Genomic DNA, 461,373 nt, shown 5'->3' with positions numbered 1-461,373 from the left:
CATGCCTTGTCGCAGCCTGTTGACATCGACCAATGGAATGTTCAGGTAGGCATCAGCCTTGGTGTTGCTCGCGCAAGCGAAGCCAGTTTTTTGGTTACCGCAATGGTTGCAAATGCCGATATTGCCATGCATCGCTCTAAATCAGAAGGTCGCAACCGCTTCACAATATTCTCGCGAGACATGATAGAGAGTAGTCGCCGTAAACTGACGATAGCCAATGCAATTAACTATGCTATTTCGCACGGCGAATTTAAGCTGTTTTATCAACCCAAAGTTGATATACACGGTAAAATAATCGGCTATGAAGCACTCGCCAGATGGTTTAGCGAAGAACTTGGTTTTGTATCACCTGCTGAGTTTATACCCATTGCTGAGCAAAGCGGGAAGATTGCACAAATCACAGAATGGTTAATCGAAAGAGTATGTATAGACTCAAAAGACATTCTTGCGGTAAATGATTCGCTTAAAATAGCGTTAAATTTGTCGGTACACGATTTGAATAATACGCGCTTAATACCCATGATTAGAGGGTTTTTAAAACTGCATAAAGTCGACCCTAGAAAACTAGAGTTTGAAATTACTGAAAGTGCCTACCTTGATAATTTAGATGGTGCAAATGAATCCATTCAAGACATCAAGGCAATGGGAAGCTCTATCGCCCTAGATGATTTTGGAACGGGCTATTCATCTTTAAGTTACCTCACTCAAATCAATATCGATACCTTAAAAATTGACAAGCAATTTGTTGATCACATCGGTGTGTCTGAACAGGGAAGTTTGGTCACGCAAACCATCATCGATATGGCAATACAATTAAAACTAGATGTGTGTGCAGAGGGAGTAGAAACTGCTGAGCAGCACGCTATTTTGGCCGAGGGCGGCTGTAATATTCTGCAGGGTTATCATTTTGGTAAACCCGAAGCACTTGACGCGATATTACCTAAACTAGTGGAAAACCAACAACAATAATACTTGTTACGGCTAACATGCTACGAAAAGGCCAGTAGAAAGTAACTACTGACTTCGATAAACAACAACTAAACCGTCGGGCAGCTTTGTATCGGCGGGTAAATAGGCAACACTATTCTCGGTGTTAACTAACTTGTCCAAAACAGCATCGATGGATTTGAGCTCTTTTGGTGGCTTTTTGCGGCCACTAAAACGCATTTGTGCCCAATATGACTGTATTCTCGATTCGGTTAAACCAATCACTTTGGTATTAAACACGCTCCTTACCTCTGAACTTGTATCCAATGCTATTGGTGTAAGCGCTAATTCAGAACTATTGCCCATGAAAAGGTCACGTAATTCGCGTTTGCTGACGGCAAACTCGCTTTTGTCAATATTGGCGACAACAACTAAATCTACGGCGTTTGCGTTAGCAATGCTGCCAACAAAAGCAAGTTGAGTGATAAGGGCTAACTTCGTCAGGTAGTTCATCAGAACACCCACTCGATTGCCACTTGGTAAAGTGTGGCCTTTCTGTCGAAGCTAGGATCGGCAATTTCTGAGTAGAACGAGCGTTGACCGGGTTCGCCATCAAGCACGGTTATTTCTGCCTTCGCCGACATATTGTGCAAGAAATCCCACCTTGCGCCCAAGGTCACAGAGTCCAAGTCGTATTCCGGTAAGTTACCTGTAATTTGTTCGTAAACAAATGAAATTTGGTCAAGCTGAGGAGATACACCTGGCGGGATTTGGTTCACCGGAACGATATTGTTGGTGTCGGATGTTGAGTAGCTTGCATGAATCTGAAATGGGTAGAAGTTATAGCCTGCGGTAAAATAGTAGGCGTCGACCTGAGGTACTACAAGAAGGTCTGAGCGAATACGTGTCCATTCCGCGGCTAAAAAATAGTCTAAGGTGTCGTAATTAATATTTGCCTGATAACCGGTGACTTTGCCATTAAAGCGCAGGGATTCTGCATTTTCTGTGAATCCGGCGCGCTCTAGTATTTCCGAAAATTGAGTGAACGCTGGCACGTCTGCAAAAAAATCTGATGACTGAGTTGCAGAAATTCGGGCGGTTAAGTTGCCTTTGCTAGCGGAAAAAATGAGGCCTTTAATTTCGTCGGCTTCGAGGTCGACCCGCTCGTCTTCACGAGTAATTTCGCCGTCATACCTGCCATAGTAGGCCTCTAGGTCAAAGTTAACACCACCATACGAAAACAAGTACGAACCTGTAACACCCTCGTAGTTACTAAACAGAAAGCCGCTATACACTTGCTGGGGAGGCGAAATCCACGGGTAAGCGAAACCGACGTCGATAGTGTCACTGTATCTGAAGAAAGGCGTTCGCAATTTACCTAATTTAAACCGCCAGTTATTATTTGGCTGATATGTTAAGTATAGCCATTCCACACCTGAATCACGCTCAGCACTGCTGTGCGCAAGTAGTTGCGAAGATATACTAAGAGCATCGGATATGCGGAATTCGCCTTGCAGGGCAATAAGAGATTGCTGCGATAAGTCAATGTCATTGCCATAGTCTTGAAAGGTAGCAGAGCTTTCATCTAAGTAACCCGCCACTACTCTTGCAAAACCGTTGAATTCGAAGCGTTCACTTAACTCATCGCTGGCGCGTGCAAATGAATGTTGGGCAAAGAGCAAACTTGAAACAAGTGCAGATTTAAGAAGAATACCCATTGCTCTCTTTATTGACGAAACCAGACCGCAATCTTAAATCAAAGTTCTAGGGCTTGCGTATTAAAACACATACAAAGTTATGGTGATAATCAAAGATCAAACAACAAAAACTTTCTTACTAATTGAAAAATAACTAATATTTTTTTATCACTAATGTCGCGTGCCGGCCTCAATGCTTCTTTATTATCTTACTCAGGTAGGTATCTCTTGGTGTAATGTGATAATGAATCAGCCATTGCTAAACTTAGCTCGATGATATACAACTTGTAGTAGTGACATTTCCGAAACTAAACAGAGTAAGCAGCTTGTAAATGCCGACAGAATCCAAACTTATCGATAACAGAATGTCTCCAATCGAAAGTTTTTTTATTAATGCTCGTTCATCGGGCGCGCTGTCGATCGTTAATTTTACAAGCTTTATCTACATCATCGTTTTAGGTCTTACATTCAAAGATCTCTATGCCTTTATGTCGCCCATGGTCAACATCGTTCAAGCTATTGGTGTTTTCATCATCGTGGTGAATGTGTTCGTTTATCATAAGACAAAGAATCAACCACAAGCTGCTGGGGTGCTGCTATTTTGCATGTTTGCCATTCACATGGTGAACGTAACCTATGCTGGTGGAATTGATACCGTCCACTACGCGTGGATCTTTATTTTTCCTGTACTCGCAGGCGGTACGATGGGCTGGCGTGGGCAAATATTCTTCTGGTTTGTCTGCATGTTGGGTACGGTTTTCTTTTACCTGTGGCCAGAAAATATGGCAACACTACCTTACGAAGGAGACATGGAATATACCTTAGCTACTCGGCTAATGTGCATCACTATTTTTAGCTTGATCATGCTAACCTATCATTTCACGCTGAGTGAAAAAATGCAGCATGTGCAAAAGGCGTTAAGGCTTGCTAGTTTTGAGGGGGATCTATTTTCTGGCGTATTTAACTCAAAAGCGCAGTCAGTATTGTTGGTGGATGAAAATGGCATTATTGAACGTGCCAATACTACAGCACATGATACCTTTGGTTTTGAGCGTGAAAAGCTAGTACAAACCAGTATTGATGATATCTGCGTAGGTGCAGACAACGTTTTCTCTTACGTCTACGCACGGGGCAATACCCAAGAGGTCGAAGTGCTCACGCATCATGGTAAGCCTATTTGGCTTGAGCATTCCTCGGTAAAAGTAGTCGACGAGAACGAAAAAGAACATACACTGTTCACTATGCAAGATATTTCAGAGCGTAAGCTCTTTGAGTCTGAACTGTCACACCTAGCTCATTTTGACCACCTTACAAAAATTCCTAACCGCTTGATGATTCAAGACCAGTTAAGCAAACTGATTGCCGAAAATCCTGATACGACTTTCGCGGTTGTGTTTATCGACCTCGATAAATTCAAAGACGTGAACGATATGCGTGGCCATGAAGCGGGCGATGCGGTTTTGCTTGAAGTGGCTAACCGGCTGCAGTCGAATATTAGAGAAGGTGATTTTATTGGTCGCTTTGGCGGCGATGAGTTCATTCTTCTTACAGAGCTGAACACGGCTAAAGAGGACATCATTCGCTTAGTTAAACGCATTCAAAATATTTTGAAATTGCCTATTTATCACGAGCAGGTCGAGAGTTACATCGGCTCAAGCGCTGGCATTGCGCAATACCCAGAGGACGGCAAGCAAGCCAATGACCTTATCCGTAAAGCCGATGCGGCAATGTATAGAGCTAAAGAAAATGATAAGGGCAACTTTACCTTCTATAGCTTAGAGCATGATGCTGATCTACAAAGAAAGCTACAAATTAGTACTGCACTTAATTACGCACTTGAGAAAAATGAGATAAGCCTAGTATTTCAGCCTATCTATGATGCCGACATGAATTTGTTAGGGGCGGAAGCTCTGGTGCGCTGGCATCACCCCGAGTTAGGTAAGGTTGGGCCCGACGAGTTTATTCCCATCAGTGAAGATAATGGTCAAATCATGGAACTGGGTTTGTGGGTGCTTGATAAAGCCTGTGAAGTGTTGAAAACCTGGGAAGAGGCAGGTCACAATGACTTGACCATGTCGGTGAATATTTCCTATAAACAAATTGTAGGAGTCAAACTGGCAGCACAAGTGAAAGAGGCGATATTACGCCATAAGGTTGATGGTCGAAGGCTCATATTAGAGCTTACCGAGCGCGTGATTGCCGAAGATCTCGATTTGGTTAATCAGAACTTAGCTTTATTTACTGAATTGGGTGTACGTTGCGCCGTAGATGATTTCGGCATTGCTTACTCAAGTTTGAATTATCTACAAAAAGTTGATTTCGATATATTAAAAATAGATAGAAGCTTTGTTGACGGGATTGTTGACGATATCGATTCGCTAAATTTGTGCACGGGTATTCTATCAATGGCGCATAGTTTGAATTTAGTCGTTACTGCTGAAGGCATCGAAACGAAGGAGCATTTTGATATTTTGAAAAACATCGGCGTCGACAAATACCAAGGTTACTTCTTATCAAAGCCGCTTAGCGAAGATGATTTTAAGCGGATTTGCTCCAACACCATTTGACATATTAGCTTACCTTAAACTTCTCGATCAGATTGGCCACTGTGTGGCTCATATTCACTATTTCGTCATTAATAGTGGCGTTCTTGTCGGCGACGGATAAGGTTCGCTCATTTGTTTCTTTGATAAGAGTGATACTATTTTTAATTTGACCTAGCGTTTGCTTTTGTTGGTCTGTGTCTTTGGCGATACTTCTTGCGCTCTCAAGATTGGTTAATATTGACAGTTTAATTTCTTCAAAGGTTTGTTCGGCCTGATGCACAGATTCTACATTTTCAATCGCCAATTGTTGGCCGTTTTGCATCACATTTAAGGTGTCAGAAGACTGATGTTGCAGCTTCTCAATAATTTCTTCAATTTGCCCCGTAGACACTTGGGTTCTTTGCGCTAGGGTTCTTACTTCGTCTGCCACAACCGCAAAGCCTCGACCTTGCTCTCCCGCCCTGGCTGCTTCAATTGCTGCATTTAATGCCAACAGGTTAGTTTGCTCGGCTATGCTGCGTATAACTTGAATCACAGTATCGATTGATTGTGAGTGCTTTTCTAGCATTTCGGTTTTGCAAGTTGAGTCACGCATGTTGTCGGCTAAGATTCTTATATTGCTGGTGGCTTTGTTTACCTTCTCAACGCCCTGCGTTGCCAAATTGCTCGTTTCGTGAGTGATTGAAGACGACGTAGCGGCCTTTTCTGCAACATCTATAGCAACATCGTCAAGGTCGGTTAGCGCTCGCAAAATTGACTTCACTTGATTGTCTAAGTCCATTACTTGGCTATTGAGCTGATTGACGTTCTCTTGGCTATTCTGAGCACTTTTATCTAGGGCCTGTGACACCGCCATTACTTCACTAATGATGGTCTGTACATTGGATATAAATAAGTTGATATTGTTTGCAAGTACCCCAAGCTCATCATTATTCTCAAAGCTGACCCGTTGGGTTAAATCACCATCACCCTCTGCGATATCTTTCACCCTTGCAGTAATAAGTTCAAGTGGGCTTATTACCATCCTTATGATGAAGAGATTGACGAACAACATGATGACAGCATCAAGAATAATGATTTGAATAATGCTGTTCAATATTGCACTGAGCATTGCTTCATTAATGGAGCGTTGACTGAAAGTGAGCTTAATTTTGCCTGTTGGATAGCTGTCGCTGAGGTCTTGAAAATTAATATCTGTGCTGAGTATCTTAAATACTTCGCCGCTGTAGCTTTGATCCCGAATCACCTTACCTTCTTCGTTCCAACTCAGCTTAAATAGCAACTCGTCGTCATTGTTAAAGGCTTGAACCTCGAATAAATCGTTAGTGCCAAGCTCAGCTTCGGCGATTTTTTCTGCCGCTGCAATATTGTAATTCCACAGTGCATTCGCTAGGGTGATTTGCAGTCTGGACGAAGTGCTCTGCGAGGCTTCATCTAACTCACTCTTGAGTGTTCGTTGCTCTAGGATGGTGGAGCCAATTTGAAATATAACCAAGGTCGCCGTTACCACCACGAAGGTAGTGATACTGAGTTTTCGTCTGAGGTTCATAGGGCAACTAACTCTTTAGTATTTTCATCGCTGAGTAAATCAACGACGAATAAATTAAGTCAATAAATCCGTTTTTGTGTCGATACTCTTTTTGGAAGGGACGTTTTGGAAGGGACGTTTGAGTAACTACGTTTTCATATCTACGGCTAACCAAAAAGGCGAAAAATGGCTTGTTATCCAAAAAAACCACATTTTCTTCAGTATTTTATCGTACTGCTATCGATATTCATGAGCTTTTTTTGTGCAAGTTTTGCGCAAGCAGAGAACATCGAAGTGGGCATATTAATGACTGCTGGGCCTCAAAAGTCAAGCTACCTCAAACATGCGCAAGACTTTGAAAAGATGAATCCCGGCATTACCCTTGAATTAAAATTCTATTCAGATGCCGAGTTTAAAAAGGCGCTTCCAAGCTGGTTGGCTAGGAAAGACGGGCCTAAGGTGTTGTCATGGCAGGGTGGGCGACGTTTATTTCAATTTGTGGAAAAAAACCAAATTACCGATTTAAGTGATTTCTGGGCTAAGCATGATCTTACCCAGGTGTTTAGCCAGAGCTCTCTGGGGGCAATAAAATTGGATGATAAGCCATACGGTGTTCCTATTTCTTATTACCAATGGGGTTTTTATTATCGCGCTTCCTTGTTTCAAGACTTAAGTTTGCAAGCACCAACTAACTGGGAAGAGTTTTTAGCTGTGTGCGAGGCACTTAAAAAAGCGGGCGTAAAACCAATTAGCATTGGTGCGAAGAATAAATGGACTTCTGCTGCTTGGTTTGATTACCTTAATTTGCGAATTAACGGTTTAGACTTCCATCAAAGGCTATTACAAGGTAACGAAAGCTTTAAAAGTGACAAAGTACGAAAAGTATTCGAGCACTGGAATGTACTATTGGAAAATGACTATTTTGTCGACAAATTCGACGACTGGGATTGGCAGCAAGCAATGCCATTTACCTATCACAAGATGGCGGGAATGACGCTAATCGGTAACTTCTTCGCTGGTGCTATGCCTGCAAAGCTGAAAGATGATTTTCGTTTTTTTCCCTTTCCTATTATCAATGCCGAACTAGAAATATATGAGGAGGCTCCCTTAGATATATTCATGGTACCAAGTTATGCGCGACTAACGCCTGGGATTGAGTCTTATTTACTGTCTCTGGCTTCAGTTGACTTTCAACAGAGCTACAATGAAAGTGCAGGTATGATATCTCCCAATGTGGATGCGAAACCAAGCTCCGATTACTTCATTGCTGAAGGTCAAGCTTTACTGCAGCGAGCAAAAGGGGTCTCTCAGTTTTTTGACCGCGATACCAACGCGGCCATGGCTGGCGCTGCAACAGCAATTTTCACCGACTATATGCGCCACCGAGATGTTGAGAGAGTTACCAGTGAGCTAGAGAGAGCGGGTCAGCAGCACCTTTAAGCTCTTTCGCAAGCATCGTAGGGGCTTAAGCTACGAATAACAGCTTGGCTCTCTGGGGCATTCTCCCCCGCGTGAGCAAATCAGTCTTGCTTCGGTTTCGATGCTACGCGCTACCCAGTTAATATTTAAGATCTTGGCGACACTCGATAGCTGGCTTTTCATTGCCTTAGGGATAGCCGACTCACCACCTGCGGAAACACATAGTTCCTTGAGCTCATTGGCAATTGTTTGCGCGTCTTTACCTTGGGCTTCAATTGCAGGATTTAGGTCGATGCCAGTGCACAGTACATGACTATTATCAGCTAAGTCCTTCACATTCGTCGATTCACATACATAGATACGGGGTTCGTCACCTACGTTTAAAATAGAAATTTGGGCACTGGTGCCCACAGCTGGCGTATTTATCATTCTAAATACAGCCCAATGCTGGCAAGGGTCGTCTACTTCCCGCATATTTCCCCATGGTAGTGGTATGCCGTTTCCGCGATAGACGGCTTTTAACTTACCTGGCGCATAAGCGTCGAAGTAATGCCAATGACGATATGAAGAGACCGCTGTCATTCGTCGCATTGCAACCGACGCAGACACCCCCAACGATTCGTGGGTAGATATTTCGTAGCCATGGCGATCGAGTAATTGTCGATAAGGTACTTTAGGGCAAAGCAATGCACCTGCGAAGAAACTAGACTCAAAATCGCGCCACGCATGTAAAATATCTTGGGCATTTAACGTGGATGATTGTGCCGCCACTCTGTTGTCGGCATTCAGCGTATTGTTATGATTCGTCCCTGTTAATAATACTGACTTAAGCCCGTCGCGGTTATGCAATACCGCATGACCGATGTGTACCGCCAAATCGTATTTCAAACGCATCGGAAACTTCTTCAAACGTTGATTGATGTAGATGGTCCCAGGAGAATCAAAAAAAGAGGTAACGATATTATTGGTAACACTGCCGATCTGTATTCTTTCTCGCGTTAACCCCAATTGTTTGGACAGGCTAGGTGGTGTTTTTGAGAACCACTTTATGTTTAAACCTTGTTGCTGCGCTATATGCAAGAGCTCTTCAATCGAAAGAGGCATTCTTTTATGACCGACCTCTTCGGCTGCCCTCTCTAAATCAGGGAAGTGATTTTGGTGGTGTTCTTGATGTGCACGAATAAGTAAGTGAGCAAACTGTCTGCCACTGGTGCCGGTTTGCGATAACATTTCCGGTATGGCAATTTGTAGGATCTCATTTGAAAACAAAAAGCTTGGCTCTAAAGCCATGCCGCTAATTCCGCCGCGACTACTTCCTTTCATTGGCGTGATAGCCTCATCTTCAGGTACATCGTCGAGGAACCAATCAACGTCCTTTTGAAATACGCTCGCAATCACCGTAAGCATGTCCGAACTCGGTACCCGTTTCCCTCTCTCTATCATGGAAAGATAGGATACAGATGGTGCAGTTTCGGCATTTACCCGAATGCATCGCGCCGATAAATCTTCCATTGTCAGGTTATTGCGCTTGCGCAGGTTTCTGATCTTCGTACCCATCATGTGGGATTTGCGCATCAAACTTTTTGTATTTTTCATATTTTACACTTTTGTTTTTTGTAAAATTTACAGTGTGTAATTTCTATTGTGAAATTCTAATGGTTTTTACTCTATGCTCTTACTCAAGCGATGTAAATAAAGAATCAATGAATACTCGCTATCACTTCGGTGAACATCGGTTCATGCAAGAACCACGAAAAATATTTAGCAATGAGGAAAACACCATGAATATGCCAGCTTTGAAACACAGTCAAATCCATCAGGGCTTTTACAACTTCATCAACGAAGATGTATTGCCAGCGTGCGGCATTGCGAGCAATGTCTTTTGGCATGAGGCAGAGAGCTTGATCAGTGATTACCTTACTGCGCCATCTGATTATATTGACATGAGTAGCCCAGAAACGATAAATAGCTTGGCTGCCAATTCACAAAAAGCAGCAATCACTAATAAAGGGCAACTTATTGCGCTTAATAATCAACGCTGGACGAGCCTTTTTGCATCAGATTTAGATTCAACTGCAAGTAAAAACTATCTTGATCAACACTTCGCATTAGAAACAGGCTCACACTCGCAGGTGAAAAATTATGTTGTTTACTATCACCATCTTTTAGCTTTTTTTGAGGATGGAAGCCAATCAGGCTTAGCAAATCCGAGCCAGTTCGTCGCTTTATGTGGTCACAAATGTGCGCCAGATTCATTGGTTTTTAAATACTTAACGCATGATCTGCATATAGAACTCATTTTCGACAGAAAAGGCGAAAATGGTAAAAATGACTGTGCCGGTATTCAAGATATTATGGTAGAAACCAACGATAGCATTGTTGCCGATTTCAGCGCAGTGCAGGTGGACGGTGACAGTAAAGTACAAACTTATCGCAACCTGCAGTTGTTTCTTCAAGGGCGCCTGGAAACGCACAAAATTGAAAATGGCAGACAGCGCACAAAGCGAATGAGAACAGAAATAAGCTTTACTGACGTAAATGGCGAGGACTATAGCATTTCGCAGCGCTCTCCTATGCAAATTCAATGTGCTCAAGAGGGTTTAGAGACAGATTTATTAAAATGTAACTCTGGTGAGTTTGCACCGCAAATGATGCTTGATGCAATTGTGGCGACTCTACTGTTGCACACCTATAGCAACGAGGCTCAAGCTTCAATTACTAGCCCAATCATTTTGTCACAGGGAAGCTTAACAGCAAAAGCCTTAGACAGACTAAACGCTATTTGTCGATGCTAATAAAATGCGCCGCACTCGCTTTGTATAGCTAGTTGCGGCGTTTCACGTCTTTGCGCTGTATTGATCTGTATAGCGACTGCTAGATCTCGTGACCACCATAGGAAGAAGCGAGGTCATCAAGTTCTGAGCAAGTGTAGTCAAACACCCCAGCCTCATATTCGTAGCTAACGGCCACCGAATGAGAGGACTTAAACAGCTTTACTTTTACATCCGCCTTCGACCAATGCTTTAATTCGTTCAAAAAGCGATTTGCTAATGGTGCGCTTTCAAATTGATAGCGAATTTCATTTACCATTGTCTTTCCTATTCAGAGTGTCTTGATGAATCAGCAAGCGCTTTGTCAATACTAAGTGTGGTGTGCCCAGTATCTTGGCAAGAAATTAGTCGCAGAAGAGTAAATAGTCAAGTTAATAGTAGAGTTAACAGCCAAGTTAATAGTCACACAGGCAAGTTGTCGTAAATAAACCAGACATAAAAAAACGACCAAGTGTTTAGCTTGGCCGTTTTATAGTAGAACTTGAGCTACTGGAGTAGTTTATTCGTAGCTATAGCGCATCGTTACGCCGCTATATGCTGAATAACCTCTAATACCAATGTGGAAAGTACCACTATTTACGTTATTGAAGGTACAAGTTTCGCCATTACCATTTTGATAAGGACGGCAATCGTAACTATTCGTTTCAGGTTGTGAACCGAACTTCATGTAAAGGTCAGCATCACCACTACCACCAGAAATACTTACTGTAAGCGTTTCGATGCCACTAGGAACATTCCACGTATAACGTCGCCAAGCGTTTCTTGCGCCTGATAGATTAGTCAATTGACCAGAGAACGGTTCAACACCACCGCCGCCACCGCCAGAACCGCCGCCGTTACCATCACAGCCATTAGCGTTCAGATAATCGTAAGCATCACGCGCTTGAACAATACCGTGGCCGTAAAGGTTATCTCTACCTGCTGAACCTTTGTCTTTTGCAGTGATGTTCAAAGCTGCACGAATTTGCTCATTAGAACAGCTAGGGAAGAAGCTCCATACAAGCGCTGCTGCACCGGCAACATGCGGTGTAGCCATTGATGTTCCGCTAATAGTGTTGTAAGTGTTGGTTGGCCATGTAGAGCGAACTGCAGAGCCTGGGCCTGCGATCTCAACTTGACTGTTGTACTGTGAATACGATGCTCTGCGCTCTGATGAGTCAACAGCAGCAACTGATATTACTGAGTCGTAAGATGCAGGATAAGACAGTGACGTATTACCGCTGTTACCAGCCGCCGCTACAAGCATGATGCCATCATCTACAAAGCTCTGCATTGCATTTCGTTCGGCCGTTGAAGAACCGCCGCCACCTAAGCTCATATTAACAACGTTAGAGCCAGCATCTTTACATTGCTGAATAGCTGCAATGATGTCTGAAGAGAATGTCCATTGACCATTGTCATCGAAAATTTTCACTACATGAATATCAACACCTGGATATACACCAACAACACCTTCGTTGTTTGCAAGTGCTGATATAGTTCCGGCAACGTGAGTACCGTGACCGTTACCATCATTAAACCAGTTACCTACACGGCTGTTGTTAGCATTACCTGTTACGCCGTTATTTTGGTCACCAAGATCAGGGTGGCCAAGATTGAAACCCGTATCGATAACACACACTCTTCTAGCAGACTGGTCGTTTTGTGATAAAAGATTACCTTGAACCATTGGAATACCATATGGCGTTGTTTCTGCCATTAGTCTACGACGATGGTCAACTGAGATACTCGCAACGTTAGGATCTTTACGTAGTTTGTTAAGCACGCTTTTCGACATTGACGCAGAAACCATGCCTTTCTTAACGATAGACTTATGTGGTTTTGCGCCCGCTCTTTGTAACATGCTGAATGCATTGCCTTGCATTAGCTTACCGTTCTTCATCATCGGCGCAGGAGTTGTTTTACCGAAAGACGACGACTTACCAAAAGAAAAGCTATTTTGAGAACTAAGCGTTGTTGGATCAGTGTTTTCTTTAAACGTAACGATGTAGCGCTCTGGAATCTCTTGTTGAATAGCAAAGTCATCAAATAAATCAAAAGTAACGAAATCTCTTCGTGCGTTTGACGATTTGGTAGCAAACTTATATGGGTTTTTCGCTTTAACTTCTACGGGGCCTTTGTTGGTTGCGGCTGATACGCTCATGGCAACCATTGAAATGGCCATGGCACCTATGCTGAGTGCTACATTCTGACGTAGTTTAGACATGTGTGTTCCTAATTTTATCTTGTTGTTTAAAAGGTACTTCTTATTATTTTTTACTTCTCGGTCTTTGTGCCGAGATAAACTACCCTATTCCTAAAAACTGCTGATTTCAAAGCATTATTTTTTTAAAACTGGTTGACCAGAATCTAAACTATGTCGCTTTTTGCATACATATTCACAAGCTTAATGGAAATATATAAATAAAACATAAGCTTATAAAAGCACATAAGTGTATATAAATATTTACAAGCATAATAAAAAATCTAATTTTAATATGAACTTTTTTGTTGATTTTTATTTTTTGTGGCTATTTTTCTATACTTTGGTCTTAAATTGAACAGCATCGAATTTTTTTCATTAAAATCATGGTATTAGTATTTGTAAAAAAGTTGTTATATTTTTCGATTTGGTGTTGAATATGCAACCAGGTATAGCGTTAGTCGCCAGAAAAAGTCTATCTTGCTCAAATATTGAACTATTTCCACAGATTGAGTCTAATTCCTAATAAATTACGTACAGAATTAAAGTATAACGAAATATACGTCGTTTAGTCTTATTTACTAACACTTGGTTTCAGTTGTAATGGCTTGGTAAGAGTCAGCATTGTAAACTTAGCGAGGGCACTATGAACGCACAACATCAAAACAGCCACGAGAACACAAGGCCGACAATAGGATCCAACCTATTTGTGTTGCTAGGGTTCGTCATATTTATTACAGGAGTATTTGGGCTGGCTTATTCTGTTCTGGCTAGCTTGCTACTTCCTTTCCGAATTGAGTTTTTGGCAATCGCTTTGTGTGGCCTCTTGGCAGCCTACATAGGCAGAAAGGCGTTGAGAAAGGGCAATCGCTTGGCAGAAGTGTCAACTATCTAGAAACTGTTGAACAGTATTCACAAAAAAGCCCGTGTTACTTTGCAAGTGCTCAAGTTAATGAGCCTGCTCCACTAAGTAGCACGGGCTTTTGTTTTTCTACACTACTCTGTTTCAGCAGGCTCGATAACTTCAAGTAACTCTACGTCAAACACAAGCGTTGCATTTGGCGTGATTTTACCAGTGGCTCGCTCACCGTAGGCTAAGTTTGACGGAATGTGGAAACGGTATTTCGCACCTTCTTTCATCAATTGTACACCTTCTGTCCAGCCAGCAATTACTCTGTTCAACGGGAAGGTTGCGGGTTCGCCACGACTATAAGATGAGTCAAACTCGGTACCGTCCAGTAAAGTTCCTTTGTAATGAACCTTAACAGTGCTGCTTGCAGAAGCAGGGCTTGCGCCTGTTCCTTCAGTTAACACTTCGTATTGTAGGCCAGACTCAGTGGTCACAACGCCTTCTCTTAGAGCATTTTCAGCAAGGTAGGCTTCGCCTTCAGCGATGTTAGACGCGGCTGCCGCGTTGGCTGCTTCCGTCTGTTTTGCTTGCAAGACCATATCTGCGGCACGAGTATAGCTTTGCAATTCAGCATTTGTGAAAGCGGTTTGATCAACCAAACCGTCATTGAAACCCGCTTTAAGAGCTGCTTCATCGTATTCAATACCCAATTCTTTTTGTTGGTCTAAACGGTTTTTAGCGAATAGCCCCATAGATGCACCTAGTGCGTATGAGTGCTGTTGGCTTTCAGTTGTGTACTGATTATCTGCAACTGCAGCTTCTGGGGCCGCTTCACTTGCTGCAGGTGGAGTTACCTCATTAGTAACTTCTTTTGCGTCTTCTTTTTGACATGCTGACAGTGCAAGTGTTGATAACACTGCAAGGGCTAAAGTAGCCTTCTTCATTCCATTTCTCCATTGATCGCATTAATTGATTATTTCTGTTCCCTATCTATAGTAAACTTGTGACATTAAAAGAGAAAGCCCCATTTCAATGAATAAAACTGTCTTTTTGCTATTTTGTGGAATTTTTGCGTTGCTTCTTACTGGGTGTTCCATTCCAGAGACAGAGCCTGCGTCGAAAACATCAACGACTGAGTCGGGTGTTTACGATGCAGATATAAGTCATGCTGGTGATTTTGCAGTAATCTCTCGTGTTAATGCTGATATTGCCGTTTGGTCCTTGATTGATAATAAGCAATTGTTTAGCTGGCGCCATCAGGAAGAAGGTCGCAATATTGTCGATAATATTCATATTTCTGCTGATGACGCATTTGTGGTAACCGCTGACGACGAAAACTTCGCCCTATGGAGCATAGATAGCGGCGACCCTGAAGGTTTTTGGCGCATTGATGAGTCAAGCATTCGTGACATTGCAATAAGCAATCGAGGTGAGGGCATTTTAATCGCGAAAGCGAATGGTAAGGTAATGTACTTTGAGCATCGGAGCGGCAGAAGTATAGAGTTTCTCGGGCATGAGGAAAAAGTGAATACAGTAGATATTTCACCCAACGGCAAGTTTGCATTAAGTGGTGGAAATGATTATCGCGCCTATTTGTGGAGCACGGAAACCGGCCAAGTCATACATGTGTTCGAGCATGCAAATCGAGTAACTAAAGTCGCGATAGATGATCAAGGCCGATATTTGTTCACCTCAGATAGTCAGGATGACAGTCAGATTTGGGATGCTCAAAGCGGAAAAGCCATCAGTCAGTTACATTTTATTGAGCGCCAATGGGTATTCACGACAGCAAAATTTTCAAAAGATGGTAAGTATCTTTTGACTGGCTCGCCTGCAAAGCGCTTGGCCTTATGGGATATTAATACAGGAAGAACCGTCGAAGAATGGCGAGTAGCGCCGTCTGCCGGCCCTGCGCCTCAGTCGGCAGTTGTATATGGTGTCGGTTTTAAACCGAGCGAAAATAAAATCATCTCTGTTTCGAGCAGTGGTAATGTGGAGTTGTGGAATGTCGAGTGAACAGTTGGCTAAAATTGAAGAAATGCAATCAGCAATAGAGCAGTTAGAATATAAAGTGGCTTTTCAAGAAGACAGCATAGAACAATTGAACAGTATTATCATCAAACAACAAAATTTGGTTGATAGGCACGACGAGCTTATTCAAGCCTTAATGGAGAAACTAAAAACGATGCAGTCAGGTAGCTCTCAAATAAATCAAGAACATGAGTTACCTCCTCATTATTAATGCGCCGAGATTAAAGCATCGCACACAAACTTAGTTAACTACGCAGTCCATCCATAATTGATTGAGCTTTTGCTCTTCAATCTTAATCGACCTTTTAACAGCAAATTCTTGTCTTATTTTGGATGTTTCACCGGTTTTATCTAGTTCATCTATGGCCATTTGCAGTTTTTCCACAATCTGTGTGGGTGCTTCTTTATTGAAAGCAACATAATTGCCGTTAAGAAAACGCTTGTCGATTCGCATTACAGGCTCAATGTCATCCATGCTCAGATTTGCTTCCTTCAGTTGCACTTCGATACTCATCGGGGAGCCTATAATCAAATCAACACGCCCTGCAGCAAAGGGCTTCAATTCGCCGTACTTTTTGTCATATAGCACCAGATTTTCAGCTTCATCGAAGTCTAAGCTGCGATGAAGTCTCGCATAGGCCTTGTCGGCCGAGTTACCAAGGCGATAACGTCGCACATCATCAATGGTGTTAATAACAATGTCTTGGCGTTTGGCCAACTTGAATAAGCAATTTTGGGCTGATACTAGAGGGCCGGCCCATTGAAATTGCTCTTCTCTTGGCTCTGTTCTTGAGATGGAAAAGATGGCCGAATGTGGATTGTCTAATGTGCGTTTAAAAGCGCGATTCCAAGGCAATAAAATAAATTCACAGCGAATGCCAGCGCGTTTACAAGCAGATTCTAAAAGTTTGGAGTTGATACCGCTAACACCATCAGGCCCCATGAAATTATAGGGTGGGAATTCCTCAGTATGGATGGTTAGCACAAATTCCTCTTGCCCGACTACACCCGGTTGCACACTTTCAGCTACCTTGGCTTGGCTAATAAAGCCAAGCTGGCCACATATAATACATAGCAATAGTGCGCGACAAAATCCGGACAAAAGAGCCTCCTAATACAATGCGTCGACCCCTACTATATGCCTACTTCAACGCTCTTGCAAAATTAGGGTTTGAATACGCCAATGACGTTTTCGTCGGGTCTTGTTGCAGAGGCGACTTTAGGCTCTGCTTGCGTTTCGTTGTAGTCACATTTAGTGCAAGCTAGTTTCTCTACGTTGTTCTCGAAGTAAAGCATGATGCTATCGAGACTTTTACATTCAGGACAGGTTGCGCCTGCAATAAAGCGCTTTTTCGATTTGTTGGTCATGATTCTCAACTGTGACGACGATGATTAATGCTTAATTGTACGTATATACCTAAATTAGGGTACACAAAAAGTGAAATTCTTCAATTGTGACAACAAAGATGGCTTTGCCTAGGGCGTTGTAGCTCATGGTTTGCTATTCTATGCTCAGACTTAAACCGTAATATTACAGGCTTTGTTAACTTTTTCATGATTCAACTACAAAACATGTCTTTGCAGCGCGGTGTAAAAGAACTCATTACACAAGCAAATATAGAAATCTTCCCCGGCCATAAAGTCGCTGTGATAGGAAAAAATGGCTGTGGGAAATCGACACTCTTTGCTTTGCTTCGAAATGAAATTCAAGCCGATACTGGCGACTGCCTTGTGCCTAAAGCTTGGCGAATTGTATCAGTAGCACAAGAAACGCCGGGTACCGACCGCCTTGCAATCGACTATGTGATTGACGGTGACAAGCAATTAAGAAAACTAGAAGCTGATTTAGCCAAAGCGGAGCACGCGCATGATGGCGAGAAAATGGGAAGTCTGCACGACCAACTTGCCCAAATTGGTGCCTATGACGTTAGTGCTCGTGCAGCGACGATTTTGTCAGGATTGGGCTTTTCAAATGAGCAACTTAGGCTACCAGTGAGCAGCTTCTCTGGTGGTTGGCGTATGCGTTTGAATTTGGCCCAAGCCCTATTATGTGATTCCGATTTGTTATTGTTAGATGAGCCGACCAACCATTTAGACCTTGATGCTGTTATTTGGCTCGAAAGCTGGATACAACGCTATAAAGGTACTTTACTTCTCATTTCCCACGACAAATCGTTTATCGATGCCTGCGTGAATAATATCGTGAGTTTTGAGCGGCAAAACTTAGTGTATTACAGCGGTAATTATTCCAGTTATGAAAAACAGCGTGCAGAAAGACTGCGTTTGCAAGCGAGTGAATTTGAAAAGCAGGAAAAGAAGAAAGCCCATTTAAATTCATTTATAACGCGGTTTAAAGCAAAAGCCAGTAAGGCTAAACAGGCACAAAGCAGAATAAAGCAGCTCGAAAGAATGCAAGATGTGTTGCCGGTGCTGCAAGACTCTGAGTTTCAATTTTCCTTTAAAACCCCCGACAAGTTGCCTAATCCTTTAGTGCGAATGGAAGCTGTGCAAGTAGGCTATAGCGAAAAGAAAATCCTCGAGAAAGTAAAAATGAATTTAGTACCAGGCAGTCGCCTAGGCTTACTTGGTAAAAACGGGGCAGGTAAATCAACTTTTATAAAGCTGCTGGCTGGCGAGTTATTGCCTCTAACCGGTGAGTATGAGACGTCGGCAGGCTTAACTATTGGTTACTTTGCGCAGCATCAGGTTGAATTGCTACATTTACAGAGTTCGGCCTACGATCATGTTTTTCGCCTAGACAAATCCCAAAGCGAGCAACAAATACGTGACTATCTTGGTGGCTTTGGTTTTCATGGTGATGAGGCGCTCAAGGCCGTTGCACCCATGTCGGGTGGTGAAAAGGCACGTTTAGTGCTCGCCCTCGTTGTATTTCAGAAACCCAATTTATTGCTCTTAGATGAGCCAACTAACCACCTCGATATGGAAATGCGCCAAGCCCTTACTTTTGCATTACAGGCTTTTGAAGGCGCGATGGTCTTGGTATCGCACGACCGTTACTTATTGTCATCGGTTTGCGACGACTTTTATCTTGTTGATGCCGGTGAAGTCAGCCCTTTTAACGGCGACTTAGACGATTACCGCAAATGGTTGTTTAGCTCACAGCCCAGTAATAGCGCACAGGCTTCAAACGACAACAACTCGCTTATTCAGCCTTCAGCGAAAGCTATTAAGCAGCATTCAGATATAGATAAAAAGGCGCGTAAGCGTCTTGAAGCTGAGTTTCGCAAAAGTATGAAGCCAATTAAAGATGAAATAAGCAAGCAAGAAAAAAGAATGGATGTCGCGTCGGCGGCGTTAGCCAAGTTAGAAGAAGCATTGCTTGATACAAGCTTATATAGCGCTGAGAAAAAAGCCGAATTAACGCAAGTGCTTTCCGAACAAGCGCAGCATAAAAGTAACTTAGAAGAGGCTGAAATGCTTTGGTTAGATGCACAGGAGCAACTAGAGCAAGCACATATAAAGTTTGAAGGCGAACTTGAGGGCGGTGTGTAGTGGCGCCCAATCCGATATTGTGTTCACAAACATTTTGGGACTTCTCCCTATCAATTTATGGCGACAAAGAAGTGCAAATGATTTTGCTTCATCTGCAAGATAAATATCAGTGTAATGTGAACATGCTACTTTTCATGATTTACCTCACACGCTTGCAAATTTCCTTAAATCACCAACAATGCAAATTGCTCATTGAGGGCTTGCACGCATCCGAAAAGGAGCTAAGTGAATTTAGAGAACAACGACGCGCAGCCAAGCTAGGCAGTCAACATGATGCATCACTCCTGGCAACTTATGAGGGCTTATTAAGTGATGAGTTAGTGCTAGAAAAAAAACAGCAGGCGCTACTAGTCAATCTTTGTCAGAGCTTGTTGATGAATGATCAAGATGCGAGTGAAAGCAGTAAAGAATTAATTAGTAATCTATTGGTTTATGTTACTTGTATTCAAAGCAGCGGCAATGTCGCGATACCTAGCAATTTGATAAGGGAATTAGAGCAACATGTTTAAAAGTGAGTTTGGAAAAGTGGTGAAATCGGCATTCTGTGCGCCGTCATGGGCTACCAATCCACACTTACAAACCATATGGCCACGTTATATGGTGTCGAAGCCAAAAATCACTGTCGCTAATGAAAGGATAGCAACACCCGACAAGGATTTTATTGATATAGCATGGAGCATTCCTCGTAACGATGGTTTTCAGGCCTCGTTTGCTGATGAAAAACTCAATGCGAAAGGGGTCGTGGTGATTTTTCATGGTCTCGAGGGCTCCGTGAATTCGCACTACGCAAAGCACCTAATACATAAACTAAGCAACGATGGCTATATTGTTGCTCTTATGCACTTTCGTGGTTGTAGTCACGAGCAAAATTTAACCGCTCGTGCTTATCACTCTGGGGAAACCGACGACCCTAAACAGGTACTTGAGTTGGTAAAAGCGCGCTACCCTTTACTCCCCATTTTTGCAGTAGGCTATTCGCTGGGTGGCAACATGCTATTAAAACTTCTTAGTGAAGTTAAAAATCAGCAGATTATAAAAGCCGCCGTTGCGGTTTCAGCTCCGCTTTTACTAGCGGAATGTTCATTGCGCATGCAGCTAGGCTTTTCTCGTCTTTATCAACATTATTTGCTGGCAAGTATGAAGAATAACTTGCTGGAAAAAATGAAGAAGATAGATATGAAACCACTGCTTTCCATAAGTAAAAAAGAGGTCAAGCAGCTTGCCTCTTTCCGCGACTTTGACCAAAAAATAACAGCGCCGTTGCACGGTTTCGAATCTGCCGATGACTACTACGCAAAGTCTAGCGCTTTTAACATGCTCAAAAATATCAATACGCGGACTTTGATTTTACATGCTAAAGACGACCCTTTTATGACTGAAGCCGTAGTGCCTAGCAGTAAGGATTTATCGCCTAGCGTTGCCTATGAACTCAGTGAAAAAGGTGGGCATGTTGGTTTTCTTTATGGTTCGCTATGGTCGCCAAAGCTATGGCTACAACAGCGCATATCAGCCTTCTTCAGTGAACAATTACGTTTTGCCTATGCGCAAATGGATGATACAGCGTGTGATAACGCTCTTCAGCTTGAAACCGCCTCAGCAAAGGGGCAGGTGACTAGCGAAAGGTCTCGAGCATGATTATTCCCCATTCCTCGATTGACAGTGACACCCTCTATGCCTTAGTTGAGAGCTTCGTGCTACGAGAAGGTACCGACTATGGCGAAGTTGAAGTTAGTCTTGAACAAAAAGTCGCCGAGGTTATTCAGCAGCTTGAACGCGGCACGGTATTGATAGAATATTCAGAGGAGCACGAAAGTGTGAATATTATTGAAAAGCCTTAGGTGGCAAACTATATAAAAATAGTATCTGTATTGTGCGCAGTCGATAAGCGACTACTTCTGATATATGCCGCAAAAAACGGTCTAAAAAGCATGTTTACTAATAAAATAAAAAAGCCCCAATGGTATAAGCGTTGGGGCTTTGTGCTATTGAAACTTTTATCTAAAAGTTTTCGCTCACAACAACAGCTTCTGATGTGTTGCTCTTATATGGTGAGCTTGGATTGTTATCTGGGTCCAAGTCCGTGCCTGGCGCATAACCCTCAAAGTCATCAGAGAAGACCACACTGGTCCCTTCGGCATCAGAATAGATTGCAAGATCATCTATTCTAAATACGGCTGTATCCGCTAAAACGCCAGAGTTGCTGCCAAATCTAAATGAAATATGCGTTACCCCACCAACTGGATCAGCGCCCACAGGAGTGAAAGGCTCAGAAATGGCTTGCCCATCAACGAATACATTAAGAATAGGTAATTGACCTGTTGATGTGTCTCCATCAGGATATTCCCAAGTGATCACAACAGTATGGAAAGTGTCGGGAGACACTGCCGCTAAATCAGTGTTTATCTCTGTTGCTGGGTACCTAATCGCAAACGAATCATCTTTTACTCTTAGGTCTAGAATCGAACCTGCATTATTCGTACTTTCGTTGAATAAGCTAATAAATGCATCTGCATTTCCCAACACATCGTCGGTGCGACTGAATACGACTTCTAGTTTTCCAGAAGCTTGCGCACTTGGCAATTCATATCTTAATTCACCGGTATCGTCAGCGACCGTATCAGATATAGCAACAAATTGAACAAGCTCAAGCTCTTTGTGCGCGGCAACACTGGCGACAGTCGCTTCTGAAGTATTATTTGTATATATCGAAGACGCATTGTTGTCTGGATCTAAATTAGCACCAACAGCATAACTTTCGAAATCATCTTCAAGTACCGACGTATTTCCTTCTATATCGCTGAATATCTTGAGGTCATCAATGATAAACATTGCAGAATCAGTAAGCACGCCAGAGTTGCTGCCAAATCTAAACGAAACATGTGTGACACCGCCAATTGGATCGGCTCCAATAGGTTGAAATGATGCTAAAACAAGAACGTCGTCTATAAATAAATTTAGCGTCGGTAATTGACCTGTTGACGTATCGCCATCAGGATATTCCCAAGTGATTACCGCAGTTTGATATTCACCGGGAACAACACTAGCCAAGGCTGTATCTAAATCTTGAGCTGGGTATCTAACACCGAAAGAATTATCCCTAATACGTAAATCGAGTATTGAGCCAGCATTGTTAGTACTTTCATTAAACAGCGTGATGAAAGCATCGGTGCTACCTACCGCATCATCTGTACGCGTAAATGTCACTTCTACACGGCCTTGTGTTTGCGCTTCTGGAAGTTTGTATCTAAGTTCACCTGTATCAGAGTCTAAGGTGTCCATAATGACCGCAACTTGTGTGGTTGGTTCACCTTCTTCGATGGGCTCATTTGGCACTTCACCATGTGTAGTATTTAAACGATAAAAGGTAACAATGTCGCCGTCACCAGCAACACCGGTGTTGTTTTGTGAATACGTTCCAGCTTTGAAATACATCCATTCATCAGAACGGTTGTAACCACTATTAAGGCTGACCATATCAATCGTTGTTTCACCTATAATTTCGCCATCTTGGTCACCGCTGCGCACCACAACCGTAATGAACTCACCTTCATTAATAATTTCATACGAAAACAATTCATTTAGAGCAATTCCAACATTCGGGTTGGTACAGTCTTCATCACCTAAGATATTAAAATCGATATCATTGGCGCCACGAATTTCATGCGCTACATATATGCAGCCTAATTCGTCGCCCGGATTTTTACGATAATATAAACGTGCTGGTTCGTCATCATCAGCATGTATTTGGCCAATAATTGTGCGACCAACCTGCAAACCTTCACCTGTTGTCGTTACTTGATTTACGCGTAGTGTTGCGCTTAGCTTACCGTTAGCTCCGCCCCAAGCGCCACCATTAGTAGGTTGGTAGCCAAGAGCCCAATTGTTTGGTGTAACACCTTGTGTTGCAATATTCGTGTTGCCTCGGCGCAACATTTCTCTTAGTTCAGAACGACTATATGCCGTGTTCTCACTCGTTTTCGCACCGTCGACGCGGTTGACGAAACGCATACCACCATCGGTGTGAGTGAAAAAGAATTTTCGTGATTCATCTGAAATTTGATCCCAATCGTTTTCGCCAAAACGCTGTGAAAACCCATCGTCGTCAAATGCAGGCGTGTCGATAACCCAACCTTGTAAATCAAAGTTTTCCCAAGGTTCCTTGTCTGCATCAAGGCCAAAATCTATTTGCTCTTTTGGTTCGTCAATTTGGCAGTTAATATCATCACATTCGATGCTAATATCATCAAATATTACTTCGTTACTATTCGGCTTTTTCTCTAATACGATGCGAATTTGACCACTTTCACCAGAATTGTATCTGATTACTGCGCGTTCCCAGTCATTGCCGGTGCGTTTTGTACGTCTAATTGTGGGCGAGTCGCCGGTTATTCTCAAACGACCGTCACCACGAATGAAGGCTTGGATCTTATACTGAGAATTCGGCACGGCATCTACAATTTGAAAAACTCGATGTCCAGAATCTTCTGTTATTAAGACTGAGCTAGCGCCAGAATATGCAATGTCAGACATACTAATGCCAGCACCAGAGCTATCTACAACGGTCCAACCATCAAGCCCACTTTCAAAGCTAGCGTTTTCAATAGTGGTAGCAAATGCGTTATTAGAAAAAAATAGGGAGGAACTACAAAGGACGGTAAGCGCCTTCAGTGAAGTTTTAAACATGACACAACCTTGTGTTTAATTATTATATTTTGAGAACAGGATGTTAGTTCACTTAAAACCAAAAGTAAATAATTGGTAATAGCATAATTAATATTTTGGCAATAACAATTGGTAGGTGTGAATGATGGGTTTGTATTGTGTGTTAGTTTGGCATATAAAATATTTTTAAAGATACACAGCTCTATAGTTAAAAAAAGAGGCCTCAAGATAGAGGCCTTTCAAAGAATGCAAATATTCAGTTACGTTGGAAGGATATGAAAATACTCCCCAAAGAAAATCACTATTTCAATGGCAATCAGAATGATAATAATCCATTCAAGAAAGGATGAATGCTTGTGATTTTGTTCCGCTGCCAACATATCAAATAAGTCTTGAATTGTTTGTAGCTTGAGATTCAAGATTTCAATGCGCTGACTTAACTCCAAGTATTTCCCCAAGCTCAAATAATAATGTTCGAGCGAAGGGAAGTCCCAGAAAAATTCTGGCGTATCAAGTAAATTGTAGTGTAACACAATGTCTGTTTTCGCTTGAAATAGCTGCCCTCTTAACTTCGCTAAATGCTTACGGTTTAATGTAATTTTGCCGCTTTTCGCCAACATATCAATTAGATGCTGATTGCTCGCGATCGTATTTTCCGCAATCTCCTCATAATGTTGCAACTTCGCCGATTGCGCAAAGGCATGACTTAAGGCCAATAAAGTATTGGTCTGAAAATTCTGTAAGTACAAAGTATCATTTGATGCTAGAAGTTGCTCCGCCTGCTCATTGACCTTGGTAAATTCGTAAGTATCGACTTGGTCATCGTGTAACTGTGATGCCAGCTCTTTAAGCTCACCAATATATTGTGCTGCTTTCTCTGGGTTTACGCCCCACATAACAACAACGCCATAATCAAAGATGAATATCTGCCCTTTTGGCATTTCGATATGTAGCGCATCACGATACTGTTCAGTGATATACCTTGTCGCAAACTGCTTTTGCGCACTCTTTAAATTGATATGATCTGCGAAGTCAATGACTTCAACACTCTTATTAAAGAAACTCATTCGTCGCCTCCATTATGCTGCTTTGTACTTGTTTTTAATGACAAGGCAGGTTCTTAATTTACGCTTTCCAAACACTGAAAACTTAGTGAAGTCTTCTTTCAGAATGGGAACATGTTGGTAATCTATTTCACTCGATTGAAATAACTGCTCTTCGGACTTTGTTAATAATTGGGCTTGAACGACGCCTTCAACGCTGGCATCAGGATCATGCAAATACAGAAAGGTATCATCGATATGCGTGATCGCTACCCAATGAGGCGCTTTCTTTCCATCAAACTGGTAAGTGCTAATCAAGCAAATAACAGCATGACCTTCAGCCAAGTCATTTTCTATATTATTTATTGATGAATCATAATAGTGAATACTCACACCTTGCTCTGTAGCGCGTTCAAAAAATTGTTTCTCAACTAACTGCATTATCGATTTCTTGTGTTCACTGCGAACGCCTTCAACGAATAGATCGCCCGCTTGACTGAGATACACTTGTGCATCGAAACCACAAGATTTCGCCGCCAATGCCAAACCCACAGGGTGACAACCACCATGACCTGAAGTCATAAATACTGTTGTTGCTTGCCGCCAAATATCAATTTCTTGGGGAGCAGACATCTGGAAGTCAGCATTTAGCTTATGCATTGCCATCATCAAGGCAGCAGGCCCACAGGTGAACTCGGTCGACTGCTGATACCACGGGTATGCAGGCAGTTTCTGTACCGCCAAGCTCTGCTTGATTGGCTTTTGTAAACGCAAGGCATTAGTGCCATCAGCATAGTATTTTTGATACACACCAAACTGCTTGTAACCAAGATGTTGATACATTTTAATCGCGGCAAGGTTGTTTTCTGCGACTTCTAAACGCATAAACAGACGTTGCTGGCTTACGGCTAAACGCTCTAACTCAAGCAACAGACCTTGTGCAATCCCCAATCCGCGATATTCGCTTTCGAGGGCGAGCGAGTACAAACGAGCAGAACGTGTTCCATTGCGCAAAATAACCAAGCCATACCCACAGATTTGCTCATCTTTAATCGCGACCACGCAAATCCCGTTGGCAGCCAGAATCCAGTGCTTAAAACGACGTTTTGACAGTCGGTCTGTTTGAAAGCAGTGATTTTCAATGCGCACTAAAGTAGGCAGATCATCTAGCTGCGCTAGGCGATATGTAAGGTTCACTTAGCGCCCCCTCGCTTCCAAACGGTTGGCGAATTCTTGCATGATGATCATGTAAAGCTCTTTGCCTAAGTACTTATCTTCGACTTTCGATTCGATGCTCGGGTTGTCATTCACTTCAATTACATACACTTTGCCGTTGGCCTGCTTAATATCAACGCCATATAAGCCTTTACCAATAATGCCGCTAGCTTTGATCGCTGCATCTAACACCGATTTTGGCACCTCAAAAGTGGGCAATGTTTCAAAACCACCTGAGCTATTCTTGCTCGATGCATGGTTGTAAATTTGCCAATGTCCTCTTGCCATAAAATAACGACAAGCATAAATAGGCTTTCCATTTAACACACCGATGCGCCAGTCAAACTCAGTGAAAACGTATTCTTGCACTAAGACCAAAGCAGATTGATGAAGTAATTCAACGAGCCTAGCTTTTAGCTCCACCTCATCTTTCACCTTGAATACACCCAGTGAAAAAGAACTTTCAGGAAGTTTAAGTACCATAGGAAAGCCAAACTCTTGCGCTAAAGACGCAATCGTTTCATCGCTTGAGTCGTATGCAAATCCACTCTTCGGTACTGGCACTTTGTGATAGCTAAATGCGTCTTGTAAAAACACTTTGTTACAGCATTTTAGAATGCTGTTTGCATCATCAATAACCACAAGACCTTCTCGCTCAGCTTTTCTTGCTAAGTGGTAAGTAGGGTGATTGATCGCGGTCGTTTCACGAATGAACAAAGCATCGAAATGCGTAATGCTCGCTGCTTGACTACTATCGATTAGTTGCGCGTTAATACCCACTTTCTTCGCGGCTTGCACGAAGTGCTTCAGTGCTTTTTTATCACTGGGTGGTGTTGCTTCGTTTTCGTTGCACAAAATAGCCATATCCCAGCGCGCGGATTTTTTAGAGAAGCGTTTCACCCAGTTCTTTTGTAAGTATTCTTGCAGCGCTTTGCCAACAAATGCCTGCCCCTGAGAAATGATCTCATCCCAGTTGCCTAGTTTTACTTTTACGCTGGTTGCATTGACCTGCTTGCTCACACTGATCTGCAGATAGGGCGCAGGAAAGCGATCAAATACGTATTTGGCCACACCTTGCATTGCTTCGTCACTTGCCGTTCCGAATACTAAATCGCATACAGCACTATCCTTAACGCTATCACTCAGCGCTTTTGGCAGTGTTAAGCTAGCAACTTCTAAGGACTGTTCAGCGCTCTCGATAATTAAATCATTGATCGTGTTCACGCTAGGTAGCACCCTGTGATGGCGTGCCTCAGCCAATAAGGAACAGTAATATCCCTTACTCAAATACTTGTTTGTATTGCATAGGTTAATAACGCGGGTTTTCCTCTCGCTGAGTTTTGGGTAGTCAGCAAGGTAACGCTCGAAGTCTAGAACGGTAGCGTCTAATTCAAGTACAGGGAAATCGCTTAAGCTGTCAACAACAATCAAAGTTGTAATCATTTTTTGGGGTCCAGTGTCACAAAATAAAGCATGGTTAATTCGCGCGAAATATAGGCTTTATCTGCTCATTAGCAAGACCCACTGACGGTTTTTTGAACGAAATAAATTGTTCTTCAAGAACAGATTATTTCGTTAGCGTATTGGAAAATTGAGCCTACACTTCGACGAACCTAACCAACCACTTTTTTGAGGTGTTTTAATGAAAATGATTACCCTAGTGTCAGGCGCATTGTTTGCAGGTTTATTGTCTTTCGCCGTTAGTGCTGAAGACCGTCCTGAAGCAGATATAGAACTGATCCAAGAGTTTGTTGAATATTGTACCGAAGTCGCAGAAGACGATGGTACGGACGATTTATCTTTATCTGAGTTCTTGCTTGTGTGCGTAAATCAGGAGCTTGAATCAGAAGGTTACAAGCCAATCAAAAAGCTGCCTGAATAAGCGTTGTAAACAGTCATTTGCAGCATTGCCTGGCGGCCAATGCTGCAAATTGAGAATAAGACTCTTGTGTAAATTAACTCTGCCCCCTTTTTTGATTTACAAATGTCATTACTTTCCATAGCATGGCGATCTATTCACGAGAGTCCATTAAGCAATTATGTCTGATCAAATTCCTAGTTTAATCGATGAAATCGTCAAAACTGATGCGCTCGAAAACAATGCGGCGTTAATTAGCACGATTGCTTCTACCGATTCTGAAAGCTTAGCCTTGCTATTAGAATCATTGCCCGTAGAACAGAGGGTAAATAGCTGGGAGCAAATACCCAGTCATAAAAAGCTAGATGTATTGGTCGAAATGCGGGCTGATCCGCGCTCTCCTCTCATTGTAGCCACGCCAATTGAAAAATGGGATAACATTTTTCAAGATGTTGATTCTGAACAATTACTAGAAATTTGCGATAGCCTACCAAACAACTTAGTTGATATTGCCGTTTCGGCAATGGGAAAACAACAACGACAATTCTTTCAAGACGCAAGTCAGTTCAAAGACAATCAGATTGGTCACTGGTTAAACCATGACGTATTAGTGCTACCACTGAATGCAAAAGTTAGTGATGCTTTGCGCTTAATTCGCCGTGAAGTACCAGAATCCACGGAGTGTATTTTTTTAGTGAATAGAACAGGGCAGTTCTCTTCGGCGGTGAAGTTTGATCGGCTTTTCCGTGCGCCAGAACACATTCCACTTGTCGATTTATCAGTTGAGTTCATCAGCGTGATTAAGGCCGAACAAGATGCGGTGCAGGCTGCTAGAATTGTGCAAAACAGTGGTTTTATTTCCTTACCAGTGTTGGATGATACCAATAAACTATTAGGCCGTGTTGATATTGTAACAGCCTGTGAGCTTGTAAATGAAGACTATGAACGTCAAGTCATGTCATCAGCAGGTATGGACGAAAATGAGGATTTATTTTCCAGTGTGAGAAAAAGTGCTAAAAAGCGTGCTATTTGGCTGGGTATTAATCTAGTCACCGCATTTCTAGCATCATGGTTCATTGGTTTGTTTGAAGCAACTCTTCAAGAGGTAGTCGCCTTGGCTGTTTTAATGCCTGTCGTCGCGAGTATGGGCGGAATAGCAGGTAGTCAAACGCTCACTCTCATAGTGCGCGGCTTAGCCTTAGGACAAGTTACTGACAGTAACCGTAAAGCACTATTAGAAAAAGAACTAAAAGTGGGTTTGCTAAATGGTGTTATTTGGGCCATTGTCGTTGGTGCGATTGCATACTTGTGGTTCGATAGCAGCTTGCTTGGTATTGTGATATCTATTGCCATTCTCTTAAACATTGCCATGGCGGCGTTGACTGGCGTGTTGCTGCCGATTGTATTAAACAAGTTGAAGATAGACCCTGCTTTATCAGGGTCTGTCATTCTTACCACTGTTACTGACATCGTTGGTTTTGTTGCCTTCTTAGGACTTGGCAGCTTGTTACTACTCTAAACAAGTCTTTATTTTTCAACTTAGTGATCTTGAATTCAAATTAACTGAAAAATCAACAACAGCACATAGTCGCACGTTGTAAGTAGCGGTGCTCTCTCTACTGCGCTACCTTAACGCAGTTTCTGCCTGAGTTTTTACTGACATATAGCGCTCGATTTCATTGGAGAGCACTTCCTCAATCACTTCTCTGATATTTTGTACAACGAGCTCCGATAGCAAAGTATTTGCATCTGCCAACTCTTGCGTTCTGGCGGTCACTTTGTTTTCTAAAGACTTACACAGATTTTCTAGTGCTTTATTGCGGGCGTCCAATGCTAAGTCAAGTCTAATATTTTGAGCACCATCCTGAATAAATCGGCTATAGGTAATGTAGTTTAGGCAAATCATAAAAGCGACCAAACCGAAACTGACCAACAACACAGAATCAATCACCCCCATGCTGTCGAGTATGTCATTCACCAATGAAAACACCTGGATGAAAATGTGGTATCGACGACGCTTTCGTTTTAGCAACCACTCCTCCTTCAGCGAGCAATACATCGTCGATATAAAGTTGATAGGCAGTGCCAATTGATGGCATCAAAATGCCCATAGTATTGTTGGGTTTATTAATAATTAGGGCCAAGCCTTAGTTATTAGTGTTAGCAGTTAAAAGAAGTACGAGATGGAAAACTGTGCTTCGCTAGCAAATTGATGAGCAAAGCCAAAGCGCAAGTCAAAACTTTTACTTCCATAAAGTTTTGCATTGCACTCGCTGCGAAGCTTTTTCTTATTATCTTCTTTTAAACTTATGGGGTAACTCAGCTCACAATGCATTTTGAATTGTCCATTTTCGTACAGACTGGCTAATTTAGGTTTAGCAAAGTAACGCTGATTATTGCGATTTGGCGTTTGTAATCTGCCATCTAGTTGCGCCAAAATCACCCAATCTCCAAGCTCAAACGCCTTACCCACACCACCTTCAACATAAAACTCATTGGAGTCTTTTGCATCATCAATAAAATTTCTCTCATTGCCTACAGTTAGTTTCCAAGAAACACCATAGTCCCCAGGCAGACCAGTTGCATTTAACTGCATTGTTTCAATATTGAGTAATTTCAGTGACGAAAGCGTGACTTTATTACGGTCAAGCCTGAGCTCAGTTTCCATCATCGACAGCGCTGAATTTGGCAAAATACCACCGCCACTCGATAAGAAGTCGTAAAAAGCAGGGCGAAACATAATGCTTGTGAAGACTTTTTCCGCCTCATTGTATCCAAAACCAACCCTCGCTGTAGTTGGATAATGACTGGTATGAGGGAGTTGCTTCACTTCTTCCTGAGGCTTATTTTCAGCAAGCGGAAGCCGAATTCGATATTTCTGTAGCGCCCGTTTTTTACTTTTTGCTGCTGTATTGTCGGTCTCCGTAGCCAATACAAAATTCAAGTATTCAATTGTGGCATCAACTATCGCAATCTGTCGCTGAACTTCTTTATCTTTCAACTCACTTTGCCATGTTGTTGAATTTAATAAATGCTTTACGAGCTCTTGCTCTTCTAAAGTAAGCGCATGATATTGAGTTCTAAATCTTGACTGACGAGAAGGCTGTCTTTCAATGCTGGCAACCGCACTATTCCCAGTGCGTGTTCTCGCGTTAACAAGCGAGTCGAAAACACTAATGGGCAGAACAAATGGGTCATTTACTTCGATAAGGGTATCATCAACAACCACTTCTAGCATCTTGGCAATATGATAGGCACAGTTGCGGGAAGTAAAGTAATAGGTGTAATCGGAAAAGAGCAGTTCCCACGCATGAGTAGCCAACAGCAAGCTTTCTTCAGCGTTTAAGTTAAGTTTGTAATCCCACAAATCACGCATTTCAACTTCGGAATAGTTAATATTGTAACGATAAAAGAAGTTAGAACTGTATTCAGCACCATAGCCACCAATAAGTCCTTTGATGATATACATAACGGGGTTTTCATTATCCGGCACACGGGCACCAAAGTTCAGGCTGTTAGTAAGTAAGTTGGTGCCATTTGCATTGTTTAATTTGAAGAGCAAATGGCCATAGAACGAGGCAGGATTTTCCAAGTAACCGTCTGCATATATAATACTAATGGATAAATCATCGGTACTGCCCAACCATTTTTTCAGTGCAACACATCCGCTCAGCGGGTCGGCAACGTTAAAACCATGCGAGCGCATGTATAGTGCTCTAGCCGGGTATTTACAGAGAACTGAATCACCTGTTTGGTTATCTATTGCTTGTGTTTGAAAGGCTGCGAGCGTTGCTTTGAATTCTGCTTCTGGATCGCTTGCACCACTTGGCGCGAGAAAAAAATCAGCATTTTCAATTTCGCTGTGCCCCAGAGTGTCTTCAAAATGAATAAGTTTTTTCCACACTTGATCGTGCCACAGTGCTGGAATATCAGTGGCATCAGTGCTCGTGCTAAACAAAAAAACAAAGAGAGTACAGTAGAATAATTTCATTAGTCTTAACACAGTAAAAAGGGCAGTTTTCACTGCCCTTTTTTATGAATGCGAGGAAAAGATATTAGCTAGCAGAGCAAGCAGATGCTGCAATGTTATATAAACGTTCAGCTTTAACAACGGTTGATTCAGTAGAATCTAAAAGTTGATCAGCTACTTCAGTGCGAATTGCAGTAGATGCAGACGCGTCACAGCTCATAAGGTTAAGCATAGCAGTAACATGCTGACCTTCACCACGAACTAGTTCGTCTTCAAGGTTGTCATAAGACTCAGTAATGAATTGAGCAGTAGTTGCGTTAGCACCCTGACAGCTATCTTCTGAAGCAGATGCAGAAGTTACAGCTGTAGTACCTAAATCCCAAATGATATTCGAGATAGTAGCAGCCGTGCCGTTATCCGGGAAAATTGTTGCGCCGATGCCGCACTCAGCCCATGGGTTCATTTCAGCTTGCGCCATTGAAGAAAAGCTTGCTGTCAAAGCAATTGCAGCTACGGTAATAATTTTTTTCATATTTAGTCCTTAAATTGAGTTCTTTCCTCGCACTTTCGAGAATGTCAGCTTAGATCACTTTTGGCAAGAAAAAAATGTCGCCATTCTGCAACTTTTTCTTAACAGTAGTTTTACAGTCCCATACCCAGCAGCTCATTGTCTGGTACATATTCTTACTTGTTAGTTCAAATATGCCAACATACATTATGACCTGATATTTGTCTCAGCTCTGCGTGTTGGCATTCCTTCAATATCAGCAACACCGCTCTCTTACTCAAAGCCTGTATCAGAAAGTAATAGAATATATTCTTCAACGCACTGGTTTTTAGCTAGGCTTAATTCACCATCTTGGTCTTTCAATTTTAAGCTCTCCAAATAACTCGGATATTCTAAATACGATATGGCTAGTAAAAGATTAGAGCCAGTGGTTGCAACCTTAGGTAAATCAATATTGTCGATTGCTTGGTAGTTTTCTTTATCACGATGAGAATTAATAGTTAATATCATTTCTTCAGTGAGCAATCTTATATCTTCATAGTCCTTGTCATTAAGGATATTTGAATGATGTAGCGCCTTGTTATAGTCGGGCTCGTTAGTAAAAGTAATATACTCATACAACGTGCCTAAACTCTTTCTTTGAATTCCGTACGACACATAAGCAAGCGCATTTTTTACATGCTGTTTTGTTTCAGGGCTTACTGTTTGTTCAATTTCAAAATTCACACCAGCTGAGGCAATTTCAACTATCATTTTGTGCCGCAAAGCAACGATCGTGTCACCGAGTAAAAAAAGCTCATTCGCAATACGCTCCTGATTTTCAATATCTACATCAGTTCTTTGTAAAGCTGCAATCATTGCCAAACGATCTTCCTGACCAATTAAGATTTTTAAACGCTCTAGTGGCATATCTCTATATGGTTCGACATGATCGGTATTTGAAAACTCGCGAAACGCTTCGGGTGAGTCTTGCTCTAGCAGCAAAAATACCCCGAGTTCTGCATTCCAATCTATGTATTGTTGTATTGTAAGGTCGAAATCTCTCTCATTTAAACCAAGGTCTAAGATGCACTGACTCGGATTTCTAATCAATTGATCGGCGTTCAAGTCTTGTTCTGTTGCCTTTGCATGGGCCGCCAAATTTATAAAAAAGATGGCGACTATAATTGGACGATACATATCAAAAAAACCTCTTTACATTCTTACGTTATTAATTGTCTGTGAATATTCAACTCTTTCGGTAATTTGCCATATTTGAAGTATAGAACAAGTAAGCTGTATCGTTGTTTAGGCTTAATCTTGAATTCAAATTAACTGAATAATCAACAACAGCACATAGTCGCACTTTGTAAGTAGCTGTGCCTTCTTTATTGCGCTACTTTAACGCAGTTTCTGCCTGAGTTTTTACCGACATATAGCGCTTCATCTGCGCGACTGATACATTGTTCTATGGTTTCGTTGTCACGATATTGTGCCAGCCCAATCGTCACTGACACATGGCGCTCGATTTCATTGGAGAGCACTTCTTCAATCATTTCTCTGATGTTTTGTACAACGAGTTCTGCATCGCTGACGTCAGTATTTTGCAGCAATATCAAGAATTCTTCGCCACCCCAACGCGCAAGTACATCGGACTTTCTAATACATTCCTGTATTATCTTTGTGCCTTCTTTAAGCGCTTTATCTCCGGTTTCATGACCCAACAAGTCATTTAGCTTTTTAAAATTGTCAAAATCAACTAAAGCAACACAAAACGACGTGTTATATGCTAAATAACTTTTCTTAGCGTCGTCAATTTTAGCCACCACTCCCCTTCGATTGAGCGCCCCAGTTAATGGGTCTTTGAACGCGAGCTCCGATAGCAAAGTATTTGCATCTGCCAACTCTTGCGTTCTGGCGGTTACTTTGTTTTCTAAAGACTTACTCAGGTTTTCTAGTGCTTTATTGCGGGCGTCCAATGCTAAGTTAAGTCTAATATTTTGCGCACCATCCTGAATAAATCGGCTATAGGTAATGTAGTTTAGGCAAATCATAAAAGCGACCAAACCGAAACTGACCAACAACACAGAATCAATCACTCCCATGCTGTCGAGTATGTCATTCACCATTAAAAAGAAGAGAAATAAAGTACCTGTTAGTAACAACCTCGCATTTTTGCGCTTGTAATACACTGCGCGCAAAATTCCCCACAACAAATAAGGAGACACCACCAGCATATATACCTGAAATACTCGCATATATGGGCTGAAGTATTCTACAGAAGTTACAATAACGCCCAATGAAAAAACAATAGGTATTGCAGCAATGCAGTAGATAAGTTTTGGTTTGTAATCACGAGTAAAGGTAGAGTACAAATAGAGAATAACGGTAAGCACGCTAACGTAGAAGGTTAAAAAGTTAATTCGCACACTTGTGGCAAAACTGAGTTGAGCAATCTCAATAAATTGTAGGAGGTGGCTCGACTCCATCTCTCTGAAGCCGAGTAAAACACATATGACTGCGATTAGAAGCGGCTGGGTGTTTTTTGAGTGAAGAGAAAATTGGATCAGATTAAAAACTGTGATGGTAAAAAATATTGAAATGATAATTGTGCTTTTTAAGTTCTTTTTATTTTGTTCTGCATGCAACATCTCAGCGCTTCCTATCTTCAACTGATGCCACATGCCTCCCCAATAAAACTCCTGATTTGATACCTGAATAATAATGTCGAAGCGATCGCTGGGCGCGGTGAAAATGAAAACACCGGGATGAAAATGTGGTATCGACGACGCTTTCGTTTTAGCAACCACTCCTCCTTCAGCGAGCAATACATCGTCAATATAAAGTTGATAGGCAGTGCCAATTGATGGCATCAAAATGCCTAAAGGTAGCCCAGTGTTTGCCTTATTTAGCGTAACTGATAAGCGATAAGTAGCGAAGCCATGGGTGGTAAAGCGAGGATTGATTGAATCATCGTCCACCCAAGTATGCGGCACATTTACAAAGTTAGGTGGGGTGCTACTCTGGGTTATCTCGTTATAAGACAGAAGCGCCTTCCAATATATTACCCATTCGCCGCCAAGCGCAATCGGATATGATTGCGCTAAATTGGTTTTACTTAAATCAAGCCTACCTTTTTGGGGAGCAGGTGCGTTTTCATCTATTTGTGCTTCCGCTAAAAGTAATATCACCACAAAAGTAACTAGGGTTAATAGGCCCACTAGCAAACCACCGGCAATTGTGGGCAAAGAAGACTGATCTGATGTGGCGTCATCCATATCGTTATTCATGTCATTTTTCCTTCAATTGATCTAATGAAGCTAAGAAGAATGAACAATAGATAAACATAGCAAGCAGCTGCGTTGGTAAGGATTAAACTTTCTAAGCTACCTGTGTGGCAGTGAACACTCTTACCTGCATTCTCACCGCAAACTAAGCTCATAATCTCACATACCAACGTTTGTAATTCATAAAGGCAAGCACCGCATACAATAGTGCAATAAATACAAGCGCGAACATAAGTGATGCCATCGCTTTGGATTCGAACACAGCATTCAATGCATTGAATCCAGCCGTACGAAGTGATAACTCACCGAACAGAGACAGATCTAAAAACCAAAAAAGCCCCAGCCACGAAACAGTAAAACCAAATAACGCATTTGCGCCATAGGCGTATGCTGGGTGTAAAAGCCTGTTAACAAATGGGTGTGTTTTAATCGACCAAAGGATAACAAAAGCAATAACGGATACTCCCGAACTTACAAGTACAAAACTACTCGTCCAAATCTTTTTGATAATAGGGCAAACAAAACTGAACGCTAGACCTAAAGCAATTAAAGCAACGCCAAATACAATAAGTTTACGTTTTGTATAGTGTATATTTTTTTGTTGATACATCACGCCGAGGATGGTGCCGAACAGCACATTTGCACAGGTTGTAACAGAACACATAATGCCGTCGGGATCATAGGTTACCACGCCATTTGTTTGCCCCCACTCCCACATATGGGCAACACTAAAAACGCTGCGATCAATTACGGAAGCCCAACTATTCACAGGGCCAAATTCGTTGGCCTGACCACCAGGCACCGGAACTAAATAAAATAACAACCAAGCGGCCGTGAGTAATACGAACGTAATGACGAACAATTGTTTAATACTGGGTGCGAAGCAATCGCTCTTGCGACCAACGAAAAGTACCAATAAGCTAACAGCAATAAAAGTCACGCCTATTCGTTGTAGAACCCCAGGTAATCTCAAAGAAGCTAAATCGGCGCTGCCAGTCCAATTGATAAAAACCCCAAGTAAAACGAGTAAGCCTCCTCGCCGGATTATTTGAAGCGCGATCTTTGATGTTGAAAAAGACTGAGCAATACGATTTTTTAGAGACAAAGGAATAGCGAAACCAATACAAAACATAAACGCCGGTGCAATCATATCGACTGCAACGACTCCCTCCCAGTCGGCATGATTAAGCCAAGGATAACTTACACCCCAGGCACCTGGGGTAATAACTAAAATCATCCCAATAACACTTATTCCGCGGAGTAAATCGAGTTCATCTAATCGAGATTCCATAAGCTTTATTCTTCTTATATTATTAGTATTTAACCGCGCTGCGCGGATACAAACTATGGTTTATTTTGATGGCTTACAAATACATAAGGACTCTAGGTTGCAATATTCATCACAACCATAGGTAACGGAGTCTGGTTATATCCATTTTCCCTTGTTAAGGCCTAGCTTTTTCGTTTTCTTCGTTTGCGAGTTAAGATTTTCTTTTGTAAGGCTCGAAAGCGCTCTAAACGCGAGCTTATTTTCACTTCTTTATTGTGAACAACGGGTTTGCTGATAAATGCTAAAGCATGTTCTTCCACTAACGGCTTAGAAATTAAATAGCCTTGAATAAAATCACAGCCTAGTTGCTTGAGTATGTCCAATTGAGCGCTTGTTTCAATACCTTCAGCCGTTACATGCATCTTAATGCTTTGCCCCAAGGTAATTGCTGCTTTCACGATTTCAAATGCCTCGTCATCGAGCCGGCCTTCGCCACTGTTATCTAAAGCGTCGATAAATTTGCGGTCAATTTTGAGGTGTTTGGCAGGCAACTGCGGTAAATACGATAACGAAGAGTAACCAGTTCCAAAATCATCAAGCGATAGTTCAATGCCACGCGATACTATGTCGTCTAACAAGCCGCTAATACGATCGTTATTTTCAATTAATGACGATTCCGTTAATTCCAGTTTCAGTTTCCTTGGGCTTAAGTTATAGCGCTCTAGTGTAGAGTCTATGTGCTCCAATAACTTAAGGTCTTGAAATTGAACGGAAGAGAGGTTAACAGATATGCCAATATCACTGCTATTCAAAGCGTCGTGCCAGTTCGCCAGTGTTTTTATCGATTCCTCTAAAACCCAAGCGCCTATGGGTATGATTAAGCCCGTTTCTTCAGCAACGGGAATGAAACGGTCGGGTGGGATAAAGCCTTTTTCTGGATGATTCCAGCGAAGCAAAGCTTCAAAGTAATCTACTTTATTTGTTTTTAAGTCGAGTATGGGCTGAAACACCAGGTGGAATTCATCGTTCTGAAGGGCTGTTCTCAATTCTGATTCAATTTCTAGTAAATCACTGGATTCTTGGCGCATTGCACTGTCGAATAGTTTAAATGTACATTTGCCTGCTTTTTTCGCCTCATACATGGCTATGTCGGCGTCCCTTAAGGCCATCGTCTTATTCTTATAATAATCGTCGCATAAGACGACACCGATACTCATATTCAAGGAGATAGTGGTTTTCTCAATGATAAAAGGTTCTTTAAAGGCGTCTACTATCTGAGCAGCTAGGTTTGACAAGCTCTCTATTGAGTTACAATTTTCGACCAAGACGGTAAACTCATCACCTCCTAATCGGATTGCATGAGAGTGCTTATCGAGTAGTTTGCCAAGTCGCAAGCTTGATACGATAAGTATTTCGTCACCAACGGTGTGACCAAAGGTATCATTGATGACTTTAAACCTGTCGCCGTCTAAAAACATGAGACCAAATGAATTGCGGGGTTCTCGTTTTATAAGGGAATCGAGTCTCTTAGATAACCATTCTCGATTGGGTAGACCGGTTAAGCTGTCGTGGAAAGCCAAATCGTAAAGTTTAGATTCAACTACCTTACGTTCATTTATTTCAATTAATAAGTCTTTGGTTCTTTGCTCGACACGCTCTTCGAGGTGTTTGTTAGATTCCTCTAGCTTTTCGGAAGCAGATTGTAGCTCAGCGGCGTATTGCGTGATTTGTGCTGTCTTTTCCTTCACTATTCGCGTAAGTTCAGCTTGCTTTTGCTGCAAAAAACGAACTCTTGCTTTAGCATAAGTGAATATTAATAGTATGACAAACGCTGTAAAGCACAGATAAGCCCACCATGTACGGTGCCATGGAGGTAAGATGGTAAAGCTGAACGACGCTCCCGTAGCGTCCCAAATCCCTTTGCTGTTTGCAGAGTAAACTTCGAAGCGATATTCACCCTCTGGTAGGTTCGTAAAGCGAGCATTTCTGTCGAGGGCGCGTCCATACTCAAACTGATCACTTAAGCCCAATAGACGATATTTAAATTTGTTTTCGTTTGGAAAAATCAAATTGTGAGTCGAAAAGGAGAAGGCCAAGCTATTGAGAGCATAGGGAATTTCTGCAACGCTTTTCGATGAGGGAGCGGCTTGCTTCAGGGCTGTTAGTAAGGCGCTAGGATCCGCATCATTGATGGTTTTAATTTCGGTGATAAAGGTCTTTATGCTTGAATCATACTCTGGCAAATCATCCGGCGAAATAATACTAATGTCGTTACGTCCAGGAAAATAAAGTTTATTTTGCACCATTAGGCCTTCACCAAAACGGGTGAAAATATTATTAGCGAGGCCATCTAACTCGTTATAGAACAGAGTTTCTTTGCCGTCAGGATTAAACCTGAAAATACCAATATTGCTCGCGATCCAAATGAGTCCATTTTCGTCCTCTAAAAAGTAGTAGACAGAAAGGTTGTTATCATCGCCAAGCGCTTCAAATTGTGCCGACTTAGTATTGAGGTCGTAACGATAGAAACCATTCGTTGCGCCAATATAGATAGTTTGATCGGCAGAAATAAACAGGCTTTCACAGGGGCAATTTTCGGGTCTAAAAACAATTTCCCCCTGACCACTTTCTGTGGAAAAGCGTTCAAGCCCCTGCGTGCCTATCAGCCAAATGTTGCCATTGAGGTATTTAAGATCGTTGAGGGTGCGATTTTTCAATCTTGAATCATTGGCTTGCGCAATGAAGTTTTCGAAGGTGGCGTTTACCGGGTCGTATTTTTGAATGCCAATAAACCAAGCGCTAATCCATAAATTATCAGACTCATCAAACACTATTTCCACAACACTGTTGCTCAGCAGCTTCTTCGTTTCATCATCTGTATTGTTCACTCCAATATTTTCGATCTGTCGTGTGTTTGGGTCGATTTTACTCAAGCCGCCCTCCCATGTGCCCGCCCAGATAAAGCCATTAGGACCTTGGGTAATTGTTACGACGGCATCGGAAGGGAGAGAATTTGGATTATTGGGCTGATGCCGTATCTGGCTGAGCTCTCTGGTACGTGCATTCACAATTTGAATGCCATTTCCGTCGGTCGCTATCCAGAGCTCCTTGTCGTTATTATTGTCATTGTCATTGTCATTGTCATTGGCATTAGGGCTTACCGAAATCGCGGCAACGGCGCGCTTAAATAATGCGTCGCCCTTCGTTAATATTTGGTGATTTAGGCTCGTAAACTTTTCTATGTTTGGCGATATCCTCACAAAGCCGCTGTTGTTCATGGCCAGCCAGAGAGATCCTGATTTGTCTTCAAAGATGTTTTCTACAGTTGAAGCAGGTATAGCATTATCTTTATCGTCATCTGCCGGCAAACATGAAAAGCCGTCAAGGTCGCGTAAATATTTGCATAAGCCGTTTTTTTCAAATCCTATCCAAACATTTCCTTTGGCATCTATACGTGTGCTCGTCGCATAGTTACTGGGAAGTCTAGCTCCGGTGTTTTCTACCGTATACAGTGTTGAAAATGAGGAATCGATATCTATTTTAATTAGGCCGCGAGTAGTGGATACCCATAATTCTCGTTCTTCATGATCGATGGATAAATTACGAGGGAAGAAATTGATATACTCTTCATCGATTGGCGTAAGCACCTTGCTAAACTGACCTTGTTCAATGTCAAACTTGTAAATACCGTCATTTGCGTGCATCCAAATGGTAGCGTCTTTCGGATCAAGTACCGCATGTACGATTAGCCCTGGTACATTTTCAAACTCGTCACTGGCAAAATTACCTTCGACTTGTTTTGTGCCTTTGTTGAATTTAACAAAGCCAAAATCTCGACCGAAAAGCCACAAATTACCTTGGTTGTCATCGACTATGCTATAGATCGCTTTTCCATTGGTAATATCGAAGCTTTCAAGCGGGCTTAATTGTTTGGAGACTATCGACAGGCGAGAATTGCCAAGCCATGTTTGTCCTTCGCTATCATAAAAAAGCGTATTAGTAACATGCTCGCCATAGGTCGCATCTGGCTGAATAATGAATCTTTCGAGGGCGTATCCGTCATATTTGAAAAAGGTATGAGCATCGCTTCGTAGCCACAAAAAACCGTCACTATCTTGCTTAATATCATTCACAAATAGTGTTTCTACATTGCTACCGAGTAAGGGCGGATAAAAGGCTCTAAAATGTGTTATCGACTGCTCGTTGTTGTCACCAACATCAGCAGATAGAGTTTTACTTCCGGCGAGTAACAACATAAAACATGCACTAAGAACGGCTAGTATTCTTATTATCATAGGCATCTAACTGTTGATATTGCTTTCAAATTAAGTCACCAACTTGCATGCAAGAAAAAGCCCGAGGAGGTTAATTAATCTACGATATATGTTTGTTAAGTGCAAAGTTTTTAAGTCCTTACTCTAGGCAGTAGAGAGCTCTACTCTATTTCGACCATTTAGCTTGCCTTGATAAAGCGCCTCGTCCGCTCGTTTTATGCAGTTGTCGGTGCTCTCGCCTTGTTTTATTTCTGCTGCGCCAATAGTGATCGACACTGGGAAGTTGATTTCTTGTGTAAGACAAAAGTGGATTTCTTTGCGTAGCTCTTCACCAATTTTTCTCGCTTCTTCAAGTGTACTAGATGCGCATAAAACCAAAAACTCTTCGCCTCCCCAGCGCCCAACCACAGCGGGTGACTTAACTATCGATTTCATCAGAAGGCCGCCCGATTCGAGTACAATATCACCCACGTCATGACCCTGTGTATCGTTTAGCTTTTTAAAGTGATCAAAATCGATGATCAGAATAGAGAAGGGTAAATTCATATCCTCAAAGTTTTTTCGGGCGCGTTCAAAATGTGGCGCTAGCCCTCTTCGATTTAATAAACATGTGAGTGGATCTTCGTTCACTTGCTGCTTCAACTTTAAATTTGCATCTTCTAAGTCTTGCGTACGCTGGGCTACTTGCTGTTCGAGATTTTCGCTTAGTTCTTCTAGTGTTTTGTTTTTACTGGACAGGCTTACATTCAGTATCTTGTTTTGAACACCCGCATTTATGAAGTAAGTGTAAGTTAAGTAGTTCTGACACATCACAAAGGCTACCAAACCAAAATTTACTAAGACAATGGAGTCGATAATCCGAAGGTTGGTGAGAATATCATTGGCAATAAATGCAAATAGAATTAATGTGCCCAAAAGCAACACATTTGCGTTTTCACGTTTGCGAATAGTCGCAAGCACAACGCTATAAACAATATATACAATGACGAAAAGGCAAAATACTTGATACGCGGTCGCTAGCTGACTGAATATCTTTGGCGGAGTGAGAAGTGCGACCGCACTACAAATAAGTGCCGTCACACAAATTCCGTAAACAATAAAACGGTTCATTTCCTCTCTTAAGCGCACATAAAAGTAAAGAGTAATCGGCATAACTGTAAGAAAGAAAGTAATAAAATTAATCCTAATGCCGGTATTGAAACTGAAGTCGTAAATATTGGTTAATTCCAAAACGAAACTGAACTCTAGCTCTCTTAATGCAAGCAATGCGGCAATAAAGGCAATCAGAATAGGTTGAGAGCTTTCAGGTCGAAGAGAAAACTGAATAAGATTAAATACACAGATGGTAAAGAATATGGCAACGATAAACGTGGTTTGCAGTACTTTTCGATATTGTTCCTCATGCAGACTAACTTCAGTCCCTAGACGCAAATTACTCCATATTCCTGCCCACTCATAATTATGATTAGCGACCTGCACAGTAATTGTGAAGTGTTCACCTACATAATTCAGTGGATAAATACCAATCGTCATTGAGGGTGCTGATAGGCTAGCTTGGTCTGTTATTAGGCCATCTTCACTGATCAGTTCATCATTTACAAAGAGCTTATGAGCCGTACCAATTGGAGGAATAAAAAGATATAAGTTTTCGTACTTTTCTTTTAGTTTTACATCTAGCCGGTAGGTAGCAACGCCAAAGTTGGAGAGAGTCTTGCCGTTTATTTGATTATCTTGCCATGAACTCGGCACTGAAATTGAGTCAAGCGTGGTGTCTTCGACCTTTGCTTTGCGAATAAGTTTATCAAACTCAGAAGGTTGCAATATTTGCTGTGTGAAATGCCATTTGCCTGCCAAGGGCAATGTTAAGGCATCCTTGAAATCAATTGCTTGAAGGTTAATTTGACCCGAAAGAGCTTTGGGCATGCGTTTGTCATCAGTGAAGTCTTCGACAACAGTAATAACCAAAAATAAGATCGCAGCCATTATGCCGACTAGAAAAACACCCGACACTGAAGAAAGCTTCAACATGACCTTATGAGTATTGTCGAAATATGCTTCCGAGCTTTTGTCTTGGCTATGCAAGTGGCTATGCTTACTGTGTTTACTCAAAGGGGATCCGCGCTATTTGTGATTAGTCTTTATTACATCCTTCACTGCTTTGCATGATTTGTATCGGCATAGGCGCTGAATTATTTAATTATTGCCCGATATCTTGTGGAGTCATTTTTGGCATTGAAGTGGCATAGCTACGATGTGCATTCAGACTTCTAATCGCGCCAGCTTTTGTTATATTCTGCTGAGTGTTTTGCAAAGGTTACCATGTCGAGCCAATACATTTCGATGAGCATTTTTCCAAATTTATGCTGATTAAAACTCTGCTTTAGATCCTGTATTTTTTCGTCGGAAAAGTCTTTCTGTTTTAATCGTTCGAGTGCACCTTTGTACACCACGTTGAGTTCAGGCTCGAGCATGCTTTTGCATGACAACACAAAATAGTCCTTTGATTCTTTACCTGCAAATGGAACCACTATTTTACCCTCATTCTCTGCCTCTTCAATTTTAGAGGCTGGGAAGGAAAAGTGGTTATACACCTCGGTATTAAAAAGATAACGATGGTCATTTGCTTTGTACCCAAGATAAAGTCGTGCGCATACAAACAAGCCTCTGAAGGTTTGTTGCGTCAGAGTAGGGTCGTTGATGATTTCAATGTAGATATTCGCGACTGCGACGTCTTCTATCATGCTAGTGAGCTTTAAGCCGTGTTGTAAAGTCAGCCGGTTAGACTGGCTTCAATGCAGGTTGTGTCGTGTTTGCAATGCCTTTGAACAGCCAACAATCTGCTATGTTTTCCATGGCTAAAGAATAACCGACTTCGAAAGTAAAGACAGCGCCGGTATTAATACCGACGCATTAATTTATATATTTTAGTTTTTCTTGGTGAACACGACGCTGAAACTTAACGGAACGGCGGTTGAAATACTATTTAAGCCTGCGATGTTTTGTAAAGACGCTACCCCCTCATCTAAACCAAAGCTCGACGTGGACAATATTGTTGGCTTCGTTGTCGTCACTGAAAGTTTGTTGCCAGCCAAGCCAACCACATTTACATCGAAACTAACGGGCACGGTGTTGCCTACTATGGTCATATCACCTTTGACCGTCGCTGTTTTTCTCTCCCCTGGCGCAAGCGAGGTGAGGTCTTTGTCTACCTTTGCGACAAAGTTTGCTTGGTTATAATCGCTAACCTTAAACAACATCGACTTCATACGTTCATTTCTTATTGGAATCATTGTATTAACTGATGCCATGTCAATAGTGATTACCAACTCACCTTTATCATTCAATGAGCCGGTGAAGCTATCAAAAGTATGCTGCTCACTAAAGTTTGCATTTTTAGTCGACATAAAACTAATGCTTGAGCTTTCAGCATCAAGCGTCATATCGGCGTTTACTGCCGATGACAGTAATAACCCTAGAGCAATAAGCACTGGCTTTGTTTTTGTGGAGCAATAATTAATTAGCATGTATGAACCTTTGAGTTAATAAACAATGGCGTAAGTCGTAGTGTAAAAACAATGACTATTTATAGTTAATTATACTCTGCCAGTTAACTCGTTGATCACCTAGTACAACAAAATCCGGATTTTCAACAGAATCACGTTTGTTATAGCTCAATTCATCAAAGGTAGCCGCAAGGATTTTGCCGCCCGCTTCGTTAATGATGCATTGTGAGGCGCCGGTGTCCCATTCCCCTGTTACTCCTAAACGCATGAAAACGTCTGCTTTACCTTCGGCAATCAAACAGGCTTTCAGTGAGCAGCTTCCCGCAGGTAGCGTTTGATAGGATCGTTTATCGGACATTCTGCTGAACACACGTTCGCGCGATTGGCGTCTGCTGATAGCGATCATCACCACATCCTCGCTTGGCACCTCAAATTGTCTTACTGTTATTTTTTTGGTTTCAACACTGCAGCGTTTATAGGCACCTTGCCCCTTGCTTGCAAAGTAAAGGGTTTCACCAGGTGGCCAATAGATAACGCCAAGTACCGGCTCGTTGTTTTCAATAAGAGCGATATTCACGGCAAAGTCGCCAGAACGAGCGATAAATTCTTGGGTGCCGTCGATAGGATCGATCAACCAGTATTTCGACCACTTGCTTCTTTGCGCAAGCGGCAGTTGCGGGAGCTCTTCTGACATTACAGGAATATCCGGCGTGAGGCGTCCAAGTGCCTCCATAATAATATCATTAGCCTTATAATCTGCGCTTGTTACTGGTGATTCGTCATCTTTTTCGTAAGCTTCAAAGGTGCCTTTATCATAAATATCTAGTACCTCTTTGCCTGCGACACAGGCTGCGTCCTTAGCTATTTCAAGTAATTCAGAAAGACTGTGCTGCACTGTGATTCCTCTCGTGATGTTATTCGTGGCTTAGTAGATTAGATAAGTTGCATACAACATAAGATAGCGCTACTTGGCCTTTGTTCAGTTTTCTTCAATATTTTCTAAGCATTGCTAAGGTGTTTTTGCGCTAGCAACAATGCTGCAATACAACGTGCCTCAACAAAGTCGGGGCGAGCGAGTAGTTCATCCGCTTCACTCAAAGGCCACTCAATCACTTCTAAAGGCTCAGGCTCGTCGCCCTCTAAGCGGCTGGGGCTTAGCCCCTTAGCGAGTAGAATATGCATCTTGGCATCAAAAAAAGTGGGTGCCATATGTACTGTATGTAGAGCGTGTAGATCGTTTGCAATCACACCCACTTCTTCCTGCAACTCTCGATTAGCAGCTTGTTCGGGCGTTTCTCCTGGGTCAATTAGGCCCTTTGGAAAGCCAAGCTGATAAGAATGTGTACCGCAGGCGTATTCTCGAATGAGTAAGAGCGTATTTGCATCCTTCATCGGTACTATCATTACAGCACCGCGACCAGAGCCCCCCATGCGCTCAAATTGGCGAGTGGCACCATTGCTAAACTCTAAGTCGAGCTTTTCAATTTTGAAAAATGCAGACTTAGCAACGACCTCTGTATTATGGATGATGGGAAGTTGTTTGTTTGGGTCTATTTTACTCATAAGTGATTCACGGTAGACTATCGAGCCTTCTCATTTTTGTTTCGCTAACATTATCATAAGGAAAATCGCTTGGCACTCTTACCATGGCATAATATAGATACTGTTTTACTTGATATGGACGGTACGCTTCTTGATTTGCATTTTGACAATCATTTCTGGATGGAACATATCCCTCTAAAAATGTCAGAAAAGCACAATAAACCCATAGAAAAATGTCGTGAGGAAATGCGCAACGCGTATGCTCAGGTTGAAGGGCGTATTGAGTGGTATTGCCTTGACCATTGGGCCAAGGAACTCGACATAGACATTATGGCCGCGAAGCGAGAAGTTGCCCATTTGATTTCCTTACGTGACGATACTGTGCCGTTCTTAGATGCCCTGAAAGCAGCAGGAAAGAAGGTTGTGTTGGTTACCAACGCTCACCCTGATAGCTTGTCATTGAAAGTCGAAAAAACACAACTCGACGAGCATATTGATGAGCTTATTTCCACGCATATTTTTGGTGTCACAAAAGAGTCTCAATTACTATGGCAGAAGCTACAAGCTCACTTAGGTTTTGATGCAAGTAGGTGTCTCTTTGTTGATGATAGCCAAGTGATCTTAGATGCAGCGAAAGCCTACGGCATTGCCTACACCTTAGGGATTAGTAACCCAGACAGTAAAAAGCCAGAAAACATCTTGCGAGGGCATGTGAGCACTAATTCCTATCACCAGTTATTGAGTGATTCTAAACCACTGAGCATTATTGTTGCTTCGAAAAATCCAGTGAAGATAGAAGCTGCGCGCGAGAGCTTTCAAAGTGCGTTTGTAAATTCTCTTGTCACTGTCGTGTCTATAGATGCTCCTTCTTCAGTTCCCGATCAACCGATGAATGCTACTGAAACCAGAGATGGTGCGGTTAACCGAGTAAAGTATTGCCAAGAATATGCGGCAAATAATAATTTGCAAGCCGATTATGTTGTTGCTTACGAAGGTGGTGTGGAGGTACTGGATTCCGTGCCGAGTACTTATGCTGTGGTGTGTGTTGCAAACGCTGAGCGCTGTCATACCGGGCGAAGTGCAAGCCTAGCACTACCACCGCAGATTTATCAGCGTTTACAGCAGGGTCAGGAACTTGGACCAGCAATGGATGCTTTATTTAATACCGTAAATATAAAGCAAAAAGGTGGTGCCATCGGGCAGCTTAGTAAGGGGCTTCAAAGTCGAAAGAGCATTTATATAAGTGCTACTCAGCTTACGCTCAGTGCTTTCTTTTACCCAGAGCTTTATTAAGCCCAGCGCAGGCTCTTTTGTTTAGCCAGGCTTACCAAGTTAGCAGCCTCGCATAACGAATGGCTTGTGCGTTTTGTCTTCAAACTTCATTCGGCGAATAGTTAACTAACATTATCCGTGACTCGCTTATTCCGCGCTAGTGTATTACTTTTATTAATGACTTTCCTAAGCGAAAGTTTCCTTCAACGAACCACTAGGATGAACATAATGGATAAAACACAACAACTTTTTACCGAGATATCTTCTCAAGGGCAACTCACTATTTCACTTGATACCGTAGATGTTCCAAAGCCAAAACCTCATGAAGTTGTTGTGCGTATTGAAGCCGCGCCTATAAACCCATCTGATATGTGGCCAATGTTTGGGCCAGCGGATCTGCGTGAAGCTAAGTTTGATGCGTCTACAAACAAATTAACTGCGCCGGTGGCTCCTGCATTTTTGCGCCGAGTAGCATGTCGAGTTGACCAAAAACTACCTATCGGTAATGAAGGTGCAGGAATTGTGGTCGCCGCTGGTGACAGCGAGCAAGCTCAAGCACTCATAGGTAAAACAGTTGCAGTACTCACCGGTGCAGTATATACACAATATGTCTGCGTACCTATTCAAGCGTGTATATTGCACAATGAGGGGACGTCGCCGAAACAAGCAGCATCATCTTTTGTTAATCCGCTGACTGCCTTGAGTATGGTTGAAACAATGCGCAGAGAAGGGCATAGCGCTTTGGTGCACACGGCGGCAGCGTCTAGCTTAGGCATTATGCTAAATAAGATCTGCATTGCAGAGGGTGTGCAATTGGTCAATATCGTTCGTAAGCCAGAGCAAGTAGAGCTTCTAACAAATTTAGGTGCAAAATATGTGCTAAATTCCTCAGACGATGATTTTCAAAAGTCACTTTACAAGGCTATCTTAGAAACAGGTGCAACGCTGGCATTCGATGCTATTGGCGGCGGAAGTTTAGTAAGTGATATTCTCACTGCTATGGAGGCTGTGGGCAGTAAAGACGCGAAAGGCTTCAACACTTACGGTTCTGCAGAAAACAAGCAGGTCTATATTTATGGCGGCTTAGATTTTGCTCCTACCGTTCTCAATCGTGCTTATGGTATGACGTGGAATATTGGCGGATGGTTATTAATGCGTTTCTTAGGCAAGTTAGAAATAAAAGAAGTGTTGGCCTTACATAAACGTGTTGCAGACGAAATTGACACAGTCTTCAAGCTAGACTTTAGTGACGAGATCTCGTTAAAAGATGTGTTACAGCCGAGCAATATAGCCCGCTACAATGCAAAGAAAACCGGTGAAAAGTTCGTAGTGAATCCTACACGATAACTTCGTTTTTTCTAAACAATAGTGGGAGGCAGTGTGGGTTAGGCCTGCTTCCCATTATAAAAACGAGAGCTTTTAAATTGATTTCGACCACGATGTTTGGCCTCATATAAGGCTTCATCTGCGGCCTGAAATAAATTGAGAGCTTCGTCGCCTGCCTTTGGCAACGCAACCGCTACACCTATACTCACGGTGACTCGATCGTGTCGTGGTGCGCCCTGATTAGCGATATTTAGAAAGCCCATCACATTAATAACTTCCTGCGCTTTCTTTTCGGCACCGTCAATTCCACAGTCTGCAAGCAAAATGACAAACTCTTCGCCACCTATCCGTGCGAACAGATCCCCCGGGCGATGTACAACGCCTTTTAGTTCCGAGGCCACTTTAATCAGACAATCATCGCCTACGCCATGACCATAAAAATCATTAAATTGTTTAAAATGGTCGATATCGATAATTAACATCGCTAATGGCTGCGCATATCGGATGCTTCTAGCCCATTCTCTTTGGATGGTTTCATTATATTTACGTCGATTGCTCACCTCGGTAAGTGGGTCGACATAAGCTAAGGATTCTAAGAGTTGAGTCTGTTGTTTGAGCTTGATATGTGTTGATATGCGGGCTTCCATTTCAGGAATGAAAACCGGTTTGGGAATATAGTCGACGCAACCTAAGGAAAAGCCTTTAACTTTGCTATCCATGTCGTCTTGACCACTTACAAATATAACGGGAATATGCGCAGTGAGCTGGTCTTCTTTGAGCATTGAACATAGTTCGAAGCCATTAACCTCGGGCATAACAACATCAAGTATGATCAAGTCGGGCTGAGGAAATTGCCGTGCTAGTTGTAGGGCGTTTTCGGCCTTTCCGGAAAAACTGCAGTGGTATATTTTTGATAAGCCGTTCAGATAAAAGCGCACTTGATGGGAGTCGTCGTCGACAATCAATAAGCGAGCACGCTTTGCTTCATTTGAAGAAATTGGCGTGATAGTTGACTGCGCTGTTTGCGTTAGTGCCATAGTTGCTACTTTTTTCGTATAAAGTAAACACCACTATAGACCACACATCGAATAAAAAACAGTCAAGGTAGAAGCTATCATAAAAATTCTAGACTAAGGTATACACTTACACTTCTATATAACTGAACTAGACGGCAAGTTAGAGGCTAATGGTCCTGAAACCTTGAGCATCGGCTCTGCCAAAAAATGCGGCGCCTTGTTGTACTTCCTTTGGAAAGCTTGCATCTGGCTTAAATTTGCCATTTATCGAGTACTTTCCATCGACGCTAAGCACTACCTTAGCGTCCAGATTAAGTTTGTTATCTGGAAGTATCTGTAGCGCAAATTTTTCACTTTCACAGCTTAAGTTTGCTTCGTAGTTTCCGAAGTCAATCAAACCCGTTGGCGCAGTTACTGTTCCATTTAACCATCGGCCTTTTCCATCTAAAGTTACGCAGGCAGCATTAAAATCAAGCTCGTTTATATCGATACGGAAACGCCCGTCAGCTGATACTGGCACTGGTAATGGAACTTGCGCCATGACTGTTTTTGCGGGTAAAAATAGCTGTAGATTATTGGCTTGAATCGCTTGCTGATTAAACAAGGACGCTGAAATATTGCCCTTCACATAAGCTTGTTCAGTTTCACGAATATTTCCGCCTTTAATATCTAATGAAGCTTTGCCGGTAAGCAGTGCGAAAGGACTTAATGACCATGATAACTTGTTCACCAATACGCCTTGCACGACGACACGATCCACTTTACCTTCCCATAAGCTGCCTTCGACTTTACCTATTGAGATAGGGGCTGTTGGCGCTTGGTTCTGTGCATAAGTGATAACATGTGAAGCGGGCAAATAAGCGATAAGAAAAAAGACGTAGGTGAGTAGCGCGAGTACTATCCATTTCCACGGTTTCATTTGTGTCATTTAACGTTTCCCTAATTGAAGTCGACGCACTTGCACATAACCTGCTTCGTTGGTCTCGGTGATGTCGGATTGCACTACAACCACGCCACGGCGCTCTATGCTATCTAACCAGGTTATCAAGGCATTAAACGACACTTCGTCGATGGTAATTTGTAGATTTTCACCGACCGGTTGCATGCGCGCGACCTGAATTTGGCTTGAGCGAGTACTTTGATTTACCAACTGGGTAAGTGAGCCATTGAAACTTGGGCCGGTAGCAGATTGGCGCAATTTCGCTGCTCTGGCGGCTTGGTCTTCTACCCATACTTGGAAGCTGCGCTGATTATTGAGTAGCTGCTGTTGTTTCGTCAGTGCATTGTTAAGGGGCGACCACAATGCAAAATAAAATAGGGCAATAGCGGCAAACACGGCGGCCACTGACACAAGCATTTGCTCGCGTTCGTTGAGTGCGTAAAACCATGCAAAATACTTCTTCATTATCTGTCGTCTCTGAATGTGTTCATTAGCCTTTCACCACGATGGTGCCAACAACTTGGTCACCCTTATTATTAATTGCACCCTGGTCAACTTCAAAGCCCAGTGCTTGAACGTCGCGTCTAAATTTCTCTAGGGCTTCAAAGTTGTCGGCCACCGATTGCATTCTTAATTCTGTTCGGCTGGCGTCAAAGCGAATTGATTGCGGTTTTACGCCGCTGCTTGCAAAGGAAGAGCTCATTTGTGACAACATGACCAGCATAGAAATGCCGCCACCACCATTCTCTAATTTAGCCATTTCCTTTTTGATCGCGGCTCGCTTATCTCGAGCTCGTAGGCCCGGAAAGCCTTTTTGAATGCTTGCTTGTAATTGTTGCTCTACTACAACACGCTGTTGCTTTATGTTGTTTAAGTCGATGGTTTTAGACACAAGATTGACACAAATTGCTACCGCAGCTAATACCGCGGCTAAGCGCCACTTTTGCCAAGCTTCATTCGACTTTCGTTTAAGGGCGTATTCACCTTGCAGTAGATTAAAAGAACTGCGCTCAGCACCTTCAAGTAAAAGCTGCATTGGTAATTTGTCATAGTTAGTAGTGAAGCTTGGCGTAAGGGCGTCAGCGTTGTCGGTGTCATCACTATTACTTGCCTTAGCTAGTTCATCATATAGCGCGCTTAATTGCTCAGTGTGTGACAACGCTGAATAGGCACGAATTGAGGAAGGACTTTTTTCCAAATCTTTCTTCAATACGGGGAATACCCATGCCTCCTCACCTTGAATCGCAGACCATTCGCCATTTCGAGCTAACAATAGAGCTGAGCCGTTATCGCCTAAACTGAGTAAGGACATACTGTCGCTTTCAAAAGGCAAGGCTAGGGTATCGGGAATGAGTTTAGTGCAAAACAAGCCAGCGTCGGCTAAGGCACTTTGCCAAAGTAACATTTTCTCGTGCGAGACTATCGCAACCTGTTGCTGGTCACCACTGCGTTTTGCAAAAGCGAAAAAGGACTTCGAAATGTCGCTAGCAACTTCATCCTCAAGCATGTAGGGGATAGCCGCCAATACCTTACGGTTGGCTTTTGCTGGTAAAGTCACGGTTTTCAGTACCACATCGCAACCCGGTACTAAGGCGATAATATCAGCGTTGGGTGCTCGCTCTTTTAACTGGGTTAATTCGTTTGCATTAGGTAATTCGCCAGACGCAATAATTTCATTCTCTGCGCTGGACCACACTAGCCAGTGAATTGCGTCGTCGAGTGACGAGCCTAGTCTGATTGCTAGCTTTTCCATTAGTTGATGCCTCCGAATTCTCGACTAATCACGCTCACGCCTTCAGAGGATGAACCGCCATCGAGTTTAAATATACTGGTCATTTTGAACCCTGCTTCATTGTAACGGGTTTTAGTACGAAGCATGAAATAATTTGTGCTTAATATAAACCATTCTTTTTGTTCTTGAGTTAAGTTTTGCCGAGCGACTTCTGGCTCGGCAAAAAATGCAGCTAAATCACTAAAGCCATCTTCCGGTCTGGAAGCAATTATTCTGCTGGCATCTTCAACGGGTAGATTTAAAAGCGCTGCTAGTACAACCGCGTTATCTTCGGTAATTGTATTAATGTTGACTTCCATTTTGTTATATTCGACATCGGGGATCACGCATACAAAAGGCAGAACGTCACGTAAGAAACTTAATTCCACACCATTGATGAGGCGTAACTCAGACTTATTGCCCATTAAGGCATTTGCCGCGACATAAGGGAATTGTAGAGCTTCATAGTCGGCATCTTCAGCGCCTAAATCAGTGATGTTGCTGTCGGCATCAAGCCAATCAATGAGAGAGTCGCGTAGTGTTTCCGCCGTAAAGCTATCAATATTAGCGCTGCTTAAGGTGAGCAGGTTGTAGAAGGCTTCTGCGGGCGTTTTCGGTGCTGCGCTTGGATTGTTTGTGTTGGTGCTGTCGTTGGGAGTTTCATCCGGCACTGGCACCGGCCCTTCCCGTTCTGTATTTGGCACACTTGGCACTGCTGTTGGGCCCAAGGTATTCAAATTAAAGCAGGCTTGCAAATCAACTAACTCTGCTTGAATACCGCCGCCATCAATCGGGTACTCGAACACTTGTGCCCATGGTTGACTCAGGTTGATATTGCTTGGAGAAAGGGCTTTTAGCTCACCGAGAGATTTTTGCGCAAACTGCTCTGCTCCTATGGCATACCAGTAGGCTTGATTGTTGTCTTTAATGTTAATTGTTCTGGCAATATTCAATTGAAGCCTAGCGACCATCTCAGTAGCTAAAATACTGATAATTGCTACCACGAGCAAAATAACGAGCAAGGCCACGCCCCGCTGTTCATTAAAGGAAGGTCGCACGCGCAGCATCAGCGGCGTATCCTAAATTCACGGCGTATTTCACCATACACACTTGAGGTGAGTATAATCGCCACTGCGATGGGTAACTGCTCTGTCGATTCTGCTTCTTCCCAGGTGAATTTTTTAGCATCAAATTTTTCTAAAAACTCAAAGGCGACGCTGTCGATATTGTCGAGTAACACGCGTTCTTTTGGCTCAAAGCCGATGACGTTGTCAACATAAGTAGAGTGAAGGCGTTCAAGCTTACCTTCCCTAGTGCGGTAGGCAACAGACTGTAATGTGCTTCTGCGAAGGGTGAGCTGAGGGTTGTGCCAACCAGAGCGCACAAAACCAATTGCGCCACTGTCACTTTCAAAATTAAAATCACCAGCGAGTACTAAAATATCGTTTACTTCGCCTTCGGCTCTGGTTTTTCTCGGGACCATCTGCAGAAAGTCACGCTCAATAATCAACATTGCACGTTGCAGATTTTGCAATTGAACAAAGCGCTCTTGCGAGGCTTCGTCGGCATCACTTACATTGGTTAAAATCGACGTTGCACCAAGGGCGATCAATGCGAAAATCGCCATCGCGATCAGAATTTCTATCAGCGTAAAACCTTGGTAACGACACTTTGAGTGACAGACTGCTTGCATCATCACGTTCCTGTTTTTGCTATATAGGTGGTTACTGAAGTGATTGAGCCTTCATATTGATCGTCCAAGCCAACAGTGATGGTGACTGCATGCAAGTTGGCATCGTTTGTAGACTCAACTTCTTGTTGCCAGTACCAAGTACGGTCAAGCATTTCGACACTGCCGCGCTCATTGTTTTTGGGTGGCCATTGTTTTTCAGCGACCAAGCTTGCTCGAGTGAGTTGGTTATTGGCAACCCAAGTAGCAAAAGTGATTTCTTCCAGTTTTGATAATGAATTTATGTGCTCAGCTGTGGTTTTGACAATCGCTGCGCCTGCAACGGCAAAAATAAACATCGCGACCATGATCTCTAGTAGGGTAAAACCTTGTTGTTTTTTGCCATATTCACAACTGGCTTTGTTGATACTCATAGCGCCTGATCCTCAGGTGCAAGACGTTCGATCGGCGTGGTTTCTTTACCTTGTAGAACGAAAGTAATGGGGTAGTCTGAGCTGAAGTCATCCTCGTAAGTGATGCTGAGTTCAAAAGGTGTAATATCGCCACTTGATAATAAAAATAGTTGTGGTGGAGGTGGTGGTATATCTTCTTCGTTTCCAATATTAACGCCTTCGTCGCTAATACTCAGTTCTTCGTCAAATATGCCGCGGTCGAAGAGTTGTTCTTCTGTTTCCCATGGTAGGTCCTCAAGGTTTAACTCTAAGCTCATATACTCCGGCATCTCGTAGGTCGCGAATAGCTTTTGATCGGGGATGTCTACCCAATTATCTTCGTCGTCGAGAGTAACGTAAGTATAGGTACTTTCTTCTTCGTCAATTCGAATACCCAACTGAACTTGATTGAGGATGGCGTAGTCACTGGCCATATCAAACACAACTTGAAAACGTTTTGCTTGGTCTTCTACTTTGTCGTAGTTGTTGGTGCCCAGCGCTGTATAGGTAACTACGCTGATGATCAGACCCATCAGGGCAAGCACAAGCAGTACTTCTAATAGGGTAAATCCTAATTGCTTGCGCACCTTAAAGCCTTATCGTTGTGAGGAGCATAATACTGCTTATTGCAGGTACTCGTTGATGTTCCAAGTACCGATATCGTCATCGGTACCTTCTTCCATATCAGGGCCGAACGAATAAATGTCGATCGTGTCAATTTCACCTGGGCTAAGCAAACGATACGGATTTCCCCAAGGATCAGCGGGTAAGCGTTTGATGAAGCCGTCGGCGGGATAATTACGTGGAATCGGCTCAATGCTTGGTGCGCTGACCAAGGCTTCTAAACCTTGTTCGGTGGTCGGGAAGCGATTGGTGCGAAGCTTGTACATTTCAAGCGAGCCTTCCAAGCTTTGTATGTCAACCGCGGCCTTTTTAATTTGCGCTTCAACTTGGGTGCCCAATATTTGCGGTGCAACAAGCGCTGCCATTATCCCTATGATGAAAAGCACTACCATGATTTCAATTAAGCTGAAGCCGCGTTGTGACTTTTTGGATTTTCTAGCGTTAGGGCTAGTGATTGCTGATTGCATGTTATTTTGTCTCATCGGTTAACCTACTAAATTATTTAAGGCCAATATTGGAAGCAATATTGCCATGACAATAAAAAGAACCACGGCCGCCATACTAACAATGAGCACGGGTTCGAATATTTTGAGCGAGATACTAATTGTGGATTCAAACTCGCGATCTTGGTTGTCGGCGGCACGCGCCAACATTTGCTGCAACTCTCCTGAACGCTCACCCGATGCGATCATGTGCATCATCATGGGTGGGAACATTTTTGTATTCTCTAGCGCGTTTCGCAGGCTCGTACCTTCTTTTACTTTCGATGCTGCTTCTTTGACCGCTTGTTTTAGGAAAAGGTTCTCCAAAACATCACCCGCAATACGCATCGATTCCAATAAGGGTACTGCACTGGCGGTAAGAATACTTAAGGTACGCGCAAAACGTGCGGTATTCGTACCTCTGGTTAAACGCCCAACAAAGGGCATTTTGAGCAAGCGTTGATGATACTTCAAGCGTATTTTTGGTACTTTTACCAAACGAGCGAAGCCCACCATAAGCAGGGCTAGCAAGATGGCAGCAACAATACCGTAATTTTGCACCCACTCACTTACCGATATAAGAATGTTGGTCATGGTCGGCAAGTCTTGGCCCATTTGGTCAAACTGGCCAACGATTTTCGGCACAACCATTACCAACAGCATGACGACAATACCGATAGCGACCACCATCATGATCATCGGGTAGACCAAGGCCTGAATTATTTGATTGCGTGTGCGTTCTCTATTTTCGGTGTAATCGGCGAGGCGGTTGAGCACCGTGTCGAGGTGACCTGATTTCTCACCTGCTGCCACCATGGCACGATACAAGGTATCAAATACATAGGGAAATTCTGCGAGAGCTTCGGCAAAACCATGGCCTTCAACGACTTTACTTCGCACCGCCATCATCATGTTTTTATGACGCGGTTTCTCGCATTGCTCGGCAACGGCCAGTAAAGCTTCTTCGATGGGTAAAGCAGATTCAATCAAGGTGGCCATTTGACGCGTAAGTAGCGCTAAGTCGCCAGCGGAAATTTTTGCTTTGAACAAGGAAAACGAGGCTTGATTCTTTTTTTCTTGCTCCGCGACTTGTTCCACTTCTAGTGGAATAAGTGCCAACTCTCGAATTTGCTGGCGTATTTGACGCGCGTTGTCACCTTCAAGCACACCGCTTTTTGATTTTCCCTTGGCATCCATTGCCTTGTATGCAAAAGCAGCCATTTATTCTTCTCTTGTCACTCTAAGTACTTCTTCTAAGGATGTTGTACCTTGGAGTACTTTATCACAGCCATCTTGGCGAATTGACGGGGTAGTTTTACGAACATAACGCTCGATGGCCTGCTCACCTTTGCCTTCGTGCATCATGTCGCGAATATGTTCATCAACAATCAATTGTTCATGAATACCTGTTCTGCCTCTGTAGCCTGTGTGATTGCAAGCTGTGCATCCTACTGGACCATAAATAACGACTTTTTCGCTAGCATCAATACCCAGCGTGTCGCGCTCTGCAGTGGTTGGCTCATGGGGCTTCTTACAGTCTTTACATAAGGTTCGCACCAAGCGTTGCGACAGCACCGAAAGTAGACTACTCGATAGCAAGAAGGGCTCAATGCCCATGTCTTCTAGCCGTGTTATTGCACCGGCGGCTGTATTGGTGTGTAAGGTTGATAATACCAAGTGGCCAGTCAAACTTGCTTGCACGGCTATTTGTGCTGTTTCAATATCTCGTATTTCACCTACCATTACGACATCGGGGTCTTGACGTAATATGGCTCGTAGTCCACGCGCAAAGGTCATATCTACTCGAGGGTTGACCTGAGTCTGGCCAATGCCTTCTAAATCAAATTCTATAGGGTCTTCAACGGTAAGAATGTTGCGGTCTTTTGAGTTAATTTCGCTCAAACCAGCATATAGGGTGGTACTTTTACCAGAACCTGTTGGCCCTGTAACTAACATGATGCCATGGGGCTTTCTGATGAGGCTAGAAAAGTGTTTGCGATTAGCCAAGGTCATACCTAGATCTTTAAGATCAAGGCGCGCATTGTTTTTGTCTAGCAAACGCAACACAACGCGTTCGCCATGGCTTGATGGCATAGTTGACACACGTACATCAACTGCTCTACCTGCAATACGCAAACTGATTCGGCCGTCTTGCGGTACACGTTTTTCAGCGATGTCCATTTTCGACATTACTTTAATACGCGACACTAGCATTGACGACATTTTACGATTAGGTCGTAGGATTTCGCGCAGTACACCGTCAACACGAAAACGCACAACTAGCTGGTTCTCGAAGGTCTCTATGTGTATGTCAGAGGCACCTTCTTTAATCGCTTCACCAAGCATCGCGTTAATTAGTCGTATGATCGGAGCATCATCTTCGCTTTCTAATAGGTCTTCTGTATCGGGCAAGTCTTCAGCAAGTGATAGCAAATCACTTTCGTTGCCCAAATCTTCCATCAGCTGCTTCGCTGCGCTTGAATCACGTTGAAAGCTATTGGTAAGTAGCTCTTCAAATTTGCCTTCTTCTATCTCTTCTAGTACGAATGTTTGGTCTAAAAAGCGACGCACCTCGGCAAACACACTTAATTCAGTGGTTTTGGTGTGGTAAACCTTCACTGGCTCGTGCGCAGGTTCCACAAGTACTTGAAAGCGTTTGGCAAAGCTAAAAGGAAGTTGTAACGCGGCAATAGGTGCGGCTTCTTCAAAGTCTTCATCGCCGCCAGCTAACAAAGACGCATCAACTTCCTCCGCCACGGCGCTTTCGGTTTCTTGTAAGCTCATGTCCTCACTCATGCTAGCCATTAGTCGTTCTCTTTGGCTTTGCGTTCTTTTTCAAGCAAATACTCGTCGAAGGATGGTGGTAAAGTCATCGCATCATCCCAATCAGGAAGCACTGGGCTTTCTGAGAATGGCATCAGCGGAACACCTTCAGACTGACGCTTAAGCTGCTGCGCTCGAATATAGTTATACTTACGTAGGCTCATTTTATTTGATGTGATGCCATCACGAATAATCGTAGGGCGAATAAACACCATCAAATTACGCTTACGTTTAGTCGTAGAGGTAGATTTAAACAAGTTACCAATAAATGGAATGTCACCTAGCAATGGTACCTTGGAAACACTCTCTTGAATCTCTTCATCAATTAAGCCGCCAAGCACGATAGTGCCGCCGTCATCCACCATGACCGTGGTTTTAATCTCACGTTTGTTAATTGAGATATCGACAGAGGTTGCACCTGATACGCTAGACACTTCTTGTTCTATTTGCAGTTGAACGGCATCGCCTTCGTTGATTAACGGGGTGACTTTCAGTTTTATCCCCACATCTTGACGATTAACTTGTTGGAAAGGATTAGCATTATTCGCGCCCGTAGTTGAACCGGTAATAATTGGCACCTCTTGACCTACAATAAAGAAGGCTTCTTCATTATCCATTGTAGTTAAATGTGGCGTCGCTAATACGTTAGTATTGGTGTCGGTGCTCACTGCTTGAATCACTGCACCCCAACCATTTTCAACCACACCAGCAATTAGTCCATTGGCTGAGCCTAGTAAAGTAGCCAGCAGGTTAAGGTTTCCTTCACTGGTTGTGACGGTATCAACCACTTCTCCATTCGCGGTAGTGGTGCTACCAAGAATTTCAGTGTCTTCTGCTTCACGCAAAGCAACACCTAACTGACCTACACCAATAACGCCGTTGGTAAATTGAGTACCACCGCCTTCTTCCGATACCCATTGAACGCCTAAGGTTGTGCCGTCACCTTCAAACACTTCTACAATAATCGCTTCCACTTGTACTTGAGCTCGACGAACATCTAGTTGGCGGATTACGTCTTCAAGTGAGCGCATCATGTCGGGCTCTGCCGTGATAACGAGTGAGTTGGAGGCTTCGTGGGAATCGATGCTAACATCACGATTGCTGTTGCTGCGACGCTGGTTTTGGTTGCCACCTGATGCGCCTTCAGATTGAATCGATGCGCTTACGCCTTGCAGAACTTGCACCAAATCTTCGGCTTTTGCATAGTTTAAGTTAATAACGCGCGTATTACCGTTCGATTCTAACTCTTGGTCCATGCGGTTAATGAGGTTGATTAGACGCTGTCTAGCTTTTGCGTCGCCGCTCACAATGACACTGTTGGTTCTGTCATCCGCTACAGCGCGTGGCTCAGATTTACCTACACCGCCAGCGGCTTTACCTTGAGATTTATTGATACTTTCAATAATGCGCACCATTTCTGAAGCTGAAGCATGTTTGAGTTTGATGACTTCAACATCTTCATCACCAGCACGGTCAACGCTTTCAATAATCTTCACCAAGCGGTTCACAACAGCAGCTCGGCCCGTCAGCATCATAACGTTCGATGGGTCGTGACTTACCACATTACCACCACCTGCTTGGTCGTTAAGCTGGCGAAGTATTGGAGCCAATTCGCGTACGGGTACATTGTAAACAGGTAGTACTCGAGTGATCATCTCGTCGCCGTCAAGTAAATCGTCATCAACGACGGGAATATTCGACGTTTTTGCATCCTTCGATCTGACTATCTTGAGAATACCGTTAGGCATTTCAACAACAGCATAACCGTAGACTTGAAGTACGTTTAGAAAAAACTGGTAATATTGCTCTTCGGTGAGCAAGTCATAACTTCGAACTGAAATTTTACCGCGAACATTGGGGTCGACGATTATCGTCTTTTTAAGGTTTTTACCAACAATGTTGATGAATTCCGTTATTTCAGTATTTTTAAAATTAGGACTGTATTCTGTTGCGTAGGCGTTTGGAGCAGTCACAGCGCTAGTAAGCACTAATGAACTTGCCAAACCTGCGGCAATAAGTGAATGCCTGAAAAACTTACGAATACCTGTGATACCTTGGCTAGCCAGCCTCATAATAAACCCTTTTGTTTTATTCGTCAGACGATGGAATTTCGATATCTAATGATATCGCTTCATCGCCTCGTAATATTTCGAGTTGCAGCTCTTGGGCTTCCCGAAGAATATTAATTGCTTCAAATGCTTGTTGTGGATCGGTTAAGTCGATCCCGTTAATATCTGTAATCACGTCGCCTGAGCGTAAGCCAAGCTCGTTAAAAAATTCAGGTTCTTTGCCCGGTGATACTTGGTAACCCACTAGCTCACCCTGCGGCGCATGCGGGCGAATCGACATATAGTCAGTGAAACTGGCTGGGGAATCTTTGAGTTTCGCCCGCGCTTCTTTCACTCGCTCGCTTGCGCTGTTCCCTAGCACCGGGCCTTGAACAGCAGCTTGTGAATTCTGTTGACGCTGTTCACGTTGCTGGTTGGCTTCATCAAAATCAATACCATCGAGCATGAGTGTCTCGCGAGCCATGCGATTTTTAATAATTACTCGGTCGACGTAAAGTTCATCGAGAGTCGCATTCGTGCCGTCAATTTTCTCGCCAACGCCATAAGTGTTTTGCTTACCTGCGTTTTCAATAATAGCCGCGCCTATCTTGGGATCTGTGCTCGAAACCACACCAGTTAAGGTAAGATTGAGTTTTGTTTCAGGTGCTTCGGTAATTTCTGTTTCTTCGACCACCGGTTTTGCTTCTGGATTGCCAAACAAATTTATTCTAGTAAGAGGGCTAATATCAAGTCTTGCCGAATTCGAGCGGCTAGTGTTTGTGTTAGCATTATAAACGTTTGCCGCTTTCGATTCTGGCTGAGGTAAGATGCGCCATGTTAGTTCTGCAGCAAAAGCGAGAAGGTACAATGATAAAAGCACAACCACGGCAAGGATAAGCTTTCCTTGATGCAAGTGGTAAGTTTTTGTAAGGCTTTGTACTGATAAGTTGGCTGTCATTCTCTCAATGCTTTTTATAATTGCTAATTGGTTATATTTAATCTGAGTTCTATACTAGCTTTACATCTACTCAAGGTAGACGTTTAGGAAGGATACACAACGCTCTATATTAACCAGTCGAACAGCTGTGAACAATAGCAAAGCGTCAATGTGATCAAATATTTATATTAAAGAGACCATGAAAAAACAAAAAAGTGCAAAAGCACAGAAAAAAACTGGAAATACTGAAAAGAAAACCCATATCGACGAGGTTCGAATCGACAAATGGTTGTGGGCTGCGCGTTTTTGTAAGACCCGTGCGATCGCAAGAGAGTTGGTGCAATCAGGAAAGGTTCAGTACAATAAGCAACGTTCGAAACCCAGTAAAATTGTTGATCTGGGTGCAATAATCGTGGTTCCGGCGGGATTTGATCAAAAAACCGTGGTTGTGAAAGAGGTCAATGGCCAGAGGCGTGCCGCAGCATTTGCTCAATTAATGTACGAAGAAACGCCAGAGAGTATCGCCTTACGTGAAAAAAACCTTGCCGCGAGAAGGTTGAGTGTGTTTCACAGCCCTCGACCAGATAATCGACCAGATAAAAAACAGCGTCGCCAAATCATTAAATTTAAACAGCAGTAATGCAAATGAAGAGATATTATGACCGTTAAGCAAGACACCCTAGATCGATTTCTATTCGAAGAACACAGTGTTCGAGGCGAGTTGGTGCGTTTGGAATCAAGTTTTCAACAGATCCTAGCGTCGTATCATTACCCCAGCATTATTCAGAGTTTGCTGGGCGAACTTATGGCAGCCGCTAGTTTGTTAACTGCAACACTGAAATTCGAAGGCGAGGTTGCTCTGCAAATTCAAAGTGATGGGCCAGTTCGCTATGCCGTAATAAATGGTACTCATGATCAAAAGTTAAGAGGCGTAGCTCGTTGGGATGAAAGCCAAACATTGCCCACGGATTTCACATCACTTTTTAGTAAAGGCTACTTAGCTATTACACTGGCGCCGAGCGAAGGCGAGCGCTACCAAGGCATCGTTGCTCTCGACAAACCAACACTGGCAGAATGTTTAGAGGACTATTTTTTACAATCAGAGCAATTGCTGACCAAAGTGGCGTTGTTCAGCTCGCATGAGAGCGGCAATGAGCAGGCCGGTGGTATGTTGCTGCAAGTGGTGCCTGAAACGAGTGAAACTAGCCAAGCGAATGAAAATCCTGGTTTTGAGCATTTGTCACACTTGATGAATACCCTGAAGGCTGAAGAGCTCTTTGGGCTATCGGCGCAAGAGGTGCTGCATCGCCTTTATCACGAAGAAGCGGTGCGTTTATTCGAGCCTCAACAAGTGCAGTTTAGTTGCGATTGTTCCAAAGAGCGTAGCGCAAGCGCCCTTCGAAACGTCGCTAAAACTGAGCTTCTGTCGATTATTGAAGAAGAAGGCAGTATTAAAATGAATTGCCAATTTTGTCACACAGAATACAGCTTCGATTCAATTGACGTAGAGAGTATTCACTCACAAAATATTCCTGCAGAAAACCAACAACATTAACGATTTATTTTTAGGAGAAGGCTCATCGCCGCTGCAAATTTATTAACACTACTCGACGATATAGCAACGGTTTTAGATGATGTGGCAGTACTATCGAAAGTTGCCGCTAAGAAAACGGCTGGAGTACTCGGTGATGACCTTGCACTAAATGCAGAGCAAGTGTCGGGTGTCAAAGCAGAGCGTGAGTTGCCTGTTGTATGGGCGGTAGCGAAAGGTTCTTTCCTTAATAAGTTGATATTAGTGCCAAGTGCTTTGTTGATCAGCTATTTCGCGCCTTGGTTAATTGTCTATTTGTTAATTATTGGTGGTTTATACCTCTGCTTTGAAGGCGCTGAAAAAGTCATCCATAAGTTTTTTTCAAAGCATGCCAATGGTGAACATAGTCACGCTGAAGATCATGCAAAAAAGCTAGCCGCGCTTAGCGACCCTAGTGTTGATTTAGTGGCAATGGAAAAAGACAAAATTAAAGGTGCTATTCGCACAGACTTCGTTCTTAGCGCAGAAATTATTGTGATTATTTTAGGGACAGTACAAGCTGAACCATTCTCTACCCAAGTAACGGTGCTATCGCTAATGAGTATCTTGTTCACTGTGGGTGTTTATGGCTTTGTAGCGATGATCGTTAAGATTGATGACCTAGGCCTTTATTTGCTGCGTAAGTCGGTAAGTGGACGCTTCGATACCTTACAGCGAGGAATGGGCAGAGCTTTGCTACGCTTTGCGCCAATATTGATGAAAACACTTGCTATTGTGGGTACCGCCGCGACGTTTTTGGTCGGTGGCGGCATCATTGCCCACGGGGTGCCATTCTTGCATCATTTTGTTGAGCACTCAGTTGAAGTGGTAGCGGTATATCCTGCATTGGGCAATATTGCTGGCTCTATTACGGGCATCGCGTTAAATGGCTTGGTAGGTATAGTGGCTGGCCTGTTCGTGGTAGCGGCATACGAATTAGTTAACAAGTTTCTGCTCTCTGCGAAGACAAAAAAGTAAGTCTTTGTTGGTGTCTGGAATACCTTTGTTTTTAATCGCTGTAGGGAAGAGTGAAGCCCGCAATTAAGCCGCCCGAAGAGTGGTTGCTAAATAGCATTTGCCCACCATGACTTTCTACTATTCTTTTGGTTATTGCTAAACCTAAGCCTGATCCAACTGAACCGCGCGCTTTATCGCCTTGGGTGAAGGGCGCAAATAAAGCGGGAAGTTGTGCTTCAGGAATCCCCTTACCGTAGTCTCTTACATTACAAACAAGGGCTTTGTTTTTATGATCGACGCGAGTACTGATAAAAATATTTTCGCTACCATAGCGAAAAGCGTTTTCGATGAGGTTGTCGAGCACGCGTTTGATTCCTACCACACGCAGCTTGGCATTTGGTAACGGGTCGAGCGCAGTTTCAATGCTGTGCCCCGGCTCCAAAATACGTCCGTTAATCAGCTCTTTGATGAGTGTGTTTAAGTCGACATTTTCCGTTGCCTCTTGTTGATCCTGACGCGCATAGTCGATGAATTGATCGATAATAGCGTTCATGTCATCAATATCATGTTCGATGCCATCTTTTACCCAGTCTTGGTCGTCTGGCAGCATTTCACTTGCTAGTCTTATGCGAGTTAATGGCGTGCGCAAGTCGTGGGATATACCCGCAGTCATTAGGGCTCGATCGCTTTCTAGCTGATGGATACCCTGCGACATTTTATTGAAAGCATTGGTTACCGACACCATTTCACTGCTTCCTTCAAGGGGTAAGGGGTCTGGAAATTGTCCTTTGCCGACTTTTTTTGCTGCGCGCTGCAATGCTCTCAAAGGTCTGTTGAGTCGCCTTACGAATAACCACCCACCTAACACACTCAGTACACTGATCACTACCAAGTAAATAGTGAGAGGCGATACATCCAGTTCATCGACACCTTGCATGGGAATCGATATCCAAATACTGCGGTCCTGAGGAGGCCGTATCCAGATTAGATAATTTGCCCCTCCCGTGAGTCTCACATCGGTAGGACCGTCGAGGCTCTTGGATATATTTCTCGACATGAATGGGTAGTGAGTGGCATCGCGCAAACCAGCGTGCATGGCCGATTCTTCAGTATGAAAGCGTATTCCTGTTTTAGCCGTAAAATCTTTATTCTGTGGGTTGTCGCTGTGATGTAAGCCCTGCACAAAAATTTGGTCAACTTGAGTCGCTACTAACTGACTAATTTGTTTGTAGTTCGGCGCAATAAAATAGGTCACCACCGAATAATAGGTAACAATTTGATTGATCATCAGTAAACCCGCAATGAGCAATACTGTTTGACCGAAGGTGCTTTTTGGGAAAATACTCAAGCCACGAACACCAAGAACGCTATCTGCTTTATTCTCACTATTGCGTCTACTTTAGTCATTCGCTGTAGCTTACGAATCTAATTCGCCATCGGGCACGAATACATAGCCCAAGCCCCAGACAGTTTGAATATAACGTGGGTTTGCAGGGTCTTCTTCAAGCATACGACGCAATCGTGAGACTTGCACATCAATACTGCGTTCAAGCGCACTGTAATCTCGGCCCCTAGCAAGGTTCATTAGCTTATCGCGTGATAGCGGCTCGCGTGCGTGGGTTACCAAGGATTTAAGTACCGCGAATTCGCCACTTGTTAGGGTAAGGGCTTTGCCGTTATCCGACATCTCACGAGTCGCTAAGTTTAGCTTATAGCTACCAAATGACACGATTTGCTCAGACTGCGATGGGGCGCCCGGTGCTTCGGTGGTTTTACGTCTTAATACCGCTTTAGCGCGTGCAAGTAATTCACGTGGGTTAAAAGGTTTAGGAAGGTAATCGTCAGCACCCATCTCCAAGCCAATGATGCGGTCGACTTCGTCGCCTTTTGCTGTGAGCATGATGATGGGGATCTCATTTTCTTGTTGGCGTAAACGGCGACAAATAGATAGCCCGTCCTCATCCGGAAGCATCAAATCTAGCACCATTAAATGGAAGTTCTCGCGCTCAAGGAGCCTGTCCATTTGTTCAGAGTTTGCTGCAGCTCTAACCTGATAGCCTTGTTCAACTAAATAGCGTTCCAACAACGAACGTAGTCTCATGTCGTCATCGACTACTAAAATTTTTGAGGTTTCCTGACCCATACTCTTTCCTAAATCACTTTTTACTCACTGTATCATAAGCTAAACAATAACAAGCGAAAAGAGATGAGTTTAAGAGGATTGTTACAAAGGGTGTCTGATGTAGGCCTTGCCTACGCAAGGCAAGCGTCATTCCTACGCAAAGTAACCGTCATTCCTACGAAAGTAGGAATCCCGTGACTTCCAAAGGCAAGTCCGACAAGCGGGGAAAGCGCCAAAAAGCAAAAGTATAAAGCATGGGAACATCGCTTTTTTACAGGCAAAAAAAACCGCCGATAAACGGCGGTACAGCTAACTTACGCAATCAACAAATTAGCTGTTTTTCTTCACTACCCCTTTAAGATAGCATCTTGGTGTTTTTATACAATATGCGAAAATGAATTTTGATTAAAAAATGTGCTAACTCATTGGTGAGACGCATTATTTATTTCGAACTATTTTTTCTCTGCTAGCCAGTCCATCTGATAACCGGCTCTTCGTTTTTTATCCAAAAGTTCTTCAATCAAAGGTGTAAGAATAAGCTCCATGGCTAAACCCATTTTGCCGCCCGGCACCACAATAGTGTTGACACGCGACATAAAAGCACCATCAATCATCTTCAAAAGATAGGGGTAGTCGACACTTTTCATTTCTCGTCTGAAACGCACAACGACAAAACTTTCGTCCTGAGTGGGGATCTCACGAGCACTGAAGGGGTTTGATGTATCAACGGTTGGTACGCGCTGAAAGTTAACATGAGTGCGCGAAAACTGAGGTGTGATGTAGTGAAAGTAATCATCTAAGCTGCGAACGATGCTGCTCATTACCGCATCCCGAGAATGGCCTCGGTCGGTGGTATCGCGCACGATCTTTTGGATCCACTCCAAATTCACTATGGGCACCATGCCTACCAATAGATCTACTTGAGAGGCAACATCGACCTTATCGGTTTCAACGCCGCCATGCAGTCCTTCATAGAAAAGTAGATCGGTATTATCTGGCAGATCCTGCCACGGCGTAAAAGTGCCTGGCATCTGGTTAAACGGCACAGCTTCATCGAAAGTGTGTAAATATTGTCGGTGTTGGCCTTTGCCTGTTTCGCCATACTCCACAAACAACTTCGAGAGTAATTCAAAATCATTCGCATGGGGGCCAAAGTAACTGATGTGTTTGCCCTGTTCTTGGGCTTTTCTGATTTCCACTTCCATTTCAGGGCGGGTAAATCGGTGGAAGCTGTCGCCGCCTACAGAAGCGGCGTTTACGCGTAAGTTACGAAATATATGCCGAATCGCATTGGTCGTTGTGGTTGTGCCAGCCCCAGAGGAGCCAGTTATTGCAATAATTGGGTGTTTTACAGACATAAGCTTCTAGGGTAATTTAATTACCCTAGTTATAAGCAACCATACCATGGTGGTCAAGCTATTTTATTTTGATGCCTGCTCACGAGCGATGGCCCGATAGGCGATATCGGTTCTGATCATTACACCTTGCCAATCGATGGCATCCACCAAGGCATAGGCGTTTTCGCGCGCTTCTGTGACTGTATCACCCAAGCCAGTGGCACAAAGTACACGGCCGCCATTAGTGAGTACTTTATCGCCATCTAACTTAGTGCCCGCATGAAATACCTTACCTGGTAACTTAGCGGCTTCATCTAAGCCAAATATCTCATCACCCTTTGGGTAGGAACCTGGGTAACCATTGGCAGCCAATACGACACCAACCGCCGCGCGGTTATCAAACTCTATGTTTGCTGCGTCTAATTGCTTATTTTCGGCTAATAAACATAGGCCAACTAAATCAGACTGCAATCGCATCATAATCGGTTGTGTTTCAGGGTCACCGAAACGGCAATTGTATTCTATTACTTTTGGCGTACCCGAAGCATCAATCATCAGTCCAGCATACAAAAAGCCAGTGTAAGGGTGACCTTCACTCGCCATGCCGTCTACGGTCGGACGAATAACTTCATCCATGATGCGCTGGTGAATATCTGCGCTAACCACTGGGGCAGGCGAATAAGCGCCCATGCCGCCAGTATTTGGGCCTTGATCATTATCGTATGCACGCTTGTGATCTTGGCTGCTAGCGAAAGGAAGGATGTTTTTGCCATCCACCATGACAATAAAGCTAGCTTCTTCACCTTCTAAAAACTCTTCAATAACCACTCGACTGCCAGCATCGCCAAAAGCATTTCCTGCTAGCATGTCTTTAATCGCGTCTTCGGCCTCTTTTAATGTTAAGGCAACAATAACGCCCTTACCAGCCGCCAAACCATCGGCTTTAACCACGATAGGCGCACCTTTCTCCCGAACGTAATCCAAGGCCGGTTGAATTTCTGTGAAGTTTGCATAAGCGCCGGTGGGGATCTTGTGACGCGCTAGAAAGTCTTTGGTGAAGGCTTTTGAGCCCTCAAGCTGAGCTGCGCCTTGAGTCGGACCAAAAATAACTAAATCGTTGTCGCGAAATAAATCGACAATTCCATCAACCAAAGGAGCTTCGGGACCAACAATGGTGAGGCCAATTTTTTCTTTAAGTGCAAAATCGAGTAGAGCTTGCTTATCTTCTGCTGCGATAGCGATGTTACTTAGCTTTGGTTCAAGTGCCGTACCTGCATTGCCAGGAGCAACAAAAACGTCGGTGACTAACTTTGATTCTGCTGCTTTAAATGCCAGTGCGTGCTCTCTACCACCGCCGCCAATTACTAATACTTTCATATGCTTGCTCTACTTTGATTTTGTTGTAGTGTTTATATTTTTAGTGCTTAAAGTGTCTCATGCCGGTAAAGACCATGGCAATACCGTGCTCATTCGCTGCATCGATAACTTCATTATCACGCATAGAGCCACCGGGTTGAATGACTGCTTTTATACCTGCTGAAGCGGCGGCGTCGATGCCATCGCGGAATGGGAAGAAGGCGTCGGAAGCCATTACGCAGCCTTCAACTTCTAAGCCCTCATCAGCCGCTTTGATACCAGCAACTTTAGCTGAATAGACACGGCTCATTTGGCCCGCACCAACACCAACCGTCATGCCGTTTTTGCAATAGACAATTGCATTCGACTTGACATATTTGGCGACCTTCCAAGTAAATAGGAGGTCATCGAGCTGCTGTTCAGTGGGTTTGTTTTCCGTTACCACTTGTAGGTCTTCTTTTTCTACCATTCCGAAGTCACGCTCTTGAACAAGCATGCCGCCGTTGACACGTTTAAAGTCATAACCGTCGGTGAGTTGTCCGTGCCATTCGCCACAGGCGAGTAAGCGCACGTTTTGCTTCGCCGCGACAACCGCTTTTGCTTCTTCGCTGACACTCGGCGCAATGATAACTTCAACAAATTGGCGATCAATGATGGCCTGTGCCGTCGCAGCATCTAATTCGCGGTTAAATGCGATGATGCCACCGAAAGCCGAGGTTGGGTCAGTTTTATAGGCATTGTTGTATGCGCTGAGAATGTTGTCAGCAATAGCGACACCACAGGGGTTCGCGTGTTTAACGATAACGCAAGCAGCTTGATCAAATTCTTTGACGCATTCTAATGCCGAATCGGTGTCGGCGATGTTATTAAACGACAAGGCCTTACCTTGTATTTGCTCTGCCGTGGCAACCGAGGCCTCTTGTATATTGTTTTCTACATAGAAAGCAGCTTCTTGATGACTATTTTCCCCATAGCGTAAGTCTTGTTTTTTGCTCATTTGAACATTAAAAGTGCGCGGGAATTCGCTGTGTGTATGACCACATTCTTCGTCATGATTTCCACTCACACTTTCAATTTTTGCTCCGAAGTAATTGGCTATCATGCCGTCGTATTCCGCAGTGTGTTCAAAAGCCTTTATAGCTAGGTCAAAGCGTGTGGCGAAGGTCACACTTCCACCATTATCATGCATTTCTTGCATGACTTTGCTGTAATCAGCCGCATTTACTACGATGGTTACGTCGTTATGATTTTTAGCTGCTGCACGCACCATTGTCGGGCCGCCAATATCAATATTTTCTACCGCATCTTCCAAGCTACAGTCAGGGTTTGCTACCGTCGCTGCAAATGGATAAAGGTTTACCACAACAAGGTCGATGGGGGCGATTTCTTGTTCCTGCATAACTTGTTGATCAAGTTCGCGGCGGCCTAAAATACCGCCGTGGATTTTCGGGTGTAGTGTTTTTACCCGCCCATCCATGATTTCAGGTTGACCTGTATGCTCACTCACATCTGTCACCGCGATGTTATTGTCGCGAAGGAGTTTGGCGGTACCACCGGTTGATAGAAGCTCTATGCCTTGGTTAGCAAGTGCTGAAGCGAATTCAATAATACCGGTTTTGTCAGACACACTTAAGAGTGCGCGTTGGATGGGTTTGGCTTTTTGCATTACATTCTCTATTGTTGCGAGTACAGTAGGTATATTTCGCAGCAGCATCTTGCTACTGAAAAACATGACAATTACTTGGGCTCAAATATGAAGGGTTTATCAACTTCTGGATGGGCGCGGATATTAGCAAATATTGTGCGATTTAGCATCAAAAAATTGTGATAATTCAGCTAATATTCATCGCATAGGGCTTATGTTTTGTGATACAAACGCATATCGCAATTAGCGCATTGTTTTGTTTGATTTGCTAATCTGTTTGATAGTTTTACGGGATAGCACTATCGGAAGGTACTATTTACCACATTTATGTAGGAACCACTATGCTAGACTTATTATATCGTGCTCGATTTGTCGCTATTACTCTAATGAGTTTGTGCTTGCTGAGTGCTTGCGCAAACATGAACCAAGCTGACTGCGAAACCGCAGATTGGCGAGCCATCGGTTATGAAGATGGGGTTTCTGGTGCCAGAGACTCGGCGATAGGACAGCATCGCAAAGATTGTTCCAAGCATGGTATCAGTCCTAATTTGGAAGAATATTTAGCGGGTCACTATGCTGGCGCGAAGAAATACTGTACCCAAACGAATGGCTTTTTTGTTGGTTCAAGAGGTGGCTCATACAATCGCAATTGCGCCGATGAATTTGCGAGTCAGTTTCTCGCTGGTTTGCAAGACGGTAAAACCCTGCATACTGCTGAGCGCGCATTAAATAGTGCTGAAGATGCCTTAGACGGGCTTTATATTCGCATCGAAAACTTTGATGATGTTATTGCTGACAAGAACGAATTAATGATTGCTGATGGCTTGGTAAGAGCTGAGCGTCTAGAGCTTCGCCAACAAATAGAAGAACTCGAGCTTGGCAAACTTGCTTTGATTGAGGCTATTCCCTCATATGAAGATAATTATGATTCGGCGTTAAGCACCTACAACAGCATAAAACTGCAATTTGCTGATTACTTTCAGTAAACCAAGATAGTAAATATGAGGCAACACAAATGGCAAAACTCTTAACAGGTATTGAGCATGACTTAGGAGGCTTGTTTGTTAAAAGAGTGCTCCCTCACAAAGAAAAGACCATGGTCGGGCCATTTATATTTTTTGATCAAATGGGGCCAAGCGATTTTCCCGCAGGTAAAGGAATAAATGTAAGGCCGCACCCTCACATAGGTTTGAGTACGCTAACCTACTTGTTTGAAGGCGGAATATTGCACCGGGATTCACTTGGCAATAATCTTGAAATTCAACCCGGTGATGTAAACTGGATGACTGCAGGTAAAGGCATCACTCATTCAGAGCGTGAGACTTTTGAAGTTCGCGCAAATAAACATCGAATAAATGGGCTGCAATGTTGGATAGCACTTCCCGAGCACATGGCCGAGATAGAGCCTTCTTTCACCCATACTAAAAAGAGCGAATTACCGCATTTCATACACGAAGGAATTATGATGCGCTTAATTGTGGGCGAGGCCTATGGTATGAGCTCTCCAATCAAGACCTACTCACCGATGTTCTATATTGATATTGCAGCAAGCGAGGGAAGCCGCATTGAGCGACCTCATCCAAATCAAGAAACGGCCATATTTACCGTTAGCGGAAAAGTCGAGGTTGATGGAGAATGCTATGGTGAGGGTGAATTTGTACTGTTAGATGAGCATGATAGTGCGATCAATGTTATTGAGTGTGGCCGTTTTATTATGTTAGGCGGAGACAAGTTCGACACTGTTCCGCACCTTTTTTGGAATTTTGTATCATTTAGTAAAGAGCGGATAGAGAAAGCAAAAGATGACTGGGAAAATGGGCGCTTCCCTGATGTACCTGGAGACAATAAAGAATTTATCCCGCTTAAAAAGAAAATAAAGGCGGTATAACACTCGCTATGTATTACGTTTGTGAGTGCTAGGGTAGTGGGTACTCTTAGTCGCAAAAAAAAACGAGCACCCTTTGCAGCGTGCTCGTTTCGTTTTTAGTTCCGGATAAAGCTAGATTTCAACACGGTGGCAATGCGCCCCTGTGCTTTGCTTAGTTCATACCGTACTGTTTAAGCTTCTTACGCAATGTACCGCGGTTAATACCCATAAGGTTTGCCGCACGAGTCTGATTGCCACGCGTGTAAGTCATCACTTCTTCTAACAACGGTGCTTCGATTTCTGCAAGCACTAAGTCGTATAAGTTGTCGATATCTTGGTTATCTAGTTCCTTTAGATATTTGTTCACAGCTTGTTTCACTGAAGCACGAAGTGGCTTTTGTGTTTGAGCCTGTGTTGGCGTAGTTACAGTCGTTGTAAATGGTGAAGATAAGTTTTGATCGAACATAATGCTTTATTGCTCTTTAATTAAAATTAATCTTAAGCTGCTGGTGTCACGTTTTGATATACGGACTCTGGCAACGATGAAAAATAACGTTTTATTGCATCAATCTGGCTTTCGCCGCAATCGATAGCATTAAAATATCGGCGAAACGTTTTATCTGAATCATACTTCTCAACGTACCAACCCACATGTTTACGCGCAATACGCACGCCCATGATGTCACCGTAGAAGTTTTGTACATTCTCAACATGTTGAGTCAGTACACTGACTTTCTCGGTAATAGTTGGTTCATCCAAGTATTGCCCGGTTGCTAGATAGTGCGATATTTCTCGGAATATCCAAGGGTTGCCTTGGGCTCCACGTCCTATCATGACTCCATCTGCACCGGTATAGTTCAGCACGTTTATCGCATCATCAACGGTAACAATGTCGCCGTTTGCGATGACCGGAATAGACAAATCACGTTTAATGCTTTTTATCGTGTCGTATTCCGCTTTCCCTTTATACATACAGGCTCGCGTTCTTCCATGCACTGCAAGAGATTGAATGCCATTTGCTTCAGCAATCTGAGCAATCTGAACACCATTTCTGTTGTCGGTATCCCATCCCGTACGGATTTTTAAGGTAACTGGCACCTCTACTGCAGACACCACCGCTTTCACGATGCTTTCAACCAGTTGAGGTTGTTGCAGCAAAGCTGAACCAGCTAACTTTTTGTTTACCTTTTTAGCAGGGCAGCCCATGTTGATATCAATGATTTGAGCACCATTTTCAACATTAAACTGCGCAGCTTGTGCCATTAACTCAGGTTCTGACCCCGCTATCTGAACAGAGCGAACGCCCGACTCACCAGCATGGTTCATGCGAAGCTGTGACTTCTGTGTGTTCCACACTCTGGGATTGCTAGAGAGCATTTCCGACACAACAAGCCCTGCGCCCATCGATTTGCAAAGCTGCCTAAAAGGTCTGTCAGTCACTCCAGCCATGGGAGCAAGCATCAAATTGTTGTCTAGTGTATACGGCCCAATTTTCAACTTTCTCTCCGACTGCGCACTAAACGGTACTTTAGTCTTAGTGGTCTGACTTCGTTTCGAACGGACGCATACTACTCACTTTTTAAACAAATAGAAAGTGTGTTTTTTAATCAATTTATACTTAGACAAAAGGTGGAAAACAATTAATTTATAGCTGTCAAAGGCTTAGATGAAAATCTTGATATGAAAAAAAATAATCGCGCAAAGGCAGTTGACATCTAGTCTTTACCGTTTGAAAGCGATTTTAACGAGTCTGTAACGTTGCATTATTCTATCGTTTACAAAATTTCCATGCTACGAGTGAATCGATTGATTTTTACACTTTCTTCGTGGCGCTCAATCTAACCCACTCACCTTCAACAGCAATTGGATCAAAGTCGAAAAGATGTTCATATTTTGAGATAACTGACTCTGCTTGTTCTTCCAATATGCCGGACATAATTAATTGCCCACCCGGCTTACAATAATCAGATATAACGTTTTGAAGCTCCCGAAGTGGGCCTGCCAAAATATTTGCCATGACGATATCAGCTTGAAGCGTAGGTTGGTTTTGTGGCAAATAGACTTGAAGTCTATCGCTCACATTGTTGCGCTGTGCATTATCAACGCTGGCTTGCAAGGCCTGAGGGTCGATATCAATACCCACGACAGCTTTTGCATCAAGCATGAGTGCTGCGATGGCAAGTATTCCCGAGCCGCAGCCAAAATCTACAACTGTTTTTTCGGCCACATCAATGCCGTCGAGCCATTGTAAACAAAGCGATGTAGTAGGATGAGTACCTGTGCCAAAAGCCAAGCCTGGATCTAGCAAGATGTTCACCGCACTAGGGTCAGGGGCTTCACGCCAACTCGGACAAATCCACAAGCGACGACCAAACTGCATAGGATGAAAGTTCTCCATCCACTCTCGTTCCCAGTCTTTATCTTCTAACTGGTCAACAAGGTGGGTAAAGTTTTTACCTAGTATTTTGGCTTTCTCTAAGCGTTTTATTACGATACTTAAGTCGTCACCAGCGTCAAAAAGACCCACAACTTGCGTATCTGGCCATAGCAGAACTTCACCGGGTTTAGGCTCGTACATTGGCGTGTCTTTGGCATCAACAAAGGTAACTGCTTGGGCTTTGTTTGCACTTAACATGTCGCCGACCGCTTCGGCGTATTCTGCTTTTACATTTATTTTGAGTTGTTGCCACGCCATATAAAGACCTTAATAGTTGGTCAGAATATGGCGCTCAGGGAGAATTGAGGCTTAATTTTGACCTTGTTGAACAAATTCACGCATGTCAGTTGCAAGCTGCTTCAGCGAAGGATGGTGAATATACATCATATGCCCCGCTGGGTAATACTTCATTGTGACTTTTTCTTTAATAATACCATGGTGGTTCATACTGTGTTCGGTAGCAAAGAATGGCGTTGCCAAATCGTAATACCCATTGGCTACGAAGATCCTGAAGTCTTTGTTTTGATGTTGCGCAGTAGCAAGGTGAGGCGTTACGTTTAAAAAACCTTGCTGACGAGGGCTGGAACCGTAAAGCCAATTCCAATTACTAAACACTTCTGAGCTAAGTATGTGATAGGGCTCGTTGCGCTTTACGTTTAAGTTCTTGGCAAGATAGTTTTGAATAGCAGCTGTATATGCCCCGTCTATTGCATAGCCAGATGGGTCAGCGTCGAATCTGGCCTCTACGTTGTTGGTTTCAGTACCTAAGTAACGACTGTCTAGTCTACCCACTACTTGACCGCGATCGCGAAGTAATTCCTTCATAAAATAGAATTCGTTGATGCGCATATTACTATTTGTAATGAAGCGTTTGCTTAAGCCCGTAAACTCATGTAATTGTGCGAGTATTGCTTGGCTTTCTTGCTCAGAAGCCCTTTGTCCCTTGAACAAGAACTCGGTATATTCATTGAGTGCAAATTGCCTCACGTCATCAACGAAAGCTTCGAGCGAAGCCCATTTTTGTTTGTTCGGCACGACATTGTGATACCAAGCAGTAGCAGCATAGGTTGGTAGAAAAGTGATGTATGGAATGTCATTGCCGTCGGTGAAATCGCCAGTTTGAAAGTCGACGATAGAGGAAATGAGAAAAACACCATTTAGATCAATAGAGCCCCAGCCCTCTTGTAATTCACGAACCATCGCACCAGCGCGAGTTGTACCGTAGCTCTCACCAGCTAGATATTTTGGACTGTTCCAACGCTCGTGCTGCGTAATAAAGCGTCGAACAAACTCTGACATTATTTCCGCATCTTCTTTTACACCCCAGAAATCGTTACCTTCGTACTCACCAATGGCTTTGGAATAGCCTGTACCAACAGGGTCGATAAATACTAAATCGGCAACATCAAGTAAGCTATGTGGATTGTCTATTACCCTAAATGGCGCTGCACTCACAGGCTCTGCATCACTTGGTAATTCTACATACTTAGGGCCAAAAACACCCATATGCAACCAAACGCTTGATGAGCCAGGACCGCCGTTAAACACGAAAATAATCGGACGCGACTCGCTATCTTTATCATTGGTTTTTATGTAAGCGGTGCTAAAGATGGACGCTTGCGGCTCGCCTTTAGCGTCAAGCAAATGTGTATCGCCTGCCATTACTTTGTAGTTTACTGTTTTACCGTTAAATTTGCCTTTGTGAGTGCTTATGACCATATCGGGTGATGATACAGCTTTGTTTGCCGCTTCTGAAAAAGCGGGGAGTGAAACAAGCAGGCTTAAGATCAATAGTATTTTGCACGATTGGGAAATCATTTGGGGCATACTCTTTGTGATTAACATGGCATGAATAAAGTATATAGCTACAGGACTTGGAATAAAAGGGTGAGGCAAAGGCCACTACCAAGTTGTATGGCCATTTCGCCGCTTCGTTATTTCGCCTCTAGGCTTTGTATTTCAGCCCAAATTTTTTCAGCTTCGGCTGTTAGCATTGAATAGGTTTTAATATCGCCTTTTCGTTGTGCATGCATAGCTTGTTCTAGCTTCATGTCGTAAGTTTTTCTGAGTTTTTTCGTCGGATTTGATTTAAATAAGCCAAACATGTTTTACCCTTAAGTGTTCGTAAAATTAATACATTATTACGTAAACTATCGAGCAAAAGTGCATAAGTAGCTGTGATTTTCTTATCTTCTTCCTAACGATGCGCCAGAAATGAAAAAGCTCAGCAAAACTGAGCTTTTTGGTCGGACTACTAATGCCAATTTCTGGCTTGATACACTATTTAGCCAAACCCAACTTTTTCTCTAAGTAGTGGATGTTAGTGCCACCATTGAAGAAGTTTTCGTCTGCCATAATTAACTGCTGCAGTGGCACGTTGGTTTTGATACCTTCTACAACCAACTCACTTAGTGCATGACGCATTCTGGCAATGGCTTCATCTCGACTTTCACCATAGGTAATCAGTTTACCTATCATCGAATCGTAGTATGGGGGAACCGTGTAACCCGAATAAATATGCGATTCCCAACGAACACCTAGGCCACCTGGCGCATGAAACATATCAATTTTCCCTGCGCAAGGAATGAAAGTTTCTGGGTCTTCAGCGTTTATGCGACATTCAATGGCATGGCCGCGAATTTGTATCTGTGATTGCTCAATTGAAAGTGGTTGCCCAGCTGCAATTCGAAGCTGCTCTTTAATTAAGTCGACACCAGTGATCATTTCTGACACTGGGTGTTCTACTTGGATACGCGTGTTCATTTCGATGAAATAGAATTCGCCGTTTTCGTAGAGAAATTCGAAGGTGCCAGCACCACGGTAGTTTATTTCGATACAAGCGCGCCGGCAGCGTTCACCGATTTTCTCTCGCATTTGTTGGGAAATACCCGGTGCAGGTGCTTCTTCAACTACTTTCTGATGGCGACGTTGCATAGAGCAATCCCGCTCACCTAGATGAATGGCGTTACCTTGTCCGTCGGCCAATACTTGGATCTCAATATGACGTGGGTTTTCGAGAAACTTTTCCATGTATACAACATCGTTGTTAAAGGCAGCACCGGCTTCGGCTTTGGTAGTGCGAATAGCTTCGTCGAGTTCAACTTCGCTACGAACAACGCGCATGCCACGACCACCACCGCCTCCTGCCGCTTTCACGATCATCGGGTAGCCAATACGTTTTGCAATCGCTTTGTTTTTCTCAATATCGTCACCCAAAGGGCCGTCGGAGCCTGGCACACAAGGAACACCTGCTTTACGCATGGCGTTGATGGCTGATACTTTGTCGCCCATTAGATTGATGGTTTCAGCAGTTGGCCCGATGAATACGAAACCGCTTTTTTCTACAGCTTCTGCGAAATCGGCGCTTTCCGCTAAAAACCCATAACCAGGGTGAATAGCGATAGAATTAGTCACTTCCGCCGCAGCAATTAAGCGCGGAATATTGAGATAACTTTCGTTAGCAGGTGGATTGCCGATACAAATTGATTCATCGGCTAACAATACATGCTTGAGCTTTTGGTCTGCAGTAGAGTGAACAGCAACCGTCTTTATGCCTAGCTCTTTACATGCGCGTAATATACGCAATGCAATTTCGCCTCTGTTGGCGATAAGTACTTTATCTAGCATAGTTTTAGCCTTATTCGATAACGAACATCGGTTGGTCGAACTCTACAGGCTCTTGATTATCTACCAAGATCTCTTTTACCACACCGGCTTTGTCGGCCTCTATTTGGTTCATCATTTTCATCGCTTCTACGATGCATAAGGTATCGCCTATATTTACGCTTTGACCAATTTCAACAAAGGCTTTGGCTTCAGGTGACGATGAGCGATAGAACGTACCAACCATCGGTGATTTGACGACATGTCCAGTGGGTGCTGCCGGGGCTGCTTCTACTGCTGCGGGTGCGGGTGCCGCCACAGGTGCAGGAGCCGCTTGCATCATTTGCGGTGCATATTGAACAGCAGAGGCAGAGCCGCCGCGATGGATGCGCACTGATTCTTCACCTTCAGTAATTTCCAATTCGGCGATGCCTGATTCTTCTACTAGCTCAATCAGTTTTTTTATTTTTCTAATATCCATTTGTCGTCTCTTTTTTTATTTGATTTGTAAGTATCATTGTTTCTGGCTAAGAGCAGGTTGAGCTCTTGGCATTGAATTGGTTTATTTTTTATCGAGCAGAGCATCCAGTGCCAAGCGGTAACCGACAGTGCCGAGCCCCACAATCACGCCAGATGCAATATCAGATATAAAAGAATGCTGTCTGAATGCTTCACGCTTATGAATATTAGACAAATGCACTTCAATAACGGGTAGCGCGCTTGCTAGCAAAGCATCTCGAATAGCGATACTGCTGTGAGTGAAAGCCGCGGGATTGATGATAATGCCTTCATATACGGAATCGTCTAACAACACTGACTGAATTTTGTTAACCAGCTCATGTTCAGCATTCGACTGAAAGTGACTTATTTCAGCACCACACTCTGCTGCGTAATTAACTAGACCAGCCATGACCTCATCAAGGCTTTCGCGCCCATAGATTTCGGGCTCACGCTTTCCGAGTAAATTTAAATTTGGGCCATTTAATACTAAAATATTCATTGAATATGCTTATAAAATCGGGGAACGAGCATCTAACATGCTTATTTCAAAATTTAGCGCCTAATTTTTGAGCTTTTTGAGTCGCGCGCACTGTTTTGACGTTCATTTTTAACGTTATAGGTGAAATATACACAGATCGATGCAAAGATTCAGCATTTTACTGGTCTAATCAGCGAAATTGCCAACAATAAAGTGTTTGGAAAGAGAGTAAGTGAGCGTGATTAACCTGTGTTAATACAAGATGATACTAAGTATCGCTATTTGTTCGGGCCAACGCTAAAGAAAACTACGCAGTAAGGGGTGTTTATTGTCATGTCAGGTACTTCAGAAAGATAAAAGCCGCCTGCCTTTTTTGTTCCATCAGCAAGTTCAAATTCAGCAGCGAATTTACGATTGTTCGCTTGAATATTCTCAAGCACTACATTTACCGGAAGTTGAGAAATAAGTTGTTCTTGCTTAATACTTGTTCTATCGAGATTTAACATTTTCAAGCAATAGTCGTTGCACTCTACGTGCATTGATTTGAGATTAATAATGAAGCCAGGTCGGGTTGACTGTAAAAAGGCATCAACGATGGTTTGATAGGTTTGTTGTTGCAATACCCGATTGTGGATATCCCGAAAAAGGCCGATAAACTGCTTTGCCTTGCCCGAAGCATCTCGTTTTGTTATTCGGCCGCGCATTAATGACCAACGATACTCCTTCTTCGACGATGATTTTCGCAGGGCTTTTAACACGAAATTTTCAGTTTCTTGCTTCTCATGCGCCTCCCATGTTTCACGAAATAAGTCGCGATAGTCTGGGTGTAAGGTGCTAATTGCGTCTTCGAGTGTGCCTTTCTCTTGAATTTTCACTTCACTTTCCGTGATAGCAGCATACAAACGAAATAGGTTTTCTCGAGCATTCCATTCCCACACAACTTCATTGCTAGCCCACAAAGATAGGCGCAAACGCTCACTCGACAGTTGCAAGCGCTCAGTAACCTCGAATACCTCCATGGCTTTTTGGCGAAGTACGTCTTCAGCGCTTTTTCTGGCGCTACGCTCTCGCTCGAGAGCACGTTCAAGCGCGGCTATTTGCTGCTTTAGCTCTTGTTCGCTCATTGGGCGCCCTCGTCTAAATCAATTTTAAATACGGCATTGAATGGCTCATCAAATATCGCGGTATCGAGTTTACTCAAGCATATATCGCCATCGAAGTACAAGGCGCACCCTCGAATTAAACCCTCGGCAAAATCGACCAAATTTCTTTGCGACGAATAAGCAATAGTTGTGCTGGAAGCATTACTTTCGATGACCTTAAACTGAGGAAAGCGAATGTCGTCGTACATTAGGTCTAATGCCGGATGAATGCTCGAATCGAGGTTATTCATTACACTCAATAAGGAAGTGTACTTTTTGGTGATATGACCATGCTGTTCGTAAAGACTTTTGAAAGAATATATACCAAACTCCTTCCATACATCGCTATAGCATCGTCCCGTTTTTGTGATGTAGGCGTTGGTTAGTTTGAATAGGTCATCATCATCGTAAATTATGAAGTCGGTGTAGGCACCGTCGTTGTCTAATTGCAGGGAGCTAATTAAATCATCGACAAAGGCTTCATCATGCTTGGAATGAATTAAGTCGATAAAGCTTGTGATAATTTTACCTAACATAGCTACCTTAGATGACCAAAAGAAAATGGTCATAGAATTTACATTAACGATTTATATTAACAATGAACATTGCTTACACCACAAAAAGTACGTGCTAATAAAGCCTGAATACTTTTTCCTATAATTCCCATTCAGAAATAATAGCAAAATTCTTTGCTGCGTATTTTCTAAGTTAGCGTTATTGCGTTGCGGATCTGATACCTTTGTATATATTAGTAGTTAAGTTATCGCTTTATTATTCAACTTTAGTAGTGTTGTTGAGGCATTTATTGCTTTTAAGATGCGACAACTTGCATTAATGTAGAGTAACGAGTTCTTATGTTGTGATAAGAAGTGGAGAGTCGCTATCAGTTTGCCAACTAACTTCGATGCTAAATTTAAAACCAAACTCAAAATATTGGTGTCTTTGTGGGCCGACGCTCGCAAGCAAAAAAGTTTGGCCTTACTTGAACCATTTCGCTACAACATTAATGCTATGGCGCAGTCAGTGGCAACCTTTGCTTTGTTTGAGTTGCAATCTATTTTGCAAGATATCAATAAAGCCTGTGAAGATGCTAAAGCCGAAAAGCTAACGATAAAAGAGTCAATAGTTGGCATCGATGCCCTAATGAATCGACTCATTTCTGATGCTAACAAAGACCCTAATCCTCTTCTAATAGAAAACGATAATCCTTTTGAACTTCTTACATCATTAGACGCTAACAAGAGTGCCGCAAAGCAATCACGTAAGCCCTCAATCGCCATTATTGACGACGACAAAAGTGCCAGTATGGCGATTGCTTCACTGATCGAAGAATTCAATTTTCAAGTGGATTACTATGAGAGTATAAAAGTATTTAAGGCCGCTATTAGCGACTTAGACATGCAGCCTGATCTGGTCATGTTAGACATCACCATGCCGGAAATTACCATGGAGCAGGTGTTTGACTACGCGAAGCAGCTCACTCAGCGTGGCATAAAGGTTGTATCATATTCTGGCCAATTTTCTCTGGAAACGCGCCTAGCTGCGGTGAGGGCCGGCGTTGTTGACTTCATTGTAAAACCGATGGCAATACTGGGTATTATTGAGAAAATCAATCGGGTACTTCATCTACAAAAAACGAGGGCATACCGTGTTCTTTTCATCGACGACAACCAATCAATGGGTGAGTTTTATCAGACTTTACTCGAAGAGGCCGAGTGCGAAGTCTATTTCTCGTCTTCGGTAGAGCACATGTTTGATAACCTCGACGACTTTTATCCGGACCTCTTTTTACTTGATATGAACATGCCGGATGTGAACGGTCTTGAGGTGGCGAAGCTTATTCGCCAGCAAAAAGAATATGATTTTACCCCAATTGTATTTTTGACCGCAGACGAGCAACTTGAAACCAAGTTGGCTGCCCTAAATAGTGGCGCCGATGATGTGATTGCGAAAAGCACACCACCTGGTTTAGTGGTGAAACAGCTACTCACACGTTTGAGCAGAGCGTTGGCGGTAAAAGATTTTGTCTCTAAAGACACGCTTACCGGAGTGTTGAATCATGGCGAGATAATGGAAGCTGCGATGAATAGCTATCGCTTAAGTCAGCGCCAAAAGAGCCCGGTAAGCTTGGCTATGCTCGACCTCGATCATTTCAAAGCAGTAAACGATACCTTCGGCCATGCCGCGGGAGATAAAGTATTAAGCGGGCTTGGGCAGCTATTAAAGCGCAGTCTGCGCACTACCGATTACATCGGTCGCTATGGTGGTGAAGAGTTTCTATTGGTGTTTGTGGGTTCTACCACTGAGGATGCCGCTGCAAAACTCAACCATATACGAGAAGCTTTCGAGCTCATTGAATTTGAGGCGAAATCGCAAAAGTTTCGCTGTACTTTTAGTGCTGGGCTTATTGACCTCGGGAACAACATGAGTTTGCCCCATGCAGTAAATCAAGCTGATCAAGCTTTGTATCTATCTAAAGAAGCCGGCCGAAATACCGTGACAATATATGAGGAAAAGGCCTTATAGCCGAGTACCGCCGCCTTTTTTCTCAACTGCTTTAGTCAAGGCTTTGCCCATTTTACCGAGTGGAAAGACGTGCTCGGTGCCACCCATCTCAACTGCTGCTTTGGGCATGCCATAAACCACACAAGTTGCCTCATCCTGAGCCATGGTAATTGCCCCCGCTTCGCGCAATTGAACCAAGCCCTTTGCGCCATCTTTACCCATACCAGTGAGAATCGTGGCTACTGCATTTTTACCTACGGTTTCTGCAAGTGATTTAAACATGACGTCGACCGCTGGCTTATGGCCGCTAACTAAAGGACCATCGTCGAGCTTAATTCTATAATCTGCGCCGTGGCGGCGTAACTGCAGGTGTTTGTCACCCGGCGCGATATAAGCATTACCAGGCAATATACGCTCTCCGTCCTCTGCTTCTTTCACCGTAATTGCACATAAGGAATTTAAGCGAGTCGCAAAAGACTTCGTAAATGCCGGTGGCATATGCTGCGTTACTATCGTTGCGGGGAAGGCTGGTGATAGCTGTTGTAATACTTCACGAATAGCCTCTGTACCACCAGTTGATGCACCTATTCCTACTACCGTCTCCGTACCTTGATAGCGAATTGGAATACTGGTGGTGGTTTTACTGATATTTGGGCGCGGTCGAGGTTTCGACTTTGCGGCCACCCTAATTTTGTCGAGAATTTCTTGTTGATAGTTATTTAAACCGCGTGCGACATCAATTTTAGGTTTAGCAATGAAATCGATAGCGCCAAGTTCAAGCGATTTTATAGTTGCGTCTGCACCCTTTTCCGTAAGAGTGGAGATCATTAAAACAGGTGTTGGCCTCGCTTTCATTAGGCGGTCGAGGAAAGTCAGTCCATCAACTTTGGGCATTTCGATATCAAGCGTGATCACATCAGGTTTGAGCTCGGTAACCATGTCTTTTGCCATGAAAGCATCAGGTGCGGCGCCCACCATTACCATGTCGGGCGCTTGATGAATAATCTCACCAAGTAAACTGCGTATTAGCGCTGAGTCATCTACAACGAGAACTTTGATAGTCACGGTTTACACACCCCTAAACTTGGCGTCAACATTATAAAACCGCATAACGCGTTTCCATCATATCTGGTGTTAGAACAAATCAACATCACCGCCCCTAGTAGACCCGCTCTGTTTAATTTTAACCTTGTACTCGCTCTCGCGATCAATGATGGTGGTGTTGTGCATGGATTTAAGTTTACGTACTTTCACTTCACCGGTTTCAGGGAAGAGATAGAGCTTACGAGGGAACTCTCCGAGTAAATCGGTTGCCGTGACCCTAATTTTTTCAGCCTCTAAGTACTCTTTCACAAACAAGGCGTTTTTTTCGCCTACGCTGTTTGCCGCTGAGAAGCCTCTTAACACGTTAGCGCCACCAAATATTTTGGCTTCTAATCGGTTTCGATTTGCGCCTAATTTGAGCATGTGGTTAATTAAAATTTCCATGGCATACACGCCATATCGAGCCGACTCCGAAACGAAGTTATCTTCGTCGACATTGGCAGGTAATAAAAAGTGATTCATGCCAGCAATTTGGGTGATTGGATCTCGAATACAAGCAGACACACAAGAGCCTAGAACGGTCACGATCATGGTTTTTTCGCTAGTAGCGAAGTACTCGCCGGGAAGAATTTTTACCGCATCTGTGTTGAAATTGCGATCAAAATAGCGATTCGGGGCTAGATGTTCATTGTCAAAAATATTCAATGTTATCCCCGCTTCGGTTTGTATATGGTCTTACCGAGGGGCGTAAGTACCTGGCTAACATGGCCGAAATTTTCCGAATGGCCGGCAATATACAAACTATCGTGAGCCATGTGTTTTACAATTTTTTGTAAAATATCCAACTGAGTCGGTTTATCGAAATAAATCATGACGTTACGACAAAACACAATATCGATATTTTTCGGAATGGCGTAACTATCGTCCATTAGATTTAACTTCTGAAACTGCACGAGTTCTCGTAGTTCTTTTACTACCCGTACTTTTCCATCATGATTACCGGTGCCTCGGTGAAAAAACTGTCGTTTCATTTCAATCGGCAGATCGCGAATTTGATCGCTGCGATACATACCTTCTCTAGCTGTTTGAAGCACTTTGCTGTCGATGTCGGAGGCAATAATTTGCACAGGGCAACTGAATTTACCGAAGGCTTTTACCGCAGTCATGGCAATAGAGTAGGGCTCTTCACCGGTTGAACTGGCGGCACACCAAATTTTCGTCGCCTTTGGGTTTTTCTTTAAATGCGCCTCAAGTGCATCAAAATGATGACTTTCTCTGAAGAAGGAGGTGAGGTTAGTTGTAAGCGCGTTAACAAACTCTTCTTGCTCTGGAGCATTGTTGTCGAGGTAGGTTAAATACTGCAAAAAAGAACCCAATTTTAATACGCGTATGCGTCGTGCTAAACGAGAATAGACCATGCTGTCTTTACTATCAGCAAGGTTAATCCCCGTGAGCTTTTTGAGTTTCTTACGCACGGCTTCAAAATCAGCAGTGCTGTAAGTGAACTCCTTTTTTGCAGGGCTTACAACCATGACTTAAAAGCTTTCCCATTCATCATCTTCCGACTTTGTGGGTATCACCTTACGACTGGCTTCACGCGATTCTGCGGTGCTCATTACCGACGGTAGCTCTTCGAACTGACGCGATAATGGGTCGGCTGTTGACCGGGATGGTGCCGCTGTGCTGGCCTTCGCTGATCCGCTTTGGTGCCCTATTGCTCTATTAGAGCTTACGTCTTCTTCGTTAAGCTTGAATGTGCCTACACGGTCGGTCAAGTCGCCGGCCTGTGTGCGCATGCTTTCAGCGGCGGCTGCGGCTTCCTCAACTAAGGCAGCATTTTGCTGGGTCATCTCGTCCATCTGGGTGACGGCTTTGCTTACTTCATCAATACCACTCGCTTGCTCGGCAGATGCAGCGGCAATTTCACTCATAATGTCGTTGACGCGCTGAATTGACACCACGATTTCTTTCATTGTATCGCCCGACTGGTTAACTAATTGATTGCCGTTCTCAACTTTTGCGACCGAGTCTGAGATCAGGTCTTTGATGTCTTTCGCAGCATTAGCAGAGCGCTGTGCAAGTGTTCTTACTTCCGATGCAACTACGGCAAAACCTCGACCTTGCTCGCCTGCTCTAGCAGCCTCAACCGCGGCGTTAAGTGCGAGTATATTGGTTTGGAAGGCAATGCCATCGATAACACCAATGATGTCGGAAATTTTCTGCGATGACTCGTTAATAGAGGCCATGGTCATCACCACTTCTTGTATCAAGTCGCCACCACTGCCTGCAACCTGCGCTGCTTGTGAGGCAAGTCCATTAGCTTGATTGGCATTCTCTGCATTCAAGCGAACGGTACTGGTGATCTCTTCCATGCTCGAGGCAGTTTCTTCTAAGCTAGAAGCTTGCTGCTCGGTACGAGTGGAGAGATCAGAGTTGCCCTGTGCGATTTCAGAAGAGGCATTGTTAATGGTTTCTGATGCTTCTCGGATTTTACTAATAACATCAGCTAGGTTTGAGCTAGTAGTGTTACTGTAATTTTTCAGGTCGTTAAAGGTACCCTGATAGTCCGACGTTATGCGTTTGGTTAAATCACCTTCAGATATCGCCAAGAGGACATTGCTCACTTCATTCAGACCCGCCTCGGTGGTTTTCACTAGCTCGTTCAAACCTTGCGACATGGTCAATAAGAAACCTTCTTTATCGCTTTCCTCAATTCTTCGCGTAAAGTCACCAGCTAAACTAGCACTAACCATTTGTGCGATTTCTTGTTCTGCTCTAATCTCTTTGGTTCTATCTAACCACTCCACTACGGTGCCAATACGCTCGTTATCTTTCGACATGATCGGGTTGGCTGTTAGGCGGAAGTGACGCGCACCCACCGTGATTTCTGATGTATGTGCTTCGGTGAGTCTGTCGAGTAAACCGCGTTGATGTGAAGGATCTTTGTGGAAGCGGTCCATACTGTTGCCAATAATGTCACTGGCATCAAAATGCGGAAGCACTTTGCGAAGGTCTGATTCAGCTTCTTTCATCATCACTACCTGCGAACGGTTCATGTAAATGATATCGCGGTTGGCGTCGGCAATCATAATATTCGTTGACGATGAATCAAGAGCTTCAAGAATACGTGCTACTCTGCGCTCTTCTTCATAAATCTCGGTCATGTCTAGCCATTCAACAGAGTTACCAAGGTCGTTACCTTTTTCATCTTTGATTGGGTTGATATTGAGCTTGAATGATTTGCCGCCTAGGTCCAAGCGCGCTTCGTGTGTACCCGTTAATTGGTCGAGAACCGCATGCTGATGTTTAGGGTTATGATGGAAACTATCAATACGAGTGCCAATGAGCGTTGACGCATTAAATTGTGGGAGTTCTTTGCGAATTTCGGCTTCACTCTCTTCCATTAATTTCTTAACCGCTTCATTCATATAAACGATTTCACGATCAGCGTTTGACATCATAAAACACATCGAGCTGCTGTCGAGAGCTTGTTTGACTTTTGAGGCTTCAATCGCAACGATAGCAGCTTCTTTAAGCTTTTCTGTTAATTCAGCCAGCTCGCGCTCGAGTATACCCATCTCATCTTTGCGGCTAGTCGTAAATTCAATGTCGTAGTCATTCTGAGAAATTTTCGCGAATGAGCTAATCAGTTTACTCGCCGAGGTATTTACTGAGCGAATTATCACGAAGCCGATAAATAAGCTAATGATAAACAGAATGCCGATGGTGAACAGCGTTGTTCTGCGCTCGGCAACAGTATTGTCGACACGCTCCTCTATGATGGTCCTCAATAAAACGATACTTTCTTCATGCAGCTCATATAGTTGGTTGATGGCACTTGAATATTCATCAAAAAAGCGAGCTGGAGAGTAGCTGAGTTCGCCGCCCACTAGCACTTCGCGTTCGGCTACTTGGATTAAGTTGTCAACGCTACTTTTAATCGTTGCGCTAGTTGATCGTAGTTTATTCAAACGCTCATCAGCGTCAGAGCCCGACAGCATGTTGTAATCAAAGTCTCTTGACGGGGCATTGATGGTATTCACGAACCCGCGAATAACACCTACTTCAGCTTGCGTTATCGCGCCTGCTGCCAATACGCCAGAAGCAGAGCCACGAACTTTGCCAAGTGCATCGGCTAAGCGCGGTAAATTCTCGAAATTAGCAATAATTACATGGTAACTTGCCGCCGAAGGATCGTAGCTAAGTAAAAAGAATTTCAGGATATTTGAAATAACACCGTCTGCATCAGACATTAAAGAAGAATGCTCGGCAAAAGACTGGGCTTTGTTGTATTGGCGATTATTAACGCGGGATTGAACGTTTTTCCAAGTCGATTCTAAGTCATCCAAATTACGTTCTAAGCCTGAATCGGCACCTGCGTCTTTTAAATCTGCGCGTATGGTTGAAAATTGACGCTCTACCTCACTTGCTTTTGATCTCAGAGAGTCTGCTACGCTGTTATCGCCACCGAATAGGCGAGCCGACATACCACGGTGTTCGGCGAGTAACTTCTTCAGCATCACAACCTCTGATGCCGGCGTAATCCCTTTCAGTTCGATCTCGTCGGATGCTTGCCCGCTAACTGATAGGGTGGTGTAGTAATAGGTTGGGATCGCAAGGCCAATAAAAGCAAGCAAAGCGATAATTGACATTTTAATAGGAAGTTTGATGTTATCAAACACACTTAATATTTTCATTTTACTCTTGCTCCGCTTTTTGGCTCTTGTCGTACAGACCTAGCTCATCGCTAGAAATTAATTTTTGAATGTTTACTAAAATAATCATTTGTTCGTTTATGGTGGTTAACCCATGCAAATATGCACTATCAAAGGCGACGCCAAATTCCGGAGGCGGTCTAATGTCTTCGTCATCAACCTTGATAACATCACTGACTTCATCAACAACGATGCCGACGACTCTCTCACCAATCATCAACATAATGACAATGGTGAACTCATCATAGGTAGCCTCGCCTACTTCAAACTTAATGCGTAAATCGATAATGGGAACAATGTCGCCACGCAGGTTTAACACACCTTTGATGTAATCGGGTGCATTCGCTATTTTGGTGACATCTTCGTAACCGCGAATCTCTTTCACTGTCATGATGTCTAAGGCATAGTTTTCATCGCCTAGCACAAAGGTCAGGAACTCTTGTTGAGAGCTTGAACTGAGTTGTAGGTCGTTATTTTTCTGGTTAGCCGACAACGGACACCTCCGATTGATGCGTTTGTTGATTAGGGATGGTGACTACCGAAGCGATAGACTCTATATCTAAGATTAATGCTACGCCGCCGTCACCCATAATGGTTGCCCCAGCAACACCAGCCACGCGTTTGTAATGCTGCTCTAAACTTTTTATTACTACTTGTTGTTGACCTTCTAAGCCATCAACTAGCAGGCCGAATCGTTTGCGTGATGTTTCTACTAGCACCACAATTGCGTTTGAAGGGTCGGTAATTGCGCCGTCAATTTCCATTAGTTCATGCAAGGGAACGAGTGGCCAGTATTCTTCTCGTACCCACAGTAAACGATCGTTACCGATGGTTTTGATTTGTTCTGCGCTAGGCTGCATCGACTCAATGATGTTAGTGAGGGGGATGACGAAAGTTTGGTCGTTTACCGCGACACACATGCCATCGACTATAGCCAGCGTGAGTGGCAAACGAATCCTAAATACCGAGCCTTCACCCTTCACAGATTCTATCTCGACGCTACCACCGATTGACTCAATGTTCCGACGAACCACATCCATACCTACGCCACGGCCCGATACATCGGTAACCGCTTCAGCGGTGGAGAAACCAGGTTCAAAAATTAACTGCCACACTTGTGAGTCATCAATATCAGGTGCAACGTCAAGGCCATTTGCTAGGGCTTTTTCGAGAATTTTGTCGCGATTGAGGCCTGCGCCGTCATCGGTGATGGAAATGATGATACTGCCGCCACGTTGCTCAGCGTTTAGCACTACCGTGCCTTTTCGCGGTTTACCAGCGGCCTCGCGCTCGTCGGGCATTTCGACGCCGTGGTCGACGCTATTTCGAATAAGGTGGGTAAGTGGGTCGACGAGCTTTTCAATCATGCCCTTGTCGATCTCAGTTGCGCCGCCTTCGATCACAAGCTCGATGTCTTTAGCGAGTTTATCTGCAAGATCGCGAACGACGCGAGGAAAACGGTTGAATGCGAAAGACATCGGTAACATGCGCATTGACATTACGGCTTCTTGAATCTCACGAATGTTGCGAGAGAGTTCGCCAATCGCCCCCTCAAGTTTTTCTTCTACTTCACCATGAACGTCTTTACCAACAATTTTTATCATTGACTGGGTAATCACTAATTCGCCAACTAAATTAACCAGGGAATCGATTTTCATGGTGTCGACGCGTATCGACGAAGATTCCTTAACCTCTGTTTTCTTGGCTGTACGTTTTGGTGCAGTTTTTCTAGAAGCGACTTCTTTCGCCGCTGCGGCCGGTTTCTGTTCAACAGGCGTTTTCGTTGTTTTTACGTTATCTTTTTGCTGAGAAGCGGCGGGGTCTTCGTTGGTATTTTCAGTTGTCGCGCTTGCTTCAACTGCTTCGCTAGGTTCGTCATCAAAAAAGCCAAAGCCGTCATCTTCGTCGTCGAGTTCTACTGCGCCTTCAGCAGCCTTCTTGGCGTCTTCATCAGCATAAATGCCATAGCCTTTTTCTTCTTGTTCAACTGGTTCATCTAGGGGTTCAAAAAAACCAAAATCGTCATCATCATCTTGCACAGGCACGTCAAAGAAACCGAAACCATCATCTTCGTCATCATCCGTTGCTGCTTGCTCGCCCTCCTTTTTTAAAAGAGCTTCGAGTTCAACGGTGCCTTTCTCTATGCTGTCCCAGTCGATATCATCTTCGTTTTGATAGCATTCAAGAATGTTTTTAAGGGTGTCGACCGTAATGAGCAGTTGGTCAACGATAGGCTTAGTGATGGTGAGCTCGTCTTTGCGGGCGAGATCAAGAATATTTTCCATCACGTGCGTAAGACCTGTCAGTGCATCAAAACCAAACACACCGCTACCGCCTTTAATTGAATGGGCAGCACGGAAGATGCTATTCAGATCTTCTGGGTCAGGGCTATCTAAAGACAGTTCCATCAACAGATGTTCCATGTCTTCTAAATGCTCGTGACTCTCTTCAAAGAAAACGCCAAAAAATTGGCTCATGTCTACTGACATTGAGGTCGCCTTTTACTTAAGTGGGAACTTAACGTAGAACTTTAGCCGCGACGCTCAATAATTTTTGAGGGTCAAACGGTTTAACCATCCATCCGGTGGCTCCTGCCGCGCGACCCTGCGCTTTCATCGTGTCACTTGCTTCAGTGGTGAGCACAACGATGGGTGTGGTTCTGTATGTTCCCATTCCTCTCAACGACTTAATGAGGGTTAGGCCATCCATACGCGGCATGTTTTGGTCGGTTAAGACAAAGTCATATTGCATGCGCTTACACAGGTCAAGCGCCGCTTGCCCGTCTTCAGCGGTTGTGACTTGGTACTTTGCCGACTTCAACGTTACTGTCACCATCTGACGAATGGATGGTGAATCATCTACTACCAAAATGTGTTTGCTCATTGGTTAATAGTCTCTCTTCAAGTTAACTTTAGTTTGGTTACCGGGTGCAATTACTTCTACGTTTTTACACAATTTGTTTATTAGGTCTAAGCCTCGACCTGATAGGGCATCATCGCCTACGTCTTTTTCTTTATTCATATCGAAGCCGTCGCCGGAATCTATGATTGAGAAGTCGATTTCTCCTGTTTCCGGGGAGAAAGCAAGTTTCATGCTCAATTTTTCACTATCAGGAATATTCGCCAGTCTTTCTTCTTTAAGCTCGATATATTCGGCGAAACCTGCGAAATCATTTTTCAGCTTGGAATCGAGATTTAATATGCCATGGTCAAGGCCGTTACTGATGAGTTCAGCAAAGACAGTAAAGGCTTTTTGACGCAAGTCACCCACCATATCTACACTGCGCATGATGCTGTCGAGACAACCAACAATGTCGGCGCTCGCTATCATGCCACCTTCGATTTCAATCGTTGCGGTGATTTGACCGCTAGTGTGTGCCAATGCTTTTTTGGTGTTGTCGTATAGGTGCTTATCCATCAGCGCTTCTACTTGGAGATCACACAACGATAAATCATCTAAAAGCTCACCGAGTTCATTAAATACGGTAAACTCATTGACTACTCGACTTACCAAGGGCTCTTTACTGTCGTAGCGCGTTAAAATATCGATAAGTCGGTCCATACCGAAGGGGTCGCCGAGTGGATTAGGCTGTTCTATCAAACCGTCACTGAAGAAGAATAGGTTTCTGATTGGACCGGTATCCAGCGTAATGATGCCTGGGTCAAAATTTTCCGGCTCCAAAATGCCCAGCGCCATCGATTTCGATTGATAGTGCTCTAGCGATTTATCTGTTCTTAGTGATAGCACATCGGGCATACCAGCATTGAACAATTGTAAATGCTGTTTATGGAAATTAATTTCAACACCGATGAGTGCTACAAATTTATCGTCGGGCAATTCCAAATACAGTTTTTTGTTAGCCTCATGCACAATGTGCGCTAGTGAAAGCCCTTTGCGGATCATGGCGCGAATGGTTGCTACCAGCGGCAAAATACTGATCGCCGCGGCCAGTCCATGCCCTGTTGCATCGGCAAGAATAACAAAGCGGTTGCCGTTTGGTGCGGTGTCGGAAATAAACACGTCACCGTTAAAGGCACTAGAGGATTGGATGTAAGTACCTACACATTCTTCTTCAGCAATAAGCGAAGCGGCAACATGCTCATATACGTAGCGAGCGAGATGCTCTTCTTGTTCCTGCTGATTTATTAGCTTTTCCAAACGCGTTGTCTTTTGTATCAGTTCGGTTTCCTTATCATATAGGGCTCGACAGCGTTGGATCTTTTGCCATAGCAAATCTACGCTAATCGGCTTGATCAGGAAGTCGTCGGCCCCTTTTTCGAAGGCTTCAGACATTACTATTTGATTATCTTCAGCAGTGATCATCATCACCGGTACTTTGTAAGGGAGTTCGCGAATAAAGGGAACAAAGTTAATGCCGTCACCGTCCGGCAAGTGATTATCAAGCAATATAAAGTCGAAGGGAGATACTTGCAGTTGATCTTTCGCTGCCTGAATATGATCCGCCAAAATGGTGCTGCAGCCTTTGTCTTCCAAAAATACCTCGAGTATTTCGGCAAAAAGGGGATCATCTTCAACAATTAGTACACGCATGAATAGCCTTATGGTTTCAAAATAGTGACGATATAACTAAGAAATTTCGAAGAGCCGATCAAAATTCGCAATTTGCAGAATCTCTTTAGCACTCTCTTTAGCGCCGCGGATCCTCACGGCAACATTTTGGCTTTTCGCTTTCTTTTGAAACAATACCATCATGCCCAAGGCCGAACTGTCTAGGTAACCTACACGGCTAAAGTCCAAGGCAATTTGAGTGACTCCCTTGTCTTCTAGTATCTGTTGGTACTGCTCTGTAAACTCTTTGTGATAACCAAAGTCGAAACGCTCAGGTATCTGTAATGATTTTTCGCTCATGACTGCCTCGTTAATCTTTAAAATAAATCAATGTCGCCGGCATCCATGCTGGTGGCTGAAACGGGATTATGACTACTGGTTTTACGAGCCTTCATTGACTCTAAGTAATCGTGTATTTCTTGGGCTACTTGGTCAATATTGTCAAATGAAAGGCGCTCTATATGGTCTCTGATAAACTCCAAAGACTGCGCTGTAAATTGTAGATTTTGACCGTTGATATCGCCGAATTGTAGGCCCCGTATAGCCTCACCTAATGAGACTTCGAGCTGATGCGCGGTTTCTTCTAAGCCCATTGTAACTTTGGCATCCGACTCTGCTTTTGCGATAATGCTGAGCAGGGCGTCGTTAATTTCTTTCTTTGCGTCAATTACGTAGCTCACGTCATACGACGCCAACTCGCCTACCTCTGTGGTAAGCGTCTCGATTTGTTGGGTCATGTTTTTGAGGCGTGCCTGAATGGCATCGCTGAATTCAGACGAGCGATTTGATAATGAGCGAACCTCGTCTGCAACAACGGCGAAGCCTCTACCGTGCTCGCCCGCGCGGGCTGCCTCAATGGCAGCGTTTAGTGCCAATAAATTAGTTTGGTCAGCAATACTATCGATGTCTTTCAGGGCCTTCATCACCTGCGGAACGCTGTTGTATATTTCTGTTACGCGCTCAAGGAGCTCCATTGACGATGCCGACATCTCAACAGTCGACGATATAAACTTGTCGAGTGTGAGCGATGTGTTGTCGGCAAATGAACGCATTTTTTCACTGTAGAGTTCATCCGAGCCTTCTGGCGTAGAGATATTGCCAAACTCATCGCTGTGTACAGTGGCTTCTGCTCTGATTAGCGTTTGTATAGTATTTGATTGCACCTCAACCAGCGATTGCAGAGTGGTGAAGCTTGTGCTGAGGGTCATGACGGCGTCGTTCTGGGTGCTGAGTATATCCGACAAGTTTGACTCACACTCAACTAGGGTTGGCACGAACTCGTGTTTGAGCGAAGTGAAGTGTTCAAAGGTATCGTAGGGAGACTGTTTTTGGTTGTCCGCGGCTTTTGCGTCATCTTGCTCATGAGTGTTAACTGTAAAAGTGCTTCCAAAATAAAAAATCGCAAGAAAGCCGAAGCTGTTCAATAAAACAGCGAAATAGGGCAGCTCGAGATAAACAAGCACAAAGCTAACTATGCTCGCTATGGCAAGTAATGTTGTAGTTTTTATCGACAAGCTGCTCATGGCTTTCCAACTAATAATTTCATACAAAAAATAAACCTAAAATAGCGGGCGTTAAACGACTATAGACTGCGCTTACCGCCAAGAATTTGACAAAGCCAAGGAGCAATTTCTGCTCTCGAAGCTATGCTCAAAACTTGAACATCTGTTTAGAGGTTATCGTTCTAAATTTAAAAACATTTAGGATTGTTTTAACGTTATTTCAAAGCGTTGAAGAGTGATGTCTCGCGAATCAACTGAAATATTAGATGCAATTGAGTTTATAGATCTTGAGTCTTAATTAAGGTATGAAATTTCATTCAATATTATGAGATTTATATATTTAGGTAATGAATTGAGGTTTTTTTTGAGATTTGCTGCTGAAACTTAATACAGGCGTAGCGCTATTTTTAATCAATGGCGCTACGCTGTATTAATTGCTATACCTTGTTTTTTGCCAGATGAGCCAGCCTATTCTTGCGCTAAAGCTCTTTCAACATGTTCAGCGAAAGGGTCAGCCTTCATAAAGCCAGTGACTCTGGCTTTAGATAGTTCGTAGCCGTTTTTGTCAAAGAATAAAATAGTAGGTAAACCTGTAATATCAAAATATTCTTGGAACTCCAAACCCTCTGGCGTGTTGTCGGTTAGGTCAATTTGCATCCAAACGGTGCTCTCTAGTGCTTTTATCACTTTTGGATCTGGGAAAGTTCTGGCTTCAAACTCTTTACAAGCAACACACCAGTCTGCATATAGATCAACCATCACTGACTTACCTTGCGCCGAGGCAGCGCCAACTTTCCCAAACAGATCCTCTAAATTTTTAACCACCATAAATTCTGGATGGCCCTTAGCATTTAACTTTACACTGCCAGTACTTGCTTCAAGTTTGTCTAACTTGGCTTTTAGCTCAGATGAATCCGCATTGCCATTTACTGCTATGTCGGTGAGGATGGCTTTTAGCTCATTTATCTGAGATTCCAGGTTTTGTACCTGCACTTGTGTTTGTTGAATTTTACCAGAGTTGGATAAGGACAAACTATGCCAGCCCATGTTCGCAGTGCTGCTTAGACCTAAAATAATAGACACCACTAAACCCACTAAAATGACGAGGGTTCGTACGCCCTTTAGAAAGCTTGTTGTGCTGTCGAGGTTAACGACAAACCAGTAACTGAACAGGGCTAACCCTAACGCTACCCAAAGGAGCATGGTCCAGTCGGCGATAATGAAGCGTTCTACGAACAGTATGGCTACCGAGAGCATCATAAAACCAAAACTGGTTTTCACAACATTCATCCATTGGCCAGCTTTTGGTAATAGTTTACCCCCTGTCATGCCAAATAAAATCAGCGGTATGCCCATACCGATGCTCAAGGCATACAGAGCGCTGAAACCAAGTAATAAATCGCCACTTTGTGCAATCACCAATAGTATTGCAGTGAGAGGCGCGGTGGTGCATGGCGAAGCTACTAGACCTGAAATGACACCCATAATAAAGACACCAATGGGATTCCCCGCTTTCTGACTATTACTCACGCCATTAAGTTTTTCTTGCCACTTAGAAGGAAGCTGTATTTCGTAGCCACCGAACATTGCAATGGCAAGGGCCACAAAAAGTACAATGAATACAACAAGAACAATAGGAGATTGCAGAGCTGCTTGGAATTGGACACCAGCCGAAGCAACAACTAATCCTAACAAAGAATAGGTAATGGCCATGCCTTGCACGTACACAAAAGACAAGAAGAAGGCGCGGCCCGTAGTGAGCTTATTTTTACCCGCTCCTACTATAATACTCGATAAAATTGGGTACATGGGAAACACGCAAGGCGTAAAGGCTAAGCCCAAACCGAGCAATACAAACAAGCCGAGGGTAATGAGTAGACTCTCATTTGACAGCAATTTATCGGCCAGTTGGAATTGCTCAGATTGCGGCGCTTCGGAGTCGGATACACTTGCTTCAAGCTCGCCTGCACTGCTGCCTGTAGCGTTAGGATAAGCGTTAAGGTAAATAATTTTGGTGGTAGGAGGGTAGCAAAGGCCAGCGGTGGCACAACCCTGAAAGCGTATTTTAACAACTGAATCTTGCTCTGCTGAATTAATCGGGTATTCCACCTTCATGTCTTCAAAGAAAACGTCTGATTTACCAAAAAATTCATCTTCTATTGGGGTCGACTCTGGGTATATTGCATCTCCCAAATCAGCATTTTTTACCACTGTTTTGAATTGTTTTTTATAGAGGTAATAGCCATCGGCAATCGTCCAGTTAACAGTTAATTTGCCATCGGATTGGCTATGTTCCATTCCAAAGGCTTCTTCAACTTTTAGGAAAGTCGGTTGCTCTGAAAACAGGCTTCTTAAATCAAGATCTTCTCGAGTCTCTACTTTTTTTACTTCATTTAGTGGAATGCTGATGGTTTTAATCGGATAACAAAGACCAGCTTCGGCACAACCTTGATAGCTAAGCTCAACGCTTGCGCCTGCATCGGCAAATGTGATGGGAAAGGACATTTGCATGTCGGTTTTGTACACATCGGAAATACCGAAATATTCGTCTTCTACTTGCACTGATGGCGGAAAACGGCCTTGCTCAAGTACGGCGCCGTCGGCTTCAACTTTGAACTGTTTTTTATACAGATAGTAGCTTGGTGCAATGTCCCATTTTACAATAAGCTCGTTACCTTGCTGTTCAAAGTCCATTTTGAACGCATCTTCTACCTTTAAGAAATCTGGGGTGTCGGCAAATAATGTTTGTGGCGACACGTCGAATTGCGCATTGCAGGCCTGCGGGTATGCAATGAATGCGGCCATTGCAACTAAGATTGACGATCTAAGTGACATTCTGAACTTATCAAAAAACTTCATATATGGGCTAAACCTTTTCTACAATTGTGTGCAAGTATGTATCGAGTATGCTTCGCATGCAACAAGACCCGAGGTAACGGTGTCTTCTTTCGCATACCTGAAACTTTTCTTTATTGTTGTTTATTAATCAAAAACACACAGAGGCTCCCCACCTATCTCAAGTCGCTTCAAGGCCATCCATGGCACGCTCGGCACTCGACATCCTTGTCGAGTGACGCTTGAGCTAGGCGGGAAGCCTCTGCGTGCTTTTGAGTTGAGAGGTGTAATGTTCACAATTCATTGATAAGTTGGAGCTGTACTTTGTGCGTATTGCTCAATAACTCCAAATCCCACAAAGGCTTCCCACCTATCTCAAGTCGCTTCAAGGCCATCCATGGCACGCTCGGCACTCGACATCCTTGTCGAGTGACGCTTGAGCTAGGCGGGAAGCCTCTGCGTGCTTTTGAGTTGAGAGGTGTAAAGTTCACAATTCATTGATAAGTTGGAGCTGTACTTTGTGCGTAATGCTCAATAACTCCAAATCCCACAAAGGCTCCCCACCTATCTCAAGTCGCTTCAAGGCCATCCATGGCACGCTCGGCACTCGACATCCCTGTCGAGTGACGCTTGAGCTAGGCGGGAAGCCTCTGCGTGCTTTTGAGTTGAGAGGTGTATGGTCTTGAATTATGTAGTTTTGGCCATACTTCTTTTGAGGCCTATGTGGCAAAAACGAACGTTAACGGGAGAAGGCATGTTTGGTCGGTTGTTTATCATTTTTGCAGTATTGCCTATTCTCGAAATTATGTTGCTGATCAGTGTCAGCGACAATATTGGCGGCTGGAACACTTTTGCAGTGGTCATCATCACTGCCTTTTTTGGTGCTTACTTCGTTCGCAAAGAGGGTGCTAGTGCACTGCGCAATGTACAAACAAAAATAGCGCAGGGGCAAGTACCGGGTAAAGAGTTGAGTGAAGGCTTGTTGCTCTTGGTTGCTGGTGTGCTGCTTGTTACGCCGGGCTTTATAACCGACATTATTGGTTTGCTGTTTACTATGCCAATCACTCGAGCACCGATAGCGGCTTATATTGTTAAATCCTTAGTCGCTTCAGGCAAGGTGCAGGGAAATTTTTCATTTCATCAGCAAGGTGGTTTTGATCATAGTCAGGGTGAACCTCGTTCTCCGTTTGGGCAGCGAGACAGCCAAAACGGGGATGTTTTTGATGCAGAATACGAAGACAAGACGGCATCTGAAGATGATTCTGAATCAAAAAATCGATTGAATTAAGATTTTTTTTAAAAAGCCCCTTGAGATCCTAGGGCAAAACCCCACTTAACACGCAACAATTGATTTTAAGTACCGAAAAGTTTGGTGCTTAATGCGTTCGCCTCGGTGAATGTTTTTTTAAACACAATAGAAACTAACTATCTATATTGGATTTTCAGGAGATTTGAAAATGGCAATTCGTCCTTTACACGACCGCGTCATCATTAAACGCGAAGAGCAAGAAAGCAAATCAGCAGGTGGTATCGTTCTAACTGGTTCTGCAGCTGAAAAATCAACACGCGGCAAAGTTGTTGCTGTTGGTAACGGCCGCGTTTTAGATAACGGCGACGTTAAAGCACTCGACGTTAAAGTAGGTGATCTTGTTATCTTCAGTGAAGGCTACGGCGTAAAAACTGAAAAATTAGACGGCGAAGAAGTGCTTATCCTTAGCGAAAGTGACATTCTTGCAATCGTAGAGTAATAGTTAATTTAAAGTACCTAACTTGCACTTTTGCCTAAGGTCAAATCAAGGCGAAAGTGACATTCAAGAGTAAAGAGGAAAAGAATCATGGCAGCAAAAGAAGTACGTTTTGGTGATGACGCTCGTAGCAAAATGCTTAACGGCGTAAACATCCTAGCTAACGCAGTAAAAGTAACTTTGGGCCCTAAAGGTCGTAACGTTGTTTTGGAAAAATCATTTGGCTCTCCTACTATCACCAAAGACGGCGTTTCAGTAGCGAAAGAAATCGAATTAGAAGATAAGTTCGAGAACATGGGCGCGCAAATGGTTAAAGAAGTTGCTTCTAAAGCTAACGACGAAGCTGGTGACGGAACAACAACTGCTACAGTACTTGCTCAAGCCATCGTAACTGAAGGTTTGAAATCAGTTGCAGCAGGCATGAACCCAATGGATCTTAAGCGCGGTATCGACAAAGCTGTTACGGCAGCAGTTGAAGAACTTAAAGCGTTATCAACTGACTGTGCTGACAGCAAAGCAATTGCACAGGTAGGTACTATCAGCGCAAATTCTGACACTGTGGTTGGTGAAATCATCGCTGAAGCAATGGAAAAAGTGGGTAAAGAAGGTGTTATCACTGTTGAAGAAGGTCAAGCACTACAGAACGAGCTTGACGTTGTTGAAGGTATGCAATTCGACCGTGGTTACTTATCGCCTTATTTCATGAACAACCAAGAGAACGGAACAGTTGAGCTTGACGCACCTTTCATTCTTCTAGTTGACAAGAAAGTATCTAACATTCGTGAGTTACTGCCTACTTTAGAAGCTGTTGCAAAAGCATCGAAGCCTCTACTTATTATTGCTGAAGATGTTGAAGGTGAAGCGTTAGCAACACTTGTAGTTAACAACATGCGCGGCATTGTAAAAGTGGCTGCGGTTAAAGCGCCTGGTTTTGGTGACCGTCGTAAAGCAATGCTTCAGGACATCGCTATTCTTACCGGTGGTACTGTGATTTCTGAAGAAATCGGCTTAGAACTTGAAAAAGTGCAGCTTGAAGACCTAGGTACAGCGAAACGTGTTGTTATCAATAAAGACAATACAACTATCGTTGATGGTGCTGGTGAGCAAGAAGGTATCGAAGGTCGTTGCGGTCAAATCCGTGCGCAAATCGAAGAGTCTTCTTCAGACTACGACAAAGAGAAGCTTCAAGAGCGTCTAGCTAAGTTAGCTGGCGGTGTTGCGGTAATCAAAGTCGGCGCAGCAACTGAAGTTGAAATGAAAGAGAAGAAAGCTCGCGTTGAAGATGCGTTACACGCAACTCGTGCAGCGGTTGAAGAAGGTGTTGTACCTGGTGGTGGTGTTGCACTTGTTCGCACCGCAGCTAAGTTAGCGGGTATGACTGGCGACAACGAAGATCAGACTCATGGTATTGCATTAGCTCTGCGTGCGATGGAAGCACCGCTTCGTCAAATCTCTTCAAACGCCGGTGCTGAAGCATCAGTAGTAACGAATGCTGTTAAGAACGGCGAAGGTAACTATGGTTACAACGCTGGTAACGACACCTACGGTGACATGCTAGAGATGGGTATTCTTGACCCAACTAAAGTAACTCGAAGTGCACTTCAGTTTGCGGCATCAATCGCAAGCTTGATGATCACCACTGAGGCGATGGTTGCAGACGCACCACAAGACGACTCACCAGCTCCTGCAATGCCTGATATGGGCGGCATGGGTGGTATGGGCGGCATGATGTAATCTGCCCTTTATAATTGCATAGACTTGCATATTAACCCACAAGCCATATGGCTTGTGGGTTTTTTCGTATTAGGGTGTTGCATACAGTTTTATAAAGCTGCATCAAATTGCGGATTTTTTGGGGTTTAATTTGGGGGATCAATAAAATTTAGTTTGCAAAATATACCATTTTTAGATTATGGTACCCCTAATGATACCCCACTTAGAAGTGACAATGCCTCTAAAAGCTACATAAGTTAAGTACCTCTCATGTCCGACTGATAAAAAGCAGATCGAGAAAGCTGATGGAAATGGCTTGTTTATTCTGATTAAGAGTAACGGCTCAAAACTCTGGCGCATGAAATATAAGTTTGCTAAGAAACATCAAGAATTAGCATTGGGTAAGCACCCTAGCGTGAGCTTGGCTGACGCTAGGAAAGCTACAGAGGAAGCTAGAGCATTGCTAATTCATGGCATTAATCCAGCTGAAGTGAAACGCGAACGAAAGCTTGCTTCTGCAAAAGAAAGCACCTTATTCTATGACGTAGCGTTAAAGTGGTGAAAAAAGGAAAAGTCAGGTTGGTCTGATGATTATGTAAAAAAAATCAAAAGATACATTGATGTCGATTTAAAGCCGCTATCAAAAAAAAAGTTGGATGCTATAGATTATGCTCTCATATCCAACATATTGATTTCGGTTGAGTCAAAAGGTTCTCCAAGAAAAGCTTCCCCCATCCTTTCGGTAATTAATCGAATCTTTAACTATGCATTGGCTAATCGACTCACTGGTCATAACCCAGCGATGGGAGTGAAGATTAGGGAGATCCTAAAGCCAATGCCAAAAATAGTTCACAGGTCTGCTATTTTAGATATTGATAGGCTTGCCAATCTGATCAGGGATATTGATGAAAATGATCGGGGTAGCTTTTGCAGCAGTGAAGCTCTCAAGCTGATACCGAGGATATTTTTGTGCCCAGGTGAAGTGCGTATGCTGAGGTGGGAATACGTCAATTTTAAAGAAAAAAGGATACTCCTTCCTGCTGATTTTATGAAAATGGATCGTGAATTTATCGTTCCCCTCTCATCTCAAGTCCTTAAGCAATTGGAAGCATTAAAGATGAGTACAGGTTACTCAGAATTACTATTTCCAAATTCAAAAGATAGCAGCAAACCGATGTCAAAGAACGTATTGACTAATCGTTTGCGCGATTTAGGGTATGAAGCAAACATCATGTCCGCCCACGGCTGTAGATCATCTGCATCAACAACCCTTGTGGAACAACTAGATTGGGATCCAGAAGTAGTCGACGTTCAACTTTCCCACCTAACTGGAACAGCTACTTCCCGTGCATACAATCGTGCTATCCATTTAAACAAACGGACTAAAATGATGCAGGAATGGAGTGACTTTTTAGAAAAACTAAAACATTTGTGAACAAAGCGCTAGCTAAAGATCAAATGTTGGAATAACTACCTAAAATGTTAATATATTCATGTAAAAAAATTTGGTAATTGAAGGAACGTATGGATAGGCTGAAGAATATTTTTAGTAAAAACGTGCAGGCACCTGTACCCTTACAAACTCTTGCTCAAAGTGTATATAAAAAATACAGAGAAGTGTCAAATGACAAAACTGTTGATTTAGCAAAAGTCAAAAAAGCACATTATCTTTTTGGGCAGCTGATCAAATACACGGGGTCACTCGTGGACGAATATGAATTCAGACGCCGATTAATTTCCTCAAGTGCTGACTTGAACAAACAAGATACAATAATTGAGAAAGTTGAGGCCACGTCAAATTGGCTTGAAAAACAAACTTCTATTACTGCCGGTCAAGCTGAAGATATTCTCCATAACCTCTATTTTGGTCTACATTTGCACTCATTCAGCCCAGACGTAAAACAAGTTTTTGAGCAAATAACTGAATATTGTATTCAGGTAGAACAGAATGGTATATTCAGTTCAACTTGAGTATTGCCATTTTAGCCGGCTTAAATAATAAAGTTTTAAGCCGGCATTGCGTGCTTAGTTGACACTACACTGGTAACTTCGGCAACCCTAGCTCCTCTAAAAATTTGTTATGTTTGCTCGTTGCTGAAACGATATCTTTTTCTAAATCACTCAGCTTTTTGTTAACAACCTGCAAATCAACTTTCTCCTCTGGCTTAGCAGTGCTCACATATCTTGAGATATTCAGGTTGAAGTCATTCTTCTCTATTTCTTCCATTGATACACGGCGAGCGTAACGTTCTTCTTCCTTGCGGAATTGATAGGTATCGATAATCTTATCGATATGTTCTGGCAATAGTCGGTTTTGGCGTTTTCCTTTTTCAAAATGCTCTTCATTACTGGCGTTGATAAACAGCACATCATCCGGCTTTTTGCACTTTTTCAAAACAAGAATACATACTGGAATGCCTGTTGAGAAAAACAAGTTAGCTGGCAAGCCAATTACCGTATCAATATTGTTTTTTCTTAAAAGCTTGGTACGGATACGAGCTTCTGCACCACCACGAAATAAAACGCCGTGGGGAAGAATAATGGCCATGGTGCCTTCATCACCTAAAAAGTGAAAACCGTGCAATAAAAAAGCAAAATCTGCCGCTGATTTTGGCGCAAGACCATGGCTCTTGAAGCGGAAGTCTTCGCCTAGCGCTTCTGTTGGCTCCCACCGATAGCTAAATGGCGGATTGGCAACAACGGCGTCACATTGCAATTTTTTAGCTGGGTTCATTTCATTGAGCAAATCCCAGTCATTCAGTAATGAATCACCATGATGAATTGCAAATTCGGAATCTTTAATCCCGTGCAAGAGCATGTTCATGCGCGCAAGGTTATAGGTGGTGATATTCTTTTCTTGTCCATAGATACGGCCAACATTACCACCAGCTTCTTTCAGCTTGTTACGCACATTCAACAAGAGAGAGCCAGAACCGCATGCGAAATCTAATACGTTATTGAGTTTCTTCTTTTTACCTGTTGCAGGTTCTTGACTGTCTAGCGTTACAATCTCAGACAATATGGTCGAGATTTGTTGTGGGGTATAAAACTCACCTGCTTTTTTACCTGAGCCAGCGGCGAATTGGCCTATCAAATACTCATAAGCATCCCCTAGGGTATCGCTATCCGTTGAAAACCCTGATATTCCTTCGGCGATTTTGGTAATGATGGTGCAAAGTTTGGCGTTTCTAAGGCTGTAATTCTTGCCTAGCTTTTCTGAATCCAGATTGATTTCCGAGAACAGTCCCTGAAAGCTGTTTTCAAAGGATTTGTTTTCGATGTATTTAAAACCTTGCTGCAAGGTAAGCAGAAGATCATCATGCTGCGTTCTAGCAAGTTCTGCGATGCTGCTCCACAAATGCGCGGGTTCAATCACATAATGTACTTTGCGGCGCATTTGTTTTTCAAATGCAGGAACGTCTTCTTCGTTCTTCTCGTACCATACACTTAACGGTGCGCGTTTATCATCTTCGTCGAGAGTGGTGTAATCCGAGCCAAGCTCCTTTTTCGCTGCGGCCTCGTAATTGTCTGACAGATAGCGCAAGAACAAGAAGGACAACATATAATCGCGAAAATCATCCGCGTTCATCGCGCCGCGCAAATTGTCGGCAATTCCCCAAAGTGTGCTACCTAGTTTATTTAAATCTTGTTCGGTCATATCTCTCACCTAAAATAAAAATTCGTACTTCCTGATGAGCTTCTCAAAGACTTCATTGAAGTATCGCTCTTCCGCCTCATTCATCAGTTCTGTTTGGTTGTAGTAAACGTTTTTGTGGGAATGAGTATTTATTACGTTTACTACATCATCGACATTATCAACACCAATTTTGCTCAGTGTGTGTCCGGTTCTTCCTGTTCCCAAGAAGGATGCAACGTTCTCTAAAAGCTGTCTTAATAATGCAAAATGGTAGGTATATAGTTGATCTTTCCTAACCTCATCCAAAACTTGCAATAGGTGCAAATGATAAAGAAAAACATTACGTTTTAGAGGCTCAAGCGTTACTTCATCCCCTGACCTTTTCAATATTTGTACTGAGGTAAGATTTTTATAGCGCCCACTTTTTTCGCCTTTAGTCAGCCGATTCACCAAGTTCGAAAACAACCCAATATGGTGTGTAGTAATAATTATCCGCTTTTTCTGGTAATGGCTTTCAATTTGCTGAAATAAAGTGTCAGCAGTAGTGAAAATATTGTGCTCATCAAGGCTAGAAACTGGATCATCAATGAAAATATGAGAGTCCTGCTTATTCGCCCAACCATCGATTTCTAAGAGGGCAAGATAAAAACACCATACAAAAATACGTTCTTCACCACGAGAAATTTTAATCGAAGTGTCTTCTTCACCCTCAATATAAAATGTAACTGAATCAATGCCTTTTTCCAGATCATCATAGGAGTTGAAGCGAAAGCGATATCTAGGGTTATAAAGCGACAATTTTTCCATCATTGCCTGTTCATCTTCGTAAAGAAAGCTATGAAACTGATTCAGACTACTTGGCAATATATTGAGCTTTATATCAGCTCCATCATTTTCCTCGTCATTTTCCCAAACAAATAGGTCTTCGCTGTAGGCATTGTAATAAACACCAGCATGTTGACCCTCGTTGGCGCCTTTAGTCGCATTCTTATACGCAACAGATAACTGTGTTTTACCCGACCCATTAAATGCATAGATGAGAATAATATTCTCATCTATTTCTAGTAGCTGGCTCGCTATTACATCTAAATTCATAGCACGCCACCTACCGCGGGAAAAAGTTTCGCCATTAAACCTTTTTTATGGGCTTTCAACTTTTCAATCTTTTGCGTTTGTGCTTTTATTAGGTCATCAACGGAAGAGAGGAAATCAGCTATTTTTTGTTGTTCCGAAAACGATGGAATTGATAGTTCAAACTCTTTCAACCACGTTGTATTTAAATTATTCTTGGCACCGCCTGCCACCTTCTGATTTACTTGCTTCCAAAAAATATCGGAGTTCATCCAATGTTTAACATAGTAGTTGGAAACACCATTGCGCACTCTCAAAAAACCCAAACTAACAAATATTCCAAATTCTCTATCTTTTTCCAGAATTATTGGATTACCCAAATTTGAACCAACCCTTGTAAATAATATATCTCCAACCTTTGGTTTCGTGCTATCAGGCATACTAGAAAACTTTTCTTCACTTATATATTTGATATTTTCAAAATCGATATATCCATTCGATATATTCTTTGAAGATAAGAAAGGTTTTCCGAAACTTACATATTCTGGTTTATGAGTTAAACCAATCATCACTTTACCCAACTCAGAAAAACTAACAGTTTTTAAGTCATCATTAAACTGAGGAAAGCGAAGTGCGGGAACGGTTTCACCCTCGTCGGGAAAGAGATTTTGCATTAAGCCCTTTTTATAGGATTGAAGCGCTTCGTGCTTTTGAATATGGGCTTCGATTAGCTCATCGAGAGAAGACAAACAATCGGAGATTCTTTCTTGTTCTTCTTGAACTGGGGGGGTTGGAATTGGCATGGCAATAAAATCACTCTTGGATATCGCCATTCTGTCATGCCTTGCTCCAGTACTAGAAACCTGCCGCATATAGTGGTGCCAACCAGTTGTTTTGAAAAAATGCGCATAGTAGTCAACATTCTCGAAATTGAACCGAAAAACAGTGTAGAGAGGCGACATAACCCCTGTTGCAATATTATTTTTTGATATCGGCCCTACAGGCGCCATCGAAGATATTCTTGGGTTGTAAACAAAGTCGCCTTTTTTGACAATAAAGTAACCCTCCAGATTTCCTTGAACAGCTATATCCTTATCAAAATAGTCACGTTGATCGACGATGCCATGCTCGGCTGAATTTGTAAGAACCCTAACGATATTGCCATCACGGTTCTTTTCTGTGCAGCTTGTTGCTAGCTTTTTAAGGGGGGATAGCTTCCATTCTCCTGAATCCCGAAATTCAGGGAAACGCAGCTCTGGAACTAATCCTTTTTTCATTTTCTTACTCATACGCTGCCAACCCTGAAATCTCACGCCCTTGTGCGAGTTTATTGAGTAATGGCACTAATTCTTCCATTAACGCCAACTCTGCCTGTGTACGCGCTTTCCAGCCCAAATCTAATGGTTCCAGTAATTCGCTGAGTTTTTCACCATCGAATATCATTCGATCCAGAATGTTATCTATGAACGTTTGCAAAGCTTCATGCGCAATATTGTGCCTACCTGCAATGGTGGCGAGTTCTTGGGCGGATTTTTCGGATTTGAACTTTTGATACCCTTCGCGAATAGCTTTTTCATTCAAGCTTTGGTCGGTCGGAAGGCTGTTGATGTAGTCGACAATATCGTCACGTTCATCCATCAGGTTCGCGCTAGAGCTAATCAAGTCGATCAGTTGTTGGCGACTCATTTTGTGCTTGCTTGGTTTATCGTCATCCGTAGATTTAGCGATTAAGCCCATGATGTAGTCATAATCAATCACGGCAGAAGCAAACAGCACTAATTCAAATTCTAACTGTTGCACTGGGTCATCAGGGTCATCACTACCTTTTGCTTGTTGAGCCTTGAGGCGTTGCGCGGTATCTAAATATGCTCCTCTTAATGACCTCAAACTCTCTTCAGGAATTAATGAATTTATAGTTGCGCGCTGCTCATCATTTAGGTCAGTATACTGGTCTAATTGAGTTTTAAGCCTTTGAACTTCTTTAAATTTATTCATAAATTCTATGCGTGCTGCATCACCTTTTAAATTGTAGACCTCCTTCGGTTCACAAATAGTATTTACGTCACCTTGATCCTTTTGTTGCGACATAAAATCCGTCATTAAACTAACCGCTTCTTTGTACTTGTCAATTACTTGAGGAGCGGGATCCACTAACCATATCTCTTTAGAACGCGTTCTATCTTCTCCTGAGAAACGACCTATTGCAGTATTCACGGCATCTTCCTGATAGCGAAAATCCAAGATATTGCCGTACGGCTTGGTATCGTTTAGGACGCGGTTAGTGCGAGAGAAGGCTTGTATCAAGCCGTGATATTTCAGATTTTTATCTACATACAGTGTGTTGAGGTATTTAGAATCAAAACCCGTTAACAACATATCGACCACAATAACAATATCGATTTTGTTTTTATGTGGGTAGTCTTTGTTGGTGTACTTTTGATCTTTAATGCGTTGTTGTACATCCTGATAATATAGATCGAATTCACTTATAGTGTGGTTTGTACCATATTGCTTGTTGTAATCAGTAATAACGGTTTTTAGCGCTGCCTTTTTCTCATCAGGCGCTTGCTGGTTGTCTTCCTTTTCTTGCGGCAAATCTTCCTGTATCTGCTGTACATCTTTATTACCCTCCGCAGGAGGCGAGAATACGCAGGCGATATTCAAAGGTGTATAGCTATCATCTTCTGCCAGTTTTTCCGCCTGAGCCTGTTTGAATAGCTGATAATATTCAATTGCGTTGTTGATAGAGGCTGTAGCCAATATAGCGTTAAATCGCCTTTGGTTAGTGGCAGAATCATGTTTTTTAAGTATTTCGCCAACAACGGCTTCAGGCGATGGTAGCTTTGGTTTTGACTTTTTCTTTTTATCGCTCGTATCGTCTTTCGGCTTCTCACCGAAATAGTCGATATGGAAGCGCAGTACGTTGCGATCGTCAATGGCGTTAGTGATGGTATAGGCGTGTAACTGCTTTTGGAAAATATCTACGGTGGTTTTGTATGAACCTATTGTCCCGTCAATTTTCTTGTAAGTGGCGTTATCTTCAAAGATTGGCGTGCCCGTGAAGCCGAACAATTGCGCTTTAGGAAAGAAAGCTTTAATGGCCTGATGGTTATCGCCGAACTGAGAACGGTGACATTCATCAAAAATAAAGACAATTCTTTGATTACGAAGCGGTTCAAGGCGCTCTTTGTAAGTCTGTTTGCCTTTCTGTTTGTGTTGTTGGTTACGCTTGCTGTTTTCGTCTAGCGCTAGGCCAAGCTTTTGTATGGTGGTAACGATGACTTTATCGGCGTAATCGTCCGACAACATTCGTCGAACCAAGGCTTCGGTATTAGTGTTTTCTTCTACACAGCCTTCTTGAAACTTATTGAATTCCTGACGAGTTTGACGATCAAGGTCTTTACGATCTACCACAAACAGGCATTTATCAATGTCAGGGTTGTCTTTCAATAAAGTGGAAGCCTTGAAAGATGTGAGCGTTTTACCGCTTCCTGTTGTGTGCCAGATATAACCATTGCCGCGATTTTGATGAATACAATCAACAATCGCCTTTACCGCATAGATTTGGTACGGGCGCATAATCATGAGCTTCTGCTCGCTGGCTACCAGTACCATATAACGGCTGATCATTTGTCCTAAGGTACATTTTGTTAAAAAGTTATCGGCAAAATCGTCGAGATGGGTGATTTTGGTATTATCTTCTTTGGCTAGCTGATAAATGGGCAAAAAACGCTCATCGGCATTAAAGCTAAAATGCTGATTGTGGTTGTTAGCAAAATAGAGAGTGTTATCGCGGTTGCTGACAATGAAGAGCTGCATAAAACAGAGCAACGTATTGACGTAACCATTACCTACGTCATTCTTATATTCGACAATTTGCTCCATCGCACGGCGTGGTGTGAGGCCAAGCGTTTTCAGTTCTATCTGAACCACAGGAACGCCGTTTATCAATAGAATAACGTCGTAACGATGGTGGCTGTTGTCGGTATTAATCCGTAATTGATTGATGACTTCAAATTCGTTTTTGCACCAGTCTTTGATATTAACTAAAGTGTATTGCAATGGGGTGCCATCTTCACGTTGGAAGGTATTACGCTCACGTAAAGTTTTAGCTGCGGCAAAGACATCTGAATTGACGATTTCATCGCGCAGGCGAGCAAATTCAGAATCGGTCAGCTTTACGTGGTTAAGGGCTTCAAATTTTTCGCGAAAATTCTGTTCAAGACTGGCCTTGTCGCGTATATCTTCGCGATAGGTATATTTAAGGTCTGTGAGCTTCGCTATCAAAGAATTTTCTATTTGTTGTTCTTTAGTCATGCATCCATACCTTTATTCTTTTTATCTTCAATCCACTGGAGGATATCTCCTCGCCGAAAGCGCCAACTTCCGCCGACTTTAAACCCAGGAAGTTTGCCTTCGCTCGCCAATCTGTATGCTGTTTTATCATTTAATTTAAGATAAGTTGCAACTTCTTGAATTGTCATAATTTCATCATTCATAGGATATTCTCACACTGTGAATAAAAACAAGGTATGAGAAAATTGCGGAACTAGCAAGCGAAAGCTCTAACTTAATTAACTCTGTGAAAAGGTAGTAATGTATTAAAAAATTTCTAACTCTGTCTTAGCTATTACCTTTTCCTTACTTTCGCTAAGCTCATTAGCTTGCCGTTGCTCTAAATATTCAATCGCAAGCTTGGGTCTACTATCCCGTGACATCTGTGCTGCTAATGCTTCACGCAGTCCGATCTCAACAGGCGCATGCTCAAAGTCTGATGGAATTAAATCCTTTAACTCCTCAGCGTTAGCAAAAATGTGCGCTTTGTCTTTGTGACGTGAGCAAGCGACATAGCTGTGAGCACGATCCATGTATTTAGTGTAATAGATGAATACGTCACCATCGATAGTTAAACCTTGTGAGCTATAAACAGTTTGGGCATAAGCTTGGGTTAAATAGGTACGGCCATCATCATTACAGTAGTCTGAAAGCATGAATTGAGTTTGTCTTCCTGTGTCCATGTTAATTCTTATCCAAACGTCACCATCATCCATCTGCTGCACCTTAGTTACCGTTCCAAAATCTCCATTAGTGTAATTGCGTTTGTAGTCATTTTTGGTGAACCTGATGCGCTCACCAACTGACACTTGAAATTCTATCTCACGATCGCTTACAACGCCTTTTACTTCGATATTTTCGTGCCCAACAACTCCTTCATTTTGTAATTCGTGCCGCATACTTCTATTCAATTGAAGAACATCATTCCAGCTTTGCGCGATCACCATCGATTTTTTATCGGGGTTATGCATTCGGTAAGTTTGCCAAGCAGAAATTAAGCTCTGTTTAGTCGAATCTTCATCATTTGAAAAGTTGAGTTGAAGTCGTTTAGCGTATTGAGTGAGAGCTTGGCTAGCATACCCATCTCGAAAGTCAGCCACGGCTTGCCGATCCCAGCTATTCGTTTGTCGTCGTATTGTCTCAACACGGGTGGTACCGACTATTTCTGGTTGCGATAAGTAGCGTAAAACCCCACCGTGCTCTATAGCATCTAGCTGTTTATCCTCGCCGACCAGTACTACCTTAAAGCCAATCTCAGCGGCATGAGATAAGATTTTCTCTAAGTACTTAGTTCCCACCTGTCCTGCTTCATCTACTATAAGCACATCACCTTTGTTGAGAGGTTTTGTTTTGGAATCTAAAGCATGCAGTAGACGAGCAATTGTATGGGTTTGAATTTTTGCTTCGCTTTGTAAATTATTTGCGGCAGCACGGGCAATGGTTGCTCCCATGACATTACTTCCCGTACTTTTGTACGCCTTGGCTACACATCGCATTGACACTGATTTTCCTGCTCCAGCTGAGCCTTGGATTATCGAAAGTTGGCTATTGCTACAGGCTGCAAACACAGATTCCAGCTGTTCTGCTGATAATTCAATCGACATATTAGAAATTGCGAAATCAATAGCTGCCGGCGGCATATCATTGAAACTATTCGAACAAAGCTCAATAGCCAATCTCTTCATTGAACGTTCAGTTTCAATTACTTCTATCGTGGTATACAACGCATTGTTTTTCCAATCTCTACATAAAAATATAGAGTGATCCGTCTCCAATACTCGGCTAGCAACTGCTACTGCACAATGCGCAGACCCTCTATTTTCTATAGCAAGCTTTGACGCCAATTCGTATGCGTCCTGCGCACGAAAAGTAGACATGCGTTCTGTCAAAAGATCCTTTACAGTCTCTTCGTCTAAGATGGGGATATCTATCTCGTTTGGTGAAAAGTCATGTTCAGCTGAGTAAATACGATTAAGAGCATTTTCGTCGAACCCCATTTCGTCCATTTCGAGGGCCCAACTCGAAAACAATGAAGACCTGTCGATCACAGATTTTCGCTCACGGGTATTGAGCGCAATAATATCTGCTGATTTAGATCTGCAATTGGACTTAGAGTGTTTCGCCAACTCAGTTTTGATCAGCTCGGAGCGCTTTGAAAGTTGCTTACATTTGGCTTCTGGTACACCAACGACGTAAAACGCTTCTTTGTCTTTTGCGATCTGATAACCTAAGGCTCTTATACTTTCAGCCAATGAGGCTCTGTAAACCGAGCTAGCTGCTTTTTGCCACAACATAATGCTGCGGGATTCGATTGTTCCCCAAGTTCCGTCGGCTCTTGGTGCTGTGTTTGCTATGACCATATGCGTGTGGAGATGTGGATCTTGAGCACGACTTGTGGAATGCTCAAAAAGCCCGGCTACTAAACCTTCAACAGCCTCAAATTTACTACCTGCCGAACCTCTTCTAGTAAATGCGGCATTGTCTTCAATTAACCTCAATGCTGTTAGAACAGCTTTCTTTTGAGCTTCTTGCAACATGACTCTAGTTCGTTCGTCAGCACGTGCCCACAGCACTGAGACACTTTTAGGGGCATTAAAAGTCAGATCCCAACCGGGGCGATGATTTGCTCCAGGTGCCTGACAAAGTGCCGTTTTTTTATCAGGTGAATAGCCCTGCATAACATTCGCAAAATCTTTATCTTCAATAATACCTTGGAGTTTGAGTTCCGTCGCACCAATACCAGCCCATATTCCCGGGGGTTCTCCGCCTTTAACGTAGTAGTCCTCAGTTGCCAGATCTTGGTAGTAGCCAATGTTTTTTATTCCTGCAATCGTCATCATGACTCATCTCTCCCTCGTCTAAAGCGATTTTTTGATTGCGGTTTGGCAATCGGAGCTTCTTTAGAAAAATCGAGGCTATTCTCGGCAGGGATAAACGATTCTGCGATCTTACGACGCTTTAGAATTGGCCAATCCAGTCTGTACACGGCTTCAAACCCGTTAATCAGCAAGTATCCTGACACTTTCTGGTTAGAGCGAGGTAAATGCACAATTTCTTCTGAACTAACAACTGGCATGTCAGTTTGTTGAAAGCTATGTGACTCCTTTCCTGAGCTATCAAATGACTTAACGCGATACTCAACTTTCTTAGTACCCATTGTTTCAGTTGCGACTTTCGTAGAGTCACCAATTGGGCCTGTTCTTAGTGTAAAGACGCTACTAAAAAGGCTTGATATTGTTTCCGCATCATCTATTCCATAAAGTGATCGAAGTTGAGAAATCGCTTGGGTCCCGGCAATTGTTCTCACTCCCTTTGATCTTCCAAGGCTCAGTAGCTTCTTGAGGGACTCTGTTTTTGGCATATTGCCTAGTTCATCGAGAACAAACCAAAACCTTTCAGTGGTAGAGTCGGGCGATGCTATTATCTTGTTAGTGAGTAAAGACAACAATGCTGCACAAATAGCTGAACTCATTTCATAAGACATTGGGTTTCCAGCCACTATCAACCGCTTCGAATGTTTCACATTTTGCCAATCTTCCAAGCTGAACCCATTGGTACAAGACTTCCAGTGAAACGCAAGGGCAGGAAGCCAACTTAATTGAATAGCTAAAGTGGTTAGAATGGACAGCGTGGTCTTGCTATCTGGCTCGACAAGATTTGCACCTTCTTTGTAATGCATTTTAAAACGCTCATGAAGTGAATGTGCGTCGCTGAATACAAGATTACTCAGGTCGTGCCAGTTCCACCTTTTTTCCTCCTTCATTAAACTGATTAGTACGCCAGTTAGCACCACTTGTGCGGCATCCGTCCAAAACCTGTCTTGTGTTGCGCCTTGAATCATAACGCTTGCAACCGCTTTCGCAGATGCTTCATCAGTTACATCTTTCGAAATATCCCAATAAGAGCTGCGTTTGTCGCCAGGACTAATGAGTACTTCATTTCCTGTGAAAAATTGCTCTGTATATTCAAGTTTTTCATCGTATATAAATAACGAATCATTGCGCTTTAGCAGTTGCTCTAGCATGAACTTGATAATCGTTGATTTTCCGGCGCCTTGCTGTCCGAATATGAATATATTCCCCAGCTCCCTGAGTGCTGATATGGTTATTTTAGGGTGTAACCTTATACCACTCATTCCTGCTTCTTTTTTTCGCCATTTCTTAGCATGTGCAAATGCCTTCCGTCCTCTCAACACAAGAGGACCGGCTATGTGGCGGTATTGAGGTAGCGGTTTATAACTTTTAACAACGAAGATGCTTATGAACAAGCTGAACGCCAAAGCCATAATTGGAATATAAAATGTAACTTTGGTTATCGTCGAAAACGAAAAAGCAAACTTGTCGCAATTTGAATAAAAAGCAAGACACGTTGCATGATCAAATGAATAGCTCAGAAGCTCTGCTACTTGAGCCTCATTATCAAAGCCAAAAATCATTATTGGAACGGCAGCGCTACTAATTAAAAGCGACAAACCAAGAGTCACGCTTGAGAAGCGCGACCAGTCCACAGGTCGCATATCATTCATTTGCCATTACCTCGCTGCACACGATTTCTATTTACTGACTTTGCAGCATCTCGCTTCTCATCTTCGCTCAGGTTTGCGACAGCGCAACAAATATCAAACACCTTTTGCGACAATCGCTTTTCTAGTTGCGATAATTGCGCTGACAACTCAATCTGTTTAGTCGACAGGCGAATACGCTCTCGTGCAATATCACTAAGTGTTGTGCCAGCATTTTCTGCCGCAACCTTGAGATCTCTGTGCTCACTGAGGCCTAGTCTAATGCTTACCTGAGCAGTTCTCTCTTGCTTTCCATTACAAGCCATTATTTGTTTCCTCTGTTTTCAGCGAAACCGCTTTATTTTTAAGGTTTGCAAGATGCTCTTTAAGCGACTTGGTTTCGATATCGCTTTCGCCTTGCACTCCCGCAAAATCTGGGCCGAAGTCGAATTCAAGTTGCACGGTTAATACACCGGAGGTGCGTGGCGTGTAAATATCTTTTGTTGATCTAGACATCACTTCTCTCCTCAATCCATGCGTTGATGCTAGATAGCTTCCATGCGACCGTATTTGCACCTAGCACAATAGGATCAGGGAACTGCCTATTCTGCCTCCATCTCCATAACGTGCTCTTGTTTATACTGAGGTACTGGCTGACCTCTTTCGCTCTCAATAATTTTTCATTACTATTTTCCATTCTGCTAATCTCCGTTTTTGAGTGAGCGTCAATTTCAGCATTGGTGAGAAATGAAAAATATTGAGAAGAGCGAAGATAACTCTGTTGAATTTTTGCAAAGGCAATAAAGTAAGTGACCGAATCGTCAAATATAGGATTAATAAAATCGTTCCAAACTGACTTGAATGCGTTCATGGATGCTGCTAATTCCCGAGGGTTGTCTGTTTCAGCTAAGCCCAATAAGAATTTTTTATATATTGGAGAGTTGTTGAAAAAATATGAGCTAGAAAGACTTTTTCCACAAAATGAATTGACTGCAAATGATGTAGTTACGTTTAAAGATTTGTTAGAAAGGTGCGTTAGTATAAGTGGAACGTGTTCGTTTCTTCAGCAGCAAATTGACTATCTGAAAAAAACAAATTCAGTAGCTTCGGAAGAAACAAGATCATTTTTAAATAGTTTGATAACACTTCGAGATTGTTTTCAGTTAGTAAAAACCGCAATCAATAGTAAGCATTTAAAACGTTACGCAGAAGAACCGCTATTTTTTTGCGCTCTTTGTTGGAAAAGAGTCCGCGTTTCTGTTGAAACAGAGCATTTAGGCAGAAGAGATTCAACTTTTTATTGCCCAGACCATCTCCCTAAAAGAAGTGAACATTTATACAGAAAAGATAAAACAGCGCTGATCAGCGCAATGAAAACAACCGACAGTCGGTTTTTAGAAGAACTCCACTACTATGAAAAGCTGTCATTTAAAACATCATTTTCATTAGCACCAACATTTTATAAATGGCTGGGCAGCTTTTCGCCTAAACCATCAGCAATTTTTTCATCTATTCAAAGCATCGACAATCAGAGTCAGAATTGGCAATCTATTGCTAATCGAATAACTGAGCTTTCCCTGAAAATATACCCAAATGCCTACGAAAAGATTAATCAGGTTGATTCACATCAATACAGTTCAATTGACTCATGGCTAATCGACGGTATCGTAAGCGCACTTGATAAAAGTCGAGACAAAAATGAGGTTAACTTTTGGAACCATGAAGAAGCCAATCGCATCAAATTATCTTCATTTTTAATGGCACCAAACACACCAATTCAAAACTCGTTTGAGAACGAGCACCTAAATGAATACTTAATGTTAACTTGCGGCATCTTATCGCGCTATGAAGCTTATCAGATTGTAAAAATGACTCCCCAGCCAAGAGGCGGTGGAAATATAAAAGACGAAACACTGAGGTCAAAAATAAAATCGTTAAGAGATCACAACATTGCAACTACTGGTAAACCAAACGTAGAATCGATAGCAGAAGAAATGAATTTAAGTCCGGCTAGAGTGTACGCGATACTAAAAGAATAAAATGGTACAGATGGACTTAGGTGTATTGCTAATATTTTAAGTTAATAAAAAGTAAATTATCGACATAATCTACTTAATCCGTTATATTTTGGAAAATAATTTGGAGGATGTTTATGTATGGATAAGAATAAGAAAGTTATGGATATGACGCAGTCTGAGATAAATGAAGCCTACCAATTGATAGTGAACTCCTCAAAGGCAACATTATCTCAACCCTCAAAAAAGAATGATTTTTCTCATGAAAGAGTGTCTTTGTTGAAAGATACCTCAATAAACTATTCTGTGCGAGCTGCAGTAGTTTAGTTAGCCCAATAAACAAGGAAGTTGTATGCCAAGTTGGAACCAGGTACTCGAAGAGCTTACTGATTCAAAACGTGTGGATGCGCTAGATTACATTCGTCGTAAATATATGAATAAGTTATCAGCGCATAGAGACCGAAACGTCATCGCATACTATTCAGGTTGGTTACAAAAACCTGGACTTGCGAAGTCAAGTATAAACGACGATGACAAAAATGGATTTATGGCAACTATACACGAATTGGATAGAACAAAAGGGCTAGACCTTCTGCTTCATACTCCTGGCGGTGATATGGCGGCAACTGAATCTATAATCGATTATCTTCACCGGATGTTTGACGGTAATATAGAAACTTTTATACCACAAATCGCCATGTCCGGTGGCACCATGATAGCTTGCTCTACCAAAAATATAATTATGGGCAAACAGTCTAATATAGGTCCGATTGATCCTCAGTTTGGAGGCATTCCAGCACATGGAGTTGTAAAGGAATTCGAAGAAGCGATAGAGGCAATAAAGTCAGACCCTGGAAGTATACCAATATGGCAAGCAATAATTGGTAAGTACCACCCAACCTTCGTAGGTGAGTGTAAGAATGCAATCAAGATGGCTGATGAAATGGTCGAACGGAGCTTGATAAGTATAATGTTTAATGGGTGTGATGATGCAACGGAGAAGGCTCGCAATATAGTTTCCTTCCTAAACGAGCATGAAGACTCTAAAACTCATGCTCGTCACATTAACATAGATGAGGCAAAGCAATGTGGATTACGTATTGAAGATCTAGAAGATGACGAAACTCTTCAGGATTTAGTATTAACAGTGCATCACTGCTTCATGCACACCTTCGCCAATGCCAATGCTATTAAAATCATTGAAAATCAAAATGGTATTGCCGTAGTAATGAATCAACCACAGTAAAAAGCAACTCAAAGAAAGTAGGGTATAAAGTGGGGTTTCCCTCGCATCGAAATATAAAAAACCATTTAAAAACAACATATTAACTTTTATATGGGCGGCATGATGTAAGCCACTCGCCTGCAATTTATTGCAATTCGATGTAATACAAAACCCCGTTAAGCTATTAGTTTAATGGGGTTTTTCTTATAAGACAGTTGTCGAGACTAAATAAATAATGGCAGTCAGCAGTTGGCTAATAAAAGTGAACCAAGTAGATGGTTCACTGCTTACTCGAATTACTAGGCGAGTTTAGTAGGTTTTATAAGGCAAGAACTTTCCAGATAGCACTACATTGACGCGATCACCAGCTTCGTTTTTTTCACGCTTTATGTCCATCGAGAAATCAATCGCACTCATGATGCCGTCACCAAACTCCTCATGAATGAGCTCTTTAATCGTTGAGCCATATACGTTGACTACTTCGTACCATCGGTAAATGAGTGGGTCGGTAGGAACGGCAGTAGGTAGTGAGCCTTTATAAGGCGCAATTTGTAACCAAGCGACAGCTTCGTCACTCAACTCAAAGAGTTCACCCACTTTTTCAGCCTGCGTTTTATCAAAGGCCATTTGCCCCAAGCAAGCCGCGGTAGTCCACTCTTTTGAAAGGCCAATCGCTGAAGCAACATCGCTCCATTTGATGCCTTTAACTACTTTTGTTGCCATGATAATTGTGCTTACTTCTTCTCTGCTGCTAATCATAATGTATCCCCATTGGTCTGAAATAGTTTGTTTGTGACACTTACTAGAAAATCATGTGTGTTTTTATATAAATAAAGAGAGTTATTGCTATCGTGGTTGAAATCAAAGCCAGCCCCTTCCAGAAGCCAAGTGGATTGCGTTCTATCAAGGGAGCTTTTGACTTTCTTAGGTAGATCGGATTCGGTTGTCGCAAATCGTGAATGAATTCTGATATTTCGTCATAGCGCCTGTCAGGGCTTATTTGCAGGGCTTTACGAAGGGTCTCGTTGATCCAGGCTGGAATATCCCGTTTGTCGTCTAACACTGATTGATAAACAAGCCTTCGTTGCGCGGCTTTCGAGTTTGCTCTGACTATGGCATTCCCATAAGGAAAGCGACCACTAAGCATGTAATAGGTTATGACTGCTAGCGAGTATTGATCGGAGCGCGTCGATGAGGCTTCGCCAACAAAAAATTCAGGTGCCATAAAAAGTGCATCGCCAGGAAGCTCTGACTCTACTGACATTTTTTTTAATTCTTCTATACCGCTAATTCTTACGGCCCCAAAATCAATGATTTTAACGGTGCCGTTTGTATCTATCATGATGTTGTCTGGCCTTAAATCTTGATGCAAAATTTCCATCCTATGGATGCCATGTAGTCCTTTTGCGACCTGTTCAATTAACTTTCTGACGGTTTCAAGATCGAGTTTAGGTGTATCTGTTAGCCATTGGCTTAGCGAGATCCCTTCAATGAATTCGGTTACGGTGTATAAAAATTTCCGTTCCCTTCTTTGAATTCCAGCCTTCATGACATGCGCATTGTTAATTCGTCTAGCAACCCACTCTTCCATCACAAGGCATTCCAAATAGCTTTTATCTTGTCGGCGCGCTATGGAGGGGATTTTCAGGGCGACTTGGCTTTCGTTTTCTAGGTCTTTTGCAAGATACACATGGCTTCGGCTATTGGCGTGCAGCTCCCTGAGTATCAGGTATCCATCAAATTCTTGGCGGGGCTTAAGCAATGGTGGAAGTGCTAAGTTGTTCAACTTTTCGTTAAGTACGCTTATTTCGGATTTTGGTAGCGCGTCTATTCTAACCAGTTGAATGGTGAGATTGTCTGCACTGCCATTATCGAGCGCCTGAGAGGCAAGTAATTTTGCGGTCGCGTCTAGGTCTGCGGGATGTTCCGCGAGTAGGGCAAGAACCGAGTCAGCATCCCAAAATTCATACACACCATCAGTACAAAGAATGTATATGTCATCTGTTTGCATTGGTGCGGACTGATAATCAATTTCGAGACTTTCGTTAACGCCTAGAGCTCTGCTAAGGTAGCTCGTTTGCGAAGAAGCCCATGTACGATGATCCTTTGTAAGTTGTTCTAATAGATTATTTCTAAAACGATAGATCCTACTATCACCTACGTGAAAAAAATGTGCAGTGAATGTTTTGAAAATTGCGGCACTAAAAGTACATACATATCCCTTGTCCTTGTTGAAACGGAAATCACTATTCAGTGTTTGTACGGCTAGCCAACCGTTGATGGATTCAATGACTCGTTTCCCTGAGGTTTGAACAGACCATGCCTCTGATGTGCAGTAGTAATCATTTAAAAAGTTCTTAACGGCAGTTTTGCTGGCAACTTGGCTTACATCGCTTGTACTAATTCCATCAGCAATTACGCTTACTGCACCTTTTATATCAAGCTGCGGGCTTGGCGGAATAGTGCAGTCACAGGAGTCCTGATTAATAGCTTTTTTTCCAGAGCTACTGAATTGACCATGACTTACCTTCAGGGAATTGTGCATGTGATATTGACAACTTTTACGCTTATCTAAAAGACATGCCCTGTTCGTTCCGTCGATACAGGGCTCATTTAAATGCGACTAGAGCGCAGCGATAGTTTCAGTGCTTGCTGAAGATTTTGCTTTGCGTTCTTTGCTAGTTTTTACATGCGTATAGTACAGAGGTAGCCCAACTAACAGCAGTCCTCCTGCTAGATTACCCAACACAGTCGGGATTTCATTCCACAGAAGATAGTCTGAAATCGTGAACTCACCGCCCATGATCATAGAGAATGGGAACAAGAACATGTTAACGATTGAATGCTCAAAAGCCATGTAGAAGAACAACATGATTGGCATCCACATTGCGGCCATTTTTGAGCCAGCAGAAGTAGAAATCATGGCACCAACAACACCCATTGATACCATCCAGTTACACAACATGCCTCGGATGAAAATAGTAAACCAGCCCAAAATTCCTTGGTCTTTGTAGCCTATGGTTCTCGATTCGCCTATGGTGCTAACTTTCTCAGCAACTGCACCACCGTCGATCTGATAACCATATGTAAGAATAAACGAAGCGAAAAACGCAACCGTCATCGCCCCCGCAAAGTTTCCTACAAACACCAAACCCCAATTTCTGAAAAGCTCGCGCATTGTGCAACCTTTGCGCTTATCTAATACGGCTAGCGGTACCAGGGTAAATACGCCAGTCAGCAAATCAAATTTCATCAGGTACAACATGATGAAGCCAACTGGGAATAAGACCGAGCCGAGTAAAGGATTACCGGTTTTGGTGATTACCGTAATAGCAAAAAAGGCTGCAAGGGCAAGAATCGCACCCGCCATAAATGCGCGAATAAAAGTATCTTTTGTCGACATGAAGATTTTTTGCTCTCCAGCGTCGACCATCTTAGTGGCAAATTCACTTGGTTCTAAATACGCCATAGTATTTCTCCGTTAAACAGTTAGGTGAGCTAAAAATCAGCCCGTAAAAACGAAAAAAGCGCTCACATTTTCGCCGGATCATGCATAGCATGGGTTGGCGGAACTGTGAGCGCCTTTGCTCATTGTATATATCAAAAAATGGTGTCAGATCATTGGTGATCTACTTTTGAATAAGCAAGTGTTGAACCAAGAATTTAATATTCATATTAATCAGTCACTTACATTTCTTGTCGCGCTATTTTTTATTTGTCGGCGCTATATTTAAGTGCGCTGCGCGATCTTGTTGGTGCAGTTTTTTCGATGCTATAGACAGAATTTACCGAAGGATCTGATGCGCTTAACACTTATGTTGACGTGATAATAAAGTAGAGCAGTTTTAGTTGAGAGTATTCAAAGAAATTAATTAAATGATAATGATTGTTATTTGTATTTGGGTGTGTATACTAAAGATGTTGGCCGATTGGTCTTGGCTAACATGCCCTTGTGTTTGGGCGAGTCTTTGGCTCGCCCCTTCCTATTTAAAGGACTTCTGCTTATGCTAAGTGCAATACAACACAATGACTGGTGGCTTAGTTTCTGCGCCTATTTGATAATTGATTTACTTATCATTGCTTTTTTTACGGTGATATATTTCGGTACCATCTTACTCTTCAAATGGCTTTCTAAGAAGTCGAGCGTTGCTCACCGTTCAGTCTGATTTTTTACCAAGGTAAACTGTAGCGATCGGTGTTATGACGACGCTAATAAATCCTCTTGTGGGAGTGGTTTACTGAAATAGTATCCTTGCACAAAATCACAACCCAGTTTGTTGAGCAATGCATACTGCGCCTCAGTTTCCACGCCCTCTGCTACCACTTTTAACCCTAGGCTGTGCGCCATGGCAATGGTGGCAATCACTAACTTCTGATCGGCAGTGTTTTCAACAATACCACTTACAAAGCTACGATCGATTTTTAGCATGTTGAATGAATATTGACGTAAATAACTAAGGGAAGAATAACCTGTGCCGAAGTCGTCCATCGATAAAGTCACCCCCATGTTGTGTAAATTATTTAGTGTTTCTGTGATGTAGTTTTCACCAGTAAGTAGAACGCCTTCGGTGATCTCAAATTCTAGTTTATGAGGCGGAATGTTGGCAGTTAGCATGGCGTCGCTTACAAAGTTAAGTAAGTTTTTATCCCTAAATTGGCGAGGCGATAAATTTACCGCAACATGCAGATTTTTTTGTGATTCTGCTTCCCATGAAGACAGAAAACTCAGCGCTTGTGTAATAACAAATTCACCGATCTCGATGATCAAGCCCGTATGCTCAGCAATTGGGATAAATTCGTCGGGCCCAACATTCCCCAGAACGGGGTTAAACCATCTCAACAGGGCTTCAGCACCAACAATTTCCGCTGTTTGAGCATGCAACTTCGGCTGAAAATGTAAGCTAAATTCCCCTCTCTGCAAAGCGCCTCTCATTTGATCCTCTAATTCGAAACGGCGACTCGTAATTTCATCCATTTCTTTGGTAAAGAAGGAGTATGCATTGCGACCCATGGCTTTAGCTTGATACATAGCGGTATCAGCATTGCGAAGAAGGTCGGAAGCGTTATCGCCATTTTCAGGGTATATCGCTACGCCTACGCTAAGAGTCAACATAAGCTCTCGGCCTTCCAGCTTAAATGGCTGCCTAAACGCGTCCAATAGATTTTCGACAACGGTAGTAATACCCCGATAGTCTGCTACATCAGGAAGTAAAACAATAAACTCATCGCCCCCAAGTCGGCCAACCGTATCACGTTTTCGAATAACCGTTGTAAGACGAGTTGCTGATTCAACTAATACTTGGTCTCCGGTATCATGGCCTAGGCTATCATTGACTTTTTTAAAGTCGTCTAAGTCTAAAAATAGTACTGCACACTGTGTTCGCTGCCGTTCAGCTTCGTTCATTATTTGAGATAAACGATCGAGCGATAAAAAACGATTTGGTAACTTGGTTAGGGTATCGAAGTAAGCTTGGCGTTTAATCGTTTCGGCCGCGTTATGTTGCTCAGTGATATCTCTCACCACAAGCACCAGTTGCTTCTCTGTTTTGAGGTGGCGTGCGCGCGCTTCAAAATACAGTAAGCCAGCAGGCACATTTAATTGATACTGAAAATCAACAACGCCATCCTGTTGAAGCGCCTTTTTAATATTTGTTTTTAGTTTATCGCTTACTTCTTTTGGTAATATTGATGCCATAGGTTTGCCTATAAAACCATCTGGCACCACATAAAGGTCATCTTGGGAGTTAGTATGGAAAGAGATGATGGTGGTATCTTCTTCCATTACAAAAAATAGGTCGGGTGTTGCATCGAGAACGGCCTCAAGTAAATTTTCTTTGATGCTAATTTGTTGTTTCGCTTTAAGCACATCATCGAGACTAATATCGATGCAATACATCTGCTTTTTATTGAGTTCGGTCGTAAACATTACATGGCTAGAATAGACATTCACAGGCAAATTATTTTTTGCTCGAAGAGTTAATTTTGACGCTCCGATTGGAATATTATTGTCAACCCAGTTTCGATGAGCTGCCACTACAGAATCATGCATATCAGTGGGAATGATCAACGATTCCAATTTACAGCCTAAGGCCTCTTCCTCAGAGTAGCCGTATAGTAGCTCACTGCCTTTATTCCAATAGATCACATTCCGATTCTCATCATAACCTTGCACCGAGATTGCTTCTACGGCATCAAATAGTTGATGAATTGCATCGGTACTGGTGGCGGGAATAGATATGGGTGTAGTGATTTGAGCCTCTCCTTAATCGTTCAGTTCTTTAGTTCTATTGTGTTCTATCGACTGTCATTACGCAGGGGTTAAGCTTTCTTTGAGTTTTATCGAATAAGAAAAACAAAGTCAAATCGAAAATACTGTAGATTATTGGTTTACAATATTCATTACCAAAGCTATTTACATTGTTGACCAATAAGTGTCATTATCTTAACCTCAACCCAGAAATTGAATAATGAAGAAATGCGAAGGCTACTACACGAGAGCTGGTGCATCATTAATAAAGGAAATGCAATCTTGTACAAAATTTCAATATTAACCCTCGCGCTACTTTTATCGGCCTGTGGCTCCTCTGATACTCGTGACATTGTGTTGCCTTCTCCAGACCCAGAACCTGAGCCTGAAACGAATGTACCTGAGCCACTGTTTCCACCAGACTTAAGCAGAACGTCTTGCAGCGGATTAGACTATCTTCAAATCAATGCTATTTCTTCAGACTCTTCTGTGAACGCATCTTTTAATGCGGATTTAGCTATCGACGGCAGTCTAGACGAGTCGAGCCGCTGGGAGGTCGTCTCGGGTTCAGCGGAATTTATCGTTGACCTTGGCTATCGCCATTACATTCGAGAAGTTGGTACTGCTTGGTATCAGGGAGATAGCGCGGTAAATTCATTTGATATAGCTGTATCGGAGGATGGCGAGACTTTTTCCACAATATTAACTAGCGAGCTTACCGCAGGCGACACGCTAATGTTTGAGCGTTTCAACCTTGGTGCTAGCGTTGCGCGCTTCGTGAAGTTTACCAGTAATGGTGATACGACCAATGGTGCTACTGCCTTAAGTGAGTTCGCACTTTTTGGTTGCCCCCTCGACGTAGTTGATGCTCCGATTAACACACAAACCGTAGACATAGCTCAATATGGCTTGGATCCAACAAAGCCGCCAGGCGAAAACTTTGACTTACTTAGTTGGGCGCTTGACACTCCAAGAACCGATCCTGATGACGGCTTTTCTCTGCGAGCAAGCGAAAGAGAGTTAGACGCAGGTTTTGAAGATGACGATTACTTCTATACTGCGGATGATGGCGGTATGACTTTTGTTGCTACGATTTTTGGTGCAAAAACCTCAGCCAATACTAGCTTCACTAGGTCGGAGTTAAGAGAGATGCTACGTAGAGGAAATACTGGCATTCGTACTCAAGGGACTACCCTAAACAACTGGGTATTGGGCTATCAGCCTGAGCCCGATGGTGCGGTTGCCGGCAGAGGTGGTGAACTCAAAGCTACGTTAAAGGTAGACAAGGTGACTATTTCTGGCAGTCAATCCCATACGGGTCGAGTGATCGTTGGGCAAATTCACGCAGGTGACGACGAGCCAATTCGACTTTACTACAAGAAGTTTCCGGATAACGAACGTGGCTATATTTATATGGCGCATGAATACTGGGGCGGAGACGATATATGGAAGACCGTATTGGGTAGACCAAATTTAAGTGAGTCGTCGCAACCTATTTATACCGACAATCCCGAGCAGGGCATTGCCTTGGGTGAGATATTTTCTTATGAAATAATACAAGCAGGTTCACGTATCGACGTCATTATTCGCCGAGGTGATTTACAAGGCCCTATTATTGCTCATCAATACGTAGACATGGAAATAGAAGGCAGTGGTTATGACCGTAGCGACGAATGGAATTACTTTAAAGCGGGTGCCTATTCTCAAAATAACACTGGAGACAGCGGAAATACGAACGGCCTTGGTTCTGATTTCGACCAAGTGACATTCTATTATTTAAGCAACACTCACGGCGAACCATAGGCTATTGTGGCGTTATTGGTCAACACCGATAACGCCCGCCACTGGATATATTTTTCCAGAGCCTAACTGACGTGCTTCGAACATCATGTTATCTACTGCAGTGAACAAATCGTTTGACACTCCACCACCTGCGGGCGCTGCCACAGCGTAACCAATAGTGCAACCAAGCCGAGAGGTAAGGTTAGCTATTTCGCCATTATGAAAGCGTTCCATTACTTGCCTTGCCTTTAATTCTGCGCCGTCATGGCCGCAATCAGACAGCAAAATCGCAAATTCATTGTTACCAAGGGTTGCAACTAGGTCGCCAGGCCGATTCCCAGCATCAGACAAACCCTCGGCAACCGCGGCAAGTGTAGAGAAATACTTATCGTTACCGTCGTTTTCGCGAATTTCTTGTATTTTCTCAACCTTCACGATGATAAGGGTAAGATGGTGCCAGTAGCGCGCGCATCGAGCCCATTCTACTGCCATAACTTCTTTAAATTTAGCTTCGTTTGGCAAGTGAGTCAGTGGGTCGATAAAGATGAGAGATTCAAGTTTTTTAGTTTTACGATACAGCTTTATATGTCGTTTTAGACGGGCGATAAGTTCTGTCATCATCGGCGGCTTAGTGACAAAATCTGCACCGCCTAGCTCAAAGGCTTCTGATTTCACTGAGGGACCAGTGAGTGACGAGACAAAAATGATGGGAACATCTTGCAAAAATTGAGTTTCTTTAATGCGATTACACAAATGTAATCCATCTTCATTCGGCATCATGATATCCAGAATGATGGCGTCGGGCAGTGGTGAGTTATTTAATAACTCCCAAGCTTGGCGAGCGTTTGGTGAGAACGAAATGTCAAAGTCTTTACCCAAACCATTAAAGTATAGCTTGAGTTCCATTTCGTTATCATCGATCACCAAAACACGGTAGGTGGATTCGTCGATACTATTACTAGATTGCAATGCGCTGCCCATAGTTTATTATCCATCGTTGTGTCGCTGACATACAAAAATCTCTTAACGCACGCCGTATGTTAACCAGTATTTTAGTTTACGCTCAATAACAGAGAATTGCATGTAAACCTTCGTCTAGTATTTAACCAAAACTACGCTCTATTTAGCATCTTTTCCACTCTAATCTGCAAAATAGTTTAGTAAGTAGAAAAATCTGCACTATAATCTGCGCTCACTTTGTAGCTTAGTCGTTTAATGGCAAAAATTATGACACAAAACAAAACTTGGACAATAGAAGATGCAGAGCGCACCTATGGCGTTTCTAGCTGGGGTGGAGGCTATTTTCATATAGGTGAAAATGGCAATGTCAAAGTATCTCCAGATCCATCCAATCCAAGTATGCGAATTGATTTTAAAGCCGTTATCGACGAAGTAAGCCAAGAGGGTATTCAGTTTCCAGTAGTCGTTCGCTTCCATGATGTGCTTCGCTCGCAAGTGGTTGGTATAAATGAAGCTTTTAATTCAACCATTAGCGAGGCTTCGTATAACGGAGAGTATCGCGGTGTTTATCCAATTAAAGTTAACCAGATGCGTGAGGTGGTTGAAGAGATCGTCGACGCTGGCGCACCCTATGATTTTGGCTTAGAAGCTGGCTCTAAATCAGAGTTACTAGCAGTATTGGCCTACAATACAAATCCGAATTCACTGACGATATTGAACGGATATAAAGACGAAGAATTCATCCGTTTAAGTTTGCTAGGCAGAAAACTTGGTCGCAAAGTCGTTGTGGTGATTGAGAAGTACTCCGAGTTGTTAATGCTTGTACGACTCTCAAAAGAACTCAATATTGAACCAATTATTGGTTTACGCTCAAAAATGACTGCGATGGGCAAGGGCAAATGGCAAGGCTCGAGCGGTGAACGCGCTAAATTTGGTCTTACCATTCCAGAAATCATCAATTCTGCGCGATATCTTGAACAAGAGGGTATGGCGCATACGTTAAAGCTATTGCATTTTCACATCGGTAGCCAATTAACCGATATTAGAGCGATAAAAGATGCGGTTAATGAAGGTGCGAGGATCTATTCTGAACTGCACGGAATGGGCTTTCCTTTAGAATACGTAGATGTAGGCGGCGGACTCGGGATTGACTATGACGGTAGTAAATCTACCAATGATTCGTCTCGTAATTACAGCTTACATGAATATGTGGCCGACGTAATTTATGGCATGAAAGAGATATGTGACCTAGAAAATGTGCCACATCCGCACATCGTGACAGAGAGTGGAAGAGCGATTACGGCTCATCACAGCTGCGTTATTACTGAGATAGTTGGTGAAATTAAAGCGGATGGAGCGATGCTTGATACAGTCGCTGCAGAAGGCGAGCACATATTATTGAAAAATATCAGAGAGCTGCTTGAAAACCTCTCCAATGTTACAAACTTGCAAGAAGCTTACAATGACGCTTCAGAGTGGAAAGAGCAAGCTGTATCGGCCTTTAAACTGCGAGTTATCTCGCTTGAAGAACTCGGGAAAATAGAAACCCTCTATTGGCAAATTATGCGACAGTTGCAACTACAGTATCGCGACGTGGAGTTCGTGCCGGATGGTTTGCAGCATCTTGATTTTTCTCTGTCTTCTCAGTATTTGTGTAATTTCTCTATTTTCCAGTCGGCGGCCGATACTTGGGCGATAGATCAAATTTTGCCTGTTGTGCCACTAACTGGTATGGATCAAGAGCCTGATATTGATTGCTCATTAGTTGACATCACTTGTGATTCCGACGGCAAGATTGACCGCTTTGTTATTGACCGAGCGATTCAAAACATCATGCCAATTCGTTCGTTAGCACCAAATGAAAAGGCCCATTTGGGCTTGTTTTTAACTGGCGCATATCAAGACGTAATGGGCGATATGCATAATCTGTTCGGCCGCTTAAATGAAGTGCATATTTTTAGTTACGATGACGATCCTGAAGACTTTTACATCGAAGAAGTTGTTAAAGGTTCGTCGGTAGAAGACGTATTGTCAATCATGCAATATCACCCAAAAACAATGGCTATTGATGTTAAACGTCAGATTGATAAACAAGTTGCTAATGGTCAAATTTTGCCGCGCGAGGGTGTAAAGTGGACCGATTTTTACGAAAATTGTTTGGAAGGTTACACTTACTTAAAAACTGAGTAGTAACAATAAGTCGAAAGGTTTGATACGACGCGTTATTTGTTCTTTTTATATGCCTTTATTTGTTGTTTCCAGAAGTCGGCCGTGAGTTCGTTGATGAGATTCGACTCGGCGTTCATTAGCATGGCATAACCGACGCCAAGTTCTGGAGAGAACGCTATATCCGCTCTGTAGCCTTGCACCCAGCCACCATGATAAATGATCTCAATATCGTCAACATTATAAACGCGCCAACCCAAGCCGTAATGAGCGTCTTTGATTATCTTGCGCCATTCTCTTCGATATAACTCGCGCTTGGTTCTCACTCTAGGCTCCGTTAACGACTCAATCATATCCTTATCAATAATATTAGGGTAGTCGAGCAGCATCGCTTTAAGCCAGATTTCCATGTCTGCTGCACTCGCATTGATACCTGCCGCAGGGTTGTATTTGTAATAGTTGTTTTTAACTTTCACACTAACCCATTTGTTTTTATCTATCGCCGCATGAGGTTTGGCCCAAAGTGTTGATGACTCTAAGCCTTCCCTGCCGACACTAGCGGTTGGCATTTTTAAGGGGGTTAGGATTTTGTCAGTAATTTCGCTCGCAAAGCTTGTATTTTTGCCCTTGTAATACTCTTCCAACACTCCAAAGAATGTGTTTTGATAGGTATAACAAATACCAGGCTTACATAGAGAATCTAGCTTTTCAAGATGCTGTAATACCCTTGGTAGATCGTAGTTTGCTTCAATTAAATTATCGTAGGCATTGGGAATAAAACCTGTAGATTGCCCAACTAAATGAGTGAGTAAAATGGGGCTATCTTTATAGTTATCAAACTTGTAGTCGGGTAATAAGTCTTGAAGGCTATTTTCCCAGCTATAAGTCGCGTCCTCAACTTCTTTCGCGACAAAAGCGGCGGTGAAGGTTTTTGAAACCGAGGCGAGTCGAAATACTGTTTCTTTATTGATAGGCGTGCCATGGCGGTCAGTTTTGCCATAGTATGCAAAATGACTTGTTTTACCTTTTTCAACCATGATGAAAGCCAAGCCGGGTAACTTTTTATTCTGGGCTTTTTGCTTAATGTCTCGCTTATATTGCGACAACCAGTCTTCATCTGCACTAACAGAAGTGCAAAGCGAAAAACCCAAGAAGATAATAATTAATTTTGATATAGACAAATGCTGCACTTTTTATTTTTATTGTATTTTGTCCACCCGGAATGGTGAGAACACAATATTAGCAATTGACCCCAGTAATTCAACATAAGTTCCATTTACGTGTTCCGAAAAGAACGTGTTTTTGTTTCATTTCAGCGTACACTGACGGTAAATAAATATAGTAATGGCCTACAAATGACCGCCTTGTCGCTAAATACAGAGTTGATGAAAAATGCTCGACTGGCTAGAGACGCACGTTTCGACGGTTTGTTCTTTATTGGTGTAAAAACCACCGGAATTTTCTGTCGTCCTATTTGCAAAGCGCGTGCGCCTCTGGAGAAGAACGTGGTCTATTACGCCTGCGCCATTGAAGCGATGAACCAAGGATTTCGACCTTGTTTACTTTGTCGGCCCGACAGTGCGCCCGGTTCATTTGCTTGGAAAGGAGTAGAAACTACTGTTGAGCGCGGAATGAAGCTTATCGGTGAAAACTTTGAGGCAAGCATAAGCGACATCGCAGACAGACTGGGTGTGTCTACCCGCTACTTTAATCGACTTTTTAACGAATATTTACAAATTTCACCAAAACAATATCAACTTTATCATCGGCTGTTGTTTGCCAAAAAATTACTTCACGAATCTAGCTTGTCTATAGAGCTGGTTGCGCAAGCGAGTGGCTTTTCTACTGCTCGACAAATGCAAATACACATGAAGAAAGTTACCGGCTTGAGCCCGTCAAACATCAGGAAAAAAAGTGCTGATCGCAGTTCCCATAAGAACCAAGAGTTAAGTGTTTTTTTATCGTACAGGCCGCCTTATGATTGGCCCTCGGTGCGTGACTTTTTTAAGCTAAGAGAGTTACATTGCAATGAAAAAATATCGGATAATAAAATTGAGAAGGTGCTGACGATTAAAAATCAAGCGGTACTTATCAAAGCTGAGCATAAAGCCCAGAAAAACGGCTTTGAAGTGTGCTTGAAGTTACCCGACGTAAGTCTACTTAAGGACAGTATTCGGGCCGTTGGCAAGATGTTAGATTTACAGTCAGATAGTATGCTTATTGCGGCGGCAATTGCTGAGTCTGGTTTGCCAACTCGGTATATTGCCAAGGGACTTCGTTTGCCTGGCGTGGTTAATCAATTTGAGGCGGCATGTAGAGCTATTATTGGTCAGCAGGTTAGTGTGAAAGCGGCGATATCTCAGCTCAATTTGTTACATCAAGTACTCTATGGAAACGTTGAGGGTGGCCTTGAGAGAGCTCTTGAGAAAGCTCATGAGAAAGGCACTGAGACTATGTACACGCAAAAGCTCAACGCTTTTGTGAGTCCGGAGCTTGTTGCTCGGGCTGATTTGTCGTTTCTAAAAATGCCTCAAGCCCGAAAAGATACCTTGAAAAGACTGGCTCAATTCGTGTTGGATAAGCCCAACGCTAAGCCTCAAGAATGGCTCGAATTAAAAGGTATTGGCCCATGGACTGTGAACTACGTGCTAATGCGAAACGCCGATATCCCTGATATTTTCCTCGATACCGACCTAGTTATCAAAAACAGACTTTTAGCGCTCGGGCAAAAAGGCGTTGAGATTCAACCCGACAACAGTGCGCCATGGCGTAGTTATTTAACACTCAGCTTGTGGGCCGCAGAATCGCTGGTGCCGGTGAAAGAGTAAAACAACAAGGAAAAAATGATGACTTATAGTAGTCAGGTGGCAACAAGTGCCTATGAGCTAAAATATCCACAGTACCAAGAATTGTCTCGAAGTATCGTAGCCAGCCCTGCTGGATATTTAACGATATTTGCAAGCGACGATGCAGTAAAGGCGATTGATTTTACGTCAACACATCCACAAGAGAATGAAAACCAAATATCTTCTCTTGCGGCAAGCCAGCTAAAAGAATACATTGCGGGTGCAAGAAAAGAGTTCGATTTGCCACTTGATCCAGAAGGAACTGCTTTCCAGAAAAGCGTGTGGCAGCAATTAATCCAAATTAAATACGGAGAACTCGCTAGTTATCTCGATATTGCAAAAGCCATTGGTAATGTAAAAGCGTGCAGAGCAGTCGGTGCTGCTAATGGCAGAAATCCTATACCCATCGTTATTCCGTGTCATCGCATCATCGGTAGTAATGGCAAATTAACTGGCTATGCAGGTGGATTAGAAAGAAAGTCTTATCTGTTGGCACTCGAATCAAAGGAAAATAGTGAAACCTTCTCACTTACTTGAACTGATTTTTCTAAGCGCTATTTGGGGTGCATCTTTCATGTTGATGAAAGAAACGGTGCCCTCGTTTGGTGTGTTTGCTTTAGTAGAGGTACGAGCAGCTATGGCAGCGCTGTGTCTATTACCCTTAGTGTATTTTAAACGCCAGTTTCCTGATTTAGTGGCCAATTGGAAAAAGCTGCTTTTTGTAGGTGCCTTCAACACTGCAATACCTTTTTGTTTGTTCTCCTATACGAGTATTCACCTTGATGCAGGCTTAACCGCTATTTTAAATGCCACCGCGCCGATGTTTGGTGCTGTTATTGCATTTTTATATCTTCACGAGCGTATAGGTCTGCATGGTTTAATAGGTCTTCTGATTGGTTTCTTTGGCGTGGTGGTGATCAGTCAAGACACGCAATCAAGCAATAGTATTAGCTTGCTACCAGTATTGTCGGCATTAGCGGCGACAAGTTGTTATGGCATTGCAGCCTGCTTTATGAAAAAACACCTAAGCGGTGCTAAGTCTTTTGCAGTGGCGGCGGGCAGTCAAGTATTTGCAGCAATTTTACTGTTGCCAGCGGCGATATATACCTGGCCGAGCGTTAATCCTTCGCCGACAACATGGATGTTCGCGATGATACTGGCGGTTGTTTGTACTGGCGTTGCTTATATTATGTACTTTGACTTGATTGCGAAGGTGGGGCCATCCCAAGCGATGATGGTTGGATATTTAGTGCCTGTCTTCGGTATATGTTGGGGCATCATCGTGCTTGGTGAAAGCTTGTCGACTCAAGCGATGATAGGCGGCACGATGATTATTTTTGGTGTGATGATCACCACAGGGATATTAAAACGAAAAGCGCGGATAAAAGCAGCTTAAGATTGTTATTGTTTTACCAAACTCAAGCGGCTTATGAGGTGTAAAGTGCAAATCAGTAAAGCTTATCAAGGCCTTTCAGTATGACCCGGTCGGATGCTGTCCAGAGCGGGTTTTAGGCGTAAGATGGCAGACACAAAAGTGTCGTCTTGAACTATTTTAACTTTGCAGGTTGAAAAATTAAGAAGCGCCTGCTCTTTTTCGCACTGAGTTTGAATAGTTGCTAAACCATGGCGAATATTCTCCATGAAGCGTCCAGAGTGTTTATCGTTAGTATTCTGCAATAATATTAGCCACTGACTCTCGTTAACCTTACCAAATTGACTGTCATCATTAAATTTGTGAACTGACTCTACTAAGAACTCTGATACCTTCGTTCCAACACTCACCAAATCTGGGATAACTTCTGCGGTGAGGGGCTTTTGGTAGAAGTCATTGAGTTGAATAAGCACCAAGTAGCCAGTTTCTCTAATTGCATTTGAGTCAATCAAATATTTTATCTGTTCGTCCGATACCATTTTGCAATGCGGCAGCACAATGGCGTCGCTTTGCATGTCTTTTCTAAAATAATACAGAAGGTTGTAGATAACGAGAAACAGAATGAAAATCACGGCGAGCACACTAATAACCGAAAAGATGAAGCCTTGGCTTATCTCAGTTTGCTGGTCATTTAATGGTGACATTAACACCATCGTCCAATTAAACAGATCCAGATTTACTTGGGCTAATAAAACATCTTCGCCATTGATAGTAATCAGTTGATTACTGATATTGACTGGCGCGGCGTTATCAGCGAAAGCGCTTTCTGAATCGATGTCGAGTGATACTAGCAAGTCTTGATACCAGTTGAGCTCTTGTAAATTATTAAACTTAGACTGAGTTGCATTGAGCAAAGGGTCAGACGACAGCATTATGTTGCCTTTGGGGTCGACGAAGATAAAGTCGTGCCCATAGCTTTGTTTGTGTTTGGCAAAAACATCGATAAAGGTAGAAAGACTTTTAGCGACGCCAAAAAAGCCTAGAAACTCGCCTTTTTCGTCAAATATTTTAATGTCGATGAAGAAGTGAGTGTCTTCCCACTTACCAATATCGCCAACAGATTTTTGAGGCGAATCTTTGTATTTGAAATACCAATTTACACTACCTTCAATTAGCTCAAGTGTTGAGCCGTCGGAATTAAACTGTTTTCTTTGTTTTTCAAGGGCAAGAAAAAAGCCCATGTTGAATTGATTTTCCAAGCGGGCAAGAGTAGAAAAAACTTTTTCAGTATCTAGCTCTTCGGTTTGCGCAGATAACCGCACTAAATCGATTATATCCTGCGATTTGCTTAAAGTTTCAGCAATATGTAATGGCTCGATAACCTGATCAACGACTAGTTTAACGGCTGGCGATAGGGAGGCTTGGTGCGAGCGGCTTTGCTCAGCGACAATTTTCGTCATACTAAAGTGAACAAGAGTAACGATAGATATTACGACTACAGCAAAAAGAATAAGTATGCTGCGATGAAGAGTACGAAAAATATTCATTATTTTACTAGGCTCTTTAAGGATTGGGTGGAGTAGCGATGAGCCAACTTCCTGTTTTGACTTCGGAATGGTAGCTTAAATATTGGACTGCGTCTACTGACAAGCGACGCCCGCTCGTTTACAATTACGCTCACTATATTTAAGGAATTATACATGTCGCTATCCGTTATTATTCTTGCTGCTGGCAAGGGGACTCGAATGAAATCATCTCTTCCTAAAGTGCTTCATCCTATTGCAGGTAAGCCTATGGTTGAGCACATAATCGACACAGCAAAAGAGCTCGATTGTCATAAGATTAATCTGATTTACGGACATGGCGCCGATTTATTGAAATCAGCATTAGCAGAGCATCAAGTAAATTGGTGTTTGCAAGCCGAGCAACTGGGCACGGGGCATGCCGTTCAGCAGGCGGTGCCGTTTATCGAAGATAACGATGATGTGATGATTTTGGTTGGTGACGCGCCGCTTATCAGTAGTGAAACATTGAAACGCTTAGTCGCTGCAAAGGAAAATGCTGACTTGGCCCTACTGACCGTGCATCTCGACGACCCAACCGGTATGGGAAGGATTGTAAGAGAGGGTAGCGACATAAAGGCCATTGTTGAGCATAAAGATGCAAGCGATGAGCAACGTCAAATTACCGAAATCAATACTGGTATGATGTTAATGTCGGGAAGCGATTTGAAGCGTTGGCTAGGCGCGCTGTCGAATGACAACGCTCAAGGTGAATACTATCTAACTGACGTGATTGAAATGGCGGCGAGTGAGGGAAAAACCATCAGAGCGGCTCACCCCGTTTGGGAGCGCGAAGTTGAAGGTGTGAATAACCGCGTACAACTATCTTCTTTAGAGCGAGCTTTTCAACTCAGAAATGCTGAAGCGCTCATGACCGCTGGGGTCAGTATAGCCGACCCATCTCGGATTGATGTGCGCGGTGAGTTAAGTGTAGGGAGCGATGTAAGCATCGATATAAATGCAGTATTTGAAGGCAAGGTGAATATAGGTAACGGTGTTGCCATAGGCCCAAACTGTGTATTGAAAAATTGTAGCATAGGCGACAACACCGTTATCGAGGCCTACTCCTTGATCGAAGACGCTCAGGTAGCTGAAGCCTGTAACGTTGGTCCTTACGCACGCTTGCGCCCCGGAGCAGATTTAAAAGACAAAGCAAAAGTGGGCAACTTCTGCGAGGTGAAAAAGTCGGTTATTGGTGAAGGCTCTAAAGTGAATCACCTTACTTACATTGGAGATGCACAAATAGGAAAAGGCGTAAATGTGGGCGCTGGCACTATCACTTGCAATTACGACGGTGTGAACAAGTTTACAACTGTGATCGGAGATGGTGTATTTGTTGGTAGTAATAGCTCTTTGGTCGCACCCGTAAATCTTGGGAAAAATGCGACCATTGGTGCTGGTTCCGTTATCACCAAAGATGCCAATGCTGATGAACTCGTTATTGCCCGAGGCAAACAACGCGGTATCAGTGGCTGGGAAAGACCAAAGAAGAAGTAGCTCCCGTCGCCTACACTGTCGCTGCTTGGATGAAGCAAGCAGCGACGCTATCTTATACCTAATATCCTCAATAAAATTATTCTAAGGCTCATGAGCTAACTCTTGCTTAGACCTGCGATGCTTCTCTGCTGTGTAAATACACCTTGATATTTTCTTAATTTCTTACTTTTTTTAATTTACATTCTGCGGTATATTAGATTAATCTAATATATGTGATTGTGTTTATATCATGCTAACTCAAGAACAAAAAATCAATATGGCGCAGAGTGCTGTGGCCGCAGAAAGTTTATTAAAGCTGCTAGCTAATCGTTACAGGCTACAAATTATGTGCTCTTTAGTTGATGGCGAAAAAAGCGCTGGTGAACTCGAAGATATGCTAGATATATCACAATCTGCTGTATCGCAGCACCTTGCCAAACTGCGGGATAGCAAGGTGGTAGCAACTGAGAAGCGTGGTCAGATGGTGTTTTATAAATTGGCTAGTGTGGAAGTGAATGCAATTCTATCAACTTTATATCTTATTTACTGCAATAAATAAGTTTTTACTAATATTAAGGTTAAATGATGAACTACGAAAATGTATCAGTAGCGCAAGTTAAACAGTGGGTAGATTCAGGTGAGGCTGAGTTAGTTGATGTTCGCGAGCCAGCAGAATTTGCAAACCATCATATCGAAGGTGCAACTCTACTACCATTAGGTAAGATTGCTGCCAACGATTTGCCAGCAAACGATAAAAAGGTTGTTATCTACTGCCAGAAGGGCGCGCGTGGTAATTCTGCCTGTATGAAGTTAACAAAAGAAAATGAGTCCATCACTGTTTATAACCTTATGGGCGGCATTGAAGCTTGGAGTAAGGAAGGGCATGCAGTAAAAAAAGGCCAGTCGTCGGTATTACCGCTAGATAGACAGGTGCAGCTAACGATTGGATTGTCGGTACTGGCAGGCAGTGCTTTGGCATACTTTGTTAACCCTGCTTTTATTGCAATCCCTGCCTTCTTTGGTGCGGGGCTTACGTTTGCTGGTGCATCAGGTACTTGTGGGTTGGCTTTACTAATGGCAAAAATGCCGTGGAATCAATAGCTCGACGATAGTCATTATTCGCTCGTAACTTGCAAAACGAAATTTAAAAACTATAATGCCTTTCGATTCGAAACTTAAAGGCTTTCTTTTTTGCAAAAACGAAACACACAACAACGTCGAAGAACTATCATCGAGCGCTTAAATAAGTTCGGTGAAGTAGCTGTCGACGTGCTTGCAAAAGATCTCCAAACATCAGAAGTCACCATTCGAAAGGATCTTGCCGAGCTTGAAAATAGTGGCTTGCTACTACGCAAGTATGGCGGCGCTGTGCCCCTACCTTCTGAATCATCTGAGCTTTCTAGCGAAAAGCTTTCGCTTCGTAAGCAAGCAATAGGAAAGCTCGCAGCCACTTTAATTCACGATCACAATCGCATCATTATAGATGGCGGCAGCACAACTTCTGCACTTCTTCCTTGTTTGTCACAAAAATTAGGCTTAGTGGTTATGACCAACTCTCTGCATGTTGCTAACTCTCTTTTGGAAATAGAGAATGAGCCGCAAGTGCTCATGACAGGCGGAACATGGGATGCGCAGTCACATTCATTCCAAGGTCAAATGGCGCAAAACACACTACAGGCCTATAATTTCGATCAAGCTTTCGTTGGTGCTGCTGGTTTAGATATTGAACGGGGCACAACAACATTTAATGAATTAATTTCACTTACCAGAACGATGGCTGAAGTATCAAAGAGCTTGGTAGTCATGGCTGAAGCAGAAAAATTAGAGCGGAAAATACCTAACATTGAGCTTCCGTGGGAGGTGATATCGGTGTTAGTTACCGATAAGAGTCTTCCTGATGAAGCTAGAGCAAGAATTGAAGGGCATGGCGTTAAGGTGCTGTGCGCGTAGAGTGAGCAAATTTTAAAGTCGCTGGTGTTGTCGTCTAAGTATGATGACTTGAGCACGAAGCGACATATCGGTTAATAAAGAATAGGATACGAATATGTGTGGAATAGTTGGCGCAATCGCCGAGCGTAATGTTGTTGAGATTTTACTAGAGGGTCTTCGTCGACTAGAGTACCGCGGATATGACTCTGCAGGCGTTGCCTTATTAGATGGCGAAGGCAATCTTCATCGTGAGCGCCAAGTGGGCAAGGTAAAAGCCTTAAGCGATGCTATCGAGGCTAAGCCAATAAAAGGTTCTACTGGTATTGCTCACACTCGCTGGGCCACACATGGTGGTGTTAATCAAGCAAATGCTCACCCGCACTTTTCTACTGAACGTATTGCGGTGGTGCATAATGGCATCATTGAAAACTACGAGAGCTTGCGCGCAGACCTTCAAACAAAAGGTTATACATTTACCTCCGATACCGACACTGAAACGATTGCGCACACAGTGCACGAAGCACTTAAAAGCGGTAAAGACTTGTTAGCGGCAGTGCAGTCATCTGTCAAACAGTTTCATGGTGCTTATGGCACAGTGATTATGGATAAAGAAGACAGCGACCGAGTGATCGTTGCGCGCTCTGGAAGCCCTCTTGTTATTGGTTTGGGGATAGGTGAGAACTTCATCGCTTCTGATCAAATGGCCTTATTGCCTGTTACTCGTCGTTTTATCTTTTTAGAAGAGGGCGACGTAGCTGAAATCACGCGAACGTCAGTCACTATTTATGATGATAATGGTGACCAGGTTGAGCGTGACGTATTCGATTCGGAATTAGAGCATGATGCAGGCGACAAAGGTGGTTATCGCCACTATATGCTCAAAGAAATACACGAACAGCCAACAGTTGTGCGCAACACCTTACAAGATCGCTTAGGTGAAAACGAATTAGTAGAAGGCATTTTTGGTGCGGGTTCAGAAGAGATACTCAAGAACATAAAGCACGTACAAATTATCGCTTGTGGCACAAGCTACCATTCAGGCATGACAGCACGCTACTGGTTAGAACAATATGCGAATGTGTCGTGTAACGTGGAAATAGCCTCAGAATTCAGATATCGCAAATCAGTTGTGCACCCAAACAGCTTGCTAGTGACTATTTCACAATCAGGTGAAACTGCCGATACCCTTGCAGCTCTTCGACTAGCGAAAGAAAATGGTTATACCTCAAGCCTGACTATCTGTAATGTGCCAGGCTCTTCACTTGTTCGTGAATCAGATATGGCCTTTATGACGCTAGCCGGCGCTGAAATTGGCGTAGCATCAACGAAAGCTTTTACAACGCAACTTACTGGTTTCTTAATGCTTACTTTAGCCTTGGGGAAATACAACGGTATGTCGGTTGAAGACAAAAAAGCAATCATTGACGGCCTTCATAGCCTACCCAGTAAGTTAGAGGAAACACTTACATTAACGGCAGGCATTGAAGCCTTAGCTGAAGAGTTTGCCGACAAACATCATAGCTTGTTTTTGGGGCGCGGTGATCAATACCCCATCGCAATGGAAGGTGCACTTAAACTGAAAGAGATTTCTTACATTCACGCAGAAGCTTACGCCTCGGGTGAATTGAAGCACGGCCCACTGGCGCTAATAGATGATGAAATGCCAGTAATTGTGGTAGCACCAAACAACGAGCTACTCGAAAAGCTTAAATCAAACGTGGAAGAAGTTCGCGCTCGTGGCGGAATTATGTATGTTTTCGCCGATAAAGACGCACATTTTGCAAGCGACGACACCATGCGTGTGATTAACGTACCGCACTGCGAAGAACCCATCGCACCCATCATCTACACACTGCCGTTACAGCTTTTGTCGTACTATGTTGCGGTAATTAAAGGCACTGATGTTGACCAACCTAGAAACCTAGCCAAATCGGTTACGGTGGAGTAGGCACAATCGCAGGCACAAGGACGTGCCCTGCGCCAACCGTCATTCCCGACTCGTTCGGGAATCTCCGACGTCAACAGTCATTCCCACGACAACAGTCATCCCCACGACAACAGTCATACCCACGACAACAGTCATACCCACGACAACCGTCATTCCCGACTCGTTCGGGAATCCCCATAAATAGAAGCAGACATTTCACATTTGTGTCCGGTTGGTCTTGACCAGAACAGATGGACATGGCTCAATGAAAGTTGTCAGTGTCATTGATGAGCAGCGTGTTGACGTTACATATAATTTTACTGTCGCAGATTTTCACACATACTATGTAACAAAGAAAAATGTTCTTGTTCATAATTGTAATAGAGCTGAACTAAAATCAAGTGCTTTTGGAGACAAAATGGGGGGATCAGAGTCTGCCGTCAAAAATAGAGTATCTGAGGCTAAAGTGCATAATGCACTGGGTATAGTAGTAAAGCTGACTGTTTATCTTGTGAGTTAAAGACTAGCATAGATAGTAGAACAAAAGAGCAGAATTTCGAATTAGGACGTGGACAAAGTCCATCTTCTCCAGAATTTAAAACACACCAAAATAGAATCGAATTTGAACAGAAGCAGCTGGATGAATTCAATAAATAGGCTCTGATCACAATGAACGAACTTATGCTCGAGCAGAGCACCTTTAAAGAGCTCCTGGAATTATTCTTATCTGGGGAAGTTGAAAAAATTTGGCGTAGTCAAACTAAAATGTCTACTCAAATCGGCAATTTTTTATGGGATAAAATTGAATCGCCAAAGGATATAAAGCCTTTATTTTATTCGCCATTGGAATCTTGCCAGTACTGGGGTACTTATATAGTCAAGGAAGGAAGCGTTGAATACAAAGTTTTAATGGATTTGGTAATTTGCTTTGCCGCATCACCATTTTCTTCTGTTCGTAACAATGTATGTTCTGCTTTGTGGTCGTTTTGGGATGTAAAATATTCGGAAACACTTATTTTATATCTCAATGAAAGTAATGAAAAAATTAAAATTATAGCTACCCTTTTACTAGGGAAATTATCTGATAAAGACTATGCGAATGTAGTTTCTGAAATTAAGCAGGACAAGTATAGTTATAAGAGTATCCAATACATAATTGATTATCATGATGCTCTTAGGAATGGTGATGTAAATTTAGCTAAAAAGATTGCTTCGAATGCAAATGATATAGTTCTTGATGAAGTTGAAAAGTTGAAAAGTTGAATTTAGTTTTGAGATCAAGAAAATTATTGAGACACCCATGATATCTAACTCGAAAAAGGAGATGGTATGCAAGTAAAAACATGGCATGACCACCGCGCTGAGATGCGACAAGAAGACCGCCAAGAATGGTTGCAAGTGATTGCGATTTCTCTTGTGGTGATTGTAGCAGGCGCACTGCTGGGCTATCTGGTGCAGTGATAAAACGAGCAACGGAATCTCAGCCAGTTTGGTGATAATGGAAAGTGGGAATTGATGATGTCGGTTCCCACTTTTTTGCCTCCTTCGGGACACCCTTGATGCTGCTTTTTGATGCTGAGATTAATATTTGAGAAGCAGCAATAAAAATTTCACACTCCTCAGAATCAACATCTGCACTATGTTCAACAAATTTCGCGAGTACTTCTTTGAAAAACTGAATATTAGAGGTCTCTAGCTCACCAAGCCAATCCAAAGCAGCATCGTTACCAAATGGTGAGGTATTCCAAGCGCCCATTTGTTTGTTTCCCATCGTTGACATTTATTGATTTGTTCATAATACAAGGTGAATAGCGTAAATGCATCAAAAGGCGATCTTGGCAATAATATTAAATAGACTATTTGGTAATGCCTACTCCCTGCTAAAAGTTAGCTTTCATCATCAGAAGGCCATGCTGCTGAGTTGCTAAAAGTTTCATAACTTAATGGAGAAAGGTGTTCGAACTCTTCATTTATTTTGTGTTCATAGGCTAATGCGGCAAGTTCCAAAAGAGCTTCAAATTCGATGTCCTCGGGCATTTCCTCGGGAGCTGCAAGCACTGAGTTGTAATACTCCTGACCATTAGCTACCACCACACATCGCACATATAGGAACCAGTCAACTGAAAAGTAACCTGCCTTGCCGTACGCGTGATCACCAATATGGCGAGCGTGAGCCTCTGTGTCGAGAGCAAACAACTTTTCTGTCATGATGTCTGCGAAGCGAGCGATATCGTCAACGCTCATAGAGGAAAGGGCTCTAACTGCAGGCCACATAACAGCTTCGTCGTCTCCCGTCTTTTTCCAATTAAACAGCGCAATGATCCGCCAGAACAAGTCTTCAGTCATTGTCATTTCAGCCCAGTTGGGCTGAGTGTATTCTGGTGGTTCGCCCTCAACATAGCCCTTTTTCAGTTTCGAGGCTATCTGCTTGGAAATTTCGGTGTTTGCTTCGTCGATGCTCGCAAAGGTCCTCACTGTTTCTCTGGCTTTTGCGCCAACGCGACCGTTTGAAGCAACATATGCAGTGCCTTTGGCTTCAATGGTCCAAAATTTGTTTGAGAGATCATCTTGATAGTAAAAAGTACGTTTCATAAAAATCCTTTTAAAATAGCGTTGTACTTACTAAATATTACGAATTAGGAATTATCGTGATACATAGAAATTATCGTAAACTCTACTATATAGGTGACTTTCAGGTCGAGAAAATATTCTTTTCTCTTATCATTATGTTTGAAGGTTAATTATCGATTTTAGAAGTAAGGCTAGAAAGCCGGTCTCAATAGGCCACTATCATAGACAATCAGCATATCTTCTTTTCAGCATAATTAGCAGAGCAGCTAGCAAACGATTTGGTCGCGACCGTTTGATTTAGCTTGATATAGTTTTTTGTCACAAATTTCAATCAACTTTTCTTCTGTTTTTGCTTCTTCAATAGTGCATATGCCTGCACTAATTGTAACTTTTATATTATTTGGAAAATTATGAGCTTTAATTACCTCGCATAGCGCTGTTGTTGTTCCGTTTGCTTCTGAAAGCTCGGTATTTTCCATTAAGATTAGAAACTCCTCGCCACCAATTCGAAACAACTTATCCTTTGAGCTTAAGTACGAACAAATAATGGCTGCAAATTGTTTCAGCACTTGATCTCCTATTGGATGTCCATGTGTATCATTTATCCGCTTGAAGTGATCAATATCAACTATAGCGATGCAGCTAATTTGTTTTTTTTCATAGAATAGTTCATATGACTCTCTTAATGAAGACGAGAGTTGACGCCGATTGAAGGCCTTGGTCAAAACGTCGAAATTCAACAATTTCTCCAAGGTTTCGTGTTTTGCCGATAGTTCTTTATTGGATATGTAACTAAAAAAGCTTATACCAACGAGCACAGTACTAAATCTTATGAACATATTTAGCTGAGTATTAAAATATGCTACGAGTATCACGCCACAAACATACACTACATTCGTAATTACCGCATATTTCAGGGGCAGTACAAAATAGATGGCAAATACGCCAAGATATGCCCAATAACTCCCCTCTTCTTGCTGGTTATACAAGGCGTAGCACACTCCAATAGTCATCGCTGGCATAATCCCTAACAGGTTAAGGGGAAGTGAAAAACGTTTTTGTAGAGAAAATCTTAAATTGATGCCACAAAGCGCTGCTGCAATCGAGACTAAAACTGCGGCTAAATAACGCTCTTGATAGATATGATTAACAGTAAAGGGAATTAAAAGTGCAAGCGCGACTGTTGACATCCGTTGCCCAGCTTTGACTAAAAAGTCGATATCTAAATTTTGGTTATCGGGCATTTGTATGCACTTACCTTAATAAGGTCGACGCCTTTTTAATTGGGAACCTATAGTAATTATCGTTCATTTTTAGCATTCCATGACACCTTATTTGCAGTGAATTTTTCACCACTGTTTTTTATGAAATGCTTGAATATGCTAATTACTATTGGTAAAACCAATTGTGTAATTATTTTGTTTAAATTTATCCATATATTTAACCAATTATTAATATTTGATTAACATTTTTGTTGACCAATGCGGATAAGTCCTATTTAATAAATGGTCTAGTTTGAAGTAAATGAAATGACTTGTTCTTGTACTAATAGACAAAGTGTTTTGGCAGTGAGGGATGTTAAGTGCCTGTTTTATTTGTGTTTTAGAAGGGCTTGCAAAAAGTGAACAGCAGATTCACCACATTAAAACTAGACACACTTGATAATAACTATTAGGAAACTAGGATGAACAATTTACAAAAATTAGCGCTCACTGGCTTAAGCCTGTGTGCATTGGCTTTACCCTCTATTGCACAAACTACTGTGGTAATGGAGAAACGTAATACCAATTTCGCGATTGATGGCGGTAATGGTGCAGCGAACAATCGACAAGTTTACTTGTGGAACACAAACACCAGTAACGTTAACCAGCAATGGGAAGAAACCTTCATTGCGCCAAAGTATTACACTTATAAAAAGAAAAACACCAATCATTGCTTAGATGGCGGAAACGGTGCTGCTCGTTTACAAGCTGTTAAGCTATATCGCTGTATTTCAGGTGAACGCAATCAGCATTGGGAAAAAATTCCTCAGGCTAACGGCACATTTCGTTTGAAGAAACGCGGTTTCAGCTATTCTATCGACTGCAACCGTGGCGCAAGCCGTCGTCAAGGATGCTATTTATGGAATTCTGGTGATAGCAACGTAAACCAACATTTCAGCTTTAAAACAGTAGGCAGCAGCGGCGGTTCTGGCGCGTTTGGACTAGATCCTAACCTGCCACCATGGGGTAACTTTGATCTAAAAGACTGGGCTTTAGATGCGCCAAACGCTGATCCTGATGATGGTTTGTCGGCACGCACAACCGACAGAGACTTTGCAAATGGTAATTTGTTTAACGGCTCTGCTCCTTTCTTTTATACCGGCTCCGATGGCGCAATGGTATTTAAGTCTCCGATTAACGGGGCTAAGACATCTTCGAATACAAGTTATCCTCGAAGTGAGCTCCGAGAGATGTTACGACGCGGGAACACGAGCATCAGCACTACAGGTGTGAATGCGAACAACTGGGCCTTGGGTTACCAGCCAAATAATTCAAACATTGGTGCAAAAGAAGGCAAGCTTACGGCGACACTACGAGTAAACAGAGTGACTTCTACTGGCAGCAGTAGTCAGGTTGGCCGAGTGATCATTGGTCAGATTCATGCCGATAATGATGAGCCCGTGCGTCTTTACTATCGCAAGCTACCTGGTAATAGCAAAGGAAGTGTCTATTGGGTGCATGAAATTCGCGATGGTGATGATCTTGATGAATTTGTGCTTGTGGGCAGCGCCTCAAGTAGCGCAAGCAATCCGAGCAATGGTATTGCTCTGAACGAATTGTTCTCGTATGAGATCATTAATGTTGGTGCAAACCTAGAAGTGATTCTTCGCCGAGGTGATCGCGATGGCCCGATTATCGGGCGCAAAAGCATGAACATGAACACTGAAAACAGTGGCTATAACCGCAGTGATGAATGGATGTATTTCAAAGCAGGTGCTTATACACAAAATAACACAGGCAATGGTAATGATTATGACCAGGTGAGCTTCTATCGCTTAGATAACTCTCACTAAGCATACTTTTGAAAGCGTAAGAGGGTTGTGTATATGACCCTCTTTATTCGTTGTATAAAGGAGTAAGTTTATGACTACTTTTAAAGCGATTGGGATATTTTTATTAGGAAGTATTTTTGCCTTATTTACTGTCTTTTTTGCTGATGCACTTTTGAGTGACCCAGTAAATAACGAAAGTACTTTTTTGGGAACTGCCGCTTGTGCTGATGCTCAATTGAGTTCAAGCATCAACTCGATGAATCACGAGCACAATGACAACAACAATCAGGTGGGTGCGGGTACACACTACGATGATGAGCAATTCCTTACTGCCTCTTCGTCGCGAGAAGACAACAAATCACAGGCTCAACGTCGCTTAAGCAATAATGAATCCAGTTTGTTTCAAGACCAAGAAAAGACGCTAAGCTGCGATTTACGGTGTTTAGATGACTTACATACTGCACTATTAAACTCGACTGAGATTAGTGCCGATATGCTTGATCTTGCCAGTGACCACGCCCAAGAATATGCCGATTACCTACTTCAAAATCCAAGCGCACTGCAAACATTAGAGCTAAGCATGCTGCAAATGAATAACGCGCAAGATAAAGAAGTAATAATTTACGTGTTAAGTAAATTACCTGCAGAGCAATTATCTTCAGCTGCTTATCGTTTAAGTACATCTGACAACAGCGAAGACCGCATCGCTGCGGTGAGTCTTCTGGAAGCGTCACTGGCCTCTGGCGCTGATGTGTCTGGTCAATTCAATCTATTAATAAAAGATGAACAAGATGAAAAGGTGTTGATTAGAAGTCTTCAAGCCTTTGACCAAGTGGAAGTTAGCTCGTTAGATGCTGAGACCATGAGTCGCTTGTCGGCACTTGTGATGCAAGGCGATACCGAGAGTATTAGAAAAGCAGCACTATTTGCCAAAATGAATGTAGTAACTAACGATAATGAGTTGCGAGGAGGTGTGTTTAGCATGCTCGACGAAAACTCTGCCGACCTTCAGTTAGCTGGCTTGCAAGCCATGGATTCCATACTAGCTCGGCAAAAATACCGCCCAGAACAAGGAAATTGGCACAACGATAATCAGGTGCGCCAGTCGATTAACAGTATTGCTAATAATATCAGCGCTAACCCGCAACTCCGAATAGAAGCCCTTAATTTGCTCAGTCGACACTTTTAGGTATTCAGTAAGCGCTCAGCCGACCTAAACCATTAGTTTCAAAAGGGTTCTTTTCAACTCGTATATATTCTTGTATATTCAAAAGATAGTATTGATAGGGTCACGACTGCAATGGTCACTATCAGGTTTGTATATTAACAAGGAAGTGCATATGAAGTATCTTTTACCTGCGTTCATTTTAGTAGCTTTAACAGCTTGTAGTGGTGGCGGTTCGAACGAACGTAATGACGGACCTCCTGACGTAGACCCTGCCCCCTCCAACAATGCGCCAACGGCACAAAACGATAGTGCCACTACCAATAATGGACAAGCTGTCACCATCAACGTGTTGGGTAACGATACTGATGCTAACAACGACACTCTTACCATTTCAAGCAACACCCAGCCTCAAAACGGCAGTGTAAGAATAGAGAACAACCAACTTATTTACACACCCAACAGCGCCGCTTTTGCAGGAACTGACACCTTTTCTTATGTAGTAAGTGATTCGCAGGCTACTGCTAGCGCGCAAGTGACAGTAGATGTAACTCAATATACGACTTTTCAGGGGATTGTCGTTGGCAGCAACCTAACAAGTTCACCTATCGTGCGACTTAGCATTGGTGATGAGGTATTCGAATCGCAATTAGACACCCAAGACATGTTTAGCTTCGACTATGAAACATCAACCGTCGATGCTCGAGATCTTGTCTTATCTGTGTTGATAGACGAACGTATAATTTATACCAGTAGAACGATGGCCTTCAGCGACATTGTTGAGCAGCGTGGCACGGAGGTTTTACTGACTTTTGACAACGTGAATGAACTTGTTCTTTCACCATTATCTACCGCGCTAGAGGCTATGGCCTTGAGATACAGTTCAGAGAATCAACGCGCGTTAGAAGAGCAACTTGATGGTGATACTCTGCTTGAACTGGCGGCAATTACTTCGCTAATAGCAGATGGTGAATTGAGCGTTGACGGTGACATTTTAGATGTACTCAATAATGACGCTTTGCTTGAGACATTAGCGCGGTCTTTATTGTTAGATAATGAGTCAGTGAGCCGCTCGTCGGAAAATATTAATGGCGTTGAGGGGACGCTTGCTGTGGGTACGCGATTGGCGAATGCAATAGACACTGTTCGCGACAATGTTGCTCCCTATTATTCTTACCGCAATTCAATACAGGCAACAACTTCGTCAGTAAATGGCAAAAACAGCGCTAAGCTGAATAATGCAAAGGGCGAAGCGAATGCTAAAAATGAAGGTGTGTTGTACGACTTTTATCAACTCAAGCCAAGCTATCAAGGTAGAGTTGCTAGCTATAATTTTGTTGGTGCGCAACTGACTCTCATGGAAGATGGTACTGGCACATATTGGGCTGAATTTGGTAAATCAAGTTTGACTTGGGCAGAAGAGTCAGACGAATTGGTGATCACGTTAGACTCACCCATTATATACCTCTCAAACAGTAGCATTAACGAACTGAATATATTGGGCCTCATCAGTGCAGACTTGTATTCGCAAGCTCGAGTATTTGTAGATGGCAGGATTTTTACTAGTTACATTAACGGTTTTACGCTTACCCGCCTATTTGATGGTGAGAGTGTTGATATTGCATCCACAAATTTTGAAATCAACGTTGTAATGGATGCAGACGTAAGTTTCAGAGATGAAGCACAAACAATTGGCGTAGATGATTATCTTGTATCTCTGGAACAGAATCTAGAATATACCGAAACCTCAGAAGAAAGCTATTTTCCATTTGAAAACGAAGAACTGCCTGGAGTGTGGGGTTTTGCTGTCGCAGCATCCGCTATTAGTCAGTCGCGCAGTGACGACCAAACCGTCTTGGAGAGCATATTTGCTGATAAAGTTACCTTTAATGCTGATGGCACTATGCAGAGTCAATTTCACAGCGTGATGGGTTCATGGTCGATAGATGAAGACGGTGTCTTAACAGTTTCACAAGATGATGGTTGGACCGTGCGTTACACGCGCATTGCTCAAGACCAACAAGCTTTTGGCATGTTGATTAGAGCCAACAATGAAGAGGAAGGTAAAACATTCAGTCAGTTTAGGATGGCAGTGAAACAGTCTGTGACGCGTTTAGATACTGCGACGATAAAAAACAACAGTGTTCTTTGGAACGGTAATTGGGGTTTAAGTAATCCAAATAATTATAATGCTGATGGGTCGTTCAAATCGACGGGTTATTTTGGTTTTCAGTTTTCAAATGGCGATTCATCTTTAAGTTATCTGCTCGGCTTTTTATATAGAATAGGTAGCGAAGTAGAATTCGTTATACGAAACCGTGCTCGTTATTTAGTGGAAAGAGATGACTTACTCATTATGGAGCGACGTCACGATCGCACGCAAAGTGGAATCGATGCTGAATGCGAATTGACTGAACCAAGCTGTATCACATTTTGGAGACGACAGTGGACTCCTTTAGGTCAAACCGAGGATAGGTTCTATGTGCTCGAGCACTTTTACTTCAACATTGATTTAATTGTTGATGGGAACGAGGGAGCGCCTTTGTACATGCAGCCAAGAGGTCGAGTTATTTTTTATGAAAAGATCGACTATCCCGCAGGTTTGCTAGACTAAAAGTAATACAAATATTGATGCTTTCATGCTTCAATTTTGTCGAAAATTATTAAAAAAGGATTTTACATGAGAATATTTACGGCAGCGTCGCTTTTACTATTGGCAAGCGCCTCATTTTCAAGCCAAGCTAACAGCGAAAAGGGCGATTGGTTTGTACATGCTTCAGCACTATCTAGCTTCTATCAATATGAAGAAGATGATGCTCGTGCTGAGTTACCTGAGTCTATAGTGCAATTGCTAGATGCAGATGACTTTCGAGGGGACGATTCAGATTATTTAAATGTAAGTCTTGGCTTGGGCTATTACATTTCTAATGATTTAAATATTAGCCTAACCTACACCGATGATATCGAGCTGAATTTTTTAAGCGGTTTAGATGTTGGTTTTCTTTTTAATGATGTCGATAATGAGCGCCTGCAAAGTGACGGCGAGTTAAAAATGCTCGAACTCGACGCTCAGTATAAGGCTTATCAATTTACACCGTCATTAGCTTTCACTCTAAAGGGTGGCCTTGTTTACAATAAACTCGATATACAAGTGAGTCGCTTCCAAGACAGTAACTTCACGACAATTCTCAATGACTCCCAATCAAAAGTTGGTGTTAAGCTTGGCCTTGGTTTGCAATGGGACTTTAGCGATAACTGGGCGCTGAAAGGTGGCTATAGTCACCTGAGCTTCTTGTCTATGGATAAAGTCTACTTGCAGCTTGAGTACCGTTTCTAGCTTTTTGTAACTTTCAGAAGTCGGCGCATGCCCGCGATACAAAAGCAGTAGACTGCCAGAACTTTAGCTAAAGATGGCGCTTTGCTCGCATTTAAGTCGCGAGCATATACTGTCGGCTTTTCTTACAAGTGTTTTGTTTATGTATAAAAAAAGAATAAATATATCAATAATATCAATTACTTAACTCTGTGGTTCGATTATTGCACGTAAATTTTTGCAAGGAATATTAAGAAAATAAAAACACAATGACGGGATTCAGCTTCGCACGAAGCTCGATACTTAAATTAACTAGGATATTTTGGGGAAACAATCTTGAAACTTTACAAAACACTATGTGCAGCATTACTTTTAGTAGGCGCATCATTTGCAAATGCGAGCGTTATCTTAACTGGCTCAATCGACACTGGTTCAGAAGTTGATTACGTGAGCTTTTCAATGACTAGCGATAGTTTCTTGGAAATTAATGTATTGGCTCGAGGATTCAATGGTTCTCGACTTGATTCTTATATATACCTTTACAGACCTGATGTAAGTGGGGCACTTGTTGGTAGAAATGATGACTCAAGGTCAGGGAATTGGAATGCTGATGGTTCTACTTCGGGCCTAGATTCTTATTTAAACATATTTTTAACTGCTGGAAACTACACCTTAGCAATAGGTGATTTCTTCCTATCTGACACAGATGCTCGTGATGGCTTTAATGAAAGCAATGCTAGTGACACTTTTGTTGGTGCTTACCAAATTACCTTTACAGGTAATGGCTTTGTTACTGACGTACCTGCACCAATTGGTTTATCCCTACTTGGTTTAGGTTTGCTAGGCTTTAGTGTGTCTCGATCAAGACGTAAAGCATAGACTTCAAAATTAGAAAACCCTGCTTTAGCAGGGTTTTTTTGCAAAAGTTTATGTTGTTGGAACCTATATTATAAATGTCCGATACTGGTACACTTTTTTCAAAAACCGAATTCAACCTACACTCTCAGATATCGCCTAGTTTTTTTGAAAAGAACTCATTCGCTTCATCAGACAAACACTGCTTAGAAATATAACTTCTCATTCCGCTGTGGTGAATAAGCCAACCTTTCGGTGTTTGCTCGATAAGTGTAATGTCAGCCCACTTAATTTCACTATTTACGTATTGTGATTCGCTACGAATACTTATTTCGTCGATGCTTAAGGTAAGATTGGTATTCGCAGCTTGGCTGATCATTTGCCGAGCAAGCCACCACGGTCTTCTAAAATAAACACTTAGCGCCTCTACGATGCCCAAAACAACAATGAACCATGCGAAGAAGGCTGCTTCATCAGTAAGGTAGACAATGCTGCTTCCAACAACAAACAAAGCAATGGCTTTCGCATAGGCTTTTGAAGGGCTTTTTTCAACAACAGTCTGGTCGTAGGTTTCACTGTAGTGACTTTTGTTTAAAGTATAGGTTGTCGAATATTGAAAGGCTTTGGTCATGAGATTTTTCAATGAGTATAAAGCTCAAGTCTATCGAAAAATATATGCTGTTTATAGCTTTTACTTTGGTTTAACTTTGAAGTGGTAAACCTAAATGCAGCTACAAATATTGGTGTATTCTTATCTGCGGCTTTTAGGCTGATTTTGGCTAGGTTTAGAGGCAAGGCCTAATGTGTACACCCAGAAAAAAGCCCGCAAATTAGCGGGCTTTTTTGTGTTAGCTAGCAACTGTGCGACCAACATGTCGCTCAATCAATAATGCGTATTGACGCTATAACCCAACTCTCGAAGGCAGTCTTTCCTCGCACTGAGCATTTGTGCTAGGCACTGAACTGATCATTTGTGAGCCGTTTTCACTGTGGAAAACTCGAAAATCTCCATCTAGATCAAAGCGCGCGAGCGTGTATTCAATATCGTTAATGGTCTCTTTGCCTGCCGGTTTAAGTATGGCCTGATAAGTTGTACTTAAAAACTCGATTGTTAACAGCACACTAAAGCTTGAAGGTGAGTCTGAACCAGCACCAAGAAGTGACCAATACCCGGTTACTAGCTCACCACGTGTGTTTCCATCGCCCAGTTCACCAGTATTGGCGTTTGCACCTTTGATAAATTTCACACAGGCGTCGAATCTTCCACTAATAGCGTTAGTAGCGCCTTCGAAATAGAACTCAACTTCGGCGTCGTCGACATCTGATGGTGCGTTACCCAGATCCAAGTCTGATACTTTAAAACTTGTTCCTCCTAAGTTAGCGAAGGGTAGAGCATCTTCAGGCAAAGTCGCAATATCTCTAATCGCCTCTTCGCTTTCAACATCGCTACCGTCGAAGCTATTGCGTGATAAAGCTGTAATATCCGCTGAATCGCTTTTCAAACTATCAATGAGAGTATCTATGAGGTTTTGTTCACTCGTTTCGAAAAAGCCACGCATATTTTCAATTGATGTGTCGTTATTCGTACCCTCGTTCAAACCTTTTATTGTGATAACTTCAATTACTCTCGCGCTAGCGAGGGCGTCGGTAGCATCGAAATTAGGATCATCCATTATAAGCTGCTCAACCACTCTGTTGATATTGGTACCCACGGTTGCAGCTCGTTGAAAACTCCGTTGAATTTGTGAGTCACTTTGATTTGGTAGGTCAAAGTCTTTGCTCTCATACAGTGATTTAGTTTGCGTTTCAGCTACACTGAGAACCGACATTAGCTCTTGGCTTGAAGCTAGCGTTTGGTCAATGCTACTGCCAGAGTTGATCAACTGTTGAGCTAAAGCAGGGTAAACCAAGCTAGAGGCATCATTTGGCGTACCAAACTGGTTGCCTATTTCATCGTAAGTGTCGGTGATCCGGTCAGAAAGCACGGTTACTACCTTATGTACTTTGAGTGATGCATTTAGAAGGTTGGCGTCGATGCCTGTTCCAGCTTTTGTATCCAAGTAGTCAATATTGAGGTCCTGCTCATCAATACCCAAACTATCTAGCACAGCACCTTGATTATCAGACTCTACATTGGTTAGCAAGCTAGTGAGAGGGCTTACAATAGAGCTTCTGACATCTTCCCCTGAATTCGATGTAACTCGTCGACTAAGTTGTCCGGCGAAAGGTTCGCCCGTGAGTACATCGTAGCCACTGTCGATGCGTACCACAACATTGCTATAGGGTATCGATGATAGTAAACAGTATTGTGCTTCTTCAGCTGTCGCATCCTCAGCGCAATAGTCGGTATTTGTGTTCGGGTTAAATGAAAAGAAGCCCTCGTTATCAGTGAAAGCAAAGCTTTCCCACGCATCTCGGGTGCCATTGTTATTGCTGTCTAAAAATACTGTAGCTCTAGCTAAGTAGCCATCTATTGCTCGGCCCGCGAATACCTGCTCACTTGTGCTAACAATATTTATGTCCTGCTCGTCTGAACCGCAAGCGGCCAGCAGTAAGCTCGTGGAAATACACACTGCAATAGCGGACTTTGATAATGTAAGATTTTTCATAATAATTTCCTGTGACTGATTCTGTAAAAGCGATATCACGCCATTGATCAAAACTGTTCTTGTATGCTGAGCGCAAATCCAACTCTGCGGGGTGCTGAGGTGCCGTCAATATCGACGCTGTCTAAGCCATATTCAAAATCAACATTCAAAATATCGAATAGGGTAAAACCGCCGGTGGCGCTTGATGTTTCAAAGCCACCTAAGTTTTTGTGGTAGCCAGCTCGCAGCGATGAAAGTGCGAACCAGTCAGTTTGATAATCAACCGCGCCATGCAACCACTGGTGTTTGTCACCGATAAAGTCGTTGTATTCAGCGAGGTCGAGCGCGGCACTGAGGTACACACCACTACCAACACTGATAAGTCCGTCGATACGTACTTTGGGGTCTTTTACATGTATTTCGTTTTGTGCAATGTCGCCTTGTACTTCACTAAAAAAACGAGCCGCTTCGCAGTTTGAGCGAGAACTTGTATTTTCTGCTAGTGCGTTGCAATTTGCGCCAACCGCGCCGTATTCAAATTCCGGAGAGTTAATGTCTTCAAGCGTTAAACCAAGGCGGTAGGTTTCAGTATCCCAAACAAAGCCGAAGTCGATACCAAAATCGCTACTAGAGTTTTGATTTTGATCATATTCATCTTTAATCAAATCGCCTAGTTCTTCGCCGGCGAGTTGAATGATGGGCAATACCTGTTTACTTAAATCGATACTGATATATTTTGCCTTAACTCCGGCGAACAATGTGCCGCTATCGTTTTTAAATGCTTCACGGCTAAAGCTGAGTGCGAGGGTTGTCTCTAATCCCGATTTTATGTAAAGCGCTGTGGCAGTGGCAAAAGAATCATTTTGGTTATCAAACGAAAGCTCTGAATCGAGAATACTAACGCCACCAATTCCGGCAATGCTTAGGTCGAGACCGAATGCACCATCTAGCGTTTCAGAGTAAAAATAGAAGGGAGTGAGAGGAGCTTGAGCTTGTCCGCTAAATTTGATGTAGCCATTTTCACCTGCAGATTCTAAAACAGCATTGAAGCGGTCGAGAATATCACTGGCATCGTCATCGCTTGAGCTCGGATCGTCGATAATGTCAGCGAGTTCTTCTAGGTCATCTGCGAAATTATCTACTGGACCCAGTTCTAAACTAAAGCCAAAGGAGGGGAAGTAAGCCATACGCATCGACTCACCCTCGGAAAATAACAAAGAATTCATGGCGGGATTTAGCTTCGCTGCGGAAAGTGAATAGGGGGAAGACGAGGGCCCAGTTGTTAATGCAGCGCCATTGCCTGATATTGGTCCGCTAGCGCTTGCTTGAAATGATGCGGCTATTGAGCATGACAATAGCGTGGCGACGAGAATATTTTTCATTCTTATGCCCTTTGATTGAGTTGTTTGGTTAATTTTGATGGCTATGTTTTGGTGATCTGTTTGCTGAAACAACTGGCGCGGAAAGCGCAACAGCGAGAGCGAAATATAAACTAATCGCTACACTTCAAAATGATAGCAATGTATCTATAGGTATTTTTTTACATACTAGTGAATTTGATTCAAGCAAGATGGTGAGCTTTTAGTCTTAAATTACGGTCAGCTCGTATGTGTATTATTAATTTACCTTAGGTCACAATTTAACAATGCAGAATAATAAAGAAAAACTAGGAAGTTCGAAATTAGTCAGCGGAATCGCAGCGCGATACTTAGTGATGGTCATCACCTTTGTTAGCCTAAGTTTAACTGGTTGTGCTAGTTACGATTACGATGCAAAGGTAAAACTCGGCGACAAGATGATTTCGGTCGTTGGCGAGTCACTTGAAGGAACACAAGTGTCGATACCTGAAGATTTTAAGGGTAACAAAACCTTGCTAATCTTCGGCTTCATTCATAAGTCGCAATTTGATATCGACCGTTGGCTCATCGGCTTGGATATGACCCAAACCAAAGTCGATGTATACGAAATTCCTACTTTGAAGGGGATGTTCCCTGAAATGTTTAGTGTCTTCATCGACGATGCCATGCGTGAAGGCATTCCTAAAGAAATCTGGAAAGGTGTGTTAACGGTTTACGGTGACGGCGAGGAGGTACAGCGCTTCACCGGTAATCAGAAACCGAAAAACGCGCGAGTTATGTTACTTGATGAAAATGGAACGGTAATTCACTTTTACGACCGCGGGTTTTCCGTTGATGCCCTAAATGACCTAAGAGCAAAGCTGAATTAATCAGCTTTGCGACAATCTTGCTCTGGGGCCAAGCTTACTGCTGGGTCCCAAATTCGATCCCAGAGTCGGCCCAGGGCACTTGGGTCGGGGCGCTTTGTTGTTTTCTGCATATCTCCAAGTTCAACTTTGCCTTCTTCAATCCTGCCTACATTAAAATTAAAGACATAAAAGCACTCAGCTCCCATACGAAGGTCAGACAACACAACATCGTCACCATTTTGGCTCACTGAGTAAAGCCCTTTGGTAAACCACTGCAAGCGCTCTACTTCCCATTCATTCTCAATACTATTCAACAAAGACGTTTTGCTGGGATAGGCATAAAAGCTTACTTCTTCAGAGCTATCAAAAACTGAAGCGTAGATTTCATAGTAAGCATCGTCGGTTACCGCCACAGCGCGCCATAGCAAAGTAGTGAGGGGGGCGGGTGTACTCTCATAAGCACTGGCTTGAATATTCTTATCTTTCAGCGCAATTTCAATTTTATTGTCGATGGCTACCTTCGCTGCAAGGCTCCAAGCTACATACAATGAGCTGAGTACCAAGCCCAGCAGGTTCACGCTAATTGTTCTTTTGCTTGGTAATTTTGCAAACAACACAAAGCCCAAAGTAATCAATAGAGGAAGCGTGTAGAGAGGGTCAATAATGAATAGGTTAGAGATACCTACCGGATATTCTGTGAGAGGCCACATTAGCTGAGTCCCATAAACGGTAAAACTGTCGATGAGAGCATGAGTAGATAGCGTCAAAAATACAAAACATGACCATCGAAGTATCATGCTTTTATTTGAGTATTGCGAAGCATATTCAGCGGTATTTTGCTTGGGTGTGGGCCCGCTATCGTTAAATAAGTATCTACCTTGGTAAAAATGGTGAAAAAGCCAAGCAAATAATGGGCTCAGCAATAAGTGCACGATAAAAGAATGGCTAAAGCCACGATGGTAAGTGAATGCCTGTACCTCACCACCATAGGGAAGGAATACATCGAGGTCGGGCAAGGTGCCAAGCGCAGCGCCATAAAGCACGGCTTTTCGGCCAAGTTGCTTGCCCATCACGGCATAACCAACTGCACCGCCCAACGCTATCTGTGTTAATGAATCCATGAAGTAAAGCATCCCAATCGTGCGCTAAAAGAAATCTCGCATAAGCAAATAACAAGCTAAGAGTATAGATATTAAGTTAGTGAGTACAAATAAATTATTTGCAATAGGTGTATTGGTGATGTATAACACTAGCTATTGGTGTGTTGGTGAGGTATTACACGCACTAACATCATTATAATTTTCAAAAAGGACGACAATATGGCTACTCAGTGGGATGGTGACATTCCAATCTATGTGCAGCTCTACCAACAAGTGATCCGCCGAATACTCGACGATCATTTGTTGGAAGGTGAAGCACTTCCCTCGGTACGAAAAGTAGCGTCGGAATATCAGTTGAATCCAGTCACAGTATCAAAAGCTTATCAAATGCTGCAAGAGGAAGAGATAGTGGAAAAACAGCGCGGAAAAGGATTGTTTATCAAAGAAGGTGTTAAAAAAGTGATTCTCGCACGAGAGCGCATCAATTTTTTAGAAAAAGAATGGCCGGTCGTGCTGGATCAAATCGCGAGACTTAATCTGTCAGCTGAAGACTTGCTGGCGGATCGACAAGGAGGCAAGTAATGAATCCATTAATATCAATCAAAGGCCTGTGCAAGTCTTACGGTAAAAAAGCCGTACTAGATGATGTCAATTTATCGGTATTTCCGGGTCAAATACTAGGGCTGGTTGGCCCAAATGGGGCTGGGAAATCTACCTGTTTGCATGCCTTATTAGGCTTAACCTCATATACAGGCGATGTTGAGGTTAATGGTTATAATCCAAATAAACAACGCATTAAGATGTTAAGCGAGGTGGCTTACATTTCAGACGTTGCTGTATTGCCGACATGGTTAAAGGTGAGTGAAGCCTTAAGTTATATGAATGGTGTGCACCCAAATTTTGACCTTGAGAAAGCAAAGACCTTTTTGGCAAAAACCAATATAGAGGCTTCAGCTAAAGTCAAAACTCTTTCAAAAGGTATGGTTACACAATTGCATTTGGCTCTTATTTTGGCTGTAGACGCTAAAGTGTTAGTGCTCGACGAACCTACTTTAGGTTTAGATATACTCACACGTAGACAGTTTTATAATCATTTATTAGAAGACTTTTACACAGAAGAAAAGTGCATTGTTATTACCACTCACCAGATTGAAGAAATCGAAAACATACTTACCGATGTTGCCTTTATTCAAGAGGGTAAAATCGTGCTTGCTGAGAGCTGTGAGAGCTTAACATCGCGCTACCAAATTTTAGCTGTTGATAATGATTTTAGGGAGCAAGCTGAGCAGTTAAATCCTTTGTATACCACTCGTATGATGGGCTTAACAAGTATGCTTATTGATATGCAGACACTTCCAGAAGGTCAACACTTGAATGAATTGGGTAAAACACAGGCAGCCTCTTTAGCGGATATTTTTGTGGGGCTAATGAGCAAGGACGAAGTGCAAGGAGAATTACAATGAATTACCGACAAATCATAAGCACCTTCAAGCGCGAAATATGGGAGTACAAACGTACATTCGTGATGGCTCCATTAATTATTTCAGGCTTGCTATTGTCAATGATATTGCTTGAATTGGTCACCTTGGATAGCCATCAAGTTGATAACATCGGAAAGCTGCTAGACGCGACTCAAAATGCTGAGGGCATCAACGCCATCGAAAAATCAAGTTATGCCGCGGTATCGGGCGTATTTGTTATATTCCTGATTATTGCTGGTTTTGTTCAGCTAAAGTATTTTCTATCTTGCTTATATGATGAGCGGCGTGACAAATCCATCTACTTTTGGCGCAGCTTGCCCGTATCTGATTTACAAAACGTAGTTGTAAAGTTTATTACCGGAGCGTTTATAGTGCCGATCGCTTTTATAATCAGTGCAACGGTTTTTGCTACGCTGGCTTTTATTATTTTTATCGTTGGTGTTGGTATTATGGGCGCTGGTGGTGAGGGCAGTTTGTGGGACTTTATTGTGACTTTTGAGCTATTTTCGCCTCTTTGGTTAGTGTTACTCGCTTTAGTACCCGTTGTGTTGTGGCTATTTCCTTTGTTTGCATGGTTGATGTTAGCGTCGATGATTGCCGAGAGAGCCGCCTTTCTATGGGCAGTCTTTCCTGTTGTTGTATTGCTACTCGGCGAGGTGATTTTAGTGAAAGGTTTTAATAGTGGCAGCTTTTATTTCGTGTACCTGTTGAGAGATTATTTTGCCTTTTCACCAACCGACCCAGAACTTGCTCAATTGGCTGTGCATTTCGGGGTGTCGAGTTCTCCATATTTTCTGAGTCAAGCCGTGCTCACTAAAGTTGGTGTTGCGCCTCTCACTTTAGGGGTAATATTGATGGGGGCGACATATTGGTTGCGAGTGAAACGTAGTCATGTATAAGGCTTTATAGCGCTAGGGCGCGAAGCCCTGGTTAAGAGTATAACGACAAAGGCCACTAAGTTTTGCAGCTTAGTGGCCTTTTTCATAGTGTTGTCATTGACGACTAATTTTGTTGAGAATTAAGACTGTTCTGCATCTGGGAGTTTGCTCAAAATCTCGCTGACATGACGGCTTACTTCGCTGAGGTCGCTTCTTTTGTCGCTGACATCTAGCTTTTTCTTTGCGGCTCCAAACCACACCTGCTGACGTCTTTCACGGTCAAAAATATCTATGGCTAGCGAGCCCTCTACATATGTTTTAACATCTTGGTCGCCAACGACTTCCAAAAATTCACTTCCCCATCGGCCGTTTTCAGAAAAATAACTCGGTGCTTTCTCTGCTTTTACTTTGTTCTGAGCACCAATTGAGAAGAGAACAACTAAATCTGCTTGCGATTGATCTTCAATAAAGCGATAGCCTTTTGTTTCTAATTTAGTTTTTATTTGCTGTCTTACTTCCATGCCAATTTCATCTGCAATTGGATAATCACTTCTTACAAACATAGGACCTTGTTTAGGCCACGAAAATGTTTGATAGCTGTCATTTTCAATATTAGTTTCGGTATAAATACTTGTTTCAGAGGCGCAAGATGCCAAAAATACGATGGCAAAAATAGCCACTAAGCGTTTTATTGTTGTGTCTAACATAATCATTATCCTTGTGATTAAAAAGAGTCCTTAAGCTGAGCTATGCTGATAAATAGAGAAATTCATCTAGTAATAGCAACAAGCTTGAATTCAAATATAGCAGAACAGGTTTATTTTTGTACAGCTCAGTATGGCGTTTTACAGTTGCCGTATAGCTTTCATGCGAGACAAGTGCATGAGTTTTTTTAAGAATGTGTGTTAACCTACTTCAACTACACAAGGGTCATACGCAAGGAAGAAAAATGAAAATAAACAATAAGATCTCTAACGCTAAGAACGCCGCGAAGCACTCTTTGTCATTGTTAGTACTCTCTTTTATCGCCTTCTTAAGCTCCTTAGTGATGGCGCAAGAAGGAAGTGATATTTATATCGGTAAATTAAATCTTCTCGATAAGGAAGCAATCAGCGACCTGAAGCGCATTACCGAAAATGGCCAATACACGAATCAGCCCTATTTTTTTGGACACAACACCATTTTTTATACTCAAGCGCTTGAGCTTCCCAGCGCCAGTGATGAGCCTGCATCAGTCCAAATGGATATTTTTGAATATAATATAGATACTGAACTAACGCGCAATTTTTCAAATTCAAGCGAAAGTGAATATTCGCCGACACCTCTGCCAAACAGTAAAGGTATGTCGGTTATTCGGGTAAATGAACAAGGTAAGCAAGAGTTATGGCGCCTCAACGAGAAGGGCTCAGCAGTCGAACACTTAGTGCCTGCAATTGAACCTGTCGGTTACCAGTTATGGTTGAACCAGCACGAAATGCTACTTTTTGTATTGGGTGAACCGCACACTCTTCAAAAGGTTGATATTAAGCAACCGGAAAGCCCAGGTACAGTTGTCGACACTAATATCGGTGCTAGTCTCTATCGCTTTAAACAATCAGATTGGTATCTGTATTCAAAGGCAGAAGACGATTCGGTCGATAATGCCGTTAAAAATAGCTTAAAAGCATACAACCATAAAAGCGGTACAACCCTTGTTGTGAGTGATCTACCTTTAACCAGTCAGTACTTTGCCCTAAGCCCGACAGGACATGTTATTAGTAGTGATGGTAAGCATATTTATCAGCGTCAACTCATGCTCAAAGACAAGCAACTACAGGCAGTTTCAGAATGGCAAAAGGTTGAACTGGAGCATGATAAGTGCGATTCGGGTGTATCTCGAATGAATGTTGCAAGTCATAGTGGGCTGATTGCCCTAGTGTGTCCACATTAATCTCTATTTATACGAGCCGGTACTCACGTTAGTCAGTATCTAGATGAGCATAGCCGCACCAGTTGCTTGAATGGGGAGGTGATTAAATAACGTTCAATCAAATTCGTTTATTGTCGATACGCTTGTTATGAAACTTCTTTCTTCTTTATCGAGTCAATCAAAAAATTACTTAGTTGCCTTGGCGCTTTGTATGACTGCGTTTCTAATAAATGAGTACGGGTCGTTAGACATATACGGTGCTATCTCTATTTATATGGGAAGTGTTGCGGCCCTATTGTCTTTGCTTGTGCTTCCTCTGCGCTTGAGCTTGGCAGTGTTTGCTACCAGCGTGCTAACTTTTTATTTGCAAATAAGTTCTACCTCCTTTGCATTGGTGCAAGCAGCGGAGTATTTATTCGTACTCGCTATGATCAGATTAAAGGTTCGCTTTTTGATTGCGGTCTTTTCTTATTGGATATTCATAGGTTTTCCAGCCGTTTTTGGCATATTCCTTTTCGATCATCAGTCTATACAAACCGCACTTTTTGTTGCCGTTACCATCGGCCTCAATGGCTTTGTATGTGGTATTTTTGCCATATTTATATTTTGGTTCGTACCATCTCAGAGTCAATTTAGGGCTTATAACCCCGTCCCTCCTCGCTTTGCCAAAGTCGTATTTGAACTGTGTATCGTGAGTGTAATTTTGCCAACAGTATTAGTAACACTGGTGTTCACATGGCGCTCAACTCAAGAAACCGAAAAGCAACTCAATGAACAACTTTTAAATGCTGCATTTCAGGTAGATAGCTCGATTAGCGAGCGCTTGTCGCATAATCTTCATTCGGTAAAGCAGACGGCAGTGGCGCTTAATAAGCTCGATAACCCTGATGAAGCGCACAGTATTCTTAATCTTGCGGCAAATGGTAATGCTGATATTGAGAGTATGATCGTTGTTGATCAAGACGGGTTTATTACAGCACTAGCACCCGAAAAATACGCCAGGTATTTACCCACATATCAGCAAAAAAATATCTCCGAGCGGGAGTATTTTGCACGCACGAAGCAAGAGAAGACCGCCTATGTATCGGATGTTATTGAAGGCCAAGGCATTGGCACGATGGACATTGTCGCAGCGACAGCGCCGCTGTTTAAGGACGGAGCTTTCACTGGCATTGTTCAAGGAGCTACCAAACTCGATACCTTGTTAGATGAACGTGTGATATCGCGCATAGAAGGTGATGGCATAGCCTTAGTTCTAACCGATTCGTCTGGCGTTATTGTTTATAGCTCCAAAGAGCTGCTATTGGAGCAACTCGACTCATTTGATTTGCAACCGGCATTTCATATGTTTTTACGTCAGGCACCTGCTTTGAACGCTAATGGTTTGGCTTTTATGTATGGCACTAGCAGCAGTGAATTTGGGTGGCAGATTTACGCTTTAGCGCCGCCCACTAAGGTGTTTAGAAATATCGTAAATTACTTCTTGTACATCGGTATTACCTTCTTAATTTCAGTGTTGCTCGTTGGTTTGTTGGCAAAACGTCTTTCCGCAATTATCACCAAACCTTTGGTGAATCTGGAGCGTTTTCTTGCGGGTAAGGTGGAAGGTAAAGAAATTATGCCGGAGTCAACAATCAGTATTGAAATGGTGACGGTAACGAATAGCCTAATAGATGCGAAGCAAGTTGCTGAAAACTTTCAGGCTGAACTTAAGCAACAGGTGTCAGATAAAACGCAAGAGCTGCAGGGTGCCAATGAAAAGCTACTGTACGCTTCTCAAATTGATGCGCTTACCGGTATTTATAATCGGGGAGCTTTTGACGACTTCTCCAAAAAAGCCTTTAACCTTTACGTGCGAGAAAAGACGCCTTTCTCCGTTGTGCTGATCGACATTGATCACTTCAAGAAGGTAAATGATAACTTCGGCCACATGGCAGGTGATGAGTGCATCGTAAAAGTGGCAAAAGCTCTTCTCGACACTAGCAAGCGAGACAGCGATATTATCGCTCGTTACGGCGGTGAGGAGTATATAATGATGCTGTCGGGAACGACGCACTTTGATTATGTTGAAGCGATACGCAAAGAAATCGAGGCTGCTGTTATCTCCGTCGACGGCAACGATATCAAGTTAACGATAAGCGCAGGGATTGTCACCATTAACAATGACTTCTCGTTGAAGCTCGAAAAGCTGATATCTTTAACCGATGAACTGCTCTACGATAGTAAGCGCAATGGCAGGAATCAGACTACTCATGTTGTGTTGTAAGTCCGAGGGCACTTGCTAACTTCGAGGCTTCGTTCTCGAATCGTAGTTGACGACGTTTACTCCAGATGTACCAAGGTACAAAAATAACGAGTACAAGCCCGAAGGAGCGCGCAAAAATCGACAGCAAATGTTGATAATCGTAGTCCCTCATTGCGCCATCTATTGTAAGAAATGCAACAACTGCAATAGCAACTATCCATGATGTGTGTTTGTTTATACGCGAGATTAGCGCATTGTTTCGTAGTTGTTTAATTAGTGTTTCAGCGTAATCGGAAGTTGCTTTAGTGCTCGAAAATGCGCTAATCGAACGCAGCTTTATAAAGTAGGCTACCATCACAATGCCTGCAATAAGGTTGATAAAGAAGAAAGGGATAATGGGAGCAGCGTATTTATTCTCGTCAATGAGCACCATCACCATGACAAGTGGCACCAAGCCAAGCACATCGACCGCCATATATAAACGCTGCTTGTTTCGTTGCAATCGTGCTTGTTTTGCAATGTTCTCGAAATCAACATTAAAAGAGCTCTGTTCTTGCCACAGCGCCTCAAAAGAGTCTTGAATCTCAGATGCTCTAGTATCGGATTTTGTATTCATTTCTTAACACTCCTAGCGTTGACTCGGCTTTCGATAGACGTCATTTTGTTTTTCAACTCGCTTTTTATTCTGGAAATGGACACACCAACATTATTCGCCGTGAGGCCAGTTATTTCTGCAATTTCTTTATTTCCACAGCCTTCCATTGAGAGCGTTATAATTTGTCTGTTGGTGATATTGAGCTCGCGCACGGCTGTGAGCAATGAGCTCAACTTTTGGCTTTGTATAATTTGATTTTCAACACTCAAATGAGAAGCTGTTCGGCTAGCTTCTGCTGGATCGGGATCGTGGCTCCTATTCTCTGTTGTATCAGAAATATCGCTACTTTTAATCCTATTCGCCTCTTTGGCTACATGAGAAATACAGCGGTTATGAGCTATTTTTAATAAGTAGGTTTTAAGGCTCGCGTCCTCATTGAAGCGAGGCAATGCTTGCCAACAGGCCATGCATATCTCCTGATAAAGCTCTTGGCGAATGGCTTCGTTGGCCTCATAAGTTGTCGCTACTCTTGAGAGTAGAGCGCCATATTCCTTCATGACAGTGTTGAAGCGTTCACTCAATGTTGTGATCCACGATATTTTTTACTTGATATGAATAGTCTGGCGTTTTGCAAAATTATTACAAATGTTTCTGTAATAAAATTCAAAGGTCTAAGACTAGAGTAGATGAACATATCAATTTTTGGAGAAAATCATGTCGACCATACAAATTTCATTGCTCGTTTCAGGCTTAATCGCTTCATCGTTATTTATGTGTTACGTAGATAGTAAGTACAAACTTCACTTTGTGGCTTGGTTTAATGGAGAATGTAGCAACCCCTTTAAAAGACAGCTTAACGAAAGTAATGATAATGACTTAAGCGCACCTTCTTCTCTTGATAAGGATAGAGAGATAGCAGAATTAAAAGAACGCATTCAAGTATTGGAGAGAGTGGTTACCGAGCCAGCCTATGAGCTTAATAAAAAGTTAAATGCCTTGGACTAGCACTCAGTAAAAAGCCTCTGCTTGAATAGCGCAGAGGCTCTAAATTTCGAGCCGTGCTCCTAGTTACAGAAGCCGAAACCATTGTTACTGGAGGGCAGTTCGCCATTCAGTTGCTTTGTCATATTATCAACACGGTACTCAACGAAAGAGGTCAGTCCGTATAGCCCACTCACAGTAGTCGTCTGATTCTGAATAAACTGTGAGTATGAATAAAATGCGGTGGGGTCGTTTTCTACATGCTCATCGATAAGCGCTGCAATACTGGCTATTCGGGCTGCGAAAGCATTCTTCTCCAACGGGCCATCGATTAGTTGCTGCAAGTAAGCATGGTAGCTTGCAAGATGTTCACTGTTCGAAAATACATGATTAATCATTGGTTTTTCTGCCATAGGACCGTCGGTGGGTTCATCAATATAAAGCTCGCGAATATCTTTACGAGTGCAGTCTCGATCAAAGCTACCGAAAGCTTCATTTAAGTCCCAAGGTAAAAACGAGAACACGCCATCTTGCTCGTAAATATAATAGTTGTGAGCGAGCGCGCCGTGGTAGCTGTCGAGGTTTGACAGGGCAACACTTACCGACATATATCGTAAGACTGAGTCATAATCAATAACGCTTAACGCATCACCGTAGGCCATTTCGTTTACAAAATTGATAAAAGCACCGTTATCTGATGTTTCTTCATTGGTTTTAAGCTCTACACCGCTGTAGCTGCTCATATTATCGCTGATATATTGTAAATCACTGCCAGTGCCGTCTGGCTTATATAAATCACCCTCTGCATTACTAAAATTCTTTTCGAGAAAATCACCATTGACGAATTCAACTAACAGATAGAGGCCTTTGAGTTCGTCGTTAACATACACATTTACGAAGCTATGCTCTGGGGTGGCAACCCCCATTTCTTCTAGTAAGTCGTAAGCGATGTATTCACGCATGTACGAGGGGTCGTTGAACATATTATTCAACACGAACTTCTTCATGCCGAGCAGTTTTTGCCCGTCTACATATTCATTTATGTCGATGTTAAAACTAAAGCGTTCACTACCAGAGCGGATCACAGACTGCAAACTTGAGTTACCTTTAGTGCGAATGCCAACCTCGTCTAGTGTCACGCCTTTATAGCTTACACTGGCGAGGTGGTATTCTTCGTCGCTAGCGTTGTCGAGTAAGTGTTGCCACTGCGATTCTTCAATGTCGAAATAGATAGATTCAACGCGGTCTTGAACATAGATATTCACAGCACTATTTGCTGAGTTTGGTGAAGTGCTCAGGGTGTTTTGCTGCCAGCTTCCGTCAGAAGACAAGCCATAGCTATAACCTGCAGAAACATCACTTTCCTGCCAGTCAAGATAATCAACGACTTCACCGTTAAGCATTAAGCTCAATTCGTCTTCCTTCCCTAATTTAAAAGGCACGAAGTAGCTACCTGGGTCTTCGTCGCTGGCTTGAATGACGATGTATTCACCAGGCGCAAGGCTTAATTCTGGCAATGTGACAGGCTCGATATCGTCGCTGCTATCAATTATTTGATAGTTATTAAGAAGGATGTCACTTTGGCCATTATTATATAATTCAAACCAGTCGTTGCTATCGTCATTTTGCGAGGCAACAACTTCATTGATCACTAGAGGACCACGAGTGGTTAATGTATTTGCGGCCTCTGGGCTAGGACTCAGACTATGAACTGCGTCGCTACCATCAGGAAAGCGTCCATAGCTTTTGCCAATAAGCGCTTGACCCTTTGACCATGAAATTTGGTCAACTAAATCGCTATCGAAATACAGACTAACTTGATCAGACGAGCCTAGCTTAAAGCTTATCGTGTCGAGGTTTTCAATCTCTTCGCCGCTGGCATACACGCGATAAAACTCTCCTGGTGCAATGCTTACATCAGGTAACGAAAAGCGCTCACTGCTTTCATCTGCAAGACTATAGTCACCTAAAAACACCACGCTATCGCCTGATGCATATAATTCAATCCAGTCATAACCGTCATTTGCATCTTTGGCGACTATCTCATTGATGCGTAACTGTGCGTCGTTGTTGGTGACAGTATCTAATTCTACGATAGGGTCACTTAGCTCACTATTAGGCTCACCGGCACTTGGCTGCATAGTTTGGGCGCTGCCGGTGCCATCGGTATATAAACCATAGCTATAACCTTCAGGCGCGTCTCCGTCTTCCCAGTCGAGTTGACTCACTATACTGCTACCAAGATAGAGCGTAACCGCATCATCCCCACCCAATTTGAAGTTTACATAATGCGCATCTTCCGGTGGCGTATCATCTTCGTCAATCGCCTGAATAATCAAAAAATCACCCGCGTTAAGACTGATTTCAGGTAGCGCTTGTAATTCATGTGCTTCGTTATCGTCAACTATGCTGTAGGCCGAAACATCGTCGATGTCCTCGAGAGCGTATAGCTCTATCCAATCATGCTCACCATCGGCGGGTGAAGCCACAATTTCATTGACTACCAGTTTGGCAGCGCTGTTGTCGATGGGAGAATCATTGATAATATCAACGGCGTCATTGCTTTGATCATCGCTTGTATCACTTCCCCCACAAGCACTTAGCAGTAAACTGCTTAAAATAACTGAAAATATTAATGCGGATTTTTGTGTCATGTTGCACCTAATATAAAAGACTAGTGCGGCTAAGGTAACAATAGAAAGTGCATGAAATGTGCAGAAAGAAGGGGTAGATCATGAAGAATAATTGAAATATGTTGCCGCTATTTTAATGGCTTTATGAATATCGTATTTTACGCTTGAGATATCAGCATTAATCAGTGTTTTTTTGAAATCGAAAACGATAAAAGAGCGCTGTCGTGCGCTCTTTGCTTACCCTACTTTTAAGTAATAAAGCTTAAAACTAGAAAGACAGTTGTTACGGTTTATCGTTGTTTGCGTTTTTTGCGACCCTCTGGCACGGCCACTAACTGCTCTTCAATCATTTCGCAGGTGCCCGTCAGCGTATCACCCTCTCTGTTCTCGAAGCTTACGCTATCACCTTCATTCATGCCTTCACACGCTTCTATAGCTTCAGGTGGTGGGCCTGCTGGTCTTTCTCGCTTTTTGTTTGGTTCTGCGTGAGCGAGAGACATGGCAAGGCAAAATGCAGCAGTGGCGAATAGCGAGCTTTTTACAATCGTTGTAATAAAATTAGTTTTCATTCGTTTTTCCTTTGGTCAAACATCGCTAGTGACTAGACTAGCGCTTGAAATAAAAATGGCCCACAAACGCAAAAAAAGTATGCGAGTGAACTTCACGATATAAAGGTAACAGAGGATATTGCAAAAATTGTGCAGGCAATCAGCAGATAAAAAGGTTTCGACCTTGGGCATATATCAATGCCAGTGAATTTGCATATACTACGCACATGAATATTTCGAAAAAACTATTATTAAGCATGGTGGTATTAACCTCTGTGGTCTTGGTTGCAACGCTTAGTTTGGCGCGTTGGAGCTTTGAACAGGGCTTTGCCGACTTTGTTAACGGGCTAGAGCGTGAACGACTTGGACGGTTATCGGAACAAGTCGTGCAAGCTTATGAAGACAATAATGCGTCGTGGCAGAATATCGACAGTAGCACTATTTTTGATCGCAGAAATAATCGAGAAAAGCCCCCTCGCAGACATCAAAGGCCGCCACCCAAAGGAGGCCCTGATAAAAGGCCTCCTCCCGGGCCTGACGCACGATTTAACGCAGGTCAACGAGGTGACGGTCGAGGGCCAGATAGGCCTAAAAGCACCTATCCAATTACTTTTTTGTATGATGTTGATGGCGAGCTATTGATGAGCTCTGAGAATGCAAGGCAAGAGTTTGAACACTTAAGTGAGCACGACCGTGAGGGCATAGAAATAAACTACCCGGTGTATTATCAAGGACAGGTTATAGCCAATCTTCAAAGCTGGAATCAAGCGCCTAGCGACAGTAGTTTGGCAAATCAGTTTGAACTACAGCAATTGAAAGCCTCGTTTATTATAGGTGGCATTTCCTTGGCGCTAGCCGGTGCCTTGGCATTTTTTATCGCGCAGTTATTTGTAAAGCCAATCAAACAGCTTAGCTCAGGAGTAACACAGTTAACTCAGGGCAATTTCGACATTGCTTTACCTAACACAGGAAAAGATGAGCTAGGCCAGTTAATGCGCGATACACAAGCGCTTGCTCATACACTTGAGAAAGCACGAAGCCAGAAAAACAGATGGTTTGCTGATATCTCTCACGAACTAAGAACGCCCCTCACAATTTTGCTTGGAGAAATCGAAGCTATCAAGGAAGGCTTACGTAGTTTTGATGAGAAACAACTGGTATCCATTGAGCAAGAGGTTCAAATGCTTAATCGCCTTGTCGAGGATTTGTATCAATTGTCCTTGTCAGATCTTGGCGCTCTGAAGTACGAATTTAAAGATATCGATCTCAGCAAAATGCTACATATATCGGTAGAGGCATTTACGCATCAGGCAAAAGCGAAGAATATTCAGATAAGCACAAGTATTGAGTCGCCAGTGACTTATTTAGCTGATGCTCAACGTTTTGAACAATTGATCAATAACTTACTCAAAAATGCGCTCAAGTATACTGACCATGATGGCAAGATTCACGTATCGCTTTCGCAGACTTTGACTGAAGTATACATGATAGTTGAAGATTCTCACCCTGGCGTTCCCGAGCATGAATGTGCAGCGTTATTTGAGACGCTGTATCAACGAAATAGCGCGAGAACTAGAGCGAATTCAGGCGCTGGATTGGGCTTAGCTATTTGTAAAAATATCGCTGAAAGTCATAATGCAAATATTTATGCATCGGCCTCTGAACTTGGCGGTTTGAAGGTAGTCGTAGAGATGCCAAAAGGAAGACAGTAAATGCCACAAGATAAAATATTAATCATCGAAGACGAGCCTAAAATTGCTCAGCTTATTGCTGACTTTCTAGAGCTAGACGCTTACGAGACTTCCATTGTATCTGACGGTGCGATAGCCATTGATAAGATCAAAACCTACGAGCCAAATTGCGTCATTCTCGACTTAATGTTACCGAATAAAGATGGCTTAGAAATCTGTAAAGAGCTTCGTGAGTTCAGCAATGTACCTGTGATCATGTTAACCGCCAGAGTGGACGAGATTGATCGTCTAAAAGGCCTAAAGAGCGGTGCTGATGACTATGTTTGCAAGCCTTTTTCGCCAAGAGAAATAGTGGCAAGAGTAGATGCTATTCTTAGAAGAGAACGCAGTTATCAGGAAACAAAGACCAGCAATACCTTTCACTACAAGCAAATTAGCCTTGATGTTGATGCTTTCGCATGTAAGATTGAAGACAGTATTGTCGATCTCACGCCAGTGGAGTTTCGCTTACTCTTGGCATTGGTTAAAAGCCCTGGGGCCGTGTTATCGCGAGACCAGTTAATGACGCATTGCTATCAAGATGGGCGCGTGGTGAGTGATAGAACTATCGATAGCCACATGAAAAATGTCAAACATAAACTGCACAAAGTGCTACCCGACGACCAGTTTATTCAAGCGGTATATGGCGTAGGCTATAAGCTCATCTGACAGCTTGTTAATTGCTGAGTTTCTGAAGTAAAGTCTGTAAGTAGTCCTTCTTCTTTGCCATATCTGCCAGCTTAGCTTCGAAACTATAAATGCGTTTTAGGTTTGGAAAGCTAGGTTTTTTGTTTAACAGCGACAAGCTTACAAATAGGCTAATGTAATTAAGATATAAAATCACTCGTTGAAGGCCATCTGTCGGTACCTGAACTAAGCCGAATTTCTGCGCGCTGCGGGGGTTTATTATATAGCTAGTTGTTTTCACTTTTAACGAGCTTTCGGATAAGTGTAATTGCTCTTTTTCGAATTCACTGATGAGTTCTAATAAGCCCCTAATAAAACCCTTATAAACTTCAGATTTTCGATATTCTGCCGGCATTTCTTTATCGAAACAAAAGAAATAGTCAAACAAACTAGCTCCATGCAAAACAATCAGATTGTTCTTTTCTTTTTCAGCTAACAAAAAGGGAGAAAGGTAACGTAAACTTCCCTGAGCTATGCCCGATGGAACATCAACGAAGGGCGCATATAACAGCAAAAGAATTGCAAAGCACCCAATGGAAACAAATAGTGCATTTATGGGAGAAATGAATAACCAGCTCAGAGCACAAATTAGAGCGAAGATGAAGAATAAAGCCAAGGCTAGTTTAATTTGCGTGAGCACTTGCTGACTTTTTGTTAATGCGTAGAATCGGTTTACCATCATAGTGCTCTTATCTCAGTTTTATCATTCGTAGTGTATTCGTGATTTTTTTATAAATGAAAGCAACTAGCGATAATATCCGCGTCTGCCTCGGTATTCATGATATGAAGAGAAATCCTAAAAATGTTGCCGCGCTGGTCAAAACGAACACCGGCTTGCTGAAGTCGGTGGGCGGTAGCTTCCATGTTTTTAGCACCAACACAAATACTGCCTCCTTGGCTTAAGATTTGTTCATGAGTTGGGGCAATAGTAAGCTCACTTGCCCCAGCAAGTTGTGTAAGAAGATAGCGTTTCAACGCTAAATTATGAGCTGCAATCTTACCAATGCCTATCGACAAGAATATGTTGATTGACGCATTGGCGCAAATATAGCTGGCGATACTAGGCGTGCCGCCCCAAAAACGCTTAGCACTATTCGCTGGCTTATAATGAGTAATATCGAACTCAAAAGGGTTAGCATGTGAAAACCAAGCTGTAAGATCGGGTTCAAGGCTTTCAATATCGTCTTTTTTCACGTACATAAAACCTGCACCGGGCCCGCCGCAAAGCCATTTTACACAAGAGCCAAAAACGGCGTCGGCACCCCATGCACTTACATCAACCGGCACAACCCCAACTGATTGAGCAATATCGACTAGAGCAAAGGCATCGCTTTCTTGTGCAAGTGGAATCAGTTTAGCAATGTCTGATTTAATCGATGTGTTGGAGTGGACATGAGTAAACAAACAGGCCAATACATCACCCTGACACAAACGAGAGTGCCAAGCACTTTCGTCATTTGGATCAGCAGAGATGAGTTCTAGTATTAAACCGTGGCTTTGAGCTAAACCACTTACGACGAAACCCATTGAGGCAAACGCATCTTCATTCATTAACACCACGCGTTTAGTGCTGTGCTCAGCTAGTTTTGCTATGGCACTCAAATACGACGAAAAGCCAGATGCTAGGTTAACCTGAGGGCAAATCTGATCCGCACTGGCGTTGATAAGCTTGCCCAAGCTAGTACAAAAGTCGTCAATATTCGCTAACCACTCAGGCCAAGCATCACCGCCAAGTGTTTCCCATTTATCGAAATAATGCGCATTGAGTGCTTCTTTGCAAACCCTCGGTAGCGGCCCTACCGAGTGAGAAAGTGCATAAACACCCATGGCATCAGTAAACAGTGCTTTGGCTTCGTTGATGTTCAATATAACGACCTTATGTTAATAGGCAATCATGAAATTCCCTCGTTTCATGAACATCTTAACATAGTGAATTTATATCAAACATACGGCTTTTTACGACTCTTTATTGTAAGGTCGATCAGAAACGATACGTAGCTGAAAGCCTAAAGCTCCTTGGAGTACCTGGCTGCACCCAAACATCAGCGAATGAGTTGAGGTAGTAGGTTTCATCAAACAGGTTTTCCAATTCTGCACGCACAGTAAGCTCAGAACTGAGATCGTATTTAACAAAAGCTCTGGCAATGCTGTAGCTAGGGAGTTCGAAGTCAGTACCAAAGAAACCATTACGATCGCCAACATGCAATAAACCGCCACCATACTCAACTGGCTTACCAGATATTTCACTAGATTTTATCAATTGAATGCTTAGTTGATGTTCTGGAATATTTAATAGCGGGCTACCAGCTTCAACGGTGAAACCAAAATTGGCATCAAAAAATTCGTTTTCAGTTTGCGCGTCAACATAGGTGTATGAAGCCCACAAAAACAAATCGGCAGCAACTTCACCACTTAAGTCAATTTCAATACCTTGGCTGCTCGCCTCGCCAATAGCTGCGCTGGTGAAGGCAACTGGATCGTCTACAACAAGTATATTTTCCTGCTCAACCTTAAACACTGCTACCGTGCCTGAAATATTACCTTGGTCAAGGGCGAATTTTATACCTGCTTCAAGGGAGCTAGATTGATTTGGTTCAAAGCCATCGCCATTTGCATCAATGCCGGAAAGTGGCCTAAAGTTTTCGCCAAAAGCGGCGTAAAGTGATAAGGCCTCTGAGCTTTTATACACAATACCAAATTGAGGGCTAACGCGGCTTTCACTTTGATTTACGATTGAGCCGTTGCGGCGATTGTTCAACTCTTGCTTATAGTCATCAAATCTAGCGCCGACACGAATATCGATATTATCACTGACACTGATTTGGTCTTGTAGGAATATACCCACAGACTCCTCAGTAGTCAGTCGGTCTGTATTCGGCCCTAACTCGGGTAGCTCGTATGCACCATATTCAGGGTTGAATACATTGATAAATTGATCTCCGCGCACTCGCAAGAATACTTGGTCATTTTCAAATTTATCAGAGTCGATACCCATGATTACACGGTGACGCAAACCGCCTAGTTCAAATTCACCGTTTACTTCAGCACGAAATACTCGATAGCTAGCGTCGTAGTCTCTTGAGCGGCGGAAACGATTTATTTCATCATTAATAACGTCGCCAAAGCCAGTTTCGGTTGCAACACCTTCCAATGAGGTTTCACGAAAGTTAACGCCAACCAGTGCGCTCCATTCTTGGTTGAATTCATGTTGAAATTCAATTTGATGCCCTAAAACATCCGCTTCCATTGGGCCGTCGCCCGGCTCCCCTAAGAAACGACTGGGTGGTATTAAGCCTAATTCGTTATCTATTGCAATCACACCTCGGTCGAAGGGAACTTCTTGATGGCTATATTCCAGTTCGTACACAAGTTGACTATTGTCATTAATTTGCCATGCAATTGATGGGTACAGGCCTTGGCGAGTTGTTTCTATAGTGTCGCGAAAGCTTTCTGCGTCTTCATAAAAACCGACCAAGCGAATTGCAAGCTCATTTGACAAAGGTGTTGTGTAGTCGATGTCTGCGCGGTAAGTGTCGTAGCTGCCAGCGATCAAGCGCACATAACCCTCTTCTTCAAAGTTTGGGCGCTTGGTGACTAGGTTAATCGTGCCACCGGGCTCACCGCGGCCGAATAGAGCTGCACGTGGGCCTTTCAATACTTCAACTGATTCAATTCCGGCAAGATCCCGAGATCCTCCAAAACCTTTACCGGCATTAAAACCATTTACAAGGTAATTACTAGGTAAGTTTTCATCTCCTACAAAGCCTCTCACGGCGAAGCTATTCCAAAGTCCACCAAAGTTATTTTGGCGAGCTACCGAGCTCGATAAGTCTAGCGCTTGTGATAAGTCAAAAGCACCAGCGTCTTCAAGAAGCCCGCTTCCTAAAGAAAGTTCAGACTGCGGTGTTTCCAAGGTAGCAAAGTTACCACGGTAAGCCTGACGTGCCCCTATTACCGTAACTCTTTCGATGTCTTTCGCGCCTTGTTCCGGCTCTTGCGCAACTGTGCTTGCGTTCGCTTGCACTGAAAGCAAAGCGGTAAGCACTGTGGCTAAATAACATTTTTTAAATCCTTTTTCATCTTTCATTTGTGTCTACCTTGTTTTGCTTTTTATGTTGGTTTTCATTGTTGTTAAAGTTGGGTAAGTCAGAAAGCACTGCTTTATCGAAGTCGTTTTCGAGGAACAACCACGGATAATAAAACTCACGTAATTCAGCATGGAAGCTACGAATTTCTTTTTCGTACTGAAAGGCTGCGATGGCATCGCTGTTGGCGAGTCGAGTCATTTTTCGTTGCAATAGCATTGGGGGCGAGAGCATTGCTACGTATGCGGCAAAGTCATATTTTCGTTGTGATGCGTCGGCATAGGCCTGAGATAGATTTGCAGCGGTCTGGTCGCCTACTTGCTGAAAAGCGTAATACCAGCCCCAATTGAAGCCTTCATGCTCCTTCTTATAATTTGCGTATTTGGGGTGCTTGGCGACAAAGGCATCCATGGTTGTTTCCACTGGGAGATCCCAAGCTGCGTTTACTGCTTCACGCTGCACCATAAGAATATCCCCGCCCTTTGGAGAATGCACCGCTTGCTTAATTGCCAGGTCACCTAAGATGGGTAATATGAAAACAAATAACACCCAAATAGCAATCAAGGCTGACGCTACGCGCGGAGCGCTGCTCGATTTTCTGCCCACGTAAACACTTATTAATGTCCAAAAAATGAAATATGCGAAGCACCAAAGCGAGACGAGTGCAATCGAAGACCAAGCTGTATCACTGATAAATGCAGCGACATAGAAGGGGAGAAGTAAACATAAAAATACCGCGAGTAGGCGCACAACAATTCGGGCCCCCCAAAGGTGGATTTTCATTTTTGCGGTTGTTACAAGGAGGTCATGACGACCGCTAGTGCGTTCGTTGGCACTTAAGTCGTGAAACAATAAGATTAGAAGTAGCGGCGACAATGCGGCAATAACGAACGTGAAGTCGATTTTACCGGCTTGCGCCAACTCTGCATTTTGCGCATCGCTTTCGTAAATTTGGCCCTCTAAGGCAAGCATCCTGATACGGTGCTTCCAAGGGTAAGTATCTCTCTCTCCTAGTGCGGCGAAAGCTAAGTTAGAAGGTTCAGAGTAGCTCAGGTGAAAGGTATAATAAGCCAGCGAGCCCGGATCATCATATTTAGCCTGGGCTTCTAAACGGTCAGTTTCGTCGGCAAGCTTTAAGCGCTCAATTGTTTGGCGCTGGCTTGATACTTCGCTTACACCAGTAAATACCGCGAAGGAAGATAGAATAAAAGCGCACACTAGGAGTATTAAGACGTAACGTTGACGCAGCATGAAGCGCCATTCCCTGGCGATATGTTTTGTAAAAGCGACCATTAGAACGATGCCCTCCTTGCCAAATTTTTTGACGCTAAACTTAAAAGAAGTGCCAGCATTACGCTCCAAAAGAGTAATTGTATTAAGGAGCTGAACCCGCGCTCTATGCGTACAGCGGGAGAATCAGTTGTAAATTTGAACCCTTCAATGATTTTCCAATTCTCAGCACTGACTCGCGCTTTTGCCCAGCCCTCTTCTCCATTATTGCGATTAATGTCATCGATATAATTGAGTTGTTCTATGTGTGTTTTATTCAAAGCTTGCACAAAGTCGAGCCTTAAGGTTTCAGTTTCTCGCAAGAAGCGATGATGCGTTTCAATACTAGAACCTGCGGTTAGCATAGAGAGGGAGCGAACTGCAATTTGAGGTGATAACCAACCAAATAGCCTTGCGGTCTCGGTTTGGGCTAACTCCTCTTCCATGCGCTTTTCGGCGAAGCGATTTAACACCTTGCTGAGTTCTTCTTCTGAAGCACTGGCGACAGCACCGCGAAAATTAATTGGTAAATCTTCTACCTTATCTACTTCGTATTTATCAAATAAAGACTGTTTTAACTTATTGAACGCCGGGTCGTTTGCATTGTGTCCATCGCCTAACTTTCTTAAATCAGCCAGTACCGCAAAATCAGTCTCTAGCTTGCCAGCCACGGGTACGACAACTGACGCGCTAGTACTTGCTATACGCGGCATTGCAATGCACAAGAGTATCCAAATGAAGCTTAATGCAGTGAAGCTTTCACTATTTTTAGCAAGCAGGGTTGAGCACAACAGGATAGCCAAGGTCCAAGTTAGCAAATAAAGGGTGTAGGTGAACAAGAAGTAGAGCACAACCAGTGTGCTTTCGCCTTGCACGATTGCAAATAATCCGGCGATTGCTACGGGTAGCATGATAAGTATCACAATAGAAAAAAGCGCTAATCCTTTGCCTGTAAGCAGGGTAAACATCGATGTTCCTTGAGCGAGCAAAAACGCTAGGGTTTGTGATTCACGTTCTCGCGTGATGGCACTGTAACCGATGAGAATGAGCATAAGAGGAGCGAGTACTTGAAGGATAAAGGCGGGCGACAAATTTCCCATTTTAGTCAGGCCTGTACTCTGTTTTTGTTCAGCAAACATTGCGCTATTTTGACGGTGACCTTCTAAGAATATTGAGTTACCGGTATAAGCGTCGACGCCCGGATCTAGCATACTCAGTGGTGCGGGTGTTCTGAAGGCGTAGTGTCCATAGTGCACCATTCGGTGGGGGTGACGGTCTGGCTGATCCATAAAAGTATCTTCTGAACTATTTTGCATAGCCGCTCTTTCATGAGCCAACTCGATCATGTTGATTCCCGTTACCACGACTGAGGAAAGGGTGAGTAACACGCCAATCAATAATACTGACATAGCCAGTTTTGAACGGAACCAATAGCGCCATTCGTCTTTTGCTACTGAAAGCACTGGCGAAATACTTAACGAAGCCTTAGTTTGATTACTCATTGAACTTAGACCTCTGAAGTTTGGCGCTGCGCGAACGCCGCATGCACTAGCTCAGTGTCTATTTTTTCATTTTGCTTTGCTTCAAACTGACCAACTAGCTCTCCATGTCGAAGCAAACCAATGCGATTAGCAACCTGACACGCGCCATAAACATCGTGGGTTACCATGAGCACAGTTGCGCCACTTGTTGCCAGCTCTCTTACTAAGTTGTTGAATTCATCGATAGCAACCGGATCGAGCCCTGATGTTGGTTCATCGAGTAAAAATATGGGCGCATTTCTTAGAATGGCTAAGGCAATTGCAGTTTTTTGTCGCATTCCTTTTGAAAAGGTTTGTAGCTGTTTATCGCGAGCGTCGTTTTGTAAAGAAACTCGTTCGAAAGCCTTGTCTATTTCACTTTGTGATTTACTTATTTCGGCTAACGACAAGAAATACTCTACATTTTCTCGTGCGGTAAGATGGGGGTATAGCGTCGCGTTTTCTGGCAGGTAGGCTGTTTTCCGTCTTACTTTATCAAGCGATTCGTTTACTTCGTCACCATCAATAAGTACTTTACCGCTTGAGGGCAGATTAAACCCTAAAAAGGTTTTTAGGGTAGACGATTTACCAGCTCCATTTCCGCCGAGCAAAGCATAAACTTCGCCTTTCGCGACACTGAAACTTAAGGAAGATAAAATATTTTTGTTGTCGATACTAACGCATAGAGATTTCGCTTCGAGCAAATACTTCGCTGATGAGCCAGAGTTGGTCACGATACATTCCTTGATGTTATAATATAACAGTAATGTTATATTATAACGGTCTAATGTATCAAGCTTTTTTGGTATTAACTCCGACTATTCTGAGGTAATAGAATTTCCCCAGTTTTTGTCACATAAATCGGAAATATCACGCCACCCAAACTGATTTTCACCTCAAGTTCGTATTCGATGGGTTTATCTAAATTTTTCTGCTGCAGTAAATCGACGACGAGTGACAAACCACCAAAAAGGTCAGCCTGCCCAGTTAAGCTAATATTTTCACTTCCATAACCCGCAATTTTGGGTATTTGATTTGTGACTCCTGAGAACACCTGGTTGCCTTTGATGCTCGCACTGTATGACAGCCCTTTTACATCTAACGCAAAATCGTTTGGATTACTGATGTTCAAGCCAATTTCAAAAGTGGGGTTGACCGTGTTACCCGGCAACAATCTGAACGAACTCACTTTTATGTCAGGCTCTTCAAAGTGAGGTTGGAGAGTGGCACATGCCGAAAGCATCAATAGTGTAATAATGATGCCAATGTATTTGTGTAGAGCTGTCATGCTTTTTCCTTGTTAAGCTTACGTCATGCTACCAGTATAAGCTGCTTGTGTTTGTATTGTTGATCGCGTTAATTATGAAGTAGCAGAAACGAAATTAACCCTTGCTCCATATAGCTCTAGTGGGCAACGCAGGCATGGCGAACGAAGCCCAAAGATTGTTTACCAATTAGCTTTTCGCTCACTTTTATAAAAACGCCAGACAAAGGCTGCCCCTATCGTATAAGTTACCTCTTTCTCAAATAATGGACTGTCTTTGTTAGCAGCCCTACTGTGAAACTGGGCAGAACTTCCAATAAATGCACGTATGTCTTTATTCACTCTAAATGAAAGCCCTAAAGAAAGCTCTGAGCCTAAATAGCCTGATTTAGCATCGTAGGCTGGGCGCTCTGCAGTGGCAAATTCAGGTGCCACTTCGTAAAAATAATCATGGGTTCTCTCAGTTGCAAAAATAGCACCAACGGATAGCGTTAAGGCTGTATCAGGATGCTTAAAGCCACGATGTTGATAGGAAATTTGGGGCTCTAAAATAAAACCTCGATCGTCTATGCTGCCAAAGTCGGTTGAAAATACCGCCCTCGCTTGCAGGCGCAAATCTAAGCGGCCCTTTCCGTAATCTGTACCGGTAGAGTCACCGGCCGCATTTTTGTCAAAGTCATAATTACCCAACATATAGATAGCCTGAGGCCCTATTTCTAATAGGAAATCAAGCTCAGGCATACCTTCACGCGCTGTGTTGTCTTCGCTATCAGAGGGAAGCGCCGCGCCAAAAGAGAAATCAACCTCAAAGTTCTTTTGTTCAACAACAACCGCGCGCGCGCCGCCGCCATCACCAATACGGAATGTATCGCCACGATATACGATAAATGGTAATACTGCAGTGTTGAAGCGTGAATCGCCGGATGCAGGGTATTTTGCCGTGTTGAAAGAGCCACCGCCAGCGCCTAGCTCCCATAGCGAAAGCTCTTCATTCACCCCTTCAAAGCCTGTTAGAGAGCGTTCGATTCGAATGTCTGCTTCACCAACATCATTGCCTAGCGACACTCCGTTATCTGCTTCTAATACCTCAGTTTTAACACTAGAAATAGCTGACGCTGAGACAGCGCTGCGCTCTATTGAGGCTTCGCTCGATTCATTCGCGTACGCAGCGCATGGCGAAAGAACCAAAAGCAACGCACATAGGCGAGTGAAATGACTATTGAAAGTTGCACTATTTACAACCCGATTACCTACTATTATACGCATCTTATGCCTTGCTTATGTCATGCCAATGAAACTAGTACGTATTTATACCGTGAAATGTTTATTCACCGGCAGGTCGCGAATGCGTTTACCTGACGCTCGATAGATAGCGTTTGCTAAACTGGCAGCAACCGGCGGTGTGCCTGGCTCGCCAACACCACCTGGGATTTCGTCAGATTCTACGATATAGCTAACAATTTTAGGGCTTTGCGGCATTCTTAAAACCTGATAGTCGCTATAGTTTGATTGTTGTACAGCGCCATCTTTAACCGTAATCTCACCCATTAGCGCTAACGATAAGCCAAAGATCATCGAGCCTTCTTGCTGTGAGCGAACGCGGTCAGGGTTCACTATAGTGCCCGCATCAATACTAGAATGCATTTCGAGTACTTCCACTTTGCCATTTTTTACACGAACTTTAGTTGCCACGGCAACATAGCTAACAAAGCTTCGATGCGCACTAATGCCCCAAGCCTCACCTTCTGCGGTGGCCTTATTTGCTCCTGATTTACTGACTACATCGTTCAGTACGTGCTTTAGGCGTTTGGTATCTATAGGAAAGTTGTCGAGTGGCTCGCCATAATTGCCATACTTGAAGCCTTCTTTCGTTGGGTCAACTTTTCTGTCTTCGCCTAGCAATTGTTGCCACATATCGTGGGCTGGTATGTTTGCAGCTACAGCAAGCTCGTCTACAAAACTCCCTTGCGCGAATGCATGCTGAATATTACTGACCGAACGAACCCACCCAATACGCAAATGCGCAGGCGCTTTGTGAGTTTCACAACTTAGATTGCTCACGGCAAATGGCACATCGCCAAAACCCAAGCTAAGCTCGCCGTCGGATGGTTCGTCGGCACTTCCATTGAAAGTCCAGCTAATACTGGGGAAAGCCGTACGCTGAACCCAAGATTCGACTTGATTCTTATCATTCATACCCGCAATGAAATGCTGTGAGCTGATAGCGTGATAGTAGCCTTGTTTGATATCGTCTTCACGGCTCCATACAACCTTCACGGGTTTACCGGTGTGCTTTGCAAGCAGAGCAGCTTCTATTGAAAAATCAGGCTTTGACTTGCGGCCGAATGCGCCGCCTAATAAGGTTACGTTGATTTTTACTTTGTCTTTTTCGATGCCTAATGCACCCGCAACATTTTGCTGTGTGCTTTGAGGCGTTTGAGTACATGCCCATATTTCACAATGGCCATCCTTAAAGACTGCCGTTGCCGCAGGTGGCTCCATTGGCGCATGCACTAAGTAGGGCATTGTATAGGTAGCAGAGTGGGTTTTCGCGGCTTTCTCTATCGCTTGATAGGCATCGCCTCTAGCGCGAATAGATTTGCCTTTATTAACTATTCGCTTATTGAGCTCTGTTAAATATTGCTCAGAGTTGTGGCTCGAATGTTCACTTGCTCCCCAGGTGATATTCAGCGCCTTTCTGCCTTGCAATGCAGCCCATGTATTGTTGGCAATAACAGCGACACCATTCATAGGATTGAAGAGAACAGGGCTTGGTTGTGTAGGCATTTGATACACATCTACCACCCCCTTAACTTTTGTCGCGGCGGTTTTATCAAAGCCTTCAACTTTTGAACCCACAACTGGGTTACGCTCAATACTGGCATATAGCATGCCTTCAAGTTTAATATCTTGGCCAAATACTGTGTTTCCCGTAACAATATCGGGTAAGTCGATAATTTGCATTGGCTTGCCAATGTATTTAAAGTCTTTTTTCGACTTGTAAGTGAGGCTATCAACCGCTGGCGCTGTGACCTTGGCAGCGGCATCAGCAAGAGAGCCAAAAGATATGCGCTTGCCACTTGCTTTGTGCACCACAAAGCTGTCTTTTGCGAATACCTCGTCTAAAGGCACTTGCCATTGATCAGCCGCAGCTTGCTCTAACATCGTCCGCGCCATCGCACCCATTTCACGCATCTTCGTGTAGAAGTTACGAATAGAGCGCGAACCATCGGTATTCTGGCTTCCATACGCTTCATTGGCTAAGCCTTGAACCACATTGACGTCTTCCCAGTTTACGCAAAGTTCGTCGGCGACAATTTGTGGAATACTGGTGCGGATACCTTGGCCCATTTCACTGCGATGACAAATAATATTGACTTGGCCGTTGTGCTCAATACTCACAAACAAATTTAGGTCTTTACTATGGTTTTCACTGGTGTGAGCCCAAGCTGGTAAACTTACTGGAAGCATTGAACCGAGTACTAGACCTGTTGCGCTTAGGCCAGTCATTTTAAGAAAAGCTCTGCGGCTTAGCGCTTTAGGTGATTCTTGTAGAGGGCGGCTCATGCGTTATCTCCCACATTTTTAGCTAAGTTGAAGTCAAAATGTTGCGCTGGGCTTTCAGCATGTTGGCTGGCTTGTTTGCCCGATTGCATGGCTGCAGCGTCTTTGATAGCAGCCTTTATTCGAGGATAGGTGCCGCAACGGCAAATATTACCTTGCATAGCTGTATCAATTGCTTCGTCACTCGGATTTGGATTAGACTCAAGCAAGGCAACTGCCGCCATGATTTGACCCGATTGGCAGTATCCGCACTGTGGCACATTGTTGTCTAACCATGCTTGCTGAACCGGATGACTGGCATCTTTAGGCAAGCCTTCAATAGTCGTGATCTTTTTACCAGAGATTGCCGACAACGGCATAACACAAGAGCGAATAGGGCTACCATCCATATGCACTGTGCAAGCACCACATTGAGCAATACCACAACCGTATTTGGTTCCGGTCATGTCTAGCACATCGCGCAAAGCCCAAAGTAGAGGCATACTGGGGTCGGCGTCAACTTCTATGGGATTGTTGTTCAAGGTAAAACTGATCATGTTATGTCCTTTATACTCGTTTTTTAGCTTCCAAAGAAGCTTGTACTTGCAGTAAGTCGCTCGGCGTGTCGACATCAATACTGGCCTCGGCCATATCTACCTCGATCACGTCTACTGCGTTGGCAATAATATCTTTTGCACCCTTGTCAGCGCGCAATGTTGCTAAATCTGGAAAAATACTTCTGGGAAAAATCGCAGGCGCGCCAATTCGCTCTTTCCCAGCATGATGAAAACGGCTTGCAACAATACAACTAGGATGTTTTGTCGCCCTCTCTATTAACAGATTACACTGCTTCTCGCGAATTGCCACCTGATCAGCCAAGCCAATTAGTACATGACTGCATGCTTCTGGCAATTTTTGTATACTATCGGCAATGCTTGCCCCCATTCCATAATGCCAATTTTCAGCGAAGAGAATGTTAACCTTATCGTCTATTTCATTTCGAATGGCTTCACTATTTGCGCCTAAAACAACTGTGAAAGAGTGTAGGTTTGAATTAGAAAAGCCTTCAATCGCAAGCCTAATAAGCGATTGACCGTTAAGTTTTGCGAGCTGTTTCGCCTGACCAAATCGTCTGCTTGCACCTGCGGCTAAAAGTAGGCCGTGAAAGTATGGAGCTTGCACATTCGACATTAAGTATCCTTCCTCTATCAGCGTTAGCAGCATGGTAACAAATGCTTCATGTCTTTGCTGTTACTACTAACGTCCTTTGAGCGACGCTTACCTTTCTGACCTTTCACTAACGGCATACTGACATAAGTCAACAGAAATAGGGTTTATTGCTTGAATTGCTTATTATTCCATCATACTCTGAGCGCTTATCAGGAGCGACAGGCAGTGCTTATTATCCTCAAAAAACTTCAACAAATCAGTTCCCTATTTTCCGTGAGTTCGTTTGAAAGTGAGCCAATTTTGCAGTTTAGGCTAGAAATGTTTAAACGAATAATATTTGTGTGCATTGCTTGTATTGCTTTGTTCAATTTCTATTTTCTCTATGTGGGTAAATACCTTACCTTTGCTGTTCTGTGCATTGCTTTAGTCGCTTATTTTGCTTGTTACTACTTGGCTAAATTAAAAAGTGTAAAAATGGGCTCGGCATTGTTCCTAGCTGCATCGACAGGTTTTACGTGCTTTTTTATGTGGAGAAATGAAGGCTTATTCGATGAAGCGATTATTGCCTTTCCCGGCTTTTTGATTTTTGCTGTGATGATTTCTAGCTTTACGCTCGCTCGTTGGTTGCTCGTTTTTATAATTGTAAACGTGTTGGCAATAGGGCTTGTAAATGAATACGGTATTTATACTCATCCGACAAATGCCTCGGATCTCGATTCTGCCATTGTTCTAAGTATTATGCTGATAATGGTGAGTGCAAGTGCATACGTTGCATTCGTCAGTATTCATAGACTCCTAAATAATTTGTCTGCCGAAAATGAAAAGGTAAAAAAGTCTCAGCGCGAGATTTTTCGCCTACAAAATCATGACCCTTTAACTGGCCTTCCCAATCGTATTTTAGCGCAGCAGATATTCGAAGAAAGACTCAAAATTGGTAACCGTGAGGGCTTTGAAACCTCATTATTGTTTATTGATTTAGATAATTTTAAAACCATAAATGACACTTATGGTCATGCTACTGGGGATGAGTTACTAAAAGCTATTGCTCAACGTTTGCAAAACTCGATACGCGACACTGATACTGCATGTCGTTTTGGCGGCGATGAGTTTGTTGTAGTGGCGATGCATGAAAGAAACGAACGCTTTGATCACGAATCTGCATTGGCCGAAAAGCTGGTAAAAGGCCTCAGCGAAACTATTTCAATAGAGCATGCGCAGGTATCTCCAACAGTTTCAATTGGTATTTCGGTTGCACCGACGGATGCGACAAGCTTCGAAGAACTATATAAAAAAGCTGACCTAGCGATGTATGCTGCTAAGGAGTCTGGCCGCAATGCCTACCAATATTATTCAACCGAAATGCAAAGTAATAGCGCTCGTTATTTAAAGATTGCTCAGGCACTACGAAATGCACTTAGCAACAATGAATTTGAGCTACATTACCAAAGCACCCAACGCTTGAGCGATGGTAAAGTAATGTCTGCTGAGGCGCTACTTCGTTGGCATCACCCAAGCATTAAAGATATGTACCCTGATGAATTCATACCTATCGCTGAGCGTTCTGGGCGTATTCAAGAAATCGGCGCATGGGTATTAAGTGAAGCAGTAAAAACCTGTAAATCTTGGCATCAAAATGGCTTTGAAGATATGTCGATTGCGGTTAATGTATCTGCCATTCAGTTCCACCGAGGCAATTTTGCAGAGTTAGTCAAAACCGTACTAGAAGAGAATAAGCTCGACGGAAAATATCTTACTTTGGAACTCACAGAGTCTTTATTGTTTGATATTAAAAACAAGTTTAGCGATACCGTTTCAAAACTAGTGAAAATGGGCGTAAAAATAGCGGTTGATGACTTTGGTACAGGGTATTCAAATTTAGGCTACCTGCATAAAAATGATATTAGTATTTTAAAGATTGATCGCAGCTTCATCAGTAAAATACACGAATCAAGTCATGATTTAGCCTTGGTTGAGAGTATGATCCAAATGTCTAAATCTCTTGATATGGCAATAATTGCTGAAGGTATAGAGACTGAAGAAAGTAGAGACAAACTGCGGAACATGGCTTGCCATTACGGGCAAGGTTATCTGTGGAATAAACCAATGAATGCAGCGCGTTTTGCAGATTTTCTTAAAGGCAATTAACGCCATGCGTAGCGACGGTACTTTGCGCTCAATATTAAATAAATATGGTGTGGACGACTGGATGTAAATGCTACTTCGGGTTAGGCTATTTGCTCTTTTAACTTATTACAAGCAAACCCAAAGGACATCGTTACTTCATGCAGATTGCCGAAAGTAGCTCACTACCTGCAGACTCCTTGCATTATGCGAAACCCAATAAACAGTTTTGGACGCTGCAGACGGGTGCATGGCTTGGTTATTGTGTCGTTGTTTTTCTAGCAATTATTCACCCTCAATTTGAGCAGGAGAACTTCAACTTCAGTGGGCAGTTGCTCAATTTGGGCATCGAAACACTCAGCGGCTTTGTTTTATCATGTTTGCAGTGGTTCATGCTCAGAAAAATCGTACACTTGCCGCTCCGACTCACCTTATTCTTTAGCTTTGCTCTAGCCGCCATTCTGGGCTGTATATTTAATGTCATCAAGTTAGCGTCTTATAAATCAATTATTCATAATCAAGTATGGTATCAAGAGCTGGATATGCTTGAGTTTGGTGGTTGGTTGTTATTTTCCGTCGCGACAATGTATGTGTTCACTGCCATCTTCTTCATCATGTTATATAACAATCGCCTGCAAACCGAGCATGAGATGCTTTTACGAGCGCAGACCTCAGCAAAAGAAGCTCAACTTGAGATGTTGCGCTACCAGCTTAATCCGCACTTTATGTTCAACACGCTTAACGCGCTTTCAACGCTGATTTACAAGCAAGAAAATGACAAAGCAAATGAAATGCTAGATAAACTCTGCTCCTTTTTTCGCTATTCATTGATCTCAATGAATGATCAAGAGAGTAACCTAAAAGAAGAGCTGGAATTGCTTGAGCTGTATTTATCTATTGAAAAAGTGCGATTTGAAAGTCGGTTAAACGTTGCTTTCCAAATCGATGACGACGCCAGAGATGCAAAAGTACCGAGTTTATTTCTGCAACCTATTGTAGAAAATGCAATAAAATTTGGCGTTGAGGGCAGAAAGTCCCCAGGCAATATTGTGATAAGTGTACAAAAAGAAAAAGAGCTCTTGGTGATTGAAGTAATAGATGATGGCCCAGAGAATAAACTAGATATATCAAAAGGATTTGGTATTGGATTAAAAAATACCCAAGAGCGTCTGAATACCATGTTCAATACAAAATGCCACGTGAGCGTTAATGAAGAGGCGAATACGGGCACTAAAGTGCGTATCAGCCTACCTTTTGTAAAAAGTGATGCAAATGACTGAATATTCGATTAGCGCGATTATTGTTGATGACGAACCCCTTGCCATTGAGGGCTTGAAACTCCGCTTACAACAAATTCCAGAGGTAAAAGTAATTGCTGAGGCGGAAGAGGGCGATACAGCCATCGCACTATGCCAAGAGCTCGAGCCAGATGTTTTATTTATTGATTTACAACTTCCCGGCATTAATGGTTTGGAGGTTGTGCAGGCTATTCAAGCTGATGTAATGCCTTTGGTTGTGTTTGTGAGTGCGCATAGCGACTATGCGGTAGATGCATTCGAACTGAATGCCATTGACTATATTTTGAAGCCAGCTAATCTTGGCAGGCTACAACAAACCATAGAACGAATTAAGGAACGCTTGTCGCCGGTTGATCGCGAAGAAGAAAAATTCAAGCTCATGGAAGCCTTGGGGAAAACATCAGGTTTGCCTATTTCAGAACTTGAAGATTGGTTGGCAACCGATGCCCCCTTACCAACCGCCTTGAACCAAGAATTGGTAATTAAAAATTCAGACAACCAACGTGTATTTGTGCCCATGTATGAAATTAATTGGATAGATGCCGCCGGTGACTATATGTGCGTGCATACCTCTAGCGAGAATTATATTGTGCGCATCACCATGAAAAAATTAACCAGCCAACTTGATGAGAGGATCTTTCAGCGCATCCATAAATCTACAGTAGTTAATATTCATCGCATTAAGGGTATAGAGCGCTTACGTAACAATCAAAGCATTGTTGACTTAGGCGACAACGTAAAACTTAAAGTCAGTCGGAATTACAACTCTGCTATACAAAATATTCTCGATAACAGAGCTACACTCTAGTTAGATGAGTCATCATTTGCGTGTCTTGTAGCAATATCACGTAGTGCCAAAACCTGATTAATTTGACGTTTTTTTCTACTATTCGATGAATGTTAATTGTTGATAATATAAAAGCAAGCATTGCGATTATGATTACAGGAGTACGTAATGAGCACGCATCTACCAAAAGTAGACCATACTCAATTTGACAGAGAAAAATGGAAAGTATGGCACAAAAACCATCCGCTAATTATACACTGGCGATTAAACCCCGGGCTGGCTTTTAATGAATTGATATTAGGCCAGCGTAATCCAGAAGTGATGCTGATTGATAAGCATTCTGACAAAGCGGAATGTGACTCTACTTTCGTCCCTTGCCCGCATTGCGGCGAATTAAACAGTTCAAAGCTATATGCCCATGATAATGCCTTTAAAAACTGGGCCGGACTATATTGTGGCAGTTGCGATAAACAAATACCCACTGTGCTAAACCTATTCAGCTTTCTAGCTTTAATTATCACATTCCCACTCTTCATTTGCTTTACTATGTTTTACAAAGAAAAGGTGAAGACGGCCAGTATTAAACGTACAAAAAAGCTTAGAGAGCAGTATACGAATAATACTTTACCCACAGCCGAAGACACCAGTTTTACAAAGCTAGGTTTTCAGTTTGGACTATATTTCTTTGGTGCCATGTGCGTTTCTAGCTTGTTTCTCTCAGACAGCATGACTGATTTTGAACTGCGTGATATGGGAGTTTTAGCCATTTGTTCTTGTTTCGCAGGGTTACTTTTTGGTGTTTTAATGAAATTTATGGTGGGTAGAAAACCCAAGCGTACATGATAATGTTTGATGCTTGGTGATATCGAAAAAATAATCGGTATTGTTGTTTCTGGAACTTTCAACATCATCAACTGCGTCAGAGCCTAGAAAAATTAATTTTACTCAAACCTTAGACTTTCGCTTAGAAACTTTGTTTATCGAATAGTCTCATCACCTCTTTGAACGATCGTTTCTCTTTTCACAAAAATACAACTATCACTTTGCAAAGTCGTGGTCGCAAGGGTTGTTGTTTACATACTGATATTGATTGAAACTTCCAACATTTCTGTACGTTATCGGGACATTTGAGTAAAACCGCCCAGTCACTGAATCATAATATCGTGCCTGCATATAAACAAATACAGCACTATTTACTCAATATCAATATTATCGATTACAAGTTTTCTGCAAAGCCTCGTAAAACATCAGCAGAAATAACTAGTCCACAACTCTCAAGCGTATCAATATACTGTGCTATTGATTCAGCCATCGTATCGCGCTCTATCTGGAAAAAGCAGGACTGATCCAACGCGACCTGCAAAATGCCTATCTGGATTTACCGATTGATGATGAGGACAGTTTGTTGGCATTACAGGCTGCATCAGTGAACTATCGCATTTCAGTTGGTCCCGATGTAGGTAAAAAAGTATTCAGTCTACAAACACTACCAGCCAAAGATCTTGAAAACTATGGACAACTAGCAAAGATAGCGGGATTTAGCCTACATGCTGGGGTTTTCGCCGATACCCATCAATCAGATAAACTCGAGCGCCTTTGCAGATACATCGCAAGACCTGCGGTTAGCGAAAAACGCTTAAGCCTAACCTCCACTGGCAACGTCAGGTATGAACTCAAGACGCCCTATACCGATGGGACCACTCACGTATTTTTTTCACCGACTGACTTCGTAGGCAAGCTCGCTGCGCTGGTTCCCCCGCCCAGACTCAATCTTACCCGTTTTTATGGAGTATTCGCCTCCAATGCGAATGTGCGTGCACAAGTGACGGCTTCACAACGCGGTAAAAATAGTCCTCACTTAGCAGAACATCTGAACGATTCAAATAAGCCCTACCACGCGCGAAGCATGTCGTGGGCGCAGAGACTTAAACGCGTATTCAACATCGATATCACCCAGTGCGAAGTGTGTGAAAAACGTAACGTAAAAATCATTGCTTGCATTACCGAACGGGCTGTTATCCGTAAGATTTTGACATGTTTAGATAAGCGAAATAGCTCTGACGCAAGTCAAGATGCGCCGACCCCGCCCCTTCGTGCTTCACCGAACACTGATGCATTGAGCGATTTCACCATCCAACGTGACTTTGACTTTGGCGCTTAATTCCCCTTAAATCAATATGCCTAGACACTCCATTGTTAGGCACGGCACCGGTCGTCTGTTGATTAAAAACCTGCACCAAAATGCAGCCATAAAGCAAATATATTGACCAAAACGTTGATTGAATTTGCTGACACTACACTCAGTCAGGCGGCTCTCAAATCAAACAGGTCACCTGGCATTGTGGCTAGTACATGGCTTTAATTCGTCTTATACTTATAGGAGAATACTATGCCTAGTAAAATTAATATCAAAAAAGGCTTTTAAACTTTTCTTAAACGCAAACATGCCAAGGCAAGTAAGAACATAGTGAAAACAGATGGGGTAGGCACATTGGTTTGCGAAACTGTAATCCCAAAATAAGACACATGAGAAATTTCGCCGCCTTGTGTTTTCAGATTCATCGGGCTTGCAAGGTCGTTTAAGTCAACGACACCCCAATTGAATTCTGCGTTGTTTTCAAAGATGGCCCAGGCCCGAGTATTTTTTACGATGAAATACTGCGCTGTGGAATTAGCAAATAATTCAAACGCAATTACATCTGTTGTGTTTGTGCTTTGATACGAAAGGTCTTCGGTTTTATTGAAAAAGCTCAAATTATAGTTATTGGTAACCGACTGTAGCCATGCTAACTCGGTATTTGGATTACTGTTTTGTAAGTTTGTGTTTTGTCCAATAAAGGTATCGATATCGCCAACGTTATTCGAACCAACTTGAATAAGACTAGCATTGGCTTGGAAGCACACTCCTAGAATTGCAACAAAAGAAACCAATAAACCTCTCATAAAATATCCTCTTTACGTAAGCGTTTTATTTAATCGTTCGAATCTTTGTTCAAAATTAAGCACATTGTGCGCCAAAATTAAATATTAAATTATTTTATATACTTAAGCGGTTAAGAGATTTCTTTACAGATCAAACTGTAAAAAAAATTGACAGTGACTTGTCTCTCGGTTTTGCAAATTTATCGCTTGCGTAATTGGGAATTAGTTTTTCATAAACTCTTTCCATTCCAGGTCTGAATTCTAGCTGTTTAAGTAAATCGTAATTTCCAGCTCTTAGAACTACAGCTTTTATAACGCTCTCTCACCTTTTTAGCGCTAACATGGTTTGTATCCCACCTCGACTATGTCCATACATTCCAATAGCGTCCGTGTGCATTTTTGAGATAGCGAAGCTTGAGATGGTGCAGGAGGTGGTTTGAATCCCGTTTCTGCACCTAGAACTATTGCCTTCTTTTCTGCAATACTTGGTTTCTTGCTCGTTCGAAGGGCAAGATTGAAAAAGAAGTCATAAAGTCTTTACAGTTTATAGATTCGAAATAATAAGCCCGATGTGCTCTGGTATTTACTTCGATGACTATTTCCGTAAATTATGTTTGGTGTTTAGCGGATATTGTAAGGAGGTGATCATATGTCGAGTGTTTTGAAAAATGTGGACGGTAGACCGCTAGCCGTTTGTGCTGAACGAAAGCCAAAGCCATTAGCATAGGTATAGCTGCTCGGAGCACCATTGGCATGATATTGTGCATTGCTAACATGACCACTAACTGAGCGAGCTTCGCCAAAGGCATTTGGTGCAAAAGAAACTGTATGCCCACTTGGATACGTTGTTTTATCCAGATACCCCATACCATTATACATGTGGTCAAGCAGAAACGTTTTACCATCAACCGTAAGCCTCTCATCTTCCAACCCGTTGATGGTGTTGTGCGAATACGTCCAAACAACACTGCCCGCTTGATTGCGCGTCAAATTTCCATTTTTATCGTAAGTGAATGACCTATCCGGCGTGCCGTCGCCAAAACTCAGGTCCGTTAGCTGATTAATATTATTATACTCGTAGTTGTTTTTTCGAGCACTACTAACCGAGTAATCACAAGTGCTTGTGCTTGCATTACCGAACCGGCTGTTATCCGTAAGATTTTGACATGTTTAGATAAGCGAAATAGCTCTGACGCAAGTCAAGATGCGCCGACCCCGCCCCTTCGTGCTTCACCGAACACTGATGCATTGAGCGATTTCACCATCCAACGTGACTTTGACTTTGGCGCTTAATTCCCCTTAAATCAATATGCCTAGACACTCCATTGTTAGGCACGTCACCGGTCGTCTGTTGATTAAAAACCTGCACCAAAATGCAGCCATAAAGCAAATATATTGACCAAAACGTTGATTGAATTTGCTGACACTACACTCAGTCAGGCGGCTCTCAAATCAAACAGGTCACCTGGCATTGTGGCTAGTACATGGCTTTAATTCGTCTTATACTTATAAAAGGAGGCTAGTCTTCAATGATTAAAGTAAAGAAGGCACTGATAATATTTTTGCCTATTGTTGCCACAATAGGGTTTGCGAAACTGTATGTTTCGCAAACCCATTATTTTTCTTTTACAAACTTAAGTAATCATAGCAATGGATTAATTAGATCTATTTCTAGTTCTTTTGTCCAACAAAAACTAAACAGGGTGAGTTTAGAGGAAAAGAAAAACTTATTTTTGGAAATGCTTTTTCCTTCTGCTCTTGGTTTACGTGTAGAGTGGAGACTATCTTCAGAAACTATTAATGTATTTTGTGATTCAATTCTAGCTGAAAGCAAGAGCGAAAAAGAATATATTTTATACAATATTGCGCATACTGCATCTTTATATAACAATTTGGAAGTACTGAGATTTCTAAACCAATTTGGTGATATAAAACATGTGTTTTTAGAGTTTGAAAAACCAAAAGGTAAGGAATCTTACGAAAAATTAAATCAAGAGAGTAGAAATATCATCGCTAACGGTGATGTTGGCATATTAAGCTGTCACAACTAAATCTTGCTAGAGAATCCTAGTTCAAAACTTTCATTTATTCCTCTTTAAATAGAAGTAAATAATTATTGAGGATACAAGCATATAGATATAAAGGTTTTTAGTGTCGTTATCCATTACTAGAGAAAATATACCAAGAATCAAAACTTTGTTACGGCTACTCTCTCCGATTTCGATTAGATATGGTGAACATATAATTCCATAAATGGCAGATTGGAATGCAATTGTAACTATCCCCTAAAATAATACAGCCTACTCGTAGAATTTCTTATAAAATAAATTTAAGGAGTTTTACGATGACAAAACGCATGACTGAAAGCCAAATTGTGGCGATTTTGAAAGAAGCTGAAGCAGGCATGCCTGCAAAAGATTTATGCCGTAAATACGGTATTGCGAGTTCAACTTTTTACAAGTGGAAGGAAAAGTATGGCGGTATGGAAGCCTCTGATGTTAAACGTTTGAAAGAGAGGGCAGACAGCGTGTCTGATTTTGAGCTGCGTGATATAGGAGTTTTAGCCATTTGTTCTTGTTTCGCAGGGTTACTTTTTGGTGTTTTGATGAAATTTATGGTGGGTAGAAAACCCAAGCAAAGTGGGTAGAATTTTAATCTTAAGCAAAAAACCAGTGCGATACTTTATATGCAGCTACTTTACTCTCGTGTGCTCGTTTCGTTTTTTCATCATTTACCCAAGCGTACATGATAATGTTTGATGCTTGGTGATATCGAAAAAATAATCGGTATTGTTGTTTCTGGAACTTTCAACATCATCAACTGCGTCAGAGCCTAGAAAAAATTAATTTTACTCAAACCTTAGACTTTCGCTTAGAAACTTTGTTTATCGAATAGTTGTTGCCAATAAAAAAACCAATAGCTAACGATGGTAAAGCGGTTGTTAAATCGAATGTTTTTATATCAAATGGCGATATACCAAACAAATTATTTACGACAACCAAAGCAATTATAGAAAATAAAAAGAAGACAAGTCGTAATCTAAAAAAGAACGTAGACATATATACGAAAGACATAAAAATACTAGTCAATAAAATTGCCGCAACTATCATTCCCATTGTTACCACAAAAATCAATATACACCTCTCTTAAAATAGTTGCCTTGAACACTTCAGTTGTGATTCTGTAAACACTAAAGTGCCTATTTACAGGAGCCTGTAACAGATTCTGTGTAACTGCCATTAGTTAATGTGTCTTTCGAGGCGATCCCCGAACTCGATGATAAACCGACTCATCGCTTTGCGCCAGTTGTGAATTGGCATCGTCCATTTTTTCGATGCTTCAGTGGCAGCCAAGTAGACCATTTTCTTGGCTGAATCATCGCTTGGGACTACTTCCGTTTTTTGATAGCCTTGCGAATAACGCTGTTTAGAGATTCAATTGCGTTGGTAGTATAAATTGCTGTGCGTATGTCTTCAGGATACGTAAATAGCGTGTTTAGATTTTGCCAATGTGTATTCCATGACTTCGCGATTTGAGGATAGTGGTCTGGCTCCTGAAATCACAACACCAAGTCTTAGGGCAGACGGATTTAAGCGCGGCCATTCAATATTGTTTAAACCAATGGGAAAAACTAGAGCGATATATACACTTGATGGACGTTTGAGCATAGACAATAATCGCGCGGAGCGCGCGATAAAACCCTTCGTGATGGGCAGGCGAGCGTGGTTGTTCTCACAAAATGCGAAAGGAGCCAAAGCTAGCGCGGTACTGTATTCAATCATCGAGTCGGCTAAAGCGAACGGGCTTGTGCCCTACGATTATCTAAACCACTTGTTCGAGCAATTTAGCTACGCCGAGCCAAACATAGAGCAATTACTGCCTTGGAATGTTCATTTAGGTAACGGTCTCTAGGCGACGCTTACAATCGTCAAGCAATTTATTGCTTAACTGATCGGCATTACCGCGAGTGCGAGGCTTTAGATTCAAATCACTACCAACTTAGGCCCACTTATGACTCACCTAGTCTGTTAGATGTACTGCCAAGTCTTTTACTTATTAATACTAAAAGGCAGACAATTAATATTACTGGAAAAAAGGCATAAACCCACAGAGTAAAAGTAGTGTTTAATACGTGGATAGCGAATTGATAACCAGTATCACCTAATCCTAGCACTACTACCATGAGCTTCATCAATACTAAGATAAATGTAAAGCTCAACGAAATTAATACGTGTGGCTTTAATCTCACAAGATTGATTTGGCTGCTCAATTTATTTTTTGTAAAAACTTCATTTTTAACAGCCAAAGCAAATAAAATCAGAATTACTGCTAAACACAAAAGCTCTGACCAAGGAGTGAAAACATAAAACTCTTTATAAAACCCAAAAAAATGGTTCAATGCAGAAAATGTAAAACCGCAAGCAATGCATGTTATAGCTAACAGCTTAAATACATTCAACTTATAACTACTTGATGAAATTAACGTCAAATATAACACCACAGTTGATATAGCCATATATAAAAGCCGATCTAACTCTAATCCGCTATGAAAGTAATAAGAATAGCCAACAATAGATAGTAATATCGCCACTGAAATTGCAATTGCTAAATGAAGTAACTTAATCATTGGCAGCTCCCACCTTCACCAACTGTACAAATTTTTTGACTAGTCGTACCTTGGTCAGTAGTAGTTTGTATAGAAAATTCATTGGTTTGTGAATTAAACTGCAAACTAGATGAGTCACCTAGAACATTTAAATTCCCATAATTGGATAAAGTTTCGCTAAATCCAAGCTTCCCTAGAGTTCCTTTACGATCAACACTTGATTCTGATGTGGAGGTATTATTTAAAACTCCAATAACGCCTGCAAACTCTTTGTTGATTAGACAAGTAATACAACCTAACGAAACTGTCCCTTGGTGTAATCTAATTTGGTTTCGTCCACCATCTGTAGCGTCATCACCAAAGCTACTATCGTTAGCTTCAAGTCTAAATGCTTGGGCACCTGCCATAGTACCTGATCTTGATAAAATGGAATAGCTTCCAGAAGGTACTGGACCATCTGTTTGACTAGAGTTGAGACCTTGCTTCCCTGAAAAGAAGTTTGTCGAATAAGCATACGCTCCAGTATCGTTATCTCGGATTAAGAAAGCACCATTACTTCCTGAATAATATGCTGTCGCTTCACGGCCATCGGGATCTACATACTTATACGGATTATTATTGGCATAAGCATATCGATTGAAATTGTGAACATTTTTAAACCCAACCGGATCATTTGAGTAAAAACGACCGATAACTGGATCATAGTATCGTGCTTGCATATAAACAAGCCCCGTCTCACTATCACTCACATGCCCAGTATATCCTTGGTCATCCTTATTGCCGTCAGGATTATCTAAAGTTTCACCAAACGGCGTATAACGCTCTTTCCAAACAATTGCCCCTGTTTGGCTAGTTTCTGCCACCGGACTGCCTAAGTGGTCTACATGCACATACCGAGGTATGCCATCTTCCAGTCTGATACTGCCCGTGTTTGAGCCGCCAAGTTGAATATAATCGGTCTTCTTATTTTCACTTATGTTGTGTCGATGCAGTAGAGTACCACCCTGACTATAAATAGAATAAGTGGTTTTTGTGCTACTATTACTGCTTACCACTTGTTTTACGCGGCGTTTATGACCGTCGTATAGGTAGTTAGATACCCCGGAGTTGTGTGTCATTCGAGTAGGTTGGTCTGACGCATCGTAAATAAAGTTCACTCTACCTGAATTAAGGGTGTTTCCGCGCGTGTCGTATTGATAAGTAGCATTAAATGAGGCCGAGGTGGCGGTGGGCACGCCGGTGCCGGTGCTGCTGGCCGATGATACTCTATTTAAGCTATTATAGTTTATATTGACCGTGCGCGAACCTAGACGTTTTTGACGAATATTACCCAGTGCATCGTACTCAAACGAGGCATTACCGAAGGGCCCGGTTGCCGACGTTAAACGGCTGAGGCCATCGTAGACAAAAGTGCGCGTATTAGCGCTGCTTAAACTGTCGATAATACTCTTCAGGTTGCCGCGTCTATCGTAATGATGGGTGTAATTAACGGCGCTAGGTTTTGAGGCATGGCTGGTCCACAACTGCTTTGGTAGCAGGCGTGCATCTAGACTTTGTTGCAGTGTATGCCCATTGCCGTATCGCATCTGCGACCATGCACCATTGACGTGATAAGCCATATTGTTGGCATACACTTGGCCATTAGACGCAACGCTGAGTACTTGGCCTAAACCATTGAGGCTATAATCAATTTTACGTCTTGAGGGCAGGGTGACTGATGTCATTTGCATGCTTTTGTTGTAGGTATAGTCAGTTTGCCATGTGTACCCGTCTAGTTTTAAGCTTTCTTGTTTGAGATTGTACATGTCATCGTAAACATACGTCCAATCCGCCCCTTCTCTATTTAGGTTAGTGACGTTACCCATCGGACTATAGGCATAAGTTGTATCGGGTGTGGCAGGGTCAGCATAATCGAGCAAAGTTAAACGATTAAGATTGTCATAGTACGACGTGACGGCAGTATTGCCGGTAGGAGTGCCGCAGCCATTTAAGGCGGGCAGCCCCTTGGCAGTGGTTTTAATGTGTCCTGTGTCATAATAGGTATAAGCAGTGTCACCGGTTTCAGGTGTGCGGTGACGGCAAAGTCGCATGGCGTTGTCGTAAAAATAATATTGGGTTTGGTCGACCGTGCGATTGTGTTGTGTACCATGTTGACGAAGGGTGAGCATGTTGCCCCATATGGCATAAGTCATTTGTGTGGTAACGTTGTGTGGGCTAACAATTTTGATCACTTTGCCATCTTCAGGGCTGCCATAGCCTGAGTAAAAGGTGCTTGTCACATAATTATCAGCATCGGTGGTGCGAGTGACGTTACCCGCTAAGTAAGCGCTAAGGGTTTGAGCATAAGGTGCCATGTTATCGCGGGTTTTAGTGACCCTTCCGAGACCATCGTAATAAGTGTAAGACCCCAACGTCGGATTTGGAACAGTGGCGGGTTGTGAGGCAAAATATGTGCGACCCAAGGGGTCATAAGTAGTTTTGACATAGCTGGTTTTGCCACCGCCATATGTGGCTTCATTTTTGATTAATATGGGGCGCAGTAACTGGTCATGGGTGGTGGTGGTTTGACTTGGTCCAGTGGTGCTAACTTGCGTAAGCCCTGCACCCAAATTGCTATATGAAATGTGAGTATCATGCCATGGACTTGGCAGGTTGATATCGCTAAGTCGCCCCGCTACGTCGTATTGATACCCAATGGTCAAGCCTTCACTATCGGTTTGTGAGGTCATTTGACCAAACGCATCTATGGTGCGCATAACCGTGCGATTGTCGGCGCGCCTGACAAGTTGTGGCGTGCCGCTTTGGTAATTAGTGTAGTATGTTTTATTTTCCTCAGCGTCTTTAGCTGAGGCGAGTGTCCCATCACTATGGTAGGTATTGGTCAATGTCCTAGTGTTAAAGCGGTTTAGCCATGTATGGTTACCCCTTGAGTCATAACCATAATGCTCGAATTCTTTACTGTTTAAAATGGAGCGCTCGGGTAGAGCAAGCTTCCATATGGACTTGATATGTTTATAGGTACGTTGAGCGATTCTTTTGGGCGCTTGCAAAGTGGAGAACTGCTCAATTTTTATAGGCTTACCATATGAATACAAAGGTGACGTTAAATCGGTATTGTAGGTGTTAATGGTTTTATAGGTATGCCCACCTTGTATAATATGCACCTCAGACAATAAATCGGCTCGAATATCACCATGTTCAGGGTGAAGCCAGCGAAAGGTATCTCCCATAATGGGGCCATGTATGTACTTGTAGTATTCGGTACGCAGTAAACCTGAGTCCTCATATGTCCATGTGTATTTGGCTTGGCCTTCTCCTGCGCCACTACTATAAAACTCTTGTATGGTGCGCCTGTTCATAGGGTCGGTGATAGTAACTCTTTTACCGTTGTATGCATAACGCCAAGTGCTGGTAGGAATATCAGTCGCACTGATGGTTTTATCTGTAACACTTACTGTTTCATATACTCGATGCCAGCCACTGTTGTAGGCCCAGCCTGCACTTGTGGGGTCGTATGCGCATCGGCTGTTTACCGAGGTACCGCCCAGCCGCGAAGGAGCGACTCTGACAGTTTCAGCCAAACCAAACTCGGCTTTTGCGCCATCAGGATGGGTGAGTGAAACGCTAAAATCAGATAGGTTACAGGCTTGGCCGGGCATTGCTTCCCAATATAAACGTTGAAGGTCAAAGGTCCATGAGCGACCGTCAGGCAAGGTGACTTCTTTGAGGACAGCGGGACGCACAGCCGAGGCTGCATGATAATCGTATTGCCATGTGCGACCATGAGCAACGACCCTATCAATATTATTGTTTACGTAAAAAAGATCTATTTTTCGCCCATCGTTTGATTCAATTTGAGTAAGCTGCCCATTATCGGTATAGCGATACTTGACCCAATTGCCGTTGACATCTGTGACTTCGGTAGCCAGCATCGTCGCGTGACTCATTCCTGTCACACTATAAATAGCCGTAGGGGACCCTATTGCCATGCCTTTAGGGTATACTTTTTTGTAAGGTGCTTGTCTGTACACAAGTTTGTCGAATTTCCATCTATCGCCATTCGGGGCAATGGCAATAAAGCCTTCCCCGCCATCTGAAATGTTAGCTATACATTCGAACTTCCAATGATTTTTAGTGACTTTTTTAGGTGAGCCATGCCATATACCACCTCGAGGAGTGTCGAGTATTTCTTGGCTTCCTTGACCAGGAATAGACAAATGCGTGCCATCCGCGTAGGTGTCCTCATCGTAAAACCACTCTGGCACAATGGTGTATGAATTCCAATTGGTATTGCCTAGAAGTAAAGCACCGCTAGGCGTAACCCATCGGGAAGGGCGTTGGTAATAGTGATATCCAGCATCTTTCCTCGAGCAACGGTCAGCGCGCCAATTGGGTGCTGCTCGCCCAAACTGAGTGATAATAATGCCTATTTTTTTAATGTTTGCAAAACCACTGCTATTGAACAAAACCGGTTGCGCTACTTTGCGGTGAATGCGCGGCACGTCTAACTCCCAATCACCAAAGCCCCTTGATTGCTGCGGGTGATAGGTTGTTGCTTGACTAACGCTACGCCTAACGGCGACTTCTAGATGTGAGTTACCAGGCAGCGATACATCAATATGTGAAAAAGATAAACCACCAGTATAGGGGTCGATATTGTCACCAAAAATACCAAAATCATGAGCGCGTAAACTGGCATCGGCGGCTACCGCGTCAGATGATTTAGCAATAATGGCGGCCTCTGCCATGCTGGGTTGGTCAAAATCAAAATCGCCAAAGCCGCCGAAACTGGCGGTCATTGGTTCAAGCAGTTCCTTTTTTAGCGGCTCTGTAATTTCCTCTTCAGCTTCTTTAGCGCCTTTATCGGGGGATTTTTCGCTCGTATCTTCAGCGGGGTCTTCAGTGACTTGGCCTGTGAGCGTTGATTTGCTACTAGGCTTTGATAATTCTGAGGCGTATGCGCTTGTTGCACAGACACTAGTGATAAATAAAAATACTATTAATGCTTGATTCATCGCTATTCCTTGATTTTTTAATACTTTAACATCCATTTTGTGTGAAAAATAAGCGAACGCCCCGCTTCTGTCAAACAATTAATGTCAGCGTAATCCCGTCATCGTTTTCATCGCATTTAAAATTACCTTCCTGTGTCGCGCGCGATCGTACGAGAGCTAACAGTGTTTAAAAACCGTACGCTTGCATCTACAAAACAGAGAAATCTAGCTTCCAAGCGCCCTAACATTACGATATCCACAAACCCGAATACCACTTATCGCAAAAATGTACCCTCTTGTCTTAAAAGAGCAGTTGTTAACTCTCTGACCGCAAATAGTTTTCATCATGCCGCATTTGAATTGTATCTGGTTGAGACATAACGCAACATCCTTTCCAAATGTTACAACTGTGTAAATTGTTTGTTCAATGTTGAACGGCAAGTTAGCAATTTGTAACACCGCAAGCGTTAACAAAGGCGTTTATGCTGCCAAGCAATACTCAGTGTAGACGCTCGTGGTTGATGTAATTGTAAGGACATTCTCCAAATGGGGTTTAACACGATGAGTTTAAAAATGAAAAGAATCACCATAGTGACAGGTGCTGTATCGGTTCTGCTTTTATCTGCCTGTGGCGGTGACGTAGAAACTGAAACAAATCTCGATGCAATCGATACAAGCACACCAGATGTGCAGCAAGTCGGCGAGGACTTCACCGGTAGCGATTGGCGCTTAGTGTGGAATGATGAGTTTGATGGCACCACTATCAATACTAGCAATTGGAACTATGAAGTTAACTGTGACGGTGGTGGTAACCAAGAATTCCAGTGTTATACCGACTCTGAAGAGAATGCCTTTGTATCTGACGGTACACTAAAAATTGTCTCAAAACTAACGGAAGGCGCTAGCGGTGAAGACGATGATTTTACGTCTGCTAGATTAACGACGCAAAACAAAGCTGACTTCAAATATGGTCGCATTGTTATGCGCGCCAAACTGCCTATGGGTCAGGGTTCATGGCCTGCATTTTGGATGATGCCTACCGATTCAGTCTATGGTGGATGGCCTAAGTCGGGTGAAATCGACATTATGGAAGCCGTAAACTTGGGTGCGATGCGCAGCGATGGTACACCAGAAACTAATGTGTATGGCACAATTCACTACGGTGGTGGCCCAGCAAGCGATTTTTCTGGGGCTTCTTATACTCCAGAAACAAGCCCAGCTTCAGACTTCAATACCTACGCAATAGAATGGCAAGAAGGCGAAATACGCTGGTATTTCAACGACACCTTATTCGCTACGCAGCGACAGTCCGAATTAAATGTGAGCTCTACGGGCGAAGTTGTTGGCTTAAACCATCGAGGCTGGTACGCAGAATTATATAATATTGCCACTGGCGAATTGGAAAATAACTATTCACCAGCTCCTTTTGACCAAGACTTTTTCCTTATTTTAAATTCAGCGGTAGGCGGAAACTGGCCTGCTTCAGTTAACGAAACGGGCATTGATGTGAGTGCATTTGAAGGCGCGGGTCAAACCTATGAAATTGACTTTGTTCGCGTATATCAATGCACTGCCGACCCAGACACAGGTCGTGGATGTGAAACTATTAGCCCAGGATATGAAACAGATGTTGCCGACGGTGGTTTTTTAGTTGAAGGGCAAGCTCCTTCTCCGAGCCTCGCTGCAGGTGAAGCTAACCCTATCACTATTTTCGATGATGTTATTGACCCAAACTGGGTAGCATGGGACTGCTGTGGTGGCTCTACACCCGGCTTAGTCGAAGATGATGAGGACCGTGGTAACGTATATGAATTCGAGGTGCAAAACGGCAATAACGGCACGGTCTTTGGTTTTATTACTCGCGCTGCTTTTCTTCCTCAAGATCCAACGTCGGGGTCAAGTCCAACTCCTCATAATGCATTAGGCATGATTGAAAGCGGCTACGTTACTGTCGACGTGAAAGTCATGTCAGCTCCCCTTAACCCCGATTCACAATGGCTTTTTAAAATTGAAGCAGATGAAGGTAGTGGCGGCGAATGGGAGGTTCCTCTTGCAAACTTTGGCCCAGAGCCTATTGTGGGCGAGTGGGCGACTTACCAAGTACCATTGCAAGACATCGCTGATGCCGGTGTAGACTTAACACTCTTAGATGTGATTATGGTTTTTCCTGCATGGCAAACCGGCGATGGCGCGGTTTTCCGTATGGATAACGTTGCTATCGAAAGCGGTGAAGAAGCATCTGGCCCTATGTTTGCAGAGTTCACAGAAGGCTTTGGCGGTGCAAGCATCGATGGTACCACTTACAGTTTCCCTGTTGGATCAGAGGTGTGGGGTGGTTTTGCAAACACGAACACTAACCTATATCCGCTTAACTTTGTGAACGGAGGTACGTTAACTTTCACCGCGTCAATTCCTGATGGAGCAAATGATACAAGCATCCGCTTTGTTTTCGAAAATGCACCGTTCCCAGATGTCGACCCTAACTTTGCAACCGCAAACATAGACATCGTTGGTAACCAAGCAAGAACATATACAGTGAACATTCCTCCACAGGATGCTGAGAATACCTATAGCTCGTTCTTGTTGTATATCAATGAAGCTGGTAATTCGGTGAATATCCAAGATGTTAAAGTGGTCGCAAACAACCATGCTCGTATGGAAGGTTTTGGTAACGTAAGCTTTGATGCTGCCACTAGCACTTATACCTTCCCGGCTAACGCCGAGGTATGGGGTGGATTTGCTAACACTAACACCGATTTGTACCCACTCACCTTTGAGCGCGGCGGAAAAGTCACCTTCACAGGGTCTATTCCATCTGGTGAATCAGATGTGACGGTCAACTTCCGCTTCGAAAAAGCAGCATTCCCTGATGTTGATCCTGCGTTTAGCACAGACAACGTCGTCGTGTCGGGCTTAACTGAGCAAACCTATACAGTTTATATTCCGCCACAAGATGCAGAAAATACTTATAGCTCATTCCTTCTGTATTTGGTTGATCGTGACTCCCCAGTAATCATTAAGAACATTGTTGTGAGTCAAAACGAAAACGTGGCGACTTGGGAAGGCTTTGGTAATGCAACTATCGATGCAGATACGGGGGAGTTCAACTTCCCAAGCAACGCAGAAGTGTGGGCCGGTTTTGCCAACACCAATAGTAGTGCTTACCCACTTAATTTCGCAGCAGGTGGCCGCGTAGAATTCAGCGCAGCGTTACCTGGGGGCGGTTCGGATACAAACGTAAGATTCTTGTTTGAGAAAAACCCCTTCCCAGATGTAGATCCCAATTTTGGTGTGGGCCCGGTAACCGTTACCAGCACAACAATGACTCGCTACGTGGTTGAGATCCCACCACAGCCAGCAGAGAACACATTTAGCTCTTTCTTGTTGTACCTAAACGAGAATGATTCACCTGTGATTATTAAAGACGTTGTTGTAACAGCTGATCGCCCACAATAAGAGAGTACAAAAAATGAAAAATAACACTTTCCAAAAAACAAAATTAGCAACGACAGTGTCTTTGCTGTTAGGGCTTTCAGTGGCAATGCCTACGATGGCTCAAGAAGACGATGCCGGCGCGAATGTCGATCCGAACGTAGAAGTTATTACAGTGAAAGGTATTCGCAGTTCATTAGTCAAATCAAGTGATATCAAACGCAGTAACCAAGGTGTTGTTGATGCGATTGTTGCCGAGGAAATGGGTAAATTCCCCGATACCAATTTGGCAGAATCGTTACAACGTATTACCGGTGTGTCGGTAAGCAGAGCAAACGGTGAAGGCAGCCAAATTACTGTTCGAGGTTTCGGCCCAGACTTTAATATGGTGACTTTAAATGGTCGTCAAATGCCTTCCACCGGTTTCTCTCGCTCTTTCAACTTTGAGAACTTTGCATCAGAAGGCGTGAGTGCACTTGAAGTCTATAAAACAGCTCGTGCCGATGTTCCAACGGGGGGCTTAGGTGCAACCGTAAATATCGTCACGGCTAAACCGCTAGCTCAGCCCGGACAGCAAGTATCTATTACGGCTAAAGCGAATCACGATAGCTCGAATGTTGAGGGTGATGACATCACCCCTGAAATTGCAGCATTGGTGAGTAAAACTTTCTTAGACGACCGTCTAGGCGTTGCTTTAACTGGTTCTTTTCAGCGTCGTGACTTCCAGAAACAATCAGCAAACATCCAAGGTTGGCAAGCCAACGTTGCATTGCCTGAGTTGGATGCGTCGCAGTTTAGCGATGCTCGCGCGGTTGACGAAACTGGCGCACCTGTTCAAAACTTTCTGGCGCCAAATGCTGATGGTGTGTTGGAATCGACAGCTGCACACTTCTTCCCGAAAGACATGAACTACGGCATTGAAAACGTACAACGTGAGAGAACCAATGCCCAAGCAACAATTCAGTTTGCTGCAACAGATGATCTTACTTTCACCGCCGACTACACCATGAGTAATGTAGTGGCAGGAAGCAACAGTATCGGGTGGGGTATTTGGAATAACTTCGGTGGCAACGTAAACAGTTATCAACTGGATGAAAATGGTACCGCAGTGTTTGCTAACATTTCCGGTGACGACGGCTCGTTTACAGCGTCAAGAAGCACTACTGAGTTTGACATGAAGTCTTTTGGCTTCAATGTTGATTACCAAGCTCGTGATGATTTGAAAATCACCTTTGATTACCATGATTCAAATGCAACTATCGACAATGGCATCGACCCCGGCCTGCGCAGTGCGGGGCAAGTCATTCTTGGCTCTGCTGCTTTGGATTACAAAGAGTATTCGTACTTAGAGGGTGATATTCCACAGTTTGTGATTGCTTGGAATAATGGCACGAACCAGCTGACTGCGAACGAAATAGACTCGAATTTCAGTCAGTTTATTCATTCTCCTGGCGAGTCAGATATACAGCAAGCGCAGCTTGATGTTGAGTATTTGCCAGAATTTGATGCGGTAGAATCCTTGGTAAAATTGAGCGCTGGAATAAGTAGTACAAAACAAACGCTGATTGGTACTAATGGGTGGTCTGGTTTGCGTGGCGGTCCTGGTTTTAATCCTAGTTTTCCGCAGATATTCCCAGACAATATGTTTACCCTCAATAGCACAGGCAATTTCTTAGATCAGTTCGCAGGTGGTGGCGCCTCATTGAGCCCTAACTACTACTGGACTTATGATTTTGACGAAGCTGTTGCGCGTCAGGCGGCCTACTTAACTGCTGATGTTGTGGGTAGCAATGAATATGTTGTTGACCCTTACTACACCACGAATACGACGTCGAGTGTTGAAGAAACAACAAATTCTCTTTACATCAATTCACTCTGGGAATTCGACGTTCAAGAAGTCTTCGTGCAAATTAATGCAGGCATACGCTACGAAGAAACTGACGTTATTAGCCCTTCAGAAAGCAACATTGCTGAACAAGTAAACTGGGTTGCATCTTCGGAATGGATCACCTCATTCTCGGGTGTTCAAGAAGTATCAAATGCCGGCGGTTACGATCTATTGCTACCCATGGTAGATATTCGCGTCGATTTAACCGACGACCTCGTTTCTCGTGTGTCTTTCGGCAAGAGTGTAACGCGTGCGCCACTGGGTAATTTATTGGGTGGCTTGTCATTGTCGGGAAGCCCCAAAATTGGCTCGCGCACTGGCTCCCGTGGCAACACCAACTTGAAGCCTTATCAGTCGACTAACTTTGATATCTCTTTGGAATATTACTATGACGAAGGCAGTTACGCGTCTGTCGGTTTGTTCTGGAAACAAGTGGACGATTGGATTGAGACTTCTACCGTTGACGTTGAAATTGACGGTTTATATGACGTTTACTTGGGCCCACGCTGGAATGAAGCAGTTGCCAACATTACCAATCGCGGCGACCAAGCAACAGATACTGCTATCTTTGATGAGATGTTAGCCCTAGGTTATGGCAACGCTGATGGTCAGATTGAACCCGATCCTGCAAGTGACTCATTAATCACTTGGCGTTTAAGCTCGCCTGAAAACGTCGAAGAACGCAAAACAAACGGTATCGAACTTGCCGTTCAGCACCTTTTCCAAGAAACGGGCTTTGGTGTCGCGGCAAACGCCACATTTGTAGACGGCGACGTTGATTACAACCCTTATATATTAACGTCACAAAAAGCCCTTTCAGGTTTGTCTGATTCAGCTAACTTCCAAGCATTCTATGAGGACGACAAGTTGTCGGTTCGATTAACTTATGCATGGCGCGATAGCTATTTGATTGGACAAGGCCAAGGGCAGGGTACATCAGATGTTCCACCTCAATTCGCTAAAGAATACGGGCAATGGGACATGAGTGTGAACTACGACATCAATGAAAGTTTCACGGTGTTTGCAGAAGGTATTAACTTGAACAACGAAACCGAACAACACTACGGTCGTTTTGAAGAGCAATTCTTATTTGCTGGTCAATATGGTCCTCGTTATTCGGTGGGCGTTCGCTTCAGTATGTAGGCCTTTGCTGAAAAAGGGCGTTTGCAAGGTCTAAACGCCCTTTTGCCTGACAACTTACTCACTCACATGTTAAGCCATTAATCTATTTTGGAGAGTTACCCATGGCGTCTACTATGCCAAACTACGAATCATCTGAAGCACCACACGATAGCTCTGGCAATCAACCGTCTTATGCCTTCCCGTTATTCGCGCTCACCTCGCTATTTTTTATGTGGGGCTTCATTACCTGTTTAAATGATATTTTGATCCCCTATTTGAAAGGCGCTTTCGACCTTTCATACACACAAGCTATGCTGGTGCAGTTTTGCTTTTTTGGTGCTTACTTCGTTGTGTCTGTGCCGGCTGGTTTCTTAGTGAGTAAAATCGGTTACAAAAAAGGCATCGTTACCGGCTTAGTGATAGCTGCCCTTGGATGTTTGTTGTTTTATCCTGCGGCACAAATGCATGTGTATGCGGTTTTTTTGTTTGCGCTATTTGTTCTGGCATCTGGCATTACTATATTACAGGTAGCGGCTAACCCTTATGTTACGGTATTGGGTAAAGCAAAAACCGCCTCATCGCGACTTACGATGACGCAAGCTTTTAATGCGCTAGGAACGACCGTTGCGCCTTTCTTCGGAGCCTTCTTGCTGTTCGGTGCTACGCATAACCCAGAAGTTGAAGCTGCGGCTGCTGGTTCTGACTTAGTGCAACTTCCTTACCTTATCCTTGCAGGCGCACTGCTTTTACTCGCAGCGACTTTTACTTTTTTAAAGCTGCCCGACCTCGGTCGTAAAGAGGAAAATAGTACTCATGTGGCCGACGCGTGGAAACATAGGCATTTGCGCTTTGGCGTAATTGGTATTTTCTTATACGTTGGCGCTGAAGTGGCCATAGGCAGTTTCTTAGTAAGTTTCCTCAGCCAAGCTTCTATTGCAGGGCTCAATGAAATGCAGGCGTCAAAAGTGATTGCCTTTTATTGGGGCGGTGCAATGGTTGGACGCTTTATTGGCGCAGCCGTTATGCAGAAAATTGCAGCGGGGAACGTGCTCGCTTTTAACGCAGTTATGGTGATGCTCTTAGTGCTATCTGCCATTGTATTCGATGGCAAGCTCGCGATGTGGTCTTTGCTATCGGTTGGCCTTTTTAATTCAATTATGTTCCCGACTATCTTTAGCCTTGCGTTAAATGGTTTAGGTCAAAGTACCGCGCAAGCTTCAGGATACTTGTGCTTAGCCATTGTAGGCGGGGCTTTGGTACCGCTGCTTCAAGGCTTTTTTGCCGACAAAATAGGCCTGCAAATCTCATTTATCGTGCCATTGCTTTGCTACTTTTTTATCGCGTATTACGGCTTGAAGGGCTCGACTCCGCTTAAAGACTAAATATTGAGACAAATTATGAAGACTTATACAAATCGAACTAAATCTTTACTTTGCGTAGGCTTTACCGCAGCTATTGTCTTTGCTTCGGGTTGCAATCAATCGGTGATGACTGCAGGCAGAGATGCTGGTGGCAGTGCTAGCCAAGAACAGGGTATAGATATATGGCCAAGCCTTGATATTGTGGTGAAACCCTCGGCTGACGAAGAGGCCAGAGTAAAAGCGCTGTTAGCAGACATGACCTTAGAGCAGAAGATTGCTCAGATGATACAGCCCGAGATCCGCGATATTAGCGTTGAGGATATGCGCAAATATGGTTTTGGTTCCTATTTGAACGGTGGCGGTGCTTTTCCTAACAACAATAAGCACTCAACACCACAAGACTGGATAAATTTGGCTGAAGATATGTATCAAGCTTCTATCGACGCTAGCATAGATGGTTCAAGCATCCCTACGATGTGGGGAACCGATGCAGTGCATGGCCACAATAATGTGATTGGTGCAACCCTCTTCCCGCATAACATCGGCTTAGGCGCTGCGAATAATCCAGCCCTAATCGAAAAGATTGCAAAGGTAACTGCAACAGAGGTAATGGTAACAGGCATTGATTGGGTATTCGCACCAACAGTTGCAACAGTGCAAGACGATCGCTGGGGGCGTACTTACGAAAGCTACTCTGAAAACCCGCAGATCGTGTATGCATACTCAAAGGCGATTGTAAAAGGTTTACAAGGCTCACCTGGCGATGATTTTTTGGGTGATAGCCGTGTGATAAGCACCGTGAAGCATTTTATTGGTGATGGCGGCACGGTTGGTGGTGATGATCAAGGCAACAACATCGATTCTGAGCGCGACTTATTTGAAATTCATGGTCAAGGCTATGTGGGTGGCCTAAGTGCTGGCGCGCAGTCAGTGATGGCTTCATTTAATAGCTGGCATGGCAAGAAATTACACGGAGATAAGTATCTTATTACCGATGTACTAAAGGAAAAAATGGGCTTTGACGGTTTTGTGGTGGGTGATTGGAATGGTCATGGTCAAGTGAAGGGCTGTGATAATACCAGTTGCCCGCAGGCTGCGAATGCGGGTTTAGACATTTATATGGTGCCAACGGATGCTTGGAAACCCTTATATGAAAACCTAATTCAGCAAGTCAAAGACGGTGTGATACCCATGTCGCGCATTGATGATGCGGTTACGCGAATTTTACGCGTAAAAGTAAGAGCAGGTTTGTTTGAAAAGCCAAGCCCGGCAAAGCGTCAGTTTTCAGGTAAAACGGAGCTTATCGGCCAGCAAAGCCATCGCGATATTGCTAAGCAAGCGGTGCGAGAATCTTTGGTGCTGTTGAAGAATAAGGCGCAATTACTGCCGCTCGACCCTAACATGAATGTGCTTGTAGCTGGTGATGCTGCGCATAACATCGGTAAACAATCGGGCGGGTGGACAATCACTTGGCAAGGCACTAACAATACAAACGATGACTTCCCCGGAGGGAGTTCTATTTTTGATGGTATTGAGCAGCAGGTTTTAGCGGCTGGCGGCACGGTGAGCCTAAACGAAAGCGGCGATTATAGTAGTAAACCTGATGTTGCTATTGTGGTGTTTGGTGAAGAGCCTTATGCCGAAGGACACGGTGACAGAGAACATTTGGATTATCAACGTGGTAGTAAATCTGATCTGGCATTATTGCAAAAGCTCAAAGCCGACAACATTCCTGTTGTATCGGTATTCATAAGTGGTCGCCCAATGTGGGTAAATGCCGAATTGAATGCCAGTGATGCTTTTGTTGCAGCTTGGTTACCAGGCTCCGAAGGCGATGCGGTTGCCGAGGTCTTATTTAAAACTCAAGACGGCGATATTCAGTACGATATGACTGGGCGGCTATCTTTCTCTTGGCCAGCCCGCCCCGACCAAACAAGCGTAAACTTGAATGACGAAGACTATGCACCTTTACTCCCTTACGGATTTGGCTTGTCGTATGGCGACAAAAACCTCTTAGCCTCAGATCTTAACGAAAAATACGAGGTGAGTGCTAAAGACAGTCAGGGCCGGACTATTTTTACCGGTTCCCTGCAGCAGCCGTGGGAACTTTGGTTAATGTCGGGCACACATATGCAGCCAGTCACTGCAAGCACGGCCAGCGTAGAGTCGTTGAACTATCGAACCGTTGATAGAATAGTGCAAGAGGACGCTTTTAGGCTTTCTTTTGAAAAGAGCTCAAGCGGAGCGGGAATGCAAATAGCGAGTAAGAGCTTTTTTCGAGAAGATATGTACCCTCAAAGCCAAAACAAAGCGGTGTTGTCATTCATGTTAAAAACTGAATCTGCCATTCCAGATGAGGTCATCCTAGGTATGAACTGTGAAAGCGAAGGCGATCCAAGTGGCAGTTGCCGAGGGCAAGTCAATATTGCTGACTTGTTAAAAGACCTACCTGCAAACACTTGGTCTGAGCTCAGTATCGACACGCGCTGCTTTACTCAGCAGGGGGTGAAGTTCGAAAATATGGTGTCGCCTTTTCAGTTGTCGAGTAAGGAAGCACTGAGCCTAAGCATTAGTGACATTGCTTTCAAATTCGAGCAAGCCGATACAGCAGACATGCGCTGCCAGTAGGGAGCAGTCTTTCCTGCCACCATCCGTCTTCCCTGCTACCATCCGTCTTTCCTGCGGAGGCAGGAAACTAGGCCCTTGCCTACGCAAGGGAGACGGAAGTTTGGCAAGGGAAACGAGAGCTTATAAAACAGCGCTGATCGATGCCCCTGAGGCTTTTTCTAAATAAGCGTGGATTTCAGCGACAATAGACAACGCGATCGACTCTGGCAATTCTCCGCCCAGTTGTAGGCCTATAGGATTGGCAAATGTTATCTTTATTTGCTCTCGGTTTATGTCGGCATGTTTTAACACTCTGTCGGTGCGATGAGTTGGGCCCAGTAGGCCAATATATTTAGCGCTGCTTGTTTGAAGCAGCAACAGCGCCTCGGCATCAAGTTTTACGTTGTGGGTCATGACAACTGCAGCGTCAATGTCATGAATCCAAGGGTGTTCGTCGCGCACGGTCAGCTCTTTTTTAACGATGTGGACGCCAGGAGGGAAGTCACTTATCCGTGCATAGGCACTGCGATGATCAACTACCATGACTCGCCAGCCAAGACTCAAGGCAATGCTAGCAACTGGAATTGCGTCAACGCCGCCGCCAATAATAGCAATGCGAGTTAAGGGTGAAATACGATGAATGAATGTCTCAGTCGTGAGCTTTGTGTGAACTTGTTTAGCGCTTGTTGAACGACCTTCGTTGAGCTCACCGCTTAATTGAGAAAGCTCCTTTACTTCATTTCGGGCTTCAACACTAGCCAGTGACTGATGGTATTCGCATACTTTATTTGCGTTCACCAGTTCTCTAAGTTTGGCCAGTTCAAGATAGTTGTTCTCTTGGTTTACGGCTTGTAAAAGAATTCGAACTAAACCACCACAGCCAATGCCCATTTGCCATGCTATATCTTCTTCTTCACGCATATCATATTGAATGATTTTAGCTTGTTGCGAACTCCAACATTGTCGGGCCTGACGCATGATGTCAGACTCCAAACAACCGCCGCTCAGCAGGCCATGATATTTACCCAAGTCGTTAATCATCATCATTGCACCGGGTTTGCGATAAGACGAACCATCAATTTCTATAATGGTGGCTAGCACCCATTGGAGCTCATCTCGCTTTTCAAACCAAGTGTTTAATAATTGTTGAATGTGATTCGCCATGAATAGCGGCTTACAACTTAGATTCGATGAGTTCTAATGCTTCGGTAAGGATGGTTGATACGGCATCGCGGGCTTTATCAGCATCGCGAGAGCGAATGGTATTGAATATGTCGGCATGCTTTTGCACATCTGCGCCTGGCACACCTTTAATTTTGTTAGTGTAGCGAATACTCACCCTTAATGCGGTACTGATGAAGTCTGAAAGCTGAACGAAAAAACGGTTACCACTCGCTTCAAGGATAGAGGTATGAAACTCGATATCAGCCTCTAGAGGATCGTCTAGGCCAGCGTCGGCGTCGGCCATTCGTGCTAAAGATTTTTCTATTTGAGCTAATTGCACTGCGGTGGCATTCTCAGCAGCTAAGGCTGCGGCCTCGGGTTCAATAGCAAAACGTACCTGGGTAAATTCTTTAAGCAGTGACAAGGATGGTTTGGAACTGAGTATCCAAGTAAGCACGTCGGTATCAAACATATTCCAACGGCTTTCAGGTAACACTCGTATGCCTTGCTTTGGACGAGAGGATATTAACCCCTTCGCCGAAAGCATCTTGACTGCTTCACGAGTAGAGCTTCGGCTCACATCGTATTCAACACATAGATCCGCTTCAGAGGGCATACCTTCGCCGATAGGATATTTACCATTTACAATGGCAATGCCTAAGTCATGGGTAAGCTGATGTGTTAAATTATGGCGCTGTGAGTTCTTCATACGTCTCGTCCGTTAGATGATTAATCAGTTATATCATATTTATTTTTGTCTTTGAACAGAATGTGCTTTAATTTCAGTGAATATTCAGTCACTTTTTTGCGTTTTCGCTTGCGCTTCCCAATATTTTCTTCTAATTGTTGACTGCATTACCGAAGCACACATACTAGTAACAGTAACTGAACAAAGTAGGGAGCACTATGGAATACACCCGCTATGCGAGTTTGACCGACAAAGTAGTATTTATAACGGGCGGTGCAACAGGCATTGGTGCTGCAATGGTTAAAGCCTTTGTTAGGCAGAATGCTAAGGTTGCTTTTGTTGACATAAACGAGACTGCGTCAGCCGATTTGCTCCAGTCAATTGGTCGTATAAATCCTGATGCTAGGCTTTGGTTTAGGCGTGTAGACGTTACCGACCCTGATTCTCTTAAATTGGCTATCAACGATGTAGCAAGTGAATTTTCTACGCTTGACGTGTTAGTTAATAACGTTGGTAACGATGCTCGCCAAGATGTTGAAAACATTTCTGCCTACGATTGGCACAAGTGTATGCAAGTCAATCTCGATCCCGCTTTTTTTGCCTCCCAAGCCGCTTATAAAATTATGCACAACAACCCTGCATCAAGCGGTGGCAGCATTATTAACTTTAGCTCGATAAATGCCCTGATTGGACCGCAACAGATGACGGGTTATGTCACCGCTAAAGCGGGGTTAATGGGCATGACTAAATCACTTTCACGCGATTTTGGTGTCGATAATATTCGTGTAAACGCCATCCTTCCGGGCTGGGTAGCAACTGAACGTCAACTCGCGAGCTGGCTGACAAAAGAAGAAGAAGATAAGTGGACTGACGACATGGCTTTGAAAAAGCGCATAGAGCCAGAAGATGTGGCGAATCTTGCTCTATTTTTGGCTTCTGACGATTCTTCCATGATTACAGGGCAGGCGATTAATATTGATGGAGGCAGAACTTAATGCCAACTCATTATATTGCTGTTGATTGGGGTACAAGCCGTTTGCGGGCTTTTTTGTGTGAAGCGAAAGGTGACGGTAGTTTTGAACTATTAGCGCGCTCTGCTGGTTTAGGCGTAAGTAAGTCACCAATGGGTTTCGAGGAAACTTTATTGCATGCTATATCTGCTTGGGAAGCAGACTATGGCAAACTTCCTGTGTTAATGGCTGGTCAAATAGGGTCAAGTATTGGTTGGAAAGAAACACCGTATTTATCTTGCCCGATATCACCAGGTGAAGTGGCTAAGTCGAGTCTTGTATTTGAGTGTCAGGGCTATTCCATTAGTATTGTGCCAGGGTTGAGTTGTCGGCTTGAAAACGACAATTACGATTGTATGCGAGGTGAAGAACTTCAAATACTAGGTTGGATGCAACTCGACAGTGCGCATAAAAAAGGTCGGCACTTGCTTTGTTTGCCGGGCACTCATACTAAATGGGTGCTAGTAGAAGACGGTAAAATAAAGCTCTTTAAAACGGCACTTACCGGTGAGCTTTTTGATTTAATTGCAAATCACAGCGTGCTAATTCAATCCCAAGGACCCGACTTCAATCTTGCTGCTTTTGAGCAAGATGCTTTTGATAAAGGGGCGGCGTTTACCCTCAACAGTGAAGTTGGGAGCTTTATGCATGGTTTGTTTAGTGTGCGTTCCAAGCAGTTATTTGGTGAATTGAGTAAAGAGCAGGCCACATCCTATTTATCGGGTTTGCTCATAGGTAGCGATATACGCGCAGCGCTTCATGCCACTGAATGGTCATTAAGTTCGGTTGATCAGGTCACTATTATTGGCGCGCCTCATTTAAGTCGTAGTTTTGCTAGAGTGCTTGCGTCTGAGGGTATTCGCTCTAAGATCAGCAAGGTCACAAATACAACGCTATTGGGCTTCAACGCGATTTATCATTATTCTGCGCAACAACTAAAAGAAATATCGTGAATACCAAGCAATCTTCGGTAGGACAACTACTATTCAGCATTCCCTCACAATCCGTGCTTGGTGAATGTGCTTTGTGGCATGTGCAGGAACAAGCCATTTATTGGGTCGATATTTTGGCCGCTAAAATTCAACGTTATTTTCCCGCCACAAAACAACTCGAGAGCTTCGAACTTCCTCATCGCATAGGTTGCTTTGCCTTTACCGAAGTTGAAGGCGACATCATTGCTGCTTTTGATATTGGCATTGCCCGATATTCGCTGCTTAATGGGGATCTTAGGTGGTTAGCTCAGCCAGAGATGCACTTAAGGCTGAACCGATTCAATGATGGCAGAAGCGATCGGCAAGGGCGCTTTTGGGCCGGCACTATGTGTGAGCAAGATGATTTGTCTTTGCCTACTACAACGCCGGGTAGTTTGTATTGCCTTGCATCTGCCGGTGAAAAGCCGGTTAGAGCGATTTCCGATGTACTCATATCAAACGGTTTGTGCTGGAGTAAAGACGGTACGACGATGTATCACGCAGATTCAGTAAAGCAAAGTATTTATGCTTTTGATTTTGACACTCGAAGTGCAACAATCTCGAACAAGCGTGAATTTGCCATCACCACAGGGCACTGCTTTCCTGACGGTGCGACCGTAGATAGTGACGACCATTTGTGGAACGCCCAGTGGGGGGCGTCACAAGTACTGCGGTATAAGCCCGATGGTAGTATCGATATCGTCTTAAAAACACCGGTTAGTCAGCCTTCAAGTGTCGCTATAGGAGGCCCAGACATGGATTGGTTAATCGTGACCACTGCTAAGCACTCCTTGTCGGCAGAAGCCCTTGCGAATGAGCCACAATCAGGTGACGTGTTTGTGTATCAACTCAATGCAGTAAAAGGAATCGAAGAGCCTAAATGTAAGCTATAGGCCCTACGTTATCTTTGCGCTATCTATTAGGCTCTCAAGCCCTTAAGCTGGGCTCTGCGCCCTTTAAGCTTCACTTAATTCAAAAATCAGTGTGGTTTGCGGGAAGGTAATTGGCAGTTGCATGCCCATATTTACCAATAATTCACCGCTTATCACTTCACCTTCGATTTTGCTTAGTATGGATTCAGAATACTCTTTCAAGTGAGTCGGCCAAATCAAATTGAAGCGATAAGCTTTTTGTTCATCAAGCCCAGTAAAACGATACTTTTTAGGCATGGTTCGTTTGGTTTCAGTAATGCTATTGTAAGCATAAAGGGCGTGCGACTTGTCTTTGGTAATAATGCCAAAATCAATGGAATTGCCATCTGTGTCTAAGCGAACGAGGTCTCCTGAATGAATTAATTCGCGGTGCTTTTTATGCAAAGCAATAACCTGCTGTAAAGCATCTACTTCGTGTTCGCTGAGTTCGCGAGGGTCCATTTCTAGGCCAAAGTGACCAAAGAACGACACGCCCGAGCGCATTTCAATACTGATATGTCTGCCAGTGATATGACAATCACGTGGGCCAACATGTGCTCCCATTACTTCTGATGGGAAGAAGAACGAGCAGCCACGCTGAATACTCAGCCTGTCGAGTGCGTCGTTAGAATCTGAGGTCCAAACCCTGTCGGTGTGCGCTAACACGCCATAGTCAATGCGAGCGCCACCTGATGAGCAGCTTTCTATTTCTACACCAGGATTAGCGGCTTTGAGGTCGTCTATTAGTTTGTAAAGCGCTTGGGTTTGTTTGCTAACAGCCGGCTTACCTTTTGCATCGCCAGCGTGATTGATGTCGCGGTTCATATCCCATTTTATATACGAGATGCTAGGGTAGAGTTTGAGAATATCGTCGATGCACTTAAATAAATAGTCGATGACTTCTTGGCGGGTTAAATCAAGAACCAACTGGTTTCTGAATGCGAGTTGCTCATTCCCCTCAGTCTGTAGTGCCCATTCGGGATGGGCGCGATAAAGGTCGCTGTCAGGATTAACCATTTCAGGTTCAAACCAAATGCCAAACTCCATGCCTAATCCAGTCACATGGTCGATAATAGGAGACAAGCCGTCGGGGTAAATAGTTTCGTCGACAAACCAATCACCTAAGCCGGCATAGTCCCCTCTGCGCCCCTTGAACCAACCATCGTCTAATACAAAGCGCTCTACACCTAATTTAGCGACGCGGTCGGCTAGATTTTTTAGGGTGTCTACATCGTGATCAAAATAGATGCCTTCCCATGTGTTGTAATGCACGGGGCGAGGTTTTGCTTGCTGTTGTGGGCTCAAAATATTGCTACGCACAAAGCTGTGGAAATTATTTGAAAGCCTACTAAAGCCTTGATTGCTAAAGGAACAATATAAAGTAGGCGATTGATAGCTTTCACCTTGCTCTAGGCTGAGCTCTGAGGGCATCAGCAATTCACCCATTTGTATGTAGGTGCGTTGCTCTGGCAACAGTTCAACACGAGTTCGATGGTTGCCGCTAAACCCTAAATGAAAGCCGTAGCATTCGCCTTGAGCTTCATTAGCAGTGGCTTCATGTAATACAGCACCGGGGAAATTATCATGTGAGGTTTTACCTTTACGATTCTCACGTAACACGGCACCTAAGAACAAATCGATAGTATTACGGTGAAATTCATTTGACCAGCGACCCTCAAAGGACATCAGTTTAGTGATATGGTCGGGCATGGGGATCGTAGGCGCAGCACAATAGTCGATGTTTAGCTTTTCATCAGCGTGGTTGATAATTTGAGTGCTGGCGCTGAGCACATTGCTCTGCTCATCGAGCTTAAGATGATGCTTTAGCGTGATTTGGCGATGTTCATCAATAGATTCAAAAATCACTTCGTGTTCATTATTTTGTGTGACTTTGTGCAGTGTTACACCAAACGACCAAGCGTCTTTGTTATTGCTTAGCTCAACACCTGGCCCGCCCGTGAAGCCTTCCCCCATGCAAGGGCTTAATGATATCGGAGCTTCAACCACTACTGCGCATTTTGCTTCTTGGCGCGTTTGCAGTAATTGAATCATATCGAACGAGGAAGAAGATGCTAGCTTTTTACCGAAGTAGGCTATTGCCGGTGTTTTGTTTTGACAATTGATAATTACGCTCGCATGGCGACTATTTAATTGAACTGAGCTTGGCAAGTTTTGTGCTTTGCTAGGTGTCATTGCAGCATCCTCTGGCTTGATAATCGGGCAATTAATATGATTGATATGGTGTTTTTCAGAAATATATCATATAAATATGTTTATTATAAATGACGATTCACTTATTTTTAACATATAATCTAGTACAGTCAGTTATCTTTATACAGAAGTAGAGATACGTACCACCATCAACCATGAGAATTTATTATGTTAGGTATTTGCTATTACCCAGAACACTGGCCTGAGGAAATGTGGGCCCAAGACGTAACAGAAATGCGTGAATTAGGCTTAGAGTATGTGCGTATTGCCGAGTTTGCGTGGTCGAAAATGGAACCACGCGATGGTGAGTACGACTTTACTTGGCTAGACCGAGCAATAGACACTATTGCCAGTGCAGGGCTAAAGGTAATTATGTGTACGCCCACAGCCACACCGCCAAAATGGCTAATAGATAAATTCCCTGATATTTTGCCCGTGGATATCAATACCGGCACGACTCGCGGTTTCGGTTCACGTCGCCATTACGACTTTTCTAGCGAAAACTACTTCAATGAAGCGATGCGAATTACTGAGGTGTTAGCTAAGCGTTATGGTGAGCATCCAGCAATAGTAGGATGGCAAACTGATAATGAAATAGCATGTCATGACACTACCCACAGCGGCTCGGAAAACGCTAAGCTTGCCTTTCAAAAGTGGTGTGCAAATTATTACGATGACATTGATACTTTGAATAAGGCTTGGGGGACTATTTTTTGGTCAATGGAATATCAAGATTTCAGTCAAATTGAGCTGCCAATATTAGCCGTTACGGAAACGCACCCCTCACATAATTTAGCCTATAGGCGATTCAGTTCCGACCAAGTTATTCGCTTCCACGATGAAATGATAAGAATTATCAGAGCGAATGCGCCAGACCGTTTTGTTACACACAATTTTATTCCCATGGTTGATACGCAAACCGACAACTATGCGTTGGCTAAAAACCTTGATTTTGTAGCTTACGACAATTACCCGCTAGGGCGAACTGATATGTTCTTCAAAGACATGCCTGCTGAAGAATTTAAGCCTTACATGCGCACAGGGCACCCTGATTTCTCAAGCTACTCCTTTGATCAAACTCGTGGCGTGAGTAAAAACAATTTTTGGATAATGGAGCAACAACCAGGGCCTGTGAATTGGGGCTATCACAACCCGCGTCCGGAAGATGGCATGGTGCGATTATGGTCGTGGCAGGCCTTTGCACATGGTGCTGAAGTGGTGTGTTATTTCCGTTGGCGGCAAGCGCCTTTTGCTCAAGAACAAATGCATGCAGGCGTAAAAAGAAACGATAATTCGAAGTCGCAAGCATGGTTTGAAATCGAGCGAGTGCGCGACGAACTTGCAAAAGCCCATATTGATACCGCTGCGCCAGTTAAATCAAAAGTAGCGATTGTTACCGGTACGATTAATCAATGGGTAACTGAGATTGAGCGTCAGGGCGACAGCTACAATCATCAACAAGTTGAATTTGCCTATTACACGGCTTTGCGACAGTTAGGTTTGAGCGTGGACTTCATCTCTACCGACTGTGACTTCAGCCGATATGACTTATTAGTAGCGCCATGCTTGCCGATAGTTGATCAAGCATTTATCGATAAGTGCAAGCACAGCAAAGCACACCTTGTTTTTGGTCCGCGCTCGGGAGGCAAAACCAGTGAACTGACCCTTGCACCAGAACTACCGCCAGGATTAATACAACAGTTGATCCCCATTAAAATCCATTCAACCGAGACTATACGTCCAGACTGCTCTGAAACTCTCAACTTTAACGACGGTGAGTACGAAAGTAAGCTATGGCGTGAAGAGATCGTATTACCAGAAACGGTGATTACTGCTGCCTCTTACCATGATGGTAAACCAGCAGTAGCACGCTTCGAAAATACCAGTTACATATCAACGCTTAGTTGTGAAGGTTTTCTTATCGCTTATTTTGAATCTTTAGCGGCAGAGCTGGATCTAAATATTATGAAGTTGCCAAAAGACGTAAGGATCGTTGACCGAGGTGATGTTGCCTTTGTATTTAACTACGGCCACGTCGAACAGCACTTTAAGGCGCCTAGTAATGCAAACTTTGTGGTGGGTGGTGAAACCTTAGCGCCATATGATGTAGCAATATATAAAAAGTAAAATCACAGCTAAAAGAAAGGCAGTGTTACTCAGAAAAACGCTGCCTCACTTACTTTCTTCGTTAACTAATCTGCCATCCAGCCGATAAGTTCATATTGGAAAAAATATCGAAGGAAGTAGCGTGTATCCATGGCACATAAAAGGTCACCAAGTTTATTCTGGTGTGCTAATAATTCAATATCTGTTGAGTGTGGCTGTCGGCTTTGCAACCGGTACGCTTGTATCTGGGCTGTTAATCGGTTTGGTCATTCTGGCTCTACCCCTATTCTTATTTAAAACTGCACCTAGTGCCACCATTACTAGGCATGTTGCCGTTGTGGCATCTCAGCTATTTGCTGCCTTGCATATACAGCAAGCAGGTGGTCTTACTTACATGCACTTTGAAATTTTTGCGGTGATGGCCGTGACTACAGTCTACAGAGATTGGCGAGTAGTGGTCTCAAGTGTTTTAGTTGTTGCGGTGCATCATGTTCTTTTTTATGTATTGCAAACTTCCGGCTCAGGTGTCTTCATATTCGAAGAATCAAATTTAATGATATATGTGTTAGCCATCCATGCTGCTTTTGCTGTGGCCGAAGGTGCTGTGCTCTACTTTATTTCCAAACAAAGCGAACAAGAGGCGCTTTCATCTCTTGAGATATTGAATGCAATCAGTCATATAATGGCTGAACCTGGGAAACTGGACTTGAGTGCGTCACCACAAGGCGATACTAGAGAGATCAGAGAATTCCGTGCTTTGTTGGCTGAATTTAGCTCGCTAGTGAAAAATGCCATTAATGCTTCGTCGAATATATCTGAAGTATCTAAAACAGTGTGTGATTTATCTAACGAAGTAGGTGAAGCTAGCATGACCACCACGGGTCAAGTATCAACCATTGCCGCCGCCACTGAAGAAATGACGGTGAATAATGATGCTGTAGCTGAACGTGCCAAGAGCGTAAATACGCTGTCTGACGAATCGCGCACTTCCTCTCTCGAAGCCAGTGAAGTTGTTATTCGTTCGAATGAAGAAGTATTAGAGCTGCAACAAAACTTGGGCGCTACAGCAACCACCATTATGAGCTTATCCGAAAAGTGCCAGCAGATAGAAACCGTTATGGCGTCCATCACATCAATTTCTGAACAAACAAATTTACTGGCATTGAATGCGGCTATAGAGTCTGCAAGAGCCGGGGAGCATGGCCGAGGCTTTGCTGTGGTAGCAGATGAGGTTCGTCAGCTAGCAATGAGAACTAAAGAGAATACCCAACAGATCAGTGACATAACGTCGTCGTTGATAATGGAGTCTAAGGCATCGGTTGATAGTATGAATGGCTGTGTAGAAAAATCAAAGAGTGTTGCAGAATCTTCAAACTCTGCAAAACACATAATTGATTCCGTGGTGAGTAATATTGCGGAATTAAGTGAGAATATGACATCAGTGTCTGTTGCTATTAGTGAGCAGTCGTTGGCGTCGTCGGAAATAGCCAAATCGACAAATGCCTTAGCATCTACATCGAGTACCTTGTCGAACAACGCTGAAAACTCCGGTAAAACCGTGACCGCATTGAATCGTGAAATTTCCAGCTTGCAGCAAGAGTTAGCGAAGTTCAAATAATACAAAGATAGCAAATACGCTAGCTTTCTAACTCTTTTCAATAGACTGAGGTGATTGATCGTCGGCATCGACCACTTCAGTAATAGCTTTTTGAACAAGCTTGACTCGACCGCTTTTCACTAGGGCGTCACGAAGCACAAATTCAATTTGCGCGTTTACACTGCGAAGTTCGTCATCAGCCCAACGTTGCATAGCAGCAAGTACCTGTGCATTTATTCTTAGTGGATAGGCTTTTTTGCTACTCAAAATATTGGCCTTTACTGTGAGTTAAAAAGAAGCATGCCAAGCCATTTTTAAAATAGCAGTGGCATGCGCCAAAATAAATGCATTAATATAAACTACCGGCATTTACCACGGGCTGTGCGTGTTTATCACTGCACAGAACCACTAACAAATTCGATACCATGACAGCCTTGCGCTCTTCATCAAGCTCTACCACCCCATCATTCTTAAGGCGGTCTAATGCCATTTCGACCATACCAACAGCACCATCAACAATCTTACTTCGTGCGGCGATAACGGCCGAGGCTTGCTGGCGTTGAAGCATAGCGCTAGCAATTTCAGGCGCGTATGCAAGATGGCTAATTCTAGCTTCATGTACCGTAATACCCGCTTTGCCAAGGCGCTCTTGTACTTCTTCTTTGAGTCTGTCGCCAATCTCAACCGGGTGACTTCTAAGGGCTACTTCAGCTGCAGCATCATCACTTGGGTCGTAGGGGAAACTACTCGCCATGATGCGCAAAGCAGATTCGCTCTGTATGGTTACATAGCTTTCATAGTCGTCAACTTCGAATACGGCTTCGGCAGTGTCTGAAACAGACCACACGACAATGGTGGCAATTTCTATTGGGTTTCCTTGATTGTCATTAACCTTAATCTGTGCGCTTTCAAAATTCCTAATCCTTAACGAAACAGTTTTGCGCATAAAAAATGGAATTGTCCAGCGCAGGCCAGTTTCTTTGACTGTGCCAACATAGCTTCCAAAGAAGGTCATAACCCGCCCTTGGTTTGGTTGCACCATAAAGAAACCAAAGAACAAGAAGACATTGGAGAGCACCATTAACACACCTGCCGCTTTGACAATATTATTGCTTAAAAGATAGATGGTTAGTGAAATATAAATGGGCAGTATTATCAGCGCTACTGCAAAGCCATTAATGGAAAAACCTTTCTTTTCTGTGATCATAAGATCTCCTTTATAGATATCACTTTGATATCATATTAGTCTCATCTTATTAAATTTGCAAATGGTGTTAACTCTGTGTTTTTTGACAGAGTCGTTTATGCTGTCGATTGTTAATATACATGTGGCCCAATTCTCGTTCTGGTTCACGTGCATATAGCGCTGCATTGACGCTTGATTTCTGTGGGATAATAACAGCATACCAAAAGATACATTAGTGCTGGCTACTAGCCCTGCATTTTCCTCTTAGCAATAAAGGCATCTATCTTCGTTGCTGCCTTTTTCATTAAAACTTGGCATTTTCGAAGCCAAGCTTTTGCCCATACATAGTCGTAACTAAGCAAAAACAAACCAGGTACTATGAGTAATAAAGAAGGGCCCGGAATAATCACAAAGACTAAGCCTAGAGTGACTAATCCACCGCCTATAACCGTGCGTGCTGTTTTCTTGATAAGCTGCATGCTTGTATTCCTATTTTCTCAAGTTAATGTGTTCTTTGAAATTTTTATAATCAAGATCGAGGCCAAAATATAAGTCATTGTAAAATATAAAGAAAATAAAATCATCGCTATGGTGGAAGCTATATTAGTGAGGAAATACACTAATTATTGGCGAGTCAGGTTAATCTTGCTCTTCACCATAAAAAAAGCCGGTAGCAAGATGCATACCGGCCTAATATAGGGAGCTCTTTCTAGCTAAGTGAGCATTGACTAAACTCACATTTGTAGCTTACATTTCAGCAGTGTTAGCCCAAGATAAAACAGGCTTTTGTTTAAACACAATTGCATTGACTGCTAAAGCAACCGACACGCAAGAGATCAGCGTAATAAACATCAAGTGTATGTAGTGCAAACCAAATGGTGCATGTAAAGGTGAGAATTCAAAACTCATCGCGCCATAGAATAAAACACCGAATGCCACGGCAACGATAGCTGCGTTGGCGTGTACATTCTTAAATAGTAGACCTACTGCAAACACCGATAATATTGGCATACTTAACAAGCCATACAATTGCTGTATCAGGTTGATAATGCTGTCTGCGCTTGCATATACCGGTACAAGAGCTAAAGAAACAATAGTCAGCAACGCGGTTACTAAGCCGCTTAGCTTTTGAACGTTAGGCTCTTTATTGATATAAGCTTGGTGAATATCACAAACATATAGTGCGGTGGCTGAGTTCAAATTACTGTTGTAAGTAGTAAGCACTGCCGCCGCCATAGCCGCTGCGAAGATGCCTGACAAAGAAGGGTCGAGTAAATCACCTACAATGGTGCCATAGGCTGCGTCACCAATGTCACCATATAGCTTGAAGGCAATAATGCCAGGCACAACAATAATTGCTGGTACAATCATCAAGCGAATTCCAGCGGCAGCGAATACCCCTTTCTGGGCTTCTTTGATGTTTGGAGCGGCCATAGCGCGCTGGGTAATCACTTGGTTTGTGCCCCAGTAAAACATCTGAATAAATATCATACCGGTTAGCAAGGTATGCCAAGGGATAGGAGATTCGTCGTCGCCAATAAGTGTGAGGCGCTCAGGCGGAATACCAGAGAAATCGTAATTAATTGCTTCTAAGGCGACGAATACGACTACTAGCGCCATTATCAGCAGAAGTACCCCAGAGTAGGTGTCTGACACCGCTACCGCTCGCAAGCCCCCGAATATCGCATACATAGCGCCAACTGCCGCGAAAGCAACAGCAACGGTCATGATGTTAACTTGTAAATCAAACATGTTGATCATGAACAACGAACCACTGTAAATAACTGCCGGACAAAATATTAGGGCAGATCCAAGAAAGAACAGGCTACTAATCACAGCACGTATGTTTTTATCGTTATATCGACGCTCAAGTAGCTCAGTGGTCGTAGTACATTTGTAGCGGTAATAGACTGGTAAGAACACTTTCGCGAGGATAATCAAACCCACCACAGCGGAGAACTCCCAAAGAGCAAGTAAGGCCATTTGGTTACCATTCATACCCACTAGCTGGTCGGTACTAAGGTTAGTAAGTGTGATAGAGCCCGCTACGAAGTACCATGCCAGACCGCCGCCAGCCAAAAAGTACTCTTTGGTCTGATTTGTATCTCTATGGCCTTTGCCTCGGCAGTGCATGTAAGTGAGAAAGGCAATGAGTAGCGTCACCCCAAAAAAGACTGAAACCTGAATAATACCGTCCGACATAATACTCCCTCAACTTACTCACTTCTTATGGCGCTAGCCAGGGGCGTGGTAAGTCTTTTTTATTATTAAGTTACTTATTTGCTAAGAGATAGCAGCGTCTTTCGCTACTTCCATTTTTACCTCAACGATTTGAGGCCTTTCTACCACTTCATTATTCAAATTAATCAGTTTGTTAACTTGAAGTATCGAAATCAACATAGCGTGTATCGGCATTAAATAACCTTCTTTTCTAAGGCTATCTAGTTCCTCAACACTCAGAGCCTGGAAGCGATCTTCATCAATAGTGTGTAAGCCTCTAATTTTTGAACTATCACCTGCTAAATATTGAACGTTCATGTCGAGCGCTTTAAACAAACCCATTTTTTCAAGTGTTTGACTAAATTTCGCCGTTTGCACATCTTTATGTACATCTGCATCCAAGATCTGAATACGATTGCTGGTGGCCGCCGTAGGTTTACCTTCTTCGTCAAAAAGTGCTTCGCCAGAGCTTTTAGAAAAATCACCTTGGTCTTCTAAAATCCCAATTGTGTAGGCATTTTCATCCTTCGGAGAACGCATAAGATAAAAAGGAAAACTTTGCACACTGGTCGGACGGTAAATAGCATCGAGCTTTCCGTCTTTTACAAATAGGTTATTATCGGGGGCAAAACTTGTCATTGCAGAGAAAGTCCAAAAACCGTTATGCGAGTTCTTTGTGGCAAAAACGGGATAGCAGGTTGCCGCCTGACCAAGCTCTGTTGCACGCAGATTCATAAGATGCTGCTTTGCAATGTGGTCAATGTTTGCGCTGTTCTTAATTTTAAGATCTTTGTGCGCGGTGCTGCTGAGTTCAACGAGTGTTAATTTTGTCATAAGTCCGTTATTTCATTTGTGCGCTAGCAAGCCACTTTTCTATATATTCTCTGTGAGGAGGCAGTGTTTGCAGCATTTGTTCTGTAATTTTCTGATTTCTTTGTATGATCATCTCGGCCTGTTGCTTTTGGTTGTAAAGATGAGCATGTTGAGTGAAATCAGGCTTGAAGCCCATACCATAGATTACGTATTGGTAACTGGCCGCTGGGAATAATTCTATCGCACTTTCGAAGTCGCCGCTCGTTGGTCCTTTATAGCCCCAAATCGCCAAGTCTTCTTTGAGCGAATCAGGAATTCTCTCTGGATCAGTATGGTCTTGCCAATATGGCTCTGGACGCTTGGTTAGCATGTAATGCAACTTGAGGAAGTCGATAATACGAGTCCATCGATAGCGCATTTGTTGGTTAAAACGCTTTGCTATGGTAGGCATGATGGCTTTATTAGGCGGCAAATTTTCTGCCACAAATCGCGCTGAAAGCTCAACCAGCATAATAGCAGTCGCTTCTAAAGGCTCAACGAAGCCTGCGGCCATGCCTACTGCAACACAGTTTTTTTCCCAGAATTTTTCTCGGTGACCTGATTGATAAGAAATTTTGCGCGGCGTAATGCCTTCGCCTGCCTTTCCTAGATATTTGCGAAGATTGTTCTCGGCTTCATCATCTGATAAATATTTACTTGAATAAACATGCCCTACACCTCTGCGATGAGTGAGCCCGATATCCCATATCCAGCCTGCATTCTGACCCGTTGCAATAGTATGCGATGCAATTGGGCTATCTGCGCTTTCGTATGGCACATGCATGGCCAAAGCACTATCATTGAACAAGATGTTGTCGACTTTAATGAAAGGAACGTTCAGTTTCCCACCTAGTAAAAGAGCGGCAAAACCAGTGCAATCAACATAAAGGTCGGCTTCTAGATCTGCACTTTTTTCTAAGCTGATGCTTTTTATACTGCCATCTGAAGTTAGGCTTACCTGATTAACAGTATCAACAATGTGTTTCACACCAAGCTTATTTCTACAGTGGTTCTTTAGTAACTCAGCAAACTCGCCAGCATCTAGGTGATAGGCATAGTTGCACTGACCGCTATACTCACCTTCAGAAATGGTTCTAGGGGCTAAACCAGCTTCACACACATGATGCTGAAAATTCGACTCTACAGCGTAATTTTCAATATTTGAAACGTAAGGGGCTAGATCGAGGCGGCCATAACCGAGTGGCACAGTAAAAGGATGATAATAAAAGTCACCATTACCATGCACCCAATTTACGAATTTACCGCCTTGTTTAAAAACCGCATGACAGTGCGCAAATAAATCAGATTCTTTGATACCAATATCACGAAGGGTATTCTTCATTGTAGGCCAAGTACCTTCGCCCACACCTACTGTGGGAATATCAGACGACTCAACTAGAGTCACTTGAACACCATCTGCATTACTGCCTTCGTGATGCGCAGCAATGATGGCAGCACTTAACCAGCCGGCTGTACCACCACCTACAATTGCAATTTTTCTTATGGCTTCAGACATAGCTACTTAATCCAGTTTGACCAAAAATGTGACATGGTCGTAAATTCAAAATTCGAAAAAATATTACTGTTTAGCAACGATAAACGCTGTTTGAAGTGAAGTAAATTCTGTCTTAGCTTTGCTTTAAATTTCTAGCAACTCTTATGTATACAAGCTTGTACAAAGCCTCATATACCTAAAAATTGTAAAGTAAAAGTGTGAGTAGCAACCAAGCACACATTTGGTTGCCACTCACGATGTCAAAGTGATTTGACGGTAAATCTTACTTTAGAAAACTGCGCGTACACCTACAGAGAAGCGACGACCATTGTCTTCAATTGAGTAAGTTTGGTTAGCGAAACGACCGAACTGCACCAGTTCTTCTTCGGTAATGTTAATACCTTCAAAGAATACTGTGAATCGCTCGTCAAGCTCATAGCTTGCGCTCATATCCCACTGACCAAATGTGGCAGTGTTGATTGGCTCACCGTTGAAACCGTTATCGATGGCTCGTAAGAAACCTTCACGGTTGTTATAGGCGATACGGGCTTGAATTGCGTCTTTCTCATAGAACACAACCAAGTTTTGTGAATCACCAATACCTTCTAATGCGAAAGTCTGTGTGGTGTCATTTCCAATAGATACGTCGCTGTCTACGATGGTAGCGTTGGCTTGGAAACCAAAACCATTATCGAACAAGTGGGTAATTCCGATCTCATAACCGGTAACTGTTGCCGCTTCGCCGTTTTGTGGACGAGTAACAGTATACACTTCAGTTACGCCATTTAGCTCATCAGCACTCGCAGTAGCATCACTTCCACATAATGCCGTATTAGCCACACTACATCTGTTTCCAGGTGTGTTCAAACGATCGCTCAATGTATACGTTTCAGGGCCAGTTAAGCGGGTAATGAAGTTATCTACTTCCTTGCTAAAGAACGCAAAGGTAAATAAATTCGCATCGCCGTAATAATACTCAAATGCCATATCCCAGTTTTCAGACTGGAAAGGCTTCAGAGTTGGGTTACCACCCGACGCTGTTAGGTTCTGACGACGAGGTTCGTTAAAGGTTGTCGCTGGTGATAACTGATCCATAGTAGGGCGAGTTAATGAGTCATAAACCGAGAAACGAACAACCATGTCGTCTGTTACTTCCAGCTTCATGTTTACGCTTGGTAGCAAGTTAGCATAGCTGCCACCCTGTACGATGTCGGTTGCTGGGCCAAATACATTCCCAAACAAGGTTGCATCACTGGTTGGGATAATATCAGACAAGAAGCTCTGCACTGCTGATACATCAATATCGGTTTGTGCGTATCTTGCACCAACGTTTACCGACAACGGCATATCACCAAGATCGTAAATGAAGGTGAAGTCCATATACAAGCTAGTGATGTCTTCGTTAATGGTGTATCTGTTGTTCTGCAGTGTTGTAACAATCGGGTTGCCGCTTGACGCTAAGAAATCTACGTATGCATCACCGTCATAAGTATAGAAGGTGTCAATCAAACCAGGGAAGAAGTTCTCTGCTGTGAATGGTCTAAAGTTGATGGTGTCGTTAGGCGCCGGCGTGCCGTAGCCACAGAAAGCACATTGGTTACCGAAGATTTGAAATACCGATTTTTCACGCTCTTGGCGATAAACACCGAAGCGTGCGTTGTCGAGCACTTCACTGTCAGCAAGGTAGGTGAAATCAGCTTTGAATTCAGTAATTCTGTCTTCAGCCGAAGGTACGTTGCCTTTTTCGTTATAGTGCAAGCGAGAAAGTGATGCGTCAGGCAAATTACCATTACCAAAACCATCATGACGCACAGTTGGAATAGCGCCAGTGCCATCAAAAGAGTAGTTGTTTATAATCCCAACTACGTTGAATCTGTCTTTACCAGCACGGTCGTTTTCTGCAGACGATGTTGATAAATCAAACTCTGCTTTTAATTGGTCATTTATGTCCCAATCAAGATTAACACCAAAGCCATTGTTTGAAACATCACGAGAGTTACGAGTTGTTGATACAAAGTCACTTGCTGGGTTTCCAGAACCTTGAGCATCAAGACCGATGTCTTGTGTGAAGCTCAGCAAGGTGCCTGTAGCCGGATCGATTGTAGCAGAGCCTACACGATCGGGTTCGAACCACGATGCAAGGTCAGTCACTACTGAGTCAACTTCGAACTTCGATACAAAGCCATCTACCGTGATAGTTAAATCATCAGAAGGTGCGTACTGGAAAACTAAACTCGCGTTGGTTCTTGTACGTTCTTGCTTATCAACGATTTGATCCCAGTTACGAGGAATGTAGGCATTTGAGAACAACACACCATCGCGACTGTTTTGAATTGTTTGACCAGGGCGCCAGCCCGCAGTCGCTATTTGGTTAATTTGTACATCACGTTCTTGATGACTCACGGCTAGCAATAAGCCCATAGTGTCGTCGTTGAAAGTGTTACTTACGAGGGCTGAAACTGAGGGTGAAATAGCTTCACTTAGACTTTCATACATGCCTTTCGCAGAGGCAACTGCTTTGAAACCATCGTAGTCGAAGGGGCGAGCTGTGATTAAGCCAACCGTGCCACCTATACCACCTTCCTGCATGGCTGCATTAGTACTTTTAAAAATGTCTGCACCGACGATTTGGTCAGCCGCAAGCACATCGAAGTTAAACTCACGACCTGCGCTGTCTGTAGCGATTTGGCGGCCGTTTACTAACACCGTGTTGAATTGAGGGCCGAAACCACGAATAGTCACTGCTTGGCCTTCACCACCGCTTCTATCTATTGCTACACCGGTGATACGCTGTAATGATTCTGCTACGTTTAGGTCTGGGAACTTACCTAAGTCTTCTGCTTTGATACCATCAGAAACTAAGTTTGAATTCTTTTTGTCATCAATTGAGGCTTTTAAGCTGCTACGGATACCGCTAACAAGAATGACCTCTACCGGCTCTTCTGCCGACGCTTCTTGTGCTATAACTTGATTTGAGCCTAGCAAAGCACCAGCTACAGCTATAGCTACCGATGTGCGTTTGCCAAACGTTGTTAACGTTTTATTCATTTGTGTTTCCCCTTTTGCTTTATCAGCTTTTTATTTTTTTGATGTGCTTGTTTGTGTGTGGACAGCACAAGATAAACAGATTAAAACCTATTTATCGTATAAATATAATCAATTGTAAAAAAATATCAACGATTTTGGTTAAATATCTATGTTTATTTATGACGTTTATATCACAATGATTTTACAAATGTAAACTTGCAGTTGGAGTTACAGAAATTGTAAATTGTTGATAAGTATATTCATTTACTGATTTAAGCCTATTTTTTTGTATTTTTTCAATAAACAAAAAATTGAGATAAATAACATTTAATTATCGTATAAATAGGATTAATGTTGATTTGTGCGCCATGGCTAGCTATTATTTTCAGCATTAACGTATCTCCGATGGCAGGCGATAGGCAGCAATCGCATTTGGTCAATCACATTTATTTAGGTACCTATAGCTAATGGCAACAAATTACGAGTTTACCCACCGACGCAAAAACATGCTTAACGGCGAATGGGTATTGGTGTCACCCCATCGAAATAATCGTCCTTGGTTAGGCGCGACCGAAGATACTATTGATAGTGATTTACCTGCTTATGATGCTTCTTGCCCTCTGTGTGCCGGGAACAAACGTGCCAACGGAGAAGCCAACCCTGATTATTTATATACCCACGTGTTTACAAACGACTTTGGCGCACTAACACCGTCGTCTGCAGAAAGCGATGCAGAGCAGAGCAATAATTTAGATAACGATGCTCTTTTTCACGCTGAACTTGCTTCTGGCACAGCGAGGGTAATTTGCTTTTCACCCGATCATAACAAAACCTTGGCTGAGTTGAGTGTTACTGAAATAACTAAAATTGTTGAAACTTGGCAGACTCAATTTACTGAGTTAGCGAAAGAATACTCCTGCATTCATATTTTTGAGAATAAGGGCGAGATTATGGGTTGCTCGCAACCTCATCCACACGGGCAAATTTGGGCTCACAATCATCGGTCAACTGAGATACAACGAGAAGATGAGCAGCAACTTGCTTATTATCAGAAGCACAAAAGCCCTATGTTGGCGGATTATGTTTCAAAAGAGCAAAGTCAAAAGCAACGCATTGTTGTTGAAAACAAGGATTGGATAGTGGTGGTTCCCTTTTGGGCGAAATGGCCATTTGAAACGCTGTTGATCGCTAAAAACGACATACAAACGATTGATCAACTCAGTGAGCAAGAAAGCACTTCCTTGGCTGAAATTCTTCAGAGCCTGACAATTAAATACGACAATGTTTTTAACTGCAGCTTTCCATATTCGATGGGGTGGCACAATCAACCTCTGGACGTAAACGGTACCTATTGGCGCTTACATGCGCATTTTTATCCACCTCTACTGCGTTCAGCGAGTGTGAAGAAGCATATGGTGGGCTATGAAATGTTAGCAGAAAGTCAGCGTGATCTTAGCGCCGAGACCGCTGCGAAGATATTGCGCGATGCCGCAAGCGAACACTATAAAAACAAAGCGAAGTCACAAAGTACCTAGGCAGAGTAAATATGACCATTGACAAACAACACGAACACTTTCTGCAGGCTTTCACTTCCATTTACGAGGCGAAGGCACAGGCAATATCAATTGCTCCTGGCAGAGTGAACTTAGTTGGCGAATTTACTGACTACAATTTCGGTTTTGTATTGCCTTGTGCTCTACAGTACAACACGCGAATTCTATTTAAACAGCGTGACGATAAGCTTATTCGAGTGAGCTCTATGCAATACCCAGGTGAAATTGATGAGTTTGATCTTGGCGAAAAAATAGTACCCGGTGATTTGCACTGGGGGAACTATATTCGAGCGGTCGCTTTCGTATTCACACGCGAGGGGCATAGCTTATCGGGCTTTGATATGTTGATTGATAGTGATGTTCCGCAAGGAAGCGGATTGTCGTCGTCGGCGGCGCTAGAGGTGGCTGTTGGTGGCATATTCAATCATACTTTTGAGCTTGGTTTAGGCAGCGATAAAATAGCCTTATTGGGCCAGGCGGCAGAGAATGACTTTATTGACTGCCAGTGCGGCGTGATGGACCAAATGATTTCAGCTTGTGGAGTTGAAGGTCATGCAATGCTCTTAGACTGTGAGAGTCTCGAAACAAAAGCGGTGCCAATACCTGATGATTTAGTGATAGTTATCGTGAACTCAAATTACCCCAGAAAGCTCGTTGACAGCGAATATAATCAGCGGCGAATTGATTGCGAAAAAGCAGCCGAAAAAATGCAAGTTGCTTCTCTGCGGGCCGCTAATATGGCGATGCTGCAAAGTGCTAAAGCGCAAATGTCGGAAAATGAATTTAAACGAGCCCATCATGTTATCAGTGAAAATCAGCGTGTACTTGATACCGTTGGCGCATTGGCTGAAAACAACATGCAAAAGTTACGCAACCTGATGACGGCTTCTCATCAGTCTTTACGAGACGACTTTGAAGTTACCGTGCCCGCAACTGACGGGTTAGTCGAGATATGTTCACAAGCCCTAGGCGAAAAAGGCGCGGTTAGAATGACCGGTGGCGGATTTGGTGGCGCAATAGTGTGCGTATGCCGTAAGGCAGATATTCCTTTAATTGAGAATGCAGTCGCTGAACACTATTATTCTCGCTTTAATCTCAAAGCGGATATTTACGTTTGCAAAGCGGGTAATGGCTTGATCGTTGAAAACTTAGCCGCCGATTAATCGCTTTTTCAGCGTGTTGGCGTACACTCACATTTTACTAAAAATAAGGATGTAGAATGTTGAATTGGGGAATTATTGGTTGCGGGCACATAGCGCATACGTTTGCAGATGGTCTTGCTTGTTTGCCTGAGGGGCAACTTGTTGCTTGCGCGTCGAACTCTCGTGAGCGAGCACAGCAATGGGTGAATGATTACCAAAGTCGACACCCTACCCGAGCTAATGTTTCTGCGATATACAGTGATTACGAGAGTCTACTCAAAGACAATAATGTAAATGCTATCTATGTTGCTAACACCCATAATTTCCACTTTGAGTCAGTAAAACTGTGTTTAGAATATAAAAAGCATGTGCTCTGTGAGAAGCCAATTACCTTGAATTCGAAACAAGCGGCTGAGCTTTATGATTTAGCGAAAGCCAATAATTGCTTTTTAATGGAAGCAGTATGGACGCGCTTTCTTCCTGCTATTCGCATGCTTCAAAAAGTCTTAAGCGATAACATTATTGGCGATATTCAGTCGGTAAATGTGGATTTTAGTATTGGCCGAATGAAAGACGAATCGCATCGACTTCGAAATAAAGCGTTGGCCGGCGGTGCCCTTCTGGATCTTGGTATTTATCCAATTACTTTTGCCTACATCGTGTTTGGTCAGTCACCAAAGCATATTCAAAGCTCGGTAAGTTTTGACACAACAGGCGTGGATATGGCGTCGTTCTATTTGTTCAAGTATGAAGATGGTCAACATGCAAGTTTGTCGTCTTCATATAATCAGTGCGGGCCAATGAAAGCTGTTGTTGCAGGTACGCAGGGTTACATTGAAGTGCCTTTCTTTCTAGGAGCGAAAGGCTTCACTGTGCACAAGGATGGGGAAGATTTGCAAAACTTCTCCTATCCTTTTGAGGATCATGAAAACTTCAGTTTTGAAATTCAGCATATGCATGATTGCGTGAAACAGTCTTTGACGGAAAGTCCAATATTACCTGCACAAGAAAGCATTGCTGTATTGCAAACGATGGATGCTTTACGAGCGCAATGGGGATTGAAATACGATGGCGAATAGCCAAAAAATAGCACAACGCATGGAGTTAGGATGTTAAAAACAACAAGCAAAGCGAGAGTACTAATAGGCTCACTGGCAGCAATCGGAGTATTGAGTTTAAGTGCCTGTGGTGGCAATGAAGATGCAACAAAGCGTGACGCATCTACTCAAAACACTTTAAAAACTGAGAGCACAACAGCACAAACAGAAGTGTCGAAAACGGCGCAACAGCTTTACCCGATAACTCACCCCGACATGCAACCAGAGCTGGCCGCAAAAGGTAGTTTCGAGGTTGGTGTAAAAACTATCGATATTATCAATGAAAAGTATATCGACTTGCTAACCCAGCAAGTGAAGCCGCGCAAGCTTAAGCTTGAGATCTGGTATCCTGCGGATACACCCGCTAACGCTAGTAAAACAACTTACGAGAACGAAACTCGCTTAGCCAAAAAATTCAGTATTCAAGCTGATGCGGTGCGCGATGCAGTGCCACTTGCCAGTGATAAAAATTACCCAGTGGTAGTCATATCACACGGTTACACTGGCTACAGAACAATCATGTTTTATTTGGGTGAGCATTTAGCTAGCCATGGGTATATAGTCGCGGCAATTGACCATACAGATTCGACAAACGAAGATGTAGATATGATCAATGGTCCATTTAATGGTTTTCCATCAACGCTTATTAATCGTAGTCGAGACCAACAATTCACCCTAGATTACATCACAGAGCAAGAGCACTTTCTTAGTGCTGTGGTTGATAAACAAAATGCAGGCTTAATAGGGTATTCTATGGGTGCATTCGGGGCCTTAAATACCATTGGTGCTTGTTATAATTTTAGTCCTGAGCAGGCAGGTGCTTTCACGGGTGTGCAAATAGAAGCGATGTTGCCTGCTGTACAAAAAGCACTGAATAGCTGTGCTGGTGGCCAATATGACAACCCAGTAGTTGATAGTAAATGGAAGGGCGCCATTACCTTCGCAATATGGGGTGGCCAACATGACCTATTTAGCGACGAGAGTTTGGCCGAAGTTCAGGTACCGAAGCTCTTCGTATCAGGCAACCTAGACGATATATCGGGCTATGACGGTATTCGTTCTTTGTTTCAAAAAACAAAAGCGCCAAGTACCTATTTGCTTACCATGATCAATGCCCGTCATAACATTGCGCCGCATCCAGCGCCGGCTGAGGCATGGGAAAGTGAGACTGATTTTGGGCATTACTATGAGCCTGCGTGGTCGTCGGCGGTGTTGAACGATATTAATAAGCATTTCACACTTGCGATGATGAATTGCCACGTAAAAAGTCAGGCCGATGCCTGCGATTATCTGAATTTGTCAGCCAGTTCCGACCAAGTGCAAGTTGATGGAAAACTACCAGAACCATGGAAAGGCTTCGATAGCCGATTCTCTACAGGTTTGCGGTGGGAACAGAAGTAGGTAATTAAAATTAGAAGAGCAAGCACGCTGATAAGTTTGCTTTTTTATGCTTAGTATCAGAAAAAAGACGAGTTCAGACTGTTAAGTCTAAACTCGCCAAAACAACAAGACGTTTAAACAGGGAAGTTAACGTTTTGCATCTAAAGCAGCTTGAATGACATCTAACTGTTCATTATCTAATTTTGTGGCGTTGATTAAACTGACAATCGAATCGGTAAGCCCTGTCGCAAAAGCAAACTCTTCGACTGCATCGACATCTTCTAAGGTTTTTATAATAATCTTTTTGTCGCCAATAAAATGCTGTACCTTGGAAGTGTTTTGTAGGGCACTAAGGTCAAAATTCGAAGTGTTAAAACGGATCTTAGGTCGGCTTTTTTGGGTCAAGCCGTTGAGTCGCTCATCGAGTTCAAGCTGTTCAAGTAGTTCTATGACTTTATCTTGCATATCGATATCGAGAGAACTAATTTTGTCCAAGACTAAAGCGTCAAACTCGGCCGAGCCTATCTTGATGTTTTCGCCCAGATCTAATTCGATCACTTCAATACGGTCATTGTTCTGAATAATTAGCTTGCTATCTTCCCCCGTGCTTTTATGTAGGCGAATGAGAGAAGTGTTTTCGTCATTCGCTTGTGCGCCAGATATTCCGCCTAGAATCAAGCTAATAATAAGCAAACATGCGTTGATTATCATGGTAACGTATTTCATAAGGTGCCCCTTGTTTGTGGTAGTCGCTATTACGAGAGTGCAGCTATCATTTATCTAGCTTTGCGACGTCCTAAATAGTGACTGTATAATGAGTATGTTGTTGTACCGAGTATGTGATTACACTAACGAACTTACAAAACGCGTACCAACCTTGTTAATATGATGATTATCAATGCTTTAGCCTAATTGATGGCGATATTGGAGTCACGATAGTCCTTCATGTATCCTGATATGAGGACATGTTTTCTTTATATCAGGATAACTGTGAGTTGTGCTCTGTGGGGGAAGTGAAAATGCATATAAAAATCAGTGTTTTAGGCTTTTTTAAAGTTGGCGCAGATATTGTTTCATTTCGCTTGATGACTCAATCAAAGGCGTTGGGTCACAATGACACTCATCCTAGGGGAAACAAAAACGGTGAATGCTAAAAGTGTGACAGCAAAAAAGCTGAATCTTTCGTTATCTAGCTTTATTTTTTTGGTCGTGGGGGCTTTTTTAGTTTGCCTTGCTGGTGCCCAGCTATTTTTCATTTCTTACATTGAAGAAAAAGTGAATGAGGAAGTGAGTGCAAAAAGTACCTTGCTTTCGAATCGAGCAATAGAAATCCTTAGCGTAAATAAAACCTTCGATATAGCCGCGATTCCTCAGCGCTTCTCCGAGTCGAGTAGCTTACCCAACACAATCACCATGAAAGAAAAAAAGCTGCGTTTTGATGTGTCAAAAAATGAAGCTAGAGAGGATTTAGAAAGAACACTTAAAGACTTGAAAGCCAGCCGTCAAGGTCAAAATGAAATTTTACAAGATTTAGAAAAGCAAGAACCCGACGATCTAGCAAAAGAAATGGACGCTTTGCAAGACCGAGCAGCCGAGCTAAGTGATGGTTGGGAAATACGTGCCGACAAAATCACTATATTTCCGACAAATAAGCAAACTCGGCAACTGAGGATAGAAAACAATGATAGAAATAGCTTTTCTTTTCGACTGCCAAATAGCAGCTTGCCTTCAGTAGAAATTATTGAATTCAGTGAAAATGAATCGCTAGTAAGAGGTTATTTTCAATGGTTGGCGGTGGCAACACTTATATTGCTGGGAGTGGGCTTGTTGTTTGCATTCTGGCTATCGCGACACGTGAGCCGACCATTAAAAGAGCTTGCAGGTGGTTTTTCTGCGCTCAGCGCTGGTGAGCTCGGCAAGCAAATTAAGCCCAGTGGTGTGAAAGAAGTGCAAAATACTTTGTCTCAATTTAACGCCACGAGTGAACGATTGAGTCAGTTGCAAGCTTTAGCTAATAAATATGAACAACAAAAACAACTTGCTGAGCTGGGTGAGGTAAGTCGTGGTTTAGCGCATTCATTGCGCAACCCTCTCAATACCATCGGCTTGGCACTAGAGCAAATGTCGCAGCCAAGTCTGCAAGAGAATGAAAGAGCACAAATCGCCGAACAAGCACGGGTTAAAATATCGGTACTCGATCGTATGATCCGTTCCTTGCTAGCGCTGACTACTAGCGGCGTGAATCGCAAACAGAAAGTGAACGTGAATCAAGCGATCGAAGATGCGGTGTTGCAAGCAAGTATGTGTGGGGCTAAAAATATAAGTATTAGCGCTGAACAACAAGCCTTTGTCATTGGCTCTGAGGTTGAAATTACTGCCCTTATTCATAGCTTAGTCACAAACGCAGTAGAGGCCTGTAGCAGTAATCACGATCTAGAAGCTAAAATTGAAGTTCGTTTGTTTCAAAGTAACAATGCAACCATGATTTGTGTGGTTGATAATGGCACAGGCTTAAGTGAAGCGATCATCGGCAGCCTGTTTCAACCACATACCACGACTAAAAGCGAAGGTGCCGGTATGGGCTTATATATTGCTAAACGAATTCTGTCTTCGCATTATGCAGGTGATTTAACGCTTATGAATAATGCTGAGCGAGGTTGCACAGCAACAATAACTATAGGTGAGCTTAGTGGTGTCTGAACAAAGCATTAATTTACTATTGGTTGAAGACGACCATCAACAACGCTCTCTTCTGAAAGGCATTTTACAAGGCGAGGGGATGAGAGTCGAAGATGTTGAGAGCTGCGAAGATGCCATCTTGTTGTTAAAAAAGCAGCATTTTGACCTCGTATTTTCTGACTGGAAACTGCCTCAGTTGTCTGGCTTGGAACTACTCAAATATGTAAAGCGCAATCAGCCTGGGCTTGGCTTCATCATGGCGACAGCTCACGGCACTATTGCACACGCTGTGGAAGCAATGAACGCAGGGGCCGACGATTACCTAACAAAGCCTTTTCAACGTCAAGAATTTCTACTCTGTATTGAAAAAGTACTAAAAAGCACCTTGCTCAAGCGTGAGAATATCAAACTAAGCGAGCAACTGGGGAAGCAGCAGCAACTTGTTGAATTTGTTGGAACCAGCGCAGTGATGCAAAGTGTTCATCAACGTATTGCTAGGGTAGCGAGCACCGACGCAACTATTCTTATTAACGGAGAAAGTGGCACGGGTAAAGAACTTGTTGCCCGAGCTTTACACCGTTTGTCAGACCGGAATAAGCAGCCATTTATCGCGATTAATTGTGGTGCAATACCCCATGACTTGGCTGAAGCTGAGTTATTTGGTGCCAAAAAGGGGGCTTACACTGGCGCGCATCAAGATAAAATAGGTAAATTCGAAGCGGCAAACCATGGCACACTCTTTTTAGACGAAATTGGCGAGTTACCTCTATCATTGCAAGCCAAGCTGTTACGCTTCCTCCAAGAGGGCACGATAAGCGCGTTGGGTGACAGCACTGAGAAGCATATTGATGTTCGGGTATTAACGGCTACTCATCGTGATCTTCCTGACATGGTGAAGCAAGGCGAGTTCAGAGAAGACTTATTTTATCGCTTAAACATTGTGCCTATTACCATCCCTCCGTTGCGTGAAAGAAGTGAAGACATTTTGTTGCTTGCTGATTTTTTCTTGCAGCACCGGGCTAAACTTCATGGCTTCGATGTTCCGACCTTATCAACTACCACTAAGGTTGCTCTGCAAAAATATGCGTGGCCGGGCAATGTGCGAGAGTTAGGTAACAAAATGGAGCGTTTTGTTCTTTTGGGTGATGAACAGGAACTTTGTGATGGCTTGAGCCAGGAATACCTCAATGACACGCTCGAGGCAACGGCGTTTTCGCTCCCCGCTGAAGGTTTAGACTGGGAAGTTTTTGAGAAACAGTGCTTAGCGCAAGCCCTAGAGCGCCATGCTGGAAATCGAACACAGGCTGCTCGATTCTTGGGCCTAAGTTACAAAGCCTTTTTATATCGCTTAGACAAATATGCTTTGAACTAAGAGGCTTGCTAATGCCACAAATGCTCTCATAAGTCCTTTATAATTAATTACCATCCTTGGTAGCTTGTCCCTTTTGGATTCCTGCCTACGACGCTCGGTAATGGCGGCAAACAACAACGGACAGGAAGTTGTTCTCTTTGCGCCGTAAGCAGGAAGTACATAATCGCAGAATCAAAAATATATATAACTGGCCATGAGTAGTGTTTGTGATCTTTTGTTGCTTATGTCTGTTTAGCATGCATAAAATGCTGATTATTGTTTAATGGTGTCGAGTGCTGATAGTGATCTATGGAAAGCAAGTCTATGGAAAACAAGTCTGTGGAAAATAAGTCTATGGAAAATGAATCAAGGGAACAGAAAGTAAATACAGAGTCCGCTAGTGAACGTTTACACTCTCTTAAGCTTTCCTATGAAAGGCTCATAAATAGCTCAAATAGCCCACAAAATCAGCACAATGGGATCTTTCAGCGGTGGACGAAGCCAGTCATTACAGCCGCTCATGTGCCCCTTGAATGGCGTTACGATTTTAACACTTCACGTAATCCTTTTATGCAAGAACGTATCGGCGTTAATGCAACCTTCAATGCAGGCGCAATTAAATATAATGGCAAGTATACTCTAGTCGTTAGAGTTGAGGGAGCCGACCGTAAGTCGTTTTTCGCTGTGGCGCAAAGCGATTCGCCCGTTGATGGCTATCGTTTTTGGTCGAATCCAGTGCTCATGCCAGAACTTGACGCTAAGCCCGACACTAATATTTATGATATGCGCTTAACTGAGCACGAAGATGGTTATATATACGGTCTTTTTTGCTCAGAACGCAAAGACAATACAAGGCCAGACGATAGCAGTGCTGCAGAAGCTGTGTGTGGCATCGCGAGAACGAAAGATCTCATTCACTGGGAGCGCCTTCCTGATTTGGTGACTTACTCTGGTCAGCAGCGTAACGTTGTGTTGCACCCAGAATTAGTAGACGGTAAGTATGCCTTTTACACGCGTCCGCAGGATGGCTTTATTGACGTCGGAAATGGCGGTGGTATCGCTTGGGGGCTGGCTGACGACATTTGTTCTGCGGTAATTCATAACGAAGAGATTGTCGACAATAAGCATTATCATACTATAAATGAGCTGAAAAATGGTCAGGGTCCTACTCCCATCAAAACAAAGAAAGGATGGCTTCATCTTGCTCATGGAGTGAGAAACACCGCTGCTGGTTTGCGTTATACGCTCTATCTATTACTCACCGATTTGAACGAACCATGGAAACTCATTAAAAAACCAGCTGGTTACTTAATTGCTCCAGAGGGAGAAGAAAGAGTAGGTGATGTATCAAACGTGGTCTTTTGTAATGGTTGGATTGAAGATAAGGGTTGTGTATATATTTATTACGCTTCTTCTGACACACGACTTCACGTAGCAACAACAACAATTGAACAGCTACTCGATTACTGCCTTAATACAAATGAAGACGGGCTTAGCTCAGCTAAATCGGTGAACAATATTCTACGTTTGATTGAGGCTAACGAAGAATAGACTCTTGCCACTGCAAGAGTCCAGATCACTAAAAGCTGTCACTAAGGGCTGTCACTAAAGCATATCACCAATAAGAGTGTGCTAACTAAGCGTTACAATAAAGCTAACCTGCGAGACCACACCACTTGGTGATGTGATGGTCAGGGTAATCGTTGCATCGGTTGTGGTATCCAGCACACCTAGCGTATTGGTTAAACTAAACACAGCTGAGCGACTACCAGCTCGAGTCGTTTGTGGCATTACGAAGTTTATATCGCCTGCTACTTCACCAAAGTTGGTACCGACTTGAATTGTTGAGCCGCTAGCAATAGCTTGTAGTTGTGTATCTGAATAGGTAAAACTAAATACTTGGCTCCCGCCTCTTGCTATTACCGAAACCGGGGCGGTCGGCGTTGGGGTTTGTGTGCTCGCAATCTCGCTTCCGCCGCTTGTTACAGCAATCAAAGCCGAGCTGCTAGATGTAATAATTACTTTGGCTCTGCGCACATGTAGACTCGTATTTCCACAGCTTGAAGCAGTACACTGAGGCCCATCAAAAGCCCCATTTTGACCGTTAAAATCACCCGAGCTATCGAAGTCTAAGAAGATTTCGTTAACATCCTTAAGCCCATTTTCATTGTCGTCACGCCAGGCTTCACTTAAGTCGACGAAGCCTGTTGATGTAGGTAAGGTAAGGTCAAAGCCACTACCATCGTTAGTGCTGATTGGTCCACCATCGGCATCATCATATTGGTTATTACCATTGCTATCGACTAAGGTTTCATGACCAATAGCTGTTGCTAAAATAGTAATGCGATGATCGTCTGCTCGAGGATTCGAACTGGTCCAGGTAACACTACAGACACCTGAAATGGTGGTGCAACTTGGGTCAATATTCCCGCCCTCGGTAGTAAACGCTATGGCAGTGCCATCTGGAACTGGGTTGTTAAAAGTATCGGCTAAACTGGCCGTGAAAGTGACTTGCTGGCCATTAATATTAAAAGCTTCTGGGTTGAGGTTGCTTGCAGACAATGTAAAACTATTTTGGTCAGGCAGACCCGTATTTACCGACAATAAGTCTGACTGCGTTTGAATCGTTTGTGTATCCGATACGGAAACCTCAGCGGTAACTCTTACGGATGTAGGAACATTGCCAGCGGTTACTTTAACGCTTACTTGGCCTTGGGAATTTGTTAAGCCTGTTGCTGGAGATAAAGTAAGACCACCTGTTTCAGTATTCAGACTGAAATTAACTGTTTGTTGAGCCAAGGGATTGCCCTCAGCGCCATTAACTTGAAAGGTTAAAGTAGATACCGACTGACTGCCTTGCCCACCCGTGCCTTGCAGCACAATGCTTGAAGGTGCAGCTGACACAAACTCAATCGCACCAACTGATTCTGGCGCTAAAGTAAGGCTACGACTGATCGTAATGGTGCTAGAATTTACATTTATTGTTGCCGATATGGTGTCTTCATTACCTGCGCCGCCAGCACAGCTAATATCCTCATAAGTGGCATTAGCACTACCATTGATTGTGTTTACCTGAGTATCTAAGCTTGCTTGCCCGTTGGCTACGCAGCGCGAAGTGAAAGTAATCGGCGTGCTAGTCGTAATGGGTTGGTCATTCTCGTCTGCTAAACCAACCAAAATCCCTAATGTTGCTCCAGCGCTGATAGTGACATCATCGCTCTCACTGCTGTTTGCAAATCCGATTGTATTTTCAATGAAGTTTTCGCCATCGAAATAACCAAAGCGAACAAGACTATCGTTAACTGTATCGACCGATTGAACTTCGTAATTTAGAGAATCACTGAGGGTTGTTTCATCTTGACTGTAGGTTGCGGTAATCGTGCCTGCACCAAGTTCTGCTTCATTGGGTGTAAGCGTTGCTTGCGCAAAACCAGTGTCGCCGGTGAGCGCTTGGCTTATTGATAAACTACCTGATGTGCTTTGTAGTTGAACAATTTGATTAGCGATAGGCATGTCATCTTCGTCAACTAACTGTATGCGAACTTGCACTTCTTCATCGGCTCTAAAGCGCGTAATCGGACTGCCATTATCACCCAATAAGTCAATACTAAGACTCGCTGTGCTGGGTGTAATTACCGACCCTGATAAAAACTCATAGTTTGCGCTACCAACAGTGTTGTTATAGCTTGCAGTAATAGTTCCCGCACCTAAGGTTGCGTCTACTGAATTTATTGCAATTTGAGCAAGTCCATTGTCATCAGTTAATTTTGTTGCTGGGCTCAATGCACCAATATCTGCGGTAAAACTAACAACTTGACCACTAACCGCTTCGCCATTTTCGGTTAAGCTTGCTTGCACACACAACTGTTCACCAATAATAAAAGCATTTCCGGTAACCGCTTCGCAGTTGCTGTCTAGTACCTCAACTGAGATTGCAAGAACTGGCGCTAGGTCCTCTAGTGGATCAGTTTCATCATTTTCGCCTGACGAGCCATTACAGGCTGTGAGCGTTAATGCCGTAACAATGAACCCAAATGCTTTTAGTAAACGTTGTGTCATGGAAACTACTCTTCAATATTCTGTTTTAAGTACTGAAAAATCTCACGTGAGGCTTTAGGTGGTTTTTCCGCTTCTTTCTGTTTAACGGCCTGACGATGCAATTGCCTTAATTTTTGTCGGTCTAAATTTGGATATTCTGACAATAAGCTCTGGATCGCACTGTCGCCTTTTTCAACAATGTCGTCTCTGTGCTTTTCTAAGAGGTGAAAATGTTGATTAGATTGAAGGTGATGCGCGCGCAAACGATTAATGGCGTCTTCAATGGGCTCTATTTCACGTTGACGCAGAATTTTACCGATCAGTTGTAACTGCCTACGAAAGCCATCCTTTTTTTTGTTTATTCGATTGGCTAAAGAAATCGCATCTCGCAACTCCTCGTCAATTGGGATTTCGGACAATTGACCAGGGGAAAGGTCGACCAATACCGACCCCAGTTTTTTTAGCACTTCTGCTTCTTGCTTTAGTTGTGTCTTACTTTTTATTGGCTCGCCATTTTCATCAAGCAACACTTCGTTTGCATCATCAGTATTCATATACGGTTTTTTAATATCTTTAGTGATAGAATTGCGGCAGATTGTAACCGTCACACTATTGTTTGGACAGTAAAAATAAATTATGGAACCTGAAAAGCAGTTAGCAGAAATTCAAAATGTCGTTGATGACGCGTTGAAGTTAGCCATTAAAAAAGGCGCAACCGCCGCTGAAGCCAGTATGTCTAAAGTACAAGGTATCGCAGTTTCTTCACGCATGAAAGAAGTTGAAACAGTAGAGTTCACAAATGACGGTGGGCTAGGAATAGCGGTGTTCGTAGGGCAGAGAAAGGGAAGTGCATCTACTGCAGATTTAAGCCCTGAAGCACTTAAACTGACGGTAGAAAAGGCCGTGGAAATTGCCAAATATACCAATGAAGACGACTGTGCTGGCATCGCCGATAAGCAGTTTATTGCCACAGATATTCCTGATTTAGACTTATACCATCCTATAGAATTAGATACGCAAAAGGGCATCCAATTAGCCATCGAATCTGAAACTGCAGGCCTAGATGCCGACTCTCGAATCGTAAATTCCGATGGGGCTTCTTATAATGCCAACCTAGGTGTGCGCGTTTACGGCAATACTCACGGTATTAACGCAGGCTACGCCAGCAGTCGTTATAACCTAAGCTGTGTGTTAATTGGCCAAGAAGGCGATGACATGCAGCGCAATTATGCTTACACCATCAATCGTGAGGCTCATTTATTAGATGCGCCGAGCATCGTTGGCGCTGAAGCTGCCAAAGAGACACTCAGTAGACTAGGTGCCAAGAAAATAGCAACGGCGAAAGTGCCAGTGCTATTTCATCGTGATATTGCGTCCGGCATTTTTGGTCACTTTGTTAGCGCGATTAGTGGTGGTAGCTTATTCAGACAGTCTTCTTTTTTGCTCGATAGCATAGGCACTCAAGTGTTCCCAGAGTGGTTAACGATTCAAGAAAAGCCCCATCTTCTAAAAGGTTTAGCCAGTTCTCCTTTTGATAACGAAGGGGTGCGCACTCAAGACATGACAATAGTCGACTCAGGCGTATTACAGCATTATCTGCTTACCAGTTATTCCGCACGTAAGATGAAAATGGAGACTAACGGTCACGCAGGTGGTATTCACAATTGGTTGATCAATTCAACGGGCGAATCAGATCAAGAGTTGTTGCAAAAAATGGGTACCGGACTCATTGTTACCGAGCTTATGGGGCAGGGTGTGAATATTGTTAATGGCGATTACTCTCGCGGCGCTGCAGGGTTTTGGGTAGAGAATGGCATTATTCAATATCCTGTGCATGAAATTACGATTGCGGGTAATTTACAAGATATGTTCAAGAGTATTGTTGCCATTGGTGCTGAAACTGAAGTGCGCGGCAGTATTCAAACCGGCTCTATTTTAGTTGAATCAATGCAGGTAGCCGGAGCCTAAATGTTCTAGCTTTAACGGTAGATAGAGCGAGCAAAAAGTTCATGCAAAAAAAAGGGGCACTTACAATTAGTGCCCCTTTCTCTTTTTTACTTTATCGAAGTATTCACTTAATCTACTTCGCCACAGAAGCGATAGCCTTCACCGTGGATAGTAACAATCAATTCTTCATCATTTGGCTCTGACTCGAAGTGCTTACGAATACGGCGAATCGTTACATCAACGGTTCTATCGTTTTGGCGCAATTCGCGGCCTGTCATTTCCATGATCAGTTGTTCGCGAGTCAATATTTTACCTGGATTGCTCAAGAACAAGTGAAGGGCACGGAATTCACTACGCGGTAGTCTGAACTCTTTGCCTACAGGCGATATGAGACTTCTGCTGTCGCCATCAAGTGTCCAACCGTTGAACATTACCTTACTGGGTAAATCGTCATCTTCTGAAGCGCTGCTTGTGCGAGACAATAGGTTACGTGCACGGATGGTGAGTTCGCGAGGATTAAAAGGTTTCGTCAGATAATCATCTGCACCAATTTCCAAGCCAAGAATACGATCGACGTCGTTATCGCGACCGGTTAAGAAAATAAGGCCAACATTTTTTCTGTCACGAACTTCACGAGCCAGTATTAGACCGTTTTTACCAGGGAGGTTAATGTCCATGATCACGAGATTGATCTGGTTATTTTGGAAAAAATCATGCATTTCTTCGCCGTTTTCAGCTTCAAATACATTATAACCTTCGGCTTCAAATAAGCTCTTTAGGGTAGTTCTTGTTACTACTTCGTCTTCAACGATTAGGATATTTGGCGTTTGCATTTTTTACACTCTGTTAACATTTCTAATTTGAGTCTATCAGAATATTTATAAATTTCTAATATTTAGCTATCTGCGATCACTTTGAATTTTAGGTACCTGTGTTTTTAACGCAGCAAGCTGTAATAAAGTTCTACTTTTGTAATTTTATTACATAATTTCACATTATTATAGTCGAAAGTGAATACTATTTGAAATTAACCGTCAATATCACAGTGAGTATTCTTATTTTAAACTCGATTTCCAAGCTCTTTCTAACTAAGATATTTGCTTACAAGTTGCTTAAATTAATATTAAAGGTGCTTGTAGATTGCCTCATACTCTTTTGCGGCTCTATTCCACGTAAACTTTTTACGCATGCCATTAGTGATGATTTGAGCAAACCGTTTTTTATCTTCTAATCGCAATAACAGAGCCTTTCTTACCACTGATAGGAGCGCCTCTGGACTCGGATCATAAAAAATAAAACCAGTACCATCGGCTGAGTCTACGTCGGTAATGGTGTCTTTTAAGCCGCCAATACCGCGCACTATAGGTATCGTGCCATAGGCCAATGAGTACATCTGATTTAAACCGCAGGGTTCAAATTCCGACGGCATTAAAAAGAAATCTGCACCCGCTTCAACTTTATGTGCATAGTCAGGTTTGAAGTCTTCGATGAATACAAACTTGTTCGGATGAGCATTGGCAATCGCGTGTAATTGTTGAGTAATGTCTTGCTGGCCTGTTCCAACAAGTGCAATCTGAACGTCGTGCTTAAGAATACTCTCAAGCACAGGCATTAAGTAACCAAAGCCCTTTTGTAAAGTAGTGCGGCAAACCATACCAAGTACAGGTGTTTTAGCACTCACTTTTAACTTGAATGTTTTTTGTAGGTCGCGTTTACAGGCAGCTTTACCGCGCATATCGTCAACACTGAAATGTGCAGCAATGTATTCATCGGTGGCAGGATCCCACTGCTCGTAGTCACAACCGTTCAGCACGCCCTCAACAGCCGATATTCGTTGCCTGATCACGTCATCAATCCCGTGGCTACCGAGTGGTGTAGATATCTCTTGAGCATAAGTAGGGCTTACGGGGCAAATTTTATCTGCATACAACAAGCCTGTTTTGAGCATGTTTAAGTGGCCATTTTCTATGTACATGCCCGGAGCGACCTGGTCGACACTCGGCACATTGCTCAGCTTGTCGACACCTTGAAATGCTGCATTATGTATGGTCAGTACCGACTTTGTCTGCGCAAAAAACTCATAACTTAATGGAGAGTGCTTGGCAAAGTAGCAGGCCATGGATGTATGCCAATCATTCGTATGCAGAATATCAGCTTTAAAGCCAATAGCTTCGGCGCTTTTTAACGCTGCGAGTGAGAAAAAAGTAAACTTTTCTGCGTTACTTACTTTTGAATCGATAGCGTAGAGGGCCTCGTGAGCAAAGTATTCCGGATAATCCACGAAGTAAACCTCGATACCGTTGAAGTTTATGCTCTTTACGTCAAACGCATAGCTTCTACCGTTAACGAAGATGATTTGTTGAGCGATACAATTTGATAGCGCAAAGGCTTGCTCAGCCGCTTGATAGTAAGGCAGTATAATTTTGACATCATGGCCTAGCTCAGACAGTGCTAGAGGAAGCGCCTTGCCAACGTCGGCAAGGCCGCCAGTTTTTACAATATCTTCTACTTCAGATATTAAAAATAAAATTTTCATAAGGCAAAGATACTCTTCTCAATGTAGCCGCCAGGGAAGAAAGTTATTTCGCGGCTTCGTAAATATTATATTTATTTGTGCTTACAAGCGTTTTTGCACGAAAATAAGTAGCTTGCAAGACTTCAGTGTAAGGCAAAAATTTATTTGCAACGATGTTCAAACTTCCACGCGGGCGGGTTTGTTTATGTGCTTGAGCAATAAATTGTTGAGTAATGCTGTAGTTTGTATGCACACCAGTATGAAACGGCGGGTTGCTTATCACATGGTCGAAAGTCAAATTAACTTCCTTCATGCCATCGCTGGCAATTACGCTGCCTTCTACACTGTTAAGTTTCAAAGTTTGCTCACTACAATACACGGCAAGTGCCGATACATCACTCATTGTGATTTTAATTTTGGCATTCATTTTGGCGAGATAGGTACCAATAATTCCGGTGCCACAAGCAAAATCAAGCACCTGACCTTTCATGTTCAGAAGTTTGTCGCTTCTTGGCTCAAATTGCTGCAACAACAATTGCGTGCCGGGGTCGAACTGCTTATGCCCGAATACGCCGGGCAGTGAAAATACTGTGAGCTCTTGACCGTTCACCGAGTACGTACGCTTTACGCCGTATTTTTTGATATCAAAGGCTTTGGTTTTAGCCACCATTGCCGCTGACACCTCAACACAAACCAAACCACAGTGTTTTGCTCCGTCAATTTTATTGGCGTTTTCACCAACCTTCTCCAGTAGCTTACTCACGCTTTTAATACCAGCTTTGTTTTCGCCAACAATCAAGAGTTGGCCGCCATCTTTGACTAATTCAGCAAGATTCGCGATTAGCATTTCAAGCTGTTGTTTAGCTTTGGGTAAATAAATAATAGCGCCGTCAAATGCTTCTTTACTTTTTATTTGCTCTAAATTGAAGCTAGCAGAAAAGACTTGTTGAAATTTACTTGTGTTTTCAGCTTGCTTATATACGTCGTGAAATTGATGTAAACCCGTAATGTTGTAGTCGCGAAGTTCGTTAAAAACATCTGCGTCGGTCGGGTTAACTAAGGCCCATCGACCCTCTTCAAATAAAGATTCGTTGCGCAAAATCAATTGACTCGGTAATGACAACATTTAGCTCACTCGCTTAAATATAATATCCCAAACGCCATGGCCAAGTTTTTGACCTCGCACCTCGAATTTTGTGATAGGACGATACTCAGGGCGCTCGACGTAGCCTTCAGCACCATCGGGAGATGTATTTTCAAAACCCTCGGCTTGCGTCATCACTTCCATCATGTGTTGGGCATAGGGTTCCCAATCAGTCGCCATGTGGAAAGTCCCCCCTATGGCGAGCTTAGAACGCAGATTCTGTACGAAATCAGCTTGCACTATTCTACGCTTGTGATGGCGAGTCTTGTGCCAGGGATCTGGAAAGTAAAGTTGTAAGCGCTGCAAAGAGTCATCCGGAATCGATTGCGCAAGTACTTCTACAGCGTCGTGTTCAAATACGCGTAAGTTTTCTAGTTTCGCTTCTTCGGCGTCGGCCAAACAGGCACCTACACCAGGACGATGAACCTCTATTCCAATAAAGTTATCTTCAGGGGCTGCGGCCGCCATTTCAACGAGTGATTTTCCCATACCAAAACCAATTTCAAGCACGGTTGCTGCGCTGCGACCAAAAACGGCGTCTAAATCAAGCATTCCTTGTTCGATACTCAAGCCTTTGCTCGGCCAATTTGTTTCAATGGCTCTGGCCTGGGCATTTGTCAGACGACCTTCACGTTTTACAAAACTTTTTACTTTACTGATATATACGCCAGCTGCGCGTGCTTCTTCTTCGCTTTTGAATGACTTCATGAATCGTTAGGTCTTTATTTAGTGGTAATAGAAATATATGTTGCATTGCACGACCAAAAATATGGTCTATTGCTGCATAAGTTCGGTATTATAATTCATTCTTCGGCTGATGTGCGGATAATGTGACTTCCAATAGTTTTTCTTTTTCTCAGGCATTGCTTACGTGGTTTGATGAACACGGGCGCAAAAACCTTCCTTGGCAACAAAATAAAAGTCCTTACTCGGTCTGGATTTCGGAAATCATGTTGCAACAAACGCAAGTTGCCACGGTTATTCCTTATTTCAACAATTTCATGCAACGTTTCCCTACGGTTACCGACCTTGCAAACGCACCGGTCGACGAGGTGTTACACCTATGGACAGGTCTTGGATATTACGCGCGCGCTCGCAATTTACATAAAGCCGCGCAAAAAGTACGAGATGAGTACGACGGCGAATTTCCACGTAACTTTGATGATGTGCTCGGGCTGAGCGGCATTGGGCGCAGCACTGCCGCTGCTATATTGTCTCTCTCGGAGAACCAAGCGTACGCAATCATGGACGGAAACGTAAAGCGAGTGCTCACTCGTTTTATGGCAATCGAGGGCTGGCCAGGTAATAAAAAAGTGGAAGATGCGTTATGGCTTGAGGCCGAAGCATTAAAACCCAACCCAGCGAATAACGAAGCTGCTAGATACGGGGACTACACCCAGGCAATTATGGATTTAGGTGCAACCGTGTGCACGCGATCAAAACCTAAATGCGACATCTGTCCAATGCAAGCGCATTGTCTCGCTTTTGCGCAGGGAAAGCAGGGCGACTTCCCGTTTAAAAAACCAAAAAAACAAATTCCCACGAAATACACCACCATGCTCATACCTTCATACCAAGGCCAACTATTAATGCAACAACGTCCAGCATCAGGCATTTGGGGGGGCTTATGGGGCTTTATGGAAACGGGCTTCTCGACACAGAACGAAATTGGGCTTGATGAAGCCGTTGAGAAACTCAAATCACACTTGGGTGCTGTTGAGCTTGATGGCGCAAACACGCTGCGATTGAGTACTTTCAAACACACATTTAGTCATTTTCATCTGATGATCAGCCCCATTATATTAGAGTTGGCTCACGCACCAAAAACTATCAAAAATCAGATAAAAGAAAGCCCAGTACCTCTGCCTGCACAGTTATGGTACGACAATGCAGCACCAAGTAAGATTGGCTTGTCGGCGCCAACTGTGAAAATACTCGAGACTTTGAAGTCGCAGTATTCTTTGTTTTAACGTTATTGTGAAGTTGTGTTGAAGTCTTGCTGAATTTTCCGAATATAAAATGATAAATACTAAATATTCTATTCGCGATGGACTATAATCGTCGGCAGAAAATATAGAACAAATTTAAAGGAACAAACATGGCCCGAACAGTAAATTGTGTACATTTGAAAAAAGAAGCTGATGGTCTCGATTTCCAGCTGTACCCCGGTGAAGTGGGCAAGCGTATTTTCGATTCAATATCGAAGGAAGCATTCAGCCTTTGGCAGAAGAAGCAAACCATGCTGATAAACGAAAATAAGCTCAATATGATGGAAGCAAATGACCGCGCATTTTTGGAAGAAAAAATGGTCGCTTTTTTATTTGAAGGCATCGAGCCGACAATTGAAGGCTATGTTCCGCCTACAAAATAAGCGTTTGAACAACTTTCTGCACTTAAAGTCGTAAAAACAGCAAAAAATTATTGACTTGAGAGGTCAAAATCCGTTTAATACGCACCCACAGCGAAATACAGCGTGAAAACGCAATCGCGAAGCCTCGATAGCTCAGTTGGTAGAGCAGCGGATTGAAAATCCGCGTGTCCCTGGTTCGATCCCGGGTCGAGGCACCATTTATTTCTAAGCCCTGCAAGAGATTGCGGGGCTTTTTCGTTTTTAAGACCACTCATAGTTTCAGAATAAAACGCCCTAATCCATTTGCTTAGCGTTAATTGTGGCCTTTTGCCAAGCATTTCTTGAAGAACTATCAGTGTGTGGTGAACTTATTAGCATTAATGCATATTATGCTCTGCAAAACTCTGTTCTTACCAATGCCTCGGGTTACATTTCCTTAAGTTTTTTAAAGCTACCTTCAATTCTATTTATAACCATATTATTGGCGTCTTTCGCCAATATTGTATTTTCGCCATGCATCAATAATATTGTTGAAACATTCTTACTATCTCTAACTATGGTTTTATCATGCGCAGTAAGTGATTCGATATCGCGATTTGGTGCAACGCGCCCATGAAATACTTCGACAAAACACGGGTATGTATTATTGCAAAGTAAATTTGGGATTTTTATTTGCTCACGACCTAAGGTCATCCACTTAGGCTTGTCGTTGCTGTATATTGTCCTAGGCCAAATTACATCTATATCCCATTTCTCCGGGTTAGAAGACCAAATCTCCTGGTTTTGGTTGATCAACACAAACGGCTCGTCACTTTGTTTCTTTGCCAACAATACGTCATAGAGGGCAACTTCAAATTTGGTATGACTTTTTTCTCTAATTTTAGTTTGGCTCACGGTAAGAGGATTTATGTCTAACAGATCATTAATTTCGGCGGCTAACCATGTATCTTCATTAATGTGCGAGTAACCGACATGAATAAGCACTTTTGCCTTGGAGTTTTTATCGAAAATACGTGCTTTTAAGTTTTTGGCAGAAAGGTGTTCTCTCATTTTTATAGTCGACGAAGCACCGTCATAAGAAACAATCTCAAATCCCATTTCCTCTGCGGTTTTAATTAACATAGAAAAAACCGGTTCGTTTGTGTAGTAACCGTGATTGTCTAGTAGTGGCGGGCTGTAGGGATATATATAACTACCCATTCCTTCTAGCGCTAAGAAACGAAAGCCTTTGTTGTATAGGCCCTTTAGCAATCTGATTGATAATACGCGATGTTGTGCTATGTGGTGGGCTTCATTGATCATAACGACTTGAGTTTCATCTGATCTATTTAGGATAGTTTGAATTGCGTCAGTTTGAAAATAACCTGATATTTCGAATGTTTCGTCCTTTGGAATAGACGCATTTGTGTCGGCTGCAATAAGAGCGTTTTTGTGGTCCGCGACAATCGAGTAATAAGTTGCTGTGTATTGCGACAATATTTGTAATGCTTGGCTATCTTCTTTGTATTTTTCTTGAAGCTTTTCCGCTTCCAAAATAACAGCTAACTCATTATTGGAAGAGGATTCTAGGGCATCTCCAATTTCAGTTGCCTTTCTAATAAAATCGTCATCAAACGCAGCAGAAGCAATTCCAAATGCAAACAACACAAAAGCAGCCAATAACATTTTTATAAACACACTTACGTCCTTTTTATTTTATATTTCATTTCCACATAGCATTGATAAGGTAATGCAATTAATGTTTTTTCAGTACCTCAAAAGCACTCAGAGAACTACGTCACTCCGTTTGCAAGCGAGCGCCGATACTCCATTACTGAGCATTATCGCTACAAGCTTTGGCTTTTCTTCGACTGAAAGATGCGATCTCTTCCGCTTTGCTTTGCTTGATACAGATTTTCGTCAGCTTTTTGAATACAACGCTCTATCGTTTCAAAGTCATTAATGCAGGCCGCTCCACCAGAAATAGTCACTTTTATCGGTTCACCTTCGAATTGCACAACTAACTCTCTGATGCATTCGCATATCTTTTCGGCAGCCATGATGGCACCAAGCTCATCGGTTTTCGGAAGCAATAATATAAATTCCTCACCTCCCCAGCGGGCGAGTATGTCATGTTTACGTATTTTTGTTCGAATACAACTTGCCACTTTTTGTATTACAAGGTCTCCAGCGCTGTGGCCTCTGTTATCATTGATGCTTTTAAAGTGGTCGATATCCAGCATAACAATAGAAAAGTAGAGCTTGTGCCTTGTAAATTTTGACATCTCTTGTTTAGACAACTCAAAAAAACCTCGTCGGTTAAGAATTTGAGTAAGGGAGTCTTGGTTTGATAATAACGTGAGTTGCTCGTTCGCAACTTCTAGGTCTTTGGTTTTTTTATCAACTAAATAGCGTAATTTGTTTGCTTGTTGAGTAACGGCATACATACGCCATTTGAACACTAAAACAGCTGTAGCAATAAGCAAACAAATAAACAAAAAGCGAGCTATATTGGTTTGATACCATGGCGCGAGTACCTTGATTTTCAGTGTGAGTGCGTTGTAGTCCCAATTACCGTAGCGATTAGTTGAGGCTACCTCTAGCTGATAGTTTCCTGGGTTGAGATTGGTGTAAGTAAGCGAACGCTCGAAAGCATTGGTATAGCGCCATCTATCATCATACCCAAGTAGTCGATAAGCATATTGAATATCTTTTGGGTTACCATATTCCAAGGCAACAAACTCCGCACTGAACATGAGGTTATCGGCGCTCAGAATAATCTCCTCCGTGGCATGAAGATCTCCTAATGGTAAGTCATGAGCGTTTAAAATTTTCTCATCTTCGCCTTTATCGAGAATGGAAATTTCACTTAATTTCACCAGTGGTTGAGTCGTCGACGTTTGGATATCATCAGGGTGAAAGTAAGTTAAACCTTCGGCCCCAGAAAAGAGGATAAAGTCGTTATCTAATTTAGCAAATGAGCCCACAAAGTAGCCCGACCGATTAACACCGTCGCTGTCATCAAAGAAATCAATCTTTTCTAATTTGCTATCTACGCGCGCTATTGATGAATCTGTGCTTATCCAATAGTTACCTTTTTCATCTTTAACCACTGAGCCGATGGAGTTTTTTGATAGCGGTGTGTCTTCAAAGAGAGGCGAAAACTTAGGGTCCTGGTTGGGCGTCGAAGAATCAAAGCTCATCATTGCCAAGCCATTACCTTGGGTGCCTATAAAATATTGCGTCTCGTCGTACTTTGAGAGCCAAGTAACCACGTTGTAAGGTAAAGCGTTAGGTTCGGCAGGTGAAGACACGTAAGTCTGCGTTTCGTATGTTTTACCGTCTAGTTTCACTAAGCCGCCGGTGGTGAGTACCCAATGAATATTATTTTCATCATGAACGATGTCGATCACGAAAGGTAAATCCCAGTGGTGTATGACTTCATTACTTTTGGCGTCAAATAAAAAGAGTCCGTTGTTATAACTACCTAGCCAAAGCTTATCTCCATCATCAGGTCGAACTGAATACAGAGAAATGTTTGTCAGGCCCACGGGCACAATTTCTGCAGGATTGTTGACGTCATCTAAGCGATACAAACCTAAGCGAGTACCCAACCAAAGAATATCTGAGTTATAATCGTAAGCGATATTAGTGAGTTTATTTGTTGTTTGCAGCCCATCATAATCGCCGGCGAAAAGAAAAAGCTGCTGTGCTTCTAGGGCGTCATTTAATAACCAAAGGCCCTTTTCACTCGATGTCCAGGTTTGCCCTTGTCGGCCTTTTGTAACTGAAATGACTGACTTTTCACTTTTAAACAATACACGACTAAACATTGTGGTTCTTGGGTCGACTATTGCAAAACCTTTGTTTCGAGTGCCAAAAATTATCGTACCGTCTAAAAGCATATGTAAGACAACAGCATGAGGATTATTTGTGCCCTGATTATGTATACGTTCATCAAAGAAGATGGCCTGATTTGACTCCATAGGCTCAGGGATAATAAATATACCAGATGGTGTTCCCAACCAAATTTCACCCATATTCGATATTTCAATATCGTTTATAATCGAATCAGCAAGACCACTGTCGATGCCAATCTTTGAAACTCCAAAATCGATTGTGTTGCTTTCGCTAAGCACTTTAATTTTATATAAACCTGAGCCATTGGTGCCTACCCATAAACCTTCGTTTGATTCTGTCTTGATAGAGGATATTCGATTACCTTCCAAAATCGTTTTCACTATTTTCAAGCTCTCTTTGTTGAGAATGCTCAGTCCATTTTGAGTGCCAATTGCCATATACTGATTGTCGATGCTGCTGAGGCTCTGGCAAGGAATCGAAGAGTCTGACGTTGTAAAGAGAGTGAATTCGCGCCGTTCAACTTGACCGACGAATAGGCCCTTATCCGTGCATGCCCAGATAATGCCTTTGTTATCAATGTGTATCTCGTTAACAGTCTGTCGTGTTGTGCCATCGGCGTTTGTTAATAACAATGGCTCAAAAACTGATGTTTCGGGGTTTAGATAGTCAAGTCCATTCATGGAGCCTATATACAAGCCTCCATTTGGTGCAATTTCAATATCATAAACAAAAGACGAGCTCGGGCCCTCACCCTCAATAGGAGTTTGTTTGAAATTTACAAAGTTATAACCATCAAAGCGATCAATACCTAATTGTGTACTCACCCAAATGTAGCCGTTGCTATCTTGTTGGATGTCATATACGGCAATTTGGGACAGCCCATGCTCTGTTGAATAATAGCGAGGGTTAGGGAGAGAAAATTTCGATAAAGCAAGGTGAGAATATACTAAACACCCAAGCAAAAATATAAGCGCAAAGATGTTCTTTATCACTTTTGTATGATAACTGTAGGGGCGGCATACGCGATGAGGGTTAATAAAATGACCTCGAAGAATCGATCAATTAGTTAATAGTATAGCGGTAAAATGCTAACTTTCTTTAGGTAATCGTTTTTTATCAAAGGAAAAACGCTATTAAATGCTTGGGCTTTTCGCGTTTCAATTACGTTCTTGACGCATCGAGGGCTTGCTGAACTTCAGGCTCGTATTTATTAGATTAAGTGTCTGTAAATAAATCTGACATTTCTTTCAAATAAAGATTTTTCTATATCAGCAGATATGAAGTAGTGGCGTTGTGTAATCACGATTGCGCTTCATCAATAAAATAACTTCTTACTTATTTGGGCAATTGCATGCTTGAGATGAATCACCTCATCGCATTTTATTTTACAGCAACCATCACGCTGAACTTTGTTAGCGCGTCGGTGGTGTTGCTGTCGGGCGCCTTTAAAAACAAAGCTCATCTCAAATTACTATTATTGTCAGGCGTAGTCATCACGGTCTTTCAATATGCCACTTGGGAGTTTCACGATGCTCAGACACTACAAGAAGCATTGAATTGGTTGTATATCCAATCCGCCGCAATCTTTGCTGCTTTGCCAATATCAGTGCTTATGCTCATGTACTGGAGCCGTCAAAAAGCCCCCGCTTGGTCAATAGCACTGGTCAGTGTTGCGAGTATTTGTTTTTTCTTGGTTAACACCTTTTCAGACAGCCCTATTTGGTTCACGGGCGAGTTGCAACTCAGGCAATTTACCATTTTTACGGGTGAAACAGTCTCGGTTATTAAGGGCGATGTGAATCCAGTCAGTTACTTTTACAATATATTCATCCTCGCTTACATGCTCGGGTTAATATACATCGCTCGAGTAGCCTATATACAGGGCAGACGACTACTTTCAATCACCGTTACTAGCACTATATGTCTACAGATTTTGACTACCATCGCTGCCGCACTCACCGACATGGGCATCTTGAATCTTATTAACCTTGGGGGCTTACCGTTTAGCCTACTCAACTTCTTCGCATGTGTGTCTATCAGCATGTCTTTGGAGTGGAAGTCTGCATCTTTAGCAAAAGAAATTGTTGAAAAAGCCAGTTTGGAATCCATGCTATTTAGTCTAGCAAAAGGGGTGGCCGCAAATGATAGTTCACAATTTTTTAAGGATGTGTGCCATGAGCTATATCATTTAGAAAAGCCAAAATTACTTTATATTTGTGAATTTGATGACCCAGAAAATATAGAAGAAATTAGCACTCAAGTCGTGTTACAAGACGGTCGTATTGCGCAGAATTTTTCGTACAAGTTAAGTGATATTCCGAATGAACTAATCTCATATGATGCGACTCTTTTTATCGAAGAAAAAGCCAATGAACGCTTTCCAAATCTAGCGCTAGTCAACAGAATTAATGCACAAGCCATTATCAACGCGCCCCTTAAAAACGATCATGACGGCTTAGAAGGCAGTATCATTTTACTGTATGACCGCCCCATAAAATTATCAGATGCTCAAAAACGCACATTAGAAGTGTTCACCTCAAGAACAGCATCTGAAATTCAACGCGTTAAATTAGCCAAAGAGCAGCATAAAAGTGTTTACTTTGACTATTTAACTAAGTTACCCAACTTATTAAGTACACACGACTTGATAAAACAACAGTATGATGAGAACCAAGCGAATGATTCACATTCTGCGTTGATTATCATAGATTTAAAAAAGTTTGGGCAAATAAACAGTGTGTTTGGTTTTACCGCAGCAGAGTATGCACTTAAGGAAATAGGAATACGTCTATCAAGCTACGCAAGTAGCAATATTGTGATTGGGCGCATTAGCGGCAATCAATTTTCCTTACTCATAAAACAAACACCACATGAAATGAGTGCTGTAATTAATCTACATTTTGATGCAATAAAACGTGTAATCGAAAAGCCAATAAAACTTGATGATACGCAAATCGAACTCAGTTGCGTGGGCGGTGCAGTTGTGTTTCCAATGCAAGCGCAAAAGCACACTGAAGTAATAAGGTGCGCTGAAATAGCCTTAGTTAAAGCAAAAACCAGTGCCGATGATGATATTTGCCTATTCGATGCGACATATATTGATGAGATAAACAGAAAACAGACCGTTGAGCGCCTTTTACGACAAGCATTAAACCAAAAGGAAGAACTGTATCCGGTCTACCAACCCAAGGTTGATACAAACGGCAAATTACTGGGAATGGAAGCTTTAGCAAGGTGGCAGAGCGCAAGCTTAGGGTTTGTGTCACCTTTTGAGTTTATTACAATTGCAGAGTCAACCGGCTATATTGAAGAGCTGGGCTTGTGGATGACAGATAGCGTTTGTGAGCAGATAAATAAGTGGCACCAAGCTGGGTTTGAGTTTGATGGCAGGGTGGCAATCAACGTCAGTTGTTTACATCTTGAGAAGGCTACGTTTATTGATGACATTATGGCCATTTTGAATACTCATAGCATAAGCCCGGCTAAAATCGAGATAGAAATTACAGAGTCAGGATTACTATCAAATCGCAAGCAATCAGTATCAACACTAAAAGAACTTCAGTCTTTAGGGTTTTCTATCGCCTTGGATGATTTTGGTACGGGATATTCTTCACTCTCATACCTTAAAGACTTACCACTTGATGTATTAAAAATAGATCGTTCGTTTGTGATAGAAATAGAATCAACAAAAGCGTATGACTTGGTGAAATCAATAGTGACAATAGGTAAAAACATGTCATTGAAATTGGTTGCTGAGGGCGTTGAAGAGCGAAAACATATTGAACTGCTAGATGCGATTGGATGCGATATTTATCAAGGCTATTATTTTGCAAAGCCAATGAAGGCTGGTGATTTAATGGTATGGGCTACAAAAACTTAATAGTCTAACTAATACATCTAACTAACAGATCGCCGCATTTAGTTTGTAGTAATTATCATCGTACAAATCAACCTTGGTAGAGTGGATAAAAGTAAGGTGCAAATAGCGCTTCACAGCGTTTCTATTTCCTTTGCAATATTTTCTCGCGCGGAGGCTTCATACTTTTTTTGAAATTGCTCAAAAGTATATATTCGATCACGACTAAGAAAGCTTGCTAATACCTCTTTCCTTTTTCTGCGGTAGATAAACGAAGGAACTCTTCGGTATTCTTCCCTTACCCCTCGTGAAAATGCATTATAGTCAGCTCTGGACCTCCCCAACACTGACAGGTCAATATCAACAATCAAATTTTCGTCTATAGAATTTGTAGAGCTTTGATGTGCAGTTGCCATGACTAAATCAAAAACTCGTTTTTGACTTGTATCGCTGGCACCATTGCTCTGTAAAAAATCTGATGCCCATTTTGCGCTATCACTTTCATTTGAACTTGAAAAGGGCTTGTAGACAGCGTCGTGAAACCATAATGCTATCTCAACCTCGTCTCTGCGTTGAGCTAGATGATCGACGCTATCCAAACATTTCAAAACTGATTCTAAATGGGCAATAGTATGATAGCTCCGGCCCTTTTCAGAATACGCTCCTATAATGTTAATGTAGGCTTCCATGTTATCTGAAAACCCCAAACTTACCATTAGTCTTAGCCATCTAGTTTTTAACATTATTTTCCCCTCGGGTTTCGTCTTTGCGGAAATCATGAACATAGTTTCATTGATTATTTGGTTGATTGACCAATAAATTAAATATTAAACAGAAAAGTCGCATAAATCAAAGTTTTTTGGTTAAATAACCAATAAACATTGTTGAGCGAGAAAATAATGGGCAGGCCATCCAACACAAATGAGAGAAAGCAAGAAATTGCCACAGCATTGTTGCGAGTCATGGCACAGCAGGGATATGAGAAAGCGTCAATTCAAGCTATCGCCAAAGAGGCTGGGCTTGCCCCAGGTTTGATTCATTATCACTTTAAAACAAAACAAGATATTCTAATATCCGCAGTTAACTGGATAGTCAGGTCTGCTGAGGGTAGATTAGCTAAACTCCAACAAGAGAAGCAAAGTCCTTGGGAAAAGCTAGAAGCCTTTATTAATGCGCGACTAGCGATTGGTGATACTCAAATGCCAGAAGTAGTTTCCGCTTGGGTCGTGATTGCGGCGGAATCTATCAGGCAACCAGAGGTAAGAGAGATTTATCAGGGCTTGATTCAGACTCAACAGGATATGATTGCGGCATTACTTGTTGATGTTTGGGCGGTAAAAACCGAAGTTGATGAAGAGGTTTTGCACCTAAGCGCAATAGTAATTGCGGCAATAGAGGGAGCATTTCAATTGTCTGTCACCGCACCACAGGCTATGCCTAAAAACTATGCAGCGAATTCACTTATCAATTTAATCAAAGCTCAAGTAAGTAATTAAACAGGGCTTTGGTTAAAAGTCTGTTTTCAACAAATCGATTCGCCATTGCGCTAATGACTGCATGCCTAGTAAACCTGGATTTCTTTTAGGTTTGCTCCACTGTTTATGTTGCATTCTTTGTTCTTATTGTTCAAACTCCGTCGCATTTCACTTGGCCTTAAAAAAGGAATTGTTTTGGCTGACAAGAGAGAACTCAACTTCAAAAAACTCATCGCTTTAGCGCTCATCTTTTCTGTGCTTATTATCATGCTGTATTTAGCTTATACAGGCCAAAATATAAAAACTCCCGATGATGCGTATCGAGATGCAATAGCATTAGATACGGTGGCAGCATATCAGGGTTTTTTAGATAAGCACCCCTCATCTATTTGGGCAGAAACAATAGCCTATGAGCGAGATAATTTAATTTATGCTGAGTTGCAAACTACGCCCGATTTAGAAAATATCGTCAGTTTTTTAAATGAAAATCCACGCTCTCGATGGGCTCCTAATTTTAGGGAGCTCTTGAGAACTTATTTTTATATTAATCACGAATCAGAAGCCACTCCCGAGTATATTTTAGCGATAAATAAGCGTATCGCTGATATGAGCTTTAAGAATAATCAAGCATCACAGGTCACTACCAAGTCTAATGTAGCAATAAATGAGTATATCGCTGATACAGAGAGCTTTGAGAATAAGCGCGTGCACAGAGGCAGTAACGTTCGAGATGAACACTTTACGAGCTATGTGCGAGATATTACGCCCTACCTTGAGCAATTATCCGATAAGGACTCTGTCTCCAGTAAAGCTAGCTTTTTGACTATATCTGATGCATTACCAGAAGTCGGGTTTCGTGCTTATTATTACAATCGTAAATCAAAGATTAATTATATTGAAGTGCATAGTGAATTAGTCGATAACATTGCGCTTCAGTATGCTTATGACGATTTAAAAGATATACCATCAGAAGATTTTGCTGGGTATTGGGTTGGCCAAATACACTGCGAACAGGACCAGCAAAAACTAATATCGATTGCACAAAGTCGAGCGCAAAGTCGCGTTATTATCGATGGTGAAATATTTTACGAGGGAGGGATATCTAGAGAGCTTCTTTATTTTTGTGAGAAAGGTAGCCATAAAATTGAGGTTGACCATTTTAACAATTGGCACACGACAGATTTTTTTATGCGAATAAGCGATCCTGTTGATAAGATTGAAAAAACCGCTCTTGCTGATATATTAGAACAGTTAAAACAGCCAGAACAGCCTACTGCTGAGATTGGATTAGTGTCGGTATATGAAAGTGCCGCCATGAATGCTGAAATTCGCTTGGACTTAGATAAATCAAAAGAGCCTTTGGTACTGTTTCTTAATTCTTACAACCCTGTTAGGTGGATTATTAGCAACGTTCATGCAAATAACATTGAGGCAATAGTGTATCAATCGTTTCAGCCAGGTACGCATGTTATTGGTGATATTAGTAAAAGTACACGTATTATACCGCTGAACTACGGACTTAAAATAAACGCTAGTTCTGGCAGTGCTAAGTGCATTTGTCATTCAGGTTACTTTTATTGCGAGGGTGGCGGTTTGCTTTCAACCTTAGAGACTGTTAAAGAATTTACAAAGAGGCCTCTACACGGAGTGACAATTCAACATGAAGCTGAGCAGTTAGCTTATCCTCAGCGGCGAGTGACACCAAACTTCTATGCTGAGAAAAGGTATGAACTTGAAAAAATAGCTAGACAACAAGAAGTTTGTAAACAAGAAAATGAGCCTAACTTTGATGCTATGTTTAATGGTGTTCGAAAAAGTGAATCAGTTACTGAGTAAAGTTGCCAACGTAGCGATAAGCCAGCCTATTACATTGCAAAACTAGTTAAGCACTCTGCGTTTCGGTTAACAAAAAGGCTCAAGGAGCCAAAGTGCTTGTGAAAACGCAGCGCGTTGAGCTATTCGCTTAACTATAGTATCTACAGATTACTAGCCACTAAAAGAGGCGGTATACCAATCATCTACTAATTCAGCGTAGAGCGGGGCCGTATTTCTGCGGTTTGCTTTAATCTTACTTTTTGTAACACGCTTTTCGAGCTCGGCACTGCCAGATTCCAACAAGTCACCTTTTTCATTCAGAATTGCGTATTCGAAAGAAAGGCTAAGTAGGTTGGACAGAGACTTAATATCGCCTACCTGGCGGTTTTGTATACTTCTAATGCTAGGAGCGCGGTCGTCCTTGGAATTCACATCGGCACCGGTTCTAACGTTTAACGCTTGCAAATCACGATTGATTGCGTCTACGGAAACGATTTTGATTTTTAATACTTCACCGTCTTTTAGGTGTTTGGCAGTATTAGCTTGAACGTCTGTTGCGAAACTATTTTTCCAGCTCTGATCTATGTTTTCTTGTTCCCAAGAAACCTTGGTGTTAGTTGCTTCACCAGCCAACGCAGAGAAGGAAAGGCAGGCTGCTAAGCCCAATGTTGCACATAACTTATATTTCATAGCGTTTCTCCATAATTGATTAGTGTCGACTTCAGATCCTTGGAAATCGACATATTCACTCTAGTTTGGTTGCATAATGTTGTCAAATAAGTTGTACGTTAATCGTACAAGCACTTGCTTCCTTATTCCCATACTTAACCTGATTGGTGGAGACTAGCCAAGTAACTCTCTATGTAAAAACTACTTGCTAAATCTACAAGTGTAGTTATATGATATATCTACACTTGTAGATTTAGTTGAGCGAAAATGTCCCTATCTGATTTTGAACTTGAAGTAATGCAAATAATTTGGGAGTCCGATGAGTCGACGGCACCTCAAGTCCACGAAATAATTCAGAGTAGAAGAAATGTAAAGTATACGACAGTTAAAACGATCATCGACCGCCTTGAGAAGAAGGGCTCTTTAAAGCGCAGTAGAACTGAGGGGAGAACTATTTTCTACATCCCAACAACGGAGAAGCAAAGCGTTAGAACCCCTCTGATCAAAGAATTTATTAGAAAAGTTTTTCTTGGCAAGAGTCGCCCCTTAGCTGCACATATTCTCGAACAAGAAGACTTATCTATTGAAGATATTGAATATTTGGAAGCTTTGCTTGATGAACGTAAAAAGGGACTGAAATAAATGGAAGGATATTTTTTTGTCAATGGCATCGTAACGTTAATTGTTTTAGCTCTTTTGAAATATGGAAATGGAACCAGTAGCGTAAATTATTATTTATCTTGCTTCGGGATTTTTGTTTGGTTGATACCATATGCCTTCCTCGCCCAAATTGTTCCAGCGGAAGTATTAGTTGAACCTTTAATTCTCAAACAATCGTTTTTGGTCAGCACAGAGTCAACGGCTGCCTCAAATACCAGTGTTGTTAGCAGAGAGCTTTTAGCGCGTTTTATAATACTAATTGCCCTACTTATTGGTGCAATTTTGTTTATCAAAAAAATCATCGATGTAATGACCCTAAATAGTCGGATTGTTAGTGACCCGTCACTCCAGTTTCACAAAGATTTATCCCTTAAACATCAAGTCCCCGTTTACTCGGCGAATGGCACACCAAGCGGAATGCTCCTAGGAATAAGATCGCCAAAGATAGTTTTTTCAAAGAGCATTACTGATATCGGCCAGATAAACTTAATCATTTGTCATGAGAAGAAACACCTAGAGAGGAAAGACAACGTTCGATTAGTTCTACTCACCTTAGTGGAATCGATTTTTTGGTGGAATCCTTTGGTCAGGGTTCTGGCAGATAAAAATAGGTTTTTTATAGAGGCACTATGTGATGAAGACGCAAGTAAAGAGTTTGGCCTAGAAGAGTATATTGATGGACTAACATCGCTCATTTTGTTTAATCACAAAACTAAGCAATATCCCTTAAATTGCGCTGCCACATCTAATACAAGCAACAGTATTTTTAGAGTGAAACTACTAAAGGAAAACAGAAAAATGACATTAAAAAGAAAGGTAACTTACGCTCTAACCATCTGCACTGCACTAATAGCAATGACATGGAATACTCTTGCTACCCCAACTGATAGCAAAGTCGAAAACCTAGACAAGCAGTATCAAGGTACTTTGGTTAACTTCGATTTAAAAATTGAGGACAGAGAAAGTAAAGAAATAAGCACTCACACATCTCAGATGTCAATGTGGGTCGATTTTGATAAAAAAGTATCATTCGAATTAGGGGGGCAGTACAGATTTAACTTTACAGTATCGGATTTAGAAGAACTTGCATTTTTTGATATAGAAATAGTCGAAGTGTCAGGCTCTGATGAGAAAGTTGTGGCTAACCCTAGGTTGAAAACTGGGTTTAAACAAGGTGCTGTTATTGAAATAGACAATGTTGAAGTTAGCCCTAACGCATACTACATTAAATTCAATCTTGAGAGGGCATTAAGGCCCGAATAAATTACGGTTTAAATCTTAAATTACGCATGCATTTGTTTAATTGTTTAGGATATCTTTGTTGAGCATGTGCTTTTAGAAGAGCAGATTCGATTCATATCTTAATCAAAATAGATTACTCACATTCAACTAAAGTGTTTGCCTAAGCTCGAATAAACTTAAGTGCATACTTAGGTAGCATTCTTTCATTTAGTTCATTTGTTTTTTTAATTGCTTTCTTTCTTACATCGTAAGTTCAGTCGAATATCATTTAAGTTAAAATCGTGATTGGCTTCCAATCTACAAGTTCAAATGGTCGAAATATGCAATGCTATACACCGATTTATAGAAACGTGGCCACCCATTGAGAAGCAGAGCTCACTGCCCTTAGCGGTGCTCACTTATATTTTCGTGCTAGCTCATTTAGCTTTTCTATCTTTTGCGTTTCGTTTGCGATTTGTTGCATCTCAGCTTGAGCACTTGAGGCTCGGTTGATGCTCTCCTCTGCACTAATTGAGGCTTGCGACGATTCATGAGACAAGCCGTTCAACTCTTCTTTCAGCCCGTTCGACCCCTTTTCAATGTTAGCAAGTAAATCATTAATACCTGTTACAGCACTAGATATGCTGTCAATTGAACGCGATACCGCATCCACAGTATCCCCCGTTTCTTGTAGGCTTGATTGTGTCCGCATGGATAGCGCTCGTACTTCATCGGCAACTACTGCAAATCCGCGTCCAGCCTCTCCCGCTCTAGCCGCTTCTATCGCTGCATTCAACGCGAGTAAATTAGTTTGCTCGGCAATGCTGCCAATCGATTTTATGATATCGACAATCTTTACAGCATTACTTCCTAATTGCTCAACGCTTGATGTGAGCTCGCTGCGTTGCGCATCTTGTTGGGCAACCTGCTGCATAAATGACGAGAACTCTTCTCCTAATGCTAATTGCTTCTTCGCTGCTTGAGTGGCCTTTGACGCGACATTTTCTAACTGGCCATTAGATTCTTCCAATAATGGCTGAAAACGTGATGACTGAGTAATTAAGTTGTCTTGTAGATTGTTAATATGCGTCAAACTCGTAATCGTCGATTTTAAGTGTTGACTGGAAAACGAAGAATAATAAAAAGCGAAATTGTTTACATAATCGTCATAGAAAGCTTCATTTTCATTGACCTCAAAAAACGCGAGTGCCGTGAGCGTTTCATTTTGGTGTATGCCCAAAAACTCGCCAAAGGTAGAAAAACCAGACATCTTAGTTTGATCAAACACACAAACATCTTTTAAATCAGTTGGGTTATTTAAGCGTCGAAAAATACAATCATTTGCGATCGTCGCTATCGGCTCTCTTGGTTTATGTCTCATAAATTCAGCATAATCCTTTGAAGTTGCTTGGCCTAAAGGCTTGGCTCGCAGCAGCTCAAAGGTTTGCCCAAACGACAAGTCGCCAAAATATTTTATACTGCCATCGTCGTTAATGGCTGCAATTGTCAACACATAGAGTTTTCCATTCATTTTGCGACCAAATGAGTGGCCAACTAATTTGTCACCTAGTTGATGGGGTGAGCATGAAAAGTGTTTACTGAGGGCTTCTACAGGCGTGATAAGATTGAGATTTGAGTCTAACACCGAATACAAGGTTCGACTTAATGAGTCAAATCTTGCGGCGGTAAATTCAACCCCTATAGACTGATAATTATGACTGTTTAAGACGCCATATTTGTAACCTTTGCCTAGCTTACAAAACACAACAATGGCTGTATTTTCTTTTACTTGACCATTTAAACTGATATTTGCAGCCTGAAAGTCAAGCTTGCCACCCGCAGACCCTCCAATAAAATAGCAAGGAAACTTCTCACTTTGATATAAAGCTTGAGCAAAATACTCTTCCGAGGCACTTAAGCCATCAAAGTAAGTCAACGCAAACGTATCTTGGGAATTGATATCAAATGGAGGCTTAAGTTGTACTAACTCTCTTTCTATCTTGTCAGCTCGCTCCTTAGGCGAAGCGGTAGGATTTCCAGACTTTAAATCGGCGCTGTGCAGATTGACACAGTGATAAGATGTTTTGCCCAGTAGAGACGTGGAGAATGCCTGTAACACTATGTTGTCCCAAGTGTCAGGCGTGTCATGATACACTTTTACGCCACCGCCAAGCTCCCCGGCAGTCATAATTCCCATTACATTTTTCGCGAACGGCATGGCATGCTGTAAGCTTTGAATGACTTGATTAAAGTTGTTGTGAGGAGAAATAAAGGCTAGTACAAGTTCTGTGCCTCCCTGTAAATTCAAACTATCGAATGCACTCGATGATATGCCACTACTGCTAATCGCAAGAGTCGCAGATACTGGGTAGTTAGTTTCAGTAGGCGATTTTTTATTTAGAGAGAAGAACAAAATATTACCCCTTATTTTGGGAATGTATTTCTGCTGGTTGAATACTAGTGATGCAATCACTCATTGTTTTGCTTAAGCTTGAAGTTGAGCTTATTCAACTCGACTATAGTTCATTTTATCGACATCAGCTTTTATGACTTGAACGCTTTTGCGTGATTAATGATTAACCACAGGGGGTATAAGACGGATTAAAGCTATTTGCTACTCCTTGTGACTTATTGACTAAGAAGGTCTGCTGCAACGTCTGATTATGGAAGCTTAGAATGAAGGGTTAGAAGGCTATCATATAGCGTTCGTTTTACTCATGCGCTTTCATGTGGATAAGATCTACATGAAAACAAAACGTGTCGAAATAGAAGGCTTTTTTCGACATGATATCTTTACCTGTCGATCTCATCGACATATGCTCACTTAATGATATGTCACCCATTGAGTATAAAAATGCGGCTTAAGAGTTCCATGAACTAGCGGTGTTACAAATGGGGTATTTACAAAGAAATACGTAAACAACATTTTCTAAAACTTTAAGATGGTTTTCGCCAGACAACACTTCCACTAAATTTTACCGACTGTGTTTTATCACTGATAGGTCGATAGCGTAAAAACATGTAAAAGGCTTTTATCGTTTTTTCATTTTTCACAACATTTTCTGAATTATCAGGAAGTAGTCTAAAGTCCCTAGGTCTTCCTGTTTTATCTACAATAAATTCCATTTTAACAACTTCCGCGTTCTCAAAAATCTCTGTAATATCTACCGGCATTGACTTCGCCATTGCCTTTTGGTTAATAGCCCAATACTTTTGAAAGTCAGCCTGTGAAGATACAGTTATCAATTCTGTTGCGTTAGCTGACAAAACGAATAAAAAAAATGTAGCTATGCTTAAGACTAGTTTGTTCAATTATTTTCCTTAATTACTATAAGCTCATTGAGTGATACTCTACTCAATGAGCATGTTTTAACTCTAATTAATCATATTTCACAAATTGGAGAATTATTTTAAGGGATAGTTACAATCAGCCATTTCCTTATCTTACCTACATCGACATTCGATAATGTCTGCTCTTTTTGAGTTAGAAACACGTGAAACATGCTTTACACCCAGCTGTCACAAAGGCTAGTGTATAGCGTTAATCTTCTTTATATTCATTATTTGTTCGCAATTATCAACAATATCTTCTCAGCAGAGTTCTTGGCTGCTTCATATGTGCTGTTAACGGCCACTTCACCTAATGATTCCAAGGCACTTAGAGACCACTGTGTTACGGATTTTAAAACGGCGGTTTTGCCATCTTCAATGCTTCCATTAGTGTCTCCCGCCAGCATACGCAATTGCAAGAGCTTCTGCTTCTGGGAAAACGAGATGTCTTCTCTATTGGCAAAAGTGTTTAGTTTAGAAATCGTGGATAGACCTGGTCCGTCCATTAAAATAGCAGCTCCATGAGCAACAATCGGCAACCAATCTTGGCCTGTTTTATCACCAAGCTCAGAGAATAAAGACTCTGCCGATACTCCATCTCCCTGTTGAATTGCCGACAAACCTAAAATGACTTTGGCAGTGATACGTGCATCTTGATATTTCTCGTCGAGTACTTCACCTTTCTCTTCAATACTAGCCATGGCTGCATACTGCGAACCTAGTTCATCCCACCCATTGCTATGCAAAGACAATGACATAGCTGAGTAGGCTACATATCTGCCAATATCATCGTCGGCTGCCTCAGTTGCTAGCACAGCTGACGCTGCAGAAAAAGTAGGGTAGTTAGCTAGTGCGAGAGACACCGAAGTGAATGCATGCACTATTTCTGGATGGACTTCAGATTGGTCTTGTTTTTTCTTTTTATTGTAAAGTTCAAGCGAGGGATTTACGGTTTTATCAGTGATTTTTTTGAAGGCTTTGAAGCTTATCGAGCGTTGTAGCTCGTTAAATTGCTCTTGTTCGGTTTTTGGAGTACTAGAGCAGGCGCTCAACCCTATTACAAAGGCCACGGCAATTACCATGTGGTTTTTAATTTTCATATCTCATCATCCTTAATGTGTTTGTTTGGTCTCTAGCTCACCCTTTCTAGGTCACATAGTATGCCAAATTCTAAGCTATTGCATCAGCTTTCAATAAACACAACGCTGAACACTCGGCTTCCCCAATTGACCTTCCCGCTTGGAACAGGGACAGCACTTGGTAATCCCAAAAACTCCATTCTGCAAGTTTCCTAGGCACTGGTATTTTGGGTCCTTAGTTAGGTTTACGATATCACAGTTATGTGAAGACGAACGCTTCAAGGTCAGCTTTATTTACAAAGCTTATGTGCTTTAACACCTCAAGTTGTTTAACTCGCTGTGTATATTGATTAAATCAAATTGGGAAGAATTTTTGCCCAATAATTTGTGTAATCCAGTATTGCCAACGCCACTATTGCTATCAATTATTAGCAATATAGTTAGTAAGCTGACCGCCTTGGTACCACCGCCTAGACTCAACCTTAGCCGTTTTTATGGTGTATTTGGCTAAACAAGATTCACTAATAGCTTCCAATATGTGCTGAGCGCCACCACTGATTGAGACAAAACAAATAACAACAATTGACGATTACCTTATTCAAAGAGATTTCAACTTTGGTGCCTAAAAGCACTAACGTTAAATATAGCTTGAGCATTAATGTGTTGAGGCACCAGCTTTCTCATATCGCAAACAAGCTTTACATCCAGCTGTCACAAAGGGTAGTGTATATCGCTAATCTTTCTTATATTCTTAGTCAGCATATTTTCTAGTATTTCAATCAATTAATAGAAAAGGAAAATTCATGTCACAGGTATCAAACTTTTGGCCTACTAAGAGTAATCTTCGCTGCTCGTATATTATTAGTTATGGCGAGCGCCTTTTAGGTAGGCCAATAAAAGGAGCAGGTCTTGCCCTACTCTATCATTGGCTAGACCGCTTCTCCAGTAAGTGGGGCCAAAAAAAACAAATCGTTTCTGCGATTGTATTCGTTCTAGCTCTGCTCGCTGTCTTAGCGGGCTCCCTGATCGTCGATCATTATTCAAAAGATGAGGCTCATGAGGAATCAATTTCGAAATCGTCTGATTGCTATCTGGAGGTATGTAGCAGCGAGGTGTCCAAGAAATCCAGTTCCCAAGTTTTTCTTCAGAGTAACCCCAACCAAAATCAAAAAATCGGCACTTTAGCGGACGTCGACTTTAGCAATATGAGCCCCGAAGATTTAGACAAATATTTTGCCGAAAATAATTTTTCTGACGTCAGTGTAGTGTCTACAACTACTTTGATTAAGGAGAGATTCGAAGGACTGAATTTGTTTGAGCGAGAAAGTGTGCTCGATTGGGATCAATACTTAGTAGAGTTAGAGCAACTATCGCATACAGACCCTTTCGCAGTGCCCGGAAAGATTTACACCGCATTAACAAACAAAGCTCCTTTCGAGGTAGTGGAAGAAATTGTACTCAACGGACACAAGCTAACAGGTATCGATATTAGTGCCTTAGCTATGTACCTGAATGTGGAGCAGATTCAAAAGTTAGAAAACTACGGTGTGGATTTATCACTTTCAACTTCGGCAAGCGGCAGTGCGATTGTAAATTCTCTTTTTCACGAAGATGGCCCCAGTATGTTCGAGTACCTAATCGGCAAAGAAGAGCTAGTTTTGTCAACAGAATTTGATGTCGTAAAAGAAGTTTTAGTGATGTCATATAATCTTAAAAGGCCCCCTACATATGCCAAAAAACTAATAGAACGTGGTGCTGTCCTGTCTGAAGACGCAAAGTCTTGGGTTGAAAGCGAGCTGAAAACAAAAGACCCACGCTACTACTCACTAGTAAAAGCAAATTTAAATATCTAGGATTTCATATTTAAACACACTTTCATGAATTAACACTGAAAGGAATGTAAAGCCTCGCGAAATGTAATCATCACCTAAAAACTGTGTTCCATCTAGTTGATGGGTCATACTCAATGAATGTCAATTGAGCTTCTGCTTTACACTCTGTGGATACTTCACCTGCGTCCACAATTGCTCACAAATTGATTGAACATTCTCCCATTCCCCTGCGACCAGCCAATCAACAAGTTGCTGCGGGTCAGACGGAAAAGTTACTGTGTTGCCCTGCGCTTTCTCTAGCCATTCCTCTATCAGGTCGGTATCTAGCTGATAAATTGTATGGCTTAAACCTAAGTCCTGCAGCGCTTTGGCATTCGAAAGTTGTTCGAATTGACCATTTAGAGGTTTCGTTAAAAGCGGTTTCCCTAAGCTTATACATTCGGTCGCTAATTCAAAACCAGCATTGCCAATAACACTTTTGCACTTGCCAAGGGCCTTTTGGAAACCACTTTTACTAGGCGTATTCCATTCAATGTTTTGTGCTTTGTATGGAGAATCAATATCGGGGTGAAAGCAAACAAAGCTGTGTTCACTTAATGGGGCGAGTGTATTTTTGATTGCATCGATTGACTCGAAGGGTAAATAAACAAGCGTATATGCTTGGACCTTATTAATTGAATGCTGAGCGTTAAGGCCTAATTCAACAAAAGGAGGAATAACCGCCTGATTGTAGTGATACCAATGCACACCTAATGAGTGGCGCGTCGGTGCAAAATACTTGATCAAAAACTTATCTATAAGATCTGCCCCAGTGCTAGGAACAGCGTGGCAAAATGCCGCTTGATGACTAATAGAGAGTGACGGCTTGCCTTGTAGTCTTGCTGCCCACGCAGATATAGGCTCAAAATCATTTAATACTAAATCATATTTATCAAGGTTAAGGCTTTTGATATCTTTTATAAATGTCATGAGCTTGGTTTGCTTGATAGTCTCGAGTCTATTGATACTGCCGTTTTGTGCAACAAAGGTGAGCCCTGTTTTTGTTTCAAAGTGGCCAAAGCCTTCCATGTCAAAATACTTATTGCGCTCTCTCCCTGAGAACAAATAATCGACCTCAATATCATGACGCTGTTTGAACGCATTATTGAGAATTCTTGCTCTGGTAATATGACCGTTACCAGTTCCTTGGATTCCGTACAATATTTTCATAGAGTTTCTGCCTAAGGTAGATACTACGCTAAAATTGCTATGCTCAAAGCCGCAATACTGACTCCCAATGCCGCACCTACCAAAACATCAGAAGGGTAGTGTACGCCTAAGAGTATTCTGGAGAGGCCAACCAGTGTTGCCCACGGTAATGCGATCATGATGTATGCAGGATAAAAATAACCAATAATGGTTGCCATCAAAAATGCGGCGGCGGTATGCCCAGACGGCAGGCTAAATTTATCAGACGGTGTAATAAGTGCTTTGTAATTGAGCAGCGTCATTGCCGGTCTTGGTCGCTTAAAATACTGCTTCAATATTAAATACAGTGGTATCTCAAAAGCATAAGCCATGATCGACGTGTAAAAGAAGAGTTGGCCATGTTTGCTATCTAAATAGAATAAAATTAGGCCTAAAATCAGATACAAATGGCCGTCTCCAGTTTTCGAAAGATAGCGAATGGGCCTGCAATTTCGGCCGGTTGTAAATTTGTTAAACCAATAAAAGAGCCTTGTATCTACTTCACTTATTTTGTCGAGTTTCATGCGAATCTCACGTTTGATTACCAACATTGGTAGGCTAAGCCTTTAGTATGAACAAAACGTGACACTACGAGTGCAGAAATATGACAATTGCTCTATTTGTCTTGTGCGTTATTTTTGAAGGTCTTTTTGCGTCTTAAATTTAAACGAATATCGTTAAAGCTATGTTTTAAAAACGAGTGAAATACGCCTAGTTCAGGCTGAGGTTTGAGTTCTTTTGCTAATCGAATTATCTGCCAATAGTAAAAGCCTACTTGCCCAAAGCTATTGATACCCTTAATCAGATTTGATGAGCTATTATTTCCCCAAAAACCTTTACCAAGCACGAGTTTGTGCTCGTGGTCATCGAGCTTGTCGATTTTTTGAGTCACTAAGTCATTTGAGCAATAGGGCTGAGTACACAGCGGGCGAGCAAGGCCAATGAGATCGACTTCGCCAGAGCTAATGGCATTTTCCATAACCTGTCTGCTGCGAAAGCCGCCTGTAAGCATCAGTGGTACTTTTGCGGCTTCTTTGATGCGCTTGGCGTACTCAATGAAGTAAGCTTCTCGTTTTCGCGTGCTTTCTCGCACCTCTGTGGGCTCAACACCGATTAAACTCAATTGTTCGTAGGTGCCTCCAGAGATTTCAAGTAAGTCTATCCCGTCTTGACCTAACCAACTGGCTACCTGAGCGCATTCATCAAGAGTGAAACCGCCTTTCTGAAAGTCGGATGAATTCAGTTTCACCCCAATTGGAAAATCTTTACCAACCGCTAGCCTCACTGCCGCAATAAGCTCTCGTATTATGCGAGCTCGGTTCTCTAGGGAGCCGCCATATTTATCCTGTCGTTTATTAATTTTTGGTGACAAAAATTGACTTAACAAATAGCCGTGAGCGCAGTGTATTTGCACCCCACTGAACCCCGCTTCTTTAGTGATGGCCGCAGATCTCGCAAAGCGCTGAATTACGTCGTCTATATCGGCTTGAGTCATCGCTCTTGGCTTTCCAAAATTGCCCAACATATCGAGCTGAATATCTGAGGGTGACAGCGGCTGCTTATTCACTAGTTTTGGGCATTGTCGGCCAGGGTGATTGAGTTGAACCCAATGCTTATTCCCTGAAGATTTTCCTGCCGAGGCCCAACGCTTTAGTAGTTCAATTGAACTATTATCTTCAAGCACCACATTGCCAGCGCGTTCAAGGTAGCGTTTATCGACCATGATGTTGCCTGTTATTAGCAAGCCAGTTCCACCTTCAGCCCATGTTTTGTAGAGCTGAATGTGCTCATGAGTTGGCCTACCATGAGGATCTGCTAAACCTTCCGTCATCGCGCTTTTCCCTAGCCGGTTGGGAATTACTGTTCCGCAGGGAAGTGCGAGCGGAGTCGCCAATACATTCAGAATTTGCTTAGTATGTTGTTCTTGCGGTGCCAATGAAGTTGAGTTTTGTGACATTTGCTGATACTTCCTCTGTAAACTTGCCTCAGTAGTGCTTTGTAAAAATGAGTATTTACTGAATACCAAAGATAGCGTAGTGCTGTTTAACGCAGTCTATAGTTATCGGGGTGAACAGCAGACTTTATCTTTGCATATGAACTGAGGTTTGGCTACGGAATTGAAGGTGCTAGCATAGGGAATATGTCTGTAGAACAAATGTAAAGAGATGAGAAAGGTTTGTGTAAATCAGCTTATTGTATTAGTTTAAAAGCTGTACTATTTAAGAATAAGTTCTATTTCTATGGTGATGCTTGACAAATTGTAGCCAATGTAAAAATGGTGACGACTTCTCTATTGCTATATCGATGGCATTTCAACCCATCATTGACATCAAACTTAAGCGTGTGCATTCCTATGAAGCGCTAGTAAGAACCATTAATGGTGGTGGTGCCGCAGAGGTGTTTCAACATGTAAGTGCAACTAATATTTATTCTTTTGACCAAGCTTGTAGAGTGAAAGCAATTGAGTGGGCGTCTAAATTAGGAATAACAAGCAATTTATCGATTAATTTTATGCCTAACGCGGTCTACGAACCAGCAAGATGTATTCAAACGACACTCAACGCAGCTAAGAAGTATAATTTCCCCATTTCGAATATCACTTTTGAATTTTCTGAACATGAAGAATATAAAGATGCTGACCATGTTGCTAAAATCGTCAATGACTACAAAAGCAGAGGTTTTTCGACTGCCATCGATGACTTTGGAGCTGGCTTTTCGGGTCTAAAGTTGCTGGGAGAAATTGAAGCTGATGAGGTTAAAATAGATCGTAGTCTCATTAGTGATATACATCTGCATCAAAGAAAGCAATTGATAGTAGAGTCAACCAAAAATATGCTCGACAGGGTGACTAGAAGGATTATTGTAGAAGGTGTTGAAAAGCCCGAGGAATTTAAAGTGCTTCGAGAGTTAGGCTTTCGCTACTTTCAAGGCTATCTTTTCGCGATGCCAAGCTTTGAGTCGCTTCCTACAATAGACTTTGAGCTACTTTAAATTGCACTTTAAATTGCATTAGTGTGATTTGTAGTAGTGTGATTTGTAGTAGTGTGATTTGTAGTAGCTTAAACCTAATCTGGCATCTTTGGTTATGAGTTTCGATTTAACCTGACAGGAGGAAAAAGACAAACTCCGAGCATTCAGGAGCGATAAACTAAGTTGCTGGTTTGTTCGCATAGCAGAAGCTGAACGCTATTCAAATTCAGGTACTAAATCCAGTATCCAAGCGTAAACATTTTCAGCAAACTATACAAAAAATTGGTGGCAAGGACACCATTGTTGCAAGTTCCAAACAAACACAAGTATCAACGTCATCGACCAGAGCAAACATTGCTGTATCAATTGGTTGAGTGTAACTATCCAGACTTTCAAGCGCACCTTTCTCATCAAGGAAAGTCGTTGCCACATCATGTTGAAAAGGAATTTGATGAGTTTCTCAAATGCGGTCGACTTGAGAATGGGTTTTTACGCGTGGTATGCGGCGACTGCAAACATGAAAAGTTAGTCGCGTTTAGCTGCAAGCGACGTGGATTTTACTCCGGACATCCTGTCCTACGCCCTTTGGGCCAACCTTCGGTTGTTCAAAATCGTTCCCAACGATTTTGTGCCCAAGCTGCGGCGCGAGACGAATGGCAGAAAGTGCAGCTTTATTGGTAGATGATGTATTACGGGGCTATCCCATAAGGCAATGGGTACTGAGCCTCCCCATTCCACTTCGATTACTGCTGGCAAGATGCCCAAGTGAGTTAAGTAAAGTGATGGGCGTTATTTATCGCGCCATTTCTACTCATATTGTGAGCCGAGCAGGCTTTACCAATAAACAAGCTAAAACAGGAGCTGTTACCCTCATTCAACGCTTCGGTAGCGCCCTCAATTTGAACATCCATTTTCATATGCTGTTCTTAGAAGGTTCAGTAAGTGAAAATCCATGGAGTGGCACTACCTTTACCCGGATAAAGGCCCCAACACATGATGACATGGTCGAACTGTTGCATACCATTAGCCAACGCATTGCTCGATATTTACAAAAAGTCGGTTTAGTACAACGCGACATGGAAAACAGTTACCTCACTTTGCCAGTAGATGATGAGGATAGTCTGCTGCAGTTGCAAGGAGCGTCTGTCAGCTACCGCATCGCCATGGGACCGCAACAAGGGCAAAAGGTGTTTACCTTACAAACCCTGCCTGCGAGCACTGATGGCGAGTATGGACAGTTAGCTAATACTTCAGGCTTTTCATTACATGCTGGAGTATTTGCCAATGCCGATGAGCCTGAAAAACTAGAACGCTTGTGTCGTTACATCAGCCGTCCAGCTATTAGTGAGCAGCGCTTGAGCATGACCGAGCATGGAAAAGTGCGATATGAGTTGAAGACCCCATATCGAGATGGGACAACTCATATATTCTTTGACCCTTTAGACTTTATAGGCAAACTAGCCGCTCTTATTCCACCGCCAAGGCAAAATTTGACTAGGTTTTATGGGGTATTTGCGCCCAACAGCAATCTTCGATCGAAGGTGACTGCATCGCAACGTGGAAAAAACAGCCCTAAACTCGTTGATAAGCAACACCCGTCTGATAAACCCTATCATGCAAGAGGCATGAGTTGGGCCCAGCGCTTAAAGCGGGTCTTTAACATAGATATTACCGAATGTGAAAAATGTCAAAAGCACAATGTAACGATAATTGCTTGTATCACAAAACTCACCATCATCCACAAGATATTGTCATATCTAGACAAACAAGGCTCACCCATCACTGCCAACAATTCCAGAGCACCGCCAGTCGAAGCTTTGGAGCAAACGGTTATTTTTGATGATTTTACCATCCAAAGGGATTTTGACTTTGGCGCATGACACACGAAGGATACAGTAATGCTTGAACATGTTTTATGTTGAGGCAAGGTCTTTCGCATCTCACTATCCCAATTTCAGCACCAAAGGTCAGCTGACTTACTCACCTCAACGACGAATATTTCACAAATTTCTTTAACACCACAAATGAGTACACGCGAAACTGCCCTAAAGCCAGCTGTCACCGAGGGTAGTAGATAGCGTTAATTTGTCTTATATTCTCACCAGTAACTTCTGCGTCTAAAGTAAAGTACTTAATACCTGCATTATTTAATTGTTCATTGCCTTGCAAGGTAACAGATACACTCATGGCGTTAGGATTATTGATATCTCCACGGTTCTTGCCTTCCACAGCGATTTCACAATCAAACTCATCAATATTGGTTGATTCAGTAATATTCACTTTCCCACTTAAGCAATATTCCGGATAAGGCTCTTCGTAGTCGTCGCCATCTTCGTTTTCATCATTGTCTTGATAGTTGGCAGCATAGGCTTTGTCATCAAGCTCTTCATAACTATCAAGCTGATTTGATGCGCTATCCTCTGAAGGGCCGCTGCAGGCACTGAACAAAAATATGATACCTGCCGTTAATAATAATTTGATCGAAGTCGACCTTGATGCTTTATTTTCCATGCTTTCTATTTCCTATTAAGACTTAGTAAATGGTCGTAATGTAGCGCAATAGATTTGTATAGGAAATAAGCAAATTTAAAAAAACGGCAGCAAGTATAAAAATATCTGGGTAATACGAGGTAATAAAAAAGCAAATTAAATAAGCACGAGAAGTATTAACGGTACATGCTAGTCTTTATAGCAGTTGAATTTAAGAAGTGTTTTTAAGCACCAAAATCGAAATCCAGTTGGGTTTCATTATCGTTTACTGGCAGGTTTTGCGATAATTCCTTTATCGGCGATACTCTATACGTGTTGATAGTGATAGCTGAATCGCATTTATTATTTAGGTCAATCAGCCGTGCCTATAGGAGCGCCAGATGCATGCAAAGAGATTCTTGAAGCGTAGTTTTCTTATCAGCAGTTTTCTGTGGTTAAATGCTTGCGCTGCAGGAGACTTTCAAGACCAAGCACTGAGTGTTCAAGAGAATAACATCGCCCCTGATGAAGTGTTGCAGTTTTTTACGACAGATGCGTTTCTACGTGATGCAAATGGTGATGGTACCGGCGAATGGCAGATTCCTGTTCATGCTTGGGTATACGAGCCAGCAGATAGTCAGGTTCGCATGAAAGTTGTAAAAGAGAGTTTGTGGCTTGCTTATGATATCGACATCGACAATGAAAACGCGGCCACTTTTGAGCACAGGATAAATCAGTTTCTGGTTGATAATGAAAGAGGTAAATGGTTCACCATAGCGCTTAAGACGAAAAGCAACTTAGCCTCTAAAAATCTATACCGCGTTGGTAAAACACAGGAAAACGGGCAGGTACTAAGCTATTTTACAGCCAGTAATGTAGACGAAGATCAGGATAACAAGGCTTTTATTCAATCTATTCAGTATTGTACTCGCATTCATTCAAGGGAAGTATGTGGTCGAGCTCGCCTGATTCCTCAATATGGCATTTCTGTGATCAGCGACATTGATGATACTGTTAAAATTAGTGAAGTAAAATCAAAGAAAGCACTGCTTGAAAATACATTTCTGAACTCATTTTCCGCTGTTCCAAATATTGCTGAGGTATATTCTTCGTGGTCTGAGCAAGGAGTGAGTTTTCACTATGTTTCATCTAGCCCTTGGTACTTATATTCCGAACTTGAGTCATTTCTGCAACTTGCTGGCTTTCCTGATTTTTCACTTTCGCTGAAGTCGTTCCGCTTTCGAGATGAAAGTCTGTTGGCACTTTTTAAAGATGGTGAAGCGACAAAGCCTGCGCAGTTGCGCCAGATTTTAGATAAATATCCACAAAGACAGTTTGTTCTCATCGGCGATAGTGGTGAACAAGACCCAGAAGTCTACACCAGTATTAAATTGCAATATCCTGAACAGATAATTGGCATTTATATTCGTGACTTAGCACCAAATGGAGAGAACACGCGGCGTATTGAAGGCTTAGTTGAGCGCATGGGCGGTTTTCCAATTTTACTTTTTCAGGAAGCGTCAAGCTTGCCGTCAACGATTAAATAAAAATGAACTAGCGCCTAAATAGTGACAATTGTCATTCGGTATTGATGACTTTTGTGTCTATCTAAAGCTAAGGCTCTAATAGAAAAGGCTGTGGCGCTCACTCACTTAACTGCTCTTGCAACCGTTTGCCCTGATTATTAATAAACCCAACAATCCTAAAAGCCAAAAGACACTTATAGAGCCGCCAGAATCACCGGCGTTCGGCGTGGGTACTGGAGCAGGCGACGGGTTCGGTTCAACTGGATCAGGTGTACCCGGTTCGCCATCGGTAATACTCACTCGAACAACTCGATTTTGACCCAGATTCGCGTTTTCTGGGGCTGTTAAGGTAACGTAAAACGATTCCTCAGGCTCAGCCAACGAATCTTGGAAAATACCAATGATCACACTCGCTTCCGTTTCCCCTTCCGCAAAGGTCAGTGTACCTCGTTCATCCAGATAGTCATTACCGTTACCAAAAAGTGCTGTCTCCGGACTGACACTAAAGGCAACCGTAGACTGACCGATTGCATCTGCGGTTCGCGTTGCGACTAGCACCACTTGCCTCTGCTGCTCGGTGACTGCATAGTCGGTAACAAGCCACTCTATTGCTGCTTCATTGTCGTCAATAACCACTGTTGCTGAATCAATTCGGGTTTGCGGATCAGAATACAAACTCAGCGTGAATTTCTCGGCTAACTCAAACTGACTATCGTCAACGATGTTGACACTAAGCATTTTACTTGTTTCACCGTCTGCAAAAACCAGCGTTGCATCTGGGAGTATATAATCGACATTTTGTTGTGCAGAAATTGCATCACTAGTTATGCTGACTTGCAGGCTCCCTGTGTTTCCAGCCACGCGCTCAATCACAATGTTTGCTTGTGCTTCGCCTTCCCTGATTCGAGTGACCGTATGTGAAAATTGAATGTTGCCAGGCGCATTTTCCGCCATCAATGGATTAGTATTTGCGGTAAGCTCAAGATCATTACTTATGCCATCGCCATCTGCATCTTCAGCGCCCGGTGATGGGTCACATGCCTCTGAAACAATCAACGCAAACCCACTTAACAAATACCGTTCAAAGTAATTTTGCTGCCAGCAATAAATTCCCGTATTGCCCAGCAAGTTGACGTTCACCCAACGTCGCTGTTGACTTATTAAGGTCGAAATATCGGTAAGACTGTTCTCTGATATATCCAGATCGCGCAGCCGCGCTGAGGTTTCCAGTGCCGTCACTTCCGTGATGGCATTTAATGACAGGTTCAATCGGTTTAGATGAAGCAATCGCGACAGCGGAGTGATATCTGAGATCGCATTATTCGACACATTTAGCACAGATAGCGACGATAAGCTTGCCAGGGGTAATAAAGACCTAATGTTATTATTGGCAAGCTCAAGCACCTCTAACTGAGTAAAATTCTCCAATCCGGCCAAGGACTCTACCCCGCCTTGATCACAAACTAATTCAAACATTGATGCCGCATAACGAAGATTCTTGGTTGATATTGTTTGGCTTACACACTGTTTTAACTGGCTATCCTCAATTTCATTCAATGCATCTTCGGCAAGACGTAAACTACCCTCAGACTCGACCAAAGTAGCCGCTTCAAAACGCACTTGATTGAGAGCAAAGGAGGCATCAGCACCCTGCGCAGCGTCGGTACGCTCAATTCCACAAGCGTAACCATTACAATTGCCTTCTGAGTTAGAAAACTGCAGTACTTTACTGAAGTTTGCATTGAAAACCCCTGGATAGGCCATGATAGTTGCGAATGCATTGTCAAAGCCATGACCTAAGGCAAAATTATAGGTATAGCCACCTGTCGGTTCTTGCGGGTGCGAATGACCCAGCCCCAAATTATGCCCTAATTCGTGCGCAAAGGTATCTTCAGCACAACTATTTGCCAATATCGCGCGGGTTGATACCACATGAAACATATGTCGCGCATTGCCAAGGATTTGATCGTTGCCGAAGGCAACGCCACATGAGGTATCTGCAGTAATCAAACTAACAATATCAGCCCCAGTTTCAGTTCGGATATTGGCTATCTCTGCGAATGCTTCATGACCTGCAGTCGTTATATCAATAAGACTGGCATTGGCATCTTCATTACTCGCATAATTAACTTCTACCATACCCACACCGTTAAGCTGTATGTGGACATCGCTATTGGCAAAAGCTTCGTTAGCCAGAGTCATTAGATAGTTAATATAGGTCGGTAAATTACCGTCATACTGGCTAGCAGCTTCAGCCGTATAAACAAATAACACATCAATTTGCGCCGTATCTTTGGACGAAATCGCCGGCGTTCGGAGAAGGTACTTCCCGCTTTGCGGTGTAAAATCCGAACGAGGAGCAGTTTGCCTCGGCGGTATAACGACATCCGTTTCCGTGGCCGCTGCATTGACATTTCGCGTTGCGCTAACAATGGCAATCTCGCCGGTTAACTTGCTGGCACTGACATGATAAACCGCGGTATTGCTTTGTATCCTATCCTGGATCGTATGTTCCCCAAGGGTCAGTATGGCGATTTCATTGGGGTTTGCAGTCAGTACAATGCTCTTATCACTGTTTCTATGTTGATAGGCAGTTCGAGCTGTTGACCTACCGACAAAGTGTCCCGTTCCAGCAGCTGTAAAGTCATTGCTGAGGGTTGCAATGACGAGGACGGTACGGTTGACCATAGCGGTTGAGCATTAATTGTTGAACAACAAAGCATCAAACCAACCACTTTGCCGAATACACGCACTATCTCCATTGTGATCCCTTTTCGGTTACGTTCTAACCAAGAATGAGCATATCGAGACCCTCAAAGCAATGCAAATGAAGATTTTAAGCTCAGCAGCAGTTGGAGAACCTTCAAAGCCCTTAGTTTGCTAACGCGGTCTACGAACCAGCAAGATGTATTCAAACCACACTCAACGCAGCTAAGAAGTATAATTTCCCCATTTCGAATATCACTTTTGAATTTTCTGAACTTGAAGAATATAAAGATGCTGACCATGTTACTAAAATCGTCAATGACTACAAAAGTAGAGGTTTTTCGACTGCCATCGATGACTTTGGAGCTGGCTTTTCGGGTCTAAAGTTGCTGGGTGAAATTGAAGCTGATGAGGTTAAAATAGATCGTAGTCTCATTAGTGATATACATCTGCATCAAAGAAAGCAATTGATAGTAGAGTCAACCAAAAATATGCTCGAAAGGGTGACTAGAAGGATTATTGTAGAAGGTGTTGAAAAGCCCGAGGAATTTAAAGTGCTTCGAGAGTTAGGCTTTCGCTACTTTCAAGGCTATCTTTTCGCGATACCAAGCTTTGAGTCGCTTCCTACAATAGACTTTGAGCTACTTTAAAGATAATTATCACTCATAGACTATAGCTCTCTTTTTAGTCTTCCGACACAAATGTCGCTAACTCAGATCTCTTAGCACTAGACTTAAGTCTAGTTTTTCGTTTAGTATGCACCGCAATATGTTTAAAAAATAAACACAAAAATTAAAGAATCAGGTTGAATCAAGGATAACCTAAACAGGGTTTCAACTAATTTGAGTAAGCAAATACGAGACATCGGCAGTACACGCATTTGTTTTTCTAGGGCATCTTTGATCAATGACTCAGGAACTATACCAGTTTGTTCCATTTTATTTCTCGGCAACAATAGGCTTAAACGCCCTTTGTGCGGCTATTCTTCTCGCGTCATCTTTAAATCAAAATCGACCGCATTTTAAGTCACTTTGTGTTGGCTGTTTCGTTGGTATTTTTTATCAATATAGTACCTGGCAGTTTCATGACTCGAAAGACATTGAAACCGCTTTAGAGTGGCTCAGCATACAAACATCCACCGTTATTCTCGTGCTACCGCTATACGTGATAATTTTTTTACAGTGGAGCAGGCAAAGTTACTCGAGTAAATGGATAATTGCTTTCACGATCCTAAGTGCCGTCTTTTTCACCATTAATGTTATGTCACCTTATACACTGCGTTTCAGCGATAATGTTGAGATGGTGCGGTATATCTTATTTAGCGGTGAGGAAGTTACCCGCCTTACGGGTACGCGAAGTATTTTTATTGTGATGTTCCAGTTCTATGCTATCGGCACATTAACTGTATTAATATGGGTAGCAGCAGGGCTAATTAAAAAGAAGAAATTTTTACTGTCGTCTTTTCTCATACTCACTCTGATTGCTCAGGTTGCGGTGGCGCTTAGCAGCATTTTTGTCGATAAAGGCATGATAGAAATGATCTATTTAGGCGGCGTTCCCGTCACCATATTAAATTTCATCGCCTGTGTTACCGTGGCAACATCGCTAGAAATAAAGACAAAGTCACTTAAGCTGCAAATAGGAAAAAGAGAAGAGCTGGAGTCGGTGTTCGCGTCATTAGCCGAGGGCGTTTCTGGCGGAGACAGCGACCAATTTTATGTTAATTCAATGGTGCAGCTGCAAAAATTGAGTCAGGCTGATTTAGCTTATTTATGCATTTACAATAAAAAGCAAGAAGAAGATATTGTTAAAACCCGCGTTGTGCTGTTCGACGGGCAAATGGTAGATAATTTTTCTTATCCAGTTGAAATGGTGCCGACAGAACTGATGGACTCTGACGATATCATCATAGTAAAGCAAGATCTGGCTCAGCAATATCCTCATCTAACCTTATTCACTAAACTGAATGCATCTGGTTTCATATCAGCTCCGATGCTTAATGAAGAAGGTCAGTTGGAAGGCGCAATAGTATTATTATTTAAGCGAGCTCTCAAAGACGATCCTACTTTTACCAAGATACTTGAAATATTCAGAGCCAGAACAGGAGCTGAACTTAAACGCGACAGGCTTGAAAAGCAGATGCATCAACAAGCTTTTTTCGATTATCAAACCGGTTTACCAAATCGCTTTAGGTTGCACGAACTTATTAACAAGAGTTACGACCAGAGCAAACTTGATAATACTGAGTCGGCACTAATTGTCTTTGACCTTAAGAATTTCACCGACGTCAATCGCCAGTATGGATTCGAAAATGCCGAATTAGCGTTACAAGCGCTCGGAAAAAGGCTCAAGGCTTACAGTAATAATAATATCCAAGCGTGCAGGGCCGGTGGTAACAAATTTGCGATAATCATCAGCTCAATGTCGTCGCAAGTGGATGGCATGATTGATGTGCATTGGCAGGCCATACATGCGCTAGTGAAACAGCCCATTAAACTTGATTCACGCACTGTTACCTTAGACTGCCGTGGCGGTTTAGTGGTTTTCCCCATGCAAATTCAGGCAAATATTGAGGTAATACGCTGTGCCGAAATCGCCTTGAATCAAGCAAAAAGAGAGAATGTTGAATCACTTTGTAGATTTGATGCCAGTATTCTGGAAGAGATAGATCGTAAAACTAAAATTGAAAGTTTGTTGGCGCAAGCAATTAAAAATGAAGTTGAGTTGTTTGCGGTATATCAGCCAAAGGTTGATGCAAACGGCAAATTGATTGGCGCAGAAGCCCTATGTCGATGGATAAGTGATGAAGTTGGTTTTGTCTCACCTGATGAATTTATTGCCTCTGCAGAGCGTTCGGGTTTAATCGATAAGCTTGGCATGTGGATGGTGCGAACCGTATGCAAGCAAATTGTGCACTGGCAGGATAAAGGCTTCATTATACCAAGCAGAATTGCTATTAACGTTAGTGCGATTCAGCTGATTGCTGATGATTTTGTTGAAAAGTTAGTTGCAGAAGTAAAGTCGCATAATGTGAAGCCTAAACAAATCGAAATCGAACTCACCGAGTCGGGGCTGTTAACCAATATCGAAGATTGCATAGTGAAGCTACAAAAGCTCCGTGATGCCGGCTTTACAGTTGCACTGGACGACTTTGGTACCGGCTATTCATCACTCTCTTACTTAAAAGACTTACCGCTTGATGTACTTAAAATCGATCGCTCTTTTGTTAATAGCCTAAATACCGAGAACTCTGCTGAGTTGGCTCGCGCCATTATTACAATTGGCAAACACATGTCGATGGACATCGTCGCAGAAGGCGTTGAAGAACTAGAGCAAGTCGACATGTTAACAGGCATGGGCTGTAATATTTTCCAAGGTTACTATTTCGCAAAACCGATGAAATCTGATGAGCTTCTTGAATGGGCTCAAGCTGAGAATGCATCTACATAGTTAAATAATAATTGGTAATGCCACTTTACAGCTTAGACGGGTTGTTTTGTTTGTGTTAGTGTTATGCAAAATTTATGTAAAAAAATGTATAACACTGGGAAAGGAACACAAACAATGAAAATGAAGTCATTTACTATTTGCGCGTTGGCCCTTGCGATTTCGGCCTGTGGGAATGGTGAGAATACCAATAACCCTGGCGAGATCTCATTAAGCGGCATAGCATTGGAAGGCCAAACGATTACGGCTACGGTCACAGATAATGATGGCGTAATTGCTAGCACTCTGCGATTTCAGTGGCGCTCAGGCAATAGTTTGATCGATGGAGCGAATGGTCCCACTTTAGAGCTTACAGCTGATCAAGTTGGTGACCCTGTATCCGTTGTCGCTTCTTATGATGACGAGGCTGGCTTTACTGAAGTCGTGTTATCTCGACAAACTACCGATGTTGAACGTTTAATTGTGAATATAATAGGCACCTTATCTATTTCCGGTGAGGCGATTGTTGGTAGCCTATTATCTGCTAGCCTAAGCGATGAAAATGGCATTGGCGAGAGTATTAATTATCAATGGGTGGCTGATGGTCAGGCCATTGAGGGTGCCGCAGATGCCACCTTCGAAATAACAGAAGCACAAATCGGCACAGCTATTAGTCTTATGGTGACCTACACCGACAATGATGGCTTCGACGAAACACTAAGCTCAGATTCAACTGCGCCTGTTATTGCGGCACCAAGCAACTCACAGGCAACAATATCCATTGCTGAATCAACGCTTTTGGTAGCAGGTACACAAGTTGTATCAACCCTTGTTGATGGTAATGGAAGCTCAAACGCAACTGATTATGTTTGGATGGCGGATGATGTCGTTATTGCCGGAGCTAACACCTCAACCTATACGCCTACAAGCGACGATAGAGGTAAAGTGCTTTCAGTATCCATTTCATTTACCGATGATGAGGGGTTCTCTGAAACGGCATCGGCAACCGCCAGTGGCGTTGTTCATACTGTTATCACCGACAGCCTTGCAGATCTTGTAGCGGCTAGCGCGACACTTGTCGACGGTGACGTAATAGGCATTAACACCGGCAATTACGCCAATACTGATACTGACGCGATAGCTAACAGCATGACTTTCACAGCGAATAACCTACTCATTCAACCTGTATTAGGAAGTACTGCTGTGATTTCTGGGCCGATGTGTTTCGAACTTAATGGCGATGGTATTACCGTCGATGGTTTGCGTTTTGCTGATGTGAATACTCTGAATGGTTCAAACTGTGCAAGTAGTGGCGGCAGTGCAATAACTATGCGCGGCGACGGCGTTACCTTTAGCAATAACGTGATAGACAGCGAGCAAGTTGGTCGTGACCAATCTGCCCAATTCTCTTGGATAGCGCTACGCGGAGTGGGTAGTACAATTACTCGCAATAGTTTTACTGACAGTACCGGCCAAAAAGCCTTGACCAGCGGTGGCGTTATTTCGGTATATTCCAGCGCTACCGCGGGGGTTAATCAAGACCACACTATTAGCTATAATTTGTTTAAAGACTTCCCTGATAACGGCACAGCAGGTGACCGAAACGGTAGCGCCTATATGATACAGCTTGGGCGCTCTACGGGTGCTGACTCTCAGGGTGTTCTTAATACAAGCGTACAATTCAACCTGTTTAAAAATGTGACCCTTGACCGTCGTTATATTAAGGTTCAGTCAGGTGGAAACACTATCGACAGTAACACCTTCCTCGACGGTTCGGGCATGATTGCCCTTGAAGACGGCAATAACAATGTGGTTAGCAATAATATTATAATCAACTCACTGAGTGACAATAGCGATGATGGCGGTATAAGCTATGGTCCTTTTGGTCATACAATAAGCAATAACTATATTGCTGGTTTGCGCACAACTTCTGGTGATAGAGCAGGCTTGTATGCAAATAGCGATGTTATTACTAATTCAGGTAATGCTACGTCAACGATTGCTCTGGTAACAGTTGCCAATAACTCAATCTTCAATTCACGTGAAGCACTTGAGTTTGGGTCGAGAGAATGCAGTGCATCAGCACAGTTTATCGTTGATTTTGATAATAATTTGATTGCAAATGATGAAGAAGGTGACAATCTCGGTTTAGCATCAAATGGCAGGAGTCGAGAGGCGATACAAGATGATTGTGACCTTGACGCAAGCTCAGATTTTGACAACAACCATATTTATTCACGCGATATTACCAATAGTGGCAGCTCATTCTTTGCTCTCTTTGTTGGTAGTGCTGGTAACATTGAAGGTGCTCAGGGTGACGCGGATATTGCACAGGCATCCAACGGCTTGTGGCAAGGTCAAAACGCAGATGCGGATATCGGTGCTGATGTATCGGCCTTAACTTTTCTCACTGAGGCCGATGTCGGCCCCGGCTCAGAGAACTAAGGCGCAAACCCGATGTTGTTTGCAGCATCGGGTTTTCATTTTTATCGCTCTTCTACTGCAATACTAGACAAGTGCTCGCGCATAATAGAACATCACTCCAGTAATTCCTTATTCGCTGTACCCACAAGGAAATGATAATGCATGCAGTAGTGATTATTGGTAGTGGCTTTGGTGCCATAACCGCGGCAATTGCCCTTCAAAAGCGCAACATATCAGATTTTGTGATGCTAGAGCGTCGCTCTTTTTTTGGTGGAACCTGGCTGCAAAATACTTATCCGGGTGCTGCCGTTGATGTTCAGTCTCCGCTATATAGCGTGTCTGGAGAGCCTTATGTTTGGTCACACTTGTTCGCTAAACAGAGTGAGCTAGCCGATTATACTGAATCATTGATCCAGAAATATTTACTCGACCAACACATTAAACTTAATTCTGAAGTGATTGAAAGCAGGTGGATGGGGAGTTTTTGGAGGCTTAGTTTGGCAAATGGAAAGAGCCTCGAAGCTAAAGCTGTTATTAATGCAACTGGGCCTTTAAGTACTCCCGTTATTCCAAAGTTTAACAATATGGCGGATTATCAGGGCGTTTCCTTTCACAGTAATGATTGGCAGCATGATGTTGAGATTGATGGCAAAGATGTGGCTATTGTGGGAAGTGGAGCCAGTGCAGTTCAAATCATTCCTGCAATTGTTGACCGCGTCAAATCACTCGCAGTTGTGCAGCGCACACCACATTGGTTGTTGCCGCGCATGGATTGGTCATTCCCCAAGTGGCTTGCCAGAATCTTAGCCTTTAGACCACTTTATACGCTTATTCGTTGGTGTATTTATTGGGCCTTAGAATTGAGGGTTATTGCCTTTAAATATAGTCCTTTTTTGCTCAAACTGGTGGGGCACTATCCTGCACTAAGGCATCTCAGGAAACAGGTGGAATCACCTCAACTTCGAGCCAAGTTAACCCCCGATTTCACCATCGGCTGCAAGCGTATCATTGTTTCAAACACTTATTACCCGGCTTTGCAAAAAGACAATCTACGTTTGTTTGATGCCAGCGATGCCATGCTTGGCTTTTGGGAAGGCGGCATTGAGTTTGCAATAAGTGGTAAAGTTAAAGCAGATGTAGTGGTTTTTGCAACTGGTTACGATGCCGCAGACTCTATGATTTCATATAGCGTTATCGGTCAACATAATATAGCGCTCTCACAACAGTGGAAAGACTATCCTCGCGCATACTTGGGAACGACTATGCCCAACTTTCCAAACTTCTTTGTAGTGACTGGACCGAACACAGGAATTGGCCACACCAGTGCTATTTTTGTGATTGAATCGCAAATGAAATACATCAGTCGGTGTATCGATGAATTGCAAAAAGAGACTGTTACAAGTATTCAACCTAGTGCCGAAGCTGAGATGAAATATACCAATATGGTGCATGCTGAAATGCAACGCACGGTATGGAAAAACGGCGGATGTTCAAGTTGGTATCAAAACAAACAAGGTAAAGTTATCGCTATGTTTCCTGGTTTTTCCTTCATTTATAGAAGTATGTGCAAACGCTTCAAGAAATCCGATCATCTTATTCGTTAAGTTAGTGATAAAGTAGTCTCTTCTTGTGAATGTTTGCTTTGCCGATATACTGATAGAAACAGAGTCACGAATATACAAACAGCACCTTGCCATAAAGAAAACAGAAGCCTATGAAAGCACACGATGCCACGCCCCTATCTGATTATATCGAATACTCTCAAGAGGAAATGAAGCGTCGTGCTGCCTCATTTTATGATGATATTAAGCGCCGGCACAGTATCCGAAGCTTTAGCGAGCGTCCAGTGCCAAAAGAAATTATTGAGCATTGCATTAAAGCTGCGGGCACAGCGCCTAACGGGGCGAATCATCAACCTTGGCATTTCGTCGCCATCCACTCAGCCGATGTGAAAAAGAAAGTGCGGGAACAAGCCGAGTTGCACGAGCAAGGTTTCTATTCAGGCAGGGCAGGTGAAGAGTGGCTGGATGCCTTGAAACCACTCGGTACCGACGCGCAGAAACCTTATTTGGAAACCGCTCCTTGGTTAATTGCGATATTCAGCCAAAAAAAGGGGGGTATTACTCCTGGCGAAAAGCAACAAAATTACTACGTACACGAATCAGTGGGCATCGCCACCGGATTTTTGATAACTGCTTTGCATCATGCCGGTTTAGTAACACTCACGCATACGCCCAAACCAATGTCGTTTTTGTCCAAGATTTGTGAGCGCCCCGACGATGAACGCCCCTACATGCTCTTAATAGCAGGGTACCCAGCTGAAAATGCTACAGTGCCTGCGCATGCTAGACAAAAGAAAAGCCTCGATGAAATTTGTACGTTTTTGTAGTATCGGCTATTAACTTGGTTCATTCGCACGCTAGTCTTGAGTCATCGCTCATAACACTAAGGTAGATAGATAATTTGCATACTGATGAGTTTCGCCAAATACGACGATTTATTGTTAAGCTTGGAAAAATGCTACATAAATACGGAACACCAGCATTTCGTCTTGAAGCTTATTTACAAGAAGTATCCACCTATTTAGGTGTGCATGCTTCTTTTATTGCCACGCCTACGTCAATTACCTTCGTTATTTGGAGTGACAAGCACGAAGATGAGTATACGCACGCGGCTCGTTTACAGCCGGGTGACCTTGACATGAATGCATTGTCGCTCACCGACGAACTCGCCAACGAATTACTCACTGGCAATATGTCTTTAAGTGACGCCGATCTTCGCTTAGATCAAATTGACTTAATGCCGAGCCCATACGGCAAAGTGATTACTGGTTTTGCCTTTGCTTTAGCAACAGGCTCTTTTTCAATGTTGATGGGAGCTTCTTGGGCTGAGATATTCTGGACTGGCTTGTTAGGGTTAGTTGCCTATGTGTGGGTACTTTGGGCACAAAAATCAAAACGAGTTAATCTGATGTTGGAACCCGTAAGCTCGTTCGTTGCAGGTATTTTAGCCTGTGCAATCAGTCAGTATTTCGACCCCGGAATAAATATTCCATTGATGGTGTTGTCGTCGGTTATCGTGCTCGTTCCTGGTTTGGCGCTCACGATGGGCCTAGCAGAACTTTCCTCTCGGAATTTAGTTTCGGGCACGGCCAGAGTAATGGACGCCATCATGCAACTCTTTAAGCTCTATTTTGGCGCTTTTTTGGGTGTGGCGGTTGGTTTTAGTCTATTTGGGCAAAATGAATTTCAGCCAGCAAGTTCACTGCCTTATTGGGCAACATGGCTTGCAGTGGTACTTCTATGTTTTGCTCTAGTGCCGATATTCAGAACGAGGGTGAAACACATACCTTGGGCACTAATGTCGGCACTTATCGCCTACAGTACTACGGTATTCGCTTCGATTTATATGGACCAAAGCTACGGCACTTTCATTGGTGCGTTTGCTCTGGGTATATTTGCAAATGCCTTCACTCGCATCGCGAATCAACCGTCAACCATCGTTGCTATGCACGGATTGATTGTATTAGTACCCGGCTCAAAAACTTATATCGGTTTGAATTCTTTCATTTCTGGGCAAGACTTCGTGCAAGCTGATCACATTGGGCAAGAAGTATTTCTCATCTTTATGTCCTTGGTGGCAGGATTGATTTTCGCTAACGTGGTTATTCCTACTAAAAAAGCCCTATAAGCGACTATTCATGAAACGCTAGCTTGTTTATTACTCAACAAAATTATTCAAGCTGGCGGTTTCGACCTATATTTTATGGTGAAATATCAAAAAATAGAGTTTGGGCACAACGTTAAGCCTAATCGCCATGAATCACATCATATAGGGAAACACTAATGACCAATCAATACTCAGGAAAAACTACACTCATTTCAGGCGGCGCAGGTGGGATTGGTTTTGCTCTAGCAAAGGAGTTTGGAAGCTTGGGTATGAATGTGGTGATTGCTGATATTGATGAAAAAACCTTAGCTACGGCTAGCACACAACTTCAAAACGAAGGGGTTAACGTACTTGCGCTGAAGCTCGATGTGAGCTCCTACGAAGATTGGGAGCAATGTGTATCGGCGACAGAACAACACTTCGGAAAGCTACACATGGTGGTGAACAATGCTGGTGTTGGTGGTATACCGGGTAAAATTGAAGAAACTGATCATGCTACGTGGCGCTGGGTGGTAGATGTGAATATGATGGGCGTACTATATGGCACACAAGCGGCAACGCCTGCATTGAAACGCCATGGTGAAGGTGGATGGATAGTTAACGTGGCTTCTATGGCTGGCATGATGGGGGTACCATACTCTAGCGCTTATGCGGCAACCAAAGCAGCCGTAGTATCGATGACCGAGAGTTGGGCGGTAGAACTAAAAGCACACAATATCGCAGTTAGTGCCCTGTGCCCCGCCTTTGTAAAAACACGAATTCATGAGTCCTTGCGCAACAAACAGGCTAAATATCAGTCTGAACCCAATAAAAGCAAAGCCCCCATCGACAAGCAAAAGTTAAAGCAAAACTATAATGCAGCGGCGGCTTTGGTAGAGTCGGGTATTGAAGGCTCTTTGTTAGCCAAACGAGTTGTAGAAGCTCTAGATCATGAGCAAATGTATATTTTTACTCACCCCAATTACAGGGAAGTCGCATCATATCGAGCTCATATGCTCAACAAGGCCTTTGACGACGCCGAGCAAAGTGAACTCGTTAAGCATTTAATGGGACAAGAAATCGCGAGTTTGTGAACTGAGACGTATTATGGAAAATGACAATTGTATTTATTTTGTTAACTTTTTTAAGGAACTATATTTTTATTAGTTTACTTTAAATGTCTGTTTTATATGTGTTTATTTGTTTGGTAATTTGCTTTGGTAATAATTGATTTAATTTATTGGTTGACAATTGTTTGCTCTGTTGATTAACTTGCACCTATTATAACAACGCAGCAGTATGTACCCATTTTTTACGCAGAGCTGCAACACGGTTTTTTCGGAGATAAGTTATGTCAATGACAGGTAAAGTAGCTATTGTAGCTGGTGGCGGTAGAGATATTGGTGCTGCATGTGCAGTTGAATTAGCATCCAAAGGTGCAAATGTGTTAATCACATATCATGCTAGTGCGACCACCGCTAAAGAAACAGTAGATAAAATTGTAAGTGCTGGCGGTAAAGCACTTGCTATTCAGGCAGACCTTACAACCGAAAGTGGCGTAGCGGAAACTGTGTCAACAGCATTGTCTGAGTTTGGTGGAATCGATTGTTTAGTGCACGTATCTGGCGGGCTTATTGAGCGTAAGAAAATTTCTGAAATGGATCTTGCTCACTGGAAACAAGTCATGGACGTCAACCTAACATCTTTGTTTATGATGACGCAGGCTGTGCTTCCTCATCTTAAACCTGGTAGTTCAATTGTGACTTTCGCATCACAAGCTGCACGAGATGGTGGCGGCGGTGGCGCAATTCCTTACGCTACATCTAAAGGCGCAATTGCAACCTTTACTCGTGGCTTAGCAAAAGAGCTTGGTCCTGATGTTCGCGTAAACTCAGTTTGCCCTGGTATGATTGCGACTGGTTTCCACGACACATTTACCCCTGATAATGTTCGCTCGAACGTCGCTGGTGCAACTTGTATTAAACGTGAAGGTACTTCGGAAGAAGTGGCGAAACTAGTTGGCTTCCTAGCAAGCGATGATGCGTCGTACATGACGGGTAATAATGTAGATATTAATGGCGGTTTGTTGTTCTCATAACAGGCTACCGTTTCAAAGAATTCGTTGGGTGGTTGTGCGCCTATCGGATGTTGTAAAACAAATTTAATTATTTGTGTCCTAACTTTTCGGGCCTCTTTGAGGCCCGTTTTTGTATCTGCTTATAAATCGTCCAATCTCTTTTAACTCAAGCTCATTGTATTCATTACATAAATTTTGGTAAGACCAAAAGATTGGTTATTGGTAATGTTAAATGTTAATAAATGGTTGACAAGATATTGTTGAGTTGGTTACATTAGGTAACTAGAAATTAAGCCCAAATGAAGCCAACACGAATACAGGCGGGGCTTGGGCTAATACGTTAGCATGCTAAGACTGCGTGCTAGCATTTCACCAGTGACAGGTAAATTATGTAGTTCTCTATACATAGTGACCAACCGGAGCCCTTTGTTGAAAAGCAAAGGGCTCTTTTTTTTACCAAATGGATTGAGGCAGTTTTATGTCAGTTAATAGATTTGTAGGTCGTATATCTTCGCTTAGCGCAGCCGTGCTTCTCTCTTCATTATTGTCCGCCTGCGGCGGGCCAGACAACGCTCAGTCGTCAAATGTGGATACCGCAGATACCGCAGATACCGCGAGCCAGTCGGTAGTGCAAGACTCAGCAAACATCGACGGTCAGTTGGTGAGCAACATTGATGAATTCGAGAAGGCCGCAGCCTCTCTCAACCCGGGTGATACGATTGTATTGGCTGATGGTGAGTGGAGCAATTTTGAGATATTGTTGAGAGGCATAGGTACAAAAGACGCGCCTATTTCACTCAAGGCTCAGACCAAAGGCAAAGTCATCATAACCGGCTTATCAAACTTGCGTTTAGCTGGAGAGCACCTGTACGTTGAGGGTTTAGTGTTTAAAGATGGTTACAGTCCTACGGGTGAAGTCATCTCTTTCCGAGCAAGTGAAGGTGAGCTAGCTAACAACTCACGCGTAACCGAAGTTGTCATCGATGGTTTTAGCAATCCCGATAAATTTAATTCAGATAATTGGGTTGTGCTATATGGTAAAAATAATCGCTTCGACCATAACCACTTAGAAGGTAAGAACAACGCAGGCGTGACCATGGCAGTGCGTTTGAATTCAGTGGAAAGTCAGGAGAATAATCATCGTATAGATCATAACTATTTTGGTCCACGTCCTATATTGGGTTCAAATGGCGGTGAAACCTTACGTATTGGTACTAGCAAATATTCATTAAGCGACTCTCTAACAATTGTTGAAAATAACTATTTCGATCGCTGTAATGGTGAAGTTGAAATCATCTCCAATAAATCGGGTAAAAATAAGTTTTTAAATAATGTATTTTTTGAAAGCAGAGGAACGCTAACACTTCGCCATGGTAATGGTAATTTAGTTGAAGGTAATGTGTTCTTTGGTAATGGTAAACATCACACTGGTGGAATACGTGTAATCAACGCCGACCAAACTATTCGCAATAATTACATGGAAGGCCTTACGGGTATTCGATTCGGTGGTGGTTTTACTATTTTGAACGGTGTGCCCAACTCTAAAATAAATCGTTACCACCAAGTAAAGAATACCAAGATCGAAAACAACACTATCGTCAACGTGAGTAACATCAACTTTGCTGCAGGTAGCGATGCCGAACGCACAGCCGTTCCAATAAACAGTAGCTTCTCGAATAATTTAGTGCTTAACACCAGCGACTATATTGCTGATGGTGATAATGCTTTTAAGATATTTGATGATGTTTCGGGGATTGAGTTTGCAAACAACATAAGCAATTTTGAACCGCACAAAGCTATTCAGGCTGGCTTTTCAGTTGAAGAAAGTGACATCAAACGCGGTGATAACGGTCTATTGCAAAGCGCTTCGGCTCAAGAAGCCGGTGTCGGTGCTGCCGCTACGTTAAATCCCATAGACAAATCAACGACCGGAGTAGAGTGGTATGCGAAAGCCGGTGCACAAGTTGAATTTGATTCTGGCGATACTATCGAGATTTCGTCATCTGAACAATTGATTGAAAAAATCGCTTCTGCACCCGCGGGAAGTACCCTTGTACTTGCACCAGGCGACTATAATCTTAACAAGCAACTGCAAGTTAAGAATGTGGTAACTATAAAGGCTAAGAGTCCGCGTTCAGTGACCATTTTTCCAATGCGCTCTCTTACTTTTGAAATTGAAGATGGGGGTAGCTTAAAGCTTGAGGGCTTAAACATAGTGGGATCTAAGGCACCCGATAATGCTGGGAATGTATTAATTCGTTCAACAAAATTACCGACTTTATTCAATTATCGTTTGCATGTAGTCGATACTCAGGTAAGCGATCTTAATGTAAATCACTCTGCGCATTTCTTCGATGCTGGTTATAGAACGCTAGCCGACGATATCGCTATTATTAATTCCTCATTCACTAATATCACTGGTGACATCCTGCGCCTCGACAAAGAACAAGATGACCTTGGAATATACAATGCCGAATACGTAACCATAGAAAACTCTAGCTTTAGCAACATTGAAGGCGCAGTTGCTAAAATCTATCGTGGTGGCACCGACGAAAGTACTTTTGGTCCACACTTTGTTTTCTCGAACAATAAGCTAGAAAACGTAGGGGCGGGTAAACGTAATAAGTCGAAGTCATCTATTTTCTTATTAGGTGTTCAACAAAGCGCCTTGCTCGATAACAGCTTTGAATCAAGTAAAGTAGTCACTATCGACCACACTGTGGGTGAGCCTCGCACAAAAATTATCAATAACACATTCTCGTCCACACCAATGCCAGTAGTTACTGAAACCTTTGCAAAAGGACCATCTACTGCTCTAGTGAAGGGGAATCAAACAAAATGAGAATAGGTAAAAGCAAAATATTAGGCTGTTTTCTTGGTGTGTCACTGGCTAGTGCATTCTGCACGAGTCAGGTTTTGGCGAATAACTTATTAGAAACTGATGCACAAATTACCGCCATGCAAGAAGCGGTAAAAACAGAGGGTTCTTTTGCTGCCGAGTTTATTAAACGCCGTGACAAGCTCGACACCCTTTTAAAACAGGAAATCAATGTGCCGCTTCCCGCCGATGCAGGTGGTGGTTACACCCACGAAGTGCATAAGCGAAATTACGCTGCCATGCGCGATGCGGGTCGTCTATATTTGCTTACTCAAGATAAAAAGTATGCTGACTTTGTGAAAGACATGCTTTTTGAATACGCTGATATGTATCCAACTTTGCCCTTACATCCCAAACAAAAAGAACAGTCTCCGGGTAAGCTGTTTTGGCAAAGCCTCAATGAGGCTGTTTGGCTGGTTTACAGTATTCAAGGTTATGATGCCATAAAATCGGCTTTAAGCAGCAGTGAGCGCGAGAGAATAGAAAATAATCTTTTCATTCCCATGGCGACATATTTGTCTGATGAATCCCCGCAAACTTTTAACAAAATTCATAACCACGGTACATGGGCTACCGCGGGTGTAGGTATGGCGGGTTATGTTCTCGATAAGCCAGAGTGGGTTGAAAAGTCGCTTTATGGTTTGGATAAATCAGGTAAAGGCGGCTTTATGCGTCAACTTGATGAGCTATTTTCGCCTCAAGGCTACTACAACGAAGGCCCTTATTATCAACGATATGCACTCATGCCATTCGTCCTTTTTGCGAAGGCAATTGATGTAAATGAACCTGATAGAAAGATATTTGAACATCGTGATCAAATTCTATTGAAAGCCATTACGACCACTATTGACCTAAGCTACAACGGTTTGTTTTTTGGTATCAATGATGCAATCAAAGATAAAGGCATCGACACCATAGAGCTAGTGCACGGCGTCGCCATTGCTTATAACAAAACCAAAGCATCGGGTTTACTCAGCATTGCTGAAAAGCAGCAGCAAATATTACTCACTGGTGACGGTTTGCAAGTAGCTGAAGCACTCGATAACTCTCTGCAACAAGCCTATCCCTTTGAGTCGACTGTTTTTGGCGACGGTGTTAATGGGGATGAAGGCGCACTGGTTGTGTTGCGCGCTAATCAAGCTAAAGAGCATCAGGCTCTCGTATTCAAGGCTACATCTCAAGGCCTTGGGCATGGTCACTTCGATAAGCTCCATTGGATGTTTTATAACAACGGCGAAGAAATTGTTTATGACTACGGTGCTGCCCGCTTCCTCAATGTAGAGGCAAAATACGGCGGACACTATTTGTTTGAGAATAATAGCTATGCCAAACAAACCATCGCACACAATACATTAGTGGTTGATGAAACCAGTCATTTTGATGGCAAAACAAGTGTAGGGAATCAATACCACCCAAAAATGTTATTTACTGAAATTGATGATGAAATTCAAATTTCATCAGCCACAATGTCTGAGGCATATGAAGATGTTATCTTCACCCGAACGCAAGCCTTACTTAATACAAGCGAAGGTTTTGTGTTTGTGCTCGATTTAATGGACGTGGAATCAGACAGTAAACATCGCTACGACTTGCCTGTACATTTTATTGGTCAGTTTATTGAAAGTAACACCGAACTTCGAGCAAATACCGCACTTCAGTCTCCTTTAGGAACTACTAATGGCTATCAGCATTTGTGGCTGCAAGCAGTCGCAGATATAGATCAATCAAAAACTCCTCTAACGAAAGTGACATGGTTAAAAGATAATACTTTTTATACTTACAGCAGTGCAATAACCACCGATAAGGGGTCAGCGCCAAGTGAGCAAAAACTATTAATGACCAGAATTGGTGCCAACGATCCAAACTTTAATCTCATCGCCAATCAAGCACTAATCAACAGGGTGACTGACCAAAGTTCGCTAGCGTTTTTGAGCGTACTTGAGGTGCATGGTGAATACAACGGAAGTCGAGAGTTTACTATCCAAAGCCGGAGTCAGTTAAGCGCATTAGTCAACCTGAGTGACAAGGTTGACAAGCAAGATATTACCTTAATAAAAGTGAGCTTTGTAGGCGATGTTAACTACCTTATTGCTCTGGCACCAAAAGCAGAAAGCGATACAAGCATAACTGAATTTACATTCGGAGGCGAAACACATCAAATTAACGGTCGCGCAGAGTTAATTCGCACTAAATAAGCAAAAATCCAGGAATGAAGTAGAAAGGAAAAGCAATGAAAATGAGAAACTTACGTTGGTGGGTGATAACCCTAGTTGCCCTCGCAACCGTAATTAACTACATCGACCGTCAATCACTGAGTGTACTTTGGCCTTTTATGGGAAAAGAGATATACCCAGATTATAGCGATGTGGAGCTAAAAGAAGTATACGGCATCATTAGTGTTGTTTTCCTTTTTTCTTATGCATTTGGCCAAGCTATTTTTGGCAAGATATTTGATTGGATTGGTACTCGTGTTGGTTTTGTGTTGTCTATCGGTATCTGGTCAATTGCTACCGTGCTTCATGCTTTTGCTCAAGGCATTCTTACCTTTAGCTTATTCAGAGCCATTTTAGGTGTGTCTGAAGCTGGAAACTGGCCAGGTGCAGCCAAAGCCAATGCAGAATGGTTTCCAACCAGAGAGCGAGCGTTGGCTCAAGGGATATTTAACTCTGGTGCTGCTATTGGTGGCATTATTGCCGTGCCGTTAATTGCATATTTAGCTTTATTCTTCAGTTGGAAAGTGATTTTCGTTTTGGTCGGCCTCACTGGGCTGTTATGGCTGATTCCATGGTTAATTGTTGTTAAATCGCCACCGGGTTCTCATCCTTGGATCACCGAGGAAGAGCGAGAGTACATTCTCACAGGCCAGAAAAACGAAGTGAAAGATGAGTCTGGTGTCGTAGCTAATGAGTACACACCATCAACGGGGCAGTTGCTATCTCACAAACAAAGCTGGGGTGTCATCATCGCAACTGCTGCTATCGATCCTATTTGGTGGTTGTTTATTGTATGGATACCTACCTATTTAGTAGAAGTGTATCAGATGGACGTGAAAGGCTTGGCGATCTATGGTTGGGTGCCTTACCTCGGTGCCATGTTCGGCGCATGGTTTGGAGGTTTACTCGCGCAAAATAGATTGAAAGCAGGTTGGTCGGTAAATAAAACGCGAAAACTTGTGATTTCTCTGGGGTGCTTGATCATGTTGCCTTCCTTACTTGCGCTATCAAATCCTGGCGGAGAGGTAGCTGCGGTAATCATTATGGCGACCATACTATTTGGCTTTCAAACGGCAATTGGTAATGTTCAGACTTTACCAAGCGATCTATATGGTGGTAAAACAGTGGGTACATTATCAGGATTTGCTGGTATGGCCGCTAAGTTAACCGCCGGCGCACTTATCTACGCCGTGCCTTTCTTAACCGCTGATGGTAATTACACTGTTGTGTTCATCATTGGTGCTTGCTTGGCTATTCTGGCAATGATCAGTATTTGGCTTCTGTGCCCTAAAATTGAGCCAGTTCCTGCCAAGGCTGGTTATGTTGATCAGGGTGCTGCCAAGCAGTAGCACTCTTTATTAATTTGGGTAGTTGTATATGTCGGGTGTAATAGTAAGAGGTAGAGGCGTGATAAACATAAATAAAAAAGTAGCGTTAGTGAGCTTTATGGTTTTAGCGGCATTAAGCGCGACTAACGTGCAAGCTCAAAGCCAACAGCCTGACGTATCTATTGATATCACTTTGCCTGAGTCGCACGCGAGCCTTGCAGATGGGGTTTTGCTAGGTGATTTAAGCAAACTCGACCCGAATAAAAAACCGGGTGAGAACTTTGATTTACTCGACTGGTCACTCACTCTGCCAACCGATATAAACAAAGACAAAAGGGCCGACACTATCTATGAGAAGCCGCTTTCCGACGGCTTTGAACTCAAACCCTTCTTCTATACTGCAGACGATGGCGGCTTGGTTTTTGCCTGTCCGAATGTGGGTGCTAAAACCTCAAAAAATACTAAGTATGCGAGAACTGAACTTCGTGAAATGTTGCGCCGTGGAAATACGCGCATTAAAACCCGTGGTATTACCAAAAATAACTGGGTTTTTGCCGGCGCGCATGGTTCCGCCAAACGCAAAGCCGGGGGCGTGGAAGGCAGTTTAGAAGGCACCTTGGCTGTTAACCGAGTATCAACAACAGGCGATGAAAAAATGCTTGGTAGAGTAATCATCGGTCAAATTCATGCCACCGACGATGAGCCTATCCGTTTGTATTACAGAAAACTACCTGGAAATGTTCGTGGCTCCATTTATTTTGCCCATGAGGTTAACGGAGGCGATGACGTTTGGATAAATATGATAGGGACTCGCTCTCACACTTTGCCCGACCCAGAGGACGGGATAGCTTTAGATGAAAAGTTTTCTTATAAGATAAGTGTTGAAAACGAAGTGTTGTTTGTCACCCTAATTCGTCTTGGTAAACCAAATATTACTAAGCATTACGATATGAAAGACAGTGGCTATAGCGCTGGGAACCAATATCACTATTTCAAGGCTGGCGTATATAATCAAAATAACGGTGGTGCTGAGGGCGACTACGTGCAAGCAACTTTCTATCACATCGAAAATACCCACCCCGGTTACAAATTCTAAAAGTAAAAATAGCGTTAATAATTTATTGGTAAACCTTATTGGTAATAAAATTATTAACAATTGGTTGATGTGTTGGTATTATTTGCGTATATTGCTCATAACAAAAGCGTAACATAAACATAACAAAGCGATTCGCAATCACATGCTCGCAAAAAACACGGAGAACTCGATATGTCGTTAATATCAGGGAAACAAACAGGCTCAATTAGTCAGGAAGAGCAATTCACGCTTTCCCCTGTTGCCAAATGGGTAAAAGTTGCAGTTTTAGCATCAGTTGCTAGTTCATTTGCATTCTCTGCTTCTGCACAAGAAGCACAAACTGAAAAACAAAATGACGCAGAGAACGTTGTTGAAGTGATCGATGTGGTTGGAACTCGCAAAACGATACAAGACCAAATAGCCATAAAGCGTGAAGCGACTACGGTTGTTGACGGTTTATCTGCGGAAGACATTGGTGACCTACCGGCGCTTTCAATAGGTGAAGCACTAGAGTCAATTACCGGTGCCGCTTCTCACCGCGAAAACGGTGGTGCAACAGAAATTACGATCCGTGGTTTGGGTCCATTCCTAAGTGCTACTCACATCAATGGCCGCGAAGCAACCAATGGTAGTGGCGACCGTTCTGTCAACTTCTCTCAGTTCCCGTCTGAATTGATGAAGAAAGTGGCAATTTATAAAACTCAAGATGCCTCAATGATTGAAGGTGGTGTTGCGGGTGTTATTACACTTGAAACATTGAAACCTCTCGACTTCGGTAAACAACGCTTTCAAAGTGAAGTAAAACTAAATTATAACCCTGATGCAGGCAATATCGAGAACTCGTTGCAGAGCGATATAGGCTATCGCGGCACGATCAGTTACGTTGACCAATTTGAGTTTGAAAATGGCCAAGCACTTGGCTTCAGTGTTGGTTTCCAGCGTCAAGACATTAGCCAACCAGAAGCAGAGTACAGAAGCTCAAGCCCGTCAGGTTCTTCCTTATGGGCATGTTTAAATGACCCAACAAATACTAACACTGGTTTCTTCAGAAGCGGTGCTGGCGATTGTGAAGATCAAGTAGTTGGCGCTAATAACCAAGGTTATAACACTGCTATCGACCCGAATACTGGAAGAGCAGTGGATGCGGACACGCCATATGCATGGACTGGTTCGAGCAGAAGCTTCCGTCAGAATGAAACTTCTGACGAGCGTGAAGCAATATTTTTCGGCGTACAATATCGTCCTTCTGAAGCATGGGACATTAACCTAGATGCACAGATCTCCGACCGTACTCAAGCTGAAGCACGCCACGACCTTATCTTTTTACAGAAAAGAGCGACTCCAGGTGTTACAGGTCAAAGCCTAGTTACCAATGAGGTTGGCGCTATTTTGCAGTGGGCTGGTGAAGAACGAATTGAATCTGCGGGCGAGCAGTTCTCTCGTGAAGAAAACTATCGTGGTGGTGGCTTGAATATTAAGCACTACTTTAATGACAGTCTCACAATCAACGCAGATATTTCTTATTCAAATACCCAGCGTGAAGAACTTCAAATTTCTAACCGCGGAAGAACTTTATCAAGACCATTCTTCTCTTGGGAGTTAGGCGAGAATATTCCTCACTTCACCGTGACAGATTTTGATGTAACGGACATCTCTAACTTTACTGATAGCTTGCGTACTAGACTTGACCGCGAAAACATTCGTGATCATGAAGTAGTATCCGCTAAGTTAGATTTTGATTACATCTTGGGGCATGACGTTTTCACATCGATTAAAGGTGGCGTTCGAAGCTCAGAGATGACCTTCTTACAGCTTGGTGGTGACATGCCAAACTCGTTCAATGGTTCAAGAAACCAGATTGAGCTTGCTGGCGGCGAGGCCCTTGATATCTTAAATGCTTGTGAGATTGCTTTCCCTGAAAGTGGCTTCCTAAGTAACGTTTCTGACGGTAACTTGATCACTCATATTGATGGCGACGGAAATGTAGTTGAAAGCGGCACGGGCAGCTCGTGGGCAACGTATGACAACGTGTGTTTCTCACAAGCAATTGCAGCTGCAAATGGTGATGAGTTTGCTTTCCCAGAGGGTATTTACGCGTCATCGGGTACTATTGATGTGACTGAACAAACCAATGCTGTTTATGTAATGGCAGAATACGATACGGAAGTATTTGGTAAATTCATTCGTGGTAACTTCGGTTTGCGTGTGGTTGATACAGAGGTCACAGCAGTTGGTTTTAGACCAGGGTACACAGTAACAACTGATGCAGTAGGTGGTTTAGAGCTTGCAGAAGACTTAACTAACCTTGTTCAGATTGAGTCTGGTAGCAGTTATACAGAGGTATTACCTAGCTTTAACCTAGTAGTTGATTATTCTGAAGATATACTTCTTAGAGCCGGTATTTTCCGCGGTATGTCTCGTGTTGACCCTGCAGATTTAGGTTTCAGCCGTGGCATCGAGTCTGATGGCGATGACGCTGTTTCAACAGTTGAAGAGCTGTTAACTGGTGCAAGTGGTTCAGGTAACCCAAGTTCACTGCCACTGATGTCTTGGAACTATGACGTTGCTGTTGAATGGTATCCTAATGAAGATTCGATTGTTGCGGTAGGTCTTTACTACAAGCAGTTCACAGGTGGTTTTCAAACCAACATCGTAGAAGAAACCTTTAACGTTGATGGCGTTGATTATGTATTACCAATCTCTTTACAGGTAACTAACGAAGATACAGCGGATCTATATGGTCTTGAAGCATCTCTTGCTTATCGTTGGGAAAGCGGTATTGGGGTTAAGCTCGGCTACAACTACGCTGATTCAGACTTCGAAATCCAAGATAGCCTATACGGTGATACTTTTGTAACCGGCTTAGATGGCATTACAACTCAACTGACTGAAGGCATTATTCCAGCAGGTAATGTTCCTGGTTTATCTGAGCACGTGTTCAGTGGTCAGGTTTATTACCAAATTGGCGATTTCGACATGGCCGTTATTTATAAGCACCGTAGTGATTACTTCCAGCCTTATACAACTGACGGCTCTCGTCTTCGTTTCGTAGATGATGTTGGTGTATGGGAAGCGCGTGCGTCTTATAAGATTAACAAAAACTTCCGCGTAAAAGTTGAAGCAATAAACTTGTTCAGCGAACCACGTAGCGATGACTTCTTTGTTCAAGGCAACCTTGGTCAGTTAAGTGACTATGGTCCTCGTTTGTTCGCAGGTCTTAGCTTCAAGTATTAATTCAGCTTGATGTTGCATTAATACTGGAAAGAGAAAGTACAAAACCCGCGAGCGAAAGTCAGCGGGTTTTTTTTCACCTAATGGAAGGATTCACACATGACGACCAGGTATTTTCAACCTACATTACTAGCTGCTAGCCTTGCTATTACGCTAAGTGCTTGTGGCGGCTCAGATTCAAGTGGCAGCGATATACCAGATATTGAGCCGCCCGATACCAATGTGGCGGCTACTTTTAGCGGCGATTTGAGCTTATCTATTAGCGCCAACCAAGCAGAGCATAATGGCAGCATAAGCATAAGTGATCCCGACGCTGGTGAAGCAACGATTAATGCACAAAATGATGTGAGTACAAATTTTGGTATTTTTTCAATTAACAGCGCTGGTGCCTATTCTTATATCCTGAATATCGACGAACCTGCTGTGATAGCACTAGGCGAAGGTCAAGATAGCAGTGAATCAATTCCCATAAGATCTGCCGATGGCACCAGTACTAACATCACTATTACAATTGAAGGCATAAACGAACCGGCGACATTTTCCTCGGGGACCAACGTAGATAGCGCGAGCATTTCTAACCAGCAGGACGCGGCGGTAACAGGCAATATTGTCGTAACCGATCCTGATAATGGTCAGTCATTCATTGACCCACAAACTAACATAGATTCGAGTTACGGAAGTTTTAGCATCACTGAAAGTGGTGTGTGGACTTACACACTTGATAGAAATAACGCCAACGTAGTAGCCTTGTCTAGCCCCGAACAGACCTTAACCGACACCATACAAATATTCTCAAGTGATGGCAGTGAAGCAAGTATCAGTATTCTGATTTCTGGTGTTCAGAGCGTTTCATCGTCGGTATTAATCAAAGGTAGTATCGGCAGTAACGACAGCGTGCCAGAAGTAAGCTGCGATACCGTTGTTAACTCAACTAGTCAGCTAGAAGATGCCGTAAGTTTCTCTATGACACCAGGTGAAACACTGTGTTTAGCAAATGGTTCATATACTGGCTTGGATTTAAGCTTTGGTGGCGCAGGCACAAGTGATGCTCCGATCAAGATTGCTGCTGAAACTCCAGGCCAAGTCATAATAGATGGTGAGGTTTTTATCGGTATGACTGGCGATTATGCCATCTTGCAAGGCTTTGTGTTTAGAGATGGAAATATTGGTAGTAGCCTTTTACAAACAAGAGCAAATGGCAACACCGCATGTAACAACTGTCGGATCACAGAGAATACCTTTATCAATATGGACTCTGAAGGTGACGATAGTTCCAAGTGGTTTCAAATCTATGGTAGTAATAATCGCTTCGACCATAACTGGGTATCAGGTAAATCTTCTCGCGGTGCTTTATTCGTTATTGAGAGAGGTAGCACTGTTGGAACAGAAGATAGAACCCAAATCGATCACAATTATTTTGGCGACCGGCCTCCCAAAAACGGCCTTGGTTACGCCGAGGGTAGCGATAACGAGTACGAAGGCATACGTGTAGGATCCAGCAATACTCATACTAGCGATTCGTTTGCTGTAATTGAACACAACTATTTCGAAGGGATTGATGGTGAAGCCGAGGTTATTTCGATTAAGGCGGGTGAAGTTACCGTAAGGCACAACACCATACGAAACAGTCGCGGTTCAATCGTCAATCGGCATGGTGAAGGCGCAACTATTGCCAATAACTTCATAATTGGTGATGGCAACCCTTTTTCAGGCGGTATCCGCATAGTTGATGCTGATCATCAAGTCGTAAACAACTACATTGAAGGGGCGCGCTACTTAAGTACTAATTTCAATGGCGGTCTATTAGTTAGCAACTCCGACGGTTCAACTAGCAACGGTTATCAAGATGTTGAGAATGTATTAGTGGCAAATAATACGGTTATCGATAGTGTCAATAGTGTGAACCTTTATGCTGGCAGCAGAAGCACTCGGCCTAACAGCGTATATTTTGTGAATAACATTGTTGATGATGCTATTGGGAGCGTGATCAGAAACGCCGATACCTTACCAAACGACTCAGTTTTTGCGGGCAATATAGTGCATGGCGAAAGTTTAAGTGATAACGCATCGTTAAGCAGCTTATCTGGTTTCACATTTACTGATCCTGCGCTTGAAAAAGGTGATGATAATCTTGCCAGACCATCAAACAATAGCCCTGACTTAAGCGCAGATATGACTGCCGGTTTGGGCGCTTTCAGCCTTCCATTACTCGATATGGACGGACAAACTCGCTCGTCAGCGAGTGTTGCGGGTGCGGATGAAAGCCTTGAAGAAGAACTCAGTGCAACCGCTTTGCGTGGTGTTCTTAGTCCTGAGCTCGTTGGCCCGTTGTCGTATGAGGTCACTCCCAGTGAGCCAAGTATTAAAGTGCTTACCATCAATAATGCTAGTTTTGATAGCGGCGATTTAAGTGCTTGGACTGCGGTGAATGCGGCAGTCACGACTGCTAGTGACGAAGTGTTTTCACGAGGGGCGAGTGCTGTGGTGACGGGCGGAAATGCTTCGCTTAGTCAAACAATAGCGTTATCACCTGAGCGTTTTTATACTCTGTCAGCCTTTATTGCCGGCGACGGTGCTTTAAGTGCGAGCCTTGGCGATCAAACATTTACAATCGATAGATCATCCTCGGCTTATGGCTTTGAAATGCTAAGTTTTGCATCCGGTGACGCGAGCGAAGTCACGATCACGGCGGCACTTTCCGAAAACGTGGTATCAAATGTTGCTTTGGTAAATCCAAATTTCGATGATGCTCAAACAGGCTGGGTGGTAAATGAAGGAAGCGGGATTGGTCAGGTTCAGGATTCTAGTAATTCGTCATCAAGCACCGATGGATCTATCAAATTTACTTATAACGATACCGATAGTGGTGATCCCTACAACCCATACATCGCCCAAACAATCACAGTAGAGCCGAATACTGATTACACCATTGGTATGTATATATTGTTAAAAGAGAGTGATGAACAAGATGCCACAGTGCTGTTTGGAGCACACTCCGGAACGGCAATAGAAGGTGGCATATTTGCCTCATCTACGGTTTTAGCGTCGAAAAACTCCGTGTATGCAGATTTATCGGAGGCTGATGAAGCTGAAGATAGCTTTCGCCCCGATAGCGTTTCGTTTAATTCGGGTAACAACACCACGGTGACCATATTCGCACAATATCAATCTAATTTGGGTGACGATATCCGTATTGACGAGTTTACCGTCACTTCGGCTGGAGCGGCAGCAGATGATGCAAAGGCATATTTTGATGATTTCAGGTTGATCAGTCATCCAAATTTGTAAATAGAATATTGTTTGGTTGACCAAATATTGCGATTGCGCTGGTTTTTAATAGATAGCTAGAGTAGTAAATAGCGCTTTTTCTTTCTATTAGCAGAAGAATTGTCGTATTTGTAAACAAAACAATTTCGTTTGCTCAAGTGACCTTACTCATTAAAGGCGCAGGTTTGAATTTGCAAGGCATTGTCGGAAGCCTTGTAAATAGTGATTTGTAGCCATTTATAAAAAATATTAGCTTGGGCATGATGCAGAAAATGTTAATAAAATATTTTGGTATTACCAAAAAAGTTAACAAACCCCTTTTCTGCCATACCAATTTGGTTTACATTATATATACATTTACCAATTGTGCTCGATAGCTAGGCAACAATTTAGAAGTAGAACTTTCAGGAGTAGAAAGCATGTTCAAAAAATCACTAATACCACTTGTCGTCGCGACAGCCCTCGTCGGCTGTGGTGGGGACGACAAGGCTGAGATAGATGGTAATAATCGCGGGAGTATCGAAATCATCGGTAGCGATTTCTTTGCCGGTGCAACGTTATCGGCCTCGGTTTCTGATGCCGACGGCATCCAAGCAAGCACCCTTACCTATGCTTGGTCAACAGGTGCAACGGGCACTTCTTATGTTATTACTGAGGCTGACGAAGGCTCTGTGATCACAGTATCAGCGGTTTATACAGATGAAGCAGGTTTCACTGAAGGTGTTGGCGCTTCTACCCCAACGATTCAGCCAACACTCGACGTAAATGCAAGTGTAGTTAAAGGACCAGTAGCGGGCGCTAGCTGCGATATATATGCAGTGGATGATAGTGGTGCGGCAGAAGCGTCGTCACAAGCCACAGCAAGCTCTGCTGATAGCGGTTCAATTACTTTTACCAATGTTCACTTCGAAGGTACTGGTTTAGTCTCATGTACCGGTGGAACTTATGTTGATGAAGCAACTGGTGAAACACTTGACGCACCATTGCTTAGAGCCGTTATCGACGTTGTTGAAAGTGACTCTGATGAAGATATCGCAGCCGGCACCGGTGAAGCAGCGCCAACTTATGTCGTTTCGCCTCTCACCGAAATGGCTGTTCAAGCAGCGGGTGCAGACTTAACAAGTTTTGAAGAACAAGCGGCGATTATTAATGCTCGCTTTGGTATTCGCTTTGACACCACACAGGTTGCTCCAACTGCGGTTGGCGTTACTCCTCTAGGTGCCGATGGTGCTGCTGATGCAGACAGATACGGTTCAGTTTTGGCTCTATTGTCACAACTTGATGCAGACGACGCTGATAGCGACATGGCTGCAGTATTAGCGACCGTTGCTGCAGATCTTGCAGACGGCTCATTCTCTGAAGCGCTTTTAAACGCGTTTGAATTGGCACAAACCAACCTTCAAACAACCTCCGCGGTTGCAGCAGACGTTGATGAAGACTTGTTGAATGTGATTGGCTCAGCTGTGGGATACAACAATGACCCCGTAGCAGCGATTATTGAAGGTACCTTAAGTGGCACTATACAAAATACCGCCACTGACCCCCTAACAGGAACAGTAATTGTAAACGACCCGAATTTTGAAGAAGATGCTGTAATAGCGCAAAGTGATGTCGTATTAGACTTTGGTACTTTCAGCATAAGTGCTAACGGTAACTGGTCATATACAGTGGATACTGCAAACGAAACGGTTGCCAACTTAGAAGTAGGCAGCTCGGTAAACGATTCAGTAACAATCGAATCAGTTGACGGCACAACCGCTGATATTGAAATACGCATTGCTGCGCTAACCCAAGTTGCTAAAATTACTGATATTGGAAACGATACGGGTGAAATTCGCTTTAGCGTTGACAATCTTCGTCAAGGTAAATTAAGTGCTTCTTTCTCTAAAGAAGTTGCACTTGGTAGCGATGGCAACGTAAAAGACGCTTACATCACTCTATATGGTTTGTCTGGAAGCTCAAGTGAGTCATTAATCGACTTGCGTATCCAAGGCACTCAAACTACTGCAGAGGGCGAGACTATTGAGCCACGCTTCTTTGTTCGAAATACAGACAGCGACGCTTATCCTGGCGATATAATTACTGCCGATTTCACTGAAGAACAATTCTATGATGTTGAAATTACTTGGGACTTAGACGCAGCCGAACAACTTACGGTTACCATCGATGGTGAAGTGATTGGCGGTGGCTCATTCTCTACTGCAGCTGTTGTCGACCCAGATTTTACGGATTTAGACCAATGGTTTGTTGATGGCGTAAGAACAATTCAGTTCCGTTTTGGTGATAACGACCGAACTATTCCTTTTGGCGCTTACTACGTAGACAACATCGAAGTTGCATCAGACACTAGCGGTGAAACCGTTGTATTCTCTGACGACTTTGAAGGCTATGATGTTGGTGAAACTTTGGCCGGCGATGGCAGTTTATATAGCCTAGCAATCTACTCTGAAGTAGTTGTATTCGATGCTGGTGACGGCAGCGTAGAGCAAACTCCAGCGGTATTCTTCGACCTTGCAGGTTCATTACCAAGTGACTCCACAGAGCCGCTGACAGGTATGGTTAGTATCATCGATCCAAATGAAGGTGAAGCAGCAATAATCGAGGCTTCAGGTGCTACTACCTTCGGTTCTTACTCGATACTAGAGGATGGTTCTTGGACTTATACCCTTGATACGAGCAACGAAGTTATTGCTGCATTGATCAGCGGTGAGCGTGAGACTGACACTATTACAATAGAGTCGGTAGATGGCACTACGGCAGAGTTAGTTATCACGATAACTGGCGTAGGCGGTGTCAGTAACGGTCCGAATAAAGTTGCGGTAATTGTGGATACGCTTGATAGCGACACAGGTGAGTTACGTTACGCTCTTGGTGGCGACCTTGCTCTTGCTGCAGGTAGAATTGAAGTGTCAGTTAAGCGTTTGGATGATGACTTAGGTAACGGCGATGCATTCATCACTTTGTTTAACTCAGCAACCAACAACAGCGGTGCAATACTCGACCTAAGAATCAGAGATGATAGTTTCGGTGTTCGCTCTCCGAGCGATGTTGATACCTCTGCTGCTACTGTTCTACTAGATCAGTTCATGGACGTAGTGATTACTTGGGAATACCCAGGTGGTGACCTAGAATTACTACCATTAGTCACTGTTGAGATAGACGGTGTACGTTTCACTGCTGAAGGCTTTACGCCTGACAACAGTGCTACCGGTGGTGTAACACACGTGGCCTTTAGATTTGGTGATAATGGCGGAGTGAGAGAAGCAACAGGTAAATTCTCAGTTGATGACCTATTTATATTCTCTGATACAGCAGGTACGACTGAAGTGTTCTCTGATGACTTTGAATCCTATGCTGATGGTGATTCATTAGATACTGACAACCCAGCGTCGCCTTATAACTCAAGCACGTCGGAAGCAACGGTTGAAGCCTCTGGTGATGTTGGCGGCCCGGGAACTGACGGTAACAAGATTGCTGAAATTCGCGATACCCTCGACAGCGATACTGGTGAGCTACGCTATGCACTTGGCACTGAACCGCTAGCGCAAGGACGTTTTGAAGTTGCAATTAAACGTTTGGATGATGATCTAGGTAATGGTGATGCTTTCATTACTTTATTCAACTCTGCGACAAATAACAGCGGTGCTCTACTCGACCTACGTGTTCGTGACGATAGCTTTGGCGTGCGTTCACCGAGTGATATTGATACCTCAGCGGCAAGTGTCGTACTTGATCAGTTTATGAACGTTGTTGTAACTTGGGAATACCCAGGTGGTGACTTAACGGTAACTCCTTTGATTACAGTTGAGATAGACGGCGTTCGTTTAACGGCTGAAGGTTTCACTCCGGATAACAGCTCAACGGGTGGGTTAACTCACGTTGCGATTCGTTTTGGCGATAACGGTGGCGTAAGAGAAGCAACAGGCGTTGTATCGGTAGATAACATTGCTATCTATTCTGATACTGCCGGCACCACTCAGGTATTTGCAGATGACTTTGAAGGCTACGTTGAAGGTGATTCACTTGATACAGACAACGCCGCTTCACCTTATAACTCTTCTACATCAGAAGCAGTTGTAGCGGTTGAGTAAGCGTTAAGCTAAGTCTAAGTTTATACATAAAAAAGCCCCTTTTGTTTTCATTAACTTAAGGGGCTTTTTCAATATTATCTGCCTATTAATAAAAGCCCTTTACACTCAGAGGGTAAAGGTCTTAAAGTCGCCATTACTCATTTTTCCATCTTCTTTTATTTCAAATATCTGCGTGCCATCAGGGCTTTTTATCGTGGCTCTAAAATCATAAGTGCAGCGCTTTTCTCTTCCGCCATCAGTGCAGGATACTTCAAAATAGATAGGCCAAGTGGCAGCGAGTAGAGTCTCATTATCGTCGGCATAAATTTTTGTTGTAGCACTATCAAAAGCCACAGTGCTTAGGCTATTACCACCTTGCAACTCTATTACCAAGAAGTCGCCGTTTACCACCACAAGCTCACCGTTTGCATCTAGCACGTCGACAACTATGGTGTCGTCTGCTTTAGCGCCCGTATCACCTACCCTTACAAATGACAGCGTAGCAGGAGCGACGCTTACCGAGGGAATGGTCAGTGTTGTATTACTCTCTGAGAAACGTGTTCCTATGCTTAACTCATAAGTGCCAAACACATTTGATGGAATATCTACCGCAATCGTTTCTTCGTCGATAAAACTTACGTTAGTGATTTCAATGGCGGTGTTGGTGTTAGCGCGAATTAACTGCACTAGTAAATTTCGGTTGTTTAATATCGCTAAGTTTTGCCCTTTGATCAGGTTGCGGCTACCTTGTTTCAAGAAGCCACCATCTATGCCATTCAGTGAAGCTTCCCCGAACCACTCAAAAGACGCGCCGCCCAGAGGCAATTCATCATTTGGAAATGCGCTAAATGTGCTTGGTTCGTGAGTTAAGCGCAGGTCTGCACGAATATCACCACTTTTGAGGGCTGTTAACACCGGCAATAATTCGTCTGTAGGAATTCTCAATCTACTTTGACAAAGAGGCGACATCAGTTCTAAGTGGGATGAATTGGTCGTAAATCGTGTTTGTTTCCCTTTTGAGTCAGTGAAGATGATATCTGGCCAGTAATCGTAGCCAGGGTCGGGCAAACCATCATTGCCCAATCGTTGATTTGTTATGTAACAACCCTCGATGATTAATGCCCCATTCGGGTTATCGAAAAACAAAGGGCTGTTAGTGCTTGTATCTACTTTTAGTACTTGGGCCAAAGGGCTAATGTTGAAGGTGATTTTTTGCGGTGTTGTTGCTACTTGCCACTTGTCTATCGCAAGGTTCACATATTGAGCTACTTTGTAAGGTACTCCGAATTTCTCGACGACTTTTTCAGCCGCCTCGGCGATCTTTTCTTTTGCTGCTGACTTTGCCGCGTTGCTTACAAAGCATGCAACTGCTTTAGGGTCTGATTCTGCGACTAAATTTAACAAGTATTCAGAGGTATAGCTAACCACCGTTTCATAAATAATTCGTAATACTTGTTCTTCGCTTGAGGCCGAGTCAACTTTATTTGTTAGCTCGGTAAACGAAGTTGCAATCTTGACGCCCTTAACGGTGGTATCTAGCATTTCTCTGACTAAACACGCGGCGGGCGAATCATTGCTTGTTCCTCCCCCTACAATACCGGCAGCTATTTCCAGTAGCACTTTCTCAACAATAGTCCTCATTAGCACGTGTTGATAGGCTTTGCGTTCTTTACTGCTTAAGTTTGAGTTGGAAAGATAGCCAAGTCCGCCGGTGATAATATCGATGGAACACTCTTCCATCTTACATAGAGCACTACCGGAGTCGGTGGTAACAAACGCTACCTTGTCGAGATTCAAGAGACCGCCCCAGCTTGGCCCTAGCATGTTGCCATCCGCATATTCTCTCACATGATTACGTATTATATTGTCATTCTTGTCACGAGCACCGATGCTAACAAAAACGGCAGAGGAGTTTCGAATGCAGAGGTCGCTTGGCCAAAGGTTCGAGGGTGCGGTGATGTTTTCTATGCCAGCGCAACTCTCTTTGAACACACTGGCAGCATCATTTGTAGCAACTGTGATGCTGTTGTAGCTGGCTCGCCCAGATATTGCATCTTGATTGCTCACGCTTACCGACTGATCAAAAAGCGCATTACCGGTTGTTAAACTATAGCTTGTATACACTAGAGGCTTGGCCTGTTGCCATGCCATACCGCTATCTAGGTAATCCTCCCAAATGCTACGACTAGATGTTTGAATGCGTATGTTGTTAGCTTCATTTGTTAAGGCCTTTACTAAGTCAGGCATATCGGATGCCAAGGGCAGTGTTCGGCGGTCGAGTTGCCAATCAGAAGTTTTCAAACCGATATTATCTAAAAGATTATAAGTCCAGCGTTCAATGGTAGATTCAGCCCCTACTTGTATGACCTTGCTATCTGGCCAAACTACGGCACTAAGCGCTGCACTGCGCCCCAGGTGATTAAAATGAAAGGGGATAACCTCGCCGGCAGGTACTTCAATTTCAGGCTCATCTGACAAATAATGAAGGTCGTCTCGCGTGATGAAGCGCCACTGTGATGCATCTAAATCTGGGCTCGCTACAAAAGAAACATGTCGATAGAGTGGCAAAGGGTATTGGCGGGCTGAACCATCAGCAAAGGTAAGTAGCATTTGCGACTTAGGGCTATCAGGCAAGCTCAAGTTCATTGCTCCATCACCAAGTATTGAAATGACGAGCTCTTCATCGCCTAAACTCAGGCCTTCGAGCTTGCTTAGGTTTTCGCCAAATAGTGTCAGGTTTGTGTTCACATACAGGCGATGATTAATGGGGTAGAGCAAAGGTTCATCTGGTGTGTAGTATTGTATTGCTCTGGATGCAATTATTTGATTTCCCTGAATGAGCGTAACTCGCTGGGCTTGAAGCTCTGGAGCAGTGATAACAAGTTGCTCTTGAGCCTCAATCCGCTGAGCCCAATTAAGACCTTCTCCTTGCCATTGCAACCATAAAGGTTCTTGGCTATTTCGAAGGCCATCCATGCTTACATTGACGGCCTCTACGGTGATCACCGTATTCTCTAAAGCGATGGCGCCATTATCTCGGTAACTTACAAGGTTAAACTGCTCTGGCTTCAGTAGCTCTTCCTCGTCAGCATAGCTTGGTGCAATAGTTGGCCAAGGGTCCTCGTTGTCGGCTATGCCATCACCATCTGAATCCTTCGTCGATGCACCTTCAACGACGCTAGTGTAAACCGCTATATCATTACTTGTTTCGGTGTTTGAGTCCGGCGTATCCGAGCCTATCGGAATTGGCAATGCAGGGGTTATGGGAGCGCTAGTGCTGTCTTCTGTCGAATCTGAGCAAGCACTGATCAACATTCCAAGGAATAAAAGCGCAAGCAAGTTTGATATGATAAAACGATTATTCATGGTTGTAGCTCCAATTCAATATCCATATTCAGGGAATTGCCTTTGCCGTCGTCTACGCTCAATTGAGCAGGGAAGACGCCACTTACTTGGCCATCTTTATAAACGAGATAAATATTACCTTCGACTTCCGATTTGAATTGACTGAAAATCAGTTGGTCGTCGATAGCACGAATCGTAAAGCAACTAACATCTTCGACAATTGCATTGCTTAAGCTAGTATCAGTGGGTGTTAAGCTATACCAACTACAATTACCTTCGCCACCATTTCTGATAGCAATGAAAAGCTTCTCATCAAATGAAAGTGACTGCCCGGCATAGTCCGGAACTGACAATGAGGATACGGTGTCGGGCGAGTCAATATTCATCTCGAACAAGCGCGCATCGCGAAAGTTTTCGGTGATTGAAATATAGAGAGTATTTCCAAGTAATTCGGCACCGCTGAATTCAACATTTGTGAAGGCATCAAAATTGCCACTCACTAAATCGTCATTGAGTAATTCTATGGTATTGCCTTGTGCTTTATAGAGCGACACGAGGCGGCTATTACGATCTTGTCCCACCGCTACGAAGCCGTTTTCAATTGGGATGATGGCATTATTAAAAGGATTAAAGGGAAGCTCAGCCAACAAGCTTTGTTCACCGCTTAAAGACAGGTAGCTAAGTTCCAGTCGCTCAATTTCAACACCATTCTCTTGTCTAGTCACTTGCCGTAGCATTAAGAGCCGATCATTCACATCAACAAGCCGAAGGATGCGATTGTCTGGATTGAGGTTTTGGTACACTAGAGAGAATTGGCTGCTATCGGTCGGCGATGAACAAATAACCTGATTATTGCTGCTTAAGCAGCTCTGTGCGTCGCTTATATACGAAGATGAGCCTAAGCGGTCACATTCAAAACCAAGGTTCTGGAATTCATTAGAATCTAAAGTGACTATTTGCCATTGGCTATCGCCGCTACAACTATATAGCTGCCCTGCATGACCGACTACCGAGTCAGGTAGACCAAAGAAACTGCCGCTATCAAGATCCGTTCTATCGTCTCCATTTAATCTTGTCATGAAGGTTGTGCTAGTGTCGGGGTTACTATATTCGTAATAGATAAGATCGCTATGCTCGGCAGTGTATACGTTTGAAAATGAGCTAACCGGAGGCATCGACTCGGCCTCAAGCTTTAAGCCTTCTTGCGCAGTCCATGTGAAAATACCAAAGCGCTCATGCTGACTATTCGTCATAGTCACAAAGCTAATTCCGTTATTATTCCAGGGGCGCAATGACCGAGAGCGTCGCTGCGCTAATTCAGTCACGCTTCCACCTGCCTGCGCCCTAAAGCTGTACTCATTTGCCGAGCGGGTCGCAGTAACACTATTGGGTAACGATACAAAGCTTCCGATATTGATTGGATCGCCATCGGGCTCTTCTAAAGCAACTAGGAAGTCGCTAAACGGCACTCTTGTTTCATTTAAGCCATTTATTACGAAGCGAGGAACTGTTACTTGGCGTGGTGCATCTTCTACAGGCAATATGCTGATAGTGATTTGGCTACTCGCACTTTGCCCAGTGTTGTCGCTAACGCTTAGTTGAAACACAAGCTCGCTTGTTGTAATCACTTCTGGCAATGTGAGGCTGATGGCACTGTTCATCGGCGTCGGGATTGAAACTGCGATCCCACTTATTTGTGACCACTGAAAACTCAGTGATGAGCCGTTGGCCGCGGAGCTACTGCTGCCATCTAAGATAACAATAGCCCGCTCATTTACTTGTGTTGCGCTGCTGAGAATAATGGCTTCAGGAACGTCGACTTGTTCAAGGGCTCTGAAGTTTATTTGTAGTGGCTGAGCGTTAATGATTGCGTCACGACTTTCAACAAGTGTTAACACCAGACTGGCTGCTTCCGAGTTTTCACTCGCAGGTAAAAGTATGGGTAGTAAAATGACTTGCTGCCCCGTTTTAAAGCAAACTTCTCCTTCTTCACTTATCTCAGGCAAGCCAGAGCTGCTTTCAAGACTATAACTTACGCAAATATCGCTATCAGCAGGACGTTGAAGACGCAATGCTACCAGCGTTGTTGTGTCTGAATTTAGCCTTTGTATATCAATAGGACCAGCTTCATCCAAACTGATAACTTGTTGACGAGGTAGCAGAGCGCAAGCATCAGTTGGATCGTTTGGACATGAATCATCACCGTCGATAGTACCATCATCATCAGTATCGCTAAGCCAAGGCAGCGGCATTTTTAGTAGGGCATAATTATAGAGTTCGTCATAATTGCTTAAGCTATCTTGGTCGCTATCGTCGTTTAAGTTGCCTATACTCGCGTCTGCCAACAAAGCGTTGAGGCCATCGGGCAATAGAGCGAGTCTTAAACGCATGCGAGTTTGAGCATCATTTTGCCGTGCATTCAATACATCAGTGCTCGTATAATATTCTGGGCACCGTGCTAAGAATTCGTCAAATGCCGTCTCATCCTCTTGCAAAGCAGCAAGCTCTTCATCACTTATGAAGCAAGCTGGCAAAGAGTCACGTAGCGCATCCGCTGAAGCACTTCTCATTTTTATGCTTAGCCAGTCGCTTAGCGAGTATTCGCTTCTATAGCGACTAGACCATTCATCTGTCCAGATTGAAAAGTTTGACGCATCTGCACTAAGCGCGCCTTGAGTGGCAGCCTGTAAACGCGTTAACAAAGTGCTTATTGTGGTACCTTCAAAGCGCTGACTAAGTTGGGTTAACCACGGGAGTAACCATTGTTGCGCTTGAGTAGCAGTGCCTAATTCAAGCTTAGAGCTTTCATTTAACAGCGAGGCTTGCTCTCGAAGTGCCTGCTCAAACATCAACATACTGACACTCTCAGTGGCGTCGAGATCCTCTTCTATGCTAACGGTCAGCTCTGCTTCTAACCATAATAATAATCCAGCCCGATAGTCAGCAATACTATTCCATTCACCCGCTACCGCTGCATAGTCTTGCCATTGAATATCTTCTATCGGTGTGATGTACGCTAGGCGCTCGGGAAAAGTGGCCACATCGGTGCTTGCTGAACTTGCACGAATGAATATACCTTCGCCGGCAGGCAAGCGCAGCAATGGCATCGTTTGGTTGATCAACGCTCGTGAGGCATCATCTTGTAATAAACGCGGCACCAGATCACTTTCACTGAGGCCAGCATCGAGTAACTCGCGGTTTGATAGGAGTGCGCCACTACTATACACAAACTCCCCTGAGGCAGTGCTAGCCTGCAAAGCAGTCATCCGAAGGTCGAGGGGAGTGCCATCAACAATATATTCTACTTCGTACAAACGACGTGCCGTTGGAAAATCTCGATAGCGTTGCTGTTCTTCAAAGTAGGCAATACTGTCGGCTTCAATTCCATTTAAATTGATTTCTGGATCGTTAAAACGGGTGCCACGAATGAGTTCATCAAAATTTGTCCAACCGTCACCATCACTATCTTCCATAGCAGAACATGGCACCGAGCCATCTTCGTTGGCAACGGCAACACCACAGCGTATCCAAGTATCGACATTACTCCAGCCGTCTTCGTCGGCGTCGAAATCTGAGTCATTGAGTAAGGGGTTTAGTCCTAATTCTGCCTCCAGTAAATCAGGCAAACCATCCTGATCACTGTCTCTTCGCTTACCTTCGCTACCCAAATAATTAATGACATAATTTGCTGAATTAGCCTCAAGGATCTGCCCTGCATTGATTAGCTGTGCTTCAATTATATAGTTGTCGTTTTCTATCAGTAGAATCTGAGCACTCAGTTCTGCGTTGAGGTCGATTTCTATCCACTGCCCATTGTTGATGCGATAACGCAGCGTGTCTGCAGAGCTTACGGTTTTTGTTTCAACAGTAACTTGAATGGTATTTTCATAGGTGCCGGCTGCGGGGCTTATTACAATACCAAGGCTTCCAAGCTCCCCCTGAACTTTGTCGGCACCAGTGATCCCAATAATTGAAATAGCAGCTTGTGCGGGACTCATCGGAACTGAGCTATCGGATAAATTGTTCACCAATACTTGTTGATTGGCTTCAGGAATATAAACAGAGGAAGTGTAAGCGTTTATCCAAGCGCCAGAACTAAAACTGGTAATTTGCCCGGTGTCCTCATCGATTAGCCAATAACTGGCAAATTGGCCACCGAATAAACTGTCTGCACTAACTTTGCTAGGTGAAACCATAAGGCACCAAGCAACGAGAATAATGATAGTTCGTGCTAAATTCATCATTCCTTCTCCCCTTGTAAAATGACGTTTAACAAAGCAGCGCTGGCTTTATTTTCTTCATCATTCTGGTAAGTAACCCAGTCACTTGTTCTATAAGAGCTAAGAGACTGTTGCTGGCCAAAATAGACAATTTGATATCGATAGTCCCAACCATTCACTAAGCCATTGCGGTCGACAAAGGCAAAGGTTGTTTCGGTAGGAAAACCATCGACAACGGCGAAATTAGAATAGGCCCAAATGTAAGGGTCGTTTAAATATACCCATGGGATCGTCCCTGACTTATCATTGCGCTCAAAGCGTGACCAATGCGCTTGGTTGATGAGAGGCGATACGGGAACCAAGCGCGAAACTTCACCATCTGGACGTCGAGCTTGTCGATAAACCATAAAGTTAATATTACTGCTTAGTTCACTTCTTATTGGCGCGGCATCGCGCTGTTGACACGCTATGTAAAGCCAAGTTGCTTGATCAACCGGAGCTTGTAAATTATTGCCGACGAGGTTGGCAGTATATTCGCACTCAGTAGAAAGCTCAGTGGTGAATAAAGGAATATGCAGACCTTGTGACAAGGGGCTACTACCGTAAGAAGCAGCCACTTTATTATTTATCACGCTCAGATCACTATCTTGTGGCACCGGTTCTGACTCAGGCCAAGGTAACCATTGCGGCGGTGCGTTATCAGAGCGCGTTGTACACATCGGCGTGCTCCATTCAGATACCATGGGAGATGCACTATCGAAAGAGGCTGACAAAGTGCGAATGCGCGAGCACCACTGCTCAAAAGTAGCGCTCCTTTCGGGAATTTGAATCGACACTTGCTCTTGACCATTATTGTTATCAAAACTGGGGGTTAGTGATACACGAATGGGCGTGGCACCCGCCGGTTGAATGCGTGTTAATTCAACCTCGTTAATGATCTGAGGTTGCCTTGGTGCTCGCCATTTGACAGTGGCTTCTTCGCTCCCTAACAGTAAACTTTCTGGGCGCACGGGCAGTGGTTTACCTTGCTCGGGGTCGCTAACCTGAGAGCAGGGTATTGAGGTAATTGCCGACACATTGTTATTGCTATCTTGGGTGACAGCATAGCCACAAAAGTCGCCTTTTTCTGTAATCACCGTAACGGCTTGTCTATCGTCACCACAGTTACTGTCGATGCGCGTGTATTGACCATTAATGCGCTGAAATACACTTACGCAGGTGTCTGGTTCGGGGCTCGATACTTCTGTTGTTAATGGGCTATTTACGAAGCCGCCATTACTCTCAGTCGCTTGGTCACAAAAAGTGGGGTTAATTTGTGTTTTGCCCGAGCTGCAAAAAGCATTGCCGTCATCTGGCGGGTTAACCTCGCAGCTGAGTGATTGTGACAGGTTTGACGGGTCTGGAATATTCAAGCTAACTGTCGGATTTTGAGATCCACATACCGTAGAATAGGCGGCACAGGCATTGTTCTTTTCATCTTCGAAGTCAGTGAGTTTCCAGCGCCTGAGATTGTCTGCACAACCTACATTCAAAGCACTGGCTGTTAAAGGCGCAGTAGCGCTCATTGAAAAGCCTCGATTAGGGTCCGAGTAAGAGGCCTCACAACCACAAATTTGTGATGTTGGGTGGCTTTGGCGAACAATCGGTTTCGCCGGTAAGCTTCTGTTTGGAAAGTTCACGCGAACGGGTTCACTAAGAAGGCTCAAGTTACCGCCTTTACTCAATGCTGCTATGCGATACCAGTAAACCTGACCGGCGTTTTGTGCCGGTGTTGTATCAATGAATTGAATATCTTCCTCGTTAGGATTCACACTTTGCTCTATGCGCGCTACGAGAGTGCCTCCATCATTGGCAGCTTTGACACATTGTAAACCTTGTTGACGTTCGAGTGCGTCTGCAAAGCCGTCGCCGTCACTGTCTGAAAATGCATTTGCTAAATCGCTATTGTCAAAACGATATACCAGATAACTCTGGACTTCTGTATTTACTCTAAAGCTAGGATGAGTGGCGCAATCTTCACCTTCGGGAACAAACTCTACAAAACGGCCGGAGTCGTCCAAGTCGCTGCTTACACAGAGTCTTTTCCCAGCAGAAAATGCATTTAAATAACTGCCCGATGTGATGGCCGGAAAGTTAAGCTCAACCTGCTGTTCGCTTTCGCTCAACCAAGCTTCTACCCCCCAAGGCGCAGGCGGTCGGGCCATATCGGGCACGGTCACTGTGGTTGACATTGTTGGGCCGAATTGCCCGGTGAAATCTCGTGCAACTAAGTAATAGGCTCGGGAGTCGCCAGGCTTCATACCGGCTGCAAGAAGCGTGTCTCTCGTTTCAAGCCACTCAGGGGTTGGGCTACCGTCGGGCTGGGTTAATATTAATACGTCGTTTACTCGCTCCAAACCGGCAAACTGAATATCTCCTTCAGCGTTATAATCGGCGTTAATGGCCTCGCTAGCTAGGTCACGGCTTGCTGGGATTGCATTGGCATCTGGGAGGTTTTCGCTTCCTCGATACAAATCATAGCCCGATACGAAAAGGCGGTGAGCAAGGCTATCTGCTTGGCTTGCACTTGCAGGACCATCCCAATTTAATGCAACAGTGTAATGATCGCGAAAATCTGGATTATCACATTGTGCTTGCAGTATCTGACTAAAATTTTGATTAGCTAAGACATTCGAAACTTGTGAGGTATCCAGCTCGGCCAAGCCGACTCTTACTTCAATATTGCTGCTGTTTACGGCTTTTAACTCGTATGAAAAAATGCCGCTGCCGGGATTATCATAGCTTGCTAGATTTCGTGCTACCGCGATATTAAAGTCTTGGCGAGCCGCCATCGATGCCCAAAAGCTATCGCCTGAATTTAAACGCTCATAGATAGCGTTGGCGTATTGGCTGGTTGGGAAATCTGGGATGTCATTGTCGCTGCTCATAGCCTCTTTTTTTAGTGCGCTGACCCGCTCTAATAGTCTTCTTTGCTGATAAGGACCTTGGTAGAGCGATTCAATTTCGGAAGCACTAAGGGTTTGTCCGTTAGGGAATTCGCCGATAAGCGTGTTGTTCCTGTATAGGCGAAAGGCGACGATTTCGTCAGGAAGCTCACCTTCTATTAAGCCCCAGCTTAGGTAGACTTTGTTCGGGGAATCTGCTGATGCTAATGAGGCTTCCTGTGCTTGTTTTGCAATTAAATAGAATTGCCCCTCAGCCATCGAAGGGAAGGCCAAAGCGATAATACTTCCCATCATCACTGTTGTTAAGACTGTTCGTAACATCATTTTCGATCTTCCTAATCTGTTTGTATTAATAAATTCCACTGAGAGATACCTCCAAAATCGACCAACCATTGATATAGCCAGCTCTGAAAGTAGCGTCACCTGTTCCACAAAAAGTATCGTCGCGACTTCTAGCTACAGAGGTCCACGACGCAGGCTCGCATAAGCCAAGGCCAGCCACACCGAAGCCTTCTCCAACGAAGGTCATATCACCTTCGGTGTTTACTTGTCCTAAAGCTCTTATTTGTCCTCGTAAGGCACCTACACAGCCAACTTTGCCGTAGGCACCGCCACCGACTATGCCGCCTGCAGTAAGCGGAGGCCCAGCCAACACCCATGCTCCGACCTCAGCGGCAACACCTATCGTAAGTGGGCAACCATTGCTATAAACAGGTATTGAAGCTGCACCGCGAACGTAGGCTCCTGTGAATCCGCTTTCTGGAAGTGGAATGAATTGAGCAACTTGGGGGTCGAGGTCGAGCAATATGCTTTGATTGCATGTTTTGCCCACTAGAAAAGCAACTTCAGCTTGGATTGCGCTGAAAACGGCCCCAGCGGCTGCACCTATGTAGATTTCTCGAGTACCTAGGCCAGCAGCAAAAGCAGGGTCGTAGATTTGGAATTCAGTGAACTGAATTTGTCCTTCTGCTCGTATGCCGCCAGCTATGCCTATGGGTTTTGGTCCCTCGAGAGTAAAGCCTAGATAGACTTTGGCTATGTTCAGTCGTGATTCACCGAAGTTAGCGGGAATATTAAGGGCTGAAATAGTGACATCAAGATTGCTTCCTAAATCAGCTCCGCCATTACCTGTACAAACGGCTGCTTTGCCACTGGCTGCCCAGCTCACTATGTCCAGCGCCGCACCAAAAGTGTTACCAGCTTCTCCTTCTGTCGACGACAGCATTGTCCATTGTGCTCCTAAATGGGCACGCTCCAATTCATTCCCAGCTATGGTGGCAAAGCCATCTAAAGAGGCACTTACGAGAGGTATGTCTTTGATTGGCGCAGTAGCCGCGGCCAAGGCTTCGTTGGCTTTGTTTTCAACCGACTGAAGGGCGGTTTGCACGGCTTCGTTGATCTTGTCGGTAAAGCTTAATACCACATTCTGTACTTGCCGCGTGATTTCTACGAACTGGGTGTTAATTAACTCGCGAAGGTCAGCAATGGGTTGGGCATTCATGATGCGACTTACGAGCAATTGACGCATTTCTCCAGCATCTAAATAAGCAAAAGGAAGTTGTTGCTCAAATGGCGCCTTGATTGTATCCACAGCCACTTTTCTTGCGCTTACGATAAGGAATTGTGCAGGCTCTACTAGCGTTGATACCACGTCTTGGCAGTTTTCATTACCGCTATAAGGGGCTAAGCAATCTATCCTTATGTTCTCGTAAGGCGCACTTGCCGCGATAAGAATATCATTGATAACGTCGAGAATTTCCTCGCCACCGCTTTGCTGTTGATTAATGGCGTTTATTTCGGCGCGCAAATCAAGGACAACTTGTTTCATCGCAGAAATTGGTTTTATGACGCGCTCTTCTGCTTGCTCCCTAAACTCAGCAAGCTTGCTAACAACTTGATTCATGTCGCTAATCAGCGTGTTAATGTTTGAAAGGCTTTGAGACAGCTCGTTGAGTAGGGCGACTGCGTCCTGCAAAACCCTGCTTGGATCATCATTACAAACGGTGGTGCGTATGCTTTCTTCAGCCTCGGTTAAGCGTGCATTAATGTCGGTGGCAGTGCTTTGGATAAGAGTTTGTGTTTTATAAATACCCTCTTGAACCTGAGGATCGCTTGCCGCTAGCTCTGCTAGTACACCAAGAATTGTCGCATTTTCCATCACTTCGTTGAACGAACGGAAGTGACTAATGCCCACAAAAGCACTGTCTAGATATCCATTCACTTCTGCGCCGAGGGTGCCATTTTGGCTACACTGATCGGCGACTATCTCTGTTACGTTTTCCAAAATACCCGTAATTTCACTTACGCTATCTTGTGAGGATGTCACAATATTTTGTGCTTCATCTATTCGTTGCTGTACTTCCGCTTCGATTGATTCAATTTTGCTAAATGAACTAGAAATTTGATTGTCTATTTGCAGCAAGGCATTTTCAGCAGAATCTAAAGCCGTGAACACGGAATCTGGCATCGGGTCTTCTGCTTCAAGTGCTTGAATTTCTGTGACGACTTGAATAAGTGGGGCTCTAAGCTCGTCTGCGCCCTTTGCAATAGCATCTTCCATTGGCTTGTATATTCGCTCGTCGAGTAAGTTCACCACTTGGTCAGGTACACTGCGTAGGCGCGTCATGCTAGAAGATATGGTAACGAAAGGGTCTTCGTTAGTTGGCAGCACTTCAGCAAGTGCATTGCCGCTTTGTTCGATAGCTTCAATCAATGCTTTTTCTAAAAGCTCATCTATTCCTCTGCCGGCAAATTCGTTAATGCGTTCAACCTGATTATTCACTAGGTTCAGATTGGGCTCTAAGAAAGGTTCAGAGATAATTCCAGCATTAAGTAGTAAATCATCTACCTTTTTCAGGCCATCACCTTTGCCCAACTCAACTTGAAAACGAATTTCTCTGAGCTTTTCGAAATCGGCACTAGCGCCAAAACTTAGCGAGGTTCTTACTGGCTCTATAAAGTTAACGCCGGCATTTGCTTCCATAACAAATAGGTCTTTTTCTAGTGTTTCGCCTAAGAAAGTCGGCACCGAATTTATCGCAGTGGGTGCATAGTAAACTGGAAGTTGAAAGCCAAAGCCTGTATTTCCCCATTCATAACGTGCGTCAAAACTCGGGAACTGACTGCCATTTTGCTCACCTATGCTCGCTAATAACTCAGTGTTGAGCGCCAATGGATTAAGGTTATCTAAAGCGCCAGATGGCACAACTAAGCTAGGCTCAGCGCTGGGTAAACCAAAGTCAGTTGTATTGGCGAGCCGAGCATCACTTTCCAAGGCATTCCAAAATGGCAGGCCAACTAAGGCTTTAACTTTCAGCGTACCGTAGCGAGTGACTTCTGGCGATGTGAGGTCAACTGGAGGAAGCAGCTCGGCGTCGTCAATTTGTATTGCAAAGCCTGGTAAATCGCCGCGCTGATCTAGCTTGTAAGCATCTAGTGGTCGGGCAGACGAGTTCAATAATTCACCTGATGGCGACCATTCAGTGGACAGAAATATGGGTTTGTCTAAGGCTAAGAAATGACTTTCTAAGCCCAGCGAAATACGTTGACCAGTGGCCTCGCACTGTTGAGGGCTGCGGGTGAAATTCATATCAATCAACTCACTCTCAGCACGCCAACTGCTTAAATAGCAGCTTCCGTTCTCACACTGCTCGTTTTTCAAGCGAGAGCGACCTAACTGCCCACTGCAATCGAGCACCAAGTTATCAAAGTTGATGCGAAGGCCAGCTTCGCCGCCTGCATCGCCGAATAAAAAAGTACTACCGTCGACCCAATTGTAGGGATCTAGAGTGTTAGTTCGTGCGCGGACCGCAAAGCGCTCAAAAGCGAATTCAAAGCCTTGCAACGTGCTTGTTGCCGGCAAAGTAGAGGGTGATGCGTTGACCACTCCGCTAACACCGTCATTTTTAACCACCCACTTCGTTGCTGCACTTGCTGTTATATCAAGTTGACCTTGAGTTGTGCTAAAGCTAATAAGTTCTCCAGATAGCGAGGCACCAATGCCAGTATCAGGTTGACCATTAACATCGGAGTAATACTGAGGGCCGAAAGTAAGCCCAGACGGAAAGTGATTTCCAAGGCTAAACTCATCATTACCTCGTGTAAAAAATTCGCTGTCATTGCGATGCGCTTGAAGAAGATCTACTGCATTTTCTATGTCGTATGGGCTAATAGCCGTTAAGCTAAGCGTCAGCGTACTATTAATATCGGCAATAGTTGGCGCAGACCACGCGAGGTTTTGCCCCCAAGCAAGACCATCACTTTGTTCAATAAAGCCCTGGCCGAAGATACCTGATGTGCTTACCGAGGCCTGTGGAATAGTCACAAGATATTGTCTGTTACCTGCGCCATCGCATTGCGCTTGGTAACAACCATCATATTGTTGCATGCGATAAGTGATTGAGGCTGTGCTATCTGCAATTTCCCCATCGCTCACAGCAGCCGAAAAGGCACTTGATGAAAGCTCTCCTAGTGGGTAAGCACTTGATGATGAGTTTGCAATAAACTGTATTTGGTCGCTAATGCCATCGTTAAGTAAACTCAGTTGGCCAGCATTTGCCTGTGAGTATGCCGCCAAATTAGAGAAGGCATTTCCTAGTCGAGGGTCATCATTGGAATAACCCGCGTCAGTTTTTAGTCGAATAGAGGCATAGCCAATTTCGAAGCCGTTTTCGGTAATAGATATGGCACTGATTTTATATAGATAGGGTAAATGCTCTGCACCTAAGTAGACATTGATCAAGCCATTTAAGCCCGGCCCCCATACTAATATCGGATTTGCTTCAGTAGATAGAATTTCTGATGGCAGTGCTGCTGAGCTTGTCACTAAGCGCTCGAACAGCGAATAGTGCCAATTCGGCAATTCGATAGCTAATAGACCTTCCTCAACCGCGATATTCGCACTGGTGACAAGCGCAGAGCCTTGTGCTGCGATAGATGCAAGGCTTACGCAAGCTTGGCCCTGCAACTCCTGAGCACTTTCTACATCACCAATTACAATACTGTATGCGTAGTCGTCTACGATGGCGATACTGCCCTGTGGGCAAGTGCTTGAATCTCCTAAAGATGGCATCGAAAAAGCAAAAGTACGATCGCCAAAGTCTATATTTGCTGGCAGAACTAGAAGGTTTCCAACTGGCGCTTCAACAGGCCCTTCAGTGCTATTTGAGTCTGGATTAGTAATGCTGAAATTTGTATCTTCGCTACCTATAGCTGCGACAATTGCGCTTAAGACCTCTGGCTCATTTAAGCTAACAAGAACGCTATTATTTATGCTATTTGAGCTATCCTCGCTTTGTATTTCGCCATAAGGAAAGCGGTATTTTCCCAAGAATACACTTTGTGCACGGCCATCGTCGTCGCTGTAGTTTAAGGCTAAATCAAGCAATACATCGGGGCAAGAGCTTGAACACGCCACCGCATCGCTGCCTGTTGGCTGAGTAATACCAATACCAAGCCGAATAACTGAGGCTGTCGACGAGCTAAAAATAGCATTTAGTGCCTCGGTTTCACAGGCTGCATCGAGAGGTGACGCCAGTGCATCAGATGGGCTGATATCGCTTACGTCGCCGACCTCGATGATACAAAAATCTGAGGCCGAAAGCGGGCTAGGGTTTAGCGTTGCTGGTGCCCCGTCAATGATGGAAATTCGGCTAAACGCGTTGGCCAAAGTGATTGGGTTACCAGAAGTATCGATCGCATCCACAATATCAATCTGTAGGGTTTCGGCTTGCTCGGCAAGAGTATCGATAATGACTTCGACGGGGAAGGTAACACTTCGCTGCCCTGCAGGGATTGTTACTGAGGGTCTGATTGCTAGATAATCGATATTGCTCTGGGAACTGCCGCTGGTGCTTAGCGATACTATGACTTCAGGTAAATCGAAGCCGGTTCTGGACAATCTGAGTTGGGTGGCACCGTCAGCTTCATAAAGGCTATTTGCACTAATACTGATAGTGGGGTTAGTGTTTATTTGCCAGTTGCACACCAATTGACAAACTACCACAGGAAAACCCTCATCAATAAGGATGGGAATGTTTGAAATGACTTGTGCGGTATTCAATTCGTTTAACAGATAGAGAGGGTCGAGGCCATTCACAAGGTTGAACAACTCGGGTGTGTTGAAGTTAGGCGTGCCAAGCTTGGCCGTTAAAGTGTTGTAATATGAGCCTAGGCCCGGATCTGTCTCTTCGCTGCCAAGCGCTTCGTCCTTTCCAAGCTCAAGCAGATGCGCGCCCAAAAGTAATAGTTTTGTATTGGGATCATCGAGATTTGTTTCACTTGCTACATTAGCCAATGATAGTTGCGCTGCATCAACTGCCACGTCGAAGCCCAGAGCAGCGTTAACAAGTTCACGAGAGTTCTGCAGGTTTTGCAGGCTTGGCGTATCACTCGAGCCCATCACATGTCTTGCCGTTAAATCGGTCAGTACATTGATATTTTTCATGTTCTCGTCGGCAACACTGATCAGCATCAAAGGCTGCTGAAGCTCAGTCTCATTGCCTGTTAATTCGTTTTGGTAGCGACCACTCGCGGCAAAATGAACTATCGCTCCTATAGGCGCTTCAAGCTCAAAACTGCTGCCTGAAATCGTGGGGCTGAGAAAAGTCGCTTCGCCCTCGCCATTTTGCGTCCAAACTTCCAGATTTAATTCAATGAAGGGCCCTTTTTCAACATTTCCTGACAACACGATAGTTTGAGGCGGTGGCGGCGGAGGTGGCGTGTCAATATTATTGTTGTCGTCGTTTTTAGAACATGCAGCCATGAAAACAAGGACTAAAATGAGTAGCAGGCAAGACCTACTTTGTTTTAGACCTAGGTGCTTCGAATGCCAATATGCGAATATTGGCACTGGCACTGGTATTGGTATTAGCATCAGCATTGAACGGCGAGCTTTGTGCATTGAGTTGGGCATTACTTTGTCCTTCATCCATAAATCAGACAGAAAGTGTCTTGGATGCAGGCTATTTTTTAATCAAAGGAAATGCTAGTTTTTGGCTATAAGAAAAGCTAATAAAAATATAAAATTTATATAAGGGATATTTTAAGGTTATGAAATATATAGAATTTTTTTGATTTTTTATATGGCTTAAATGGAGACAAAAGCAGACATAAGGCAACAATTAATATTGAGTGTGAACATCATGCGTAAGCAACAATGTTGATGGTTTTAAGTGAAGCAAGGAAAATGGCTGAGCTACATGCACTCGTATACAAATATAAGTAGTGTGCTAGAGCGATAACTTTTTATGGTTTGCAAAGTAGCACTTGAACGCTCACCATTAGGTTAATTTGCTCGTTTCCAGCAATTTTTACCTTCTCTTTTAGCTTTATATAAAGCGTCATCAGCCATGCTAAACAGTTCTGAAGCGTTGTTACGTGCGCTTGGAATCAGTGAGGACACACCGATACTAATTGATAAATCACCTATCTTCACGAGAGCATGGGCTGAACCACAAAGCTGATTAAATCTCTCAACAAGTTCATTGGCTATTTTGGTGGCCCCGTCATAGGCGCAGTCGGGCAACAAAAATATAAACTCATCGCCGCCATATCGGGCTACAACGTCGCTACTGCGATTGCGTACAGAAAGCAATGTCTCGGAAGCTAAGAGTATCAGGTCATCACCACTTGCATGCCCAAACTTATCATTGAACTCCTTGAAATTATCAATATCGATAATAAGCATAGAAATCGTCTTTTTAACTCGTTTGCAGCGGGCCCATTCATTCGCTAGCGCATTATTATAGCCACGTCGGTTAACCAAACCCGATAATTCATCTTTATAGGCCATGTTGGCAACATTCTCATGAGTTAGCGAACTTTGCACTTTCGATTGCACTCTGGCAATAAGCTCACGGGAATCTATTGGCAAAGTAACGTAGTCGTCACAACCTAATGTAAAGGCTTTTATTTTGTCGTCTGGGCAAGTATTTTCGCAGTCACAGAAAAGCATCACCGGTATGGTTTTACTGAGTTCGGATTGTTTGAGGCGAATAAGCAGGCGATGTGGGTTCACCATTTTACTGTGGCTATTTACTATAATCAGCGAGGGTAGGCGACTAGTGTGATTAACGTGGTCGCCCAACTGACTGCAGTCTACTAGGTGCTCTAATTGACAAGACATTGAGGCTAAATCGGCACTTACTTGCGAGCGAGACTCATCAATCAAGAGTATTACTGGTTTCTCTTGTGTTGACAGTCTTTGCTGAGCACTTCCTTGCTGAGTAAAGTGGTCGATTGCGCTGGTCATCTAAATAGAAGCTCTCTTTTTACTTGAATAAATACAGTAATGCTCAAAATACCATAGACCATTTCCCTCAGATGTCCATCATTATCTAAACTAAAGTATATAAAATGTTACAAAGTTGATTTGGATCAAGCATGTTAGCGGCTAGCCCTGAGCAAAAAAAGCGAGTAGGATCTGTCGCAAAATAACGACACACTTTCTTTCGTTCGCTTTATTAAGTCTGTTTTTCTGCTTAAGGTGAAGGATCTGGAGACTCTTTGAAGCGACTAAGTAACATAGCCAATACTTTTGTAAAGTTGAGCCTTCTATTATTCTGCCTATTAGCCTGCAAAGTGAATGCAGCGAATAAGCCTGCGTTAAATGTTGACCTTGCAAACAGTGATAGCGCTATACAAACGAGCGAACTGCGGCAATTAACCATCCCCTCAATTGATGAAACAATTATCGTTGATGGTGAACTAACTGAGGCTGTCTGGAAAACTGCGCAACGGGTTAAACTGAACTACGTGCATCGCCCCTTCGATAATACCCAGCCGCCAGTACAAACTACTGCTTATTTTTACGAAGATGGTAATACCTTTTATCTCGCGTTTGTTGCGGAAGATTTCGCCCCTGAGCAAATACGCTCGTTTTTGCGAGATCGCGACAAAACTTGGGGTCAAGACATGGTTGGTGTGAAAATTGACACCTACAACGATGGCCGCTTAGCCTATCAATTCTATGTTAATCCCTTAGGCGTGCAAACCGACAGCATCGAAAATGAAATGACAGGCAATGAAAGCGCCAGTTGGAACGGCATCTGGCAATCTGAAGGGATACTTACCGACGAAGGCTTTCAAGTGGAGATGGCCATTCCATTGCGTTTGATGAATTTTGAAGAGAGCGATGATATTAAAAGCTGGGGAATAGAATTTGTCCGGTTTTACCCTAGAAGCGACGAATACCGCATATCGCATCTGCCATTTGACCGCAACAATGCATGCACTTTGTGTCAAATGGGTGAAGCCTCAGGCTTTAAGGAGGCGAAACAGGGTAACAACCTTGCAATCGTGCCAACTGCAGTACTTGGCGCTTCACGTGAACGCGACCCTACCGAAACGAATGAATGGGACTACGATAATGCTCAGGAAGTTGGCCTAGATCTCAACTGGGCCATTACGCCTGAAATGAGTGTGCAAGCCACGCTCAACCCTGATTTTTCGCAAGTTGAAGCCGACAATGCACAGTTAAATATTAATAATACCTTTGCTTTATTCTTCGATGAGCAACGGCCCTTTTTTGTAGCGAATGCTGATTACTTTACTTCTTTCCAAAACTTGATCTATACCCGAAATGTGAACGCGCCAGATTACGGCGTAAAGCTCACGGGTCGTAAAGAGCAACATTCTGTTGGTGTGTTTGTAGCAAACGATGAGACAACGACCTTTTTGGTGCCCGGAAATTTGGGCTCGTCGGTCGCGCAGTTTGATGCCAAATCAACCAATGCGGCTGCTCGTTATCGTTTTGACTATTCAGATAGGCTGGCGCTTGGTGCAGTGGTGACGGCTCGAGATGCCGATAACTATCATAATTACGTGACTTCCTTCGATGCTAAGTATCGAATAAGTGAACAAGACACACTTCGTGCTCAAGTTATTGTTACAGACACGCAGTATCCAGATGATTTGTTTGAAGATTTCTGCAACGATGAATGCATTAATGAGAGTGACAAAAGCGAAGCTTCCTTGCGCACCGACATGAGCGATAGTTTTACTGGGCGCTCTTTTTACCTAGACTATCGACATGAAAACAGTGATTACGATTTTCGCGCTACTCGCCAAGTGACTGACGAAAACTATCGTGCTGATTTAGGATTCCAATCAAGAGTGGATCGTAAAGTGACGATCATCGGAGGTGGCTATAATTGGTGGAATGAAAACTCTTGGTGGAATCGCATTCGCTTAAGTGGTGATTGGGATCAAGCTCACAACATGAATGGCGAACTGCTGGAGCGAGAGCTTGAGGCACAAATTAATATTCGTGGAAATTACCAGTCTTTTGCTCAAATAGGCGCAGTAAAGCGCACACGAACGGGCTTACGTGAATTCAGTGAACGCTTAGACATTGTTAACAACGCCACTTATTTTGATGAAGAATCAATGTCGCTATATATGGAAACCAAACCAAATCAATACTTCTTTATCAGCAATTTTATGCGCAAAGGTGATGCTATTGATTTCGCTAACAACCGCTTGGGTGAACAGTTGATCGTTGAGCCTACGATTGATATCAACCTTGGCACTCATTTACGCTTTCGTGTGCGCCATACTTACAGCAAACTAGATTCAAACAGTGACAATTTGTTCGTTGCTAACCTAAGCGACTTACGAATGACCTACCAGTTTGACCAACGACAGTTTTTTAGAGTGACGTTAGCCTACGCAGACATATCCAGAAACCTAGGAAATTATCTTGTTGCTGAAGGTGAGGATTTAGGTTTAGATGCCGAGTCACGAGACCTTGGGGTGCAACTACTGTATTCTTACAAGCTAAACCCACTCACCAAATTCTTTGTGGGCTACGCCGACAGTGCTTTCGAAAATGATGAGCTAAATAAATTAAAAGTAAATGGTCAATCTATCTTCATGAAGTTCAGTTATGCTTGGCTACAGTAAGACCGCATACTAATACTGAACTTGAGTTGAGTGGATTTAGCAAGGAAGAACTATGTTTAAAAGAGCACTTATTGCCATTGCTGTTCTACTAGTTGCAATAGGCAGTGGTATTGCATTTTATGTTTATTTAATGACCCAAGAGCGGCCTGAATTGGCTGATGCACCAGCCAACTATACTTGTCATTTTCCTGAGCGAGAGGCCTGTGAACAGGCTAATATTTGGTTGCAAAATCTCTATGAAAAGCACCCAGTTCCGTCTATTTCTGCAGCTCTTTCCTTAGAGGGAAAGACCGTATGGAGTGCTACTATTGGCGTGGCTGATATTCAGCAAAATATTGCGGCTCAAGCCGATACGCAATACCAAATTGGTAGTATTTCAAAGTCGCTTACCGCCGCCCTTACACTTAAGCTTCAAGAGCAGGGCAAGCTTAATATTCATGATAACTTTCAAAGCTATGTTAAGGACTTTGCCGAAACTAATCATGCGTCTTACACCTTGGCGCAATTGTTAAGTCACCGCTCAGGGATCCGTCACTACAAAGACGAATTGTCGGAAAGTCTGAACGAAACTCACTACCCAACGACAAGAGCAGCCGCTGAAATTGTTGAGGAAGACGCTTTGGTTTTCCGTCCTGGAAGTGATTTTCTCTACAGTTCTTATGCTTATTCTGTGCTAGCTTTGGCCTTGGAAGCTGCTACAGAGAGGAGTTACGTCGATTTAGTTGAGCAAGAATTAGTGTCGGTTTTAGGCTTAACTCATACCACCTTAAACATAGCCAGAAACACTGAACGCTATGACGAAGAAAAAGTCTCCCAAAAGGCAAGCCCCTATCTGCTATTGGGTAGTCGTCTTTTTGCTGCCCCTGAGCTCGACTATAGCAATAAATATGCTGGCGCAGGTTTCTTATCAACACCTTCGGATCTGTTAGTGTTTGGAAACGCCTTGCTTGCCCATGAGTATCTTAGTTCGTCTTCGGTCACGCAGTTGTTTTCTACAGCGGATTCAAGCTCAAACTACGCCTTAGGCTTTCGCATCAATAATGCTAATGCCACGCACCCAGAAAATGGGCCGATGATTTACCATGGCGGCACTATTAACGGTGGCTATTCCTTTTTCGCGCTTTACCCTGATAAACAAGGCGCGATTGCCTTTGCAACTAATGCAGTGCCATCGCCTCCAAGCTCTCTCGATAGAGAAGAGAGCGCAAATACATTGCTAGCGTTTTTTACACAGCAATAGTTTTCTTGCGGGTGCCATTCATGCTCAAGTGTTGATGGAAATGACCTGACTTAGGGTGGGCTCACTTTCAGTACTTCCCCTGGTGTAGAGAAATATGCTTTCCCACTATTGAGTAAGGTTTGGGGTATTTTGATAGGAACATGTACACCAACACTACGCTGAGTATTGATACGATAATCCAGAACATAATTTCCTTCATGGGATAAGAAAAACCAATAGGGTGGAAATGCGAGGTCAGTCTTTTGTTGTTGCCAAAATTCTGCCAAGGGACGGAAATGACTGTCGTTAGGGTCGGCATCACCCATATGAATATAAGTGCTACTCGCTTCTGCTAGAGGCAGAGTTACTCTGTATACTATATTACTTACGTCAGCGCGGCCCGGCCAGCCGGCATGTGGAATGCGTACGGCATCTATATTGACGTTGTCGATATTAAAAGAGATGGGAGCATCTCGATAGGCTAGGCTAATAGCCCTGATACGAGCACTTAGCGATAACTTTGCCTTCTCAAAGTTAGCTAGTTTCGCCATTTCGTCTATCGCTTGTTGCGGTGCGACCAAGCTTACGCTGTCAAATGTTACCAAATAGTCGAGCATATCTTGGGCTGCGAAATGGTCTCCGTGTGCATGACTGATAAACACAATATCAATATCGTGGTAAGGCGCTTCGTTCTGTTTTATAGCGGACAAGATCTTTTCCGGTACGAGCTGGTAGCTACCATAATCATTGTGAAAGAAAGGGTCGAAGAGTATTTTGACACCACCTGATTCGACCATAATGCCTTCGTTGGCTAAATAGGTGGCACTGGCCAGCGCATCGTTTGCGTTTGAATTCGACCTTTGAACAGCGTTGCTTGGTTTCGATGACGACGCGCCCTCGACGAGATGCAAGTCATGAGCTCTTGTAAAATGGCTTTGAAAACTAAGAAGAGTACCTAATACGAAGACTTTCGTTATGGGGCTTGTAACGAGGGTTTTAATCGAAATGCGCATAATGATTCAGTGCTAAAAGTGTTTAGTGAATCTTACTGTAATTCAAAATTATCACAATTAAAGCAAAAAAAAAGGCTTCCTAGTTATAAAAGGGAAGCCTTATTAGCAAAACAGTGCTGTCTAGTATTTACAAAGTATCAGAACAGGCGCTATTGTTTCTTTCGAAATTAGCTGGCATACAGTTGCCCGTAATGCATTGAAACAGCTCGCTTCCCCAATCGTTAGTACTATGATTCCAGATTTGGAACCAACCGCCATCATCCCAAACCGCTGTTGGCGCTGTTATTGGGCGGTTAGAAGCATGCGCACTATTAAAATCGTTGTACCAGCTTTTGATGTTGTTACAACCGTCAGCTCGTAGATATTGTCCCCAACTATTACCCCATTCACCAATATAAATTGGCATGTTGTTGCCTACACTAGTGCTCCAACTCTCCATGGTTTGCATCGGGGTAGTAATTGTTTGGGCATTCCAAGCAAAGGTTTTGTCGCTAGCGCCGTTAAATTCCCAAGGGTCATAATGATGGAAAGTTGCCATCAGATAGGCATCTTGGCCAGAGCCTACTTGGTCTAAATTAGGCCATGTAATTGCCATTTCATGCGCACCGAACCATTGATTCCCGCCAATGATAATAATACGTCTACTATTTTTTGCGCGTATCTTGTTGTACGCCAATTCAGACATCCGGCGCACTTTTTCAGGCTCCATCGGGTCGTTGTTAGGGCCTTGATGCGGCTCGTTCAGAATTTCGAAAATCAAACGATGACTACGATCAGCAAAAATATCAGCATTATCTGCCCAAATTTGCTCTAGTACCTGATATTTATCTTCGGCTTTCAAGGTTGATTCATGGTGCATATTAATCACGACATACATACCAGGTTTGGCTAAGGCATAGTCAACTACTTTCATAATTTCCAACAAACGCGGATGGTCACGGTCGACAACACCAGTGTCGGTATCTTCAACAAGCGTATTGCCCTGAATTGTTTCAGTCCAAGTGATGGGAATTCGAACATTCCTGTACCCACTTTTGTAGTATGCATCAATTTTAGGAGCGGCATTCGCTAAGCTAGGTTCGTGTTGATTGCTTTCAAACATTTGTCCTAGGTTAAAACCCGCGCCCATTTCCTGGGCTGCAATTTCGGCAGTAAAGTCAGTTACAAAATCAACATAGTCGAGACTTACACTAGTTGCCTCCGTTGCTGAGTTTAATACCACTTGTACTGCTGTATCAGCGGCGAAATCATAGAAAAATTCAATGCTTTGTTTGTATTGACCCGTAGCATACAAATCGACACTGCCAATTTCGCTCCCCTCTACCAGCAAAGACAAGCTCGTATCTTCATTTGAGGTATACGACAGGGTGATTAATTTCGAGGCTCTGACCGCACTTATAGCAATGCCATCATTCAGCTTGGTCATATTCACAACTTGACCCGATGAGGAGCTATCAGAGGCTGTCATGCTAGCATCACCTAATAATGATGCTGATTCGGCTTCAACTCGGCCGCTAAGATCTGCGGTGATGATAGGGTAATCCACGCTCAAATCACCAACGCTTAAGCTAACGATTACCTCACCTAAAGAAGCGGTCGATGCCGCAGCTCGCAAGGTCACGCCTTGGCCAGCATCGATCGTCGCTGCCTCGCTTTGAAAGGTGCCTCCGTCTATTGAGAATTCGCCTCCACTGATGGATATAGGGCTAGCGTCATCCATACCGCTAATAACAATGGCGCCTGACTCAACTATTTGACCCGGAAGTGCATTGGAATACGTTCCGAATGAGAACATGTTCGGCAGTGCATCGGCTTCCGGTGTGCTTGGTGGTGCTGGCGGCGGTGGCGGAGCAGGTGGTGATACTGGAGCTGGCTCCGGTGTACTTGACGACCCTCCACTACCGCAACCTACAAGACCAATAGCCAGTAATAGTACAAGTGCTGTGTTTTTCATCTTAGCATTCCTTTAACAAATCATTGACAAAATGTTAGCGCTTACATGCTGCAATGTATATATGATTGTGAGCTTCAGGATTGTAGTGTTTGCGATGTTCTTTTACCTTAAGTAAAACTAAATAAATTCTTCGTTGATAATTTTTTTACATAATAAACAATATCTTATAATTATACTAAAGCTTGTTTTTACGTTATTTCTCTATTATCAGATAAAAATCTAAAATTAAAATCATAAACAAAAAAGTACTTTTCGTAATCTTGCTGACTTTGCGTTTACCCTTCCTTGTTTAATGTAAATTGATTTATTTCAAATGTACCACTTGATCTAAGGGTACATAAATGTCATTATCAACATGTACCCCACTTGAAGGTGGTACAACATGAGGTGAAAATGATCACAATAGACTTAGATTCTGCAGAACCCTTATTTAACCAACTAGTGTTGCAGATTAAACGAGCGGTTGAGTCCGAGCTCCTGCAACCAGGTGATGCTTTGCCCTCAATTCGTCAACTGGCGTCTGACTTGGAACTTAATGCCAAAACAGTAGCGAAAGCATACCGTCTATTAGAGAGGGATAAAGTGCTTGAGTCGAGGGGAGCGAAAGGTAGTTTTGTAGCGAATGATGCTTTAAGGAACTTATCCTTTGATATTAACGAATGGCTGCAAACTCAACTCAGTGACGATGTAGAAAAGTATCGCGCAGCAGGCGCAACAGATTCAGAAATTAGAAATGTATTTAACCAAGTCATTTCCGCAGGGCGGAATTAAGGAATCTTATGTTCGATTGGCTTTCCCAAAGTAACTATTTAATTATGACCGTGCAACTTGTAGTGACACTATTATTTGTGCCCTTGTTGAGCTATCAGATATTTTCCAAAACAGCGCTTAATTATGGTGTTGGCAACTATCCTGAGGCCTCGAAAGCCGTGCATCAATACTTGAATAAGACCAAAACGCCATATTGGACAATGGTGGGTTTTTTATTTGCCTTCGTTGCCGTTTTCGTTATACAAGCAATTCGAAATGAAACTGAACTTCTAAATTGGGATGACCAAAGCGGTTTATTAATCATGTATCTCTTGGCTATGATCCCAGTGGCAGCAATGATGCTAATTCATAAGGCTTTGTTTAATATCATCAAGAATTATGCTGGTAGTAAGCGAACAGCCTCCTTGAGGCCTCGAAAACTTCAGCATTATTTATCATTGCCTTTACTTGTATTGATCGCGGTTGCGAATATTGTTTTCGTTGGCACCATTGTATATTTTGTTGCCAATCCTTTTGACGGCTTTGCAGGCTACACCAACCTTGTTGGTCTATTTGTGCTTAACGGTGTGTTCTTCGGGATCATTTGGGCAGTATTTAGAGATGACAAGACGGGCAACTTTTCAAACCCTGACCACCGAGATGCCTTCAAGCGCAAAGCGATACATGTGAACATGCTCATCTTGGCGTTTGCCTTAATGCATATTTCCTTAAGTATCTGGATTGCAGGCTCTGAATTACGAGAATATAAACTCATCACGCAGTCACTATATTTGCAGCTAACGCTTATCATTGCGGCGAGCATGCTCACCTTGCCTCGAACAATGTTTAAAAAGAATAGTGATTAACGCAAAAATTGTTGTTTCAACGGGCGCGGGTATGTATAATGCGCGCCCTTGAAGTCAACAACTCAGTTCCTTGTCTCCATATAGACGACTTCACTATCCGAGACTATAACCGTAGGGAGCAATAATGCGTCATTACGAAATCGTATTCATGGTTCACCCTGATCAGAGTGAACAAGTACCAGGCATGATTGAAAAATATACTGGTATCCTTGAGCAAGACGGCGGAAAAATCCACCGTTTAGAAGACTGGGGTCGCCGCCAGTTAGCTTACCCAATTGAAAAACTTCACAAAGCACATTACGTACTTATCAATGCAGAAGCAAATGCTGAAGCAGTTGAAGAGCTGGAAACTGCTTTCCGCTTCAATGATATTGTTTTACGTAATATGGTTATGCGCACTAAAGCTGCAGTGACTGAACAGTCACCGATGGCTAAAGAAGAGCGTCGCGAAGATCGCAGACCACCTCGTGAAGAAAAATCTTATGATGCTCCTGCAGCAACAGAAGAAGCTAACACAGAAGAAGGAGACGCATAATGGCTCGTTTTTTTAGACGTCGTAAATTCTGCCGTTTTTCTGCTGAAGGCGTTGCAGAAATAGACTACAAAGATATCGCTATGTTGAAAAACTATGTTACTGAAAGCGGTAAAATTGTTCCTAGCCGTATCACTGGTACTAGCGCTAAATATCAGCGCCAGTTAGCAACTGCAATTAAGCGTGCGCGCTTCTTAGCATTGTTACCATATACTGATTCACACAAATAAGATTGGCAAAGAGGTAGCAAGATGGAAATCATACTACTAGACAAAGTCGCCAACTTAGGCGGTCTAGGTGACACAGTCACAGTAAAATCAGGTTACGCACGTAACTTTTTATTCCCACAGCAAAAAGCAGTTCCAGCAACTAAAGCTAACGTTGAGAAGTTCGAAGCTCGTCGTGCTGAGTTGGAAGCAAAAATTGCTGGCGAATTAGCAGCAGCTCAAGCTCGTGCTGATAAGCTTTCTGCACTAGAATCAGTAACCATCGCATCACCTGCTGGTGATGAAGGTAAGTTATTCGGTTCTGTTGGTACTCGCGACATCGCTGATGCAGTAACAGCTGCTGGTGTTGAGATTGCTAAGTCAGAAGTTAAATTGCCTATGGGTACTTTACGTGAAGTGGGTGAATTCGATATCGATATTCAACTACACTCTGACGTAACAACATCAGTTAAATTGGTTATCATCAAAGAAGCATAATCAAGACTGTATCATTGTTATAAGAAAACACCGCTTCGGCGGTGTTTTTTGTTTCTGGGCATTGGTTTTTAATTAGTTGGATTTGTTAAGCACTTCTTTCAATAAGCTTATTGGTCGGCCTGTTCTATCATAAAGTCTGTGTAGCCACTGATGCGTTCGCATATATCGCTCCGCATTTGTTGTTTCAGGTCTTTTGCCACTTCAAACTCTCTAATAATGTCAGGTGCAAGGGCGTAACTATCACATCCTGCATAATGCAGCTCATGCGGGTTTAAATTCTTGGTATTATAAATTTTGGGAATATTATTCATATCGACTTTCTGCAAGGCGCTAAAAGCGTCAAATATGACTGCCCAATACAGCACGCCATTCCCGAAACTGTCAGTGCCACCGTAGCCAATATTCATTGATGCAAGCCACTTCACTGCTTCCATATTCTGAAAACGTAGTGCATCCAACATATCCTTTTCGTTATAGCTAAAACCTAAATTGATCGTTTCTTCTAGAATCTTTGGCTGTTTAACCATGCTAATCAATAAAAGTTTTACCATCTTTTCTTGCTCATTAGTCATGGGTTCGGAAAAGAGCTCGGAAATGTTTATCCCACTTGGCTCCTCTCGACTCGCCATAACATTGAAAAGCTTTTGAATAAAGGGATCCTCATCATTAAAGTTAAATTGTGGATCACTTACCTTAAGCTTTCTAGTGGTGTAGAAAAAACGGAAACGCTCAACATATAGTCTTGAGAACTTAGCTAATTCATCGTCGATTGCCATGCTGTCACTAGGACTTTTCAATCGCTCATTGATCCATTCGATCAAGGTGCTATCGTTCCAATGAAACTCGCTTTCATTCGCACAATCAGACTGAGGATTAAGCCGAAGTATATAGTTGGGCCACTGGTTTTTAATGTCACTTAAGCGCGCCGATAAGTCTTCGGGTTCAATATCCAAAATATCTTCATTCACCTTGTACACAAGAAAATCATCTATATCTAGGCCGTAGCGAATCAGTGTATCTTTCGGCTCTTCTTTATGATATCTGCTAAGCATGATAGCGTCAGCGGGGCTTGGTCTGCCGGCTATGTTAGCAATTATATTTAAGGCTTCATTAACATCGCTAGATTCAAAAGTTTCTATGCCGATACCGTAACCAGAAGCAAGTGCTGCGTATAAATACGTGGAGGCTTCTTTGTCAATCGCTAAGCCCAACTCTTGCGCAAGAACGAAGCTCTTTATTTGATTCAAACTAAGCAACTTAAGTGCAAGTTTGCCGCCTGTGCGCGATTCACCTAATAAACTAAGAGGGGAGTCTTTGTCGCGGGCATCGATAAATAGCTTGATGAAATCAACATCCATGATGTTGGGTGACATAAGCATGTCATAAACAAAGGCAAGAGAGAGTGGGGGGTGGGTTTTCAGCAGCTCAGCAAATTCACTGCTACTTAACTCAAAGCGATTGTATTTTAAGGTCTGAACAAGAAATGTTGTGTCTCCGGCGAAACGTTCAATCACCGCGATTTTATCGTCTTTCAAATACTCGAATTCCTGATTATGGTACTCTCCGAATTCATAACTTTCTATTCGTGAATTGCTATCATTGCGTAGTTCCGACAATCGGGTGAATAATGCCCTTTCATATTCTCGCATTTGCGCAGAGTTAAATAGATTTTCATTAGTAATTTCTTGCCAATTTAGGCTATCAGTTTTCACCTGGGCCATGTTTGTATCCCACTCAAAACCGACGATCTCTACGTCGGGTGCGGCACAGTAACTTAAATTACTATCTATTTCTTCAGGCACTGTATCAGGCTTTTTGAGCGGCTCAGCTCGAGTGTTGTTTTGCGCTAATTGGTACTCAGGCTCTGGGGCATTATATGGCTCTGATTCTGCTAATGTTGAGCCTGGTTCAAACTTTACGGGCTGAAATAAGGAGTAAAGGACCCAAACCAACGCAGCTACAACACATAAAGCCAAGGCCGGAATAAACAGAGAGCTTACTTTTGCCTTGCCCCGTTGGCTTTTTGTGTAGCCAGAGTTAAGCTTGAGCATCTGGTTTATCGCTTTGCTCCTCTAGCTCAAGGTCTTTTGTTTTACTAGCTCCGTTCCCAGCCCATACTTTGCTTAACAATTGCATGGCAGCGGCAACACGGTTAATAGGGCGAATTAAATCACCGGTATCGACTGTTTGCTGCATATCTACTTTTATCGCCTCAAGCGCCTTGGTCATTTGTGAAAGCTGCTTAACCGCTTGCACTTGCGGATCACCCTCAATGTTTTGCGACTGCTTGCTGTCAAAGGCACTACAAATGTGTTCCCAACGTTGAGTCTGCTCGTCGGTCATTACGCCGCGAAGCATGGCAAGTTTAAGCAAGTTCTCTTCCGCGCCCGAGGTGAGAGTTTGCGCCTCGCCGGTATAATGATCACCAATGAGTCGCATAAGTTCGTCGTGATTCATTACCGCAGATACTTTTTCGGTCATTTTGTTCATATTTCGGTAACTACCTTGAAGCTTGAATGGCGGCTCCTGACGATAGTCTTCGGCGGTTGCAGCAGACTCGATATATTGCAAATTCACCTTCAAAATAACCTCTTGAATAACAATTAGATGGCGTAACACAGCAACAATTTCGTTTATCTCCGCACCGCTATATTGATGGCTCAAATCAGCACTCGGTATATTTTCGCCATTGGCCATTGCCACAAACTTATAAACATCCTGCATATCTCTTAACGCAAGAGGAGCTAAAACAGGGTTAGAGGTAAGCGCATTTTCTATGTAACTCAGTGCGAATTGTTCTTCCTGCCCGCCGAGTACATCACCCAAGTTATAAATATCGGCTCGGTTAGCTAACATATCGGGTACCTTGAATACATCACCCGACTCGGTATATGGGTTACCAGCCATCACCACGCAGAACTTCTTACCACGCATGTCGTAGGTCTTACTCTCGCCCTTCCATACACCTTCAATGCGTCGGGTTCCATCACACAAAGCAATGAATTTTTGCAAAAACTCAGGATGAGTGTGTTGAATATCGTCGAGATACAACATCACATTATTACCCATCTCTAAACCCAAGTTTAGCTTTTCGAGTTCTTGTTTAGCCGTTGCATTGGGCGCATTTTCTGGGTCGATTGACGTAACATCATGACCAAGACTCGGACAATTTATTTTCATGAATACCAAACCTAAGCGGTCGGCGGTATATTCCATGAGAGTGGTTTTCCCGTAACCCGGTGGCGATATGAGTAACAGCAAGCCCATCAGGTCGGTACGTTTGTTGTCACCGACGGTGCCCATTTGTTTAGCTAAGTTGTCGCCGATAATAGGAAGATACACTTCATTAATTAGGCGGTTTCTAACAAATGAACTCAATGGTTTTGCATTGTAAGCCTCTAGTTGCAGCTCTTTGCGGCTTTCATCCATTATGCGTTGGCGCAGTTCATGATAACGTTTGAAGTTGTTCACATGTACGCTGTGATAGTGGCCTAAACGCTGATTGAACTCGTCGACCGACAGTCGCAGCTTGCCATCTTTAATACGTTGATGATCGCTGAGTAAATCGCTTATCTCGGCTTCTAAGGAGATTGAGGAGACCATTGTTTCGATGCTTTGAGCGCAGTCTTCTGTGTTTTTAGGATTAAGACTTTTCTGGGTAGACCTAAGCGTTTCAACTGCAGCTGCAATCACCAATGCGGCGGCTTCTTCTATATAATGGCTCTTACCATCTGCTATTTGAGCTTGGTCGTTTTCAGCGTCCTTGTCAGCATTATTTTTGCTACCCAAGGTTGCCTCTATCCAAGCGCAAGTTAAACTCCACTGCTCTGTGAGGCCATGAATATTGTTTGTTTGATTCAATTGGTAGGCTTTTTTACTATTGGTAATCAGGGTATTGAACTGCAACATAGCAGAGTCGAAATCAGATTGATGACCAAGTTTTGAGATTGATTCACTAAACTTCGACGTCATGTCTGACGCAGCTTGACTACTCACAAAGCACAGTTTGCTTTGAGCAAGTTCTAAGCTTAAATATTCAACTGCTTGGCTTAACAATGCATTGAGTTCCGCATTGTTTTCTGCTGAACTACGCTCTGATGTGTTGGCGTTTGCCGGATTAGGCTGAAGTTTAAAATCTTGAGTAAAGGCCTTCATCGCTTCTTCTAGCTGTTTACGAAGCTGCTTAAATCCTTCTATAGTCGAAAAAGAACTTGATAGAACCGCTGCGCTTTGCGCGTGACTTTGCCATAACAAACGTTGCTCAGCATCCGCGGTATCATATATCCAAAATAGCATCGCAAGCGCTCGCGCCTTGGGGGCAAAACGAAGCAAACCTGCTTGTTGATGAATAGGCAAAATGGCTTGCAATATTGCCAGCGCATCCGAATCGTGAATGCCTTTTTCATAGCCTTCTTGATAGCGTGCTGTCATATACTCTCTGATAACAGCAGACAGCGCTTTTGCATCATTACTTTGCTCATACAAGGAAGCGAGAGACAAACCATTACGTTGTTCTTCAGCGTCCTTTAGTATGACAGACACCAAAAACTCAGCCCGACTTACCTCAGCGTTTTCCGACACTAGGTTTTGTTGCCAATAAGGCTTAAGTCGACTTAACTCCTCATTTTCGATGCGTTCGTAAAAGTCAGTTCCCACAAGGTGTCGATATAAACCATCGTCACGCGGTAGCAAAGTCAAATCGAGGCTTTGAGTATTTACGCTAAACTTGTGCTTACCAAGCTTGATCACGTTGCCGCCGTCTTCGAAAATATCTTGTTTGTCACGCAGTGAACGAATACCTTGTTCTTTTACTGCCTTGAGTTGAGCTTCAAGGTCATCTGCTTTTATCTGGTCGTTGAGATCACGCAATTGCTGGGCTAATTCGGCAATTTTCATGATCATAGGATCGGAGGCAAAATACGTGTTTAATTCAGTGGCATCGGCAAAATTACCGGCACGACGACTCACGCCTTTTAGGATTCGTTGTGCGGCCGAGAATAGGTTCTGAGCTTTACGTTGCTGCTCTTCCATTAGACTCTGCTTGCGACTTTCAAAAGCGCTATGTAATTCCTCTCGCTTTTCCATAATGTCAGATAAAAACTCGTCAAACTCGCTGAACTTTGACTCGAGCTCTTCTAACTGAATTAATAAGCGTGAGAGTTGTTCTTCCGCTTTGTCTGGGGTGTCGGCCATTGCCAATGCACTGTTAATACTTTGGGAAAATAACCTGAATTGAGCAGCAAATTCAGCGGTCGCCTCACTGGAGCCAAGCTGCTTGCGACGGTTACGCCCTTGAGCTTTCACCTTATTTAACTTGCTGTATATTTCCGAAATATCATCAAGTATTTTGGTACGCTTCGTGGCATCATCAATCTTTAAACCATTCAATACTTCTGTTAATAGATCTAAACCAAGCGACAAACTCTCAAGCTCTTCGTTTACTTCATTTATCACCACCACCAAATCAGCCGAAGCGATACGTTTATCCAATGTGCTTATAGCATCAGTATAGGGCTTAAGCGCCGCTTCATCTGACAAGAAAGAAACCGTAGCTGTGCTCACTTCATCAAAGGCTTCAGTGACCTTTTCATCAAGCTCAGAAATGCGCTCGGTGTCGATGTATCGTTGGTCTTTTAAAGTGACCAAGAAACCGCGCTGCTTGCGCAAGTTCATTAAACAATCGACATATTCTTGCGGCGTTTTCCATGAGGAAATGCGAATGCCTGCTATTACCTCTTGCTGTTTCTTTTCAGCTTCGGCCAAAGCATTTGTCGCTTGTTGGCGAATTTGTTCAACTTTTTCAAACTCATCAATAACAAGTTCTGCGGTGTTGCTAATTTCTTTGATAAGGTCGCCGAGGCCATCGACTTCGTCGTCTGTCATCCAATAGTATGAGTCGAACATCGATTTTGACGTTTTGATCAAGTCTTCGTAGGAGCTTCTGCTAGGATTGTTGCTGTTAATATTTCGATAAATTGACACCACATCACTTATGCCGCGTACTAATTCTTTGTTGCCTATACGGCTATAGAAACTGTCTTTGCTAGGCTGTTTAGCTGCAAATTCATCACTGTAGTAGGGGGTTTCCCATACCTGCATAGGGTGCACGCGCGTCGCTTCTTCTTCAGAGCTGAAAATAACCATTTTGCCATCGTCAAATATACTGAAACCATGGGCGTAAATGGGATTTTGCAACTCTTTGCGAATGAGGTTGTAGGAATACAGGCCAGCCAGACCTGACTCAGGTTCATAAAAAATGAAGAGTACGTCTTCGCCATTGGGCGAACGCATGCTACGTTTGAATGTAAGACCTTCAATCTCATCAGGAAACTTTTTAGTGTCGCCATTTTGTAAATAATAGCCGCCTGGGAAAATAATGCCGTGGTCTTCGGGCAATGAAATACAGGCACTACCAATGGCATCGATTCTATTTACTTGCTGGTTTCGCGTGTTATAAACCAAATAGCGATGTTCTTTTTCACGATAGGGCAGTATTTTTAACAAAATAAGACTGCCAACTTTAGCATAGTGAACACTAGCGTCGGCGAGGCTTTGGGTGCTATCGTCGACATCTTCGTTGTAGATACCGAGACCATCTTCGGTATTGTTTTCTACTTTGATAGTGAGCTTACCACCAATGGTTTCAACAAAAACTTCATCAAGAATATTAATGTGCGGGTGGCTGCCCGATTCATGGCTATCGCGCCCAGCCAGTTCCCACTCAAAGTCGTGTGAATCGGCTTTTTTAATGGCTCGTTCACCGCGATTATCAATGTAGCGGGCACTGCCATCTTTTTCAATTTGCCATTGAAAAACCCGAATGTCTTCTAACTTACGGCCAATTTGAAATACTGCAAAAAGCGTTTGGTTTTGTACTTTTATTTGTATTAAACGCGCTTCTTTGTAGTAAATATAAAGCTCGTTAAATTCCTTAACGAAATTAGGTTCGTCTAAGAAACTGCCTTTAATATCTTTTTGATTAAGTTGGTAGCTGCCTTCTTTTTCTTGCAATTGAAACAAGCTAAAAACATCGCTAACTTGTGTTTCTTTTTTCAGGCCGATGAAGACGTTGTAGCCGAAAAGTAGATCTTGCCCAACAGGAACGATATCTCGCGCGACACAGTTATTTTCTGTGCGCACACGAACGCGCCCTGCAACTTCAAGTTTGGCTTGCCCAAACTCTTCAATTCGCGCATTGTTGAGCTTATCAACTTTGGTTTTAAGCGTGCTGGCTTGCGAAAGTAGGCGCGCACGAATAACGTCGTACGCCCCACCATCAGTAACAGCCTGATCTAGTTGCTCTTGTTCAGTTGCCATGATGTTTGCCTGCTATCCTTAGCTTTTATCGGCGTCTGGAGCTACTTTTTTTGTTAAGGCATTAGTGATCATCGACATCAACTGTGGATTATCAGAGCCTTCCTTTAAAAATTTAGCGACTAATGCGGTGACGGCTGCGTCTTTTGCATTACCGCTTGCATTACCGAAACCAGCGACCAATTCCTTCGCATCTTCAACAAAGCTAGCATCACCATTGAAGTGATCCTCAAAAGCAGTGCCAAGTGTTTCAGACTTGCTAATGGTGCCATCTATGGCTTTACCCACTGATAGAGACTTAACGAAGCTATCAAAGTAGGCCGTATCACCGCCCACAATGTCGATGTTCGCTTGTTTAAGCGCTTCACCCAATACCACAGCTTGCTCTTTGGCAATATCAACATTGGTTTCAATCGACTTGATCACTTGTTCATGTTGCTTATCAAGACGCATTCTAAATTCTTCGTGCGCTTTTTGTTCTGGTGACATGGTCGCCATTGCAGCAAACTTCTGAGTCATGCCTTCAGCTTCAGCCGCGGCTTTTTTCGCCATAACTTCAGCTTCCGCAACGCCGCTCTTCTCGATTGCATCCGCCATTGCCTCTTTCACGCGAACGTCAGCCATACCCTCTTGCTCTTTAGCAACTGCTTGAGCTTCCATGACTTTAGCTTCGGCTAGCCCGTCAGCGGCACTCAGTGCTTCTTGACCTTCAGCCTCTTTGCGTTGTGATAAGGCTAGTTTTTCAGCTACTTCTAAATCAGCGGCAGCAGTAATCGATTTCTCTTTCGCTAGGTATTCAGCCGCTTTTTCTGCGGCTTCCGCCGCTTTAATATCTTTTACTAGTGCTTCTTCAGCTTCAGCTTCAGCTGCAATTACCTTAGCCTTTTTATTCCTATCGGCTTCAGCAACGACACGCAATTCATTGATCTCTTCTTCACGTTCGGCAACCGTCTTATCAACTTCCACTCGTGAACGGATAACTTCGGCGATTTCACGCTTCTCATGTTCAACCAGCTTTTCGTTTGCAATACGTTGCAATGAAGCTTCTTTTTCACGGTCGATTTGTTCAAGTTCACGCGCTCTGAGTACACGCTCTTCTTCAATAGCAACGGCGCGGAGGCGATTATTCTCTGCTACTTCCACTTCGCGCTGTTTGTTTTGTTCTTGAACTTCAATTTCTTGGGTAGATTGCACACGTGCTTGTTCGGCCTTTAAGTGTTCTTCATGTTGAACACGTTCCATTTCTGCCTTTTCTCTCGAGCGCACGGTGGCAACTTCGCGTTCCTGTTTGGCTTCAGCATCGGCTTCTTGGCGTTCAAGCTCAAGAATCGCTTCGCGCGTTTCAACATCTTTGCGCTTGATTTTCATTTCTTCATCGCGCTGGAAGATGTTCGTTTGAATATGCTGTTCTGCAGTTAACTGTGTAATCTTACGAATACCTTGTGAATCCAAGATATTGTTTGGATCAAGCTTTTCGATAGGCGTTTGTTCTAAGTAGTCAATCGCAACATCTTCAAGCACATAGCCGTTTAGATCGGTACCGATATTGTCAATGATAAGGTCACGGAAATTGTCACGTTTTGCATAGAGGTCTTCAAACTCAAGTGATTTACCCACCGTTTTCAAAGCTTCTGAGAATTTGGCGCTAAATAAATCTTCCAAGGTAGCGATGTTAGATGCTCTTTCACAACCGATCGCCTGAGCTACTTTAAGCACGTCGTCACTGTTTTTGTTTACCTTGACGAAAAACCCTACTTTGATGTCGGCTCGGATATTATCTTTACAGATCAAGCCATCAGAACCGCTTCGATCAACTTCGATGGTTTTTAAAGAGATATCCATCACTTCCACTTTATGGAATACAGGAACAACAATTCCGCCCGCGAAAGTGACGGTAGTTGTTCTCATTTTATTGATGATCATCGCTCGGCCTTGCTCTACTTTGCGATAAAGCTTACCCATGAGCAAAACAACCACTATCATAAATACGACGAGAGCAGCTGCTAAAGATGCCCAAAAAACTAAATCTTCATTCATTCGTTTACTCCTTAAACGTCAACCCCCACAAATTGAAAACACGTATTGTGGAGATAAAAGTACTACATTGTTTTATAAATTTTGATTAGATGACATTGCCATTAACTCGGCCTCTGTCACGACGGTATAGGTATCGTTGGTCTCGTTAAAGTCGATGAGGGCTACTTTGGAGCCTCCCGCTATTTGAAAACCTGGTGCTGTTCTTACACTGTAAATCATGCCATCTTCAGCTCTTGCTTGGCCGAAACTCTCGGTGACTGTTTGTGTTGTAACGATACAGTAGGTGCCAATGAGTTCGGACTTAGACACAGCTTCTTGAACTTCAAAAATTCTTCGTAATGGTTTACTTGTGTAGGCAGCAAAAGGAATGGCGATAATTAGCGAAAGCACAGCGATAACAAAACCCGAAGCGGTGGCTGTTAAAATACCATCAAAAAGCGGACTGATATACTTTCTGGCAACATACACGAAAGCAAAGCCATATATTTCAACTAGGGTTATCGCTACCGTTAGTGGCACGCCGTCGAGCCCTAAGTTCTCCAAGAAAGAGCCACTGCCGGCATCGGCATTATCAGTTTCTCCACTACCGTCGAGAATTTCAATGTCTAACATGCCAAGTAATGCAAAAGCCCAAAATATGATCATCACCATAAGAGGTACGGTAAAGAATATAACTGGGAAACTAAATATCGTGTCGAGGAATTGGTCCATATCACTTCCTTGTATTCAATTGTGACACTGGTAAAAGGCTAGCTGCTTTGAACACCTTTAAATAATGCGAGCTGGCGCTTAACCTTGCTGCCTGTTTGCTTCTTAGCGAATATCAAGGTGCAAACATGACTGTAGTAGCTAATACACGAAACTACCCTTTTCGTTGCCAACTGTCAATAAAATGTGAGCCTGCACATAGCTAAAGTACAGGGTATATGGACTATAAATGAAGGCAATTAGGTCACATAAAAAAGCAAAATGGCGCTTAACTTGCTATCCCATGGCTTTCAACGCAGACTAAATGCTCAGACCCCTAATTAGGAAGGAAAATGAAAGAAGCTGTTATTGTATCAACTGCACGTACACCAATAGGTCGCGCTTACCGTGGCGCTTTTAATAATATAAAATCTCCTACCATGACTGCGCATGCTATCAAACACGCTGTCGAGCGCTCAGGCGTTGAAGGGGCTGAAATCGATGATGTTATCATTGGCTCAGTGTTGAATGCAGGTAGCGCAGGGTCAAATATCGCCCGTCTAGCTGGCTTAGCGGCTGGTTTGCCTTATTCTGCTTCAGGTCAAACTATTGACCGTCAATGTTCATCAGGTTTAATGGCTATTGCTACAGCCGCGAAGCAAGTGATGGTTGATGGGATGGATGTGGTCGTGGCTGGCGGGCAGGAAAATATATCAGAGATCCAAGCAAAGTATTTTGAGTGGGTGAGCAAGTCTATCGACCCGAACGTGACAAAGCAGGCTGAGCATGCCTACATGCCAATGCTATACACTGCCGAAAATGTAGCGAAGAAATTCAATATTTCGCGCGAGGCGCAAGATGAATACGCCTTAATGTCGCAACAACGTACCGCTGCAGCACAAGCTGCTGGAAAATTTGACGATGAAATTGTGCCGATGACCTCTACCATGGGCATCATGGACAAAGAAACAAAAGAAATCTCTTTTAAAGAAGTCACGCTAGAAAAAGATGAAGGCAACCGCCCATCGACAACACTTGAGAGTTTGCAAGCGTTGAAGCCAGTGATTGACGGTGGTTGTATTACTGCTGGTAATGCCAGTCAGTTGTCTGATGGCGCCTCGGCGTGTGTTGTGATGGAAGCAAAACTAGCTGAAAAGCGCGGCTTAGCTCCTCTAGGTATTTATCGCGGAATGATGGTCGCGGGAAATGAGCCAGAAGAAATGGGTATAGGTCCTATCTATGCGATACCTAAACTTCTGAAAGCGAACGGCCTAACAATCAACGATATTGGCTTGTGGGAATTGAATGAAGCTTTTGCCTGCCAAGCCTTATACTGCAGAGACAAGCTTGGTATCGACCCAGATATTTACAATGTAAATGGTGGTGCTATTTCAATCGGACACCCCTATGGTATGACGGGCGCGCGCGCAGTGGGTCACGCATTGATTGAAGGTAAACGTCGTGGCGTTAAATATGTAGTCGTTACTATGTGTGTTGGTGGCGGTATGGGCGCGGCAGGTTTGTTCGAAATAGCCTAAGACCACGCATGATATAGATATGCAGTTCGAATGTGTATTAATGCGCAGTAATGCCTCGTCTTCCTTGCGAAGGCGAGGCAGCACGCAAATGCAACGTGGCATTCAAAGCTACATCGCCACTATTTCCTTAATTTTCTCACCCACTCATCGGCCAATGCTGGAATGTTAGATGCTATTAAACGTTCTGTTGGGCAAGCGTCCTTGTCGCGTACTAAGCGAACAATTTCTTTTACGGATTTGCTGCTTTTTAAGCGATGTACCAACTTAATTGGATCATTCACTTTTATCGTGCCGCTTTCAATAACTCTAAAATACCAGCCCGTTAAGCCATGCTTGCCAATGTAAGTGTCGATGTTCTTCACACCAAAGCGTTGATTTATTTTCACGCAAGGAGAGCGTGGGGAGTTTACTTGCAAGACCACATCGCCAATTTCATAGGTATCACCAATAAAGACATTGTCGTTGTTCATCTCGGGAGCAGAAATGTTCTCGCCGATACTACCGGGAACTAGCTGTTCACGTATTTCAGGGAAGGCATGCTGAAGAGCAAGGTAGTCTTGCTGGGAGTATTGGTGCAAGGCCATTTCGGGGCCGCCATGCAACTTTTTATTTCCTTGCTCATCCTCTATAGCACCATCTTCAACGATGGTAAGCATAGAATGCGGACTTTTTATTATGCTGCTGGGAGATTTTCGTGGCCCAAAGGGCTGAGGTTTGCCAGCGAAAAGAGATTCAATGAACATGGGAGCCTTGTTTTGGATTCCTAATGGCAAAAGTATGGCACAGTCTTGGCTAAATTCCGAACTCGAAAACGATCTGCTGATATTTTTGGTGAATTTTCTGCTAGCGTGTAAACCTTTCCATATCGCACTGCGACTTAAGTATTGAATAACAAACATAGACGGATGACATGCCAGCTGAATTAAGTCTCGTAAAAGGAAGTAAAACCGAAGCTGATGAGCTAGCTGCTCATGAGTTACGTCTTATTGCGGCTGCCAAAAAGCAGGATAAAGCCGCGTTTAAGCAAATATATAATATGCATTTGCCTATGGTTTATGGCCTCTGTCTACGCTTGTGTGCTGATAAGGCCATGGCTGAAGATGCGGCCCAAGAGGTATTTATTCAGCTTTGGCGTAAGATTTCTAATTTTGACGGAAACAGTAAATTCAGTACTTGGCTGCACAGTGTCACCACCAATGTCACTATTTCGTATATTCGAAAACAACGCGGATGGTGGCAAAAAATGATGAATATCGACAGCAGTGACGCGGATCAATTTAGTGCGGATGCCTCAATAGCCGAGACCGACTTAGAAAAATATATTTACAGATTGCCTGAGAGGGCGCGATGGGTGTTTGTACTTCATGCAATAGAAGGTTATCGGCATGAGGAAATTGCCAGTACCTTGGGTATGGCTGTTGGTAGTAGCAAAGCACAATTTCATAGAGCAAAAAAATTGATACAGGAGTGGATTGGTGAGCAGTGATCAAAACCCGAAGAAACTCAATGACATGATTAAAGAGTTGAGTATCGACAACGTTCAGGGCAATCAACACAAACATGCTCGAAATCGAATGCCAGAGCGCGACCTATGGACGGGTATCGAGCAAGCTATAGTGCAGGCGGTTGTTCAGGAAGATAAAGCCCAACAGCATAAAGAAAGCATAGGGCTAACGAGATCAACACCAAACTTTATTCGCAAACCTAGCTTTGCGATTGCAGCTAGCCTATTTATTGTTGTGTGTACAACTTGGATAGCTTTTGAGAGCGGAAAGTCGATGCAGGGGGAGTCATTGGTCGCAGCCCTATCTGAACAACATCAAATGCAAAAGCAGTCATTGCTGGTGAGCTTTAAAGATAGCCCTGCGTCCACCACAAACTGGCAACAACAATTAGATGAGTTAGACCAAGCGGCATTAGCAATTAAAAAGGCTTTGCAAGAAGACCCAAATAATACCGCCCTACTAAAAATGCTGAAGCATGTTTATGAACAACAAATGCAGTTGATTGAACGTGTGCATCAGCCAGCTTGGAATCAAATATAGCAATAGCACTGATTTTGAATTCCTAAAACAGAATAGACTGAGGATATAAATATGAAAAATGTAATCGTTAACACTATAAAAGTTGCCTTTGTTGGCATTGTGCTGAGCGTATCAAGCACAGCATTGCTTGCTAAACAAAGCGTTGATGAGCAGATGTCTGCTGACCCAAAAGGCAGCGTAGAAATTGAGCATGTAAATGGGACGGCCGTAATTACGGGCTGGGATAAAGAGCAAGTTTCAGTTAAGGGCGAACTTGGTGACAATACTGAAGACTTTAGATTTGAACGTAACGGCTCGTCTATACAAATAATTGTTGAGACAAAGAAGAAAAATTCTTGGGGGAATTGGGGGAAGGACGATGGCGATACTCTCACAATTTTTGTTCCACGGGGAAGTCGTGTTAGTTACACCTCGGTAAACGCCGAAATTGCGATGAGCAACATTCTTGGCGGTACGGATATCGAAGTGGTAAATGGCGATATAGATGTAAAGGACCTTTTTCAAAAAATTCGTTTGGAGTCGGTCAATGGTGATATTAAAGCCAATAACCTAGATGGTGACTTGGCAATTGAAACGGTGAATGGCGACATTAATGCAACTCAGCTATCGAAGCAGCCAAAAAGTGATGAATTGGCACTGAGCACTGTTAATGGCGATATTTCTATTGAGAGCAATAGCAGTGAAGTGAGTGCTGAAACAGTCAACGGCAGTATTGAATTAGTATTGCAAGAGGTAGATGAAGTTGAACTAAATACGGTTAATGGCTCTGTCGATGTTGAAATGATACTGGCAAAAGATGCTAGCGTTGATGTGACGTCAGTAGGCGGCAGTATCGACTTGAGCTTCCAAAAAGGAGTAGGTGCTAGATTTGATATCGAGGCCCACGCAGGAGGTTCAATTAAGAATACAATCAGCGATGACAAACAACAAAAAGCAAAGTATGGCCCCAGACGCTGGCTTGAGTTTAGCACGCAAAATCCAACTGCATCGGTTGATGTGTCGACCGTCAATGGCAGAGTGAAGTTGACCACAAAGTAAATAGTCATTGAATTTTAACTAGAGGGTATTAAAGTATCGGCATTGTTTACTCGCAGCTTGTGTTGAGGTTTAACTTAAGCAATATGCGACCTACCGTTAAGAGTTGGATTCGATGTCGAATATTATCTATTTTGTTGGAGGGGGGGCCGATAAAACCAGAGAGCGCTTTGGTTTTATCAGATGGGGCCCTACTCACTTAATGGGGCTAGTGAAAGCCGAGTTCGACGCAAAAAAAGGGCCTCATTCGGTTACCAAATATTTTGGATACTTAGAGAAAAAAGCAATCATCGACGACATCGTTAATGAACGCAAAAGCAGGCCCAATATCCGTATACATCTTGTGGGTCATAGCCGAGGTGGCACGGTAGTAAAAGATATTGCTATGCAAAGCTTACCTGCCTTAAACATTCGAGTGCAGCTGGTAGCATCTCTTGACCCAGTCAAAACCAAACCTTCACACCGTTTTAGTTTGCATCAAGGTAAACAGCACGCCAACTTTGAACAATTTATGTGTGTTTTTGCAAAGCCCAAAAAAAGAGACTTTACCGACTTTGTCGCTATGGCCGGTGGCCAGTATGGAATTCGTTTGAAGGACTTGAGTGATCATTTTGTACAAGTGGATGTGAACCATGGCAAACCTTATGCAATGATGTCGGCCGCTCTGGATGATAGTGGTATAACGATCGAGGAGATTTTGCTTAAGGAGTCGCGCAGTAAATGACTGTTGGCCCTCTTCACATATTTTTGAGCTTTTTGAAGTTAGGGTTTACTGCGTTTGGTGGCCCAGTGGCTCATTTGGCTTTCTTTCGCGCAGAGTTTGTTGAAGCGAAAAAGTGGCTAAGCGAAGAAGACTATACTGAGTTGGTCGCGTTATGTCAGTTTTTACCCGGCCCCGCTAGCAGCCAAGTAGGGCTTGCGATTGGTTATTTGCGTGGAGGCTATTTAGGGTCAGTGCTGGCGTGGACTGCATTTACTCTGCCTTCAGCCATTATTTTAGTGATTTTAGCCCTTAGTTATAGTTCTCTAGGCTCGTCGGTGCCGACAGGTTTATTGTTAGGTCTCAAAGCCGTTACTGTTGCCGTCGTTGTTCAAGCCCTATGGGGCATGTCTCGGGCTATTCTCATTAGCAAATTACATAAAACGATTGCCGTTGTAAGTGCTGTCAGTTTGCTTTACTTCAACCTGATATGGCTACCTATTGTTTTGATAGCGTGCTCAGCCTTAGTCGGTCTTGTGCTGTTTAAAAGCGAGTCTAATTCAGATGCTCAGCATCCTTCGTCGAGCTTGTTTGATCATATATCAAAAGGACGCAAAAGTGGCTTTGTGTGGCTTTCTGTGTTCGTTGTTAGTTTGATTACCTTAGCTCTTTTAGCTCACTTATACCCAGATAGTGGGATCGCCTTGTTTGATGCCTTTTTTCGCACTGGCGCCATGGTGTTTGGTGGCGGTCATGTCGTATTGCCTTTACTTGAAGTTGAGACGGTTCAGCGCGCGTGGATCGAAAAAGAAGCGTTTCTTGTGGGTTATGGTGCAACGCAAGCTATGCCTGGCCCAGTTTTCACTTTCTCTGCATACTTAGGTGCCTTGAGCAACTTGCCCGCTGAACATGCTCAACATCCATCCTTTTTGTTTGGAGTGGAACTAAAAAATGCACTATTAGCCTTACTCGGTATTTTTTTACCCTCATTTTTTATGGTTTATGCAGCCTTACCGTTTTGGAAAATACTGCGTACAAATACGCGAATAAAGTCTGCACTCATTGGCATAAATGCTTGTGTGGTAGGTATTTTACTTGCGGCGCTTTACGATCCTATTATTACCACAGCACTGGGCTCACTCGACGGCAGCAGTAAGCAGATAATTGCAATTTTATTTGCCTACCTGGCCTTGGCTGTTTGGAAGTTGCCACCTTGGTTAGTTGTCATTGCTGGCGCACTACTCGGCTTGATTTATTATTAAACGCATTTTTTGCGCAGACAAAACATAATTTTTAACGCATAATACTGAGCCAAATTTTCAACACGTAAAGACAGTCACTTTGGATTTTCAAGACTACAACCAAGATAGCTATAATCAGTCTGGTCGCAATAAAAAGGGCGGCCAAAATGATGAAGTTGAACAGTTAAAGATTCCGCCTCATTCGATTGAAGCTGAACAGTCTGTGCTTGGAAGTATGATGATAGCCCCAGACTCGTGGGACAAGGTGGCGGAAATTGTTGTCGAAAATGATTTCTACAACCGTTCTCATCGCCTTATTTTTTCAGCAATAATCAAACTACTGAGCAACAACCAATCAGTCGACACAGTTACCGTGAAGGATACCCTTGCACAAAGTGGTTTACTTGACGAAGCCGGTGGCTTTGCATATCTGATTGAACTAGCGAAAAACACGCCAAGCGCAGCCAATGTATCTGCGTATGCCAACGTCATCCGAGAAAGAGCGGTAGTGCGGGAACTCATTGGCGTTGCCCATGATATTGCGGATATTGGCTATAATCCAGAGGGGCGCGACAGTTCCGATATTCTTGATTTAGCTGAATCCAAGGTTTTTGAGATCGCCGAAAAACGAACAGGCGAAAATGAAGGCCCTAAAGATGTTACCGCAGTCTTAACGAAGACGGTCAACAGACTCGACGAACTCGTAAAACAAGGCCAAGAAATTACCGGTGTATCAACTGGTTATTCTGACTTAGATAGTAAAACAAGTGGCTTACAGCGTTCAGATTTAATCATTGTTGCGGCTCGTCCGTCTATGGGTAAAACAACCTTTGCGATGAACTTGTGTGAAAACGCGATGATGCTCCAAGACAAACCTGTACTTGTGTTTAGTTTGGAGATGCCTGCTGAACAGATAATGATGAGAATGTTAGCTTCTTTGAGTCGAGTAAATCAAACCAACATACGTACTGCTCAGCTTGACGATGAAGAATGGGCAAGAATGTCTGGTACGATTAAAACCCTAAAGGAAAAAGACAATCTATTTATCGATGACTCCTCTGGCTTAACACCCATGGAGCTTAGAACTAGAGCAAGAAAAATAGCGCGAGACAAGGGCGGTATATCATTGATAATGGTCGATTATCTTCAACTTATGCGAGTGCCGTCCTTAAGTGAAAATCGCACGCTAGAAATTGCAGAGATCTCACGGTCACTCAAAGCCTTAGCTAAGGAGCTTGAAGTGCCAGTGGTTGCCTTATCGCAATTGAATCGAACCTTGGAGCAGCGAGCAGATAAACGCCCTATAAACTCCGATCTCCGTGAATCAGGTTCAATCGAGCAAGATGCCGACTTAATAATGTTCATCTATCGCGACGAAGTATATAACGAGGCCTCGGAATTAAAAGGCATCGCTGAAATTATCATTGGAAAACAAAGAAACGGGCCGATAGGTACAAGCAGATTGACCTTTCAGGGGCAATTCTCGCGTTTTGACAACTATGCCGGCCCAGCCTTCGATGATGAATATTAGTCGAAACTAGGTTTTTGCAAGCGTAGCTTCGCTATTATATCGCAACAACACCCCTGCTTTATGTGGCTACTTTTTGTCTTCGGTTTGGGTGTCAAAGTCTGCTGCATCGTGACGCTCGTGAAGCTGGCCGCTTGGCTCTCCCCAAGTGCGGTTTACCATTTTACCGCGTTTCACTGGCGTGCGTGCATCAATGGCCTTAGTCCAACGTTGTACATTTTTATATTCTTCAACTTGCAAGAATTCACCCGCTTCATACAACTTACCGAGCGCTAAACCACCATACCAAGGGAAGATGGCCATATCGGCGATAGTGTATTCATCACCACTGATAAATTCCTTGTCGGCCAACTGGCGGTCTAATACGTCCATTTGACGCTTCACTTCCATGGCATAGCGGTCGATGGGGTATTGATACTTCTCTGGCGCATAAGCATAAAAGTGACCAAAGCCACCGCCTAACATTGGTGTAGAACCCATCTGCCAAAATAGCCAAGACATTGTTTCAGCTCTCTGTATGGGATCTTTCGATAAAAAGGCGTCAAATTTATCGGCGAGATAAAGTAATATCGATCCCGACTCAAATACGCGAGTAGGCGTGGCTGTGCTGTGATCGACCAATGCTGGTATTTTTGAATTTGGATTAGCGCTAACAAAGCCCGTTGTAAACTGCTCGCCTTCCATGATATTCACCAGATAAGCATCGTATTCTGCCTCGCTGAAACCTGCAGCAAGGAGCTCCTCTAGCATGATGGTGACTTTTGCACCATTGGGGGTCGCTAAGGAATAAAGTTGCAGCGGGTGTTTGCCAACAGGTAGGTCTTTCTCTGAGGTTGGCCCAGCAATTGGGCGATTGATGTTGGCAAATTTACCGCCGCTCTGTGAATCCCATGTCCATATTTTAGGTGGTGTGTATGTTGGGTCTGCCATTGCTACTTCCTTATCGTATTAAATTTATTATCTATACAGTTACTGTAAGCTATAAGAACAATTTAGGGCAGTTTTTCTTTCAAGCGCTAAAGTTTACGCGTACAAAGCCTTCCATTAACACCCTAGCACTGCGACTCATGCTCACCGTATTCACTTGCCAGTCACTTGTGGTATCACCATTTTGAGAGGCTTTCGCGCCTACTTTCAAGCTTCCTGATGGGTGGCCGAAAGTGATGCTAGCATCCTCCTTGTTGGGATTACTGGAACTATTTGCCGCATTACTCACGAGCGTACCCGGTATTGCCGCAGCGGTGCCAATCGCCACTGCTGCAGTGCCCATCATCGCATGGTGAAGCTTACCCATAGAAAGTGCTCTCACATTTAGGTCAATGTCTTTGGCTGAAATTTCTTTACCACTACTAGATATATAGCTTTGGGCTTTTCCGACAAAAGCAACTTTAGGGGTATGTTGACGCGCAAGCGCTTCACCTATGTCGTTAATTAAGCCCATTTTTACGGCGCCGTAGGCTCGAATAGTCTCAAATTTGGTAAGTGCTTCTTGGTCGGCATTAATATCATCTTGCAGCTCACAGCCGCTATATCCCAGTTCCTCGGCGTTTAAAAATATCGTCGGAATGCCAGCATTGATCATAGTGGCATTAAAGCTACCAATATTTGGCACTTCCAAAGTATCTATCAGATTCCCAGTTGGGAACATGGCACCATCAGCATCCGCTGGGTCAACAAACTCAACCTTGACTTCGGCCGCCGGAAAAGTCACGCCGTCAAGCTCAAAGTCGCCGGTTTCTTGTACTTCACCATCACACATAGGTACTTTTGCAATAATGGTTTTTTGGATATTAGCTTGCCATATTCTTACGCTCGCAATGCCGTCGGAAGGAAGCTTTTGGGTATCAACTAAGCCATTGCTAATCGCAAACGAACCAACGGCAGCAGTCAGGTTCCCACAATTACCCGACCAATCAATAACAGGTTTATCAATACTGACTTGGCCAAACAGGTAGTCAACGTCATGGTCTGCTTTCTGACTTCTACTAAGCAAAACGGTTTTACTCGTACTTGATGTCGCCCCACCCATGCCATCTGTATGTTTAGCATAAGGATCCGGACTACCTATCACGCGAAGCAAAAGAGCATCGCGGTATTCTCCAGGAACCTGTGCTTTTTTGGGCAAATCATCTACCTTAAAAAACACCCCCTTACTTGTGCCACCGCGCATATAAGTAGCAGCGATCTTCATTTGAGGAGCATGCTTAACTACTGTCTCGGCCTCGCGTGTTTGTATTTTTGTTTGAGATTTAGTCACGCTTCATCCTTACGCAGTGGCTTCTAAGAAGTCTTGAGCGAACCGCTGCAATACCCCGCCAGCCTCATATATTGACACTTCTTCTGCAGTATCCAAGCGGCATTTCATCGGTACTTTTACTACTTCAGCGTTTTTCCGAGTAATCACTAAGTTAAGCTTTGCACCAGGGCTACGTTCGCCTTCAATGCTAAAGTCTTCTGTGCCATCAATGGCTAGTGTTTTGCGCGTAGTACCTGCTTCAAATTCAAGTGGAAGCACGCCCATTCCGATAAGGTTAGTTCGGTGTATGCGCTCAAATCCTTCTGCGGCAATCACTTCAACGCCTGCAAGTCGAACACCCTTTGCAGCCCAATCACGTGATGAACCTTGTCCATAATCGGCACCAGCTATGATTATTAATGGCTGTTTACGCTGCATATAGGTTTCAATCGCTTCCCACATTCTGACTACTTGCCCTTCTGGCTCTAGCCTCGCAAGTGAACCCTCTTGAAGCTCACCATCTACTATGGCCATTTCGTTTTTTAAACGAGGGTTGGCAAAAGTGGCGCGTTGCGCGGTGAGATGGTCACCGCGATGAGTGGCGTAGGAATTAAAGTCTTCTTCGGGTAAGCCCATTTTATGTAAATATTCACCTGCAGCACTATTCATTTGAATCGCATTTGAGGGTGATAGGTGATCAGTTGTGATGTTGTCACCGAGTACAGCCAAGGCCTTCATTCCGCTCATGCTGCGTTCGCCAGCCAAAGCACCTTCCCAGTAGGGTGGCCTGCGAATGTAAGTACTCATTTCGCGCCAGTCGTATAAGGGCGGTGTTTGTGCTTTGTCTGCTGCACCATAATCGACGCTTAAGTCGAACATCGGATTGTAGACCTTGCGGAACTGTTCTGGTTTCACACTTTGCTTTACGACCGCATCGATTTCTTCGTCACTAGGCCAGATATCCTTAAGACGAATTTCGTTGCCTTTAGCATCTCTGCCCAATACATCCTTTTCTATGTCGAAACGAATAGTGCCAGCAATCGCATAGGCAACAACCAAAGGAGGGCTTGCTAAAAAGGCTTGATTTGCGTGTGGGTGAATACGACCGTCAAAGTTACGGTTACCAGACAAGACTGCTGTTGAATAAAGCTCACGCTCTTTAATTTCTTTTTCTATCAGCGGGTCGAGTGCTCCGCTCATACCGTTACAGGAAGTACAGGCAAAAGCAACGATACCAAAACCGAGGTTTTCCAGCTCAGGCAACAAGCCCGCTTCTTCCAAATATAGTTGTACGGCTTTCGAACCAGGTGCTAATGAACTTTTCACCCAAGGTTTACGCACTAATCCGAGTTTATTGGCATTGCGAGCAATTAAGCCTGCTGCAATCATATTACGTGGATTGCTTGTGTTCGTGCAACTAGTAATCGCTGCGATGATAACGGCGCCATCAGGCATTTTACCTGCTTCATTTTCAACAACGCCACTAATACCTTTACTCGCAAGATCAGCCGTTGAAACTCGGCTATGTGGATTAGAAGGCCCTGCGATGTTGCGTCCAACCGAAGAAAGATCAAAGCTTAGGCGTCTTTCATATTCAGCATTTGCCAAGTCGTCAGCCCACAAACCAGTGTGTTTGGCATAGTGCTCAACCAGTTTTACTTGCTCATCTTCGCGGCCTGTCAATGTAAGATAATCAATGGTTTGCTGGTCAATATAGAACATGGCTGCGGTGGCGCCGTATTCTGGGGTCATGTTTGAAATGGTAGCGCGATCGCCAAGGGTAAGGTGTTTTGTTCCCTCGCCATAAAATTCCAAATAGGAAGATACTACTTTTTGTGCCCGCAAATATTCGGTAAGTGCTAGCACGATGTCAGTAGCAGTAATACCAGGCTGAGGTTTGCCCGTCATTTCCACGCCAATAATATCGGGTAGGCGCATGTAAGATGCTCGGCCAAGCATCACACTTTCGGCTTCTAAGCCACCAACGCCTATAGCAATAACACCTAGTGCATCCACCATGGGGGTGTGACTATCAGTTCCCACCAAGGTATCTGGAAAGGCGACGCCATCACGAGTTTGCACAACCGGCGACATGCGTTCCAAGTTTATCTGATGCAAAATACCATTGCCCTGAGGAATCACATCAACATTCTTAAATGCGCTTTTGGTCCAATTGATAAAATGGAAGCGGTCTTCGTTACGACGGTCCTCTATTGCGCGATTTTTTGCAAAAGCATCTTTGTCATAGCCGCCGTGTTCCACTGCCAACGAGTGATCAACAACTAACTGGGTCGGCACTACCGGGTTCACTTGTGCTGGATCGCCGCCTTTGGCCGCAATAGCATCTCGCAAACCCGCTAAGTCAACTAAGGCGGTCTGCCCTAAAATATCGTGGCAAACCACCCGTGCTGGATACCACGGAAAATCGAGATCACGCTTGCCCTCGATAATTTGCGACAAGCTGGCGTTTAGCTTCTCAGGCGCACATTTGCGAACCAAATTTTCAGCCAATACACGCGACGTGTAGGGTAACTTTTCATAGGCCCCCGGCGCTATATTATTTACCGCTTCGCGAGTATCGAAGAAGTCTAGCGCAGTGCCGGGCAGCGGCTTTCTGTATTCATAATTCATAGTCGTACTCTTCTGTGCTAGTTTATCGCTCGCTGATGAGGGGAACAGGGCGAAGCGCTTCGCCAGTGTAATCTGCAGACGGGCGGATAATTCGGTTATCTGCTCGCTGCTCCATAACATGTGCTGCCCAACCAGTAAGACGTGACATTACGAAGATAGGTGTAAATAATTTGGTCGGTATATTCATGAAGTTGTAGGCTGAAGCATGGAAAAAATCAGCGTTACAAAATAAGCCTTTTTCGCGTTTCATCACCTCTTCGCAACGCACTGATACAGGGTAAAGTACCGTATCGCCCACTTCATTTGCTAGCTTCTCCGACCACGCTTTGATGATCTCGTTACGAGGATCTGACTCAGAATAAATAGCATGACCAAAGCCCATGATCTTTTCTTTACGTGCGAGTTTGCCCATCATTTCTGCTTCAGCATGCTCGGCTGAAGTGAAGCCTTCGATCATTTCCATGGCAGCTTCGTTTGCACCGCCATGAAGAGGGCCTCTTAACGAGCCTATCGCACCTGTTATGCATGAGTGCATATCGGATAATGTTGAGGCACATACGCGGGCTGTAAAGGTCGAGGCGTTAAACTCGTGCTCGGCATATAAGATAAGTGAAACGTGCATGACTTGTTCATGTAATTCGTTTGGTTTTTTGCCGTGTAGCATATGTAAAAAGTGTGCGCCGATAGAGTCATCGTCGGTTGCTACGTCAACTCTTATGCCATCATGAGAAAAGCGATACCAATAACAAATTATGCTAGGGAAGCACGCTAGCATCCTGTCGCTGATTTTATCCTGTTGAGAAAAATCGTCTTCCATTTCGAGATTTCCCAGCATTGAGCAACCAGTGCGTAGCACATCCATTGGGTGGGCATTGGCTGGTATACGCTCCAATACTTCTTTGAGTGCTTGCGGCAAGTCGCGCATGCCCTTCAGCAAGGCTTTGTATTCGTCGAGCTCGGTTTGAGTCGGTAGTTTTCCTTTTAGAATAAGGTAGGCGACTTCTTCAAATTGACATTTTTCTGCTAAATCTTTTACATCATAACCTCGATAGGTTAAGCCTGAGCCAGATTGCCCAACGGTTGATAATGCGGTTTTTCCTGCCACTTGCCCGCGTAAACCTGCGCCACTTAGTACTTTTGCCATTGTAATTTGCTCCTGCTAGTTTTCTGTCGCTAGCCATTTAATGATGAGTTTTAAATTGTGTTGTTGTGATTAATGCCTTACAGATTTTTCTTTTCTGCGAATAGCGCATCAAGTTTTTGTTCGTAGTCGTGATAGCCCAGATAGTCATACAGATCCATACGCGTTTGCATGCTATCAACTACAGCTTTTTGGTCGCCGTTTGCTAATATCGATTGGTAGACCATTTCGGCGGCTTTGTTCATCGCTCTAAACGCACTTAATGGATACAACACCATGGCTGCGCCCCATTCACCTAATTGTTCCTTGTTCCACAGTTCAGTTTGACCAAACTCCGTAATATTGGCGAGAATAGGTACGTCTAGTGCTTTTGCAAATGCACGATAGTGCTCTTCGGTTTTTACCGCCTCAGCAAAAATACCATCTGCACCCGCCGCAACATAAGTCTTGGCCCGTTCAATCGCTGCTTCTAAGCCTTCTTGAGCAAAAGCATCGGTTCTAGCCATAATGAAAAAGTCGGGATCAATTCGCGCATCAACAGCAGCTTTTATACGGTCTACCATTTCTTCAGTACTCACAATGGCTTTATTAGGACGATGTCCACAGCGTTTTTGAGCAACTTGGTCTTCCATATGCACAGCAGCAGCCCCTGCTTTTTCCATGTCGCGAATGGTTTTGGCAATATTGAATGCGCCGCCCCAGCCAGTATCAATGTCGACCATTAAGGGAAGGTCGCAGGCAGATGTAATTCTGTTCACGTCTACTAACACATCGTTTAGGGAGGTCATACCCAAATCAGGAAGTCCGTAGCTGGCATTCGCCACGCCACCGCCCGACAGATAAATAGCCTGATGCCCAATTTTCTTCGCCATCATTGCCGAGTAGGCATTAATTGTACCTACAATTTGTAGGGGCTTATTGTTGTTTAGGGCCCGACGAAACTTCTTTCCCGCGCTAGCTTGGCTCATAATTACCTCGTTATTGATTTTTTAGTCTGTTTTCAATATTTTTCATTGAATAAGTGATGTGTCTGCGCATCAGTATTTCTGCGAGCTCTTCATCTCGATTACTGATGGCTTGTACAATATTTTTGTGTTCTTCAAAGGCGGTGCTTACACGCGGGCCAACCATGCCGAGTTGTACACGATACATGCGAATGAGGTGATACATACCGTTCACCAGCAAAGAGATGAGGTGGTCGTTTTTACTACCTAAAATAATGCGATAGTGGAAGTCGACATCACCGGCTTCTTGGTAGTAAGTTTCTGTTCCCTCTACTTCTCGAAAGTGATTATTTAGTAGGTCTTTTAGATCGAGAATCTCATGGTCAGTCATGTTCTTGGCAGCCAGTCTTGCAGCCATACCTTCTAAGGATTCACGAACTTGATACAACTGCACCAAACCTTGCGCTGTGAGCGACACAACCCTCGCACCCACATTAGCTTTGCGCTCGACAAGGTGGCAACTTTCTAAACGATTAATCGCTTCTCGCACGACAGCGCGACTCACCGAATATTTTGTCGACAATTCCACTTCGCTTAATTTACTGCCAGCGAGGATGTTACTTTCTACAATGTCATTTCTTAGTTGAAAGAAGGTTTTATCGGCGCCAGTAATGGCTTGTTCCGAGAGTGAATTCATCATTTTGGCCGTTTGATTATAGTAGAATCTTGTCAATTATTGTCGACAATATAGGCTTTTATTTGGATGAATTCAAGTTTTATGCTTAACTTTGTCGACAATCCCCAGCGTGGGCCTTTCTGAGTGTGAAAAGGCCAGCCATACCAAATAGAACAACGAGGTAAAGGGCAGGAGAGTTCACCGGAACAGACTGATCCTCAGCAGTGGTTATCACTCTTATCTGGTCAATATTTGTAGCGTCTGCAAATAAATTCGTAATGTTCAACGTGTTTGCGAAAAAGTCAAATTGGTCGTTGCTTTCACCAGGCCTAATAGCAGAGTTGCCGTTGTCATAGCTGCTTGTTACAGAATTGAAAATAGAATCAGATAAGCTCAGGCCACCCAAGCTGATGAAAACCCCTACAACGGTTTCGTCAAAACGAATACTGGCTTTACCAGAAGAAGTTGCTACGAGTGGATTGTAGACTATTAGGTGACTGTGATAGCGGCCTTGAAACAAGGTGCCAGTTAATGGGTTAATTGATGTCGGAAAACCAAATAGTTGCGTACTCTGGTCGAGCAAATCATAGTCAACAGCCATATTTTGGTTAATGAGCATGTTTTGGTTTTCATTGAAAACCATTATTGCCGAATTTTGAATATTGCTTGTCGAGACATCGTTAGGCGCAGTGCCCATAAAGACTGCATTGCCACCCACTGCAATCACGCTTGAGTAGGCAGTAAAGTTTGCACTAAATATGAGTATCATCAAGCTTAGCTTTTTCATCATTTGCATTGTCTTTCCTTTGCTATTTCTGGCATAAAAAAAGCACCTAGGCCTTACGCCTTAGGTGCTTTTTGACTCACTATCGCTAATCCAACTTTAGTTAAAGTTAGCAAATATTAACGAGTGGCAGTTGTTTTCACTTTAGTAGAAACTTTAACTTCGATACGACGGTTTATGCGATGAGCTTCCGCAGTGTTTGAAGTGTCTTTCAATTGAGTTTCACCATAACCTACCGCAGTAAGGCGTGACGCTTCAATGCCATACTTGTCGATAAACATTTGTCTTACAGACTCAGCGCGTTTTTGTGATAAAGCTTCATTATATGCAGCTCTGCCTACCGCAGAAGTGTGACCTTCAATAACTGCGTTGGTGTTACCATAGCGTTTCATAAAGTCTACAAACTCTAAAATCTTGGCAGATTCTGGGTTTTCGATTTCACTACTGTTATTACCAAACAATACGTCTAGCGCAATTGACACTTCTTTTTCAACCAATACGCTACAACCTTCGCTATCAACTTTATCAGTCATTGGCGTATCTAAACACTTGTCTTTGCTATCTAAAACGCCGTCAGCATCTTTATCAAGATTTACTGCACAGCCTTTAGCATTAACAACTGTGCCAGCTGCAGTGTTAGGGCAAGAGTCATTAGCATCTAAAACACCATCGTTGTCAGCATCTTTGATTGCACAGCCGTTCACGCCAACTTTAGTTCCAGCTGGTGTGTTAGGACATTGGTCAGCAGTATTAAGAACGCCGTCAGCATCGGTATCAATGTTACAACCGGTTGCATCAACTTGAACACCGACTGGTGTTGATGGGCAACGATCTACTGCATCGTATACGCCATCGTTGTCAGTATCTTTGCGCACTGGTGTAGTGTTGGTATCACCAAATATATAAGCTAGACCAAGTTTTACACTGTATTCGTTGTAGCCTTGACCAAAGTCACGATAACCTGCAAGCTCCGTAATCACACGAACCTTTTCGGTTGCTTCCCAGTGCTTACCAATACCGTAGCTAAGCATGCGGTAGCTTTCTCGGATAGACTGTTCACGTAGACCACTGAATAAGTAGGCAGCGTCATCTTCCATAAAGAACATTAGGTCAGCGCCAAGCATCGTACCATCGTCACCGTTACCTGGGCGATTTGGTCCTTGCATATCAAGGAAAATACGAGAAAGTTCAAAACGAACCGCCCACTGAGGGTCAAAGCGGAAACCTAACTCAGCACCGAAAGTACTGCCATCGTCGAGGTATCCCATTGGCTCTGGTTTTTCTGAATCAGCACCATAATGCTGTACAAAACCACCTACCCAGTTTTCGTAAGGTGCTGATTCTTGCGCATGAATATTTGCTGATGCTACCGCAAGTGCTATTGCAGAGATGAACATTGAGCGTTTCATTTATGACTTCCTTTTATCCAATTTATTTTGAGTGTTACTGTGATTAATTATCGCTCACTTTTCTGGCGAATTCCAATATAAAGTCAGAAAATTGGCGGAATTTAGATAATTTTAACGGGATTTTAGCGTTTGTAAGCGTTTTTTCTATGCTTCAAAGCAGATTTCGAGGTAAGCGCTTCCATAATCGCTACTGAAGGTGAGGATGATTTTAGGGCCATTGACTTTATGTTGGATAGAATGATTTGCGCCAGAAACGATAACCGGGACGGCCATTTCGAATTCGTAGCCTTGATCAAACAAGGCCGTTTTTGCACCGCCGCAGATCATATTTGTCATTTCACCAACCATATCACGCACTTCTTCATCTATCGTTGAAGCGGCATCACCCAACATATTTTTCATAATGTTAAAGGCCAAGTCTTTATCGAAGGTTATAGCCATACTGCCTTTAACTTGGGGCCCAACCATGCCAATAATCCCGCTAACGTCACCATAAGAAATGTCATTGGTTTTACGTTTAGGTTTTTCAACGTCAAGTTCGATGGTCGCCATCGTTTTGATCACGTTTTTTAATGAAATAATAAAAGGATTCACAAATTCAACTTTCATGTTGTACTCGGTTGCCTTGTAAATTACTTGCCATCTTTTCTACCTTTATTGGCATTTTTGACAAACGCCATGCGCCTCTATAGTTTGGCGAACGATTGCAAAGTTGTTCTCAATAGCTTGCGCCTCCAATGTCTCTTTAACGCCTGCTGATTGAATTTCTTGAACGTCACCACAGGTGTCACAAATTAGAAATTGCACAGGATGACTGCAACCAAAGTGGTGACAAGCCATAAAGGCGTTAGTTGACTCAACTTTATGAGCTAGGCCTAAATCCAGAAAGAAGTCTAATGCTCTGTAAACTGTTGGGGGTTTGGCATTGTCCTCTGTTTTTCGTAATTCATCGAGAAGATCATAGGCACCGATAGCAGAGTCTTTGCTAAGCAGTATTTCGTAAACACGCTCTCGTAATGGAGTTAAGCGTGCGCCTTTTGATTCACAAAAAGCCTTTGCTTGCACCATCACTGCTTGGTTTTGCTTAGATAAAGTCAACGCTATTTCCTCTCGAATTTACGGTGAATACGGCTCATGAAGCTTGTAGCAAGCAGTATAACACTGCAAGACGATTGAACAATATCAAAGGTTTGCTTTTTGTCAGTTTTAATGGCCTTATTAGGAGTTACTTAGCGTCATATATTGCTGCGGAAGTGTCATGACCTAATGCGATTTACTTTATATTGAGGTAAGTAATGATTGAAAAAAAGCGTTATTTTGTATTTTCCAATGACCGCCTACTTGTGCCGGTTGATGCTGATTTGAAATTAGGTGTAAAGGTACTGGAATCGTTATCAATAGATGTATTTAGTTCCTATGCTGAGCAGGCAACATCGGTAAAAATAGAGGGCAGCATTGAGCACCATTTAGTGGATACTCAAAAAGAAGAACTGTCGCATGAATCTGTCCGCTCAGTGAGCCTTCGCGAGGCGGTAATGACGATGCCGCGGCAAGATTTTCAACACCTTGCCCAAGCCTGGCAATATACCGTATTTTTGCGTACTCATCAGTTCTGCGGTCGTTGCGGTTCGCGTATGGATCGCGTCAGTTGGGAAATGGCTATGCATTGTCATACCTGCCAGCATCGAAGCTACCCGCGAATATCACCTTGTATTATTGTGGCTATCCGAAAGCAAAACCAAATAATCTTAGCGCAGGGACCTCGACAAAAAGAAGCTGGCTTCTTTTCTATATTGGCAGGTTTTGTAGAGAGTGGAGAAACCCTCGAGGAGGCTGTTCATCGTGAAGTATTTGAAGAGGTGGGTATTAGTATAAAAAATATTGAGTATTTTAACAGTCAACCATGGCCTTTCCCGCATTCATTGATGGTCGGTTTTATTGCGGAGTACGAAAGCGGGGACATCGTTGTCGATGGTAAAGAAATATTAGAAGCACATTGGTTTGATATCGATAAATTGCCGATCGTGCCACCAAAATTTTCCATTGCTGGTCGATTAATTGAGGAAACTCAAAAAAGAATGCTAAGAGATAAGGTACAATAGCCGAAACAGCAAGGAGATTTGTTCTTGCTATCAATATATTTTTGGAGAAGAGTAACGCATGACCCCATTGAAGAACGACAGATATTTAAGAGCCTTATTGAAGCAACCTGTTGATGTCACCCCAGTTTGGATGATGCGTCAGGCTGGGCGTTATCTACCTGAATACAAAGCTACTCGCGCCGAAGCGGGTGACTTCATGGCGTTATGCACCAACCCAGAGTTGGCTTGTGAAGTGACATTGCAACCCCTTCGCCGTTTTCCTCTCGATGCCGCTATTTTGTTCTCTGATATTTTAACGATCCCCGACGCCATGGGTTTGGGACTGTATTTTGAAACAGGTGAGGGGCCTAAATTTAAGCACCCAATTACTGATAAGGCAGGTGTTGATAATCTGCCTGTTCCCGATCCAGAAATGGAACTCAAGTACGTAATGGATGCTGTGCGAACTATTCGTAAAAACCTGAAGGGCGAAGTACCTTTGATTGGTTTCTCTGGAAGCCCATGGACACTTGCTACCTACATGATTGAAGGCGGCTCAAGTAAAGCTTTTACTAAAATCAAGAAAATGGCCTTCGCAGAGCCTGCGATTCTGCACGCATTGTTAGATAAACTGGCCGACTCAGTTATTTTATATTTGAATGCGCAAATAGCAGCCGGCGCGCAATCAGTAATGATCTTCGATACTTGGGGTGGTGTGTTGAGTCCTCGTGACTATAAGCTTTTCTCACTACAATACATGGAAAAAATTGTTGCAGGGCTTACCCGAGAGTATGAAGGCCAGAAGGTCCCTGTTACCCTATTCACAAAGAACGCAGGTATGTGGCTTGAGTCTATCGCTGCAACCGGATGTGATGCCGTTGGTTTGGACTGGACAATCGACATCGCTGATGCGAAAGCACGAATAGGTAATAAAGTAGCCTTGCAGGGGAATATGGACCCATCCATTTTGTATGCACCGGCTCCAAGAATTGAGCAAGAAGTACAAGACATTCTAGCCGGCTTTGGTGAAGGTGAGGGGCATGTGTTTAATTTAGGTCACGGTATTCACCTTGATGTACCACCAGAAAATGCTGGCGTATTTGTTGACGCAGTGCACAAATACAGCGCGCAATACCATAAATAAGTATTGTTAGTATCATTTATCAATTACGGTTAACGCCGCCACTTGCATTATTTCCGTCAACCTTTCAATGGTTGTCGGAAATGCATGATCAAGAAATAGTCACCTAAAAATTATCATGTTAGTATAATGAAATTGAAGGGACTCAAGATTATATGAAACTATCTGTCAAAGCTGCATTGTTATCATGTGTCTTCCTGCCAGGTGCAGGTCACTGGCTATTAGGTCGTCGTGTTTTAGCAGCCACTTTTTCCGTACTCTCCGTGTTAGCCCTTCTCATTGTAATGTCTTACGTATTTAGTGCCACCCAGGCGCTAAGTGAGAAAATTGTGTTGGGAGAAATTCAACCTGAGTTAAGCATTATTGCGCAACATCTTGTTTGTATTTTTACCGAACGCCCGCCCTATGTTAGAACGGCATATTATTGCCTAATTGCTATATGGTTTATAGCATTGGTACATGCCTATCACTTGGGTAGCAAAGAAGAAAAAGTCGACTAGACAATATTTGAAAATGAAAGGATGAAGTAATGCAAGCAGTAAAATTTAATGGAAGCGGATTTGAATATTTTAAGATATGGATAGTGAATATTTTACTTACCATCGTCACTTTGTCGTTATATTACCCGTGGGCAAAAGTACGAAATAATCGTTACTTTTATGCAAACACTCAGGTAGGCAACCACAACTTTGAATATCACGCCACAGGTCGACAACTATTCGTTGGGTATCTCATTTCAGTTGTATTGCTGATTGCTTATATAGTCGTTCAGCAGTTTTCACCTCTTCTTACGGTGGTATTACTTCTTACTTTTTTTGTGGGCTTTCCTTGGATAGTTTGGAAGAGCTTGCAGTTTAATCTAAAAATGAGCAGCTACGCGAATGTTCGTTTTAGTTTTACGGGCGGCTTAGGTGATGCTTACATCAATTTCTTAGCTTTACTGATAGTCGCTTTTATAGCAATGTACGCTGCAATTTTAGTCCCGGGTTTATTAGCTAGCACGATGTTTGTGCATAGCCCAGCCTTGGCCGTGGTCTTATCATTTGTACTATCCGTTGCCTTAGCTTTGCTTGCCGTGTTCGCGTTTGCCTTCAAACGCAAAAAAAATACCGAATACCTCCTCAATAATAGAAAATTTGGCAATACGTCATTTACTACTTCTGTTGAAACCGGCACATTCGTAAAGATATTTCTAAAAACATTCTTTTTAGCCATCTCGATATTTTTTACGATAGGTATACTTATGGCTGTTGTTATTCCTGTGATGATTGGCGCAGGGACGCTGTTTGCTAGCGGTGGTCTAGAGGACCTCGAGAGGGTCTATTTGAGAATTCAAGCTTACTGACTTCTTTCATTATCCCAGTCTACATAGTATTTATTGGCATTGGTTTGCTGATTGCTGCTTATTTAACGGCAAGGGTTAGAAATTACATATATGAGCAAACCGTACTTGACGGAAATATTCGTTTTAAATCAAGCCTATCTGCTCGCGGACTTGCAATGCTTATGTTCACAAACCTACTTATCGTGATATTCACATTGGGGCTCGGAACACCATGGGTTAAGGTAAGACTGGCTCGTTACTATGCGAATAATACACTTGTCGCAGCCGACGTCGACCTCTCCGAATTTGTGAGCATAAAGCAGCAAGAGCAAAGTTCACTGGGTGAGCAAATTGGTGATGCCTTTGACGTTGATATAGGTATTACTTTATAAGGTTGATAAAATGATGAAGATTGATGGCCGACTATATCAAAAAGACAGCGCTGCGAGTGCGGAAGCCAGTTTGTACTATGAGGAAGGTAGCTACACTATTTCTAGCGCTGCAGGCACTAATCACTCGGCAGATATTGGATCGGTCTCAATTAGTAGTCGAATTGGCACGGTTGAACGCAAAATAACCCTTGCAGATGGTACAGTCTTTGCGACTTCAGACAACGATGCTATTGATACTATTGTAAAACAGCAAAAAGGTCTAAACGGCAGTAGTTCTTTTATACACGCCATAGAATCTAAAATGCGATGGGTAGTTGTGGCGCTTTGTGTCACTGTGGTCTTCAGTGTTGCCTTTATCCGTTGGGGAATTCCGGGAGTGAGTTATGCAATCGCCAACTCCCTTCCTCATAGCGTTAACGAGATGATATCTGGCGGTTCGTTTGACTTTCTCGACTCCTACGTTTTTGACGAGAGCTTGCTTGACGAAGAGCGTAAAGCAGAAATAACGCAACGTTTCCACCTACTCGTTGAGGAAGTGATTGAAGCCGACAGCGAGGTTAAATATGAAATCTATTTTAGAGCTTGGGGCGATGAAGAAAAGGGTATTCAAATTCCGAATGCCTTAGCCTTACCCTCTGGTCAAATCATACTTACTGATAAGTTTGTTGAACTGGCGACGACACAGGCCGAAATTGATGCAGTATTGTTACACGAGATTGGTCATGTGACTCATCGTCACGGTTTAAAAATGCTCATTCAAGGTACAATTGTGGCCACCGTTGTTACTCTGGTTGCTGGCGATGCAAGTGCTTTCGCTGATATGGGCCTCGGTTTAGGCTCACTGTTGATGAGTAGTCACTACTCTCGTAAACATGAAACGGAATCAGACCATTATGCCTTTACTCAAATGTTGGCATTAGGAATAGATCCCGCTTCTTTCTCAAGTATCATGGATAAGATGACTACATTTGTTAGTGAGAAAAAAATGGGTACTTTGGTGAAGCAATCTACTGACGATGCTGATGCTGAAGAAGATGTTGAAGAAGCTGCAGAGTTTGAACTCGATGATGGCCGTGAGCTAAGCGTAAAAAAAGAAGAAACAATGTTGGATTACTTGTCATCACATCCAAAAACAGAGGAACGTATTGCACAAGCCAATAGGTTTAGTGCCTGTTTTAAACAAGGTAAGACCGAGTGTGAATAAACAAAAAAGAGCGCTATTGCGCTCTCTTTGACTGCATTGCTCTTCGAAAACTTATTCGGGCTTAACAATTTCCCTACCTTGTTTTTCCCATTCACCAAAGTCGCCATCGAGGTGTACTAGGTTTGTATAGCCTTGCTCTTTTAAAAAATCAATAGCGCGCCCTGCTCGGAAACCAGAACGACAGTACACCACAATTTGCTGATCCTTGTCGCTTAACTTAGAAAACATATCTTCTAAATCCCCTACCGGAATGTTCATTGCTGTTGGAATATGGCCATCGGCATATTCTTTGGGGGTGCGTACGTCGAGTAATATGCGCTCAGTCTTGTCTATTTTTAAAAATTCGTCAGCCGAAATATCCTTTGCAAAAGCAGATGTTACTAATAATGCAGCGCCGAGAAGCGCTACCGAAAGAATTGCTTTTATTGCTCTCATATTCATTATTTCCTCTTGGAGTAAGTTAAGTAATGTGTGGTTTTTACAATGTCTTAGTATTTGTATCTTGGTCTTTTCAATACACTGTTTTTTGTACTATACAAATACTACGACCAAGAAAGTGTTTAGATTTGTGCATAAAAAAGAAATAAATCACATTTTTGGACGAAATGACTCATAATTAGGTTTATGTGGTGCAATTAAATCTGTTGAAAGCCTATCTTATTCTCCGTACTTCAAACAAAAACAACACAAGATTATATACGAGGAATAAAAAATGAGATTTTCTACTTTAGTAAAGACAGGTATTTTCGCTACTTCTATCGCTTTCAGTGCATTCAGCTTTGCCGCTGATGTTGACCATAATGCAGACGCAAATGACGTCGCTATTCAAGGCTATGACACTGTGTCGTATTTCACACCAGGCGCTCCGGTAAAAGGTAGCAATGACTACACTGCTACTTATAAAAATGCCATTTATAAATTTTCAAGTGAAGTCAATCGCGACGCATTTAAAGCTAACCCTGCTAAGTATGCTCCGCAATATGGTGGCTTCTGTGCTTTCGGTGTTACCATGAATCGTAAATTTGATACTGATCCATTGGCTTTCAAAATTGTCGACGACAAATTGTATTTGAACCTAAATACCAACGTTCAACAGCGCTGGCTTACCGACGTAGATGGCTTTATTAACACTGCTGAAGGTAACTGGAGTGGTATAGCCGACAAAACCGACGCAGCATTAGCTGAGTAGTAATACCAGAGCAACATACACTGCTTCTGAAAACATCATCCAGTAGCGTGTACTAAGCACCGCAGTCGGAAGCCCCTCTGATTGCGGTGTTTTCCATTTATACAAAGAGTTAGCTGTGTTTCGGCATGCCTTTTTCAACACTTCTTGCTAATCGGCGTGTTTGGCGGGAAAGCGTCGATGGTGACAATAGCGTCGATAGTTTGTCGTCGCTCTCGGCGTCTTTGCCTTCGGATACAACAACCGACATAAGTTCATTCATCGCCCATTCAACATGCTCCTTGACGAGTTCGCTACAGCCACTCAAGCCTCCTTTTAGAGCATGGATGAGAGCCTCGCGTTCGTGCTCACTTTTCGGTTGAATATTACCAATACCAACTGCTAGGTTACGTTGCCACTTTTCGTATCCAATACGTCGAATCGCAGAGCCTTCAGTATTGGTTAAAAATTGTTCTTCACTCCATGCAAACAGGTCGATCAATGAACGATTGTGCATGTGTTGCCGAGCGAAAAAATCTTTTTCTTTGGTGGTGTCAGCATATTTATTCCACGGGCAAATCAGTTGGCAGTCGTCGCAGCCATATATTCGGTTGCCCATTGCCTTTCGAAATTGCAAAGGAATAGCCTTATCATTTTCTATAGTGAGGTAAGAAATACATTTTTTCGCGTCGACTACATAAGGCGCCACAATAGCCTGAGTCGGGCAAATCGAAATGCACGCAGTACACTTACCGCAATTCTCTTCTACAGGCTCATCGATTGGCAGAGGAAGATTGATAAATAGCTCCCCCAAAAAGAAATATGACCCTGCCTCTTTGTTGATCGTGAGTGAGTGTTTGCCCGTCCAGCCCAGCCCAGCTTTCTCTGCGATGGCATGTTCTAGCACGGGAGCCGAGTCGACAAACGGACGAAAGGACAAATCCTGCGTGTATTCGCTTATTTGATTAGCCAGTTGGCTCAAGCGCTTACGTAGAACTTTGTGATAGTCTCTACCCAAAGCATAGCGACTTATATAAGCGGTAGAGCTCGAACGAAGATTGCTTGCAAAAGAGGCGTCTGGCGGAAGGTAATCCATGCGAACGCTAATAATTCTGAGTGTTCCTGGTAATAATTCAGCAGGGTTTAAGCGTTTTTCGATATTGCGCTCCAAAAAGCTCATATCGCCGTGATAGCCGTTTGCAAGCCAGTCTTTTAGGGCACTTTCATGCTGACTCAGATCAATATCACTGATACCAACTTGCTGAAAGCCTAGCGCCTTTCCCCAAGTCTTGATATTGTTCGCAAGCTGATTTACATCTATCGATTTAATTACGGACATATTCCACGGACACAATCGCATGTTGCATAAAAACACAACTCCAAGTTTAACACAGAAACTCTACCGCGCAGCTCAAGTTAAACATCTTGAGTTAGAAGCCGCAGCAAAAGTAGGAATAACCAAGTTTGAGCTAATGCAACGAGCAGGTAAAGCTGTATTTGAGCGCTGCATATCACTCATGCCTAATACCGATACTTATCTTATTCTAGTCGGGGTCGGTAACAATGCCGGCGACGGTTATATTACGGCACTGAATGCGGTGAACGCAGGTAAAAATGTTATTTTATGCGCGATTGAGCCGGAACGCGAAGTCACAGGTGATGTTGCTAGAGCACAAAAGGCCTGGCTAGATAATGGTGGCAAAGTAGAAGCTTTTGACGCTGCTATGCTAGAGCGTTGCGATTTGGTCATCGATGCGTTATTGGGTATCGGTATTGTTGGCCTTATACGTAATGAATTTGCCGACGTTATTGACTCAATTAACAGCTCAGGTATTCCAGTGGTGAGTATCGATTTACCAAGCGGCTTAGACGCGGATACTGGGGAATCCTTAGGGCGCTGCATTCAAGCCGATATTACCATCACATTTATCGGCATTAAGTTGGGCTTAACTACAGGGGCGGGCAAGCAGTCGTGTGGAAAACTCATTTTTGAAGATTTAGGCATAGGCAAAGCGTTCTCCGACATAGCCAGAAGCGATGCTAATGCACTCGACATCGCTCATTTTAAAGGGTTAGCACCACGACCCGTGCACAGTCACAAAGGCAGTTATGGGCGCTTGCTTTGTATTGGTGGTAATGCTGGAATGGCGGGGGCTATCAGACTGAGTGCTGAGGCTGCACTTCGCAGCGGTACTGGCTTGGTGAAGGTGTATGCTCATGAAGGCTCAAAAATACAAATAAGTGCTGGGCGCCCCGAGTTAATGGTAACCTCAAGTGGCTTGAAAGCGGCATTGGAATGGGCTACTTGCATCGTTATAGGTCCTGGCCTAGGCCAAGATCAATGGAGTAAGGATACTTTTAATGAAGTCTTGGCATACTGCCAAGAAAACCCTAAGCCGATGGTTATCGACGCTGATGCCTTAAACGTGATGGCAAGCACGGCATCTTTTGTGACTATTGATGATTGCGTCATCACTCCTCACAGTGGCGAAGCTGCTCGACTCCTCAGTGTAAGTGTAGAAGAAGTCGAAAATAACCGTTTTGTGTTTGCACGCCAATGCGCCGAGAGGTATCACGCAACTTGCGTACTTAAAGGTGCTGGGACTATTATAGACGACGAGCAAGATTCTTGGGTATGTCGTCATGGAAACCCCGGTATGGCAACAGCTGGAATGGGCGATGTGCTCACAGGTATTATAGGTTCTTTAATGGCCCAAGGGGTTGCGACTAACCTAGCTTGTCAGTATGGTGTATCGCTCCATGCAAAGGCTGGTGACCTAGTTGCAGAAGAAAAAGGGCAGCGAGGGCTTCTCGCGAGCGATCTGTTTGACACAGTTCGTTATTTAATCAACGAATAAATGTAATTAAGGGTAACAGCGCGAATGGCAACAGCAACTTTTGTAGCGTCGAGTGAAGCGCAAACGAACATCTTAGCGAAAACCTTTGCAAGGGCCATTACAAGTAAAAAACTTGGCGGTACCACCTTATTTTTAGAAGGTACTTTGGGAGCAGGAAAAACAACTTTTAGTCGTCATTTTCTGCATTCTCTTGGCCATTCTGGCAGCGTAAAAAGTCCAACCTACACTCTGGTAGAGCCCTATGAAATTGGTGAATTAAAGCTGTTTCATTTTGACTTATATCGCTTAGCAGACCCAGAAGAACTCGAGTTCATGGGGATTAGGGACTACTTTAATGACGACAGTCTATGTTTAATTGAGTGGCCCGACCGAGGTTGGGGCTTATTGCCCGATGCCGACATCAATATTGCCATTGAAGTTGTTCAAAAAGAGCGCGTTTTTAGTCTAAGTTCAAATACGCAAAAAGGTGAGGAAATTTTACGTTCACTCTCATTTTGTGATTAAAGCGCTTGGTTATTAAAGCCTATATAAGTAGTTAGAATTATCCGTGGAAAAGCGTCTTCATCCTGTTCTGTGTGATTGATATAAATTATGATACTCTTTAGCGCCATAGGAGCTGAGTTTTATATCTTTCATAAACCCGAACTTATCGGGGTTTTCATACTCAAAGTTCACTGAACAATTGGCACATAGATTTTGGTCACAAAAGCACGGATAAAAAGCAATCGGATGAAGAAGTTTAACATAGCAGGTCGAATATTCGGTGTTTTGCTAATCAGTTTTATTAGCATGTTTTTGCACGCCCAATCGTATGCTCAGTCGCAAAGCGATGTTACTGGCATGAGGGTGTCTCCTAGCAGAGACTCCACACGCGTTGTGTTGGATGTGTCAAAGCAAACCTCCTTCTCCTACTTTAAATTAACATCCCCCGAGAGATTGGTCATAGATTTAAAAAATACGAATCGTGACTTTGATTTTTCAAAAATACCCAACGATAGCAACTTAATAAAAAAAATAAGGCACTCAACACCTAAGTCGAAAAGTGACATGCGAATGGTAATTGAGCTCAACAAGCCAATAGATCCTAGCATGTTTACGCTAACACCTAGCGCAGAGTTTGGACATCGAGTCGTGATTGATTTGAAAGATCCTAATCCTGCTCCTGTGCTCACTAATACGGCCGCTCCGAAGCGTGACAAAGATATTATTGTAGTAATCGATGCAGGCCATGGTGGCAATGACCCTGGCTCAATTGGCCCTAAAGGTACCTACGAAAAAAATATTACCTTGAGTATTAGTAAGATGCTCGAGAAAAAAATAAATGATGAGCCTGGGCTAAAAGCAGTAATGACTCGCAGTGGTGACTACTACATTAGCCCCAATGACCGCCCCAGTGTCGCAACAAAAGCAAATGCCGATTTATTGGTATCAATTCACGCTGATGCATTTACCACTCCTCAGCCGCGAGGCGGTTCCGTATGGGTCTTGTCTAAAGGCAGAGCCGACAGTGAACTCGGTCGGTTGCTGGAACGAACAGAGAGAGATTCTCAGTTGCTAGGTTCGGCAGCTGATGTGATTGGCGACCGAGACACCGAGCGCTACTTCGCCGAGACTATTTTTAATATGTCGATGGATTTATCGCGGGCTTCAAGCTACGACATTAGCAACAAGGTCATAAACGAAATGAAGAAAGTGACGCGCATGCACAAAAAAGTACCTCAAAGCGCCAGTTTAGCTGTACTCACTGCACCCGAAACACCGTCTATATTGGTTGAGGTAGGCTTTATTTCAAATCCTCAAGAAGAGAAGAACTTAAACTGGCGAGCTTATCGACAGCAACTGGCTGATTCTCTATTCACGTCTATTAAACGCTATTTCAGAAATGCGCCACCTGAAGGCACTTTGTGGGCTCAAGAACGAGATGCTGCGCCCAGAACCCACACAGTTCAAAGCGGCGACTCACTGTCAGTATTAGCCCAGCGCTATAATGTTTCGTTAACGAAATTAAAGACTGAAAATAACCTGAAAAGTGACTTGGTCAGAATCGGGCAAGTATTAACCATACCCCGCGATTAGCGTCAATGACGCTTTCATTCTCTGTATCAATAACAATGGTAAGCACAGAATAATGACTATCAAAACCCTCCCTGCAAGACTAGCAAACCAGATCGCCGCCGGAGAAGTGGTTGAGCGTCCGGCTTCGGTGATCAAAGAGTTGGTCGAAAACAGTATTGACGCAGGCGCGACTGATATATTGGTAGAGCTTGAGCGTGGTGGGCATAAACGCATGCTCATTCGCGATAACGGTAAGGGTATTCCGAAAGATCAGCTTGGATTAGCGCTCAGCCGCCATGCAACCAGTAAGATAGAAGATATCGATGATTTGGAGTCAATTACTAGCTTGGGTTTTCGCGGCGAAGCACTAGCGAGTATTAGCTCTGTGAGTCGCCTTAGCTTAAGCTCAAAAACCGAAGAACAAAGCGAAGCTTGGCAAGCCCATTGTGAAGGCCGCGAAATGGATATAGAGCTAAATCCAACGGCTCATCCTAAGGGAACATCAGTAGAGGTATTAGACTTATTTTTTAATACTCCCGCCAGGCGCAAATTCCTCAAAGCCGAAAAAACTGAATTTCAGCATGTGGACGAAATGCTCAAACGGATTGCCTTAAGTCATTTCCATGTTGCTTTCACTCTAAAACATAATGGCAAGGTCATTCATCGTCTACCTGCACTGAGTGAAGAGCTACAGCATAAACGCCTAGCTGCCATATGTGGGCAAGGTTTCTTGCAGCAGAGTATTCCGGTTTTAGGTGAATTTGAGGGGGTTAAGATTTGGGGGTGGTGTAATGCAGTCGGCAAAGGGCGTAGAACTAACGATCTGCAATATAGCTTTGTAAATGGTCGGATGATGAAAGACCGCGTTATTATTCACGCTATCAAACAAGCCTTCGAAGGGATGATAGATGCACAAAGCTACCCAGCATTTGTGCTTTATATCGAAATGCCTGCCAACGAACTCGACGTAAATGTACACCCCGCAAAACATGAGGTGCGCTTTCATAAAACTCGTCAAGTACACGATGTTATTTATAAAAGTGTATCTGATGCCTTGCTACACAGTGTCGACACTGAAGCGATGGAGTTTAGTGAAAATCCAGCTGAGGCAGATACTCCACACACTAACAGCACGCCACCTTTGTTCGAGCAGCCTAAACATGGTTACCAAAAGGATGTTGACCAAAAGCACAGTGCTCTGTCTCAAGTTGCGCATAACAATACCGATTATATCGTGCCCTTAGCCGCCACGAGGGCAGACTCACAATCGCACTCGGTGTCAGCCCAGTTTAGACCCCAACAGCATGGTTTTCAGGGCAAACAAACAAGTGGAAGTTATAAGGCTAAGGCTAGCGTTCCTGCAGCAGCATCGGCGAGCTACCAAAACCTGATGAGCAGATCTGACAGCCAACTCGACCCAAAAGCGTCATCGTCAACGAACTCTGCTGAGCCCAACATATCGAGTGCGGGTGGATGGATATTAACCGCAGACAACCGCATGTTATTTACTGAAGATAAGACAGTGCAGTTACTTCCAAGCTTTATTGTGCCCGCGACAGTGTTGTGTAAACAAGTGCTAGCTTCGCAAGTTCAGCAACCTTTACTTATGCCGGTATCGGTAAAACAAGAAGGTGATGTCGCCAATATAGAGCGACTGGAAAGCTTAGGGTTTGATATTAAACAGCAAATGCAAAAATGGATTTTAAAGCAAGTACCTGCAGCACTTAGGCACTTGCCGTGGGTATCGATTTTTCCAGCATTACTTGGTCACGACGAAGCTTTCCAATCGAACGAGGAATTATTACAGTTTCTGTGTTATCAGTGGGCTAAGTCTTCTAATTTTAGCCATGTTGAGCTTGGTCATTATTTGGCAGCATTAAGCACAAGTGAAATAGTTGCTTTAATTGCAGAGTATGCAACCGAACTGACCCTTCCAGAGCCAGCTCCATTATTTAATAGCCAAGTAACATCCAGTGAACATTAATAGACCTAGCCAGCCCCAAAGTGACCATGCCGATTTTGCTGAGAGCAGCTTTCCCAAGGTTATTTCTCTTATGGGGCCGACCGCGTCCGGAAAAACAGCGCTGGCAATCGAGCTTGCTAAGCGCATCGACGGAGAAGTCATCTCGGTTGATTCTGCCCTTATTTACAAAGGCATGGATATTGGCACTGCAAAGCCAGATAGTGCAGAGATGCGCGGCGTAAAGCATTGGCTTATCGATATTATTGAGCCACATGAGGTTTATTCAGTGGCTGAATTTAGGCGCGATGCAGTGGCTTGCATTGAGGACATTGTGTCTCGGGGAAAAGTGCCAATATTAGCGGGCGGCACCATGATGTATTTCAATGCCCTAATAAAAGGTTTGTCGCCTTTGCCAAACGCCAACGCTGAGCTGCGAAAAGACATTCAGGAAATGATAGATCGTGATGGTCTGCAAGCTGCTCACCAATATTTAGCGAGTTTTGATGCGCAAAGTGCCCAAAGAATCCATGAAAATGACCCTCAGCGAATCATGCGCGCCATTGAAGTGTATCGTTTAACGGGGAAAACGATGACCTTCCTGCAATCGGTTAAACCGCCGCAACTGCCGTATGAGTTTATTCAGTTTAGCTTGATGCCGAGTCAACGTGAGCACTTGCATGAGCGCATTGCCCAACGCTTTGATCAAATGTTACAGAATAAATTTGAACAAGAAGTAGAAGCTTTGTGCAAAGACACAAGGCTGCATGCCGATTTACCTTCAATTCGCAGTGTGGGCTACCGGCAAATGTGGCAATATTTGCACGGAGAGTATGGCGAAGGCGAGAAAGCACATTCAGAAATGCGTGAAAAAGGAATTATTGCCACACGACAACTGGCTAAAAGACAAATCACTTGGCTTAGGTCTTGGGATGGCGCAACTGAGCTGTTAACGGGTGATGAACAAAATATGAACTTGATTTTGCACAGGATCTCGTAAAATCGGTACATATTAGTGGCGCAATGGTATACACTGGAGATAGTGAAGCAATTCAATAATAATTAAAAACATAATAATAAGAGTAAGGATCGCACATGGCTAAAGGTCAATCACTACAAGACCCCTTCTTAAATGCACTGAGGAAAGAGCGTATTCCAGTGTCTATCTATCTTGTTAATGGCATTAAATTGCAAGGCCAAGTTGAGTCGTTTGACCAATTCGTAATCTTGCTTAAAAATACAGTAAGCCAAATGGTTTACAAGCATGCTATATCAACGGTGGTGCCTGCTCGCGCTATTGTTATGCCAACCTCTGGCGACGGTGAATCACAAGGCGAATAAGCGAAGACTCCGTTGTATGTCAGGATTTGGTAGTTGTTGTTCTAATTCCAATTATTATTAACGGAGCCCTATTTGTTTGATCGTTATGAAGCCGGTGAACAGGCCGTTTTAGTTCATGTTGATTTTTCCGACGAAAGTAACAAAGAAGATGTCAACGAACTTCAGATGCTAGTCAGTTCAGCCGGCGTGAAGACCGCATCAATTATCTCAACTTCGCGCAGCGTGCCTCATGCTAAGTACTTTATTGGCAGCGGCAAGGCACAAGAAATAGCCGATACAGTGCAGGCAATCGGAGCAGATGTGGTTATTTTTAACCATCAGCTATCACCCTCTCAAGAACGAAACCTTGAGGCGCTAATCTGTTGTCGTGTGCTCGACCGCACTAGCCTTATCTTAGATATTTTTGCGCAACGTGCTCGCACCCACGAAGGTAAGTTGCAAGTTGAGCTGGCTCAGTTACGCCACTTATCAACGCGATTAATACGAGGCTGGACTCACCTAGAACGTCAAAAAGGTGGAATTGGCCTTCGCGGCCCAGGTGAAACCCAACTTGAAACCGATAGACGTTTATTGCGCGGCAGAATCAAAGCCATATTAAAACGCTTGGCAAAGGTGCAGAAGCAACGCGAACAAGGCAGAAGATCGCGTAAGCGCGCTGAAATACCGACCGTGTCATTGGTGGGCTATACCAATGCGGGTAAATCGACTTTATTTAATACTATTACCGACGCCGGTGTTTATGCTGCTGATCAGCTCTTTGCGACGCTCGATCCGACTCTGCGAAAGATTGAGTTGGCTGAAGTAGGTCAGGCGATACTTGCTGATACAGTGGGCTTTATTCGTCATTTGCCACATGACTTAGTTGCCGCGTTTAAAGCAACACTGCAAGAAACTCAAGAAGCTGATATTTTGCTGCACGTAATCGATTATGCTGACGAACAGTACTTAGAAAACATCGATCAAGTAAACGAAGTTCTCGATGAAATAGATGCTGGTGACGTGCCTCAGCTTATCATATGTAACAAAATTGACCGCCTTGAAGGCGTGGATCCCAAAATTGACAGAGACGAAAATGGTAAGCCGATTCGTGTTTGGGTATCAGCTCAGCAAGGTTTAGGGATTGATTTATTAAAAACTGCCCTCACTGAATGTTTAAGCAAGGCTATGGTGGAGCACAATTTAAAAATTCCACCAAATGAGGGCAGGTTGCGAGGAATACTCTATAATCTAAATTGTATTCTAGACCAAAGCTATTCCGATGACGGAGATTGGCTTGTTGAGGTTAAAATGCTTGAAAGTGATTGGCACAAGATTGACAAACAACTTGAGCATCGTTTAACTGAGTACGTAATTCAGTAGTTAGACTAAAATTTTACAAGTTATTTTGCTCTATCGAAAATCTATTCGATTGAGCTGTGCGTATTTATATTGAGACTTTACTAACGGAGTAAATATATGGCTTGGAACGAGCCGGGTGGTGATAAAAACGACCCTTGGAAAAACCGCGGTGGCAAAGAGCAAGGTCCACCTGATTTAGACGACGTACTGAAAAACCTATTTGGGAAATTTGGTAAAGCCGGTGGCGGCGGTAGCGGAAAGAGCTATACCGGCATGGGTATAGGATTACTTTTAGTAATATTAGCCGTTATTTGGGCACTTAGTGGTTTCTACACCATTAAGGAAGCAGAGCGTGGCGTGTTACTTCGCTTCGGTGAAAATACCGGCGTGCTGGCTCAACCTGGTTTAAGCTGGAAAATGACCTTCATCGACGAGGTTATCCCCGTTAATGTACAAAGCATTCGCGACCAAGGTTCTGCGGGTAACATGCTAACTGAAGACGAGAACATGGTAAGAGTTGAAATGGAAATGCAGTATCGAATTTCTGACCCTTACCAATGGACTTTCTCAGTCACCGATCCAGAAATGAGTTTGAGTCAAGCGCTCGACAGTGCGATTCGCTACGTCGTGGGTCACACAAAAATGGACGACATACTAACAGATGGTCGTGAAACTGCGCGCCAGAGGGTGCGTGACGAGCTTGAAGATATCATCGCAGCCTATAACATTGGCGTCGCAATTATTGATATGAACTTTAAAGATGCCCGTCCGCCACAAGAAGTGAAGGCTGCTTTCGATGACGCTATTGCCGCTCAAGAGGATGAGGTGCGCTTCATTCGTGAAGCTGAGGCCTATGCAAGAGAGCTCGAGCCAAAGGCACGTGGACAAGTCAATCGTATGAATGAAGAAGCACAAGCTTACAAAGAGCGTTCAATATTAGAAGCTCAAGGTGAAGTTGCACGTTTCGAAGAATTATTACCACAATATCGTGCAGCACCTGAGGTAACTCGCCAGCGTATCTACTTAGAAACAATGGAGCACGTATTTTCGAGCACAAGTAAGATCATGGTTGATACTGAAGGTAGCGGCAACATGATGTACTTACCTTTGGATAAAATAATGGAGCGTCAAAACGTGCAAACACAAGCACAACGTGACCAAGCCAAGAATACCTTAGAAGGCTTACGTAGTTCGGCTGAGTCAGACAATACGCAAACGCGCATTCAAAGCTCAAACATACGTTCAACTAGCAGACAAGGGAGAAACTAGAATGAAAAATTTACTAGCAGTTGTTGTCGTTATCATTTTAGCGATTGGCTATGGTTCTTTGTTTGTCGTGAAAGAAGGCACTAAAAGTATTGTTGTTCGTTTTGGTAAAGTACTTCAAGACGAGCAAGGTGTGACAGAAGTATACGAGCCTGGTTTACACTTTAAAATGCCGTTTTTCGACCAAGTAAAACGCCTTGATGCGCGCATTCAAACGCTTGATGAGCAACCCGATCGCTTCGTGACTATTGAGAAAGAAGATTTGATCGTTGATTCTTATGTGAAATGGAAGATTCAAGACTTTGAACGCTATTATCTCTCAACAGGCGGCGATAGATTTCAGGCCGAAACCTTATTGAAGCAAAAGGTCAACAATGGTCTTCGTTCTGAGTTTGGTTCACGAACTATTAAACAGATTGTATCTGGCGAGCGAAGTGAGCTAATGGACGAAGCCATGGAGCAGGCCTCTGGAAGCTCAGATGAGCTAGGTATTGAGATTGTTGATGTGAGAGTAAAGCAAATCAACCTTCCTACTGAAATCAGTGAGTCTATATTCAACCGCATGCGCTCTGAACGTGCTGCAGCAGCGAGAGAGTATCGCTCTGAAGGTCGAGAGCAGGGCGAAATTATTCGCGCTAATATCGATGCCAAGGTAACTATTATGCTTGCCGACGCCGAGAGAAACGCTCGACAGCTTCGTGGTGAGGGTGATGCTCAATCTGCAAAGATATATGCTGAAACTTTCTCCAAAGACGCAGAGTTTTATTCGTTCTTGAGAAGCATGGATGCCTACAGAAACAGCTTCAATAGCAAGCAAGACGTGCTAGTACTTGAGCCTGATAGCGATTTCTTCAAGTATTTGAATTCTCAAAGCGGTAAGCAGTAAATACTGCTAGTTTACTAAGCTTTGACCTTAAAAAGCCCAACTCTTTCGAAAGTGTTGGGTTTTTTTATACCTGCTAGAAAGTAGTCGATATCAGGAAATTCTCTTTTGGCCGATACATAGCGATAGTAACACGTGTGTTGATGCGTGCCGTCGAAGCGCCTGTACCTCAATGCTATCTATTTAAATGCTATGCACTTAAAAGCGATGCACTTAAAAGCAATGCTCTAACTGCTATGCAGATTAAAAGAAAATTCTGTTTTACAGCATCTTAGCGAAGTTTGCGCTAATATAGGTGCAGAGTGTAAATATTGATATATATTCAACTATAAAGTGGGTCGTCCCTTTCTATGCAATTGAATGTCGAGCACATCACGCTAGCCGATATACGCGGCCAACTTACTGACACGCTAGTGTCGGTAAGCACGGTCTTTGTGATGATTTCAATGCTAGCTTCGTTCAGTCGTATGCCCGTTTTGGGTTTCTTACCGGTGATGTATCTTCATGCGTTTATCGGGCTTTTATTTTTAAGTGTTTTCTTTGCCAAGAATCATCTAAGCCATAGCGCCAGAGGAACTTTCCTATGCTCAATGTTTTTTATCGGAGGGGTTGCTGGGATTCATAACTTTGGTTTATCCGCTGGTGGCACGATTTTCCTTTATGCTTGTGGTGTAGTGAGTAGCATGGTGCTGAATCTGCGAGCTGCAATCTCCTTTAACATCGGAGGAGCAATGGTATTCGTCTCGTATGCTATTGCACTTGCCTATTTTGACTTTGAATTTGCTGTTGATGTGGGTCCCTATGGAACGAGCTTATCGTCATGGGTTGTTTATATCATTAGCTATGTTTTTGTTAACTCCATAGTGCTCTACTTAACCACGAAATTATTTAAATACCTTACCAGTATGATTGAGCTACAGCAGTCAAACATTCAAGAAAAAGAGGTTGAGTTAAGCTATTCGCAAACCATTCTTAATACCGTACTCAATAACCTTCCCTACGGAATTCTGTGGAAGGATAAAAAACTCAATTATGCTGGCGCAAATAAGCAATTTTTGGATGAAATGAAGGTAAATGATGTCAGTGACATTATTGGTCAGACCGATGGGAGCTTTTTTTCAAAAGATGAAGCTGAACGACTTCTTAAACTAGAGCAGCAACTGCTGTCATCGGAGAATAAGAAGCTGAGTTACGAAGAAAAAGTTAACACGGACGATGGAGACGCCAGATATCGTGATGTGATGCATTTAAAAATGCATTCTGATGAGGGTGAATTCGTTGGTATTTTAGTTTCCTATCATGATGTTACTGAGGCAAAATTGCTACAGCAAAAAACTGAAGATGCCATGTTATTAGCTGAGGAAGGCAACAAGGCAAAATCACAGTTTTTAGCCAACATTTCCCATGAAATCAGAACGCCAATGAACGGCGTATATGGCCTCATTGATTTGTGTCTAAACACCGAACTCAGCGCCGAGCAAAAGGGGCACTTAGAGAAGGCCTCCGCATCAATTAAAGTCCTTACCAGCATAATTAATGACATTCTTGATTTATCTAAAATAGAAGCGAATCAACTAGAGCTAGAGCATATCCCCTTTAGTTTCAAACAACTACTTAGCGATACCCAAGTCCTTTTCGAAAAACAGGCTTCAGATAAGGGCTTGTACTTAGAGACAGATTATTTTGGGCAAGAAGATGTGAGAGTGCTCGGCGACCCAACTCGAATTAGCCAAATATTGTTCAACCTAACATCGAATGCGATAAAATTCACATCGAGTGGAAAAGTCAATATTACTATTAAGTCATTAGCGTACAACGGCTTGGTAACTACAAAAATATATGTACAAGACTCCGGGACAGGGATTGCCAAGAAAAACTTAACGAAAATTTTTGATGCATTTACCCAAGCAGAGCTTGCGACCACTCGGGAAAGCGGTGGATCAGGCTTGGGCTTGTCTATTGTTAAACGTTTAGTTGAACAAATGGAAGGCTTGATTACTGTAAAAAGTTCAGTAGGTGTAGGAACTAAGTTTTGTATCACTTTGCGTCACAAGCTAGAAAATATTGAACAACGAGTAGACACCTTTACTCGCACTCGTGTCGACTTAAAAGGTAAGCGTATTTTGGTGGTAGACGACAATCTAATTAATATTGAAATTGCCGGCGCAATGCTTTCCCAAAATCAAGTTGAGGTAAGTTCTGCTTATAATGGTGTTGAGGCCTTAGAGTACTTAGAGGACCATAAAGTTGATTTAGTGTTGCTCGACATTGCGATGCCGATAATGGATGGTTGCGAGTGCATGAAGCGTATACGTGCAAACGACGCGCTTAAAAACCTCCCAGTGATTGCGCTCACGGCAAATGTAATGGCAAGCGACATAGCGTTATATGAGCAACTAGGATTCAATGACTGCGTGCCAAAGCCCTACGAAAGAGCTCAATTGCTAGAGGCGGTGGCAAAACACATTAATTAGAGCTGAGCGCAGCTTCTATTGAGGTCGCGCTAGCGCAATAAAATCACTTACCTTGAGGGGTTTACTTAAAAGGAAACCTTGACCAATTAGGCAATCATGCTGCTTTAAGAACTGTTTTTGTAAATCTGTTTCTATGCCCTCTGCAACCACACCTAGTTTGAGACTTTTGGCCATCGCAATCACAGCTAATACAATCGCTTGATCATCTGAGTTTTTAGCCAGATCGAATACAAAGGATTGGTCAATTTTCAGTGAATCTATGGGTAAATATTTGAGATAGGAAAGTGAACTGTAGCCCGTACCAAAATCATCAATGGCCACCGTGACGCCCATTTCTCGTAATTCCTGAAGTAACTTTCTCACCTTGTCATGGTTATCAACGAGCACGCCCTCGGTAATCTCAAGTTCCAACAATCCAGCTGATACTTTATTCTTTGTTACGCTGTTATGAATGAATTCAAATAAGTGACGATCGGATATCTGACGAGGTGATAGGTTTAGGCTGATTGGAACATGAATGCCATCGACATCGAGTTTCGCTAATAACTTACACACTTCGCTAATTACCCAGCGTCCAATAGTTACGATTTGGCCGTTTTGTTCCGCAATAGGAATAAACACTTCCGGGCTAACCATTTCATTCTCGGAAATATGCCAACGAAGCAGTGCCTCAGCTTTTACTATTTCATTGGTATCGAGGTTGTAGATAGGCTGAATATAGAGCTCAAATTGTTCTCTCTCAATTGCTCTAGTGAGCGCCTCTTCAAGGATGAGGCGTCGTTCAGAAGCGATTTTTAAATCTAGTGAATAGAATTGTACGGGGTCGGCATCCTCTTGTTTGGCGTGATGTAATGCCAAATCGGCGTACTTCATCAACTCTTCAACAGAGCTAGCATCGGTTGGGTAGTTCGACACACCAATTTTTAATGCTAGGTCACAACGGCGATTTTTATTCGTATAGTAAGGCTCTGTTGATGCACTTTGTATCATTTCCACAAGTTCAACGGTTTCATCTAAAAAGGCCTTGAAATCAGTCTTCTGATCATTTTCATAAAAGTGAATCAGGGCAAATTCATCTGCACCAATGCGCGCAAGAAAATCACCTGCGGGGATCAGCGCTTTAAGACGTTGGGCAATTTTTACTAGCATTTGGTCACCGGTTAGATGGCCATGCAGTTCATTAATACTTTTGAAATTGTTTACATCGAAATACATGACATAGAAGGGCGTTGACATCGACACCGTTTGATCAAGCGTTTGCCAGAAATATTGGCGATTGGGTAACTTAGTGAGCGCGTCGTGCAGCGACAAATCTTCATTGGTCTGCAATAGATACTTCACTCTGGTGGTGTCACTCAGGGTGAAGATCCAGTTTTTGAGCGCCGCATTTTCATCTCTTACAGGTTGTATGCTTAGCTGAAGCCATTTATGGAAGTTGGGCGGAGCGTGCCAATACAATTCGCCGGTCCAAGCAGACGCTGTTTCAAAAATACGTTCTTTTTCTGGATATTGTTTACCTAATAGCTCCATGAGAATATTGATAGGCAACTGGTCACTTAAATCAGCATCGAGCTCAAAAGCCGAATATGAGGACGGGTTTGCTTCAAGCACATTGAAAAGCTGATCAGTAATAATAACGCCCATCGACGCGTATTGAATCGCTTCTCTGATTGGTATGTGATGTTTGTCTGCCATGTCATGGCTCAACATAACAGACCGCAAGCGCTCATGCATGTAGTCGTGCTGCTCAATTACCTTATCGTTTGAAATTAGGAGTTCGCGGGCTAATTGAAGAGTCTCTTGTTGTTTTCGGTAAGTGTCCTCAACGTTGTTGATGACCAAATAGCATTGATTGTCGGAGCACGCTGCAATAGCTTCAAGATGAAGGTTTTCATCACCAATCACTTCAGTCCAAATTCCACTGTGGACTTGCCCTTCAGAATGAAGCTTCCAGAAATCAAGTGCGTCGACCAAAAAGTCACTTAGAAAGGCACTGGTATTATCTATTTCTACTTTGCTGCCTTCTTGCGCATCGCTAATGAGTTTAGTTACCCAGTTACTTGGTGCTTGCAAGACTTCAAAAGAGTGATGACTTTTCCATTTTAAAATAGCGCAATCAATAATTCCTAAAGCCTGAATAATAGAAGGTTGCATGCTGTTAATCCGTTATTGTTTTCGCTATGAATGCAAACATGTCTTCAACCTGCTCGCCACTCTTCGCGCTGGTGATAAAGCGTTTATGAAATACTGAGCTGTGTGCATCAACTTTAGCTACATCCCAAGTGCTGGAGGCCGTTAAGTCACTTTTGTTGATGGCTAAGATGGCCGGAACGTCGGTATGATTTCGCGCTTCACTGTGTATTTCCATGGCCTCTGATAGAGAGGTTGTTCTAGTTTGATCAGCTACGATGATATAAGCTGCAGCACCTCTTAAATAGCGAGGATTGAAACCGCAATACTTGTCGATACCTTCCAAGTCCCAAAGCATCATTTGTACCGGTGTAGGGCTTAAGTCGACTCGTTTTTTATCTATTTTCACGCCTATACTAGTGAGGTACTTTTCAGAAAAAATACCCTCAACATACTGTTTTACTAAGCTCGTCTTGCCCACTCCTGTCGGACCTAAAATACAAATCTTTTTCTGTAACATCATGTCGACAACTCAATCATTTAATTCAGCAAACATTACATTGAACAGTACTTTACGTGTAGATTTTATGTCACCTGGGAGATCAATCTCTCCCACGCCCACTGCAAAAATATGTTCCGCTTGCAAGCCTCGTTCAATCAGTGCATTTCTGACCGCTAATGAGCGCTGCCTACTTAACTGCAGATTATAGCTCTTTTCCCCGGTACTGTCGCTTGCGCCGACAATCACTAGGTTGGTACTGCGCTGAAGTTGCTCGGCTAATAGGCTTATAGTGGAATAAAGCTCAGCCACTTTATCTAAATTAGTCGATTGTTCAGCAGGAAGTGATGCCTCGCCACTCTCAAAGATCACCTGAACGCTGCTGATTTCACCTACTAACTGAATAAATAGTTGTTCATTAACTTCCTTCGAGTTACTCAGGTCAATCTCTTCGCGAATAAGGTCTACCGAGGCTGTTGATACACTGAGTTGCTCTATACCTGGAATAGTATTTAGTTTATTCAAAAAGGCTTGGAATTCACTGATTTCGATTTCGCCTCGTACGAGTGCCATTTCAGGATCAAAGCTTAATGTCGGGTAAGCTTGCATGAGTCGCTCAACTTTAAGCTTGATCGCTTTGTTGTTCAAAGATATTAGAGAAATTTCAGAAATGCTTAGCAGTGTAAGGTCTATGTCATTTTGAGCTAACCAATCTTCGCTCGACATACTAATCGGATCGCGAAAAACCTTAACTTCAATATCATAGCGACCGTGGGTTTCAACTTCTTGTATCACTAAGCCGGCGGGTGGGTTTAATTGCTCTATTTTGTTGACGATTTGCGTTGTTTGCCACCAACCATAAAAATACCACGCAAGCAGTAGCATTATTCCCGACAACACCAGCCAACCATACACAGGTGTTTTACTCTTCTCTTGGTCGGTTTTCTCTTCTGCCAATAAACAGTCTTGAAGAAGACCAGTGGCTGACTCAAAAGCGCTTACGTCGCCATTGAATGCTTGTAAGTCAGCTAAATAAATGCTTTGTATTTGCTCAAGGCTTAGCTGTAATTGCTCCAGTCCTTGGCGTGACATATTACCTTTTACCGCTGCGACTAACACAACATGCGGCCCTTTTCGAATGAACAGGGTAAAGTCATCAGTCTTGATTTGATCAAGGCTTTGTTCATCGCCATCGTCATGCTTTGCATTTTCAAGTTTAAAAGAGTCGGCAACAAAGTCGTTGATGGCGATTAGCATCGACGACACCAAGTCGGCATTTTTGTCATCACCCTTATTCGCAGCTAGAGACTGAAGCAGCGCGCCTGTTTCTTTGTGAATGAGCAGCACTTGTTCAACTTTGAAAAGAAATGTTTGAGACGCGATATATTCGCTAAATGAGACTCCAGCGCGCCAAGCACTTATACGCCATTTCATGCCTTGCAAGGTAAAACTGTTTTCTATAATGTCGTTGGTTTTTTCGATAAAGTCAGTGAAGAATACGCTTACTGACTTACGTACCAAACTGCCTACGAGAGGGTACAAGTAGTCAATAAAATCGCTACGTTGGCTCTTAATCGACTTTTCCACGGCCTTTGTAACAATCGGTTGAATAACGCGATTCACTGAGCCGTCTTTAACCTCACGATCGTGTAAAGCTTCGGTGAATACCTTCGCAAGCTGTTCTCGGGACTCTGCCTGAATCTCAGCTTTGTGCTGGTCGAGCTTTTGCCCAATCACAATGTCGCGTAATTTATCTAACTGTTGCTCACTGTGAGCCTCAGCCTTTGATTTATCCTGCATAGCGGATTAATCTGTTTCCAGATTAGATGCCATTGTTGCAAGCAAACGCGCAAGGGTTTTGCGGTCAGTTTTGCTATCGGTGAGTTCGTGGGTAACCTGTTCCAGTTTTTTCATCGCTTCAGCATACTTGTCTTCAAAAGTCGCTGCTAATTCGCTCATTTCTTTGTTGATTCTATCGTTTAACGCATCGGCATCATCTTTTCCTGCCGATTCAGTCATTTCGATTTGCGACTGCAACAGCTCATTTGCCTTCAGTTGAGAGCTATGGTTGTCTTCATGATGAGCGTCGATACTATCGAGTTTGGCGTCGAGTTTGCTTATGCTATCGTTGATACTTTCGTGGAGTTCTGCAAATTGTCTTACTTGAGATTGACGAAGGGCATCGATGGCATCGGTCAATTCGTTATTTACACTTTCAATTTTGGCCTCAAGTTTACGCTGGGCATCACCGAATACGAGTTGCCGAAGTTGCTCCATGTCGTCTGTTGGTGAGTTGGCTTCGATAGCGTCTGCTTTCCCTGCTGTATCTGACATGATAAATACCCTTATTATTACCCTGACTGAAATTTAAGCATACTCTGTTTTTGTTAATTTTATAACCAAATTTTGAGTAAGAAACATGCAGTAATTATTTTTTATGTCATGAGGTCATAATTTCGGTATAATTTAACACCATAATAACAACAATAATAAAGAGAGTGAGATTTGAGTAGCAACAAAAGCCCATCAGGTTCATCTTCATCAAACCCCCAAGCAATCGCACAGTCGGGTTGGTTTTCTCGCTTTTTAGCCACAGTAGAATGGTTGGGTAATTTACTTCCGCACCCGGTTACACTTTTCGCAATACTGGCCACGTTTATTGTTTTCCTAAGTGGTATTTTGGGCTATTTCGATGTGAGTGTCGCAGACCCAAGGCCGATTGATGCCTCTGGCCGAGCTCCTGACGGTATGATTGAAGTAATTTCTTTGATGAATGCCGAGGGTTTAAGCCGTATCGTAACTGGCTTAGTGACCAACTTCACAGGCTTTGCTCCCTTAGGCACTGTATTAGTGGCCTTGTTAGGTGTGTCTGTTGCCGAACACTCTGGTCTATTAAGTGCTGCTATGCGCGCCATGGTAATGAACGCGTCAAAACGCATGGTTACCATTGTTATTGTGTTTGCAGGTATTGTGTCCAATACCGCTTCTGAGCTTGGCTATGTTGTCTTAATTCCCTTGGCTGCGATGATTTTCCATTCGCTTGGAAGACACCCACTCGCTGGCTTAGCGGCTGCTTTTGCCGGTGTTTCAGCAGGTTATAGTGCAAACTTATTTTTAGGTACTGTCGATCCCTTGTTATCAGGTATTACTGAAGCCGCTGCACACATGATAGATCCCGATTACATTGTTGGTCCGGAAGTAAATTGGTATTTCATGTTTGTGAGTACCTTCGTGGTTGCTGCCATGGGAGCATTTATTACTGAGAAGGTGGTAGAGCCTCGTTTGGGAGTCTATAACCCGAGTGATGCGTCGATTGATTTGGGCGAACAAAAAATGGATGCGCCTAGCGCCACAGAAAAACGAGCATTGAAGTGGGCCGGAGTAACGTTTTTCCTAGTTTGCGCCATACTCGCGCTTACGGTTGTGCCGGAAAACGGTATATTGCGCAACCCTGAAACTGGCGAGGTTAAGGGGTCTCCTTTCTTAAAAGGTATTGTCGCCTTTATTTTCATTACCTTCGCCCTTCCTGGTTTTGTTTATGGTCGCCTGGCTGGCACAATGAAAAATGATAAAGACATCATTGATGCGATGGCCAAAAGCATGAGTTCAATGGGCTTGTATATCACCTTGGTGTTCTTTGCTGCGCAGTTTGTGGCCTTCTTCAAGTGGACTAATTTAGGTACAGTACTCGCAGTGAAAGGAGCCACCTTTTTACAAGCCACGGGCTTAGATGGCCCTGAAGTCTTCTTGCTATTTATCATGATGTGCGGAATTGTGAATTTGTCACTCGGCAGTGCATCCGCCCAATGGGCTGTTACAGCGCCTATTTTTGTGCCAATGCTGATGCTAATTGGCTATTCGCCAGAAGTAATTCAGGCGGCTTATCGAATAGGTGATTCTGTTACCAACGTTATTTCCCCAATGATGAGTTATTTTGGTTTGATATTGGCGATTGCCGCTCGATATCAAAAGAACTTAGGGATGGGCACGCTTATCGCGATGATGCTGCCTTACTCGATGTTTTTCATTGTTGGCTGGAGTATTTTGTTCTACATCTGGGTATTTTTGCTAGGGCTTCCAGTAGGGCCGGGTGCAGAAACCTACTATGGACCATAGAAATTAAAGCTGCCTTAAAACGAGCTAAATACCAAATATCATCGTAGTTTTAGCATAGTGAAAAAATATGACAGCGGGCTAGTAATTAAGAATGAAATTTAAAAGTCAGAATGAATTTACACATGCACAAGCCGACAAGATTGGTGTGCTGGTTTCAAATCTAGGTACCCCAGAAGCACCAAGTAAGCAGGCCTTGAAGCCATATCTGAAACAGTTTTTGTCTGATCCAAGAGTAGTTGAAGTGCCGAAGGTGATTTGGTGGTGCATACTCAACCTGATTATTTTGAACATTCGTCCCAAGCGTTCAGCCGAGGCCTATAGTACAGTATGGACTGAAGAAGGTTCGCCGTTGCTGGTGCACACTAAGAATCAGGCCGCTGGTATCGAAGCAAAGTTAGAAGAAAAATACGGTGCCAATGTTATTGTTGATTACGCAATGCGTTATGGCGAACCCTCGGTATCAACTGCGCTGACGAATCTTTTAGAAAAAGGCGCTCGGAAGATTGTTGTTTTGCCACTCTACCCGCAATATTGTGCATCAACGAGTGGCTCAACTTTCGACGCAGTTGCCGAAGACTTTATGCAACGCAGATGGTTGCCAGATTTACGCTTCGTTTCGCATTATCACGACAACCCAGAATATATCAAATGTGTCGCCGACAAGATTCGAGCACACTGGGAAAGTCACCCCCGCACCGACAAACTGATTTTTTCCTATCATGGCATACCAAAACGCTACCTGTTAAACGGTGACCCTTACCATTGTGAGTGTCATAAAACCTCTCGTCTAATTGCGACCGAGCTAGGGCTTCAAGAGTCTGAATACATGACAACCTTTCAGTCTCGTTTCGGTAGGGAAGAGTGGTTAAAGCCTTATACCGACCACACGCTTAAAAGCTTACCTGAGCAAGGCGTTAAATCGGTGCAAGTTGTGTGCCCGGGCTTTTCCGCTGATTGCTTGGAAACGATTGAAGAAATAGGTGAGGAAAACCGAGAGTATTTTGAAGAGGCTGGCGGCGAGCGTTATGAGTATATTGAGGCACTCAATAGTGATGACGCTCACATCAATATGTTGGTGAATTTGCTTGAGAGCAACCTACAAGGTTGGAATACACAGCTCGATACGCCAGATGTTTACGAGCAACGAATGGCTGCGGCAAAGAAACTTGATGCACCCAAATAAAGAGGGATGTATATGAGTAAGCCAACAATAGGTAAAGATGATTTCAAAGCGCCTAGTGCCTTGCTTCAAGCTCAGGCTTTAGCGAATTTACTGGATACTGCAATCCCCATCCCTTTTGTTAAAATTCGACTGGGTTTGGATTTCTTAATTGGCTTGATCCCCGGAGTGGGCGACACGATCATGCTTTTGGCTTCACTGCGCATTGTGCAGTTGGGTCGCCAGCTTGGTCTACCGAAATCACATACCACGGTGATGTTGCGCAATAGTCTTATCGATTTTGGCTTAGGGTTTATCCCTTTAGTGGGCGACATTGTCGACCTATTTTATAAAGCGAACCAAAAAAACGTAAGAATAATGGAGCGGTGGTGGGTAGAACAGAACAAAGCAGAAATTGACGCTGTGGCAGCCCGCAAAGTCGAGGAGTGGGAAGCGAAACAAGCCCTCAAAGAGAAGCCCTAAAGCTTATTTGGGCCTGCTAGTGTTTACTCATGTCGCTCGGGCGGGCATGTTCTTGTGACTATATTGTTGAAGCGTTTCTAGGGGAATCACTTCCAACGCAGCTTCGTTAGTTGCTTCAAGATCGATGTATGGAGCAACTTCCATAAACAGCGCCTCACGCCAGCGCATGGCACACAAACACCATTTATCACCCGGCTTCAAACCTTTGAACTGATATAAAGGGTTTGGAGAGATCAGATCATTTCCTCGAGACAGGCTATATTGAAGAAATTCTTCGGTAACGATGGCACATACACTGTGATTACCTATGTCGCCTTCTGGCACGTAACAAAAGCCCTCTCTGGTGTAACCGGTATTACCGCAACATAACTTTAATGTGCTGCCCAAAACGTTTTTTTGATTTGCCATAAGTAATCCTTCGCTGACAATTGGCGTACAAACACCAACCTCGATCATATTTATTAGAATCTATACGATGTTAGACAAGAGTAAGCTTACTAATATTTCAAATACTTCAAATTGTGATACAAATGTGTCCTCTGAAGAAATCGCTCGCTTCGATGCTCTAGCCGAGAGCTGGTGGGATCCAAACGGTAAATACAAAACAGCATTGATCTTTAACCAAGCGCGCATCAGTTACTTCCTACCTCAAATATGCGCTCACTTTGGTCGAAACCTCGACAGTGAGATGCCGCTTCAGGGCTTACGTGTATTGGATGTTGGCAGCGGTGGTGGTTTAGTATGTGAGCCTTTAGCCAAATTAGGCGCTATGGTAACTGGAATTGATGCGTCGGAAATGAGTGTGCAAGTAGCTCGAAGGCATGCTCAAGCCTCGGGCTTAGATATTGAATATCGTCACTGTTTATCAAGCGATTTGGCGTCAAGCGGAAGCACTTTCGACTTGGTAATCAACGCTGAAGTGGTGGAGCACGTTCCCGATCAAGCAGGGCTTATTAAAGAGTGCGCAGTGCTTACTCGCGACCAAGGTATGACCATATTCGCTACTCTAAATAGAACGCCTAAGTCGTTTATAATCGCGATTGTTGGTGCTGAATACGTGATGCGCTATTTACCAATTGGTACGCACAGTTGGCGCAAGTTTGTAAAGCCCGCTGAGCTAAAGCAGATGGCTGAGAATGCTGGGCTGAGGCACTTTTCAGAATCAGGCATGGCTTATAATCCATTCTCGAAGAAATGGCGATTAAGTGAGAATATGTCGGTAAATTACATTCAATGCTACACAAAATAGTCTAGCTGGAAAAGTTTTTGATGTGCCACAAAATTTGTTAACAAAATGTAAGTTTAACTGCTAATCTCTATATCCAGTCTTAAAAAAAAGAATCTAGTAATGAAGATATATGATACTAAAACGGCACCTACACCGCGGCGCGTTCGCATCTTTCTCGCAGAAAAAAATATTAGCATGGAGTATGTGCAAGTTGATCTGCAAAAAGGTGAAAACCTCTCGGCAGAAATGAGAGAAAAGAACCCCATCGGTAAAATCCCAATATTAGAACTAGATGATGGTAGCTGTATTGGAGAAAGCGACGCTATTTGTACTTACTTCGAAGCGCTGCAACCCGAGCCGCCACTGATGGGAGTTACCCCACTACAGAAAGCTCAAATAGCCATGTGGCAGCGTCAGGTTGACTTATGCTTGTTCATGCAAGTCGGTATGTGTTTTCAGCACACCACGGGTTATTTTAAAGACCGCATGACACCGGTCAAAGACTATGGTGTGGAAGCTGGGAAAAATGCAGCCAAGTATCTGTCGGTGTTAGATAGGCAGTTACAAGATAATGAATTCGTTGCGGGTGACACTTTTTCAATTGCCGACATCACAACGCTATGTTCAATTGATTTTGCTCGTGTGATTGATGTGAGGATTGCCGAGAAGCATTCGGCCTTGCAAAGTTGGTATGACAGAATTGCTGCTCGCGAGAGTGCTAAGGCATAATAATTGGGCTCCTGCTTTTCCATTTTCAAAGATGGACAGCAGGAACCGCCTTTTATTCAACAAGCGATTAGTCGACCAGTGCCTGATATACCAAATTGCGCAGGTCGTCGTGATAGCGATGTGTGCCCATAGGAATGAACTGAGCCATACCAATGATGATCATATTCTCTTTCGGATCGATCCGGAAATAGGTTGATGCAGCACCGCCCCAACCAAAATTGCCTTCAGAACTTAGAAACTTGCTAGCACCTTCATCAACCGTTACCGATACTGCTAAGCCATAGCCTTCACCGCTAGCATCGGGCGCGAAAGGCACTAAGTTACTCGGTAAATGATTTGATCCCATATATTCAACAGTTTTGCGCCCTAGAATTCTAACTCCCTCATACTCACCACCATTTAACAAGGTTTGTGCAAAACGAAGATAATCATCCATTGTCGAAACTAAACCGCCACCCGCATTATGAATTACAGGATCGCTTAGGTAGTTACCGAGTGGCTCGTTCTCCATAACGACGGTTTTACCTTGTTGGTTTGCGGTATAAATCTGCGCCAATCTGTCGACTTTATCGGGGCTTACTGAGAAGCCGGTATCGTCCATTTTAAGTGGGCCAAAAATATTTTCCTGCATATACTCTCCAAGCTTCTGCCCGCTAATACGCTCGACCAAAAAACCGATCACATCAGTGTTTACGCCATAGTGCCACTGAGTACCGGGTTGGTGGTTAAGAGGAAGTTTAGCTAGTTCACTCAGCACACTGTCGGGAGAGGCTTGCCCTTGCATCATAGGCGATGCACGATACAACCTGTCAACTTCGCTGCCTGTGAAACCGTAGCTAAAGCCAGCAGTGTGGGTGAATAGATCAATGATACGAATAGGCGATTGTGCATCTTCCAGTACCATGTCGTCACCTTGACCACTTACGTAGACCTTCAAGTCTTTAAGTTCAGGCAAGTACCACGCGATTGGGTCGTTCATATGAAACTTACCTTGCTCCCACAACTGCAATGCTGCCACTGCTGTAATGGGTTTTGTCATTGAGTAAATTCTGAAAATAGTATCACGTTGAAGAGGCACACCCGCTTCGCGGTCTTTCATCCCTTGAGCCGAATAATGCACAACCTCGCCATTCCTAGCAACAAGCGTCATCACTCCGGCTAGCTTACCTTCATCTATGTAGCGCTGCATAGCAGGTTGAATTCGCTTAAGTCTTTGCTTTGATACGCCTTGGTTTGGCAAGTTATCAGACGCGCTCAGAGTTGTTCTTGGGGCAGGGTTGTTCTCAGTAACCGATACGCTGCACGCGCCAATACTGATACTAAGTAATATCGCTAGAAGATGTTTCATAAGGCACACTCTTATTGTTATATGATTTTTTAGTGTAACGGCGCGAGTCTAAAAAATACAGTGATTCACCATAGTGTTATTTGATAGTCATTTATTAGTTTCGCTGAGCTAGTTGAGTCAACACAATCAAAGTGCAAGCTACTTTTCTATCATCGATCTGAGTGTCGATAGCATGTCTGCCTCGGCAGCAGGTTTGTCCCACCGAATACGGTGGATGCGCGGAAAGCGTAGTGCTAGCCCCGACTTATGTCGCTTTGATTCATGCACTGAGTCGAAAGCAACTTCGAAAACGAGTTCCTTTTTTACTTCTTTAACAGGACCGAAACGTCCTAGGGTATTGCGCCTTACCCACTTATCTATTTCTTTTAATTCTGCGTCGGTGAAACCGCTATATGCTTTGCCAATCGGTAAAAGGGTATCATCTTGCCAGCAACCAAAGGTATAGTCAGAATAGAACGACGAGCGTTTACCATGACCTCGCTGTGCATACATAATAACCGCATCGATAAGCTTGGCGTCACGTTTCCACTTGTACCATTGTCCTTTAGGGCGGCCTGCAACATATCGACCGTCGCGTTTTTTCAACATTAGGCCTTCAATGAAGCCCCCATCGGCATGGTTCGCTTGTTCGCGCAGTTTTCGTAATTCGGCGAGAGAACTAAACTTTAAAGCTTGCGATAAGCGCAATACAGGGTGTTTCTGGTTAGCCTCTTTGAAGTGTTCATGCTTATCTTGATGCCAAGCGTGCAAAGCGTCTACTCTGTCAGCAAGGCTACATTCTCGTAAGTCTTTGCCATCAATAAATAATGCATCGTAAAGCACCATACCGACAGGGTTTTCGCTCATCAGTTTCTTTGTCGGCTTCTTTTTGTTGAGTCGTTGTTGCAGGCGATTGAAGCTTTGTATCTCGCCATCATGCATGGCGAGTAATTCACCATCAAAAACGCCAGATACCACGTGTGCGTTAATACTGCTTAATAAATCAGGAAAGCTGTGACTAATGTCATCACCCGTTCGGCTAAAAAGTGCTTTACCGTTTTCATTAACCACCAATTGAACGCGTATGCCATCAAATTTCCATTCTGCTTGCCACGCTTGAGGGCGCTCACTTGCAATGCCAGGTGGTGAATCGCTCTCGTAGGCATCGGCCAGCATTTCTGGGAGCAGTTCTTCATCCACGGGGTGCGATAACATCACAGGCTGAAAGGTAATCTTTTTAGAAATGTCAGGCTTAGCCGCTTTGCCTTCTAGCCAAGCAAATAAGTCAATATAGGGGGGCTCTACGCCATGCCATACTCGCTCAATATCCTCAACAGTAATTTGCTCTTGTGTTTGTTGATAATCATTTGTCAAAGCAGATATTTGAGCATATTCAGCTAGAATCTTTTTAAGAAAGCGAGCTGAAAGGCCAATGCGTAAGCCTCGGGTACCCAGCTTAATCAGCGCCCAACGTTGATTGGGGGTCATCACATTGAGTAGGTCAATTAGACTCTCTTGAACTTCTTGCTTAGTGCTGTTCTGAAAGTGCTTAACAACTTCACTTAGGCTGGGCAGTGGTTTTTCCGCTTGTTTATTAAAGGCCGATTGTTCAGCATTCTCATGCGGCTCAGAAGGCTCTGGCGTAGGCCAAAGGTGGGCAACTGTCTCGCTCATCTCACCTACATAGTCATAGCTTAGCTCAAACAATACTGGATCGACACGCTCAACAATTAGGTCTTTGATGAGCTTTCGTTTGAATAAGTCGAAATTGAGGGTGCCAGCAATTGCGGCTATTGCCCACCCACGGTCAGGATCGGGTGTTGAGCGAAGGTAATCACGCAAAATTGCCGACTTTGCCAGATTACTAGAGGTGAAATAGAGTTTATCAACCAGCTCTGCAAATGCTTCCATATTAGCCTCTATTTATATTATTCGGCGTCATCTTCATAGCCGACCAGCGACAACGCTTTTGCCTTATAGCCCATTTTTTGAGCTTGATGCACTAGTGCTGCTTCCCTGCCATGGGTTACCCATACTTCTCCGGGGTTGACTTCCCTAATTGTCTGTAAAAGCTCAGGCCAATCACAGTGGTCAGAAATAATGATGGGAAGCTCTGCTTTTCGTTGTTTCGAACGAGCTCTAATTTGCATCCAGCCCGACGCCATTGCAGTAATCACATCTGGAAGTTTTCTCGACCAGCGATCGTTCAGAGCCGATGGCGGCGCAAGCACGATCTCGCCCGCCAACGATTTAAGATTTTCTACGTCATTTACAGCAACAATCTCGCCAAGTTCAACGCCAAATTGCTGATACATGGAGCACAACTTTAATAAAGCCCCATGCATATACACGGGCTTGGAATAGCCGAGCTCTCGCAGCGCCAAAACTACTCTTTGACACTTACCAAGTGCGTAAACACCTACTAAATGGCAGCGCTCAGGAAAAAGGGCTAAAGACGCTAGCAGCTTATTGACTTCTTGGTTGATAGGAGGGTGGCGAAATACCGGTAGGCCAAAAGTTGCTTCGGTAACAAAAACATCGCACGGAGTCACTTCGAAGGGCTTACAAGTTGGGTCGTAACTGCGTTTGTAGTCGCCTGATAGTACCAAACGCGCATTATCGTGATCAATCACAGCCTGTGCTGAACCCAGTATATGACCGGCGGGCACGAAATGAAGCTCGCCGTTACCGACGGCTATTTTCTCACCATAAGCAAGCTCTACTTGTTTTGCAGCATGGTCTTCACCATATCGAATTCGCATTATCTCCATTGTTTCTGGCGTAGCAAACACTTCGCCGTGGCCTGCTCGAGCATGGTCCGCATGCCCGTGAGTAACAATTGCGCGAGCTACTGGCTGCATTGGATCAATGTAGGCATCAAGGGCTTCGCAGTAAAGCCCATTTTCGTTTGTTTTAATCCAATGTTGGGGATGGCGCATATTAGTCTTAATAATTAATTAAATAACAAAGTTTGTTACGCAAATAACTGACTTTTGGTGCGCTAGGTGTTGCAAACAACAAAAAGAAAATCTAAGTCGAAAGTATATAAACGACTTGCTCGCGTGCCTGCACAGTTCTCATCATGGTTTGAAGGTCGCAATTGGGAAGTGCGTCAATATCAAAAACAAATGGTCACGGCTTTCGCGCAATATCAATCGACCTTGCTGATTGCGCCTACGGGTGCGGGTAAAACCTTGTCGGGCTTTTTACCGTCGCTTATCGATCTAACTCAACACCCTTTAAAGGGTTTACATACTTTGTATATTTCGCCACTTAAAGCGCTCACACAAGATATACATCGTAACCTTAAAAGCCCTATTGACGATTTACAACTTCCGATAAGTGTTGGTGCCCGTACCGGTGATACCACATCCTATCAGCGACAAAAGCAACGAAAAAATCCCCCAAATATTCTTCTCATCACACCTGAGTCGTTGATGTTGATGCTGTCATACGCTGATGCGCCGCGTATTTTTGGTGATGTTAAAAATATCATCATTGATGAGGCGCATAGCTTTGCGTTCACTAAGCGAGGTGACTTCACCGCCTTGGCCCTAGCTCGATTGCAACACCTTGCGCCCGAGCATGTTCGTTTTGGTCTTTCTGCTACTGTGGCTCAGCCTGAAGTGCTTGCAACATGGCTAGGAAGAAGTGGCGAGCCATGCAAAGTACTTGAGGTGAAAAGTAGAACCAAACCTAAGGTCAGTATTCTGAAAACCAAAGAGCGCATGCCTTTTGGCGGTTACATGGGTAAATATGCGGTAAAAGACATTTATGAGCGCATTGTTGCAGCACAAACTACTTTAGTGTTTGTGAATACGCGCGCTCAGGCCGAGTTAATATTTCAGCATTTATGGTCGGAAAACACTCATGTACTTCCAATCGCCATTTACCATGGCTCACTGAGCAAGGAACAGCGACAAAAAACTGAGGCAATGATGTCGACAGGCCAATTGCGTGCCATCGTAGCTACCTCGGCGCTTGAGTTGGGTATTGATTGGGGCGATGTTGACTTGGTGATTCAAGTGGGCGCACCGAAGGGGGTGAGCCGGCTATTGCAACGCATAGGTCGTTCGAATCATCGCATGGATGAGCCTTCACAAGCCCTTCTCGTACCAGCGAATCGCTTTGAAACACTTGAGTGTCAGGCCGCTATAAATGCGATAAAGAAAAACCAGCTTGATGGCGATACGCCAATGTCAGGTGCTTTAGATGTACTACCTCAATTCATACTCAACTGCTTGTGTAGTAAAGCAGCGAGCATTGAAGAAATATATCAACAAGTGCTCGATGCAAGCCCGTATGGAGGGCTTGACGAATTTACTTTTCAGAAGCTTTGGTCGTTCACCGAGAATGGAGGCTACGCTTTACAAGCCTACGAGCGCTACAACCGGCTACGCATGCAAGATGATGGTTTATTTGAGCCTACATCAAAGCGAATAATCATGCGTCATAGGCAAAATATAGGCACTATCGTTGAAGCTGGGCGTTTGCGAGTCAAAAGGCTACGACGTGCGCATCAGGGGAAAATCATTGGTGAAGTAGAAGAGTATTTTGCTCAGCAGTTAGTGCCAGGCGACACTTTTTTCTTCGCGGGTGAAGTACTTAAATTTGAAGGCATTAAGGATATGATAGTTGAGGCTCGGCCAGGTAAGGCAAAAGAACCTAAAATACCAAGCTATGTTGGTGGGCAAATGCCATTGAGTACCTTTCTAGCCGATGGTGTTCGCGAATTATTGAATGCACCTGAGAGCTGGAAAAAAATGCCTCTGCAAGTGAGAGAATGGCTTCGCTTACAAGCCGACTTTTCTATTATTCCAAGCCCGCATAAAGTACTTATTGAACAATTTCCTTTTAGGCAAACCGAAGTCACTTTGCTTTATACCTTTGAGGGCAGAAAGGCAAATCAAACACTTGGCATGCTCGTTACTCGTCGTATGGAAAAAATGGGGCTGAAACCTCTCAGCTTTAGTATCACCGATTATGGTTTGTCGATATCCTCCATTCTTGCAGTGAAAACGCAAGATATCGCGCAGCTATTTAATCCCGACATATTGGGCGATGAGCTGGAAGATTGGATGTTAGCCGCTCCCATGCTGAAACGTTCTTTTAGACGAGTTGCCGTAGTCAGCGGGCTAATTGAACAGCAATATCACAGCACAAAGAAAACCATGAAGCAGGTGACTTTTTCTACCGATCTCATCTACGATACCTTGCGTGAACACGATCCCGACCACATCTTACTGCGGGTTACCCGTGAAGACGCAGAACGAGAGTTACTTGATTTGCAGCGATTAGCAGATACGCTTATCCGCTTTAATGGTAGTTACGACTTTATAAGCTTGTCGAAAGCCTCTCCAATGGCTATTCCAATTGTGCTTGATGTGAAGTCTGAGCAAATTAAAGGGCAAGGTGCGGAAGCGTTACTTGAGCAGGCGAACTTATATCAAGAGGCTGAGAATATGCTGCAAGACGTTAAAGATATCTTAAGTGGTACAAATGATAAGCGAAACTGATTTGCTCAAAAAAATCCAAAACAACAAGGCAGTTACAAGCTCGTTTTCAGGGCATCAATTTGTATTAGACGCTGCTGGATGTTTGTATTGGCCAAAGCACGATTTGCTTGTGTTTTCAGATTTACACTTTGAAAAAGGCAGCTTCTTGTCTCAATTTGCCAATCCACTACCTCGTTATGATACCGCAAAAACACTGGCAAAAATGAGCCTTGCCATTGATGAATATTCACCACAAAAGGTCTTGTGTTTAGGCGACAGCTTACATGATAGTAACGCCGTAAAACGCATGCTAGAAGATGACAGAGACGCCATTAACTCCCTTGTTTCGCAAGTGCCTGAATGGTTTTGGGTGCTGGGTAATCACGACCCTGAAATTCCCAAAGAAATCCATGGCACAACGCTTCCCCATATAAAGTTGGATAAGCTACTTTGGGTGCATGAGCCAGAAGACTTAACCCTCCATATTGATGTGAACGCTCAGGTTATTGGGCATTTTCACCCCAAAATTATGGTTAAACGCTCAGGACAAAGAATGACAGGAAAGTGCTTTCTGATAGCCAATAATACCTTCCTCATGCCGGCACTCGGGCAATACACCGGCGGTTTATCAGTGAATCATGAGGCCATCACCTCGCTTTATCAAGGTCAGGCCGAACACGCTATCTTGTTTAATAACAAGGTGTTTTTAGTGTAAATATCTTTCTTGTTGAATAAAAACTTTACAAATTACAGTTGAGTCTTCTATGATTTATCGCCCAATAAGGGAGCTGTTCTACATTATAACTAGCCTATAAGAAATGTTACCTACTCATTAAGTGGATTTCTTTTATTTTTAGCTGGCAATACATTACAAGGAAAGGTTTGTATGAAAAATAAACTACTAGTTATTGCTGTGTTCATTTTTACAGGGCTTGTAATTGCTTTACTCAACTACAACAACGAGCCATCCGCAATATCGGTTAGCGATTTTGAACACGAAAGTCCCAAGAACGAAATTATCATTGAGAATCATGAACGTAATATTTCAAATAAGCTAGATTCCTCATTAGCGATTGGTGATATTCAAAGTTCTGTGTCTAATGATATTGTTGAATCTCTCAGTCCTGAGCAGTTAGAAATGGTTCATGAGTTTTTAAAGCTACTTGAAGAAGATGATACATCTGATTGGGTTCAGTTTGTAAAGAACGCAGATGAAAAAGCAGTATTTCATCATGGAAGTTACGCACTATCACTTTTAGGGGCTATAAATAAAGATGCACCAGAAGAAGTTTTATATACGCTACTCTCTAGAGGAGTAGATTTGGCTCCTAGTCATGCCCATCAGCTTGTTGCGCGCGGTGATATTGAGTTGCTTGAAAAATTTGAGAACTTCGGCTTAAACATATATGAAGAGAATCCTGTTACTGGTAAAAATGCTTTATTCATGGCAATGGCTGACCCGCGGGAGACCGAGATGTTTGACTATCTTTTGAGTAGAGAAGTGCCAACTAACACTTCTGCTGATATGCTGGGTTATGCGATGCTGATGGCAAAGGATTTCAAACAGGCGGATTATTTCGTTGAACAACTCGTAAAAAATGGTGCTCCGATGACTATAGAGTCGCATAATTGGTTGTTAGGTTTAAAGGAGTCAAACCTGGCCGAGTATTTAAGAATCGCGAGAATATTGAATAAACATCGTCAATAGGTGGATAACGCAAAAAAATGTAGTGACCCGTAAGACTAGTTTGTTCAATTATTTTCCTTAATGACATTAAGCTCACAGAGTGTAATCAGTGGCCCAGCCATTTATACATTACCAAAGCATCCACAAAACCGTGTAAAGGATGATTAAATGCCTTTGGCAATTGACCAACGATGTCGAAGCCCAATTTCTGCCATAAACGAACCGCTCCTACGTTACTAGAAGCCACGTAATTAAATTGCATGGCTTTGTATGTTAAGTTTAACGCGATTTGTTGCGAATGCTTACACATAGAAGTAGCAAGGCCTTTTCCTCGAGCTTCAGCAGACACAATATAACCGCAATTGCAAACGTGCCCACCTGGACCGGCTTGATTGGTTTTCAGATAGTATGTGCCGAGTATCTTTGTATTGTCTTCAACAACAAAGGTTTTTCGAGGTGCTTCTACCCAAGCATATATTGCCTCTTTATAGGTAATATTTTGAGAGTAAGCGTAGGTTTCACCCGCTCTCGCGATGGGTTCGAATATTGACCAAATAGCTGCATAGTCTGATTTATTCGCTTCTCTTATTTGCATAAGCTAAGACCTTAAACCGAGTGCATTTCCTGAGCGGTTTGGGTTTGCCTAGTGCTCTCTATAAACCGTATCGATGAAGCAACATGTTCTAAAATTAACATCGCTTCATCCTTGCTAAGTATTTGTTTCTTATTAACAAATGACTGTGTATTCATCACTTCATGTAAGTCTTCAAATTTTGCAATACTCGACCTCAGCACATCATCAAAAATTCTTGCCTTCATCGACTTATTATCTCGGGAATGCCCCACATAAAGATCAACGAGTTCATATAGAGATAAATTGTCCTTATCTACGAGTTTGTGCTTTTGAGAAAGGATTTTGAAGTAACGACGTAAAAATGTATAGAGGCGCTCAAGGGCGGCAGTGGGTTCATCCCTAGCAATTGACTCGCGGATTTCATTGGCTACGGTCTCGAAGTCTTTATCTGCGGCATTTGGCACTACTACCCAGATATCAGGCGCAGGAGCGCTCACGGTTAAGCGTTCGGTGATTCTTAAAAAGTCAGAAGACGGATGCAAAGGATCTTGCATGGTAGTCCAGCTGTCCCATTCATCAATCAATGCTTTAAATAACACTGCAATCGTATGGTTTGATTCGGCCAACCAAAACACTCTTAGGCGGTCTGCATTAGACTCGGAGTCTTGGATGTATTTCGGGTCGTTGATATCTTTGCCCGTATGTTCTAGTACAAATTCTCTAAATTCTTCTTTTGAAAAATCAAGCACATATCCGCTTGCCATACCAAGGGCTTTTTCTAGCTGACGTTGTTCTTGTTTGTTTATATTAGCCATAGAAAATCATCGTTCCTTGAGTTTAATGCGTTTAATGTAGGCATGTATTTTTTAATATTCTACTTCACTTTAGTCTGAAATAGATTACGAGTTTTAGTTAGTAAAAGTAATAACTCATCGATTATAGGGAGTTTTAGTGTCGCTTCAAGCTTGCAAGTTATTTTGGGAGCAAGCCCTGTAGCAATCTTTGTGTTATTTTTTGCCATCTTGTGAGCTACCATCTCTCTTGTGAAAGCTTACATAGAGTGTTTTTAATGAAGCTGGAAGAATTTGCCAGGCCCAATCCTTAGACTGAAAATCTAAGTCTTCAACATATGACACATCGATTGCCGTTTTTAACTTTAGGTTTCCGTATAAATATGCTCGTTCAGCGAGATAAAAGCAATTTTTAACCAGCTCTTTTTCTTCTGCGTAAATGAGTTTGTTGGTGTACTTTCGGAATTCAGATAGTTCGAAATGAAGTAAGCCTTGTTGCTTATTGAGTTCGCTCGTCAATTCTGGGAACGCTTCTTTCAACATTCTAAGAAATGCACTTCGTTCTATTTTCATCGCTTCGAATACATCCGCAATTAGCCCTTCACCTTCTTCTAAAGCTATTCGCAAACTATGCGCAATACTTTAGTGCTTTATCAGTAACACTACACTAAATTGCGCGATGGTTCACTTTTGCTTTTAACTCAGTGTAGGATGTTAGCAGCGAGAGTTCAAAAGGGCGGAGAATTGCTCGTTTTGCACAAGGCGCATTTTTTTGCTTCGATATGCTTATATAAACCTAGAATGCGGATTCAGAAAGAACATTTTTTTCCAGCCTTGAGTTTCCGCTGTTGCCAACCATGGAATTGGGATTAATGACACTACCGAATAATGAATATGTGGCTGTTTTCCTTGGGCATTGCCAGAGTCGCCCAAAGAACCTATAACGGCGCCAGCGGTCACAAAATTTCCCGATGCGACGGTGTAGCTATCCATATGTGCATAGTAATGTACACGCCATTTAGGCCCGAGTATTACTACAACATTTCCACCCTTACTCAATGTGCCGGTGTAAATGACGAAACCTTTGGTGGAAGACAGGGTGGGGGTGCCTTTTTTACCAAATATATCTATTCCTTTGTGCACAATTGAACTACCCCATGGTTCATACCAAAATGTATTGTGGTTCCAATCATTATGCGTTGCGCCTTCAACTGGGATAACTTTTTCGTCCGACATCAACATCCCGATCATAATGACAGTCAGGATGGGTAAGAAAATAAATTTGAAGAACTTCATTGAATTGCCCTGGGCCTATGAAAAACGAAAAAACGTGATGGCTGCAAGCCCCGCCTTCACGGCATACCGAGCTTTAAAGTCTGCTATAAATATCAGAAAATAGTAGTGCAACCTACGTTCCAAAAAAGAACGCGGTTAACACTTTATCATTTTTCATTTCTCTTAAATATCTCAAATTTACCAATACTTTTTAGTATCGATGTAATGCTTCATGTTAGAAAATATGTAAGCTAAGAGAAAGAATGCTGGGGTGGCAAATATATCGGGTTTAATCACCCAACTTAATAAACCTAAAATTATCGTAATCACTTCTAGCATAATAATTTGCTTTCTTGCTTTTACTCCCAAAAATGCAAATCTTAGCCATACCGGCTCTTTGTTCCACTCGTTTGATGTTTTGTCTATCACTATGATTTCCTCTTTAAGTTTAGAAATGTCAATCTCAAACACAGAGGCAAGGGCTTTAAGAGATTCTAAGCTAGCTTTATTACCGCTCTCTATTCGTTGAATCGTTCTTGTACTTAAACCGCTAAACGTAGCGAGCTGTTCTTGTGACCAGTTTCGTTTCTCTCTTAGACGTTTGACTATCATTTGGGCTCCTTACCAATGTGAGTGGAAACTATCCATGTTTTTGACGGCTGTCGGTTACGAAATCTACACGACAGTGGGGTGACAGATGATGTTTACACTTTCCTGTGGATTAATTTGCAGAACAAAGTGACTTCCCTCGGTTATTCTTCCGTTTAAGCAAGTTGATGTCTAGTCTATAGGCGATTTAGTAGAAAGAGTAGCTAGCTCATTTAAAGGTGATCTATTTCCTTCATTGTCCACCACCCAAAACGAAGCGTTTTCCATTAAAAGAGCTTCACTGCTGCCATTTGAATGGGGTACATCAATACGAAAAACTTTACCATCGTAATCATAACCAATATGACTAACCAAGGTATGCCCAATCACTACTCTATTGACACTAAAGCTTGATAATACATTATCCACATGTTCAGAACTCGCCTTGTCGCCAAGTCCATGTTTATCCATACTTTTAGCGAAACCACGATAGAACAAAAGGCCGTCGGAGCCATGAATGATACTCTCATCAATATTTCGCCTAACTGTATCGCCGATCACAAAGTTACGCTGCGTTTCCGCATCGATATCACCCAACGATAAATTGTAGGACAAAGCTCTTGGCGAAACGCCGCCATGAACGAACAAGGTATCACCTATCTTCAACATAACAGGCTTACTGCGTAACCACGCCCCTAGTTCGGAATCTTCAGACCACAACTCCTTGGGCGACATTCCTGTAGTTCGAAATGTGCCATAATATTTTTTTGCTGCTGATTTCACTCTACCATCTAATAGGTAGCGTTCATGATTTCCCAAAATATAATGAACATCTCCCCCGGCTAATTTAGCTTCTGTTTCCAGTTTGTAAATTAACCATAATAAGGGAACTACATTTAGTCCTCGGTCGACCATATCACCAACCAGTACTAGATGACTTGAGCCATAGGTCCAATCTAAATCATCGTTAATGACACCATTGGCTTTAAGGAGTCGAACCATTGCATCAAAATTACCTTCCATATCAGAAATAGCAAGATATCTAGAAGGGATAGGTATGTCTAAATCTGAACGTGGATAACTATCTTTAAACTTAACGTCAAAGGTAGTATTCAACTCATTATCTACGGTCACCGATACGCGGTCTTTTACCTTAATTCGAGAGAGTTTTGCTGGTGAGATTTTGTCCCCTGAAATATAGTTAGCAACACGATTCCCCTCGATTTTAAAGACGTAAGGCCCATCATGTGTAACTGGGATATTTTGATACTCTAGAAAAAGCCACTCGTGAGTGTTTGCTGAATACCCAAGGTACTTTCCATCTGACACTCTAATTCCTGTATTTGTATACCAGCTTATAAAACATAAAGATAAAAGAGTTAGCAGCAGCAAACCAAAGAGGTACATAGTTAGCTTTTTCAAATTTCAGTATTCCTTATCGTGTTATGCACTTTATAGCTCCTTGAACGTGCGCTCCAAAACAACTTAAGTCTTTATTTGGGCTTAATATCAAACTGAGCAGCAGCTAGGTGCTCTTTTTCGGTACCCGTTTTCAATTTATTTATCATTTATCAGGGGTGTTGCTCACCAACTTTTTCAACAAAAATAACTTTATACATAATTAAGGGTGGATAGTGATGAGGTATGCATTTTTCAGACCTTTCTAGTAGTGTCTTACGGTAATAGTTTTTGCTATCAAATCTTGAATTGATCTGTTCCGAGGCATCATCGCCATTGATACTATTTCTACTAAGCTCCAAAAAACGTAGAGAGGAAGAGTTAGCATTAGCACAGAGATAATCCATTCAATTGAAACTCCTTCTCCGACACTCCACAAGCTGTCAAAAACCCACCCACTTACTAATAATGGGCTTAAGAACACTAGCAAAATAGACAATAAATGCAATATTTCACGAGAACACGTCTGTTTAATAGAGATGTTATTTTCAGATTCGCTGTCCACGATTGTGATCGAAACCGATTCGCGGCCGGGTGTATTTTGCATTTGGAATTGGGACGCAATGATATAAATAATTGGAATAAAAGGAATTGCAAATCTAACTAGTGCACCCAATTTACTATCCATACTTCCAAAGAAAAAGACAGAAATCACAAGAATTAACGAAATTAGCGCCATATCTATACAAAAAGCACCGAGCGACTTGAAGAATGTTTTGTACTTTTCTTTTTCTAGTGACTTTGCATGGATTTCCGAAACTGATTTTCCCATAAAAATCTCCTTTATTTATTGGGTTCTAACACCAAATTAGACGGTAGCTAGCCATTACTCCCAGATACCCGTCTTCAATTTTTTGTTAACTATCATGTTCATTGTAAAACGAATATCCTTTTCCAGGTTTGCGCCAAATATAAGTTAACCAACTTACTGATCTAATATTTTCAAGATATATAATTGGCGTAGATTCATCTGATTTAACAACCACTCCATTCAATGAATTGTCATTTTTTATAAGTTCTACAGCCTTATTTTCGGCATCATCTAACGATACTGCCTTAACCCACCTAGTGGTGAAAAAGCCTCCAAGTGTCTCTTCACCATCAAAATTAAAACAGAAACCTTTGCCTTCCAAAAGCACTTGGTAATAAGCCAAAACTAAATCTTTCTTTGGATAGTTAACGCCCGCATTTGAGGCTGGTTTGGAGAGCAGCGGAAAACCAGTCCGACAACATTCGCCTGTTAGGGCTGACATTTGGCATCATATATTTCCTTGTATTCTGGGAGCTTCGTTTTTTGTGAGCGGGTTAAAACTGTGCGCAATGCATTTGCCAGCACCCATTTTAGATTTGAGTCTTGTTCTTGGTAAAACGCAGCCAATAGAGCTTCGAATGCTGTTTCATTAGCGTCTTTTTCTGTGAGGGCGCGAATAATACCCTCCCTAGTTCTCGGGTGATGCTCAATATCAAGGTGCTTTACTAATATTGAATATGCACCCGTATAGTTACCTTCAAACTTACGTAGGAACTCATAACGATTATTGTTGTTGACGAAATCCCAAACTGAATCCACTTCGTAACCTGCTTCAGCTAGCTCTTCGATTAGATCTCGTTCGTCCGCAACTAAAAGAGCTTTTCTCTCTTTTAATTCTAGGTCTTTGCGCTTTCGCATCTCCTGATATTCAGGATCAGATTCTAGCTTTTTCATTAATTCACTGGCTTTCATTTGCAAGTACCAAGAAGCCATAACACCTAGCATAACGAGCAGATTTATGAGCGGACGCTTTGAGCGAAGCGAAAGCCGCACTTAAAGTTGTCCCAGCGATCGAAGGGAGAGCGTTTGTGCGAGAGTTAGGTTGCTTGAAGTTTTTGCGGTTTTGATAAAACATTCCATGTTTCCTTGCGTTATCCATTTAGTTGAAAATATACTCTTTTGAACTTAAAACGACAACTGATGTTTACCAGCGAGAACCAAACATTATGCGCTCACGAACCCGAATAATTGCTTCTGACAGAAAATGAGGGTGACTCTTAAAAGAATGATCTTGCACCCCTGCCGGATAGATACAACATTAATCAAAGAAATCAATTATGCATTTCTTATACTTTAATACTCGCAACCGAAACGAGTCGACCAGATACCACTAATCTTGTCTATCTTTCAAGGCAATAAATATTGCAATCGCAAATACAAAGAAAAACACTAAACCCAAATTTAATAGCAGCTCACTAAACAATTCCATAATCATCCTTGTTGTTTATTATAAAAAATACTTCCATTGAAAACACAACACCAAAATAAGCGGCATTGCGCTGCTCTTTGCGCAATGTCCGACTTCATTTTTTTTGTTACGTGCTAACCTACCACAGAGCTTTAATCTTGTGGAGTTTAATGAGGTAAGGGATTTGAATCAACGGCTCTAATCTAATCGTCATACCATCACCCAAAAACATTGAAACAATTGTAATCAGTAGGGTCAAATATCCATAGAACAAGCAAACTGAAACACCCCATCTTTTTCCAAACAATAATCCAAATGCACATAAACCATTGATGGCAATTAATGCTGAAATCAATATACCCATAAAATCTAGCGGAGAGCCTATATGCTGCAAACCAAACATTTCAACCGTAAGTGGAAATGACCATACAAGAGCGGCTATATAAATGATGGGAGTCGCAGCCCCCATAACGATGAACAACCAACCGAAAATTTTAATCCACAATGGGACTAAATTTTGTCGCCTTGATTTATCAGTTGCAGCATTTTTATCTAAAACTTCCATGTAATCTCCTTTGACACATAACACCTAGCATGACGGGCAGATTTATGAGCGGACGTTTTGAGCGAAGCGAAAGCCGCACTTAAAGTTGTCCCAGCGATCGAAGGGAGTGCGTTTGTGCGATAGTTAGGTTGCTTGAAGTTTTTGCGGTTTTGATAAAACATTCCATGTTTCCTTGCGTTATCCATTTAGATGAAAATATACTCTTTTGGACTTAAAACGACAACTGATGTTTACCAGCGAGAATTAAACATTATGCGCTCGCGAACCCGAATAATTGCTTCTGACAGAAAATGAGGGTGACTCGTAGAAGAATGATCTTGCACCGTAGTCGTTTTTTAGGTGTCATCATGCTCAAAAAGTTCTCGTAGCATAGGACTTGGGTTGTTTAAAAAAGCTTTCGTAATGTTGTAGTGCTCGGTCTCTGCGTAATTAACCTTGTGTATACCATTACCATCTATCTGGTAAATTAATGCATTGGGATAAGCCATTAATATTGGAGAATGCGTCGCTATTATAAATTGAGAGTTTTGCCTAATTAGCTGAAACATTCTGCTTAGGACGGATAATTGCCTTGAAGGGGATAAAGCAGCTTCTGGTTCATCAAGCAAATAGAGTCCATTGCCGCCAAATCTATTCATCATGAGTGACAGAAACGATTCGCCATGTGATTGAGCGTGTAATGACTTGCCCCCATATGAATTATTTATCAAAGTGCCGTCATCAATATCTTCTATGTTGCTTGCTACATTATAGAAACTTTCTGCTCTTAGAAAAAATCCGTCATTGAACTTCTTGAATGATTTTGAAAGTTTTAGGTAACGATGCAATTCCGAATGAGTAGTGCGAGTTGAAAAATTGAAGTTTTTTGTTCCCCCTTCTGCATTGAATCCAAGTGAAACAGCAATTGCTTCCAATAGAGTAGATTTGCCACTACCATTTTCGCCAACCAAAATAGTGACATTTTTTCCAAAGTGTAGTGTTGATAACGCCTTTACAGCTGGAATGCTGAAAGGATAACGCTCGAAAGATTCAATCTTATCTTTCTTTAGCGAAATGTTCTGTAAATAAGGAAGTGCTTCCAATTAGGGGGACACCTAACAACAGATTATGCAGGCGCTGGCGGCTCTTGCATGCGTCTGTTTGCTTTTCCGTTTACCCGCATAGAAACGTACTACAGTCATGATGATTGCAAAAACAAAAATAGATAGCCCAACTAATGTTGCATTGATATCCATTACCTTTACTCTCCTTTTCCTATTGAATAGCACCTACTAGCATAATGTTTCGGTTGTTATACGCTTCAACAGTATATAAATTCTTTAACGATGCCTCACTCGACGTTTGACCAATTACTATGTGCTACGCTTGGTTTTTACTAAAAGCACAATTGCAGTTATTACGTGGAACAATAACCCCAAGAAAAACCAAAGTAGTGCGCTACGGCCACTTGTTTCACCACTGCTCTCAAATATATACTGAGAATAAAGCAAAAGCTAAGGTCTCTTATTAGATAACTAGTCTCGCCAACGTTTTGTTAGCTCGTCATAAGCATCGATTCGGCGGTCGCGAAAGTAAGGCCAAATCCGCTTAACGTTTTCTGTTCGCGTCATATCAAGTTCTACCATCAGGTTTTCTTCATTATTGCTTGAGGCTTGAGCTAACAGTTCACCTTGAGGACCTGCGATAAAACTATGCCCCCAAAACTGAATGCCGGGATCGTTCTTAATAGGCGATGCCTCGAAACCGACTCTATTAGCGACTACTACGGGCACAGAGTTGGCTACTGCATGGGCTCGCTGAATTACCTGCCACGCATCTTGTTGGCGAGCTTGTTCGCTAGCATCATCATTTTTGTCCCAACCAATGGCGGTTGGATAGAATAAAATATCAGCGCCAGCCATTGCCATTAATCTAGCAGCTTCTGGATACCATTGATCCCAGCAAACCAGTACGCCTAGCTTACCCACGCTAGTTTGTATTGGCTCGAAGCCCATATCACCAGGCGTAAAATAGAATTTCTCATAAAAACCAGGGTCGTCAGGAATGTGCATTTTGCGATACTTGCCAGCAATAGCGCTCGACCGGTCGAACACTACCGCAGTATTGTGATAAAGCCCTGAAGCGCGCTTCTCGAATAGCGAGGTCACTAGCACGATGTTGAGTTCTTGAGCAAGCTTACCAAAGAATTCAGTGGCGGCCCCAGGTATTGGTTCTGCCAAATCAAAGGCATCTACGTTTTCGTCTTGGCAAAAGTAAAGTGTAGAGTGTAGCTCCTGCAATAGTATGCATTCACAACCGTCTGTTGCGAGCTTGCGCACGGCATTAGCACTTTTCTCCCAGTTTTCGTTTTTGTCGTTGCTGTTTACCGATTGTTGAACTAAGCCTACTTTTAAGCTTTTGTTGGCGGTGATGTGTGATGAGCTCATAAAACTGCAACTCCGTTCTGGGTTTTTGTTAATACACTTTCATTAAGAGTGCCTGTTGGTACTTGCATGCTTATGCAATGAAGACTACCAAACTGTTGAATCAACGTTGCACAGTCTATCGCGATAATTCTGTGATTAGGGAATGCTTTTTGTATCACCTCAAGTGCTTCCGCATCTTCTGGCTGACCATAAACCGGGAACAGAACGCTAGCGTTGCATATCAAAAAGTTAGCATAAGATGCTGGCAGTCTATCACCATCATCATTGGCTATGTAAGGCAGCGGTAACTCATATATCGCATGAGTAGGAAATGCTTGCTGGCACGCCATGTTCATCTTAAATAAACCACTAAAATGTTTGTCTTCAGGTCGATTGTACGCACTTTGCAGTACCAAACCATGCAGCGGCGTAAAGCGAACTAAGGTGTCTATATGCCCGTCGGTATCATCGCCATCAAGGTGGCCATCAGCTAAAATTGTAGTTTTTTGGGCACCGAAAATTTCCGCGAATAAATTGCGATAACTTTCCAAGCTTTTATCACCGTTGCGTAAGGGATTTAGCAAACAAGATTCTGTTGATAACAGATGTTGATTTTGATCGATTTCGATGGCACCACCTTCTAACACCACATCAACAAATTGCATCTTATTGCGGCAAAGTTGAGTGAAAACGCCTTCGTTAATACGATTGTCTTTCGCGGCATCAAACTTTTGCCCCCAACCATTGAAGGTAAAGCTAACAGGCACATTACCATGGCTTGATTCACAGGTGAGAAAAGCGTAGTCGCGCACCCAAGTGTCATTGTAATCACAGGGTACGCAAATTACTCTGCTTCGATAATTTACCAAGCTCTTTATCAACCCGAGCTCGCTTTCACGGCAAAGCAGTACAACAACACAAGCACTTTCATTTATTGCATTTATTAGCTGAACGTAGGTTGCTTGAACTTCGTTTAGCCAAGGTTGCCAATCAGTATCCTGATGCGGCCAAGCGAGGATCACGGCTTCTTGCTCCGCCCACTCAGGAAGTAAGGTTAATTTATTCATTACCACGACCAAATTGCACTAAAAAATATACGTTGGGGTTGACCGACAAAATATCGATAGTTGCCAAAACCAAAGTCTGCGCGCTCAGCATAATCTTCGTCTGTTAAGTTGTAAATATTAGCGTTGAATGTCACTGCATCAGAGTAGTGATATCTAACATTTAGGTCTATCAAGTTATGGCCATCGTATTCGGCAGTGTTGGCAGGGTCCAGAAAGTAGTTGCCAAGATGCTGCAGTGAAAGTTCAGCCAGTATATCAGCTGACAGCTCCCAAGCAATTTGCACTGAACCAAGGCTTCGCGGCGCGGTATCAATTTCATTACCGGCGATATCGCTTCGTGCTAGGGTTAATGCCTTGGTGTATTCGTGTTCAGCAAAGGTCATATTGGCCGAGGCATAAACAGTGTCGGAAATATCATAGTTCAGCGATAGCTCTATGCCTTTATGGGAAGTTTCACCATTTGAAACGTTTTGCCTATTACTGTCTTGAAAGATGAAGTTACTTTTCTCTTGCCAAAAAACGGCGGCACTCAGGGTCAATTCCTTTGAAACAAAACGATAGCCGAGTTCCAGTGCATCCAATTTCTCTTCACTTAGGTCAGCAACTGTTTGATTGTTTTGTAATCGAAACAACTCTGTCGCTTGTGGTGCTCTATATCCCTGACTCAGCCTTGCATACAGGCTTTGCTCATCGCTTAAAAGATATAATAATGAAAGGGATGGGGAGAAAACGGTGAAACTTATCTCTTGGTCTGCAGGACGGGTGAAGCGGCATAAGCTCACTGTGCTATCACAGGCATTGCCGTCATTCAGCATATTGTCGTAGTCGTAATTGACGTTTTCTAAGCGGCCACCAATACTCATTTGCCAGCGCGAGAAGTCCCATTGTGCTTGCACATAAGCTGCGGCTGAAGTGGCTATCACATCGTAATCGTAATGCTCGCCGCTCGGTATGCTGGGCGAGAAATCGTTATCTTGTGTCTCTCGCAAGTTAGCGTTGCTTAGGTCGAAGTCAACACCGCTGGTGATACTCACTATGTCTTTGCTAAAGCGATATTGTGATTGCAACCCAATACTGCTGTGACTATTTTCTTCTAGGGCTTTCCAAGGTAAAAAGTGCTGTAAAAAGGCCATGTCATTCCAGCGAGCGTAGGGCGTTACAGAAAATGAGCCTTGTTCGGTATCGCGGCTGAATCGTGATTGAATGCGAGCCGACTTCGCATCTCTGAAGGCTTCTGGGTTAGGATTGCTTTTGCGTAAAACAGGGTTTTTAAATGCTTCAAAACCTTGCACAAAGCCCGCGGTTTCTTGATTTAAATTCGCAATATCAACGAGTGTTTTGTTGCTCCAAAGGTCGCCATTAAATTCATACACAGCCGTAATTTTTTGTTGGTCGTATCCGCTATCGCTCTGAAAGCCATTGTTCTGGGTGATATTTCCAAAAAGCCCAAATGCGCTTTGCTCGCTTGGCTCGTTCTTGTCTTCACCACTGCCATATGTTGTGTAGCCGAAGCTGGCCTTAACGTGATCATCGCGGCCAACTCGTAAGCCAAGGTAATTTGCTTGCTCGGTGAAAGCGCTTGGGCTAATTACGTTTATCACACCGTGCACTGCGTTTGAGCCATATAGTGTGCTGGCTGGACCACGCAAAACTTCAATACGCTGAGCTTGTTCTGTGTTCGCATCAAACAGTTGATTAGCGTTACAAAATCCGGGCGCTCTTAGTGAAATACCATCTAAAGCCATGAAGAACGCACCACAACCGCCAGCGCCGGTTAAAACGGGCGAGCGAACTGCACTGAGATGTTCTTGACCATTGCCTCTGCTGATCCACGTGCCAGCAATTCTGCTTAATGCTTGATTCACATGTTGATGACCAATGAGTTCAAGAGTTGCTTGATCAACCGCGTCAACACTTGCCGCCGTAGACAGTTGATTGCTTGGGGCGCGATTCGCTGTTACTAAGATTCGTTCAACGAGACTTTCACTGCTTTGCTCTCCACTTGAGAGTTGAGTGTTTTCTTGTACTGGCGCGGCAATCGCGCTAGCGACGCTATTTAGTGCGAAAATGCTTGAGCACATAAGTAGTGCGCTTAGTTTGGTAGCTGATGTTGGTGACAAACCTTCATTCCTTTAATATTACAATGCGAGATGACGAAGCTGCTATTTGAGGTGTCTACCACCATCCAAGTGCATGGTCTGGCCGGTGACATAATCGCTGCTGAGTAAATAATTCACTGCTTTTACTGCTTCTTGTGCCCCTGGGCAAATCTCTAAGAGCGATTTTTTCAGGGCTTTTGCTCGATACTCTTGCGAGTCGTGCTCGTTGAACATGACGAGAGCTGGCGCAATACTATTCACTTTAACTTTAGGTGCTAACAGTGCGCTAAACGACAGCGTTAAGTTATGTAAGGCTGCTTTGCTCGCGGCATACGCGATGTGCTTTTTACTCCCTTTCACTTGCACGTAGTCGGTCATGTGCATGATGTCTGCACTGGAACCGCTAGCGTCAGAATAAGCTTGTAATAAATCCTTGAAAGCAAGGTTAAGCTGATAGGGGGTATTGGCGTGCACTTGCATCATTTTTGAAAAGAGAGCGTTGTAGTCGTCGGTATCAGCCTCTTGATCCCAGTCGGATGCATTATGAATGACTGCTCGTAACTGTGTTGCGTGGCCTTTCACCTCGTCGATGAGCTTTACAATACCAGCTTGGCTGGCGAAGTCTGCTTGCAGCACCACTGCGCCCTTTGCTGCTAAGTCGTCTACGGCTGGCTTTTTGCTGCGGTAGCTAACAATAACTCGTTGCTCTTGTTGTAGCAGGTCTTCGGCTATCGCGAGGCCTAGGCGTTGAGCGCCTCCTGTGATGAGTATCGCTGCGGTCATAAAAAGTAAAATCCTGTTTGTGCGTGCGTTTAGCATTGAATGTGCTGGTCGTTTATTTGCCTTAATCCAAATATGTTCTAGTCTTTACAGTAGAGTTCGTAAATATTACAAACTATAAATCACTAGTTTATTGGTTGTTTTAGCAGAACAGCATTATAATAGTCGACCTTATACGTTGCGTGCCATTATTTTGGACTAAACACAGTTAACTGACTTTTTATTGAACAATACAATACAATTTAATTGTAAACCGTTCTTTCAGCATTAACCGTATACTCTTTTATTAAAAATCACCGGAAGACCAAATGTTAGCAAAAGAAGCTATAAAAATTCGCGAAGCAGCTGAACCTAGTATATCTGCTGAAGCGACTATTGTCCGACGTGCACTCGAAGCTGCGGGGCTTGAAACCCCGATGGTGGAAAACGGATTATCGAACGAAGAGAAACGCGTAAAGATCAAGGCGGCCATGCGCGACGTGATGCAAACCCTCGGCCTAGACTTAAACGACGATAGCCTTCAGGACACTCCAAATAGAATCGCAAAAATGTACGTTAACGAAATCTTTTCAGGCTTAGATTACAGTGCGTTCCCTAAGATAACTCAAATCGAAAACAAGATGAGTATCGATCAGCCCGTACAAGTTACTGATATAAGCTTAACCAGTACATGTGAGCATCACTTCGTAACGATTGATGGCACCGCAACGGTTTCCTATATTCCGAAAGATACAGTGCTTGGTTTATCTAAAATTAATCGCCTAGTAGGCTTCTTTGCTCAGCGCCCGCAAGTGCAAGAGAGACTAACGCAACAGGTCATGGTAGCTATTCAAGCGCTAACAGGCACCGATGACGTGGCGGTAAGTATCAATGCAACGCACTACTGCGTAAAGGCGCGCGGTATTCGAGATAGTCAGTCGTATACAAGAACGAGCTCGCTGGGCGGTGCATTTAATAACAACCCAGAACTGCGCCGAGAGTTCTACCAATTAAAGTAAAGAGTGAGTAAGTTACATTTCATTCCTATCAAAAAAGGCTCATGGTTATTGAGCCTTTTTTATTATTTAATTAGATGCAACTCAGTCTGACGTCCATTCATATACCTGACTTTATTACCGTCAAAAAATGCATTTTCCTCCAGCATAATGCGAATTTCTTTACCCCATTGTTCAATGTAGGTTGCGGCATTAAGTTCAATTGAATACGCCGTATTTGCATGCAGTGGATAGTCGCCCTGAATTGGTACGCCGCCTTGTGAATCCCACATACCCAAGGTGGTTCCCGCTGCATGACCATGATAGCCGAGCGGGTGGGTATAAATTGAAGGTTTGATACCTTCTGCAATGGCCTGTGCTCGAGCTTCTTTAAGCACCTCATTCCCCGTTTTTCCTACCTCAAACAAATTTGTGAAAATGTCCTGAAGGCGGTTTCCTTTTGCCAGCGCCTTTTGCAAGTAGTCAGGGGCTTCGCTTTCGCCCTCTTTTAGTACGTAGGCATGTTGCTGCTGGTCGGTATTCAAGCGCAAATAGCTAATGCCGAAATCCATGTGTACAAGATCGCCACGCTGAATGACCTCGGCGCCTGCCCGTTTACTAAAGGCTTGTACGTGGTTGAATTTCTCTTTACTTGCCCGTTGAATGCTTACACTGGGGTGAAACCAGTTGTGCAAGGTTAGCTCTCTACTTTTGTCACGCAACCACCAAACCACATCTTCTGTGGTGGTAACGCCCGGTTTTATAAAGCCACTAGTATAGGCTTGCTTTATAATTTCATGGCCCATTTTTACGATCTGTGGGTAAAGGGCCATTTCCATTTCGGTTCGAGTTTCTAACCAAGCGATCGCTAACTTTTCTGCTGAGACAAGGCGTTGATTTAATGCCGGGCCTAATTTTTCTTTAAAGGCTAAATATTCGGTAGCGGTAATACCATCGGCTAGCGCAAAATGCTCAGACTTATTAATGCCTATCTTCTTGGGATTTATTTGTTTGATTAAATCCACTAAGCGCTGCCATTGATCGGGCTCTTTTTCTTTGTCCCAAGCCTTTTGAAAAAGTGTATCAACTTGATATCTAGCAACTGCATAACGCTTCAGTGGCTTATCTTTTCCTTCATCAACAATCAGTAATATGGTGCGCCGACGAGCAGAGAGCCAAGTTGAAGGTAACATTGTTTTGAGAACTGGATCTTCGTTATATTCACGAGAAATTAATAACCACATATCAATCCCTTCTCTGCGCATAAGAGCGGGTAGGGTATGGTTAATTTTATCGTTGAGGAGTTTATCAATTGTTGCCGAACGTTCACGCATCGGAGCGATAAAATCAAAAGGGCTGGCATGAGCGCTAACTGAAGTGTTAATTGTTGCGGCGTGATTCAGAAAAGGTGCAGCAGCTTGCGAATGAATGCCAAATACCACTGCACTTTGCAATAAGAGCACCATCATGGTGATTGTAGCGCTTGTTCTTTTAGTCGTTATCATTGCGTCATCCTTTTGCTCTTCATTTTCTTACCATCTTATAGAGCAAGTAAGAAAAAAAGAAGAGCAAATGGTAAAACAGCATTTTAGAAACACAACAAGCGCCAGTGCCAGAGGCAAATACTTAGGATTTAGAGTGCGAAGCTTTTACTCATGTCATTACCACTGCTATCTTTCGCAACGACCTTTAGTTGCTGCATACCCTCAATGAGTTCAGGCATCACCACCGCTCTGTAGGGTTGGGTATTGTCACTTGCTAAGAATGTCTCATTGCCTTCTTTATCTACGGCAAAGAAAGATACATCAGCTAAACTTAGGGCTTGTTGTTTGCCAAAGCGCAAAGTGACGGGAAGAAAGACTCGTTCGTTTTCCGCATATTTCCCCCCCATTTCTATATCAAAAACTTCGCTGCCCTTGTGGGTTTGTTCGGCACGCAATAGGGTAAAGCTGAGGCCCTCAAGTTTGGTTTTTAGTTCGCCGTTTTGTATTGCTGCCTTGCCACCTACAATACTCTCATAGCTCAGCGAATCGACTTTTAAAGCCACTTCTTGGGTTTGCGTGCTCATATTGAATATCGCGATATATTCAACTAACTCGCCGGTATCAATGCGTGAGAATGCCACAATACGCTGATCGTTATTTATCAAACGGTTTTGATGTAAACCTGAGCGTAAGGCTTTATGCTCCGAACGTAACTTGGCGAAGTTGGCAAGTGATTGATAAATTGGATGCTTGGGGTCAAAATTGTCGTCGGCCGTGGTTTTAGATGTCCCTATTAATACGTTGTCGTTGTATACATCAACCAATGATGGGTCCATATTTTCTCTTGCATCTACATCACCACCGTCGCCGGTGAAGCCTTGCTCGTCGCCATAATAGACAACCGGTACTCCGCGGCTCATGTACATAAAAGCGTGACCTAAAACACTACGCTGCAGCTTTTCAGCAGGGCTGGCGTCAGCGAACCCCTGATTAATGAAATAACCAACACGACCGGCATCATGATTCCCTAAAAAATTCATCAGCAAATTTGGAGACGAATCGGCATCACGATAGTAATCGTCATTATCAAATAACTGACCGAGGCGGTTAACATCTTTGTTGTGGAAAAGCGCATCTTTTACGTTAAAGTGAAAACTGAAATCAAGCACGCTTGGCAGCTTTCCAGCTGTTGTAAACTTACTCAATACAGCAGGGTTACCATCGTAAACTTCGCCAAAAATATGGAAGTTGGGAATACCAATGTCTTTTGCGTGGTCGATGATGGCAGGGCCAAAGCTTTGCCAAAAGCTTAAATCCACATGCTTTACTGTATCTATCCGAAAGCCATCGGGTTTGAACTCGGTAATAATGTTTTTGAAAATCTCGGTCATTCCTGCAAGAACTTCAGGATCAGAGGTTTTTAGATCGTCCAAGCCAACGAAATCGCCATTAATTGCACTTTCGCCTTCCCAAAAACTATCCCCTTGGTTGTTATAATATTTAGGGTCGTTTAACCAAGCCGGCACCTTTACATCTTTCTCAGCATCAAGTACGAAAGGGGTATAGGTGTTACCTTTGGCTAAATCATCAGTGCTTTTATACTCACAACCAGGCTCACCTTTTATGAAAGTACCATCTGGCTTGTGGCATTCCTTATATTTAATAACATCAGCAGTATGGTTGGTAATAATGTCGAAGAACACCTTAATGCCACGCTCATGAGCTGCATCTATCAAACTGCGTAGGTCTTCGTTTGTACCAAAGTGCGGGTCGATCTCGGTGAAGTCGATGACCCAGTAACCGTGGTGGCCAAAACCATCTTGCTGAACGGCGCGGTTACGTAGAAGTGGTGTCATCCAAATAGCGGTAATACCCATTTCCTGTATGTAATCAAGCTTGGCTTCAACACCGCGCATGTCACCGCCATGAAAAGCCCATTTAGAACTTTTATCAAGGCCACCAAAGGAGATGGGCTTACTTGGATCGCCATTGTCATTCTCAGCGTTGCCATTGTGAAAACGGTCGGGCATCACAAAGTAAAAAACATCATCTTGAATATCACGCGTTAAGTAAGCAGGTAAAGCCTGAGCCTGTTCTGGATTGCTAGGTGGCATTTCACTTTTTGGCTCAGTGCAGGCCGATAGGCCGAGCAAGGCAGCAATAGCGCTAGTTAACAGCAGTGATGATTTCAATTTCATTTTAACCTTGTTTGTTGTTTTCATTTTGCGACTCAAGTTTAGAGCGTAAGGCCGAGGCTATGGAACCTCATTGCCTCGTGCTTTTTCGAATAATAAATACCAATCGTCGCGACTTAGTTGCAACTTTGGCGCTTGTGCGCATTCTTTAATGCGTTTTATATTGGTCGTACCAACCACAGGTTGAATATTTATTGGGTGTTTCATTAGCCAGGCCAACACGACTGCATTGGCATTGCTCGAATAGCGATTGGCTAACTGGCTCACCAACTTAGTGGTGGCAACATCGGCTTCAGTCGGGTTTTCGCCAGGGTTGCCAGAATATTTGCCCAAGGCAAGCGAAGACCATGCTTGAATTTGCATGTTTTGCTGCTCGCAAAACTCTAAAGTACCCCTTGGAAAACCGCTGTTGCAGCCTTCTTTCATGTTGGTTGTGATTGTTTCTTCTACAAAGTCAGCGTGCTCTAAGCTCATTTGTAATTGATTAGCCACAATTGGAATAGAAATCGCCGACTGTAACCAGGCTATTTGAGCCGCATGCATATTTGACACAGCTAAATGGGTAAACTTACCTTGCTTGTGCAGTTTTGTGAGTGCTTCTGCGGTGTCATCAAGATCCATCAATGGGTCGGGGCGATGTAAAAACAGAACGTCGATGTTGTCACTTTGCAAACGTTTTAAGCAATTGTTTACCGCTGTAGTAACCCATTCTGGTGACAAGTCATACTGCTTGACTTCGTGAGTGGGTGTGAGCTTTATGCCAATCTTAGTTTGTAGCATCATATTTTTGCGGAGCGAAGGATTTGCCTTCAATACTTTTCCAAAGACTTCCTCCGCTTTGCCAAAAGTGTAGATGTCGGCTAGATCGAATACATTGATTTTGTGCTCTAAACAGGTTTCGATTATTTCTTGCGCTTGACGAATATCACCATCTGTTACTGCGTCGCTGTTCCAGCCTCCACCTAAGTTCATGCAGCCGTAGATAAGTTGGCTGGCCTGCGGGTAGTAATCGTGGATAGGAAGTTCAATCATGCGTTTCTCTCATATAAAGTTAACTAAATGTAACAGGATTCAGTGTTTTCCTAGAATGAATACGTATGCGATAGCATTGTTTAAGGGTATTCACTTTGCTTTCGCTACTTATTAAGATAAGCAGCCGTATGCAAACACAGGCACTGATACTGGCAAACGGAATAGTGTAGAGATTATCCTTAAGATGGCAACAGTGCTGTCGTGATAAATATGTAAGTTGCTGATACTCGCACAGACGATTCTAGGCTTCTGTAACGCGAGGAAAAGGCTCAAATCAGTGTGCTTAAAACTGTGATATAGTGGAAAGATTCGTAGCATTGTATTGATATTCCTCAATACTGAAGCAATTAAATGATGTTTTTAAGATAATTATCATAAAAATGAAATAATATAGAGTTGATTAAGGTCTACAATTGTAGTCAATAATTTAACGACGCTTAATGCAAAAATGTCATCGTAGAACTCATTATCGCTACAATACAAATAGAGCAAATAAAAGCGCGAACGCATCAACAGCGAAAAGGAATCACATGTCAAACAGTTACGTAGATGTTGTAGAACAAGCAATTAGTTTGCTGGATGACATCAGTTTAAGCGATTATCAAAGTGCGCTAAAGCCACATTTTTCAAGCAGTATCGGCGCACATATTCGTCATATCGTTGATCACTTCACCGCAATTGTAGACGGGTATGAGGCCGGAGAGATCAACTATAATAAGCGCAATAGACATGGTGATGTAGAACAGTTCCCGCAAAAAGCGATAGCCAGTTTAGAGAGTGTTAGTGAGTGGTTGCTTACCACATGCTCCTCGGAACTACTTAATAAAAAGGTTTATGTTACGACAGAAATTGACATCAGCCACACAAAGTCTACTACCTGTGAGTCAACACTAGAGCGCGAGCTGGTATTTGCTGCTAGTCATGCTATTCACCATTACGCCCTAATCCGCATTATTCGTAACATGCAGGGTAAAGACTTGCCAGAATTTTTTGGTTATGCCCCTGCAACAATCACTCACCTAAACCGCAGTGCCTAATAAAGAAGTTAATTTATAATGTCGATTGAATCTACTCTTGCTGCGCGAAGTGGCAATAAATGCGAACTGTGTGCTAGCGAAAGCGGCCTTCAAGTTTATCCTTTGGCCTACTCACCGGATGAAACAGCAAATTGCGCAGTAAATGTGTGTGATATTTGTTTGCCACAAATTGAAGCTAACGCAGATCTCGACTTCACCCATCTGCGTTGTTTGAAAGACGCAATGTGGGCGCCAGTTCCAGCTGTTCAAGTGCTTGCCTACAGACTCTTACACAAGTGCAGTTCTGAAAGTTGGGCGCAAGATGCGCTTGATATGATGTACCTTGAAGATGATGTTAAGTCTTGGGCCGACGCAGGTGTAGCTGACGATGTTGAACCAACCCTCGATGTGAATGGTGTTGTCCTAGCACCAGGTGATTCGGTTACCATTATCAAAGATCTTGACGTTAAAGGTGCGAACTTCACTGCGAAACGCGGTACACCAGTGCGCAATATTGGGCTTAGCGAAAATCCCTTACATATTGAAGGTAAAGTGAACGGTCAACGCATTGTGATTATCGCGGCCTATACGAAAAAGAACTAGAGTGGCGCTGTTCACTCTATACACGCTCCATACCCGCTCTATAAATAGTCTATAAGCACTCTAAGAAGTCGGCTTCCAATCTTTATAAGCTTGATAGTCTTCACCCACATATAGTTTCAGTAGCTTCTCAGGAGCACTTGGAAAATGCACACTCAGTAATAAGCCTGGTGTGTGATTGAAGCTTTTATCAATGCCTAAAGCATGAAATTTCCCGCCCATCTTGAGATATTGCCTCGCTAATACAGGCACATCTTTTCCATCGTTTTCTATGCTGCTTAAAAACGCACTAAGTTGTGCTTTTAAATCCATTTCTTCGGCGAGTGCATCTATCTCACTGTGTGATTCAAATTCAAAAGCATTGTAGGGACTAACCTGCGAGGCGCTTTCACTATCAATGTAGGCTTGTTCGATGAGTTTTACGCTACGTGGATCGAAGAGTTTGCTAATCGAGACCGTCCCGTAAAGTGTGCGATATTGTGGGAACTTAGCCGCAAATCGTCCTATGCCTTTCCATAATAAAAGTAGGCCTTGATAAGATCCTTGCATTTCCGGTATCAAAAATGATCTGCCCATTTCCATGCAAGGACCTTTTTGATTTGCAAAGCTTGGGTGAAACTTAAACATCTTGTGCAAATACAAGCCTTCAATGCCATCTTTTTCTTGCAGATTGTCGCTCAAGCCCATTCGGTAAGCGCCAACGATTTTTTGCTGTTGGTTATCGACAATAAACAGATGGGTGTAGCTCGCATCGTAGTGGTCGGTATCCAATGCTTGACCACTGCCTTCATTGTGCATGCGAAATACAATTTCTCGCAATCGAGCAATCTCTTGCACAATCAGTGGAAGTTGTGATTGATAACCAAAATATACTGAATAACCTTTATTTGTTAGCAATAGTTGATCGCAGGGCAATGCTTCAATTTCGGTAATAAGTTGCTCTTTTGCAATTTCGTCGATGATAGGTAGCCGCTCTACTTCAGTATCTGCTGGCCACTCGTATCGCCAACTACCTTCTTGAGCGTAACTCAATGCACGGCATAAATTGGCTTTTTCACTGTAGTTTAAATCTCGATCAAATTGTTTTTCTTTTACGGCTTTTCCACTATTAATAGTGATCACTTGGTCACTCTTATTTAGCAGCTCTCTGCCTAAAAAGAGCATTCTAAGTTTGAAATACACCCGCTCAATTCGATAAAAGGTTTTGCTGTTGCTACCATCAACGAAAACTGGCACATATTGGCACTGCGGCACGCTGATCAGTCGGCCAACTAGCTTATTCCATGTGTGTTCACTTATTCCAGACTTCGTCGCTTCAAAATATGACACTTTACCCGCAGGGAACAACAGCAAGGCGCCGTTATTTTGTACGTGTTTCATGCATTGCCGTAAGGATGGACCATTTTTAGGGTCGTTTGGCGACAACGGATTCGTAAAGATGAAATAGTCTCGCAACTCTTTGAATATACCCAAACCCTTATTAGCAAGCACCTTTAGATCAGGCCTGACTTCACCAATTGCTCTGGCTAAAATCACTCCTTCAATACCACCAAAGGGATGATTACTAGCTATAACAACCGGCCCTGTTTTCGGGATATTCGCTTGTAGTGTTTCAATACCTTTTATATCTAGATTGAGTATTGAAAAAATACGATCCGAAAATGCCTCTTTGCTTAGGCCCTGCATTTGGTGTTCTTGGTAAAGCGTGTTCATCCTCTTTATACCAAGCAGCCGATCAAGCAGCCATATCAAGAGCTTTTGAGAAAAATTAGGTGAGGGCACGATGTTACGAATACTGATCAGATGCTGCATGGGAATCTTGAGTTTACCATTTGAGTTTAAAGTATGACCTGAGCTTTCTATCGAGCTTGAGCGTCGGGGTTTGTTTATCAGGAAAACCAAAATATGGAAACTGATTATTATCGAGCCCAACTCAGCCAAAGGCTTTTCTTAGTGCATAATCGCACTTAATTAATATGACCAAGATTATCTGTTTTTCTTTCATATTGCCACGCAACAAAGAGGCGAAAGTGAGAAATAGCGCTCTGTTACATGGTATTTTTAGGCCTGCGGTATTAAAGTAAGCGCTGCTAAGGCAATTTTGAAAAAGCAAGACAACAAAATGGGTAAGATGTGACGGAAATTAAAGCTGAGCAACTATTAAAAGAAGCGGTACAAAAAGATGATAAAAAATTAGCGTGGACACTGCGATCGATTTGTCCGCTCAATATTGGTTTCAGCCTACCACTCGGTTTTGCTAAAAACAGTGAGAAGTCGGCTGCTTTGTTGCAAGAAGTGGCAAGGCTCGATCCTGAAATTAAGTTGCCGCAAGAAAAAGATGTAAAAAATAAAGAAGCTTTCGCCGATTCACACTATCTGAATATTGCTAATGACACTTCAACCATTCGTTTGTTTACTTGGGAACACTTTTGTAAGCACTGTAACGTTGAGCTACACGTATTCCCCAATAGCATTGCAATTGCCGAATTTCACTTACCGACAATTTATGAAAACGACCCCGATATACTAGATGAAAAAGCCCTTGAAATAACCCGACAAGCGTTAGATTCTGCTTTTGATGAATTCAATCATGTGCTCAAGCGTTTGCAGCAAAAAATGTCAAACTCTGAAATTGAATTTAACTGCAGCGAGACTAAAGCCAAGGCGTATTGGCCATCGCGTTCGCTGATGTTAAGCAAAAAGGAAGTAAAGGATCCGGCAAGGGCAAAAGTAATTCAGCATTGGCTGAGTGAAACCATTCGTGCTGAAGATGCAGCGAAGCTCATTGAAGGCACTATTCAATATTCCATGACATGGCTAAAGTATGTCGTCGTGGAAGACGCGCACAAAGCATCAATGCATGATTTTTGTATCGATGCCATGGTGATTGCTCAGTATTGCTACACCGCTCAAGAGAAATGTAATCGTGACCTACGCTTGGCTATCGAGGCTGTTTTTCAGGGGGAGAAGAAAAAGCTTGAGAGTGAGTTGCAAAAAGCCAAACGTTCCCTTGAAAAAGGGCGGGTAACGGCGAAATTACACAAAGTAACAGTGAATGAAAGTTTGCGCTTGCTTCAACCTAAGAAGCGAGAACTGATAAAAGATATTTTCATTGGTTGGGAATACGAGCGCTTGGTGAACAATGGCGATACTATGCTCGACCTATGCGCAGACAAAATAAATGAATCGAATTCACGCCAGGCTAAAATCAGTGCGTATAAAACTGAATATATTCTAATCGGTATTAGCCTTTTTACCGTGCTTGATTTCTTCTTTTTTGTCACCCAATTTAGTCGTGAAGCGATGGCTAACCCAACACTGGATCATAATGACGGCGGACCCTCTTCTTTCTTAACCATTATCGCTAATATACCTGCCGATCTGATGTTTTTTATAGGCGTTGTTGCCGTCGGCTTCATCTTTCTAGCGTATCGAAAAGTGAAGGGGTAAATAATGACAAAGCTTGTTATTTTGAAACTGATAATGACGCTTCTTGGTCGCCTTATTTTCGCAGCGACGTTTTTGGTCATCGCTCCCACTGCATTTGCTCAGGTAGCACTAGCGACGCAAAGTGACTTGCCAATTCAGACGCGTGACAGCTTAAGTGAGCATTGCAGTCAACTCAGTGCAGACAGCTTGCAAACTCAAGTGGCAAACGACAACGATGAACTCACAGTATATGTTGATGATTATCCTCCTTATATCGCGGCGAGCGAGAAGAGTTTAGGTAGCGCAGCGAAAATATTGAAAACGCTGGGGCGTTTTGCGAACAAAGATATCGACTTTGAATATATCAACTATGGTGACGCTGAAAGCCTCTTGCGATTGGGAAGGCCCGCTGTGTCTTACCCGTATTTCTACACCGAGGAGCGTGCAAAACACTTTTTATTTTCTTGCCCAGTTGCTCTTGCTTCTATGCAGTTATTTTATAGTCGGCAGTTCAATGCATTAGAAGATATAAATGACCTAACTGGCTTGAAGGTTGGCGCTGTGCGCAACAACAGTTACGGAGAAGTGATCGATGCCAAAATTTCTAACGCATTGCTCTACGATTCAGAAATGTCGGCGATTGTGGCGTTGGCAAAAAATGAAATTGATGTCTTACCTATGGCTAAAGGGGTTATGGACTCTTTTATCAAGACGCACTTTTCGGCACAAAAACAACTCATCAAGCCAATAAAAAATATCCAAGGGAAAGAGGCCTTCAGAGTCATGGCACCACGAACGAGCTATGGTGAGAGCGTTATTGCAGCGATTAATAACGCAATTTACTTAAAGTTTGGTGATACGGCAGCCAACGAACTAAGCGAGCAAAGCCCGCCGATAGTCGATAATGCTGAACTTATTCCAGCCGAAGGATTTCCGGCCATTATTGGACGCAACATCGATGACGAACAAGACTATACACTCCCCATTGGCACGCGAGTTATCGTACTTGATTGGAGTGACGGTATTAGGAAGCCAAACTCAGCAACGAATATTAATCGCTCTATGATGCTAACGTCTAAAGTTGTTATTTTAAACGGGCCGCATGTGGGTAAAGAGATGCTCGTACGAAACATGCATATACAGTTGAAGTAAGCATAGTATGACACTTGAAGTATTCTTAAGTTACATAGGTTGGGCAGGCACATTTCTGTACTTAGTGAATCATGCTTATATCAGCATGATGAGCAATTGGAAACGCACGCTGTATTTTGGTGGTAACTTCCTTGCCGCGACTTTACTTGTAGTGCAGTCGGTTTACTTAGCTTCTTGGCAAGCGGTAGTGATTAACGGATTTTGGATGCTTGTAAGTATCTGTCTGTTAGCGGGTATGTCTTTCGACAACATAAAAATTGCGGCCAAGCACTATTATGTCGTTTGCGTAAGTTTGTTTGTTGCCTTAATAAGCCTGAGTACCCTCTCTTTGTTATCGACAGGCTCCTGGGCCTCAACTATTCAGCTTTTTGGTTGGTCGTCGGCCTTTGTTTTTTGCTCCAGTTACTTTCTGTTTTCTGCCACACGAATCAGTTCACGCGCTTATCTTATCTTAAATGCCTACGCGGCTATCGCTTTATTGCCGCTGTTATGGGAAAAACAGAATTGGCCAGTATTCGCCTTAGAAGTGGCGTGGGCAGCTATCTCAATATATGGCGTGGCGAAGAGTTATCAGCAAGTTCACCTTATAGATTAAATGGAGTGTTCACATAGATGTTAGTTGATGAACTCTTGCAGCAGGCGCAAGCTTTTTATGAAGCCAATGATATAACTCGAGCCATCGCGAGTTTCGATAAAGCCATTGAGCTTGAGCCAGATGCGCTCGACATCCATATCAATGCACTTGCTTGCCTACTCAATGCAAAAAAAACGGACTTGGCATTGCAACGGTCGTCAGCAGTAATAGAGCTAGCTCGCAAGGCCACTTACCATACAAAGGACTCTGCGCTTCAGCAAATGGTCGAGCAACTTGCCAGCATGGCTTGGCGATTGAATTTGTACCAAGAATGCGTCGACTTACTTGCTCCTTTCGAAAGCTTATCAGCACAAGCAAAATTCACTCAGGTAAGAGCCCTTTGTGCATTAGAGCATTGGGCTGATGCTTTGGCTCATTGTAAGGCTCTGAGCGAGGCTTATCCTAATGACTTGAATGTGTTAAATCAGTTGGCAATCTGTTTGGTCAAGATGCAGAACTTTGATACAGCCATTAGTGTTTATCAGAAACTTCTGAAATTGGCGCCAAGCCAAGCCATTCTGCATATTAAATTTGCTGATCTTTATTTATTGTCTCACAAGCATAAGCTTGCCAGAGAGCAGCTCAATATTGCCATTGCATTGCACGATAGCTCGATTCAACGCTACGAACTTGAATGCAAATTAACCATAATCGAAAATGACAAAAATGCCGCTATTGCTGCGGCGAAAGCGGCCTTGAAAATCAGACCTTATGCCTCTTTTGCATGGCAAATAATTGAAGAGTTTGGCACAAAACAAGACGTCGAACATTGCATCACCCGGCTCAAAGACTTAGAGGAAGATAAGCTTGATTACGACGCTCAACATAACGCGTTCATATTAGCTAAAGCCTATCAAAAATGTGAGCGTTTCGATGAAGCTTTCGCTGCATTTGAACGAGCAAATCGTATGCAAAAAGCGACCCTTAAAAGAAAAGCTAAGTGCTACAAGGCCGAAGAAATTGAAGCGCAATATACCTTACTCAAAGCAATTGAGTATGACGTTCAAAACCCATCCTCAGTGAATGATAAGCCGGGTGCTCACTATTTTATTGTGGGAATGCCGCGTTCAGGAACGACTTTAGTAAACCGAGTATTATCACAACAAAACGACTTTGAAAGCTGCGGCGAAAGCAACGCCGTGGCTACATTATTCGAACGATTATTGCTAGATACTCATTTGAGCAACAAAGAGAAGCGTAATAGCTTGCGTAGGGATAGGCTAAAAAACACCGAACGTTATCGTAGCTTCAATCATGTGAAGTGCGCCAATATTATTGATAAAATGCCGCATAACTTCCGCTACGTCGGTGCAATTTTAGCAAGCTTTGATAAGGCAAAAGTGATACAAATGAGGCGAAATGTATCTGATTTGGCTTTTTCAATTTTCTCGCAATTCTTTAATCAGCAACACAATTACTCAGTAGATTTGAAAGATATCGCGCATGCCATCTATCAGGCAAACAAGCTTATGGATCATTGGCGTAAACGCTATCCTGAGCAAGTCATTGATGTTAATTACGACGAGCTCGTGAAAGACCCATCCACTCACCTGCAGCGATTATTTTCTTTCTGCAAGCTCGACTGGGATGAACGCTATCTTGATTTCCACGAGGAAGTGGTTGCTAGTTTTACCTTCAGTGAAACCCAAGTTCGACAGCCAATTCATCAACGAAAGTTAGCTTATTCAAGAAAATACGCCAAGCAAATGCAGGTAGTGCTAGATACTTATGCCGCGTTAGAAAATCAAGCAGCTTCTATTTAGCTGGTGTGAGGGCTAAAAACTTCCCCGTTTTGCAGTGATTTAGGGCATAATACGCGCCATTATTAGCTCTGATACTTCTGGTGACCTAGGCATGACTTCTACACTTACTATTCAAACTCCCGACGATTGGCACTTGCATTTTCGCGACGGCGATATGTTGAAAGAAACAGTACCAGCGACAGCACGCTGCTTTAAGCGCGCCATCGTGATGCCGAACTTAGTTCCACCAGTAACTACCACGCAAATGGCACTGAAATACAAAGAACGTATTATGCAAAATGTGCCCGCAGGAGTGGATTTTGAGCCTTTGGTCACTTTATTTCTAACCAATGACACTATCGAACAAGACATCATTGAGGCGAAGGCCGCAGGCATTGTTGCTTCTAAGCTATATCCTGCTGGAGCAACCACGAATTCAGATGCCGCAGTGAAGGGGATTAAAGCGCTATACCCAGTATTTGAAGCAATGCAAGAAGTGGGAATGTTGCTACTTATACACGGTGAGGTGACCGAGTCGCACATTGATATTTTCGACCGAGAAAAGGCCTTCATCGATACCCATTTAAACGATATTGTTAATGACTTTCCTGATTTAAAAGTGGTGTTTGAGCATATTACGACTAAAGATGCCGTTGATTTTGTATTAGGAGCCTCTAACAATGTTGCGGCTACTATTACGCCTCAACACCTATTACTTAATCGAAACGACTTGCTGGTGGGTGGCGTACGTCCGCATAATTACTGTTTGCCGGTTTTGAAAAGAAATACACATCAAAAAGCCTTGCGCGATGTGGTTGCTTCGGGTTCACCGAAGTTTTTCTTAGGAACCGATTCAGCACCACATGAAAAGCACAAAAAGGAGAGCGCCTGTGGTTGTGCTGGTTGTTACAGTGCATGGAGCGCCATCGAGCTTTATGCTCAAGTATTTGAAGACTTAAATGCTATCGACAAGCTAGAAGGCTTTGCCAGTCATTATGGGCCCGACTTTTATGGGCTTCCGAGAAACGAAAGTACGATCACGCTTGAAAAAACAAGCTGGGAAGTACCAAGCACTATTTCACTACCTACTGGCGACGACATTGTTCCTTTCTTCGCAGGGGAATCACTGCAATGGAAATTAGCATGAGCTTTAAAGCGATAAACTTAAACGACGAATTACAGGCCGGCCTCAAGGCAGCAAATTATACCGAAATGACCTCAACTCAGGCAGCCTGTCTGCCCGATGTGCTTTCAGGTAAAGACGTGGCCGTTCAAGCCAAAACTGGTAGCGGAAAAACGCTTGCTTTTGCGTTAGGTTTGTTGAGTAAAATTGACGTTTTAGCTAAAAGCCCTCAAGCCTTAATCATGTGTCCCACGCGAGAGCTAGCCGAACAAGTTGCCGAGCAAATTCGCTTGGTTGGTAAGCGCATGTCTAACTTGAAAGTGGTTAGCCTAGTGGGTGGCATGCCGATGGGACCGCAAATAGTAAGCCTGCGCTATGGGGCTAGTGTTGTGGTGGGTACACCGGGTCGAATCATGGATCACATTGGTAAACGCACCGTCAGCCTAAAAAAAGTGAACACTTTGGTGCTCGATGAAGCCGACCGTATGCTTGATATGGGGTTTGAAGACGAAATGCGTGTGGTAATGCATCATTTATCACAAACAGCTCAAGCTGCAACGCGCCAAACACTATTGTTTTCGGCAACCTATCCTGAGCAAATCCAGAAGATCACTAATCAGTATCAGCGCGATGCTAAAATCATTAAGGTAGAAAGCGCCGAAAAAGTCGCGAATATAGAGCAGCAAGCTTATCGTATTTTGAACGAACACCGAACTCAAGCAGTTGCGGCCTTGCTCACTCATCATCAAATTGAATCGACGATCGTATTTTGCCGAACCCGACGTGAAACTCGCGAATTATGCGAAGAACTTTATCAAATGGGCTTTGCGGCAGCGGGTTTGCATGGCGACTTAGAACAGTCTGAGCGCAGCCAAGTGCTAGCTCGTTTCACCAATAAAACAGTAAGCGTGCTGGTGGCTACTGATGTTGCTGCGCGTGGTTTAGACATCGAGCGCGTTGACTTAGTGATCAACCACCGCGTGAGCGAAGATATCGACACTCATACTCACCGTATTGGCAGAACAGGTAGAGCTGAAGAGAAAGGTCTAGCAATCACCCTGATAGATGAAGCAGAAGAAGCTAAGCTCGATGAGATAGCGGCAAAAACCGATGCTACAATCAAAAAGCTAAGTATTCAGTCGGTGCGTTTTCACGCGAATAGAATACGTGAGCCAGAATTTGTGTGTATTGCCGTAGACGGTGGTAAGCGCGATAAGCTGCGTCCTGGCGATATTCTTGGTGCCTTAACCAAAGAAGCTGAGATACCCGGCACAGATATTGGTAAAATATCCATTAGCGCTCGCCACGCGTATATTGCGATAAAAGCCAGAAGTGTAAAAAGGGCTTTGGGTCAATTCAGAGAGCGCAAAATCAAAGGCAAACGCTTCAAAGCGCGCAAACTGAGTTAATTGTCTTAGCAGCCCCGATGATAGAAGCTTAAATCAGTAAGTCACGGTTTTAGCTCTGTAAAACAAATAAGGACTAAAAATGAACGACACCATAATTGCGCTATTGTTATATATCTCTTGGATACTGATATTGCTGCTGGTATTGGCCGCTTATCGAACGTCGTTAACCGCATCAGGCAAAAAACAAGGGCTTAAATTTCAAGCCGATGGTAGCGACATTCCTGCTATGGGGGAACGCATCACGCGTGTTCATGCAAACGCTGTCGAGTGTTTTTCCTTTATTGGTGGCGTTATGCTACTTGCGATTGCGACAGATTCTACGGCTATCACAAATGATTTGGCTATGGTAGTTGTTGCTGCTCGTTTACTACAGTCGGCGGTGCACCTTGCATCTACGTCTAATGTGGCGATACAAGCACGCTTCGTATTTTTCTTAGTGCAATTCGCAATTGTGGGTTACTGGGTGTTTAAGCTTTTTCAAAAATTCCTGATGTAATTCACTTTTATTACATTTCCTTTTATGATTTTTCAACGAAGTGAGCTTTATTCGTTGCTTGCTCATAAAAGGAGGGCGTGAGCTTCGGCCTCGTCGTAATATCTAGCTTACAACAACATATATACACATACACAAATAAACAAAAACCTTGGCGCCTTAGTGATACCTTAGTACTACTTCATTAATAGTGCGCTAATACACCTAACTATCCAGCATTAAAGAGTACGAATGTTTTCATTTTTCGAAAAGCTAACCAAGCCCTTCCCAGATTCGGCACCAGGAAAACCACCAAAAGATTTTGTGGCTTTTTGTCGCTATTATTCGACAGGCATGTGGCCAGTTCTCATTTCCGTATCTTGCATCAGTGCGGTAGTTGCCATGCTCGAGGTTTCATTATTTGGCTACATGGGCCAACTGGTGGATTGGTTTGCAACCCGCGACAGGGCAACTTTTTTACAAGAAGAAATGTCGAGCTTGATATGGATGGGCGCGGTAGTGTTAGTGTTGCTGCCGGCACTAGTTATTCTCGAATCAGCCCTGACTCACCAGTCTTTGCTTGGCAATTTTCCCATGCGCATTCGTTGGCAAGCCCACCGCTATTTATTGGGGCAGAGTTTGTCGTTCTACCAAGATGAATTTGCCGGCAGAGTTGCCACAAAAGTAATGCAAACGGCATTATCGGTGCGTGAAACAGTGATGAAAATCATGAATTTGGCAGTGTATATCGTTGTCTATTTTGTCAGTATTATTGTGTTGGTTTTCTCTCTTGATTGGCGTTTGGCAGTGCCTCTGATTGTATGGTTATTTGCTTACATTACTATTTTGCGTTTTTTGTTACCTCGATTAAAACGAGTTTCTCAGCAGCAAGCAGACGCGCGCTCCATCATGACTGGGCGTATCGTTGATAGTTACACCAATATTATGACGGTGAAATTGTTCTCGCATCATAAGCGCGAAGAAAACTATGTGCGCGAGAGCATGGATGGCTTTCTGCAAACGGTATACCCGCAAATGCGTCTGGTTACGGTACTACAGGCATGTGTATGGACAAGTAACTCGATATTAGTTTTTTCTATTACTGCTTTGGCTATTTACCTATGGCTTCATGGTGGTGCAACACCCGGTGATATTGCAATTGCTGTTAGCTTAAGCCTGCGTCTCAATGGTATGTCGCAATGGATAATGTGGGAAGTTTCTTCACTGTTCGAAAATATCGGTACGGTGCAAGATGGTATTAACACGCTTGCGGTATCTGCTGATATTGTTGATAAAACGGATGCCAAAAAGTTGGAAATGAAGGGTGGTCAAGTTGATTTTAATCAGGTGAATTTTGCTTATAAAGCGAAAAATAATACCGAAATTTCAGTATTTGAGCATCTCGATATCAATATCAAAGCGGGTGAAAAAGTTGGCTTGGTAGGGCGTTCAGGTGCAGGAAAGTCTACCTTGGTGAATTTGTTACTGCGTTTTTACGATATCAATAGTGGAAGCATACTTATCGACGGCCAAAAGATAACCGATGTTACTCAAGAAAGTCTCCGCAGCCACATTAGTATGGTTACACAAGACACGTCGTTAATGCATCGAAGTGTGCGTGATAATATCATTTATGGCCGCACTAATGCGACTGAAGAAGATATGATAAAGGCGGCTAAACAAGCCGAAGCGCACGACTTTATCCTGAGTTTAAGCGATGCTAAAGGGCGAACCGGCTATGACGCTCATGTTGGGGAGCGTGGCGTTAAATTGTCGGGTGGTCAGCGTCAACGTATCGCTATCGCCCGCGTAATGTTGAAAGACGCGCCGATATTGATCCTCGACGAAGCAACCTCGGCATTAGACTCAGAAGTAGAAGCAGCGATTCAAGAATGTTTGAATAAGATAATGGAAGAGAAAACCGTACTCGCCATTGCACATCGTTTGTCTACTATTGCACAAATGGACAGGCTGTTGGTACTTGACAATGGCAAGGTGGTTGAGGCGGGTAGTCATCAAGAACTCCTCGCTCAAAACGGTATTTACGCTAAGCTTTGGGCACATCAAACAGGCGGTTTCATTGGTATTGATTAAATCAATAGATGCAAGACTATGATTGCCGACTGCGTGCTTTACATTTCAACTAAATACACATCTTTAAACAATGGGTTTCGCTCCGGAGCCCATTCACCACTTTTAAGCTCTATTCCCTTTACCCCCAATCTTGCAAGGCTCTCTAGATCGTAGTAAAAGCCAAAAAACTCATACGACTGATAAGTATCAATGTAGCGACCAAGCTGTCCATAATAGGGAATATTTATGTCCATAAAAGGGTCGATGGAGCTGTATAAATCCTCTTCAAGTTTAACAAGGTGATTGTAGCGTTGTTTGGCCGCTTCACTGGGGCGTGTGCAGTCTCCAAACATATTTCGGATTAGTCCTTCTTTGCATCGGTTACCGCCGCTGTTATATCGGTTTGCGTACCGTGCTCTGCGATTTGCTTCCGATACAGACACAACGGCCTCATAACTCTCTCTGCCGTAACTTGTTCCTGCCGGATTATCTTCTGTATATGCACGCTCAAGCTGAGCTAAAAAGTTCCTTTGTTTAGGACCACCGTGAAAAATAACCAAAGCCCTCTCGTTTAATACTTTGCGCGGTGACGCTAAAAACACGTAGTTTGCACAAGAAGAAATACAATAGTCTTTTACTTCGAGTGGAATTTTTTGCTCGCTAATGAATTTGCCCATTTCCATGCCAGCGTAAAGATCGCCGCCTGTGCTGCGAATTTCCAAACGGTCGCCACGTTGATATAGACGTTTGAATTCATCAACTCGAGCTTCGTCGATTTGGCCGTAATACTTAATTAGACCGTTATCTGTGCGACTTACACCCGAAGTATCCTGTTCGTATAGGAATGAAAATGCCCACGTGAGGCCAGCGAGCAGAGCGATGAAAAAAAGTGACGCTTTAAGGGTTGAACTCAATGTTTTTCCTAATTGATAAATACGGATGACGCGACAAGCATAAACCCGTCACCCTTGTGAAGGCAAGGGGCTGGATTCCCTCATGCGAGGGAATGACGATTGTTGCGAAGGCATGACTACACCCCCGTCACCCCTGCGAAGGCAGGGGTCTCGATTCCCTCATGCGAGGGAATGACTAATTTTGCGAGGGAATGACTGATGTTGCGGGGGCATGACTACACCCCCGTCACCCTTGCGAAGGCAGGGGTCTCGATTCCCTCATGCGAGGGAATGACTAATTTTGCGACGGCATGACGACACACCCGTCACCCCTGCGAAGGCAGGGGTCTTGATTCCCTCATGCGAGGGAATGACTAATTTTGCGACGGAATGACTACTACCTTATAACTTGATTTTTGATGCTTTGGCCTCATTATCTACGTGGAAGGGATGAAACACGGTATTCATCACCTAGCAAAATAATACAAGTTCCAAGTTAATAAGCTTGTATAGTTTGTATGCATGAGTATAATACGCGTCCCTCCCTTATGACGCTGATGACTTCCTTCCAAAGAACACAACATCACAAGGGAAATGTAACTAAAAAATGTATCGCACGGATATAGGGGTGTAGCTCTAATTGGTAGAGCAGCGGTCTCCAAAACCGACGGTTGGGAGTTCGAGTCTCTCCACCCCTGCCACTTTCGTGGTTTCCTGCGTAAAGAATTAATTTGTAGTCTGTGCTACGGCATGGCTAGTTTAGGGTAACACTGATGAGTGAAAAGACAGAAGTCGAGTCTAATCCGTTAGACCTAGTGAAATGGATTGTGGTAATCGCCTTGTTAGGCGGTTTAGTTTATGCGTATCAAGCATATGAAGATATTTCGGTTCTTTACAGAGCGCTTGCTGCTGTTGCTATCGTTGTTATTTCGTTGGGCATCGCGGCAACAACTGCCAAAGGCAGCGCTTTTTTGGTATTCGCGAAAGACTCACGCCAAGAAGTGCGCAAGGTTATCTGGCCAGAGCGTAGTGAAGCGAACCGCATGACACTCATCATCCTTGTTGCAACAGCTATCGTTGGGCTTATGTTATATCTCATCGATATGGTAATTGTTTGGGGTATCGGCTTTCTTACAGGTATCGGAGCGGCTTAATAATGTCAGATAAAAAATGGTATGTAGTTCAAGCCTTCTCGCAGTACGAAGGTCGAGTTCAAAAAACACTGCTTGAGCATATAAAAATGCATGGCATGGAAGACTACTTTGGCGAAATCCTTGTACCAACTGAAGAAGTTGTTGAGATGCGTGCCGGTCAAAAGCGTAAATCTGAGCGTAAATTCTTTCCAGGCTACGTGTTAGTCGAAATGGAAATGAACGAAGATTCTTGGCATTTGGTGAAAAGCATTCCTCGCGTACTTGGTTTTATTGGCGGAACATCAGACCGACCTATGCCAATTACTCAAAAAGAAGCCGACGCAATTTTGAATAGACTAGAAGAATCTGTTGATAAGCCGAAGCCAAAGACATTGTTCGAACCAGGCGAAGTGGTTCGTGTTACCGATGGGCCATTTGCCGATTTCAACGGTGTAGTCGAAGAGGTCGATTACGAGAAAAGCCGCTTGAAGGTATCTGTTCTTATCTTCGGTCGCTCTACACCAGTGGAACTAGAGTTCGGTCAGGTAGAAAAGGGTTAAGCCCATACAATAATCTCGAAAGACCGCAAAGCGTTGAGCTCTGCGGTCTTTTTTTATGCTTGGAATTGCTGAATAATTAAACAATTGTAATGTAACAACCCTATCGTCCTCTTTGCGGTATTCATTGTCAGGAACGCAATTTTGCTTTTCCATTTCACAACACTATGATTATTTTAAAGGATGATGAAAAATGAATTTAACAAGTAAATTATTCAAAACTGTTTCAGCTGTTGCATTAACATTTATGCTCGTAGCAACTGCTTCTGCCGAGCATCATGGAAAGAAAAAAGATATTGTTGATGTAGCTGCGGCTAATAGCGATTTTACGACACTTGTTGCGGCGGTAAAGGCGGCAGGTTTGGTAGATGCTCTAAAAGGTGATGGGCCACTAACCGTATTTGCACCTACAAACGCTGCGTTCGCGAAACTTCCAGCGGGTACTGTAGAGTCACTGTTAAAGCCTGAAAACAAAGACAAGCTTGTATCAATACTTACGTACCATGTTGTAGCGGGTAAAGTGATGGCTGCTGATGTGGTGAAGTTGAGCTCAGCGACAACACTACAGGGCTCTGATGTGAAGGTAACAGTAGCCGACGGCGGCGTAAAAATTAACGACGCAAACGTAACGGCAACCGACATCAAGGCATCAAATGGCGTGATCCACGTGATTGATACCGTAATATTGCCATAGGCAGCATGCGTCAAAACTTTTATACGAAGGCCGCTTATGAAAGCGGCTTTTTTGTTTTGTATTAATCGTGCTTTGCTTATAGTCTTGAGTGCAGCTCAAGCATACCTACCGGCAACTAATAAAATAACTTGAATTATATCTTGTGTTTACAGTATCAAAAGCATATACTTTGCGCCCGATTTTATGTACAGGGAAGCCGTTTGAGAAGATATTCTCAGTATCTTCAAGGCGTTATACCCACTAATAGAGAGTAAATACAATGGCGAAGAAAGTCACTGGCTTAATTAAGCTACAGGTTGCGGCAGGTGCTGCTAACCCAAGTCCACCGGTTGGTCCTGCACTAGGTCAACACGGTGTGAACATCATGGAATTCTGTAAGGCATTCAATGCAAAAACAGAATCTCTTGAGAAAGGCGCTCCAGTACCAGTTGAAATTACTGTTTACGAAGATCGCTCTTTTACATTCGTAACCAAAACTCCTCCAGCATCTTTCCTACTATTGAAAGCAGCTGGCCTGAAGAAAGGTTCTGGCCGTCCTAACACTGAGAAAGTGGGTAAAGTTACTCGCGCTCAGTTAGAAGAGATTGCAAAAACTAAAGAACCTGATTTAACGGCGGCTAGTTTAGACGCTGCAGTAAATACCATCGCGGGTTCTGCTCGTAGCATGGGCTTGGTAGTAGAGGGTTAATCGAATGGCTAAATTATCAAAAAGAATGCGTAACATCGCTGACAAAGTAGATGTAAGCAAAGAATACGAAATCACTGCTGCAGTTGCTCTTCTTAAAGAGCTAGCGACAGTTAAATTTGCTGAAAGCGTTGACGTAGCTATCAATCTTGGTATCGATGCACGTAAATCTGACCAAAATGTTCGTGGTGCAACTGTACTACCTAACGGTACTGGTAAAGATGTTCGCGTAGCAGTATTTACTCAGGGTGCAAACGCTGAAGCTGCTAAAGAAGCGGGTGCTGACATCGTTGGTATGGAAGACCTAGCTGAGCTAGTTAAAAAAGGCGAAATGAACTTTGACGTTGTTGTAGCAAGTCCAGACGCAATGCGCGTTGTTGGTACGCTTGGTCAAATCTTAGGTCCACGTGGTCTTATGCCTAACCCTAAAACGGGTACAGTTACACCAGACGTAGCAACTGCAGTTAAGAATGCAAAAGCTGGTCAGGTAAGATACCGCAACGATAAGAACGGTATCATCCACGCTAGCATTGGTAAAATTGCTTTTGAAGCAAACCAAATTCAAGAGAACCTTGAAGCTTTGCTAGAAGCTGTTAAGAAGGCGAAGCCATCTACAGCGAAAGGTACATATATTAAGAAAATTAGCTTAAGCACAACAATGGGCGCTGGCGTAGTACTCGACCAGGGTTCTTTGACTCAAGCATAAGTTAATCTCTACAAGGTTATGGGTTGGAGTTGTTTACGTCAAAAGCGTAACTCAACTCCCGTCCAAGACCGCAGGCGCTAGGCAGTGAAAGAGGTAAGAGAACTTTCACACACTTCTACGGAAGCGAAATGCCAAGCTTAATACTACCTGCGCAGACGGTGGTTTCAACTCAGACTCTCTGGGAATGAACACCGTAGAGCGGTACTGAATAGGGCATTTGTCCGAATCTAGTATCAATCTGTAAACACTGATGATGTTTGGTTACCTTCGATAACACTACGTTCTTAGTACAATGTAAGTAGGCCGTAATGTTTGACAAGACAACCATCAGAATCAGATTAATAGAAGGTGAACTCAGTGGCACTAGGCTTAGCAGCAAAAAAAGAGATCGTAGCGGAAATTCAAGACGTTGCTTCTCGCGCTCTATCCGTTGCCGTCGCTGAATACCGTGGGATGGAAGTTCATGAACTGACTGACCTACGCAACAAAGCTCGTGAGCAAGGCGTATTTCTTAAAGTAGTACGTAACACACTAGCAAAGCGTGGATTAGCCGACAGCAAATTTGCTGACATGGATTCTGCATTAGTTGGACCGTTAATTTATGGTTTCTCTATCGAAGCACCGGGCGGCGCAGCGCGCTTGTTCAAAGACTTCGCTAAGACAAACGACAAATTAAACGTAACAGCATTGTCAATTGGTAGCGGTTTACTAGGTCCAGAGAAATTGGACGCAGTAGCATCATTACCAACCCGCGACGAAGCGCTTGCAAAACTTCTTGCAACCTTCAAAGCACCAGCCGAGAAATTCGTTCGTACTATCAACGAAGTTCCAGGCAAGTTTGTGCGCGTATTGGCGGCGATCAAAGAAGAAAAATAGTTTTCTTACTTTGGCATTATAAATTTTTAACATTAAACCCAGGAGTTTAGAGAAATGGCTCTAACCAAAGATGATATTTTAAACGCGATCGCAGAAATGCCAGTTATGGAATTGGTAGAATTGATCGAAGCAGCAGAAGAAAAATTCAACGTATCTGCAGCAGCAGCAGTAGCAGTAGCTGGTCCAGCTGCAGCAGCTGAAGCCGCTGAAGAAAAGACTGAATTTGACGTAGTTCTTACTTCATTCGGTGCTAACAAAGTTGCTGTTATCAAAGCAGTACGTGGCGCAACTGGTCTTGGCTTGAAAGAAGCTAAAGAAGTAGTTGAATCTGCACCTAAAGCAATTAAAGAAGGCATCGCTAAAGCTGAAGCTGAAGAATTGCAAAAAGCACTACAAGAAGCTGGTGCTGAAGTAGAAGTTAAGTAATTAGACATTCTAATTACTGGCCTTAACAGGCTTGGGCAGGTGATTTTTAATCACCTGCCTTTTTGCGCTGTAGGATAAGCAATATTTCACCCTTTGTTTGCTATCCAAGAAAGTGTTGGTGATTAACCGTTAAGTTTTTGTTTTCGTTAGAAAGCATTATTGCATCGAATGATGTATGCTTAGGTTAATGCCCTATCAAAAGGGTACTGGAAGTTTGTTACACATTAAGTAGTACGTGTAGCAGGTTGGGTCTAAAATCAGTCGGCTGAGGAACCCATGGTTTACTCTTATAGTGAAAAGAAACGTATCCGTAAGGATTTTGGCAAGCGCCCCCAGGTATTGGAAATTCCATACCTCCTTTCAATTCAACTGGACTCATTTAAAAAGTTCATTGACCAAGATCCTGATGGTCAATATGGCTTAGAAGCGGCTTTCCGCTCTGTGTTTCCAATTAAAAGCTACAGCGGTAACAGTGAGTTACAGTATGTAGCATATCGCTTAGGCGAGCCCGTATTTGACGTAAAAGAATGTCAAATTCGAGGTGTAACTTATTCAGCTCCTTTAAGAGTCAAGCTACGTCTTGTCTTGTTTGATAAAGAAGCCGCACCAGGCACCGTAAAAGACATCAAAGAACAAGAAGTATACATGGGTGAAATCCCATTGATGACTGAAAATGGTACCTTCGTGATAAATGGAACTGAGCGTGTAATCGTTTCTCAGTTGCATCGTTCACCTGGTGTTTTCTTTGATCACGACAAAGGCAAAACGCACTCGTCTGGTAAAGTTTTATATAATGCGCGCGTTATTCCATACCGTGGTTCATGGTTGGATTTCGAATTCGATCCGAAAGATAATCTTTTCGTTCGAATCGACCGTCGCAGGAAACTGCCAGCAACAATTATTCTTCGTGCACTAGAAATGGGCACCGAAGAGATTCTTGATCTTTTCTTTGACAAAAATACTGTTCGCATTGATGGCGATAAGTTAATGATGGACATTGTTGCAGATCGCCTTCGCGGTGAAATCGCACAGTTCGACATTCTCGATAAGAAAGGTGAAGTAATCGTAGAAACTGGCCGCAGAATCTCTGCTCGTCACACTCGTGCATTAGAGAAAGCAAAAGTATCTGAGTTGGAAGTTCCAGCTGAGTACTTACTTGGTAAAATATATGCCAAGACTTTCGCAAACGAAGAGACGGGTGAAGTTGTTGTAAATGCAAACGATGAAGTCACGCTAGAAAACTTACTTGCCCTGCGCGAGTTAGGTGTGAAAACGTTTGAGTTACTTTACATCAATGAGTTAGATCACGGTTCTTATATTTCAGATACTATCAAAGTTGACTCAAGCACCAACAAGCTTGAAGCATTGGTAGAGATCTACCGCATGATGCGTCCTGGTGAGCCACCAACAAAAGACGCTGCGGAAACACTTTTCGAGAACTTATTCTTCTCTGAAGACAGATACGACTTGTCTGCTGTCGGAAGAATGAAGTTTAACCGTCGATTGGGCCGTGAAGAACTAACAGGTTCTGGCACTTTAACGAAAGACGATATTGTTTCTGTAATGAAGCAACTTATCACTATTCGTGACGGTAAAGACGAAGTGGATGATATCGATCACTTAGGTAACCGTCGTATTCGTTCAGTGGGCGAAATGGCAGAGAATCAATTCCGTGTAGGATTGGTTCGTGTTGAACGTGCTGTTAAAGAGCGTTTAAGCTTAGGTGACCTTGATGCCATCATGCCTCAAGACCTTATAAATGCTAAGCCTATTTCTGCTGCTGTGAAAGAGTTCTTTGGTTCAAGCCAATTATCTCAGTTCATGGATCAGAATAACCCGCTTTCAGAAGTCACGCACAAGCGTCGTATTTCAGCATTAGGCCCCGGTGGTTTAACGCGCGAAAGAGCAGGCTTTGAAGTTCGAGATGTACACCCAACTCACTATGGTCGTGTATGTCCGATTGAAACGCCAGAAGGTCCAAACATTGGTTTGATCAACTCGCTTTCAAGCTTCGCAAGAACAAATGACTTTGGTTTCTTAGAAACTCCTTATCGTAGAATTGTTGATGGTGTCGTGACTGACGATATCGATTATCTTTCTGCTATTGAAGAGGGTCAATTTGCAATTGCACAGGCAAACGTATTACTCAGCGACAACAACGAATTGGTTGAAGACCTCATTCCTTGTCGTCACCGTGGTGAAACCACATTAATGCAGAAGCAAGACATTACTTACATGGATGTTTCGCCGCAGCAGATTGTTTCAGTCGCAGCAAGTATCATTCCGTTCCTAGAACACGATGATGCTAACCGCGCATTGATGGGATCGAACATGCAACGTCAAGCCGTACCGACACTAAAAGCTGATAAGCCTTTAGTTGGAACAGGTATGGAAAAGACAGTTGCCGTTGATTCTGGTGTAACTGTGGTAGCTAAGCGTGGCGGTGTTATCGATTATGTTGACGCTAGCCGTATCGTAGTTAAGGTAAATGAAGAAGAAATGACGGCAGGTGAAGCCGGTATTGATATCTACAACCTGACTAAGTACACACGCTCTAACCAAAATACTTGTATTAACCAAAAACCAACTTGTAATGTAGGCGACCCTATCGTTACTGGTGACGTGCTGGCCGACGGTCCGTCAACAGATTTAGGTGAGCTAGCGCTTGGTCAAAACATGCGTATCGCATTCATGCCTTGGAATGGTTATAACTTTGAGGATTCAATCCTTATTTCTGAGCGAGTTGCTCAAGAAGACCGTTTCACGACTATTCACATTCAAGAACTTAGCTGTATTGCTCGCGATACCAAGCTTGGTCCTGAAGAAATCAGTGGCGATATCCCGAACGTGGGTGAGTCTGCTCTAGGTAAACTAGATGAATCTGGTGTTGTTTACATCGGTGCTGAAGTGAAGGGTGGCGACATTCTTGTAGGTAAAGTGACACCAAAAGGTGAAACACAACTTACGCCAGAAGAAAAACTACTGAGAGCAATCTTCGGTGAAAAAGCATCTGATGTTAAAGATACGTCTTTACGTGTACCAAACAGTGTACGTGGAACAGTAATTGATGTTCAGGTGTTTACTCGCGATGGTGTTGAAAAAGACAAACGCGCGTTAGAAATCGAAGAAATGCAACTGCGTCAGGTTAAGAAAGACTTAGGTGATGAATTTGGTATTCTCGCCGACGGTATTTTTGCCCGTGCCCAGAACTTATTACTTAAGTCTGGTGTTGACCAAGCGAAACTCGACAGCACTCCTCGTGAGAAATGGTTCGATATCGTTCTTAAAGATGAGAACGCACAAGTTGAGCTTGATCAAAGTGCCGCGCAGTACGAAGAAGTGAAAAACGACTTCGATAAGAAATTTGAAAACAAACGCCGTAAGATTACTCAAGGCGATGACTTAGCACCTGGTGTGTTGAAAATCGTTAAGGTTTATCTTGCAGTTAAACGTCATATTCAGCCAGGTGATAAAATGGCTGGACGTCACGGTAACAAGGGTGTTATCTCAGCAATTCAACCTGTTGAAGATATGCCATACGATGCAAACGGTACGCCGGTTGATATCGTATTGAACCCGCTAGGTGTACCGTCGCGTATGAACATCGGTCAGATTCTTGAAACCCACTTAGGTATGGCAGCCCATGGCTTAGGTGTGAAGATCGACCGCATGATCAAAGAGCAAGAAGAAGTCGCTAAATTGCGTAGTTTCTTAAAAGAGGTATATAACCTTGGTGAATCTCATCAAGAAGTTGACCTTGATACTTTCTCTGATGACGAAATCAAGCGTTTGGCTCAGAACCTTCGCAAAGGTGTACCTGTTGCTACTCCGGTATTTGACGGTGCGCGCGAGTCTGAAATCAAAGACATGCTGAAACTAGCAGATATTCCTGAAAGTGGCCAAATCACCTTGTTTGATGGCCGCACAGGTAGATCGTTCGAGCGTCCTGTTACAGTAGGTTATATGTACATGCTGAAACTCAACCACTTGGTTGATGACAAAATGCATGCACGTTCTACTGGTTCATACAGCTTGGTTACGCAACAACCACTTGGTGGTAAAGCACAGTTTGGTGGTCAGCGCTTCGGTGAGATGGAAGTGTGGGCACTAGAAGCTTACGGTGCTGCGTATACTCTACAAGAGATGCTAACTGTGAAGTCAGATGATGTGAACGGCCGTACGAAGATGTATAAGAACATCGTCGACGGTGACCACAGAATGGAGCCTGGCATGCCAGAATCCTTCAACGTATTGTTGAAAGAAATCCGTTCTTTGGGCATCAACATCGAGCTGGAAGAGCAGTAAGCGCTTAGCTAGAACATAAACAGGTTGGCCCTGTTTTCACTTTGGTGAATTCAGGGTCGTGACAATAGCTCCGTTGGGAGAGAAATGTGAAAGACTTATTAAAGTTTATTAAACAACAAAACAAGACCGAAGAATTCGATAATATCAAGATCGGTCTTGCTTCACCGGACATGATTCGTTCATGGTCTTTTGGTGAAGTTAAAAAGCCTGAAACGATAAACTATCGTACGTTCAAGCCTGAGCGTGATGGTCTTTTCTGTGCACGTATATTCGGCCCAGTGAAAGACTATGAATGTTTGTGCGGAAAGTACAAACGTTTGAAGCATCGTGGTGTTATCTGCGAGAAGTGTGGCGTAGAAGTTACTCTAACTAAAGTGCGTCGTGAGCGCATGGGTCACATTGAGCTAGCTAGCCCAGTTGCACATATTTGGTTCCTTAAGTCATTACCGTCAAGAATCGGCCTAATGCTAGACATGACACTTCGTGACATCGAACGTGTTTTGTACTTTGAATCATATGTTGTTACTGAAGCAGGCTACACAGAGCTTGAGCCAAGACAACTACTAACTGAAGAAGAATATTTAGATTCTTTGGAAGAGCATGGTGACGAGTTTGAAGCGAAGATGGGTGCTGAAGCAGTGTTTGAATTGCTTAAGCAACTTGACGTTGATGCAGATGTTGCTGCAATGCGTGAAGAGCTACCTTCAATTAACTCTGAAACTAAGCGTAAGAAAATTACTAAGCGTTTGAAACTTTTAGAATCATTCCAGCAGTCTGGTAACAAGCCAGAATGGATGATCCTAACTGTGTTACCGGTATTACCACCTGAATTACGTCCTCTAGTACCACTAGATGGCGGTCGTTTTGCGACATCAGACTTGAACGACTTATATCGTCGTGTGATAAACCGTAACAACCGTTTGAAGCGTCTATTAGACCTTGCTGCACCAGACATCATTGTACGTAACGAAAAGCGCATGCTTCAAGAAGCTGTTGACGCGTTACTTGATAATGGTCGTCGTGGTCGTGCAATCACAGGTTCAAACAAGCGTCCATTGAAATCCCTTGCCGACATGATTAAAGGTAAGCAAGGTCGATTCCGTCAAAACCTTCTTGGTAAGCGTGTTGACTACTCTGGCCGTTCTGTAATTACCGTTGGTCCAACATTGCGTTTGCACCAGTGTGGTCTACCTAAGAAAATGGCACTTGAGTTATTCAAGCCCTTTATCTATGGAAAATTAGAAGGTCGTGGTTTAGCTACTACTATCAAAGCTGCTAAGAAATTAGTAGAACGTGAAGCGCCGGAAGTATGGGACGTTCTTGACGAAGTAATTCGTGAACATCCTGTGTTGCTTAACCGTGCACCAACACTTCACAGACTAGGTATCCAAGCGTTTGAACCAACCCTAATTGAAGGTAAAGCTATTCAATTACACCCATTAGTATGTGCGGCCTATAACGCCGACTTCGATGGTGACCAAATGGCGGTTCACGTTCCATTAACTATCGAAGCTCAATTAGAGTCTCGTGCCTTAATGATGTCTACCAACAACATCCTTTCACCTGCAAATGGTGAGCCGATCATCGTTCCTTCACAGGACGTTGTATTGGGTCTTTACTACCTTACGCGTGACCGTGTTAATGGTTTAGGCGAAGACATGGTATTTACTAGCCCACACGAAGCTGAAAAAGCATATCGTACAGGCAACGCTGAGCTACATGCCCGCGTTAAAGTACGTATCACAGAATTTGATGTTGCTGAAGATGGCTCTAAAGTGGAAAAAGTGACGCTAACAGATACCACTGTTGGTCGTGCTATTTTCTCGTTGATTTTGCCAAAAGGTCTACCTTTTGAAATCATCAACAAGGCTATGGGCAAGAAACAAATTTCTCAGTTATTGAACACTTGTTATCGTGTTCTAGGTCTGAAAGACACTGTTATCGCAGCTGACCAAATCATGTATACCGGTTTCCACTACGCGATGATCGCGGGTGCGTCTGTTGGTATCGACGATATGGTGATTCCAGATGCGAAGAAAGAAATCATCGACGCTGCAGAAGCAGAAGTTGTTGAAATTCAAGAGCAGTTCCAATCAGGTCTAGTAACCGCTGGTGAGCGTTACAACAAAGTTATCGATATTTGGTCAACGGCCAATGAAAGCGTTGCGAAAGCGATGATGGATAACTTGAAAACTGAAACTGTTAAGAACAAAAACGGTGAAGATGAAGAGCAAGCCTCATTCAACTCTGTTTACATGATGGCTGACTCCGGTGCTCGTGGTAGTGCTGCTCAGATTCGTCAGTTGGCAGGTATGCGTGGTTTGATGGCGAAACCAGACGGTTCAATCATCGAAACCCCGATTACGGCAAACTTCCGTGAAGGTCTAAACGTACTTCAGTACTTTATCTCTACTCACGGTGCTCGTAAAGGTTTGGCCGATACGGCACTGAAAACAGCTAACTCGGGTTACCTAACTCGTCGTCTAGTTGACGTGGCACAAGATTTAGTTATCAACAATGATGATTGTGGTACTTTCGAAGGTGTTAAAATGACGCCGCTAATCGAAGGTGGTGACGTTGTTGAGGCCCTGCGTGAACGTGTACTCGGTCGTGTTGTTGCAGAAGACGTAGTGAAGCCTGGTACTGATGAAGTATTGGTCGAGCGTAATGTACTTCTTGATGAGCACTTGGTAGACATGCTTGAGTCTAACTCTGTTGACCAAATCATGGTTCGCTCTGTAATCACTTGTGACAACGACTTCGGTGTTTGTGCTAAGTGTTACGGTCGAGACCTTGCCCGTGGTCACATGGTTGGTTCTGGTGAGTCTGTTGGTGTTATCGCAGCACAATCTATCGGTGAGCCAGGAACACAGCTTACGATGCGTACTTTCCACATCGGTGGTGCAGCATCAAGAGCAACAGCTGAGAACAACGTACAAGTTAAGACAACCGGTACCTTGAAGTTCTCTAACGCTAAGTTCGTGCGCAATACTGATAAGAAAGTGGTTATCATTTCACGCTCAACTGAGCTGACTGTTATTGATGATCAAGGCCGTGAGAAAGAGCGCTATAAAGTACCATACGGTGCAGTATTAAGCGTAGATGACGGTGCATCAATCAATGCTGGCGACGTTGTTGCTAACTGGGATCCGCATTCGCATCCAATCGTTACTGAACGTGAGTCGAAGATTACCTTCGCTGACATCGACGATACCAACACTGAGATGCAACAGGATGAGTTGACAGGTTTGACTCGTATTGTAGTTAAAGATCTTGCTAAAGCGAATGCAAAAGAGCCTAAGCTTATTCTTGAAAATGACGAGTTTGGTCTTCAAGAAATCCGCTTACCAAGCTTTACTTCAATTGAAGCAGCTGACGGCAAGGTAGCAAAAGAAGGTGATGTACTAGCACGTATTCCTCAAGAGAGTTCGAAGACACGTGATATTACTGGTGGTCTACCGCGCGTTGCAGACTTGTTCGAAGCACGTAAGCCTAAAGAGCCTGCCATCTTAGCTGAAATCTCTGGTGTCATTGGTTTCGGTAAAGAGACTAAAGGCAAGAAGCGTTTAACCATTACTCCGAAGCCGGGTGAAGATACAAGCTTGACGAATGACGCAGGTCATTACGAAGAGATGATCCCGAAATGGCGTAACCTTAACGTATTTGAAGGTGAATCAGTCGAGAAAGGTGAAGTTATCGCAGACGGCCCAGAGTCGCCACACGATATCTTACGTTTAAGAGGCATCAGTGCCGTTTCTAATTACATCGTGAACGAAGTACAAGAAGTATACCGTTTACAAGGTGTAAAAATTAACGATAAGCACATTGAAGTGGTAATACGTCAGATGCTTCGTAAGTGCGTAATCACGCATTCAGGTGATACTCAATTCCTAGTGGGTGAGCAACTTGAGGTTTCTCAAGTTAAAATCGCCAACCGTGAAATCGAGAAGCAAGGTAAGGTTCCAGCAGCATACGAGACACAGCTGTTAGGTATTACTAAAGCATCACTATCTACTGAGTCATTTATCTCGGCAGCTTCTTTCCAAGAGACGACACGTGTTCTTACGGAAGCAGCAGTACAAGGTAAAGAAGATGATTTACGTGGCTTGAAAGAGAACGTTATTGTTGGTCGCTTAATCCCAGCAGGTACTGGTTTTGCGTATCATCAAAAACGTGCTGCACGCAAAGCTGCTCAGTTGCAAGAATCGGTAGAGCCATCAATGGCTGCTGATGAAGCTGCTCAAGCAATCTCTGAATTGCTAAACGCTGGCGATGACAGCGCTGAGTAAGTCAACTTAAGGCGAAAGCTTTATAGAAAGAATAGAAACGGGGAGCTCACGAAAGTGGCTCCCCGTTTTGTTTTTTATAAGCGTTATGTAAACCGTCTAGTCAAAATATTGGGTTTAGTCTATTTGAAAGCTTTGACTATTCTCCTTAAGCTGTTGATTCGAGTCATAGGAAGTTTAGACTGGACATGAGTGCTTGTTTGTCGTATCAATAAACAGGATTGTTGGAATTTAAGGAGAGTAAATTGTTTTCTTCACTTTTATTGAGTGTCCTATTATATGGAGCTTTACCCGCATTAGGTGACGATGTTCAGCTAGATGAAAAACTAGAGCGTCATTCATACACTTGTATTGCTGAATCCATTGCAGACATAGATTTAGCCCAAACGATCAAAGATACAGCAGACTGGCATTTTCAACTGGGACACGCGACTTTTTCAAATGAAAACAGTGAACACAACTTACAAATATTAGCTAATTCAGCGCAAGTTGAACCCTTTAAAGATATGCCATTAGAGCGATTGTTGGCCCATGTAAAGGATGACGTTACTCCTGCAATGATTTCACTTTTGCAACGCCCAGATGCTGATGTAGAGGATCAATATCCAGTAGCTGAACAGCTCGTGCTACAAGGGCATACTGGTGTCGCTTTGAGTTATTTGATGCGCTTTGAGCTCATTTCAGCCAAAGTAAAACTCGAAATTGAAAAAGATGTGACGTCTACGATCAAAGAACACATCATAAAAGCCCTGTCCTATGTAGCTTATGGGAATCAACGGCTTGACAATCAGGTGTTAACGAACTACCTGGAATTCACCTTATCAAATGGCTACCCTACAACATTGCATCATAGCCAAGTTATTTCTGAGAATGATTACCAGGCGATTGCGAAACAAACAAGCTTATTATCGATTCGAGTTGATAGTTACAGAGCTGACAATAATTATATTTCTCTGAATGAAGCCGACATACCTGTTGCCGCTTATCATACCGCAGACCTCTTACTAGCAAGTGCTTATTTAACGGTTCCTAGTTATATTGAAAGTTTAAAGCTGCAAGATATTAAGGGGAAATTACTCCTAACAAAAAATGATTGTGTACAAAAAGTGATAGATATTTTAGCAATCCAGTATTCATCAGAGTAAGTGCGTATTAGGTAATTATAGCGCGTTAGATTTGAAAGCCTTACACCTTTTTAGCGCCCGTCACACTTGACATTCCCATCTTTGATCTATACCATTCCGCGACCCGAATTTGCCAAAGTCTTTGTTTTTTATAAGCTAGGTTATGTGCATGCTAATGTAAGCACTTGGTATTTAAGGGGAAAAGAGCAGCAGATTTATTTTGTTTATAAAGTAAATCTGTAACAGAACTCGTGCAAACTAAATACTTTCGTAAAGTTTGTAATGAGAATATATTTTTTAATCAGGAGCTAGTTAATGGCAACAGTTAACCAGTTAGTGCGCAAGCCACGTAAAAAGCCGGTCGAGAAATCGAACGTAGCTGCTTTACAAGCCTGCCCACAACGTCGTGGTGTATGTACTCGTGTATATACAACTACGCCAAAGAAGCCGAACTCTGCACTACGTAAAGTATGTCGTGTTCGCTTAACAAACGGTTTTGAAGTGTCTTCATACATTGGTGGTGAAGGTCACAACTTACAAGAGCACAGCGTGGTACTTATCCGCGGTGGTCGTGTAAAAGATTTACCAGGTGTTCGTTATCACACAGTTCGCGGTACATTGGATTGCGCTGGCGTTAACGATCGTAGACAAGCCCGTTCTAAGTACGGCGCGAAAAGGCCTAAGTCTTAACGGTTCTCCGTTAGTAAGGCCAAACTATTAAATTAGAGTTTTGGGTTATACCTGAATTCCACGGAGAATTAAGATGCCAAGAAGAAGAGTCGTAGGTCAAAGAAAAATCCTACCAGATCCTAAGTTCGGATCACAGTTGCTTGCTAAGTTCATGAATGTCGTAATGCTCGACGGCAAGAAGTCCACCGCTGAAAAAATCGTTTACGGTGCCCTTGATATTGTTGCTGAAAAAACCAGCAAACCACACCTAGAAGTGTTTGAAGACGCACTAGAGAACATCCGCCCTACAGTCGAGGTTAAATCTCGTCGTGTTGGTGGTTCTACGTACCAAGTACCTGTAGAAGTTCGTCCAGTTCGTCGTAATGCTCTTGGTATGCGTTGGATGGTTGATGCGGCACGTAAGCGTGGTGAGAAATCCATGGCACAACGTTTAGCAGCTGAGATGTTAGATGCACAAGACAACAAAGGTAGTGCGGTTAAGAAACGTGAAGACGTTCACCGCATGGCAGAAGCTAACAAAGCATTTGCTCATTACCGTTGGTAGTCTTGTTTTAAGGTTTGCTCGCAAGCCTTATCAAGATCTGATGTGGGTCGGCCGTTTTTAGCGCCGACCCCTTTTATTTACAACAGACAATAGAGAGAAGTATGCCACGTAACACTCCTATCGAACGCTATCGCAACATCGGAATTGTTGCACACGTTGACGCGGGTAAAACCACGACGACTGAGCGTGTTCTATTCTACACCGGTATTTCACACAAAATCGGTGAAGTTCATGATGGCGCAGCCACGATGGACTGGATGGAGCAAGAGCAGGAGCGCGGTATTACTATCACGTCTGCAGCAACCACCTGTTTTTGGTCTGGTATGCAGCAGCAATTTGAGCAACATCGCATTAATATCATTGATACTCCAGGGCACGTTGACTTCACCATCGAGGTAGAGCGTTCATTACGAGTATTGGATGGTGCCGTTGTTGTATTTTGTGGCTCCTCTGGTGTAGAGCCTCAATCTGAAACGGTATGGCGTCAAGCCGACAAATACAAAGTACCACGCATGGTGTTCGTTAATAAAATGGACCGTGCAGGCGCGGATTTCGAGCGTGTTGTGAATCAAATTCGCAAACGTTTGGGCGCAAACTGTGTTCCTATTCAAATAAACATGGGTGCAGAAGAAGAATTTAAAGGCGTGATCGACCTTATCAAAATGAAGTCGATAAACTGGAATGCAGCCGATAAAGGGGCTACCTTTACATACGAAGACATTCCTGCCGAATATGTTGACACCGCAGAGCAATATCGTACCGAAATGGTAGAAGCCGCGGCAGAAGCCAACGACGACCTAATGGAGAAATACCTAGGCGGCGAAGAATTATCAGAAGCAGAAATAAAAGAAGGTTTACGAACTCGTACCTTGAATAACGAGATAGTGTTAGCTACTTGTGGTTCTGCTTTTAAAAACAAAGGCGTGCAAGCAGTGCTTGACGCAGTAGTTGAGTATCTACCTGCACCAAGCGAAGTGCCAGCTATTAAGGGCATACTCGACGATAATGACGAAACAGAGTCAACTCGCGAAGCAAATGACGACGCGCCATTTGCAGCATTGGCATTTAAAATTGCTACCGACCCATTTGTGGGTACGCTAACATTCTTCCGTTGTTATTCGGGTGTCATCAAAACGGGCGACATGGTCTATAATCCGATAAAGGGTAAAAAAGAGCGTGTAGGTCGAATGGTGCAAATGCACGCTAACGACCGCGCTGAACTAAAAGAAGTTCGTGCTGGTGATATTGCAGCAGCAATAGGCCTAAAGGATGTCACAACAGGTGAAACTCTGTGTGATCCGAAAAGTATTATAACGCTAGAAAAGATGGACTTCCCAGATCCTGTTATTTCAATTGCAGTTGAGCCAAAATCAACAGCAGATCAAGAAAGAATGGGTATTGCATTGAGTAAGCTAACTGCCGAAGATCCTTCTTTCAAAGTGAAAACAGATGAAGAAACCGGCCAAACTATTATCTCTGGCATGGGTGAGTTGCATCTTGATATCATCGTTGATCGCATGAAGCGCGAATTTAACGTTGAGTGTAACGTAGGTAACCCTCAGGTTGCTTATCGCGAAACTATTCGTAAGACAGTTGAAACAGAAGGTAAATTCATTCGTCAGTCTGGCGGCAAAGGCCAATATGGTCATGTTTGTTTGCGCATTGAGCCAAACGAAGAAGGCGCAGGCTATGAATTCGTAAATGAAATCGTTGGTGGCTCAGTACCAAAAGAATTTATACCAGCGGTTGATAAAGGCATTGAAGAACAGATGATGAACGGTGTGTTAGCCGGTTATCCTGTACTTGATGTCAAAGTAACCTTACTCGATGGTTCTTACCACGATGTTGACTCTTCTGAAATGGCGTTTAAAATTGCTGCTTCGATGGGTTTCAAAAATGGTTCGGCGGAAGCTGATCCAGTGTTGCTTGAACCGACTATGCAGGTTGAAGTAACTACTCCTGAAGATTGGATGGGTGATGTGGTCGGAGACCTAAACCGCCGTCGAGGGATAATTGAAGGTATGGAAGAGGGTGTAGCAGGCATTAAGATTGTGCGTGCTAAAGTACCGCTTTCTGAAATGTTTGGATATGCCACCGCTTTGCGTTCTGCAACGCAAGGTCGGGCGTCATACTCAATGGAATTTTACAAATATGCGGAAGCACCGAGTAATGTCACCAAGGCAATAGTCGATTTTCGTATGTAAACAATTTTAATTTTAATTTAAACTATAGAAGTTAATTCACTCCAATATTGGTACGAATACAAAACTTAGGAAATAAAGAAAATGGCAAAGCAGAAGTTTGAACGTAATAAACCACACGTAAACGTTGGTACTATCGGCCACGTTGACCACGGTAAAACAACTCTTACAGCGGCAATCACGTCGGTATTAGCAAAGACTTACGGCGGTGACGCTCAAGCAT

At 43.1% G+C, this 461,373-nt stretch carries 358 protein-coding genes, 2 tRNA genes and 9 pseudogenes (1 of these 369 only partly in view); 175 read left to right on the top strand and 194 right to left on the bottom strand.

Annotation, left to right across the window (positions count from 1 at the left end):
- On the top strand, window positions 1–969 hold the final stretch of the coding sequence (locus ISG33_RS13435) for an EAL domain-containing protein (RefSeq protein ID WP_195734119.1). The gene continues 1,110 nt to the left of window position 1, outside the view; the window shows 969 of its 2,079 coding nt (coding positions 1,111–2,079); its start codon lies off the left edge, out of view; its stop codon occupies window positions 967–969.
- A 45-nt stretch (window positions 970–1,014) separates the two neighbouring features.
- On the opposite strand, the gene ISG33_RS13430 is transcribed toward ISG33_RS13435, so the two are convergent.
- Window positions 1,015–1,440, bottom strand: coding sequence for a hypothetical protein (locus tag ISG33_RS13430; RefSeq protein ID WP_195734118.1), 426 nt, complete (start codon window positions 1,438–1,440; stop codon window positions 1,015–1,017).
- Window positions 1,440–2,645 (bottom strand): TonB-dependent receptor, encoded by a 1,206-nt coding sequence (locus ISG33_RS13425; RefSeq protein WP_195734117.1) that lies wholly within the window; start codon window positions 2,643–2,645, stop codon window positions 1,440–1,442. Before ISG33_RS13425 ends, ISG33_RS13430 begins: the two co-directional genes overlap by 1 nt.
- A gap of 311 nt (window positions 2,646–2,956) precedes the next feature.
- Between ISG33_RS13425 and ISG33_RS13420 the strand changes: the two genes are divergently transcribed.
- Window positions 2,957–5,191: a putative bifunctional diguanylate cyclase/phosphodiesterase gene (locus ISG33_RS13420; RefSeq protein WP_195734116.1), complete on the top strand. Its 2,235-nt coding sequence runs from the start codon at window positions 2,957–2,959 to the stop codon at window positions 5,189–5,191.
- A 4-nt stretch (window positions 5,192–5,195) separates the two neighbouring features.
- On the opposite strand, the gene ISG33_RS13415 is transcribed toward ISG33_RS13420, so the two are convergent.
- On the bottom strand, window positions 5,196–6,719 hold the full coding sequence (locus tag ISG33_RS13415) for a methyl-accepting chemotaxis protein (protein ID WP_195734115.1): 1,524 nt from the start codon (window positions 6,717–6,719) through the stop codon (window positions 5,196–5,198).
- Window positions 6,720–6,884: 165 nt separating this feature from the next.
- On the opposite strand from ISG33_RS13415, the gene ISG33_RS13410 reads away from it, so the two are divergent.
- On the top strand, window positions 6,885–8,138 hold the full coding sequence (locus ISG33_RS13410; protein WP_229333596.1) for an ABC transporter substrate-binding protein: 1,254 nt from the start codon (window positions 6,885–6,887) through the stop codon (window positions 8,136–8,138).
- Window positions 8,139–8,168: 30 nt separating this feature from the next.
- Here the strand turns inward: ISG33_RS13410 and ISG33_RS13405 are convergent, their stop codons facing one another.
- The gene (locus ISG33_RS13405; protein WP_195734114.1) at window positions 8,169–9,713 is read right to left on the bottom strand and encodes a DUF3612 domain-containing protein; all 1,545 of its coding nucleotides are present in this window, start codon (window positions 9,711–9,713) and stop codon (window positions 8,169–8,171) included.
- A 107-nt stretch (window positions 9,714–9,820) separates the two neighbouring features.
- Here ISG33_RS13405 and ISG33_RS13400 point away from each other — a divergent pair, with 107 nt between their 5' ends.
- Complete coding sequence (locus ISG33_RS13400; protein ID WP_229333595.1) at window positions 9,821–10,912, top strand: aldolase/citrate lyase/malate synthase family protein; 1,092 nt, start codon at window positions 9,821–9,823, stop codon at window positions 10,910–10,912.
- A gap of 79 nt (window positions 10,913–10,991) precedes the next feature.
- Here ISG33_RS13400 and ISG33_RS13395 read toward each other — a convergent pair whose 3' ends face one another.
- The 3 genes from ISG33_RS13395 to bamJ form a co-directional block, all read right to left on the bottom strand.
- Window positions 10,992–11,207 (bottom strand): hypothetical protein, encoded by a 216-nt coding sequence (locus tag ISG33_RS13395; RefSeq protein ID WP_195734113.1) that lies wholly within the window; start codon window positions 11,205–11,207, stop codon window positions 10,992–10,994.
- Between the two features lie 240 nt (window positions 11,208–11,447).
- Window positions 11,448–13,154, bottom strand: a complete 1,707-nt coding sequence (locus tag ISG33_RS13390; RefSeq protein WP_195734112.1) for a S8 family serine peptidase — start codon at window positions 13,152–13,154, stop codon at window positions 11,448–11,450.
- 972 nt (window positions 13,155–14,126) lie between these two features.
- Window positions 14,127–14,924, bottom strand: a complete 798-nt coding sequence (gene bamJ / locus ISG33_RS13385) for a BamJ family beta-barrel-assembly machinery protein (protein ID WP_195734111.1) — start codon at window positions 14,922–14,924, stop codon at window positions 14,127–14,129.
- An 88-nt stretch (window positions 14,925–15,012) separates the two neighbouring features.
- On the opposite strand from bamJ, the gene ISG33_RS13380 reads away from it, so the two are divergent.
- Both ISG33_RS13380 and ISG33_RS13375 read left to right on the top strand, forming a co-directional pair.
- Window positions 15,013–15,996: a WD40 repeat domain-containing protein gene (locus tag ISG33_RS13380; RefSeq protein WP_195734110.1), complete on the top strand. Its 984-nt coding sequence runs from the start codon at window positions 15,013–15,015 to the stop codon at window positions 15,994–15,996.
- Window positions 15,986–16,222: a SlyX family protein gene (locus ISG33_RS13375; protein ID WP_229333594.1), complete on the top strand. Its 237-nt coding sequence runs from the start codon at window positions 15,986–15,988 to the stop codon at window positions 16,220–16,222. Before ISG33_RS13380 ends, ISG33_RS13375 begins: the two co-directional genes overlap by 11 nt.
- A gap of 30 nt (window positions 16,223–16,252) precedes the next feature.
- Here ISG33_RS13375 and ISG33_RS13370 read toward each other — a convergent pair whose 3' ends face one another.
- Both ISG33_RS13370 and ISG33_RS13365 read right to left on the bottom strand, forming a co-directional pair.
- Window positions 16,253–17,113 (bottom strand): substrate-binding periplasmic protein, encoded by an 861-nt coding sequence (locus tag ISG33_RS13370; protein WP_195734108.1) that lies wholly within the window; start codon window positions 17,111–17,113, stop codon window positions 16,253–16,255.
- A gap of 62 nt (window positions 17,114–17,175) precedes the next feature.
- Complete coding sequence (locus tag ISG33_RS13365; protein WP_195734107.1) at window positions 17,176–17,379, bottom strand: YheV family putative zinc ribbon protein; 204 nt, start codon at window positions 17,377–17,379, stop codon at window positions 17,176–17,178.
- Between the two features lie 186 nt (window positions 17,380–17,565).
- Between ISG33_RS13365 and ISG33_RS13360 the strand changes: the two genes are divergently transcribed.
- From ISG33_RS13360 to ISG33_RS13345, 4 genes are read left to right on the top strand one after another with little or no spacing between them, the layout of a single operon-like run.
- On the top strand, window positions 17,566–19,524 hold the full coding sequence (locus ISG33_RS13360; RefSeq protein WP_195734106.1) for an ATP-binding cassette domain-containing protein: 1,959 nt from the start codon (window positions 17,566–17,568) through the stop codon (window positions 19,522–19,524).
- A complete protein-coding gene (locus ISG33_RS13355; RefSeq protein ID WP_195734105.1) occupies window positions 19,524–20,033 on the top strand; it encodes a TIGR02444 family protein in 510 nt (169 codons plus the stop codon). Before ISG33_RS13360 ends, ISG33_RS13355 begins: the two co-directional genes overlap by 1 nt.
- Window positions 20,026–21,159, top strand: coding sequence for a hydrolase (locus tag ISG33_RS13350; RefSeq protein WP_195734104.1), 1,134 nt, complete (start codon window positions 20,026–20,028; stop codon window positions 21,157–21,159). The genes ISG33_RS13355 and ISG33_RS13350 overlap by 8 nt, the downstream gene beginning before the upstream one ends.
- Window positions 21,156–21,362, top strand: a complete 207-nt coding sequence (locus ISG33_RS13345; protein WP_195734103.1) for a YheU family protein — start codon at window positions 21,156–21,158, stop codon at window positions 21,360–21,362. Before ISG33_RS13350 ends, ISG33_RS13345 begins: the two co-directional genes overlap by 4 nt.
- A 160-nt stretch (window positions 21,363–21,522) precedes the next feature.
- Here the strand turns inward: ISG33_RS13345 and ISG33_RS13340 are convergent, their stop codons facing one another.
- From ISG33_RS13340 to ISG33_RS13325, 4 genes are all read right to left on the bottom strand, one after another.
- A complete protein-coding gene (locus ISG33_RS13340; protein WP_195734102.1) occupies window positions 21,523–24,207 on the bottom strand; it encodes a polysaccharide lyase family 7 protein in 2,685 nt (894 codons plus the stop codon).
- Between the two features lie 239 nt (window positions 24,208–24,446).
- Window positions 24,447–25,253: an RMD1 family protein gene (locus ISG33_RS13335; RefSeq protein ID WP_195734101.1), complete on the bottom strand. Its 807-nt coding sequence runs from the start codon at window positions 25,251–25,253 to the stop codon at window positions 24,447–24,449.
- Between the two features lie 12 nt (window positions 25,254–25,265).
- Window positions 25,266–26,426: a GNAT family N-acetyltransferase/peptidase C39 family protein gene (locus tag ISG33_RS13330; protein WP_195734100.1), complete on the bottom strand. Its 1,161-nt coding sequence runs from the start codon at window positions 26,424–26,426 to the stop codon at window positions 25,266–25,268.
- Window positions 26,427–27,887, bottom strand: a complete 1,461-nt coding sequence (locus tag ISG33_RS13325) for a RimK family ATP-grasp domain-containing protein (RefSeq protein ID WP_195734099.1) — start codon at window positions 27,885–27,887, stop codon at window positions 26,427–26,429. It lies immediately after the preceding gene.
- A gap of 199 nt (window positions 27,888–28,086) precedes the next feature.
- Here ISG33_RS13325 and ISG33_RS13320 point away from each other — a divergent pair, with 199 nt between their 5' ends.
- Both ISG33_RS13320 and ISG33_RS13315 read left to right on the top strand, forming a co-directional pair.
- Complete coding sequence (locus ISG33_RS13320) at window positions 28,087–28,326, top strand: hypothetical protein (RefSeq protein WP_370545326.1); 240 nt, start codon at window positions 28,087–28,089, stop codon at window positions 28,324–28,326.
- Between the two features lie 157 nt (window positions 28,327–28,483).
- Window positions 28,484–29,821: a magnesium transporter gene (locus ISG33_RS13315; RefSeq protein WP_195734098.1), complete on the top strand. Its 1,338-nt coding sequence runs from the start codon at window positions 28,484–28,486 to the stop codon at window positions 29,819–29,821.
- A 105-nt stretch (window positions 29,822–29,926) separates the two neighbouring features.
- Here ISG33_RS13315 and ISG33_RS13310 read toward each other — a convergent pair whose 3' ends face one another.
- The 13 genes from ISG33_RS13310 to nudE all read right to left on the bottom strand — a co-directional run bounded on the left by ISG33_RS13310 (window position 29,927) and on the right by nudE (window position 46,656).
- Window positions 29,927–30,283 (bottom strand): hypothetical protein, encoded by a 357-nt coding sequence (locus ISG33_RS13310; protein WP_195734097.1) that lies wholly within the window; start codon window positions 30,281–30,283, stop codon window positions 29,927–29,929.
- Complete coding sequence (locus ISG33_RS17190) at window positions 30,273–30,401, bottom strand: hypothetical protein (RefSeq protein ID WP_255528904.1); 129 nt, start codon at window positions 30,399–30,401, stop codon at window positions 30,273–30,275. The genes ISG33_RS13310 and ISG33_RS17190 overlap by 11 nt, the downstream gene beginning before the upstream one ends.
- 68 nt (window positions 30,402–30,469) lie before the next feature.
- On the bottom strand, window positions 30,470–32,293 hold the full coding sequence (locus ISG33_RS13305) for an Lnb N-terminal periplasmic domain-containing protein (RefSeq protein ID WP_195734096.1): 1,824 nt from the start codon (window positions 32,291–32,293) through the stop codon (window positions 30,470–30,472).
- A gap of 64 nt (window positions 32,294–32,357) precedes the next feature.
- Window positions 32,358–32,804, bottom strand: a complete 447-nt coding sequence (locus tag ISG33_RS13300) for a DUF3015 family protein (RefSeq protein WP_195734095.1) — start codon at window positions 32,802–32,804, stop codon at window positions 32,358–32,360.
- 249 nt (window positions 32,805–33,053) lie between these two features.
- On the bottom strand, window positions 33,054–33,959 hold the full coding sequence (locus tag ISG33_RS13295; protein WP_195734094.1) for a hypothetical protein: 906 nt from the start codon (window positions 33,957–33,959) through the stop codon (window positions 33,054–33,056).
- Window positions 33,960–34,147: 188 nt separating this feature from the next.
- Window positions 34,148–36,049 carry a sensor domain-containing diguanylate cyclase gene (locus ISG33_RS13290; RefSeq protein WP_195734093.1) on the bottom strand — a complete coding sequence of 634 codons (1,902 nt, stop codon included), beginning with the start codon at window positions 36,047–36,049 and terminating at the stop codon, window positions 34,148–34,150.
- Between the two features lie 148 nt (window positions 36,050–36,197).
- The gene (locus ISG33_RS13285) at window positions 36,198–37,337 is read right to left on the bottom strand and encodes an acyltransferase family protein (protein ID WP_195734092.1); all 1,140 of its coding nucleotides are present in this window, start codon (window positions 37,335–37,337) and stop codon (window positions 36,198–36,200) included.
- A gap of 161 nt (window positions 37,338–37,498) precedes the next feature.
- Complete coding sequence (locus tag ISG33_RS13280) at window positions 37,499–41,611, bottom strand: EAL domain-containing protein (RefSeq protein WP_195734091.1); 4,113 nt, start codon at window positions 41,609–41,611, stop codon at window positions 37,499–37,501.
- A gap of 123 nt (window positions 41,612–41,734) precedes the next feature.
- Window positions 41,735–43,699, bottom strand: a complete 1,965-nt coding sequence (locus ISG33_RS13275; protein ID WP_195734090.1) for a sensor domain-containing diguanylate cyclase — start codon at window positions 43,697–43,699, stop codon at window positions 41,735–41,737.
- A gap of 158 nt (window positions 43,700–43,857) precedes the next feature.
- Window positions 43,858–44,331: a hypothetical protein gene (locus tag ISG33_RS13270; RefSeq protein WP_195734089.1), complete on the bottom strand. Its 474-nt coding sequence runs from the start codon at window positions 44,329–44,331 to the stop codon at window positions 43,858–43,860.
- A gap of 183 nt (window positions 44,332–44,514) precedes the next feature.
- On the bottom strand, window positions 44,515–45,114 hold the full coding sequence (locus tag ISG33_RS13265; RefSeq protein ID WP_195734088.1) for a YceI family protein: 600 nt from the start codon (window positions 45,112–45,114) through the stop codon (window positions 44,515–44,517).
- Between the two features lie 55 nt (window positions 45,115–45,169).
- Window positions 45,170–45,988, bottom strand: coding sequence for a 3'(2'),5'-bisphosphate nucleotidase CysQ (gene cysQ, locus ISG33_RS13260; RefSeq protein WP_195734087.1), 819 nt, complete (start codon window positions 45,986–45,988; stop codon window positions 45,170–45,172).
- Between the two features lie 104 nt (window positions 45,989–46,092).
- Window positions 46,093–46,656, bottom strand: a complete 564-nt coding sequence (nudE, locus tag ISG33_RS13255; protein WP_195734086.1) for an ADP compounds hydrolase NudE — start codon at window positions 46,654–46,656, stop codon at window positions 46,093–46,095.
- 69 nt (window positions 46,657–46,725) lie between these two features.
- On the opposite strand from nudE, the pseudogene yrfG reads away from it, so the two are divergent.
- The 3 genes and pseudogenes from yrfG to ISG33_RS13240 all read left to right on the top strand — a co-directional run.
- Window positions 46,726–47,382: pseudogene (yrfG, locus tag ISG33_RS13250) on the top strand (GMP/IMP nucleotidase); the annotation flags it as partial.
- Window positions 47,374–47,928: an inosine/xanthosine triphosphatase gene (yjjX, locus tag ISG33_RS13245; RefSeq protein WP_255528925.1), complete on the top strand. Its 555-nt coding sequence runs from the start codon at window positions 47,374–47,376 to the stop codon at window positions 47,926–47,928. The pseudogene yrfG and the gene yjjX, both read left to right, overlap by 9 nt.
- Before the next feature lie 207 nt (window positions 47,929–48,135).
- The gene (locus ISG33_RS13240; RefSeq protein WP_195734085.1) at window positions 48,136–49,254 is read left to right on the top strand and encodes a zinc-binding dehydrogenase; all 1,119 of its coding nucleotides are present in this window, start codon (window positions 48,136–48,138) and stop codon (window positions 49,252–49,254) included.
- 38 nt (window positions 49,255–49,292) lie between these two features.
- On the opposite strand, the gene ISG33_RS13235 is transcribed toward ISG33_RS13240, so the two are convergent.
- The 13 genes from ISG33_RS13235 to gspC form a co-directional block, all read right to left on the bottom strand.
- Window positions 49,293–50,270, bottom strand: a complete 978-nt coding sequence (locus ISG33_RS13235; protein WP_195734084.1) for a GGDEF domain-containing response regulator — start codon at window positions 50,268–50,270, stop codon at window positions 49,293–49,295.
- Window positions 50,271–50,409: 139 nt separating this feature from the next.
- Window positions 50,410–51,177: a type II secretion system protein N gene (locus ISG33_RS13230; protein WP_195734083.1), complete on the bottom strand. Its 768-nt coding sequence runs from the start codon at window positions 51,175–51,177 to the stop codon at window positions 50,410–50,412.
- Window positions 51,178–51,654 (bottom strand): type II secretion system protein M, encoded by a 477-nt coding sequence (locus tag ISG33_RS13225; RefSeq protein ID WP_195734082.1) that lies wholly within the window; start codon window positions 51,652–51,654, stop codon window positions 51,178–51,180.
- Window positions 51,655–51,679: 25 nt separating this feature from the next.
- A complete protein-coding gene (gene gspL / locus ISG33_RS13220) occupies window positions 51,680–52,942 on the bottom strand; it encodes a type II secretion system protein GspL (RefSeq protein WP_195734081.1) in 1,263 nt (420 codons plus the stop codon).
- Window positions 52,942–54,027 (bottom strand): type II secretion system minor pseudopilin GspK, encoded by a 1,086-nt coding sequence (gene gspK / locus ISG33_RS13215; protein WP_195734080.1) that lies wholly within the window; start codon window positions 54,025–54,027, stop codon window positions 52,942–52,944. The genes gspL and gspK overlap by 1 nt, the downstream gene beginning before the upstream one ends.
- A complete protein-coding gene (gene gspJ, locus ISG33_RS13210; protein ID WP_229333592.1) occupies window positions 54,027–54,656 on the bottom strand; it encodes a type II secretion system minor pseudopilin GspJ in 630 nt (209 codons plus the stop codon). Before gspJ ends, gspK begins: the two co-directional genes overlap by 1 nt.
- A complete protein-coding gene (gene gspI, locus ISG33_RS13205; protein ID WP_195734079.1) occupies window positions 54,656–55,063 on the bottom strand; it encodes a type II secretion system minor pseudopilin GspI in 408 nt (135 codons plus the stop codon). The genes gspJ and gspI overlap by 1 nt, the downstream gene beginning before the upstream one ends.
- Window positions 55,060–55,668 (bottom strand): type II secretion system minor pseudopilin GspH, encoded by a 609-nt coding sequence (gspH, locus tag ISG33_RS13200; RefSeq protein ID WP_195734078.1) that lies wholly within the window; start codon window positions 55,666–55,668, stop codon window positions 55,060–55,062. The genes gspI and gspH overlap by 4 nt, the downstream gene beginning before the upstream one ends.
- A gap of 36 nt (window positions 55,669–55,704) precedes the next feature.
- Window positions 55,705–56,172: a type II secretion system major pseudopilin GspG gene (gene gspG, locus ISG33_RS13195; RefSeq protein WP_195734414.1), complete on the bottom strand. Its 468-nt coding sequence runs from the start codon at window positions 56,170–56,172 to the stop codon at window positions 55,705–55,707.
- A gap of 18 nt (window positions 56,173–56,190) precedes the next feature.
- Window positions 56,191–57,408, bottom strand: coding sequence for a type II secretion system inner membrane protein GspF (gspF, locus tag ISG33_RS13190; protein WP_195734077.1), 1,218 nt, complete (start codon window positions 57,406–57,408; stop codon window positions 56,191–56,193).
- Window positions 57,409–58,971: a type II secretion system ATPase GspE gene (gene gspE, locus ISG33_RS13185; RefSeq protein ID WP_370545337.1), complete on the bottom strand. Its 1,563-nt coding sequence runs from the start codon at window positions 58,969–58,971 to the stop codon at window positions 57,409–57,411.
- Between the two features lie 20 nt (window positions 58,972–58,991).
- On the bottom strand, window positions 58,992–61,082 hold the full coding sequence (gspD, locus tag ISG33_RS13180) for a type II secretion system secretin GspD (protein ID WP_195734076.1): 2,091 nt from the start codon (window positions 61,080–61,082) through the stop codon (window positions 58,992–58,994).
- Between the two features lie 16 nt (window positions 61,083–61,098).
- On the bottom strand, window positions 61,099–62,016 hold the full coding sequence (gene gspC / locus ISG33_RS13175; RefSeq protein ID WP_195734075.1) for a type II secretion system protein GspC: 918 nt from the start codon (window positions 62,014–62,016) through the stop codon (window positions 61,099–61,101).
- 178 nt (window positions 62,017–62,194) lie between these two features.
- On the opposite strand from gspC, the gene hslR reads away from it, so the two are divergent.
- From hslR to ISG33_RS13160, 3 genes are read left to right on the top strand one after another with little or no spacing between them, the layout of a single operon-like run.
- Window positions 62,195–62,635 carry a ribosome-associated heat shock protein Hsp15 gene (gene hslR / locus ISG33_RS13170; protein WP_195734074.1) on the top strand — a complete coding sequence of 147 codons (441 nt, stop codon included), beginning with the start codon at window positions 62,195–62,197 and terminating at the stop codon, window positions 62,633–62,635.
- Window positions 62,636–62,653: 18 nt separating this feature from the next.
- A complete protein-coding gene (hslO, locus tag ISG33_RS13165; protein ID WP_195734073.1) occupies window positions 62,654–63,550 on the top strand; it encodes an Hsp33 family molecular chaperone HslO in 897 nt (298 codons plus the stop codon).
- A gap of 24 nt (window positions 63,551–63,574) precedes the next feature.
- Window positions 63,575–64,543 (top strand): DUF808 domain-containing protein, encoded by a 969-nt coding sequence (locus ISG33_RS13160; RefSeq protein ID WP_195734412.1) that lies wholly within the window; start codon window positions 63,575–63,577, stop codon window positions 64,541–64,543.
- Window positions 64,544–64,574: 31 nt separating this feature from the next.
- Here the strand turns inward: ISG33_RS13160 and envZ are convergent, their stop codons facing one another.
- The 5 genes from envZ to purH all read right to left on the bottom strand — a co-directional run bounded on the left by envZ (window position 64,575) and on the right by purH (window position 71,003).
- Window positions 64,575–65,870 (bottom strand): two-component system sensor histidine kinase EnvZ, encoded by a 1,296-nt coding sequence (gene envZ, locus ISG33_RS13155; RefSeq protein WP_195734072.1) that lies wholly within the window; start codon window positions 65,868–65,870, stop codon window positions 64,575–64,577.
- A 69-nt stretch (window positions 65,871–65,939) separates the two neighbouring features.
- Window positions 65,940–66,665, bottom strand: coding sequence for an osmolarity response regulator transcription factor OmpR (gene ompR / locus ISG33_RS13150; RefSeq protein ID WP_195734071.1), 726 nt, complete (start codon window positions 66,663–66,665; stop codon window positions 65,940–65,942).
- Between the two features lie 431 nt (window positions 66,666–67,096).
- Window positions 67,097–68,002, bottom strand: a complete 906-nt coding sequence (locus tag ISG33_RS13145) for a phosphoribulokinase (protein ID WP_195734070.1) — start codon at window positions 68,000–68,002, stop codon at window positions 67,097–67,099.
- Between the two features lie 63 nt (window positions 68,003–68,065).
- Complete coding sequence (gene purD, locus ISG33_RS13140; RefSeq protein ID WP_195734069.1) at window positions 68,066–69,358, bottom strand: phosphoribosylamine--glycine ligase; 1,293 nt, start codon at window positions 69,356–69,358, stop codon at window positions 68,066–68,068.
- A gap of 40 nt (window positions 69,359–69,398) precedes the next feature.
- A complete protein-coding gene (gene purH / locus ISG33_RS13135) occupies window positions 69,399–71,003 on the bottom strand; it encodes a bifunctional phosphoribosylaminoimidazolecarboxamide formyltransferase/IMP cyclohydrolase (protein ID WP_195734068.1) in 1,605 nt (534 codons plus the stop codon).
- 320 nt (window positions 71,004–71,323) lie between these two features.
- Between purH and ISG33_RS13130 the strand changes: the two genes are divergently transcribed.
- On the top strand, window positions 71,324–71,968 hold the full coding sequence (locus tag ISG33_RS13130) for a DUF2799 domain-containing protein (protein WP_195734067.1): 645 nt from the start codon (window positions 71,324–71,326) through the stop codon (window positions 71,966–71,968).
- A 29-nt stretch (window positions 71,969–71,997) separates the two neighbouring features.
- Window positions 71,998–72,870 carry a pirin family protein gene (locus tag ISG33_RS13125; protein ID WP_195734066.1) on the top strand — a complete coding sequence of 291 codons (873 nt, stop codon included), beginning with the start codon at window positions 71,998–72,000 and terminating at the stop codon, window positions 72,868–72,870.
- 151 nt (window positions 72,871–73,021) lie between these two features.
- On the opposite strand, the gene fis is transcribed toward ISG33_RS13125, so the two are convergent.
- The 10 genes from fis to ISG33_RS13075 form a co-directional block, all read right to left on the bottom strand.
- On the bottom strand, window positions 73,022–73,315 hold the full coding sequence (gene fis / locus ISG33_RS13120; protein WP_195734065.1) for a DNA-binding transcriptional regulator Fis: 294 nt from the start codon (window positions 73,313–73,315) through the stop codon (window positions 73,022–73,024).
- 32 nt (window positions 73,316–73,347) lie between these two features.
- Window positions 73,348–74,346: a tRNA dihydrouridine synthase DusB gene (gene dusB / locus ISG33_RS13115; protein WP_195734064.1), complete on the bottom strand. Its 999-nt coding sequence runs from the start codon at window positions 74,344–74,346 to the stop codon at window positions 73,348–73,350.
- Between the two features lie 316 nt (window positions 74,347–74,662).
- Window positions 74,663–75,544 carry a 50S ribosomal protein L11 methyltransferase gene (gene prmA / locus ISG33_RS13110; RefSeq protein ID WP_195734063.1) on the bottom strand — a complete coding sequence of 294 codons (882 nt, stop codon included), beginning with the start codon at window positions 75,542–75,544 and terminating at the stop codon, window positions 74,663–74,665.
- A gap of 51 nt (window positions 75,545–75,595) precedes the next feature.
- Window positions 75,596–77,104, bottom strand: a complete 1,509-nt coding sequence (locus ISG33_RS13105) for a S10 family peptidase (protein ID WP_195734062.1) — start codon at window positions 77,102–77,104, stop codon at window positions 75,596–75,598.
- A 116-nt stretch (window positions 77,105–77,220) separates the two neighbouring features.
- The gene (locus ISG33_RS13100; RefSeq protein WP_195734061.1) at window positions 77,221–77,391 is read right to left on the bottom strand and encodes a DUF6435 family protein; all 171 of its coding nucleotides are present in this window, start codon (window positions 77,389–77,391) and stop codon (window positions 77,221–77,223) included.
- A gap of 175 nt (window positions 77,392–77,566) precedes the next feature.
- Window positions 77,567–78,913, bottom strand: a complete 1,347-nt coding sequence (gene accC, locus ISG33_RS13095; RefSeq protein WP_195734060.1) for an acetyl-CoA carboxylase biotin carboxylase subunit — start codon at window positions 78,911–78,913, stop codon at window positions 77,567–77,569.
- Between the two features lie 10 nt (window positions 78,914–78,923).
- Window positions 78,924–79,370, bottom strand: coding sequence for an acetyl-CoA carboxylase biotin carboxyl carrier protein (gene accB / locus ISG33_RS13090; protein WP_195734059.1), 447 nt, complete (start codon window positions 79,368–79,370; stop codon window positions 78,924–78,926).
- A gap of 81 nt (window positions 79,371–79,451) precedes the next feature.
- Window positions 79,452–79,889 carry a type II 3-dehydroquinate dehydratase gene (gene aroQ / locus ISG33_RS13085; protein WP_195734058.1) on the bottom strand — a complete coding sequence of 146 codons (438 nt, stop codon included), beginning with the start codon at window positions 79,887–79,889 and terminating at the stop codon, window positions 79,452–79,454.
- 257 nt (window positions 79,890–80,146) lie between these two features.
- Entirely contained in the window at window positions 80,147–80,992 is an 846-nt protein-coding gene (locus tag ISG33_RS13080; protein ID WP_195734057.1) for a PAS domain-containing protein, read from the bottom strand.
- Window positions 80,989–81,546: a heme NO-binding domain-containing protein gene (locus tag ISG33_RS13075; RefSeq protein ID WP_195734056.1), complete on the bottom strand. Its 558-nt coding sequence runs from the start codon at window positions 81,544–81,546 to the stop codon at window positions 80,989–80,991. Before ISG33_RS13075 ends, ISG33_RS13080 begins: the two co-directional genes overlap by 4 nt.
- A 352-nt stretch (window positions 81,547–81,898) precedes the next feature.
- Here ISG33_RS13075 and ISG33_RS13070 point away from each other — a divergent pair, with 352 nt between their 5' ends.
- Window positions 81,899–83,536 carry a GGDEF domain-containing response regulator gene (locus ISG33_RS13070; RefSeq protein ID WP_195734055.1) on the top strand — a complete coding sequence of 546 codons (1,638 nt, stop codon included), beginning with the start codon at window positions 81,899–81,901 and terminating at the stop codon, window positions 83,534–83,536.
- On the opposite strand, the gene ISG33_RS13065 is transcribed toward ISG33_RS13070, so the two are convergent.
- From ISG33_RS13065 to ISG33_RS13015, 12 genes and pseudogenes are all read right to left on the bottom strand, one after another.
- A complete protein-coding gene (locus ISG33_RS13065) occupies window positions 83,531–84,580 on the bottom strand; it encodes a protein-glutamate methylesterase/protein-glutamine glutaminase (protein ID WP_195734054.1) in 1,050 nt (349 codons plus the stop codon). The two genes, ISG33_RS13070 and ISG33_RS13065, sit on opposite strands and share 6 nt — an antisense overlap.
- Before the next feature lie 69 nt (window positions 84,581–84,649).
- Window positions 84,650–85,264, bottom strand: a complete 615-nt coding sequence (gene cheD, locus ISG33_RS13060) for a chemoreceptor glutamine deamidase CheD (RefSeq protein ID WP_195734053.1) — start codon at window positions 85,262–85,264, stop codon at window positions 84,650–84,652.
- Window positions 85,265–85,266: 2 nt separating this feature from the next.
- Window positions 85,267–86,091, bottom strand: a complete 825-nt coding sequence (locus tag ISG33_RS13055; protein ID WP_195734052.1) for a CheR family methyltransferase — start codon at window positions 86,089–86,091, stop codon at window positions 85,267–85,269.
- 3 nt (window positions 86,092–86,094) lie between these two features.
- Window positions 86,095–88,029 (bottom strand): methyl-accepting chemotaxis protein, encoded by a 1,935-nt coding sequence (locus ISG33_RS17325; protein ID WP_229333620.1) that lies wholly within the window; start codon window positions 88,027–88,029, stop codon window positions 86,095–86,097.
- A 72-nt stretch (window positions 88,030–88,101) separates the two neighbouring features.
- A pseudogene (locus ISG33_RS17320) lies at window positions 88,102–88,560 on the bottom strand (hypothetical protein); the annotation flags it as partial.
- 697 nt (window positions 88,561–89,257) lie between these two features.
- Entirely contained in the window at window positions 89,258–89,767 is a 510-nt protein-coding gene (locus ISG33_RS13045) for a chemotaxis protein CheW (RefSeq protein ID WP_195734051.1), read from the bottom strand.
- A complete protein-coding gene (locus tag ISG33_RS13040; protein WP_195734050.1) occupies window positions 89,757–91,763 on the bottom strand; it encodes a chemotaxis protein CheA in 2,007 nt (668 codons plus the stop codon). The genes ISG33_RS13045 and ISG33_RS13040 overlap by 11 nt, the downstream gene beginning before the upstream one ends.
- 28 nt (window positions 91,764–91,791) lie before the next feature.
- Window positions 91,792–92,157, bottom strand: a complete 366-nt coding sequence (locus ISG33_RS13035) for a response regulator (protein WP_195734049.1) — start codon at window positions 92,155–92,157, stop codon at window positions 91,792–91,794.
- Window positions 92,158–92,160: 3 nt separating this feature from the next.
- Window positions 92,161–93,825, bottom strand: a complete 1,665-nt coding sequence (locus tag ISG33_RS13030) for a SpoIIE family protein phosphatase (RefSeq protein WP_195734048.1) — start codon at window positions 93,823–93,825, stop codon at window positions 92,161–92,163.
- A gap of 36 nt (window positions 93,826–93,861) precedes the next feature.
- The gene (locus ISG33_RS13025) at window positions 93,862–94,143 is read right to left on the bottom strand and encodes an STAS domain-containing protein (protein ID WP_195734047.1); all 282 of its coding nucleotides are present in this window, start codon (window positions 94,141–94,143) and stop codon (window positions 93,862–93,864) included.
- A 17-nt stretch (window positions 94,144–94,160) separates the two neighbouring features.
- Window positions 94,161–94,817 (bottom strand): methyl-accepting chemotaxis protein, encoded by a 657-nt coding sequence (locus tag ISG33_RS17315; RefSeq protein WP_370545336.1) that lies wholly within the window; start codon window positions 94,815–94,817, stop codon window positions 94,161–94,163.
- A gap of 996 nt (window positions 94,818–95,813) precedes the next feature.
- Window positions 95,814–98,204: a protein-disulfide reductase DsbD gene (locus ISG33_RS13015; protein WP_195734045.1), complete on the bottom strand. Its 2,391-nt coding sequence runs from the start codon at window positions 98,202–98,204 to the stop codon at window positions 95,814–95,816.
- A 730-nt stretch (window positions 98,205–98,934) separates the two neighbouring features.
- Between ISG33_RS13015 and ISG33_RS13010 the strand changes: the two genes are divergently transcribed.
- From ISG33_RS13010 to ISG33_RS12990, 7 genes and pseudogenes are all read left to right on the top strand, one after another.
- A complete protein-coding gene (locus ISG33_RS13010) occupies window positions 98,935–99,468 on the top strand; it encodes an FxsA family protein (protein WP_195734044.1) in 534 nt (177 codons plus the stop codon).
- A 169-nt stretch (window positions 99,469–99,637) separates the two neighbouring features.
- Window positions 99,638–99,928 (top strand): co-chaperone GroES, encoded by a 291-nt coding sequence (locus ISG33_RS13005; RefSeq protein ID WP_195734043.1) that lies wholly within the window; start codon window positions 99,638–99,640, stop codon window positions 99,926–99,928.
- Between the two features lie 87 nt (window positions 99,929–100,015).
- A complete protein-coding gene (groL, locus tag ISG33_RS13000; RefSeq protein WP_195734042.1) occupies window positions 100,016–101,659 on the top strand; it encodes a chaperonin GroEL in 1,644 nt (547 codons plus the stop codon).
- Between the two features lie 271 nt (window positions 101,660–101,930).
- Window positions 101,931–102,200, top strand: coding sequence for an Arm DNA-binding domain-containing protein (locus ISG33_RS17120; RefSeq protein ID WP_255528923.1), 270 nt, complete (start codon window positions 101,931–101,933; stop codon window positions 102,198–102,200).
- Window positions 102,201–102,215: 15 nt separating this feature from the next.
- Window positions 102,216–102,434, top strand: a pseudogene (locus ISG33_RS17360) (phage integrase central domain-containing protein); the annotation flags it as partial.
- A 39-nt stretch (window positions 102,435–102,473) separates the two neighbouring features.
- Window positions 102,474–103,073 (top strand): tyrosine-type recombinase/integrase, encoded by a 600-nt coding sequence (locus tag ISG33_RS17115; protein WP_229333590.1) that lies wholly within the window; start codon window positions 102,474–102,476, stop codon window positions 103,071–103,073.
- Window positions 103,074–103,162: 89 nt separating this feature from the next.
- Window positions 103,163–103,609, top strand: a complete 447-nt coding sequence (locus tag ISG33_RS12990; RefSeq protein WP_195734041.1) for a hypothetical protein — start codon at window positions 103,163–103,165, stop codon at window positions 103,607–103,609.
- Between the two features lie 64 nt (window positions 103,610–103,673).
- Here ISG33_RS12990 and ISG33_RS12985 read toward each other — a convergent pair whose 3' ends face one another.
- From ISG33_RS12985 to ISG33_RS12940, 10 genes are all read right to left on the bottom strand, one after another.
- The gene (locus ISG33_RS12985) at window positions 103,674–105,296 is read right to left on the bottom strand and encodes a type I restriction-modification system subunit M (RefSeq protein ID WP_195734040.1); all 1,623 of its coding nucleotides are present in this window, start codon (window positions 105,294–105,296) and stop codon (window positions 103,674–103,676) included.
- Between the two features lie 9 nt (window positions 105,297–105,305).
- On the bottom strand, window positions 105,306–106,370 hold the full coding sequence (locus ISG33_RS12980; RefSeq protein ID WP_195734039.1) for an AAA family ATPase: 1,065 nt from the start codon (window positions 106,368–106,370) through the stop codon (window positions 105,306–105,308).
- Window positions 106,367–107,635 (bottom strand): restriction endonuclease subunit S, encoded by a 1,269-nt coding sequence (locus tag ISG33_RS12975; RefSeq protein WP_195734038.1) that lies wholly within the window; start codon window positions 107,633–107,635, stop codon window positions 106,367–106,369. The genes ISG33_RS12980 and ISG33_RS12975 overlap by 4 nt, the downstream gene beginning before the upstream one ends.
- Window positions 107,628–110,663 carry a type I restriction endonuclease subunit R gene (locus ISG33_RS12970; protein ID WP_195734037.1) on the bottom strand — a complete coding sequence of 1,012 codons (3,036 nt, stop codon included), beginning with the start codon at window positions 110,661–110,663 and terminating at the stop codon, window positions 107,628–107,630. Before ISG33_RS12970 ends, ISG33_RS12975 begins: the two co-directional genes overlap by 8 nt.
- A complete protein-coding gene (locus ISG33_RS12965; RefSeq protein WP_195734036.1) occupies window positions 110,660–110,845 on the bottom strand; it encodes a helix-turn-helix domain-containing protein in 186 nt (61 codons plus the stop codon). Before ISG33_RS12965 ends, ISG33_RS12970 begins: the two co-directional genes overlap by 4 nt.
- A 102-nt stretch (window positions 110,846–110,947) precedes the next feature.
- Window positions 110,948–113,521, bottom strand: coding sequence for a MobF family relaxase (mobF, locus tag ISG33_RS12960; protein ID WP_195734035.1), 2,574 nt, complete (start codon window positions 113,519–113,521; stop codon window positions 110,948–110,950).
- Complete coding sequence (locus tag ISG33_RS12955; RefSeq protein WP_195734034.1) at window positions 113,518–115,206, bottom strand: type IV secretion system DNA-binding domain-containing protein; 1,689 nt, start codon at window positions 115,204–115,206, stop codon at window positions 113,518–113,520. Before ISG33_RS12955 ends, mobF begins: the two co-directional genes overlap by 4 nt.
- A complete protein-coding gene (locus ISG33_RS12950) occupies window positions 115,203–115,508 on the bottom strand; it encodes a hypothetical protein (protein ID WP_195734033.1) in 306 nt (101 codons plus the stop codon). The genes ISG33_RS12955 and ISG33_RS12950 overlap by 4 nt, the downstream gene beginning before the upstream one ends.
- Window positions 115,498–115,698, bottom strand: a complete 201-nt coding sequence (locus tag ISG33_RS12945; protein WP_195734032.1) for a hypothetical protein — start codon at window positions 115,696–115,698, stop codon at window positions 115,498–115,500. The genes ISG33_RS12950 and ISG33_RS12945 overlap by 11 nt, the downstream gene beginning before the upstream one ends.
- Window positions 115,691–116,053, bottom strand: a complete 363-nt coding sequence (locus tag ISG33_RS12940; RefSeq protein WP_195734031.1) for a helix-turn-helix transcriptional regulator — start codon at window positions 116,051–116,053, stop codon at window positions 115,691–115,693. The genes ISG33_RS12945 and ISG33_RS12940 overlap by 8 nt, the downstream gene beginning before the upstream one ends.
- On the opposite strand from ISG33_RS12940, the gene ISG33_RS12935 reads away from it, so the two are divergent.
- The 3 genes from ISG33_RS12935 (at window position 116,052) to ISG33_RS12925 (ending at window position 118,443) form a co-directional block, all read left to right on the top strand.
- Complete coding sequence (locus ISG33_RS12935) at window positions 116,052–117,221, top strand: hypothetical protein (protein WP_195734030.1); 1,170 nt, start codon at window positions 116,052–116,054, stop codon at window positions 117,219–117,221. The genes ISG33_RS12940 and ISG33_RS12935 overlap by 2 nt on opposite strands.
- Before the next feature lie 117 nt (window positions 117,222–117,338).
- The gene (locus ISG33_RS12930) at window positions 117,339–117,524 is read left to right on the top strand and encodes a hypothetical protein (RefSeq protein WP_195734029.1); all 186 of its coding nucleotides are present in this window, start codon (window positions 117,339–117,341) and stop codon (window positions 117,522–117,524) included.
- Window positions 117,525–117,549: 25 nt separating this feature from the next.
- The gene (locus ISG33_RS12925; RefSeq protein ID WP_195734028.1) at window positions 117,550–118,443 is read left to right on the top strand and encodes an SDH family Clp fold serine proteinase; all 894 of its coding nucleotides are present in this window, start codon (window positions 117,550–117,552) and stop codon (window positions 118,441–118,443) included.
- Window positions 118,444–118,731: 288 nt separating this feature from the next.
- Here the strand turns inward: ISG33_RS12925 and cynS are convergent, their stop codons facing one another.
- The 4 genes from cynS to ISG33_RS12905 all read right to left on the bottom strand — a co-directional run bounded on the left by cynS (window position 118,732) and on the right by ISG33_RS12905 (window position 124,660).
- The gene (gene cynS / locus ISG33_RS12920; protein ID WP_195734027.1) at window positions 118,732–119,181 is read right to left on the bottom strand and encodes a cyanase; all 450 of its coding nucleotides are present in this window, start codon (window positions 119,179–119,181) and stop codon (window positions 118,732–118,734) included.
- Window positions 119,182–119,224: 43 nt separating this feature from the next.
- A complete protein-coding gene (locus ISG33_RS12915) occupies window positions 119,225–120,967 on the bottom strand; it encodes a bifunctional protein-serine/threonine kinase/phosphatase (RefSeq protein WP_195734026.1) in 1,743 nt (580 codons plus the stop codon).
- A gap of 78 nt (window positions 120,968–121,045) precedes the next feature.
- Window positions 121,046–121,891, bottom strand: coding sequence for a formate/nitrite transporter family protein (locus ISG33_RS12910; RefSeq protein ID WP_195734025.1), 846 nt, complete (start codon window positions 121,889–121,891; stop codon window positions 121,046–121,048).
- A gap of 729 nt (window positions 121,892–122,620) precedes the next feature.
- Window positions 122,621–124,660 (bottom strand): EAL domain-containing protein, encoded by a 2,040-nt coding sequence (locus ISG33_RS12905; RefSeq protein WP_195734410.1) that lies wholly within the window; start codon window positions 124,658–124,660, stop codon window positions 122,621–122,623.
- A gap of 291 nt (window positions 124,661–124,951) precedes the next feature.
- Here ISG33_RS12905 and ISG33_RS12900 point away from each other — a divergent pair, with 291 nt between their 5' ends.
- The gene (locus tag ISG33_RS12900; protein ID WP_195734024.1) at window positions 124,952–126,472 is read left to right on the top strand and encodes a polysaccharide lyase family 7 protein; all 1,521 of its coding nucleotides are present in this window, start codon (window positions 124,952–124,954) and stop codon (window positions 126,470–126,472) included.
- Window positions 126,473–126,484: 12 nt separating this feature from the next.
- On the opposite strand, the gene ISG33_RS12895 is transcribed toward ISG33_RS12900, so the two are convergent.
- Window positions 126,485–127,420, bottom strand: a complete 936-nt coding sequence (locus ISG33_RS12895; RefSeq protein WP_229333588.1) for a GGDEF domain-containing response regulator — start codon at window positions 127,418–127,420, stop codon at window positions 126,485–126,487.
- A 258-nt stretch (window positions 127,421–127,678) separates the two neighbouring features.
- Here ISG33_RS12895 and speA point away from each other — a divergent pair, with 258 nt between their 5' ends.
- The gene (gene speA / locus ISG33_RS12890; protein ID WP_195734022.1) at window positions 127,679–129,601 is read left to right on the top strand and encodes a biosynthetic arginine decarboxylase; all 1,923 of its coding nucleotides are present in this window, start codon (window positions 127,679–127,681) and stop codon (window positions 129,599–129,601) included.
- 32 nt (window positions 129,602–129,633) lie between these two features.
- On the opposite strand, the gene ISG33_RS12885 is transcribed toward speA, so the two are convergent.
- Window positions 129,634–130,758, bottom strand: coding sequence for a serine hydrolase domain-containing protein (locus tag ISG33_RS12885; protein WP_195734021.1), 1,125 nt, complete (start codon window positions 130,756–130,758; stop codon window positions 129,634–129,636).
- 174 nt (window positions 130,759–130,932) lie between these two features.
- Here ISG33_RS12885 and ISG33_RS12880 point away from each other — a divergent pair, with 174 nt between their 5' ends.
- Genes ISG33_RS12880 through ISG33_RS12870 form a run of 3 tightly spaced genes read left to right on the top strand, consistent with a single transcriptional unit; the run spans window position 130,933 to window position 133,819 of the window.
- On the top strand, window positions 130,933–132,405 hold the full coding sequence (locus ISG33_RS12880; RefSeq protein ID WP_195734020.1) for a DNA-3-methyladenine glycosylase 2 family protein: 1,473 nt from the start codon (window positions 130,933–130,935) through the stop codon (window positions 132,403–132,405).
- 15 nt (window positions 132,406–132,420) lie between these two features.
- The gene (locus ISG33_RS12875; RefSeq protein ID WP_229333587.1) at window positions 132,421–132,960 is read left to right on the top strand and encodes a methylated-DNA--[protein]-cysteine S-methyltransferase; all 540 of its coding nucleotides are present in this window, start codon (window positions 132,421–132,423) and stop codon (window positions 132,958–132,960) included.
- Complete coding sequence (locus tag ISG33_RS12870; protein WP_195734019.1) at window positions 132,938–133,819, top strand: DMT family transporter; 882 nt, start codon at window positions 132,938–132,940, stop codon at window positions 133,817–133,819. Before ISG33_RS12875 ends, ISG33_RS12870 begins: the two co-directional genes overlap by 23 nt.
- A 65-nt stretch (window positions 133,820–133,884) precedes the next feature.
- On the opposite strand, the gene ISG33_RS12865 is transcribed toward ISG33_RS12870, so the two are convergent.
- A complete protein-coding gene (locus tag ISG33_RS12865) occupies window positions 133,885–135,342 on the bottom strand; it encodes a cache domain-containing protein (protein WP_195734018.1) in 1,458 nt (485 codons plus the stop codon).
- Window positions 135,343–135,495: 153 nt separating this feature from the next.
- On the opposite strand from ISG33_RS12865, the gene glmU reads away from it, so the two are divergent.
- The 8 genes from glmU (at window position 135,496) to ISG33_RS17185 (ending at window position 142,150) form a co-directional block, all read left to right on the top strand.
- Window positions 135,496–136,854, top strand: coding sequence for a bifunctional UDP-N-acetylglucosamine diphosphorylase/glucosamine-1-phosphate N-acetyltransferase GlmU (gene glmU, locus ISG33_RS12860; protein ID WP_195734017.1), 1,359 nt, complete (start codon window positions 135,496–135,498; stop codon window positions 136,852–136,854).
- A gap of 229 nt (window positions 136,855–137,083) precedes the next feature.
- Window positions 137,084–137,392, top strand: a complete 309-nt coding sequence (locus ISG33_RS12855; RefSeq protein WP_229333586.1) for an ArsR/SmtB family transcription factor — start codon at window positions 137,084–137,086, stop codon at window positions 137,390–137,392.
- Window positions 137,393–137,415: 23 nt separating this feature from the next.
- The gene (locus ISG33_RS12850) at window positions 137,416–137,934 is read left to right on the top strand and encodes a rhodanese-like domain-containing protein (RefSeq protein WP_229333585.1); all 519 of its coding nucleotides are present in this window, start codon (window positions 137,416–137,418) and stop codon (window positions 137,932–137,934) included.
- Window positions 137,935–138,024: 90 nt separating this feature from the next.
- Window positions 138,025–138,783, top strand: a complete 759-nt coding sequence (locus ISG33_RS12845; RefSeq protein WP_195734016.1) for a DeoR/GlpR family DNA-binding transcription regulator — start codon at window positions 138,025–138,027, stop codon at window positions 138,781–138,783.
- A gap of 94 nt (window positions 138,784–138,877) precedes the next feature.
- Window positions 138,878–140,710, top strand: a complete 1,833-nt coding sequence (gene glmS / locus ISG33_RS12840; RefSeq protein ID WP_195734015.1) for a glutamine--fructose-6-phosphate transaminase (isomerizing) — start codon at window positions 138,878–138,880, stop codon at window positions 140,708–140,710.
- A 244-nt stretch (window positions 140,711–140,954) separates the two neighbouring features.
- Complete coding sequence (locus ISG33_RS12835; protein WP_195734014.1) at window positions 140,955–141,209, top strand: hypothetical protein; 255 nt, start codon at window positions 140,955–140,957, stop codon at window positions 141,207–141,209.
- A 149-nt stretch (window positions 141,210–141,358) separates the two neighbouring features.
- Window positions 141,359–141,952, top strand: a complete 594-nt coding sequence (locus ISG33_RS12830; protein ID WP_195734013.1) for a hypothetical protein — start codon at window positions 141,359–141,361, stop codon at window positions 141,950–141,952.
- A 66-nt stretch (window positions 141,953–142,018) separates the two neighbouring features.
- Complete coding sequence (locus tag ISG33_RS17185; RefSeq protein WP_255528900.1) at window positions 142,019–142,150, top strand: hypothetical protein; 132 nt, start codon at window positions 142,019–142,021, stop codon at window positions 142,148–142,150.
- Between the two features lie 19 nt (window positions 142,151–142,169).
- Here ISG33_RS17185 and ISG33_RS12825 read toward each other — a convergent pair whose 3' ends face one another.
- The 3 genes from ISG33_RS12825 to ISG33_RS12815 form a co-directional block, all read right to left on the bottom strand.
- Complete coding sequence (locus ISG33_RS12825) at window positions 142,170–142,469, bottom strand: DUF4259 domain-containing protein (RefSeq protein ID WP_195734012.1); 300 nt, start codon at window positions 142,467–142,469, stop codon at window positions 142,170–142,172.
- A 107-nt stretch (window positions 142,470–142,576) separates the two neighbouring features.
- The gene (locus tag ISG33_RS12820; protein ID WP_195734011.1) at window positions 142,577–143,281 is read right to left on the bottom strand and encodes a DUF4240 domain-containing protein; all 705 of its coding nucleotides are present in this window, start codon (window positions 143,279–143,281) and stop codon (window positions 142,577–142,579) included.
- Window positions 143,282–143,526: 245 nt separating this feature from the next.
- Window positions 143,527–144,504 carry a GGDEF domain-containing protein gene (locus tag ISG33_RS12815; protein ID WP_195734010.1) on the bottom strand — a complete coding sequence of 326 codons (978 nt, stop codon included), beginning with the start codon at window positions 144,502–144,504 and terminating at the stop codon, window positions 143,527–143,529.
- Window positions 144,505–144,944: 440 nt separating this feature from the next.
- Between ISG33_RS12815 and ISG33_RS12810 the strand changes: the two genes are divergently transcribed.
- The 5 genes from ISG33_RS12810 to ISG33_RS12790 all read left to right on the top strand — a co-directional run bounded on the left by ISG33_RS12810 (window position 144,945) and on the right by ISG33_RS12790 (window position 151,651).
- The gene (locus tag ISG33_RS12810; RefSeq protein ID WP_195734009.1) at window positions 144,945–146,315 is read left to right on the top strand and encodes a polysaccharide lyase family 7 protein; all 1,371 of its coding nucleotides are present in this window, start codon (window positions 144,945–144,947) and stop codon (window positions 146,313–146,315) included.
- A 70-nt stretch (window positions 146,316–146,385) separates the two neighbouring features.
- Window positions 146,386–147,483, top strand: a complete 1,098-nt coding sequence (locus ISG33_RS12805; protein WP_195734008.1) for a hypothetical protein — start codon at window positions 146,386–146,388, stop codon at window positions 147,481–147,483.
- Window positions 147,484–147,634: 151 nt separating this feature from the next.
- On the top strand, window positions 147,635–150,073 hold the full coding sequence (locus ISG33_RS12800) for an Ig-like domain-containing protein (RefSeq protein WP_195734007.1): 2,439 nt from the start codon (window positions 147,635–147,637) through the stop codon (window positions 150,071–150,073).
- Between the two features lie 66 nt (window positions 150,074–150,139).
- Entirely contained in the window at window positions 150,140–150,796 is a 657-nt protein-coding gene (locus ISG33_RS12795) for an outer membrane protein (RefSeq protein ID WP_195734006.1), read from the top strand.
- Between the two features lie 312 nt (window positions 150,797–151,108).
- On the top strand, window positions 151,109–151,651 hold the full coding sequence (locus ISG33_RS12790; RefSeq protein WP_195734005.1) for a DVUA0089 family protein: 543 nt from the start codon (window positions 151,109–151,111) through the stop codon (window positions 151,649–151,651).
- A gap of 124 nt (window positions 151,652–151,775) precedes the next feature.
- On the opposite strand, the gene ISG33_RS12785 is transcribed toward ISG33_RS12790, so the two are convergent.
- The 3 genes from ISG33_RS12785 to traF form a co-directional block, all read right to left on the bottom strand.
- Entirely contained in the window at window positions 151,776–152,258 is a 483-nt protein-coding gene (locus tag ISG33_RS12785; protein ID WP_195734004.1) for a YcxB family protein, read from the bottom strand.
- Between the two features lie 271 nt (window positions 152,259–152,529).
- Window positions 152,530–154,236, bottom strand: a complete 1,707-nt coding sequence (locus ISG33_RS12780; protein WP_195734003.1) for a hypothetical protein — start codon at window positions 154,234–154,236, stop codon at window positions 152,530–152,532.
- 47 nt (window positions 154,237–154,283) lie between these two features.
- Entirely contained in the window at window positions 154,284–155,597 is a 1,314-nt protein-coding gene (gene traF / locus ISG33_RS12775) for a conjugal transfer protein TraF (RefSeq protein WP_195734002.1), read from the bottom strand.
- Between the two features lie 332 nt (window positions 155,598–155,929).
- Between traF and ISG33_RS12770 the strand changes: the two genes are divergently transcribed.
- Complete coding sequence (locus ISG33_RS12770) at window positions 155,930–156,442, top strand: hypothetical protein (RefSeq protein ID WP_195734406.1); 513 nt, start codon at window positions 155,930–155,932, stop codon at window positions 156,440–156,442.
- On the opposite strand, the gene ISG33_RS12765 is transcribed toward ISG33_RS12770, so the two are convergent.
- Entirely contained in the window at window positions 156,439–157,542 is a 1,104-nt protein-coding gene (locus tag ISG33_RS12765; protein WP_195734001.1) for a metal-dependent hydrolase, read from the bottom strand. The two genes, ISG33_RS12770 and ISG33_RS12765, sit on opposite strands and share 4 nt — an antisense overlap.
- Before the next feature lie 198 nt (window positions 157,543–157,740).
- On the opposite strand from ISG33_RS12765, the gene ISG33_RS12760 reads away from it, so the two are divergent.
- Genes ISG33_RS12760 through ISG33_RS12750 form a run of 3 tightly spaced genes read left to right on the top strand, consistent with a single transcriptional unit; the run spans window position 157,741 to window position 159,901 of the window.
- The gene (locus ISG33_RS12760) at window positions 157,741–158,103 is read left to right on the top strand and encodes a GntR family transcriptional regulator (protein ID WP_195734000.1); all 363 of its coding nucleotides are present in this window, start codon (window positions 157,741–157,743) and stop codon (window positions 158,101–158,103) included.
- Window positions 158,103–158,984 (top strand): ABC transporter ATP-binding protein, encoded by an 882-nt coding sequence (locus ISG33_RS12755; protein ID WP_195733999.1) that lies wholly within the window; start codon window positions 158,103–158,105, stop codon window positions 158,982–158,984. The genes ISG33_RS12760 and ISG33_RS12755 overlap by 1 nt, the downstream gene beginning before the upstream one ends.
- On the top strand, window positions 158,981–159,901 hold the full coding sequence (locus ISG33_RS12750) for a hypothetical protein (RefSeq protein ID WP_195733998.1): 921 nt from the start codon (window positions 158,981–158,983) through the stop codon (window positions 159,899–159,901). Before ISG33_RS12755 ends, ISG33_RS12750 begins: the two co-directional genes overlap by 4 nt.
- Window positions 159,902–160,020: 119 nt before the next feature.
- Here the strand turns inward: ISG33_RS12750 and ISG33_RS12745 are convergent, their stop codons facing one another.
- The gene (locus tag ISG33_RS12745) at window positions 160,021–160,587 is read right to left on the bottom strand and encodes a DUF4136 domain-containing protein (protein WP_195733997.1); all 567 of its coding nucleotides are present in this window, start codon (window positions 160,585–160,587) and stop codon (window positions 160,021–160,023) included.
- A 242-nt stretch (window positions 160,588–160,829) separates the two neighbouring features.
- Here ISG33_RS12745 and ISG33_RS12740 point away from each other — a divergent pair, with 242 nt between their 5' ends.
- Both ISG33_RS12740 and ISG33_RS12735 read left to right on the top strand, forming a co-directional pair.
- Entirely contained in the window at window positions 160,830–161,810 is a 981-nt protein-coding gene (locus tag ISG33_RS12740; RefSeq protein ID WP_195733996.1) for a TolB-like translocation protein, read from the top strand.
- A gap of 190 nt (window positions 161,811–162,000) precedes the next feature.
- On the top strand, window positions 162,001–164,055 hold the full coding sequence (locus ISG33_RS12735; RefSeq protein WP_195733995.1) for a sensor domain-containing diguanylate cyclase: 2,055 nt from the start codon (window positions 162,001–162,003) through the stop codon (window positions 164,053–164,055).
- Here the strand turns inward: ISG33_RS12735 and ISG33_RS12730 are convergent.
- Complete coding sequence (locus ISG33_RS12730; protein ID WP_195733994.1) at window positions 164,036–164,650, bottom strand: hypothetical protein; 615 nt, start codon at window positions 164,648–164,650, stop codon at window positions 164,036–164,038. The two genes, ISG33_RS12735 and ISG33_RS12730, sit on opposite strands and share 20 nt — an antisense overlap.
- Window positions 164,647–165,210 (bottom strand): RNA polymerase sigma factor, encoded by a 564-nt coding sequence (locus tag ISG33_RS12725; protein ID WP_229333584.1) that lies wholly within the window; start codon window positions 165,208–165,210, stop codon window positions 164,647–164,649. The genes ISG33_RS12730 and ISG33_RS12725 overlap by 4 nt, the downstream gene beginning before the upstream one ends.
- 133 nt (window positions 165,211–165,343) lie before the next feature.
- Here ISG33_RS12725 and ISG33_RS12720 point away from each other — a divergent pair, with 133 nt between their 5' ends.
- Entirely contained in the window at window positions 165,344–165,634 is a 291-nt protein-coding gene (locus ISG33_RS12720) for a hypothetical protein (protein ID WP_195733993.1), read from the top strand.
- A 59-nt stretch (window positions 165,635–165,693) separates the two neighbouring features.
- On the opposite strand, the gene ISG33_RS12715 is transcribed toward ISG33_RS12720, so the two are convergent.
- The gene (locus tag ISG33_RS12715; protein WP_195733992.1) at window positions 165,694–168,264 is read right to left on the bottom strand and encodes a CotH kinase family protein; all 2,571 of its coding nucleotides are present in this window, start codon (window positions 168,262–168,264) and stop codon (window positions 165,694–165,696) included.
- A 269-nt stretch (window positions 168,265–168,533) separates the two neighbouring features.
- Entirely contained in the window at window positions 168,534–168,812 is a 279-nt protein-coding gene (locus tag ISG33_RS12710) for a hypothetical protein (protein WP_195733991.1), read from the bottom strand.
- A gap of 206 nt (window positions 168,813–169,018) precedes the next feature.
- Here ISG33_RS12710 and ISG33_RS12705 point away from each other — a divergent pair, with 206 nt between their 5' ends.
- Window positions 169,019–170,503, top strand: coding sequence for an ATP-binding protein (locus ISG33_RS12705; protein ID WP_195733990.1), 1,485 nt, complete (start codon window positions 169,019–169,021; stop codon window positions 170,501–170,503).
- The gene (locus ISG33_RS12700; RefSeq protein ID WP_195733989.1) at window positions 170,504–171,190 is read left to right on the top strand and encodes a response regulator; all 687 of its coding nucleotides are present in this window, start codon (window positions 170,504–170,506) and stop codon (window positions 171,188–171,190) included.
- Window positions 171,191–171,197: 7 nt separating this feature from the next.
- Here the strand turns inward: ISG33_RS12700 and ISG33_RS12695 are convergent, their stop codons facing one another.
- From ISG33_RS12695 to ISG33_RS12645, 11 genes are all read right to left on the bottom strand, one after another.
- Window positions 171,198–171,890, bottom strand: a complete 693-nt coding sequence (locus ISG33_RS12695; RefSeq protein WP_195733988.1) for a hypothetical protein — start codon at window positions 171,888–171,890, stop codon at window positions 171,198–171,200.
- Between the two features lie 47 nt (window positions 171,891–171,937).
- Window positions 171,938–173,074: an aminotransferase class V-fold PLP-dependent enzyme gene (locus tag ISG33_RS12690; RefSeq protein ID WP_229333583.1), complete on the bottom strand. Its 1,137-nt coding sequence runs from the start codon at window positions 173,072–173,074 to the stop codon at window positions 171,938–171,940.
- A 115-nt stretch (window positions 173,075–173,189) separates the two neighbouring features.
- Entirely contained in the window at window positions 173,190–175,295 is a 2,106-nt protein-coding gene (locus ISG33_RS12685; protein WP_195733987.1) for a TonB-dependent siderophore receptor, read from the bottom strand.
- Window positions 175,285–176,586 (bottom strand): DUF3526 domain-containing protein, encoded by a 1,302-nt coding sequence (locus ISG33_RS12680; protein ID WP_195733986.1) that lies wholly within the window; start codon window positions 176,584–176,586, stop codon window positions 175,285–175,287. Before ISG33_RS12680 ends, ISG33_RS12685 begins: the two co-directional genes overlap by 11 nt.
- Window positions 176,586–178,064: an ABC transporter permease gene (locus ISG33_RS12675; RefSeq protein WP_195733985.1), complete on the bottom strand. Its 1,479-nt coding sequence runs from the start codon at window positions 178,062–178,064 to the stop codon at window positions 176,586–176,588. The genes ISG33_RS12680 and ISG33_RS12675 overlap by 1 nt, the downstream gene beginning before the upstream one ends.
- 5 nt (window positions 178,065–178,069) lie before the next feature.
- Window positions 178,070–178,816, bottom strand: coding sequence for an ABC transporter ATP-binding protein (locus tag ISG33_RS12670; RefSeq protein ID WP_195733984.1), 747 nt, complete (start codon window positions 178,814–178,816; stop codon window positions 178,070–178,072).
- Between the two features lie 74 nt (window positions 178,817–178,890).
- Window positions 178,891–179,370: an LEA/WHy family protein gene (locus ISG33_RS12665; RefSeq protein ID WP_195733983.1), complete on the bottom strand. Its 480-nt coding sequence runs from the start codon at window positions 179,368–179,370 to the stop codon at window positions 178,891–178,893.
- Window positions 179,371–179,529: 159 nt separating this feature from the next.
- Window positions 179,530–180,612: a MipA/OmpV family protein gene (locus tag ISG33_RS12660; RefSeq protein ID WP_195733982.1), complete on the bottom strand. Its 1,083-nt coding sequence runs from the start codon at window positions 180,610–180,612 to the stop codon at window positions 179,530–179,532.
- Between the two features lie 42 nt (window positions 180,613–180,654).
- Complete coding sequence (locus ISG33_RS12655) at window positions 180,655–182,913, bottom strand: xanthine dehydrogenase family protein molybdopterin-binding subunit (protein WP_195733981.1); 2,259 nt, start codon at window positions 182,911–182,913, stop codon at window positions 180,655–180,657.
- Window positions 182,910–183,446, bottom strand: a complete 537-nt coding sequence (locus ISG33_RS12650) for a (2Fe-2S)-binding protein (RefSeq protein WP_195733980.1) — start codon at window positions 183,444–183,446, stop codon at window positions 182,910–182,912. Before ISG33_RS12650 ends, ISG33_RS12655 begins: the two co-directional genes overlap by 4 nt.
- Before the next feature lie 10 nt (window positions 183,447–183,456).
- On the bottom strand, window positions 183,457–184,080 hold the full coding sequence (locus tag ISG33_RS12645; RefSeq protein WP_195733979.1) for a nucleotidyltransferase family protein: 624 nt from the start codon (window positions 184,078–184,080) through the stop codon (window positions 183,457–183,459).
- A 297-nt stretch (window positions 184,081–184,377) separates the two neighbouring features.
- Between ISG33_RS12645 and ISG33_RS12640 the strand changes: the two genes are divergently transcribed.
- The 4 genes from ISG33_RS12640 (at window position 184,378) to ISG33_RS12625 (ending at window position 189,108) form a co-directional block, all read left to right on the top strand.
- Window positions 184,378–186,204, top strand: coding sequence for a putative bifunctional diguanylate cyclase/phosphodiesterase (locus ISG33_RS12640; protein ID WP_195733978.1), 1,827 nt, complete (start codon window positions 184,378–184,380; stop codon window positions 186,202–186,204).
- 137 nt (window positions 186,205–186,341) lie between these two features.
- The gene (locus ISG33_RS12635; protein WP_195733977.1) at window positions 186,342–187,460 is read left to right on the top strand and encodes a sensor histidine kinase; all 1,119 of its coding nucleotides are present in this window, start codon (window positions 186,342–186,344) and stop codon (window positions 187,458–187,460) included.
- Window positions 187,453–188,286 (top strand): LytR/AlgR family response regulator transcription factor, encoded by an 834-nt coding sequence (locus ISG33_RS12630; RefSeq protein ID WP_229333582.1) that lies wholly within the window; start codon window positions 187,453–187,455, stop codon window positions 188,284–188,286. Before ISG33_RS12635 ends, ISG33_RS12630 begins: the two co-directional genes overlap by 8 nt.
- A 147-nt stretch (window positions 188,287–188,433) precedes the next feature.
- Window positions 188,434–189,108 (top strand): hypothetical protein, encoded by a 675-nt coding sequence (locus ISG33_RS12625; protein ID WP_195733975.1) that lies wholly within the window; start codon window positions 188,434–188,436, stop codon window positions 189,106–189,108.
- Between the two features lie 195 nt (window positions 189,109–189,303).
- On the opposite strand, the gene ISG33_RS12620 is transcribed toward ISG33_RS12625, so the two are convergent.
- Window positions 189,304–189,438 carry an RHS repeat-associated core domain-containing protein gene (locus tag ISG33_RS12620; RefSeq protein ID WP_195733974.1) on the bottom strand — a complete coding sequence of 45 codons (135 nt, stop codon included), beginning with the start codon at window positions 189,436–189,438 and terminating at the stop codon, window positions 189,304–189,306.
- A 229-nt stretch (window positions 189,439–189,667) separates the two neighbouring features.
- Between ISG33_RS12620 and ISG33_RS12610 the strand changes: the two genes are divergently transcribed.
- Window positions 189,668–190,426, top strand: a complete 759-nt coding sequence (locus ISG33_RS12610; RefSeq protein WP_370545322.1) for a transposase — start codon at window positions 189,668–189,670, stop codon at window positions 190,424–190,426.
- 260 nt (window positions 190,427–190,686) lie between these two features.
- Here ISG33_RS12610 and ISG33_RS12605 read toward each other — a convergent pair whose 3' ends face one another.
- Together ISG33_RS12605 and ISG33_RS12600 are read right to left on the bottom strand one after the other, a co-directional pair.
- Window positions 190,687–191,208 (bottom strand): hypothetical protein, encoded by a 522-nt coding sequence (locus ISG33_RS12605; protein ID WP_195733973.1) that lies wholly within the window; start codon window positions 191,206–191,208, stop codon window positions 190,687–190,689.
- Window positions 191,209–191,832: 624 nt separating this feature from the next.
- On the bottom strand, window positions 191,833–192,177 hold the full coding sequence (locus ISG33_RS12600; RefSeq protein WP_195733972.1) for a hypothetical protein: 345 nt from the start codon (window positions 192,175–192,177) through the stop codon (window positions 191,833–191,835).
- 539 nt (window positions 192,178–192,716) lie between these two features.
- On the opposite strand from ISG33_RS12600, the gene ISG33_RS12595 reads away from it, so the two are divergent.
- A complete protein-coding gene (locus ISG33_RS12595; protein ID WP_195733971.1) occupies window positions 192,717–193,238 on the top strand; it encodes a hypothetical protein in 522 nt (173 codons plus the stop codon).
- Window positions 193,239–193,531: 293 nt separating this feature from the next.
- Window positions 193,532–193,711 (top strand): annotated as a pseudogene (locus ISG33_RS17310) (transposase); the annotation flags it as partial.
- A gap of 133 nt (window positions 193,712–193,844) precedes the next feature.
- Here ISG33_RS17310 and ISG33_RS12585 read toward each other — a convergent pair.
- Both ISG33_RS12585 and ISG33_RS12580 read right to left on the bottom strand, forming a co-directional pair.
- Window positions 193,845–193,973, bottom strand: a pseudogene (locus ISG33_RS12585) (type II toxin-antitoxin system YhaV family toxin); the annotation flags it as partial.
- Between the two features lie 453 nt (window positions 193,974–194,426).
- Window positions 194,427–194,728, bottom strand: a pseudogene (locus tag ISG33_RS12580) (transposase); the annotation flags it as partial.
- A gap of 27 nt (window positions 194,729–194,755) precedes the next feature.
- On the opposite strand from ISG33_RS12580, the pseudogene ISG33_RS12575 reads away from it, so the two are divergent.
- Window positions 194,756–195,099, top strand: a pseudogene (locus tag ISG33_RS12575) (IS66 family transposase); the annotation flags it as partial.
- Between the two features lie 97 nt (window positions 195,100–195,196).
- Here ISG33_RS12575 and ISG33_RS12570 read toward each other — a convergent pair.
- The gene (locus ISG33_RS12570) at window positions 195,197–195,814 is read right to left on the bottom strand and encodes a hypothetical protein (protein WP_195733968.1); all 618 of its coding nucleotides are present in this window, start codon (window positions 195,812–195,814) and stop codon (window positions 195,197–195,199) included.
- Complete coding sequence (locus ISG33_RS12565; protein WP_195733967.1) at window positions 195,811–200,808, bottom strand: RHS repeat domain-containing protein; 4,998 nt, start codon at window positions 200,806–200,808, stop codon at window positions 195,811–195,813. The genes ISG33_RS12570 and ISG33_RS12565 overlap by 4 nt, the downstream gene beginning before the upstream one ends.
- A 552-nt stretch (window positions 200,809–201,360) precedes the next feature.
- On the opposite strand from ISG33_RS12565, the gene ISG33_RS12560 reads away from it, so the two are divergent.
- The 4 genes from ISG33_RS12560 to ISG33_RS12545 all read left to right on the top strand — a co-directional run bounded on the left by ISG33_RS12560 (window position 201,361) and on the right by ISG33_RS12545 (window position 211,218).
- The gene (locus ISG33_RS12560) at window positions 201,361–204,243 is read left to right on the top strand and encodes a glycoside hydrolase family 16 protein (protein WP_195733966.1); all 2,883 of its coding nucleotides are present in this window, start codon (window positions 201,361–201,363) and stop codon (window positions 204,241–204,243) included.
- A 13-nt stretch (window positions 204,244–204,256) separates the two neighbouring features.
- Window positions 204,257–207,250: a TonB-dependent receptor gene (locus ISG33_RS12555; RefSeq protein WP_195733965.1), complete on the top strand. Its 2,994-nt coding sequence runs from the start codon at window positions 204,257–204,259 to the stop codon at window positions 207,248–207,250.
- Window positions 207,251–207,351: 101 nt separating this feature from the next.
- Complete coding sequence (locus tag ISG33_RS12550) at window positions 207,352–208,611, top strand: sugar MFS transporter (RefSeq protein WP_195733964.1); 1,260 nt, start codon at window positions 207,352–207,354, stop codon at window positions 208,609–208,611.
- A gap of 15 nt (window positions 208,612–208,626) precedes the next feature.
- Window positions 208,627–211,218 carry a glycoside hydrolase family 3 protein gene (locus ISG33_RS12545; protein WP_195733963.1) on the top strand — a complete coding sequence of 864 codons (2,592 nt, stop codon included), beginning with the start codon at window positions 208,627–208,629 and terminating at the stop codon, window positions 211,216–211,218.
- Window positions 211,219–211,338: 120 nt separating this feature from the next.
- Here the strand turns inward: ISG33_RS12545 and ISG33_RS12540 are convergent, their stop codons facing one another.
- The gene (locus tag ISG33_RS12540; protein WP_195733962.1) at window positions 211,339–212,361 is read right to left on the bottom strand and encodes an XdhC family protein; all 1,023 of its coding nucleotides are present in this window, start codon (window positions 212,359–212,361) and stop codon (window positions 211,339–211,341) included.
- Between the two features lie 10 nt (window positions 212,362–212,371).
- Window positions 212,372–213,070, bottom strand: coding sequence for a FadR/GntR family transcriptional regulator (locus tag ISG33_RS12535; protein ID WP_195733961.1), 699 nt, complete (start codon window positions 213,068–213,070; stop codon window positions 212,372–212,374).
- A gap of 197 nt (window positions 213,071–213,267) precedes the next feature.
- On the opposite strand from ISG33_RS12535, the gene ISG33_RS12530 reads away from it, so the two are divergent.
- From ISG33_RS12530 to ISG33_RS12520, 3 genes are read left to right on the top strand one after another with little or no spacing between them, the layout of a single operon-like run.
- A complete protein-coding gene (locus tag ISG33_RS12530; RefSeq protein ID WP_195733960.1) occupies window positions 213,268–214,044 on the top strand; it encodes an SDR family NAD(P)-dependent oxidoreductase in 777 nt (258 codons plus the stop codon).
- Window positions 214,044–215,012 carry a 2-dehydro-3-deoxygalactonokinase gene (locus tag ISG33_RS12525; RefSeq protein WP_195733959.1) on the top strand — a complete coding sequence of 323 codons (969 nt, stop codon included), beginning with the start codon at window positions 214,044–214,046 and terminating at the stop codon, window positions 215,010–215,012. The genes ISG33_RS12530 and ISG33_RS12525 overlap by 1 nt, the downstream gene beginning before the upstream one ends.
- The gene (locus ISG33_RS12520) at window positions 215,009–215,923 is read left to right on the top strand and encodes an SMP-30/gluconolactonase/LRE family protein (RefSeq protein WP_195733958.1); all 915 of its coding nucleotides are present in this window, start codon (window positions 215,009–215,011) and stop codon (window positions 215,921–215,923) included. Before ISG33_RS12525 ends, ISG33_RS12520 begins: the two co-directional genes overlap by 4 nt.
- Window positions 215,924–215,986: 63 nt before the next feature.
- On the opposite strand, the gene ISG33_RS12515 is transcribed toward ISG33_RS12520, so the two are convergent.
- A complete protein-coding gene (locus ISG33_RS12515; RefSeq protein ID WP_195733957.1) occupies window positions 215,987–218,134 on the bottom strand; it encodes an alpha-galactosidase in 2,148 nt (715 codons plus the stop codon).
- A gap of 186 nt (window positions 218,135–218,320) precedes the next feature.
- Between ISG33_RS12515 and ISG33_RS12510 the strand changes: the two genes are divergently transcribed.
- Window positions 218,321–220,279 carry a beta-galactosidase gene (locus ISG33_RS12510; protein WP_195733956.1) on the top strand — a complete coding sequence of 653 codons (1,959 nt, stop codon included), beginning with the start codon at window positions 218,321–218,323 and terminating at the stop codon, window positions 220,277–220,279.
- Window positions 220,280–220,400: 121 nt separating this feature from the next.
- On the top strand, window positions 220,401–221,876 hold the full coding sequence (locus ISG33_RS12505; protein WP_195733955.1) for a methyl-accepting chemotaxis protein: 1,476 nt from the start codon (window positions 220,401–220,403) through the stop codon (window positions 221,874–221,876).
- Between the two features lie 27 nt (window positions 221,877–221,903).
- On the opposite strand, the gene ISG33_RS12500 is transcribed toward ISG33_RS12505, so the two are convergent.
- The 7 genes from ISG33_RS12500 to ISG33_RS12470 form a co-directional block, all read right to left on the bottom strand.
- The gene (locus tag ISG33_RS12500) at window positions 221,904–222,122 is read right to left on the bottom strand and encodes a type II toxin-antitoxin system antitoxin (RefSeq protein ID WP_195733954.1); all 219 of its coding nucleotides are present in this window, start codon (window positions 222,120–222,122) and stop codon (window positions 221,904–221,906) included.
- Between the two features lie 82 nt (window positions 222,123–222,204).
- A complete protein-coding gene (locus tag ISG33_RS12495) occupies window positions 222,205–223,062 on the bottom strand; it encodes an SPFH domain-containing protein (RefSeq protein ID WP_229333581.1) in 858 nt (285 codons plus the stop codon).
- A 224-nt stretch (window positions 223,063–223,286) separates the two neighbouring features.
- Window positions 223,287–223,520, bottom strand: coding sequence for a PGPGW domain-containing protein (locus ISG33_RS12490; protein WP_195733953.1), 234 nt, complete (start codon window positions 223,518–223,520; stop codon window positions 223,287–223,289).
- A gap of 268 nt (window positions 223,521–223,788) precedes the next feature.
- Entirely contained in the window at window positions 223,789–225,243 is a 1,455-nt protein-coding gene (locus ISG33_RS12485; RefSeq protein WP_195733952.1) for an SLC5 family protein, read from the bottom strand.
- Window positions 225,244–225,324: 81 nt separating this feature from the next.
- Window positions 225,325–226,095: a SapC family protein gene (locus ISG33_RS12480; protein ID WP_195733951.1), complete on the bottom strand. Its 771-nt coding sequence runs from the start codon at window positions 226,093–226,095 to the stop codon at window positions 225,325–225,327.
- Window positions 226,096–226,102: 7 nt separating this feature from the next.
- Complete coding sequence (locus ISG33_RS12475) at window positions 226,103–227,629, bottom strand: tryptophan halogenase family protein (protein WP_195733950.1); 1,527 nt, start codon at window positions 227,627–227,629, stop codon at window positions 226,103–226,105.
- A 267-nt stretch (window positions 227,630–227,896) separates the two neighbouring features.
- Complete coding sequence (locus ISG33_RS12470; RefSeq protein ID WP_195733949.1) at window positions 227,897–230,656, bottom strand: TonB-dependent receptor; 2,760 nt, start codon at window positions 230,654–230,656, stop codon at window positions 227,897–227,899.
- Between the two features lie 446 nt (window positions 230,657–231,102).
- Between ISG33_RS12470 and ISG33_RS12465 the strand changes: the two genes are divergently transcribed.
- From ISG33_RS12465 to ISG33_RS12450, 4 genes are read left to right on the top strand one after another with little or no spacing between them, the layout of a single operon-like run.
- The gene (locus tag ISG33_RS12465; RefSeq protein ID WP_195733948.1) at window positions 231,103–232,170 is read left to right on the top strand and encodes a UDP-glucose--hexose-1-phosphate uridylyltransferase; all 1,068 of its coding nucleotides are present in this window, start codon (window positions 231,103–231,105) and stop codon (window positions 232,168–232,170) included.
- Between the two features lie 11 nt (window positions 232,171–232,181).
- A complete protein-coding gene (gene galK / locus ISG33_RS12460) occupies window positions 232,182–233,351 on the top strand; it encodes a galactokinase (protein ID WP_195733947.1) in 1,170 nt (389 codons plus the stop codon).
- A gap of 56 nt (window positions 233,352–233,407) precedes the next feature.
- Window positions 233,408–234,409 carry a Gfo/Idh/MocA family protein gene (locus ISG33_RS12455; RefSeq protein ID WP_195733946.1) on the top strand — a complete coding sequence of 334 codons (1,002 nt, stop codon included), beginning with the start codon at window positions 233,408–233,410 and terminating at the stop codon, window positions 234,407–234,409.
- A gap of 30 nt (window positions 234,410–234,439) precedes the next feature.
- Entirely contained in the window at window positions 234,440–235,828 is a 1,389-nt protein-coding gene (locus ISG33_RS12450) for an alpha/beta hydrolase family protein (RefSeq protein WP_195733945.1), read from the top strand.
- A 126-nt stretch (window positions 235,829–235,954) separates the two neighbouring features.
- On the opposite strand, the gene ISG33_RS12445 is transcribed toward ISG33_RS12450, so the two are convergent.
- On the bottom strand, window positions 235,955–236,533 hold the full coding sequence (locus ISG33_RS12445) for a hypothetical protein (RefSeq protein ID WP_195733944.1): 579 nt from the start codon (window positions 236,531–236,533) through the stop codon (window positions 235,955–235,957).
- A 387-nt stretch (window positions 236,534–236,920) separates the two neighbouring features.
- Here ISG33_RS12445 and ISG33_RS12440 point away from each other — a divergent pair, with 387 nt between their 5' ends.
- The 3 genes from ISG33_RS12440 (at window position 236,921) to ISG33_RS12430 (ending at window position 241,388) form a co-directional block, all read left to right on the top strand.
- Window positions 236,921–238,507, top strand: a complete 1,587-nt coding sequence (locus ISG33_RS12440) for a sensor histidine kinase (RefSeq protein WP_195733943.1) — start codon at window positions 236,921–236,923, stop codon at window positions 238,505–238,507.
- Window positions 238,500–239,858 (top strand): sigma-54-dependent transcriptional regulator, encoded by a 1,359-nt coding sequence (locus ISG33_RS12435; protein ID WP_195734402.1) that lies wholly within the window; start codon window positions 238,500–238,502, stop codon window positions 239,856–239,858. The genes ISG33_RS12440 and ISG33_RS12435 overlap by 8 nt, the downstream gene beginning before the upstream one ends.
- Before the next feature lie 303 nt (window positions 239,859–240,161).
- Window positions 240,162–241,388, top strand: a complete 1,227-nt coding sequence (locus ISG33_RS12430) for a glycoside hydrolase family 130 protein (RefSeq protein WP_229333580.1) — start codon at window positions 240,162–240,164, stop codon at window positions 241,386–241,388.
- A gap of 81 nt (window positions 241,389–241,469) precedes the next feature.
- Here the strand turns inward: ISG33_RS12430 and ISG33_RS12425 are convergent, their stop codons facing one another.
- Window positions 241,470–243,896, bottom strand: coding sequence for an Ig-like domain-containing protein (locus ISG33_RS12425; RefSeq protein ID WP_195733942.1), 2,427 nt, complete (start codon window positions 243,894–243,896; stop codon window positions 241,470–241,472).
- A 5-nt stretch (window positions 243,897–243,901) separates the two neighbouring features.
- The gene (gene yjgA / locus ISG33_RS12420; protein WP_195733941.1) at window positions 243,902–244,429 is read right to left on the bottom strand and encodes a ribosome biogenesis factor YjgA; all 528 of its coding nucleotides are present in this window, start codon (window positions 244,427–244,429) and stop codon (window positions 243,902–243,904) included.
- A gap of 82 nt (window positions 244,430–244,511) precedes the next feature.
- On the opposite strand from yjgA, the gene pmbA reads away from it, so the two are divergent.
- Window positions 244,512–245,843, top strand: coding sequence for a metalloprotease PmbA (pmbA, locus tag ISG33_RS12415; RefSeq protein WP_195733940.1), 1,332 nt, complete (start codon window positions 244,512–244,514; stop codon window positions 245,841–245,843).
- Window positions 245,844–245,950: 107 nt separating this feature from the next.
- Here pmbA and arcA read toward each other — a convergent pair whose 3' ends face one another.
- The 4 genes from arcA to trmB all read right to left on the bottom strand — a co-directional run bounded on the left by arcA (window position 245,951) and on the right by trmB (window position 250,189).
- Complete coding sequence (gene arcA, locus ISG33_RS12410; RefSeq protein WP_195733939.1) at window positions 245,951–246,655, bottom strand: two-component system response regulator ArcA; 705 nt, start codon at window positions 246,653–246,655, stop codon at window positions 245,951–245,953.
- A 290-nt stretch (window positions 246,656–246,945) separates the two neighbouring features.
- On the bottom strand, window positions 246,946–248,358 hold the full coding sequence (locus tag ISG33_RS12405; RefSeq protein WP_195733938.1) for a glycogen synthase: 1,413 nt from the start codon (window positions 248,356–248,358) through the stop codon (window positions 246,946–246,948).
- A 43-nt stretch (window positions 248,359–248,401) separates the two neighbouring features.
- Window positions 248,402–249,463, bottom strand: coding sequence for a methyltransferase (locus ISG33_RS12400; RefSeq protein WP_195733937.1), 1,062 nt, complete (start codon window positions 249,461–249,463; stop codon window positions 248,402–248,404).
- Window positions 249,464–250,189, bottom strand: a complete 726-nt coding sequence (gene trmB, locus ISG33_RS12395) for a tRNA (guanosine(46)-N7)-methyltransferase TrmB (protein ID WP_195733936.1) — start codon at window positions 250,187–250,189, stop codon at window positions 249,464–249,466.
- A 122-nt stretch (window positions 250,190–250,311) separates the two neighbouring features.
- On the opposite strand from trmB, the gene mutY reads away from it, so the two are divergent.
- From mutY to ISG33_RS12380, 3 genes are all read left to right on the top strand, one after another.
- A complete protein-coding gene (gene mutY / locus ISG33_RS12390) occupies window positions 250,312–251,451 on the top strand; it encodes an A/G-specific adenine glycosylase (protein ID WP_195733935.1) in 1,140 nt (379 codons plus the stop codon).
- 128 nt (window positions 251,452–251,579) lie between these two features.
- Window positions 251,580–251,852 carry an oxidative damage protection protein gene (locus ISG33_RS12385; RefSeq protein ID WP_195733934.1) on the top strand — a complete coding sequence of 91 codons (273 nt, stop codon included), beginning with the start codon at window positions 251,580–251,582 and terminating at the stop codon, window positions 251,850–251,852.
- Between the two features lie 121 nt (window positions 251,853–251,973).
- Window positions 251,974–252,049 (top strand) — tRNA-Phe (locus tag ISG33_RS12380).
- 208 nt (window positions 252,050–252,257) lie between these two features.
- Here ISG33_RS12380 and ISG33_RS12375 read toward each other — a convergent pair.
- Window positions 252,258–253,508, bottom strand: coding sequence for a hypothetical protein (locus tag ISG33_RS12375; RefSeq protein ID WP_195733933.1), 1,251 nt, complete (start codon window positions 253,506–253,508; stop codon window positions 252,258–252,260).
- 149 nt (window positions 253,509–253,657) lie between these two features.
- Window positions 253,658–256,663: a ligand-binding sensor domain-containing diguanylate cyclase gene (locus ISG33_RS12370; RefSeq protein ID WP_195733932.1), complete on the bottom strand. Its 3,006-nt coding sequence runs from the start codon at window positions 256,661–256,663 to the stop codon at window positions 253,658–253,660.
- Window positions 256,664–257,022: 359 nt separating this feature from the next.
- Between ISG33_RS12370 and ISG33_RS12365 the strand changes: the two genes are divergently transcribed.
- Window positions 257,023–259,551 (top strand): putative bifunctional diguanylate cyclase/phosphodiesterase, encoded by a 2,529-nt coding sequence (locus ISG33_RS12365; protein WP_195733931.1) that lies wholly within the window; start codon window positions 257,023–257,025, stop codon window positions 259,549–259,551.
- Between the two features lie 110 nt (window positions 259,552–259,661).
- Here the strand turns inward: ISG33_RS12365 and ISG33_RS12360 are convergent, their stop codons facing one another.
- Window positions 259,662–260,270, bottom strand: coding sequence for an HD domain-containing protein (locus ISG33_RS12360; protein WP_195733930.1), 609 nt, complete (start codon window positions 260,268–260,270; stop codon window positions 259,662–259,664).
- Between the two features lie 156 nt (window positions 260,271–260,426).
- Between ISG33_RS12360 and ISG33_RS12355 the strand changes: the two genes are divergently transcribed.
- A complete protein-coding gene (locus ISG33_RS12355) occupies window positions 260,427–261,023 on the top strand; it encodes a TetR/AcrR family transcriptional regulator (protein WP_195733929.1) in 597 nt (198 codons plus the stop codon).
- Window positions 261,024–261,197: 174 nt separating this feature from the next.
- Complete coding sequence (locus ISG33_RS12350) at window positions 261,198–262,838, top strand: hypothetical protein (RefSeq protein WP_195733928.1); 1,641 nt, start codon at window positions 261,198–261,200, stop codon at window positions 262,836–262,838.
- A gap of 150 nt (window positions 262,839–262,988) precedes the next feature.
- Here the strand turns inward: ISG33_RS12350 and ISG33_RS12345 are convergent, their stop codons facing one another.
- Window positions 262,989–263,507 carry a hypothetical protein gene (locus ISG33_RS12345; protein ID WP_195733927.1) on the bottom strand — a complete coding sequence of 173 codons (519 nt, stop codon included), beginning with the start codon at window positions 263,505–263,507 and terminating at the stop codon, window positions 262,989–262,991.
- 246 nt (window positions 263,508–263,753) lie between these two features.
- On the opposite strand from ISG33_RS12345, the gene ISG33_RS12340 reads away from it, so the two are divergent.
- Both ISG33_RS12340 and ISG33_RS12335 read left to right on the top strand, forming a co-directional pair.
- Window positions 263,754–264,128: a BlaI/MecI/CopY family transcriptional regulator gene (locus tag ISG33_RS12340; protein ID WP_195733926.1), complete on the top strand. Its 375-nt coding sequence runs from the start codon at window positions 263,754–263,756 to the stop codon at window positions 264,126–264,128.
- Window positions 264,129–265,409, top strand: a complete 1,281-nt coding sequence (locus ISG33_RS12335) for a M56 family metallopeptidase (RefSeq protein ID WP_195733925.1) — start codon at window positions 264,129–264,131, stop codon at window positions 265,407–265,409.
- A gap of 463 nt (window positions 265,410–265,872) precedes the next feature.
- On the opposite strand, the pseudogene ISG33_RS12330 reads toward ISG33_RS12335, so the two are convergent.
- The 3 genes and pseudogenes from ISG33_RS12330 to ISG33_RS12320 all read right to left on the bottom strand — a co-directional run.
- A pseudogene (locus tag ISG33_RS12330) lies at window positions 265,873–267,840 on the bottom strand (methyl-accepting chemotaxis protein); the annotation flags it as partial.
- Window positions 267,841–268,304: 464 nt separating this feature from the next.
- Complete coding sequence (locus ISG33_RS12325) at window positions 268,305–268,679, bottom strand: hypothetical protein (protein WP_195733923.1); 375 nt, start codon at window positions 268,677–268,679, stop codon at window positions 268,305–268,307.
- 248 nt (window positions 268,680–268,927) lie between these two features.
- Window positions 268,928–269,797 (bottom strand): hypothetical protein, encoded by an 870-nt coding sequence (locus ISG33_RS12320; RefSeq protein ID WP_195733922.1) that lies wholly within the window; start codon window positions 269,795–269,797, stop codon window positions 268,928–268,930.
- Between the two features lie 782 nt (window positions 269,798–270,579).
- Between ISG33_RS12320 and ISG33_RS12315 the strand changes: the two genes are divergently transcribed.
- Entirely contained in the window at window positions 270,580–271,629 is a 1,050-nt protein-coding gene (locus ISG33_RS12315; RefSeq protein WP_195733921.1) for a hypothetical protein, read from the top strand.
- 120 nt (window positions 271,630–271,749) lie between these two features.
- Here the strand turns inward: ISG33_RS12315 and ISG33_RS12310 are convergent, their stop codons facing one another.
- The 3 genes from ISG33_RS12310 to ISG33_RS12300 all read right to left on the bottom strand — a co-directional run bounded on the left by ISG33_RS12310 (window position 271,750) and on the right by ISG33_RS12300 (window position 274,792).
- Window positions 271,750–272,817, bottom strand: a complete 1,068-nt coding sequence (locus ISG33_RS12310) for an MJ1255/VC2487 family glycosyltransferase (RefSeq protein WP_195733920.1) — start codon at window positions 272,815–272,817, stop codon at window positions 271,750–271,752.
- Window positions 272,818–272,840: 23 nt separating this feature from the next.
- Entirely contained in the window at window positions 272,841–273,359 is a 519-nt protein-coding gene (locus tag ISG33_RS12305; protein ID WP_195734400.1) for a phosphatase PAP2 family protein, read from the bottom strand.
- 92 nt (window positions 273,360–273,451) lie between these two features.
- Window positions 273,452–274,792 carry an NADH:flavin oxidoreductase/NADH oxidase family protein gene (locus ISG33_RS12300; protein ID WP_229333578.1) on the bottom strand — a complete coding sequence of 447 codons (1,341 nt, stop codon included), beginning with the start codon at window positions 274,790–274,792 and terminating at the stop codon, window positions 273,452–273,454.
- Between the two features lie 293 nt (window positions 274,793–275,085).
- On the opposite strand from ISG33_RS12300, the gene ISG33_RS12295 reads away from it, so the two are divergent.
- Together ISG33_RS12295 and ISG33_RS12290 are read left to right on the top strand one after the other, a co-directional pair.
- A complete protein-coding gene (locus ISG33_RS12295) occupies window positions 275,086–275,826 on the top strand; it encodes an EAL domain-containing protein (protein ID WP_229333577.1) in 741 nt (246 codons plus the stop codon).
- 261 nt (window positions 275,827–276,087) lie between these two features.
- Window positions 276,088–277,685 (top strand): annotated as a pseudogene (locus ISG33_RS12290) (transposase).
- Between the two features lie 178 nt (window positions 277,686–277,863).
- On the opposite strand, the gene ISG33_RS12285 reads toward ISG33_RS12290, so the two are convergent.
- Window positions 277,864–278,316 (bottom strand): hypothetical protein, encoded by a 453-nt coding sequence (locus tag ISG33_RS12285; RefSeq protein ID WP_195733919.1) that lies wholly within the window; start codon window positions 278,314–278,316, stop codon window positions 277,864–277,866.
- A 359-nt stretch (window positions 278,317–278,675) separates the two neighbouring features.
- On the opposite strand from ISG33_RS12285, the gene ISG33_RS12280 reads away from it, so the two are divergent.
- Complete coding sequence (locus ISG33_RS12280) at window positions 278,676–279,821, top strand: phosphatidate phosphatase App1 family protein (RefSeq protein ID WP_195733918.1); 1,146 nt, start codon at window positions 278,676–278,678, stop codon at window positions 279,819–279,821.
- 105 nt (window positions 279,822–279,926) lie between these two features.
- On the opposite strand, the gene ISG33_RS12275 is transcribed toward ISG33_RS12280, so the two are convergent.
- Complete coding sequence (locus tag ISG33_RS12275) at window positions 279,927–282,488, bottom strand: Calx-beta domain-containing protein (RefSeq protein ID WP_195733917.1); 2,562 nt, start codon at window positions 282,486–282,488, stop codon at window positions 279,927–279,929.
- A gap of 221 nt (window positions 282,489–282,709) precedes the next feature.
- On the opposite strand from ISG33_RS12275, the gene ISG33_RS12270 reads away from it, so the two are divergent.
- From ISG33_RS12270 to ISG33_RS12200, 15 genes are all read left to right on the top strand, one after another.
- Window positions 282,710–283,156 (top strand): EAL domain-containing protein, encoded by a 447-nt coding sequence (locus tag ISG33_RS12270; protein WP_195734397.1) that lies wholly within the window; start codon window positions 282,710–282,712, stop codon window positions 283,154–283,156.
- Window positions 283,157–283,412: 256 nt separating this feature from the next.
- Entirely contained in the window at window positions 283,413–285,956 is a 2,544-nt protein-coding gene (locus tag ISG33_RS12265) for a putative bifunctional diguanylate cyclase/phosphodiesterase (protein WP_195733916.1), read from the top strand.
- A 114-nt stretch (window positions 285,957–286,070) separates the two neighbouring features.
- The gene (locus ISG33_RS12260) at window positions 286,071–288,377 is read left to right on the top strand and encodes a chondroitinase-B domain-containing protein (RefSeq protein ID WP_195733915.1); all 2,307 of its coding nucleotides are present in this window, start codon (window positions 286,071–286,073) and stop codon (window positions 288,375–288,377) included.
- 137 nt (window positions 288,378–288,514) lie between these two features.
- On the top strand, window positions 288,515–289,960 hold the full coding sequence (locus tag ISG33_RS12255; protein ID WP_229333574.1) for a flavin-containing monooxygenase: 1,446 nt from the start codon (window positions 288,515–288,517) through the stop codon (window positions 289,958–289,960).
- Between the two features lie 110 nt (window positions 289,961–290,070).
- Window positions 290,071–290,745, top strand: coding sequence for a nitroreductase family protein (locus ISG33_RS12250; protein ID WP_195733913.1), 675 nt, complete (start codon window positions 290,071–290,073; stop codon window positions 290,743–290,745).
- Window positions 290,746–290,819: 74 nt separating this feature from the next.
- On the top strand, window positions 290,820–292,046 hold the full coding sequence (locus ISG33_RS12245) for a threonine/serine exporter family protein (RefSeq protein WP_195733912.1): 1,227 nt from the start codon (window positions 290,820–290,822) through the stop codon (window positions 292,044–292,046).
- Between the two features lie 155 nt (window positions 292,047–292,201).
- Window positions 292,202–293,098, top strand: coding sequence for an SDR family NAD(P)-dependent oxidoreductase (locus ISG33_RS12240; protein ID WP_195733911.1), 897 nt, complete (start codon window positions 292,202–292,204; stop codon window positions 293,096–293,098).
- Between the two features lie 263 nt (window positions 293,099–293,361).
- Complete coding sequence (locus ISG33_RS12235) at window positions 293,362–294,102, top strand: SDR family NAD(P)-dependent oxidoreductase (RefSeq protein WP_229333573.1); 741 nt, start codon at window positions 293,362–293,364, stop codon at window positions 294,100–294,102.
- Between the two features lie 457 nt (window positions 294,103–294,559).
- The gene (locus ISG33_RS12230) at window positions 294,560–296,923 is read left to right on the top strand and encodes a polysaccharide lyase 6 family protein (RefSeq protein WP_195733909.1); all 2,364 of its coding nucleotides are present in this window, start codon (window positions 294,560–294,562) and stop codon (window positions 296,921–296,923) included.
- A complete protein-coding gene (locus tag ISG33_RS12225) occupies window positions 296,920–299,154 on the top strand; it encodes a heparinase II/III domain-containing protein (protein WP_195733908.1) in 2,235 nt (744 codons plus the stop codon). The genes ISG33_RS12230 and ISG33_RS12225 overlap by 4 nt, the downstream gene beginning before the upstream one ends.
- A gap of 35 nt (window positions 299,155–299,189) precedes the next feature.
- Window positions 299,190–300,521, top strand: a complete 1,332-nt coding sequence (locus ISG33_RS12220; RefSeq protein ID WP_195733907.1) for an MFS transporter — start codon at window positions 299,190–299,192, stop codon at window positions 300,519–300,521.
- 28 nt (window positions 300,522–300,549) lie between these two features.
- Window positions 300,550–301,596, top strand: coding sequence for a polysaccharide lyase family 7 protein (locus ISG33_RS12215; protein ID WP_229333572.1), 1,047 nt, complete (start codon window positions 300,550–300,552; stop codon window positions 301,594–301,596).
- A gap of 171 nt (window positions 301,597–301,767) precedes the next feature.
- Window positions 301,768–304,809, top strand: a complete 3,042-nt coding sequence (locus ISG33_RS12210) for a TonB-dependent receptor (protein WP_195733906.1) — start codon at window positions 301,768–301,770, stop codon at window positions 304,807–304,809.
- Between the two features lie 96 nt (window positions 304,810–304,905).
- Window positions 304,906–308,094 (top strand): chondroitinase-B domain-containing protein, encoded by a 3,189-nt coding sequence (locus tag ISG33_RS12205; RefSeq protein ID WP_195733905.1) that lies wholly within the window; start codon window positions 304,906–304,908, stop codon window positions 308,092–308,094.
- 398 nt (window positions 308,095–308,492) lie between these two features.
- Window positions 308,493–312,164 (top strand): VCBS domain-containing protein, encoded by a 3,672-nt coding sequence (locus ISG33_RS12200; RefSeq protein ID WP_195733904.1) that lies wholly within the window; start codon window positions 308,493–308,495, stop codon window positions 312,162–312,164.
- 105 nt (window positions 312,165–312,269) lie between these two features.
- Here ISG33_RS12200 and ISG33_RS12195 read toward each other — a convergent pair whose 3' ends face one another.
- From ISG33_RS12195 to ISG33_RS12175, 5 genes are all read right to left on the bottom strand, one after another.
- A complete protein-coding gene (locus ISG33_RS12195; protein WP_195733903.1) occupies window positions 312,270–315,509 on the bottom strand; it encodes a hypothetical protein in 3,240 nt (1,079 codons plus the stop codon).
- Complete coding sequence (locus ISG33_RS12190) at window positions 315,506–319,732, bottom strand: PKD domain-containing protein (protein ID WP_195733902.1); 4,227 nt, start codon at window positions 319,730–319,732, stop codon at window positions 315,506–315,508. The genes ISG33_RS12195 and ISG33_RS12190 overlap by 4 nt, the downstream gene beginning before the upstream one ends.
- On the bottom strand, window positions 319,729–322,977 hold the full coding sequence (locus ISG33_RS12185) for a hypothetical protein (protein WP_195733901.1): 3,249 nt from the start codon (window positions 322,975–322,977) through the stop codon (window positions 319,729–319,731). The genes ISG33_RS12190 and ISG33_RS12185 overlap by 4 nt, the downstream gene beginning before the upstream one ends.
- Before the next feature lie 25 nt (window positions 322,978–323,002).
- Window positions 323,003–329,566 carry a coiled-coil domain-containing protein gene (locus ISG33_RS12180; protein ID WP_195733900.1) on the bottom strand — a complete coding sequence of 2,188 codons (6,564 nt, stop codon included), beginning with the start codon at window positions 329,564–329,566 and terminating at the stop codon, window positions 323,003–323,005.
- A 372-nt stretch (window positions 329,567–329,938) separates the two neighbouring features.
- Window positions 329,939–330,904 (bottom strand): GGDEF domain-containing response regulator, encoded by a 966-nt coding sequence (locus tag ISG33_RS12175; RefSeq protein ID WP_195733899.1) that lies wholly within the window; start codon window positions 330,902–330,904, stop codon window positions 329,939–329,941.
- A 254-nt stretch (window positions 330,905–331,158) separates the two neighbouring features.
- Between ISG33_RS12175 and ISG33_RS12170 the strand changes: the two genes are divergently transcribed.
- Entirely contained in the window at window positions 331,159–333,555 is a 2,397-nt protein-coding gene (locus ISG33_RS12170) for a carbohydrate binding family 9 domain-containing protein (RefSeq protein WP_195733898.1), read from the top strand.
- 52 nt (window positions 333,556–333,607) lie between these two features.
- On the top strand, window positions 333,608–334,795 hold the full coding sequence (locus ISG33_RS12165) for a serine hydrolase domain-containing protein (RefSeq protein WP_195733897.1): 1,188 nt from the start codon (window positions 333,608–333,610) through the stop codon (window positions 334,793–334,795).
- A gap of 50 nt (window positions 334,796–334,845) precedes the next feature.
- Here the strand turns inward: ISG33_RS12165 and ISG33_RS12160 are convergent, their stop codons facing one another.
- Window positions 334,846–335,787: an MBL fold metallo-hydrolase gene (locus ISG33_RS12160; RefSeq protein ID WP_195733896.1), complete on the bottom strand. Its 942-nt coding sequence runs from the start codon at window positions 335,785–335,787 to the stop codon at window positions 334,846–334,848.
- A 127-nt stretch (window positions 335,788–335,914) separates the two neighbouring features.
- Complete coding sequence (locus ISG33_RS12155) at window positions 335,915–337,741, bottom strand: glycoside hydrolase family 5 protein (protein ID WP_195733895.1); 1,827 nt, start codon at window positions 337,739–337,741, stop codon at window positions 335,915–335,917.
- A gap of 393 nt (window positions 337,742–338,134) precedes the next feature.
- On the opposite strand from ISG33_RS12155, the gene ISG33_RS12150 reads away from it, so the two are divergent.
- From ISG33_RS12150 to rplI, 5 genes are all read left to right on the top strand, one after another.
- Window positions 338,135–338,512 (top strand): GntR family transcriptional regulator, encoded by a 378-nt coding sequence (locus ISG33_RS12150; protein ID WP_195733894.1) that lies wholly within the window; start codon window positions 338,135–338,137, stop codon window positions 338,510–338,512.
- 8 nt (window positions 338,513–338,520) lie between these two features.
- Complete coding sequence (locus tag ISG33_RS12145; protein WP_195733893.1) at window positions 338,521–339,357, top strand: hypothetical protein; 837 nt, start codon at window positions 338,521–338,523, stop codon at window positions 339,355–339,357.
- Window positions 339,358–339,481: 124 nt separating this feature from the next.
- On the top strand, window positions 339,482–339,892 hold the full coding sequence (rpsF, locus tag ISG33_RS12140) for a 30S ribosomal protein S6 (RefSeq protein WP_195733892.1): 411 nt from the start codon (window positions 339,482–339,484) through the stop codon (window positions 339,890–339,892).
- Window positions 339,892–340,119, top strand: a complete 228-nt coding sequence (gene rpsR, locus ISG33_RS12135) for a 30S ribosomal protein S18 (RefSeq protein WP_195733891.1) — start codon at window positions 339,892–339,894, stop codon at window positions 340,117–340,119. Before rpsF ends, rpsR begins: the two co-directional genes overlap by 1 nt.
- Before the next feature lie 21 nt (window positions 340,120–340,140).
- Complete coding sequence (gene rplI / locus ISG33_RS12130; protein WP_195733890.1) at window positions 340,141–340,593, top strand: 50S ribosomal protein L9; 453 nt, start codon at window positions 340,141–340,143, stop codon at window positions 340,591–340,593.
- Window positions 340,594–340,700: 107 nt separating this feature from the next.
- On the opposite strand, the gene ISG33_RS12125 is transcribed toward rplI, so the two are convergent.
- From ISG33_RS12125 to ISG33_RS12110, 4 genes are all read right to left on the bottom strand, one after another.
- Window positions 340,701–342,644, bottom strand: a complete 1,944-nt coding sequence (locus ISG33_RS12125; protein WP_195733889.1) for a hypothetical protein — start codon at window positions 342,642–342,644, stop codon at window positions 340,701–340,703.
- Complete coding sequence (locus ISG33_RS12120; protein WP_195733888.1) at window positions 342,631–347,910, bottom strand: DNA repair ATPase; 5,280 nt, start codon at window positions 347,908–347,910, stop codon at window positions 342,631–342,633. Before ISG33_RS12120 ends, ISG33_RS12125 begins: the two co-directional genes overlap by 14 nt.
- Window positions 347,911–347,928: 18 nt before the next feature.
- Window positions 347,929–349,944, bottom strand: a complete 2,016-nt coding sequence (locus ISG33_RS12115) for a flotillin family protein (RefSeq protein WP_195733887.1) — start codon at window positions 349,942–349,944, stop codon at window positions 347,929–347,931.
- A gap of 72 nt (window positions 349,945–350,016) precedes the next feature.
- Window positions 350,017–350,655 (bottom strand): OB-fold-containig protein, encoded by a 639-nt coding sequence (locus ISG33_RS12110; protein ID WP_195733886.1) that lies wholly within the window; start codon window positions 350,653–350,655, stop codon window positions 350,017–350,019.
- Between the two features lie 329 nt (window positions 350,656–350,984).
- On the opposite strand from ISG33_RS12110, the gene ISG33_RS12105 reads away from it, so the two are divergent.
- Window positions 350,985–352,169: an acetyl-CoA C-acyltransferase gene (locus tag ISG33_RS12105; protein ID WP_195733885.1), complete on the top strand. Its 1,185-nt coding sequence runs from the start codon at window positions 350,985–350,987 to the stop codon at window positions 352,167–352,169.
- A 119-nt stretch (window positions 352,170–352,288) separates the two neighbouring features.
- Here the strand turns inward: ISG33_RS12105 and ISG33_RS12100 are convergent, their stop codons facing one another.
- Entirely contained in the window at window positions 352,289–352,912 is a 624-nt protein-coding gene (locus tag ISG33_RS12100) for an MOSC domain-containing protein (RefSeq protein WP_195733884.1), read from the bottom strand.
- A 167-nt stretch (window positions 352,913–353,079) separates the two neighbouring features.
- Here ISG33_RS12100 and ISG33_RS12095 point away from each other — a divergent pair, with 167 nt between their 5' ends.
- From ISG33_RS12095 to dnaB, 6 genes are all read left to right on the top strand, one after another.
- Window positions 353,080–353,655 (top strand): RNA polymerase sigma factor, encoded by a 576-nt coding sequence (locus tag ISG33_RS12095; RefSeq protein WP_195733883.1) that lies wholly within the window; start codon window positions 353,080–353,082, stop codon window positions 353,653–353,655.
- The gene (locus tag ISG33_RS12090) at window positions 353,645–354,214 is read left to right on the top strand and encodes a hypothetical protein (protein ID WP_229333571.1); all 570 of its coding nucleotides are present in this window, start codon (window positions 353,645–353,647) and stop codon (window positions 354,212–354,214) included. The genes ISG33_RS12095 and ISG33_RS12090 overlap by 11 nt, the downstream gene beginning before the upstream one ends.
- A 51-nt stretch (window positions 354,215–354,265) precedes the next feature.
- Window positions 354,266–355,252, top strand: coding sequence for a DUF4097 family beta strand repeat-containing protein (locus tag ISG33_RS12085; protein ID WP_195733882.1), 987 nt, complete (start codon window positions 354,266–354,268; stop codon window positions 355,250–355,252).
- Between the two features lie 112 nt (window positions 355,253–355,364).
- Entirely contained in the window at window positions 355,365–355,973 is a 609-nt protein-coding gene (locus tag ISG33_RS12080) for a hypothetical protein (RefSeq protein WP_195733881.1), read from the top strand.
- Window positions 355,970–357,211 carry a chromate efflux transporter gene (chrA, locus tag ISG33_RS12075; protein WP_195733880.1) on the top strand — a complete coding sequence of 414 codons (1,242 nt, stop codon included), beginning with the start codon at window positions 355,970–355,972 and terminating at the stop codon, window positions 357,209–357,211. The genes ISG33_RS12080 and chrA overlap by 4 nt, the downstream gene beginning before the upstream one ends.
- Window positions 357,212–357,380: 169 nt before the next feature.
- Entirely contained in the window at window positions 357,381–358,721 is a 1,341-nt protein-coding gene (gene dnaB / locus ISG33_RS12070) for a replicative DNA helicase (protein ID WP_195734394.1), read from the top strand.
- Between the two features lie 66 nt (window positions 358,722–358,787).
- On the opposite strand, the gene yghU is transcribed toward dnaB, so the two are convergent.
- The 10 genes from yghU to ISG33_RS12020 all read right to left on the bottom strand — a co-directional run bounded on the left by yghU (window position 358,788) and on the right by ISG33_RS12020 (window position 369,607).
- Window positions 358,788–359,648: a glutathione-dependent disulfide-bond oxidoreductase gene (yghU, locus tag ISG33_RS12065; protein ID WP_195733879.1), complete on the bottom strand. Its 861-nt coding sequence runs from the start codon at window positions 359,646–359,648 to the stop codon at window positions 358,788–358,790.
- A gap of 79 nt (window positions 359,649–359,727) precedes the next feature.
- Window positions 359,728–360,909 carry a 2-methylaconitate cis-trans isomerase PrpF gene (gene prpF / locus ISG33_RS12060; protein WP_195734393.1) on the bottom strand — a complete coding sequence of 394 codons (1,182 nt, stop codon included), beginning with the start codon at window positions 360,907–360,909 and terminating at the stop codon, window positions 359,728–359,730.
- Window positions 360,910–360,984: 75 nt separating this feature from the next.
- Window positions 360,985–363,585 carry a Fe/S-dependent 2-methylisocitrate dehydratase AcnD gene (acnD, locus tag ISG33_RS12055; RefSeq protein ID WP_195734392.1) on the bottom strand — a complete coding sequence of 867 codons (2,601 nt, stop codon included), beginning with the start codon at window positions 363,583–363,585 and terminating at the stop codon, window positions 360,985–360,987.
- A gap of 22 nt (window positions 363,586–363,607) precedes the next feature.
- Window positions 363,608–364,729 (bottom strand): bifunctional 2-methylcitrate synthase/citrate synthase, encoded by a 1,122-nt coding sequence (gene prpC, locus ISG33_RS12050; protein ID WP_195733878.1) that lies wholly within the window; start codon window positions 364,727–364,729, stop codon window positions 363,608–363,610.
- A 77-nt stretch (window positions 364,730–364,806) separates the two neighbouring features.
- Complete coding sequence (gene prpB, locus ISG33_RS12045) at window positions 364,807–365,694, bottom strand: methylisocitrate lyase (protein ID WP_195733877.1); 888 nt, start codon at window positions 365,692–365,694, stop codon at window positions 364,807–364,809.
- Window positions 365,695–365,704: 10 nt separating this feature from the next.
- Window positions 365,705–366,367, bottom strand: coding sequence for a GntR family transcriptional regulator (locus ISG33_RS12040; protein WP_195734391.1), 663 nt, complete (start codon window positions 366,365–366,367; stop codon window positions 365,705–365,707).
- Between the two features lie 85 nt (window positions 366,368–366,452).
- Window positions 366,453–367,142: a hypothetical protein gene (locus ISG33_RS12035; protein ID WP_195733876.1), complete on the bottom strand. Its 690-nt coding sequence runs from the start codon at window positions 367,140–367,142 to the stop codon at window positions 366,453–366,455.
- A gap of 107 nt (window positions 367,143–367,249) precedes the next feature.
- The gene (locus tag ISG33_RS12030) at window positions 367,250–368,539 is read right to left on the bottom strand and encodes an OmpA family protein (protein WP_195733875.1); all 1,290 of its coding nucleotides are present in this window, start codon (window positions 368,537–368,539) and stop codon (window positions 367,250–367,252) included.
- 144 nt (window positions 368,540–368,683) lie between these two features.
- Complete coding sequence (locus ISG33_RS12025) at window positions 368,684–369,148, bottom strand: chemotaxis protein CheX (RefSeq protein WP_195733874.1); 465 nt, start codon at window positions 369,146–369,148, stop codon at window positions 368,684–368,686.
- 45 nt (window positions 369,149–369,193) lie between these two features.
- Window positions 369,194–369,607: a transcriptional repressor gene (locus ISG33_RS12020; RefSeq protein WP_195734390.1), complete on the bottom strand. Its 414-nt coding sequence runs from the start codon at window positions 369,605–369,607 to the stop codon at window positions 369,194–369,196.
- Between the two features lie 227 nt (window positions 369,608–369,834).
- Between ISG33_RS12020 and nudC the strand changes: the two genes are divergently transcribed.
- The 6 genes from nudC (at window position 369,835) to ISG33_RS11990 (ending at window position 374,681) form a co-directional block, all read left to right on the top strand.
- Complete coding sequence (gene nudC, locus ISG33_RS12015) at window positions 369,835–370,641, top strand: NAD(+) diphosphatase (RefSeq protein WP_195733873.1); 807 nt, start codon at window positions 369,835–369,837, stop codon at window positions 370,639–370,641.
- Window positions 370,642–370,699: 58 nt separating this feature from the next.
- The gene (hemE, locus tag ISG33_RS12010; RefSeq protein WP_195733872.1) at window positions 370,700–371,764 is read left to right on the top strand and encodes a uroporphyrinogen decarboxylase; all 1,065 of its coding nucleotides are present in this window, start codon (window positions 370,700–370,702) and stop codon (window positions 371,762–371,764) included.
- Window positions 371,765–371,916: 152 nt separating this feature from the next.
- Window positions 371,917–372,261 (top strand): hypothetical protein, encoded by a 345-nt coding sequence (locus ISG33_RS12005; RefSeq protein ID WP_195733871.1) that lies wholly within the window; start codon window positions 371,917–371,919, stop codon window positions 372,259–372,261.
- A 29-nt stretch (window positions 372,262–372,290) separates the two neighbouring features.
- Window positions 372,291–373,106: a YjgN family protein gene (locus ISG33_RS12000; RefSeq protein WP_195733870.1), complete on the top strand. Its 816-nt coding sequence runs from the start codon at window positions 372,291–372,293 to the stop codon at window positions 373,104–373,106.
- Window positions 373,103–373,477 (top strand): DUF898 family protein, encoded by a 375-nt coding sequence (locus ISG33_RS17175; RefSeq protein ID WP_195734389.1) that lies wholly within the window; start codon window positions 373,103–373,105, stop codon window positions 373,475–373,477. Before ISG33_RS12000 ends, ISG33_RS17175 begins: the two co-directional genes overlap by 4 nt.
- A 10-nt stretch (window positions 373,478–373,487) precedes the next feature.
- Window positions 373,488–374,681: a M48 family metallopeptidase gene (locus tag ISG33_RS11990; RefSeq protein ID WP_195733869.1), complete on the top strand. Its 1,194-nt coding sequence runs from the start codon at window positions 373,488–373,490 to the stop codon at window positions 374,679–374,681.
- Between the two features lie 51 nt (window positions 374,682–374,732).
- Here ISG33_RS11990 and ISG33_RS11985 read toward each other — a convergent pair whose 3' ends face one another.
- The gene (locus ISG33_RS11985; protein ID WP_195733868.1) at window positions 374,733–375,116 is read right to left on the bottom strand and encodes a rhodanese-like domain-containing protein; all 384 of its coding nucleotides are present in this window, start codon (window positions 375,114–375,116) and stop codon (window positions 374,733–374,735) included.
- Between the two features lie 277 nt (window positions 375,117–375,393).
- Here ISG33_RS11985 and ISG33_RS11980 point away from each other — a divergent pair, with 277 nt between their 5' ends.
- On the top strand, window positions 375,394–375,870 hold the full coding sequence (locus tag ISG33_RS11980; protein WP_195733867.1) for a YHS domain-containing (seleno)protein: 477 nt from the start codon (window positions 375,394–375,396) through the stop codon (window positions 375,868–375,870).
- A gap of 109 nt (window positions 375,871–375,979) precedes the next feature.
- Here ISG33_RS11980 and queG read toward each other — a convergent pair whose 3' ends face one another.
- Window positions 375,980–377,185, bottom strand: coding sequence for a tRNA epoxyqueuosine(34) reductase QueG (gene queG, locus ISG33_RS11975; RefSeq protein WP_195733866.1), 1,206 nt, complete (start codon window positions 377,183–377,185; stop codon window positions 375,980–375,982).
- 19 nt (window positions 377,186–377,204) lie between these two features.
- On the opposite strand from queG, the gene ISG33_RS11970 reads away from it, so the two are divergent.
- The 10 genes from ISG33_RS11970 to ISG33_RS11925 all read left to right on the top strand — a co-directional run bounded on the left by ISG33_RS11970 (window position 377,205) and on the right by ISG33_RS11925 (window position 390,021).
- On the top strand, window positions 377,205–378,704 hold the full coding sequence (locus ISG33_RS11970) for an NAD(P)H-hydrate dehydratase (RefSeq protein WP_195733865.1): 1,500 nt from the start codon (window positions 377,205–377,207) through the stop codon (window positions 378,702–378,704).
- Between the two features lie 24 nt (window positions 378,705–378,728).
- A complete protein-coding gene (tsaE, locus tag ISG33_RS11965) occupies window positions 378,729–379,208 on the top strand; it encodes a tRNA (adenosine(37)-N6)-threonylcarbamoyltransferase complex ATPase subunit type 1 TsaE (RefSeq protein ID WP_195733864.1) in 480 nt (159 codons plus the stop codon).
- A 225-nt stretch (window positions 379,209–379,433) separates the two neighbouring features.
- Window positions 379,434–380,780, top strand: a complete 1,347-nt coding sequence (locus tag ISG33_RS11960) for an N-acetylmuramoyl-L-alanine amidase (RefSeq protein WP_195733863.1) — start codon at window positions 379,434–379,436, stop codon at window positions 380,778–380,780.
- A 52-nt stretch (window positions 380,781–380,832) separates the two neighbouring features.
- Entirely contained in the window at window positions 380,833–382,743 is a 1,911-nt protein-coding gene (gene mutL, locus ISG33_RS11955) for a DNA mismatch repair endonuclease MutL (protein WP_195733862.1), read from the top strand.
- Window positions 382,739–383,719, top strand: a complete 981-nt coding sequence (gene miaA / locus ISG33_RS11950; RefSeq protein WP_370545334.1) for a tRNA (adenosine(37)-N6)-dimethylallyltransferase MiaA — start codon at window positions 382,739–382,741, stop codon at window positions 383,717–383,719. The genes mutL and miaA overlap by 5 nt, the downstream gene beginning before the upstream one ends.
- 95 nt (window positions 383,720–383,814) lie before the next feature.
- On the top strand, window positions 383,815–384,060 hold the full coding sequence (hfq, locus tag ISG33_RS11945; protein WP_195733861.1) for an RNA chaperone Hfq: 246 nt from the start codon (window positions 383,815–383,817) through the stop codon (window positions 384,058–384,060).
- A 72-nt stretch (window positions 384,061–384,132) separates the two neighbouring features.
- Window positions 384,133–385,419, top strand: coding sequence for a ribosome rescue GTPase HflX (hflX, locus tag ISG33_RS11940; protein ID WP_195733860.1), 1,287 nt, complete (start codon window positions 384,133–384,135; stop codon window positions 385,417–385,419).
- A gap of 96 nt (window positions 385,420–385,515) precedes the next feature.
- Window positions 385,516–386,667, top strand: a complete 1,152-nt coding sequence (hflK, locus tag ISG33_RS11935) for an FtsH protease activity modulator HflK (protein ID WP_195733859.1) — start codon at window positions 385,516–385,518, stop codon at window positions 386,665–386,667.
- A 1-nt stretch (window position 386,668) separates the two neighbouring features.
- Window positions 386,669–387,550 (top strand): protease modulator HflC, encoded by an 882-nt coding sequence (gene hflC / locus ISG33_RS11930; protein ID WP_195733858.1) that lies wholly within the window; start codon window positions 386,669–386,671, stop codon window positions 387,548–387,550.
- 347 nt (window positions 387,551–387,897) lie between these two features.
- Window positions 387,898–390,021 carry a response regulator gene (locus tag ISG33_RS11925; RefSeq protein WP_195733857.1) on the top strand — a complete coding sequence of 708 codons (2,124 nt, stop codon included), beginning with the start codon at window positions 387,898–387,900 and terminating at the stop codon, window positions 390,019–390,021.
- A 15-nt stretch (window positions 390,022–390,036) separates the two neighbouring features.
- Here ISG33_RS11925 and ISG33_RS11920 read toward each other — a convergent pair whose 3' ends face one another.
- The 4 genes from ISG33_RS11920 to ISG33_RS11905 are packed head-to-tail and all read right to left on the bottom strand — an operon-like array spanning window position 390,037 to window position 394,984.
- Window positions 390,037–392,175: a putative bifunctional diguanylate cyclase/phosphodiesterase gene (locus ISG33_RS11920; protein ID WP_195733856.1), complete on the bottom strand. Its 2,139-nt coding sequence runs from the start codon at window positions 392,173–392,175 to the stop codon at window positions 390,037–390,039.
- A gap of 4 nt (window positions 392,176–392,179) precedes the next feature.
- Window positions 392,180–392,671 (bottom strand): Rab family GTPase, encoded by a 492-nt coding sequence (locus ISG33_RS11915; protein WP_195734387.1) that lies wholly within the window; start codon window positions 392,669–392,671, stop codon window positions 392,180–392,182.
- A 12-nt stretch (window positions 392,672–392,683) separates the two neighbouring features.
- Window positions 392,684–394,450: an OmpA family protein gene (locus ISG33_RS11910; protein ID WP_195733855.1), complete on the bottom strand. Its 1,767-nt coding sequence runs from the start codon at window positions 394,448–394,450 to the stop codon at window positions 392,684–392,686.
- A 6-nt stretch (window positions 394,451–394,456) separates the two neighbouring features.
- The gene (locus ISG33_RS11905; protein WP_195733854.1) at window positions 394,457–394,984 is read right to left on the bottom strand and encodes a hypothetical protein; all 528 of its coding nucleotides are present in this window, start codon (window positions 394,982–394,984) and stop codon (window positions 394,457–394,459) included.
- A 171-nt stretch (window positions 394,985–395,155) separates the two neighbouring features.
- On the opposite strand from ISG33_RS11905, the gene ISG33_RS11900 reads away from it, so the two are divergent.
- The 3 genes from ISG33_RS11900 (at window position 395,156) to ISG33_RS11890 (ending at window position 398,408) form a co-directional block, all read left to right on the top strand.
- Window positions 395,156–396,766, top strand: coding sequence for an AbgT family transporter (locus tag ISG33_RS11900; protein ID WP_195733853.1), 1,611 nt, complete (start codon window positions 395,156–395,158; stop codon window positions 396,764–396,766).
- A gap of 91 nt (window positions 396,767–396,857) precedes the next feature.
- Entirely contained in the window at window positions 396,858–397,949 is a 1,092-nt protein-coding gene (gene hemH / locus ISG33_RS11895; RefSeq protein WP_195733852.1) for a ferrochelatase, read from the top strand.
- Between the two features lie 12 nt (window positions 397,950–397,961).
- Complete coding sequence (locus tag ISG33_RS11890) at window positions 397,962–398,408, top strand: DUF4112 domain-containing protein (RefSeq protein ID WP_195733851.1); 447 nt, start codon at window positions 397,962–397,964, stop codon at window positions 398,406–398,408.
- A 27-nt stretch (window positions 398,409–398,435) separates the two neighbouring features.
- Here the strand turns inward: ISG33_RS11890 and ISG33_RS11885 are convergent, their stop codons facing one another.
- Window positions 398,436–398,816, bottom strand: coding sequence for a DUF2237 family protein (locus ISG33_RS11885; RefSeq protein ID WP_195733850.1), 381 nt, complete (start codon window positions 398,814–398,816; stop codon window positions 398,436–398,438).
- A 67-nt stretch (window positions 398,817–398,883) separates the two neighbouring features.
- On the opposite strand from ISG33_RS11885, the gene ubiG reads away from it, so the two are divergent.
- The gene (ubiG, locus tag ISG33_RS11880; RefSeq protein WP_195733849.1) at window positions 398,884–399,657 is read left to right on the top strand and encodes a bifunctional 2-polyprenyl-6-hydroxyphenol methylase/3-demethylubiquinol 3-O-methyltransferase UbiG; all 774 of its coding nucleotides are present in this window, start codon (window positions 398,884–398,886) and stop codon (window positions 399,655–399,657) included.
- Between the two features lie 99 nt (window positions 399,658–399,756).
- Window positions 399,757–400,365 (top strand): glutathione S-transferase family protein, encoded by a 609-nt coding sequence (locus ISG33_RS11875; RefSeq protein WP_195733848.1) that lies wholly within the window; start codon window positions 399,757–399,759, stop codon window positions 400,363–400,365.
- A gap of 67 nt (window positions 400,366–400,432) precedes the next feature.
- Here ISG33_RS11875 and ISG33_RS11870 read toward each other — a convergent pair whose 3' ends face one another.
- The 3 genes from ISG33_RS11870 to ISG33_RS11860 form a co-directional block, all read right to left on the bottom strand.
- Window positions 400,433–401,713, bottom strand: a complete 1,281-nt coding sequence (locus ISG33_RS11870; protein WP_195733847.1) for a serine hydrolase domain-containing protein — start codon at window positions 401,711–401,713, stop codon at window positions 400,433–400,435.
- Window positions 401,714–401,851: 138 nt separating this feature from the next.
- Window positions 401,852–403,603, bottom strand: coding sequence for a cisplatin damage response ATP-dependent DNA ligase (locus ISG33_RS11865; protein WP_195733846.1), 1,752 nt, complete (start codon window positions 403,601–403,603; stop codon window positions 401,852–401,854).
- Between the two features lie 17 nt (window positions 403,604–403,620).
- A complete protein-coding gene (locus tag ISG33_RS11860; protein WP_195733845.1) occupies window positions 403,621–404,631 on the bottom strand; it encodes a ligase-associated DNA damage response exonuclease in 1,011 nt (336 codons plus the stop codon).
- 69 nt (window positions 404,632–404,700) lie between these two features.
- On the opposite strand from ISG33_RS11860, the gene ISG33_RS11855 reads away from it, so the two are divergent.
- The 3 genes from ISG33_RS11855 (at window position 404,701) to ISG33_RS11845 (ending at window position 408,895) form a co-directional block, all read left to right on the top strand.
- Window positions 404,701–407,208, top strand: coding sequence for a ligase-associated DNA damage response DEXH box helicase (locus tag ISG33_RS11855; RefSeq protein WP_195734386.1), 2,508 nt, complete (start codon window positions 404,701–404,703; stop codon window positions 407,206–407,208).
- Window positions 407,192–407,902 (top strand): ligase-associated DNA damage response endonuclease PdeM, encoded by a 711-nt coding sequence (gene pdeM / locus ISG33_RS11850; RefSeq protein WP_195733844.1) that lies wholly within the window; start codon window positions 407,192–407,194, stop codon window positions 407,900–407,902. The genes ISG33_RS11855 and pdeM overlap by 17 nt, the downstream gene beginning before the upstream one ends.
- A gap of 171 nt (window positions 407,903–408,073) precedes the next feature.
- Window positions 408,074–408,895: a hypothetical protein gene (locus ISG33_RS11845; RefSeq protein WP_195733843.1), complete on the top strand. Its 822-nt coding sequence runs from the start codon at window positions 408,074–408,076 to the stop codon at window positions 408,893–408,895.
- An 85-nt stretch (window positions 408,896–408,980) separates the two neighbouring features.
- On the opposite strand, the gene ISG33_RS11840 is transcribed toward ISG33_RS11845, so the two are convergent.
- From ISG33_RS11840 to folM, 15 genes are all read right to left on the bottom strand, one after another.
- The gene (locus ISG33_RS11840; protein WP_195733842.1) at window positions 408,981–409,469 is read right to left on the bottom strand and encodes a GNAT family N-acetyltransferase; all 489 of its coding nucleotides are present in this window, start codon (window positions 409,467–409,469) and stop codon (window positions 408,981–408,983) included.
- Window positions 409,470–409,480: 11 nt separating this feature from the next.
- Entirely contained in the window at window positions 409,481–410,263 is a 783-nt protein-coding gene (locus ISG33_RS11835; RefSeq protein WP_195733841.1) for a hypothetical protein, read from the bottom strand.
- Window positions 410,264–410,455: 192 nt separating this feature from the next.
- Complete coding sequence (locus ISG33_RS11830) at window positions 410,456–410,866, bottom strand: DUF7674 family protein (protein WP_195733840.1); 411 nt, start codon at window positions 410,864–410,866, stop codon at window positions 410,456–410,458.
- Window positions 410,867–411,025: 159 nt separating this feature from the next.
- Window positions 411,026–411,535, bottom strand: coding sequence for a M23 family metallopeptidase (locus ISG33_RS11825; protein ID WP_195733839.1), 510 nt, complete (start codon window positions 411,533–411,535; stop codon window positions 411,026–411,028).
- 177 nt (window positions 411,536–411,712) lie between these two features.
- Complete coding sequence (locus tag ISG33_RS11820; RefSeq protein ID WP_195733838.1) at window positions 411,713–412,126, bottom strand: helix-turn-helix domain-containing protein; 414 nt, start codon at window positions 412,124–412,126, stop codon at window positions 411,713–411,715.
- A gap of 168 nt (window positions 412,127–412,294) precedes the next feature.
- Window positions 412,295–413,431 (bottom strand): metallophosphoesterase, encoded by a 1,137-nt coding sequence (locus ISG33_RS11815; protein ID WP_229333569.1) that lies wholly within the window; start codon window positions 413,429–413,431, stop codon window positions 412,295–412,297.
- Window positions 413,432–413,765: 334 nt separating this feature from the next.
- Window positions 413,766–414,332: an RDD family protein gene (locus tag ISG33_RS11810; protein WP_195733837.1), complete on the bottom strand. Its 567-nt coding sequence runs from the start codon at window positions 414,330–414,332 to the stop codon at window positions 413,766–413,768.
- Window positions 414,333–414,417: 85 nt separating this feature from the next.
- Window positions 414,418–414,813 carry a hypothetical protein gene (locus ISG33_RS11805; protein WP_195733836.1) on the bottom strand — a complete coding sequence of 132 codons (396 nt, stop codon included), beginning with the start codon at window positions 414,811–414,813 and terminating at the stop codon, window positions 414,418–414,420.
- Window positions 414,801–415,304 carry a hypothetical protein gene (locus tag ISG33_RS11800; RefSeq protein WP_229333568.1) on the bottom strand — a complete coding sequence of 168 codons (504 nt, stop codon included), beginning with the start codon at window positions 415,302–415,304 and terminating at the stop codon, window positions 414,801–414,803. The genes ISG33_RS11805 and ISG33_RS11800 overlap by 13 nt, the downstream gene beginning before the upstream one ends.
- 614 nt (window positions 415,305–415,918) lie before the next feature.
- Window positions 415,919–416,344 (bottom strand): hypothetical protein, encoded by a 426-nt coding sequence (locus ISG33_RS11795; protein ID WP_195733835.1) that lies wholly within the window; start codon window positions 416,342–416,344, stop codon window positions 415,919–415,921.
- Window positions 416,345–416,679: 335 nt separating this feature from the next.
- On the bottom strand, window positions 416,680–417,426 hold the full coding sequence (locus ISG33_RS11790; protein ID WP_195733834.1) for an AAA family ATPase: 747 nt from the start codon (window positions 417,424–417,426) through the stop codon (window positions 416,680–416,682).
- A 432-nt stretch (window positions 417,427–417,858) separates the two neighbouring features.
- Entirely contained in the window at window positions 417,859–418,770 is a 912-nt protein-coding gene (locus ISG33_RS11785; protein WP_195733833.1) for a carbon-nitrogen hydrolase, read from the bottom strand.
- Window positions 418,767–419,816 carry an agmatine deiminase family protein gene (locus tag ISG33_RS11780; protein WP_195733832.1) on the bottom strand — a complete coding sequence of 350 codons (1,050 nt, stop codon included), beginning with the start codon at window positions 419,814–419,816 and terminating at the stop codon, window positions 418,767–418,769. The genes ISG33_RS11785 and ISG33_RS11780 overlap by 4 nt, the downstream gene beginning before the upstream one ends.
- Window positions 419,816–421,936, bottom strand: coding sequence for a TonB-dependent receptor (locus tag ISG33_RS11775; protein WP_229333567.1), 2,121 nt, complete (start codon window positions 421,934–421,936; stop codon window positions 419,816–419,818). The genes ISG33_RS11780 and ISG33_RS11775 overlap by 1 nt, the downstream gene beginning before the upstream one ends.
- A 42-nt stretch (window positions 421,937–421,978) precedes the next feature.
- Entirely contained in the window at window positions 421,979–422,698 is a 720-nt protein-coding gene (gene folM / locus ISG33_RS11770) for a dihydromonapterin reductase (protein ID WP_195733831.1), read from the bottom strand.
- A 305-nt stretch (window positions 422,699–423,003) separates the two neighbouring features.
- Between folM and folE the strand changes: the two genes are divergently transcribed.
- Window positions 423,004–423,693: a GTP cyclohydrolase I FolE gene (gene folE / locus ISG33_RS11765; RefSeq protein ID WP_195733830.1), complete on the top strand. Its 690-nt coding sequence runs from the start codon at window positions 423,004–423,006 to the stop codon at window positions 423,691–423,693.
- 62 nt (window positions 423,694–423,755) lie between these two features.
- On the opposite strand, the gene ISG33_RS11760 is transcribed toward folE, so the two are convergent.
- From ISG33_RS11760 to ISG33_RS11750, 3 genes are all read right to left on the bottom strand, one after another.
- Entirely contained in the window at window positions 423,756–425,174 is a 1,419-nt protein-coding gene (locus ISG33_RS11760; RefSeq protein ID WP_229333566.1) for a M24 family metallopeptidase, read from the bottom strand.
- 128 nt (window positions 425,175–425,302) lie between these two features.
- Entirely contained in the window at window positions 425,303–427,351 is a 2,049-nt protein-coding gene (locus tag ISG33_RS11755) for an alpha-amylase family glycosyl hydrolase (protein ID WP_229333565.1), read from the bottom strand.
- A 57-nt stretch (window positions 427,352–427,408) separates the two neighbouring features.
- On the bottom strand, window positions 427,409–428,380 hold the full coding sequence (locus tag ISG33_RS11750; RefSeq protein WP_195733828.1) for an aldo/keto reductase: 972 nt from the start codon (window positions 428,378–428,380) through the stop codon (window positions 427,409–427,411).
- Window positions 428,381–428,910: 530 nt separating this feature from the next.
- On the opposite strand from ISG33_RS11750, the gene ISG33_RS11745 reads away from it, so the two are divergent.
- Both ISG33_RS11745 and ISG33_RS11740 read left to right on the top strand, forming a co-directional pair.
- Window positions 428,911–429,417, top strand: a complete 507-nt coding sequence (locus ISG33_RS11745; protein ID WP_195733827.1) for a DinB family protein — start codon at window positions 428,911–428,913, stop codon at window positions 429,415–429,417.
- A gap of 18 nt (window positions 429,418–429,435) precedes the next feature.
- Window positions 429,436–429,999 carry a PhnA domain-containing protein gene (locus ISG33_RS11740; protein ID WP_195733826.1) on the top strand — a complete coding sequence of 188 codons (564 nt, stop codon included), beginning with the start codon at window positions 429,436–429,438 and terminating at the stop codon, window positions 429,997–429,999.
- A gap of 60 nt (window positions 430,000–430,059) precedes the next feature.
- Here ISG33_RS11740 and ISG33_RS11735 read toward each other — a convergent pair whose 3' ends face one another.
- Window positions 430,060–431,808, bottom strand: coding sequence for a bifunctional lysophospholipid acyltransferase family protein/GNAT family N-acetyltransferase (locus ISG33_RS11735; RefSeq protein WP_195733825.1), 1,749 nt, complete (start codon window positions 431,806–431,808; stop codon window positions 430,060–430,062).
- Window positions 431,809–432,129: 321 nt separating this feature from the next.
- Here ISG33_RS11735 and ISG33_RS11730 point away from each other — a divergent pair, with 321 nt between their 5' ends.
- The 8 genes from ISG33_RS11730 (at window position 432,130) to ISG33_RS11695 (ending at window position 442,051) form a co-directional block, all read left to right on the top strand.
- On the top strand, window positions 432,130–433,446 hold the full coding sequence (locus ISG33_RS11730) for a hypothetical protein (protein ID WP_195733824.1): 1,317 nt from the start codon (window positions 432,130–432,132) through the stop codon (window positions 433,444–433,446).
- A 3-nt stretch (window positions 433,447–433,449) separates the two neighbouring features.
- On the top strand, window positions 433,450–434,577 hold the full coding sequence (locus ISG33_RS11725; protein WP_195733823.1) for a substrate-binding periplasmic protein: 1,128 nt from the start codon (window positions 433,450–433,452) through the stop codon (window positions 434,575–434,577).
- A 7-nt stretch (window positions 434,578–434,584) separates the two neighbouring features.
- Window positions 434,585–435,172, top strand: a complete 588-nt coding sequence (locus ISG33_RS11720) for a CBU_0592 family membrane protein (protein WP_195733822.1) — start codon at window positions 434,585–434,587, stop codon at window positions 435,170–435,172.
- A 17-nt stretch (window positions 435,173–435,189) separates the two neighbouring features.
- A complete protein-coding gene (locus tag ISG33_RS11715) occupies window positions 435,190–436,974 on the top strand; it encodes a tetratricopeptide repeat-containing sulfotransferase family protein (RefSeq protein ID WP_195733821.1) in 1,785 nt (594 codons plus the stop codon).
- A 91-nt stretch (window positions 436,975–437,065) separates the two neighbouring features.
- Complete coding sequence (pyrC, locus tag ISG33_RS11710) at window positions 437,066–438,100, top strand: dihydroorotase (protein ID WP_195733820.1); 1,035 nt, start codon at window positions 437,066–437,068, stop codon at window positions 438,098–438,100.
- Window positions 438,085–439,485, top strand: a complete 1,401-nt coding sequence (dbpA, locus tag ISG33_RS11705; protein WP_229333564.1) for an ATP-dependent RNA helicase DbpA — start codon at window positions 438,085–438,087, stop codon at window positions 439,483–439,485. The genes pyrC and dbpA overlap by 16 nt, the downstream gene beginning before the upstream one ends.
- Before the next feature lie 79 nt (window positions 439,486–439,564).
- Complete coding sequence (locus ISG33_RS11700) at window positions 439,565–439,981, top strand: MAPEG family protein (protein WP_195733819.1); 417 nt, start codon at window positions 439,565–439,567, stop codon at window positions 439,979–439,981.
- Window positions 439,982–440,209: 228 nt separating this feature from the next.
- Complete coding sequence (locus tag ISG33_RS11695) at window positions 440,210–442,051, top strand: ABC transporter ATP-binding protein (protein ID WP_195733818.1); 1,842 nt, start codon at window positions 440,210–440,212, stop codon at window positions 442,049–442,051.
- A gap of 38 nt (window positions 442,052–442,089) precedes the next feature.
- Here the strand turns inward: ISG33_RS11695 and ISG33_RS11690 are convergent, their stop codons facing one another.
- Complete coding sequence (locus tag ISG33_RS11690) at window positions 442,090–442,944, bottom strand: hypothetical protein (RefSeq protein WP_195733817.1); 855 nt, start codon at window positions 442,942–442,944, stop codon at window positions 442,090–442,092.
- Window positions 442,945–443,547: 603 nt separating this feature from the next.
- On the opposite strand from ISG33_RS11690, the gene ISG33_RS11685 reads away from it, so the two are divergent.
- The 15 genes from ISG33_RS11685 to ISG33_RS11615 form a co-directional block, all read left to right on the top strand.
- Window positions 443,548–443,624, top strand: a tRNA-Trp gene (locus tag ISG33_RS11685).
- A gap of 72 nt (window positions 443,625–443,696) precedes the next feature.
- Window positions 443,697–444,077 (top strand): preprotein translocase subunit SecE, encoded by a 381-nt coding sequence (secE, locus tag ISG33_RS11680; protein ID WP_195733816.1) that lies wholly within the window; start codon window positions 443,697–443,699, stop codon window positions 444,075–444,077.
- A gap of 2 nt (window positions 444,078–444,079) precedes the next feature.
- Window positions 444,080–444,616, top strand: a complete 537-nt coding sequence (gene nusG, locus ISG33_RS11675) for a transcription termination/antitermination protein NusG (RefSeq protein WP_195733815.1) — start codon at window positions 444,080–444,082, stop codon at window positions 444,614–444,616.
- Between the two features lie 244 nt (window positions 444,617–444,860).
- A complete protein-coding gene (locus tag ISG33_RS11670; RefSeq protein ID WP_370545333.1) occupies window positions 444,861–445,307 on the top strand; it encodes a fasciclin domain-containing protein in 447 nt (148 codons plus the stop codon).
- Window positions 445,308–445,566: 259 nt separating this feature from the next.
- Complete coding sequence (gene rplK, locus ISG33_RS11665) at window positions 445,567–445,995, top strand: 50S ribosomal protein L11 (protein WP_195733813.1); 429 nt, start codon at window positions 445,567–445,569, stop codon at window positions 445,993–445,995.
- Window positions 445,996–445,999: 4 nt separating this feature from the next.
- Entirely contained in the window at window positions 446,000–446,698 is a 699-nt protein-coding gene (gene rplA, locus ISG33_RS11660) for a 50S ribosomal protein L1 (protein WP_195733812.1), read from the top strand.
- A 357-nt stretch (window positions 446,699–447,055) separates the two neighbouring features.
- The gene (gene rplJ, locus ISG33_RS11655) at window positions 447,056–447,574 is read left to right on the top strand and encodes a 50S ribosomal protein L10 (protein ID WP_195733811.1); all 519 of its coding nucleotides are present in this window, start codon (window positions 447,056–447,058) and stop codon (window positions 447,572–447,574) included.
- Between the two features lie 54 nt (window positions 447,575–447,628).
- On the top strand, window positions 447,629–448,000 hold the full coding sequence (gene rplL, locus ISG33_RS11650) for a 50S ribosomal protein L7/L12 (protein WP_195733810.1): 372 nt from the start codon (window positions 447,629–447,631) through the stop codon (window positions 447,998–448,000).
- 276 nt (window positions 448,001–448,276) lie between these two features.
- Window positions 448,277–452,305 (top strand): DNA-directed RNA polymerase subunit beta, encoded by a 4,029-nt coding sequence (gene rpoB / locus ISG33_RS11645; protein WP_195733809.1) that lies wholly within the window; start codon window positions 448,277–448,279, stop codon window positions 452,303–452,305.
- Window positions 452,306–452,391: 86 nt separating this feature from the next.
- Entirely contained in the window at window positions 452,392–456,594 is a 4,203-nt protein-coding gene (gene rpoC / locus ISG33_RS11640; protein WP_195733808.1) for a DNA-directed RNA polymerase subunit beta', read from the top strand.
- 242 nt (window positions 456,595–456,836) lie between these two features.
- Window positions 456,837–457,736, top strand: coding sequence for a hypothetical protein (locus ISG33_RS11635; protein WP_195733807.1), 900 nt, complete (start codon window positions 456,837–456,839; stop codon window positions 457,734–457,736).
- Window positions 457,737–458,030: 294 nt separating this feature from the next.
- Window positions 458,031–458,405 (top strand): 30S ribosomal protein S12, encoded by a 375-nt coding sequence (gene rpsL, locus ISG33_RS11630; protein ID WP_195733806.1) that lies wholly within the window; start codon window positions 458,031–458,033, stop codon window positions 458,403–458,405.
- A 73-nt stretch (window positions 458,406–458,478) separates the two neighbouring features.
- Window positions 458,479–458,949, top strand: coding sequence for a 30S ribosomal protein S7 (gene rpsG, locus ISG33_RS11625; RefSeq protein WP_195733805.1), 471 nt, complete (start codon window positions 458,479–458,481; stop codon window positions 458,947–458,949).
- A gap of 101 nt (window positions 458,950–459,050) precedes the next feature.
- Window positions 459,051–461,153: an elongation factor G gene (fusA, locus tag ISG33_RS11620; RefSeq protein WP_195733804.1), complete on the top strand. Its 2,103-nt coding sequence runs from the start codon at window positions 459,051–459,053 to the stop codon at window positions 461,151–461,153.
- 81 nt (window positions 461,154–461,234) lie between these two features.
- The coding region (locus ISG33_RS11615) for a GTP-binding protein (protein ID WP_229333616.1) at window positions 461,235–461,373 on the top strand (139 nt) is incomplete at its 3' end.

Origin of the sequence: Marinibium conchae, from assembly GCF_015595035.1 — a bacterium.
GTDB lineage: Bacteria > Pseudomonadota > Gammaproteobacteria > Enterobacterales > Alteromonadaceae > Glaciecola.
Note: the sequence above shows the minus strand (reverse complement) of the source record. Positions and strands in the feature narration are given on the sequence as shown.

What these genes read in the sequence shown, in the direction of transcription:
- ISG33_RS13430 (WP_195734118.1), bottom strand. Translation starts at nt 1,440, where the DNA reads ATGAACTACCTGACGAAGTTAGCCCTTATCACTCAACTTGCTTTTGTT.
- ISG33_RS13425 (WP_195734117.1), bottom strand. Translation starts at nt 2,645, where the DNA reads ATGGGTATTCTTCTTAAATCTGCACTTGTTTCAAGTTTGCTCTTTGCC.
- ISG33_RS13420 (WP_195734116.1), top strand. Translation starts at nt 2,957, where the DNA reads ATGCCGACAGAATCCAAACTTATCGATAACAGAATGTCTCCAATCGAA.
- ISG33_RS13415 (WP_195734115.1), bottom strand. Translation starts at nt 6,719, where the DNA reads ATGAACCTCAGACGAAAACTCAGTATCACTACCTTCGTGGTGGTAACG.
- ISG33_RS13410 (WP_229333596.1), top strand. Translation starts at nt 6,885, where the DNA reads ATGGCTTGTTATCCAAAAAAACCACATTTTCTTCAGTATTTTATCGTA.
- ISG33_RS13405 (WP_195734114.1), bottom strand. Translation starts at nt 9,713, where the DNA reads ATGAAAAATACAAAAAGTTTGATGCGCAAATCCCACATGATGGGTACG.
- ISG33_RS13400 (WP_229333595.1), top strand. Translation starts at nt 9,821, where the DNA reads ATGAATACTCGCTATCACTTCGGTGAACATCGGTTCATGCAAGAACCA.
- ISG33_RS13395 (WP_195734113.1), bottom strand. Translation starts at nt 11,207, where the DNA reads ATGGTAAATGAAATTCGCTATCAATTTGAAAGCGCACCATTAGCAAAT.
- ISG33_RS13390 (WP_195734112.1), bottom strand. Translation starts at nt 13,154, where the DNA reads ATGTCTAAACTACGTCAGAATGTAGCACTCAGCATAGGTGCCATGGCC.
- bamJ (WP_195734111.1), bottom strand. Translation starts at nt 14,924, where the DNA reads ATGAAGAAGGCTACTTTAGCCCTTGCAGTGTTATCAACACTTGCACTG.
- ISG33_RS13380 (WP_195734110.1), top strand. Translation starts at nt 15,013, where the DNA reads ATGAATAAAACTGTCTTTTTGCTATTTTGTGGAATTTTTGCGTTGCTT.
- ISG33_RS13375 (WP_229333594.1), top strand. Translation starts at nt 15,986, where the DNA reads ATGTCGAGTGAACAGTTGGCTAAAATTGAAGAAATGCAATCAGCAATA.
- ISG33_RS13365 (WP_195734107.1), bottom strand. Translation starts at nt 17,379, where the DNA reads ATGACCAACAAATCGAAAAAGCGCTTTATTGCAGGCGCAACCTGTCCT.
- ISG33_RS13360 (WP_195734106.1), top strand. Translation starts at nt 17,566, where the DNA reads ATGATTCAACTACAAAACATGTCTTTGCAGCGCGGTGTAAAAGAACTC.
- ISG33_RS13350 (WP_195734104.1), top strand. Translation starts at nt 20,026, where the DNA reads ATGTTTAAAAGTGAGTTTGGAAAAGTGGTGAAATCGGCATTCTGTGCG.
- ISG33_RS13345 (WP_195734103.1), top strand. Translation starts at nt 21,156, where the DNA reads ATGATTATTCCCCATTCCTCGATTGACAGTGACACCCTCTATGCCTTA.
- ISG33_RS13340 (WP_195734102.1), bottom strand. Translation starts at nt 24,207, where the DNA reads ATGTTTAAAACTTCACTGAAGGCGCTTACCGTCCTTTGTAGTTCCTCC.
- ISG33_RS13335 (WP_195734101.1), bottom strand. Translation starts at nt 25,253, where the DNA reads ATGAGTTTCTTTAATAAGAGTGTTGAAGTCATTGACTTCGCAGATCAT.
- ISG33_RS13325 (WP_195734099.1), bottom strand. Translation starts at nt 27,887, where the DNA reads ATGATTACAACTTTGATTGTTGTTGACAGCTTAAGCGATTTCCCTGTA.
- ISG33_RS13320 (WP_370545326.1), top strand. Translation starts at nt 28,087, where the DNA reads ATGAAAATGATTACCCTAGTGTCAGGCGCATTGTTTGCAGGTTTATTG.
- ISG33_RS13315 (WP_195734098.1), top strand. Translation starts at nt 28,484, where the DNA reads ATGTCTGATCAAATTCCTAGTTTAATCGATGAAATCGTCAAAACTGAT.
- ISG33_RS17190 (WP_255528904.1), bottom strand. Translation starts at nt 30,401, where the DNA reads ATGCCATCAATTGGCACTGCCTATCAACTTTATATCGACGATGTATTG.
- ISG33_RS13305 (WP_195734096.1), bottom strand. Translation starts at nt 32,293, where the DNA reads ATGAAATTATTCTACTGTACTCTCTTTGTTTTTTTGTTTAGCACGAGC.
- ISG33_RS13300 (WP_195734095.1), bottom strand. Translation starts at nt 32,804, where the DNA reads ATGAAAAAAATTATTACCGTAGCTGCAATTGCTTTGACAGCAAGCTTT.
- ISG33_RS13295 (WP_195734094.1), bottom strand. Translation starts at nt 33,959, where the DNA reads ATGTATCGTCCAATTATAGTCGCCATCTTTTTTATAAATTTGGCGGCC.
- ISG33_RS13290 (WP_195734093.1), bottom strand. Translation starts at nt 36,049, where the DNA reads ATGAATAACGATATGGATGACGCCACATCAGATCAGTCTTCTTTGCCC.
- ISG33_RS13285 (WP_195734092.1), bottom strand. Translation starts at nt 37,337, where the DNA reads ATGGAATCTCGATTAGATGAACTCGATTTACTCCGCGGAATAAGTGTT.
- ISG33_RS13280 (WP_195734091.1), bottom strand. Translation starts at nt 41,611, where the DNA reads ATGATAATAAGAATACTAGCCGTTCTTAGTGCATGTTTTATGTTGTTA.
- ISG33_RS13270 (WP_195734089.1), bottom strand. Translation starts at nt 44,331, where the DNA reads ATGATAGAAGACGTCGCAGTCGCGAATATCTACATTGAAATCATCAAC.
- ISG33_RS13265 (WP_195734088.1), bottom strand. Translation starts at nt 45,114, where the DNA reads ATGCTAATTAATTATTGCTCCACAAAAACAAAGCCAGTGCTTATTGCT.
- nudE (WP_195734086.1), bottom strand. Translation starts at nt 46,656, where the DNA reads ATGAGTAAAATAGACCCAAACAAACAACTTCCCATCATCCATAATACA.
- ISG33_RS13240 (WP_195734085.1), top strand. Translation starts at nt 48,136, where the DNA reads ATGGATAAAACACAACAACTTTTTACCGAGATATCTTCTCAAGGGCAA.
- ISG33_RS13235 (WP_195734084.1), bottom strand. Translation starts at nt 50,270, where the DNA reads ATGGCACTAACGCAAACAGCGCAGTCAACTATCACGCCAATTTCTTCA.
- ISG33_RS13230 (WP_195734083.1), bottom strand. Translation starts at nt 51,177, where the DNA reads ATGACACAAATGAAACCGTGGAAATGGATAGTACTCGCGCTACTCACC.
- ISG33_RS13225 (WP_195734082.1), bottom strand. Translation starts at nt 51,654, where the DNA reads ATGAAGAAGTATTTTGCATGGTTTTACGCACTCAACGAACGCGAGCAA.
- gspL (WP_195734081.1), bottom strand. Translation starts at nt 52,942, where the DNA reads ATGGAAAAGCTAGCAATCAGACTAGGCTCGTCACTCGACGACGCAATT.
- gspK (WP_195734080.1), bottom strand. Translation starts at nt 54,027, where the DNA reads ATGCTGCGCGTGCGACCTTCCTTTAATGAACAGCGGGGCGTGGCCTTG.
- gspJ (WP_229333592.1), bottom strand. Translation starts at nt 54,656, where the DNA reads ATGATGCAAGCAGTCTGTCACTCAAAGTGTCGTTACCAAGGTTTTACG.
- gspI (WP_195734079.1), bottom strand. Translation starts at nt 55,063, where the DNA reads ATGAGTATCAACAAAGCCAGTTGTGAATATGGCAAAAAACAACAAGGT.
- gspG (WP_195734414.1), bottom strand. Translation starts at nt 56,172, where the DNA reads ATGCAATCAGCAATCACTAGCCCTAACGCTAGAAAATCCAAAAAGTCA.
- gspF (WP_195734077.1), bottom strand. Translation starts at nt 57,408, where the DNA reads ATGGCTGCTTTTGCATACAAGGCAATGGATGCCAAGGGAAAATCAAAA.
- gspE (WP_370545337.1), bottom strand. Translation starts at nt 58,971, where the DNA reads ATGAGCTTACAAGAAACCGAAAGCGCCGTGGCGGAGGAAGTTGATGCG.
- gspD (WP_195734076.1), bottom strand. Translation starts at nt 61,082, where the DNA reads ATGAGGCTGGCTAGCCAAGGTATCACAGGTATTCGTAAGTTTTTCAGG.
- gspC (WP_195734075.1), bottom strand. Translation starts at nt 62,016, where the DNA reads ATGACAGCCAACTTATCAGTACAAAGCCTTACAAAAACTTACCACTTG.
- hslR (WP_195734074.1), top strand. Translation starts at nt 62,195, where the DNA reads ATGAAAAAACAAAAAAGTGCAAAAGCACAGAAAAAAACTGGAAATACT.
- hslO (WP_195734073.1), top strand. Translation starts at nt 62,654, where the DNA reads ATGACCGTTAAGCAAGACACCCTAGATCGATTTCTATTCGAAGAACAC.
- ompR (WP_195734071.1), bottom strand. Translation starts at nt 66,665, where the DNA reads ATGGGTCAGGAAACCTCAAAAATTTTAGTAGTCGATGACGACATGAGA.
- ISG33_RS13145 (WP_195734070.1), bottom strand. Translation starts at nt 68,002, where the DNA reads ATGTCTGTAAAACACCCAATTATTGCAATAACTGGCTCCTCTGGGGCT.
- purD (WP_195734069.1), bottom strand. Translation starts at nt 69,358, where the DNA reads ATGAAAGTATTAGTAATTGGCGGCGGTGGTAGAGAGCACGCACTGGCA.
- purH (WP_195734068.1), bottom strand. Translation starts at nt 71,003, where the DNA reads ATGCAAAAAGCCAAACCCATCCAACGCGCACTCTTAAGTGTGTCTGAC.
- ISG33_RS13130 (WP_195734067.1), top strand. Translation starts at nt 71,324, where the DNA reads ATGCTAGACTTATTATATCGTGCTCGATTTGTCGCTATTACTCTAATG.
- ISG33_RS13125 (WP_195734066.1), top strand. Translation starts at nt 71,998, where the DNA reads ATGGCAAAACTCTTAACAGGTATTGAGCATGACTTAGGAGGCTTGTTT.
- fis (WP_195734065.1), bottom strand. Translation starts at nt 73,315, where the DNA reads ATGTTCGATCAAAACTTATCTTCACCATTTACAACGACTGTAACTACG.
- prmA (WP_195734063.1), bottom strand. Translation starts at nt 75,544, where the DNA reads ATGGCGTGGCAACAACTCAAAATAAATGTAAAAGCAGAATACGCCGAA.
- ISG33_RS13105 (WP_195734062.1), bottom strand. Translation starts at nt 77,104, where the DNA reads ATGATTTCCCAATCGTGCAAAATACTATTGATCTTAAGCCTGCTTGTT.
- ISG33_RS13100 (WP_195734061.1), bottom strand. Translation starts at nt 77,391, where the DNA reads ATGTTTGGCTTATTTAAATCAAATCCGACGAAAAAACTCAGAAAAACT.
- accC (WP_195734060.1), bottom strand. Translation starts at nt 78,913, where the DNA reads ATGCTAGATAAAGTACTTATCGCCAACAGAGGCGAAATTGCATTGCGT.
- accB (WP_195734059.1), bottom strand. Translation starts at nt 79,370, where the DNA reads ATGGATATTAGAAAAATAAAAAAACTGATTGAGCTAGTAGAAGAATCA.
- aroQ (WP_195734058.1), bottom strand. Translation starts at nt 79,889, where the DNA reads ATGAATATTTTAGTATTAAATGGCCCAAATTTAAATTTACTCGGAAAG.
- ISG33_RS13080 (WP_195734057.1), bottom strand. Translation starts at nt 80,992, where the DNA reads ATGAGCGAACAAGAGCTAAAGCAGCAAATAGCCGCGCTTGAACGTGCT.
- ISG33_RS13075 (WP_195734056.1), bottom strand. Translation starts at nt 81,546, where the DNA reads ATGTTAGGTAAAATTATCACAAGCTTTATCGACTTAATTCATTCCAAG.
- ISG33_RS13055 (WP_195734052.1), bottom strand. Translation starts at nt 86,091, where the DNA reads ATGGTTGTAAGCCCTGCAAAAAAGGAGTTCACTTACAGCACTGCTGAT.
- ISG33_RS17325 (WP_229333620.1), bottom strand. Translation starts at nt 88,029, where the DNA reads ATGTGTTTTATGATGTCAAACGCTGATCGTGAAATCGTTTATATGAAT.
- ISG33_RS13040 (WP_195734050.1), bottom strand. Translation starts at nt 91,763, where the DNA reads ATGTCAGTAGACATGAGCCAATTTTTTGGCGTTTTCTTTGAAGAGAGT.
- ISG33_RS13035 (WP_195734049.1), bottom strand. Translation starts at nt 92,157, where the DNA reads ATGAGCAAACACATTTTGGTAGTAGATGATTCACCATCCATTCGTCAG.
- ISG33_RS13030 (WP_195734048.1), bottom strand. Translation starts at nt 93,825, where the DNA reads ATGCGTGTACTAATTGTTGAAGATGATCCCCTTTTTGCCGAAATACTC.
- ISG33_RS13025 (WP_195734047.1), bottom strand. Translation starts at nt 94,143, where the DNA reads ATGAGCGAAAAATCATTACAGATACCTGAGCGTTTCGACTTTGGTTAT.
- ISG33_RS17315 (WP_370545336.1), bottom strand. Translation starts at nt 94,817, where the DNA reads ATGGAGCTCCTTGAGCGCGTAACAGAAATATACAACAGCGTTCCGCAG.
- ISG33_RS13015 (WP_195734045.1), bottom strand. Translation starts at nt 98,204, where the DNA reads ATGAAGTTTTTTGATAAGTTCAGAATGTCACTTAGATCGTCAATCTTA.
- ISG33_RS13010 (WP_195734044.1), top strand. Translation starts at nt 98,935, where the DNA reads ATGTTTGGTCGGTTGTTTATCATTTTTGCAGTATTGCCTATTCTCGAA.
- ISG33_RS13005 (WP_195734043.1), top strand. Translation starts at nt 99,638, where the DNA reads ATGGCAATTCGTCCTTTACACGACCGCGTCATCATTAAACGCGAAGAG.
- groL (WP_195734042.1), top strand. Translation starts at nt 100,016, where the DNA reads ATGGCAGCAAAAGAAGTACGTTTTGGTGATGACGCTCGTAGCAAAATG.
- ISG33_RS17115 (WP_229333590.1), top strand. Translation starts at nt 102,474, where the DNA reads ATGCCAAAAATAGTTCACAGGTCTGCTATTTTAGATATTGATAGGCTT.
- ISG33_RS12990 (WP_195734041.1), top strand. Translation starts at nt 103,163, where the DNA reads ATGGATAGGCTGAAGAATATTTTTAGTAAAAACGTGCAGGCACCTGTA.
- ISG33_RS12985 (WP_195734040.1), bottom strand. Translation starts at nt 105,296, where the DNA reads ATGACCGAACAAGATTTAAATAAACTAGGTAGCACACTTTGGGGAATT.
- ISG33_RS12980 (WP_195734039.1), bottom strand. Translation starts at nt 106,370, where the DNA reads ATGAATTTAGATGTAATAGCGAGCCAGCTACTAGAAATAGATGAGAAT.
- ISG33_RS12975 (WP_195734038.1), bottom strand. Translation starts at nt 107,635, where the DNA reads ATGAGTAAGAAAATGAAAAAAGGATTAGTTCCAGAGCTGCGTTTCCCT.
- ISG33_RS12970 (WP_195734037.1), bottom strand. Translation starts at nt 110,663, where the DNA reads ATGACTAAAGAACAACAAATAGAAAATTCTTTGATAGCGAAGCTCACA.
- ISG33_RS12965 (WP_195734036.1), bottom strand. Translation starts at nt 110,845, where the DNA reads ATGAATGATGAAATTATGACAATTCAAGAAGTTGCAACTTATCTTAAA.
- mobF (WP_195734035.1), bottom strand. Translation starts at nt 113,521, where the DNA reads ATGATGACGATTGCAGGAATAAAAAACATTGGCTACTACCAAGATCTG.
- ISG33_RS12955 (WP_195734034.1), bottom strand. Translation starts at nt 115,206, where the DNA reads ATGAATGATATGCGACCTGTGGACTGGTCGCGCTTCTCAAGCGTGACT.
- ISG33_RS12950 (WP_195734033.1), bottom strand. Translation starts at nt 115,508, where the DNA reads ATGGCTTGTAATGGAAAGCAAGAGAGAACTGCTCAGGTAAGCATTAGA.
- ISG33_RS12945 (WP_195734032.1), bottom strand. Translation starts at nt 115,698, where the DNA reads ATGTCTAGATCAACAAAAGATATTTACACGCCACGCACCTCCGGTGTA.
- ISG33_RS12935 (WP_195734030.1), top strand. Translation starts at nt 116,052, where the DNA reads ATGGATGCTGCTAATTCCCGAGGGTTGTCTGTTTCAGCTAAGCCCAAT.
- ISG33_RS12940 (WP_195734031.1), bottom strand. Translation starts at nt 116,053, where the DNA reads ATGAACGCATTCAAGTCAGTTTGGAACGATTTTATTAATCCTATATTT.
- ISG33_RS12930 (WP_195734029.1), top strand. Translation starts at nt 117,339, where the DNA reads ATGGATAAGAATAAGAAAGTTATGGATATGACGCAGTCTGAGATAAAT.
- ISG33_RS12925 (WP_195734028.1), top strand. Translation starts at nt 117,550, where the DNA reads ATGCCAAGTTGGAACCAGGTACTCGAAGAGCTTACTGATTCAAAACGT.
- cynS (WP_195734027.1), bottom strand. Translation starts at nt 119,181, where the DNA reads ATGATTAGCAGCAGAGAAGAAGTAAGCACAATTATCATGGCAACAAAA.
- ISG33_RS12915 (WP_195734026.1), bottom strand. Translation starts at nt 120,967, where the DNA reads ATGCACAATTCCCTGAAGGTAAGTCATGGTCAATTCAGTAGCTCTGGA.
- ISG33_RS12910 (WP_195734025.1), bottom strand. Translation starts at nt 121,891, where the DNA reads ATGGCGTATTTAGAACCAAGTGAATTTGCCACTAAGATGGTCGACGCT.
- speA (WP_195734022.1), top strand. Translation starts at nt 127,679, where the DNA reads ATGACACAAAACAAAACTTGGACAATAGAAGATGCAGAGCGCACCTAT.
- ISG33_RS12880 (WP_195734020.1), top strand. Translation starts at nt 130,933, where the DNA reads ATGACCGCCTTGTCGCTAAATACAGAGTTGATGAAAAATGCTCGACTG.
- ISG33_RS12875 (WP_229333587.1), top strand. Translation starts at nt 132,421, where the DNA reads ATGATGACTTATAGTAGTCAGGTGGCAACAAGTGCCTATGAGCTAAAA.
- ISG33_RS12865 (WP_195734018.1), bottom strand. Translation starts at nt 135,342, where the DNA reads ATGAATATTTTTCGTACTCTTCATCGCAGCATACTTATTCTTTTTGCT.
- glmU (WP_195734017.1), top strand. Translation starts at nt 135,496, where the DNA reads ATGTCGCTATCCGTTATTATTCTTGCTGCTGGCAAGGGGACTCGAATG.
- ISG33_RS12855 (WP_229333586.1), top strand. Translation starts at nt 137,084, where the DNA reads ATGCTAACTCAAGAACAAAAAATCAATATGGCGCAGAGTGCTGTGGCC.
- ISG33_RS12850 (WP_229333585.1), top strand. Translation starts at nt 137,416, where the DNA reads ATGATGAACTACGAAAATGTATCAGTAGCGCAAGTTAAACAGTGGGTA.
- glmS (WP_195734015.1), top strand. Translation starts at nt 138,878, where the DNA reads ATGTGTGGAATAGTTGGCGCAATCGCCGAGCGTAATGTTGTTGAGATT.
- ISG33_RS12835 (WP_195734014.1), top strand. Translation starts at nt 140,955, where the DNA reads ATGAAAGTTGTCAGTGTCATTGATGAGCAGCGTGTTGACGTTACATAT.
- ISG33_RS12830 (WP_195734013.1), top strand. Translation starts at nt 141,359, where the DNA reads ATGAACGAACTTATGCTCGAGCAGAGCACCTTTAAAGAGCTCCTGGAA.
- ISG33_RS17185 (WP_255528900.1), top strand. Translation starts at nt 142,019, where the DNA reads ATGCAAGTAAAAACATGGCATGACCACCGCGCTGAGATGCGACAAGAA.
- ISG33_RS12825 (WP_195734012.1), bottom strand. Translation starts at nt 142,469, where the DNA reads ATGTCAACGATGGGAAACAAACAAATGGGCGCTTGGAATACCTCACCA.
- ISG33_RS12820 (WP_195734011.1), bottom strand. Translation starts at nt 143,281, where the DNA reads ATGAAACGTACTTTTTACTATCAAGATGATCTCTCAAACAAATTTTGG.
- ISG33_RS12815 (WP_195734010.1), bottom strand. Translation starts at nt 144,504, where the DNA reads ATGCCCGATAACCAAAATTTAGATATCGACTTTTTAGTCAAAGCTGGG.
- ISG33_RS12810 (WP_195734009.1), top strand. Translation starts at nt 144,945, where the DNA reads ATGAACAATTTACAAAAATTAGCGCTCACTGGCTTAAGCCTGTGTGCA.
- ISG33_RS12805 (WP_195734008.1), top strand. Translation starts at nt 146,386, where the DNA reads ATGACTACTTTTAAAGCGATTGGGATATTTTTATTAGGAAGTATTTTT.
- ISG33_RS12800 (WP_195734007.1), top strand. Translation starts at nt 147,635, where the DNA reads ATGAAGTATCTTTTACCTGCGTTCATTTTAGTAGCTTTAACAGCTTGT.
- ISG33_RS12795 (WP_195734006.1), top strand. Translation starts at nt 150,140, where the DNA reads ATGAGAATATTTACGGCAGCGTCGCTTTTACTATTGGCAAGCGCCTCA.
- ISG33_RS12785 (WP_195734004.1), bottom strand. Translation starts at nt 152,258, where the DNA reads ATGACCAAAGCCTTTCAATATTCGACAACCTATACTTTAAACAAAAGT.
- ISG33_RS12780 (WP_195734003.1), bottom strand. Translation starts at nt 154,236, where the DNA reads ATGAAAAATCTTACATTATCAAAGTCCGCTATTGCAGTGTGTATTTCC.
- traF (WP_195734002.1), bottom strand. Translation starts at nt 155,597, where the DNA reads ATGAAAAATATTCTCGTCGCCACGCTATTGTCATGCTCAATAGCCGCA.
- ISG33_RS12770 (WP_195734406.1), top strand. Translation starts at nt 155,930, where the DNA reads ATGGTCATCACCTTTGTTAGCCTAAGTTTAACTGGTTGTGCTAGTTAC.
- ISG33_RS12765 (WP_195734001.1), bottom strand. Translation starts at nt 157,542, where the DNA reads ATGGATTCATTAACACAGATAGCGTTGGGCGGTGCAGTTGGTTATGCC.
- ISG33_RS12760 (WP_195734000.1), top strand. Translation starts at nt 157,741, where the DNA reads ATGGCTACTCAGTGGGATGGTGACATTCCAATCTATGTGCAGCTCTAC.
- ISG33_RS12755 (WP_195733999.1), top strand. Translation starts at nt 158,103, where the DNA reads ATGAATCCATTAATATCAATCAAAGGCCTGTGCAAGTCTTACGGTAAA.
- ISG33_RS12750 (WP_195733998.1), top strand. Translation starts at nt 158,981, where the DNA reads ATGAATTACCGACAAATCATAAGCACCTTCAAGCGCGAAATATGGGAG.
- ISG33_RS12745 (WP_195733997.1), bottom strand. Translation starts at nt 160,587, where the DNA reads ATGTTAGACACAACAATAAAACGCTTAGTGGCTATTTTTGCCATCGTA.
- ISG33_RS12740 (WP_195733996.1), top strand. Translation starts at nt 160,830, where the DNA reads ATGAAAATAAACAATAAGATCTCTAACGCTAAGAACGCCGCGAAGCAC.
- ISG33_RS12735 (WP_195733995.1), top strand. Translation starts at nt 162,001, where the DNA reads ATGACTGCGTTTCTAATAAATGAGTACGGGTCGTTAGACATATACGGT.
- ISG33_RS12730 (WP_195733994.1), bottom strand. Translation starts at nt 164,650, where the DNA reads ATGAATACAAAATCCGATACTAGAGCATCTGAGATTCAAGACTCTTTT.
- ISG33_RS12720 (WP_195733993.1), top strand. Translation starts at nt 165,344, where the DNA reads ATGTCGACCATACAAATTTCATTGCTCGTTTCAGGCTTAATCGCTTCA.
- ISG33_RS12715 (WP_195733992.1), bottom strand. Translation starts at nt 168,264, where the DNA reads ATGACACAAAAATCCGCATTAATATTTTCAGTTATTTTAAGCAGTTTA.
- ISG33_RS12710 (WP_195733991.1), bottom strand. Translation starts at nt 168,812, where the DNA reads ATGAAAACTAATTTTATTACAACGATTGTAAAAAGCTCGCTATTCGCC.
- ISG33_RS12705 (WP_195733990.1), top strand. Translation starts at nt 169,019, where the DNA reads ATGAATATTTCGAAAAAACTATTATTAAGCATGGTGGTATTAACCTCT.
- ISG33_RS12700 (WP_195733989.1), top strand. Translation starts at nt 170,504, where the DNA reads ATGCCACAAGATAAAATATTAATCATCGAAGACGAGCCTAAAATTGCT.
- ISG33_RS12695 (WP_195733988.1), bottom strand. Translation starts at nt 171,890, where the DNA reads ATGATGGTAAACCGATTCTACGCATTAACAAAAAGTCAGCAAGTGCTC.
- ISG33_RS12685 (WP_195733987.1), bottom strand. Translation starts at nt 175,295, where the DNA reads ATGAAAGATGAAAAAGGATTTAAAAAATGTTATTTAGCCACAGTGCTT.
- ISG33_RS12680 (WP_195733986.1), bottom strand. Translation starts at nt 176,586, where the DNA reads ATGGTCGCTTTTACAAAACATATCGCCAGGGAATGGCGCTTCATGCTG.
- ISG33_RS12675 (WP_195733985.1), bottom strand. Translation starts at nt 178,064, where the DNA reads ATGAGTAATCAAACTAAGGCTTCGTTAAGTATTTCGCCAGTGCTTTCA.
- ISG33_RS12665 (WP_195733983.1), bottom strand. Translation starts at nt 179,370, where the DNA reads ATGACAGCTCTACACAAATACATTGGCATCATTATTACACTATTGATG.
- ISG33_RS12660 (WP_195733982.1), bottom strand. Translation starts at nt 180,612, where the DNA reads ATGCGTATAATAGTAGGTAATCGGGTTGTAAATAGTGCAACTTTCAAT.
- ISG33_RS12655 (WP_195733981.1), bottom strand. Translation starts at nt 182,913, where the DNA reads ATGAGCCGCCCTCTACAAGAATCACCTAAAGCGCTAAGCCGCAGAGCT.
- ISG33_RS12650 (WP_195733980.1), bottom strand. Translation starts at nt 183,446, where the DNA reads ATGATCAGTTTTACCTTGAACAACAATCCCATAGAAGTTGACGCCGAC.
- ISG33_RS12645 (WP_195733979.1), bottom strand. Translation starts at nt 184,080, where the DNA reads ATGTCGAATGTGCAAGCTCCATACTTTCACGGCCTACTTTTAGCCGCA.
- ISG33_RS12640 (WP_195733978.1), top strand. Translation starts at nt 184,378, where the DNA reads ATGTTTAAACGAATAATATTTGTGTGCATTGCTTGTATTGCTTTGTTC.
- ISG33_RS12635 (WP_195733977.1), top strand. Translation starts at nt 186,342, where the DNA reads ATGCAGATTGCCGAAAGTAGCTCACTACCTGCAGACTCCTTGCATTAT.
- ISG33_RS12630 (WP_229333582.1), top strand. Translation starts at nt 187,453, where the DNA reads ATGACTGAATATTCGATTAGCGCGATTATTGTTGATGACGAACCCCTT.
- ISG33_RS12625 (WP_195733975.1), top strand. Translation starts at nt 188,434, where the DNA reads ATGAGCACGCATCTACCAAAAGTAGACCATACTCAATTTGACAGAGAA.
- ISG33_RS12620 (WP_195733974.1), bottom strand. Translation starts at nt 189,438, where the DNA reads ATGCAGGCACGATATTATGATTCAGTGACTGGGCGGTTTTACTCAAAT.
- ISG33_RS12605 (WP_195733973.1), bottom strand. Translation starts at nt 191,208, where the DNA reads ATGAGAGGTTTATTGGTTTCTTTTGTTGCAATTCTAGGAGTGTGCTTC.
- ISG33_RS12595 (WP_195733971.1), top strand. Translation starts at nt 192,717, where the DNA reads ATGATTAAAGTAAAGAAGGCACTGATAATATTTTTGCCTATTGTTGCC.
- ISG33_RS12570 (WP_195733968.1), bottom strand. Translation starts at nt 195,814, where the DNA reads ATGATTAAGTTACTTCATTTAGCAATTGCAATTTCAGTGGCGATATTA.
- ISG33_RS12565 (WP_195733967.1), bottom strand. Translation starts at nt 200,808, where the DNA reads ATGAATCAAGCATTAATAGTATTTTTATTTATCACTAGTGTCTGTGCA.
- ISG33_RS12560 (WP_195733966.1), top strand. Translation starts at nt 201,361, where the DNA reads ATGAAAAGAATCACCATAGTGACAGGTGCTGTATCGGTTCTGCTTTTA.
- ISG33_RS12555 (WP_195733965.1), top strand. Translation starts at nt 204,257, where the DNA reads ATGAAAAATAACACTTTCCAAAAAACAAAATTAGCAACGACAGTGTCT.
- ISG33_RS12550 (WP_195733964.1), top strand. Translation starts at nt 207,352, where the DNA reads ATGGCGTCTACTATGCCAAACTACGAATCATCTGAAGCACCACACGAT.
- ISG33_RS12545 (WP_195733963.1), top strand. Translation starts at nt 208,627, where the DNA reads ATGAAGACTTATACAAATCGAACTAAATCTTTACTTTGCGTAGGCTTT.
- ISG33_RS12540 (WP_195733962.1), bottom strand. Translation starts at nt 212,361, where the DNA reads ATGGCGAATCACATTCAACAATTATTAAACACTTGGTTTGAAAAGCGA.
- ISG33_RS12535 (WP_195733961.1), bottom strand. Translation starts at nt 213,070, where the DNA reads ATGAAGAACTCACAGCGCCATAATTTAACACATCAGCTTACCCATGAC.
- ISG33_RS12530 (WP_195733960.1), top strand. Translation starts at nt 213,268, where the DNA reads ATGGAATACACCCGCTATGCGAGTTTGACCGACAAAGTAGTATTTATA.
- ISG33_RS12525 (WP_195733959.1), top strand. Translation starts at nt 214,044, where the DNA reads ATGCCAACTCATTATATTGCTGTTGATTGGGGTACAAGCCGTTTGCGG.
- ISG33_RS12515 (WP_195733957.1), bottom strand. Translation starts at nt 218,134, where the DNA reads ATGACACCTAGCAAAGCACAAAACTTGCCAAGCTCAGTTCAATTAAAT.
- ISG33_RS12510 (WP_195733956.1), top strand. Translation starts at nt 218,321, where the DNA reads ATGTTAGGTATTTGCTATTACCCAGAACACTGGCCTGAGGAAATGTGG.
- ISG33_RS12495 (WP_229333581.1), bottom strand. Translation starts at nt 223,062, where the DNA reads ATGATCACAGAAAAGAAAGGTTTTTCCATTAATGGCTTTGCAGTAGCG.
- ISG33_RS12490 (WP_195733953.1), bottom strand. Translation starts at nt 223,520, where the DNA reads ATGCAGCTTATCAAGAAAACAGCACGCACGGTTATAGGCGGTGGATTA.
- ISG33_RS12485 (WP_195733952.1), bottom strand. Translation starts at nt 225,243, where the DNA reads ATGTCGGACGGTATTATTCAGGTTTCAGTCTTTTTTGGGGTGACGCTA.
- ISG33_RS12480 (WP_195733951.1), bottom strand. Translation starts at nt 226,095, where the DNA reads ATGACAAAATTAACACTCGTTGAACTCAGCAGCACCGCGCACAAAGAT.
- ISG33_RS12475 (WP_195733950.1), bottom strand. Translation starts at nt 227,629, where the DNA reads ATGTCTGAAGCCATAAGAAAAATTGCAATTGTAGGTGGTGGTACAGCC.
- ISG33_RS12470 (WP_195733949.1), bottom strand. Translation starts at nt 230,656, where the DNA reads ATGAATAAAACGTTAACAACGTTTGGCAAACGCACATCGGTAGCTATA.
- ISG33_RS12465 (WP_195733948.1), top strand. Translation starts at nt 231,103, where the DNA reads ATGGCAACAAATTACGAGTTTACCCACCGACGCAAAAACATGCTTAAC.
- galK (WP_195733947.1), top strand. Translation starts at nt 232,182, where the DNA reads ATGACCATTGACAAACAACACGAACACTTTCTGCAGGCTTTCACTTCC.
- ISG33_RS12455 (WP_195733946.1), top strand. Translation starts at nt 233,408, where the DNA reads ATGTTGAATTGGGGAATTATTGGTTGCGGGCACATAGCGCATACGTTT.
- ISG33_RS12450 (WP_195733945.1), top strand. Translation starts at nt 234,440, where the DNA reads ATGTTAAAAACAACAAGCAAAGCGAGAGTACTAATAGGCTCACTGGCA.
- ISG33_RS12445 (WP_195733944.1), bottom strand. Translation starts at nt 236,533, where the DNA reads ATGAAATACGTTACCATGATAATCAACGCATGTTTGCTTATTATTAGC.
- ISG33_RS12440 (WP_195733943.1), top strand. Translation starts at nt 236,921, where the DNA reads ATGACACTCATCCTAGGGGAAACAAAAACGGTGAATGCTAAAAGTGTG.
- ISG33_RS12430 (WP_229333580.1), top strand. Translation starts at nt 240,162, where the DNA reads ATGGAAAACAAGTCTGTGGAAAATAAGTCTATGGAAAATGAATCAAGG.
- ISG33_RS12425 (WP_195733942.1), bottom strand. Translation starts at nt 243,896, where the DNA reads ATGACACAACGTTTACTAAAAGCATTTGGGTTCATTGTTACGGCATTA.
- yjgA (WP_195733941.1), bottom strand. Translation starts at nt 244,429, where the DNA reads ATGAATACTGATGATGCAAACGAAGTGTTGCTTGATGAAAATGGCGAG.
- pmbA (WP_195733940.1), top strand. Translation starts at nt 244,512, where the DNA reads ATGGAACCTGAAAAGCAGTTAGCAGAAATTCAAAATGTCGTTGATGAC.
- arcA (WP_195733939.1), bottom strand. Translation starts at nt 246,655, where the DNA reads ATGCAAACGCCAAATATCCTAATCGTTGAAGACGAAGTAGTAACAAGA.
- ISG33_RS12405 (WP_195733938.1), bottom strand. Translation starts at nt 248,358, where the DNA reads ATGAAAATTTTATTTTTAATATCTGAAGTAGAAGATATTGTAAAAACT.
- ISG33_RS12400 (WP_195733937.1), bottom strand. Translation starts at nt 249,463, where the DNA reads ATGTTGTCATTACCGAGTCAATTGATTTTGCGCAACGAATCTTTATTT.
- trmB (WP_195733936.1), bottom strand. Translation starts at nt 250,189, where the DNA reads ATGAAGTCATTCAAAAGCGAAGAAGAAGCACGCGCAGCTGGCGTATAT.
- ISG33_RS12385 (WP_195733934.1), top strand. Translation starts at nt 251,580, where the DNA reads ATGGCCCGAACAGTAAATTGTGTACATTTGAAAAAAGAAGCTGATGGT.
- ISG33_RS12365 (WP_195733931.1), top strand. Translation starts at nt 257,023, where the DNA reads ATGCTTGAGATGAATCACCTCATCGCATTTTATTTTACAGCAACCATC.
- ISG33_RS12360 (WP_195733930.1), bottom strand. Translation starts at nt 260,270, where the DNA reads ATGTTAAAAACTAGATGGCTAAGACTAATGGTAAGTTTGGGGTTTTCA.
- ISG33_RS12355 (WP_195733929.1), top strand. Translation starts at nt 260,427, where the DNA reads ATGGGCAGGCCATCCAACACAAATGAGAGAAAGCAAGAAATTGCCACA.
- ISG33_RS12345 (WP_195733927.1), bottom strand. Translation starts at nt 263,507, where the DNA reads ATGAAATATAAGTTATGTGCAACATTGGGCTTAGCAGCCTGCCTTTCC.
- ISG33_RS12340 (WP_195733926.1), top strand. Translation starts at nt 263,754, where the DNA reads ATGTCCCTATCTGATTTTGAACTTGAAGTAATGCAAATAATTTGGGAG.
- ISG33_RS12335 (WP_195733925.1), top strand. Translation starts at nt 264,129, where the DNA reads ATGGAAGGATATTTTTTTGTCAATGGCATCGTAACGTTAATTGTTTTA.
- ISG33_RS12320 (WP_195733922.1), bottom strand. Translation starts at nt 269,797, where the DNA reads ATGAAAATTAAAAACCACATGGTAATTGCCGTGGCCTTTGTAATAGGG.
- ISG33_RS12315 (WP_195733921.1), top strand. Translation starts at nt 270,580, where the DNA reads ATGTCACAGGTATCAAACTTTTGGCCTACTAAGAGTAATCTTCGCTGC.
- ISG33_RS12310 (WP_195733920.1), bottom strand. Translation starts at nt 272,817, where the DNA reads ATGAAAATATTGTACGGAATCCAAGGAACTGGTAACGGTCATATTACC.
- ISG33_RS12305 (WP_195734400.1), bottom strand. Translation starts at nt 273,359, where the DNA reads ATGAAACTCGACAAAATAAGTGAAGTAGATACAAGGCTCTTTTATTGG.
- ISG33_RS12300 (WP_229333578.1), bottom strand. Translation starts at nt 274,792, where the DNA reads ATGTCACAAAACTCAACTTCATTGGCACCGCAAGAACAACATACTAAG.
- ISG33_RS12285 (WP_195733919.1), bottom strand. Translation starts at nt 278,316, where the DNA reads ATGGAAAATAAAGCATCAAGGTCGACTTCGATCAAATTATTATTAACG.
- ISG33_RS12280 (WP_195733918.1), top strand. Translation starts at nt 278,676, where the DNA reads ATGCATGCAAAGAGATTCTTGAAGCGTAGTTTTCTTATCAGCAGTTTT.
- ISG33_RS12275 (WP_195733917.1), bottom strand. Translation starts at nt 282,488, where the DNA reads ATGGTCAACCGTACCGTCCTCGTCATTGCAACCCTCAGCAATGACTTT.
- ISG33_RS12265 (WP_195733916.1), top strand. Translation starts at nt 283,413, where the DNA reads ATGACTCAGGAACTATACCAGTTTGTTCCATTTTATTTCTCGGCAACA.
- ISG33_RS12260 (WP_195733915.1), top strand. Translation starts at nt 286,071, where the DNA reads ATGAAAATGAAGTCATTTACTATTTGCGCGTTGGCCCTTGCGATTTCG.
- ISG33_RS12255 (WP_229333574.1), top strand. Translation starts at nt 288,515, where the DNA reads ATGCATGCAGTAGTGATTATTGGTAGTGGCTTTGGTGCCATAACCGCG.
- ISG33_RS12250 (WP_195733913.1), top strand. Translation starts at nt 290,071, where the DNA reads ATGAAAGCACACGATGCCACGCCCCTATCTGATTATATCGAATACTCT.
- ISG33_RS12240 (WP_195733911.1), top strand. Translation starts at nt 292,202, where the DNA reads ATGACCAATCAATACTCAGGAAAAACTACACTCATTTCAGGCGGCGCA.
- ISG33_RS12235 (WP_229333573.1), top strand. Translation starts at nt 293,362, where the DNA reads ATGACAGGTAAAGTAGCTATTGTAGCTGGTGGCGGTAGAGATATTGGT.
- ISG33_RS12230 (WP_195733909.1), top strand. Translation starts at nt 294,560, where the DNA reads ATGTCAGTTAATAGATTTGTAGGTCGTATATCTTCGCTTAGCGCAGCC.
- ISG33_RS12225 (WP_195733908.1), top strand. Translation starts at nt 296,920, where the DNA reads ATGAGAATAGGTAAAAGCAAAATATTAGGCTGTTTTCTTGGTGTGTCA.
- ISG33_RS12220 (WP_195733907.1), top strand. Translation starts at nt 299,190, where the DNA reads ATGAAAATGAGAAACTTACGTTGGTGGGTGATAACCCTAGTTGCCCTC.
- ISG33_RS12215 (WP_229333572.1), top strand. Translation starts at nt 300,550, where the DNA reads ATGTCGGGTGTAATAGTAAGAGGTAGAGGCGTGATAAACATAAATAAA.
- ISG33_RS12210 (WP_195733906.1), top strand. Translation starts at nt 301,768, where the DNA reads ATGTCGTTAATATCAGGGAAACAAACAGGCTCAATTAGTCAGGAAGAG.
- ISG33_RS12205 (WP_195733905.1), top strand. Translation starts at nt 304,906, where the DNA reads ATGACGACCAGGTATTTTCAACCTACATTACTAGCTGCTAGCCTTGCT.
- ISG33_RS12200 (WP_195733904.1), top strand. Translation starts at nt 308,493, where the DNA reads ATGTTCAAAAAATCACTAATACCACTTGTCGTCGCGACAGCCCTCGTC.
- ISG33_RS12195 (WP_195733903.1), bottom strand. Translation starts at nt 315,509, where the DNA reads ATGAATAATCGTTTTATCATATCAAACTTGCTTGCGCTTTTATTCCTT.
- ISG33_RS12190 (WP_195733902.1), bottom strand. Translation starts at nt 319,732, where the DNA reads ATGATGAATTTAGCACGAACTATCATTATTCTCGTTGCTTGGTGCCTT.
- ISG33_RS12185 (WP_195733901.1), bottom strand. Translation starts at nt 322,977, where the DNA reads ATGATGTTACGAACAGTCTTAACAACAGTGATGATGGGAAGTATTATC.
- ISG33_RS12180 (WP_195733900.1), bottom strand. Translation starts at nt 329,566, where the DNA reads ATGCCCAACTCAATGCACAAAGCTCGCCGTTCAATGCTGATGCTAATA.
- ISG33_RS12175 (WP_195733899.1), bottom strand. Translation starts at nt 330,904, where the DNA reads ATGACCAGCGCAATCGACCACTTTACTCAGCAAGGAAGTGCTCAGCAA.
- ISG33_RS12165 (WP_195733897.1), top strand. Translation starts at nt 333,608, where the DNA reads ATGTTTAAAAGAGCACTTATTGCCATTGCTGTTCTACTAGTTGCAATA.
- ISG33_RS12160 (WP_195733896.1), bottom strand. Translation starts at nt 335,787, where the DNA reads ATGCGCATTTCGATTAAAACCCTCGTTACAAGCCCCATAACGAAAGTC.
- ISG33_RS12155 (WP_195733895.1), bottom strand. Translation starts at nt 337,741, where the DNA reads ATGAAAAACACAGCACTTGTACTATTACTGGCTATTGGTCTTGTAGGT.
- ISG33_RS12150 (WP_195733894.1), top strand. Translation starts at nt 338,135, where the DNA reads ATGATCACAATAGACTTAGATTCTGCAGAACCCTTATTTAACCAACTA.
- ISG33_RS12145 (WP_195733893.1), top strand. Translation starts at nt 338,521, where the DNA reads ATGTTCGATTGGCTTTCCCAAAGTAACTATTTAATTATGACCGTGCAA.
- rpsF (WP_195733892.1), top strand. Translation starts at nt 339,482, where the DNA reads ATGCGTCATTACGAAATCGTATTCATGGTTCACCCTGATCAGAGTGAA.
- rpsR (WP_195733891.1), top strand. Translation starts at nt 339,892, where the DNA reads ATGGCTCGTTTTTTTAGACGTCGTAAATTCTGCCGTTTTTCTGCTGAA.
- rplI (WP_195733890.1), top strand. Translation starts at nt 340,141, where the DNA reads ATGGAAATCATACTACTAGACAAAGTCGCCAACTTAGGCGGTCTAGGT.
- ISG33_RS12125 (WP_195733889.1), bottom strand. Translation starts at nt 342,644, where the DNA reads ATGCTCAAGCTTAACTCTGGCTACACAAAAAGCCAACGGGGCAAGGCA.
- ISG33_RS12120 (WP_195733888.1), bottom strand. Translation starts at nt 347,910, where the DNA reads ATGGCAACTGAACAAGAGCAACTAGATCAGGCTGTTACTGATGGTGGG.
- ISG33_RS12115 (WP_195733887.1), bottom strand. Translation starts at nt 349,944, where the DNA reads ATGAATGAAGATTTAGTTTTTTGGGCATCTTTAGCAGCTGCTCTCGTC.
- ISG33_RS12110 (WP_195733886.1), bottom strand. Translation starts at nt 350,655, where the DNA reads ATGGACCAATTCCTCGACACGATATTTAGTTTCCCAGTTATATTCTTT.
- ISG33_RS12105 (WP_195733885.1), top strand. Translation starts at nt 350,985, where the DNA reads ATGAAAGAAGCTGTTATTGTATCAACTGCACGTACACCAATAGGTCGC.
- ISG33_RS12100 (WP_195733884.1), bottom strand. Translation starts at nt 352,912, where the DNA reads ATGTTCATTGAATCTCTTTTCGCTGGCAAACCTCAGCCCTTTGGGCCA.
- ISG33_RS12095 (WP_195733883.1), top strand. Translation starts at nt 353,080, where the DNA reads ATGCCAGCTGAATTAAGTCTCGTAAAAGGAAGTAAAACCGAAGCTGAT.
- ISG33_RS12085 (WP_195733882.1), top strand. Translation starts at nt 354,266, where the DNA reads ATGAAAAATGTAATCGTTAACACTATAAAAGTTGCCTTTGTTGGCATT.
- ISG33_RS12080 (WP_195733881.1), top strand. Translation starts at nt 355,365, where the DNA reads ATGTCGAATATTATCTATTTTGTTGGAGGGGGGGCCGATAAAACCAGA.
- chrA (WP_195733880.1), top strand. Translation starts at nt 355,970, where the DNA reads ATGACTGTTGGCCCTCTTCACATATTTTTGAGCTTTTTGAAGTTAGGG.
- yghU (WP_195733879.1), bottom strand. Translation starts at nt 359,648, where the DNA reads ATGGCAGACCCAACATACACACCACCTAAAATATGGACATGGGATTCA.
- prpF (WP_195734393.1), bottom strand. Translation starts at nt 360,909, where the DNA reads ATGAAGATCGCTGCTACTTATATGCGCGGTGGCACAAGTAAGGGGGTG.
- acnD (WP_195734392.1), bottom strand. Translation starts at nt 363,585, where the DNA reads ATGAATTATGAATACAGAAAGCCGCTGCCCGGCACTGCGCTAGACTTC.
- prpC (WP_195733878.1), bottom strand. Translation starts at nt 364,729, where the DNA reads ATGGCAAAAGTACTAAGTGGCGCAGGTTTACGCGGGCAAGTGGCAGGA.
- prpB (WP_195733877.1), bottom strand. Translation starts at nt 365,694, where the DNA reads ATGAGCCAAGCTAGCGCGGGAAAGAAGTTTCGTCGGGCCCTAAACAAC.
- ISG33_RS12040 (WP_195734391.1), bottom strand. Translation starts at nt 366,367, where the DNA reads ATGAATTCACTCTCGGAACAAGCCATTACTGGCGCCGATAAAACCTTC.
- ISG33_RS12035 (WP_195733876.1), bottom strand. Translation starts at nt 367,142, where the DNA reads ATGCAAATGATGAAAAAGCTAAGCTTGATGATACTCATATTTAGTGCA.
- ISG33_RS12030 (WP_195733875.1), bottom strand. Translation starts at nt 368,539, where the DNA reads ATGAAACGCTCAATGTTCATCTCTGCAATAGCACTTGCGGTAGCATCA.
- ISG33_RS12025 (WP_195733874.1), bottom strand. Translation starts at nt 369,148, where the DNA reads ATGAAAGTTGAATTTGTGAATCCTTTTATTATTTCATTAAAAAACGTG.
- ISG33_RS12020 (WP_195734390.1), bottom strand. Translation starts at nt 369,607, where the DNA reads ATGGTGCAAGCAAAGGCTTTTTGTGAATCAAAAGGCGCACGCTTAACT.
- nudC (WP_195733873.1), top strand. Translation starts at nt 369,835, where the DNA reads ATGATTGAAAAAAAGCGTTATTTTGTATTTTCCAATGACCGCCTACTT.
- hemE (WP_195733872.1), top strand. Translation starts at nt 370,700, where the DNA reads ATGACCCCATTGAAGAACGACAGATATTTAAGAGCCTTATTGAAGCAA.
- ISG33_RS12005 (WP_195733871.1), top strand. Translation starts at nt 371,917, where the DNA reads ATGAAACTATCTGTCAAAGCTGCATTGTTATCATGTGTCTTCCTGCCA.
- ISG33_RS12000 (WP_195733870.1), top strand. Translation starts at nt 372,291, where the DNA reads ATGCAAGCAGTAAAATTTAATGGAAGCGGATTTGAATATTTTAAGATA.
- ISG33_RS11990 (WP_195733869.1), top strand. Translation starts at nt 373,488, where the DNA reads ATGATGAAGATTGATGGCCGACTATATCAAAAAGACAGCGCTGCGAGT.
- ISG33_RS11985 (WP_195733868.1), bottom strand. Translation starts at nt 375,116, where the DNA reads ATGAGAGCAATAAAAGCAATTCTTTCGGTAGCGCTTCTCGGCGCTGCA.
- ISG33_RS11980 (WP_195733867.1), top strand. Translation starts at nt 375,394, where the DNA reads ATGAGATTTTCTACTTTAGTAAAGACAGGTATTTTCGCTACTTCTATC.
- queG (WP_195733866.1), bottom strand. Translation starts at nt 377,185, where the DNA reads ATGTCCGTAATTAAATCGATAGATGTAAATCAGCTTGCGAACAATATC.
- ISG33_RS11970 (WP_195733865.1), top strand. Translation starts at nt 377,205, where the DNA reads ATGTTGCATAAAAACACAACTCCAAGTTTAACACAGAAACTCTACCGC.
- tsaE (WP_195733864.1), top strand. Translation starts at nt 378,729, where the DNA reads ATGGCAACAGCAACTTTTGTAGCGTCGAGTGAAGCGCAAACGAACATC.
- ISG33_RS11960 (WP_195733863.1), top strand. Translation starts at nt 379,434, where the DNA reads ATGAAGAAGTTTAACATAGCAGGTCGAATATTCGGTGTTTTGCTAATC.
- mutL (WP_195733862.1), top strand. Translation starts at nt 380,833, where the DNA reads ATGACTATCAAAACCCTCCCTGCAAGACTAGCAAACCAGATCGCCGCC.
- hfq (WP_195733861.1), top strand. Translation starts at nt 383,815, where the DNA reads ATGGCTAAAGGTCAATCACTACAAGACCCCTTCTTAAATGCACTGAGG.
- hflK (WP_195733859.1), top strand. Translation starts at nt 385,516, where the DNA reads ATGGCTTGGAACGAGCCGGGTGGTGATAAAAACGACCCTTGGAAAAAC.
- hflC (WP_195733858.1), top strand. Translation starts at nt 386,669, where the DNA reads ATGAAAAATTTACTAGCAGTTGTTGTCGTTATCATTTTAGCGATTGGC.
- ISG33_RS11925 (WP_195733857.1), top strand. Translation starts at nt 387,898, where the DNA reads ATGCAATTGAATGTCGAGCACATCACGCTAGCCGATATACGCGGCCAA.
- ISG33_RS11920 (WP_195733856.1), bottom strand. Translation starts at nt 392,175, where the DNA reads ATGCAACCTTCTATTATTCAGGCTTTAGGAATTATTGATTGCGCTATT.
- ISG33_RS11915 (WP_195734387.1), bottom strand. Translation starts at nt 392,671, where the DNA reads ATGTTACAGAAAAAGATTTGTATTTTAGGTCCGACAGGAGTGGGCAAG.
- ISG33_RS11910 (WP_195733855.1), bottom strand. Translation starts at nt 394,450, where the DNA reads ATGCAGGATAAATCAAAGGCTGAGGCTCACAGTGAGCAACAGTTAGAT.
- ISG33_RS11905 (WP_195733854.1), bottom strand. Translation starts at nt 394,984, where the DNA reads ATGTCAGATACAGCAGGGAAAGCAGACGCTATCGAAGCCAACTCACCA.
- hemH (WP_195733852.1), top strand. Translation starts at nt 396,858, where the DNA reads ATGAAATTTAAAAGTCAGAATGAATTTACACATGCACAAGCCGACAAG.
- ISG33_RS11890 (WP_195733851.1), top strand. Translation starts at nt 397,962, where the DNA reads ATGAGTAAGCCAACAATAGGTAAAGATGATTTCAAAGCGCCTAGTGCC.
- ISG33_RS11885 (WP_195733850.1), bottom strand. Translation starts at nt 398,816, where the DNA reads ATGGCAAATCAAAAAAACGTTTTGGGCAGCACATTAAAGTTATGTTGC.
- ubiG (WP_195733849.1), top strand. Translation starts at nt 398,884, where the DNA reads ATGTTAGACAAGAGTAAGCTTACTAATATTTCAAATACTTCAAATTGT.
- ISG33_RS11875 (WP_195733848.1), top strand. Translation starts at nt 399,757, where the DNA reads ATGAAGATATATGATACTAAAACGGCACCTACACCGCGGCGCGTTCGC.
- ISG33_RS11870 (WP_195733847.1), bottom strand. Translation starts at nt 401,713, where the DNA reads ATGAAACATCTTCTAGCGATATTACTTAGTATCAGTATTGGCGCGTGC.
- ISG33_RS11865 (WP_195733846.1), bottom strand. Translation starts at nt 403,603, where the DNA reads ATGGAAGCATTTGCAGAGCTGGTTGATAAACTCTATTTCACCTCTAGT.
- ISG33_RS11860 (WP_195733845.1), bottom strand. Translation starts at nt 404,631, where the DNA reads ATGCGCCATCCCCAACATTGGATTAAAACAAACGAAAATGGGCTTTAC.
- pdeM (WP_195733844.1), top strand. Translation starts at nt 407,192, where the DNA reads ATGATAAGCGAAACTGATTTGCTCAAAAAAATCCAAAACAACAAGGCA.
- ISG33_RS11845 (WP_195733843.1), top strand. Translation starts at nt 408,074, where the DNA reads ATGAAAAATAAACTACTAGTTATTGCTGTGTTCATTTTTACAGGGCTT.
- ISG33_RS11840 (WP_195733842.1), bottom strand. Translation starts at nt 409,469, where the DNA reads ATGCAAATAAGAGAAGCGAATAAATCAGACTATGCAGCTATTTGGTCA.
- ISG33_RS11835 (WP_195733841.1), bottom strand. Translation starts at nt 410,263, where the DNA reads ATGGCTAATATAAACAAACAAGAACAACGTCAGCTAGAAAAAGCCCTT.
- ISG33_RS11825 (WP_195733839.1), bottom strand. Translation starts at nt 411,535, where the DNA reads ATGAAGTTCTTCAAATTTATTTTCTTACCCATCCTGACTGTCATTATG.
- ISG33_RS11820 (WP_195733838.1), bottom strand. Translation starts at nt 412,126, where the DNA reads ATGATAGTCAAACGTCTAAGAGAGAAACGAAACTGGTCACAAGAACAG.
- ISG33_RS11810 (WP_195733837.1), bottom strand. Translation starts at nt 414,332, where the DNA reads ATGGGAAAATCAGTTTCGGAAATCCATGCAAAGTCACTAGAAAAAGAA.
- ISG33_RS11805 (WP_195733836.1), bottom strand. Translation starts at nt 414,813, where the DNA reads ATGTCAGCCCTAACAGGCGAATGTTGTCGGACTGGTTTTCCGCTGCTC.
- ISG33_RS11800 (WP_229333568.1), bottom strand. Translation starts at nt 415,304, where the DNA reads ATGGCTTCTTGGTACTTGCAAATGAAAGCCAGTGAATTAATGAAAAAG.
- ISG33_RS11795 (WP_195733835.1), bottom strand. Translation starts at nt 416,344, where the DNA reads ATGGAAGTTTTAGATAAAAATGCTGCAACTGATAAATCAAGGCGACAA.
- ISG33_RS11785 (WP_195733833.1), bottom strand. Translation starts at nt 418,770, where the DNA reads ATGAGCTCATCACACATCACCGCCAACAAAAGCTTAAAAGTAGGCTTA.
- ISG33_RS11780 (WP_195733832.1), bottom strand. Translation starts at nt 419,816, where the DNA reads ATGAATAAATTAACCTTACTTCCTGAGTGGGCGGAGCAAGAAGCCGTG.
- folM (WP_195733831.1), bottom strand. Translation starts at nt 422,698, where the DNA reads ATGACCGCAGCGATACTCATCACAGGAGGCGCTCAACGCCTAGGCCTC.
- folE (WP_195733830.1), top strand. Translation starts at nt 423,004, where the DNA reads ATGTTAGCAAAAGAAGCTATAAAAATTCGCGAAGCAGCTGAACCTAGT.
- ISG33_RS11760 (WP_229333566.1), bottom strand. Translation starts at nt 425,174, where the DNA reads ATGATAACGACTAAAAGAACAAGCGCTACAATCACCATGATGGTGCTC.
- ISG33_RS11755 (WP_229333565.1), bottom strand. Translation starts at nt 427,351, where the DNA reads ATGAAATTGAAATCATCACTGCTGTTAACTAGCGCTATTGCTGCCTTG.
- ISG33_RS11750 (WP_195733828.1), bottom strand. Translation starts at nt 428,380, where the DNA reads ATGATTGAACTTCCTATCCACGATTACTACCCGCAGGCCAGCCAACTT.
- ISG33_RS11745 (WP_195733827.1), top strand. Translation starts at nt 428,911, where the DNA reads ATGTCAAACAGTTACGTAGATGTTGTAGAACAAGCAATTAGTTTGCTG.
- ISG33_RS11740 (WP_195733826.1), top strand. Translation starts at nt 429,436, where the DNA reads ATGTCGATTGAATCTACTCTTGCTGCGCGAAGTGGCAATAAATGCGAA.
- ISG33_RS11735 (WP_195733825.1), bottom strand. Translation starts at nt 431,808, where the DNA reads ATGCAGCATCTGATCAGTATTCGTAACATCGTGCCCTCACCTAATTTT.
- ISG33_RS11725 (WP_195733823.1), top strand. Translation starts at nt 433,450, where the DNA reads ATGACAAAGCTTGTTATTTTGAAACTGATAATGACGCTTCTTGGTCGC.
- ISG33_RS11720 (WP_195733822.1), top strand. Translation starts at nt 434,585, where the DNA reads ATGACACTTGAAGTATTCTTAAGTTACATAGGTTGGGCAGGCACATTT.
- ISG33_RS11715 (WP_195733821.1), top strand. Translation starts at nt 435,190, where the DNA reads ATGTTAGTTGATGAACTCTTGCAGCAGGCGCAAGCTTTTTATGAAGCC.
- pyrC (WP_195733820.1), top strand. Translation starts at nt 437,066, where the DNA reads ATGACTTCTACACTTACTATTCAAACTCCCGACGATTGGCACTTGCAT.
- dbpA (WP_229333564.1), top strand. Translation starts at nt 438,085, where the DNA reads ATGGAAATTAGCATGAGCTTTAAAGCGATAAACTTAAACGACGAATTA.
- ISG33_RS11700 (WP_195733819.1), top strand. Translation starts at nt 439,565, where the DNA reads ATGAACGACACCATAATTGCGCTATTGTTATATATCTCTTGGATACTG.
- ISG33_RS11695 (WP_195733818.1), top strand. Translation starts at nt 440,210, where the DNA reads ATGTTTTCATTTTTCGAAAAGCTAACCAAGCCCTTCCCAGATTCGGCA.
- secE (WP_195733816.1), top strand. Translation starts at nt 443,697, where the DNA reads ATGAGTGAAAAGACAGAAGTCGAGTCTAATCCGTTAGACCTAGTGAAA.
- nusG (WP_195733815.1), top strand. Translation starts at nt 444,080, where the DNA reads ATGTCAGATAAAAAATGGTATGTAGTTCAAGCCTTCTCGCAGTACGAA.
- ISG33_RS11670 (WP_370545333.1), top strand. Translation starts at nt 444,861, where the DNA reads ATGCTCGTAGCAACTGCTTCTGCCGAGCATCATGGAAAGAAAAAAGAT.
- rplK (WP_195733813.1), top strand. Translation starts at nt 445,567, where the DNA reads ATGGCGAAGAAAGTCACTGGCTTAATTAAGCTACAGGTTGCGGCAGGT.
- rplA (WP_195733812.1), top strand. Translation starts at nt 446,000, where the DNA reads ATGGCTAAATTATCAAAAAGAATGCGTAACATCGCTGACAAAGTAGAT.
- rplL (WP_195733810.1), top strand. Translation starts at nt 447,629, where the DNA reads ATGGCTCTAACCAAAGATGATATTTTAAACGCGATCGCAGAAATGCCA.
- rpoB (WP_195733809.1), top strand. Translation starts at nt 448,277, where the DNA reads ATGGTTTACTCTTATAGTGAAAAGAAACGTATCCGTAAGGATTTTGGC.
- rpsL (WP_195733806.1), top strand. Translation starts at nt 458,031, where the DNA reads ATGGCAACAGTTAACCAGTTAGTGCGCAAGCCACGTAAAAAGCCGGTC.
- rpsG (WP_195733805.1), top strand. Translation starts at nt 458,479, where the DNA reads ATGCCAAGAAGAAGAGTCGTAGGTCAAAGAAAAATCCTACCAGATCCT.
- fusA (WP_195733804.1), top strand. Translation starts at nt 459,051, where the DNA reads ATGCCACGTAACACTCCTATCGAACGCTATCGCAACATCGGAATTGTT.